Raw genomic sequence first — 450,929 nt, 5'->3', positions numbered from 1 at the left:
CAGCAAGGTGGACAACAGCTCAAGCGCCTGCGCGCGGCGCTGGAACTCATCGCGGCGGCGCTGCAGGCGTTCGCAGGCGGCCTCGGCTTCGGACAATCGTTCGCCCAGGCCTTGCGCGCCGGCCTGCTCCAGCTTGCCCAGCAGTTGCTGGATCTCGCTGTGGCGCCTGTGCTGGGCGTCGCGTTCGATGGCGGCGGATTTCTCGTAGCGTTGCGCGTCCTGCTCCAGCAATTCGGGGCGCAGCGCTTCCAGCGCGGCCTGCGCCTGATGCAGGCGTTGTTCGAGCAGGTCGTGGCCGTTGCGGGCCTCGGCCAGGCGGCCGGCACGATCCTGGCGCTGCGCCGCGCGTTCGGGCGATTGCAGGTCGGCGCCGCGCGCGGCGGCCTGGGTTTCGAGCAGTTGGGCGCGGGCGCCGTCGGCATCCAGGGCGCGCTGGACCGCCGCCAGGGCCTGCTCGGCTTGCGCGGCGCTGGCTTCGGCATCGCGCAACGCCTGGCGCGCGGCCGGCGGATCGACGTCGTCGGCCTCTGCCGCCGGGGGCAGCAGTGCCAGCCGTTCGGCCAGTTGCGCGCGCCGCGCCTGCGCTTCGTTGCGCTGGCCGCGCAGCGCGTCCACGCCCTTGGGCGCATGGATCGCCAGCGTCTTGCGCATGGCGTCCAGCTCGCGCTGCAAGGCGATGCCGCGCGCGTGGCGTTCCTCGGCCTCGGCCGCGTGGGCCGCGCCCAGGCGCGCCAACAAGGCGGCGCTGGCGGCCTGCATCTGCGCCAGTTCGCGCTTGAGCGCCGGCAGGTCCTGGCCGCCCGGTTCGATGCGCAAACGCCCCAGGCCGGGCAATTCCAGTTCGGCCGCGGCGGTCAGCAGCAACTCGCCGTTGCCGGCCAGCGCGGCGCCGTCCAGCCGGGCCTCGCGGCCCGCGTCGAACGCATAAGACAGGCGCGTGGCAATGGCCTGCTGGCGCAGTTGCAGGTCGCCCAGCGCGCGCTCGCTCTTGCGCAGGGCCTGGATATCGGCGTCGGCGATTTCGATGCGCACCGCTTCGGCCTTCAACGTCGAGCCCTGCTCGATCAGGCGGGTGGCTTCTTCCAGCGCGCCGTCCAGGCGTTCGATGTCGCGCGCCAGCTGGTCGAGTTGCTGCTGCAGATCGCGCCGGTCGGCCACCGCCTGCACCGCCGCGACCCGCTGGCGCGCCTGCTCGGCGGCGGCAACGTGCGTATCCCGGAGCCGCCGGGCGCGGGCCAGCGGCTCCTGCGCCTCCTGGACGGCGGCGCGGGCGGCCTGCGCCTGCGCCACCAGGGCCTGCAGCTCGGTTTCGTCCTGCTGGTCGCGGCGCACCTGCTCCTGCAGCACCGCGAGGGTCTGCGCGGCCTGGCGCTGCTCGCGCTGCAGCCCTTCGAAGGCTTCGCGTTCCTTGGCCACGGCCGCGAGCCGGGCGCGCGCCTCGGCCGCGCGCGCCTCGAGATCCTTCCAGGGTTGGCCGGCCTCGGCGCGCGCATGCTCGGCGCGCAGCGCCGCCAGCCGGTCGACGTCGGCGTCGAGCTGGGCCTTGGCCTGGGCGCATTGGTCGCGCTCGGCCTGGGCGGCGGCGAGCGCGTCCTCGGCGTCCTTGTAGACGCCCTTGGGGCGGCCGTTGCGCGCATCCAGCAAGCTGGCGCGCTCGGCGGCCACGCGTTCATAGAGCCGGTCGCCGTCGCCGGAGGCCAGCTCGCCGGACAACTGCGTCAGGGCCTCGCGCAAATGGCCGCCGGCATGGCCGGCCGCGGTTTGCAGGTTCTGGCCGTCGCCCTGCTGGATCCACAGCAGGCCCGGCACGCCGGCCAGGTCGGGCTTGCTCTGGCCGCGCGCGGCCAGTTCGAAGCCCAGCAATGCGGCCAGCGTGTTCTCGGCTTCCTCGCCTTCCAGCCGTTGCGCGCCGTTGTCGATCAGCAGCTCGCAGCGGGCGCGCGACAGGAAATACTTCTTCAGTTGGTAATCATGGCCGCCATGGCTGAACGCCAGCTCGACGCCGGGACGGGCGCCGCTCTCGCCGCGCGGCGCCAGGTCGGACACGGTGCGGGTGCTGTAGCGTTCCAGGAACGCGGCGCGGATGGCCGCGGCCACGGTGCTCTTGCCGGCCTCGTTGGGACCCACGAACAGGTTCAGGCCATCCTGCAGGCCATCCAGCACCAGGGGCTGGCGGAACTTGCGGAATTCTTCCAGGGCGATGCGCGTGAGCTTCATTGCGCGCCTCCCGCGGCGGTGCCTTCGCGTTGGAAGCGCAGCAGCAGCCGCAAGGCCTCGCCGGCCACCGCCGCCTGCTCGGGATCGGCCTGCATGGCCTGCAATTGCGTCGCCACTTCGCCGACGTAGCCGCTGGCGCCCAGTTGCGCCAGGTCGGCGTCATCGGGTTCGAGCAGCAGGCCGGAAAAGTCCGGCAGCACCGCCCTCGCCTGCGCCGCGGCCTGGTCCACGGCGCGTTGCAGCGCCTCCCAGGTCGGCACGTTGACGTGGCCCTGCAGCTCCAGCCGCAGCACGTCCTCGGCGCGCAGCGCCGCCAAGCGCTCGGCCAGCGCCTGGGCGTCGGTCGGCAGGCTCAGCGTTTCGGTCCAGGCCGACCAGCGGTACTTGCCGGTGGCCACGCGCTCGACCTGCGGCGTGGCGCCGGGCGCGGCGATGCGCACGTCCAGCACGTAGCCGGGTTCGTTGCCGCGAAAGCGGTCCTGTTCGGGCGTGCCGGCGTACCAGGTGCGTTCGTCGATGGACAGGCAGCCGTGCCAGTCGCCCAAGGCCAGGTATTCCAGCCGCGCGCGGCTGGCGCGATCGGGAGCGATGGGGTTGGTGGCGTCGATGGTGTCCGGCAGGCGCCCGGCCACGCTGCCATGGGCCAGGCCCACGCGGATGCGACCCGGTTCGGACTCCATGGCGTCGAAGGCCTGGGTGACGTCGTCGTAGGTATGGCGCTGGGTCAGCGGCGCGGCCAGCACCGCGAGGTTCTGCGCCGCCAGGTCGACCACGCCGGGGCGCGGCGGCACCCGCACATTGGGCGGAATGCAGCCCAGTTGCGCGGCGCGGCTCCAGACGCTGTCGGCCAGCGCCGCGTCGTGGTTGCCGGCGATCATGACCCAGGGGCCGGCATAGGCGGCCAGCGCCGCGAACAGGCGGCGGATGGTACGGTCGGACACGCCCTGCGTATCGAACACGTCGCCGGCCACCAGCACCGCGTCGACCTGGCGCTCGGCGGCCAACGCGGCGATGCGCGCCACGGCATCGAAGCGGGCCTCGGCCAGCAAGGCGGCGTCATCGGTTTCGAACTGGCCGTACTGGCGGCCGATCTGCCAATCGGCGGTGTGCAGGAAATGGGTCATGCGGGGATTGTAGAGGCCGGCGGCGGCCGCCAGGAACATCGGCAGGGCGCAAGCTGTCGCAAAAGCATCCGCCCGCGCCCCGACGGAACAACGGCCCGGCCGGCATTGTGCGCCGGGCGGGCCGTCGAGACGCCGGCTTTTGGCCGGCGCCGAAGGAAACGCGTGCGGGGATCGGGCCGGACTCAGGCGCCCTTGCCGCCCAGCACCAGCGGCCGTTCGGCCGGGGCGTGGCGGTCGTAGCGCGACAGCGCCAGGCCGTCGGTGCGGATCTGCGGACGCTGGCCCAGGACCTGGTCGGCCACCAGCTTGCCGGAGCCGCAGGCCATGGTCCAACCCAGCGTGCCGTGGCCGGTGTTCAGGAACAGGTTGCCGTAGCGGGTCGGGCCGACCACGGGCGTGCTGTCCGGCGTCATCGGGCGCAGGCCGGTCCAGAACTCGGCGCGGGCCACGTCGCCACTGCCCGGGAACAGGTCATTGACCACCAGCTCCAGCGTCTTGCGGCGCGCGTCCTTCAGGCGCAGGTCGAAGCCCGACAGCTCGGCCATGCCGCCGACGCGGATGCGGTCGTCGAAGCGGGTGACGGCGATCTTGTAGGTTTCGTCCAGGATGGTCGAGACCGGCGCGGCGGCCTCGTCCTTCATGGGGATGGTGAGCGAATAGCCCTTGACCGGGTACACCGGCAGGTCCAGGCCGAGCGGCTCCAGGAAGCCGCGCGTATAGCTGCCGAACGCGGCGACGTAGCGGTCGGCCGTCAGGACCTCGTTGCCGACGCGCACGCCGGTCACCTGGCCGCCGGCGGTGTTCAGGCCGGTGACGGACTGGTTGTAGCGGAACTCCACGCCCAGCGCCGCGGCCATTTCGGCCAGGCGGGTGGTGAACAGGCGGCAGTCGCCGGTTTCGTCGTTCGGCAGGCGCAGGCCGCCGGCCAGTTTGTGCAGGGAACGCGCCAGCGCCGGCTCGGCGGTGACCAGGCGGTTGCGGTCCAGCAGCTCGTAGGGCACGCCGACCTCTTCCAGCACCGCGATGTCGCGGCGCGCGGCTTCCATCTGCGCCTCGGTGCGGAACAGCTGCAGCGTGCCGCGGGCGCGCTCTTCATAATGGATGCCGGTGTCGGCGCGCAGCTCGCGCAGGCAATCGCGGCTGTACTCGGCCAGGCGCAGCATGCGTTCCTTGTTGACCGCGTAGCGCTCGGCCGAACAGTTGGCCAGCATCGCCGCCATCCACTTCAGCTGGTACAGGCTGCCGTCCAGGCGGATCGCCAGCGGCGCGTGCTTCTTGAACAGCCACTTGATGGCCTTGAGCGGGATGCCAGGCGCGGCCCAGGGCGTGGAATACCCCGGCGACACCTGGCCGGCGTTGGCGTAGCTGGTCTCCTGGGCGGCGCCGGGCTGGCGGTCCAGCACCGTCACTTTGGCTCCCTGGCGGGCCAGATAATAGGCGGTGGTGGTGCCGATGACGCCGCTGCCGAGGACGATGACGTGCATGATTCTTTCCGAAGTTTGGATTTGGTCAGGAATTTCGGTAGTCTATGAGCCTCATGACAGTGAAAATCACTGAAGATTTTCATTGGGCAGTGCTTTTTCCCGGCCAACCCTGTTTTTTTACCCGTCCGAAGTGAAATGCGCGACCTTGATCGTATCGACCTGAAAATCCTGGATATCCTGCAGCGCGAAGGCCGTATTTCCGTCACCGAACTGGCCGAGCGTGTCAGCCTGTCGGCCACGCCCTGCTCCGACCGGATCAAGCGCATGGAACGCGAAGGCGTGATCTCCGGTTACCATGCGCGCGTCAATCCGGCGGCGCTCGGCAAGAACCTGCTGGTGTTCCTGGAGATCAAGCTCTCGGCCAAGTCGGGCGACGTGTTCGACAAGGTCAAGAAAGAACTGCTGTACGTGCCCGAGGTCATGGAATGCCACCTGGTGTCGGGCGATTTCGACTACCTGGTCAAGGCCCGCCTGACCGAAATGAATGAATACCGCCGCCTTCTTGGCGAAATCCTCAAGCGCCTGCCCGCGTCGGCCGAATCCCGCAGCTATGTGGTGATGGAGGAGATCAAGGAGACGCTGTTCCTGCCCGTCGACCGGTAGCAATTCCCGCGTCTTGTTACCGGCAGGCGCGCCACCTGCTGCTATGCTGCGGCCCTCCCTGTCCGCGCCCGGCGCCCGCCCCGGTCCCGCTGACCTGGCCCCGATTTCTTTGCCCCGTGACTCTATGACCCGTCTCTACAAGTACTTCTTCCGCGGATTGATCACCGTCCTGCCGCTGGCGTTGACGATCTACCTGCTCTACATCTTCCTGGCCTGGACCGAGGCGGTGGCGCTGACCTTCCTGCGCCCGTTCATCGGCGGCTTCTACTTCCCCGGCCTGGGCCTGCTGCTGGGCATCCTCGGCATCCTGGCGATCGGCTACCTGGTGTCCAAGGAACGCGTCAAGCGCGTGATGGCGTTGCTGGAAATGCCTTTCACCAACCTGCCGGTGGTCAAGAGCATCTATTCGTCGCTCAAGAGCTTCGCCGACTACTTCTCGCCCAGTTCCAAGGCCACCGCCCAGCAGGTGGTGATCCTGCGCGTGCCGGGCCAGCAATTGGAGCTGGTCGGCCTGGTGACGCGCCGCAACCTGGAAGGCCTGCCGGAAGGCTTCACGCAGGGCGAGCGCGTGGCCGTGTACCTGCCGATGGGCTATATGATCGGGGGCTACACCGTGTTCGTGCCGCAGGAATGGGTGCAGCCGATCCAGATGTCGGTCGAGGAAGCCATGCGCTCGTCGCTGATCGCCTGGATGGCGCGCGCCGAAACCCCCAGCGGCCGCCCCGTGGCGCCGGCCGACGTGCCGCCGATGCCGCCCGCCCCGCCGGCTCCGCCCGCTGGCGGCAATGTCCCCGGCGGCCGGGCCTGAACCGCCCGCTCCTCATTCAACGCCCGTCCGTTCCATGCCCATCATCGAATTCACGCTTGCCGAAGGCAGCCCCTTTATTGAAGTCAACCAACTGCTCAAGGCCACCGGGGTCTGCGACAGCGGCGGCGCCGGCAAGATGCTGGTGGCCGAAGGCCACGTAAGCGTGGGCGGGGTGGTCGAAAGCCGCAAGACGGCCAAGATCCGTCCCGGCCAGATCGTCACCTGCGGCGACGTCCGTATCGTGGTGCGCGCGCCATGAAGTTCAGGATGTCGCAGAACTCCATCTTCGCGGTGCTGCTGCGCTCGCCGTGGTGGATGAGCGCCGGCGTGGCGCTGCTGCTGTCGGTCGGCGGTTTTGCCGCGTTGCCGTTGGAGTATGCGGCGATGGGCGTGTTTGCCGCGGTGCCGTTCGCCGTGATCGCCATCATGGCGGCCTACAAGCAGTTGCGCGCGCCGTCGGGCGCGCGCGTCGAGGCCGTGGCGCAGGCCGCCGCGGCCATGTCGTGGCAGCAGTTCGCCGCCACGGTCGAGGCCGGTTTTCGGCGCGACGGCTGCGAGGTCGAACGGCTGCAAGGGCCAGGCGCCGATTTCGCCTTGACCAAGGATGGCCACGTCGCCATGGTCGGCGCCAAGCGCTGGAAGGCCGCGCGCGTCGGCGTCGAGCCGTTGCGCGAACTGCAGGCCGCGCGCGAAAAGCGCGGCGCGCGCGAAGCCATCTATATCGCCTTGGGCGAGGTGTCCGACAACGCGTTGCAGTACGCCCGCGCCCAGGGCGTGTCGCTGATGACGGCGCCGGAACTGGCCAAGCTGCTGCGCGACCTGAAACCCTGACCCGCGGCGCCGGGCCGCGCGCCCGGTCGCCGATCCCCGCCGCCGCGGGCGCAATGCCCGGCGGCGCGGATGCCAACCTCGGAGGACCTGCCGCATGATTCCTCGCCTGCTGGCCGACGCCGTCCTGATCGTGCACGGCCTGTTCGTCGCCTTCGTGGTGTTCGGCGGCCTGCTGGCGCTGTGGCGCTGGCGCGTGGCCTACCTGCACCTGCCGGCGCTGGCCTGGGGCGCGATGGTCATCGGCATGGGCTGGGTCTGCCCGCTCACCCCGCTGGAAGTCTCGCTGCGGCAGCAGGCCGGCCAGCAAGGCTATGCCGGCGGCTTCATCGAACACTACGTGCTGGCGCTGATCTACCCGGACGGCCTGACGCGCGGCATCCAGATCGCGCTGGCGCTGCTGCTGGTCGTTGGCAACCTCGTCATCTACACCCTCTGGGCGCGCCGCCGCCTGGCCCGCCGCGCCCGCGCGCTGGGCGCCTGAATCCTGGACACGACATCCCATGAGCTTCCTGAAGAAACTGCTCGGCAAGCAAGCCGCCCCCGCCGATGAATGCGCCGCGCCCGCGGCCGATGCGGCGTCGGTTCCCGAACCGATTTCCGAACCCATTTCCGAACCCATTTCCGAACCCGACTCCGAGCCGGCCTCCGCGCCGGACAGCCAGGCCGACATGATCCGCGCCTACGACGCCTATGGCCGCGAAATCTTCGTGCCGCGCGACCAGTGGCGCGACAACGTGCTGGCCGGCGCCGTCGAGCGCCACTGGGACGACCCCGACTCGCTCGCCGGCCTGATCATCCAGTCGCTCGGCGACGGCTTCATCGATGAAATGGTCAGGCCCGCCGACCGACTGGTCGAACTGCAGCCGGGCGCCGAGCGCGGCGTGGTGCTGCAGGCCATCGTCTACATGAAGACCGGCCGGCTCGACGACGCCGAACGCGTGCTGCGGGATTTCATGGCCGCGCACGGCGAGACCGGCATCGTCCTGACCAACCTGGCCAAGATCCAGGACGAGCGCGGCGACGAGGCCGGCGCCCTGGCCACGCTGTGGCATGCGCTGAAGCTGGATCCCAACCAGGATAACGGCCTGGGCTGGTACGAGGCCATCCACCGCGAACACGGCGGCGATGCCGCCGGCGTGGCCGCCATGCGCAAGGTTGCCGCCCTGCCCGGCAGCTGGCGCGCGCAGTTGTGGCTGGCGCACGGCGAACTGGGCGCGCACAACCTGTCCGGCGCGATCGCGATGTATGAAGAGTCGTTGGCCCGCGCCGGCACGCCCGCGCCCGCCGACCTGCTGGCGCAGATGAGCGGCGACCTGGGCAACGCCGGCGCGATCGAGCCGATCGTGCAACTGGCCGGGCCGCGCTTCGATGCCGCGCTGCACGGCATCCAGGTAGGCAACAACCTGATCCGCGCCTACGTCGAACTGGGCCGGCCCGACCAGGCCCGCGCCATCCTCGACCAGCTCTACGCGCAGCAGCGCCCCGACTGGAAGGACAACCTGGCCTATTGGGACACCGAACTGGCGCGCGCCGCGCTGGGTGACGGCGCCACCGAACCGGCGCAGATGCGGCTGGCGATGCTGCTGGGCCGCGGCCCGGTCTGGCTGACGCCCGACTCGCCCGCCGCGGCGCTGTTCACGCCGGTGACGCCCGACCGTCCGCTGGTGTCGTTCCTGGGCGGCTCGGCCGAGATCGGCGCCGCGCCCGAGCGCGCCGAGCGGCAACTGGCCGACGCCACCGGCCGCCTGAGCCGCGCGCTGCCGCTGTACTTCAACGAACAACTGGCGCTGCGCTGCGGCCTGCGCACGCAGACGCTGGTGCCGTGGCTGACCGAACCGCATCCCGGCTTCCTGCTGAGCGGCGCGGCCTGGGACGACACCGATGCCATCGGCTACGCGCAGCAATGCGAGACGCAGAGCGATTACGTGGTGATCTCGCACCTGGTCACCGTGGCCGAACCGTGGCGCGCCGAAGTGCGCGTGGTGCGCACCGAGGACGCCGAATGCATCGGCGCCCTGTCGGCCGAATTCCCGATGGCCGATCCCACCGCCGCGCTCCAGCGCCTGACCGAGGAACTGGTGGCGCTGGTGGGCCGAGCCACCGCGCAGGCGCCGCTGACGGCGCCGGACAACTACACGGTGCCCGACGGCGCGGCCTTCCCGTACTACCTGCTGCGCCTGGAACAGCTGCTGGCGGTGCGTTGCAACGGCGCCAATCCGGACCAGCCGGGCCAGCTCAATGGCGAACGCGAAATCCTCGACGGCAACCTGCGCCAGTGCCTGGACTTTCCGCGCAGCGTCAATGCGCGCCTGCTGCTGGCGCAGACGGTGCGCGCCATGAAGAAGGTGCGGCCGGATGTGGCGGCCGAGTTCGAGGAAAGGATTGCGCGGCTGCAACGCGAGCAGCCACTGGAAGCGTCGGCGCAAGCCGCGGTGCAGGCCTTGCTGGACTGATCGCGCGCTTCTACAGGGCGCGCGCGATCACCAGCCGCTGGATGTCGCTGGTGCCTTCGTAGATCTGGCACACGCGCACGTCGCGGTAGATGCGTTCCACCGGAAAGTCCGCCAGGTAGCCGTAGCCACCAAGCGTCTGGATCGCGGCCGAGCAGACCTTCTCGGCCATCTCGGAGGCGAACAGCTTGGCCATCGAGGCCTCGGTCAACGCCGGCCTGCCGGCCTCGCGCAACGCCGCCGCGTGCAGCACCATCTGGCGCGCCGCGTGGATCTGCGTGGCCATGTCGGCCAGCCGGAACGACACCGCCTGGTGCTCCATGATGGGCTTGCCGAAGGCCTGGCGGTCACGGGCGTAATCGCGCGCGCATTCGAACGCCGCGCGCGCCATGCCGACCGACTGCGAGGCAATGCCGATGCGCCCGCCCTCCAGGTTCGACAGCGCGATCTTGTAGCCCTCGCCCTCCTCGCCCAGCCGCCACGCGGCGGGAATGCGCATATCCTCGAAGGCGATCTGGCAGGTGTCCGACAGATGCTGGCCGAGCTTGTCCTCGACCCGCACCACCTGGTAGCCCGGCGTGTCGGTCGGCACGATGAAGGCCGAGATGCCGCGCTTGCCCGCCTGCGGATCGGTGACCGCGAACACGATCACCAGTTGGCCCGTGCGGCCCGAGGTGATGAACTGCTTGGCGCCGTTGAGCACGTAGTGGTCGCCGTCGCGCACCGCGCGGGTGCGCAGGCTGCTGGCGTCGGAGCCGGCCTGTGGCTCGGTCAGCGCGAAACCGCCGATGGCGGCGCCCGTGGCCAGCGGCCGCAGGAACTGGTCTTTCTGCGCGTCGCTGCCGTACTTCAGGATCGGCATGCAGGCAACCGAATTATGCACGCTCATGATGGTCGAGCAGGCGCCGTTGCCAGCCGCGATCTCCTCGAGCGCCACGGCGTATGACAGGTAGCCGCTGGCGTTGCCGTCCCATTCCTCCGGCACCAGCATGCCGAAAAATCCCAGGTCGGCCATCTCGCGGATGGCGTCGGCCGGATAGTGGTGTTCGCGGTCCCAGCGCTCGGAATTGGGCGCCAGGCGTTCCTGCGCGAAACGGCGCGCCATGTCCTGGACGCTGAGCTGTTCTTCGGTCAATAGCATGTTCGATGTCTCCTGGTCGGGCAGTGCCGGACTGGCGCGGGTGGACGCCGTCCGTGTTCTCTTGCGCGGGCCGGCGGCCCGGGATGCGGGCGCGGCACGATTGCGAGAATACACCGGCGCCGTGCCCGCTAGCGCTCCGGGCAGTGCGGATGCAGCTTGAGCCGTTCCTGGAAGTCCCGCGCCAGCTGGTCCATGCGGATCGTGGCGAAGCGTTCCAGCAGCAGCCGGCGCGACTCGGCCATCGCGCCTTCGAGCCCGGCGTTGACGGCCTGCTCCACCAGGCACTTGGGTTCGCTCTGGTCCAGTCCGAGCGCGAAGATCGGCGGCTCGCCCAGCGCCTGGTACACGTCCAGCAAGGTCAGTTCGGCCAACGGGCGCGTCAGCACCCAGCCGCCGCCGTGGCCCTTTTCCGATTGCACGTAGCCGCGTTCGCGCAGGCCGGACATCATGCGCCGCACCACCACGGGATTGGTGTTCAGCATCTTGCCGATGGTCTCGGAGGTCAGCGGCGCATCCTGCTCCGCCATGTGCAGCAGCACGTGCAGCATGCGGGACAGGCGGTTATCGCTGCGCATGGAAAGACTCCTGGTTCATGGTTTGAAACATTATAAGTTGCGTGACCACGCGCCCCGCCGTATCATGCAACTTTTAAAGTATCGAGAAACCCATGAAGCCTGAAAAACTGCCCCCTTGCTACGACGCCATCATCATCGGCGGCAGCTTCGCCGGCCTGTCGGCCGCCATGCAGCTGGCCCGCGCCCGCCGCCGCATCGCGCTGGTGGATGCCGGCCTGCCGCGCAACCGCTACGCCGTGCACTCGCACGGCTTCCTGGGCCAGGACGGCAAGACACCGGCCGAGATCGTGGCCGTGGGGCGCGCCCAACTGGCCGCCTACCGCAGCGTGGATTTCATCGACGGCGCCGCCGCCCACGCCAGCGGCGAGTCGGGCCGCTTCGCCGTCACCATGGAGGACGGCCGCGAACTGCGCGGCGCCCGCCTGATCCTGGCCATCGGCGTGCGCGACGAACTGCCCGACCTGCCCGGCCTGCGCGAACGCTGGGGCCGGACGGTGCTGCATTGCCCCTATTGCCATGGCTATGAAGTGGCCGACCAGCCGCTCGGCGTGTTGGCCGCCCACCCCATGTCCTCGCACCAGGCGGCGCTGCTGCCCGATTGGGGGCCGACCACCTATTTCACCCAGGGCGAGTTCGAGCCGGACGCCGAGCAGGCCGCGCTGCTCGCCGCCCGCGGCGTGCGCATCGAGCGCACGCCGGTGGCGCTGCTGCTGGGTCCGGCACCCCGGATCGACGCGGTGCAACTGGCCGATGGCCGCCGCCTGCTGGTCAACGCGCTGTTCGTCGCCAGCCGCGTGCACATGGCCAGTCCGCTGGCGATGCAACTGGGCTGCGCCTTCGATGAGGGATTGCTGGGGCCTTACCTGCGGGTCGATGATTTCAAGCAGACCACGGTGCCCGGCGTCTATGCGGCGGGCGACGCCAGCCTGCAGATGGGCAACGCCACGCTGGCCAGCGCTTCGGGCGTCATGGCGGGCGTGGGCGTGCACCAGTCGCTGGTGCGCGAAGACCCCGTCAAATGCTGGCGCGCGCAGGCCAGCCGGCCGGTGTAGGCGCCTGCGCGGACCGTGTCGTGGGGCCGATGACAGAGCGCGGCGTCCGCCGTGTCGCGGGCATCCGTCATGCCGGATCCTTGCGGCCGGCGCTGGCGAATTTCTTCCAGTCCTCGTTCTCGACCAGCGTCGAACGGAACACGCGCAGTTTCTCGCAGCCCTTGATCGATTTCAGCGCCTTCTTGACCTGGTCGCAGACCGTGGCCGGCAGCCACGGACTGAGCGTGACGCGCTTGATGGTCGCGGGCGAAACCGGGATGCGCAGCACCGGCGTGTCGCGCATCTTGCGGCAGACGAACAGGCGGAATTCCTTTTCATCGCGAAAGGCATGGCGCTTGAGGAACGGCAGGTCGGCCTCGGCCGGCGGCTGCTCGCGCAGCGATTTGATGGTGCGGTACTGCACCGCTTCGGCCCGCAGGTCGGGCACCGCCCTCACCTGCTCGATCAGCTTTTCCTTGTCGAATTCGATGCAGACGCCGCCGCTGCCATGCGAGAACACGCGCCAGTGGTGGTAGGTCTCGGAGGCCTCGGCCAGGCAAAGCGCATAGATGCCCAGCAGGCGCTTGGCGCGCGCGTATTCCTCGATGTAGAAGGAATCATTGCGGTCGTCCCACGCCTTCGGATTGAGCAGCGCCAGTTCGCCCGACTGCAGGTAGTCGATCAGGTAGGGAAGCTCGGTGTATCTGCGCAGCGAGGTGGCCAAGGCGGTGCTCCGGTGAAAACCCAGCCGCCAGTCTACCCGCATCGCCGCCGGCACGACGTTACACTGGCCCCTTGCCAAAAGGAGACCCCATGCAGCAGAACAATGGTGAAGGAAGGCAAGCTACCCGGCGCCACGCGCCTACCAGTCAGCGGTTCTGGTACATCGTCCTGGCGGGCACGCTGGTCACCCTCAGCTATGACCTCATGCCGCTGCTGCGCGGCCAGCTCTCGCCCCTGCTCAAGCTGATCGTGCCCGGACTGCTGCTGGCCGGGCTGTACCGTGGCAGCGAATGGGCGCGGTGGCTGCTGATGATATCGTTGCTGGGCTTCGGTGTGCTGGTCATGTACCTGACGACCTCGCTGATGCCCTATTCGATCGACATCTGGCTGCACCGCTTTGTGTGCAGTGCCGCCATGGTGGCCACAGGGCTGTACCTGGCGCTGGCCAGGAAGGACTTCGCGCGTTACTGCAATTACGTCGCGCTGCGCGACGGGCCGAAGGCGGCGGCCAGGAGACGGGCCGCCGAACAGGCCAACCGCCAGAACTCGGCGCGCTAGCGGGCAGCGGCCTTCACGACAGCAGTGGTTGAAGGCCGGCTTGCCCAGCGCCGGTCAGCGCAACGCGTTCCTGAAGAACGCGACCACGGCCGCGTTGAAATCGCGATGCCACGCCGCGCGGTCGAAACCCGCCGCATCGCGGCAGATCGCCGGCGCGGCCTCGGCCTGCGCGGTGGCGCACGGCGCCAGGAAGGCGAAATGCCCGGCGCCGGCGACCGGGTGGAACTCGGGCGCCGCCAGCCCCAGTCGTACCGCATCGACGCTGGCCGGCGTGACGCCGTCACCGCCCCGCGCCGAGGCCCACAGCTGCACCGGAATCGACACCGCCTTGAGCGCCTCGGCGCTGAAGGCGTTGAGCGGATCGGCGATGACCAGCGCCTTGATGCGGGCATCCTTCACATAGGGCTGCGCCGGCACCTTGCCGTCGCGGATGTCGCGGCACATCGGCAACGCCGGCTCGTCGGCGCAGAGGCCCAGGCCCAGCTTGAAATCGGGCGTCGCGCCCGCCAGCACCAGCCCCGTATAGCCGCCGCGCGAGAACCCGAAGAAGCCGATGGCGCCGTCCAGCCGCGCCCGTTGCGGCCACGCGCCGGTCAGGTAGTCGAGCAGCCGCCGGATCTCGCGCGGCCGGGTCGAGAAGATCGACAGATAGCCCTGTCGCGAGCGGTCCACCGCGTTGTCGCCGACGTGGTTGATCGCCGCCACCACGAAGCCCGCGTCCGCCAGCGCCGCGGCGGTGTCGTGATGCCCCAGGTACGAGCCGGCCGATCCGTGCGACATCACGATGAGCGGCTTGGACCCGTCGGTCATCGGGCAGTCCGGCGTCGCCGCCAGGGTGACGCGGCCGATGGCGACGTCCTGCGCGGGCGCGGCGCACGGATACCAGATGCCGCCCTGCAAGGCCGGGCCGTTCATGTCCATGGGCAGGTTGAGCCGCTGGAATCCGGCCGCGTGCGCGGCCCCGGTGGCGAGCAATGACAAGGCGAAGCAGGCGCGCAGGAAAGGCTTGAACATGGAATCGAAGGCAGGCGGTGCGGGACGGGCCCTGGCAGGAAAAGATGACAGTATCGCGACGGCAACGCGATCGATATTGTCATTTTAATGTTCGCGAACTGTCGATCGACGCCGCGCAGACTTCGAATCGCCCTGCAATGGAAGGCATCCCCTTCGACGGCACGGCGCCATTCGAGTTTCCCAGCCTACGGAGTCATCCATGAAAAAACAATTCGCCGCCGCGGCCGCCATGGCGCTGTCCGGCGCGGCGTCCGCGCAGACGTCGGTCACGCTCTACGGCCTGATCGACACGGGTATCGGTTACGCCAACGTCGACGGCAGCTACACCGACCCGGCCACCGGCCGCCGCAGCAGCATCGACAACAGCCGCATCGGCACGACCACCGGCACCACGGCCGGCTCGCGCTGGGGCCTGCGCGGCAAGGAAGACCTGGGCGATGGCCTGTACGCCGTGTTCCAGCTGGAGTCGGGTTTCGACAGCCGCAACGGCAATTCGCTGCAAAGCGGCCGCCTGTTCGGCCGCGAAGCCACCGTCGGCCTGGGCAGCGCCGACTGGGGCGAGGTGCGCCTGGGCCGCCAGTACAACGTCGCCACGCGCTATTTCTCCGGCATGCTGGGCCCGTCGTTCGGCGGCGGCTTCAACCAGCTCAACACCGGCGCCGGCCTGGGCTTCAGCTCGGCCTACTTCCCGCGCTACGACAACCTGGTGGTGTACGAGACGCCGTCGCTGGGCGGCTTGCGCGCCGCCGTCGGCTACGCCTTCAACGCCGACGATCGCCGCACCGCGCAAACGGGCTTTGCCACCGCCGACAACACCCGCGCCATCACCGCCGGCGTGCGCTACGACAACGGCCCGCTGATGGGCTTTGCCACCTACGACCAGCTCAACGCCTCCAACAAGCTGGGCCAGGACCAGGTCGACGCCACGCCGCGTTCGTACATCGTCGGCGGTTCCTACGACTTCGAAGTCTTCAAGGTCGCGCTGGCCTACAACCGCCTCACCGACGGCTGGTTCGCCGGCAAGAGCCTGCCCGGCGGCGGCAGCATCGGCGGCTTCACCGGCACGCCGTCGTACGCCTTCTCCAAGGGCTTCCGGTCGAATTCGTACATGCTGGCGCTGGCCGCGCCCATCGGCAAGTCGAGCGGCGTGTTCGCCTCGTGGCAGCGCGCCGACGCCAACAGCAAGCAGCTCACCGGCGGCGACGCGACCAGCAACACCTACAGCCTGGGCTACAACTACAACCTGTCCAAGCGCACGGACCTGTATGCCGCGGCCTCCTACACCACCAACTGGGCGTTCCTGGACAACGCCAAGGCGACCGAGGTCAACATGGGCATACGCCACCGCTTCTGATCGCCGCGGGATCGCTCCCGCCTTGCGCATGTTCCCGTTGATGACGCCCGCCTCCGCGAAGGGATGGGCGGTTTATCGCCGCGCGTTTCCGGGTCCGTCCGGGAACGCGCGTTTTTTTCGCCGGACAGCTCCAAGGCAGAAACACCCGCTTGGGGAACAGCGACCCGCGCAGCAGCGATGCGCCTCAGGCGGCGGGCCCCTGGATCATCTTCCAGCCATTGCCCGCCGGATCGCGAAACCCCGCGTCGATGCTGCCATAGCGCTCGACCGGCTCCTGGGTGAACTCCACGCCCAGCGCCTTCAGCCGGGCATGGCTGGCGCGGCAATCGGCCACCGCCAGCACCAGCGGCGGCATCGCGCCCTTGGCGACCATGGCGCGCAGCGCCTGCGCGGTGGCCTCGTCATGGACCGGCGGGCCGGGCCGGAACAGGCCCAGCTGGAACGATGGCTGGTCCGGATGCTGCACGGTCAGCCAGCGATACGGGCCGTTGCCCACGTCCGTATGGACACGAAAGCCGAGCTTGTCGACATAGAACCGCAGCGCCTCGTCCTGGTCGTCCACGTAGACGCCGACGACATTGATTCCTGCACTCATGGTTGCTCCCCTGGACACGTTGATCGGGTGATGGGCGACCCGACGCGGGCCGATCACCGCACTTTATCCTTCGCCTGGCGGCGGCGCTTCTCCAAAACTGCGATGTTCAGATCGGGGCGCAGCGCGGCCTTGACCACGCAGGCCGGCACGAGGCCCAGCCCCTCCTGGCCGGCCCGGGCACGCACGCGCATGGCGCCGGGGCTGGCCCCCGTGATGTCGCGAAAGATGCGGCCAAAGGTGCCCAGGCTCTGCCAACCGGTGGCGTAGGCGATCTCGGTGATGGGCAGGTCGGTGTCGCGCAACAGGGCGATGGCCTGCTCGACACGCCGCGTCAGCAGATAGCGATGCGGCGGCAGGCCGAAGGCGCGCTTGAAGCAGCGGGCGAAATAGGCAACGGACACGCCGCTGACCTCGGCCAGGCGCTCCACCGGCCAGGCCTCGTGCGAGGCGGCGTCAATGCGGTCCCGGGCGCGCAGCAGGCGGCGCAGCAGCACGGGATCCAGCAATGGTTCCTCGACAGCGGTGGCCGCACAAGACGCGCGCGCTCGCGGCATGCTAGACCTCCTCGATCACCGCCGTGGGCGCGAACGGCGTGCCCAGTCCCAGCGCGCGATAGATGCGTTCCAGGATGCGCTGGCGCCGCGTCGGCCGGCCCATGCGCCAGCGCGTGTCCAGGAACAGCAGCGGCAACGCGACGCACAGCCAGGCCACCAACAGGAAAACGAACGTCACCGCGGCCAGTTCGGGCGCCGCCTCGCGGCCCGACGGCGAGTCGGAGGAAGCCAGCACCGCCACCACCACCAGCCAGCACACCAGGAGCAGGATGGCCAGCAAAGACAGCATCGGCACGCGCTGCCTCAGGCCCACGCCCACGGGCGCGATGTCGGTGAAAGCGGCGCGGAAATAGTGATGGCAGACATAGACGCGGCCGTCCTCCAGATTGCGCAGGCCGTAAACCAGCTGGTCGGGCCCGGCGCCGGCGATCTGGCCGGCATAGGCGGCCACCTCCACCCGGTCGCCCTCGGCCAGGAACGGCAGCACGTCGCCGAAGTTCTCGGCAACGTACATGATGAAGCGGCGCGTGCCGACGTGGAAACGGTAGACGCCATAGCTTGGCGTCGTGCGGGCCGATGGCCTGGCCTCGTGCGTCAAGGATGTCAGCGCGCCGCGTATCAACAGGATCTCGGGCGCCGCGTCCGTGAGCAGCGTCTCGCCCTCGTCCAACGGCTGCGCGGCGCACGCTTGCGCCGGCGGCGCGGCGTCCGGCACGGGGGTGTCCCGCAGGTCGCGGTAGAGCGCTTCGCTGCGCAGGATCGCCGCCCGGTGCCGGCGGTTGTCCCACAGGCCGTACAGCGAGAAACCCGCCAGCAGCACGGCAACCAGCGCCACCGTCAGCGCCAGCACGAGCAGCAGCACCTGCGCGAACGACGACAAGTCCAGCAGGCTGGCGCCGGCCCCGGCCACTGCGGCCACGGCCAGGCTGATGCCGATGCCGCGCCATCCCCGGCGGCGCTGGTCGACGTAATAGCGCGGCGGTATGCCCCGGCCCTGCCCCGCGTTCAACCAGGAAAAATGGCGCAATCCCGGCGCTCCGCCTTCGAGCACGCCGACGCGCACCGGCGTGGCCTGTTGCTGCAACCCCCGCAGCGTGCGGATATCGGCCGGATCGTCGAAGGTGCCGTTGACCGCCACGCCGTTCACCCGCAACCACACCTGGCCGCGGACGAAAGGCACCGCGACCCGCATCGCGTCGATGCGGCCTTCGACCGTTGCGGCCACCGTGTTCGTGCGTCTGGACATGCGCGTTGACGGGCCGCAACGCGGGCGGCCGATGCTGGAAAGCGCCCAGCATACCGCAAGCCCCGGCGGGCACGGCCGAGGCCGGTGCTTTCATGGTTTTTTTGCATCAACCCAGCAATTAATTGCACTTCACAGCGTTGCCGGCGCTGACGGAAAATGGCCAGGCGATCATGCGCGAGGGGACGCCGCTTCCCGCCACCACGCCGATCCGCTCAAAAGCAAGGAACCCGATCATGAACATCGCACTGGAACGCCTGGCGCGGCAGCTCGACCTGGACGCGCCCCGCAACGAAACCCTGCGCCTGGCCTTCGGCCACGCCTGTGCCCGGCGCGTCGAGCATCTGCTCGAAGACCCCCAGGCGATGGAATGCCTGGCCGTCCTGGGCCGCTATCTCGAGGGCGCTTGCGGCCCCCAACAACTGGCGCAGGCCGCCGCCACGGCGTCGCGGCTGGCCAACCATCATCCGGGTTCGACCTCCATCGACGGCTGTGGCCATGCCGCCGTGTCCGCCACCTACGCCGTGGCCAGTGCGCTGGCCGGCAAGGCGCTGCGCGCGGCCGAATACGCGGCCTACGCCGCCGTCTACGGCCAGGGAGGCCATGGCGCGGTATCGGATCCGGCGTCGTTCGACATCGAACACGCCTGGCAGGCGGACTGCCTGGAGCGCTGTGCGCTGCCCGCCTGAGGGACCGCGCGGCGATGCGCGCGCCGGCCCGCGATTGTGCGATCATCGGCGGCTGCGAGCCGCTCCGCCAGCCACCGCGACACCGCGCGGGCCGGGGCCGGCCACCGAGGCCCTCATGACCAATCACTTCGAAAGCCCCTTCAAGGGCAAGCTGCTCTCCGACGACGTCACCAACAGGAACATCAAGGTCGGCCGCTACAGCTACTATTCCGGCTACTACCACGGCCACTCGTTCGACGACTGCGCGCGCTATCTCATGCCGGACCGCGACGACGTCGACCAGCTGATCATCGGCAGCTTCTGCTCCATCGGCTCGGGCGCCGCCTTCATCATGGCGGGCAACCAGGGCCACCGGTACGACTGGGCGTCATCGTTCCCGTTCTTCTACATGAGCGAAGTGCCGGCGTTCGCGCAATCGCGCGACGCATTCCAGAAAGCCGGCGACACCGTCATCGGCAACGACGTCTGGATCGGTTCCGAAGCCATGATCATGCCCGGCATCACCATCGGGCACGGCGCCGTGATCGGCAGCCGCGCCCTCGTCACCAAGGACGTGGAGCCCTACGCGATCGTGGGCGGCAACCCCGCCAAGCCGATCAAGAAACGCTTTGCCGACGACGACATCGCCCTGCTGCTGGAAATGCAGTGGTGGGACTGGCCCGAAGACAGGCTGGCCGGCGCCATGCCATTGCTGTGCTCGGGCGATATCAAGGGCCTGCACCGCTATTGGCGCGACGGCCTCATAGCGGCCCCGCGGCCAGCATGAAACTGCCGCCGCGGATCACATGCAGCAACCTAGGACGGCTGCCGCCGTCCACTTTCCGGCGCAGGCGTCGCATGGCGATCGCGACCGCCTGGCACTTGACGTGCCGCGCGCCGGCGGCCGGCGGCTTGGCCTTCCAGACCGATTCCGCCAGCTGCCAACTGGTGAACACCGCGCCCGGGCTGCCCATCAACAGGGCCAGCAGCCCGAACTCCTTCGGCGTCAACAGCAGCGGCTGGCCATCGCGGTAGGCGCGAAAACGCAACAGGTCCAGCTCCAGGTCCGCGAATTGCAGCCTGTCGCCGGACTCGGGGATACACGTCAACAGGACGTGAGCCATTGCGCCAGGCCCCTGCGTCGCGGGCGCGGCTATCGGCGGCTCTCGTTCTGGCGCTGCACCTCGGCCTGGTAGTCAGGCCCCGAGCGCAGGCGCACGTATTCCGAGAACGCCGCCTTGTACTCCGGGCTGTAGATGTCCGGCGTGGCCTCGCCGCGCCAGAACCGGTCCACGCCGGCGCGCTTCCACAGCGCCAGGTCGGCCAGCACTTCGGCGCGCGTGAGCGGCGCGCCATAGGGGCTGGTCAGGGCCGTGGACGGCGCCTGCTGCGCCAGCGCCGTGCCCGAAACGCCGGCCGCCAGGACCAGGACCAGTGCGGTTTTACGAAGAATCTGCATGCTTCACTCCTATGAATCGTGGGGGGTACTGCACGGGATTCATTCTAGGAAGGCGATGCGGACAGAAAGCGGATAAGGGGATTACGTTTTTGCAATGAAAAAGCGCCACGGAAACCGTGGCGCTTCGAGATGGCGAAGATATCGCGCGGTGCTTACCGCACCTTCCCTTCCTTCCAGGCTTCCAGCAGCTTCTCGTACGCCACCGTTTCGCCCTTGGGCTTTTCATTGGCCAGCTTCTTCCACGGCGCGTGCTGGTCCGACAGCCACTTGCTCGGATCGCCCTTGGCATTCAGCTTGGGCGCGCATTGCGCCATGCCGGCCCGCTCCAGCCGCGCCATGACCTGGTCCATTTCGTTGGCCAGGTTGTCCATCGCGGCCTGCGGCGTCTTTTCGCCGGTGACGGCGGTGGCGACGTTCTTCCACCACAGCTGCGCCAGCTTGGGGTAATCAGGCACGTTGTTGCCGGTCGGCGTCCAGGCCACGCGCGCGGGGCTGCGGTAGAACTCGATCAGGCCGCCGTAGTTGGCCGCGTTCTTGCTGAAGTAGTCGCTGTGAATGTCGCTGTCGCGGATGAAGGTCAGGCCGGTGATCGACTTCTTCAGCGACACCGACTTGGCCGTGACGAACTGGGCGTAGAGCCAGGCGGCGGCCATCTTGTCGGGGTTGGTGGACTTGAAGAAGGTCCACGAGCCCACGTCCTGGTAGCCGTTCTGCATGCCGTCCTTCCAGTACGGACCGTACGGCGACGGCGCCATGCGCCACTTGGGCGTGCCGTCCTCGTTGACCACCGGCAGGCCCTTCTTGGTCATGTCGGCGGTGAAGGCCGTGTACCAGAAGATCTGCTGCGCGATCTGGCCCTGCGCCGGCACCGGGCCGGATTCCGAAAAGGTCATGCCCATGGCCTGCTGCGGCGCGTACTTCTTCATCCAGTCGACGTACTTGGTCAACGCATAGACCGCGGCCGGGCTGTTGGTGGCGCCGCCGCGCGCCACCGAGGCGCCCACCGGCGTGCACTTGTCGTCGGCCACGCGGATGCCCCACTCGTCCACCGGCATGCCGTTGGGCAGGCCCTTGTCGGCGGCGCCGGCCATCGACAGCCACGCGTCGGTGAAGCGCCAGCCCAGCGACGGGTCCTTCTTGCCGTAGTCCATGTGGCCATAGACCTTCTTGCCGTCGATCTCCTTGACGTCGTTGGAGAAGAAGTCGGCGATGTCCTCGTAGGCGGACCAGTTGGTCGGCACGCCCAGCTCGTAGCCGTACTTGGCCTTGAACTTGTCCTTCAGGTCCTGGCGCGCGAACCAGTCGGCGCGGAACCAGTAGACGTTGGCGAACTGCTGGTCGGGCAACTGGTAGAGCTTGCCGTCCGGCGCGGTGGTGAACTTGGTGCCGATGAAGTCCTTCAGGTCCAGGCCCGGATTGGTCCATTCCTTGCCGGCGCCGGCCATGTAGTCGGACAGTGGCAGGATGGCGCCATAGCGGTAGTGTGTGCCGATCAGGTCGGAGTCGGAGATCCAGCCGTCGTAGATCGACTTGCCCGACTGCATCGAGGTCTGCAGCTTCTCGACCACGTCGCCTTCCTGGATCAGGTCGTGGTTGACCTTGATGCCGGTGATCTCGGTGAAGGCCTTGGCCAGCACCTTGGACTCGTACTCGTGGGTGGTGATGGTTTCCGACACCACGTTGATTTCATTGACGCCCTTGGCCTTGAGCTTGGCGGCGGCCTCGATGAACCACTTCATCTCGGCCATCTGCTGGTCCTTGGACAGGGTCGACGGCTGGAATTCCGAATCGACCCACTTCTTCGCTTCCGGCTCGCCAGCCCAGGCTCCTGACGTCCCGATCAGGGCGATGGCGGCCGCCATGGCGTGCATGCGCAATTTCATGACCTGTCTCCTCGATAGGTCTTCCCCTGTGGTGCTGCGGACTTCTGGCCGGGGAAGACATTGGCCGATCGTCCTTCCAAACCGCTGATATCGCGCGGGGTCTGACGCCCCTTCAGCCTTTTCTCATGATGAAAGCCAGCAGCAGCATGGACAGCACGAAGCTGATCCACACCGATGGCGGCTCATCCAGCGAAAACCATTCCACCGCCTTCTGCCCGAACCCCAGGAACGCCAGGTTGAGCCAGGCCGCGGCCATCAGGCCGATGAAGAGGCGGTCGCCGCGGGTCGTTCGCAGCGGCAGGAAGCCCTTGCGCTCGACCGTGGGCGATTTCAGTTCCCAGACCGTCATGGCCACCAGCATCAGCACGATGCAGGAGAAGAATACGGCGACGGGGGTGGTCCATACCATCCAGCTGAACATGTGGCGCCCTCCCCCTCAGACCCGGCCCATCGCGAAGCCCTTCGCGATGTAGTGCCGCACGAACCAGATGACGATGCCGCCGGGCACGATGGTCAGCACCCCGGCCGCCGCCAGCACGCCCCAGTCCATGCCCGAGGCCGAGACCGTGCGCGTCATGGTGGCGACGATGGGCTTGGCGTTCACCGAAGTCAGCGTGCGCGCCAGCAGCAGCTCGACCCAACTGAACATGAAGCAGAAGAACGCCGCCACGCCCACGCCCGACTTGATCAGCGGCAGGAAGATCGTCAGGAAGAAGCGCGGGAACGAATAGCCGTCCACGTAGGCGGTCTCGTCGATCTCGCGCGGCACGCCGGACATGAAGCCCTCCAGGATCCACACCGCCAGCGGCACGTTGAACACCAGGTGCGCCAGCGCCACCGCCAGGTGCGTGTCCATCAGCCCGAACGAGCTGTACAACTGGAAGAACGGCAGCAGGAACACCGCCGGCGGCGTCATGCGGTTGGTCAGCAGCCAGAAGAACACGTGCTTGTCGCCGATGAAGCGGTAGCGCGAGAACGCGTAGGCCGCCGGCAGCGCCACGGCCAGCGAGATGACCGTGTTGATGACCACGTAGATCAGCGAGTTGATGTAGCCCGAATACCAGGCCGGATCGGTGAAGATGGTGCGGTAGTGCTCCAGCGTGAAATCGCGCGGCCACAGCGTCAGGGTGCTGACGATCTCGGTATTGGTCTTGAACGACATGTTCAGCATCCAGTACAGCGGCAGGATGGCGAACACCAGGTACAGCGCCAGGAAGGCGCCGCGCCACCAGGTCGATTGCTCACGCATTGGCGCGCTCCTCGTCGAAACCGCCGGTGGTGCCGGCGCGCTGCATCCAGTTGTACAGAATGAAGCAGAGCAGCAGGATGATCAGGAAGTAGATGATCGAGAACGCCGCCGCCGGGCCCAGGTCGAACTGGCCCACGGCCTTCTGCGTCAGGTACTGCGACAGGAAGGTGGTGGCGTTGCCGGGCCCGCCGCCGGTCAGCACGAACGGTTCGGTGTAGATCATGAAGCTGTCCATGAAGCGCAGCAGCACCGCGATCATCAGCACGCCGCGCATCTTGGGCAGCTGGATGTAGCGGAACACCGCCAGGCGCGAGGCGCCATCGATGCGCGCGGCCTGGTAATAAGCGTCGGGAATCGCGCGCAGGCCGGCATAGCACAGCAGCGCCACCAGCGGCGTCCAGTGCCAGACGTCCATCACCAGCACCGTGACCCAGGCGTCCAGGTCGTTGCCGGTGTAGTTGTAGTCCACCCCCAGCCACGACAGCGTCGCCCCCAGCAGGCCGATGTCAGTGCGCCCGAACACCTGCCAGATGGTGCCCACCACGTTCCACGGGATCAGCAGCGACAGCGCGATGATGACCAGCACCGCCGAGGCGCGCCATCCGCTGGCCGGCATCGACAGCGCCAGCAGGATGCCCAGCGGGATCTCGATGGCCAGCACCGCCAGCGAGAAGCCGATCTGGCGCAGTAGCGCGCCGTGCAGTTCCTCGTCCTGCAGCACCGCGGCGAACCATTCAGTGCCGACGAACACGCGGCGCTCGGGCGAGATGATGTCCTGCACCGAGTAGTTGACGATGGTCATCAGCGGCAGGATGGCCGAGAACGCCACGCACAGCACCACGGGCAGCACCAGGAACCAGGCCCGGTGATCGATCGGTTTCATCGGATCAGCTCCTCGTCGCGGTAGAAGCAGGTGTGCGTATTGAGTACCGACAGCCACACCGTGGCGCCGGGCGCGATCGCGGCGGCGTCGGTGCCCAGCCGGGCGCGCAGCGGCGTGCCTTCGAAGTCGGCCAGCAGCAAGGTATAGGTGCCCACGTCCTGCACCCGTTGGACCGTGGCCGGGATGGCGCCGGGCGCCCCGGCATCGGCCAGGCGCAGGTATTCCGGGCGCACGCCCAGCTTGACCGGGCCGGCGTCGGCCAGCCTGGCCGCCATCGCATCCGGCACGCCGTCGACGCGGCGCTGCCCCACCATCAGGCCGCCGTCGCGCCATTGCGCCGGCAGGAAGTTCATGCCGGGCGAGCCGATGAAATGGCCGACGAAGGTGTGCGCCGGCCGCTCGAACAGGTCGTCGGCGCTGCCCACCTGCACCGCGCGGCCGCGCGCCATCACCATCACCTGGTCGGCGAAGGTCAGCGCCTCGGTCTGGTCGTGCGTGACGTAGATCAGCGTCAGCTTGAACTCGTGGTGGATTTCCTTGAGCTTGCGGCGCAGCTCCCACTTCAGTTGCGGGTCGATCACGGTCAGCGGTTCGTCGAACAGCACCGCCGACACGTCGTTGCGCACCAGGCCGCGCCCCAGCGAGATCTTCTGCTTGGCGTCGGCCGTCAGGCCGCTGGCGCGGCGGTCCAGCACCTGCGACATCTCCAGCATCTCGGCGATGCGGCCGACGCGCTCGCGGATCTGCTTGGGCGGCACGCCGCGGTTGCGCAGCGGAAACGCCAGGTTCTCGGCCACGGTCATGGTGTCGTACACCACCGGGAACTGGAACACCTGGGCGATGTTGCGCGCCTGCGGCGTCTTTTTGGTGACGTCCCGGCCGTCGAACAGGATGCGCCCATGCGAAGGCCGCAACAGGCCCGAAACGCAATTGAGCAAGGTGGTCTTGCCGCAGCCCGAGGGCCCCAGCAAGGCGTAGGCGCCGCCGTCGCGGAAGGTGAACTGCAGCGGCAGCAGCGCGTAGTCCTCGTCGGCCTGCGGATGGGCGACGTAGGAATGCGACAGGTCCAGCTCGATCTGCGCCATCAGGCGATCCCCCCGCTGGCGTGAGGCCGCGCGGGCGCGGCCAGCAAGGCGCCGTCGCCGCCGAAGGCGTAGGTCTGGGCCGGATCGAAGTACAGCGTCAGGCGCTGCTCCAGCGTGTAGCGGTGCACGCCCGGCAATTGCGCGACCACGTCGCCGGCCGCCGTCTCGGCGTGCACGAAAGTGTCGGACCCGGAGATTTCGGCCAGCTTGACCACGCCGTCCAGGCCGATGTGGCCGGGGCGCGGCGCGATGTCCAGCGCCCCGGCGCGCAGGCCGGCGGTGAGCCCGGCGCCGTCGCCCGGGGGCAGTTGCCGCGAGACCGTGACGCCGCCCTGCAACGTGAAGCCGCTGGCCCCGCGCCGGGCGCTGAACAGGTTCATGGGCGGGTCGCTGAACGCGCGCGCCACGCGGATCGAATTGGGCCGGTGGAAGACCTCGGCGGTCGGGCCGTATTGCAGCAGTTCGCCTGCATCCAGCACCGCGGTGTGGCCGCCCAGCAGCAGCACTTCGCCGGGTTCGGTGGTGGCGTAGACCACGGTCGAGCGGCCTTCGGCGAACAGCGCCGACAGCTCGTCGCGCAACTCCTCGCGCAGCTTGTAGTCCAGGTTGACCAGCGGCTCGTCCAGCAGGATCAGCGGCGCGTCCTTGACCAGCGCGCGCGCCAGGGCCACCCGCTGCTGCTGGCCGCCGGACAGTTCGGCGGGCAGGCGTTCCAGCAGGTGGTCGATGTGCAGGCGCGCGGCCATGGCGCGCACCTTGTCGGCGATGCCGCTGGCGCCGCGCAGCTTGAGCGGCGAGGCAATGTTGTCGAACACCGTCATGGACGGATAGTTGATGAATTGCTGGTACACCATGGCGACGTTGCGCTGGCGCACCGGCACGCCGGTCACGTCGGCGCCGTCCACCAGCACCCGGCCTTCGGTGGGCCGGTCGAGCCCGGCCATGATGCGCATCAGCGATGTCTTGCCTGCCAGGGTCACCCCCAGCAATACGGTCATGGCGCCCGGCACCGGGGCCAGGCTCATCGGATACAGGTGCGTCTGCGAGCCGGCTCGCAAACCTATCCTGTCCAGGGTCAGCTGCATCTGGTCTCCTCTACCTCTAATACGTCCCCGGTTTTCAGACCGGACTTCGGTACATCGGTACAGCGGCCCTCGCGGCGCGCGGGAACGCGCCGGCCAGGGGTCTTCTTTCAGATCGCTTTCGTTTTTTGTGCGTTTTACCGAAGAAGCGAACAAAAAACAATCTTGCAGTGCGTCATTATTTTTCGCTTTTGTTGTTTTATGATGCGAACGTGACACTCACTATGCGAACATGACACTCAATCCCCGACAAAGCGCCTTGATCGAAATGGTGCGGGCCCAGGGCTCGGCCACCATCGAGGAACTGGCCAAACGTTTCGACGTCACGCTGCAGACCGTGCGGCGCGACGTCAACATCCTGTCCGAAGCCGGCCTGCTGTCGCGCTTCCATGGCGGCGTGCGCATCGAGGCCTCGACCATCGAGAACATCGCCTACCGCAAGCGCCAGGGACTGCACGCGGCCGGCAAACAACGCATCGCCGAGGCCGTGGCGCGCGCCGTGCCCGACGGCTGCTCGCTGATCCTGAACATCGGCACCACCACCGAGGCCATCGCCCGCGCCCTGCTGCGCCATCGCGGCCTGCGCGTCATCACCAACAACCTGCACGTGGCCGACATTCTTTCCGACAACCCGGATTGCGAAGTCATCGTCGCCGGCGGCGTGGTGCGCTCGCGCGACCGCGGCATCGTCGGCGAGGCCACCATGGATTTCATCCGCCAGTTCAAGGTCGACATCGGCCTGATCGGCATTTCCGGCATCGAGGCCGACGGCACCCTGCGCGACTACGACTTCCGCGAAGTGCGCGTGGCCCGCACCATCATCGAACAGTCGCGCGAAGTGTGGCTGGCCGCCGACAGCAGCAAATTCAAGCGCCAGGCCATGGTGGAACTGGCGCACATCTCGCAGATCGACCGCTTTTTCACCGACTCGCATCCGCAGGAACCGCTGGCGCAAGTGCTGCTGGACGCCGGCGTGCGCTGCGAGGTGGCCGCCGCGCCGAACGCGGCCAAGGTACCCGCCTGACCGGCTTGACCCGGCCCGGCGGCACGGCGCTGGCGCCGCGCCCGGCCGGCACCAACAGAAACGAACAACGCACCGAACCCTAGCGGCCCCGCCGCCCAAGCATATGAACCAACCGCTCGCCACCGTCACCCCGCCCGACCGCAACCGCCTGCTGGCGCAACTGGACAACACGCCTGCCTGGGACGTGATCGTCATCGGCGGCGGCGCGACCGGCCTGGGCACCGCCGTCGACGCCGCCAGCCGCGGCTACCGCACGCTGCTGATCGAGGCCGCCGACTTCGCCAAGGGCACCTCCAGCAAGGCCACCAAGCTGGTGCACGGCGGCGTGCGCTACCTGGCGCAAGGCAACATCAGCCTGGTGCGCGAGGCACTGCACGAACGCGGCCTGCTCAACCGCAACGCGCCACACCTGGTGTGGCCGCTGGGCTTCGTGGTGCCGGCCTACAACCTGCTGGACCAGCCGTTCTACGGCGTGGGCCTGAAGATGTACGACATGCTGGCCGGCAAGCTCAACCTGTCGCCCAGCCGCTGGCTGTCGCGCCGCGAGACGCTGGCCAACGCGCCGACGCTGGCCGAAAACGTCAACGGCCGCGGCCTGAAGGGCGGCGTGCTGTACTACGACGGCCAGTTCGACGACGCGCGCCTGGCGCTGAGCCTGATGCGCACCCTGTTCGACCTGGGCGGCACGGCGGTCAACTACGTGCGCGCCACCGGCCTGACCACCACCGGCGGCAAGGTCGACGGCGTCACCGCCGAGGACGCGCTGGGCGGCGCCAGCTTCACGCTGCGCGCGCGCTGCGTGATCAACGCCACCGGCGTCTGGGTCGACAGCGTGCGCCGCATGGAAGACAAGAACGCGCCCACCATGGTGGCGCCCAGCCAGGGCGTGCACCTGACGCTGCCGCACGACTTCCTGCCCGGCAAGCGCGCCATCCTGATCCCCAAGACCGACGACGGCCGCGTGCTGTTCGTGGTGCCGTGGAACGGCCACACCATCGTCGGCACCACCGATTCGCCGCGCAACGACCTGCCGCTGGACCCGGAAGCCGGCGCCGAGGACGTCGACTTCATCCTGAACACCGCCGCGCGCTATCTCAGCCGCAAGCCGACCCGCGACGACGTCACCAGCGTCTGGGCGGGCCTGCGGCCGCTGGTCAAGGCCACCGGCGACGCCTCCACCAAGTCGCTGTCGCGCGAGCACACCATCCTGGTGTCGCAGGCGGGGTTGGTGACGGTCACGGGCGGCAAGTGGACCACCTATCGCCGCATGGCGCAGGACGTGGTCGACACCGCCATCCAGCACCAGTTGCTGACGCAGGCCAGCTGCCGCACCGAGTCGCTGGCGCTGCATGGCGCCAACGGCCTGGCGCCGTCGCAGGAACACGCCGGCACGCCGGACAGTTACTACGGCAGCGACCTGGCCACGCTCAAGGCCCTGCCCGGCGCCGAACGCATGCTGGTCAGGAGCAGCGGCCTGTCGGAAGCGCATGTGCGTTTCGCCGCGCGCTTCGAACTGGCGCGCAGCGCCGAGGACGTGCTGGCGCGCCGCAACCGCGCGCTGTTCCTGGACGCCGAGGCGGCCATGCTGGCCGCGCCCGAAGTGGCGCGCATCCTGGCCGAGGAACTGGGCCAGGATGCCGCCTGGCAGCAGCGCACGCTGCAGGAACTGGCCGGCGTGGCGGCGCACTATCGGCTGAAATGACACGGCTGAAATGACGCGCTGGCGCCGCGCGGCCCGCCCGGGCGCTGCTTGCATCCAGGTCCGCCAACCCGACAACGCCGCGCCGCAATGCGCGGCGTTGCCGCATTGCGCTACGGCACGCGCAGCGGGCTGTGCTGGATCATGTTTTCGAACACGCGCAGCAGGTCGGGATCGCACTTGGCTCCGGCCTCCAGGTTGAGGATGCGCATGATCTCGGCGTGGGTGCGCGCGGGATGGTAGGGCCGCGCGTCGCCGAGCGCATCGTAGGAGTCGGCCAGCGAAATGATGCGCGCGGACAGCGGGATGGCGTGCCCGGCCAGTCCGTCGGGATAGCCCGACCCATCGAAGTGTTCGTGGTGGTGGCGCACCGCCTGCGCGATCCGCTCGCGTTGCGGCATGTCGCTATGCAGGATGATGTCGGCCCCCACGGCCGCATGGGCCTTCATGATTTCCCAATCTTCCTTTTCGAGCCGCCGGGGCGAGAACAGCACGCGGTCCGGCGTGCCGATCTTGCCGACGTCGTGCAGCCGCGCGGCCACGGCCACCATGTCTTGTTCATCTTGGTTCAGGTCGCAGGCGCGGGCCAGCGCCACGCTCAGGGCGACGACGCGGTGGCAATGGCGGCCTGTGGCGGCGTCTCGGGCCTGCATCGCGGCAAACAGCGCGGCTTCGCAGGAGCCTGCGGCACGCGTGGCCGCCGCGCTGGGGGGTACATCTGGAGGCATCGGTCTTGGCGCGCGCGGTTGCAGCGGAACCGCGCGTCTGTGTCAGAAAGTATCGATTCTGACACAAGCACGTACCGTTCCGGCGCTGCGGGCCCTGCCCACGTATCGACCCGCGGATTCATCCGCGGATTCACCCCAACGTCGCCCCGCGCCTTGGGCTCAGGCCTTCAGGCGTTCCAGCAGCGCCTGCGCGACGCCGACCGACGAAGCCGGATTCTGCCCGGTGATGAGCAGCCCATCCGAGACGATGTGCGGCTGCCAATCCGCCCCCTTGCTGTACAGACCGCCCAACATCGCCAGCTCATCCTCGACCAGGAAAGGCACCACGGCGGTCAATTGCACCGCCGCCTCTTCCGTGTTGGAAAAACCCGTGACCTGGCGGCCCTGCACCAACGGCTTGCCATCGGCGGTCTTGGCATGGCGCAACACGCCCGGCGCGTGGCACACCCCCGCCACCGGCTTGCCGGCCGCGAGCATGGTTTCGATCAGCGACACGGACCGGGCGTCTTCGGCCAGGTCCCACAGCGGACCGTGGCCGCCGGGATAGAACACGGCGTCGTAGTCGGCCGCCTGCACCTCGGCCAGGCGGCGCGTGTTCGCCAGGCGGCGCTGCGCCTCGGCGTCCTGGCGGAAGCGGCGCGTGTCGTCGGTCTGGGCGTCCGGGTCGTCGCTCTTGGGATCGAGCGGCGGCTGGCCGCCCTGCGGCGAGGCCAGCGTCAGCGTGGCCCCCGCGTCCAGGAAAGCGTAGTACGGGGCCGCGAATTCCTCCAGCCAGAAGCCGGTCTTGCGGCCGGTGTCGCCCAGCGTGTCGTGGGAAGTCAGCACGATCAGGATATTCATGTTGCGCTCCTCATGTTGCGTTCCTATTCATCCGGGCCGACGCGCACGATGCGCTTGCCGGCATTCTCGCCCTTGAGCAGCCCCATCAGGCCCCGCGGCGCGTTTTCCAGGCCATCGACCACGTCTTCGCGATACTTGATGCGCCCGTCGCGCAGCAGCTCCTGCATGGCCGCGCGGAATTCACCAAAGCGCGGCGCGTATTCGTTGAAGATGATGAAGCCCTGCATCTTGATGCGCTTGGTCAGGATGGTGCGCATCAACAGCGGCAGGCGATCGGGGCCCTCGGGCAGGCTGGTGGCGTTGTAGGCCGAGATCAGGCCGCAGACCGGCACCCGCGCGCGCGGATTGAGCAGCGGCAGCACCGCGTCGAACACCGCGCCGCCAACGTTCTCGAAATACACGTCGATGCCTTGCGGCACGGCCTTGGCCAGCAGATTGGCCATGGCCGGGTCCTTGTGGTCGATGCAGGCGTCAAAGCCCAGTTCCTCGACCACGTAGCGGCACTTGTCGGGGCCGCCGGCGATGCCGACCGCCTTGCAGCCGTGGATCTTGGCCAACTGGCCCACCACCGCACCCACCGCGCCGCTGGCGGCGGCCACCACCACGGTCTCGCCGGCCTTGGGCTGGCCGATGTCCAGCAGGCCCATGTAGCCGGTGAAGCCCGGCATGCCCAGCACGCCCAGCGAATACGACGGGTGTTCGGGCGCCGGCCCCAGCTTGAGCAGGCCGCTGCCGTCGGACACGGCGTAGTCCTGCCAGCCGGACTGGGACAGCACCCACTCGCCCACCGGATAGTCGGCGTGGCGCGAGGCCACCACCCGGGCCACGGTGCCGCCCACCATGGGCTGGCCGACCTGCACCGGCTCGGCGTACGAGGGCGCGTCGCTCATGCGTCCGCGCATATAGGGATCGAGGGAAAGATAGACCGTGCGCAGCAACAGCTGGCCCGGGCCGGGTTCGGGCACCGCGCCGGTTTCCAGGCGGAAATCGCTGTCGGCGGGTTCGCCGCGTGGCCGCGAGGCCAGGACGATGCGGCGGTTGAGGGAGGACGATTGCGGCATGGCGTGCTGACTCCTTCTGTTCCGATCTGGCCATTACACCACCCCTGTCCGGTCGCCTGCCCGCCGACCCTGCAACCCACTCCGCTTTTAATTAATTAAGTATTTAATTAGAATCCGACCATGCCTGCCAAGCCTTCCCCCGCGCGCCGTCCCGGCCGCCCCGCCCGCCCCGACAGCGCCGCCGTGCGCGACCAGCTGCTGGACATTGCCACCGACCTGTTCGCCAAGCAGGGCGTGGCCGCCACCCGCCTGGCCCACATCGCCGAACGCGCCGGGTTCACCTCGGCCATGCTGCACTACTACTTCAAGAGCCGCGACCAGTTGCTGGACGCCGTGGTGCTGGAACGCGTGGTGCCCGTCATCGGCTACGTCTGGAGCCCGGTGCCGCAGACGCCGCGGCGGCTGCAGGGGTCGGCCGAGGCGACGCGCGCCGTCATCGCCGAAATCGTCTCGCGCATCGTGCGCTGCGGCACTGACCGGCCCTGGCTGCCGTCCTTGTGGATGCACGAGGTCGTCAACGAAGGCGGCCAGTTGCGCGAGCGCGTGCTGCGCCACCTGCCGGCGCAACGCCTGCAGGTGTTCGCCGGCCTGATCGCCGACAGCCAGCGCGCCGGCGCCATCACCCCGGACGTGGAGCCGCGGCTGGTGTTCCTGTCGATCCTGGGCCTGACCCTGCTGCCGCTGGCCACGTCCAGCCTGTGGCGCCGCATCTGGCAGGACGATCCACAGGCCCGCGCCATCGGCCACGAGACCATCGCCGCGCACGCCACCGCCATGCTCACGGGCGGATTGTTTTCCCCGCCGGCCGCGCCGCCACCGGCGCCCGCAACGCCCGCCAAACGGACCCGGCGCGCCGGCGCGGCTCCGGACGCCGAACCGCCCCCCACAGGACGCTGACCATGCGCACCGCTTCCCTCCCCCGTTTCGCGCTGCCCGCCGCCGCGCTCGGCCTGTCGTTGCTGGCCGGCTGTGGCAAGAGTGGCGAGGCCGTCTACCAGGGCTATGTCGAGGGCGAGTACCTCTACATCGCCTCGTCCGAGGCCGGCCGGCTGGACACGCTATCGGTACGGCGCGGCCAGCAGGTTGCCGCCGCCGCGCCCTTGTTCGCGCTGGAGGCCGAGCGCGAGACCGCGGCGCGCGACCAGGCCGGCGCGCAATTGGCCGCGGCCAGCGCGCAGCTGGAGGACATCGCCACCGGCAAGCGTCCGCCCGAGGTCGACGTCGCCCGCGCCCAGCTGGCCCAGGCCGAGGCCGCCAGCCGGCGCTCGGCGGCACAACTGGCGCGCGACACCGCGCAGTTCCGCGCCGGCGGCGTGGCGCGGGCGCAGCTGGACGACAGCCGCGAACAGGCCCAATCGGATGCCGCGCGCGTGCGCGAGCTGCGCGCCCAGCTGGAAGTGGCCAACCTGCCCGGCCGCCAGGACCAGCGCCGCGCCCAGGCCGCCCAGGTCGACGCGGCGCGCGCCACGCTGGCGCAGGCCGACTGGGCCCTGGCGCAGAAACGCCTGGCGGCGCCCGCCGCCGCCCTGGTGTTCGACACGCTGTACCGCGTGGGCGAATGGGTGCCGGCCGGCAGTCCGGTGGTCAGCCTGCTGCCGCCGGGCAACATCAAGGTGCGCTTCTTCGTGCCGGAGACCGTGGTCGGCACGCTCAAGCCCGGGCAGCAGGCCATGGTGCGTTGCGACGGTTGCGGCGACCCGGTGCCGGTGCGCATCGACTACATCTCGCCGCAGGCCGAGTACACGCCGCCGGTGATCTACAGCCGCGAAACGCGCGGCAAGCTGGTCTACATGGTCGAGGCCCGGCCCGCGCCGGACGCGGCCACGCGGCTGCATCCGGGCCAGCCGGTGGAGGCGGCGTTGCAATGAACGACGCCCCCGCCCGCTCGGCGACCGACGAGGCCGGCTACGTCATCGACGTGCACGGCCTGAACAAGCACTTCGGCAACAAGCACGTGGTCAACGACGTCTCGCTGCAGGTACGCGAAGGCGAGATCTTCGGCTTTCTCGGCCCCAACGGCAGCGGCAAGACCACCAGCATCCGGCTGATGTGCGGCCTGCTGACGCCGGATTCCGGCAGCGGCACCTGCCTGGGCTACGACATACTCAGGGACAGCGCCCAGATCAAGCGCCACGTCGGCTACATGACGCAGAAATTCTCGTACTGGGACGACCTGACCATCCGTGAGAACCTGGACTTCGTCGCCCGCATGTACGGCATGCCGAACCGCCGCGAGGCGGTCGACCGCGCGCTCGAGGACCTGGGCCTGCAGACCCGCGCCAACCAGCTCACCGGCGCCCTGTCGGGCGGCTGGAAGCAGCGGCTGGCGCTGGCCGCCTGTCTGCTGCATGAACCGCGCCTGCTGCTGCTGGACGAGCCCACCGCCGGCGTCGACCCGACCGCCCGGCGCGACTTCTGGGAACAGCTGCACGAGCTGGCCGCGCGCGGCATTTCGGTGCTGGTCAGCACCCACTACATGGACGAGGCCGAGCGCTGCCACAAGCTGGCCTACATCTCGTACGGCAAGCTGCTGATCCAGGGCACCGCCGACGAAGTCATCGCTCGGCAGCGCCTGACCACCTGGGCCATCCATGGCCACGACCTGGTGCCGCTGGCGCAGCGGCTGCGCGGCGCGCCGGGGGTGGACCAGACCGTGGCCTTCGGCACTGCGCTGCACATCAGCGGCCGCGACGCCGCCGTGCTCGAACGCACCTTGCGAGACGTCGTGGCCGGCCAGGACCTGCGCCTGGAACGCATCGACACCAGCCTGGAGGACGTCTTCATCTATCTGATGAACCGCTCCGACGACAACTATGCGAGCCCGGCATGAGGCGCCACCTGGAGGGTTTCTCGTGGTCGCGCTGGTGGAGCATGGTGCTCAAGGAGTTCCTGCAGTTGCGGCGCGACCGCATCACCTTCGGCATGATCGTCGGCATTCCGATCATGCAGCTGGCGCTGTTCGGCTACGCCATCAACACCAACCCCAAGCAGCTGCCGACCGCGGTCATCGTGGCCGACCAGAGCCCGTTCACGCGCAGCTTCGTGGCGGCGATGACGGCATCCGACTACTTCGACATCGTCGAGACCCTGCCCGACGAAGAGGCCGGCCGCGCCGCGCTGGCGCAGGGCCGGGTGCTGTTCGTGCTGACCATTCCGCCCGACTTCTCGCGCAAGCTGCTGCGCGGCGAGCGGCCGGCGCTGCTGATCGAGGCCGACGCCACCGATCCGATGGCGGTCGGGCTGGCGATCGGCTCGGCCACACAGTTGGCGCAGGCGGTGGCGCAGAAGGACCTGACCGGCCCGCTGGCGCACCTGGCCGGCGGCCAGCCGCCGTTCGACGTGCGCGTGCACCAGCTCTACAACGAAGAGCAGATCTCGCAATACAACACGGTGCCGGGGCTGATGGGCGTGATCCTGACCATGACACTGGTGATGATGACCGGCCTGGCCATGACGCGCGAACGCGAGCGCGGCACCATGGAAAACCTGCTGGCCATGCCGGTGCGGCCGCTGGAGGTGATGACGGGCAAGATCGTGCCCTACATCGCCATTGGCCTGATCCAGTCCACCATCATCCTGCTGGCGGCGTATTTCGTGTTCCACGTGCCGTTCCTGGGCAGCCTGGTGACGGTGTACCTGGGCGCGCTGATCTTCGTGGCGGCCAACCTGACCGTCGGCATCACGCTGTCGTCGCTGGCGCAGAACCAGCTGCAGGCGATGCAGCTGACGATGTTCTATTTCCTGCCCAACATGCTGCTGTCCGGCTTCATGTTCCCGTTCCTGGGCATGCCCAAGTGGGCCCAGTACCTGGGCAACCTGCTGCCGCTGACGCACTTCAACCGGCTGATCCGCGGCATCCTGCTCAAGGGCAACGGCTGGTGGGACCTGTGGCCCGCCATCTGGCCCATGCTGCTGTTCACCGTGGTCGTGATGACCGCCGCCGTGAAGTTCTACCGCCGCACCCTGGATTGAAGGCCGCCATGCCCCGCCCCCACCCGCCCTTCGCCCGCCGCGCCGCGCTCGTGGCCGCCTGCGTCCTGCTGCCCGGCTGCGCCGTCGGGCCGGACTTCGAGCGCCCCGCGCCGCCGCCGGTCGCCGCCTATACCCCGCCGGCCGACAATGCGCCCGCCAGCGGCGCGCAACCGCGGCTCACGGACGCCGACATCCCGGCCCAATGGTGGCGCCTGTTCCGTTCCGCTGCGCTGGATGCGCTGGTGCGCCAGGCGCTGGACGCCAGCCCGACGCTGGAACAGGCCCGCGCCCGGCTGCGCCAGGCCGGCGAGGACCTGAACGCGGAGACCGGCGGCCGCCTGCTGCCGGCGGTGGACGCCAACCTGTCGGCGACGCGGCAGAAGGTCGATCCCTCCGCCTACGGCGTGCCCGTCGCCGAGCAGCCGGCGCCGTTCACGCTCTACAACGCGTCGATCGACGTGTCCTACACGCTGGATGTGTTCGGCGGCAACCGCCGCGCGCTGGAGGGCCTGGCGGCCCAGGTGGACTACCAGTCGCATGAGCTGCAAGCCGCGCGCATGACGCTGGCCGCCAACGTGGTCACCACCGCCATCCGCCAGGCCGACCTGGCCGGGCGCCTGGCCGACACCCGCGAGCTGTTGCTGGCGCAACAACGCCAGCGCGACATCATGGCGCAGCGCCTGCGGGCCGGCGGCATCGCCGAGGCCGACCTGCGCAACCAGGAACTGCTGCTGGCGCAGACCGAGGCCAGCGTGCCGCCGCTGGAATACCAGCTGGCCCAGGCCCATCACCAGCTGGCCACCTACCTGGGCCAGCCGCCGGCGGCCTGGCAGGCGCCGCCGCTGCGCCTGGCCGACCTGACGCTGCCCGCCGAAATCCCGACCGGCGTGCCGTCGGCGCTGACGCGCCAGCGGCCCGACATCCTGGCAGCCGAAGCGTTGCTGCACCAGGCCTCGGCGCAGATCGGCGTGGCCACGGCCAACCAGTATCCGCGGTTCACGCTGACCGCCAGTTTCGGCTCGCAGCGCACCCGCGCCGGCGACGTCGGCGATGGCGTCAATGTCTGGAACCTGGGACTGGGGCTGGTGCAACCGCTGTTTCGCGGCAGTGAGCTGCGCGCCCGCACGCGCTCGGCCCAGGCCGCCTACGAAGCCGCCGCGGCGGCCTACCGCCAGACCGTGCTGGACGGCTTCAGGCAGGTGGCGGACGCCCTGCGCGCGCTGCAGAGCGATGCGCGGGCCTATGACGCGTATGACACGGCCTGGCGCCGCGCCGACGATGCCGCGCGCATCGCCCGCGACCGCTACCAGGCCGGCGGCATCAGCCACCTGGACGTGCTGGACAGCCAACGCCAGCTGCTGCAGACGCGCATCGCCCGCGGCGCGGCCGACGCGGCGCGCTACGCCGATACCGCCGCCCTGCTGCAGGCGCTGGGCGGCGGCTGGTGGAACACGCCGCCGGCCGACCCGGTTGCCGCCACACAATAGCCCGCAAAGCGCGCCAAACCATACATCCCGGGGCCATGTCCGAGAATTCGGGTCAGAAAATGGCGTTGTGCGGCGTTTAGGAATCCGTTGTATCCGATGCATCATGCATGCGCTCAAGCTGCACTGATCTCGACAACGATTCATGAATGACCTACTAGACCTGATCGTCTTCTCGCCCGATTCCCGCCAACGCGCGCACCGCTGCGACGCGCTGGCGGGCATGGGCTTCTCGCCGCGCGGTTGCGAGGACTCCAACGGCCTGTTCCGGCTGTTCCAGGCGCGGCGCACGCCGCTGCTGGTGATGGAAGCCGAGCTGACCGATCTCTGCATGGCCGTCGCCGGCCTGCGCGCCATGGACACCACCGCCGGCATCGTCGCGGTATCCACTTTCGATTCCCCGGAAAACCGCATCCTCGGCCTGCACTGCGGCGCCGACGCCTGCTTTCCGCCCGACGTCGCCAGCGCCGAGATCGCCGCCGCGCTGCAGGCGCTGGTGCGCCGCGTCCCCGTGAACGGCCGGCGGCCGGCCGATGCCGAACCCCGCCCAGCCGCCGCGCCGGCCGAGGCCAATGGCAAATGGCACTTCCAGGATGCCGCCTGGACCCTGGTCAGCCCGCGAGGCACCCGCCTGGCACTGACCCAGGCCGAGCGCGACTTCCTGCTCAAGCTGACTACCAGTCCCGACAGGCGCATGCCGCGCGGCGACGTGCCGCCCAGCGACCCGCAGGCCGGCCGCGAATCGCTGCGGCGCACCGACGTGGTGGTCAGCCGGCTGCGCCGCAAGGCCCAGGAAACCAATATGGAGCTGCCGATCCGCACCGTCTGGGGCTGGGGCTACGCCTTCACCGGCGACATCTAGGGCCTGCGGCGCGCGCGACCGGCGTATCATGCGGCATGGCCGGCCGGATCCCCGGCGCCGGCCCGCCAACCCGCTGCGCCCCGCCATGGAAGTCTACGAACGCCTGCAGGCCCTGCTGACCGAGCATCAGGCCCGCTACCGCCTCATTTCCCATCCCGCCGCCGGCCGCTCGGTGGAAGTCGCCGCCGTGCGCGGCACCACCGTCAGCCAGGGCGCCAAGGCGCTGGTCTGCCGCGTCAAGATTTCGTCCAACCAGCGTCGCAACGTGCTGGCGGTGTTCCCCGCCGACCGGCAGGCCGACCTGGAAGCCATCGCCCGCGCCGCCGGCGGCAAGAAGGCCTCGCTGGCCTCGCAGGACCTGGCGCGCGAACTCACCGGCTGCGAGATCGGCGCGATCCCGCCCTTCAGCTTCAATCCCGACCTGCACCTGCTGGTGGACCCCACCCTGCGCCAGCGGCACGATGAAATCGTGTTCAACGCCGGGCGGCTGGACGCTTCCATCCTGATGGCGACCGCCGATTATTTCCGCCTGGCCGCGCCACAAGAAGCGCCGCTGATCAAAGGCTAGCCGTCGCCGAGGCCCCCTTGCCGGACACGCCTGCCGCGCCCCACGCCCGCACCTCCAACATGCGCTGGCTGATGAGCCTGGCGCACATGGAGCCGTCGCCGGTCAGCCGCTGGGTGGCGCTGCGCGCAGCGCTGGCCATCGGATTGCCGACCGCGGCCGGCCTGGCGCTGGACCAGAGCGCGGCGGCAGCCCTGGTGGCCCTCGGCGCCCTGCCCGCCATCACCGGCGACAACGGCGGCCCCTACCGCAACCGCGCGCTGTCGATCGGCAGCACCGTGTTCGGCGGCGCACTGGGCTACTTGCTGGGCTCGCTGCTGTCCGGCCACGGCCTGCTCAGCGCCGCCGCCATGACGCTGCTGGTCCTGGCGGCCAGCCTGGTCGGCACCTTCAACAACATCGCCGCCGTCGCCACGCTGCAATTCGCCACCTACGTCATCGTCGGCGCCAGCCTGACGTCGCCCCTGCCGCCCTGGCTACCGCCGGCGCTGGTGGGCGCGGGCGGCCTGTTCGGCCTGGCGCTGACCCTGCTGGGCTGGGTGGTCAACCCGATCGCGCCCGAACGGGCGGCGGTGGCCCTGGCCTATCGCAAGCTGGCGGCCATGTTCGCCGCCATCGGCACCTCGCGCATCATGACGGCGCGGCGCGACATGGAAGCCGCCATGGCCGGCGCCTACGACACGGTGCTGGCGGCCCGGCGCCGCGCCGCCGGCCCCTCGCCGCGGCTGGCCCGGCTGGCCGCGCAGTTGCAGGCATGCACGCCACTGTCGGACGCCGCGCTGGCGCTGGCGCGGGCCGGCCGGGTATTGCCACCCGAGTGTTCGCGAGCCATGAACCGGCTGGCCGACCACGTCGAGAACGCCACGCCGTCGGCGCCAGGCGACGACATCGCGGCCGTGCGCCAGGCCGGCGCAACGGCACTGGCCGACGCACTGGAACAGGCGCGGCCGTTGCTGGAAGGCAGCGGCCCGGCGCGCCCGGACGCCTTCCCGGCCTTGCCACCGGCGCGCCCGCGCACGCCGTGGCGGGTGCTGGCGCGCACTTACCGCCCCGGCCCGACCACGCTGCGCTACCTGGTGCGGCTGGGTCTGTGCCTGGTCGTCGCCGAAGCCGTGGCGCGCACCCTGGCCCTGCCGCGTTCCTACTGGGTGCCGCTGATCGTGGTGGTGGTGTTCAAGCCCAATTTCGGTTCGGTCTTCGCCCGGGCGCTGCAAAGCTGCGCCGGCAGCGTGGTGGGCGTGGCGATCAGCGCCACCGTGCTGGCGCTGGACCGCAGCGGCGTCGTCAGCCTGCTCGCCGTGACCGGCCTGGCGGCCTTGCTGCCGTGGTCGATCCGCCGCAACTACGGCCTGTTCTCGGCGATCCTGCTGCCCATCCTGATGCTGCTGATCGGCGCACTGCAACCGGGCAGTTGGCCGATCGCCCTGGCGCGGCTGGAAGACGTGGCGGTGGCCGCGGCCATCGTGCTGGCGGTGGGCTACCTGCCCTGGATGCGGCTCGAACGCCACAATCTGGACCAGGCCGTGGCCACCGCGATCGACACCCTGGCCGCCTATCTGAATGCCGTGTTCCAGGCCGATTCGACGGCCCGCCACGAGCTGCGCACCCAGGCCTATGCGCGCCTGTCCGACCTGCGCATCGCGTTGCAGCGCGGCCTGTCGGAACCGCGTTTGGTGAGCCGTCGCGCACTGGCCTGGTGGCCCGTCGAAGTGGCGCTGGAGCGCGTGGCCAACGCGGTGTCCGACAGCGCCTGGGCACTGCCGGCCGACCAGCCGCCGCCCGCGCCGGCCGCGGTGGCGCGGTTGGCCGACACCCTGCACGCCATGGCGCAGGCCGTGACTCACGGCGTGGCGGTCGGCCCCGCCCCGGTGGCAACGGACGAGCCCGCCCTGCGCGAAGCCGCCGGCGCGATCGAAGCCCTGCGCGCGACGCTGGCCGGCCCGGGCTTTGCCACCGAACCCGGCCGCCCGCGCCCGCCCTCCCCAAGAACCCAACCGGACTGAACCATGTGCCTTGCCGTTCTCGCCCTGCATACCGTACCGGGCATTCCCGTCCTGATCGCCGCCAACCGCGATGAATTCCATGCCCGGCCGACGCTGCCCGCCGCGCAGTGGGCCGACGCCGCCCACGTGTACGGCGGACGCGACGCGCTGGCCGGTGGCACCTGGATGGGCGCGACCACCGGCGGGCGCTATGCGCTCGTCACCAATTTCCGCGAACCCGGCCGGGTGGTCGCCGACGCCCCCTCGCGTGGCGCCCTGGTCGAGGATTTCCTGCGCGGCCATGCCGCGCCGGCCGACTACATTGCCGCCGCCCATGCCGCGGGCCCGGCCTACAACGGCTTCAACCTGATCGTCGGCGACGCCCGGGGCGCCTGGTACGCCAGCAACCGCGATGGCGCCCCCCGGCCCCTGGCGGCCGGCGTCTACGCCCTGTCGAACCACCTGCTGGACACGCCCTGGCCCAAGCTGGCGCGCACCAAGGCCGCCTTCGAACGGGTGCTGGCCCATGACCCGCAACCCGACCTGCCGGCGCTGTTCGAGGCGCTGGCCGATCGCAGTCCGGCCGACGATGCCGACCTGCCCGCCACCGGCCTGGCGCCGGATCGCGAAAAGCTATTGAGCAGCCCGTTCATCGTCAGTCCCAACTATGGCACTCGCAGTTCCACGGTGCTGGCCCTGCGCGATGACGGCACCGGCCTGTTGACCGAAAAACGCTTCGCCCCCGACGGCGGCGCCAATGGCGAAAGCGTCCTGGCATTCGCCTGGCGTGATCATCCCGCGAGCGCCACGCCGGGATAGCGCATGCCCGCGCAAACGCCCCGCCACGGCGAACTCGCCGACGCCAGCGCGGTCGAACCTCTTGCGTGATCATCCCTTCAAGGAGAATTGCATGAACAAGCGCATCGAACGTTGCACCATGGCCGCCGCGATGGCCCTGGGCACCCTGGCCTTTGCCGGCGTCCTGTCCACCGCGCAGGCGGCATTGCCGCCCGTGCAGCAACAGGGCAGCGTGCAGTACGTCAGCGGCGGCATCGGCCTGGACGAATCCGAGGCCATGAAGGCCGCGGCCAAGGACTACCCCCTGGCGCTGACTTTCGCCGCCCAGCGCGACGGCAAGGCCGACTACGTCGCCAACGTCGCCGTCACCATCAAGGACGGCCAGGGCAAGCAGGTGCTGCACGCCGAATCCGGCGGCCCCTACATGCTGGTCAAGCTGCCCGCCGGCCAGTACAAGGTCTCCGCCACCTACGAAGGCAAGGCGCAGGAACGCGATGTGAAGGTGGAGAACAGCGGCACCGCGCGCGCCGTGTTCGAGTGGAAGTGAAGCGGCAATGACGGCCAGGCATCCTGGCGAGGCGCGCGGGGCGCCTCGGACCGGGCGTTGGCCGCCGCGGCGTCCTACACGCCCGAGAACAGGATGGCGATGATGAAGCCCATGCTGATCGTCCAGACCAGCGAACGCAGCGCGCCCCAGCCCGCCAGGTACATCGCCAGATAGCCCAGGCGCACGCCCAGCCAGCATGCCATCAGCGTGGCCACGTGCGCAGCCGGCGCCTGCGTGTAGAGGGCGAACAGCACCGCCCCGAAAAAGAACGGCAGGGCCTCGAAGGTATTGGCCTGCGCCGCATTGGCGCGGGCGCGCCAGCCTTCCTGGCGCGCCAGCCAGGTACGCGGATCATTGTTGTCGAACTGCTTGCCACCGGCCTTGGCCACGATCGTGCAGACGAACGGCAGGATCGCCGCCGCCAGCATCAACCAAGCGATCATTTTCATTGTTGCTCCTTGCGCGCGCGCCCCTTCCCGCCACCGGACGGGAGGCGCCGCCGCTGCGGCATGGTCGCCCGAAAGCGCGGAAATGAAAAGTGCCCGATGGCGCACCGCAAACGGATAGCGGCCGCCGGCAAAGGCGAACGCGCAAGGCGGCGCTTACACTTGCGGGTTTGGGCGCCGCCGCTTCGACCGCGGCCAGTGTGCCGGCCATGCGCCGCCCGTCGCCTCGCAGGAAGATACATGCCCTTTGCCTCACCTGGATCCCTGATGTTTCTGGCCGCCGCCATGTTGTGGCCGGCGGCCACCCGCCGCTGGGCGCCGCTGGCGCTGGCGCTCGCCTATGCCTGGGCCTGGACGCAGGGCGGCATCGACCCCGTGGCGCTGGCCTGGCCGGCATTGCTGCTGCTGGCCGCGCTGCTGGTGCGCCCGGCCACGCCTGGGGCGGCCAGCGCCGCCGGTCATACGCTGTTCGTGATCCTGGCGGTGCTGCTGTTCCTGCATTGGCTGCCCGGTTTCCACAATCCCCTGGTGATCCCGCGCGCCGCCCTGACGCCCGATGCCGTGCCCTTCAGCATGTACCTGAACCTGGACAAGCCGCTGGTGGCGTTCTGGGTGGTGCTGGCCGCCGCGCCCGCCATGGCCGGCGCCAGCGCGCGCGCCACGCTGCTGGCGGCGCTGGCCGCCTGCGCGGCCGCGGCCGTGGCCTGCCTGGGGTTGGCCCTGGCGCTGGACGTGGTGGCATGGGCGCCCAAATGGCCCGACTCGGGCTGGCTCTGGCTCGCCAACAACGCCTTGCTGGTGACGCTGGCCGAGGAAGCGCTGTTCCGCGGCTATGTGCAGGAACGGCTGGCGCGCTGCTGGCGCGACCGTCCCTGGGGCGCCACGGCGGCGCTGTCGATCGCGGCGCTGCTGTTCGGACTGGCGCACTATGCCGGCGGCTGGCAATGGATGCTGCTGGCCGGCATTGGCGGCGTGGGCTACGGGCTGGCCTACCGCTACGGCGGCCTGGCGGCCGCCGTGCTGGCCCACCTGGGCCTGAACGCGGCGCACTACGGCTTGTTCACCTACCCGATGCGCGCCGCCCTGTATTGAGACGCGGACGCCGCCGTTGCCAGTCCTTTGCGACCGGCAACGGCGGCGGGGCTCAGGCCACCGCCAGGGCGGGGTAGTCGGTGTAGCCGGCCGCGCCCGAGGCGTAGAAGGTCGACGAGTCCGGGGCGTTCAACGGCGCGTTCAGCGCGAAGCGGCGCACCAGGTCGGGGTTGGCGATGTACTGCACGCCGAACGCCACCGCATCGGCGCGGCCCGCGGCGATCGCCGCCTCGGCCGATTCGCGCGTGAAGCCTTCGTTGGCGATGTACACGCCGCCGAACGACTCCTTGAGCTGCGGGCCCAGGCTGTCGGCGCCCTCGCGCTCCCGCGCGCACAGGAACGCCAGGCCACGACGGCGCGCCGCCCGCGCCACATAGTTGAAAGTCGTCGCCGGATCCGAATCACCCATCGTATGCGCATCGCCACGCGGCGACAGGTGCAGGCCGACCCGGCCGCCGCCCCAGACGCTGACGCAGGCATCCACCACTTCCAGCATCAGGCGGGCGCGGGCCTCGAGCGAGCCGCCGTAGCCGTCGGTGCGCTGATTGGTGCTGTCCTGCAGGAACTGGTCCAGCAGATAGCCATTGGCGCCGTGCACTTCAACGCCGTCGAAACCGGCTTCCTGCGCCAGTTGCGCGCCGCGCCGATAGGCCTCGACGATGCCCGGGATCTCATCGGTCTCGAGCGCGCGCGGCACCACGTAACCGCGCTTGGGGCGTACCAGGCTGACATGGCCACCCGCCGCGATCGCGCTCGGCGCCACCGGCAGTTCGCCATTCAGGAAAACCGGATCGGAAATGCGGCCCACGTGCCACAACTGCGCGAAGATGCGGCCACCGGCCTCATGCACCGCCGTCGTCACCTTGCGCCAGCCCTTGACCTGCTCCTGCGACCACAGCCCCGGCGTGTCGGCATACCCCACGCCCTGCGGCGTCACCGAGGTGGCCTCGGTCAGGATCAGCCCGGCCTCGGCGCGCTGGACGTAGTATTCGACCATCAGGTCGTTCGGCACCCGGCCTTCGCTGGCGCGCTGGCGCGTCAACGGGGCCATGATGATGCGGTTGGGCAGGGTCAGTTCCCCCACTTGCAAGGGTTCGAACAGCTGGCTCATAACAATCCTCGTGCCCGGCGGGCGGGCTTGGGTAGCGGCGGCAGGCTACATGTCTTGGTTCAATTGCCGCAGGAACGCGGCAATCACGGGTTCATTGCGACGGAAGAACACCCACTGCCCCACCTTGGTGGCCGAGATCAGTCCCGCGCGCTGCAGCACCGCAAGGTGCGAAGACACGGTGGACTGCGACAGCCCGCAGCGCCCATCGATATGGCCCGCGCACACCCCGTGTTCGAAGGTATGGCCCGGACGTTCCTCGAAGTGCGCCTGCGGCGTCTTCAACCACCCCAGGATCTCGCGGCGCACGGGATTGGCCAACGCCTTGAGAATGGCGTCGACATCAATGTCCGTGGCGGCCTCGATGGCGGTGGAAGCAGTGGTCGTCATATTGAAATATCGCAATTTATCGAATCTTATATCGAGACATTCCGATATATCGTTATGCCCCTGCCGGCCAAGGGGCTTTCCCCCCCGGCCACCCGCCATCATCGCCCGGCCTTCGCCAACCGGCTCTCACTCCCCCTGCACCCGTCCCCGCAGGCGCTTGACCTCGCCATGCTGCACCTTGCGCTGCACCCGCCGCCGCTGCGAGGCCCGCGTGGGCTTGGTCGCCCGCCGCGGTTTCTCCACTTTCGCCGCGGCCCGCACCATGTTCACCAGCCGCTCGATCGCCTCGGCCCGGTTCTTGTCCTGGCTGCGAAACGACTGCGACTTGATGACGATCACCCCCTCCTTGGAGATGCGATGGTCGTTCATCGCGCAGAGCGCCTCCTGGATCTCGGCGGGCAGCGACGACGCCCACACGTCGAACCGCAGATGCACGGCGCTCGACACCTTGTTGACGTTCTGCCCGCCCGCGCCCTGCGCCCGGATCATGGAGAACTCGATCTCGCGCTCGTCGATATAGAGAGAATCTTGGACGTGAAACATAGCGCGAGAGTATATAGGCCCCGACGGCGCGGCAACATGCGCCGGCCTGCCCGTCCGGGGCAAAAGCTTGATGGTCATCTTCCGGATTTGCAATAATGGCCCACCTTGCGCCACTTGGCGCGGGAACGGGAACCATAGGCTCGGCGTGCGCTCAAACCGGCGCATCGCATCCTCTCAACCACCAAAAGAGAAATCCACAATGATCAAATCCGACGACACCGGCAAGCTGGTTTTGCGCCTGACCCTCGGCATTCTGATTCTGCTCCACGGCCTGTTCAAGATCACCGGCGGCGGCGTCGGCGGCATCGCCGGCATGCTGTCCTCGCACGGCCTGCCCGGCTTCCTGGCCTACGGCGTCTACATCGGCGAAATCATCGCGCCCGTGCTGCTGATCATCGGCGTCTACACCCGCCTGGGCGGCCTGATCATCGCCATCAACATGCTGGTCGCCATCCTGCTGGCGCACACCGGCCAGATCGGCAGCCTGACCAACAACGGCGGCTGGGCGCTGGAACTGCAAGGCATGTTCCTGTTCTCGGCACTGGCCATTGCCTTCATGGGCGCCGGGCGCTTCAGCCTGGCCGGCAACGGCGGCCGCTGGAACTGACCGTTCCACCCCCCGCGCCAATCCGGAAGGCTGCCGCAAGGCAGCCTTTTTTCATGGTCCGGAGGGCCGGGCCGGCGGCGCCGGCCACGGTCGCGCCGGAACAATTGCTACGAACGACATCAACGGTCACGCCCGCGCAAACATCCGTCACCTGAAAGCTGTTTCGGAACCATTACAGTCCCGAACTCGCACCCGCAGACCATGGCCTAATCCCTACGAGCCCACAAAGGGCGTGGCACACGCCCCGTTGCTCGGCAGGAGATCCGACCATGAAGAAAACCATTTTGCTGATGCTGGCCATGGCCAGCGCCCTTACCGGTTGCGTGGTGGTGCCGGCCCGTCCGGCCTATTACCGGCCGGCTCCGGCCTACTACTATTACCCGGCGCCGCATTATTACTATCACGGCGGCTATTACCACGGCTACTGATGCCGGCCCTGCCGCCGCGTAAAGGACATGCCATGAATGCCACTTCCCGGATTCTCCGACCGCGTCCGCTGGCCGCCGTTCTGCTGATGACGGCCTGTGCCGGCGCGGCGGCGCAGACCTACGCGCCACCGCCCGCCCCGGCCGCGCCCGCCTATGACAACGGCGATCCCGCCAACGCCAACCTCGCGCCGCTCGACCGCAGTCCGCAACCGCCGCCGCCCCTGCCCGTCTATACCCAGCCGCCCGCCCCCGGCGATGGCTATATGTGGGTGCCGGGATACTGGAGCCTGAACCGCTACGGCTATTTCTGGGTGCCGGGCGCGTGGGTGCTGGCGCCCTACACCGGCGCGCTGTGGACCCCGGGCTATTGGGGTTTCGTGGACGGCGTCTATCTCTGGCATGCCGGCTATTGGGGACCGCATATCGGCTTTTACGGCGGCATCAACTACGGCTTCGGCTACATCGGCATCGGCTACGTCGGTGGCTACTGGAATCGTGACCGCTTCTTCTACAACCGCGCCGTGACCAACGTGAACGTCACGCGCGTGACCAACGTGTACAACCACACCGTGGTGGTCAACAACGTCGACAATCGCCGTATCAGCTACAACGGCGGCCCCGCCGGCATCCAGCGGCGCGCCGACCCGCGCGAGGTCGCCGCGCGCAACGAACCCCACCATCCGCCCACCGATGTGCAACGCGGCTTTGCGCGCGAGGCGGGCGGCAACCGCGCGCAGTTCTTCGACCACAACCAGGGCCGTCCGCCGCAAGCCTTCATCGACCATGCGCCCGGCCGTGGCGGTTCTCCCGCGGCTGCGCGCCCCGGCGCCGGCCCGGGGAATAACCTGGGAAATGGCCCGGGAAAGACGCCTGGGAATGGGCCCGGGAGCGGTCCGGCCAATCGACCAGGCAACGGTCCGGACAAGGGGCCGGCCGGCGCCACGCCCGGCGGTGCGCGCCCCGAGTTCAATCGCGGCGGCCCGCCGGCCGCCCAGGCGCCCGGTCAATCGCAGTCGCGCCCGCCGCAATCGCAGTCGCCCGGCCAGCCACAGTCGCGGCCATCGCAGTCGCCCAACCAGCCACAGGCCCGACCGCAGCAGGCCCAGCCCCAGGCGCGCCCGCAGCAAGCTTCGCGCCCCGGTCCGGCGCCCGACAACCTGGCGCAGGGCGCGCCACGCGAACATCGCGCGGCGCCCGCCAATCGCCCGGAGGCCCGGCCCCAGGGCAACCCGCAACATGGCGGCGGCCGCGCGGCCGGCGGCCAGGAAGCGCAACGCAGCGGGGGTGATCGCGGCGGCCCATCACGTGAAAGGGGCCGAGATTGACCGCGACGATGCGCCGCGCCGCCCGCCGGACTGGATTCCGGCGCACGGCGCGGCTACAGTGGTAAGGCCCGGCCCCGTCGATGTCCACGCGGCCCGCGGCCACCCGATACCCGGAGATCCCATGAAGCGCCTTGCCCCCCTGTTCCTCGCCTGCGGCCTGCTGGCCGGCCCCGCCGCCCACGCCGCCCTCGACGTCGGCGCGCCCGCGCCCGACTTCAGCGCCCAGGCTTCGCTCGGCGGCAACGTGTTCACCTTCAAGCTGGCCGAGGCGCTCAAGCAAGGCCCCGTGGTGCTGTATTTCTACCCCGCCGCGTTCACGGCCGGCTGCACCATCGAGGCCCACGATTTCGCCGAGGCCACCGACGAATACAAGTCGCTGGGCGCCACCGTCATCGGCGTCTCGGCCGACGATATCGACACCCTGAACAAGTTCTCGGTCAGCGAATGCCGCAGCAAGTTCGCGGTGGCCGCCGATGGCGACGGCAAGATCATGAAGTCCTACGATGCCGTGCTCGACGCCCGCCCCGACCGCGCGCAGCGCGTGTCCTACGTGATCACGCCGGATGGCAGGATCCTGTACGAATACACCAACATGAATCCCGAAGCCCACGTCAGCAACACCATGCGCGCGCTGCGCGAATGGAAGGCCGGCCGCAAGTGATTGGCTGAACGCGGCGGCCGCACCGGGGAGCACGTTCGGCTGCCCGGCAAGTATCCGCTGACCCGCAGCGACGCCCGGCAGGGAACGGCCGCCGACCGCGCGCTAAACCCTGCTCCGACTCAGTTGAACGGCCACACGGTCGGATGCGTGCCCGGCGGACTCGAAGGCCGGGTCCAGCGCGCCGGCGTCTGGGAGAACTGCGCCGCATGGCGCAACGCCACCAGCTCGCCGAAGCCCGACGGCTCGGTTTCGAGCAGGCCGGCGAAGCCCGGCATCGGACAGGACAGGCCGCCGTCGACGCGGCCGAGCGTGCGCAGCCAGTGCGCGGTCTGGGCCAGCGACACCCGCACATGCCAGCTGCCGCCCTCGGTGGCCTGGCGCGCCAGCGCCACCTGCGCGCCGAAAGCCATCAGGTAGCCCGAGGCATGGTCCAGGATCTGCATCGGCAAAGGCTTGGGCGCCTCCTGTCCGGCGGCGGCCGCTTCGGCCTGGTTGAAGCCGGCGGCGGTCTGCACCAATGAATCGAAGCCGCGGCGGTTGGCCCAGGGGCCGACGGCGCCATAGGCGGACAACGATACGTACACGATGCCGGGGCGCAAACGCGCCGCGTCCTGGGGGCCGAAGCCGAGCGCCGCCATGCCTCCGGGGCGGTAGCCCTGCACGAACACGTGCGCACTGCGCAGCAGGTTGGCCAGCGCGATGCGGCCATCGGCGGTATCCAGGTCGGCCTGCACCGACAGCTTGCCGCGGCTGGTGTCGATGAGGTTGGCGATGTTGGGCAGATGCGGCGAGTTCACCAGCATCACGTCGGCGCCATAGGCCGCCAGCGCCCGGCCGCACACCGGCCCGGCGATGATGCGGGTCAGGTCCAGCACGCGGATGTCCTTGAGCGGACGCGCATCGTGCCCGTACTTGGGCAGCGGCCGCGGATCGGCCTCGCCGATGCGCTCGATCGTCAGCAACGGCTGCGCCGCGATGGCCTGGCCTTGCGGATGGCGGTCCCATTCATCGAAGCTGCGCATGGCGGCGACCACCATGCCGGCATCCGCGGCCACCTGTTCGAAATCCAGCGCGCGCCAGCGTGCCAACGCCTGCTCGACCGCCTCGCGGGTCGCGCCGTCGCCGGTGGGACAGCCCAGCAGCGCCAGGGCGCCATCGCGGTGATGCGGGAAATTGGCGTGGATGCGCACCCAGCCGCCGTCGCCGCAGCGATAGGCCCCGGTGATGGGATCGCGCGGGTCGGGCGCGACGCCGTTGATGGTGAAATGGCTGCGGCATTCCTGCGCCGCATGCAGCATGTCGACACCGACCTGCTGGCGTTCGCCGCCGCGCAGATGCCAGATTTCCGCCGCCGCCAGCGCCGCCGCGGCCATGCTGGCCTGGGCCGCGGTGCCCACCGCGAACGAAGACGGCAACACCGGATCCGCGCCGGTCAACACCACGTGCTCGAGCGCTTCGTCGGGCAGGTCGAGCGAGCGCCACAATTGTTGCAGGACATCGCGCGACGTCCTGGCGGCGGGTGTGCGTCCTTTGAGGAAGGACGGGCGGAGATCCATCAAATGTCCCATATCGTCATTTTTTTGTTTGATCGTCAGATGAATTACATGGCGGCCGTGACGACGGCGTCAATACAGGGAAAGCGCCAGCGTGTTTCATGGTTTGACCGCCCGCCGCGCCCGATCCGGCGCGCTTTGGCTGTGGGACGCCGTCTCCATCGGCCGGTCCACGGCGCCGCGGTTCGTCACATCTACTCGTAGTTTTTACAAGGTGTGCGGCGCGGCCCGGGACGGCCTGGGTCCGCGGGATAGAATGCCAGCCTCGCCGCGCGCCTCCCGCCCCCTCTTTCCGGACCCACCGCCCGCATGCATACCCTGATCTGGCTGCGCACCGACCTGCGCCTGCACGACAACCCCGCCCTGGCGGCCGCGGCCGCTGAAGGCACCGCCACCGCCCTGTTCATTGCCGCGCCGGGCCAGTGGCGCCTGCATGGCGACGCCCCGGCCAAGGTCGACTTCTGGCTGCGCAACCTGCGCACGCTGTCGCGCGACCTGGCCCGGCTCGGCATTCCCCTGAAGCTGCTGACCGTGGATACCTGGGACCAGGTGCCCGATGCGCTGCCGCGGTTCTGCCGCGAACACGGGATCACGGCGGTCCACGCCAACACCGAATGGGCCGTGAACGAACGGCGCCGCGACGACGCGGTGGCCTGCCGCCTGGCCGAGGCCGGCATCGACTGGACCCTGCACCATGGCGCATCGCTGCTGCGTCCCGGCACCGTGGTCACCGGCAAGGGCGATTGCTACCGCGTCTACACCCCCTATGCGCGCGCCTGCCGCGAACGCCTGCGCAGCGCGCCGCCGCGCGCGCTGCCCGCGCCCCGGCCGCAGGCGGCCCCGGCCTGGGCCGCCGACCCGCTGCCCGAGGCCTTCGAAGGCTATGCGCCCGCCAGCGACGCCATCCGCGCGCTGTGGCCTGCCGGCGAGAGCGCGGCGGGCGCGCGCCTGGACGCCTTTGCCGACGGCGTCATCGACGCCTATCGCGACGAGCGCGACTTCCCCAGCCTGCCGGCCACCAGTTGCCTGTCGCCCTATCTGGCGGCCGGCGTGCTGTCACCGGGCCAGGCGCTGCGCACCGCGCTGGCCGCCAACCAGGGCGAACTCGAAAGCGGCAAGGCGGGCGCGGCCACCTGGATCAACGAACTGCTGTGGCGCGAGTTCTACCAGCACCTGCTGGCGGCGTGTCCAGCGCTGTCGATGCACCAGCCCATGAAGCCGGAAACCGCGGCCGTGCCGTGGCGCGACGCGCCCGACGACCTGCGCGCCTGGCAGCAGGGCCGCACCGGCCTGCCGATCGTCGATGCCGCCATGCGGCAGCTGCTGGCGCTGGGCTGGATGCACAATCGGCTGCGCATGGTGACGGCCATGTTCCTCACCAAGAACCTGTTGATCGACTGGCGCCTGGGCGAAGCGTGGTTCATGGCGCACCTGGTCGACGGCGACCTGGCGGCCAACAACGGCGGCTGGCAATGGAGCGCCTCGACCGGCGCCGATTCGGTGCCCTACTTCCGCGTCTTCAACCCGCTGTCGCAATCGCGCAAGTTCGATCCGCGCGGCGTGTTCCTGCGCGAATGGCTGCCCGAGCTGGCGCACCTGGACGACAACGCCATCCACGATCCCAGCCCGATGGAGCGCGCGGCGGCCGGCTATCCCGCGCCGATCGTCGACCTGCCCCAAAGCCGGCTGCGCGCGCTGGAGGCCTTCGGCAACCTGCCCAAGGCCTGAGCGGCGGCCAAAATCGTCCATCACATCATGGCCGCCCCGGCTTGCGCTCATTTACGTTTCGTATAGTTTCAGAATGTTTTGACGTAGATCAACCCAGCGATATCGTCCGTCCCCGATGATCCGGCAGCAACACGCCCCGCCCATCACAGGACGAATGACGCATGCGCAATAACCAGCCGGTCTACGACAAGGAATACACGCTACACGACGAGCAGTACCTGATATCGCGCACCGACGCCCGCGGCCGCATCATCTACGCCAACCCGGCGTTCGTGGAAGTCAGCGGCTTCGCGCGCGAAGAACTGGTGGGCGCGGCCCACAACATCGTGCGCCATCCCGACATGCCCGAAGCGGCCTTCGAGGACCTGTGGCGCACCATCCAGCGCGGCGAATCCTGGACCGGCGTGGTCAAGAACCGCCGCAAGGACGGCGGCTACTACTGGGTGCTGGCCAACGTCACGCCCATCATCGAACGCGGCGAGACGGTCTGTTATGCCTCGGTGCGGGTCAAGCCGACCCGCGCGCAGATCGAGGCCGCCGACGCCGCCTACCGCAGCCTGCGCGACGGCAGCGCGCGCGGCTTCCGCCTCAGCCGCGGCCAGGTCAAGCCGACCGGCCTGCGCGGCGTGCTGGCACGCCTGAAGCTGTGGCGCCTGACCGGCGTGCGCTCGCGCATGCTGGCCTGGGCCGTGCTGGCCAGCACGCTGTTCCTGGGCGCGGCCGGCGTGGCGCTGTATGGCATGCTGGACCGCATGAGCACCGAGGAAATCGCCCTGGCGGCGGCCATGCTGGCGACCGGCGTGATCCTGATCTTCGCTTCGGGCTGGGGCTTTGCCCGCTCGATTTCCGGGCTGCTGGTCACCGCCACCGATTTCACGCGCCAGATCGCCGCCGGCAATCTCAGCACGCCCTTGCCGCCGGCCAGCATCCGCGACGAGATCGGCGCGCTGAAGTTCTCGCTGGAAGTGATGCGCAAGAGCCTGGTGAGCATCACGCGCGACGTGCACAACGGCATCGAGAGCGCGCTCACCTCGGCCGCCGAGATCGCCGACGGCAATGCGGACCTGTCGGCCCATACGCAACGCCAGGCGGCCTCGCTGGAGGAAGCCGCGGCCAGCATGGAGCAGTTGGCCTCGACCGTGAAGCAGACCGCCACCAACGCGCACGGGGCCGACCAGATGGCCAACCAGGCCTCGGACGTGGCCCGGCGCGGCGGCCAGGTGGTCGACGACGCGGTGCGGGCGATGCAGGGCATCGTGCAGAGCACCGCGCGCATCAGCGAGATCGTCGGCATCATCGACGGCATCGCCTTCCAGACCAACATCCTGGCGCTCAATGCCGCGGTCGAGGCGGCCCGCGCCGGCGAGGCCGGCAAGGGCTTCGCGGTGGTGGCCGCCGAGGTGCGCAGCCTGGCGCAGAAAAGCGCCACCGCCGCGCGCGAGATCAAGGAGCTGATCGAGGCCTCCAATCACAAGGTCGAGGACGGCGTGCGCCACGTCGAGCGCGCCGGCGAGGCCATGCTCGACATCGTCGGTTCGGTGCAGCAGGTGACCCAGATCGTCAACGAGATCGCGGCCACCTCCAACGAGCAGCACACCGGCATCGACAACGTCAGCCGCACCATCTCGGAAACCGACAGCGCCGCGCAGAGCAACGCGGCGCGCGTGGAACAGGCCAGCCGGGCGGTGGACAACCTGCGCACGCGCGGCGCGCAACTGCGCCACGCCATCGAGGTGTTCCGCATTGCCGGCGCGCAGACCGTGCTGCCCAAGCGCGCCGCGGCGCCGGCGGCGGCGTTGCTGCCCGCGTCGCGGCCGGCGCAGCCGTTGCTGGAACGGCGCGCCCAGTGACGCGCGGCGCGCGGCTTCAGGCCGCCGCGGCGGCGGCCTGGATCGCCGCAAGCTGGCCCGCCAGGCCCGCCTGCGCGGCGGCAAAGCGGCCGTCCAGCGCGGCCGTGCCGACCGTGAAACCGGCCGCTCCCGCGCGGCAGGCCGCCTGGATGCGGGCCGGCGTATCGAGCGAGCCCGCCACGATCACCGGCCGCGCCACGCCGCACACTTCCCGCATCAGCGCCGGCACGTCGACATCGGCACGGTAGGCCAGCAGATCCAGGCCGTGCACGCCGGGCTTGGCGGCCAGTTGCCGCGCGCTGTGCGCGATCTGCCCGCGTGTGCCGCCCAGGATGCTGGGATGGCCATGGACGCGTCCCGGAAACGGGTAATAGCGGATGCGCGAGCCGGCCAGCAGCGCCAGCGCGTCATCCACATGCGTGCCGCCCAACAGGCAGTCCACGTCGAGTTCCAGCGCGGCGCGCACCGACGCCAGTTCGCTCTCGCGGTCCTGCGAGACCACCTCCAGATAGCAACGCGCGCCCGCCGCGTGGATGGCGCGCCGCAGGCGTCCCAGCACGGCCAGCGGCTGGCCGATGTCCTTGAAGCCGAGGTGGCGCACGCCGCTGGCCAGCGCGATGTCCAGGCAGGCATCGGCCGCGTCGATGGTGCGGTCGTTGCGGGTCAGCATGAAGATGAAGTCGGCGGGCATGCGGGTCGCGCCAGGGGCAATGGGTTCGATCATAGGTCGGGGCGCTTACGCGCGGTGGCCGGACGCGGCGGCGTCCGGCGGGTTGGCGGCCAGCCGCAAGGCATGGTCGATGGCGGTCTGCAGGCTGGCGGGATCGGCGATGCCCTGGCCGGCGATGTCGAACGCCGTGCCGTGGTCGGGACTGGTGCGGACAAAAGGCAGGCCCAGCGTGATGTTCACGCCCTGTTCCAGGCCCAGGTACTTGACCGGGATCAGGCCCTGGTCGTGGTACTGCGCCACCACCACGTCGAAACGGCCCTGGCGCGCCTGCATGAAGACCGTGTCGCCCGGCCACGGGCCGCTGGCATCGATGCCTTCCCGGCGCGCGGCGGCAATGGCCGGGGCGATGATGCGTTGTTCCTCGTCGCCGAACAGGCCGCCTTCGCCGGCATGCGGGTTCAGCCCGGCCACCGCCACCCGCGGCGCGGCGGCGCCCAGCGCGCGGCCGCCCTGGTGCGCCAGCCGGATCGCCGACAGTTGCGCGTCGAAATCGGCGCGCTCGATGGCCTGGCGCAGCGAGCAATGGATGGTGACCAGCACCGTGGCGATGGCCCCATTGGCCAGCATCATCGCCACGCGCGCGGCGCCGCCGCGTTCGGCCAGGATCTCGGTGTGGCCGGGGTACGGCACGCCGGCCGCGGCCAGCGCTTCCTTGTGCACGGGCGCCGTGACCATGCCCGCCACCCGGCCCTGGCGCGCCAGGTCGATGGCCAGGCAGATGGCCTGGTATGCCGCCTGGCCGGCGGCCGCGTCGATCCGCCCGAATGGCGGCGGCGCCGGCATGCGCGACGATGGCAACAGGCGGATCTCGCCGGCCTCCCATCCGGCCCGGATCCCGGCCACGTCTTCCACCACCCGCAGGCGGGCGGCCGCGCCCAGCGGCGCCAGCGCGCGCGCCATCACGCCGGCATCGCCGACGACGACGCAGCATTGCGCGTAGCGCGCCCGCAGCAGGGTCCTGGCGACGATTTCCGGCCCGATGCCGGCGGGATCGCCCATGGTGATGGCCAAGGGCAAGGCGGGCGCGGGCAGGCCGGCGTGCGCGGTCACAGGGTTCATCGGCACAGCAGTCTCCAGGCGGCATCGCGCAATGCGCCGGGCCCGCCAAAGCCGCCCGCCTTCATGGCGATCGACAACGGCTGGCCGGCGCACACGGCGGTCCCGGCGGGAAAGCCGGGCGCCAGTTCACAGGTCAAGGTAAGGGTGTCGATGGCCAGCGCCTCGAGCAGCGCGGCCAGCGTGTCGCCGCCGGTTGCGATCAGGCCATCAAAGCGATGCCGCGCCATGGCGCGCCCGGCCTGCGCCACCAGCGCCGCCAGGACCGCCGCCGGTTCGGCTTGCGGCGAACGCGGTGCGCGCAGGCAGGCCAGCGTGTCCTCGTCCGCGATCTCGTCGGCCCGGGTCGCCAGGCGCGCGCCGCCCGCCCGCAGGGCCTCGCACTGCGCCTGGCTGGCCGGGTTGGCGCTGCCGACCACGACCAGCACGCGCGTCGCGCGGCGGGCCGTGGCGGCGGCGGTGATGGGCGCCTCCGCGCTTTGCGCCGCCAATGCCCGCGCCAGGCCGGGCGATCCGGCCCAAAGGCATGAACACCCCTGCCCCCAAAGCTGTGCCACCCGCGCATCCAGCGCCTGTTGCGTAGCGGCGTCCAGCACCAGCACGCGCGCGGTGGCGATCGCCGCCCGCAGTTGTATCGCGCTGGCGTCCTCGGGGATGACGCAGGCAGGCCCGAGGTCCGGGTCGATCAGGTCGAGCAGGCGCGCGCTGCGCGCCGGATGCACCGGATCGGCGCCGTAGGGGCTGGCATCCACCGGCACGCCATGCACGTACTGGATTCCCCCGCGCGTCACCCGCCCCGCCTCGGCAAAGGCCGGCGCCACCACCAGCAGCCGCCGGCCGCTGGCGCGCATGGCCGCCGCCAGTTCCGTCCGGACGTGGCCCCTGAGCGTCGAATCCATGGTCTTGTACAGGATGCCGCGCGCCGCCAGCGCCCGGGTGGCCTGCGCCACGAGGCGGCCGGCTTGCGCTTCGGGACGGGCGCGGCTGCCGGTGTCGATGGACAACACGGCGTGCGTCTGGTCGCCCGGCACGCCGCGATGCACCCGCACCGCGCCGAAACCGCGCAGGAATGGCGCGGCGCCATCGGCGGCGCTGGTGAGGTCATCCGCCAGGATGCCGATCGCCTGGCGAGGGTTTTCCGGTGAGTTCATATTGGTGATTAAAATGCATCTCACCCACCAGGAAAATCGATCATTTCTGACGATTATTCGTGATTAAAAATCACCAATGAAGCCGACCCGCCGCCCCTCCCTGAACGATCTGCGCGCCTTCGAGGCGGTCGCCCGCCTGGGCTCGGTGCGCGCGGCCGCCGACGAACTGGCGCTGACCCACGGCGCGGTCAGCCGGCGCGTGGCCAAGCTGGCCGACGACCTCGGGCTGGCCCTGGTGGAACCCGCCGGCCGCGGCTTGCGCGTCACCGCGGGCGGCCAGTTGCTGGCCTCGACCATGCAGCGCGCGCTGGCGCTGATCCAGGACACCATCGACACCCTGCAGGCGCGCGATACGCGGCGGCCGCTGGTGCTGTCCTGCGAGCGCTCGGTGGCCATGCGCTGGCTGATCCCGCGGCTGTCGGCATTCCAGGACCGGCATCCGCAGATCGAACTGCACCTGTCGGTCGGCGGCGGCCCGCTGGACTTCGCCCGCGACCAGGCCACGCTGGCGCTGCGGCGCCTGGACTTCCCGGTGCATCCCGACTGGATCGTCACGCCGCTGATGGCGGAAAACATGGGTCCGGTCATGGCCCCGTCGCTGTTGCCCGCATTCCAGGCCGGCGACTACGTGGCGCTGTCCTCGCGCACCCGGCCGCGCGCCTGGGACGACTGGCTGAATCAAGCCCCGGGGCGGCCCGCCCCGCGCGCCACGCGCAGCCTGGATCATCATTTCCTGATGGTGGAAGCGGCCGCCGCCGGCCTCGGGGTGGCGCTCAGTCCGCGTATCCTGGCGCTGGACGACCTGCGCAGCGGCCGCCTGGTGGCGCCGCTGGATTTCACGCCCGACGGCTCCAGCTACGGGCTGATCGAATCGCGCGCCACGCCGGCGGGCGCGGCGCCGGCGCTGGCGGCCTTGAAGCAATGGCTGGTCGACGCCGCGGCCGACGCCTGAGCGGCGCCGGGCCGGGCCGACCGGCGTGTCATGGGGCGACGGCCGCGTCCTTGTCCAGGCGCTTCATGAACACCAGCAGTTCCTTTTCCACCTGCTTGTCGCCGCGCGCCTGCGCGGCCTTCAGGCCAGCCTCCCAGGCCTCGCGCGCGCCGGCCTTGTCACCCCGCCCCAGGCAGGCCTTGCCCAGCCACTTCCAGGCCACCGAATAGGCGGGATCGAAGGCGAGCGAGGCGCGTAAGTGCGTTTCGGCATCGCCAAAGCACTCCTGTTCGGCGTAGGCCTTGCCCAGCGAGAATCGCAACAACATGTTGTCGGTGCCCTTGGCCAACATGGTTTCCAGACGATCGATCATTTCCCGCATGGCCGGCCTCCTTTGCGCCGCTTGCGCTGACTGCGATGGCACATGATAGGCCGCGGCCCACGCCGCGACGGCAATAGCCCCGCGGCGCGCGGGGATAGCATCGCAACACGGGCATACCCGTAACGCCGACAGGGATTTGCGGCGGCGCGCGCGCGGCTGCTCTAAAATTCGCGCTCCCTTCCCTGTCGCCGCGGCCCCGAACGCCCGGCCCTCTCGCCAGTTTTACATGCCCCTGCATCTCATCGCGCTGGCCGCCGCCGCCTTCGGCATCGGCACCAGCGAATTCGTCATCATGGGGCTGTTGCCCAACGTCGCCACCGACCTCGACGTCAGCATCGACATCGCCGGCCTGCTGATCACCGGCTACGCCATGGGCGTCGTGATCGGCGCGCCCATCATGGCCATCATTACCGCTCGGCTGCCGCGCAAGGCCACGCTGATCGGCCTGGCCAGCACCTTCGTGCTGGGCAACCTGCTCTGTGCGCTGGCGCCGGGCTACGGCACGCTGATGGCCGCGCGCGTCTTCACCGCCTTCTGCCATGGCGCCTTCTTCGGCATCGGCGCGGTGGTGGCGGCCGACCTGGTGCCGCGCCACCAGCGCTCCAGCGCCATCGCGCTGATGTTCACCGGCCTGACGCTGGCCAACGTGCTGGGCGTGCCGCTGGGCACCGCGCTGGGCCAGGTGGCGGGCTGGCGCTCGACCTTCTGGGTGGTCAGCGCCATCGGCCTGGCCGCGGTGGCGGCGCTGGCGGCCTGGCTGCCCGGCCGCATCCCGATGCAACCCGGCAACATCCTGCGCGAATTCCGCGTGCTGCGCGACGTGCGCGTGCTGTGGCCGCTGCTGGCCAGCGTGCTGGCCTCGGCCGCGCTGTTCTGCGTGCTGACCTACATCGCGCCGATCCTGCGCGACATCACCGGCGTGTCCGAACGCGGCGTGACCGGCGTGCTGCTGCTGTTCGGCGTCGCGCTCACGGTGGGCAGCACGCTCGGCGGCAAGCTGGGCGACCGCAACCTGGAAGTGTCGCTGCGCCGCATCTTCCTGGGCCTGCTGCTGGTGTTCCTGGCGCTCAGCCAGGCCATCCACGCGCTGGCGCCGATGCTGGTGATGACCTTCATCTGGGGCACGCTCGGCTTTGCCGTGGTGCCGCTGCTGCAGACGCTGATCGTGGACCAGGCGGCCGAGGCCCCCAACCTGGCCTCGACGCTGAACCAGGGCGCCTTCAACCTGGGCAACGCCGGCGGCGCCTGGCTGGGCAGCCTGGCGCTGGGCCACGGCCTGCCGCTGACCGATCTGCCGTGGATGTCGGCGGCCATCACCGCGGCGGTGTTGCTGCTGACCCTGTGGGGCACGCGCTACTATGGGCGCCACGCCGGGATGACGCAGACGCCGCCGGCCGGCGCGCTGGCTTCGTCCCGTTCCGACGCCTGACCCCTGGGAGCCCGCATGAGCACGATCTACGATTTTTCGGCCCGCGACATCCACGGCGCCGACCAGCCGCTGGCCGCCTACCGCGGCCGGGTCCTGCTGGTGGTGAACGTGGCCTCGAAATGCGGCTTCACGCCGCAGTATTCGGGCCTGGAAGAGCTGTACCGCGCCTTGCGCGATGACGGCCTGACGGTGCTGGGCTTTCCCTGCGACCAGTTCGGCCGCCAGGAGCCCGGCAACGAGGCCGAGATCCTCGACTTCTGCACCACGCAGTACGACATCACCTTCCCGCTGTTCGCCAAGATCGACGTCAACGGCGCCAACGCCGACCCGCTGTACCGCTGGCTCAAGGGCGAGAAGCCCGGCGTCTTCGGCACCGAGGGCATCAAGTGGAACTTCACCAAGTTCCTGGTGGGCCGCGACGGCCAGGTGATCAAGCGCTACGCCCCCACCGACACGCCGGCCGGGCTGAAGGACGACATCGTTCGCGCCCTGGCGGTCCCCGCCGCCTGATTCACCCTGAGGCCGGCTGCCGTCCGCCCGGCCATCCCGGGTCCGGGGCCGGCCACTGAAGCGTCACGCCCGCCGCCCTGCTTCCCCAACCCGGCACGCATCCCGCCGCGCCGCTCAACGCAGCGGCGGCAGGCGGCCGCGCACCGTGTGCGCCTTGACGATGGCGGTGTTGGTTTCGGCGAATTCGGTCACGCGTTCCAGGATGCCGTCCAGGTGCGAGATCGAACGCAGCACCATGCGCGCGAAGAAGCAGTCGTCGCCCGTGACCTTGTCGCACGCCACGAATTCCGGAATCTCCTGGATCAGCCCTTCGACCCGCCGCAACTGCCCGGGCAACGGCCGGATGCGCACGATCGCTTCGAGCGTATAGCCCAGCGCCACCGGATCCACGTCCAGCGTGTAGGCGCGGATCACGCCCGATTCCTCCAGCCGCCGCAGGCGGTCGGCCACGCTCGGCGCGGACATGCCGACCTGGCGCGCCAGGTCGGCGGTGGTGGTGCGCGCATTGGCCGTCAGCATCTCCACCAGGCGGCGGTCGATGCCATCGAGAACCGGGTTTTCAATTTTTAGGTCATTCTGCATAAATTCCACCCGAACGAAGGTTGAAAGGCAAAACTGCCGCAGCAACATCATATAACCAGCCCGATCGGCCTGGGATAATTTCTCCATCGAATCAAGGGCCGAACGGCCCGCAGGAGCCTTCCATGTCCCCCTCATCCGATCGCGTTGGCCTGGCCCAGATGGCCGCCGCCATGACCCTGTCCGGCACCCTGGGCGTGTTCGTCCTGGAATCCGGCCAGAGCGCCTGGAACGTGGTGTTCTTCCGCTGCGTCTTCGGCGCCGTGTCGCTGTTCCTCTACTGCTGGGCCCGTGGCCTGCTCAAGCCCGGCCTGTTCACGGCCCGCACCCTGGCGCTGGCGCTGGCCGCCGGCGCCGCGCTGGTGCTGAACTGGGTGCTGCTGTTCTCGGCCTACCGCCTGGCCTCGATCTCGCTGGCCACCGCGGTCTACAACGTGCAGCCCTTCTTCCTGATCGGCCTGGGCGCGCTGTTCCTGGGCGAACGCCCCACCCGCGGCAAGCTGGCGTGGTCGGTGATCGCCTTCGCCGGCCTGCTGCTGGTGCTCAAGCTCACCGACCACAGCGGCGGCGGCGCCTACCTGTCGGGCCTGCTGCTGGGGCTGGGCGCGGCGGCGCTCTATGGCATCACCGCCGTCATCGTCAAGCGCCTGAAGGGCATCCCGCCGCAGGTGCTGGCGCTGGTGCAGGTGACGCTGGGCGCGCTGATGCTGCTGCCGATGGCCGACTTCCAGGCGCTACCCACGGCCCCGCTGCAATGGGGCTACCTGGTGGCGCTGGGCCTGGTCCACACCTGCCTGATGTACATCCTGATGTACTCGGCGATCCAGAAGCTGCCCACCACCTCGACCGCCGCCCTGAGCTTCATCTACCCGGCCGTGGCGATCCTGCTGGACCTGGTGGTGTACGGCCACCGCATGGACGCCACCCAGGTGCTGGGCGTGGCCATGATCTTCCTGGCGGCCGCCGGCGTCAGCCTGAACTGGCAGTGGCGCCTGCGCGGCGGCGCGCGGCCCGGCGCGGCCTGACCCTGAAGCGCGAGCCAAACCCGCACCGCGCCCCCGGGTATTCGGCCGCGCGCCCGGGGCGCCGCTATCATGGGCCTTCCGATCCGCCGGCAGTGGCCGGCGGCGCCAAGACGCTGAGGAATCCCCATGATCGATCTCTATTACTGGACCACCCCGAACGGCCACAAGATCACGATTTTCCTGGAAGAAGCCGGACTGCCGTACGAGATCCACCCGGTCAACATCAGCAAGGGCGACCAGTTCAAGCCCGAATTCCTGGCCATCGCGCCCAACAACCGCATTCCCGCCATCGTCGACCAGCAGCCGGCCGACGGCGGCGCGCCGCTGTCGCTGTTCGAGTCCGGCGCCATCCTGCAGTACCTGGCCGAAAAAACCGGCCGCTTCCTGCCCGCCGACGTGCGCGGCCGCGCCGAGGTCTCGCAATGGCTGTTCTGGCAGATGGGCGGCCTGGGCCCCATGGCCGGCCAGAACCACCACTTCTCGGGTTACGCGCCCGAGCGCATCCCCTATGCCATCGAGCGCTACGTCAAGGAAACCAACCGCCTCTACGGCGTGCTGAACAAGCGCCTGGCCGACCGCGAATTCGTCGCCGGCGACTACTCCATCGCCGACATGGCGTCCTACCCCTGGATCGTGCCGCACGCCAAGCAGGGCCAGGACCTGAACGACTTCCCGCACCTGAAGCGCTGGTTCGACGCCATCGCCGCGCGCCCGGCCGTGCAGCGCGCCTATGCGCTGGCCGACAAGGTCAACACCGCGCCGTCGGTCAGCGACGAGGAATCGCGCCGCATCCTGTTCGGCCAGACCGCCCAGAACGTGCGCTGAGCGGAGGCCGCCATGACCGACTCCCCGCTGCGGTTCCGCCGCGCGCGCGTGGGCGACCTGCCCGAGATCGTGGCCATGCTGGCCGACGACGAACTCGGCGCCAAGCGCGAAGATCCCTCGATTCCGCTCAACCCCCGCTACACTGCGGCTTTTGCCGCCATCGAGCAGGACCCGAACCAGTACTTCGCGGTGGTCGAGCGCGACGCGCGCCTGATCGGCTGTTTGCAGTTATCGTTCATACCCGGCCTGTCGCGGCTGGGCCAGTGGCGCGGACAGATCGAAAGCGTGCGCATCGCCTCGTCGGCGCGCGGCCAGGGCCTGGGACGCGCCATGTTCGAGTGGGCCATCGAGCAGTGCCGCGCGCAGGGATGCGCCATGGTGCAGCTGACCACCGACCGCGCCCGGCCCGACGCCCGCCGCTTCTACGAAAGCCTGGGTTTCGTGGCCAGCCATGACGGCATGAAACTGAGCCTGTAGCGCCGCCCCCGGCGCCAGGCCTGATACACAAGGAGCGCCCATGCACGGCGAATACAAAGTCCCCGGCGGCAAGCTGGTGGTCGCGGACCTGGAAGTCCGCGACGGCCGCCTGGCCGACGTCCGCATCAGCGGTGATTTCTTCCTGGAACCGCCCGAGGCGCTGGAAGCCATCAACCGCGGCCTGAACGGCCTGCCGGCCGACGCCGGCGAACTGGAACTGGCGCTGGCGGTGCAGTCGGCGCTGCCGCCCGACACCGAAATGTTCGGCTTCTCGGCCGAGGCCGTGGCGGTGGTACTGCGGAGGGCGCTGGCATGACGCGCACCGACTGGAACGACTACGACTGGCAACTGATCCACGAAGCCCCGCAGCGCCCCGCGCTGCACATGGCGCTGGACGCCGTCATCACCGATGAGGTCGGCGCCGGCACGCGCCCGCCCACCCTGCGCATCTGGGAATGGTCGGCGCCCGCGGTCGTGATCGGCCGCTTCCAATCGCTCAAGAACGAAGTCGATCCCGAAGGCGCCCGGCGCCACGGCATCGAGGTGGTGCGCCGCGTCAGCGGCGGCGGCGCCATGTTCATCGAACCGGGCAACAGCATCACCTATTCCCTCAGCGCGCCGCAGGCGCTGGTGCACGGCATGAGCTTCCAGGAAAGCTATGCCTTCCTGGACGCGTGGGTACTACAAGCGCTGCAGGGGCTGGGCATCAAGGCCTGGTACCAGCCGCTCAACGACATCGCCTCGGACATCGGCAAGATCGGCGGCGCGGCCCAGGCGCGCCGCGCAGGGGCAGTGCTGCACCACGTCACCATGTCCTACGACATCGACGCCGATAAAATGGTGGAAGTCTTGCGCATCGGGCGCGAGAAACTGTCGGACAAGGGCACCACCAGCGCCAAGAAGCGGGTCGACCCGCTGCGCACCCAGACCGGGCTGGCGCGCGAGGTCATCATCCAGCGCATGGTGGACACCTTCGCCAGCCTGCACCGGCTGACGCCGGGCCAATTGGGCGCGGCCACGCTGGCCCAGGCCGAGACCCAGGCCGCCGAAAAGTTCTCCACGCCCGAATGGACCGCGGTCGTCCCCTGAGGCGCCGCGGGTTTGAGTCGGACGGTCGCGCCCGCGCGCGCGGCCGGGTTTTCTGGAGGTAGTTCAATGCGTCTTCCCCGCAAGCCGCGCGGCCTGTCCGCCGCGGGTCTGGGAGCCGTCCTGCTGGCCCTGGCCGGCTGCGGCAGTTCGCCCCCCGCCAACATCACCCTGGACTCGCCAACGGCCGGCACGGCCACGCCCGAGAAGATCGGCGACCTGGCCACCGAGCGCATCAAGTGGGCGTCCAACAAGCCCGACTGCAAGGGCGACTGCCCGCGCATCGAGATCGACAGCGTGGCCTTTCCCGGCATCCCGAAACTGAGCGCGCTGGTCGACCACGTGCTGGCCTACATGACGGGCACCGACGCCAATCGCCGCGGCCCGTACGAGACGCTGTCGGAATACACGCAGTATTTCTGGTCCACCGCGCGCCCGCGCGACGCCACCTACTTCAAGGCCAGTGTCAAGGACACCGTGGGCGACATCGTCTCGATCGAGCTGCACACCGAGCAGTTCCTGACGGGCGCCGCGCACGGCATTCCCGCCACCCAGTACCTGAATTGGGAGCGCAGCCGCGGCCGCGTCATGGCGCTGGACGAGGCCCTGATCCCCGGGCGCCGCGCCGAATACGTCGCCGCCTTGCGCCAGGCGCACGCCAAGTGGCTGGCCGGCAATGCGGACGCCAAGCGCGACCCGGCCGCCTACAACAAGATGTGGCCGTTCCAGGAAAGCGACAACTTCGCGCTCACGCGCGACGGCATCGTGGTCAAGTACGACGCCTACTCGATCGCCCCCTACTCGCATGGCGAACCGGAACTGAGCATTCCGTACTCGGACCTGCGCGGCATCCTCAAGCCGGAACTGCTGCCCAAGTCCTGAGGACCCGCGCGTTCCGGCCGGCGGCGCCGGTGGCCGCCATCCCGCCGTAAGCGACGCGTCCCGCCAACTCCGCGGCCCAAAATGGAAACCGCCCCTGTCGGGGCGGTTTTCCTGTCTTCCTCTGGCTCCTCCGCGCGCCGGGCCGGGCCCGGCGCCAGAAGGACTTACGGGTACAGGCCGCGCACCTGGCGGGCCTGCAGGATGCGCGTGCAAGCTACGATGAACGCGGCGGTGCGCAGCGTCACCTTGTGCTCCTTGGCCACCAGCGCGATCGAGGCATAGGCCTCGCGCATGATGCGTTCCAGGCGCTGGTTGATTTCGTCCTCGCTCCAGAAGAAGCTGGAGAAGTCCTGCACCCATTCGAAGTACGACACCGTCACGCCGCCGGCGTTGGCCAGCACGTCCGGCACCACGTACACGCCGTGCTCGAACAGGATGTCGTCGGCTTCCGGGGTGGTCGGGCCGTTGGCGCCTTCCACCACGATCTTGGCGCGCACCTTGGCGGCGTTGTCGGCGGTGATCTGGCTTTCCAGGGCCGCCGGGATCAGGAATTCGGTTTCGAGCGTCCAGAACTCGTTCTTGTCCATCGCCTGGCCGCCGGAGAAGCCGCCCACGCCGCCATGCTGCGACACGTGCGACAGCAGCTTGTGGACGTCCAGGCCGGCGGCGTTGTGCACCGTGCCGGTGTGGTCCTGGGCCGCGATGACCTTGGCGCCGGCTTCATGGAACAGGCGGGCGGCGGTGCCACCCACGTTGCCGAAGCCCTGCACCACCACGCGCGCCTTGGACACGTCGATGTTCAGGTCGCGCGCGGCTTCGCAGCCGACCACGAACACGCCGCGGCCGGTGGCCTCGACGCGGCCCAGGCTGCCGCCCAGCGCGATCGGCTTGCCGGTCACGACGCCGGTGGCGGTCGAGCCTTCGTTCATGGAGTACGTGTCCATCATCCAGGCCATGGTCTGGGCGTTGGTGTTCACGTCAGGGGCGGGAATGTCCTTGGACGGGCCGATGATGACGCCGATTTCCGAGGTGTAGCGGCGCGTCATGCGCTCGATCTCGGACTGCGACAGCTTGCGCGGGTCGACGCGGATGCCGCCCTTGGCGCCGCCGTACGGCAGGTTGACCGCGGCGTTCTTGACCGACATCCAGGCGGCCAGCGCCATCACTTCCGACAGCGTCACGTCCTGGTGGAAACGCACGCCGCCCTTGCCCGGACCGCGCGAGGTGTTGTGCTGCACGCGATAACCCTCGAAGTGGGCCACGCTGCCATTGTCCAGCTCGATCGGCACGTCGACGATCAGCGAGCGCTTCGGACGCTTCAGGGTCTCGACCCAGCGCGCCAGCGAACCGAGGTACGGCGTGACCCGGTCGACTTGTTGCAGGTAATTACCCCAGGGGCCGAGTTCGTCGGCATTCAGATAAGACGGCAAGGCATGGGTGGGAGTTTGAGACATGAACATGCTCTCCTGACAAAGTTGCGCCATTTTATCCATATCCTTGTTGTGTCCCCATATTTTATGGAAAAATATTAATTGGGGACATAATACGGAAATGAAGACCGTGAGCGTCACCGAGCCTGCCGAAACGCTGCGCCTATCCTAGCCCCGCTCGTCGGCAGCGTCCACCCCGTGCGCGCCCGCCCCGCCCATTCGACTCGCCCGGCCCCAGCCCAGACACCTGCGCCAGCAAGGCCCTGCGTACCGCGCCCCGGCCACCCCCTCCCCCTCTTGCTTGCGCCCCGACGCCACATCACATTCGCGTGTCAGTCCGGCCCGGGGCGCCTGTCGCACCTTGCTTGAAAGCGTCATCCAGTTGAATCAGAATCAACCGGCCCCGGTTTTAGCGGTACCCGGCACCGGCGGCTTCCAAAGCTTGTCATCCCGCGTTGCCGGCGGGCGCCCCCCGCTTGCATCCTGCACTTATGAAAATCAACCATAGAGGTGCGCATGTCGGATTTTTCCCTGATTGACAGCAATGACCCGCGTTACGCGACCCTGCAAAAGGGTTTCAACCTGCGCTTCCCCACCACGGGCCAGGGCGCCAACGCCATCTACGTCTGCAAGACCCCGCAGGACGTGCTGGACGCGGCCAACGCCGCGCTGGCCCAGGGCTGCCGCATCACGGTGCGCAGCGGCGGCCACTGCTACGAAGGTTTCGTGGCCAACAAACTGCCCGAGGACCACGGCCAGCCGCTGGCCATCATCGACCTGAGCCTGATGACCGGCCTGCGCTACCGCGAGGCCGGCGACATTGCCTCGCCCTGGAACCCCGCCGCCCGCTACCGTTTCGCGGCCGCGGCGGGCAACCAGAACTGGGACGGCTACCTGGACCTGTACAAGACCGCCAACCGCACCCTGCCCGGCGGCTCGTGCTATTCGGTCGGTTCGGGCGGTCACATCGTCGGCGGCGGCTACGGCCTGCTGTCGCGCCAGCATGGCCTGACGGTGGACTGGCTGTCGGGCGTGGACATCCTGGTGCCGCAGGGCCCGGGTTCGCGCAAGCTGGTGCCCAAGCATGTCAACCTGCACAGCGCCGGCGCCGACCGCGACCTGTTCATCGCCTGCCGCGGCGGCGGCGGCGGCAACTTCGGCATCATCCTGACCTACTACTACGCCGAACTGCCGGTCGCGCCGCAGGAGGCCTACTGGCTGTCGCTGTCCTATCCCTGGGCCAGCTTCGGCACCGGCACGGCCGGCCGCGCCAACTTCGCCCGCTTCATGCGCGCCTACTGGCAATGGTTCGCCGACCATGACGCGGACTGGAACAGCCCCGATCCGGCCAAGGCCAACGGCGGCCTGTTCACCTTGCTGAAGGTGCAGCACCGTTCCACCGGCGACGTGGTGCTCAGCATCCAGTACACGGGCAAGGACGGCAAGGTGGGCGGCGCGCGCGACCAGCCGTTCCTGGATTTCGTCGCCACCATGAACGCGGCGGCCGGCGCGGCGCCCGGCGTCAACCTGGCCACCAGCTGGCACGGCCCGTCGCACCGCATGGCCGAACCGGCCCCGCGCCTGCTGGCGCACGCCGTGAACGATGCGCAGAAGATGGACTGGCTGTGGCTGACGCAAAGCATCAACGGCTCGGGCAGCAACCAGCGCGGCAAGTACAAGTCCGCGTATCACAAGGCCAATTTCAGCGACGTCGAAATCATGGCCATGTGGGAGTACCTGAACGGCTCGGACGACCCGCGCCTGAACCAGGCGCTGGTGCAGATCGACTCGTACGGCGGCCGCATCAACCGCAACGACGAAGCCGCCAACCCGACCAGCGTATGCCAGCGCTCGTCGCTGCTGAAGTCGCAGTTCCAGGTGTACTGGACCGACCCGGCCCAGGACGCCTTCCACATCAAGTGGATCGCCGACCTGTACGACGAGTACTTCGCGCAGTACGGCGGCAAGCCCAGCAACCAGCCGGGTTCGCCGTTCGAGGGGTGCTACATCAACTACCCCGACACCGACATGAAGTACACCGACGCCAGCCACACCCAGGTCGACCCGCAATGGCTCGACCTGTACTACGGCAACAAGACCGCCGCGCTGATCGCCACCAAGCGCAACGTCGACCCCGACAATCTCTTCCATCACGAGATGTCGATCCCGCTGGTTGCGCCGCAGGCGTAAAAAGGCCCGCAGTCACGCTCGCCCCGGCGGGCATGACGGCGGGCCCGGGTGCGCGGCGGACGTTGCGCCGCGCACCGTCTCATGCGGACAGCAGTTGCCAGGCCAGGCGCGCCGCCGCGCGGGCGCCATGGCCGTCGATGTCGAAGCGCGGGTTGTACTCGGCCATGTCGGCCAGGCGCAGCTTGCCGCTGGCCTTGACGCGCAGCACGATCTCCTCGATCACCGCCATCGGCACGCCATAGGGCGCCGGCGCCGACACGCCCGGCATCACCGCCGCCGGCAGCACGTCCAGGTCGATGGTCAGGTACACGTGGCGGGCCCTCGCCAGCAAGGCATCGACATTGGCCAGGCGCGCCGCCAGGTGGCGTTCCTGCATGTCGCGGTCCTCCACCCACACCGCGCCCACTTCCGCCGCGCGCGCATACAGCGCCGGCGTATTGGCCAGCCGCGACACGCCCAGGCAGGCGTATTGCAGCGCCAGCCCGTGCGCCTCGCAGTAATGCGCGATCTGGTCGAACGGCGTGCCGGAACTGCCCGGCCGGCCGGTGCGCAGATCGAAATGCGCGTCCAGGTTCAGCACCAGCACCGGGCCGTCGTCGCCGCGGTCGGCCAGCCAGCGCGCCAGGCCCTGGAAGCTGCCCCAGGCGATTTCGTGGCCGCCGCCCAGCACCAGCGGGCGGGCGCCCTGGCGCAGCAGGTCGGCCACCGCCAGGCCCAGGCGCTCCTGCGCGTCCTCCAACTGGTCCCCCTCGCAGGCCACGTCGCCCGCGTCCAGCAGGCGCGTCAGGCCGTGCGCCGGCAGGCCGGCCATGTACTTGCGGATGCCGGCCGGGCCGGCGGCCGCGCCGACGCGACCCTGGTTGCGGGCCACGCCCGCATCGCAGGCGAATCCCAGCAGCACCGGCTCGCCCGCGGCCGGCGCCTGGCCCGCGGCCGGCTCGACGATGTGCGCCAGGCGGCGCGTGTCGCCGCGCTCGGCGCTGTCGTCGCGCGCGGTCCACAGGCTCTTGTCGAATTGCGCCGCCGTCATGCCGCCCCCTGCCCCGCGCTCAGCACGGCCTGCAGGAATTCGCGGGTGCGGGCCTCGCGCGGCTGGCTGAAGATGACCTCGGGCGCGCCCGACTCCAGGATCACGCCGCCGTCCATCACCGCGACCACGTCGGCCACGTCGCGGGCAAAGCCCATTTCGTGGGTCACGACCATCATGGTCATGCCTTCGCGCGCCAGCAGCTTCATGACCTGCAGCACTTCGCCCACCAGCTCCGGATCCAGCGCCGAGGTCGGTTCGTCGAACAGCATGACCTTGGGCTGCATCGCCAGCGCGCGGGCGATCGCCACGCGCTGCTTCTGGCCGCCCGACAGGCTGGCCGGCATGGCCGACATCTTCTGCGCCAGGCCAACCTTGCGCAGCAGGTCCTCGGCCAGCGCGTTGGCCTCGTCGCGCCCCATGCCGCGCAGCTTGCGCGGCCCGACGGTGACGTTGTCCAGCACCGACAGGTGCGGGAACAGGTTGAAGCCCTGGAACACCATGCCGACCTGCATGCGCAGGCGGTTCAGTTCGGCCTCGGGCAACAGCTCGCCTTCGTTCTGCAAGGTCTGGCCGCAGATCTCCACGGTGCCGCCCTGGGCCACTTCCAGCCCGTTGCAGCAACGCAGCAAGGTGCTTTTGCCCGAACCGCTGGGGCCGATCACCACCACCACCTGCGACGGCAGCACATCGAAGTCGATGCCGCGCAGCACGGCGTGGTCGCCGTAGGATTTCTGCAGGCCGCGGATGCGGATCATTTCTTTCGGATTCGCGGCGTTCATTGCACCATCCCCCCGGCGCGCAGGCGTTGCTCGATCCTGCGCAGTATCAACATGGCGGCCGTGGTCAGGACCAGGTAGATCAGCGCCACCACCAGATAGGTTTCCAGCGAGCGGTACGACACGCTGATGATCTTCTGCCCTTCGTGCATCAGGTCATGGATGGTCAGCAGCGACACCAGCGCCGAATTCTTGATCAGCGCGATGAATTCGTTGCCCAGCGGCGGAATCATGCGCACCACCGCCTGCGGCAGGATGATGATGCGCATGGCCTGGCCCGACGACATGCCCAGCGAGCGGGCGGCCTCGGTCTGGCCGCGGTCGACCGACTGGATCGCGCCGCGCACGATTTCCGACACATAGGCGCCGGAATACATGCCCAGCCCCAGCACGCCGCAGGCGAACGCCGGCAGCGTCACGCCGAACTGCGGCAGGCCGAAGAACCAGATGAACAGCTGCACCAGCAGCGGCGTGCCGCGAAAGAACAGCAGGTAGACGCTGCACAGGTTGTAGATGATGCTGCGCTGCGGGTTGAGCCGGCCGACGCCGACCAGAAGGCCGATGACACAGCCCAGCAGCAGGGCGCCGGCGGTCACCTCGATGGTGACCACCGCGCCGCGCACCAGCGCGTCGAAGTCGGCGAAGACGGGAGCAAAATCCAGGTTCATTTCGCGGGCGCCTCGAACCACTTGTTGACGATGGCCTGGTAGCTGCCATCGGCCTTGATCTTCTGCAGCGCCTCATTCAGGCCGCGCGTCAGTTCCGGCTTGTTCTTGGGCACGGCGATGCCGTAGTCCTCGGTGGTGATCTGGTCGGCCAGCACGGTCAGGTCGGTGGTGCTCTGGGCGAACAGCTTGGCGGCCGGCTTGCCGGTGACGGCGGCATCGGCGCGGCCGATCTGCACCAGGTTGAACATCTCCTGGTTCTTCTCGACCTCGACGCGCTGCACCGACGGGTAGTGTTCCTTCAGGTAGTTGACCGACTTGGTGCCGACCTGCACCGACACCTTGCGGCCGTCCAGGTCCTTCAGGGTCTTGACCGGACCGTCCTTCTTGGTCAGCACCACCAGGCCGCCGGCGTAGTACGGGTCGGTGAAGTCCACCACCTTGCTGCGCTCGGGCGTGATGTAGATGGCGGACACGGCGATGTCGGCGCGGCCGGCCTGCAGGGCGGGAATCAGGCCCTTGAAGTCGATGTCGATCCATTCGACCTTCTTGCCCATGGCGGCGGCCAGGGCCTCGACCAATTCGATGTCAAAGCCGGTGCGCTTGCCGTCCTTGACGAACTCCATGGGCGGGAAGGTGGCGTCGGTCACGGCGCGGATGGTTTCCTGGGCGTGGGCGGTGCCCATGCTCCAGGCCAGGCCCAGGGTCAGGGCGGCGGTCAACAGGGTGCGGCGAGTAGTCATGGCGAATCCTGAAAGAAAAAGTGGATGCGGATACGGCGATCGGAGCGGCGTAACGGGTGTGGCGGTGTCTAGAGATGAGGCGGGAATGGCGGGGACAACGAGGAATCCGGGTACGAAATAGGTCAGTGCGCCTGCAACTTGCCCGAGATGCGGCGGGCGGCGGCGACGGTCAGGTCGATGAAGGCCTGCGGCCGCTGGGCGGCGCGGGTGGACGGCGCCATCAGCGTGATGGAGGCCACCGCCTGGTTGGCGCGCTGGAAGATCGGCACGCTCACGCCCCAGACGCCGGCGTCGACTTCGCTGTCGGTCACGGCATAGCCCTGGGCGCGGATGGCCTCCAGTTCGTCGGCCAGGCGCGCCGGGTCCAGACCCGATTCCCTGGCCAGCACGGCCAGCGCAGCCTGCAGCCGTGCCGCCGGCATGAACGCCAGCAGCGACTTGGCCGAGGCGCCCCGCGCCAGCGGCAGGCCGCGGCCCTTGGTGAAGGAGCACCGCAGCGGGTGCTGGCTTTCGACCATGTCCAGGCATACCGCCTGGTCCTTGACGGCCACCAGCAGGCCGATGGTCTCGCCCGACGCCGCCGCCAGGGCGGCCATGTCCGGCTGCGCTTCGTGGATCAGGAACGAAGACTGGTCGAAGCCCCAGGCCAGTTGCACGCACAGCGGGCCGGGGCCGTATTCACCCTCATGCTCGGCGACGAAGCCCCAGCGCTTGAGCAGCGCCACCTGGCGGTACAGGGTGCTCTGGGCCAGGCCGGTCTTTTCCGCCAGCGCGGCGATGCTCAGGGGGCCGTCGTGCCGGGCCAGCGTGGCCAACACGTACAGCACGCGGTCCGCGCCCGCCCCTACCGACTGATCCATCGAAAAGCACTCCAGATGTTGATGGCCGCCAGATTATCAATTCATGGTGTAAAAACGACCAATATTTCCCATCCATTGAGAATAACAAGGGAAAACCCCGAACAAAGGATGCGAAAAATCCGACGCGGCACGGCTTGAGCCGGTCTCGCGGGGCCATGCGCGGGAGGCCGTCGATCCTCGCGCCCTCCCCGCGCGCCGGCCGGACGGCCAAGAAAAAACCCGCCATCGGGCGGGTTTGCAAGGAAGCGGGACCGCAGGCGCTCAGGGCGCCGCAGGCTGGTCGTAGTTGTTCAACCGCACGCCCGACACGCCGCCGACGCTGGGCGCGGACTTCGGGCTGGCGTCCTGCGCGGCGGGGGCTGGCGAGGACGCCTGCGCCGGCGCGGCGGGCGTTGCGTCCGTGGCAGCGGGCATCGCGGCGCCCGCGACGTCGCCGTCCGCGGCTCCCGGCACCGGCGCCTCGGGTTCGGGCGGCGTGCTGGCGCGGCGGGCCCGTTTGGCGTCCTCCTGCTGGGCGATCAGGGTCTTCAATTCCGCGGCCAGCTTGGCGGACTTGCCCGTGGTCGCCCAATCGGACGCGTCCTGGCCCTTGGTGTCGCGCGTGGTGACGTCGGCCCCTGCCTTCAACAGCAGGTCCACCATTGCCCTGTTGCCCGACAGCGCCGCCATCATCAACGGCGTCTCGCCGTTGGGCGCGGGTGCGTTCACCATGGCCTTGTTGTCCAGCAACAGCCGCGCCATCGCCAGCTGGCCCTTGGACGCGGCATAGTGCAGCGGCGTCCAGCCCAGGCGATTGACCTGGGCCCCGCGCGCCATCAGGCTGCGGGCGCGGTCGACCTGGCCGGCGATGGCCAGGTACATCAACGGGGTCTCGCCCGCCGGATTCTCGGCATTGACGTCGGTGCGCGGATTGGCCGCCAGCGCGTCGAAGACCTTCCAGGCGCCATCCACCACCGCCCGCATCAGGGCCGGCTGGCCGTTGCGGTAGCGCACGTTGGGATCGGCGCCCCGGGCCAGCAGTTCATTGATCTCGTCGGGGTAATCGTTGGCAACGTAGACCCACCAGTCCGAGGGATTGGCCGCCGCCTGGGCGGCCGGCGCCGCCACGGCGACACACAGCGCCAGCAGCGCGCCGCGGCAATGGGAAACAAGGCGGTGACGGGAGAACGCGTTGCGGGCAGCCATGGTCATCCTGATAAATTACTGTAGATATTTGACTTTAAATTATCTCTTTATCTTATTGAAAAGATTAAAGAAATTATCGGTCGACGCCCGCGCCACCTCGGCCACGCTGATACCCTTGAGCTCGGCGATCTTCTCGGCCACGTGGATCACCTTGGACGGATCGTTGAGCTTGCCCCGGTACGGCACCGGCGCCAGGTACGGCGAATCGGTCTCGATCAGCAGCCGGTCCAGCGGCACCTTGGCGGCGACCTCGTGCACCACGTGGGCGTTCTTGAAGGTCACGATGCCGGACAGGGAGATGAGGAAATTCTGGTCGAGCGCGGCCTGGGCCACTTCCCAGGTCTCGGTGAAACAGTGCATCACGCCGCCGACCTCGGCCGCGCGTTCCTCGCGCAGCATCCGCACCGTGTCCTCGGCCGAGGAACGCGTATGCACGATCAGCGGCAGCCCGGTGTCGCGCGCCGCGCGGATGTGGCGGCGGAAACGCTCGCGCTGCCAGTCCAGCGGCTCGGACAGGCGGTAATAGTCGAGCCCGGTCTCGCCGATCGCCACCACCTTGGGATGCGCCGACAGGCGCGCCAGTTCCTCCGGCTCCGGATCGGGCGTGTCTTCGTAGTCGGGATGCACCCCGACCGAAGCCCACAGGTTGGGCTGCGGCTCGACCAGCGACATCAGGCCCGGCCATTCGGGCATGTTGACGCTGACCACCAGCGCGTGGGTCACCTGGTTGGCGGCCATGCGATCGAGGATCGCGGGCAGGTCGGCCGCCAGCTCGGGAAAGTTCAAATGGCAGTGTGAATCGACGTACATGAGGCTTGGATCAGGGATGGCGCGACGCCGCCGCGGCCACCCGGGCGGGGTGGCGGGCGGCGGCGTCACGACGGGTTATGCCTGGCAGGATAGCACCACGCGCTGCAGCGTCGCGTGGGCGAAAAGCTTGCCGTTCAGGGGGTGCGTGGCCAGCGCGCGCTGGCGCGTGAGCCAGCGCGCCGCTTCGGCGGCACGCGCGGTGTTCATGCGCCCCGCCACCTCGGCCACGGCCGCCGCCAGCGTCGGGAAATAACGCACCGGCGCCCCGGCGGCGGCCAGCATCAGGTCGGTATACAGGCGCTGCAAGGCGTCGATCCACTCGGCGGGCGCGGCCTTTTCCAGGGCCTCGGCCAGGGTGCCGACGTCCGGCGTCTGGCCCTTGGCCAGGGGGCCGACCAGTTGCGTCAGCCATGGCGGGCAGGCCGTTTCCGCATGCTGCGCCAGGCGCAGCGCCGCCAGCGGCGCGCCGCCCGCGGCGGCCAGCCATTCGCGCGCCGGCTCCACATTCTGGTCGCGCAGCCATTGCAGCGCGGTGTCGGGATCGGGCGCCGGCAGCGGCAGGCGGCGGCAGCGCGACACCAGCGTCGGCAGCAGGCGATCAGGCGCGTCCGCCACCAGCAGGAACACGGTGTGCGGCGGCGGCTCTTCCAGCACCTTGAGCAGGGCATTGGCCGACACCACGTTCAGCGCGTGCGCCGGATACAGCAGCGCCACGCGCCAGCCGCCCCGGTGCGTGGCGGTGTTGAACCAGGATTCCAGCGAGCGGATCTGGTCGATGCGGATTTCCTTGGACGGCGCCTTCTTGGCCGCGCCGGCGGCGGGTTCGGCGTCTTCCGAGACCTCGGCGGCGTCGGCCCCCTCCTCGACCGCCACGGCCTCGGGCCGGATGCGGCGCAGGTCGGGGTGGTTGCCGCTGGCGAACCAGGCACAGGCGGCGCAATGGCCGCAGGCCAGGCCGTCCTGCGGCGTCTCGCACAGCAGGCTGGCGGCGGCGGCCACCGCGAAATCGAGCTTGCCGATGCCGGCCAGGCCATGCACCAGCCAGGCATGGGCGAAGCGCTCGCGGTTGCCCAGCCAGGCGCGCGCCGTCTCCATCTGCCAGGGCAGGAACTGGGGCGCGCTCATGGCCGGACCGCCACCAGTTCGCGCAGCCCGGCTTCGAGTTCGGCGCGGATCGCGGCAATCGCGCGGGTCGAATCGATCACGCGGATGCGGTCGGGCTCGGCCGCGGCGCGGGCCTGGTAGGCCGCGCGGGTGCGTTCGAAGAAGGCGGCGCCTTCGCGCTCGAAGCGGTCCGGCTCGCGGGCGTCGGCCAGGCGCGCGCGCGCCACCTCCAGCGGCACGTCGAACAGCCAGGTACGGTCGGGCCGGCCCGCCTGCATCCAGGTTTCCAGCGCGGCCACGCGTTCGGCGCCCAGGCCGCGGCCGCCGCCCTGGTAGGCGTAGGTGGCGTCGGTATAGCGGTCGCACACCACCCAGGCGCCGCGCGCCAGCGCCGGCTCGATGACCTGGTGCAGGTGCTCGCAACGGGCCGCGAACATCAGCAATGTTTCGGTGTCCAGGCCCATCGGGTCGGTCAGCACCAGCGCGCGCAGCTTTTCGCCCAGCGGCGTGCCGCCGGGTTCGCGCGTGGACACCACCTCCAGGCCCTGGCCGCGCAGGAACTCGGCGATCCACTCGGTGTGGGTGCTCTTGCCGGCGCCGTCCACTCCCTCCAGCGTGATGAAACGTCCGCGTGAGGTCATTGCTCTTGTCCTTCTGCTGGCGCCGGATCGCTGTCCGGCGCGGGGGTGGATGCGGGTTCCGGGGCCGGCGCGCCCGAGGGCGCGGCCGGGGCCGGTGGCTTGCCGGCGGGGGCCGGCCGCGCCGCCGGGGTCTGGCCCAGGATATAGCGGGAGACGTTGCGATTGTGCTCGGACAGGTTCACCGAGAACTCGCTGGTGCCATTGCCGCGCGACACGAAAAACAGGAATTTGTGCTGCTCGGGCTGCACCGCGGCCAGCAGCGACGCGCGGCCGGCGGCCGCGATCGGCGTGGGCGGCAGGCCCGGACGCGTGTAGGTGTTCCAGGGCGTGTCGGTCTGCAGGTCGCGCTTGCGGATGCGGCCCTGGTAGGCATCGCCCATGCCGTAGATGACGGTGGGGTCGGTCTGCAGCAGCATGCCGATCTTCAGGCGGTTGGCGAACACGCCCGCGACCCGGCGGCGGTCCGGGCCATGGCCGGTTTCCTTCTCGATGATGGACGCCAGCACCAGCGCCTCGTACGGCGTGGACAGCGGCAGGCCGGACTGGCGCTTGGCCCAGGTGTCGTCCAGGATGCGCTGGCCTTCCTGGTAGGCGCGGCGCAGCAGGTCGTAATCGGTGCTGCCCGGCGTGAAGACGTAGGTATCGGGAAAGAACAGGCCTTCCGGATGCTTGATGTCCGAGCCCAGGCGTTCCATCAGCGCCTCGTCGCTGATGTCGCCCAGCGTCTGCTTGACGTCCGGGTTCTCGCGCAGCGCCTGGCGGATCTGGCGGAAGGTCCAGCCCTCCAGGAAGGTGATCTGGCGCTGGGTCATGTCGCCGCGCGCCATGCGTTGCAGCAGCAGCCACGGCGTATCGCCGTTGATGGCCTGGTAGCCGCCCGCCTTGAGCAGCTTGTCCTGTTCCGACAGGCGCGCCATCCACACGAACCCCGGCTCCCAGACCGGCACGCCGGCCGCATTGAGCGCGCGCGCGACCGTGCGCGGGCTGCTGCCCGGGTCCACCACGAAATCGATCCTGTCGGCCGACAGGGGAATGGGTCGGTGCATCCAGTGCCAGGCCGCGCCGACAGCCGCGGCGGCGGCCAGCACGATGAGCAGGAAAGACCACAGGAAGTAAAAACGGAGTCGCTTCTTCATAAGTGTGGGAAGTTTAATGGATCGCGCGCCCCTGTCGCTGCAAAACAAGGGCCGGAGCGCGTCACGCGCCCCTTTGCCCGTCGCGGGCATGGGCCTGCCGGAATGAGAACACAGCTATCATCAAGCCTTTGATGACGAGTCTCGGGCCTACCCAGCCATGCATGCTTTCTTTGCTTCGATCCCGGCGCGCGCCGAAGGTTGCGCGCAATGCGCCCCCCTGGAGGATTTCGCGGTTTTCGGTGCCAGCGGCGCCGACGCGCTGACCTTCCTGCACGGCCAGCTGACGCAGGACGTCACCGGCTTGCCGGCCGACGCCGCCCGCCTGGCCGGCTATTGCACGGCCAAGGGCCGCCTGCTGGCCACGCTGGTCATGTGGCGCGGCGCCGATCCGGCCGAAGACGCGCCGCGTCTCTACGGCCTGGTGCGCCAGGACCTGGCCGCGGCCCTGGTCAAGCGCCTGTCCATGTTCGTGCTGCGCGCCAAGGCCAGGCTGGCCCCGGCCGCCCTGCACGTCGCCGGCGTGCAGGCCGCGCCGGCCCAGGTGGCCGCGCTGGAAGCCGCCGCCGGCGCGCTGCCGCGCGCCCCGTGGCAGCGCGCCGAGCTGCCCTCGGGCACCTGGATCGCCGCCCCCTCGGCCGACTCCGCGCTGCGCTGGTGGTGGATCGCCTCCGACGCGCAGCTGGCGGCGGCCGCGCCGCTGGCCGCCGTGCTCGGGCTGGCCCCGGCCGCCCAATGGCACGCCGCCGACCTGGCCGCCGGCATTCCCTGGATCACCACCGCCACCCAGGATGTCTTCATCCCGCAAACGGTCAACCTGGACCTGATCCAGGGCGTCAGCTTCACCAAGGGCTGTTATCCGGGCCAGGAAGTGGTGGCGCGCAGCCACTACCGCGGCACGGTCAAGCGCCGCATGGCCTTCGGCACCATTGCCGGCGCCGACCTGCCAGGCGCCGAGCTGGCCGGCAAGGACGTGTTCGACGCCACCCAGCCCGGCGAACCCGCCGGCCGCATCGTCGACGCTTCCCGCGCGCACGACACGGTATCGGTGCTGTTCGAAACCACGTTGGCCGCCCTGCCGGAAGGCGACCTGCGGCTGGGCGCGGTTGACGGCCCGCGCATCGCCACGGCGCCGCTGCCCTACGCCATCACGCCGTAACGGGCGTCAGACCACGGTGCCGAACAGGGCGCCGACGCCGGCGGTCACCGCCATCGCCAGCGCCCCCAGCACGGTCACGCGCAGCGCCGCCGGCGCCTTGGGCGCTCCCCCGGCCCCGGCGGCCAGGGCCCCCAGACAGGCCAGACAGGCCACCGACGCGGCGATCACCGAGCCGATCAGCGGCGCCCCCGGCACCAGCGCGGCCACCACCAGCGGCAACGCGGCGCCGCCGGCAAAGGAAGCCGCCGACGCCACCGCCGCCTGCACCGGCCGCGCGCGGTTGTGCATCGAAATGCCGAGCTCATCGCGCGCGTGGGCATCGAGCGCATCGTGGCGCGTCAACTGCCGCGCCACCTGTTCCGCCAGGTCGCGCGACAGGCCGCGTTCAACATAGATCTCGATCAGTTCCTCCAGCTCTTCGCCCGAATTGCGCTTGAGCGAACGCTGCTCCATACGCAGGTCGGCGGCCTCGATGTCCGATTGCGACCGCACCGAGACGTATTCACCGGCCGCCATCGACAGCGCGCCGGCCACCAGGCCGGCCAGGCCCGAGGTCAGCACCACCTCGTGCGCGGCCTGGGCGGCCGCCACGCCGGTGATGAGGCTGGCGGTGGACACGATGCCGTCGTTGGCGCCCAGCACGGCGGCGCGCAGCCAGTTGCTGCGGAAAATCCGATGGTGTTCTTTGGAAGGCATTGCCGTAGACCCGATCAAGGTGCGACAAGGCTTGCGGCGGCCCCCGCCGCAAGCGGCTCAACGCGGCGTCACGCGCACCGCGGTGAGCAAGCCTATCACGCAAAGCGTGGCCTGTTCGCCCTCGTAGGCATGCACTTCGACCTGGCAGATCGACAGGCGCTTGCCCGGCTTGACGACGCGGCCGCTGGCCACGTAGCGCTCGCCCTTGGCCGGCGCCAGGAAGTTCATCTTGAATTCCGAGGTCAGCACGTCCTCGCCCGGCTGGAACAGGCTGAAGGCGGCGTAGCCGCCGGCCGAATCGGCAATGGTGGTGGAGATGCCGGCATGCAGGAAGCCGTTCTGCTGGCACAGGTCGGCGCGGTACGGCAGGACGATGTCCACCCTGCCCGGCTCGACCACGTCCAGGCTGGCGCCGAGCAGCCGCATGATGCTCTGCCGCTCGAAGCTCGCCTGGACCCGCCCGGCCGGATCGGCGCAAGTGGCGGGCGTGGCCATGTCAGTCCTGGTCGCGCTTGACCAGGTTGACGATGCTGGAGAAATCCAGCCGGCCCGAGCCGCCCGCGCTGTGCAGCGAATACAGGTTGCGCGCCAGCTCGCCCAGCGGGATCGAGGCGCGCGCCGACAGCGCCGCCTCGGCCGCCAGGCCCAGGTCCTTGAGCATCAGGTCGACGCCGAAGCCGCCGGCATAGCCCTTGGAGGCCGGGGCATGCTCCATCACGCCGGGCCACGGGTTGTACAGCTCGGTGGCCCAGTTGCGGCCCGAGCTCTTGGCGATGATGTCCGACAGCACCTTGGGATCGAGGCCGTTGGCCACGCCCAGCGCCAGCGCCTCCGAAGTGCCGGCCATGAGGATGCCGAGCAGCATGTTGTTGCAGATCTTGGCGACCTGGCCGGCGCCCGCGGGGCCGGCATGGAAGATGTTCTTGCCCATCTTCTCCAGCACCGGGCGGGCGCGCTCCAGCGCCGCGGCCTGGCCGCCGACGATGAAGGTCAGCGTGCCGGCGGCGGCGCCGCCGGTGCCGCCCGAGACCGGCGCGTCGATCATGGCGATGCCGCGAACCTCGGCCGCCTGGGCCACCTTGCGGGCCGAGTCCGGCGCGATGGTGCTGCACTCGATCACCAGCGCGCTGGACGGGATCTTGCCCAGCAGGTCCTGGTCCAGGTACAGGCCTTCGACGTGCTTGCTGGCCGGCAGCATCGAGATCACCACCTCGGCGCCCTTGACCGCCTCGGCGGCCGAGGCCGCCGACTTGGCGCCCGCGTCGGTCAGCACCTTGACCGCCGCCGGCACCAGGTCGAACACCGTCAGGCTGTGGCCGGCCTTGACCAGATTCAACGCCATGGGCGCGCCCATGTTGCCCAAACCGATAAACGCGATACTGCTCATGATGTCCTGTCTCCTGTTGCTATTGCTGTAGGTATGAAATCAGTGTTGCGACGCGATGCCGGCCCGCTTCGCGGCGGGCGTCAGCGGCCTTCCTTGCCCAGGTCGTCCAGCGGATGCGGCTGGCCTTCGGGCCAGGGCTCATCGAAGAACTTCTGCACCCAGGCCTCGGTGGCCATGTCCAGCACCGCGGGGTTCCAGCGCGGCTTCTTGTCCTTGTCGATCAGCAGCGCGCGGATGCCCTCGGCGAAATCGCCATGCGCGGTGCAATGCAGCGCGGCGATGTATTCGGCGCGGAACACGTCGTCCAGCGACCGCAGCCGCATGCGCTGCTGCAGCGCGAACGACAGCCGCAGCGAGCCGGGCGAGCCGGCCAGCATGGTGCTGGCGGCGCGCGCCAGCCACGGATCGGCGTGGTCCTTCAGGCCGGCCAGTTCCTCGTAGATCTCGTCCAGGCGGTTGCCGCTGCACAGGCTGTTGATCAGGAACGAATGCTGGCGCAGGTTGCCGCCTTCCAGCGGCGCCTGCGGCTCCAGCGCAGTCAGGGCCCGGCGCAGCAGGCCGTCGTTGATCGAACGCGGTGGAATCGCGTCCTCGGCGCCGCCGCTGGCCTGGCCGGCCCAGGGTTGCTCTTCGAGCGAGGCCAGCAGCTTGGGCCAGTCTTCGTGGTTCAGGCGGAAATCCGCCAGCCCGGCGAAGAACGCGTCGGCGGTGTTGATCTGCGCGCCCGTCAGCGCCAGGAACACGCCAGTGCGGCCCGGCATGCGGTTCAGCAGCCAGCTGCCGCCCACGTCCGGGAACAGGCCGATGGAGACCTCCGGCATCGCCAGCCGCGAGGTCTCGCTGACCACGCGGTGGCTGGCGCCCATCATCAGACCGATGCCGCCGCCCATGACGATGCCATGGCCCCAGCACAGCACCGGCTTGGGGTAGCTGTGGATGCGGTAGTCCAGGCGGTATTCGTGTTCAAAGAAGCGGCGCGCGTAGGCATTGCCCCAGGCGCCCTTGCCGGCGTTCTCGGTCATGCTGCGGTACAGGCCGTGCAGGTCCCCGCCGGCGCAGAAGGCCTTTTCGCCGGCGCCCTGCAGCACCACCAGCGCCAGGCCCGGGTCACGCGCCCAGGCCTCCAGGCGCTCGGCCAGCAGGTCGACCATCTCCAGCGACAGGCCATTCAGGGTCTGCGGCGCATTCAGCGTCGCGATCCCGAAGCGCATTCCATTGGCGGCGGCCCTTTCTTCGAACAGCACCGGTGCATTCATCTTATGTCGGCTCCTTTTTCCAACAATTGGCGGGCGATGATCACGCGCATGATCTCGTTGGTCCCCTCCAGAATCTGATGTACGCGAGTATCGCGCACCAGACGCTCCAAGGGATAGTCCCGCAGGTACCCGTAGCCGCCATGGATCTGCTGCGCGTCCAGGCAGATCTGGAAACCCATGTCGGTGGCAAAGCGCTTGGCCATGGCGCAATAGGTGGCCGCGTCGGGCGCGCCCGCATCCAGCTTGCAGGCCGCCAGCCGCACCATCTGGCGCGCCGCCACCAGGTGGGTGGCCATGTCCGCCAGCTTGAACTGCAGCGCCTGGAATTCCGCCAGGCGGCGATTGAACTGGCGCCGCTCGTCCATGTAGCGGCGGGCCGCGTCGAGCGCGCCCTGGGCCGCGCCGACCGAGCACGTGCCGATGTTGATGCGGCCGCCGTCCAGGCCCTTCATGGCGATCTTGAAGCCCTCGCCTTCTTCACCCAGCAGGTTGCCGGCCGGCACGCGCACGTTCTCGAACACGATCGGGCGGGTGGACTGGCTGTTCCAGCCCATCTTCTCCTCCTTGCGGCCATAGCTGATGCCCTCGCTGTCGGCCGGGACGGCAAAGGCGCTGATGCCGCCCGCGCCCTCGCCGCCGCTGCGCGCCATCACCACCAGCAGGTCGGTGTCGCCGCCGCCCGAGATGAAGGCCTTGGCGCCGTTGAGCACGTAGTGGTCGCCCTGGCGCTGCGCCCGGGTCGACAGCGAGGCGGCGTCGGAGCCGGCGCCCGGTTCGGTCAGGCAGTACGAGGCCAGCTTCTGGCCGCTGGCCAGCAGCGGCCCCCAGGCCTCGCGCAGGGCCGGCTGGCCCCACTTGCCGACCATCCAGGTGGCCATGTTGTGGATCGTCAGGAACGCGGTGGTCGACGGGTCGACGGCGGCCATTTCCTCGAACACCAGGGTGGCGTCCAGGCGCGGCAGCCCCAGGCCGCCGATGTCCTCGCTGGCGTAGATGGCGCAGAAGCCCATCTCGCCGGCGCGCGCGAACGCCTCCTTGGGGAAGATGCCCTCGGCGTCCCAGTGCGCCGCGTGCGGCGCCAGTTCGCCTTCGGCATAGTCGCGCGCGGCCTGCGCGAACGCGCGCTGCTCGTCGGTCAGTTCCAAGTCCACAGCCTGTCTCCTGATGTAATCGGTATTGTCTGTTGGCGTTGCTGCCGTCTCGTGAACGCCAGCCAGGCCATTTTGACATGACGTTGACGTAAACGTAAGTGTGCGGCGCAGTCAATCTTACGCCGGAAGCGCCGGCGCGATTTGTCCTATTGATGACAATGTGGCGGCGTCGACCTGCCGCCGCCGGGCACGGCCGCCCCGTCGCGCTGGCTACAGCAGCCCGGCCGGGCGCACTCGCCCGTTGCGGGCGGTCCTGGCGCGGCGGTGCTCGGCGCGGCGGCGCCGCGATTCCTTGGGATCGAAGCTCAGCCCGCGATAGATCTCGACCCGGTCGCCGTCACGCAGCGGCGTGCCGGCCTCGACCACGCGGCCGAACACGCCCACGCCCCGCTCCCACGGCTGGACCACCGGGAAGGCCTGGGCAAAGCCGCTCTCGCGCAGGGCGTCGGCCACCGTCGCGCCCGCCGGCAAGCGCAGTTCGCGCAGCCAGACCTGGGCTGGCAAGGCATAGCAGACCGACACCGCGATCCGCCCGTCCGCGCACGCCTCATTCCCCATACTTGGCCTGCGCGCGCTTGGTGAAGGAATCGATGAAACTGGTGGCGATGCGGTTGAACACCGGCCCCACCACCATTTCCAGCGCCCGGTTGGAGAACGCGTATTCCATGGTGAACAGCACCTTGCAGGCGTCCTCGGCCAGCGGCTGGAACTCCCAGTGCCCCACCAGGCTGGAAAAAGGCCCGTCGACCAGTTCCAGGTCGATGCGGTCGGGGTAGACGTGCCGGTTGCGCGTGGTGAAGCGCTGCTTCATGCCCGCGAAGCTGATCAGGATGGACGCCTGCATGCCGTGCTCGTCGCGCGTCTGCACCTCGGCGCCGCCGCACCACGGCATGAACTCGGGGTACTTCTCCACGTCGGCCACCAGGTCGAACATCTGGGCGGCGCTGTAGGGCACCAGGACGGATCGCTGTACTTTGTGCATCGACTATCGCAAATGGCTAGAATGATAGGATTTTACCGGCACCGCGCCATCCGGGGCGCAAACGGGCACAAACGAAGAACAAACGGGCATATTGGGCCCCACAAGATGAGCATTATCGATAACCGCAAGGCCACGCACGACTACTTCATCGAAGACCGCTACGAAGCCGGCCTGGTTCTCCAGGGCTGGGAGGTCAAGGCGATCCGCGACGGCCGCGTGCAGCTCAAGGAAAGCTACGTCATCGTGCGCGATGGCGAACTGTTCCTGCTGGGCATGCACGTCAGCCCCCTGCCCACCGCTTCCACCCACATCCACCCCGACGCCATGCGCACGCGCAAGCTGCTGCTCAAGGCCGAGGAAATCAGCAAGCTGATCGGCAAGGTCGAGCAGCGCGGCTACACGCTGGTGCCGCTCAACCTGCACTACAAGAACGGCCGCATCAAGCTGGATTTCGCGCTGGGGCGCGGCAAGAAGCTGTTCGACAAGCGCGACACGGCGCGCGAGAAAGACTGGCAACGCGAGAAAGAACGCATCATGAAGCACGATACGCGCGCCTCGCGCAAGGACAGCTGAACCGTATCGCCACGCCGCCCCGCCGGGCGCAACGCCAGGTCAGGCGGCCACCGGCAGCGGCGCGCGCTCGGCCTGGTGCATGCCCGGCCCCAGCACGCGATTGCGTCCGGCCTGCTTGGCCGCGTACAGCATGCGGTCGGCGCGCTCGAAGAACGCCTGCAGGTTCTCGCCCGGCAACCAGTCCACCACCCCGGCACTGAAGGTATACGCAATGGTACTGCCGCCGTGGGCGCAGGGCGTGCGCCGCACCGAATCCAGCAGCCGTTGCGCCACCTCCAGCACCGCGTCGCTGCGCATGTCGGCGAACAGCACGCTGAATTCCTCGCCCCCCACCCGGCCCAGGTGATCGCCGGTGCGCAGCGTGGCCGTTGCCAGCAGGCCGAAATGGCGCAGCACGGCGTCGCCGGCGGCGTGCCCGTGGGTGTCGTTGATGCGCTTGAAATGATCGATGTCCAGCAACAGCAGCGACAGCGGCCGCCGCGTGCGCAGCGCCTGGGCGCAATAGCGTTCGGCCTGCAGCCACCAGGCCTTGCGCGACATCAGCCCGGTCAGGAAATCGGTGCTGGCCTCGTGCTCGCGATCGGCCAGCATACGGTCGTGGATGATCATGATGGTGCCCAGCGTCAGGCACGGCATCGCCAGCACGCCCAGCGTCATGAACACGATGTTCCAGGTGGTTGGTTGCAACAGGAAGTCGGCCTGCGCCACGCCCGTCGCGAACAGTATCGAACGCAACGCGCAGGTCAGGCCCGAGATCATCGCCACCGACCAGACGAAGTAATAGCTGTAGCGTGAGCGGTTGGCCGGCACACCGCGCGCCACCGCCACCGCCACGGCAAACATGAAGCCCATCTGCAACGTCGACATGGCGACGATGCGCGGCGCCACCTGGCTGTCCAGGTAGGTGTATCCCACCAGCGCCAGCCAGGCCGCGGCGCATGCCACGCCCATCAGGCGCCTCGGCACCCGTTGCCCCAGCAGGCGCCGCACGCCCGTGTAATAGGCGCACAACGCCAGGCTGATCAGCATATTGGGCAGGAGGATCGAAGCCCAGCGCGGCGCCTCGGTGGCCTGCAGCCCGAACAGAAAAAACGCCAACAGCGTGAGCAGGTTGGCGCGTATGGTCTCGCGGATGCCGGCCATGCCGCTGCGCGCCAGTGACCCCAGCACGCACAGCGACAGCACTCCCGTCAGTACTGCGATCGACAGCAAATGCACGGGAGCGATCATGGGCGGTGCGCCTTGCGGCGCGCGGTTCAGCTGTTGCGGGTGGATTTGACGATGGTCATGGCCGAGGCGATCATGCCGCCCACATCCGACAGGTTGGCCGGCAGAATCAGCGTGTTGCCTTCCTTGGCCACGTTGCCGAAGGCCTCGACGTAGCGCTCGGCCACCTTCAGGTTGACCGCTTCCATGCCGCCCGGCTGGCGCACCGCGTCGGCCACCTGGGTGATGGCCTTGGCGGTGGCCTCGGCGATCGCCAGCACCGCCGCGGCCTCGCCCTGGGCCTGGTTGATCTGCGCCTGCTTCTCGCCTTCGGAGCGGGCGATGGCGGCTTCACGTTCGCCCGTGGCGATGTTGATCTGCTCCTGGCGGCGGCCTTCCGAAGCCGCGATCAGCGCGCGCTTCTCGCGTTCGGCGGTGATCTGCGCCTGCATCGAGCGCAGGATCTCGTTGGGCGGCGTCAGGTCCTTGATTTCGTAGCGCAGCACCTTCACGCCCCAGTTCAGCGCCGCCTCATCCAGCGACGACACGATGGTGCTGTTGATGGCGTCGCGTTCCTCGAAGGTGCGGTCCAGTTCCATCTTGCCGATCACCGAGCGCAGCGTGGTCTGCGCCAGCTGCGTGATGGCCGAAATGTAGTTGGACGAACCGTAGGACGCGCGCATCGGGTCGGTCACCTGGAAGTACAGCACGCCGTCCACCTGCAACTGGGTGTTGTCGCGCGTGATGCAGACCTGGCTCGGCACGTCCAGCGGGATTTCCTTGAGCGAATGCTTGTACGACACGCGCTCGATGAACGGGATCACGAAACCGGCGCCCGGCGACAGCACGCGGTCGAACTTGCCCAGCCGCTCGACCACCCAGGCGTGCTGCTGGGGAACGATGGCGATCGCCTTGATGACGATCAGGATCGCCAGCGCGACGATGACGAGCAGGACGATAGTGGAAGTGTCCATCATGGTGTAGTGCCTCTTCTGGGTGAATGCGGTGACGCGCCTGCCCGCGAGAGCCAGGGCGCCTGCTGCGGCCGGCCCGCGTACCACCGGGCCGGGTCCTGCGCGGGGAATGCGAAGTCCGCTTCCCCTTTTGTCAGCGCGGGGCGCCGGCCGCGCCGCCCTTGGGCGTCAGGACCAGGCGCGTGCCGCGCAGTTCGGTAATCGTGTGTTCGCCGCCATGGGCCGGCTGACCGGCCGCCAGCTCGGCCTGCCAGTGCGCGCCGCGGTACCAGACGCGTGCCGTGCCGTTGTCGGCCCAGGCCTCGACGTTGACCGTCTGGCCGATGTCCAGGTTGACGTCGGCATTGCTGGCCGCATCGACCTCGCGTTTTTTCAGCACGCGCGTCTTGCGCAGGACCAGCAGGCCCAGCAGCAGCACCGCGCCGCAAGCGACCAGTTGCCATTCCAGGCCCGCCAGCAACCACGCGGCGATGCCGCCGGCGGCCAGGCCGAGCGCCACCAGCAGCAGATAGAACGTTCCCGTCGCCAGTTCGCCGATGAGCGCCAGCGCGGCAAGCCCAAGCCAGATCCACATAGTTGAGTTTTACCTGAAAGGATGAGTCGTTCAGCGGATTGTACGTATTTCCATGACGCAGCGGTGACACCCGGCCCGCGCCTCGGACAATCGCCCTGGATTATGATGTGCCCTGGCATCCCGTCCGACCCGGTCGCGGCGCCCGGCATTTTCAACGCACATACCCCATGACCGCTGCAACATCCCCCGTCCGTCCCGTCCTCATCCTGCACACGGGAGACCCGGACGACACGCTCAAGAGCCAGTTCGGCGGCTATGCCGAACAACTGGCGCGGGCCTCGGGCCTGGCGCCGGACGACCTCGAAGTCGTCGCGGTGCACGCGGGCCAGCGTCCGCGCGCCCCGGACCAATACCGCGCCGCCCTGATCACCGGCTCCCCGGCCATGGTCACCGACCTGGAACCCTGGAGCGAAGACACCGCCGCCTGGCTGCGCGAGGCCGCCGCCGCGGGCCTGCCCATGTTCGGCATCTGCTACGGCCACCAGCTGCTGGCCCATGCCATGGGCGGCAAGGTCGGCTACAACCCCGCCGGCCGCGAAGTCGGCACCCAGACGGTCGAACTGCTGCCCGCGGCCGCCGGCGACAAGCTGCTGGCCGGCCTGCCGCCCACCTTCCCGGCCCAGATGCTGCACGCGCAGACCGTGCTGCAGCCGCCGCCCGGCGCCGCCGTGCTGGCGCGTTCCGACCTCGACGCGCACCAGATGATCCGCATCGGCCGCAATATTTTCTCGACCCAGTTCCACCCCGAATTCGGCCCGGATTTCGTGCGCGCCCACCTGGAGCGCTTCGGCCGCCGCTACGCCGCCGAAAACCTCGACGTGCCGGGCCTGTCGGCCAACGTGCGCGCCACCCCGGTGTCCGGCGACCTGGTGCGGCGCTTCCTGGACGCCTACGCGCCCGCCTGAGGCGCGCGCCGGGCAAAAACCGGAGTGCGGCGGCGGCCGGTCCCTGAGAACATTGCCGAAAGCGCGCGAACCTGCGCGCCCCAGGAGCCAGACATGACCCACGCCGCCCCCCTGAGCAAACAGCACGCCGCCGCCGTCGAACGCGCCTGCCGGGCGCTGGAGGCCGAACAGCCGCCCGACCTGAACACCCTGGCCGAACAGGCCGGCATGAGCCGCTTCCACTTCCACCGCATCTTCAAAGCGGCCACCGGCATCACGCCCAAGGCCTACGCCAACGCGTTGCGCGCCGACCGCGCCCGCCAGCAGCTGCGCCAGAGCGCCAGCGTCACCGACGCCATGTACGGCGCCGGCTTCAATTCCAGTGGCCGCTTCTACGAAGCCGCCCCCGCCATCCTCGGCATGACGCCCACCGCCTTCCGCAAGGACGGCGAAGGCGTCGAGATCCGCTTCGCCGTGGGCCAGTGCGCGCTCGGCGCGCTGCTGGTCGCGGCCAGCGACACCGGCATCTGCGAAATCGCATTGCACGAGGATCCCGAACAGCTGGTGCGCAACCTGCAGGACCGCTTCAAGGCCGCCCGGCTGATCGGCGCCGACCGCGAATTCGAGCAATGGATGGCCGCGGTGGTCGGTTTCGTCGAAAACCCGTCGGTAGGCCTGCATCTGCCGCTGGACGTGCGTGGCACCGCGTTCCAGCGCCGCGTCTGGGAAGCGCTGCGCGAGATCCCCGTCGGCACCACCGCCACCTACACCGACATCGCCGAACGCATCGGCTCGCCGCGTTCGGTGCGCGCGGTGGCGCGGGCCTGTGCGACCAACAACATCGCGCTGGCCATCCCCTGCCACCGCGTGGTGCGCACCGACGGCTCGCTGGCCGGCTATCGCTGGGGCATCGAACGCAAGCGCGAACTGATCGAGCGCGAGGCCAAGGCGGCCTGACACCGCCTCCAGGCCCGCCGCGCCCCGCCCGCCGCCATCGCGGCGGCCCGAAAAAAAGCCCGCGCCATCCCTGGCGCGGGCTTTTTGCATGGACGCGGGCGACTTACTGCTTCGCCAGGCGCTGCCAGGTGTCGACCACGGTGTCCGGGTTCAGCGACATCGACAGGATGCCTTCGTCCTTGAGCCACTGCGCGAAATCCGGGTGATCGCTGGGGCCCTGGCCGCAGATGCCGACGTACTTGTTGGCCGCCAGGCAAGCCTTGATCGCGCGGCGCAGCATGAACTTCACGGCGTCGTCGCGTTCGTCGAAATCGGCCGCCAGCAGTTCCATGCCGGAGTCGCGGTCCAGGCCCAGGGTCAGCTGGGTCATGTCGTTCGAACCGATCGAGAAGCCGTCGAAGTACTGCAGGAACTCGTCGGCCAGGATGGCGTTGGAGGGCACTTCGCACATCATGATCAGCTTCAGGCCGTTCTCGCCGCGCGCCAGGCCGTGCTTGGCGAGCAGGTTGACCACCTTTTCCGCCTGGCCCAGGGTGCGCACGAACGGCACCATGATTTCGACGTTGGTCAGGCCCATTTCATCGCGCACCTTCTTGAGCGCTTCGCATTCCATGCGGAAGCACTCGGCGAAGTCGTCGGCGATGTAGCGCGAGGCGCCGCGGAAGCCCAGCATGGGGTTCTCTTCCTCGGGCTCGTAGCGCGAACCGCCGACCAGCTTGCGGTACTCGTTGGACTTGAAGTCCGACATGCGCACGATCACGGGCTTCGGGTAGAAGGCCGCCGCGATGGTGGCCACGCCTTCGGCCATCTTCTCGACGAAGAAGGCGCGCGGGCTGGCATGGCCGCGGGCGGCCGATTCCACGGCCTTCTTCAGCTCGCCGTCGACGTTCGGGTAGTCCAGCACCGCCTTCGGGTGGATGCCGATGTTGTTGTTGATGATGAATTCCAGGCGCGCCAGGCCGACGCCGCCGTTGGGGATCTGGGCGAAGTCGAACGCCAGCTGGGGGTTGCCCACGTTCATCATGATCTTCAGGTCGATGGCGGGCATCTCGCCACGGCGCACTTCCTCGACCTCGGTCTCGATCAGGCCGTCATAGATGCGGCCTTCGTCGCCCTCGGCGCACGACACGGTCACGGCCTGGCCTTCCTTGAGCAGGTCGGTGGCGTTGCCGCAGCCCACCACGGCCGGAATGCCGAGTTCGCGCGCGATGATGGCCGCGTGGCAGGTACGGCCGCCACGGTTGGTCACGATCGCCGAGGCGCGCTTCATGACGGGTTCCCAGTTGGGGTCGGTCATGTCGGTGACCAGCACGTCGCCGGGCTGCACCTTGTCCATGTCGGAGATGTCGCCCACCACGCGCACCGGGCCCGAGCCGATCTTCTGGCCAATGGCGCGGCCGGTGATCAGGACCTGGCCGGTGGCCTTCAGGCGGTAGCGCTGCTGCACGTCGTTGGCGCCCTGCTGCGACTTCACCGTTTCCGGGCGCGCCTGCAGGATGTAGATCTTGCCGTCGACGCCGTCGCGGCCCCACTCGATGTCCATCGGGCGGCCATAGTGCTTCTCGATGATGACGGCGTAGCGCGCCAGCTCATTGACCTCGTCGTCGGTCAGCGAGTAGCGGTTGCGCTCGGACACCGGCACGTCGACCGTGCGCACGGCGCGGCCTTCCGGACGCTCGGGGTCGAATTCCATCTTGATCAGCTTGGAACCGATGCGGCGGCCGACGATGGGGAAATGGCCCTGGGCCAGCGTGGGCTTGAAGACGTAGAACTCGTCGGGGTTGACGGCGCCCTGCACCACCGTTTCGCCCAGGCCGTACGACGAGGTGATGAACACCACGTCCTGGAAGCCCGATTCGGTGTCGATGGTGAACATCACGCCGGCGCTGCCCTTGTCCGAACGCACCATGCGCTGGATGCCGGCCGACAGGGCCACATCGGCGTGGGCATAGCCCTTGTGCACGCGGTAGGAGATGGCGCGGTCGTTGTAGAGCGAGGCGAACACGTGGCGGATCTTGTCCAGCACGTCGTCGATGCCGACCACGTTCAGGAAGGTTTCCTGCTGGCCGGCGAACGAGGCGTCGGGCAGGTCTTCGGCGGTGGCGGACGAGCGCACCGCGAACGAGCCCTTGCCATCGGCGTCGAGCTTGGCGAAGGCGTCGCGGATCTGCGCTTCGAATTCGGCCGAGAACGGCGCTTCGACGATCCATTGACGGATCTGCGCGCCGGCGTTGGCCAGCTCGCGCACGTCTTCGGGGTTCAGGGTGGTCAGGCGTTCGGCGATGCGCTTGTCCAGGCCCGAGGCCTTGAGGAAGTCGCGGAAGGCGTCAGCGGTCGTGGCAAAGCCGCCCGGCACGCGGACACCCGCGCCAGACAACTGGCTGATCATTTCGCCTAGTGATGCGTTCTTGCCTCCTACCGAGTCCACGTCCGTCATGCGGAGCTGCTCGAACAAAACAACGTACGACATTGAAGTCACCTTTTACAATGGAATGAAAGCGAGTTTGGTCAATGCAGATTCGACGCCGGCTTACCGCCCGGATTTCGCCGATCCGCCTGCGCTGACCAAACTGGCCTTGGACCGCCCTTGGGGTGACTTATAGGGGCCTGATTGTACTCGGAGGAGCACATCCGGCCATCCGCCTGGTTGGAATTTTTACATATGACATCTACCCCGATCGTACGCACGGTATACATCGTTTCCGACAGTACCGGCATCACTGCGGAAACCTTCAGCCAGTCGGTGCTTTCCCAGTTCGAGGAAGTCGATTTCAAGCCCGTGCGGCTGCCGTTTGTCGACACGCTGGAAAAAGCCGCCGAAGTGGCCATGCGCGTCGACCGCAGCGCCCAGGAAGCCGGCGTCCCGCCGATCGTCTTCAGCACCCTGGTCAATCCCGACATCCTGGCGCGTGTTCGCCAGGCGAACGGAATTTTCCTGGACCTGTTCGGCACCTTCGTCAGCCACATCGAGCAGGCGCTGGGACTGAAATCCAGCCATTCCATCGGCCGCTCGCACATGCAGGCCAATTCCGAAAAGTACCGCAACCGGATCGACGCCATCAACTTCAGCCTGGCGCACGACGACGGCCAGTTCGTCAACCAGCTCGACCAGGCCGACGTCATCCTGGTGGGCGTGTCGCGCTGCGGCAAGACCCCGACCAGCCTGTACCTGGCCATGCAGTACGCCATCAAGGCCGCCAACTTCCCCCTGACGCCGGACGATTTCGAGCGCGGCACCCTGCCCTCGACCATCGCGCCGCACCGCGCCAAGCTGTTCGGCCTGTCGATCCAGCCCGAGCGTCTGGCCGAGGTGCGCAACGAACGCCGTCCCAACAGCCGCTACGCGCAGCTGGAGCAGTGCCGCTATGAAGTGGCCGAGGCCGAGCGCATGATGCGCCGCGAGGGTATCTCCTGGCTGTCCACCACCACCAAGTCGATCGAGGAGATCTCGACCACGGTGCTGCAGGAAGTCGGACTGGACCGCGGCTGAAAACGATCAGGGCGCGCCGTTGGCGCGCCCATCCGTCACTGTCGCACCGCCCCGGGCAGGACGACGGGACGGGACAGTTCGATGTAACTGCTGTCGACCGGCAGGTAGAAGCCCACCAGCTTGCCCGAAGAAGCCACCAGATAGGCCTCCGTGTGCCGCGGCAAGGCAATCGCGAACGGACCGCCCAGCGGCCGGAACACGTCGCCTTGCACGATGGCGCCGGCCCGCCGCCATTGCGAGCCGGAAGGCAGCGTCACGGCGGCGTCATTGGGCAGCTTCGCCACCACCTCGCGCGACAGTTGCAGCCGGCCGGCCGATTCGGTCATGTCGACCGGCACCAGGCTGACCCGTTGCGGCTTGCCCGAGGCGCATCCGCCCAGCGCCAGCGCGCACAGGCAGGCGGCAAGCAATGACTGGCAGCGCGCGCGCGTGGCGCGGCCTGTCAGGGAATGAGCGACCGGCAATGACGCCATGGAACACCTAGGGAGCGGCAAAGCGTCGAGTATATGCCGGCCCGGCGCCCGCCTGGCGGGTCAGACACGCACCAATGCAGAATCAGCGGGCCGCGTCTGCGAGCGCCTGGCGGCGCTGCTCGAACAGGCAGATGGCGGCGGCGGCGCCGACATTCAGCGACTCGACCGCGGCCATGTCATGGGGAATGCGCAGCTTGAGCCGCGCCGCCGCGAGCAACTGGGCGGCGACGCCCTGGCCCTCATGGCCGAAGACCCAGGCGCAGCGCGCGGGCAGGCGTCCCGCATAGAGGTCCTGCGCGCCTTCCAGGGCGGTTGCCACCAGCGGCACCCCCAGCGCGGGCAGCAGGGCCGACAGGTCCACGTGCTCGTGGATCGCCAGCGCGAAATGCGCCCCCTGGCCGCTGCGCAGCACCTTGGGCGACCAGGCGGCCGCGGTGCCGGTGGCCAGGAACACGCGTTTGATGCCGGCCGCGGCGCAGGTGCGCAGCAAGGTGCCGACATTGCCGGGATCCTGGATGCGATCGAACAGCACGCAATTCTCGTCCACCGCGGCGGGCAGGGACAAGGGCGGCGGCGTCACCACGAAGGCAACGCCCTGCCCGCTTTCGACACTGGCGAGCGCCTGCATCAGACGCGCATCCAGCGCCAGGCAGCGGGCGTCCGGCACGGCGGCCGCCAGCGCCGCGATATCGGGCTGGGCCAGCCGTTCGACGTCGAAGATGGCCTGGTCCGGCGCGCCATGATGCTGCAGCCAGGCCTGGCACAGGTGCACGCCGTCCAGCAGCACGGGCGCGCCGCGCTTGCCGGCGGTGCCGGCAAGCTTGACCAGCGCCTTGACCGCGGGATTGTCGCGGGAACTGATGTGCTTCATGGGACCAGGCCAAAGGCCTTGATGGGCGCGAAACTGCGGCGGTGCTCGGCGCAGGGGCCGTGTTCGCGCAGCATCTGCAGGTGCAAGGCGGTGCCGTAGCCCTTGTGCTGGTCGAACGCGTACTGCGGATACAGCGAATGCAGGCGCAGCAGGTCGGCGTCGCGCGCGGTCTTGGCCAGGATGGAGGCGGCCGAAATGGCGGGCACCAGGGCGTCGCCCTTGATCACGGTCTGCACCGTGCAGCCCAGCTTGGGCGCCTGGTTGCCATCCACCAGCGCCAGCTGGGGCGCCAGCGAAAGCCCCTCGACGGCGCGGCGCATGGCCAACAGGGTGGCGCGCAGGATGTTCAGGCTGTCGATCTCGGCCACGCTGGCGCTGGCCACGCACCAGGCCAGCGCGTGCGCCTGGATCTCCAGCGCCAACGCCTCGCGGGTGGCGGCCTTGAGCACCTTGGAATCGGCCAGTCCATCGATGGGCCGGGCCGGATCCAGGATCACCGCGGCGGCATACACGGCGCCGGCCAGGGGACCGCGGCCCGCCTCGTCCACACCGGCCGTCACCAAGGCCGGCTGGGCCGGCGCGGCAAACAGGTCAGGCTGCTCCACCCGCCACCTCCAGGATCGCCTGGGCCGCCAGCGCCGGCGTATCACGCAGCAGTTCCTGGTGCAGCGCCGTGAAGCGGGCTTCGATGCGGGCCGCCAGGTCCTCGTCGGTCAACGCCGTCCAGGTGGCTTCGGCCAGCTTTTCCGGCGTGGCGTCGTCCTGCAACAGTTCCGGCACCGCGAAATCGCGCAGCAGCACGTTGGGCAGGCCGACCCACGGCAGGTAGGGCCGTTCCTGCCCCGATTTCCACGCCATGATGCGCCGCATCAGCGGCGACAGCACATACGAGATCACCATGGGGCGCTTGTACAGCGCCGTCTCGAGGGTGGCGGTACCGCTGGCCACCAGCACCGCGGTGCTGGCTTCCATCACCGACCACGCCACCGGGGCCTGGCGTTCGCCGCCTTCGCCATGCAGGTCCTGCGCGGTCACGCAGCGCAACCCCGGCACGGGATACTTGGCCAGGATCGCCTGGAATTCGGCACGGCGCTGGTCATTGACCATCGGCACCACGCATTGCAGCGCCGGATCGCGCTTCTGCAGCATCTGCGCGGCCTGCAGGAAGCGCGGCGCCAGCAGGCGAATCTCGGACGAACGGCTACCCGGCAGGATCGCCAGCACGCGCGCGTCCTGATCGATGCCCAGCCGCGCGCGCGCCGCCGCGCGGTCCGGCTGCATCGGCACCGCGCCGGCCAGCGGATGGCCGACATAGGTGACCGGAATGCCTTCCTTGCGGTAGATCTCTTCCTCGAACGGGAACAGCACCAGCATGTGCGACACCGAATCGCGGATCTTGTGGATGCGGTCGTAGCGCCATGCCCAGATCGACGGCCCGACGAAATGCACGGTGGGCGTGCCGGCCTGGCGCAGCTGGTGCTCCAGGCGCAGGTTGAAATCGGGCGCGTCGATGCCGACGAATACCGACGGCGGCTCGGCCAGCCAGCGCCGCGATACGTCGCGGTAGGTGCGCAGCAGGCTGGGCAGGCGCTTGAGTGCATCGACGTAGCCGAACACCGTCAACGCATGCATCGGATGCCAGGTATCGAAATCGCGGGCCTGCATCTGCGGGCCGCCGATGCCTTCGCACAGGACGCCCGGGGCGCGTTCCTGCAGACCGGCAATGATGCGGCCGGCCAGCAGATCGCCCGAGGGCTCGCCAGCCACCATGCCGATCCGCATGTTCATGGACGGATGATGCCGCGCGAAGCGACGTCGAGGAAATCCAGCAGCGTCTGCAGGTGCTCGGCGACTTCCGGTTCGGCCTGCTGGCGCGCGCGCAGCTCGGCGCGCGCGGCGTCCAGCGACAGGCCGCGGCGATAGATGATCTTGTACGCGTCGCGCAGCGCCGATACCTGCGCCGGCGTGAAGCCGCGGCGCTTGAGGCCCTCGACGTTGACTCCCACCGGACGGCAGGGATTGCCCGCGGCCAGCACGAACGGCGGCGTATCCTGCATCAGCGAGCTGTTGCCGCCCGTCATGCTGTGCGCGCCGATACGCGAGAACTGGTGCACGCCGGTCAGGCCGCCGACGATGGCCCAGTCGCCCACGTGGACGTGGCCGCCCAGCTGCACGGAATTGGCCAGGATGGTGTGGCTGCCCACGTGGCAATCGTGCGCCACGTGCACATAGGCCATGATCCAATTGTCGTCGCCCAGCGTGGTGGCGCCCCCATCCTGCACCGTGCCGGTGTTGAGCGTGACGAACTCGCGCACCGTGTTACGGTCGCCGATCACCAGTCGGGTCGGCTCACCGTTGTACTTCTTGTCCTGCGGCATGCCGCCGATCGAGCAATACCGGTAGAACCGGTTGTCGCGCCCGATGGTGGTCACACCATCGACCATGCAATACGGGCCAAGCTCGGTGCCGGCGCCGATCGTCACATCGGGTCCCACGACGCAAAAGGCGCCGATGACCACGCTGGGGTCGATTTTCGCCGCCGGATCGACGACGGCGGTAGGATGGATGTTTCCTGCCATTTACTCTTCCAGGCTGCGGATCGCGCACATGAGCTTGGCCGACGCCACTTCCTGACCGTCCACGGTGGCGCGCGCTTGGTATTTACAGATGCTGCGGCTCAGGCGTTCGGCTTCGACTTCGATGCGCAACTGGTCGCCCGGCACCACGGGACGGCGGAAACGCGCGCCGTCGATGCCCACCAGGTAGTACGCCGTCTTGGCGCCTTCGCACTTCAGGCCGCCGTTTTCGTCGGTGAACGAGAACAGCGCCGAGGCCTGCGCCATGGCTTCCACGATGAGCACGCCCGGCATCACCGGGTGGTGGGGAAAGTGGCCGTTGAAAAACGGTTCATTGATCGAGACATTCTTGATGGCGACGATGGACTTGCCAGGCACCATTTCGACGACGCGATCAATCAGCAGCATCGGGTAACGATGCGGCAGCCTCTCCATGATCCCCTTGATGTCGAGTTCCATTTTTCTGTGAATTCCTGCGAAATGAGATAAATCTTGCGGCGCCGGACGCGCCCAGGGCAGCGAGGATGCGCCCTAGTCTTTTTCCAGCGTCCGCACGCGGCGGCGCAACTGCGCCAACTGTTGTATCACGGCGGCGTTGCGCTGCCATTCACCGTGATCCGCATACGGGTACACCCCGGTATAGCGTCCAGGTTTGGAAATATTCGACGTCACCGCGGTGCCGCCTGAAATATGCACGTCATCGGCCAGGGTCAGGTGCCCCGAGAGCATCGCCGCGCCGCCGATGGTGCAACGCTCGCCGATCGTGGTGGATCCGGCAACGCCCACGCAAGCCGCGATCGCGGTGTACTTGCCAATGCGCACGTTGTGACCCACCATGATCTGGTTGTCGAGCTTGACGCCGTCGGCCACCGTGGTGTCTTCGAGCGCGCCGCGGTCGATGGTGGTGTTGGCGCCGATTTCGACGTCGTCCCCCACCGACACCCCGCCCAGCTGCGGGATCTTGCCCCAGGCCCCCTGCCCCAGCGACGGGTCCGGCGCGAAGCCGAAACCGTCCGCGCCCAGCACCACGCCACTGTGGATGATGGCGCGCGCGCCGACCTTGACGCCCTCGTACAACGTGACGTGGGCATGCAGGCGGCTGTCGGGACCGATCGACGATCCGGCGCCAATCACGCAGCCTGCGCCCAGCACGCTGCCGCGGCCGATCCGCGCTCCCGACTCGATAACGCAATTCGGACCGATACGCACGTCGTCTTCGATGTGCGCGTCAGCCGCGACCACCGCCGAGGGGTGCGTGGCGGCCGGCAAGGCCGGACGCCGCGCGGCGTCGAACCACTGCGCCACCCGGGCGTACAGCAGATAGGGATGCTTGCACACGACCAGCGCGAAACGCGGCCGGTCGGCGCCGGCGGCCTCCAGCGCCTCGGCCACGTCGGCCGAGACGATCACCGCCCCCGCCTGGGTGGCGGCAAGCTGGCTCTGGTATTTGGGATTGGCCAGGAAGCTGATTTCCTGGCCGCTGGCCGACGCCAGCGTGCCGATGCCGCGGACCCGCAAGGGATTGGCGCCGGCCGGCACGCTGATGCGCCAGTCCATGCCCTGGGTATTGGCGGCGCTCAACAGCGCTTCAAGCGTCGGCGCGCGGGCAAGATCCAGTAGAACCGGCATACGGCGACTGCAGCTTACTTGCCCAGGCTCTGGATCACCTTGTCGGTGATGTCGATGCGCGGGTTGACCGTCACGGCGTCCTGGATGATCAGGTCGTAGTTTTCCTGCTCGGCGATGCGCTTGATGGCCTCGTTGGCCTTCGTCACGATGCTGGAAAACTCTTCGTTGCGGCGGCGGTTGAAGTCTTCCTGGAATTCACGGCGCTTGCGCTGCAGGTCCGTATCCAGGTTGGACAGTTCACGCTGGCGCTTGACGCGGTCGGATTCCGACAGCACCGGCGCGTCCTTGTCGAACTTTTCGGCTTGCGAGCGCAGGCTGGTGTTCAGGCGCTGCAGCTCGTCGTCGCGCTTCTTGAATTCGGCTTCGATCTTGCTTTGCGCCGTCTTGGCCGGACCGGACTCACGCAGGATCCGCTCGGTATTGACGAAGCCGATCTTGGTGTTCTGAGCCTGAGCGGGCACCGCCGCAACGGAACCGAGAATGAGCGCACCCACCAGGGCAATGGAGCCGCCCAGCTTGCCACGGCGCGTGGCGCGCAGCGAATTCGATGATTTAAGTGCGAAGTCAGACATCATGAAAATCTCACCTTCCAGTAAGGCAAAGCCAAAGTGTGTATTGTGCCACTAAACGGCAAAAGGGCCGGGCCGGCGGGCCCCTCCCTTGTTTTCAAGCGTAACGCCGATCAGAACCCGGTCCCGATCTGGAACTGGAAGCTCTGCTTGTCGTCGCCCGGCTTGGAATTGAGAGGACGGGCATACGACAGTTGCAGCGGCCCCATCGGCGACTGCCACGACAGGCCGATACCGGCCGAGAAACGCCAGCCGCAGGGATCCTCGACCTCGCTGCCCGGCTTGCCGTTGGTGCACGACAGGCCGCTGCCGGCGCTGACCTGGCCCGCATCGCTGAAGATGAACCAGCGCAGCGTGCGATCCTTGGATGCGCCCGGGAACGGCAGGTACAACTGGGCGTTGGCGACGATGCGGCGCGAACCACCCAGGTAGTCGCCCGTGACCGAGTCGCGCGGACCCAGCGACGAACCCTCGTAGCCGCGCACCGTGCCGATACCACCGGCGTACACGTCCTTGATGATCGGGTAGTCCTTGCCGCCGTAGCTCTGGCCCCAATCGACCATGCCGTTCAGCGCCAGGGTGTACGAGTTGCCCAAGGGGATGAAGTACTGCTGCTGGCCGGTGAGCATGTAGTACTTCAGGTCGACCGTCGAGAAGTCGCTCTTCAGGCGGGTGTACGAACCCTTGGTCGGCGCCAGCGCGCTGTCGCGGGTGTCGTTGGACCAGCCGGCGGTGAAGATCACCGAGTTGGTCGCGTCGCCGTACTGGTCGACGAAATTGCGATAGGCGAGCGGCGAGTTCGAGAACAGGTCGATCTGGTTGCGCTCGATGTTGGCGCCCAGGAAGATCCGGTCGTATTCCGAGATCGGCACGCCGAAGTTCATGCCCAGGCCCATCGACTTGACGCGGTAGTCGCCGTCGTTGTTGTTCCAGGGCTCGGTCACGCGGTAATAGGCGGACGTGGTGCGGCTGATGCCGTCCTTGGTCCAATACGGATCGGTGTGCGACAGCACGATCGCGCGGTTGGTCTTGCTGGTGTTCAACTGCAGCGTCAGGTTGGTGCCGCTGCCGAACACGTTGTCTTCGCTGATGCCGGCCGACAGGATCGCTTTTTCGGACGAACCGTAACCCACACCCAGGTTGATCATGCCGGTGGGCTTTTCCTTCACGTCGACGTTAACGTCGACCTGGTCGGGCGAACCCGGCACCGGATCGGTCTTGACGTTGACGTCGCTGAAGTAGCCCAGGCGGTCGACGCGGTCGCGCGAGGTCTTGATGTCCTTGGCGTCGTACCAGGCGGCTTCCTGCTGGCGCATTTCGCGGCGCACGACTTCGTCGCGCGTGCGGGTGTTGCCACCGATCTGGATGCGGCGCACGTACACGCGGCGGCTCGGGTCGACGTAGAACGTCAGGTCGGCCTCGTGCTTGGCGCGGTCCAGCTGCGGGTTGGGGTTGACGTTGGCGAACGCGTAGCCCAGTTCGCCCAGGTAGTCGGTGATCGCCTTGGCCGAGTCGTTGGCCTTGGCCGCCGAGAAGGTTTCGTCCGGCTTGATCTTGACCAGGTCGTTGATTTCCTTGTCCAGGCCGATCAGGTTGCCGGCCAGCTTGACGCTGCGCACCTTGTACGGCTCGCCTTCGTGGACCGTGATGGTGATGCGGATGTCCTTGCGGTCCGGCGAGATCGTCACCTGGGGCGGCTCGACCGTGAATTCGAGGTAGCCGCGGTCCAGGTAGAACGAACGCAGGCGTTCGAGGTCGCCCTCGAGCTTTTCGCGCGAGTACTTGTCGGTATCGGTGTACCAGGTCAGCCAGCCCGGCGTAGTCAGCTTGAATTCGTCGAGCAGGTCGCTTTCGGAGAAGGCCTTGTTGCCGACGAAGCGGATTTCCTGGATGCGGGCGACCGAGCCTTCGAACACGTCGAAGCTGACGCCGACGCGGTTGCGCGGCAGCGGCGTGACGGTGGAGGTCACTTCCACACCATACTTGCCCTTGGACAGGTATTGCTGCTTGAGTTCGTATTCGGCACGCTCGAGCATCGAGCGGTCGAAAATACGGCCTTCGGCAAACCCAACCTGCCCCAGCGATTTGGTAATGGCCTTGGAATCGAATTCGCGCATGCCGTTGAAATTCACGGATGCGATCGTCGGGCGTTCCTGCACCACCACGACCACGACATTATTGTCGGTCTGGATCTGCACGTCGGTGAAAAAGCCGGTGCCATACAGGCGGCGGATCGCCTCGGTGGCTTCTTCCTCGGTGAATTTCTCGCCCACCTTGACCGGCAGATAACCGAAGACGGTGCCGGCGTCGGTGCGCTGGATCCCCTCTACGCGGATATCCCGCACGACAAAAGGGTCGAAGGCGTGAGCCATGCCTGGCAGCAGCAATGCGGCGATCAGACTCGGCACTACGCCCGGCAGTACACCCTTTTTGTGATGAAACATCCGGCGAAAAGACATCCTTGAGTATCCTCGGTCGTGCAAATGGCGGGGGATTTTATGCTAATTGGCGCTTAAGTAAACAGGCGCGTGAAATCATTGAACAGCGCAAGCCCCATCAGGCTTGCCAATAAACCAATGCCTGCGCGCTGTCCGATATCGATCCACCGTGCGGGCGGTGGACTGCCCCGCACAATTTCGACGAGATAGTACAGCAGATGCCCCCCGTCCAGCATAGGAATGGGCAGCAAATTTAGTACGCCCAGGCTGATACTGATCAACGCGATATAGGCGATGTACGCAACAATACCGATCCGGGCCGTCTGGCCGGCGTAATCGGCGATGGTCACCGGACCGCTGACATTGCGCCAGGAAACGTCGCCCGTCACCATCCGGCCCATCATGCGCAACGAAAACAGTGCCGTGTCCCAGGTACGGACCGCCCCGCGCCAGAGGCTGTCGAACACCCCGTAGCGCACGGTCACCATGGGCACGTCGCCGCCCAGCTGGACGCCGAGCCGACCGATGACCTGGCCGTTGACCGTTTCGGCGCGCGGCGTGACGTTGATCGAGATCTGGGCGCCGTCGCGCGCCAGGGTCAGGGCCAGGGGCTTGCCGGCGCTTTCCTGGATCTGCTTGACCAGCGCGCCGGTGTCGGGGGTGGGCTGGCCGTCGACGGCCAGGATCAGGTCGCCCTGGCGCAGGCCGGCCGCCTGCCCTTCGCCGCCGTCGTTGACGACACGCACGGCGGGCTTGGGCTGGGCCAGGCGGATGCCGGCGGCCGCCAGCGGATCGCCGCCAGCCGGATCCATGGCATTGGCCGGCAGGATCAGCTCGCGCTGCTGCGCGGAGCCGCCCGGCGTGCCGACCTCGACCAGCGCGCGGCCGCCCGTGGCCATCACGTCCATCAGGCGCCAGCGGGCATCGGACCACGACGCCACTTCCTGGCCATCGATGGCCAGGATGCGATCGCCAGCGACCAGGCCGGCGCGCGCGGCGGGCGTATCGGCCGCGGGCGGCGCGATCACGGCCACCGGCTCCTCGGTGCCCGCCATGTTCAGGCCGGCATAAAGGAAGACCGCGAGGATGAGATTGAAAATCGGACCGGCCGCCACGATGGCGATACGCTTGCCGACCGGCTTGTTGTTGAAGGCGCCCGCGGCTTGTTCGGCGGTGGCGCCCGCCGGGGCATCGTCCTGCATCTTGACGTAGCCGCCCAGCGGCAGGGCCGACAGGGCCCATTCGGTGCCGTGACGGTCGGTGCGGCGCAGGACGACCTTGCCAAAGCCCACCGAAAACCTCAGCACCTTCACGCCGCAAAGGCGCGCCACCCAGTAATGCCCCAACTCATGGAAAATGATCAGGGAGCCAAGCGCGACGGCAAAGGCCAGCAGGGTGAAAAGCATCGGGGTCAGGAAATCCAGGAATCAGGGACGACGTGGGACGCCGCAGTCATCCGCTCAGCGTCACGCCAGGCCAAGGTTGCCGGCGTAAACGCGCGCGGCGGCATCCAGCGCCAGCACATCGTCAAGACTGTTGAGCGTAACAGATGATTGCCCCCCCTGCCACTCCAGGGTCGCTTCGATGACGCGCGCAATCCAGGTGTAGGCCAGCCGCCCTCCCAGGAACGCCTCCACCGCCACTTCGTTGGCCGCGTTCAGCGCAATGCAGGCGGCCTGCCCGGCCCGCAGCGCCTCGAACGACAGAGCCAGGCACGGGAACCGCGCCAGGTCCGGTTTTTCGAAATCCAGCCGCCCCAGGCGCGTCAGGTCCAGCGGCCCCACGCCGCTGTTCAGGCGTTCGGGAAAACCCAACCCGTAGGCAATCGGCGTGCGCATGTCAGGCTGGCCCAGCTGCGCCAGGACCGACCCGTCGTCGTATTCGACCATCGAGTGCACCACGCTCTGTGGATGCACCACGACCTCGATACGGTCCGGCGGCATGGCGAACAGCCAGTGCGCCTCGATCACTTCCAGTCCCTTGTTCAGCATGGTGGCGGAATCGACCGAGATCTTGCGGCCCATGCTCCAGTTGGGATGGGCGCAGGCCTGCGCCGGCGTGACCTCATGCAGGTCCGCCAGGTCACGGCCACGGAACGGACCGCCGGACGCGGTCAGCAGCAGGCGGCGCACGCCCGGCGCGGGGGCATCGGGCGCGCCGGCGCGTCCGCCGTGCGGCATGCATTGGAAAATGGCGTTATGTTCGCTGTCGATCGGCAGCAATTCGGCGCCGTTGTCGCGTATTGCCTGCATGAACAGCGAGCCCGCCGCCACCAGCGCTTCTTTATTGGCCAGCAACACGCGCTTGCCCTTGCGGGCGGCCGCCAACGCGGCCGGCAGGCCGGCGGCGCCGACGATCGCCGCCATCACCGAATCACACTGCGGATCCGCGGCCGTGTCGGCCAGCGCTTGCGCGCCCACGCGGATTTCCGGCGGGGTTTCACCGGCGGGCCAGGCCGCCATGAACCTGGCACGCGCCTCGGTATCCGGCACCACCACCACCGCCGCACGACTGGCCAGCGCCTGTTCGGCCAGCCGCTGCATGCGGCTGTAGGCGGACAGCGCGTACACCGCCAGGCGATCCGGGTGGCGGGCGATGACATCCAGCGTGCTTTCGCCGATCGAACCGGTCGACCCCAGCACCACGACGCGTTGAAAAGCCGTCAAAACAACACTCCAGACAAAATGAATGCGAGCGGCGCAACCGGGAGGATCGCGTCGATCCGGTCATAGACCCCGCCATGGCCGGGCAGCAGCGCGCTGGAATCCTTGCGGCCGGCGCGGCGCTTGAGCAGGGACTCGAACAGGTCGCCGATGATCGACAGCACCCCCAGCAAGGCGGCGATCGGCAGGGCCAGCCAGAAGCTCCAGCGCGCGACCAGGGCATGGCCATAGGTGCCGTCCCAAAGACTGGACAGGCCGATCCAGATCACCGCGCCCAATACGCCGGCCACCGCGCCCGCCACTGTCTTGCCGGGGCTGACCCGCGGCGCCAGTTTACGCTTGCCGAACGCGCGGCCGGCAAAATAAGCGGCGATGTCGGCCACCCAGACCAGCGCCAGCAGCGACACCACGAAGCCGGCGCCATGGGTCATGAACATCTGCGCCAGCACCGCCCAGGCCGTGAAGGCGGCCGGCACGGAAAACAGCGACCAGGCCAGGCTGGCCGGCGCCGCGTCGGAACGGCCGCGCATCACCGCGGCGGTGGCGCCCAGCAGCCATACCGCGGCAACCAGCGGCGCCGCGTAGCGCAGGACCCAGGCGGGGTCGGTGACGCCTTCGCGTCCGCCCGAGAGCCAGGCCGACGTCAGTGCCAGCATGGCCGCGAACAACAGGACCGGGATACCGGCGGCGATCAGCGGCGACGGCGGCTGCGGCAACGTCAGGCGCAGCCACTCCCAATTGGCGCAGGCCGCGGCCAGCGCGAGCAGCGCCACGAACCACCAGGGATTGGCACTCATCATCGCCGCCGCCAGGATGGCGAGCAGGATGACGGCGGTAACGATACGCTGACCCAACATGTGACGGTCTCCTCGAGGTCGGCTCAGGGCCGCCGCGCGCCGCGCGGCTGGCGGCAAGCCGTTATTTGTCGCCGCTTGCGGCGAGCTGTGCGCTGGTGCGGCCGAAGCGGCGCTCGCGCGTGCGGTACCAGTCGAATGCCTCGCGCAACTCGTCGGCGCCAAAGTCGGGCCAGTAGCGGTCGGTGAAATAGAACTCGGCGTACGCCATCTGCCAGATCAGGAAATTGGAAATGCGCTGCTCGCCGCCGGTGCGGATGAACAGATCGGGCTCGGGGGCCCAGGACATGGACAGGTGCCGCGCCAGCCGCTCTTCGTCGACCAGCTGGGGCTGCGTCGCCAGGGCCGGCTCGGCCGCCAGCATGGCGCGGGTGGCCTGCAGGATGTCCCAGCGGCCACCGTAGTTGGCAGCCACCGTCAGGTGCAGGCGGTCATTGTGGGCGGTGCGGGCCTGGGCCGCGAAGATCAGTTCCTGCAGGCGCGGCTCGAAGGCCGACAGGTCGCCGATGACGTGCAACCGCACCCCCTGCTCTTCCAGCTTGCCGACCTCGCGCTCCAGCGCCTGCACGAACAGGCGCATCAGCAGCGACACTTCCTCGGCGGGCCGGCGCCAGTTCTCGGAACTGAAGGCGAACAGCGTCAGGTAACGCACCCCGGCGCGACCGCAGGCCTCGACCACGCGCCGCACCGCCTGCACGCCCTTGGCATGGCCCGCCGTGCGCGGCAGCAATCGCCGCGTCGCCCAGCGACCGTTGCCATCCATGATGATGGCCACGTGCTCCGGGATATCGCGGGTAGCGGGAACCGCCTGGGTAGAACTGGTTGCCATGGGTCTGGGGAGCGCCGTCGACCGGCGTAAAACAGGGAATACGGGAAAAATCCGCGCCGTCGATCCACTGCTGCGCCAGCGAGCTGCGAGGCAATGGATGGGACGGCGCGCGAAGGCAGCAATCCTGGCGCCGGGCGTGGCTAGCCGCCCCTGCCCGGCACTGCAAGGATTATACGGTCATGATTTCCGCTTCTTTTTGCGTGACCATCTTGTCGATGTCGGCCACGCTGCGGTCCGTCAGCTTCTGGACATCATCCTGCGCGCGACGCTCGTCGTCCTCGGAGATTTCCTTGTCCTTGACCAGCTTCTTCAGCCCTTCGTTGGCTTCGCGGCGCAGGTTGCGCACGGCCACCTTGGCGTCCTCGCCCTCGCTGCGCACGACCTTGGTCAGGTCGCGGCGGCGCTCTTCGGTCAGGGCCGGCATCGGCACGCGGATGCTGTCGCCCATGGACATCGGGTTCAGGCCCAGGTCCGATTCGCGGATGGCCTTCTCGATCGCGGCGGCCATGCTCTTTTCGTAGGGCTGGACGCTGATGGTGCGCGCGTCGATCAGGTTCACGTTGCCGACCTGGCTGATCGGCACGGGCGAACCGTAGTACTCGACCTGCACGTGGTCCAGGATGCCGGTGTGGGCGCGGCCCGTGCGGATCTTGGCCAGGTTGGTCTTGAGCGTGTCAAGCGACTTGGCCATCCTGGCTTCGGCGGATTTGCGGATTTCTGCGACGCTCATGGATTTTCCTTTTCTTTAAACGTGTACCAACGTGCCTTCGTCTTCGCCGCTGACGACGCGCTTGAGCGCGCCCGACTTATTGATCGAAAACACCTTGATCGGCAGCTTCTGGTCGCGGCACAGGGCGAACGCCGTGGCGTCCATCACTTCCAGGCGACGGACGATGGCCTCGTCGAAGCTGATGCGCGCATAGCGCGTGGCGGAAGGATCCTTGTTGGGATCCGCGCTGTAGATGCCGTCGACCTTGGTGGCCTTCAGCACGATCTCCGCGCCGATCTCGGCGCCACGCAGGGCGGCGGCGGTGTCGGTCGTGAAGAAGGGGTTGCCTGTACCCGCGGCGAAGATGACGACCTTGCCTTCTTCGAGGTAGCGCAGGGCCTTGGGGCGAATGTACGGTTCGACGACCTGGTCGATGTTCAGGGCCGATTGCACGCGGGTGTCGATACCCTTGTGCTTGAGCGCGTCCTGCAGGGCAAGGGCGTTCATGATGGTGGCCATCATGCCCATGTAGTCGGCGGTGGCGCGGTCCATGCCCTGCGCACCGGGCGCGACACCACGGAAGATGTTGCCACCGCCGATGACGATGGCCAGCTCGACGCCGGTGGCGGCGACTTCGGCGATCTCATCGGTCATGCGGACGATGGTGGAGCGATTGATGCCGAATGCATCGTCGCCCATCAGCGCCTCGCCGGAAAGTTTGAGAAGAACCCGTTTGTATGATCTGCTGCTCATAGGTGATATCCCGAAGAACAATCCGACGAAAGTTTAAGACAAGAAATAGGCCGGACTAGAAAATATCTAGCGCCGGCCTGTAAGGACTACCCTGAGATCAGGCGCGGCCGGCGGCGGCGGCGGCAACCTCAGCGGCGAAGTCGCTGGTCTTCTTCTCGATACCTTCGCCGACGACGAACAGCACGAACTTGCTGATCGAGGCGCCCTTGGCCTTGAGCATCTGTTCGACGGTGTTCTTGTCGTCCTTGACGAACGGTTGCGACAGCAGCGTCACTTCCTTCAGGAACTTCTGCACCGAGCCTTCGACCATCTTGGCGACGATTTCAGCCGGCTTGCCCGATTCGGCGGCCTTCTGCTCGGCGACCGAGCGTTCGGCGGCGATGTCGGCCGGGTTCACGCCGTCGGCGTTCAGGGCCTTCGGCTTGGTCGCGGCGATGTGCATCGCCAGGTCCTTGCCCACTTCCTCGGCGCCGGCGTATTCCACCAGCACGCCGATCTTGCCGCCGTGCACGTAGCTGGCCAGGGCGTTCGGGGTCTGGATGCGCTCGAAGCGGCGGATCGAGATGTTTTCGCCGATCTTGCCGATCAGGGCGGTACGGGTCGATTCGATGGTGCCGTCGCCGTAGGGCAGCGCCGACAGGGCGGCCACGTCGGCGGGGTTCTGGGTGGCGACCAGCTCGGCCAGCTTGTTGACGAAGGCGACGAAGTCGTCGTTCTTGGCCACGAAGTCGGTTTCGCAGTTCACTTCGATGACGGCGCCTTGCTTGGCGTCGGCCGAGATGAACAGGCCGATCAGGCCTTCGGCGGTGACGCGGGCGGCAGCCTTGCTGGCCTTGTTGCCCAGCTTGACGCGCAGGATTTCCTCGGCGCGGGCCAGGTCGCCTTCGGCTTCCGTCAGGGCCTTCTTGCACTCCATCATGGGCGCATCGGTCTTTTCGCGCAGTTCCTTGACCAGGGCGGCGGTAATTTCAGCCATGTTAGCTCCAAATTTTGCTAAGACATGCCCCGGCGGGCCGGGGCATTGGTGTGATTCGATGAGACGTCCGCAAGCAGCGGATGAGGAAGGCGGGAGTCCGCCTTCGCACTGCCGGCGAGGCGGGGGCACGCCGCTTTCCGCGACCGCCCCCAGACACTAACCGCCGGACATGACAGCAGGCTTTAGGCCTGGTTGTCCTGCACTTCGACGAACTCTTCCTGGCCTTCACCGATTTCCTCGACCAGACCGTTCAGGTTCTGTTCGCGGCCTTCCAGCACGGCGTCGGCGATGCCCTTGGCGTACAGCGCGATGGCCTTGGCCGAGTCGTCGTTGCCGGGGATCACGTAGTCGATGCCTTCGGGCGAGTGGTTGGTGTCAACCACGGCGACCACGGGGATGCCCAGGGTCTTGGCTTCGGCGATGGCGATCTTGTGGTAGCCGACGTCGATCACGAACATGGCATCGGGCAGGCCGTTCATGTCCTTGATGCCGCCGATCGACTTGTTCAGCTTTTCCAGTTCGCGCTGGAACAGCAGGCCTTCCTTCTTGATCATGCGCTCGGCGCCGCCTTCGGCGACCACGGCTTCCATGTCCTTCAGGCGCTTGACCGAGGTCTTGACCGTCTTGAAGTTGGTCAGCATGCCGCCGAGCCAGCGGGCGTCGACGAAAGGCATGCCGCAACGGGCGGCTTCGGCGGCGACCAGCTCGCGGGCGGCGCGCTTGGTGCCGACGAACAGGATGTTGCCACCGCGAGCAGCCAGCTGCTTCACGAACTTGGTGGCTTCCTGGTACTTATCAACCGTCTTTTCCAGGTTGATGATGTGAATCTTGTTGCGATGGCCGAAGATGAAGGGGGCCATCTTGGGGTTCCAGTAGCGGGTCTGGTGACCGAAGTGGACACCCGCTTCCAGCATTTCGCGCATCAAAGACATAACTTTCTCCAAGGGTTGATTTCTTGCGCCGCACCTGCATCAGCCTGTGGCTGACACCCTGGGTGGTGTTGCGCGCGATTTCCCGCACCTGCGGGATGAACAGAATTTTAACCGGGCCGGCCGATCACTGCCGCACTACTCCGACGTGCCGGGCATGTGCCCCGCGCGCCTTGCTGCCACGCTGCCGCGATAAACCCAGACGGCCGCCACGACGAAGCGCCTTGCCCCGCCTGCACGCATCGCGCCGTCCGACCCGCCAGGAAATCCCTGGCAGTTTCTTCCAGCGCACCCGGACCTGTTTTGTTGGCAGCGAAATCCAGTTCCTTCGCGTCCTGGTTTTCAACCAGGATCTTTCAACCCTGGTTTCAATCATCACGCGCATCAGTCGCCGGAGGCATTTCTTCAGGAAAACAGGGTTTCAAAACCCGGGTTTTCCAAGAACTTAAACCGGCAGCCACATCGAACCTGCATCGCTGCTCGAAAACATGACCGGGCTTGCGAGCACGCAGCGCCCCAGCCTGAGGGATGTACACGCCCAACCTTCCCGGCCCGCCGCCCTCGCCCGCCTGCCGCGCCGCCTCGCCCCGGAACCTCGCGACTGGCCCGAATTCCCACCACAACCTTCGCTTGCGATGAAACTCCAGGACCCGCCACCGATCTCACAAGATGCGGTGCGACCCAACATGCAGGGTCGAACAACCAACCAGGTGGCCTGGATGATTCCATCCCCACCCGCCGGGATCGGCGCTTGCCGCTACCCAGATTGCTCCCCAAAATTTTAGGGAAGCCTATAATTCTACTATTCTTTCAAGCAGACATTCAAGCGAGATCCGTCAGTCATTCCATGGGCACCATTACCAATCCGGCCGACCTGGCCAAAATGCGCGCGGCCTGCCAGGACGCCGCCAAAGTCCTCGATTTCATCACTCCCTACGTCAAGCCTGGCGTCACCACCGGGGAACTGGACCGCCTCTGCCTGGAATACCTGACCGACGAGCTCAAGGTGAAGTCCGCCACGGTGGGCTACGCCCCGCCCGGCTACCCGCCCTTCCCCGGCGCCATCTGCACCTCGGTCAATCACCAGGTGTGCCACGGCATCCCGGGCGACAAGGCGCTGAAAAACGGGGACTCCCTCAATATCGACGTCACCATCATCAAGGACGGCTGGTTCGGCGACACCAGCCGCATGTACGCCGTGGGCGAGCAGTCGATCCTGTCGCGCCGCCTGACCGACATCACCTTCGAGTGCATGTGGAAAGGCATCCAGCAGGTCAAAAACGGGGCCACATTGGGCGACGTCGGCAACGCCATCCAGAAGCACGCCGAGGCCAACGGCTTCTCGGTGGTGCGCGAATTCTGCGGCCACGGCATCGGCCAGCGCTTCCATGAAGACCCGCAGGTGCTGCATTATGGCAAGCCGGGCACCGGCGTGGAATTGGTGACGGGTATGTTGTTCACCATCGAGCCCATGATCAACGCCGGCCGCCGCGAGATCCGCCAGTTGTCCGACGGCTGGACGGTCGTGACGCGCGACCATAGCCTGTCGGCGCAATGGGAGCATGCTGTCTGCGTCACCGACACCGGCTACGAGGTCCTGACCCTGTCGCCCGGCATGCCCAAGCCGCCCGCCTTCATCACCGAACCGATCGTCATTCCCGCCGTCTGACCCCGGCCAGTCCGCCACCATGACCGCCGATATCCTCAGCACCCTGCGCGAACGCATTCAGGAATCCCGGCGGGCCGCGGTGGCCCAGTTCCGCGAACACGAGCGCCCCGACACCCTGCTGGGCGACCTGCGCCGCATCGTCGACGCGGCGCTGCGCGACCTGGTCAAGCACACCCCCCTGCCGGCCGGCGCCACGCTGGCGGCGGTCGGCGGCTACGGCCGCGGCGAGCTGTACCCGCATTCGGACGTCGACCTGCTGATCCTGCTGCCGCACGCGCCCACCGCCGAAGACGAGTCCGCCATCGAGCGCCTGGTCGCCGCGCTCTGGGACCTGGGCCTGGAACCCGGCCATAGCGTGCGCACCATCGAGGACTGCGAACGCGAGGCCGACGCCGACATCACGGTCGAGACCGCGCTGCTCGAATCGCGCTGGCTGGCGGGCAGCCGCGCGCTGATGAAGAAGTTCGAAGCCGCCACCCAGTCGCGACTGGATGCGCGCGCCTTCTTCCGCGCCAAGCGCGTCGAGATGCAGCAGCGCCACGCGCGCTACCAGGACACGCCCTACGCGCTCGAACCCAACTGCAAGGAATCGCCCGGCGGCCTGCGCGACCTGCAAGTGATCCTGTGGATGGCGCGCGCGGCCGGTTTTGGCGAGAACTGGCGCGCGGTGGCGCAGGCCGGCCTGTTGACGCCGTCCGAGGCACGCGACCTGCGCAAGGCGGAACAGGCCTTCAAGCGCCTGCGCATCGAGCTGCACCTGCTGGCCAACCGGCGCGAGGACCGCGTGCTGTTCGACCTGCAACCGGCCCTGGCCGAGGTCTACGGCATCCACGCCACCGCCACGCGCCGCGGCAGCGAGCTGCTGATGCAGCGCTACTACTGGGCCGCGCGCCTGGTGACCCAGTTGAACGGCATCCTGGTGCAGAACATCGAGGAACGCCTGTTCCCGCGCCCGGACAGCGACGCGCGCGACATCGACGACGATTTCCGCAACCTGCGCGACCGCCTCGACATCATTCGCGACGATGGTTTCGAGCGCAATCCCACGCTGCTGCTGCGCGCCTTCCTGGTGATGCAGCAGCACCCCGAGCTGACCGGCATGTCGGCGCGCACGCTGCGCGCCATCTGGCATTCGCGCCATCGCATCGACGCGCAGTTCCGCCGCAATCCGGTCAACCGCAAGCTGTTCCTGCAGATCCTGCAGCAGCCGCGCGGCATCGTGCATGAACTGCGCCGCATGACCATGCTGAACATCCTGCCGCGCTACCTGCCGGTGTTCCGACGCATCGTCGGCCAGATGCAGCACGACCTGTTCCACGCCTACACGGTGGACCAGCACACGCTGGCGGTGGTGCGCAACCTGCGCCGCTTCACCATGCCCGAGCATGCCCAGGAATATCCGCTGGCCAGCCAGTTGATCGCCGGCCTGGACCGCCATTGGCTGCTGTATGTGGCGGCGCTGTTCCACGACATTGCCAAGGGCCGCGGCGGCGACCATTCCGAGCTGGGCGCGCGCGAGGTGCGCAAGTTCGCCCACGACCACGGCATGGAACCCGAGGACACCAGGCTGGTGGAATTCCTGGTGCGCCAACACCTGCTGATGTCGGCCGTGGCGCAGAAGCGCGACCTGTCCGACCCGGCCGTGATCCAGGAATTTGCCGCCACGGTCAAGGACGAACGCCACCTGACGGCGCTCTACCTGCTGACGGTGGCCGATATCCGCGGCACCAGCCCCAAGGTCTGGAACGCCTGGAAGGGCAAGCTGCTCGAGGACCTGTACAAGCTGACCCTGGCCGCGCTGGGCGGCGCCCATGCCGACGCCCACACGGTGCTGACCGAGCGCAAGGAAGAGGCCGCGCGCCTGACGCGCCTGGCCGGCCTGCGCGACGACGCCCGCGAAGCCTTCTGGAACCAGCTCGACGTGGCGTATTTCCTGCGCCACGACGCTTCCGACATCGCCTGGCACACGCGCCATCTATATCACCAGGTGACGCCGGCCCATGCGGTGGTGCGGGCCCGCCCCACCGAGCAGGGCGAAGGCCTGCAGATCATGGTCTATACGCGCGACGTGCCGGACCTGTTCGTGGCGATCTGCGGGTATTTCGACGCCAAGTCGCTATCGGTGCAGGACGCCCGCATCCACACCACGCGCCACGGCTGGGCGCTGGACAGCTTCATCGTGCTGCTGCCCGAGGGCGCCAGCGACCTGCGCGCCCAGGCCACGCTGGTCGAACACGAACTGGCCGAGCGGCTCAAGGACATCCAGGCCGCCGCCCAGGCCACCACGGGGCGCGGCGGCTACTACGGCCGCGGGCGCCAGTCGCGCATGTCGCGCGTGTTTCCCATCATGCCGCAGGCGGAACTGCAACCCGACGAGCGCAGCACCTCCTGGCGGCTGTCGGTCACGGCGACCGACCGTCCCGGCCTGTTGCACGCCCTGGCGCGGGTCTTCGCCCAGCACGAAGTCAACCTGCTGATGGCCAAGATCATGACGCTGGGCGACCGGGTCGAAGACGTTTTCATCGTCGACGGCGCGGCGCTGGCGCGCCCGCGCAGCCAGATGCAGTTCGAGCGCGACATCCTGGACGCGCTGGCCGGCGACGAGGCCCGGCAACAGGCCGCCTGAGGCTCGCCCGCGGGCCGTCGCCAGACGGCCGCCGACCGCATACAATCCGGTTTTCGGCCTGGCGATACGGTGCGATGGAGCTAAACGAATACTTGCGGGTACTGGGGACCAGCTTCTTCTTCGCGCTGGCCACGCTGTTGCCGTTCCTGAATCCGCCCGCGATCGCCCCCATCTTCCTGTCGCTGACCGAAGGCGCCTCGTCGTCGACCCGCACGGTGCTGGCCAAGCGCGTCGCCATCAATGTCGGACTGATGCTGATCGTGGCGATGGTGGCGGGCAACGTGCTGCTGAGCTTTTTCGGCATCTCGCTGTCGATCGTGCGCGTGGGCGGCGGCATGCTGGTCATCGCCAGCGCCTGGCGGCTGGTCAACTCCCCCGACGCCGACACCGAGCGGGTCGCCCGCATGGCCGAATCGTTCACCCCGGAAATGGCCAAGACGCGGGCCTTCTACCCGCTCACGTTCCCCATCAGCTGCGGCCCCGGCTCGATCGCGGCGGCCATCACCGTGGGCGTGTCGCTGCGCGACCAGAACCACGTGCTGAGCCTGCTGCGGCTGGGCGGCTCGATCCCCGGCATCGTGGTCGTTTCGCTGACTTTGTACGTCTGCCTGCGCTTTGCCGCGCAGATGCTGCATCGGCTGGGCGATAATGGCACCGCCGTGTTCATGCGCATGTCCGCCTTCATCATGCTGTGCCTGGGCGTGCAGATCTTCTGGGAAGGCTCGCGCGAACTGCTGCTCGGCGTGTTGCAGCAGGTCATGCAACCAATTCCGATTCCCAAGGCCTAACGCCTGGCGGCCGGACTGGCCATCCCCGGGGGCCACGCCCCTGCGAACCCTTATCTTGCAACAACCATGACTTCTCGCTCAGAACGCCTGCTCCGCCTGATCGCCCTCTTCTGCTTCGGCGCCGTCGGCATCGCCCTGGTTTCCCAGTATGCCTTTGACATGCCGCCTTGCGCCTGGTGCGTGCTGCAGCGCCTGATCTACCTGGTGATCGGCGTCATCGCCCTGGTCGGTGGTTTCGGCGGCGGCCGCGCGCTGACGCGCGTTTGCGCGTCCCTGGCCGCCCTGCTGTCGATCAGCGGCATCGCCGCGGCCTGGTACCAATACACCGTGGCCGCCAAGATGCTGTCGTGCGACCAGACCTTCGCCGACCGCTTCATGACCGGCATCGGCCTGGACGGCGGCGTGCCGTGGCTGTTCGGCATCTACGCCACCTGCATGGACGCGGTGGTGCCGGTGCTGGGCATCGAGTACGCCCTGTGGAGCCTGGCGCTGTTCGTGATCCTGCTGTTCATGGCCCTGCCCGCCGCCTTTGGCCGCGGCCGCGCCGCCTGAGCCGCGCCCCCGCCGTTGGACGGCCCCCACGCCAGACGCCTGCGCGCCACGGACGGCAACGGAAAATGGCCAGGCCCGCGCGGGCGGGCCTCGATCCATGCCTGACATCATGAAATACCTGACCGGTTATCCGGAATCGCTGCTGGCGCAGGCCCGCGCGCTGCTCGACCAGGGCAAGCTCGGGCCGGCGCTGCGCGCCCGCTATCCCGCCGGCGCGCACGACGTGCGCACCGACAAGGCGCTGTACGACTACGTGGTGGACCTGAAGAACACCTATATCCGCAACGGCGCGCCGCTCAGCAAGATTGCCTTCGACAGCAAGATCCACGTGATCCAGCACGCGCTGGGCCAGCACACCTTCATCTCGCGGGTCCAGGGCGGCAAGCTCAAGGCCAAGCACGAGATCCGCGTCGCCACGCTGTTCAAGGCGGTGCCGCGGGAATTCCTGAAGATGATCACGGTCCACGAACTGGCGCACCTGAAGGAAAAGGACCACAACAAGGCCTTCTACAACCTGTGCCGGTTGATGGAGCCGCAATATCACCAGTATGAATTCGACCTGCGGCTCTACCTGACCCACCTGGAGGCCACCGGCGAGAGCCTGTGGTAAAGCTCCCATCCGCGCGAGCCGACGGACAAAAAAAAAGCCGCTCCCCAGGGAGCGGCTTTTGCATGGGGCGCGTCGACTTCAGGCGTCGTTGGCGGCGTAGCCCATGTTGAATTGCAGGCCGCTGGCGCCTTCGCCGTCGCCCGACTCCGCGCGCGACTGGCCCAGGCGCGCCAGGTATTCCGCGGTGATGTCGCCGGTGATGTACTCGCCATCGAAGCACGACGCCTCGAAGCGCGACAGCTTCGGATTGAGGTCGCGCACCGCCTGCTGCATGTCGTGCAGGTCCTGGTAGACCAGGCTGTCGGCGCCGATCGCGCGGGCGATCTCCTCGTCGCTGCGGCCGGTGGCGATCAGTTCGCTCTGCGTCGGCATGTCGATGCCGTACACGTTGGGGAAGCGCACCGGAGGCGCGGCCGAGGCGAAGTACACCTTGTTGGCGCCGGCGGCGCGCGCCATGTCGACGATCTCGCGGCTGGTGGTGCCGCGCACGATGGAGTCGTCCACCAGCAGCACGTTCTTGCCCTTGAACTCCATGCCGATGGCGTTGAGCTTCTGGCGCACCGATTTACGGCGCACGGCCTGGCCGGGCATGATGAAGGTGCGGCCGACGTAGCGGTTCTTGATCAGGCCTTCGCGGTAGTCCAGATTCAGGCGCGCGGCCAGCTGCATGGCGGCCGGGCGCGAGGAATCGGGAATCGGCATGACCACGTCGATGTCGCCCAGGCGCATGTTGCGCGCGACTTTGTCGGCCAGGTATTCACCCATGCGCAGGCGCGCGTCGTACACCGACACGCCGTCGATCAGCGAATCGGGGCGGGCGAAGTAGACGTATTCGAAAATGCAGGGCACCAGCTGCGGATTGTCGGCGCACTGGCGGCTGACGAAGCGGCCGTCCAGGTCGACGAAAACCGCTTCGCCCGGCTCGACGTCGCGCACGAAGGCGAAGCCGCTGCCTTCCAGCGCCACCGATTCCGACGCCACCATCCACTCGACGCCTTCGTCGGTTTCCTGGCGGCCGATGCACAGCGGCCGGATGCCGTTGGGATCGCGGAACGCCAGCAGGCCGTAGCCCGAAATCTGCGCCACCACCGCGTAGGCGCCGCGCACGCGCTTGTGCACGGCGGCGACGGCGCGGAACATCGCGTCGTCGTCGAGCGAGACGCCGCTGGCGGCCGACTGCAGCTCGTGGGCCAGCACGTTCAGCAGCACTTCCGAGTCGGAATTGGTATTGATGTGGCGGCGGTCGACGCGGTAGAGCGACTCACGCAGCTCGCGCCAGTTGGTCAGGTTGCCGTTGTGGGCGAACATGATGCCGAACGGCGCGTTGACGTAGAACGGCTGGGCCTCTTCCTCGCTGGCGCTGGAGCCGGCGGTGGGATAGCGCACCTGGCCCACGCCCGAGGTACCCGGCAAGGCGCGCATGTTGCGCGTGCGGAATACGTCGCGCACCAGGCCATGCGCCTTGTACATATTGAACTGGTTGCCTTGCGACGTCGCGATGCCCGCGGCGTCCTGCCCGCGATGCTGCAACAGCAGCAAGCTGTCATAGAGCAGCTGGTTGACCGGCCCGCGCCCGATGACCCCTACGATTCCACACATGGTGAGATTTCCTGGTTGATGTAAAGCCAATCAATACGGCAGCCACGTCGCCAGGGATGGCGGCAGCCACGTCTTGATATGTTTGATGGCCTCGATGGCCGAATGCGAAAACATGGCGTCCTGCCACCACGGCTCCTGCGGCAGCGGCGTGTAGCCGGCGGCGGCGACCAGCGCCAGCACGATCAGCAGACCCCGGGCCAGCCCGAACATGCCGCCCAGGCCGTGATCGGCCGGGCTCAGTCCGGTGCTGCGGATCAAGGCGGCAAGCGTCATGTTGACCAACCCCACGCCGAGCAGCACGATAATGAAGACCACCGCGTACGAGACACCCATGCGCAGCAGCGTTGTTTCGATATAGGGCTCCAGCCAGGTATAGACCGTGGGCCCCCACCAGATCGCGGCCACGAAGGCCAGCAGATACGCGACCAGCGACAGCACTTCCTTGAGCAGGCCGCGCACCAGGCCCAGCACACCCGATACCACCAGGATGGCCAGCACGACGAAGTCGAAGCCGGTCACTACTGGGCGGCAATGAAACCGTTGTCATAGCCCAGGGTGCGCAACCGCGCCTGGGCCGCCTGCGCCGCCTCGCGCGAGGGGAACGGCCCCACCCGCAGACGGTACTGCTGCTTGCCTCCGATGGAAGCCTGCTCGACGAATGCGTTGGTCACCCCGGCCTGGTGCAGCTTGCTGCGCCGCGACTGGGCGTCCTCGGACGTGGTGTAGGCCGCGATCTGCAGCACGAAATTGCCCTTGGCGGCCTGCGGCTTGGGGGCCGGCGTGGCGGCGGGCGCCGAGCGGCCTTCCAGCAGCGCCAGGGCGCGGGCGCCGTCATCCGAACGGGTCTCGGGCTTGGGCGTGGCCGGCTTGGGCTCGGGCTTGGGTTCCGGCTTGGGCGGCGTGGCCGGCTGCGTGCGCGGCGGCGTGGTGGCGGCGACCTGCGGCGGCGTGGCCGCGGGCGGCGTCGCGGCCGGCGGGGTGGCAGTGGCGGGCGGCGTGGTGGCCTGCGGCTGCGCCGAGGTGACCGGCGGCGGCGTCTGGACGGCGGCCGGATCGGTGGGCGCGGCGCCCGGGGCCGGCGTGGCGGCGGGCGCGGTGGCCTGCGGTTCGCTCACTTGCGGCTGGAACGGTGTGTTGCGCTCCGGTACCTTGATGGGAATGTTGTCGGCAACGGGCACCGGCTGCGAGTCCAGCACCATGGGCAGGATGATGACGGCGGCCAGCACCAGCGCGATGGCGCCGGCCAGCCGGCGCCGGGCGCGCCCGCGCAACTCCGCCGCCTGGACCTCGCTGGGCACCGCCGCTCGCTTGGAGGGCTGCGCCTGGTCGGCAGGATCTTTGCGTTTGAAAAAACCCATGGGAGAGAATTCCTTGCGGCGCCTTGCGGCGGGGCGGGTATGGCGGCGGACCGCCACGACGCTGCACCCGGTTTTGCTATGCCGCTTCTACCTACGCCTTGCGACCCAGAGACTGCAAAACCGAGGCCACGGTGAGAAATGATCCGAACACCACGATTCTATCATTCTCGCCCGCCCGTTCGCGCGCCGCGGCGAAGGCCTGGGCGGGATCCGCGTAGGCCGAGACACCCGGCGCCTCGGCCCCGGCGGGCGCCGCCGGCAGCGCGGCAGCCACCTGTTCGGCCAGGCGTTCGCCCGTGCCGCCGCGCGGCCCCGGCAAGCCGGCGCAGAACCAGTGGTCGACCCGGGTGCCGAGCTTGGCCAGCACACCGGCCAGGTCCTTGTCGTTGAGCATGCCGAACACCGCATAGGTGTAGGGATGGAAACCCATGTTGTCCAGGTTCTGGGCCAGCACGGCGGCGGCGTGGGGGTTGTGGGCGACGTCCAGGATCACGGTGGGCTGGCCCGGCAGGATCTGGAACCGGCCCGGCAACGAGGCCTGCAGCAGCCCCTGGCGCACCGCCTGCTGCGGCACCGGCAGGCGGTCGCGCACCGATTCCAGCGCGGCCAGCGCGGCCGACGCGTTCAGCAGCTGGTTGGCGCCACGCAGCGCCGGATAGGCCAGCGCGCTGCGGCGCTGTTCGCGCCCGCCATAGGCCCATTGCTGGCGATCGCCCGAATAGTTGTAGTCGCGGCCGAACAGCCACAGGTCGGCGCCGATCTGCTCGACATGGTCCAGCAGCGATTGCGGCGGCACCGGGTCGGCGCACACGGCGGGCCGGCCGGGACGGTAGATATGGGCCTTCTCGAAGCCGATCTTCTCGCGCGTGTCGCCGAGATAGTCGATGTGGTCCAGGTCGACGCTGGTGACGACGGCACAGTCGGCGTCGACGATATTGACCGCGTCCAGGCGGCCGCCCAGGCCGACTTCCAGCACCACGGCGTCCAGCCGCGATTGCGAGAACAGGCGCAGGATCGCCAGCGTGGTGAATTCGAAGTACGTCAGCGAAGTGTCGCCGCGGGCGGCCTCGACCGCGGTGAACTGTTCGATCAGGGCCTCGTCCGAGGCGATCTGGCCGTTGACGCGGGCGCGTTCGTTGAAATCGATGAGGTGCGGCGAGGTGTACAGGCCGACCTTGTAGCCCGCGGCCAGCAGGATGGCCTCGAGCATGGCGCAGGTCGAGCCCTTGCCGTTGGTGCCGCCGACCACGAACTTCACGCCGGGCAGTTCCAGGTTCATGCGCGCCGCCACTTCCCGCACGCGCTCCAGGCCCATGTCGATCGCGACGGCGTGGATGGATTCCAGGTACTGGAGCCAATCGGACAGGGAGGCGCCGGCGGCAGGCTTGAGGGCAGAAGGCATGACGGGATCGCAAAGGTGGACAGCCCGTGATTTTAGCAGCGCGTGACCGGTGTTTTCCCTAATCCCCCAGGGCGCGGCACGGGTTCTCCGGGAAAAACCGCTTGCCGATGTTTTTCTCATACGTAAAAATAAATTCACATATGAGAATTCAAAAGGAAGGAACATGATGCAGCAGAAGACCCCGGCCTGGCTGGTCCGCGAAGCCGACGTGCCCGGCTACCACCCGGCCAACCACACCGGCACCCTGAACCGCCGCCTGATCGGTCCCGACACCGTGGGCGCGCGCGGCGTGGAGGTGCTGCTGGGGGTGATCGACAAGGGCAAGGGGGCGCTGCCGCACGCCCACCCCGGCATCGAGCAGGTCTGTTACCTGCTTTCCGGCACGGCCCGCGCCCAGGTCCAGGACGAATGGGCCGACATGGGGCCTGGCGATTGCTGCTACTTCCCGCCGGACATCCCGCATGTGTTCACCGTCACCAGCGACGAGCCGGCGCGGCTGCTGGTGATCTACACACCGCCCTACGAAGAATCGCCCGACCGCGTCATCCGCGGTTTTCCCGCGCCCGCAACCGGCGCCTGAGGCGCCGGGGCCACCGGCATCCCCGGGCAGCGGCCGCAGAAGCCGCGCCCGGTTTCCCACCATCTGGAGAGACAAACCATGCAACTTCACCGCCTGTTGCGCGCCGCCCTGCTCGGCGGCGCCAGCCTGCTGGCCTTGCCCGCTGCCCATGCCGCGGACTATCCGAACAAACCCATCACGCTGATCGTGCCGTTCCCGGCCGGCTCGGGCACCGACGCCGTCGGGCGCATCTTTGGCGCCGAGCTGTCGACCATCCTGGGACAGCAGATCGTGGTTGAGAACAAGCCCGGCGCCAACGCCACCATCGCCGCCAGCTACGTCGCGCGCGCCAAGCCGGACGGCTACACGCTGTTCGTCACCACCAACACCTCGCACTCGGCCGCGCCCTGGCTGATGAAGAACATTCCCTACGACCCGGTCAAGGACTTCACGCCCATCGCGCGCGGCGGCAACCTGCCCTTCATCCTGGTGGTCAACCCCAAGCGGCCCTGGAAGACCGTGGCCGACCTGGTGGCCGATGCGCGCCAGCACCCGGGCCGCATCACCTACGCCAGCGGCAACAGCACCGGCATCGTGGCCGGCGCCACGCTGGCCAACCGCGCCAGGATCGACATCCTGCACGTGCCCTACAAGGGCACGCCGCAAGGCCTGACCGACGTGGTCGGGGGCCAGGTCGACTTCATGTTCACCGACCTGGCATCCGGCCTGCCGTTCGTGCAGTCGGGCCAGTTGCGGGCGCTGGCGGTGTCCACCGCCGAGCGCAGCGCCATCGTGCCGGACCTGCCGTCCATGGCGGAGTCGGGCGTGCAGGATTTCGACCTGAATTCCTGGAACGGCTACTTCGGTCCGGCCGGCATGCCGCCCGAAGTGGTGGCCAGGCTCAACGACGCCATCAAGCAGGTGGTGGCCAAGCCCGACGTGCGCAAGCGCCTGGCCGGCCTGGGCTTTGACGCCTTCTCCAGTTCGCCCGAGGCCTTCGCGCAGTTCGTCAGCGAACAGCGCGACCTGTGGGGCAAGCTGATCCGCGACGCGGGGATCGAGCAGCAATGACGATGCCCCACGCAGCCCCCCCGCAGGCCGCCGGCCCCCTCGCCGGCGTGCGCATCCTGGACCTGAGCTCGGTCGTGATGGGTCCCTACGCCACCCAGGTGCTGGCCGACCTGGGCGCGGACGTCATCAAGGTGGAGTCGCCGGCGGGTGACAACATGCGCGCCGTCGGCCCCATGCGCAACCCGGGCATGGGGCACCTGTACCTGCACCTGAACCGCAACAAGCGGTCGGTGGTACTGGACCTGAAGACGCCCGAGGGCCGCGAGGCCTGCCTGCGGCTGGCCGAGAGCTGCGACGCCCTGCTCTACAACATCCGCCCCCAGGCCATGGCGCGCCTGGGCCTGTCGTACGAGGCGGTGGCCGCGCGCAATCCGCGCATCGTCTACCTGGGCGCCTACGGCTTCGGCGAGACCGGCCCCTATGCCGGCCGCCCGGCCTACGACGACCTGATCCAGGGCCAGACCGGCATCGCCGCGCTGTCCGCGCAGCAAAGCGGCGACGTGCCGCGCTATGCGCCGCTGACGCTGGCGGACCGCGCGGTGGGCCTGCACGTGGGCATCGCCCTGGTCTCGGCGGTCATTCACGCCCGCGCCAGCGGCCAGGGCCAACAGGTTGAAATCCCCATGTTCGAAGGCATGGCCCACCTGGTGCTGGGCGACCATCTGGGCGGCGCGACCTTCGAGCCGCCGCTGGGGCCCACCGGCTATGCGCGGCTGCTGGCGCCACACCGCCGCCCGTACGCCACGGCCGACGGCTACATCTGCCTGCTGATCTACAACGACAAGCACTGGCGCAATTTCTTTGCCTTGATCGGCCAGCCCGAACTCGGCCAGGACCCGCGCTTCCACACCCACGGCGCGCGCGCGGCGCACATCGACGAGGTCTACGCCTTCGTCGCCGACGTGATCCGCGCCCGTCCCAGCCAGGACTGGCTGCGGGACCTGGCGCAAGCCGACATCCCCGCCTCGCAGCTCTACACGGTCGACGACCTGCTGGGGGACGAACACCTGGCGGCCACCGGCTTCGTGCAGCAGCAGGACCACCCCACCGAAGGCCGCCTGCGCACCCCCGCCCCCCTTGGCCGCTACCAGGGCACGCCGACCGCCATCCGCCGCCCGGCGCCCACGCTGGGCCAGCACAGCCGCGAAGTGCTGGCCGAGGCCGGCTACGACGACGCGGCCATCGACGCCCTCTTCTCCCATCGCATCACCCAGGACGGAACCCACTGATGGACTTCGAATTCACCCCCGACCAACTGGCCCTGCGCGACGCCGTGTCGCGCATCTGCGAACGCTATCCCGACGACTACTGGCTGGAACGCGACCGCGAGGGCGGTTTCCCCGAGCCGCTGCACGCCGACCTGGCGCGCGACGGCTGGCTCGGCATCGCCATGCCGCAGGAGCACGGCGGCGCCGGCCTGGGCATGACCGAGGCCGCCCTGATGATGCAGACCATTGCCGCCTCGGGCGCCGGCTTCACCGGCGCCTCGGCCGTGCACATGAACATCTTCGGCCTGAACCCGGTGGTGGTGTTCGGCAATGACGAGCAGCGCGCCCGCTGGTTGCCGCCGCTGATCTCGGGCCGCGAGAAGGCCTGCTTCGCCGTGACCGAGCCCGATGCCGGCCTGGACACCACCAAACTCGGCACCCGCGCCGTACGCCAGGGCGACGAATACGTGGTGCATGGCCGCAAGATCTGGATCTCGACCGCCCAGGTGGCCGACAAGATGCTGCTGCTGGCGCGCACCACGCCGCTGGCGGACGTGGCCAAGCCCACCCAGGGGCTGTCGCTGTTCTATACGGACCTGGACCGGGCCAAGGTCGAGGTGCGCGAGATCGAGAAGATGGGCCGCAAGGCGGTGGACTCGAACATGCTGTTCATCGACGGCCTGCGGATTCCGGTCGCCGACCGCATCGGCGAGGAAGGCCGCGGCTTCGAATACATCCTGCACGGCCTGAATCCGGAACGCATCCTGATCGCCGCCGAGGCGGTCGGCATCGGCCGCGCCGCCCTGGAGCGGGCGGTGCGCTATGCCGGCGAGCGCAAGGTGTTCGGCCGGCCGATCGGCCAGAACCAGGGCATCCAGCATCCCCTGGCGCAGGCCTGGATGCAGTTGGAGGCCGCCGACCTGATGGTATTCAAGGCCGCCAGCCTGTACGACGCCGGCCAGCCCTGCGGCCCGGCCGCCAACGCCGCCAAGTACCTGGCGGCCGAGGCCGGCTACAACGCCTGCCAGACGGCGGTGATGACGCTGGGCGGGATGGGCTACGCCAAGGAATACCACGTGGAACGGCTGCTGCGCGAGAGCTTCATCCCGCGCATCGCGCCGGTCAGCCCGCAGCTGATCATGTGCTTCATCGCGGAAAAAGTGCTGGGGCTGCCGAAGTCCTATTGAACCCGCGCCCGTCCGCGCCGGCCGGCCACGGCCGGGCTCAGGATTGCTGTTCCAGCCCGGTGCAGGCCGAACGCAAAATGCGGGCGTATTCCTCCTGGCACGGCTCGATGCGGTAGATCGGGCCGCCCACCGAGATGGCGTAGTGCTCGCCCGACAGCGTCACCGGCCAGGCGATGGCGCCGACGTCGGGAATCGACTCGCCGCTGTTCATGAACCAGCCGCGCTGGCGCGACCGGTCGATGTCCTGCAATACCGCGTCGCGGGTGACCAGCGTGCGCTCGTTGTAGCGCGTCAGCGGCGTGGCCGCCAGGAGCGCGTCGCGGGCCGGCTCGTCCATCAGCGACATGAGCGCTTTTCCCAGCGAATTGGCGTGTACGTCCTTGAACTCGCCGGCAACCGGCGCGTATCGGATCGTATGGGGCGAGTCCAGCACATCCAGGTAGACCACCCGGCCGTCCTGCGCCAGCTTGGCGAACACGACGGTTTCGCGGGTCGCGTCGCGCAGCTCGACCAGGCTGGGGTAGACCCGGTCCAGCACCGGATCGGCGCGGGCGATGCGCTGCGCCATCGCCAGCAGGCGGCCGGTCGGGTAGTACCCCTGGCGGCGGCCGGTTTCATAGAGATAGCCCAGCCCGGTCAGGGTGCGGATCAGCGCCAGGCAGCTGGATACCGGCACGTCCAGCAGCCGGGCCAGTTCCGACAGGGGCAATGCGCGCTTCTCCCGGGCGTAGGTTTCGATGATTTCTATGACTCGCAACGCCGTCTTGACACTCATTGCCCGATCCCAACTTGTTAGCACATGAAACATCCGTCCGCGCCCGGGCCTAAAGTTCCCTGCGGGACTGCCGTAATCGTAGCTGAGAATTCCCTGAAAACAGCGCGTTCCTCCGAGACGCCCACATCGCCGTTGGAGTGATCATGGCCGTAACCCCCTTAGCCCCCGCTACGTTCGCGCCGACGCCGGTCGCGCCCGTGCCGGTCGCCGTCGATCCGTCGGTCACCGTCGCGCCGCCGGTCGCCAGCAGCCAGAGCGGCGGCGCCGACACCGCCACGTCGGAGCAGTCGACTTCCCAGAAGCTGCCCCTGGAAAAGGCGCTCGATGAAATCAACGAGCAAATGAAGGCCTGGTCCACCCAGCTGCAGTTCGAGGTCGACCCCGACGTGCACCAGGTGGTGGTGTCCGTGGTTGACGCCGAATCAGGGGACGTCATACGCACCATCCCGAGTGAAGCCGTACTGAAGATCGCCAAAATGATCGTCAACATGCAAGGAAACGGCATCAAAACCACGGCTTGATATGGCACCCGATATTTTCTGCTGTGCCCGTTTTGGCGCCAATCGATGATGGAAGCATCGAATTAGGCCCGCCTTATGCCCTTACCCGGCCAATCGCCGGCACCCTATTTTTGACAGAATCGCATCGCTAGGAAGGAATTTCACATGGCCTCTATCACTAACCTCGGTTCGGTTTCCGGTCTGCCCCTGGAAAAGATCCTGTCCGACCTGCAGACCGCCGAGGATAAGAAGCTCTCGATCTACACCACCCGCGCCGAAAGCTACAAGACCCGCATCGACGCCTACGCGCAGTTGCAAAGCGCGCTGGAAGCCCTGCAGAAGTCGGCCGGCGTGCTGGGCAAGACCGAGACGATGGCTGCCATCAAGGGCAGCGTGACCGGCGGTAACGCCTTGACGGCCACCGTGGCCGCCGAGGGCGCCGTCGCGGGCCAGTACACCATCACCGTGAACAACCTGGCCCGTGCCCAGAGCCTGCAATCGGGCGCCGTGGCCGACCGCACCGCCAAGCACGGCGACACCGGCTCGTTCGAGATCGAACTGGCCGACGGCACCAAGCGCACCATCGACCTGAAGGGCGACACCTCGCTCAACGGCATCGTCAAGGCCATCAACGCCGACGACAAGTCCGGCCTGCGCGCCACCGTCATCAACGACGGCAACGGCAACAACTACCTGATGCTGACGGCCAAGGACACCGGCGTCCAGGCCTCGGTCAAGAACATCACCGTCACCGGCGACCAGTCGCTCAAGGACATCCTGTCCTTCAGCACCGCCGCCGACGGCACCACCACCACCGGCATGGCCAACACCAAGGCCGAAGACGCCGAAGTGGTCATCAACGGCATCACGGTCAAGAGCGGTTCGAACAACGTGTCCAAGGCCATCGACGGCGTCACGCTGAACCTGACCGAGAAAACCGAGGCCGGCAAGCCGATCACGCTCAAGCTCGAATCCGACACGTCGGTCGCCAACAAGGCCATCCAGGACTTCGTCAAGACCTACAACGCGCTGCAGACGACCATCAAGAACCTGACGGCCTTCGACGCAAAGGCCGCCACCAACCAGCCGCTGACCGGCGACGGCACCACGCGCTCGATCCAGTCGTCCGTGACCAACGCGCTGCAGGCCGTGCTGGGCGAAGGCACCGTCCGCTCGCTGGCCGACCTGGGCATCACCACCGACCCGCAGACGCGCCAGCTCAAGCTTGACCAGACCAAGCTGGACAAGGCGCTGACCGGCAACCCCGCCGACGTCACCAAGCTGCTGACCGGCGAACACGGCCTGGCCAAGAACTTCGAAGCCGCCTTCAAGGACGTGCTGGGCAGCACCGGTTCGCTGAAGACGCGCACCGACGGCCTGGCCAAGACGATGAGCGACCTGGACGCCCAGCAAAAGCGCGCCAAGGCCGCCAGCGACGCGGAAATCGACCAGATGCGCACGCGTTTCGTGGCGCTGGACAAGTTCTACATGCAGATGCAGACCACCGCCAACTACCTGACCCAACAATTTGCGGCGATGAACAAATCGAGCAAATAACCTGTAGAAGATGCATTAATGACTTACGCCGCCCGCCGCCCCACAGGGTCCCAATCCGTCCGCTCCTACGCCGATATCGGCCTGGAAACCCAGGTGCTGGGCGCGAGCCCCGAGCGGCTGATCACCCTGCTGTACCTGGGTGCCCGGGCAGCGATCGGGCAGGCGCGCATCCACCTGCAGGAAGGTCGGGTCGCCGAGCGCGGCGCGGCTATCTCGAAAGCGATCAAGATCGTCGATGAAGGCTTGAAGACCGGGTTGAACATGGAGGCCGGCGGCGACATCGCCGCCAACCTCGCCCGGCTCTACGATTACATCGTCCGCACCTTGCTGACGGCAAATCTGAAAGCGGATACCGAGCAACTCGATATCGCCGACCGCCTGCTGGCGGACCTGGCCGAGGCTTGGCAAACCTCCATCGACCGACCGGCTGGCATAGCGCAGCCCTGATGGCCCAGAAACACAAATCCAGCCAGCCATCGAACGCCCGAGATTTCCATGACGTCCCTTACCCAGTACTCATCCCCCATTCTGGAACACTACCAGGAGATCGCTCTCATCACGGGCGAGATGTTGACGGCCGCCCAGGCCGGCGACTGGGATACGGCGATGGCCCACGGGCAGCAATACTGCGAGCTGGTCGAACGCCTGCGCATCGCGGAACCGACCGCGCCGCTGGATGAGGCCGGCCGCGCCATGAAATACGACCTGCTGGTGCGCATCCTGGAAAACGACGCCATGACGCGTGACCTGGCGCTGCCGCAACTGGCCCGGCTGGGCGAACTGCTGGGCCGCATGAAGCGCCAGCAGACCCTGCTCTCGGCCTACGGCTACCAGGCGCCTGAAGCATGAGCGTAGGTCCCGCGGCACTCGGCAATGTCCTAGTGCAGCGGTTGGACGCCGTGCTTGGCACGACGATGTCCGCCGCCAGCGCCAACCAGGTGTCCGGCGCGCGGCCGGATGCGGTCAGCCAGCCAGGCAACCTGGACAAGCCCGGCTCGGCCGACGGCTCCAATCGCGACCCCCGGCAAGGCATCCAGACCGGCGGCGCCCGCGGCGATCGCCCGGCCACCGTCATCGATGCCAAGACCGCGGCCGCCCTGGCGCTGGCCGCGCGCGGCCTGGTCACCAGCAGCGACACCACCGCCTCGGCGCCCACCACCCTCGGCACCACCGCACGCGCGATCCTCGCCCTGCTGGCCCAGTACCCCGAAGCCGCGCCCGCCGTGCAAGGCCGCGCCCCCCTCTGGACGGCGCCCCCCTCTGCGCAACCGCCCGGCGCGCCGGCCCAGCAGGCCGGCCAACCCGCCAGCCAGCCGGGAGCCCCCGGACAACCCACGGCCGCCCCCGCTGCCGGACAGGCGGCAGCGCCCGCGCCTGCCCCCACCACCGCGGCGGCACTGGCCGCGGCTGCCGCGGCCAGTGCCGACCCCGCCGCCGAGACACCGTCCACCAACCGGCCCGCGCGCCCAGCCGGATCGGGCGAAGGCGCCACCGGCGCCAGGAACGCCGAAGCCACGACCCACGCCACCCTGGCTCCTGGCGCGCCGTCGGCCAAGATCCTGGGCCAGGCGTTACGCGCCGCGTTGCAGACTAGCGGCCTGTTCTACGAATCGCACCTGACCGACCTGGTCTTTGGCCGCAGCAACCCGTCCCAGCTGCAGCAGGAACCCCAGGCCCGGCTGACTCGCAGCGGAGTCCCCACGGACGCGGATACCGCGCGTCCGCGCGCCGAGTCCCAGGCCGGCGGCGGCCGCGCCGGCGACGCCAACGCGGCGCCCGGCAACACCAATGCCCCGGCGCCCGGCACGCCGGTCAGCGGCATCCACCAGGACCTCACCCTGCTGGTGCGCCAGCAACTGGACGTGCTCGCCAACCAGGCCCTGACCTGGCAAGGCGAGGCCTGGCCCGGCACGCCGATGGAATGGGAGGTGGAACGCGACCCCTACGGCGGCGATCCGGAATCGGCGGTGTCCACCTGGGCAACCCGCCTGAAACTCGATCTGCCGCGGCTGGGCCTGGTGGACGCGCGCTTGAACCTGGCCGGCGACCAGATCGTGCTGCAACTGGTCGCGCCCCATAGCGCCGCCGAAATCAACGACTCCTCGGACCAGCTGCGCTCACGCCTGCTGGCTGCCGGCCTCACGCTCAGCCACCTGGTGGTGAACGTGGTGGACCCGCGTCCCGTCATACCCGCGGATATCTGATGCGCACCGCTCCGCCCCCCGAACAGGGCCCCAACGCCAACCGCAACGCCGCGGTCGCCATCTCGTATGACGACAAGGACGCCGCCCCGCGGGTGGTGGCCAAGGGCTACGGCCAGCTGGCCGACACCATCGTGCGCGCCGCCGAAGAGAACGGGCTGTACGTGCACGAATCGCGTGAACTCGTCGGCCTGCTGATGCAGGTGGACCTGGACGCGCATATTCCTCCCCAACTCTACGTGGCGGTGGCAGAATTGCTGGCTTGGCTCTATCGCCTCGAATCGCGCGAACTCCCCGAGGCCGCGCCGCCCGCCCCCACTCTCTAAGGACAAGCACCGTGTTGGACGCCAGCGATCCGGAATTCCTGCTCACCCGGCCGGAAGACATGCGCGCCGCCCTCTTCGAACTGACGCACCCCGACAGCCACATCCTGGTGCGCGACGCCGCGGACCGCGAAATGGCCGTGCTGGTGCTGGGGGCGGACAAGCAGACGCGGCAGTTCTTCTGGCGTCCGCGCGACTATGCCGGCGCCGATTTCGAGCAGTCGGACAGCATGGGCCTGCTGAGCGGCACCACCTTCCATTTCAACGCCACCGCCTATGGCGGCGTACAGATCCGCTTCCGGGTCTCGCGCCCGGAGGTCATCCACTTCGATGACGGCAGCGCGGCGCTGATGTCGCCCTTCCCCGACCGCCTGGCGCGCATCCAGCGCCGCAAGATGTTCCGGGCCTCGCTGGTCTCCAGCGCCAGCCGCTGCCACGCCTCGTGGCGTCCGGCGCCCGCCGCGAAACCCATCAGTTTCTCGGTGCGCGACATTTCGGTGGATGGCGTCGGCCTGCGGGTGGAACTGGCGGTGCCGACGTTGCCGCAACGCGGCGCGGTACTCGAGGACGTGCAGCTCGACTTTGGCGAGCTGGGCAAGCTCAACGCGAACCTGGAAGTGCGCAATGTGTATCCGGTGTCGGGCCAACCCATGATCCAGGCCGCCAGTCCGGACGAACCCGCGCCAACGCATGTGTCGCTGACCGGCGAGCCGCCCCTGAGCCATGTGGGCGCGGTGTTCCTGAACCTGGATGCGCGGCAGGAAAACTGGCTGCAGCAGGTGGTCTGGCGCCTGGAGAAAAACGCCCGATAGGCGCACTGCGAGCCAGGAGCGCCGCCGGACGGTGGATTGTGCCGGAACGGCTGAAGATGCGGCGGATCCAACGCCGCTGGCGGATCCGCTTGGCGGGGCTGCGGCATGATCCGCCGCCCCGCTGTCCTGCCCGTGGTTACACGGCCATCGACGAGATTTCCTTGTAGGCCGCAACCAGCTTGTTGCGCACCTGCACGGCCGTCTGGAAGCCGATGCTGGCCTTCTGCAGGTCGATCATGACATCGTTGAGCGAAACGTCGGGCGCGCCCAGTTCGAAGGCCTTGGCCTGCGCGGTGGCGGCGTTCTGCGCCGAGGTGACGCGGCGGATGGAACGCTGCAGTTCGGCGGCGAAACCATCGGGCTGGGCCACGGCTTCGCCCGCGGCGAGATTGCCGGTTTCCGCCTTGGTCACCGCCACGCGCATCTGCTGGAGCATGCTCTCGATGCCGGACAAGCCTGATACAGCCATTACGTTATTCCTTGCTGGTAGGACGAGGGACTACGCCCAGGATGGATGCAGCGTAACCCGGCATCGTACGCGCCATAGCGCCTAAAAGCCGCCAAAACACCCGATATTTCCGCGAATGCGGCAAGCCCGCCGGCACGCTCCGCGAGCCGCTCCGGGGGGCCGGCGCGCCCGCTTGTCGACATAGGGGATAAGTAACGCCAAAAAACCGCTGTTTTCGACGATTGGGTTTGCTAACTCAGCAGCAATAATCCAGGCTCTCCCCAGACCAGAAGCACGTTGCATGTGTAATCTGCCCTACCCGAACATGAAGTCATTTTCCCTGCTCCGCGAAGCCAGCGGGAGCCGCCAATGAATCAGCAGGCTACCCTGAGCGCGTCGCTTCTGGCGAAGTTTCCCGTGTTGGAAAAGATACGCGCCCTGCCCAAGCCGGTGCTGCTTGGCGCGGCCGCCGCGCTGGTCGCGCTGATCGTCGCCGTGGCGATGTGGAGCAGCGAGCCCAAGTACAAGGTGCTGTTCTCGAACCTGGACGACCGCGACGGCGGCGCCATCGTGACGGCCCTGGGCACCATGAACGTGCCCTACAAGTACAACGACACCGGCACCGCCCTGCTGGTGCCGGCCGACCGCGTCTACGACGCCCGCCTGCAGCTGGCCTCGCAAGGCTTGCCGCGCGGCGGCTCGGTCGGCTTCGAACTGATGGACAACGCCCGTTTCGGCGCCAGCCAGTTCGCCGAGCAGATCAACTACCAGCGCGGCCTGGAAGGCGAGCTGGCGCGCTCGATCGAATCCATGCACACCGTGCAGCACGCCCGCGTGCACCTGGCCATGCCGCGCCAGTCGCTGTTCGTGCGTGAACGCCAGCCGCCGACCGCCTCGGTGCTGCTGAACGTCTACCCCGGCCGCAGCCTGAGCGATGCCCAGGTCTCGGCCATTTCCTGGCTGGTCGCCTCCAGCGTGCCGGAACTGACCGCCGAAAACGTCTCGATCGTCGACCAGAACGGCCGCCTGCTGTCCGCCCCCACTGGCGAAGGCCGGGGCATGGACGCCGACCAGATGCGCATGGTCCGCGAGACCGAGCAGCGCACCGTCGAACGCATCCTCACCATCCTCAATCCGCTGGTCGGTCCGGGCAACGTGCACGCCCAGGCCAGCGCCGAAATGGACTTCTCGCGCCGCGAGGAAACGTCCGAGGTCTACCGCCCCAACCAGGAGCCCGGCCAGGCCGCCATCCGCAGCCAGCAGACCAGCGAATCGAACCAGCGCGGCATCAATCCCGCGCAGGGCGTGCCTGGCGCGCTGTCCAACCAGCCGCCGGCCAACGCCCAGGCGCCGATCGCCAATCCGCCGCAGACCCAACCGCCCCGTCCCGGCCAGCCGCAGCAGCAGGGCCAGCAGCAACAGCAACAGACCGCCACCGGCGCCGGCGCCCAGGGCGCCGGCGGCACCGTCAGCGATCGCCGCGACGCCACCACCAACTACGAAGTCGACCGCACCATCAGCCACATCAAGCAGCCTGTCGGCATGCTCAAGCGCCTGTCGGTGGCCGTGGTGGTCAATTACGTGCGCGACAAGGACGGCGAACCCCAGGCCTTGCCGCCCGAGGAACTGAGCAAGCTCACCAACCTGGTGCGCGAGGCGATGGGCTATTCCGAAAGCCGTGGCGATTCGCTGAACCTGGTCAACAGCCAGTTCAACGACGGCCCGCCGGCCGTGCCGATGTGGCGCGATCCGGAAATGATCTCGCTGTTCAAGACCATCCTGGCCTGGCTGGTGGGTGGCGTGCTGGCCCTGTGGCTGTACCGCAAGGTCCGCCGCTCGGTGGGCGACTACCTGTACCCGCCGGTCGATCCCGAAGTGGCCGAGGCCGAGCGCATCGAAGCCCAGCGCGAGGCCCAGGACCTGGCCCGCGCCAAGGAAACCGACCGTTACCAGGACAACCTGGAACGCGCCCGCACGATGGCGAACAAGGATCCGCGCGCCGTCGCGATGGTCCTGCGCACCTGGATGACCAAAGATGAAAAATGATTCCAAGCCCATGGACGGCATGACGCGCAGCGCCGTCCTGATGATGTCGCTGGGTGAAGACGCCGCGGCCGAGGTCTTCAAGTACCTCACCGCCCGCGAAGTCCAGCAGGTCGGCGCCGCCATGGCCAGCCTCAAGCAGGTCACCCGCAACGACGTGGCCGTGGTGCTGGAGGAATTCCGCCAGGAAGCCGACCAGTTCATGGCCGTCACGCTGGGTTCGGACGACTACATCCGCACCGTGCTGACCAAGGCGCTGGGCAGCGACCGCGCCGCCGGCCTGATCGAAGACATCCTGGAAGCCGGCGAAGGCGGCAGCGGCATCGACGCCCTGAACTGGCTCGATCCGCATACCGTGGCCGAGCTGATCGGCGACGAACACCCGCAGATCATCGCCACCATCCTGGTGCACCTGGAACGCGACCGCGCCGCCGGCGTGCTGGCGCTGCTGACCGACCGCCTGCGCAACGACGTCATGCTGCGTATCGCCACCTTCGGCGGCGTGCAGCCCGCGGCCCTGTCGGAACTGACCGAAGTGCTCAATTCCGTGCTGGCCGGCCAGGGCGCCAAGCGCAGCAAGATGGGTGGCGTGCGCACCGCGGCCGAGATTCTCAACATGATGAATTCGGCCGAAGAGGAAACCGTGGTCGCCAGCCTGCGCGAACGCGACAACGACCTGGCGCAGAAGATCATCGACGAGATGTTCGTGTTCGACAACCTGCTCGACATCGAAGACCGCGCGATCCAGCTCATCCTCAAGGAAATCGACAACGACACGCTCATGGTCGCGCTCAAGGGCGCCCAGGAAGAACTGCGCGCCAAGTTCCTGCGCAACATGTCCAGCCGCGCCGCCGAAATGCTGCGCGAGGACCTGGAAGCGCAAGGCCCGATCCGCATGTCGAAGGTCGAGACCGAGCAGAAGAAGATCCTGCAGATCGCCCGCCGCCTGGCCGAGAGCGGCCAGATCGTGCTGGGCAACTCCGGAGACGACGCGTATGTCTGAAGCGGATACCGGCCAGTCGACGCTCATCTCGCGCAGTGCCGCCTGGCGGCGCTGGCAGATGCTGTCGTTCGACGAGCCGCCGCCCGTCGAAGTCGAACCCGAGCCCGAACCCGACCCGGGCCCCGACCCGGAAGTGGTGATGGCCCAGCTGCGCGCCCAGGCCATCGCCGAAGGCCGCGAGGAAGGCTACGCGCAGGGCCATGCCGCCGGCCTGGAAGCCGGTCGCGCCGAAGGCCATGAAGCGGGCCTGGCCGCCGGCCGCGAAGCCGGCTACGCCGAGGGCCTGGCCCAGGCGCGCGAACAAGGCGCGCAGGAAGCGCAACACCTGCACGCGCTGGTGCAGGCCTGCGCCGAATCGGTCGGCTCGCTCGAAGAAAAGATGGGCCAGAGCCTGCTGACGCTGGCCCTGGACATCGCCCAGCAAGTCGTGCGCACCACCCTGGCCGAACAGCCCGAGACCGTCGCCAGCGCCGTGCGCGAAGTGCTGCACATCAATCCCACCGCCGGCGGCCAGATGCGCCTGTGGGCCAACCCCGCCGACATCGAACTGATCCGCCTGCACCTGGCCGACGAGCTCAAGGAAGGCCACTGGCGCGTGCTGGCCGACGAATCCATCGCCCGCGGCGGCTGCCGCGCCGAGACGCCGTTCGGCGACATCGACGCCACCCTGCAGACCCGCTGGCGCCGCGTCGCGGCCTCGCTGGGCCGCAACGTCAACTGGGAGGAGCCGGCGTGAGCGCCAATCCGGCCCCCGCGCAGCCCGGCCAACCGGCCGTGCCCGTGATCGACCGCTGGCAGACGCAGCTGCAGATCGGTTCGATCCGCGCCGCCTCGACCGACCCCTGGCTGGTCAGCGGCAAGATCACGCGCGCCACGGGCCTGGTGCTGCACGCCACCGGACTGCGCCTGCCCGTGGGGGCCGCTGCCCGCATCGAGATCGCGCGCGGCCACGACCACTGGGCCGATGCCGAAGTGGTCGGCTTCGACGGCCACACCCTCTACCTGATGCCGCAGGCCGACATTTCCGGCCTGCCGCCCGGCGCCCGCGTGGTGCCCGGCGAACCGCCGGTGCAGCGCCAGATCCCGCTGCCGCGCAAGGCCGAGCTGAACGGCAACGCCAAGCCGCAGCTGGGCCGCCACCTGCCGGTGGGCAACGCCCTGCTCGGCCGCGTGCTGGATGGCGCCGGCCGGCCGCTGGACGGCCTGGGCCCGCTGACCGGCGCCGAACTGGCGCCGCTCTCGGCCCAGCCGATCAATCCGCTGTCGCGCGCCCCGATCGACACCGTGCTCGACACCGGCGTGCGCGCCATCAACGGCCTGCTCACCGTCGGCCGCGGCCAGCGCATGGGCCTGTTCGCCGGCTCCGGCGTGGGCAAGAGCGTGCTGCTGGGCATGATGGCCCGTTACACCAAGGCCGACATCATCGTGGTCGGCCTGATCGGCGAACGGGGCCGCGAAGTCAAGGAATTCATCGAGCACAACCTGGGCCCGGAAGGCCTGGCGCGCTCGGTGGTGGTGGCTGCCCCGGCCGACGTCTCGGCGCTGCTGCGCCTGCAGGGCGCGGCCTACGCCACGCGCCTGGCGGAACACTTCCGCGACCAGGGCCTGGACGTGCTGCTGATCATGGATTCGCTCACCCGCTACGCCATGGCGCAACGGGAAATCGCGCTCGCCATCGGCGAGCCGCCCGCCACCAAGGGCTATCCGCCTTCGGTGTTCGCCAAGCTGCCGACCCTGGTCGAACGCGCCGGCATGGGCGCGCCCGGCCCGAACGGCAAGGCCGGCTCGATCACCGCGTTCTATACCGTGCTGGCCGAAGGCGATGACCAGCAGGACCCGATCGCCGACTCGGCCCGCGCCATCCTGGACGGCCACGTGGTGCTGTCGCGCCACCTGGCCGAAGCCGGCCACTACCCCGCCATCGACATCGAGGCGTCGATCTCGCGCGCCATGACCTCGCTGATCACGCCGCAGCAGTTCTCGGTGGTGCGCCGCTTCAAGCAGACGCTGTCGCGCTACCAGCGCAACCGCGACCTGATCGCCGTGGGCGCCTACGCCGCCGGCAATGACCCGCAGCTGGACGATGCCATCGCGCGCTACCCGCGCCTGGAAGCCTTCCTGCAACAGGATATCGGCGAAAGCGTCGGCTACGAGGATGCGGTGGAACAACTGCGCGCCAGTTTCGAATTGAGGGATACCTATGCCTAGCCAATTGCCCCTGGACATGCTGATCAACCTGGCCAAGGAAAGCACGGACGAAGCCGCGCGCCTGCTGGGCCGGCTCAGCACCGAGCGCACCAATGCCGAACGCCAGCTCGGCATGTTGCAGGACTACCGCCAGGACTACCTCGAACGCCTGCAGCAGGCCATGACGACCGGCATGTCGGCCAGCGACTGCCACAACTACCAGCGCTTCATTGGCACCCTGGACGATGCCATCGGCCAGCAGCAGAACGTGCTGCGCCAGGCCGACGAGAACCTGGCCAAGGGCCGTCTGTACTGGCAGCAGGAAAAGCGCAAGCTCAACTCGTACGACGCCCTGGCGCAGCGTGAATTGCGCGCCCAGGCCGTGGTGGAATCGCGCCGCGAGCAGCGCGCCAACGACGAATACTCCGCCCGCCTGGTCCAGCGCCAGGCCGGAATGCATTAATTGCCCACAGGAAGCCCGATATGACCGCTCCCCTGCCCACCCCCGCCATCGCGCCCGCCGCGCCGGTCTCGATCGCCGACACGCTCGGCGCCAAGTCCGCGGCCGCCTCGACCAAGAAGGGCCCGTCGTTCTCCGACGTGCTGGCCCAGCAGCGTCCCAACCCGTCCGCCGACGCGCGACCGGCCAATAACAACGGCGTCAAGACACCCGCGTCCGGCGGCAAGACCTCCGGCGATGCCGCGGGCAACGCCGAAGACGCCGCCGCCTCGGCCATCGACAACGCCGTGCAGACCGCGGCCCAGGCCGAGGCCGGCTCGCTTGCCGTCGCCGCCACGCAGCAACCGGCCACGCCGGTCGTGTTGCCGGAGCAGGCGCTCGAGATCGCCGCCCAGGCCGCCGAGCAGGTCCAGTTGGCGCGGGGCAATGCCCAGGCCGCCGCCACGGCCATCGGCAGCGGCGCCGCCGTGGTGCAGGCCGCGCTCACCGCCAACGATGCCATCGCAACGCCGCGCACGCCGGTGCCGGCCACCGCGCAGCAGGCCGAGGCCGCGGCCGCCCTGGCCAGCCGCGACGCCCAGGTCGCGCAGCCGGTGGTCACCGCCGCCGTCAAGGCGGGCTCCGCGCCCGCCGTCGAAGCGGCCCCCGTCAAGGCTGCGCCGGCAGCCGAGCTGCCGCGTCCGGCGCCCGAAGCCGCCGCCCCGCGCGCGGCCAACCCGCGTGTCGCCGCGCCCGAAGCCGCGCCCGCCCTGCCGCAACACGCCCGCACCGAAGAAGACCCGGCCGCGCCGTTGCCCAGCACCGCGCAACAGTTCCAACTGCCGCAGCACGCCACCAACGCCCAGGATCACCTGGCGCAGGCGATCGCCGCCGCCAGCCAGCGCCAGCAGCCGGCTCCCGTCTCCAACCCCGCCAGCGTCGCCGTGCCCAACGTGCCGGTCATGCTGCAGGTCGCCACGCCGGTCGGCGGCACCCATTGGGGCACCGAACTGGGCCAGCAGATGGTGGTGATGAGCAACAACGTGCGCCAGGGCACCCAGACCGCCGAACTGCGCCTGGACCCGCCCGACCTCGGCCCGCTGCGCGTCAGCATCAACCTGGCCGACGGCGTCGCCAGCGCTTCGTTCGTGTCGGCCCACGCCTCGGTGCGCCAGGCCATCGAAACCGCGATTCCGCAATTGCAGCAGGCGCTGGCCCAGGCCGGCATCTCGCTGGGCCAGACCAGCGTCGGCGAACAGGCCGCGCAGCAGGAATTCGCCCAGCACAATGGCGGCGGTTCGCAACGCCAGGGCGGCGGCAATGGCGCCGCGGTGGCCGATGCCGCGATCGATGGCCAGGCGGCCACCGTGACGGCTGCGCGCAACGCCAATGCGCTGGTCGACACCTTCGCGTAACAATCACGCGGCCCGCGGCTGGCAACGGTTGCGGGCGGTGCAGCAATAGCTTGAGATACACGGCTTTCGCCCTGTTTTTCGCCTCCAATCGGGGGCGCGATTTCGGGCAGAATGCTTTCATCCACTAAGAATCCGTTTTCATCAGCGGCAAAACACGCATCGACACCGAGATGGCGACTTCCAAACCCACAACCATGCCGCCGCGCGGCCCGCTTCCGACACGCTCCGGCGGCATAGGCCGCATTCTTCGTCCGCTGCTCATGATCCTGGTGCTGCTGCTGGTGGCCGCCGCCAGCGCCGGCGCGACCTGGTTCATCGCGCAGCGCATGCAGCCGCAAGGCGGTGGCGCGCCGGTGCAACTGGGCGTGGGCCAGACCGGCAACCAGCCGGGCCAGCCCGGCGCCGCCGGCCCGCAGGCCACGCCGACCACGTTCGTCGCCCCGCCCACGACGCCGGCCGCCGTGCCGGCGCCGATCTTCGTGCCGATCGAGGCCTTCACGGTCACGTTGCAGAACGCCGACACCGAACGCATCATGCACGTCGGCCTGACCCTGCGCGTGAGCGACGAACAGACCCGCATCCGCCTGGAAAAGTACATGCCTGAAGTGCGCAGCCGCATCCTGATGGTGCTGTCTTCGCAATCGCCCACCGGCGTGCAGACGCAACAGGGCAAGACCGACATGGCCAACGCCATCAAGCAAGCCGTCAATCGCCCGTTCGCGCCCCTGCCGGACGGCCAGTATGTCACCGACGTACTGTATACGGCGTTCGTGGTGCAATAAGCATGGCCTACGAGGCGTTTCTTTCGCAGGACGAAGTCGACGCGCTGCTGGCCGGCGTCACGGGCGAGAGCGACAGCAAAAAGGAATCCGCGGGCCCCAACGACGGCGCCCGCGCCTATGACCTGAGCTCGCCGGACCGCGTGGTGCGCCGGCGCATGCAGACGCTGGAGCTCATCAACGAACGTTTTGCGCGGCAGATGCGCAGCGTGCTGTTGAACTTCATGCGCCGCAGCGCCGACATCACCGTCGGTTCCATCAAGATCCAGAAGTACGCGGACTTCGAACGCAACCTGCCGGTTCCCAGCAACCTGAACATGGTGCAGATGAAGCCGCTGCGCGGCACCGCCCTGTTCACCTATGACCCGAACCTGGTGTTCCTGGTCATCGACAGCCTGTTCGGCGGCGATGGCCGCTACCACACGCGCGTCGAAGGCCGCGACTTCACCACCACCGAGCAGCGCATCATCCGGCGCCTGCTCAACCTGACCCTGGAAAGCTACGGCAAGTCCTGGGATCCCGTCTATCCGATCGAATTCGACTACGTGCGCTCGGAGATGCACACCAAGTTCGCCAGCATCACCGGCAACAATGAAGTGGTGGTGGTCACCTCCTTCCACATCGAATTCGGCGCGACCGGCGGCGACCTCAACATCTGCCTGCCCTACTCCATGATCGAGCCGGTGCGCGACCTGCTCACGCGGCCGCTGCAGGAAACCACGCTCGAGGAAGTCGACCAGCGCTGGTCGCAGCAGCTCTCGCGCCAGGTGCGCAGCGCCGACATCGACGTGGTCGCCGAGTTCGCGCGCATTCCGTCCAGCATCCGCGAACTGATGCGCATGAAGGTCGGCGACATCCTGCCCGTGGATGTGCCGCAGACCGTCATCGCCCACGTCGACGGCGTGCCGCTGATGGAATGCGGCTACGGCGTCTTCAACGGCCAGTACGCCCTGCGCGTGCAAAACATGTTTACCCACGATACCGAATCAAACGAGGCCCCCGACCATGACTGACAAGAACGAGCCCGGCTCCGGCTCGTCCCCGGCCGACGACTGGGCCGACGCGCTCGCCGAACAATCCCGCGCCAATCCGCCCACCCAGGCGGACGGCCTGAAGCCCGCCCAGGACGACTGGGCCGCCGCCATGGCCGAGCAGACCGCGGCCACGCCGCCCGCGACCGCCGCGCCGGCGCCCGCTGCTGCTGCTCCGGCCGCACCGGCCCCCGCCGCGCCTGCCGCCCAATCAGCCGCGCAATCGGTGTTCAAGCCGCTGGCCGGATCGGCCGCCGGCAATGGCACCGACATCGACCTGATCATGGACGTGCCCGTCCAGCTGACGGTGGAACTGGGCCGCACCCGCCTGACCATCAAGAACCTGCTGCAACTGGGCCAGGGCTCGGTGGTGGAGCTGGACGGCCTGGCCGGCGAACCGATGGACATCTTCGTCAACGGCTACCTGATCGCCCAGGGCGAAGTGGTGGTGGTGGAAGACAAGTACGGCATCCGCCTGACCGACATCATCACCCCGTCCGAACGCATCAACCGCCTCAACAACCGCCGTTGAAGCCACGCCCGTGATGAACGATTCCGCCCTGCTGCGCGTCATCATCGGCCTGGTGCTGGTGCTGGCGGCCATCCTGGCCGCGGCCTGGCTGGCGCGCCGCGCCGGCCTGACGCAGCGCGGCGGCGGCAACCTGCTCAAGCAGGTCGCCAGCCTGCCGATCGGCGCGCGGCAGAGCATCGTCGTCGTCGAGATCGAGAACACCTGGGTGGTCGTGGGCGTCAGCCCCGGCCAGCTCAACACCCTGCATACCCTGCCCGCCGGCGAACTGCCGCAGGCCGCGCCCTTGCCCACCGCCGCCTTCGCGGCCAAACTGGGCCAGGCGCTCAAGCGCCGCTAGCCGGCGCGCGCGTTTCCACACCATGAGCTTGCCCAACTTCCCTCGCGCCCGCCGCGGCGCGCTGCCCCTGCTGGGCGCCGCCGCCCTGCTGGGCCTGGCCCTGTTCCCCGCCGGCGTGGTGGCGCAGGCGACGCTGCCGGCCCTGACCGCGACGCCGGGCCCGGGCGGTTCCGAAACCTATTCGCTCAGCATGCAGACGCTGCTGCTGATGACGTCGCTGTCGTTCCTGCCCGCGGCGCTGCTGATGATGACCGGTTTCACCCGCATCATCATCGTGCTCGGCCTGCTGCGCAGCGCCATGGGCACGGCCATGTCGCCGCCCAACCACGTGCTGATCGGCCTGGCGCTGTTCCTGACCTTCTATACGATGTCGCCGGTGTTCGACAAGATCTACACCGACGCCTACAAGCCGCTGTCCGAGGGCTCGATCCAGTTCGAGGCCGCGGTCGAGCGCGCCGCCGGCCCGCTGCGCACCTTCATGCTGCACCAGACCCGCGAGAACGACCTGGCGCTGTTCGCCAACCTGGCCAAGCAGCCGGCGCTGGAAGACCCCTCGCAGGTGCCGCTGCGCATCCTGGTGCCGGCCTTCATCACCAGCGAACTCAAGACCGCCTTCCAGATCGGCTTCACCATCTTCATTCCGTTCCTGATCATCGACCTGGTGGTGGCCAGCGTGCTGATGGCGCTGGGCATGATGATGGTGCCGCCCGTCACCGTGGCGCTGCCGTTCAAGCTGATGCTGTTCGTGCTGGCCGACGGCTGGAACCTGCTGATGGGCTCGCTGGCCCAGAGCTTCTACCAATAGGGAATCGCCATGACCGCCGAAACCGTCATGACCATGACCTACCAGGCGATGAAGATCGCGCTGGCGATGGCCGGTCCGCTGCTGGTCATCACCCTGATCGTGGGCCTGGTGATCAGCATCTTCCAGGCGGCCACCCAGATCAACGAAATGACCCTGTCGTTCATCCCGAAGCTGCTGGCCATGTGCGGCGTGCTGGTGCTGCTGGGTCCGTGGCTGATCGGCATCATGGTCGACTACATCCGCCAGTTGATCGGCCAGATTCCCGGCCTGGTGTCGTAGCGGCGCGCGCCGCCGCACTCCGGGACGCGCCCGCATGTTTTCCTTCACCATCGAACAGCTCAATGGCTGGATCGGCCAGTTCCTCTGGCCGTTCGTGCGCATCCTGGCGCTGGTGGGCACCGCTCCCCTCTTCTCCGAATCCACCGTTCCCGTCAAGGTCAAGATCGGCCTGGCCTTCGTGCTGGCCGTGGCCGTCAGCCCTGCGCTCGACCCGGCGCCGCCGATCGCGCCCGGCTCGTTCGCGGGCCTGTGGATGGTGATGCAGCAGGTGCTGATCGGCATCGCCATGGGCTTCACGATGCGGCTGGTGTTCGCGGCGGTGCAGACCGCCGGCGAATTCGTCGGCCTGCAGATGGGCCTGTCGTTCGCCTCGTTCTTCGACCCCAGCACGGGCGCCAACACCGCCGTGCTGTCGCGCCTGTTCAACATCGTCGCCATGCTCACTTTCCTGGCGCTGGACGGCCACCTGCTGGTGCTGGCGGCCCTGGTACGGTCGTTCGACACGCTGCCGGTGGCCGCGATCCAGCTGCACCAGAACGGCTGGGGCGTGGTGGTGGAATGGGGCAAGACCGTGTTCGTATCCGGCCTGCTGCTGGCGCTGCCTCTGATCTGCGCGCTGCTGACCATCAACCTGGCCATGGGCATCCTGAACCGCGCCGCGCCGCAGCTGTCGGTGTTCTCGGTGGGTTTCCCCGTCAGCCTGATCGTCGGCGTGGTGCTGCTGACCGTGGTGCTGCCGAACTCCGGCCCCTTCCTGGAATCGTTGTTCGAATCCGGACTGTCGGCCATGAGCCGGGTGACCGACGCGCTGGCCGGACGCTAGCATCCGGCGACACGCCGGCAAGTTCGGCAAGGATTCCCGGCCGCCTTGGCGAGCGCATAAAAAAACGGCCCGCGCGGGCCGTTTTTTTCGATGGCGCAGACGTCACTGCTGTCCGGTCAGGCGGAACACCCGGATGGTCTCGCGCAACGCGCCCGACTGGTTGCCCAGTTGCAGCACCGCCCCGCCCAGCTCCTGCACCAGCGCCGTGTTCTGCACCGTCATCACGTCCATTTGCGACACGGCGCTGTCGACCTGCTCGATGCCGCTGGACTGCTCCTGCGAGGCCTGCGAGATCTCGCCGATGATGTCGGTGACGCGATGCACCGCATCGACGATCTCCTGCATCGTCGCGCCCGCCTGCTCGGCCTGCGCCGAGCCTTCGCTGACGCGCTCGACGGAGTCCTCGATCAGGCCCTTGATCTCCTTGGCGGCTTGCGCGCTCTTTTGCGCGAGGCTGCGGACTTCCCCTGCCACCACCGCGAAGCCCTTGCCGGATTCGCCGGCGCGCGCCGCTTCCACCGCCGCGTTCAGCGCCAGGATGTTGGTCTGGAAGGCGATGCCCTCGATGATGCTGACGATGTCGACGATCTTGCGCGAGCTGTCCGAAATGCCGTGCATGGTGTTGACCACCGGCCCCACCGCCACGCCGCCGCGCCGCGCCACGTCCATGCTGCTGGCGGCCAGTTGGTTGGCCTGCCGCGCATTGTCCGCGTTCTGCCGCACGGTGGAGGTCAGCTGTTCCATGCTCGCCGCCGTCTGTTGCAGCGAGGCGGCCTGGCCTTCGGTGCGGCCCGCCAGTTCCTGGTTGCCGCGGGCGATATGCACCGCCGCCTGCGTGGTGCCTTCGATGCCGCGGTACACGTCCTGGGCAATGCCGACCAGGCTCTTGCGCATGACTTCCAGCGAGAAATTCAGGCTGCCGATCTCGTCGTCGGACTCGGCCACGATCTGGGTGGTGAGGTTGCCCGCGGCAACCTGGCGCGCCATGTTCGCGGCCTCGACCATGGGATCCAGCAGCGACCGGCTCAGGCGCCAGCCCAGCGCGAAGATCCCGGCCACGCCCAGCGCCAGCAGTCCACAAGCCACCCCGGCGCCGGTCGCGTCCAGCGTATCCCAATTGGCCCGCAGGCCATAGACGCCCGCCGCCACCACGATACCCGAGGACAGCAGCGCGTGGCGGAACATGCGGCCGCGCACATTGCGCCGGAACGGGAAGGCCAGCAAGTCCAACCCGCGGCGCCAGCCCGCCCGCACCGGGCGGCCGCGCAGGATGCGCACGCCACGGGCGCGGCCTTCGCGTATGCGCGCGTAGAGTTCCTCGGCCATTTCGATCTGGGCGTCGCTGGGCCGCACCCGCACCGACGAATACGCCACCACCTCGCCGTTCTCGACGATCGGCGTGGCGTTGGCCAGCACCCAGTAGTAGCCGCCGTCCTTGCGGCGATTCTTGACCAGGCCCAGCCAGGATTCACCCGCCTGCAGGGTACGCCACAGGTCCGCGTAGGCTTCCGGCGGCATGTCCGGATGGCGGACGACGTTGTGAGCCTTGCCGATCAGTTCCTCGCGCGAAAAGCCGCTGACTTCGATAAAGGCCGGATTCGCGTAGAGGATGCGACCCTTGGTATCGGTGCGTGAGATCAGGTATTGATCTTCGCGCAGCTTGGTTTCCACATCATTGACAGGAAGGTTCACACGCACAGCGGGTCTCCGTTACATCGTATGGGGCGGCGAACGGTCAGCCACGGCGGGCGTCGGGCCTGGCGCCCGGCCGCTATCCACCCGTCCGGCCTCGCGACGTGCGCATGCCGATGCCGTGCGGTCCTGCCGAAATTTTTCGCCGCCCGTATTTTGGGCGTTATGACTATGAACGGCAATATTTTCGAAAACTTAAGCCATCGAGGTATAAGGTCCGACCGGCGGACAGCATTCGACCCGGCGTCCGCGAACGGGCGTCGGGTCGGCTGGGGTGACGGCCGTTGCGGCCGCGCGCCTTGTCCGACGGGGCGCCGGCCCCGTCTGGATCAGTCTTGCGTCAGGGTCGGAGCCTGATAGCCGCCCAATTGCTGGGCCGGCACTTCGATGACCTCACCGGCGTTGATCTTGAACACCGCCACGGCTTCGGCCAGGCGCTGCGCCTGCTCCTGCAGCGAACCGGCCGCGGCCGCCGCCTCTTCCACCAGCGCCGCGTTCTGCTGCGTCACTTCGTCCATCTGCGACACCGCGCGGTTCACCTGGTCGATGCCGCTCGATTGCTCCTCGGACGCCGCCGAGATCTCGCCCATGATGTCCGTCACACGCTTGACCGACGCCACGATCTCCTGCATCGTCGCGCCCGCGCGCTCGACCTGCTGCGAACCGGCGCCCACCTTGCTCACCGAGTCCTCGATCAGGCCCTTGATCTCCTTGGCCGCCTGCGCGCTGCGCTGCGCCAGCGAGCGCACTTCGCCCGCCACCACCGCGAAGCCCTTGCCTTGCTCCCCGGCACGGGCCGCTTCCACCGCCGCGTTCAGCGCCAGGATGTTGGTCTGGAACGCGATGCCGTCGATCACCGACACGATTTCCGAGATCTTGCGCGAGCTGGCCGAGATGCCCTGCATCGTGTTGACCACCTCGGCCACCGCCGAACCGCCGCGCTCGGCAACGTCCGACGCGCTGGCCGCCAGCTGGTTCGCCTGGCGCGCGTTGTCGGCGTTCTGCTTGACCGTCGAGGCCAGCTCTTCCATCGAGGCCGCGGTTTCCTCCAGCGAAGCCGCCTGCTCTTCGGTGCGGCTGGACAGGTCGGTGTTGCCGGCCGAGATCTCGCGCGAACCGACCGTGATTTCATCGACGCCGCGGCGCACCGTGGATACGGTGCGGGTCAGGCTTTCCTGCATGCGCTTGAGGGCCGCGAACAGCTGGCCGATCTCGTTGTGCGAACGCACCTCGACGCGGCTGGTCAGGTCGCCCGCGGCGATCTTGTCGAAATGCTGGCCAGCCTCGACCAGCGGGCGCACCACCAGGCGGCCAAACAGCACCCGGCAGAACACCATCAGCGCCAGTGCCAGCGCCACCGCAACCGCCACGGCAACCATGGCACGGTTGAAATTGGCCTCGGCCTGGTCGATCGTGGCCTGCTGCTGGGCGTCGATGTACTTGCTGAACTCGGCGATGGCCTCGATGAAGGCCGCGCTGCGGGGCGTACCGTACTCGTTGTTCACCATGTAGAAAGTGGAATAGTCCTCGCTGCGCAGCGCCTCGACCATGGTGTCGACGCCGTCATCGATATACGAGCGGTAGCGGCGGACCAGGTTCATCGACAGCTGGCGGCCGGTGTCGTCCTGCAGCATGTTCTTCTGGAATTCCGCGAAACGGCTGCGCACGCCCGTCAACAGATCGGTGGCGCCCTTGAGCGCGGCGGCGGCGTCGCGCGCCGAGTTCTCGCCACTGCCCCAGCCGGATTCCTGCAGGTGGCGGGCGGCGACCATCAGGCTGACGCGGGCGCGCAGCATGTCGCTGTTGATGACTTCAACCTGCTTGGCGCGTTCGGTCAGCTCATTGACCTGGCGGATCGATTCATAGTTGTGCTGCAGGAAGAAGGCAGCCAGTCCGCCCACAGCCGCGATCAACACGGCGAAGAACGCCATCACCCACAGCAGCATCGTGCCGACGCGGGCATCGCGCAGCCTCATCTTGCGTTTCACCTTGGGCGCGCGCGCGGCCTTTTTCTTACCGACCTTGCCGGACTTCGCTCCGGATTCCAGACTCGCTTCCATATTCTTTCCCCATCCCTCAGGTACAGCTCTGACCAAATGAAAAACCACCCTGGCGCGCCATCCTTGCGGAGCGGGCACGCTTCAGGGCGACGTACGCGCCGGCCCGGGGGCCGGCACGCTCTCCGCGGAACGGGGCCTATCGCCCCTGGCGCGTCGGTTCGGGCGGCGCAGCCGGCACCGGAATGACGATGGTTTCCACCTGGGGGGCCGGCGCCGGCTGCTGCGCCCATTCCTGACTGGCGTCAGGCGCGGGCGCGGGGCCGAGCAGTTTCTGGCGTTCCCAGGGTTCCAGCAGAATATTGGTGCTGTCGACGAGGCGCATCAGGCGGCCGTCCGGGCCGAACTGCAGCAGCGCTTCCTTGCGGCTGTATAAGCCGTCGGCGACAAACGTGATCTTGAAGGACCAGAGGGCGAGGAAGGTGCCGTCGGTCTGTTTGTAGAACTTGTCAGGAGGCGCGGTAAGCGCCCGCGAGGCCTCTTCCAGCGTCGTCTGCCCGGGGGTCAGCGTCGACAGCTTGCCCGGGTCGAAATTGTGGCCCGTCGCCGCGCAGCCCGTGATCAGCGCCGTGATCGCCGCCGCCGCCAGAAGATGTTGTAGATAGCCTCGCATACCTGCCCATTTACCGGTTTCGACCGGCGTCAAAAAGATTCCCAGTCATCGTCGGCCGGCGCCTGGCGGCGGGTGGCCGCCGGCGCCGGCTTGGCGTCGTTGGCCGCCGCGCGGGGGGCCGGGCGGCGCGGCGGACGCGCCGCGCTGGCCGCTTCCGCCGTCGCCGTCTTGGCGCGCGGCGCGCTATGCGTCAGGCGCGCCGCGGGCGCGGCCTGGCGTGCCGCGGGTGCGGCGGCTGTCGGGGCCGGCGCCGGCGTCGGCGCAACCGTTTCAGCTTGCGGCGCGGCAACCCGCGGCGCACTGCGGTGCTGCGCCAGTTGGCGCGCCGGCACCTCGATCACGTCGCCCGCGTTGATCTTGAACACGGCCACCGCCTCGGCCAGGCGCTGCGCCTGTTCCTGCAGCGAACCGGCCGCGGCCGCCGCCTCTTCCACCAGCGCCGCGTTCTGCTGCGTCACTTCGTCCATCTGCGACACCGCGCGGTTCACCTGGTCGATGCCGCTCGATTGCTCCTCGGACGCCGCCGAGATCTCGCCCATGATGTCCGTCACACGCTTGACCGACGCCACGATCTCCTGCATCGTCGCGCCCGCGCGCTCGACCTGCTGCGAACCGGCGCCCACCTTGCTCACCGAGTCCTCGATCAGGCCCTTGATCTCCTTGGCCGCCTGCGCGCTGCGCTGCGCCAGCGAGCGCACTTCGCCCGCCACCACCGCGAAACCCTTGCCCTGCTCGCCCGCGCGGGCCGCTTCCACCGCCGCGTTCAGCGCCAGAATGTTGGTCTGGAACGCGATGCCGTCGATCACCGACACGATTTCCGAGATCTTGCGCGAGCTGGCCGAGATGCCCTGCATCGTGTTGACCACCTCGGCCACCGCCGAACCACCGCGCTCGGCAACGTCCGACGCGCTGGCCGCCAGCTGGTTCGCCTGGCGCGCGTTGTCGGCGTTCTGCTTGACCGTCGAGGCCAGCTCTTCCATCGAGGCCGCGGTTTCCTCCAGCGAAGCCGCCTGCTCTTCGGTGCGGCTGGACAGGTCGGTGTTGCCGGCCGAGATCTCGCGCGAACCGACGTTGATTTCGTCCACGCCGCGGCGCACGGTCGCCACGGTGCGCGCCAGGCTTTCCTGCATGCGCTTGACGGCAGCCATCAGCACGCCGATCTCGTTGGTCGACTGGACATCGACGCGCGTGGTCAGGTCACCGCCGGCGATCCGTTCGAAGCTCTCGCCGACCATACGCAACGGACGCAGCACCACGCGGTTCATGAACAGGAACGCGCCCAGCGAGACCGCCAGGATCACCAGCACCAGCGCCAGATACACATAGGTCATGACCGCGCCATTGGCGCGCGACGACGCCACCTGCTCTTCGCTGTAGGCGGTGATCGTGTTGGCGAATTCGGTCAGCTGCTTGGAGAACGCGCCGCTGGCCGCGGCGGTCTTGGTGTTCTTCAGCTTGAGGTACTCGGCATTGTCGCCGCGGTCCAGGGCGCCCAGCATGGCCTGCAGGCCTTCGGCAAAGCCATTGAACGACGCCAGCAGCTGCCCTTCGGCCTCGCGGCCGATATCGGTGGTTTTCGGAATGGCCTTGAAACGTTCGAGCTTGGCTTTGCCATCCGTCAGCAGTTGCTGCACGATGCGCGTGTTCTCGGCGGCCCCCGCCTTGTCACCGGCCGCCCGCTGGGCGGCGGCGATGTCGGCACGGATGGTGGCGCGCAGCATCTGCACGTAAGAGTCCTTGACCAGATTGCTCTGCTGGACACTCAGGCTATCCAAAGCGTTGATCGCTTCGGCGTTGGATCGCATGCTGCTCCAACCCAGGGCAATGGCAACCAGCGCGGCCACGGCAACTGCCAATTGGGCAAGCATCAAGCCCGTGCGCACCTTCAGATTGCTTAACATTTTCCGATATTTCCGGTAACCGTCGGGGCGACACGCTGTCGTCGCCCCGCCGTAAAAGGGATGTGTTTTCTACTGCCTATTCAATGCATTGCAATACGCTGGCGGATCACTCCGTCAGAAGGACTCCCAATCGTCGTCGGCCGGCGGCGCGCGGCGGGCAGCCGACGGTGCCGGTTTGACGGGTTTGACATCGGTGGCATCGGTGGTCTTGACGACCGGCCGGCGCAGGGGCCTGGCCGCCGTCGCGCCGCTGTTGGCCGTCGGCCGGGCACGGGCCGGCTGGGCCAGCCGCGGCGCCGGCGCCGCGGGCGGCGTCACCGGGGAATGATCCGGCTCTGCCGCGGATTCCGGCTTGGCAGCCGCCTGAACGGCAGGCTTGGCGGTCCTGGCGGCCGGAGCCGGTGCTTCGGTCTGCGCTGCGGCAACCCGCGGCGCACTGTGTTGCTGCGCCAGCTGGCGCGCCGGCACCTCGATCACGTCGCCCGCGTTGATCTTGAACACGGCCACCGCCTCGGCCAGGCGCTGCGCCTGTTCCTGCAGCGAACCGGCCGCGGCCGCCGCCTCTTCCACCAGCGCCGCGTTCTGCTGCGTCACTTCGTCCATCTGCGACACCGCGCGGTTCACCTGGTCGATGCCGCTCGATTGCTCCTCGGACGCCGCCGAGATCTCGCCCATGATGTCCGTCACACGCTTGACCGACGCCACGATCTCCTGCATCGTCGCGCCCGCGCGCTCGACCTGCTGCGAACCGGCGCCCACCTTGCTCACCGAGTCCTCGATCAGGCCCTTGATCTCCTTGGCCGCCTGCGCGCTGCGCTGCGCCAGCGAGCGCACTTCGCCCGCCACCACCGCGAAACCCTTGCCCTGCTCGCCCGCGCGGGCCGCTTCCACCGCCGCGTTCAGCGCCAGGATGTTGGTCTGGAACGCGATGCCGTCGATCACCGACACGATTTCCGAGATCTTGCGCGAGCTGGCCGAGATGCCCTGCATCGTATTGACCACCTCGGCCACCGCCGAACCGCCGCGCTCGGCAACGTCCGACGCGCTGGCCGCCAGCTGGTTCGCCTGGCGCGCGTTGTCGGCGTTCTGCTTGACCGTCGAGGCCAGCTCTTCCATCGAGGCCGCGGTTTCCTCCAGCGAGGCCGCCTGCTGCTCGGTGCGGCTGGACAGATCGGTGTTGCCGGCCGAGATCTCGCGCGAACCGACGTTGATCTCGTCCACGCCGCGGCGCACGATCGCCACGGTGCGGGTCAGGCTTTCCTGCATGCGCTTGATGGCGGCGAACAGTTGGCCGATTTCATTGGTGCTGCGCACCTCGATACGGCCGGTGAAGTCACCGCCCGAGATCTTCTCGAAATGATCACCCGCCTCGTGCAGGGGCTTGAGCACCGTGCGGTTGATGAATATCCAACAGCCGATCGCCAACACCAATGCGATCACCAGCAAGGCGATGGTGACGCTGCGAGATACGCCGTGGTCGACCGCTGCCTGCGCCGCGAACTCGTCGGTGCGCTTGTCGATGAAGCTGAGGTAGTTATCGACAGCTTCGCGGAACTTGGTATTGACGTTGCTGGCGGAGTCGTTCAGGTTCAGATAGTCCTGGATCGCCATATTGGACAGCGCGGCCGCCTGCCCCTTGAGGACGGTGTCGTACTCCTTGAGCGCGGCTTCCAGCGCCTGGCCGAGCGCTTCCGTGCCCTCCAGCGGCGGCGCCTTGCGGAAGGCATCCATCATCTTGAAGGCATCCTGCATCAGGCCTTCGGAACGCTTGGCCTGCGCCGCCGCCTGTTCGGTCTTGCCCTGCTGCATGTCCATCAACGACGTGGACAACAACAGGCGCGCGCGCAGGAAAACGGTGTAGGCACGGTTGAGCGGCACCGCCCGGTCCGTATAGGCGCTGTTGATCTGGTCCAGCTTGGTGTTGCTGGAATTCAAGCCCATCCAGGCCACGCCATTGGACAGGAACATGGCACCCGTGAAGAGCAACAACACCAGAATGATGCAGGTGCGAACTTTCAAATTGACAAGCATGAAATACCCGACGTTATGCGAGGTGAAACGACAAAATTCCTACCCTGTACGCACACACGGACGCTCCGGTATCCACCGGAAGCGTCCGTAAGGGCGCGCAACATGCCGCGCCCATGGGCACGGCCTATGGACTCACCGCGTTATTTGCGGCTGAACAGACTGGATCCTTGAATGGTCATGAATGCGGCCGACGCGGCCTGCAAGGCCACCTGGCGCAGCGCCAGCTGGCTGGCGCCGGAGTAGTAGTCCAGGTCCTCGAGATCCGACAGCGACTTCGAATAGGACAGGCCCTTCTGCGTGCCGGTGGCGTCCAGCGCGTCCAGTTCGTTCATGCGGGCGCCCACCGACGCCGCGACCGTCTGCACGTTGTCGTAGTTGGTGGACAGCTTCTTGTTGGCCGTGGCCAGTTCGTTGTTCAGCTTGGCCAGGGCGACCGGGTCGCCGGCAATCGGCGAATCCAGCGTCTTGATGAGGCTGTCCAGCGTATTGAACATGTCCACGTCGGCCGACTGCACGCTCTGCACGTCGATCACGTCGCCGTTCTGGGGCGTGCCTTTGATCACCACCGACACGCCGCCGAAATCGATGGCGGCATCCGGCGTGTACACGGTCGGCGCGGCCGGCGGCGCCGGCGTGGTGACGGGCGGCACCGGCGGGTTGGCATTGGGATCGGTCGTGATGACGCGGTAGCCCATGTTGCCGGTGGCCGGATCCGATTCGAACTGCAGGCGGAAATCCTTGCCGATATTGGGGCTGCCCGGCGTCACCGACACGGTGCTGAACTGGGCGGTGCCGGTGTTGGCCTGCGCGGCGGTGCTGACGTAGGCCTGCGAACCCGGGTTGGCGCGGTTGAAGATGTCGCTGCCGATGTCGCTGGTGGACATCTGGCGCGACTGGTCGACCTGCACGGTGCGTTCGCCCGTGGCGCCGCTGTAGACGATCTTGCCGTTGGTGTCCTGCGAATAGGGCACCACGCCGCCCTGGTAACCCGAGAACAGGTATTGGCCGTTGCCATCCGTGCTGTTGGCCAGGCCCAGCAGTGCGTCACGGGCGTTCTTCAGGGCGGTGGACAGCGCCTGGCGGTCGCTGTCGGCGAAGGTGCCGTTGCCGGCCTGCACCACGCGGGTACGCACGTCGGCCAACGCCGTCGTGATGGAGTCCAGGACGTTGTTTTCCTGGCCGAGGTTGGTCTTCGCCGTGTTGCGGTTGAGCTGGTACGTCGAGTTCATGCTCTGCGTCTGCGCCACGTTGATCGCCAGCGAGGCGGACAGCGGATCGTCGGCCGGCGTCAGGAATTTCTTGCCGCTGCCCACCTGCTCGACCAGGCGGTTCATGTCGGATTCCTGAGCGAGGACGCCCTTCAGGCCGTTCGAATACATCATGGAGGTGCTCAGGCGCATGGGGAAGCTCCGATTTTTTCTTGATAGGTCACGATTTCAACGATCCGATCAGCCGCGCAGGCCCAGCAGCGTATCGAACAGCGTGCTGGCGACGTCGATGATGCGGGCGCTGGCCTGGTATTGCTCCTGGTAGAGCGACAGGCTCACGTATTCTTCGTTCAGGTTCACGCCCGAAACGGCCTGCTGCGCGGCGGTCTTTTGGGCGATGAGGTTCTTCTGCGCGGTGTTGGCCGATTGAATCTGCGCGGTCTGCACGCCGACGGTGTTGACCACCTGCCCGAACATCTCGGTGATGCTCATGGTGCCGTGGCCCAGCACCTTGGTGTTCTGCAGTTGCGCCAGCTTGAGCGCGTTCTTGCCGTTGGCGTCACCGCCATCGGTGTCGGCCGCGGCCACTTTCTCCGGGTCGGTGATGATCACCTTGATGTCGCGCGCGGCATCGCGAGTGGGCGCCAGCGCCCACTTGTCGCCAGCCTGCGGCGGCGAGTCGATCGTCAGCGTGACGCCCATCTCGGCGTTCAGGTCCAGGGTGGCGGTGGGCGGCGTGCCGGTGGCCGGGCCGTTGTAGACCTGGGTGCCTTCCGGCAGGCGCGTCACCATGTAGTTGGTGCCGTCGAAACTGATTTCGTAGTCTTTGGCGTTGATGTTGTTCACGTTGGTGAACTCGCCGCTGATCTGCGCGCCGCTCTTGTTGCCGGCGTTCGGCACGCCTTGCGGCTTGCCGATGCTGAAGAAATCGGTGCCGGGATTGCCGGCGGTGTCCAGGCCCTGGCGGTGCTGCTCGTTGAACGACAGCGCCAGGCCCACGGCCATCTGGCCCAGTTGCGCCTGCATGAAGTCCAGCGAGGTGGCGCGGAACTGCAGCAGGCCGCCCAGCTTGCCGCCGGTGACTTCGGCGTCGTTCAGCTCAACCGCCACGGTCTTGCCGCCGGAACCGGCCGGCAACGTATAGGCGATGACGGTGCGGCTGACGTCCTTGGCGGACGACACGGCCTGCAAGGGATAGACGGTGTCGCCCGACAGCAGCGCCTGCCCGCCCGAAGCCAGCGAGATGCTGAGCTTGTCGCCCTGCTCGTAAGTGGTGACGCCGATCAGCTGGTTCAGTTCCGACACGGCCTGGTCGCGCTGGTCCAGCAGGTCGTTGGGCGGATTGCCGCCGGCCTTGGCGCGGGCGGTGGAAATCTGGCTGTTCAGGTCGTTGATGCGGGTCAGGTAGCTGTTGACCTGTTCGACCGTGGTGGTGATCTGCGTGTTCAGGCCCAGGCGCTGGTTCTGCATTTCCTGGTAGGCCGAACGGATCTGGGTGGTCAGGCTGTTGGCCTTGCCCAGCAAGTCCTGGCGCGCGGCCGGATCCGCCGGCTTGCTGGCCACGGTATTCATGCTGGTGAAGAAATTGGTCAGCCCCGGGGCGATGCCCACGGTGCGGTCGGCGAACAGGTTGTTGACCTGCGACACCTGGTCGAGCTGCGCCTGCAGCTGGGCGCCGCTGCCCTGCGCGCCCACCAGTTGCTTGTACAGGAAGCTGTCGTAGCTGCGCACGACGGTGTCGACCTGGACGCCGCGGCCGATGTAGCCGTTGGTGGTGGCCTGGGCGCCGGCGGTCGAGATCATGACGCGCTGGCGGTTGTAGCCGACCGTGGTGGCATTGTTGATATTGTGGCCGGTGGTCGCCAGGCCTGCCTGGGACGCATTCAGCCCGCCCAACGCCAATTTATACAGATTCATGCTGACAATGCCCCGTATGTAACCGCAACTGATATGTCTGGATACCCGGTTAACGGCAACCGGCCGTCCAAATTTAGAGTCCTTCCAACATCTGGCGCGAAATATCCACCTTGGCGGCGGCGCCACGCAGCTGGCTCATGACACCGATCAATTTCTGCGCATACTGCGGATCGGTGGCATAGCCGGCGCTCTGGATGCGGCGGGCCGCCTCGATCTCGTTGCGGGCCTGCGTCACGGCTTCGTAGCGCGGGCTGTTGCCGATCAGGCGGGCGTAGTCGGCGAACGATTCCTCGTAGGACGAATAGGCCCGGAAAGGTTGCGTCACTTTTTTCGCGACGCCGTCTTCGTATTCGGTGGTCAGCACGTTGACGACCTTGCCCTTCCAGCTGGGGCCGGCCTTGATGCCGAACAGGTTGTAGCTGGTGCGGCCATCCTCGTGCTTGATTTCGCGCTGGCCCCAGCCGGACTCCAGGGCCGCCTGGCCCATGATGAGGCGGGCCGGAACGCCGCTTTGCTGCGAGGCCAGCGTGGCCGCGCGCGACATTTTCGAGACGAAATTGATGACGTGCTCGGGCGCGCCTTCGGCCGCGGCCAGGGCACGGTCGCTGGCGCGGTTGTTGCGCATCACGTCCATCAGCGCCGACACCTGCCGCGAGCCGCCGGTCTGGAAGTCCAGGTCGGTGCCCTGCCCCAGGCGCTGCACCGCCTCGGCCGGCAGATCGCCCGGCTTGCCCTGCTGCATCTGTGCCAGGATCGATTGCGACAGACCGATGCCGGGCGTGGCCAGGTGCAGCGCCAGCTGCTCATCGGCCATGGATTGCAGCATCTGCGTCTGCTGCGAGTCGAACAGCCCCTCTTTCGGGGTCGCCTCGCGCATGCGCTTGAGCATCATCTGCAGGAACAGCGCCTCGAACTGCTTGGCGACCTGCTTCTGCTGTTCGGTCCCGGGGTTGGCCGGATCCTTGGTCACATCGCGCTTCAGGTCCGACAGGCGCCCCATGTCGAACACGGAATCCTGGCGGCTGCCCAGGCGCGCGGTGTTGTTGGTGTACGCCATGGCGGTCAGATGATCTCGAGCTCGGCGCGCAAGGCGCCGGCGGTCTTCATGGCCTGCAGGATCGCCAGCAGGTCTTGCGGCGTGGCGCCCAGCGCGTTCAGGCCCTTGACCACGTCGGCCAGGTTGGCGCTGGTGGTGACGCGCTGCAGCGAGCCGTTGTCCTGGCGCACTTCGATCTGGGTATTCGGCACCACCACCGTCTGCCCTTCGGTGAACGGCGTGTCCGGCTGCGACACCTGGTTCTGGCGGTTGATGATGACCGACAGGTTGCCGTGCGCCACGGCGGCCTCTTCGATCATGACCGTGCGGTTCATGACCACCGAGCCGGTGCGGGCATTGATGATGACCTTGGCCACGGTGGGCGCGCGCGTCACCTGAAGGTCCTCGACCTGCGACAGGAAGCGCGCCTGCGACGCCTGCTCCATCGGCGTGCGCACCTGCACCACCCGGCCATCCAGCGCGGTGGCGGTGCCCTGCCCGAACTTGCGGTTCAATGCGTTGACCACGTTCTGGGCGGTGCCGAAGTCGGTATTGTTCATCTCCAGGTAGATGTAGCCGTCGCGCGCGAAGGTGGTCGGCACGCCGCGCTCGACGATCGCGCCGCCGCTGATGCGCCCGCCGTTGAGCTGGTTGATCTGCACGCTGGAACCGCCAGCGGAGGCGCCCGCGCCGCCCACCAGGATGTTGCCCTGGGCGATCGCGTAGACCTGGCTGTCGGCGCCCTTGAGCGGCGTCATCAGCAGCGTGCCGCCGCGCAGGCTCTTGGCGTTGCCCATGGACGACACCACCACGTCCAGCGTCTGGCCGGGCCGGGCGAAGGCCGGCAGGGTCGTCGTCACCATGACGGCCGCCACGTTCTTGAGCTGCATGTTGCTGCCGGCGGGCACGGTGATGCCCAGCTGCGACAGCATGTTGGTCAGGCTCTGCTGCGTGAACGGGGTCTGGCGCACCTGGTCGCCGCTGCCGTCCAGGCCCACCACCAGGCCATAACCGATCAACTGGTTGCCGCGCACGCCCTGGATGGAAGCCAGGTCCTTGAGCCGTTCGGCATGCGCCGCCGAAGCGCCGGCCAACAGCCCCGCCGCGACACAGACGCGCGCCAGCAGGGACAGCAAGGCGGAAATCGGAGTGGGTTGTTTCATGTTCAGAACGGCGAAGCGATCAGGAAGAAGCGTTGCAGCCAGCCCATGGTCTGGACCTCGTCCATGACGCCCTTGCTGCGGTATTCGATGCGGGCGTCGGCCACCTGGGTGGACGACACGGTGTTCGTCCCGGTGATCGAGCGCGGATCGACCACGCCCGAGAAGCGCACGTATTCGCTGCCGCGGTTGATGGCGATCTGCTTTTCCCCGGCCACCTGCAGGTTGCCGTTGGACATCACGCCCACCACGGTGGTGGTGATGGTGCCGGTGAAGGCATTGTTGGCGGTGCTGTCGCCCTTGCCCTGCGCCACGTTGCCGCCCTTGGCGTCGGTATTCAGGTTGGCATTGGCCCAGCTGTCCATGAAGGACGGCGCGGCCGTGATGCCCAGGCTGGCGCTGCCGCTGCGGTTGGTGTTGGTGGCGACGTTCTTGGAGGCGTTGGTCTTTTCGTTCAGCACGATGGTGACGATATCGCCAACATTGCGCGGACGACGGTCCTCGAACAACGGGTAGTTGCCGTAAGTCGTGGGCTGGTAGATCGAACCGGTGGGCTGCGCCGCCGGCATCGGCGGCGGCGGCGGTGCCGCCGTCGTCGGCCCGGTCACGATGGGTTCGGGCGGGATCATGGCGCAACCGGCCACCAGCAAAGCCAGGGCAGCACTCGAAACCAGGCGCAGGACAGACGACATGGGCATCACAGTTGGGTCAGGCGGGCCAGCATTTCGTCCGAGGTCTTGACGGCCTTGCTGTTCATTTCGTAGGCGCGCTGGGTCGTGATCATGTTGACCAGTTCCTCGGCGACGTTCACGTTGGAAGTTTCGACGTAGTTCTGCATGAACGTGCCGGCGCCGTCCACGCCGGGCTGCAACAGGTTGGCCGGACCCGAGGCGTCGGTTTCCAGGTACAGGTTCTCGCCCACGCTCTGCAGGCCCGTGGGGTTGATGAACGTGGCGATCTGCAACTGGCCGATCTGCACGTTGACGCCGGCCGCGCCCGGTTGCGTCACCGAGACGATGCCGTCCTTGCCGATGGAGATCGACAGGGCGTTGTCGGGCACGTTCATGGGCGGCTGGATCACGTAGCCGCTGACGGTGGTCAGCTGGCCGTTCTGGTCGCGCTGCAGCGCGCCGTCGCGCGTATAGGCCTGGGTGCCATCGGGCAGCTCGACCTGCAGGAAGCCGCGGCCATTGATCGCCACGTCCAGCTCGCCGCCGGTGTTGTTCAGGCCGCCGGTGGTGTGGATGCGCTCGGTGGCGGCCACACGGGCGCCAGTGCCGAGCTGCAGGCCCGACGGCAGCTGCGTCGCGTCGCCGACCTGGGCGCCGGGCTGGCGCAGGGTCTGGTACATCAGGTCCTGGAACACGGCGCGGCCACGCTTGAAGCCGTTGGTCGAGACGTTGGCCAAGTTGTTGGAAATCACGTCCATCGAGGTCTGTTGACCTTCCAGGCCCGTCTTGGCAATCCACAGCGAACGCATCATGATGAAGTACTCCTGGTGCGGCGGCCCGGCCGCGCGCGAAAATTATTTGGTTCGGATCGGCTGACCGGATCAGGAAACCGAGAGGATGCCGTTGGCGCGTTCGGCGTTGCGATCCGCCTGCTGCACCACCTGCATCTGCTGCTCGAAGCGGCGGGCGTTTTCGATCATGCCCACCATCGCCGCCATGGGATTGGTATTGCTGCCTTCCAGCACGCCGGACAGCACCCGCAGGCTGGGGTCGGCCGGCACCGGCGGGGCCGGCTGGCCGTTGACCGGCGCCAGGCGGAAGACGCCGTCGTCGCCATGCACCAATTGCGCCTCGGGCGGATTGGCCAGCTTGATACGCCCCAGGTTGAGGATGTTGTTGGGCGCGTCGCCGGCGCCGATGGCGGTGATGGTGCCGTCCGAGGTGATCGTCAGCGCGGCCTGGTCGGGCACGTCGATGATGCCGTTCTGGTCGGACATCACCGGCTGGCCCAGCGAGGTCTGCAACAGGCCGTTCACGCCCACCTGCAGGCTGCCGGCGCGGGTATAGGCCTCGCCCTGCGGGGTCTGCACCGCGATCCAGCCGTTGGAGCTGGCCAGGGCCACGTCCAGGTCGCGGCCGGTGGTCTGCATGTTGCCCATTTCGAAGTTGTTGCGGGGCGTCGACGCCACCGTCGAAACACGCGTCGGCAGGCTCACGCCGTCATTCACCGGAACCGACCGGTACAGCGCGATCTGCTCGCGAAAGCCCGGCGTGTTCACGTTGGCCATGTTGTTGGAGAGCGCGGCCTGGTGCTCCGTGATCCGCGCTGCGCCATTCATGGCGGTGTAGATGATTCGATCCATTGCCTATTCCGTCGGTGTCGTCGCGTGCCCGTCAGGCATTACTTCAGGTTCATCAGGACTTGCATGATCTCGTCCTGGGTCTTGATGGTCTGCGAGTTGGCCTGGTAGGTGCGCTGGGCGATGATCATGTTGACCAGTTCCTTGCTCATGTCGACGTTGGACGACTCGGTCGCCTGGCCCACCACCTTGGACAGGCCGTTGCTGCCCGGCTGGCCGAGGATCGGCTGGCCCGACGTGGCGGTTTCCTTCCAGGCGTTGTTGCCCACCGGCTGCAGGCCCTGCAGGTTGGCGAAGTCGGCCAGCACGATGGTGCCGACGATCGAGGTCTCGCCGTTGGTGTACTGCGCCACCAGGCTGCCGTCGGCGCCGATGTTGATGCCGCGGAATTCACCCGAGGTGTAGCCGTCCGGCACGGCCTTGAGCGCGTAGGCGCTGCCGTACTGGGTGGTGCCGGCATAATTCACGGAGACAGCCAGCGGATCGGCCGGCGTGGTGCCGCCGCCCGGGGCCGCGAACGACAGGTTGACCGTGGTGGCGCTGGTCATCACGCCCGCCTTGTTGAAGGTGAACTGGGTCGGGTTGCCCCACACGCCGCCCGTCTCGGTGGTCGGCGCCATGGCCTGGCCGTCAATCGAGTAATAGACGTCGTAGACGCTGTTGCCCGCGGCGTCGGCGGCGCGCTTGACGAAATACTGCATCACCTGGTGCGAGTTGCCCAGCGAGTCGTAGACCGTCATGGGCGAGGCGTTGGTGTAGCTGGTGGTGACCTTGGGGTCGAACGGCTTGCCGACCTCCGTCACGGCCGCGGTGTAGTCCTTGTAGCCGGGCACCTGGGCCAGGTTGCCGGTCGTGACGGCGCCGGCGGCGTCGATCGTGATCAGGTTGGGCGCGGCGCCATAGGTGCCGGCCGGCGGCTGGTTCACCCAGACGATGTTGCCGGTTGCGTCGCGCGTGAAGTTGTACTGAGTGGCGGGCGAAGCCGGCGTGGCACCGGTCATCGTCACCGAGCCGTTCACGGGCGGCGCGGTCACCGTGTCGACCTGGTAGATGACCTTGGCGTTGGCGTCCAGGTTGGCGACCGTGGTGGCCGTGGTGGTGGCCTTGGGCGCGACGTTGGCGGTCGGCAACTGCAGTTCGACCGGGTTGGCGCCGATCGCGCCCGCGGGGTAGCCGGTCAGGCGATAGCCCTGCGCGTTGACGATGAAGTTGTTCTTGTCGACCAGGAATTCGCCGTTGCGCGTGTACATGATCGCGCCGCTCTCGTCCGTGACGCGGAACATGCCCTTGGCGCCGTCGATGGCGATGTCGTATTCGCCGCCACCGCCGTTGACCGTGCCCACCGTGAAACGCTGGGTGATGGCCGCCACCTTGGTGCCCAGGCCGACGCGCGAACTGGCGTAGACGTCGGCGAACGAGGCGGTCGACGACTTGAAGCCGACGGTGCCCGAGTTGGCGATGTTGTTGCCGATGACGTCCAGGTTCTGCGCCGCGGCGTTCAAGCCGCTCAATCCTTGTCCGAAGCCCATGTTTTCTCTCGCTGATCTCTAAATTTTGAAACCGCCGCCGTGGCGCCGGCTGATAATCAAACCGGCCCGCTTCAGCCGATCACCTTGCGCACGTCCAGCATGCTGGTCTGGCCATCCAGGCCCATGTCCAGACGCAGGCCGTTGGTGGAGTAAGCCACGCTCTTGACCTTGCCGTACTTCAGTACTTCGGCGGCCACCTTCTTGTCGTCGCCGTCCGTGGCCAGGACGGACACGGTGTACGCGCCCGCGTCCAGCGCCACGCCGGCGTCGTTCTTGCCGTCCCAGTCCAGCGTGTACACGCCGGCCTTCTGCTCGCCCAGTTCGATGGTGCGCACGACCGCGCCGTTGCTGTCGGCAATGCGCACCTGCACCTTGGCGGCATCCTTCTGCAGATCGATGCCGTAGGGCGTGACCACGCGCTCGGCGGGATTCTCGGTACTCACGCCCACCTTGACGTTCGAGCCAGGCACCAGCACGCCCTTGCCGATCATCGCCACGGCGTTCATCGATTGGGACACGTCGATCTGGCCGCTGATGGCCAGCATGGTGTTCTTGAGATTGGTGATGCCTTCCACCGTGGAGATCTGCGCCAGCTGCGAAGTGAGCTCGGCGTTCTGCATGGGGTTCAGCGGATCCTGGTTCTTGAGCTGCGTCACCAGCAGCTTCAGGAACTGGTCCTGCAGGCCCTGCGCGGTACTGGCGCTGTTGGCGCCGGTTTGCGCCAGGCCCATGGCGGTCTTGCTTGTGGTTTGGTCGACAGTGGTCATGAGTTCGCTTGATCAGGAGTCATTTCCGCGCGGGCGGCGCGGGCGCGCAGAGTTCTTGAATCAGGATTGGCCGATGGTGAGCGTCTTCTGCATCAGGCTCTTGGCGGTGTTCAGCACCTCGACGTTGGCCTGGTACGACCGCGACGCCGCGATCATGTTGACGGTTTCCGCCACGGGGTCGACGTTGGGCATGCTGACATAGCCCTGGGCGTCGGCCAGCGGATGCTTGGGGTCGTAGACCTGCTTGAGCGGAGACTGGTCCACCACCACGCCGGCCACCCGCACGCCGCCGATCTCGCGGCCCAGCGCCTGGCCGGCCGGGGGATTGACCTGGAACACCACCTGGCGGGCGCGGTACGGCTGGCCGTCCGGGCCGACCACGCTGTCGGCGTTGGCCATGTTGCTGGCCGCCACGTTCATGCGCTGCGATTGCGCGCTCAGCGCCGAACCGGCGATATCGAAAATGCTCAACAAGGACATTGCCTGCGGTTCCCTATGAAAATCAATCCTGGATGGCGGCCATCATGGTGCGGATACGCCCCGACAGCAGCTGCATCGTGCTTTGGTAGTGCAAGGTGTTGTCGGCGAACTGGACCCGCTCGATGTCCATGTCGACCGTGTTGCCGTCCATGCTGGGCTGGTAGGGCAGCCGGTACAGCATCTGGGTCGGCCCTTCGGACACGGCCTTCGCCGGGATATGGCGCGCCGAGGTCAGCGTCAGCGACGTGTCGGGCAGGCGCTTGGAGCCTTCCATGGCGTTCTGCATCGCCGTCTTGAAATCGAAATCGCGCGCCTTGTAGTTCGGCGTGTCGGCGTTGGCGATGTTCGAGGACAGCACTTCCTGGCGCTGCGCGCGCAGCCCCAGGGACTGCTGGAAGAAGCGGAAATCTTCGTTAAGCCGGTCTAGCATCGGGTCGCCTTCAATACGGATGAAACCCGGGACAGCGGACGCACCGTTATCCCATTGGATGACGGCATCATAGGGTCGGGTGGCACAACACAATCAGCCAAATAACCCGTCATTTCTCATCCAATTCACGTATTGCCAAGCGACGCGGCCTTCTACAATTCAGACATCATGAAATTCCCCGCAAACCTCCGCGCGCGCGCTGCCTGCCTGGCCGCCCTGCTGCTGGCGCCCGTCGCCTCGGCTCGGGCGCAAGAGGCCGCCGTCCAGGCGCCCGAGGCAATCACCATTGCCGCGCAGGCCTATTTGCTGGAACAACTGGCCGGCCTGCCCGGCGAGCCCTCGGTCGCCATCGACCCGCCCCGGGCCGAACGGCTGGCCCCTTGCGATGCATTGTCCCCATTTATGCCGTCAGGCATGAAGCTCCGTTCGCGCATGACGGTGGGCGTGCGCTGCAACGGCCCCAAGGCCTGGACCACCTACGTGCAGGCCACGGTCAGCGTGCCGGGCCATTACTATGTCGCCTCGCGCATGATCGCGGCAGGCCAGGCCCTGACGCCCGCCGACCTCGCCCCGCGCGACGGCGACCTGGTGGCCCTGCCCCCTGGCGTCATCACCAATCCCCAGACCGTGGTCGGCATGACGGCGGCCTACCGCATCAATGCCGGCCAGCCGGTCAAGGGCGCCGCGCTGCGCAATGCCCAGTCGGTGGTGCGCGGCTCGAACGTGCGCATCAACGCCCGCGGCAAGGGTTTCGTGGTCAGCAGCGAAGGCCAGGCGCTGGACAATGCGGCGCCCGGCGCCACGGTCCAGGTGCGCACGGCCAGCGGACAGGTGGTCAGCGGCGTGGTGCGCAATGCGGGGTTGGTCGAAATACAACTATAGGTACTGTTACATATCGCGTTGCGGCAAGCCGCCGCCTACCCTAAAGTTCCTTCCGACCTTGTCGTTACAGAGGCATAAGTAGGCGGATCCGTCGCAAATCGACCCAGGACGCCCTGCGGAGAAAACCTTGAAAATCAATTCGACCACCAACCGGCCCATCTCGGCCGACGCCGTCAGCCCTCGCGCCGAATCCTCGGTCGCCCAGGCCTACGGCGCCGGCGGCGGCAGCGGCGCCAGCAGCTCGCAAGTCGCGCTGAGCTCGGCCTCGCGCAAAATGCTCGCCCTGCAGGACGGCTCGAACGACATCAACGTCGAACGTGTCGCGGCCATCCGGGCGGCCATCGCCTCGGGCCAGCTCAAGATCGACACCAGCCGCATCGCCGACGGCCTGATCGCCAGCGCCCGCGACCTGCTGAAGTAACCCCATCGCCTTCCGACCGTACGCCAGAGCATGACCATGAGCCCAGTCGAGTCCCTGCAAGCCTGCCTGCGGCAGGAAGACACCTTGATCACCGAGTTTTCTTCCATCCTCGAAGAAGAGACCAAAGTGCTGGTCGGGCCGGGCAACGTCGACGCGCTGCATGACATCACCGAACGCAAGAGCCAGGTCGCCCAGCAGCTGGTCGACCTGAGCCAGACGCGCGACGGCCTGCTGGCCGAGATCGGCCTGCCCGCCGGGCACGCCGGCACCGAACAGGCCGCCGTACTGCATCCGCAGCTGTCCGGCGTCTGGCAGGCACTGCTGGCCAAGTCCGCCTCCGCCAATGAGATCAACCTGCGCAATGGCGCCCTGATCGACGTGCACCTGCGCTACACCCAGCAATCGCTGGACGCGCTGCGCAACCTGGGCGGCATGGGCGGCCCGTCCACCTACGACGCGCAGGGCCGCGGGGCCCGCGCCACGCCGGGCCGCAAGTCGATCGTCGCCGGCTAGCCTCTCCCTGCTTCAAAAACAAACAGCCCGCATCCGCGGGCTGTTTGCTTTCGAGGCCCCGCAGGGCATGCGGGAACCGTTCAAACGCCTCCGGCCATTTCCAGCATCGCGAACATCTTCAACAGCGCCACCGGCAATAGCCGGCCCGTGAGCTTGCGCTCCGGACTGACCACGCCCGACAGGGTGGCGCGCACGCCGTCCGCCGTCGGCGCGTGCGCCAGCTGCCAGCAGGCCGCGCCGAGCTGGCCCGCCAGGAGCGACTGCCGCGCCAGCGTGTGGGCGCCGTCGACCGCGGGCAACGCCTGCCAGGCGTTGGCCATGTAGCGAAAGCCCGCGCGCGCTTCTTCCTGCAGCACCAGCCAGCGCGCCACCGTGGCGGCATCCGCCTGGCTGGCCGCAAGGTTGGTCAGGCCAAACAGCTGGCCCGCGACCTCGCCGCTGGCGGTATCGATCAGCCGCGCGCACACCAGGCGCAGGCGTGTTTCTTCGCCCCGGCCGGGCAGGCCGATCTCAGTGCCCGAGGCCCACAGCGCCAGCGGCGCCGGGCGGGCGCCCGGCACGGCCCGCAGGCCCGGCATGTCGCCCGGCTGCCCCACCGGCAGGTAGCCGACGCTCTTGCCGACCGCATTCAGGTTGGTCGGGCATTCATCCTGGATCACGCGCATGCCACCCGGACTGCGCGCCACCCATGAGGCCCCCTGCCCGCTCAGGCTCTGCCACAGGGCCGAGGTGCCCGCTTCCAGCATATGCACCAGCGGCAGGCGGGCCAGTTGCTCGCCCAGCCAGCGCACCCGCGCCTCCAGCGCCAGGGCCGTATCCGGCTGCGCGGCCGCCGCCGGCGCGAACGAGGACAGCATGCCGTGCGGCAGCACCAGTTGCTGCGCCGGCGCCGCCAAGGCCGCGCCCCGGTCGCTCATCAGCATCGCGCTGAGCAGCGTGCCACCGGGCAAGCCCTCGCCTTTCATGCTGGTCTTGCCGTGCATCGCCAGCAGATGCCGGCCGCAGGCCGTGGGGAACTCGCGCCGCGCCATCGCCAGCGGCGTTTCACCCAACGCCGACAGGCTGGAGCCGGCGCCGTCGCTGACGTATTCGCGCCAGGAAGCGCGCGCCTGCACGCAGGCCGGATCGCTATCGAGCCAGCCCAGGGTGTCGTCCAGATTCTGGGCGGCTTCGATCGAGCCCGCGCCGGCTTGCGGACGCAGGATGGCGGACGCCAGCAGTTGCCGCCGCCGCGCCGGATCGACGGCCTCGGTCTCCCGGGGCGTCGACCACAGCGACGCCATGTCGGCCTCGCTGGGCGCATACAGCGCGCGGGCGCGCTCGACCATGGCGAAGGCCCGGTCGATCAGTGCATCGGCGCGCGCCAATTCAAGGTGCTCGGGCACCTTCTGGCCGATCGACGAATAATGGATCGGCAGCCGGTGGCGGATCGCCGTGTCCAGCGCGGCGCCCAGGCGCGAGGCCTCGTCCAGCTTGGTGATGATGCAGCCGGCCACGTCCTCGCCCACGCCATTGCGGTAGGCATGCGCGACTTCGTCCAGCGTATCGCCCTGGCTGGCGGCATTGAGCACCAGCAGCCGGCGCACCGGCTTGCCGGCGTTGCACAGCATCGAGGCCTGCTCCGCCACCTGGCGATCGCGCTGGCTGATACCCGTGGTGTCGATCAGCACGATCTTGCGGTTGCCCAGTTCTCCCAGGATGCGGCGCAGTTCGCCCGCGTCGCGCACCGAATGCGCCGGCACGCCCATCAGGCGGCCATAGATCTGCAATTGCTCGAGGGCGCCGATCCGGAAATTGTCGGTGGTCAGCATCGCCACCTGTTCGCGGCCCTCGCGCGCCACGCAGCGCGCCGCCAGCTTGGCCAGCGTGGTGGTCTTGCCCACGCCGGTCGGGCCGACCAGCGCATACACGCCACCGCCCAGGAATTCATCTTCCGAACCCAGCACGGGCAGGTGCGTGACGAGTTCATTGCGGGCCCAGGCCAGCGCCGCCTCGGGCGTCGCGCCCGCCGGCATGCGTTCGACCAGCGTGCGCACCAACTTGGTGCTGAAACCGGCATCCAGCAGGCTGCGGAACAAGGCGGCGCCCGCCGGCTCGCGGCCAGGCCCCTGCCGGCCGCCCCAGAGCAGCCCGTCCATGCGGCTTTCCAGCGCGCCGCGCAACGCGCTGATGGCGTCCTGCAACCCGGCCGCCGCGTCGTTGGGCAGGGCCGCGGGCGGCATCGCCGGGCCATTGCGCAACGGCGCGTCCGGCATGCGCGCCATGGGCGATGGCGCAACGGACGGCGCCGGGCGTTCCATTGGCGCAGGCGCCGCGGGCGGCGCCGGGCGCGCCGGCGGCAAGGCCGGCATCTCCACTCGCACCGGCGCGGCGGGGGCCGAAGCTGAGACGACCGGCGCCGCCGGCGGCACGGCTTCGGGCGGCGCCTGGCGGGCGACGGGCTCCTGCAGGACTTCCTGCTCCGGCACGCCTGGCGTGGCGTAGGCCGACTGATAGGCGGCAATCGAGCGCGACGGCACGGCGTAACCGGGCTGCGGCGCGGCGGGCGGCGCGATCGGCGCGGTATGGGGAGGAGGCGCCATGGCGGCATGCGCGCCCAGGCCATAGGACGCGGGCATGGCCGGCGGCGGTTGCAGGCGCGGCGCGACCGGGGCCGGCTGGGCCTGCGGGGCGGGCGTGCCGGCCGCGCGCGCGTAGCCGTCGGCGTAGCCGCGCGGCGCGGGTTCCTGCGCGTGCCGCTGCGCATCATCGAAAGCGCCGTCGACGGTGGCCAGCACTTCGATGCCGCCATCCACGCTACGGTTCGACACGATCAGCGCGTCGGGTCCGAGCACCTGGCGCACCTGGCGCATCACGTCCCGGCTGTTGGCTCCAAAGAAGCGGCTTATTTTCATTGCCCATTACCTCCGCCGATGAGCGCGGTCACGCGGACCATGCGTTCATCGGGAATTTCCGTATTCGACAGCACGCCCAGCTGCGGCAGATGGTGGCGCAGGAAGCGCGACAACGGCGCGCGCAGCACCGGCGACACCAGCAGCACCGGCGCGTTGCCCTGCGACTCCTGGCGTTCGACCGCCGCCTGGGTTTCGCGCAGCAGCGTATCCGCCAGGCCTGGCTCGAGGCCGCCGCTGGTCGTCAGCGCCTGCGACAGCACGCGCTCGAGCTTGACGTCCAGGCCGATCACGCGCAACTCGCCCTCGCCCGGGAACCACTGCTGGGTGATGGCGCGGCCAAGCGAGCGGCGCGTCAGCGCGATCAGCTCGTTGATGTCGGGTTGGCCGCCCGAACCCGCCGCCAGCGCCGCCAGGCGCGGCCCATGCTCGGACAGCGTATCGATGATGGTGCGCATGTCGCGGATCGGCACTTCCTCGGCCAACAGGCCCTGCAGCACCTTCTGCAGCGCCGTGAGCGACAGCGTCTTGGGCACCAGGTCCTCGACCAGCTTGGGCGCGTCGCGGCCGATGCGGTCCAGCAACTGCTGCACTTCCTGGCGGCCCAGCAGGTTGGAGCCGTGGCGGTGCATCAGGTGATTCAGGTGCGTGGCGACCACGGTGCCGGCATCCACCACCGTGTAGCCCACCACCTGGGCCTGGTCGCGCAGACTGCCGTCGATCCACAGCGCCGGCAGGCCGAAGGCCGGATCGGTGGTGGGCGTGCCCTTGATCTGCATGGTCACGCCGCCCGGGTCGATCGCCAGCCACTGGCCCGGCATGGCCACGCCGTGACCGATCTCGACGCCGGACAGCAGGATGCGGTAGTCGTTGGGCTTGAGCTCCAGGTTGTCACGGATGTGCACCACCGGCGGCAGGAAGCCCACGTCCTGGGCAAATTTCTTGCGCAGGCTGCGGATGCGGTGCAGCAGTTCGCCGTTCTGGGCGTGGTCGACCAGCGGGATCAGGCGGTAGCCGACTTCCAGTCCAAGCTGATCCACCATCGAGACGTCGTCCCAGCTGGCTTCGGCCGCGGCGGCCTGCGCCTGCGTCACCGCCTGCTGCGGCGCTTCGCTGGCCGCCACCTCGGCCGCCTTGCGCCGCTTGTGCATGGCCCAGCCGCCCCAGGCCAGCGCGCCGGCCAGGGTCAGGAAGGCGATGTGCGGCATGTTGGGGATCAGGCCCATGATGCCGATGATGCCGGCGGTCAGGAACATCACGCTGGGGTTGGAGAACAGCTGGCTGATGATCTGCTGGCCGATGTCCTGGTCGGTCGACACGCGCGACACCACCACGCCGGCGGCGGTCGAGATCACCAGCGCCGGGATCTGCGCCACCAGGCCGTCGCCGATGGTCAGCAGCGTGTAGACGCGGGCCGAGTCGCTCATCGACATGTCGTGCTGGGCCACGCCCACGATCAGGCCGCCGATGATGTTGATGGCCATGATCAGCAGGCCGGCGATGGCGTCGCCGCGCACGAACTTGCTGGCGCCGTCCATCGAACCGAAGAAGTCGGATTCCTGCGACACCTCGGCGCGGCGCTTGCGCGCCTCGTCCTCGCCGATCAGGCCGGCATTCAGGTCGGCGTCGATGGCCATCTGCTTGCCGGGCATCGCGTCCAGCGTGAAGCGCGCGCCGACTTCGGCGATCCGCCCGGCGCCCTTGGTGATGACGATGAAGTTGATGATGGTCAGGATGATGAAGACGATGATGCCGACGGCGAAGTTGCCGCCCACCAGGAAGTGGCCGAAGGCCTCGATCACCTTGCCGGCCGCGTCCGGGCCGGTATGGCCGTGCAGCAGCACCACCCGGGTCGAGGCAACGTTCAGCGACAGGCGCAGCAGCGTGGCGAACAGCAGCACGGCCGGAAAGGCGGCGAAGTCCAGCGGCTTGCGGGTGAACATGGCCACCAGCAGGATCATCACCGACAGCGCGATGTTGAAGGTGAACAGCAGGTCCAGCAGGAAGGTGGGCAGCGGCAGCACCATCATGCCCAGCACCATCACGATCAGGATGGGACCGGCCAGAAGCCGCGCGTGCGTGGCTCCGTTGCTTTTCAACATGGTGAGCAGAGCGCTCATTCCTTAAGCTCCTTGTGCTGCGGTTTTGGCCTGCGGGTCCAGCGCGGCCGGCACGGCCAGGGACGTCGGCGCCGTCGGTTCGGCCCCCCATCCCGAGCGCCACGAGCGCAACTGGAATACCCACGCCAGCACTTCCGCGACCGCGGTGTATAGCTCGGCCGGGATTTCCTGCCCCAGCTCGACGTGTTGATGCAGGGCGCGCGCCAGCGGCGGCGCCTCCAATGTGGGAATGCGATGTTCGGCGGCCAGTTCGCGGATCTTGGCGGCGATCAGCCCGGTGCCCTTGGCCAGCACCCGCGGCGCGCCGTTCTTGTCTTCCTCGTACTTCAGCGCCACGGCGTAGTGGGTCGGGTTGGTCACCACCACGTCGGCCTTGGGCACTTCGGACATCATGCGGCGGCGCGCGGCCTGGCGCTGCTGCTGGCGGATGCGGGCCTTGGTATGCGGGTCGCCTTCGCTTTCCTTGTGTTCCTGGCGCACGTCTTCCTTGGACATGCGCAGCTTCTTGAGGTGGCTCCAGATCTGCCATGGCACGTCCAGCAGCACGATCACCAGCAACGAGGCGACGATGAAGGCGCAGCACATCGCCACCAGGCTCAGCGCCTTGGTCAGCGCGGCCGACGGCGCCACGTGCATCAGGCCCAGCATGTCGTCGTGGTAGCGCCACAGGATCCACACCGCCACGCCACCCACCAGCATCGCCTTGGCCAGCGCCTTGATGAGCTCCACCACGGTCTGGGCCGAGAACATCCGCTTGAGTCCGGCGAACAGGCTCAGCTTGGAGAAATTCGGCGACAGCGGCTTGCCCGAGATGACGATCCCGCCCAGCAGCACGCTGGACAGCACCGCGATCACCGCCAGCAGGCCGAAGATCGGCAGGATCACCATCAGCGCATGGCCGAAGCCGTTGACGGCCTGTTCGACCATCACGCCCGGGTCGGCCACCACGCGCTGGTCGAACGCCAGCCCGTTGCGCAGCACCCCGCTCAGTCCCTTATAAATCGTGCCGCCGCCGGCCCAGATCGCCCCGACACCGACGGCCAGCATCATGAACGTGCCCAATTCCCGGGAACGCGCAATCTGCCCCTCCTCGCGCGCCTTTTCCAGGCGCCTGGGAGAGGCGGCTTCGGTTTTCTCGAGGTCGCTTTCTTCGGCCATGCTCTGCGGTATCGTTGCGGCTCGCGGATTTTCGGATTACGAGCTGCCCGCCGAGATTCTAGGAGGCCTGGCCCTTTGGCGATAAGCCAAGAAACGGGGGGAAAGCGGCGCTATTCCCGGATGCGCCAGGCCTGGCCCCGGCCCGGGCGCCGGCGGACTTGTCCGCCCCGCCCCGCCCGTCCCGCAACGGCGCCGCTCAGCCGGCCGCCGCCACCGCGCCGCGGGGCGCCGCGCCGGCCTCCAGCGCGGCCTGGAAACGCACGTAATCCAGCCCGATGCGCACCGCGCCCCAATGTTCCCCGTCCAGATACAAAGGCACGGAAATATCGTTGACGATCTCCCCCGTGTCACGGGAGTAGGTCTGAAACAGCAGGGTTTCCGTGTTCGCGGCCAGGCGCGCCCCGACCGGATCGTCGAAGATCCGCTTGTGCCGCACCCGCGCGATATCCTGCGCCGGATCGCCGCTGGGGGGGTGCGAATAGCGGCTGTTGTGGGCCGGCGCATAGCCCCGCGCATCCACCAGCAGCGCGTAGCTGCCGCCAGGCACCGCCTCCAGCACGCTGTCCAGCAACTGTGTCAGCGCCTCGTCGATGCCGCGGTCATAGGCCGTGTGGTAGCGCGGCGGCTCGCTGCCGGCGATCCGTTGGTAGTGGCGATCGAACACATCCAGGCCGCGCGCCCGCGCCTGTTCCAGCAGCCGGGTCGCGGCCGCCCGGAAGGCGTCCAGCGCCTCGGACAGGCGGTCGAACGCGGTATTGCCGGTCCGCATGTCCGACAGCACCTCCTGCACGCTTTCGGTCTGGCGCCGGATGCGATCGATCTCACCGGACATGCTCGCCACCCGCTCGCGCACGTCGGCGCTCAGCGCCGCGATACGGCTCACGTCCTGGCTCATTCCGTGGTTGGTGGCATCGACCTCGCCGATGGCCTGCACCACCTCGCCCACCTGGCGATTCATGCTGTCGAAATCCCGCACGAAATGCTGGAAATCCTGGCGCGTCTTGTCCAGCACCGCGCCCGAGGCGTCCACATCCTCGCGCAGCGTGCCGGTCTGGCGCTGGGTCGAATCGACCAGCTCCAGCATTTCACCGGTGTGGCGGCCGATATCGCTGGTGGCCGCATTGACCCGTTCGGCCAGGCGGCCGACCTCGCTGGCCACCACGGCGAAGCCGCGGCCGGCGTCGCCGGCGCGGGCCGCCTCGACCCCCGCGTTCAGGGCCAGCAACTGCGTCTGCAACGCGATGTCCTTGATCAGCTTGCTGATATCTCCCACCGACCGGGCGCGATCGGTCAGCTGGCCCACCACATCGGTGAAGGCGGCCATCTCCCGGGTCATGCGGTCGACCCGCTCCTTGACCTCGGACAGCTCCGCCAGCGCCTGCTCGGCGGCGCGCAGATTCTGGCCGGACACGTCGGCGATCTCGCGCGCGTGGGTGGACGTGGATGCCGACAGCGCCGCGATCTGCGCGCCGCTGGCCGCCAACGCCTCGGCCGCCCGCGCCTGTTCCTGCGCCAGCTGCGCGCAGCGGCCGGCCTGGAATTGGGTCCGGGCGGTATTCAAGGCGATCTCGATGCTGGATTGCCGCACCGTGGCGATCCGGCCGCGGATGCCGGCCAGGAAGCGATACAACGGCCATGCGGCCGGACTGAACGACAGCGGGCGTTCCGAGAGCGTGGCGCGGCCGTGGTTGAGCCGGCGCAACAAACCCCAGATGCCTCCGAATCGGAATGTGGATCTGGCCAAGATGGCACCTCCTTGTGCGGCCCGGATCGTCTTCTATGGACATCCGTTGCCTGGGCGCGCGCGCCCGTCTCCTACTGCTGGGCCCCGATTCTTATTGTTTTGCAGTCTACCCAAGGGCGCCGCTTCGCACCCTTAGGGAATACGTCCATGCCCGGCCTCGCGGCAGTGGCTGGCGGGCCCTGGCGGCCCGCCCTCGCCCGCCGGATCAGAAGCCCAGGCTGGCCAGCAGGTCGTCGACCTGGTCCTGGCTGGTGACCACGTCGGTCTTGCCCTGCGGGCTGACCTGCGGGCCGTTGAGCAGGCTGTTGGCCTCGTCGCGGCGTTCCTGCGGCACGTTGTCCAGCAGCACCTGCAACAGCTCGCGCTCGATCGCGCCGACCACGTCCATCATGCGCATGATGACCTGGCCGGTCAGGTCCTGGAAGTCCTGGGCCATGATGATTTCCATCAGCTTGGACTGGGTCTGCTGCGTCTGCTTGGGCACGTCCTGCAGGAACGCGCGCGTGTCCTTGACCAGTTCACGGGCCTCGGGCAGTTCCAGCGGCTGGTCGTACCATTGCTGCCAGCGGCCATCGAGCGCCTGCGCCGAGCGCGACATGCCGTCCTGGATCGGGCCCGCGGCCTCGGTCGCGTTCAAGACCCGGTTGGCGGCCTGCTCGGTCATCTGCGCCACGTAGCGCAGGCGGTCGCGGGCATCGGGAATCGCGTTGGCGGCGTCCTTGATCGCCTGGTCCAGGCCCAGTTCGCGCATGCTGTCGCGCAGCATGCGCGTCAGCGAGGCGATACGGTGAATCAGGTCGGGCGATTCGGTCGAGTCATCATTCTGCGTCGTGCTCATTGCACACCTCAGCCGCCAATTTTCTCGAAGATCTTGACCAGCTTCTCTTCCAGCGTCGCCGCGGTGAAAGGCTTGACCACGTAACCGTTGGCGCCGGCCTGGGCCGCCGCGACGATGTTCTCCTTCTTGGCCTCGGCCGTCACCATCAGCACCGGCAGCGAGGCCAGGCTGGCGTCGGCGCGGATCTGCTTGAGCATTTCCAGGCCGTCCAGGTTGGGCATGTTCCAGTCGGACACCACGAACTGGAAGCCGCCGTTGCGCAGCTTCTCCAGGCCGATCGCGCCGTCCTCGGCCTCGTCCACGTTCTCGAAACCGAGTTCCTTGAGCAGGTTGCGGATGATCCGCCGCATGGTGGGGAAGTCATCCACCACCAGAATCTTTATGCCCTTGTCTACCATCTTTTACTCCAGAAGAAATTTGCTTGAGATCGATCGGGACCGCATCCGCGTCACACGCGGTGCCCCCGGTCGCCCAGGCGAGTCAGAATGCGCTCACTCATCGCCGACAGCGGCACTACTTCGTCAGCCGCACCGATTGCGATGGCCTCCCGGGGCATGCCGAAGACCACGCAACTGGCTTCATCCTGCGCGATGGTATGGGCGCCGGCGCGGTGCATGGCCAGCATGCCGGCCGCCCCGTCCTTGCCCATCCCGGTCAGGATGACACCGATGGCGTTCTTGCCCGCCGCCACGGCGGCGGAATTGAACAACACGTCCACCGACGGGCGGTGGCGATTGACCGGTTCGCTGGCCTCCAGCTCGATCACGTAGTTGGCGCCGCTGCGCCCCAGGCGCATGTGCGTGTCGCCGCCCGGCGCCAGGTAAACGTGGCCCGGCAGCACGCGTTCGCCATGCACTGCCTCGCGGACGGTGACGGCACAGAGCGCGTCCAGCCGCTGCGCGAACGAACGGGTGAAGCCCGCCGGCATGTGCTGCGTGATGAGAATCGCCGGGCTGTCCGGCGGCAGCGGTTGCAACACCTCGCGGATGGCCTCGGTGCCGCCCGTGGAAGCACCCACGATCACCAGCTTTTCCGAGCTGGACAGCGGGCGGCGCAACATCGGCGCGGGCGCCGCGGCCGGCGCGTGCGGGCTGGGCGCGCGCAGCTTGGCGCGCGAGGCCGCGCGGATCTTGTCGGCGATGATCTCGGTGTATTCGAGCAGGCCGTCGCGGATGCCCAGCTTGGGCTTGGTCACGAAGTCGATGGCGCCCAGTTCCAGCGCGCGCAGCGTGATTTCGCCGCCGCGCTCGGTCAGCGACGACACCATCACCACCGGCATCGGCCGCAGGCGCATCAGCTTTTCGAGGAAATCCAGCCCGTCCATGCGGGGCATTTCCACGTCCAGCGTCAGCACGTCGGGATTGTGCTTCTTGATCAACTCGCGCGCCACCAGGGGGTCGGGCGCGGTCGCAACCACTTCCATATCGGGCTGGCTGTTGATGATCTCGGTCATCAGTCCGCGCACGAGCGCGGAATCATCCACACATAAGACTCTGATTTTCTGCATTTTTTACCGCCTAAGTCTGGCCGCAAGCTCGCCGCAGGGGCGCGCCTAGGCCTTACCTGCGCATTCGTAGACTGTCTGCCCGCGCAGACGGAAATCCCGACTGATATAGGTGAAGTTCTCGGAATGGCCCGCAAACAGCAGCCCGCCCGGCTTGAGCAACGGCACGAACCGCTCGAGGATCTTCGCCTGGGTCGGCTTGTCGAAATAAATCATGACGTTGCGGCAGAAGATCACGTCGAACTTCTCGCTGATCGGCCAGGACGGCGCCAGCAGGTTCAACGTTTCATACCGCACCATGTCGGCAATCTCGGGGCGCACCCTGACCTGCCCGGCATTGGCGCCGCGGCCCTTCAGGAAGAAGCGCTTGAGCCGGCTTTCCTCCATCTTGGCCACGCGTTCGGCCGGATAGACGGCGGTGCGCGCCCGGTTCAGCACATTGGTGTCGATGTCGGTCGCCAGCACCGAGCAGGCGCTGGCCCGCGGTCCCAGCGCTTCGGCCAGCGTGATGGCGATGGAGTACGGCTCTTCGCCCGTCGAAGCGGCGCAGCACCACACCGACACCGGACCGCCGCGCTTCTGCGCGAAATCGGCCAGGATCGGAAAGTGATGCGACTCGCGGAAAAACGCTGTCAGGTTGGTCGTCAGGGCGTTGACGAAATCTTCCCATTCAGCCGCGTCGGGCTCGTTTTCGAGCTGGTCCAGGTAGCTGCCGAAGTCCTGCCGCCCCAGCGCGCGCAGGCGCCGCGCCAGGCGGCTGTAGACCATTTCCCGCTTGTGCGCGCCCAGCGAAATGCCGGCGCGCGCGTGGATCATCTTGCGGACGCGGGTGAAGTCCGCATCCCGGAAATCGAATTGGCGGTCCACCGGAATGGACGGCGCCATGTTTGCCGCTGTTGCCACCGCCGCCCTCAGTGTCCAAGGGCAAGCGCGTCAGGCGCTTGCAGCCGCGAGTCATCGGCGGCGGAGGATCGGCCCGAGGCTAGGCGCTGGGCCGGCACCTCGATGACTTCACCGGCGTTGATCTTGAACACGGCCACGGCTTCGGCCAGGCGCTGCGCCTGTTCCTGCAGCGAACCGGCCGCGGCCGCCGCTTCTTCCACCAGCGCCGCGTTCTGCTGCGTCACTTCGTCCATCTGCGACACCGCGCGGTTCACCTGGTCGATGCCGCTCGATTGCTCCTCGGACGCCGCCGAGATCTCGCCCATGATGTCCGTCACACGCTTGACCGATGCCACGATCTCCTGCATCGTCGCGCCCGCGCGCTCGACCTGTTGCGAACCGGCGCCCACCTTGCTCACCGAGTCCTCGATCAGGCCCTTGATCTCCTTGGCCGCCTGCGCGCTGCGCTGCGCCAGCGAGCGCACTTCGCCCGCCACCACCGCGAAGCCCTTGCCCTGCTCGCCGGCGCGGGCCGCTTCCACCGCCGCGTTCAGCGCCAGGATGTTGGTCTGGAACGCGATGCCGTCGATCACCGACACGATTTCCGAGATCTTGCGCGAGCTGGCCGAGATGCCCTGCATCGTGTTGACCACCTCGGCCACCGCCGAACCGCCGCGCTCGGCAACGTCCGACGCGCTGGCCGCCAGCTGGTTCGCCTGGCGCGCGTTGTCGGCGTTCTGCTTGACCGTCGAGGCCAGCTCTTCCATCGAAGCCGCGGTTTCCTCCAGCGAGGCCGCCTGCTGCTCGGTGCGGCTGGACAGGTCGGTGTTGCCGGCCGCGATCTCGTGCGAACCGGTATTGATTTCGTCAACGCCGCGGCGCACCGAAGAAACCGTGCGCGTCAGGCTTTCCTGCATGCGCTTGAGGGCCGCGAACAACTGGCCGATCTCGTTGGTGTTGCGAACCTCGACACGGGCGGTCAGGTCGCCGCCGGCAATGCGGTCGAAATGATGGCCGGCGTCCTTGAGCGGCTGCAACACGCGGCGGCGCAGGAACACGTAGGTGGCGAAAACCAGCAACGCGGCGATCACGCCGCCCGCCCCGACCGCCATCAACACGAACTGGTAGCGCACCTGGGCCACTTCGAAAGCGTCCAGCATCTTGCTGGCGCGCCAGAAATCGAAACCTTCGACGGCGCGGGCGAAACGCCCTTCGAGCGCGTCCTGCACCTTCTGCACCTGCGTCTGGTAGGCCGGCATGTCGGCCTTTTCCAGCGCCGCCGTCAGCGGCAACAGGCCTTGCTGGACCAGCGCGCCGTAGGACTCCTCGACTTCCTTGAGCGAGTCGGCCGCCTCGGCCGGCTTGGGCAAGGTCTTGAAATAATCGAACTCGGCCTGGCCCTTGTTCTGCGACGCCTTGGCCCGCTCGAGCAGCCCGGCGGCCTCGCTCGACAGGCCCTGGGTCAGCAGCGTCGGCTGGCCGACGCTGCGCACGATATCGGCGTAGTTGGCCGACGCCGCGCGCCCCAGCCCGTTCAGGCTGTCCTTGTAGCTGGACACGACGCGGCCGAGCGCGTCGTTCAGTTCTTGCGATTGCTTGATTTCCGCCAGTGTCGTGTTGCTGATACGCAACGACAGCACGCCCAGCGCCGCTCCAATCACCAACATGAATGAGAAGAACGCCAGCACCCACAACAGGCTGCTGCGTATCGTCATGTTCGCGAAAAACTTGCGCATCACAAGCACCACTCCAGACAGAAATCGTTAACAAAAGCGCCATATCGAATCCAATATGGCGCGCCCATCTTCCTGGGGTGCGCAGCCGCCATGGCCTCTCGCCTGGCCGGCCGCGCGCCCGGACCCCGCAGCTCCGATCAGGAGGCGACCTTCTCCACCAGGGCCATTTCATCGCTGGTCATCATCTTTTCGATGTCGACCAGGATCAGCATGCGTTCGTCGACCGTGCCCAGCCCGGTCAGGTATTCGGTGGACAGGGTGGCACCGAACTCCGGCGCCGGACGGATCTGGCCGGCGTTGAGCATCAGCACGTCAGACACGCCGTCGACCACGATGCCGACCACGCGGCGATCGAGGTTGAGGATGATGACGACGGTCTGCTCGTTGTATTCGACGCTGCCCAGGTTGAACTTGATGCGCAGGTCCACGATCGGCACGATGATGCCGCGCAGGTTGGTCACGCCCTTGATGAACGGCGGAACATTGGCGATACGGGTCACCGTGTCGGCGTCGTAGCCGCGGATTTCCTGCACCTTCAGGATGTCGATGCCGTACTCTTCATCGCCCAGCGTGAACACCAGGAACTCGTTGCCGACATCTTCATTGCGCGCGGCTTGCGCTTGCGGTTTGGCTGCCATGGGGCTATTTCTCCATCAATTCAGAATGGCTTCGGGCTGCGACCAACGCTCGCGGTTGGCGCGCGCAAGCGCAAATACGTCGACGATCAGCGCCACGCTGCCATCGCCCAGGATGGTGGCGGCGGAGATGCCGGGGACCTTGCGGTAATTCGACTCGAGATTCTTGACCACCACCTGGTGCTGACCAATCAGGTGATCCACCAATAGTGCAAAGCGGCGGTCCTCGGCCTGCATGATGACGGCAATGGCCTGCGTGGGATCGGTCTGCGCATCGCTGACCGAGAACACGCGATGCATTTCCACCAGCGGCAGGTATTCGCCGCGCACGTGCATGACGCGCTCGTTGCCGGCCACCGAGTAGATCTGGTCGTTGGTCGGCTGCAGCGATTCGGTCACGTGGTTCAGGGGCAGGATGAAGGTTTCCTCGCCCACCCGCACCGACATGCCGTCCAGGATCGCCAGCGTCAGCGGCAGCACGATGCGCGTGGTGGTGCCATTGCCCGGCTCGCACGAGAGCTGCACGTGGCCGCCCATGTCCTGGATGTTCCGGCGCACCACGTCCATGCCGACACCGCGGCCGGAAATGTCGGTGACCTTTTCAGCCGTGGAGAAGCCCGGCGCGAAGATCAGCTGCCAGATTTCGTCGTCGGGGGAATTCTCGTTGACCGGCAAGCCCTGGGCCATGGCCTTCTTGAGGATCTTCTCGCGGTTCAGGCCGGCGCCGTCGTCACTGACCTCGATCACGATGTTGCCGCCGTTGTGCTGGGCCGACAGCACCAGTTGGCCGACCGGGTCCTTGCCGGCAGCGACACGCTTCTCGGGCGTCTCGATACCGTGGTCCAGGCTGTTGCGCACCAGGTGCGTCAACGGGTCGATGATGCGTTCGATCAGGCTCTTGTCCAGTTCGGTGGCGCGGCCGTAGGTCTGCAGTTCGATCTGCTTGCCCATCTTGCCGGCGATGTCGCGCACCAGGCGGGGGAAGCGGCTGAACACGTAGTCCATGGGCATCATGCGGATGGACATGACGGCTTCCTGCAGGTCGCGCGCGTTGCGCTCGAGCTGCTCCATGCCGTTGAGCAGGCGGTCGTGCAGCACCGGATCCAGCGTCGACGCGGTCTGCGCCAGCATGGCCTGGGTGATGACCAGCTCGCCCACCAGGTTGATGACCTGGTCGACCTTTTCCACGCCCACGCGGATCGAGGTGGACTCCTTGTCGGCGTGGGCCGGTGCGGCGGCGGCGCGGCTGGTGCGCGCGGCCTGCGAGATGGCCTCGGCGGCGGCGGCGGACTCGGCCACGGCGGGCGCGGCCGCGACCGGCGCGGCCTCGGGTGCCGCGGCGACCGGCGCAGCGGCCACGGCGGGCGCCGCCGCGGCAGGTTCGTCCGCGGCGGCCGGAGGCGCTTCGCGCGCAATGCTGAGCTGGTCGGCGTCGACGATGAAGCAGCAGACGGCCTCGATGTCATCCGGGGTGCAGGTGCTGTCGACCCAGACGGTCAGCACGCCGTTGGCGCGCTCGCTGGCCTTGACCTGCCCCAGGTTGCCCATTTCCTCGAGCAGCGAGGCTGCGTCCTTGTCGGACACCTTGGTGATGCGCACGCGCAGCGGCAGGCCGGCGGTGTCGGCGGACTCGGCCACCGGAGCTGCCTCGGCCACGGGCGCGGGCACCGCCACCGGCTCGGGTTCGGGCGCGACCTGCGCCACCGGAGCAGGCGCGGGGGTGGGGGCCGGCGCCGGCGCGGACGCCGCGGCGGGGTCCTTGTGCTCCAGGGCGAGCTGTCTCAACACCGCGCAGATACGCTCAAACACGGCTTCATCGGGCTCTTCGGAGGCCCGGTAGGCATCCAGTTGGCTTTTGAGCACGTCTTTCGTTTCCAAGAAAATATCAATCATGTCCGTGCGCAGCGCCATTTCGCCGCGACGGATCGCATCCAGCAGGTTTTCAAGCAGGTGGGTGGTGCCCGCCAGCTGGTTGAAACAGCCGAACGTCGCCGCGCCGCCCTTGATGGAGTGCGCCGCGCGGAAGATGGCATTGAGCTGTTCGATGTCGGGCGCGCCCACGTCGAGCTCGAGCAGAAGCTGCTCCATTTGCGCGAGCAGCTCGTCCGCCTCGTCGAAAAAGGTCTCGTAAAACTGACTGAGGTCCAATCCAGAACTCATGACCCGTACGCCTTCATAAATGAACTCGCCTATGCGCCGGACTGCTCGTCGAGCAGTTCAGACGCCAATTCCACCAGCACATCGGGATCCACCGGCTTCGAGAGCCAGCCGCATACGCCCAGATCCCGCGCGGCCATCTTGCTGTCCACGTCGTCCTCGGTGGTCAACACCAGCACCGGCACATCCAGGTACTGTTCCTGTTCGCGCAGGCCCTGGATCAGCTGCAGTCCGCCCATCACGGGCATGTTCCAGTCGCTCACCACCAGGTCGACCGGATGGCTTTTCGCCACCTCCAGCGCCTCCTGGCCGTTGCCGGCCGTCAACACCTTCCATCCCGCGCCCGTCAGCGTGGCCTGGACGATCATTCGCATCGTCGCCGAGTCGTCCGCCACCAAAATCGTTGCCGCCATTGCTATCGAGCCCCTTCGGCCGCCGGCGTCGCCGCCGGTTCGCCTTGCTTGGTTGCCGTCGTGGCCTGGGCGGCGGCATTCACCGCCTCCACGGCCGTCCCAACCTCGCGGGCATCCTTGGCGCTGACGTCCGCGGCCGCGGCGTTCTCGTTTTCGATGCGCCGCTGGGTGCTCTGATTGAGCACCACCAGGCTGATACGTCTATTAACGGCCGCATACGGATCATCTTTAACCAGGCTCATGCTCGATGACAGGCCCTGGATGCGCATGACCTTGCTTTCGTTCATGCCGCCGGCCACCAGTTCCTGGCGCGAGGCATTGGCACGATCGGCCGAGAGTTCCCAGTTGCTGTAGGCGCGTTCGCCGCGCGCATACTGCGACGCGTCGGTGTGGCCCGAGATGCTGACCTTGTTGGGCAGCTCGTTCAGAACCGGCCCCAATTCCCGCAGGATGTCGCGCATGTACGGCTGCACTTCGGCGCGGCCGGTGGCGAACATGGGGCGGTTCTGGTTGTCGATGATCTGGATCCGCAGGCCTTCGGTGGTCATGTCGATCAGCAATTGGGGCCGGAAGCTTTTCAGCACCGGGCTGTTCTCGATGACGTTTTCCAGCCGCTTCTTGAGGTTTTCCAGCCGATGCTGGTCGCGCCGCTCGGCATCGCCCTTGGGCTGGGCCTCGACCCGGTTGCCCTGGGCGCGGCGCTCGTCGCCGTCGTTGCGCAGGGGGTCGCGCCCGCCGCCGGGAACCGCGCTGGTCTCGGCCGAACTGCTGGGGCCGCCGGTCAGCGCCACGCGCAGGGGCATGCGGAAGTACTCGGCAATGCCCTTCAGTTCCTCGCGCGGCACGATGCTGATCAGCCACATCACCAGGAAGAACGCCATCATCGCCGTGATGAAGTCGGCGTAGGCAATCTTCCAGCTGCCGCCGTGGTGCCCGCCGCCGTGGACCTTCTTGCGGCGGATCACCACACGGTGGTTGTTTACCGTGCTCATGGCCCGCTCCGTCAGGCCTTGGCGGTGGACTTGGTCTGCCGGACGTGTTCTTCCAGCTCACCGAAAGTCGGACGCACCGACGAGTACAGCACCTTGCGGCCGAATTCCACCGCCAGCTGGGGCGGATAGCCGTTCATGCTGGCCAGCAGCGTGGTCTTGATGCATTCCAGCACCTTCATGGCCTCGTCGGTGCGGCGCTCGATGCGCGAGGCCAGCGGGCCGACGAAGCCGTAGGCCAGCAGGATGCCCAGGAAGGTGCCGACCATGGCCTTGGAGATCAGGTCGCCGAGAATCGCGGGCGGCTGGTCCACGGCGGCCAGCGCCTTGATCACGCCCAGCACCGCGGCCACGATACCGAACGCGGGCAGGCCGTCGGCCATCTGCCGGATCATGCTGGCAGGCACTTCACGTTCGTGGCGGTAGGTTTCGATTTCCTCGTCCATGAGCGTTTCGATCTCGAACGAGCTCATGTTGCCGCTGATCATGATGCGCAGGTAGTCCGTGATGAACTCCATGAGCTTCTCGTCCTTGGCGATGCGCGGATACTCGCTGAAGATCGGACTGGAGGCCGGATCCTCGATGTGCGATTCGATCGCCATCAGGCCTTCGCGGCGCGCCTTGTTCAGCAACACGTACAGGAGCGCCATGAGCTCCATATAGACGTCCTTGCCGTAGCGCGAGCTTTTCAGCGTGTCGGGCAGTGCCTTCTTGACGAGCATCAGCGATTTCTTGCTGTTGCCGGCCAGGAAGGCGCCGAAGGCCGCGCCGAAGATCAGCGTCAACTCGAACGGCTGGTAGAGCGCGCCCATGTGGCCGCCCAGCGCTACGAAGCTGCCGATGACCGACACGATCACCACTAGAAAACCGATAACAATCAACACATCAGGCCCCTGCCAACGAAGTCTAAAACCGGCGTCAATGATCCCCTGTTCCCCCCGTCCCAAAAAGGCGGGTTACGGGGAGTTTTCCAGGGCTTTTGATGTATTTGGACGCGCCGCTCAGGAACGGGCGGCGTCTACGGCTGGCACGGATCGGCTGCCCGCGCGCGCCTTGGCGGCGGCGCGGGTCTTGCCGGCCCGGGGTGGCGGACGGCAGATCGCGCACACGAAATCCGACTGGGGATCATGCGCATGCGCGATGAAATGCCCGCCGCACTGGCGGCAGGCGGAAAGTTGCAGCATGCCGCTGTCGAAAAACCGCACCAGCATCCAGGCGCGGGTGAAACTGAGCACCGGCTCGGCCGATTCGGCGTTGTCGACGCCGGCGTTCTCGAGATACAAGCGGTAGGCGTCGATGATGGCGCGGATACCCTTGCTGCTGGTACGCGCGTTCAGGAACGAATACACGTTGTAGAACAACGACGAATGAATGTTCGGCAACCAGGTCATGAACCAGTCGACCGAAAAAGGCAGCATGCCCTTCGGTGGCGAGCAGCCGCGGATTTCGCGGTAGAGACGGGCCAGGCGGTCATGGCTGAGGCTGGTTTCCGCCTCCAGCACCTGCAGCCGCGCGCCCAGGGTGATCATGGAGCTGGCTAGCAGGATGTCATCCGCTTCCTGCGAAACGCTCTTGGTGGCCATTGCACGTATCCGAGTGGGAGTCGACCGGCCGTCAGGCCAGTTCTTCAACAGGTTGCTTGGCCAGCAGGATCGTCGCGTGCGCTTGCTGCAGCGCACCACCCAGCACGTCGTGCGTCAGGGCAGACAGCAGGCTGTAGTCATCGAAACGGAAGCGGCACAGGAGCGAGCTGGAGCTGGCCAGCTTCACCAGCTGGGCCGGAGAAAGACGCATCAGGATATCGGCAACCTCGTTGCTGAAACCCAGGCGGAACATCGATGCAGCATAGTCATCGCGCAGCATGCGCTGCGCGAGAAGTAGATAGGACAGATTCACTTCACGGATATCTGCCAGCAAAGAATTTTCGACTTGTTGCACGCCCGACTCCCTATTCCCTATCCCACCGAAGGGGCTTGATAACCAAAAGCATTTGGCAACATCTGTTGCACCCTGCCCGCTGCATCCTGTTTTAATGCGAAATGTACCATTTGTTCGCAATTTAAGTAAAATTTACCACAGGTCATGTCATTTTCTATGACTTATATGACAAATCTTTGTTGATATTGCGCAACTTGAGACTTTAGATACACCTTGACATAGAAAGTCCTCACAAATGTACGTCAATTTGGCAAATAAGCATTCAAAACGTTGCGTGCTTTAAGGAATGAAATACCGTCTTTTACCGACAATGACACCTTGCCGATGACAGAATCTTGCTAGCTTTAGCGCAGCCGCGCGTTTGTCGACAATGTCGCAAATTGACAACAACCGACAATGCGTCACGATGGACACCGCCTGACACTCCCGCAATGCCCCACGCAGATGACAGCTTGGTCGAATATGCCCCGCTAGTGCGGAAGCTGGCCCTGCAATTGCTCGCCCGGCTGCCCGCCAGCGTCGAACTGGACGACCTGATCCAGGCCGGCATGATCGGCCTGCTGGACGCCGTGCGGCGTTACCAGGAAACGGCCGACGCGCAGTTCGAGACCTACGCCACCACCCGCATCCGCGGCGCCATGCTCGATGAGCTGCGCGGCCAGGATTGGCTGCCGCGCAGCGTGCGCGCCAAGGCCCGCAAGATCGAACAGGCCATCCAGTCGCTGGAACAGCGACTGATGCGCGCGCCCACGGAAGCCGAGATCGCCCAGCAGATGGAGATCCCGCTGAACGAATATCAGACGCTTCTGCACGACGCGCAGGGTGTGCAGATCGTCCACTACGAGGATTTCGCGACCGAACCCGATACGGGCTCGGGCTCCGGCCAGTCCGACTGGACCGCCACGCTGAACCACGGCGCGGCCAGCGGCAATCCGCTCGATTCCCTGCTGGCCGGTGATTTCCGCCAGGCGCTGATCCACGCCATCGACTCGCTGCCCGACCGCGAGAAGCTGTTGTTGTCGTTGTGCTACGAGCAAGGCCTGAACCTGAAGGAAATCGGCGCGATCATGAACGTGACCGAGGCCCGCGTCTGCCAGCTGCGCTCGCAGGCCACCGCCCGCATCCGCGCCAAGCTGCGCGAACAGGCCTGGCAGGACCTGCCCCAGGAAGGGCAGATCGCGCAGATCATCTGAAGCCGCGCACGTTCGTGCCGCCGTGGCCCGCACAAATCCGGGACCAGTCTGGGTCGGCCTCCGACCTGCCGAAACCCGGGCTCTTTCCGCCCTTTTTCAAGCCTTCCGCATCCACCATCGGCTGATAGGCTGTCGCCTGCACAATGCCTTTGCCTACGCGCGCGACCAAGCGGCCAAAGTTGCGGCCGCCTCGACACGGACTCCAAGATGACCGAACCCGATCTGTTGAACCAGGCGATTTCCAACGCCTACGACGAAACGCCCTATGTTTCAAACGCCATCTCCCATAGCGCGCCAGGCCAACTGCGGGCGGTAGCCCATCTGTTCGGACACGCGGCGCCGCCGCTCAATCAGGCGCGCGTCCTGGAAATCGGATGCGCGGCGGGCGGCAATCTCCTGCCTTTCGCGGCTGCCCACCCCGACGCAAAAATCGTCGGCGTGGACCTATCCTCGGCACAGGTGTCGGAAGGCCGCCAGGTCATCGAGCGGCTCGGGCTGCGCAATATCGAGTTGCTCGCCATGAGCCTGACAGACATCACCCCGGATTTCGGCCAGTTCGACTACATCATCACGCACGGCGTCTACAGTTGGATTCCCGCGGAGGTTCGCGAGGGGCTCATGCGAGTCTGCCGCGAGAATCTGGCGCCGGCCGGCGTAGCGTATATCAGCTACAACACTTATCCCGGTTGGAAAGTCTCGGAGGTGGTGCGCGACGCGCTCGTGCTGGGCACGTTCGGCGCCAGCACCAGCGCAGAAAAGCTGACCAAAGCGCGGGAAATACTCTCCATGCTGGAGCACGGCACAGCTGAATCCAATGCGCAAGCGATTGCGATACGCCACCTTGCCCAACATTTGCGCTCACAACCCAACCATTATCTACAGCACGAGTACCTGGAAGCGGTAAATTCGCCCTGCTACTTCCTGGAGTTCGTTGCCCAGGCACAGCAACACCGCCTGGCCTATCTGGCTGATGCAATGCCGGAAACGTCGATATCGACCAACTACGGCAACCACGTTGCCGCGCACCATCAACAGGTATCGCAAGGGTTCGACCGTGCTGTGCGCGAGCAATTTCTGGATATCGCGATCGGGCGCCAATTCCGACGCAGCCTGCTTGTCCATGCCGACCAAGCGGCCAACGCGCTGGAACAACCCGAAGCCAGTGGATTTGCCGATATGCATTTCACGGCGCTACTGGACCTGGCGCCCCCGGACGCCGCGGACTCGCCCCCGGGCGAACACCGTTATCAAGGACGCACGGGAAAAACCTTGACGACGTCCGATCCAGGACTCATCGCACTGGTCGACCGTCTGCGCCTGGCGTGGCCGGCCACCGTTCCTTTTTCCGAATTACGCAGCCTCGTCCGCCCCCATGCCACCGGACTCAGCGAAGAAGAACTGGACACGACCATATATGTGCACCTGGTGACGCTGCTCAATATGGGCGCCTTGCAGTATCGGCTGGAGCCGGCTCCGTACCAGGACAGGATATCCGCCAAGCCCCGGCTCATCCCCGGCCTGGCCTCCCTGCTTGCGACGCAGCAGACGCAAGTTGGCGCGTACAACCTGTGGCACCAGACATTGAATCCACCCACCGACGAAATCATCAAGTTCGTCATGGACCGGCTGGACGGCAAGCAGACCCTGGTCGCGCTGCGCAATCAGTTGCGTACCGCGCTGGCCGCCAACAAGCTGCGGCACCCCAGCGGCCAATCCGTGAAGAACGCGACCAATCTGGACGCGATCGCCCAGGATCTGCTCAAGCAAGTCCTGGCCAATCTGCAAAAGATGGCGGTGCTGCACTGACGATTGAGGCCTCTTCAGACTCGGCCCCCAAAAAATTTGAGAATTCTTGAGTTTTGCCCTAAAGAACGATCCTGGGGCGCCGTAATCCTGGCAACGGAAGAACTATCGCACCAAAAATGCGTATTCCCGTTACACAGTTGGGCGGCCTAGCTGCCCGGTTTGAAGAAGCCTTTCTCTCTTGGGAGCCTAAACATGGCTGCAGTCATCAACACCAACTACTTGTCGCTGGTTGCCCAGAACAACCTGAACAAGTCCCAGTCCGCCCTGGGTACCGCCATCGAACGCCTGTCGTCGGGCCTGCGCATCAACAGCGCCAAGGACGACGCCGCCGGCATGGCCATTGCCAACCGCTTCACCGCGAACGTCAAGGGCCTGACCCAAGCCGCCCGTAACGCCAACGACGGCATCTCGCTGGCCCAGACGACGGAAGGCGCCGCCTCCGAAGTCAACACCCACCTGCAGCGTGTCCGCGAACTGGCCGTGCAGGCCGGCAACGGCAGCTACTCGCAAGAGCAGCTGGATTCGATGCAAGACGAAATCAACCAGCGTCTGGCCGACATCGACCGTATCTCGCAACAAACCGACTTCAACGGCGTGAAGGTCCTGTCGGGTTCGGCCAAGCCGCTGACCCTGCAAGTCGGCGCCAACGACGGTGAAACCATCACCCTGAACCTGACCGAAATCAGCGTCAAGACGCTGGGCCTGGACGGCTTCAACGTCAACGGCAAGGGCGTTGTGCAGAACCGCGCCGCCAACGTCAACGACCTGACCGGCCCGAACGTCGGCGCTGTGCCTGGCCAGCCCAACCAATACGACGTCACCACCAAGAACACCAGCGCTTCGGCCGCTGATGTGCTGGGCAAGCTGAGCGACGGCAACACCGTTTCGGTCCAGGGAGCCACTGCGACCACCGTCTACAAGTACGATGCCGCCGCCGGCAACTTCACCTACAACAAGGTGGATACGGGCGCCAACGTCGCCACGGCGATCACAAGCAAGATCGGCTCCACGCCGGCCACCGCCACGTACAAGAACAATACGCAGGAAGTCAGCATCCAGATCGCCTCCGACGGCAAGATTTCCGATGCCAATGGCAATGCGCTGTACTACGACACCGCCGGCAACCTGTCGACCACCGACAACGGCGGTAACTGGAACCAGGCGACCGTAGCCAACCTGACGGGCTTCATGGGCACCGCCGGCACCGCTGCGGGTGTCCAACTGACCGTCAACGGCACGACGTACAAGAGCCAAGCGACCGGTACCGCGGACATCTCGTTCCAGACGACCGCCACCACCGCCGAAGTGCTCAGCGCCATCGACGGCCTGGGCGCGACCAAGACCGCCACCATCACCATGGGTTCGGGTGTGTTGTCCGCAACCGTCGTGGTGGACGAAAACGGCCTGGTGCAGCAAGGTGGCCAGAACCTGTACGTCAACGACAAGCAGGAACTGTCGACCACGTCCAAGACGGTTCAACGCTTCGAATTCGACCAGATCTCGGGCAAGATCCAGGCCATCGCGGGCGGCAACACGTACACCAAGGCTGGCGCCGCCGCGGACGTCGCCACCGGCGTCGATCCCAACGCCGACAGCATTGGCAAGCAGCTGTTCATCAACAGCGCCGGCAAGATGACGTTCGAAACCACCAGCAAGGGCGACAAGACCACCGACCCGCTCAAGACGCTGGACTCGGCCTTCACCAAGCTGGACAAGCTGACGGGCGAACTGGGTGCTGTGCAGAACCGCCTGGAATCGACCATCGCCAACCTGAACAACGTCGTGAACAACCTGTCGTCGGCCCGCTCGCGTATTCAAGACGCGGACTACGCCACGGAAGTGTCGAACATGTCGAAGGCTCAGATCCTGCAACAGGCTGGCACTTCGGTTCTGGCGCAAGCCAACCAAGTGCCGCAAACCGTTCTGTCGCTGCTGCGTTAATCACGCCGCAACGCCTGACGGTTGGGCAACGCGGGCCGCAAGGCACGCCCTGCCCGCCTCCCGCGCCGGGTGCCTCGCACCCGGCCGCACAACAAGCCGGCGCAAGCCGGCTTGTTTGCATTTACGCCTCCCCAAGGTCCCGCCCCAAGGCCGGCGGCAACGCGCCATCGGGCCGCGGTTTGCACGCTTTCGGCGCCTCATTCCCCGCACCTCCTTCGTTCCCGGCCGCGCTTGCGCCGTTGCGCGCGCGTGGACTGCCGCTGCGCACCGGGCCCACGAATCGCCCGGGCTTCCAAGCGATCGTGGAAGGTGGCTTTTTGCCACCTTCTCGCTTTTTTGAGACACGCCGCGGGCCTTCATAATTGCCCTCGCACGCTTTTGTATCTATATTTTTCGTAATATGACCACCACGCCTCCCGATCCACTCGCTACGCGGCATGACGGCACCACGGATCAAGACGACCAGGCGCCGGTGGACCCCCACACCCAGCGCCTGCGCGAAGAAAACCGCGCCTTGCGCGAACTGCTGGCCGCGCAGGTCCAGGCTTCGATCCCGCGCCGTCCCGGCCCGCTCAAGCGGCTGGGCTGGTGGCTGATCAGCGCGCCCGGCGCCGCCCTGGTCGGCTGGCGCAGCCTGCTGGGGCGTGAAGACGCCACGCCGATCACCGGCAAACGGGTGGGCTACGCCACGCTGACGGTGCTCTACACCCTGGCGATCTATGGCGCCCTGGTGCTGTTGGTGGTTTCCTGGAGCACGCCCGATGCCGGGCGCACGGGCGCATCCGCCGCCGGTCCGGTGCGCGTACCCCTGGGCGCGCCGCCGGGCGTGGGACCGGAGGCCGCCCGGCCGTCGGACCCGCGCTCGCCCGCGGCTCCGATTGCGCCGCGCACCGCCGATGCGCCCCCGCCGCAGCCGGGCGCCACGGACAGCGTCCCCCTTCCGCCGCGCCGTCGCCTGACGACGCCGCGCCGACGCCGCACACCCAGGGCCAGTCCGCCGCGAGCGCGGCGCCCGCCGCAGCCGCCATCCCGGCCCGCGAAGGCGCCGCTCCACACGCGGACAGCCCCGCCATGCCCAAGCCCACGTTGCGCATCACCGAGATCCCCGCCGAGAATCCGCATGCCTGGGTCGACAACCTGAAAGCCGAACTGGCGCGCTGCGCCACGCTGGGTTTTTTCGAACGCCCCGATTGCGCCTGGGCGGCGCGCAAGCTGTATTGCGGCCCGAACCAGGGCTGGGGCGCCGTCAAGGAGTGCCCGGCCCAACCCTGACCCTGCGCAATCTTCGTCCGAGAATTTCACCGCGAGACGTTGAAGTACGCAATAATCACGCATAATCCATCTGTCCCGGACGCCGTCCGGCAAGCCTCACAGGACTCCCCACCATGGATCTTTCCGTCAGCAACACCGTGAACACCGGCCTGGCCATGCGTGATGCGCAGCTGATGCAGGAAGTCCAGGCCCGCGTCACCAAGAAAGCCATCAACGCCCAGGCCGACACGGTCGCCACGCTGATGCAGTCCCTGCCGGTCGTCGCCATCGACGGCAAGATCGGCACCCGCATCAATACCCAGGCATAAATCGCCCTGGCGCGCGGCAACGATTGCCGCGCTCCCTTCGCTTTGGCGCGCCCTCTTCGTGCGCAACCCTTTCGCGCCGCCCTTTCGCGCCCCCTTTCGCCTCCCCTGTCAGCCCCGGCTCACGCCGTCAGGCCTCCAGGTGCCTGCGCATCAATTCCTCGAACCACTCCAGGAACACCGCCAACCGGCGCGAACGCTGCCGCCGGTGCGGATACAGCAATGCCACCGGCATGGGCGCGGCGCGATGCGCCGGCATGACTTCCACCAGTTCGCCCGCTTCCAGCAGGTCCTGCACGTCGAAGCGCGGAATCTGGATCAGCCCCAGGCCCGCCAGGCAGCAGGCGATATAGCTTTCGGCGTTGTTCACCACCACCCGGCTGGGCACCGCGATGAGCCGGCGGCCGCCGTCGTCGGCCACCACCTCCCAGGGTAGTTCGCGCCCCGTGGTGGGCGAGGCGTAGCCCACCATCCAATGCCCCGCCGGCAATTCGTCCGGCGCATGGGGCACGCCCTGGTCGCGCAGATAGGCGGGACTGGCGCAATTGACCAGGCCGATATTGCCCAGCGGCCGCGACACCAAGCTGCTGTCGTGCAGCGCGCCGACGCGCACCGCGCAGTCGACGCCTTCCTGGATCAGGTCGATGGCGCGGTCGCTGGACCCCAGCGCCAGTTGCAATCGGGGGTGGCGCCGCAGCAGGCCCGGCAGCGCCGGCGCCACCAGGCGGCGCGCGATGCGGCTGGGCACGTCGACGTTGAGCCGGCCGGACACCTGGCGCTGGCTTTGCTGGAACAGGTGGTCGATGTCCTCGACTTCGGACAGCAGCGGCCGCAAGCGCTCCAGCAACTGGGCGCCATCGGCGGTCAGGCGCACCTGGCGCGTGGTCCGGTGCAGCAGTCGCGCGCCCAGTTGCGCTTCCAGCTGCTGGACGGCGGCCGAGACGGAAGCGCGCGGCAGCTCCAGCGCGTTGGCGGCCTTGATGAAACTGCCCATCTCCGCCACTTGCGCGAAGACGCGATACTGTTCGAACCTGTCCATGCTCCCCCGGTTTGCGGCAGTGCCGGCGGCACCCCGCCGCCCGTGACAGCATAGCCGCTCCGGCAGCCGTCGCGGGCATCCGACGGCGGCTTCGCCCAGCACGCTTCGCCCAGCACGCGTCGCCAGGCACGCCCCAAACCGGCGCGCGGGCGGCGGCCCGGGGCTCGATGGTTACTTGGTGGTGTAGCCGCCGTTGATCAGGATGGTCTGGCCAGTGATCCACCAACCGTCGCTGACCAGGTGGCGGATGAACGGCACCACGTCCTCGATGTCGGTCAGGCCGGTCTTGGAGAACGGCGACAGCGCGGCGGCGGTCTTGTGGTACGCCACCGCGTCGGCGCCTTCGGCCGGATAGAAGAACGGCGTATCCATCGGGCCCGGCCCGACCGCCGTGACCGAAATGCCGCGCGCGCCGAACTCCTTGGAGGCCGCGCGGGTGTAGTGCTCGACCGGCGCCTTGGTGCCGGCATAGGCGGCGTAGAACGGCGTGAACGCGCCCAGCAGCGAGGTCACCAGGGTGCAGACCTTGCCGTTGTCGTTGACGTGGCGGCCAGCCTCTTTCAGGAAGAAGAAGGCCGTCTTGGCGTTGACCGCGCTCATCTCGTCGTACTCGGCCTCGCTGATCTCGGTCAGCGGCTTCTTCAAGACCTTGCCGACGGTATTGATGGCGATGTCGGGCCGGCCCACCGCCGCCACCGCGTCGGCGAACAGCTTCTCGACCGCGCCGGCGGTGGTCAGGTCGGCCTGCAGCGCCACCGCCTTGGCGCCGGCGGCCTGGATCGCGGCCACGGTGGCGTCGGCGTCTGCCTTGGACGCCGCGCTGTTGTAGTGGATGGCGACGGCCTTGGCGCCGTGCTGCGCCAGGTCGCGGGCGATCAAGCCGCCCAGGTTCTTGGCGCCCCCGGCGATCAGTACGACTTTGCCCTTGATGGAATGGTCTGCCATGGAAAATCTCCCGCATGTGTCGATGGAGATTCGATTCTAGGCAGCCGCGCGGGCCGGATCAGCCGGGTGCGACCGGATAGATTATCCAGAAAACCGTACCAATCATGGCCCGGCCGGCGGGTGGTTCGCGGCTCGCGCCTCGCCCTGCGCGCAGTGATCGCGGGCGTCACGGCAAGGGGACCCCAATGAAAACAGCCCGAAGGCCGTTGGGCGCTTCGGGCTGCGGTGCCGGCGTCCGGATCCGAAGATCCGGCAAGCCCCGGCGATCTACTTCTTCTTCATCGGCGGCAGGTCGGTGCACACGCCTTCGGCCACTTCGGCCGCCATGCCCACCGATTCGCCCAGGGTCGGGTGCGGGTGGATGGTCTTGGCGATGTCGATGACGTCCGCGCCCATTTCCACGGCCAGCGCCACTTCGCTGATCAGGTCGCCGGCATGGGTGCCGACGATGCCGCCGCCCAGGATGCGGTGCGTCTCGGCGTCGAACAGCAGCTTGGTGAAGCCTTCGTCGCGGCCGTTGGCGATGGCGCGGCCGGAGGCGGCCCACGGGAACACGCCCTTCTCGACCTTGATGCCCTGCTTCCTGGCTTCGTCTTCGGTCAGGCCGACCCAAGCCACTTCCGGATCGGTGTAGGCCACCGACGGAATCACGCGGGCGTCGAAGAACGACTTCTGGCCGGCGGCGGCTTCGGCCGCCACGTGGCCTTCATGCACCGCCTTGTGCGCCAGCATCGGCTGGCCGACGATGTCGCCGATGGCGAAGATGTGCGGCACGTTGGTGCGCATCTGGCGATCGACCTCGATGAAACCGCGGTCGGTCACGGCCACGCCCGCCTTGTCGGCGCCGATCTTCTTGCCGTTGGGGCTGCGGCCCACGGCCTGGAGCACCAGGTCGTAGCGCTGCGGTTCCTTCGGCGCGCCCTCGCCCTCGAAGGTGACGTAGATGCCGTCTTTCCTGGCTTCCGCGCCGACCGTCTTGGTCTTGAGCATGATGTTGTCGAAGCGGCCGGCGTTCTTCTTCTGCCAGACCTTGACCAGGTCGCGGTCGGCGCCCTGCATCAGGCCGTCCAGCATTTCCACCACGTCCAGGCGCGCGCCCAGCGTGGAATACACCGTGCCCATTTCCAGGCCGATGATGCCGCCGCCGATGATCAGCATCTTCTTGGGGATTTCACGCAGCAGCAAGGCGCCGGTGGAATCGACGATGCGCTCGTCCTGCGGCAGGAACGGCAGCTTCACCGACTGGCTGCCGGCGGCGATGATGGCCTGCTTGAAGCGGATGGTCTGCGACTTGCCGTCGGCGCCCTTGACCGCCAGGTGGTTGGCATCGGCGAATTCGCCCACGCCGGTCACCACGGTGACCTTGCGCGCCTTGGCCATGCCGGCCAGGCCGCCGGTCAGCTTGGCGACCACGCTGTCCTTGTAGCCGCGCAGCTTGTCCAGGTCGATCTTGGGCTCGCCGAAGCTGATGCCGTGGGCGGCCAGCTCGCGCGCCTCGTCGATGATGGCGGCGTTGTGCAGCAGCGCCTTGGACGGGATGCAGCCCACGTTCAGGCAGACGCCGCCCAGCGTGGCGTAGCGTTCGACCAGCACCACGGACAGGCCGAGGTCGGCGGCGCGGAAGGCGGCCGAATAGCCGCCGGGGCCCGCGCCCAGCACCAGCATGTCGTATTCGGCGTCGGCCGAGCCCTTGAAGGTCGCGGCGGCGGGGGCCGCTGCGGCCGGCTTGGCCTCGGCCTTGGGGGCTTCGGCCTTCGGCGCGTCAGCCTTGGGCGCTTGCTTGGCGGCCGGTGCGGCGTCGGACGCCTCGACTTCCAGGACCACCGAGCCTTCGGCGACCTTGTCGCCGACCTTGACGTTGATGGACTTGACCACGCCGCCCGTGGAGGCGGGAATTTCCATCGAGGCCTTGTCGGACTCGACCGTGATCAGGCTCTGCTCGGCCTTGATCGTATCGCCCACGGCGACCAGCACCTCGATGACCTCGACTTCCTTGAAGTCACCGATGTCCGGCACTTTGATTTGAACGGTATTGCTCATGGGGCTCCCCGTTTACAGCGCGATGCGGCGGAAGTCGGCCAGCAAGGCGCCGAGATAGGCGTTGAAGCGGGCAGCGGCGGCGCCGTCGATGACGCGGTGGTCATAGGACAGCGACAGCGGCACGATCAGGCGCGGCACGAACTGCTTGCCGTCCCAGACGGGCTTGTGCGACGAACGCGACACGCCCAGGATGGCCACTTCGGGCGCATTGATGATGGGCGTGAACGACGTGCCGCCGATACCGCCCAGCGACGAGATCGAGAAGCAGCCGCCCTGCATTTCGGCGGGCGAGATCTTGCCTTCGCGCGCCTTCTTGGACAGGTCGGTCATTTCCTGGGCGATCTGCAGGATGCCCTTCTTGTCGGCATCGCGGATCACCGGCACCACCAGCCCGTTGGGAGTATCGGCGGCAAAGCCGATGTGGTAGTACTGCTTGAGCACCAGGTTGTCGCCGTCCAGCGAGGCGTTGAACTCGGGGAACTTCTTCAGGGCCGCGACCACGGCCTTGATCAGGAAGGCCAGCATCGTGACCTTGATGCCCGACTTCTCGTTTTCCTTGTTCAGCGTGACGCGCAGCGCTTCCAGGTCGGTGATGTCCGCTTCGTCGTTGTTGGTGACGTGCGGGATCATGACCCAGTTGCGGTGCAGGTTCGCGCCGGAGATCTTCTTGATGCGCGACAGCGGCTTGGCTTCGATCGGGCCGAACTTGGTGAAGTCGACCTTGGGCCACGGCAGCAGGCCCAGCGCGGCGCCATCGGCCGAACCGCCGGCGGCGGCCGGGGCGGCGCCCGAGGCCAGCGCGGTCTTGACGAAACCGCGCACGTCGTCGGCGGTGATGCGGTCCTTGGGACCGGTGCCCTTGACCTTGCTCAGGTTCACGCCCAGTTCGCGGGCGAACTTGCGCACCGACGGCGAGGCGTGCGGCAGCTGGCCGGGCTTGAGGTTGGCGTCTTCCAGCGCGGCGGCCGGGGCCGGGCGCGAGCCGACGGCGGGCGTGGCCGGGGCCGCGGGCGCTTCCGCCTTGGCGGCCGGGGCTTCCGACCTGGCCGGCGCGGCTTCGGCGTTGGCGGCCGGCGCGGCCGCGGCGGCGGGCGCGCTGCCTTCAACCACGACCACGACCGAGCCCTTGGCGACCTTGTCGCCGACCTTGACCTTCACTTCCTTGACCACCCCGCCCTGCGAGGCCGGGATCTCCATCGAGGCCTTGTCGGACTCGACGGTGATCAGGCTCTGCTCGGCCTTGATGGTGTCGCCCACGGCGACCATGACTTCGATGACTTCCACTTCCTTGAAGTCGCCGATGTCCGGCACTTCGATCTCGACCGGACCGCTGCTGGCGGCCGGCGCGGCAGCCTCGGCCTTGGCGGCGGGCGCGGCGGCGGCAGCCTGCCTGGGCGCCTCGGCCTTGGGTTCTTCCTTGGCGGCCGGGGCGGCGGCGTCGGCCGCTTCCACCTCGAGCACCACGGCGCCTTCGGCGACCTTGTCGCCGACCTTGACCGCGATCGACTTCACCACCCCGCCCTGCGAGGCGGGGATTTCCATCGAGGCCTTGTCGGATTCGACGGTAATCAGGCTCTGCTCGGCCTTGATCGTGTCGCCCACCGCCACCAGCACTTCAATGACTTCCACTTCCTTGAAGTCGCCGATGTCGGGAACCTTGATTTGCACGACGTTGCTCATGTCTCTTTACCCTCAGGCGTATTGCGGGTTGGCTTTGTTCGGGTTGATGCCGTACTTCTTGATGGCTTCGGCCACCTTGGCAACCGGCACCTTGCCTTCGTCGGCCAGCGCGCGCAGCGCGGCGACCACGACGAAGTGGCGGTCCACTTCGAAGTGCTCGCGCAGCTTGGCGCGGAAATCCGAACGGCCGAAACCGTCGGTGCCCAGCACCTTGTATTCGCGGCCCTTGGGCACGAACGGACGGATCTGGTCCGCAAACAGCTTCATGTAGTCGGTCGACGCGATGATCGGGCCTTCCGTCTTGGCCAGCTGTTCCGTGACGTAGGCCACCTGCGGCTTCTTCTCGTCGGGGTGCAGCATGTTGTGGCGCTCGGCGTCCAGGCCGTTGCGGCGCAGTTCGGTGAAGCTGGTGACGCTCCACAGGTCCGAGGCCACGCCCCAGTCGGCTTCCAGCAGTTCCTGGGCCGCCATGACTTCGCGCAGGATCGTGCCCGAGCCCATCAGCTGCACGCGGTTCTTGCCCTTGCCGTGCGACTTGAGCTTGTACATGCCCTTGATGATGCCTTCCTCGTCGCCGGCGGTCAGGCCAGGCTGCGGGTAGTTTTCGTTCATCACCGTCAGGTAGTAGTAGACGTTTTCCTGGTCTTCCACCATGCGCTTGAGGCCATGCTGGATGATCACGGCCAGTTCGTGGCCGAAGGTCGGGTCGTACGAGACGCAGTTGGGGATGGTCGAAGCCAGGATGTGGCTGTGGCCGTCTTCGTGCTGCAGGCCTTCGCCGTTGAGCGTGGTGCGCCCGGCGGTGCCGCCCAAGAGGAAGCCGCGCGCCTGCATGTCGCCGGCCGCCCAGGCCAGGTCGCCGATGCGCTGGAACCCGAACATCGAGTAGTAGATGAAGAACGGGATCATGATGCGGTTGTTCGAGGAGTACGACGTGGCCGCCGCGATCCACGAGCTCATCGCGCCCGCTTCGTTGATGCCTTCCTGCAGGAGCTGGCCGTCGGCCGCTTCCTTGTAGTACATGACCTGGTCCTTGTCGACCGGGGTGTACTTCTGGCCTTCCGGCGCGTAGATGCCGATCTGGCGGAACAGGCCTTCCATGCCGAAGGTGCGCGATTCGTCGGCCAGGATCGGCACGACGCGCGGACCCAGCTGCTTGTCGCGCAGCACCTGGTTCAGGATGCGCACGAAGGCCTGGGTGGTGGAGATCTCACGGCCTTCGGCGGTGGGTTCCAACACGGCCTTGAAGGCGTCCAGCGCCGGCGCCTTGAGCTGTTCGTCGGCCTTGGCGCGGCGGCGCGGCAGGTAGCCGCCCAGCGCGGCGCGGCGCTCGTGCAGGTACTTCATTTCGGGCGAGTCGTCGGCCGGCTTGAAGTACGGCAGGTCGGCCAGCTTGTCGTCCGGGATGGGGATGCCGAAGCGGTCGCGGAATTCGCGGATCGAGTCCAGTTCCAGCTTCTTCTGCTGGTGGGTCGGGTTCTTGGCCTGGCCCACGTGGCCCATGCCGTAGCCCTTGATGGTCTTGGCCAGGATCACGGTCGGCTGGCCTTCATGCTTGGAGGCGGCGTCGAACGCGGCGTAGACCTTGTGCGGATCATGGCCGCCACGGTTCAGGCGCCAGATGTCTTCGTCGCTCATGCGCGACACGGCTTCCAGCAGCTTGGGGTGCTTGCCGAAGAAATGCTCGCGCACGAACTTGCCGTCGTTGGCCTTGTACGCCTGGTACTCGCCGTCGACGGTTTCTTCCATGATCTTGCGCAGGATGCCTTCCTTGTCGTGCGCCAGCAGCGGATCCCAGTAGCCGCCCCAGATCAGCTTGATCACGTTCCAGCCCGAACCGCGGAAGTCGCCTTCCAGTTCCTGGATGATCTTGCCGTTGCCGCGCACCGGGCCGTCCAGGCGCTGCAGGTTGCAGTTGATGACGAAGATCAGGTTGTCGAGCTTTTCACGGGCCGCCAGGGCGATGGCGCCGAGCGACTCGGGTTCGTCCATTTCGCCGTCGCCGCAGAACACCCAGACCTTGCGCTTGCTGGTGTCGGCGATGCCGCGGGCGTGCAGGTACTTGAGGAAACGGGCCTGGTAGATGGCCATCAGCGGGCCCAGGCCCATCGACACCGTGGGGAACTGCCAGAAGTCCGGCATCAGCTTCGGATGCGGGTACGAGGACAGGCCCTTGCCGTCCACTTCCTGGCGGAAGTGGTTCAGCTGGTCTTCGGTCAGGCGGCCTTCGAGGTAGGCGCGGCCGTACATGCCGGGCGAGGTGTGGCCCTGGAAGTAGACCAGGTCGCCGCCGTGGTTTTCGTCTTCGGCGTGCCAGAAGTGGTTCTGGCCGCAGCCGATCATGGTGGCCAGCGAGGCGAACGAGGCGATGTGGCCGCCCAGGTCGCCGCCGTCCGGCGGATTGTGCTTGTTGGCCTTGACCACCATGGCCATGGCGTTCCAGCGCACGTACGAGCGGATGCGCGATTCCAGTTCCAGGTTGCCCGGGTGCGCCGGCTCCAGGCCGGGCGGAATCGTGTTGACGTAAGCGGTATTCGGCGAGAACGGGATGTGGGCGCCGGAACGACGGGCTTCGTCGATCAGGCGTTCCAGCAGGTAGTGCGCGCGCTGCGGTCCTTCGCGATCAAGGACTGCCGCCAGGGCTTCGAGCCACTCCTGGGTTTCTAGGGTGTCTTCGTCGTTGGCAGCCTGCACGGCGCCAGCCTGGGCGAAAGAGGACATCGTGTGTCTCCTGTTGGGGTTCGTTCGTGACCGCACCCGCTTATTTATCTACTCGCGGACATGCCATGGTAGTCGGGATCATCCGGGCTACCATGCCATGCATGGGTCGGGGTGTTGTGCTAGAGACCAGCTACTCGGGAGCGGTTTCCCTATCAGCCGGCATTCTAAGAAAGAAGATTAACCGGTCGCAAGGAAAATTTCATGTTGCGGTACGGCATTTCATAATGCGAAAACATGAACAGAAGCTTAAAGCGATATTCCCCACTTTTTTAGCCGATCATCCGCCTGTCCGGCTTGATTCCCGGCAATTCCGTTCCGACACGCATTAAAATGCCCCCCACGCCGCGCCTTCGGCTTGCAGCCCCGCGGGGCCGTTTTCATCTTGAGGCGGCCCGGCGATGAAAAATGCCCGGCCTATCCGGCCCGAACTCCATGTCCAGCGCGCCCAAGTCCAATATACCCACGCCGTTCCACGACCACGCCCGCACGCGCCGACGCGGGGTGTACTGGGTCACGCCCGCGATGGTGCTGATCCTCTATATCTGTGTGATGGGGGTGTTCTTCTGGTTGCAGCGCATCCATGACGACAGCGTCATGTTCGTGACCATCGACCAGGAAATGCGGCAGCAGCGCCTGATCTGGGTGGTGCTGGCGCTGTCTTGCGTGATCGTCATCAGCCTGCTGATGCTGTGGCGCTATACACGCTTCCGTTCCGCCGCCGAGGCCGCCCTGATCGCCGAGACCGGTTTCCGCCGCGCCATGGAGAACTCCATGTCGACCGGCATGCGCGTGCTGGACATGGAAGGCCGCATCGCCTACGTCAATCCGGCCTTCTGCCGCATGATCGGCTGGAACGAGGCCGACCTGATCGGCCGCAGCCCGCCCTTCCCCTACTGGGTGCCGGGCCGCCATGAACAGCACCAGCACACCCTGGACGTGCTGATGTCCGGCAAGACGCCCAGCAGCGGCCTGGAAGTCGAGGCCCAGCGCCGCGACGGCTCGCGCTTCACGGCGCGCATGTACGTATCGCCGCTGCTCGACCCCAACGGCAACCAGATCGGCTGGATGACGTCGATGACCGACATCACCGAGCCCAAGCGCATCCGCGAGGCCCTGACCGCCGCGCACGAGCGCTTCATGACGGTGCTGGAAGGCCTGGACGACGCCATCTCGGTCACCGCCGACACCCACGACGGCCTGGAGCTGCTGTTCGCCAACCGCACCTACCGCCGCGTGTTCGGCGCCCAGACCGGCGGCCACGACGAGCTGCTGGCCGGCCGCCGCGGCCGCTTCACGGATGAATCCGTGGAAGTCTTCGCGCCCTCGGTGCAGCGCTGGTTCGAAGTGCACCACCGCATGCTGGCCTGGACCGACGGCCGCCGCGTGCGCATGCAGGTGGCGCGCGACATCACCGAGCGCCGCACCCACGAGGAAGCCTCGCGCGTGCAGCAGGAAAAGATCCAGCTCACCAGCCGCCTGACCACCATGGGCGAGATGGCCTCGTCGCTGGCGCACGAACTGAACCAGCCGCTGACCGCCATCGCCAACTACAGCATGGGCGCGGTGGCCCTGGTCAAGGCCGGCCACACCAGCCCCAACATGCTGCTGCCGGCGCTGGAAAAGGCCGCCTCGCAGGCCGAGCGCGCCGGCAAGATCATCAGCCGCATCCGCGAATTCGTGAAGCGCAGCGAGCCGCGCCGCCAGCGCGTGGCGATCGGCCGCATCGTCGACAACGCCATCGGTTTCGCCGAGATCGACGCCCGCAAGCGCCGCATCCGCATCGACAGCTTCGTGCCGTCGAATGCGCCGGACGTGCTGGCCGACCCGATCCTGATCGAACAGGTGCTGCTGAACCTGCTCAAGAACGGCCTGGAAGCCATGGAAAAGAGCGAGTCCGACGAGCTCAAGGTGGCCGTGATCCTGCACGAGCAGCACATCGAGGTGGCGGTGGTCGACCGTGGCCACGGCCTGGCCGAGCCGGAACGCCTGTTCGAACCCTTCTTCAGCACCAAGACCCAGGGCCTGGGCATGGGGCTGAATATCTGCCGTACCATTATCGAATCGCACCACGGCCGCCTGTGGGCGGACCCGAACCCCGCCGGCGGTACTATTTTCCGCTTTACCCTGCCCTGCGCTGCGTCCCAGACGCAGGCCCAGAATGACCAGTCAGAGGAGTTGCACGCATGAACACGCCCCACCTGTCGAGCACGGTATTTATTGTTGATGACGACGAAGCGGTCCGCGATTCGCTGCGCTGGCTGCTTGAAGCCAACGGCTACCGCGTCCGCGCCTACGCCAGCGGCGAGTCGTTCCTGGAAGACTACGACGCCAGCCAGATCGGCGTGCTGATCGCCGACGTGCGCATGCCCGGCATGAGCGGCCTGGAGCTGCAGGAACAGCTGATCGCCCGCAACGCCCCCCTGCCCATCGTCTTCATCACCGGCCACGGCGACGTGCCGATGGCCGTGTCGACCATGAAGAAGGGCGCCGTCGACTTCCTCGAGAAGCCGTTCAACGAATCCGATCTGCGCGAAATCGTGGCGCGCATGCTGGAGCAGGCCACGCAGCGCGTGAGCAAGCACCAGGCCCAGAAAGACCACGAAGCCATGCTGGCGCGCCTGACCGCGCGCGAGCAGCAGGTGCTGGAGCGCATCGTCGCCGGCCGCTTGAACAAGCAGATCGCCGACGACCTGGGCATCAGCATCAAGACCGTCGAGGCGCACCGCGCCAACATCATGGAAAAACTTGAAGTGACCACCGTTGCCGATCTCATGAAAGTGGCCCTGGCCAAACCCGAGGCGCACGCATGACCGCTAGGATCATCGACGGCGCCGCCCTGTCGCAGCGCATTCGCGAAGAAGTCGCCCAACGCGTCGCCGCCCTGGCCGCCAAGGGCACCCGCCCCGGCCTGGCCGTGGTGCTGGTGGGCGAAGACCCCGCCTCCCAGGTGTACGTGCGCAATAAAGTCGCGGCGTGCGAGAAGGCCGGCCTGCATTCCGTCAAGGAACAGTACCCCGCCGACATGACCGAGGCCGAACTGCTGGCCCGCATCGACAAGCTGAACCGCGATCCGTCCATCCACGGCATCCTGGTGCAGCTGCCGCTGCCCAAGCACATGGACGCGCACAAGGTCATCGAAGCCATCGCCGCCGAGAAGGACGTGGACGGCTTCCACGTCAGCAACGCCGGCCTGCTGATGACCGGCCAGCCGCTGTTCCGCCCCTGCACGCCCTATGGCGTCATGAAGATGCTGGAATCGGAAGGCGTGGCCCTGCGCGGCGCCGAGGCCGTGATCGTCGGCGCCAGCAACATCGTCGGCAAGCCCATGGCCATGCTGCTGCTGGCCGCCGGCGCCACCATCACCATCTGCAACTCCAAGACGCGCGACCTGGCGGCCCAGACCCGCCGCGCCGACGTGCTGGTGGTGGCCACCGGCAAGCCCGGCATGATCGACGGCTCGATGATCAAGCCCGGCGCGGTCGTCATCGACGTGGGCATCAACCGCGGCGCCGACGGCAAGCTGTGCGGCGACGTCGACTTCGCCTCCGCCAGCCAGGTGGCCGGCGCCATCACGCCCGTGCCGGGCGGTGTCGGCCCCATGACCATCGCCATGCTGCTGGTCAACACCGTCGAAGCGGCGGAACGGGCCGCGGCCTGAAGACCGGTCCCGCGCCCCGCCGTGGCACCCTTGTGGGTTTGCCCCGCGCCCTTCCGGGGGACGGGGCAAACCCACAGTCGTCTCTGGGCGCGGTGCGCGAGACCGGGCGCGCCCAGGGCCTGCCCTTGCTTTTCGGCCTGCCGCCCCAACCTGATCCTTATGCCTGCCGGCGCGCTCGCGTGCTGCCCGCCCTCCTCTCACGCTATTGGTAACACCATGACCCAGAATCCCTTGCTCGCCCCCGTCTCAGAACTGGTCGACTACCAGGCGGTCAAGCCCGCCCACGTGGTGCCCGCCATCGAGGAACTGCTGGGCATCGCCCGCCAGGCCGTGGACCGCGCCGCCGATCCGGCGCTGGCGCCCACCTGGGAAGCCGTGGTCGAGCCGCTGGATACCGCGTCCGAGCGGCTGTGGCGCGCCTGGTCGGTGGCCGGCCACCTGAACGCCGTCGTCAACACGCCCGAACTGCGCGAGGCCTACAACGCCGCGCTGCCGCTGGTGACCGAGTTCTCGACCTGGGTCGGCCTGCACGAAGGCCTGTACCAGCAGTACCAGCGCCTGGCCGCCGCGCCCGATTTCGCGTCGTGGTCGCCGGTGCGCCGCCGCATCGTCGAGATGGCCCTGCGCGACTTCCGCCTGAGCGGCGTCGAGCTGCGCGGCGCCGACCGCGAGCGCTACGCCGCCATTTCCGACCGCGAGGCGCAGGCCTCGCAGAAATTCTCCGAGAACGTGCTGGACGCCATCGACGCCTGGTCGCTGCTGATCGAGGACGAGGCCCGCCTGGCCGGCATTCCCGCCGACGTGCGGGCCGCCGCCCGCGCCGCCGCCGAGGAAGACGGCAAGCCGGGCTGGAAGCTGACGCTGAAGATGCCCTGCTACCTGCCCGTCATGCAGTACGCGCAGGACCGCTCGCTGCGCGAGGCGCTGTACCGCGGCTACGGCACGGTGGCGTCGGAACAGGGCGACGCCCGGTTCGACAACTCGCCCCTGATCGAGGAACTGCTGTCGCTGCGCGCCGAGGAATCCACCCTGCTGGGCCTGGGCACCTTCGCCGCGCTGCGCCTGCAGACGCGCATGGCGCGCGACGCCAAGGAGGTCACCACCTTCCTGCGCGACCTGGCCGCGCGCGCCAAACCGTATGCCCAGCGCGACCTGGCCGAGCTGAAGGCCTACGCCGCCGCCGAACTCGGCCTGGCCGAGCTGCAACCCTGGGACGTGGCCTATGCCTCCGAGCGCCTGCGCGAATCGCGCTACGCCTATTCCGAAGACGAGGTGAAGCAATACTTCACCGAACCGCGCGTGCTGTCCGGCCTGTTCGAGGTCATCGAGACGCTGTTCGACGTGCGCCTGGCGGAAACGCCGGTGTCGTCGTGGCATGCCGACGTGCGCGGCGTGCGCGTCGAAAGCCCCAAGGGCGACCTGATCGGCTACCTCTACCTGGACCTGTACGCCCGCGCCGGCAAGCAGAGCGGCGCCTGGGTCGACAGCGAGCGCACCCGCCGCGTGGTCGCCGGCCGCGTGCAGACGCCGATCGCCTACCTGACCTGCAATTTCTCGCGCCCCAACGGCGACCGCGCCGCCGTGCTGACGCACGATGACGTCATCACCCTGTTCCACGAAACCGGCCACGCCCTGCACGCGCTGCTGTCGGAAGTGGACGAGCCCGGCGCCGCCGCCTTCGCCAGCGTCGAATGGGACGCCATCGAACTGCCCTCGCAATTCATGGAGAACTTCTGCTGGGAATGGGCGGTGGTGCAGAAGCTGTCGGCCCACGTCGACAGCGGCGAACCGCTGCCGCGCGCGCTCTACGACCGCCTGGTCGCGGCCCGCAACTACCAGAGCGGCATGCAGACCGTGCGCCAGATCGAGTTCGCGCTGTTCGACATGCTGATGCACGACCGCGCCAAGGGCGCCAGCATCAGCGAAGTGCTGGCCCTGCTGCAGGAAGTGCGCGCCGAGGTCGCGGTGCTGTTCCCGCCCGCCTGGCACCGCCTGCCGCATGCCTTCTCGCACCTGTTCGCGGGCGGCTACGGCGCCGGCTACTACAGCTACAAGTGGGCCGAGGTGCTGTCGGCCGACGCCTACGAAGCATTTGAAGAAGCCGCGGCCAGGCAGGCCGGCAACGCCCTGGGCACGCTCGATCCGGCCACCGGCGCGCGTTTCCGCCGCGAAGTGCTGGCCGTCGGCGGCTCGCGTCCCGCCGCCGAGTCGTTCGCCGCCTTCCGTGGCCGCGCCCCGCGCATCGACGCGCTGCTGCGCCACAGTGGCATGAGCGCGGGCTGACCGATTCGCGCATGATCCATGGCCCGCTTGCGAGCGGGCCATTTTTTTGGCTGGCCGCGCTAGCGCTCCCCCGGCCGGCGCGCCGATACCACCAGCCAGTTCCCATGCGCCGACGGTTCCGAACCGGCCTGGCGCCAGAAGTGGCGGCTGTCCTCGTCCTGCGCGTGTTTCAGGCGCGCCTGGCAATAGCGCCGCGCGGGCCAGGCCAGCAGATGATCGAGCCAGCGCCCTTGCCTGGTCTCGATCACGGAATGCAGGGTGATGTCGTGGAATCCATGATGCGCCAGCAATTGATGCAGCTGGGCAAAACCCAGGGGGAACAGCGCGCCTTCCGTGCGCGCCGCGGCGCTCCAGGGATCGACATGCACACCGCGCAGCAGCGCCCGCAGGCGGACCCGCACGCGGCCCGCGTTGGGCGTGGTCAGCACCAGCGTGCCGCCCGGGCGCAGCGCGTCATGAAAGCCGCGCACCAGCAGGCCGGGGTTGGACGCCAGGTGGATCGCTTCGCTGCAGACCACGGCGTCGTAGGGCGCGGCCGCGGGCAGCGGCGTTTCGAGGTCATGCACGGTCAGGCGCCGGTAGCCATTGGCCGAGGCCGGCAACCCGGCCGGACCGATGCCATCGAGTTCGACATCGCGTCCGGTCGCCGGGCGCACCATGTCGCCCAGCCAGCCGCGATTGCAAGGCGCGTCCAGCACACGCCCCGCCAGGCGGCTGCGCAGGATGTCGAGCACCACGGGGTAATACGGGAAATAGGGATAGCCCAGCGCGTGGCTGGCCGCGGTGTTCATAGGGTGGCACCTCGCCGGTAACTGACAATATCCTGACTGTAGCTGTCAACAACCGTTCGCATGGCCCGATTTGCCACTTCTCCAACAATATTTCGACAAAGCTTCACAAGTGCGCCGCGCGCCCCTTGCGCCGGGACAAACACCACCGTTGGCGGTGCGCGGCCAGCGCGCCGCCAACGGGTAGAATCGACGGGTTTATCCCTCCAACCGGCGATGGAACCCATGCGACACCTGCTTACCGGACGCGCCTGGCGCGGTCTCTTCCTGGCCCTGTGCATGCTGCTTGCCGCCTGCGGCGACCGCAATGTCGATTGGACGCTCTACAACGTCAAGGGCCACCTGCCCGACCTGAAGTTCTCGCTACCGGGCGCCGGCGGCAAGACCGTCAGCAGCGATGACCTCAAGGGCAAGACCGTGCTGCTGTTCTTCGGCTACGCCAGTTGTCCCGACATCTGCCCCACCACCATGGCGCAGTTGACGGCGGTGCTGCAGAACCTGGGCGACAAGGCGCGCGACGTGCGCATCGTGTTCGTCAGCGTCGATCCGCATCGCGACACCCCGGACATCCTGCAGGCCTACGTCAATGCGTTCAACAACCAGGCCATCGGCGTCACCGGCAATGAAAAGCAGGTGGCCGACCTGGCGCGCCGCTACCGCGTGGCCTACCAGATCGAAAAGCCCCGGCCCGGCGACGACGCCGACCAGTACGAGGTGACGCACAGCCGCGGCGTGTACATTTTCGACAATCAGGGCCGCGCCCGCCTGCTGGCTTCGGACACCGACAGCATCGAGGCGATGACCAAGGACCTGCGCCTGCTCATCGACCTGACCTCGTAGGGCGCCATGCAACATTGCTGCACCGACGACGCGGCGCAGCATGTTGCGTGCTTGCCCCACACACCAGTTGTTACAGCCCCGGCGGCACGCGCGTGAGTAATATCAGGGCACATCGCCCTTTACCCTCGCAAGGAGTACGCGCATGAGCATCATCATCATGATCATCGTCGGCTTCATCGTCGGGCTGATAGCCCGCGCGATCATGCCCGGAGACCAGAACATGGGGATCATCATGACCACCATACTGGGCATCGTGGGCGCGGTCGTGGCCGGCTTCCTCGGCCAGAACCTGGGCTGGTATGCCCCGGGCGAACCGGCCGGCTGGATCGGCTCGGTGGTCGGCGCGATCATCGTGCTGTTCGTGGTCGGCCTCATCGCCAAGAAGCGCGGCTGACGCGCCTGGCGCGCGCCATGCAAAGCGGGCCGATCGAAAGATCGGCCCGCTTTTTTTACCACTGTCGGCGCGCCGCGAGGCTCAGCCCGGCTGCCCGCCAGGCGCGGCCGCCGCGTCCGGCGCGGGCTGCGCCGCCGTGACGGTGCGCTCGGTCCAGCCACCGCCCAGCACCTTGTACAAGGTGACCAGGTTGGACAGACGCGACAGGCGCGTATCGACCAGCGCCTGCTGCGCGGTGTAGAGCGAACGCTGCGAATCCAGCACCGTCAGGTAGTCGTCGATGCCCTGGCGGAAACGCTGCTCGGACAGGTCATAGGCGCGCTGGTTGGCGGCCACCAGTAGTTGCTGGGCCTGGATCTGCTCGTCCAGCGTGCCGCGGCCCGCGAGCGCGTCGGCGACTTCGCGGAAACCGGTCTGGATCGTCTTCTCGTACTGCGCGACCTGGATGTTCTTCTGCACCTTGGCCAGGTCCAAGCCCGCCAGCAGCGAGCCGCCGGCGAAGATCGGCACCGTGATCTGGGGCACGAAGCTCCAGGCGCCCGAGCCCGCGTCGAACAGCCCGCCCAGGCTGGCGCTGGCGGTGCCGGCGTTGCCCGTCAGGCTGATGGTCGGGAAGAACGCGGCGCGGGCCGCGCCGATGTTGGCGTTGGCGCCCTTGAGCTGGTGCTCGGCCGCGCGGATATCCGGGCGGCGCGCCAGCAGTTCGGACGGCAGGCCGGCCGGCAGCGCGGTCGGCAGCATGCCGTCGTCGAGCTTGACGGCGTTGTCCAGCGCCGCCGAGATTTCCGGCGACAGCGGCTGGCCCACCAGCAGCACCAGCGCGTTGCGGTCCTGCGCGGCCTGGCGCGTGTACTGCGACAGGTTGCGCTGGGCGGTGCGCAGGGACACTTCGGCCTGGCTCAGGTCGAGCGCCGTGGACAAGCCCTGGTCGTAGCTCTGCTTGGTGAGCTTGTAGGAGTCGTCCTGGCTCTTGAGCGTGTCGCGCGTCAGGCTCAGCAGCTCCTGGTCGGCGCGCAGCGTCAGGTAGGCGTTGGCCACTTCGGCGATCAGCGTCAGCTGGGTCGCGGTGCGGGTCTCGTCCAGCGCCAGGTACGATTCCAGCGCCTTGTCGCTCAGGCTGCGGATGCGGCCGAACAGGTCCAGTTCCCACGAGGACAGCGCGGCGCCGACCTGGTAGTTGTGGCTGGTGCTGGCCTGGCCGCTGGGCGACAGGTCGGCCGGCGTGCGCTGGGCGGTTTCCTTGCCGGCAATGCCGACGCTGGGCAGCAGGTCGGCGCGCTGGATGCGGTACTGCGCCCGCGCCGCCTCGACGTTCAGGGCCGCCACGCGCAGGTCGCGGTTGTTGGCCAGCGACTGCTCGATCAGTTGCTGGAGCAGCGGATCGGCGAAGAAATCACGCCAGCCGATGTCGGCCGTGGCCACGGCGCCGACGGCGTCGGCCTTGTAGGCCGGGCCGCTCGGATAGGCCGACGAGACCGGCGCGTCGGGCCGTTCGTAGGTCGGGGCCAGCGAGCAGCCCGCCAGGGCCGCCGCCAGGGAAAGGGAAACCAGGGTTCTCATCTGCAGCTTCATTGCGGTTTTCCTTCGACGGACACGTCCTGCGCATCGTTGGCGCTGGGGTCGTGCGGATCGCGCCGCGCGCTCATGCGTTCCACCTTGAACAGGCGCAGCATGATCACGAAGAACGCGGGGACGAAGAAGATGGCCAGGAAGGTCGCGGTCAGCATGCCGCCGATCACGCCCGTGCCGATGGCGTTCTGGCTGCCCGAACCGGCGCCCGAGGAGATCGCGAGCGGCACCACGCCCAGGATGAACGCCAGCGACGTCATCAGGATCGGGCGCAGGCGCTGGCGGGCGGCGTGGATCGCCGACTCCGTCAGGCTCGCCCCAGCCTCGTAGTGCTCCTTGGCGAACTCCACGATCAGGATGGCGTTCTTGGCCGCCAGGCCGATGGTCGTGAGCAGGCCCACCTGGAAGTACACGTCGTTGGACAGGCCGCGCAGCATGGTCGCGCCCAGCGCCCCGATGATGCCCAGCGGCACCACCAGCATGACCGCGGACGGGATCGTCCAGCTTTCATACAGCGCCGCCAGGCACAGGAACACCACGATCAGCGAAATCGCGTACAGCGCCGGCGCCTGGGCGCCCGACAGGCGTTCTTCGAACGACATGCCGGTCCATTCGAAGCCCACGCCCACCGGCAGCTTGCTGGCGATGCGTTCCATTTCCTCCATCGCCGCGCCCGAGCTGTAGCCCGGCGCCGCCTGGCCCTGGATGTTGTACGACGGCACGCCGTTGTAGCGGTTCAGCTTCTGCGGGCCGAAGCTCCAGGTGGCCTTGGCGAACGCCGAGAACGGCACCATGTCGCCATCCTTGTTGCGCACGTACCATTTGTCCAGGTCTTCGGGCAGCATGCGGGCCGAGGCCTCGCCCTGCGCGAACACCTTCTTGACGCGGCCGCGGTCGATGAAGTCGTTGACGTACGACGAGCCCCAGGCGGTGGACAGCGTGCTGTTGATGTCCGACACGGCCACGCCCAGCGCCCGCGCTTTCTCGCGGTCGATGTCGAGCTGGTACTGCGGCGCGTCCTCGATGCCGTTGGGGCGCACGCCCTGCAGGATCTTGCTTTGCGCCGCCTCGCCCAGCAGCTGGTTGCGCGCGGCCAGCAGTTTTTCATGGCCCACGCCGGCGCGGTCCATCAGCTGGAAGTCGAAACCATCGACGTTGCCCAGTTCCATCACCGAGGGCGGCGGCACCACGAACAGCATGGCGTCGCGCTCGGTCTTCCTGAAGTGGGCATTGGCGCGCGCCGCCACGGCGGCCGCCTTGAGCTTGGCGTCGCCGCGGTCTTCCCAGTCGCGCAGCTTGATGAACAGGATCGAGGCGTTCTGGCCGCGGCCGCCGAAGTTGAAGCCATTGACCGCGAACACCGAGGTGACCGCGTCCTTCTCTTCGGTCAGCAGGTAGTTGGTGGCCTCGTCGATGACGGCCTTGGTGCGCTCGGCGGTGGCGCCGGCGGGCGTCTGGATCTGGGCGAACAGGATGCCCTGGTCCTCGGCCGGCAGGAACGCGGTGGGGATGCGGGTGAACATCCAGCCCATGGCGATGACGATGGCCAGGTACACCACCATCAGGCGCTTGGTGCGGCCCAGGCCGCGCGCCACGGTATTGGCGTAGCCATGGCTGCTGCGGTCGAAGGCGCGGTTGAACCAGCCGAAGAAGCCGCGCTTGGTGCCGTGGTGGCCCTTGGGAATCGGCTTGAGCAGCGTGGCGCACAGCGCCGGCGTGAAGACGATGGCGACGATCACCGACAGCACCATCGAGGACACGATGGTGATGGAGAACTGGCGATAGATCACGCCGGTCGAGCCGCCGAAGAACGCCATCGGGATGAACACGGCGGCCAGCACCATGGCGATGCCGATCAGCGCGCCGGTGATCTGGGTCATGGACTTGCGGGTGGCCTGCTTGGGCGTCAGGCCCTCTTCGGCCATCACCCGCTCGACGTTTTCCACCACCACGATGGCGTCGTCCACCAGCAGGCCGATGGCCAGCACCATGCCGAACATGGTCAGGGTGTTGATGGAATAGCCGAATGCGGCCAGCACGCCGAAGGTGCCCAGCAGCACCACCGGCACCGCCAGCGTCGGGATCAACGTGGCGCGGAAGTTCTGCAGGAACAGGTACATCACCAGGAACACCAGGATGATGGCTTCCACCAGCGTCTTGAACACTTCCTCGATCGACAGGCTGACGAACGGCGTGGTGTCGTACGGATAGACCACGTCCATGCCCGGCGGGAAGTACGGCTTCAGGTTATTGATGGTGTCGCGCACCGCCTGCGCCGTGTCGAGCGCGTTGGCGCCCGGGGCCAGCTTGATCGCCAGGCCCGAGGCGGGCTTGCCGTTGTAGTAGCTGTCGATGGCGTAGGTCTGGCCGCCCAGTTCGATGCGGGCGACGTTGGCCAGGCGCACCTGGGAGCCGTCGGCATTGACCTTGAGCAGGATGCGGCCGAAGTCTTCCGGCTTTTCCAGGCGCGAGGGGCCGATGATGGTGGCGTTCAACTGCTGGCCGCGCACCGCGGGCAGGCCGCCCAACTGGCCGGACGAGACCTGGACGTTCTGTTCCTTGATGGCGTTGACCACGTCGACCGTGGTCAGGCCGTAGTTCACCAGCTTGGCCGGATCCAGCCAGATGCGCATGGCGTACTGCGAACCGAACAGCTGGAAGTCGCCCACGCCCTGCGTGCGGCTGATGGGATCCTGGACGTACGAGGCGACGTAGTCGGCCAGGTCGTCCTTGGTCATCGTGCCGTCGGTGGACACGAAGCCCGCCACGATCAGGAAGTTCTTGGTGGCCTTGGTGACGCGGATGCCCTGCTGCTGCACTTCCTGCGGCAAGAGCGGCTGCGCCAGCGACAGCTTGTTCTGCACCTGCACCTGGGCGGTGTCGGGGTTGGTGCCTTGGCGGAACGTCAGCGTGATGGACATGCTGCCGTCGGAGTTGCTTTCCGAGGAAATGTACTCCAGGCCGTCAAGGCCGTTCATCTGCTGCTCGATCACCTGCACCACGGTGTCCTGCACCGTCTGCGCCGAGGCGCCCGGATAGGTCACCGCGATGCCGATGGCCGGCGGCGCGATGTTCGGATACTGCGAAACCGGCAGCTTCAGGATGGACAGCGCGCCGGCCATCATCAGCACGATCGCGATCACCCACGCGAAAACCGGTCTATCGATAAAAAACTTTGCCATGCAAGGCTCCCTGACTACTGCTTGGCCGCCGCGGCGCCCGCTTGCGGTTGCTGCGCCGGCTTGGCGCTGGCTTCAGTGGCAACCACCTCGACACCCGGACGCACCATCTGCACGCCTTCCACGATGACCTTCTCACCGGCCTTCAGGCCGTCGGTGACCAGCCACTGGTCGCCGATGGCGCGGTCGGTCTTGATTTCACGCAGTTCGACTTTGTTCTCGGCATTGACCACCAGCGCCGTGGGCAGGCCGCGCTGGTTGCGCGTCACGCCGCGTTGCGGCACCAGCAGGCCGTCGGCGGCAACGCCGTCGACCAGGCGGGCGCGCACGAACATGCCCGGCAACAGGCGGCGATCCGGGTTGGGGAACACCGCGCGCAGCGTGACCGAGCCGGTGCCCGGGTCGACCGTGACTTCGGAGAACTGCAGCTTGCCCTGCTGGGTGTATTGCGAGCCGTCTTCCAGCGTCAGCGTGACCAGCGCGGCCTGCTCGCCCTCGGCCTTCTTGAGCTGGCCGCTGGAGAGCGCGTTCTGCAGGCGCAGCAGCTGCACGCTGGACTGCGTCACGTCGACGTAGATCGGGTCGATCTGCTGCACGGCGGCCAGGGCCGTGGCCTGGTTGGCCGTGACCAGCGCGCCTTCGGTGACCGAGGAACGGCCGATGATGCCGCTGATCGGCGACAGCACCTTGGTGTAGACCAGGTTGATGCGCGCGGTGTCGAGCGCGGCCTTGGCCGACAGCACGTCGGCGACGGCCTGGTCGCGCGCGGCCACGGCGTTGTCATAGGTCTGTTGGCTGACGGCGCGGGTGGCCACCAGCGGCTTGTAGCGCTCGGCCAGCAGCGCGGCGGTCTTCTGCTGCGCCTGGGCACGCGCCAGGGCGGCCTTCTGGCTGTCGAAGCTGGCCTGGTAGAGCGCGGGGTCGATCTGGTAGAGCTGTTCGCCCGCCTTGACCTCGCCGCCCTCGGTGAACAGACGCTTCTGCACGATGCCGTTGACCTGCGGCCGCACTTCGGCGACGCGGAACGGCGAGGTGCGGCCCGGCAATTCAGTGGTCAGGGAAACCGGCTTGGTGGTGAGCGTGACGACCGTCACCTGCGGCTTGCCCGCCTGGGGTGCTTCCTGCTTCTTGCCGCAAGCGGCCAACGTCAGGGCCGATGCCGTCAGCGTGACCACCGCCGCGCCGCGCCACATAGCGCTTTTCTTGTTCATAGATTGCATTCCCGATTTCCAACTAAAAAGGTAGCCCTCACACCCGCCCACCGGGGCCTGCGCCCGCCGGGATTCCGGCGACAACGACGGCGCAAGCCGAACCATGCATCGGTTCGGCTCGTGAGGATTGACTGGGGTGGTTTCGCCTCAGACATTCAGGCAGGGCTTCGACGCTTTGCTGCATTGCAGAATCGGCATTTTGCGTTATCCCGCCCGAGAAACAAAGAGGCATATTACGAAAACATCATTCCAGATATGGGACAATAATTCGCCCCGCCATATGACAGAATTCCTTCCATGAAACGCTTACAAGGCATGGAGCTCTTCGTGGAGGTCGCCAAGACGCACAGTTTTAGCCGTGCAGCGGCCGCCCTGGGAGTGCCCAAATCAACACTGTCTCGCCAGGTGGCCGAACTGGAACGGTCGGTCGGCCTGCGCCTGCTCAGCCGCACCACCCGCAAGGTCGAGCTGAACGACGCCGGCCGGCTGTACTTCGAACGCTGCCAGCGCATCGTGGCCGAGGCCCAGATCGCCCACGAGGAGCTGCAGAAGCTGGTCGACACGCCGTCGGGGCCGCTGCGGGTGAACATGCCGGCGGATTTCGGCACGGACTTCCTGGCTGAATCGTTCATGGAGTTCTCGCGCCGCTATCCCGACGTCACCTTTTTCCTGGACCTGGCCAATCCCGACCACGCGCAGCGCGTGTTCCAGACCAGCGATATTTCCATCGAGATCGGCGAACTGCCCGACTCGACGCAGATCGCAAGGCTGCTGGGCATGCTGCCGGCCCATTTGTACGCCTCGCGCGAATACCTGGAGAAGCACGGGGAGCCGAAGCACCCCAGTGACCTGACCCGCCACGAGTGCATCGAGTTCCGCGCCGAAGGCGCCGGCCGCGTGACCCGCTGGCCGCTCAACAGCGGCGACCAGCACATCCAGTTCACACCCGGCAACCGCTTTTCCGTCAATGGCGTGGCGATGGCCCGGCGCCTGGCGATGCTGGGCGCGGGGATCACCGTGCTGGTCGGAGGCCAGACGGCCGAGCAGAAATCGGGCCAGCTGCGACGGGTGCTGCCGGACTGGCAACTGGGCCCGTTCCCGGTCTATGCCGTCACGGAATCCCGGTTGTTGCCCGCCAAGACCCGGATCTTCATCGAATTCCTGATGGAGCGCCTGGGCGGCGACGGGCAGGCGAAGGATACCGCGCCCTTCATGAAATGAAGGGCGCTCGGAAACAGACTGAAAAATCTGTACGCGGCCTGCAAGGGCCGAACCCGCAAGCGTGCGGCGGCGTTGCGCCGCGCCCGTCAGAAGCGTTCGTCGTCGCGCAGGTAGCGCCACTGGCCCAGCGGCAGGTCGCCCAGGGCCACGCGGCCGATGCGCACGCGCTTCAGGCCCACCACCTTCAGGCCCACCAGTTCGCACATGCGGCGGATCTGGCGTTTCTTTCCTTCGCGCAGCACGAAGCGCAATTGGTCGTGGTTCTGCCAGCGCACCTGGGCCGGCTTGAGCGCCTTGCCATCGAGCGACAGGCCGTGGTTGAGCAGCGCCAGGCCATTCTCGGACAGGTCGCCCTGCACCCGCACCAGGTATTCCTTGTCGATGCTGGAGTCCTCGCCGATCAGCAGCTTGGCCACGCGGCCGTCCTGCGTCAGCACCAGCAGGCCCTGCGAATCGATGTCCAGCCGCCCGGCCACGGCCAGACCGTCCAGGTGGCCGCGCTCGAAGCGCTGCGGGCTGCGGTCGCCGGCAAAGCGCGAACGCGCGTCGATCAGCGCGACCGCGGGGGTATAGCCTTTTTCCGCCTGGCCCGAGACGTAGCCGACCGGCTTGTTGATGAGGATGGTGACGCGGGAAGTCTGGCGCGCCTGCGCGGCGCGTTCCAGCGTGATGACCTGGTTGGGGAAGGCGCGCGCGCCCAGTTCGGACACCACTTCGCCGTCGACCCGCACCCAGCCGCGTTCGATATAGCTGTCGGCCTCGCGGCGCGAACAGAGTCCACGCTCGGACATGAGCTTGGAGATTCGTACTTTTTCCATGGGCGGTATTGTATGCGCAGGCCCCGCCGGCGCCCCCGCCTCGGGGCCTGCGCCGGCGCGCCTGCGGCAATCGGCCACAGGGCATCGCGCCCGGACGGCGCGCCGGCCTTGGCATAATACGCAGCCATGATGAATCTAGCCGCAGCACATCACCCTCCCCTCGCCGCGGGCTGGCTGGCCAGCGCGCCGCCCGTCCTGACACTCACGCAGCGCCACTGGCTGTTCCGCCCGGGCGCCCTGACCGCCGGCCTGCGCCAGGTCGGACAGGTGCGCCTGCGGGTGCTGGCCGAATATGCGGACGGCGCCCCCGCCGACGAGGCCCATGCCATGCGCATCGCGCCCGGCGCGCCCGTATGGGTGCGCGAAGTCCTGATGTCGGTCGACGGCATCGACAGCGTGCCGGCGCGCAGCCTGACGCCCTTGCGCGCTTCGCACGGCGCCTGGCAGGGCATGCGGCGGCTGCTGACGCGACCGCTGGCCGACATGCTGTACCACGACAGCACGGTGATCCGCTCGCCTTTCGCCTGTCGCCGCCTTGCCTCGCCGGTGCCGTTCCACGCCACCGCCCTGGGCGCCCTCGCGGCCAATGGCAAGGCGCGCGAGGCTGGCCGCGTGTGGGCGCGGCGCTCGGTATTCTGGCGCCAGGGCCAGCCGCTGCTGGTGGCCGAGTGTTTCCTGCCGGACTTCTGGAAGCTGCTGGCGGGCCGCGCGGCGCCGCCGCTGGTGCCGCACCAGCGCACGCCGCGCTAGGCGCGGCGCAATGCCGCGGGCGCGGCCGCCCGCGCGCCATCCCACGCCATGCAATCCCGCGCCCTTGCCCCCGGGCCGCCGGTCACGCATGGGCCGGCGCCGGACGCGGCCGCGTGTCCACCGCCAGGCACAGCAAGCCCGTCAGCAACGCCAGGCCAACGTGGCCGATGTACAGCGGGTCGAAATCCGCGTGACTCAGCGCGCCCTTGCCCAGCAGCAGCACCGTCAGCGCCACGCCAAGCACCGCGCCGATCTGGCGCGTGGCCTGGTTGACCGCGCTGCCCACCGCATAGTGCTGCGGCGGCAGCCGGTTGACCGCGGCGCCAGCCAGCGAGGGCAGCACCATGCCCACGCCCAGCCCGCTCAGCAGCAGTCCCGGCAGCCAATGCGCCAGGTAGGCGGGCTCGGCGCCGGGCACCAGCAGGAACCACAGGCCGCTGGCGGCATAGACCAGCGCGCCGCCCACCAGGAACGGCCGATGCCCCATGCGCGCGGCCAGCTTGCCGGTGATGATCGCGGTCGGCATCACCAGCAGCGGACCCGGCGTGACCGCCAGGCCGGCGCGCGGCAGGCTGTAGTGCCAGACGCCCGTCATGTAGAAGAAGAAAGCGAAGAACATCATCGCGAAGGCAATGCCGAAGCTGAGCGTGGCCAGGTTCACGTAGCGATAGGTGCGATGCTTGAACAGCGCCAGGTCGACCAGCGGATGCGGCGTGCTGCGGGCCCAGCCCACGAAGGCCGCCAGCGACACCAGCCCCACGGCCGCCACCATCCACAGCTCGCCACGGCTCCAGTGCGGCGATTCCGACTGCACGATGGCCAGCGCCAGCGCGCCCACGCCCACCATCAGCAGCGCCATGCCGACGCCATCGACGCGCCGGCGCGCTTCGGGCCGCACCGATTCCACGAGGCGGGCGGCGCCGAACCACAGCGACAGCGCGCCCAGCGGCAGGTTGATGTAGAAGGCCCAGGGCCAGCCGGCGGCATCGACCACGAACGCGCCCAGGCTGGGGCCGACCGCGGCGGCAAGCGCCGCCACGGCGCCCCACAGGCTCACCGCCACCGAGCGCTGCGCGGCCGGGAACGCCGCCAGCACGATGGACAGCGAGGCCGGCGTCAGCAAGGCCGCGCCGACCGCCTGCGCCACGCGCGCCGCGATCAGCCAGCCGACGGTGCCGGCCAGGCCGCAGGCGGCCGAGGCCGCCAGGAACAGCAGCACGCCGATCATGAACATGCGCTTGCGCCCGTGCGTGTCGGCCAGCCCGCCGGACGGGATCAGCATGGCCGCATAGACCACCGTGTAGGCGTTCAGCACCCAGGACATGTCGGCGGCCGAGGCCTCGGGAAAGCCGGCGCGCATGGCGCCGAACGCGGCGTAGAGCATGGTCGCGTCGAGGGAAACCAGGAACACGGCCACGCTGGCGATCCAGAAGATCGGCCAGGGGGATTCGGCCGCGGACGGCGCAGCGGCGGCTTGGTGAGCCGCGGGGGTGGCATTGGAATGCATGTCGATCGGACTCGGAAATGGCGTCGGGAAGGTCGCGAAGGCGTGGCGCCCGCGGTTCATGCCTGCAGGTAGACGGGCGGCTCGGCCGCCAGGCCTTGCTTGACCTGGCGCGTGGCGTCGTCGGCCAGCACTTCCTCGGCGCCGGCTTCCAACGCCTCGAAGGCCTGGCGCACCACCGATTCGGGCGTGCTCTTGGGCGCGTCCAGGCCGCGCGTCAGGTCGGTATCGACAAAGCCCATGTGCAGGCCCAGCACCTGGGTGCCCTGCTCGCGCAGTTCATGACGCAGGCCGTTGGTCAGGGCCCAGGCGGCCGACTTGCTCATGCCGTACACGCCCAGCAGCGGCCGGTTGATCCAGCTCGCGATCGACAGCACGTTCAGCAGCGCGCCGCCGCCGTTGGCGGCCAGCACCGGCGCGAACGCCTGCGCCACGCGCAGCGGGCCCAGCAGGTTGGTCTCCAGGTGCCGGCGGGCCGATTCGATGCTGTCGTCGGCCAGGAAGCCGCCGGTCGCGGCAATGCCGGCGTTGTTGATGACCAGCGTCACGTCCTTGGCCAGCGCGGCCGCGGCGGCCACGTCCTCGTCGCTGGTGACGTCGAGCTTGATGGCCTGCAGGCCCGGCAGCGAGATGCTGGCCGGATCGCGCGCGCCGGCGTAGACCTTGCGCGCGCCACGGGCCAGCGCCTCGCGGGCGAAGGCCAGGCCGATGCCCCGGTTGGCGCCGGTGATGAGGACGGTAGCGTTCTTCAGTTCCATGATGTCTTTCCTTGGGTGCTGCGTTCTGGCTGTGGCCGGTGACACCGGCCGGTTATATAAATATGATGATCATCATATTTATGGGATGAAGAAAGGCCGCGCAATGCGGCCCGAAAAAGGGGGCTTCAGTGGGCGGCCTGGCGGCCCTCGCTGTCGTACTGGTCGAGAATGGACTGGCGCGCGGCCGCCAACATGGCGTGGCCCTGCGCGTTGTCGCCGAGCGCGCGGGCCAGTTGCATGGCGCCCACCAGGCTGCTGGTGATCGCCATCGCGGCGTGCGGGCCGGCGTCGGCCGGCAGCGCCTGTTGCACCACGCCGACCAGCCCGGTCACCCGGCTGGCCGAGATGTCCCGCACCTCGGGCGACTGGCGCGGCATCTCCGAGGCCAGCGCCGAAATCGGGCAGCCCCCTTCGCAACCGACCAGGTGGCCCTCTGACAGATAGCTCTCGACCAGGGCGCGCAGCGGGCTGGCGCCTTCGGCGCGGCGCCGCGCCATGCCTTGCGCCATGCGGGCGGCGCCATCGCGGCCGGCGCGTTCCATCGCCGCCACCAGCATGGCGTCGCGCGACGGGAAATGCGCATAGAAGCCGCCGTGCGTGAGCCCGGCCTCTTTCATGACGTCCGCCACGCCCACGCCGGCATAGCCTTCCCGGCGAATCGCTCGCGCGGCCGCTTCCACGATGCGGTCATGGGAGAGCTCTTTGCGGGAAGCGGGGCCGGCCATGGTCGGGACTCCTGAATATGATGACCATAATATAAACCCGCCCCCGAGGCTTTGCACGCTTTTTTTGTTGCGGCGCACTACAGCGTCGCGATCACCCGCGACAGCAGGCGTTGCGCGCCTCGCGGCCCGAACGAACGGGCATCAAAAGGGGACAAGTCTGGCCATCAGCGCCAGATTTCGGGCTCGATGCTGACTTCGCCCTTGTCGGCCGAGAAATACACCACCCCGTCCGAGATATTGGCATTCAGCTGCATGGTGCGCTCGGCCAGGTTGGCGAGGGCGCGGGTCTGCTCGGATGGCAGGTTGATGACCTTGAGGTTGCGGGTGCGCTCCAGCTTGTTGCGCACGCCGTCCCACCAGATCCTGCTGGCGGAACCGCCGTAGCAGTAGACGATGACCTGCTCGGCGCGGCCGCAGGCGCGCAGGATGCGGCGTTCTTCGGGTTGGCCGACTTCGATCCACAGGGTGATGGCGCCGGTCAGGTCCTTGACCCACAGGTCCGGCTCGTCGGTGTCGCTCAGGCCCTTGGTGAAGGCCAGTTCTTCCTGGGCCTGCAGCGCGTAGGCCACCAGGCGCACCATCATGCGCTCGTCGGTTTCGGAGGGATGGCGGGCGACCGTCAGCGAGTGGCTGCCGTAGTAGTGCCGATCGGTGTCGGCCACGTTGAGGTCGGCCTTGTAGATAGTGGCGCGCAGGGCCATGGCGAGAAAATCCGTTGAATGGGGCGAATAACTGAAGGCCGCCATGATACCGCCTGTGGCGCGGCCGGCCCCGCGCAACGGCCGCCGCCCGCCGCCGATGCGGCGGGCGATCAGGCAGTGGCTCAGTACACGCCGACGGAATGGCGCGCGACGTAGTGCCCTTCCCCGACCCGCACCAGCGGCTCGACCAGCGGATCGTCGCCCAGTTTGCGCATCGGGCTGGGGATTTCGTCGACCAGCAGCGAGCGCTCGCGGTGCCGGCGCTGCGGATCGGCGATCGGCACCGCCGCCATCAGCTTCTTCGTGTAGGGATGCTGCGGGTTCTCGAAGATGGCGCGGCGCGGACCGATCTCGACGATCTGGCCCAGGTACATCACCGCCACGCGGTGGCTGACGCGCTCGACCACCGCCATGTCGTGCGAAATGAACAGGAACGACACGCCCAGCTCGCGCTGCAGGTCGAGCAGCAGGTTGACGATCTGCGCCTGGATCGACACGTCCAGGGCCGACACCGATTCATCGGCGATCACCACCTTGGGGTTCAGCGCCAGGGCGCGCGCGATGCAGATGCGCTGGCGCTGGCCGCCCGAGAACTCGTGCGGATAACGGTCGATCATCTCGGGCGCGAGGCCGCACTTGTCCATCAGCCAGCGCACCCGCTCCTGCGCCGCCGCGCCGCTGGCCACGCGGTGGATCAGCAGCGGTTCCATGATGGAATAGCCGACCGTCATGCGTGGGTCGAGCGAGGCGAACGGATCCTGGAAGATGAACTGGATGTGGCGGCGCAGCGTCTGCATGGCGCTGCCGCGCAGCGCGCCGATGTTCTGGCCGTCGAACTCGATCGTGCCGCTCTTGCTCTTGACCAGTTGCAGCAGCGAACGGCCGGTGGTGGTCTTGCCGCAGCCGGATTCGCCCACCAGCGACAGGGTCTCGCCCGGATACAGGTCGAAGCTGACCTTCTCGACCGCATGCACGCGCTTTTGCACCCGGCCGAAGATGCCGCCGGTGATGTCGAAGCTGGTGGTCAGGTCGCGCACCTTCAGCACCGGGCCGTTGTCGCGGCGCACGGTGGACGGCTGCGCCACCGGGGCGGCGGCCGGCTCGGCCTGGCGCGCGGCCTCCTCGACCTTGAGCAGCGGGAACGGCGCCGGCTCGTCGGTGCCATGCATGGCGCCCAGGCGCGGCACGGCCGACAGCAGCGCGCGGGTGTAGGCATGCCGGGGACGGGCGAAGACGTCGTCGGAACCGCCCTCCTCGACCTTGTCGCCGCGGTACATGACCAGCACGCGGTCGGCCACTTCGGCCACCACGCCCATGTCGTGGGTGATGAAGATGACGCCCATGTCCATTTCTTCCTGCAACTGGCGGATCAGTTGCAGGATCTGGGCCTGGATGGTGACGTCCAGGGCCGTGGTGGGTTCGTCGGCGATCAGCAGCTGCGGCTTGCAGGACAGCGCCATCGCGATCATGACGCGCTGGCGCATGCCGCCGGACAACTGGTGCGGATAGCGGTCGAGAATGGCGCGGGCCTCGGGGATGCGCACGCGTTCGAGCATGCGCAGCGTTTCGGCGCGCGCCGCGGCCGCGTCCAGCCCCTGGTGCAGTTGCAGGGCCTCGGCGATCTGGTTGCCGGCCGTGAAACTGGGGTTGAGCGAGGTCATCGGCTCCTGGAAGATCATGGCCACGTCGGCGCCGCGCACGCGTTGCAGCGTGCTGTCGGGCGCGTTGACCAGGTCCAGCACGTCGCCGTTGCGCCGGCGCAGCAGCATGCCGCCGTTGACGATGCGGCCGCCGCCGTATTCCACCAGGCGCATCAGCGCCAGCGAGGTGACCGACTTGCCCGAGCCGGACTCGCCCACGATCGCCAGGGTTTCGCCGCGATCGACGTGGAACGACACGTTGCGCACCGCTTCGACGACGCGCTCGGGGGTTTTGAAGCGCACGGTCAGGTCGTCGACCTGGACGACGCGTTTGGGGTCCATGGTTGCCATGATGATTACTTGTCCTGACGGGGATCCAGCGCGTCGCGCAGCCCGTCGCCCAGCAGATTGAAGCCCAGCACCACCAGGAAAATGGCCGATCCGGGGAAGATCGACATCCAGGGCGCCTGGGTCATGAAGTTCTTGGCGGTGTTCAGCATCGAGCCCCACGACGGATTCGGCGGCTGCAGGCCCAGGCCCAGGAACGACAGGCTGGCCTCGGCGATGATGGCCGTGGCGATGGTAATGGTGGCCTGCACGATCAGCGGCGGCATGACGTTCGGGAAGACGTGGCGGCAGATGATGCGCAGGTCCGAGGCGCCCAGCGCGCGGGCGCTCTGCACGTAGTCCTCGCTCTTGACCGCCAGCACCTGCCCGCGCGTGAGCCGGATGAACTTGGGCGCGGCCGACACGCCGATGGCGATCATGGCGTTGGTCAGGCTGGGGCCGAGGAAGGCGGCTAGCGCGATGGCCAGGATCAGGAACGGGATCGCCAGCAGCGCCTCGGTGGCGCGCGAGATGCAGCTGTCGGTCCAGCCGCCAAAGTAACCGGCGGCCAGCCCGAACGGCACGCCCACCACCAGCGCGATCAGCACCGACACCAGGCCGGCCATGAGCGAGGCGCGGGCGCCATAGACCATGCGGCTGAAGATGTCGCGGCCAAGCTCGTCGGTGCCCAGCCAGTAGGAGGCCGACGGCGCCTTGCGGATGGTGGTGAAGCTGGTCTGGAACGGGTCGTGGTTGGCGACCAGCGGCGCCACCAGCGCCACCAGCACGAAGAACAGCACGATGCCCAGGCCCAGCATGGCGACGTGGTTGCGTTTGAACTTGGCCCAGGCGCGGCTGCGGCTGCGGGGCGGCGTGACGGCGGCGGCCGTTGCGGGAAGTGCGCTCATGCGTGCCTCAGACGGGGATTGACCAGGATGTACAGGATGTCGGCCAGCAGGTTCATCAGGATGAAGCCCACCGCGACGCAGAGCACCACGCCCTGCACCACCGCGTAGTCACGCGTGAAGACGGCGTCGACCACCAGCTTGCCGAAGCCCGGGATGGTGAAGACCTGTTCGGTCAGCACGGCGCCGGCCATCAGTTCCCCGAACAGCAGCGTCACCAGCGTGACGATCGGCATCAGGGCATTGCGCAACGCATGACGCAGCACCACGCGGCGCGGCGACACGCCCTTGGCGCGCGCGGTGCGCACGTAGTCGGCCGACAGGGCCTCGAGCATGGCCGAGCGGGTGTGGCGCATCAGGTAGGCGGCGATCGCCGTGGACAGCACCAGCGCCGGCATCAGCATGGTCTTGATCGACAGCCAGAAGTCCTCGGTCGGCGACACGTAGCCGGATGCCGGCAGCAGCTTCCACTGCACCGACACCACCATGATCAGGATGATGCCGAGCCAGAAATTGGGTATCGACATGCCGGACAGCGCCGCGATGTTGGCGCCCATCTCGACCGGCTTGCCCTTGCGCACCGCCGCGACGATGCCCATGGGAATGCCGATCAGCAGCGCGAAGAACATCGCCATGGCGGCCAGTTGCAGCGTGACCGGCAGCTTCTGGCCGATCAGGGTGGTCACCGGCACGTCGGTGCGCAGCGACTTGCCCAGGTCGCCCTGCACCACCTGGGTGGCCCAGGCGACGTACTGCACCGGCAGCGGGTCGTTGAGGCGGTATTTTTCGCGCAGGTAGTCCAGCACGGCCGGGTCGCGCTCTTCGCCGGCCATGGTCAGCACCGCGTCACCGGGCAGGATTTTCTGCAGCATGAAGACGATCATCGACACCAGTATCAGGGTCGGTATCGCGACGATCACGCGGCGCAAGATGAGTTTGAGCATGAGGGAAAACCGTAGAACGAAAGCGGCGGACGGAGCCGGCCCGTCAGGGCACGGCGCGCGGCCGCCGCGGGAAACGACCGGCCGCGTTCAGGCAGCCGGCGGGCGCGGCGGCGAACCGCCGCGCCGCGATCACTTCTGCGCGAACGTCACGCCCTTCAGGCGGATCATGCCGTCCGGGTACGGCACGAAGCCCTTGACCTTCTTGGCCAACGCGAACGGCCATGGCTGGTAGTAGTTATACACGCCGGGCAGCTCGTCCTGGATGATCGCCTGCGCCTGGTCGTAGATGGCGCGGCGCTTGGTTTCATCGGGCACCGTGCGGGCCTCGTTGAGCAGCTTGTCGACGTCCGGGTTGCAGTAGTGGCCGTCGTTCAGCGCGCCCTTGCAGGTCACGAAGCTGTGGATGTTGCCGTCCGGATCGACCCGGCCCGACCAGCCCAGCATCACCACCTGGAAGTTGCCGCCCGCGGATTCCTTCTGCAGCGCGGCGTACTCGGTGGGCCGCAGCGACAGGTCGAAGCCGGCCTCGGAGGCCATGGCCTGCACCATCTCGGCCACCGACGAGGTGGTGGTGTTGTTGCCGAACATGACCTCGGCCTTGACGCGGTCGAAGCCGGCCTGCTTGAGCAGCGCGCGCGCTTTGGCCACGTCGCGCTTGGTCACCGGGAACTTGTCGCTGTGGTAGGGGCTGGCGGGCGGGAACGGCTGCTGCGCCGGTTCGAAGATGCCGCCGCCGGCCACTTCGTTGATGGCATTGCGGTCGATGGCGAGCTGGAACGCCTGGCGCACCAGCTTGTTCTTGAACGGATTGTCCTCGGCGCGCTTGCCGTTGGCGACGTTGAACATGAACTGCTGGAAGCCCAGGCCGGCCACCGGCGCAAAGGTCAGGCTGGCGTCGTTCTTGACCTGCGGCGCATCGGACGGGTTCAGGCGCTCGAGCAGGTCCAGGTCTCCGGCGCGCAGGTTCGACAGGCGCACGGTGGTATCGGGGATCGGCAGGAAGGTGATGCGCTTGAAGGCGTAGTCCTTGGCGTCGTAGTACTGGTCGAATTTCTCCAGCACGACGCGGTCGTTCTGGATGCGCTCGACGAACTTGTACGGACCCGAGCAGATCGGCTTGCGACCGACCGCGGCCACGTCGGCGTCGGCGAACGACTTGGGTGACAGCATCATGCCGGCGCGGTCGGACAGTTGCGCCAGCAGCGTGGCGTCGGGCTGCTTGAGGGTCAGCACCAGGGTGCTGGCGTCGGGCGCATCGACTTTCTCGACCGAGGCCAGTTCGCCCTTGCGCAGGCTGTCGGGCAGCGTCATGGCGCGTTCCAGGTTGGCCTTGGCGGCGGCGGCGTCGAACTTGCTGCCGTCATGGAACAGCGCGTCTTCGCGCAGCTTGAAGGTCAGCACCTTGTTGTCCGGGCTGAACGACCACGAGGTGGCCAGTTGCGGCACGAAGTGCAGCTTGGGATCGATGTCCACCAGCTTGTCGCACAGCGAGGTGAAGACGATGCGGCCGACGTAGGTGCGGGCGCGGTGCGGGTCCAGCACGTCCGGATCTTCCTGCAGGCCGATGCGGATGTTCTGGGCGCACGCGGCGCCGGCGGCCAGCGCCAGCACGCTGGCGCCGAAGGTCATGGTCAAGCGTTTCATTGTGTTTATTCCCCTTGTGGCTGCAATGCCCGGCTGCAAGGCCGGGCCGCGATGCGTGACAGCAATGCCCGCGTCAGAAACCCACGGCCTGGCCGTCACGGCGACTGTCGCTGGCGGCGACGTAGCCGAGCTCGTTGTCGCTTTCGGACATGCGCCAGATGAATTGGCCGGCGCCGAAATCCATGTACGGATCGTCCACGGATTTCAAAGCATGCCCCAGGTCTTTCAGGCCCGCAATAGTGGAAGCCTTCATATTGGTCTCGATATCCAGCGTGAAATCGCGGTTGACCTTCCAGCGCGGCGCGCAGCAGGCGGCCTGCGGGTTCTGGTGGTAGTCGACCATGCGGATCACGGTCTGCAGGTGGCCCTGCGGCTGCATGTCGCCGCCCATCACGCCGAAGCTCATGACCGGCTTGCCGCCGCGCGTCAGGAAACCCGGGATGATGGTGTGGAACGGCCGCTTGCCGCCCTCGACCACGTTGGCCGACTTGGGATCCATCGAGAAGCCGACGCCGCGGTTCTGCAGGCTGATGCCCGTGCCCGGCACCACCACGCCCGAGCCGAAACCCATGTAGTTGGACTGGATGAACGAGATCATCATGCCGTTCTCGTCGGCGGCGGTCAGGTAGACGGTGCCGCCGGCGGCCGGGCGGCCCGCGCCGAAATGGGTGGCGCCGTCCAGGCGGATCAGCTTGGCGCGGCTGTCCAGGTAGGCATCCGACAGCATCTGCTCGGGCGTGACTTCCATCGAGCGCGGGTCGGCCACGTACTTGTAGAGGTCGGCGAAAGCCAGCTTCATGGCCTCGATCTGCAGGTGCTGCGACTGCACCGAGTCGACCGGCATGTCGGCGATGTTGAAGCGCTCGACGATGCCCAGCGCGATCAGCGCGGCGATGCCCTGCCCGTTCGGCGGGATCTCGTGCAGCTCGTAGCCGCGATAGGACCGCGAGATCGGCTTGACCCATTCCGGGCGGTAGCCGCGCAGGTCTTCCAGCGTCATGGCGGCGCCGCATTCCTGGCTGAAGGCGGCGATGCGCTCGGCCAGCTCGCCTTCGTAGAAATCACGGCCCTTGGTGGCGGCGATGCGGCGCAGCGTGTAGGCGGCGTCCGGAAAGCGGAAGTGCTCGCCGACCTTGGGCGCGCGGCCCTCGGGCATGAAGGCCTGGGCGTAGCCCGGCTGGCTGCTCAGTTCATTGGCGGCGGCGGCCCATTTGTGCGCCACCACCGGCGGCACGGCGTAGCCGCGCTCGGCGATCTCGATGGCCGGCTCGAACAGTTGTTCGAAGGGCAGCTTGCCAAGCTTTTCGTGCAGCGCGGACCAGCCGGCCACCACGCCCGGCACCGTGACCGCGTCCCAGCCGCGCTTGGGCTGGATCGCCAGGCCGTCGGCGCCGACGCCGTATTTGCGCTTGAAGTATTCGACATTCCAGGCGGCCGGGGCCACGCCCGAGGAATTCAGGCCATGCAGTTCCTTGCCGTCCCAGACGATGGCGAAACAGTCGCCGCCCAGGCCGCAGGAGACCGGCTCGACCAGCACGATGGTGGCGGCCGCGGCGATGGCGGCGTCGACCGCGTTGCCGCCCTTGAGCAGCATGCGCAGGCCAGCCTGGGCGGCCAGCGGGTGCGAAGTCGACACCACATTGCGCGCGAACAGCGGGATGCGGATGGAGGGATACGGGTTGACCCAGTCGAAGGATTTCATGGCGCTTGTCTCATAGAGGTAAGCAGGCGAAGGTACTCCCGTGATCTAATTAAATCAATTTGATTTTTTGTTCGGTAATAAAAGAAATTTTTGTGAATTGATCCCATGAGCACCATCCGATTCCTGCGCACCTTCCTGGCCGTGGCGCACCATGGTTCGTTCTCGGAGGCGGCCGAACAGGTGGCCCTGACGCAGGCCGCCGTCAGCTTCCAGATGCGCTCGCTGGAGGCGGAATTGGGGCGCGAGCTGTTCGACCGCAGCGGGCGGCTGGCCATCCTGAACGCGGCGGGCCGGGAATTGCTGCCGGAAATCAAGCACTTGCTGGATTTATACGACCGCATGCGACTACCGCGCACGGTGCCGGGCGAACTGGCCGGGTCGGTCTCGGTGGGCAGCATCGTGTCCTGCATGGGCACCTTGTCCAAGGTGGTGTCGGGCATGAAGAAGTCGCATCCCAAGCTGGACGTGCGCATCCTGTCGGGCAAGGCCAGCGAGCTGGCCGGCAAGGTCGAGGACGGCGAACTGGACGCGGCCTTCCTGGTGGAGGCCGGCCGCAAGATGGCCAGCACCCGCTGGACCCCGCTGTATGAAGAACCGCTGGTGGTGATCGCCCCGCCCTCGGCCGCCGGGCGCGACGCGCGCCAGGTGCTGGCGGGCAACCCCTTCCTGCGCTTTGACCGCACCCAGCGCACCGGACTGCAGATCGACCGGCTGCTGCGGCGGCTGGCCGTGCCGCTGGAAGAGTTCCTGGAACTGAACGCGATCGAGACCCTGGTCGAGCTGGTGCGCCAGGAGGTTGGCGTGACGCTGCTGCCGCTGATCAACGGCTCGAACTGGAGCGACAGCCCGCAGTTGCGCATCCTGCCCCTGCCCGACGACCTGGGGCCGGCGGCGCGCGCCATCGGCATGCTGGAGCGGCGCGAGCACGCCCGCCAGGGCATCACGACGGCCATCTGCGAAGCCTGCGCCGCGGCCTTCCGGGCGCGTGACGCGCAAGAGCCGGCGCAGGTCCGCCTCTAACGACAACGCCCCGCGTCGTCTCCCGGGCGGAAGCGACACGAGGCGTTGCGCCGGGCGCGGCCATTGCCGGCCGCACCCGCGCGGCGGACCTTACTGGCCCATCGCCGGATCGGTGACCGAGGCCTTGCCCGTCTCCACCCGGCCGGCAAAGCGGCGGATGTAGGCCGGGTCCTCGTTCAGGCGCGCCGTGAAGTCGTACCAGTTGCCGCTGGCCTTGAGCGACCACGACTGCTCGACCTGGCTGCCCGCCGGCACCGTGATCGTCCACTTCTCATTGTTGGTGTAGTAGGCGTTCGGCGTGATGACGAAGGTGCAGGGCCTGGTGCCGCTATTGATGAAGCTGGTGTAGACGTCGCCGTTGGCGATGTCGTAGCAGACACGGATTTCCGCGCCCAGCCCTTCGGTGCGGGCCAGCGCCAGGTCGCCGGCGAAATGGCGCAGGTAGCCGTTCGGGCCCATCACCCACAGGTCGTACTTGCCGCCGTCGGCGGCCACGTCCCAGCTGCCTTCCAGCTGCTTGTTGGGCTCGACCGCGTAGCGGCGCGGCAGGCGGTCCAGGTGCAGGCGGTCGTACACGTGGAACACGCCGGCGGCGCTGCCGGTGTTGGCGAACACCAGCCACATGGCGCTGCTACCGGGCTGGGCGCGGCCGCTGGTATGCATCTCGTAGGGCAAGGCGCGCGACGGACGCACGCCGGTTTCCTGCCTGGGCTTGGCCTGGGTGGTGGTGTCGGGCAGCGGCACCTGGGCCAGCGCCTGCTGGTCGGCGCGGGCCTGGTCCGCCGTGGCCTTGGTCCACATGGTCAGGTCGGGCAACTGCTCGCTGTTGGGCGTGGCGAAGTTGAAGGCCGAGGTCAGGTCGCCCAGCACCGCGCGGCGGTAATCGCTGATGTTGGTTTCCTTGACGCCGAAGCGCGCTTCCAGGAAACGCAGCACCGAGGTGTGGTCGAAGGCCTGCGAATTGACCCAGCCGCCGCGGCTCCAGGGCGAGACGACGTACATCGGCACGCGCGGACCGGGGCCGTAGACGCGCTTGTCGGCCGCATCCTGCAGCGACGGCTTGATGTGGCGCTCCAGGTCGGTGTTGATGGTGGATGCGCCCGCCATCGAACCGTCCGGGTTGAGCGACGGCGCGGCCGGCGACGGCACGTGGTCGAAGAAGCCGTCATTCTCGTCGAAGTTGATCAGCAGCACGGTCTTGCTCCAGACGTCCGGATTGGCCGTCAGGGCGTTGAGCGTTTCCTGGATGTACCAGGCGCCCTGCACCGGGCTCGACGGGCCGGGGTGCTCGGAATAGTTGGCCGGCGCCACGATCCAGGACACCTGCGGCAACGAGCCGTTCAGCACGTCGTCGCGGAACGACTGCAGCAGGCCGTTGTCGCCGGCCATGGTGTTGGCCACGCCCTTGTACAGCGGATTGCCGCTGTCGGCCGCGGGCGTCCAGGCGGGCGGATTGGGGTTGCTGGCGGTCGGGTCGTTGCCGGACAGCTCATAGGCCTTGCGGAACTGGCGGAAGCCCGCCAGCGGGTTGTCGGTGAAGTTGTCGGGCAGGTTCTGGTAGACCTTCCAGCTGACGCCGTTCTCCTGCAGCTTCTCGGGATAGGTCTTCCAGGTCCAGCCGATGGTCGAGGCGCCCAGGCCGTCCCATTGGTTGCGGGTCGAAGGGCCGTTGCCCAGCGCCAGCGGATCGTTGGTGCCGGTCCAGTGGAACAGGCGGTTGGTGTTGGTGCCGCCGTGCGAGGAGCAGTGGTAGGCGTCGCACAGCGTGAAGGCCTCGGCCAGCGCGAACTGGAACGGCAGCTCCTGGCGGGTGTAGTAGCCCATCGACTGGTTCTGCTTATAGCGCGGCCATTGGTACAGGCGGCCGCCGTCCCAGGCGTTCTGCGCATCCGGGTAGTCGTGCGGCGTGCCGGACACGCGCTGGGCGTTGCCCTTGGTGCTGTCCAGGTGGTACGGCAGCACCACGCGGGTGCCGTTGGTCTGTTCCCAGACCGAGCGGTTCTGCGGCAGCGGCACGGTGATGCGGTCGCCGAAACCGCGCACGCCCTTGAACGTGCCGAAGTACATGTCGAACGAGCGGTTTTCCTGCATCAGGATGACCACGTGCTCGACGTCGTTGATGGTGCCGGTGCGATTGTTGGCGGGGATGGCCAGCGCGCGGCGGATGGCGGGCGGGAACATCGACAAGGCGGTCAGGCCGGCGGTCGAGGCGGCGGCGTTGCGCAGGAAGCGGCGCTTGCCGGCGTGGATCGGGTCTTTGGCGGACGTCACGGATACTATTCCTTGGATTCTGGAGAAGGCGCGGCGTCAGGGCGCGCAACGCAACTGGGGCTTGGCCGGCTGGGTCGGCGTTTCGGGCTGGTTGCCGGGGTTGCCGGCATCGTCGTCGTCATCCTTGTCGCCGCCGCAGGCGGTCAGGACGGCGGCCACCATCAGGGCGGCGCCCATGCGCAGGCAGGCGCGCAGGATCGGGTTGGCGGTATTCATGGGGTGTCTATCCTCGGACATCAGGGAATCAATTCGGAAACGGACTTGCCGGACATGGCCAGCGACTTGACCTCGGCTTCGGTCAGGGCGCGCGACCAGAAGGCCAGGTCGTCGAAATACATGGTGTAGGGCCCCTTGGTGCCGGCGCAGCACACGCCGTAGGTGCCCTTGCCGTCTTCGTTCAGTCCCAGGTGCGGACCGAACAGGCCGGCGATCTGGGCGAAGTTGACGGTGCCGGTGGAGATCGAGCGGCTGAACCAGCCCATTTCGGTGTCGTAGACGTAGGCGGCCATGGTCTTGGCAGTCTTGTTGACGACCATCGCCACGTAGACCGGCTTGTTGGCCGTGAACTTGACGCCATTGATGTCCACGCGGCTGCCGCCGGCCAGGTTGAAGCGCAGCTCGGGGCCGGCCCACTGGGCGATGGTGATGCCCGGGTTGGCGCCGGAGTTGTAGTCCTTGTTGCCCAGGATGGAGCGGTCGTTGGCGGTGCCGTCGGACTGGTACCAAAAGCCGATGGTGAACGCCTGGACGCTGTCGAGCAGGCCCGCCGGGTAGTCCAGCTTGAAGGCGCCGATGGGATCGCCGCCGCGCTCGTTGCGGAACATCTTGCCGAACACGCCCTTGTCGGCGAACGCCGGCGCCTGCACGCCGTCATAGGGCGTGATCACGCCGCCGCCGGCGGCCTTGTCGGTCAGGTTGCCTTCGAACGGGAACAGCATCGTCAGGCCGGAACTCAGCGACGGCAGCAGCGGCACCGGCGCGGTGTAGACCACCGTGGCGCGCACCGCCGTGACGGCGCCGCCCACCGCGATGGCGTAGTTCAGCTCGTGCACGCCTTCGGTGGTGAAGGTGAAGCCGGTGTCGACGTAGTCCGTGGCGGTGCCCGGCAGGCGCGCGATTTCCTTGGCGTCGCGCGTGATCACGATCTCGCCGGTGGGCGTGCCCACGCGGCTCCAGCTGAGCGACACGCTCTTGTTGTCCATCGAGGTGCGGCTGGCGCCGCGGCGCAGCGCCACCGCTTCGAACAGCGAGGTGCCGGCCATGTCGTACTGGCCCGGGGCCGGCAGCGCGCCCAGGTGCGCCAGCAGCGTCGGCGCCGCGTCGGCCGCGCTCGGCAGGCCGTACCACGCGGTGTCCCAGACGCCGTCGACCGCGGCATCGTCGGCGCTGCCGCCGAGCAACGGCGCGCGGTTCAGCGCCAGCAACGTGGTCTTGTTCAGCGACAGCGGCAGGCCGTCGCTGCCGCCGGTGCGATCCAGGCCGTGGCTGGAAGCCACCACCACCAGCCAGTTCTCATCCGGATGGGCGGCGCGGCGGTCCGCGACCTGCTTGAGCAAGGCGCCGATGGCGCTGTCGGCCTGCCGCAGGGTGGCGCGATAGCCCTCGCCGAAACCGGCGCTGGCGGCCGCGCGCTCGGCGGCGCCGAACTGCGCCACCACCACGTCATAGCCTTCGGTGATGCGGTCGCGCGCCTGGCTGGCGACGCAATCGTCGACGCCGGCACAGTCGGTCAGGCTTTGCAGGTAGCCGGCATCGCGATCGCCGCCCACCAGGCCCGCCAGCAGCGACGAATTGAAGGCCGCCGCGGCGCGCGTGGCCGGCTTGGCGGCCTTGATGCGCTGGAACAGCGTGGCCGACTTGGGCGCCTGGCCCGGCGCGTTGCTGCGCACGCCGTGCTGGTCGGCCCATTGGCCGGTCAGCAGCGTGGCCCAGCCCGGCGCCAGCAGCGTCGGTTGCTGCGTCACGCCGCCAATGACCCCGCCGGTCCAGGAACGGGTCGCCGTCAACTGGGCCAGGTTGGGCAGGGACTTGTCCGTCATGCCCTGGCGGTAGGCATCGTAGGTGATGCCATCCATGCCGATGAACAGCACCTTGGCGTTCGCGCCGCTGCCCGGTTGCACGGTCGGCGGCGCCGCCGTGTCGTCGTCCTTGTCGTCGTCGCCGCCACAGCCGGCCAGCGCGCCCAGGGCCGCCAGCGCAGCGCACCAGCGCTTCCACTTCAATAACTGCATGCTCTTTCCCTTTCGAAACCCGCTTTGTGGGTGGCCCACATAGTGGCGACGCAAGGTGAAAGACCCATGAAGCGAAGAAAGGAATCGTTGATCGATGGATCAGGTTTTTTTTCTGCAGCGCTACAGACCGCAACAGGAAGGTGCCTGCCTGCGCCTGGCCGAAGCGCCCGATGCGGCGCGCCATCGCGCGGTTGTCATGATCGGCTGCTAGAGTCGGGCGCATTCCCGCCGTACCGCCATCGCCCGACCATGCCCCTGTCTTTGCGCCCGTCCCTGCCCGCCGCCCCCGCCGCGTTCCGTGTCCTTGCCATCCTGGCACTGGCCGCCGGCCTGGGGGTGTGGGGCGCGATACTGTTGGCGCCCGCGCCGGCCGCCCTGCCCGCCGCGGTCTCGGCGCCCGCCCCGCGCGCCGCCGACAACACGCCGGTGGCGCTGTGGTTCGGCCGCGATGAGGCGCTGCGCACGCAGATCAGCGTGCTGGGCGTGATCGCGGCCGGCCCCGACGGCGCCGCGGTCTTCAGCGTCGACGGGGGTCCGCCGCTGGCCTGGCGCGTCGGCGACGAGGTCGCGCCCGGCATCGTGCTCAAGAACATCGGCGCCGACGCCGTCACCGTCGAGCAAGGCGGCCGCGCCAGCCGCCTGGCCACGCCGGCCTCGCCCGCGCCCGATGGCGGCATCGCGCGCGCCGCGCCGTGAGCCGCGCGCCTCATATTGCTGTCATATTTCATGTCCACAATCGCACGCTTCTCACTGAAATACCGGAGTCGTGAAGTGCGCCAGTCATCGCGTGGGCTCGCCCGCCAGCAGGGTTTCACCCTGATCGAGATCATGGTGGTCATCGTGATCATGGGGATTCTCGCCGCCCTGATCGTGCCGCGCGTGCTCGATCGCCCCGACCAGGCGCGCCAGGTCGCCGCGCGCCAGGACATCGGCGGCATCATGCAGGCGCTCAAGCTGTACCGACTGGACAACGGCCGTTATCCGACCACCGCGCAAGGCCTGCGCGCGCTGGTGGAAAAGCCCGAGGGCGCCTCCAACTGGCGCGGCTACCTGGACAAGCTGCCCAACGACCCCTGGGGCCACCCCTACCAATACCTGAGCCCCGGCGTCAAAGGCGAAATCGACGTGTTCTCGTTCGGCGCCGACAACAAGCCCGGGGGAGAAGGCGGCGATGCCGACATCGGTTCGTGGGAACTCTGAGCGCGGTTTCACGCTAGTCGAAGTCATGGTGGTGCTGGTGATCGTCGCCATCGCCGCCAGCATGGTCAGCCTGTCCGTCGGCAAAGGCGCCGATCCGTTGCGCGACGATGCCCAACGGCTGCTCGACGCATTCACCGTGGCCGAAGGCGAGGCCCGCAGCGACGGCCGCGCCCTGCGCTGGTCGCCGGCCAGCGGCGGCTGGTCGTTCGAACGCGCCGGCCGCTCCGATGCGCCGACCGCGCAGGACGACAGGCCCCTGCCCATGGACCGGCTGGAACACGACGCGGCCCTGCGCCCGCAGTCCTGGCGCGCCGGCCAGGTGCAGTGGCGCCTGGATCCCGACCGCCCGCTGGTCTTCAACACCGAATGGGTCGCCGATCCATTCAGCCTGCGGCTGCGCGCGGGCGATTCGCATGTGACGCTGACGCGCGACGCCGCCGGACACTATGACATCCGCTGAATTGCCGCCCCTTCCCGCGCGCCGGCGCGGCCGCCAACGCGGCTTCACCCTGATCGAAGTGCTGGTGGCGCTGGCCATCATCGCCGTGGCGATGGGCGCCGCCCTGCGCGCAACCGGCGTCATGGCGGCCAACAACCGCGCCTTGCAGGACAAGACCCTGGCGCTGCTGGCGGCGCAGAATGCGCTGACCCAGCTGCGCCTGGAACAGACGCTGCCGCGGGCCGGCTCCCAGACCGTGGCCTGCCCGCAGGGCGGCCTGGCGCTGCAATGCGAACTGGTGTTCAGCAACTCGCTGAACCGCAGCTTCCGCCAGGTCTCCGTCAAAGTGCGCGACGGCGCCAACGGCGCGTCCCTGCTACAGCTGGACGGCCTCCTGTCGAGCCTGCGATGACACCTCGCCGCGTTGCCTCCCACGCCCAGGCCGGCTTCACCCTGATCGAAGTGCTGGTGGCGCTGGCGCTGATGGCGCTAGTCAGCCTGATGGCCTGGCGCGGCCTGGACAGCGTCTCCAGCGCGCGCGACTGGATCGCGCGGCAGGCCGACGACACCGATGCCATCGTCCGCGCGCTCGGCCAGATGGGGCGTGACGTGGAGATGGCCTACAACGGCCCCTCGTTCGCCGCCCCCGGCATCGACGCGCGGGTATTCACGTCCGGCGTGCGCCTGCTGCGCGGCGCGGCCGGCACGCAGATCCTTGAAATCCTGCGCCCCGACCCGGACGGCGACGGCCGCTGGCAACGGGTACAGTGGTCGGTGCGCCAGGACGGCCTGTGGCGCGCCAGCGGCGTGCCGGCCGAACAGGGGCCCCTGCCGCCGGTCAACGAGGGCGTGCTGCTGCTGTCCGGCGTGCGCGCGCTGACGCTGCGCGGCTGGGTGACAGGCACGGGCTGGTTGGACACGCGCGCGCCCTTCCCCGCCACGCCGGCCGGCATCGAGATCACCCTCGAGCGCGGCCCGGCCGGCGACCTGCGGCGCTACAGCCGCATCCTGGAGCTGCCATGAGGCCGTCCCTGCCGCGCGAACGCGGCGCCGCGGTGGTCAGCGCGCTGATCATCGTCGCCATCGTCGCCGCCTTGACCACCAGTCTGTTCCAGCGCCAGACCGCCAGCACCCGGCGCATCGAGAACGAAATGGCGCGCGTCCAGGCGCGCATGCTGCTGGCCGGCGGCATCGACTGGGCGCGCCTGGTGATACGCGACCATGGCCGGCGCGAATCCACCACCCGCGGCGACCAGATCTGGGCCACGCCGGTGCTGGACACCCGTATCGAGCGCCCGGGCGACGATCGCGTGGCGGTGTTCTCCGGCAAGGTGGAGGATGAACAGGGCAAGTACAACCTCGGCAACCTGGCCAGCCACGGCGCGCCCCAGCCCGAGCAGGAAAAGGTGCTGCGGCGCCTGCTGGGCGTGATGGGCCTGCCCGATACGCTCGCCGGCCGCATCATCGACATCATCGCCGCCAGCCAGCCGCCGGCGCCAACCGCCGGCGCGCCCATGCCGGCCCAGGGCGGCCAGACGCCGGACGCGCGCGCGCCGCAACCGCGCGGCATCGACGACGTCGCCGCCCTGCTGGGCCTCGAGCCGGCAGTGCGCGGCGAACTGCGACGCACCATGACGGTGCTGCCGGTCGCCACCAGCGTCAACGTCAATACGGCGCCGCCCGAAGTCATCGCCGCGCTGGTGCCGGGCCTGTCGCTCAGCCAGGCGCGCGCCCTGGCTGGCGAACGGGACCGCGGCAACTGGTTCAACAACAGCGGCGATTTCGCCAACCGGCTCGCCGCCACCGGCGTCAAGACGCCGGCCCCCGCGGTCGCCACCGCCAGCGGCTGGTTCCTGGCCAGCGGCGCCGTGGTCTACGAACGGGCCCGGGTATCGATGCAGGCCTTGATACGCAGCGCCCCGCCCACTGCGCCCGACACCATCTGGACGAGAGAGAACCCTTGAAAAATTCCTTGCGCATCGCGCTGGCCCCGCTCGCCGAACTCGGTCCCGGCTCGCCGCTGCCCTACGCCTGGTTCGACCGCCGCGGGCGCTGCGCGCGCCAGGGCGAATTGACGCTGCAGGCCCTGGGGCAGGCCTACCCCCAGGCCGCCTGTGAAGCCGTGCTGCATCCGAGCGACGTGATCGCCACCACGGTGCAACTTCCCGCCGTCGCCAAGGCGCGCTTGAATGCCGCCGTGCTCGGCGCGCTCGAACCGCTGGTGTTGAGCGACCTGGACGACCTGGCGATCGGCCACGGCCCGCGCGACGCCGATGGCAATGTGGCATTGGCCTGGGCCCCGCGCGAGCCCGTGCGCCGGGCCTGGAGCCTGCTGCACGCGCAGGGGCTGCGCGCCCACGCCCTGGTCGCGCCCCAGGCGCTGGCGCCGCACGAGGCCACGCCACTGCGCGACCCCGCGGACCCGCGCTGGCTGGCGCCGTCGCCATCCTGGTCGCTGGCCATGCCGCAACTGGCGCCTGCGCGCGTATCGCGCTGGCGCCCTGCCTGGCGCTGGAGCGCGATCGCCGCGGCGGTGTGGATCGGCGGACTGAACCTGCATGCGGCGCAATTGCGCGGCGAGGCCCAGGCCTTGCGCGACGGCATGCGCCGGCAAGTGCTGGCGGCCTTTCCCGAAGTGCCGGTGGTGCTCGACCCCGCCCGGCAGGCGCAACAGGGACTCGAGGCGCTGCAAAGCCGCCGCGGCGGCGCCCATGCCGGCGATTTCCTGCCGCTGGCGCGGGCCGCCGCCAAGACCCTGCCGTTTGCCGCCGACAACGTGGCGCAACTGGGCTACGCCGACCAGGCGCTGACGCTGCAATTGGCCGACAGCGGCGCCCAGGCGCAGCGCGTGGCCGAAACGCCCGCCTTGGTCAAGCAGGCGGCCGCCCAGGGCCTGAAGCTCGAGCGCGGCGACACCGACAACACCTGGCGCATCACGCGCACGCAACCATGAAGCCCATCGAACGCCTGAGCGCCGGCTGGCGCGCCGCCGTCCTTCCCCTGGCCCCCGCCGCCCGGCGCGCGCGCCAACGCTACCAGGCATTGGCCCCGCGCGAGCGGCTGCTGGTCAATGGCGCCGCCGCCCTGCTGGGCGCGGCCCTGGTGTTCACGGTGCTGATCGAACCGGCGCTGGATTCGGTGCGCAAGCTGCGCGACGAACTGCCGCGCCTGCGCGGCCAGGCCGCCATGGTGGCCGACCTGACCACGCAGGCCGCGGCGCTGCGCGGCAAACGCACGGGCCCGGCCGCGACCCTGCCGACCGCGGCGGATATCGGCGCCAGCCTGGAGCGCGCCGGGTTGCCGGCCGACCATTGGAAAGTAGCGCAGCCCGGTCCGGGCGACAGCATCACCGTGGCCGTGACCGAGATCCCGTCGTCGGCGCTGCTGCGGTGGCTGGAAAACACCGTCGGCGACTGGGGCCTGATGGTCAAGACGGTAGCCCTGACGCGCGCCACCAATGCCAACGGCCGGCCTTTGCCCGGCCTGGTGAACGGCAGCGTGACACTGGCCCTGCCCGGCCCGCAGGCGCGTTCCTGATGCGCCTGCCCCGCCTGTCCAAGCGCGCCGGCCTGGCGCTGGCCTGCGCCGCCAGCGCCCTGGTTTTCGGTAGCGCCGTACTGCCGGCCCGCTGGCTGCTGGCCCTGCAGCCGGACGATGCCCCGCTGGTCCTGGCGGATGCCGCCGGCACCCTCTGGAACGGCGCCGCCTGGATCGCGCTGGGTCCGCCCGGCGCGCGCCGCATGCTGCCGCAACCGCTGCATTGGCAATGGCGCTGGTCGTCGCTGACGCTGGAGCTGTCGCATCCGTGGCTGCAGGGGCCACTACGCGCCGGCCTGGGCTGGGACGGCGTGGCCGTGTCGGCGCAATCGCTGCGGCTGCCGGCCACGGTGTTGCCGGCATTGGGCGCGCCCTGGAATACGCTGGCGCCCGAGGGCACGCTGGAAATCAGCTGGCAGGCATTGCGCCTGGGCGCCGCCCTGCCGCAAGCGCCCCTGGCCGAGTTGCGCTGGCGCGATGCGGCCACCGCCCTGTCGCCGGTGGCGCCCGTGGGCACCTATGTGCTGCGGGTGCGCGGCGACGGCCGCGCCGGCGCCACGCTGGCGCTCAGCACCGACAGCGGCCCGCTGGCGGTCACCGGCCAGGGCAGCCTCAACGCCCGTGGCGTGCGCTTCCAGGGCCAGGCCACCTTTGCCGCCGGCGCCACCGAGGCCGAACGCGGCGCGCTCGACGGCCTCATGTCCGCGCTGGGGCGGCGCAGCGACGACACGGTGGTCTTCGGCACCGGCAAATAGCGCCGGGATAGCCCCGGACGCCGGCCGCCGCGTTGCGCGCCGGCCACGTCGCGCCCAATACCGGACCGATTCACGTGCCGTCGCGCGCTCCCGCCACGGCCCTCGCGCAGTCCGCGCCACGCCCCGCCTGCCGGCACGCAGCCGGCCCGCGCGGCCATCCCGCGACCACACCGTAATCTCGGACCGGCTCGCGATTGACGCAAAAATTCATAAAACATAACGTTTTGAATTGTTTTTACCTTCGCCGTGTTGCTTCGCTCGCGCCATGCCACATTCCCCCGCCTCTCCCGCCGACGTCCCCTACACCCCTCTTTCGCCCGGCGCCGCGGCGCGCGGTCTCGCAACGGCCGGTTCCTGTATCAACTGACGCGCCATGGCCCGGGCTCGTCGCCCGTGGCGCCTGGCGCGTCGCTCCTGGAACCTGCCCATCAGATGCCCTGCGCCATGCCTTCCGTCTTTGCCCCCCGTACGCCGCTGCGCCTCGCCGTGCTGGCGGCGTCCCTGACCACCGCCTGGACCGCCCAGGCGCAGAATGTTGGAACCGCTGGCGTCCCTGCCCCCACACTGGCCCCGATCACCGTCATTGACCGCTCCAACCAGGGCTCGATGCGCCCCGGCGCATTGCGCGACGAACTGGTCAAGACCGAATCCATCAGCGAACGCGCCATCGCCAAGGCAGGCGCCACCAACGTCAACGAAGCGCTCGACAAGAATCCCGGCATCGCCGTCCAGGTCGAATGCTCGATCTGCAACGTACGCAACATCCTGCTCAACAACCTGCCGGGCCGCTACACCACGCTGATGATCGACGGCGTGCCGATCTTCTCCTCGGTGTCCTCGGCGTACGGACTGGACAGTGTCAGCGTCTATGGCGTCGAACGCATCGACGTGGCGCGCGGCGCCGGCGCCAGCCTGATCGCGCCCGAGGCGCTGTCCGGCTCGGTCAACATCGTCACCAAGCGCCCCACCGAGGCCGAGAACCGCGCCCGCGCGCAGATCGGCAGCTACGGCTCGCGCCAGGGCGACGCCTACCTGGCGCGGCCGTTCGAAGGCGGCGCCATCACCGCCACGCTCAACTACAACAAACACGATTCCGTCGACGCCGACCACAACGGCATCTCCGAATACACCGGCTACGACCGCCGGCTGGGCGGCATCGGCTTCTTCCTGGACGACGCCGGCGGCTTCAAGGTGCGCGGCCGGCTCGACGTGGTCAACGAAAAACGCGGCGGCGGCGCGCTCGGCACGGACTACTCCGCCATCAAGCACAGCACCACGGGCAATCCCTTCGACTGGCGCGGCGGCGTGCACGGCTCGCCCGACCGCGACGGCTGGGTCAATCCGGCGGACGGCAGCGTCATGGCCTACGACGACGGCCGCGGCGGCATGTCCGAGATCATCTTCACCGACCGCGTGCAGTTCATCTCCACCGGCGAAAAACGCTTCGGCGACAGCCTGCTGCGGCTGGCCGTGGGCGCGGCCGAGCACAAGCAGGACAGCTTCTACGAACTGGCCACCTACGTCGCCCGCCAGAAGCAGTACTACGCCGAGGCCAGCTGGCAGACGCCCATCGCGGGCTGGTTGACCACCCTGGGCACCAACTTCCGCTACGAAGATTTGAGAAGCCACGGCAGCATGGAAGACGGCACGCCGGTACGCGGCGTCGACGACTACACCTACCGGACCCCGGCGCTGTTCCTGCAAGCCTATCGTTCCCTGTTCGATGACGCGCTTGAAATCAATGGCTCGGTGCGCTACGACCGCCACAACGTCTTCGGCGGCATCACCTCGCCGCGCCTGAACGCCCTATGGCACCACACCGAGCGGCTCTCCAGCCGCTTCAGCGTCGGCAAGGGGTTCCGCGCGCCCACCAGCTTCTTCGAGCAGGAACATGGCATCCTCAACACGATCCGCATCGATCGCCAGATCCCCCGCAGGCACGCTGATCTTCGCCCGTCCCAACGCCAAGGCCTATCTTGGCCTGGACTACGACCGCGGCGATCTCGACCTGAACGCCAAGCTGGTCTGGACTGGCCCGATGAACCTGCGCAAGTTCCACGACGACGGCTCGGGCCAGCAGGATCGCTACAACCTCGACGGCACGCCCAAGCGGGACAAGAGCCCGGGCTTCTTCACCCTGGATGTGCGCGGCGAGTACGCCATCAACAAGCATTTCACGGTCTACGCCGGGGTCGACAACGTGTTCGACTACAAGCAGTCGGACAAGGAAAGCCCGCTTTTCGTCAATGGCGACGGCGGCTTCGACGTGACCCAGCTGTGGGGGCCGAGCCGCGGGCGCTACCTGTACGCCGGCACCAAGCTGAGCTTCTGATGCGTCGATTGCTGCTGTGGCCATGCCTGGCGCTATGCGCCCCGCCCATCCTGGCGGGCGCCCAGCCGGCCGGCCGCCCGCAGGCGGGCCTGGCCTGGGATTTCTCGCTGCCGGCGCTGGACGGCGGCCGCTTCGTGCGGCTGTCGGACCAGCAAGGCCCGGTCCTGGTGAATTTCTGGAGCCGAGACTGCCCGCCCTGTGTCACCGAGTTGCCGCGCCTGCAAGCATTCGCCGACGCCCATCCCACGTGGACGGTGTTGCTGGTCAGCACCGATACCCCGGCCGCCGCCACCGAATTCGTCCGCGCCCATGCGATCACGCTGCCGGTGCTGCGCCCCGGCGGCAATGTCGCGGCCCTGATGCGCAGCGCCGGCAACCGCGTCGGCGCCCTACCCTTCACCGTGGCGACCCGGACGGCCCGCGTCTGCGACGGACAGCTGGGCGCACTGTCAGCCACGGACCTGCGGCGCATCGCCGATGCCTGCGCGGACGCGCAGGCGCCGGCCAAAGCGACGCCCTGAGCGCGCGCGATCACGCTCCGCCGCGCGCGGCTACGCATCGCGGGTCACGCGCAGGATTTCCTCGGGCGAAGTCTCGCCGCTTTCCACCCAGCGCGCGCCGTCCTCGCGCATGCTGAGCATGCCGGCGGCGCTGGCGGCGCGGCGCAGTTCGCGCTCGTCGCTGCCTTCGTGGATCAAGCGGCGCGCCTCGTCGTCGACCGTGAACAATTCGTGGATGCCGGAACGACCCGCGTAGCCGGTGTGATTGCAGGCCTCGCAGCCCACCGGCTGGAACACCCGCGCGCCATCCTGCGTCGCCGGCTTCTTGCAGGCGGGGCACAGCTTGCGCACCAGCCGCTGCGCCAGCACGCCGAGCAGCGAGGACGACAGCAGGAACGGCTCCACCCCCATGTCGGTCAGGCGCGTCACCGCCGACACCGCGTCGTTGGTATGCAGCGTGGCCAGCACCAGGTGGCCGGTGAGCGAGGCCTGCACCGCGATCTGCGCGGTTTCGAGGTCGCGGATTTCACCGATCATGATGACGTCCGGGTCCTGCCGCAGGATCGCGCGCAGCGCCAGCGCGAAACTCATGTCGATCTTGGCGTTGACCTGCGTCTGGCTGATGCCAGCCAGGTCGTACTCGATGGGATCCTCGACGGTCAGGATATTGGTGGTGGCGGCGTCCAGCCGGCTCAACGCCGCATACAGCGTGGTGGTCTTGCCGCTGCCGGTGGGTCCGGTCACCAGCACGATGCCGTGCGGCTGGCGGATCAGGCGATCGAGCTGGCGCAGCACGCCCGGCGCCATGCCCAGCTTTTCCAGCTGCAGCCGGCCGGCCTCCTTGTCCAGCAGGCGCAGCACCGCCCGTTCGCCGTGGCCGGTCGGCAGGGTCGACACGCGCACGTCGATCGGACGGCCGCCCACCCGCAACGCGATGCGGCCATCCTGCGGCAGGCGCTTTTCGGCGATGTCCAGGTGCGCCATGATCTTGATGCGCGAAATCAACGCCGCATGCAGCGCCTTGCGCGGCGACACCACGTCGCGCAGCGTGCCGTCGACGCGGTAGCGCACCACCGAATGGGTCTCGAACGGTTCGATGTGGATATCGCTGGCGCCATCGCGCGCGGCCTGGGCGAACAGCGCGTTGATCATGCGGATCACCGGCGCGTCGTCCTGCGCGTCCAGCAGGTCGGCCACCTCCGGCATGTCCTGCAGCAGGCGGTCCAGGTCGATCTCGTTTTCGGCCACGCCCATCACCGAGGCGGCGTCCTCGGCGTGGCTGTAGGCCGCCGCCAGCAATGTCTCAAGCGCCTCGTCGTCCACCTGCGCCACGGCGATGTCGCCGTGGCAGCGCCGGATCTCGCGCACCGCCCATTCCGGCGTGCGCGGGCTCACGGTCAGTTGCGCATGGCCGGCGCGCAGCGACAGCACCGCCCGCTGCGCCCGCGCCCACGCGTACGGCAAGGGATGCGCGCTCATAGGTGCGACACCAGCTCGCCCTTGAAGCCCAGCTCGCGCAGCAGCGCGGTGGCCGTGGAGATGGTGCCGGGGTCCTTGGACACCTGGCTGCGCACCACATAGCCCATGCCGCCTGGACCTGTCTGCACATAGGCCTGCAGGCCGCTGGCCTGGACGCGCTGGGCAATGCGATCGGCTTCGCCGCGGGTCTTGACCGAGGCGAACTGCAGGGTCGCGCTGGTGGTGTCGGCTTCGCCGTAGAGCGAGGCGGGATCGCGCGCCACGCTCACGCCCAGCGGCAGGTTGGCGCGGATCGGCAGCGACGGATCGCTGGTCTGGGGCGCCGCCGGATACTGGCGCACCGCGAACGACTCGACCGTGGCGGGCGGCGGCCGCCGCATCGTTTCGGCCAGTTGCTCGGGCCGCATGTCATAGACGTTGTTGGACACCGACGGTGCCGAGCCCGGCGGCGGCAGCATCGGCGCCTGCATGTTGGGCAGCAGCCAATGATTGCCCGGCTGCGCGCCGCCCTGGGCGCGGCGCATGTAGTCGTAGCGGTCCATCGTCACGCTGGCGCTCTGGCGCGCGTCGCGCACCACGTAGGGACGCAGGAACACCATCAGGTTGGTCTTGGTGCGCTTGCGGCTGTCGTACTTGAACAGCGAACCCAGCACCGGAATCGAGCTCAGGCCCGGCACGTTGTTGGAGGTCAGCGTCACGTTGTCTTCGAGCAGGCCGCCCAGCACGATGATCTGGCCGTCATCGATCAGCACGCTGGTATCGATGGCGCGCTTGTTGGTGACGATGCCCGTGGTGGCCGACGAACGGCTCTCGTCGATGCTGCTGACTTCCTGGTAGATGTCGAGCTTGACCGCGCCGCCCTCGGAGATCTGCGGCCGGATGTTCAGCTTCAGGCCGACGTCCTCGCGCTGGATGGTCTGGAACGGGTTGTTGTTGTTGCCGCCGTTGGTGACGTACTGGCCGGTCACGAACGGCACCGTCTTGCCCACCAGGATGCTGGCGGACTGGTTGTCCAGCGTCAGCAGGTTCGGCGTGGACAGGATGTTGGCCTCGCCGGTGTTCTGCATCGCGCGCGCCAGCACGCCCAGGTTGATGACCTTGTTGCCCAGCACGTCCACCGTGCCCTTGACCACGCCCAGGCTCAGGCCGCTGCCGAGCGCGTCGATCGAGGTGGGGCCGGTGCCCGTCAGGCCGCTGCCGCCCAGGTTGGTGCCGCCGATGAAGCTGGTGCCGCCGCTGTTGATGTTGCCGGCGCCGGTCATCCACTGGATGCCGAATTCGGCCGCCGCCTGCTCGCTGACCTCGACGATCAGGCTTTCCACCAGCACCTGCGCGCGGCGCTGGTCGAGCTGGTCGATCACTTCGCGCAGGCTGCGGTACAGCGGCTCCGGCGCGGCGATGATCAGCGAGTTGGTGGCCGGATCGGCCTGGATGGTGGCGCCGCCCGCGGAATACGACACCGCCTGGTTGCCGGAATCGTCGCGCGCGATGCGCTCCTGGTCGCCCGACAGGCCGCCCTTGGCGTTGCCGGACGCATTCGTCGAGCTGGACATCCCCAGGCCGGTGCCGGTATTGCCGCCGGAACCCTGGGGCGACCGGTTGCCGCCGGCCTGGCCGGGACCGCCGCCAGCGCCGCCCGAGGGATTGGCTCCCGGCGCCGAATTGGCCTGGCCAGCCAGCAAGCCGCCCAGGACTTCGGCGATGCGGGTGGCCTGCGCGTTGCGCATGTAGACCACGTGCAGGTTGCCCGCGCGGTTCTGCTGCGCGTCCAGCTTCATGATCAGGTCCCGCGCCAGCCGGGTGCGCGCCGGGCTGCCCGCGCGGATCAGGACGCTGTTGCTGCGCGGGTCCGCCACCACCGCGATGCGCTGCGTCGGATCGCTGCTCTGCGTATCCAGCAGCTGCGAGGCCAGGATGGCGATGTCGGACGCGATGCCCGAACGGATCGGCACCACATCGGTGTCGATCGAACTGGGCACATCGATACGGGCGATCACCGCCGCGATGCGGTCCAGGTTGTCGGCGTAGTCGGTCACCACCAGCGTGTTGTTGCCCGGATACGCATTGATCGGGTTGTTGGGCGGCACCATCGGGCGCAGCACCGGCACCAGGTTGGCCGCGTTCTCGTACTTCAGCGGGAATACGCGCGTCAGCATCTCGCCGCTGTTGCCCGATGCGCCACGCGCGAACGCCGCCACCGGCACCGGCCCCTTGGCCGCGCCGGCCGGGGTGGCCGCCGGGCGCGGATCGCCCACCACCGCGCTGCCCTGCAGCTTGGCATCGGCCTCCGGCACCACCCGCGTCACGCCGTCCACCTCGACGATCGCAAAGCCCTGCAGCCGCAGCGCGCCGGTAAGCATCGACAGCGCCTGGCCGCTATCGACCGGCCGGTCGGACACCAGCGTGAGCTTGCCCTTCACGCGCGGATCCACCAGGAAATTGCGCTTGGTGAACAACGACAGCGCACGCAGCACGGCGGGGATGTCCGTGTCGACGAAGTTCAGGCTGACGCGATTGTCCGCCTGTTGAGCATGGGCCTGGTTGGCCGCGGGTCCGAGTTGGCTTGCCGCGAGCAAAACCGCTAGGCTGAGTTGCGCGATATGACGCATGACGGGATGTGCCTGAGACGTGAAGTCGTGTGAAAAAACGTGAAAGCGCGTCGGAGTATACGGGGTGACACTGCAACACTACGGTCATAATCCAAAGGCAAGGTGACGGGCTGCAAAGCCTTGATTTACGGGCCTTTGCGCCGATCGGCGCGGGGCCCGAACCACCTCCCACCATGCCATCCTTTCGTTACGAAGCGACTGACGCGCTCGGCAAAATCGTGCACGGCACGATCGACGCCGACAGCGAGCGCGGCGCCCGCAACCAGCTGCGCGGCCGCGGCCTGCTGCCCCTGTCGACCTCTCCCGCCGCGCGCGCCGAAGGCCTGGGCGCCGCCCTGCGCACGCGCCTGTCCGACGCCGACCTGGCCTGGCTCACGCGCCAGCTCGCCAGCCTGCTCGCCGCCCGCCTGCCGCTGGACGCCGCGCTCGGCGCCACGCTCGAACAGGCCGAGAAAAAGCACATCGCCGCCACGCTCGAAGGCGTGCGCGACGATGTGCGCGCCGGCCATCGCCTGTCCACCGCGCTGGCCTCGCGTCCGCGCGACTTCCCCGAGATCTACCGCGCCCTGATCGGCGCCGGCGAGGAATCCGGCGACCTGGCGCAGGTCATGGAAAAACTGGCCGACTACATCGAGGAACGCAATACGCTGCGCAGCAAAGTCATGACGGCGTTCATCTACCCCGCCGTGGTCGCCTGCGTCTCCGTCATCATCGTGGTCTTCCTGCTGGGCTACGTGGTGCCGCAGGTGGTGTCCGCCTTCAACCACGCCAAGCAGCAGCTGCCGCTGCTGACCCGCATCATGCTGGCGCTGTCCGACTACGTGCGCGAATGGGGCCTGACCACCGGCGCCGTCATCGCGCTGGCCATCGTGCTGTGGCGTTACTCCCTGCGCGTGCCCGCCGCCCGCCGCGCCTGGCACGCCCGCGTCCTGCGCCTGCCCCTGGCCGGCCGCTTCGTCCTCGGCGTCAACGCCGCCCGCTTCGCCTCGACCCTGGCCATCCTCTGCGGCAGCGGCGTCGCCCTGCTCACCGCCCTCGAAGCCGCCCGCCGCACCCTCGGCAACGACGTCCTGCGCGGCGCCGTCGACGAAGCCGCGGCCCGCGTGCGCGAAGGCGCCTCGCTATCGGCCTCGCTGGCCGCGCAGAAAGCCTTCCCCTCGCTCCTCATCCACCTCATCGCCAGCGGCGAAAAGACCGGCCAGCTCCCCGAATTGCTGGACCGCGGCGCCCAGAACCTGTCCCGCGACCTCGAACGCCGCGCCATGGCCATGACCGCCCTGCTCGAACCCGCTCTCATCCTGCTGATGGGCGGCTTCGTCCTGCTGATCGTGCTGGCCGTGATGATGCCGATCCTGGAAATGAACCAGCTGATCCGCTAGACGCACAAAAGGAAAAGGCCCGCGTCCACCCGCGGGCCTCGGAGAGTCGATGACGGACGCCAACAGGGGCGGCGACCAACCGCTAAACATTCACGACGAACAACACGCAAACCATCAGGCAAAACGCGCATCAAAGACGCCGCCAGTCAAGGCCGCAGCCACTCCCCCTCTCTACCCCAGCGCGAAGCGACACCGGTCGACGCCTGCCACCGCGTATGCCCGAGGCGGCCGCCCGCGCGGCCGTCTCGGGCGGGCCCCGCAAGTCCTCCGCAGGCAGCCGCCGCAGCAGCGCTTCATTTCTCAAAGGTGCGAGCCCGGCGCGCTGGCGTGACGGGTGCGGGCGCCGTCGATGCGCCCGAGGGAATCTGAAGGCAGTCGCCGCAGGCGACAACGAAGATGACGAAGGGGCAGTCCGGAGCGAACGCTCCGGACCGCAATCGTTGGCGCCCGCACCCGTCGCGTCAGCGCGCCGGGCGGCCCAAGAACACAACACCTGCCCAAAAAACTTCGGGGAGACCATAACGATCCCCCCGACAGTCAACCCGAGCAAACCCAGCGCAAATTCAAAGCGCCTCTTCGTCGCTCTCCCCCGTCCGAATCCGGATGGCCTGTTCCACCGGCGTCACGAAGATCTTGCCATCCCCGATCTTGCCGGTACGGGCCGCCTTCACCACCGCCTCGATCGCTGCCTCGACCTGGTCATCCGGCAGCACCACCTCGACGCGGATCTTCGGCAGGAAATCCACCACGTATTCCGCCCCGCGGTAAAGCTCGGTATGCCCCTTCTGGCGCCCGAACCCCTTCACTTCGGTCACGGTCAGCCCGCTGACGCCGACCTCGGCCAGCGCTTCGCGGACTTCGTCGAGCTTGAAGGGTTTGATGATGGCGGTGACTTGTTTCACGTTGGTCGTCCTGATTGTTCGATCTGTTCCGGCGCCCGGGCTGCCTGTCGGCCGCGGGCGCGATGATTGAGAGAATACCACCGGCGCCCGGCCCGGCAGGCCCGGCCCCTTGCCTGCCGGGAAAACCCGCAGGCGGATCAGCCCGGCGGCGCCTGGTCCGGAATCCGGTCGGCGTCGCGCAGCCACACAACCGACTCGGAATCGCTCGGCGCGCGCCAGTCGCCACGCGGCGACAGCGACCCGCCCGAGCCCACCTTGGGCGCGTTCGGCACGCAAGTGCGCTTGAACTGGCTGAGACGGAAGAACCGGTCCAGGAAGATCTTCAGGTTGCGCTTGATGGCCGCCAGGTCGTACTGGTTGCGCGCCACGTGGCCGCCTTCCGGCCAGGCGCCGGCATCGCGGTCGCGCCAGGCCGCCAACGCCAGGAACGCCACCTTGGTCGGCGCGAAACCGTAGCGCAGCGTGTAGTACAGGTTGAAATCCTGCAGCTCGTAGGGCCCGATCGTGTCTTCGCTCTTCTGGGTCGGCTTGCCGTCGTCGCCGCCCGGCACCAGTTCGGGGCTGACATCCGTGCCCAGCACGTCCAGCAGCACCGCCGCGCCCGCCTCGCCCAGGCGGCCGGATTCGGCCACCCAGCGCACCAGATGCGTGATCAGCGTCTTGGGCACGCTGGCGTTGACGCTGTAATGGGACATGTGGTCGCCCACGCCATAGGTGCACCAGCCCAGCGCCAGCTCGCTCAGGTCGCCCGTGCCGATGACGATGGCGTTGTTGAAATTGGCGATGCGGAACAGGTGGTTGGTGCGCTCGCCGGCCTGCACATTCTCGAACGTGATGTCGTACACCGGCTGGCCATCGGCATAGGGATGGCCGAGGTCCTTGAGCATCTGCAGGCAGCTGGGGCGGATGTCGACCTCGGAGGCCGTGCAGCCCACCACCGCCATCAGCTGGCGCGCCTGCTGCAGGGTGCGCGTGCTGGTGGCAAAACCCGGCATGGTCACGGCCAGGATGTTGGCGCGCGGCAGCCCCAGCGTGTCCATGGCCTGGGCGCAGACCAGCAGCGCGTGGGTCGAATCCAGCCCACCCGAGATGCCGATGACCACCTTGGACATGCCGCTGGCCGAGAGCCTCTGCGCCAGCGCCTGCACCTGGATGTTGTAGACCTCCTTGCAGCGCTCGTCGCGGCGCCGGGGGTCGGCCGGCACGTACGGAAAGCGCGCCACGCGCCGCTCCAGCGGCAGCTCGGCATCCTCCAGCGGCGCCGCGACCGGCACCGGCACCTGGCGGAACTTGCGCACTTCATCGCGGTGGCGCCGCGCCGACTGGCCGAAGGTGGTCTGGTGCATGCGCTCGCGCGACAGGCGCTCCAGGTCGACGTCGGCAAACAGCAGGTGCGACTCGTTCAGGAAGCGCTCGGACTCGCCCAGCAGCTCGCCGTTTTCGTAGATCAGCGCCTGGCCGTCCCAGGCCAGGTCGGTGGACGACTCGCCGCGGCCAGCCGAGGTGTACATGTAGGCCGCCAGGCAGCGCGCCGACTGCTGCGCCACCAACTGGTGGCGGTAGGCCGACTTGCCGACCACGATGTTCGAGGCCGACAGGTTCACCAGCACCGTGGCGCCGGCCAGCGCCGCGAACGAGGACGGCGGGATCGGCACCCAGACGTCTTCGCAGATCTCGACGTGGAACTGGAACAGCGGCAGCTTCTCCATCTGGAACAGCAGCTCGGGGCCGAACGGCACCGTCTGGTCCAGCAGGCGGATCTCGGTGGCGACGGCGCAATCGGCCGCGCTGAACTGGCGCGCTTCGTAGAATTCGCTGTAGTTGGGCAGGAAACTCTTGGGCACCACGCCCAGGATGCGGCCGCCGGCGATGACCACGGCGCAGTTGTACAGCTGGTGCGCCACCCGCAGCGGCGCGCCGACGATGACGGCGATATCCAGCTCGGCCGTGGCCCGCGCCACCTGGTCCAGCGCCGCCTCGCAGGCGTCCAGGAGGGCCTTCTGGTGGAACAGGTCGTCGCAGGTATAGGCCGACAGGCCCAGTTCGGGGAACGCCACCAGCACGGCGCCGCCCTGGGCCGCCTGCTGCGCCAGCGCGATGGTCTGCGCGGCGTTGAAGGCCGGGTCCGCGACCTTGCACTCGGGCACGCCCACGGCGACCCGGGCGAAGCCATGGGAATACAGGTTGAAGAACGGGTTCGACATCGGATCCATCGCCTGGGGCGCCTTGATACGGAACTGCACGAAACGGGCCTGCTGCAGGCCCTGGGAATCCTACCGGGCGATTATCTCACGGCGTCATGCGCCGGACGGCGGTGCCAGGCGCTCCGGATCGGCCCGGTGATGCGCGCCTTCGGCCGCCAGCGCCGCCTGGATGGCGCCCTCGCGCAGGTAGCTGCCCATGGCGCCGATGTCCGCCCCAGACGGCTGCTGGTACAGCCGCAGGCCCAGTTCCGGCAGGATCGCCAGCAGATGGTCGAAGATGTCGCCCTGGATGCGCTCGTACTCGACCCAGGCGGTGACGGCGGTGAAGCAATAGACCTCGACCGGGATGCCGTCGGCGGTGGGTTCCATCATGCGCACCATCATCGCCATGTCCTGGCGCACCTCGGGGTTCTGCTTCAGGTAGGCCAGGCCGTAGGCGCGGAAGGTGCCAATGTTGGTCAGGCGGCGACGGTTGGCCGGCACGCTGGCCAGCTCGCCCATGGTCTGGTTGGCCTGGGCGATGTCCTGGGTCTTGACCCGCAGGTAGTCGTGCAGCAGCCGGAAGCGCATCAGCCGCTGGGCCTCGTCGTCGGTCAGAAAGCGCACGCTGCTGGCGTCGATGCGCAGGGTGCGCTTGATGCGCCGGCCGCCCGATTCGAACATGTGGCGGTAGTTGCGGTAGCTTTCCGAGAACAGCTTGTAGGTCGGCACCGTGGTGACGGTGTTGTCCCAGTTCTGCACCTTGACCGTATGCAGGGCGATGTCCTTGACGAAGCCGTCGGCGTTGGACTGCGGCATCTCGATCCAGTCGCCGATGCGCAGCATGTCGTTGCTGGTGAGCTGGGTGCTGGCCACCAGCGACAGCAGCGTGTCCTTGAACACCAGCAGCAGCACCGCCGACAGCGCGCCCAGGCCGGAGATCATCCACAGCGGCGAGCGGTCGATCAGGATCGACAGCACCAACACGGTGCACACCGCCATCAGGATCAGCTTGCTGATCTGGATATAGCCCTTGATCGAGCGCGTCTGCGCCCGGGTGGTGGCCGAATAGGTGTCCTGCCAGGCGCTCAGCACCCCGGAAAACGCCACGAACACGCAGATCCAGGCGCCGGCGTGGGCCAGCCGCCCGACCAGCGTGACGGCCTTCTCGACGTGCGGCACCAGGTCGATGCCCACCGACACTACCGCGAACGGCACCGCGTACCACAGGTTCTGGTAGGCGCGGCGGCGCTGCAGGGCCTTGTCCCAGTCTTCGTGGCCGCTGACCACCAGCAGCCGGTGCGCCAGCAGCAGCACCACCCGCGCGACCACCCACTGGACGAACAACGCCGTCAGGATCAGCACGCCGATGCCGACCAGCGTTTGCGCCCACGGCTGGTGCGGCATATAGGTATCGAGTTCGGTGGCCAGCTGTTCCCATTCCATGGGCATAGGTCGTGTGCTCTCTTCTAACAACGTGGGGGGATGGCGTCATCCGGCATCCGGGGCGTACGGAGCCCGCCGCGACCGGATATGACCCTGAATTATCCGACAACTCGCGCCGGCGCAGGTTTCCAGCCGCAACAACGGCAGGCGCGGCCCGTGGCGCCGGGATTCGTCAGCCGCCCGGGGCAGGCCCTATAATCCCCGCCATCATGGCAAACACTCCCTCCCCCGATCAAAACCAGTTCGCCAACAAGGCGCAGGCCTGGTCCGCCCGGTTCTCGGAACCGGTTTCCGAACTCGTCAAACGCTACACGGCGTCCGTGGACTTCGACAAGCGCCTGGCGCGCGTCGACATCCAGGGTTCGCTGGCGCACGCCGACATGCTGGCGGCCCAGGGCATCATCGGCGCCCAGGACCTGGCCGACATCCAGCGCGGCATGACCCAGATCCTGTCGGAAATCGACGCCGGCAGCTTCCAGTGGCTGCTCGACCTCGAAGACGTGCACCTGAACATCGAGAAGCGCCTGGTCGAGCTGGTCGGCGATGCCGGCAAGCGCCTGCACACCGGCCGTTCGCGCAACGACCAGGTGGCCACCGACATCCGCCTGTGGCTGCGCGGCGAAATCGACACCCTGATCGACCTGCTGCGCCAGCTGCGCCACGCGCTGGCCACGGTGGCGCTGGACAACGCCGCCACCATCATGCCGGGCTTCACCCACCTGCAGGTGGCCCAGCCCGTCACGTTCGGCCACCACCTGCTGGCCTACGCCGAGATGTTCGGCCGCGACGCCGAGCGCCTGGCCGACTGCCGCCGCCGCGTCAACCGCCTGCCGCTGGGCGCCGCCGCCCTGGCCGGCACCTCGTTCCCGATCGACCGCGAACGCGTCGCCAAGACGCTGGGCTTTGACGGCGTCTGCCGCAACTCGCTCGACGCCGTCTCCGACCGCGACTTCGCCATCGAGTTCTGCGCCGCCGGCGCGCTCATCATGACGCACGTCTCGCGCCTGTCCGAAGAACTGGTGCTGTGGATGAGCCCGCGCGTCGGCTTCATCGACCTGGCCGACCGCTTCTGCACCGGCAGCTCGATCATGCCGCAGAAGAAGAACCCCGACGTGCCCGAACTGGCGCGGGGCAAGACCGGCCGCGTCAACGGCAACCTGGTCGCCCTGCTGACCCTGATGAAGGGCCAGCCCCTGGCCTACAACAAGGACAACCAGGAAGACAAGGAAGGCCTGTTCGACACCGTCGACACCGTGCGCGACACGCTGACGATCTTCGCCGACATGGCCGCCGGCATCAAGGTCAAGGCCGACAACATGCGCGCCGCCGCGCTGCAGGGCTTCGCCACCGCCACCGACCTGGCCGACTACCTGGTCAAGCGCGGCGTGCCGTTCCGCGACGCCCACGAAGTGGTGGCCCACGCCGTGCGCGACTGCGAACAGCGCGGCTGCGACCTGGCCGACCTGTCGCTGGATGAGCTCAAGGCCTATCACCCGACCATCGGCGACGACGTGCACCAGGTGCTGACGCTGGAAGGCTCGGTGGCCGCGCGCAAGCACGTGGGCGGCACCGCCCCCGAGCGCGTGGCCGAGGAAGCCCGCCGCGTGCTGCAGGAGACGGCGGCGCAGTAAGCCCGCGGTTCCCTTGCTCTAAAACAGGCGGCCCCGGATTTCCGGGGCCGTTTTCTTTTGTGGCCACGCTACGCAAATGACCTGTCACGGCGTGTCATTCCTCGTTTCCGATCTCGCACGAGCGGCGGGGACGGGTTCGCTATGATGGGCGCTTTTCCACTCAGCCCCTCCCCCATGCCAGCCCTGCGCGCGTCCTGGTTTCCGCCGCCCCTGTCCCGTCCAGCCATCCTGACGGCCGCCTGCCTGCTGGCGCTTGCCGCCCTCCCCGCCGCCCAGGCGCAGACGGCGCGCAAGCCGTCGCCGTACGAAAACAACGTCATCGAACCCCTCAAGCCCCCCCGGCCGCTCACCCCCGAGGAGATCGCGGCGCGCAAGGCCGAGGATGCGCGACGCGGCGGCCCGGCCTTCATGGCCCGGGTCGAAAACGAAGCCGCGTTCCGCCAGCTGGCCCGGGTCTACAACGCCGGCACGCCGCTGGAAATCCCGCACGTACTGTTCGTGATCGACCGCCAGCGCGGCAATCGCATCCATTACCTGGACACGCCGCGCTACGGCCTGCACGAGACCTTCGCGCGCGAGCGGCGCCTGCTGCCCGGCAAGGACAAGGCCGTGCTGATCGCGCAGTACAAGGACCCCAACCGCCGCCTGCTGTTCGGCACCCTCAGCTGGCAGCGTAACCTGCCGGGATATACCTATGAATTCTGGGAAGGCGACCGCCTCACCCCCGAGCTGTTGAAGCTGGCCGACGAGGTGGTCGCCAAGAGCTTTTACGCCCCGGTCCGCTTCAAGACCAACTCGACCCTGCACGAACAGGCCGCCACCACGGCCGGCCTGACCTTCGTGACCCAGGAAGCCCTGCTGCGCGAACAGGCCTTCCTGCCGCTGAATCCCGGCAGCGCGCAGGGCCGGCTGCGCATCGTCGCCTCGATCGAGGCCACGCCCGACCTCCAGCGCGACGACATCGTGGTGCTGGACGAGGTGCCGATCGCCATCCCGCCCGTGGCCGGCCTGATCACGCAGCGGCCGTCCACTCTGCTGTCGCACGTCAACCTGCTGGCCAAGGGCTGGGGCATTCCCAACGCCTACGTGCGCGACGCCACCACCGCGCTGCGCCAGTACGACGGCCAATGGGTCACCTTGACCGTCAGCGGCAACGACTACCAGGTGCGGCCCAGCGACAGGCCCGCCAGCCAACCGCCGGCCACGCCGCCCAAGCCGCGCGCGCAACTGCCCAAGCCCGACCTGAGCGTGCAGGCGCTCAAGCCGCTGGATGCCCTGGCCGTGCGCGACAGCCGCCATTGCGGCGTCAAGGCCGCCAACCTGGGCGCGCTCCGGTCCGCATTGCCGCCGGCCGCCAGCGTGCCCGACGGCTTCTGCATCCCGTTCGCCCAGTACGCCGCGTTCATGAAGCGGCTGAATGTGGCGCAGCGCATGGCCGCGCTGGAACAGCGCCCGGACTTCATCGCCGACGCCGAGGTGCGGCGCAAGGAACTGGCCGCCCTGCGCCAGGACATCATGCAAGCCGCCGTCGACCCGGCGCAGGCCGAATCCTGGCGCGCGCTGTGGCAATCGCGCCTGAAGGGCACGGGCGTGTTCGTGCGCAGCTCGTCCAACTCCGAGGACCTGCCCGGCTTCAGCGGCGCCGGGCTGTACACAACCGTGCCCAACGTCACCCAGCCCGACGCCTTGGCCAAGGCGGTGCAGACCGTATGGGCCTCGGTCTACAACTTCGACGCCTACGAAGCGCGGCGCGCGGCCGGCATTCCCCAGGACGCGGTGGTGATGGCCGTGCTGGTGCAATTGGCGGCGCCGTCCGACAGCTCCGGCGTCATGATCACGCGCGATCCGTTCGACGCCAGCCGCCGCTACGTGACCTACATCTCGGCCAAGCGCGGCCTGGGCATCAAGGTGGTGGAAGGCAAGCGTCAGGCCGAGCAGGTGATGTATTCGAGCTGGTCCAAGGCGGTGCAGGTGCTGAGCCGCTCGGCCGAGGACACGCAATTGGTGGCGGACGCCGGCGGCGGCGTGCGCGAAGTGCCGATCGCGCCGGACGCGCGCCAGGTGCTGAACGACGCGCTGGTGGCGCGGCTGGCGGCCGTGGGCCGGCAGGTCAAGCAACGCCTGGGCAAGGTCGACCAGGACATCGAATGGGCGGTGGTCGGCGACAAGATCATCATCCTGCAGGCGCGGCCCTACATCGACGCGCGCCGCTAGCGAGCACGAACGCGGGCGTTCAAGGCCTGTTGCCTTGAACGCGCGTGCCGCGCCGCGTGTCCTGCACGCATCACGGGCAACCCATGCCGTCCGGCAAACGGGCCCACACAGGAAAAAGCCGCGGCGGCGGGCAGGATGCCCACCACCACGGCTTCGGATACACCACGACAGCTTCTAGATGTGCAGCGCGTGCCCCAGCGCCTTGAGCGCGGCTTCCTGCACCGCTTCGCCCAGGGTCGGATGGGCGTGGATCGTGCCCGCCACGTCCTCCAGCGTCGCGCCCATTTCGAGCGATTGGCCGAACGCCGTCGACAGTTCCGACACCCCGCGCCCCACCGCCTGCCAACCCACGATCAGGTGGTTGTCGCGGCGCGCCACCACCCGCACGAAACCGTCGGTGGATTCCAGCGTCATGGCGCGGCCATTGGCGGCGAACGGGAACGAGGCCGCCAGGCAGTCCAGCCCGGCCGCTTCGGCCTCGGCCGGCGACAGGCCGGCCACCACGACTTCGGGGTCGGTGAAGCACACCGCCGGGATCGCGGCCGGCTGGAAGTGGCGGCGCTTGCCCGCCACCAGCTCGGCCACCATCTCGCCCTGCGCCATGGCGCGGTGCGCCAGCATCGGTTCGCCGGCGATGTCGCCGATGGCCCAGACGTCGCGCATGGAAGTGCGGCACTGGTCGTCGATGCGCAGCGCGTTGCCCTTGCGGTCCAGTTGCAGGTTTTCCAGGCCCCAGCCCTGCGTGCGCGGACGCCGGCCAACGGCGATCAGCACCCGGTCGGCGGGCAGCGCGGTCTCGGCGCCGCTGGCGTCCTGGATCCGCACCGCCGTGCCAGCGCCATTCAGCCCCAGCACCTTGCGGCCCAGGTGCAGTTCGACGCCCAGCTTGGCGAGGGCCGCGGCCACCGGCTTGGTCAGCTCGGCGTCATAGGTCGGCAGGATGCGATCCTGCGCCTCGACCACGGCCACCTCGGCGCCCAGCTTGCGGTACACCGTGCCCAGCTCCAGGCCGATATAGCCGCCGCCCACCACCACCAGCTTCTTCGGGATGTCGGCCGGCGACAGCGCCTCGGTCGAGGACACCACCATGCCGCCGAACGGCACCGAAGGCAGCGGCGTCGGTTCGGACCCGGCCGCCAGCAGCAGGTGCTCGCACTGGATGCGCTGGCGGCTGCCGTCGGCGCTCTCGACCTCGACGGTCTTGCCGTCCAGCAGGCTGGCCCAGCCCTGCACCACCTGCACGCCGTTCTTCTTGAGCAGCGCGCCGACGCCGCCGGTCAGCTTGCCGACGATGCCGTCCTTCCAGGCCACCGTGCGGCCAATGTCGATGGCGGGCGCCGACACCGAGATGCCCAGCGCCGACTGGCCGGCGTAGTGCCGCGCCTTGTCGAATTCCTCGGCCGCGTGGATCAGCGCCTTGGATGGAATGCAGCCGATGTTCAGGCAGGTGCCGCCCAGCCGGTCGCCCTCGACCAGGATGGTGGGCACGCCCAGTTGCCCGGCGCGGATCGCGGCCACGTAGCCGCCAGGCCCGCCGCCGATCACCAGCAGGGTTGTCGTCTTGGTAGTCTGGCTCATGCTTACTCCACGAAAAGCAGCGCGGGTTGTTCCAGCAGCGCGCGCACGGCCTGGATGAAGCGGGCCGCGTCCATGCCGTCGACCACGCGGTGGTCGAACGAGGACGACAGGTTCATCAGTTTGCGCGCCACCACGGCGCCATTGCGGAAGGCCGGCCGCTCGACGATGCGGTTCACGCCCACGATGCCGACCTCGGGATGGTTGATGACCGGCGTGGTGACGATGCCGCCCAGCGGCCCCAGGCTGGTGATGGTGATGGTCGAGCCGGACAGCTCGTCGCGTCCGGCGCTGCCGGCGCGCACCGCCTGCGCCAGCCGGCCGATCTCGGCCGCCATCGACCACAGGTCGCGGGTTTCGGCGTGGCGCATCACCGGCACCATCAGGCCGCCGTCGCTCTGCGTGGCGATGCCGATGTGCACCGCGCCATAGCGCGTCACCTGGCCGGCCTCGTCGTCATAGCGGGCGTTGATCTGCGGGAAGTCGCGCAGGGCGATCACCATGGCGCGCGCCAGCAGCGGCAGCAGCGTCAGCTTGCCGCGCGACTCGCCGAACTTCGCGTTCAGGCTGGCGCGCAGGTCCTCGAGCTCGGTGACGTCGATTTCCTCCACGTAGCTGAAATGCGGAATGCGGCGCTTGGACTCGGCCATCTTCTGCGCGATCTTGCGGCGCAGGCCGATCACCGGCACCTGCTCTTCGTCGTTGCGCTCGGCGTACGCCGGGCCGCGCGCGGCGGTGACCGCGCCCTGCCCTTGCAGATAGGCGTCCAGGTCCTCGTGCATAACGCGGCCGGCCGGGCCGCTGCCGTGCACGTAGCGCAGCTCGATGCCCAGGTCCCAGGCGCGCTTGCGCACCGCCGGCGAGGCCAGCGGCTTCTCGCCGGGTTGGCGGGCCGCGGCGGGCGACTGGCGCGCGGCGGCCGGACGGCTGGCCGGCGCGGATGGCGCTTGCGGCGCGGCGGCGGCAGGTTGCAGCGACGCGGCGATCTGGCCGGCAACGCCGCCGGCCGGCGCCTTATCGGCCTTGGCCGGTGCCGGCGTGCTTGCCGCCGGCGCGGGCGCGGCAGTGGCGGCCTGCGGCGGCTGCGCCGCCGCCTCGCCCTTGACATTGCCTTCGCCTTCCACTTCCAGGCGGATCAATTCGCCGCCCACGGCCATCACCTGGCCGACTTCCCCGCCCAGCGCGACCACGCGGCCGACCACGGGCGACGGGATCTCGACCGTGGCCTTGTCGGTCATGACGTCGGCCAGCGGCTGATCCTCGGCGACGGTGTCGCCCACCTTGACGTGCCAGCCTACCAGTTCGACCTCGGCAATGCCTTCGCCGATGTCGGGCATCTTGATGACATGAATACCCATCTCACACCTCCATCGCGCGTTTGAACGCTTCGCCGACCCGGCGCGGGCCGGGGAAATACGCCCATTCCTGCGCGTGCGGATAGGGAGTATCCCAACCGGTCACGCGCTCGACGGGCGCTTCGAGGTGATGGAAGCAGTGTTCTTGCACCAGCGCGATCAGCTCGGCGCCATAGCCGCAAGTGCGCGTGGCTTCGTGCACCACGACGCAGCGGCCGGTCTTCTTGACCGAGTTGACGATGGTCTCCAGATCCAGCGGCCACAGGCTGCGCAGGTCGATGACCTCGGCGTCGATGCCGGTTTCCTCGGCCGCGGTCAGCGACACGTGTACCGTGGTGCCGTAGGTCAGCACCGTCAGCGCGTTGCCGGGCCGCACGATGGCGGCGGTGTCCAGCGGCACGGTGTAGTAGCCGGTCGGCACCACGCTGCCCGGGCGTCCGGTCCACGGCGTCACGGGACGGTCGTGGTGGCCGTCGAACGGACCGTTGTACAGGCGTTTAGGCTCCAGGAAGATGACCGGATCGTCGTTCTCGATGGACGCGATCAGCAGGCCCTTGGCGTCGTAGGGGTTGGACGGCATCACCGTGCGCAGCCCGCAGACCTGGGTGAACATCGCCTCGGGGCTCTGGCTGTGGGTCTGGCCGCCGTAGATGCCGCCGCCGCAGGGCATGCGGATGGTCATGGGCGCGATGAATTCGCCCACCGAGCGGTAGCGCAGGCGCGCCGCTTCCGACACGATCTGGTCGGAGGCCGGATAGAAATAGTCGGCGAACTGGATCTCGCACACCGGCCGCAGGCCGTAGGCGCCCATGCCCACCGCCACGCCGACGATGCCGCCTTCGGAGATCGGCGTGTCGAACACGCGCGAGCTGCCGTACTTGGCCTGCAGGCCCTCGGTGCAGCGGAACACGCCGCCGAAATAGCCCACGTCCTGGCCGAACACCACCACGTTGCCGTCGCGCTCCAGCATCACATCCATGGCCGAGCGCAAAGCCTGGATCATGGTCATCGGCGCGGACGCCGGACCAGCATTGTTATCGATAGCCATGACTCACACTCCGAGCTGCTGACGTTGCCGGCGCAGGTGCTCCGGCATGTCCTTGTAGACGTCTTCAAAGATGCTGGCGGCGCTGGGGACGTGGCCGTCCACCAGGGTGCCGTAGCTTTCCGCTTCCTTCTGCGCCGCCTGGATCTCGGCGTCGAGCTCGGCGCGCACCGCGTCGTGCTCGGCGTCCGACCAGATGCCACGCAGGATCAGGTGCTTCTTGAAGCGCTCGATCGGGTCGCCCAGCGGGAAGTGGCTCCAGTCGTCGCCGGGGCGGTACTTGGAGGGGTCGTCGGAGGTGGAGTGCGGGCCCGCGCGGTAGGTCACCCATTCGATCAGGGTGGGGCCGAGGTTGCTGCGCGCGCGCTCGGCGGCCCAGCGCGAGGCGGCGTAGACCGCCAGGAAATCGTTGCCGTCCACCCGCAGCGAGGCGATGCCGCAGCCCACGCCGCGGCCGGCGAAGGTGGCGCCCTCGCCCCCGGCGATGGCCTGGAAGGTCGAGATGGCCCACTGGTTGTTGACCACGTTCAGGATCACCGGCGCGCGGTACACGTGCGCGAAGGTCAGCGCGGTATGGAAGTCCGCCTCGGCGGTGGCGCCGTCGCCGATCCAGCCCGACGCGATGCGGGTGTCGCCCTTGATGGCCGAGGCCATGCCCCAGCCCACCGCCTGGATGAACTGCGTGGCCAGGTTGCCCGAGATGGTGAAGAAGCCGTTCTCGCGGTCGGAATACATGACCGGCAGCTGGCGCCCCTTGAGCGGGTCGCGCTCGTTGGACATGAGCTGGCACATCATGGTCACCAGCGACACGTCGCGCGCCAGCAGGATGCTCTGCTGGCGGTAGGTCGGGAAACACATGTCGCCCTGCTCCAGCGCCAGCGCGTGGGCCGAGCCGATGGCCTCTTCGCCCAGGCTCTGCATGTAGAAGGAGATCTTCTTCTTGCGCTGGGCGGTCAGCATGCGGCCGTCGAAGATGCGCGTCTTGAGCATGGTGCGCATGCCTCGGCGCAACAGCTCGTCGCTGATCTCCGGCGCCCACGGGCCGACGGCGCGGCCGTCGTCGTCGATGACCCGCACCAGGCTGTAGGCCAGGCTGCCGGTGTCGATCGCGGCGACATCAATGGGGGGTTTGGGCACCTCGCCGGGCGGCGACAGGCGCAGGTAGGAAAAGTCGGTCTTGCAACCCGGACGCCCGGTAGGCTCGGGGACGTGCAACTTCAGCGGCCCATATTGGCTCATGAATTGTCTCCACGCTTGATCGTGTCATGCGCATTCTTCTTACCAAGACACTGCCCAGGGGGGTGACCTCGGACATTGCCATCGTCGGCCTGTGCAAAGGGATAAACATGCACGGCCGGGAGCCAGAGTAGCACAGGGCGCGGCCCCGAGACAGGGGCCGCGCCAGGCCTCGCTCGCCGCACAGGCCCAGGGCCGGCCGGCGCGCGCGGCGGGCGGTTTTCCCCCTCCTGCCCGTCCGGTTTTACCAGCGATAGGTCGCCGTGCCGATCACCCGCCGCGGCTCGCCATAAAAGCAACCGTAGGTGCAACTGCCGATGTAGGTCTTGTCGGCCAGGTTGGTGGCGTTGAGCGCGAATTTCCACGGCCCGGTGGTGTAACTCACCATGGCATCGAACAGCGTGAAGGACGGTACCTCGACCGCCGTGCCATGCGCCAGGCCGCGCGTGCTGCCGACGTAGCGCACCCCCGCGCCGACCCGCAGCCCCGGCAGGCCGAAGGCGCCGAAGCCGTAGTCGCCCCAGACCGAGAACTGGTTGAACGGCACCGAGTTCAGGCGCTTGCCGACCTCGTCCGGTTGCAGCGGGCTGGCCTTGAGCGTGCGCGCATCGGTGTAGGCGTAGGCGGCGATCAGGTTGGCGTGGCGGCCGACGCGGGTGCGCGCTTCCAGCTCCAATCCGCGGGTGCGCGCCTGACCTGCCTGGATCTCGTAGTTCGTGTCGAACGGGTCGGCCACGTTCACGTTCTTGCGGGTGAGCTGGTACACGGCCGCCGACAGCATGATGTCCGACCCGGCCGGCTGGTAACGCAGCCCGGCTTCGTACTGCTCGCCGGTGGTGGGCTTGAAGCGGCTGCCCTGGCGATCCTGGCCGCTGGTCGGCTCGAACGATTCGCTGTAGCTCAGGAACGGCGCCAGGCCGTTGTCGGCCAGATAGACGACGCCGGCGCGGCCGGTGAAGGCCTGGCTCTTTTCGTCGTCCGCGATCTTTTCGCCGGTGAAGAAATTGCGTTCGTTGACCGTGACCCAATCGTGGCGGCCGCCCAGCAGCAGCACCCACTTATCGGCGATCTTGACCTGATCCTGCAGGTAGACCCCCAGGCGCTTCATGTCGGTTTTCGAGGACGACCACGGGAACGGCGTAGCCGGTCCCAGCGGGACGCCATAGACGGGGTCATAGAGATCGATGTTGGTGTTGCCGCGCAGGTAGCGCTCGGTCTCGTGCCTGGGCACCGAGTAGTCCAGGCCCGCCAGCAGCGTGTGGCGCAGCGGGCCGGTAGTGGCGTCGTACTGCAGCGATGTATCGGCCACAACCGCCGAAGACCGGTCCCAGCGCGGCATCGCGCCGCGATCGGCGGTGTGGCGCTGGTCGGCCTGTAGCTGCCAGATGTCGGTGGAGAAATAGGTGCTGTCCGCGTGGAAGTAGCGCACGCTGTTGCGCAGCTTGAGCTGGTCCGTGAATGCGTGTTCGAACAGGTAGCCGATCGAATAGCGCTTCATGATGAACTTGTCGAAGCCAGGTTCCCCCGTGAATCGATTGCGGGGAATCCTGCCGTTGGGATTGGGCAGGACCGTGCCCTGGCCAGGCAGGCCGTAGACGTAGGCCGTGCGGTCCTCCTGGTATTCCGCCAGCAGGGTCAGCGAAGTGGCATCGCTGGGTTGCCACTTGAGGGCCGGGGCCACGTAGGTCCGGTCGTCCGGCACGTGATCGATGAAGGTGTCGCTGTCGCGCTTCAGGGCGGTCAGGCGGTACGACCATTTTCCCTCGTCATCGAGCGCGCCGCCGAAGTCGCCGGAGATCTGCTTGCGGCGGAAGTTGCCCGCCTCGACATTCAGTTCATGCAACGGCTCGGTGGTGGGACGCTTGCTGACCGTATTGATGACGCCCCCCGGCGGCGCCGCGCCGTAGAGCACCGAGGCCGCGCCCTTGAGGAACTCGACCCGCTCCAGCCCGTACAGTTCCTGCCGTCCGTTGTAGATGTTCACGGTGTACAGCGTGCCATCGCGATAGTAGCTGCCCTGGGTGCCGCGAAAGCCGCGCAGGAACAGGCTGTCGGACGTGCGGTCCTGGCCCTCGGCGCGGCTCACGCCCGCCACGTAGCCCAACGCGTCCTGCAGGCTCTGCGCCTTGAGCGTCTCGATTTCCTCGGCGCCGACCACCGTGATCGACTGCGGCGTCTCGATGATGGGCGTATCGGTCTTGGTGCCGGTGGCGCTGACATGGGCGGCGTAGCCATGCAGCGGGCCTGTGGCCGATTCCGCCGCGCCGGTCACGCGCACCGGCTCCAGCAGGGCCGCCCCGCCCGTCTGCGGCAGGGGCCGCGCGCTGAAGGTGCCGTTGGCGGTGATGCGCAGTTCCAGGCCGCTGCCGGCCAGCGCCTGGCGCAAGGCCTGCTCGGTCGTGTAGGTGCCTGCCACGGCTGGCGCCTGGCGGCCCGCCACCAGCGCCGGATCGACGGACACTGCGCGGCCGCTCTGGCGCGCGATGCGGGTCAGGGTCTCGGCCAGCGGCGCGGCGGGCAGATCGTAGCGCTGCGCCAGGGACGCGCCCGATTGGGTGCCCGCCTGCGCCTGGGCGATAGCGGCCGGCGCGGCCAGGGCAATGAGGAACGCGGCCGCCAGCTGCGGCGCGGGACGAACGGGGAACATGGAATCTCCTGCGACAAGGGGGTGCTTCAGGAGGTATGTCCAGCGAGCCCGCCGCAAGCGATCATTTTTTTTCGGCGGCATCGGCGCGCAGGTCGATGCTGACCAGCCAGCCGCCCAGCCCGCCGACCTCGATCGGCAGGGTCTGGCGCAGGGATTCCAGTACCCGATCGGTATCGTCCAGCGGAAAGGCGCCCAGCACCCGCAACCGCGCGGCCTCGGGTGAAATGCGCAGGAAGCCGCGCCGGTAGGGCCGCAACGCCGCCACCACCGCGCCCAGCGGCTGGTCGCGCACCACCAGCATGCCGTCGTGCCAAGCCGCGGTTTCGGCCAGCGCGGCATCCGACGCGCCGATGCCATCCGCCCCGAAGCGCGCGCCCTCTCCCGCCGCCAGGACGCGCCGCTGGCCCGCCGCGCGGACTTCGACGCTGTGCTCGATCACACAGGCGACGCTGCCCTGCTCGTCGCGCGCCACGCCGAACACCGTGCCCAGCGCCTGCACCTCGCCATCGGGACTGGCGACGATGAAGGGCCGCGCGGCGTCGGCCGCGACCCGCACGTACACCGCGCCCGCGCGCAGCCGCAGCACGCGGGCGCGACCGTCGAACGCCAGGTCGACGGCCGAACGCGCGTTCAGGGTGACCTCGCTGCCGTCCGGCAGTGGATAGGTGTGGCGTTCGCCCGTCCCGGTGCGCAGGTCGGCGGCCAGGGTCCGCAACGGCGTCTGGCGGTCGACCAGGGCAGCGAGTCCGCCGGCCGCCAGCGCCAGCAGCAGGGCATTGCGCAGTGCGCGGCGACGCGAGACCGGCGCCAGCAGCGCCGCGCCCGCGGCCTGGATCGAGGCGCCGTCGCCCAGCGGCGCAAAAGTGGTTTTGACGGCGCCGGCAACCGCCTCCCAGGCGGCGGCGTGACGGGGATCGGCCTGGAGCCAGGCCTCGAAGCGGACGCGATCGGCCTCGGCCGCCTCGCCCGACGACAGCAGCACCATCCAGTCGACCGCGGCCTCGACGACGGCCGGCAGCGCGGGCACGCTCATGCGGCCAGGCGCGCCGCCACGCACAGCGTGATGGCCTGCTTCATGCCGCGGCGGACGGTGATGGCGGATACGCCAAGGCGTTCGGCGATCTGCGGATAGGTCAGCTCGTGCAACTGGCTCAGGAGAAAGATCTGCCGGACGCGCGCCGGCAGGCGCTGCAAGGCCCGGTCGATCTGCATCAGGGCCTCGACCACCAAGGCGCGCTGCTCTTCGCTGGGAACGCTGGCATGCGGCAGGGCCTCGAGGCTGTCAAGATAGGCGCGCTCGAGTTCGCGGCGGCGCCAGAACGTGTACAGCGTGCGTTGCGCCAGCGTGGTCAGGAACGCGCGGGGTTCGTGGATCGGCTCGGTCGGGCGGCCGGCCAGTACGCGCACGAAGGTGTCGTGCGCCAGGTCGGCGGCATCATGGCGGCAACCCAGCCGGCGACGCAGCCATTCCAGCAACCACGGATGATGGGCCTCGTACAGCTGGGCGGCGGTGTGCGGCGTCGGCTGCGCAGGATGGGACATGGAGGGAATGGGAGGGCGGGCTAATCAACAATAAGAATTATTGTCATTTATTGATGGCCGCGCAAGCCTGCTTCGTGAAGCCGGACGGCGAGCAACGCCGGCCGGGGTCGACGGCCTGCGCCAGGGCGACCTCTATACTTGCACCTTCCGATTTCCCAGGAAACCGACGTGCCTCGATTGACCGCCTCGAAATGGTTCAGCTGGACCGGCATCGTGTTTGCCGCGCTTTACCTCGCCGTCGTCATCCTTTGCATCGCCGGCGCGCTGTCGGCGGACGGCGACGACAAGGGCCGCTTCATTCTGCTGCAACTGCCCTTGGCCTTGCAGCTTGCGCTGCTGCACGACCTGAACCTGGACCGGCTGCTGGGCGACCTGTCGTGGACCGGCGGCTACCTGCTGATCGGGCTGCCCACGCTGGCCCTCTTCTATTTCGTGGGCTGGGGCCTGGAGAAACTGGTGCGCGCGGCCTTCCGGCCCATCGCGTCGCAACGGTAGGCCACGCCGCTCGCAACACGAAAAAACCGGCCAGCGGCCGGTTTTTTATCGAACCACGACGCGCCTCAGGCCGGACCGGTCCACTCGGTGACGAACTCGCGGTAGTCCGGGCGGTTGGCCGGCGGCACCGCGCACGCCGGGGTGCCGATCGCCAGGAAGCCGAGGAAGCGGTAGTCGAGCGAATCCAGGCCCAGCGCTGCCTGCACGTCTTCGACGTAGGTGCCGATGCCGGTGCTCCAGAACGCGCCGTAGCCCAGCATGTGGGCGGCGTTCAGGATGTTCATGGTGGCGCAGCCGGTGGCCAGCAGTTGCTCGGCCTCGGGGATCTTGGTGTTGTCGTGGGCGATCTTCTGCGCCACGGCGACGAACAGCGGCACGCCGGCCATCCACTCGCGCACCGACTTTTCCTTTTCCGGCGTCATGCGCGGGTCGCCGCTGCGCTTGACGGCTTCCAGCGCCACGTCGGCCAGCTTGCCGATGGCCTCGCCTTTGATCACCACGAAACGCCAGGGACGCAGCGCGCCGTGGTCGGGGGCCGACATGGCGGCCTGCAGGATCTGTTCGAGTTCGTCGGGCTTGGGCGCCGGCGCCCGCAGGAACTTGACGGAACGGCGCGAGGTGATGGCGTGCAGGGGCGTGGCGGTGGCGGTCTGGGTCATGGAGTCAGGCACAAGTTACGGAATTCTGGCGGTTTCCCAAATGGGAAAGAGAAGGGTTCTCATATTACGCCATGGCCGCGCCGGGGACGGCTATCCCCCTGCCCGGCGCATGGCGACTAGGACGTTCAACCCAGGTGGGTATGGCGCTCCTGGCGTTCCTCGACCTGCATTTCCGACAGGCCATGCAGGATGCCGCAGTCTTCCGTATCGGGCCGCGCCGACAGGCAGCGCTGGCGCAGATCGGTCAATTGCGTCTTCAACTGGGTCAGCTCGGCGATGCGCTCGTCCACGTGGGAAATGTGTTCGTCGAACAGTTCATTGATGGGGCCGCATCCTGCCTGGTGATTGTCGGCCAGCGACAGGATCGCGCGGATCTCGTCCTGGGTCATGTCCAGCGCGCGGCAGTTGCGGATCAGCCGCAGGCGCTCCAGGTGGGGCTGGCCGTAGCTGCGGTAGTTGTTCAGTCCCCGTTCCGGGGCGGGCAGCAGCCCTTCCTTCTCGTAATACCTGACGGTTTCGACCGTGGTGCCGGCCGCCGTGGCCAATTCGCCGATACGCATCGTGCCTCCCGGACGCATCCGATGGATTTAGGGGGTTGACCCTATAGTAACTCCAAGGTGTGCAATGCGGTCAATGGCTTACGAAAAGGCAACGAGAATGTCTTCAGCATCGACCCGACACCCCGGACACCCCGCCACCGCCGGCGCCTGCTGCGGTGGACACGCGCCCGCCGCCAAGCGCGCCGGCCCGGGCTGCGGCCACGACCATGGCCAGGCCCAGGGCCACGATCACGACCATGATCAAGGTCACGACCACCGCCACGATCACGACCATGGTCAAGACCACGACCACGACCACGGCCACGGCCACGCGCACGACCATGGGCATGGCCACGCCGCCACGGCCTGCTGCAGCCACGACGCCGGCGCCATCCGCATGTCGGGCGGCGCGGCCGCGCTGCAGGCCGGCCCGGGCCAGTTGCTGGCGCGCCTGCGCATCGGCCAGATGGACTGCCCCACCGAGGAAACGCTGATCCGCAAAAAGCTCGACGGCGTCGCCGGCGTGCACGCGCTGGACTTCAACCTGATGCAACGCATCCTGACCGTGGTGCACGCCGAAGGCGCGCTGGACCGCATCACGGCGGCCATCAAGTCGCTGGGCATGACACCCGAGCCTTTGGCCGACGACGCGCCGCGCACGCCGGCCCCGGCCGCCGCGCCCGTGAACTGGTGGGCCATCGGCGCCGCCGGCGTGCTCGCCGCGCTGTCCGAAGCGTCGCACTTCGCCGGCATGCACTGGGGCGTCACCGCCGCGCTGGCGGTGGCCGCCATCCTGGCCTGCGGCATCAGCACCTACCGCAAGGGCTGGATCGCCGTGCGCAACGGCAACCTGAACATCAACGCGCTGATGAGCATCGCCGTCACCGGCGCGGTGCTGATCGGCCAGTGGCCGGAAGCGGCCATGGTGATGTTCCTGTTCAATGTGGCCGAACTGATCGAGGCCCGTTCGCTGGACCGCGCCCGCAACGCCATCCGCGGCCTGCTCGACCTGGCACCCGAAACCGCCACCGTGCGCCAGGCCAACGGCGCCTGGAAACAGGTGCCGGCGGCACAATTGCAGATCGACGATGTGGTGCGGGTGCGACCGGGCGAACGCATCGCCGCCGACGGCATCATCGTCAGCGGCCGTTCGGCGGTGGACCAGTCCCCCATCACCGGCGAAAGCCTGCCGGTGGAAAAGGCCGAGGGCGACCAGGTCTACGCGGCCACCGTCAACACGGCCGGCTCGTTCGACTACCGCGTCACCGCCGCCGCCGGCAACACCACGCTGGCGCGCATCATCCACGCGGTCGAACAGGCCCAGGGCGCGCGCGCGCCGACCCAGCGCTTCATCGACCGTTTCTCGCGCATCTACACACCCGCCGTGGTCGGCGTGGCGCTGCTGGTGGCCGTCGTGCCGCCGCTGCTGTGGGACCAACCCTGGTTCGACGCGATCTACCGCGCGCTGGCGCTGCTGATCATCGCCTGCCCCTGCGCCCTGGTGATCTCCACGCCGGTCAGCATCGTCAGCGGCCTGACGGCGGCCTCGCGCCGCGGCATCCTGGTCAAGGGCGGCGTGTACCTGGAGGAAGGCCGCAACCTGAAGTGGCTGGCGCTGGACAAGACCGGCACGCTGACCCACGGCAAGCCGGTGCAGACCGACCTGCAGGACTGGGACGTCTCCGACCTGGCGCGCCAGCCCGCGGCGCAGGTCGCCGCCAGCCTGGCGGCCCGCTCCGACCACCCGGTGTCGCTGGCCGTGGCCAACGCCGCGCGCGACGCCGGCCAGGCCCTGCTGGAAGTGGACGACTTCACCGCCCTGCCCGGCCGCGGCGTCAGCGGCAAGGTGGACGGCGTGCTGTTCCAGTTGGGCAACCGCCGCCTGATGCGCGAGCTGGGCGTGTCGGACGAAAAGCTGGAAGCCCGCTTCGACGAACTGGAACAGCAGGGCAAGAGCGCTATCGCGCTCAGCGATGGCCAGCGCGTGCTGGCGCTGGCGGCGGTGGCCGACACGGTCAAGCCCACCAGCGCGGCCGCCATCGCCGACCTGCACGCGCTGGGCGTGCGCACCCTGATGCTGACGGGCGACAACACGCCCACGGCGCAAGCCATCGCGCGCCAGGTCGGCATCGACGAAGCGCGCGGCGACCAGCTGCCGGAGGACAAGCTGGCCGCCATCGAAAGCAAGCTGGCGCCCGCCGGCAAGGTCGGCATGGTCGGCGACGGCATCAACGACGCCCCGGCCCTGGCCCGCGCCGATATCGGCTTCGCCATGGGCGCGGCCGGCACCGGCACCGCCATCGAGACGGCCGACGTGGCGCTGATGGACGACGACCTGCGCAAGATCGGCACCTTCCTGCGCCTGTCGCGCGCCACCCACCGCGTGCTGGTGCAGAACATCGCGCTGGCGCTCGGCATCAAGGTGGTGTTCCTGGCGCTGGCGATGACCGGCAACGCCACGCTGTGGATGGCGGTGTTCGCCGACGTCGGCGCCAGCCTGCTGGTGGTGGCCAACGGCTTGCGGCTGCTGCGGGCCGCCCCGGCGGCGAACTGAAGCACCGCCCTGATGCGAAACGCCCCGGCAGGAATCTCCTGCCGGGGCGTTTTTCCACATCGGCGCGGCGTCGCGCTTGCGCGCCGTCCGATCGTTCAAGGCGCACTGCCCGGGAAGGCGGCCGGGGCCGCCTCGATCATGCGGGAATGCAACGCCGATCGCGCCGCGCGTCAGCCCGTCTGTTCTTCCTGCGGCCAGTCGCGCAGCACCGGCGCGTCCGGCGCGCCCGGCCCGACTTCGCGCAGGTGATCGTGCTGCAGCAGCGCCATGCGGTAGGCGTCGCGGTAGGCGCCGTTGGAAAAGAACTCTTCCTTGAGCAGCCCTTCGATCTGGAAGCCGCAGCGCTCGTAGATGTGCACGGCGGCGCTGTTGTCCTTGTCCACCACCAGGTAGACCTTGTGCAGGTTCAGCACGCGGAAGGCGTAGCCCACCGCGATGCGGGTGGCGGCCTTGGCGTAGCCGCGGCCCTGGTAGCTGGGCGCGATGATGATCTGGAATTCGGCGCGGCGGTGGATGTAGTCGATTTCCACCAGTTCCACCAGGCCGGCCGGCTGGCCGGTGTCGTGCTCGATGATGAAGCGCCGCTCGTTCTGGTCGTGCAAGTGGCGGTCATAGAGGGCAACCAGTTCGTCGTAGGCCTCGTAAGGCTCTTCGAACCAATAACGCATGATGACGTCGTTATTGTTGATCTTGTGGACGAAGTGCAGGTCGCCGCGCTCCAGGGGGCGTATTTTGATATCGGATATTACCGACATAGAAACCTCCGAAAGTGCCGCCATTGTAGCTGACATCGCCCTGAAAAGCCCATTGCATGGAGATTTCACTAGAAGAATGGCTTGTTTATTGACCTACAGCAGAAAAATGGCTGAAAAAGCGCATGAATACTGGAACTTTCAATATTCACGCGCCGCCATCCGTAACGAAATCCACCCACAGCCCCGGCCGGGCATTGCCCCCCTACCCTCGGCACACATGCCGCCACTACAGCGCCGAGAATGCCGGCAGGCGCTGCTCGATGCGGCGCACCACTTCGTTGGCGGCCGATGACAGCGGCCGCCCCAGGCGCAGCAGCATCTGGCATTCGGGCGCGCTCAGGATCGGATGCGCGATCGGCAGCGCCACCAGTTCGCCGCTGGCCAGTTCGTGGTGCACGCCCAGGTTCGGCATCAGCGTCACCCCGGCGCCGCTGATGGCGTACTGCTTGAGCACCCGCAGCGAATTGGTGGTCAGGCTCGGCGTCAGGTGGATGCGTTCGGTGAACTCCAGCAGGTCGACCGCCTGGCGCAACCCGTAAGGCGCGGACATCAGCGCGAACGGATACGGCAGGATGTCGGCAATGGTGAGCGGGGCGCGATGACGCGCCAGCGCATGGCCGGGCACCGCCAGCAGGCAGACCGGATGCTTGCGGCTGGCGCGGCAGCGCAGCCGCGGATCGACCGGCGGGTTGTAGGCCAGGCCGATGTGCGCGGCATCCGTGGCCACCGCCTCGACCACCTCGTTGACCGAGCCGACGTTGACGCTGACGTTGATGCGCGGGTGTTCGATGCAGAACGGCCCGACCACGTGCTCCATCAGGCTGTCGATGAAGCCTTCGCTGATCATCAGATGGACGTTGCCGCGCCGCATGCCGCGCAGTTCCTGCAGGCGCGTGTTCAGGTGTTCCTGCTGCGCGCGGCAGGCGCGGTGGTATTCCAGCAGCATGTCGGCGGCCTCGGTCGGCGTCAGGCCGCGCGCGCGCCGTTCGAACAGCGCCACGCCCAGTTCCTTTTCCAGCAACTGGATCTGGCGGCTGATGACCGAGGGCGCGGTGCCGAGCTTGTCGGCGGCGCCGCGGATCGAGCCACAGGCCACGACCTCGTTGAAGTATTTCAGCCGCGTCTGGCTGATTTCGGCCATCGCTCCCCCTGTATGTTTTGTCATGGACGCCCAGACGCCGGGCAGCATGGCCGCGGCGTCGCTTTTCCGTTGCCCTGAAGGCAACGATAATTTATCACCCAGGTCATTGTTTCGAACACTGCGTGCTCGCAATATGGACGCCGCGCGGACCCGCCCCGGGAACCGCCGCCATCCCAACCACCGCGGCGGGCGCAGACCCGCCCGCGAGGAGACACGCAATGCCCAATCAGGCCACGCCAGGCGCCGATCCGCGCCTGGCTCCGCTCTATCGCAAGATCACCTGGCGGCTGCTGCCGTTCCTGCTGCTCTGTTATGTGTTCGCCTACCTGGACCGCATCAACATCGGCTTCGCCAAGCTGCAGATGCAACAGGACATCGGCATCTCGGACGCCGTCTACGGCCTGGGCGCAGGCATCTTCTTTCTCGGTTACGTGATGTTCGAGGTGCCCAGCAACCTGCTGCTGACGCGCATCGGCGCGCGCCGCACCATCAGCCGCATCATGGTGCTGTGGGGCCTGACCTCGGCCTCGATGCTGTTCGTGCAGGGCGAATGGAGCTTCTACGTCCTGCGCTTCATGTTGGGCGTGTTCGAGGCCGGCTTCGCCCCCGGCATGATCTTCTACCTGACCTACTGGTATTCGCAGTCGCGCATGGCCGGCGTCATGGCGGTGGTGATGCTGGCCGGCCCGATCGGCGGCATCGTCGGCGGCCCGGTCTCCGCCTGGATCATGACGGCCTTCTCCGGCGCGCATGGCCTGGACGGCTGGCAATGGATGTTCCTGCTGGAAGGCCTGCCCTGCGTGCTGCTGGGCGTCATCGCCTTCCGCTACCTGGACGACAAGCCGGCCGAGGCGCGCTGGTTGAGCGCCGAGGAAAAGGCGCTGCTGGCCGCCGACCTGGACAGCCGCGGCGCGCACAAGAAGCACGCCTTCGCCCAGGTGCTGCGCGACCCGGCCATCTACGGCATGGCGCTGACCTACTTCTGCCTGATCTGCGGCATCTATGCCGTCAGCTTCTGGCTGCCGACGCTGCTGAAGCTGGCCGGGGTGCAGGACACCATGCAGATCGGCCTGTACTCGGCGATCCCCTACGTGGCGGCGGCGGTCTTCATGCTGTGGTTCGCGCGCAGCTCCGACCGCCTGCGCGAACGCCGCTGGCACACGCTGGTGCCCGCCCTGCTGGCCGGCGTGGCGTTGTGCGTCGCCACCGCGGCGCCGACGCAATTCGCGCTATCCCTGACGGCCATCACGCTGGCCACCGGCTTCATGTGGGCGGCCTACACGGTATTCTGGGCGATTCCGTCGCAGTACCTGCAAGGGGAAGCCGCGGCGGGCGGCATCGCGCTGATCAACAGCATCGGCTTGCTGGGCGGCTTTCTCAGCCCGTCCATCATCGGCTGGGTCAAGGAATCCACCGGCAGCCTGGCCGGCGGCCTGTACGCGATCTCCGCCCTGCTGGTGGCCGGCGCCCTGCTGCTGCTGGTGAACCGTCCTGCCCAATCCGCGCCCGCGCGCGCCTGACGCTCAAAGGAATCGATCATGCATATTCTGGTGGCTGGCTTCCAGCACGAGACCAATACCTTCGCGCCGTCCAAGGCGGCCTACGAGAACTTCGTGCGCGGCGAGGGCTTTCCCGCCATGGTGCGCGGCGAGGACATGCTGGCGCTGCGCGAGGTCAACATCCCCGCCGGCGGCTTCATCAACGCCGCGCTGGCGCAGGGCCACACCGTGCGCACGGTGATCTGGGCCGGCGCCAGCCCGTCGGCCCACGTCACCCGCGACGCCTACGAACGCATCGCCGGCGAGATCGTCGACGCGGCGCGCGCCGGCGGCTTCGATGCCATCTACCTGGACCTGCACGGCGCCATGGTGGCCGAGCACCTGGACGACGGCGAAGGCGAGCTGCTGGCGCGGGTGCGCGCCCTGGTCGGCCCCGGCGTGCCGGTGGTCGGCAGCCTGGACCTGCACGCCAACGTCACCGCGCGGATGCTGCGCGAGGCCGATGGCCTGGCCGCCTTCCGCACCTATCCGCACGTGGACATGGCGGTGACCGGCGAGCACGCCGCGCGCCTGCTGGCCGCGCGCGTCGCGGCCGGCGACAAGTGGGTGCGCGCCGAACGCCGCCTGCCCTTCCTGATCCCCATCAACGGCATGTGCACGATGCTGCAGCCGTCGCAGGGCGTGTACGAGGAACTGGAACGCCTGGAACGGACGCCGGGCGTGGCCTCGATCTCGTTCGCGCCGGGCTTTCCGGCGGCGGACTTTCCCGAATGCGGCCCGGTGGTGTGGGCCTACGGCACCGACGCCGACGCGGTCGAACGCGTGACCGAAGCGCTTTACCAGCGCGTGTTGGAACTGGAACCGCAATGGTCGCCCGACTTCCTGGCGCCGGCCGACGCGGTCAAGCGGGCCCAGGCGCTGGCGGCCGGCGCCTCGCGCCCCGTGGTCATCGCCGACACCCAGGACAACCCGGGCGCGGGCGGCGACGCCAACACCACCGGCATGCTGCGCGCGCTGGTCGAGGCCGACGCGCAGAACGCCGCGCTGGGCCTGTTCTACGATCCCGAGGCCGTGCGCCAGGCGACCGCCGCCGGCATCGGCGGCAAGGTGAAGCTGCGCCTGGGCGGCCAGTCCGGCGTGGCCGGCGACGCGCCGTTCGAGGGCGAATTCGTGGTCGAGACGCTGTCGCCGGGCAAGCTGCGCTTCGATGGCCCGATGATGAACGGCATGGACGTGGACCTGGAAGCGGTGGCCGGGCTGCGCCTGGGCGGCGTGCGCGTGGTGGTCAGCGCCACCAAGTCGCAGATGCTGGACCGCAACCTGTTCCGCGTCGGCGGCGTGCAGCCCGAGGAGATGGCGATCCTGGTGGTGAAAAGCTCGGTGCACTTCCGCGCCGACTTCCAGCCGATCGCGCATGAGGTGCTGGTGGCCAAGGCCCCGGGCCCGATGCAGGCCGATCCCGCCGACCTGCCCTGGACCCGGCTGCAACCGGGCATCCGCATCAAGCCGCTGGGGCCGGCATTCGCGGCTTGAATTCGCAGCCTGGTCTTGAACGGAACGCGGATGGAAGGCGGACGGCCGCGTCCTACTTGAGCTTGCCCTGCGGGCTGACGAAATCTTCCAGCGTCAGCCCTTTTTCCTTGAGGATGGCTTCCAGCAGCGGCTGCAGCTTGCCCAGGCTTTCCTGGACGGTCTCGCGCACCGTGTCCACCACCACCTGGGTGCTGCGCTCGATCTCGATGTTGACGTGGTCGCCCACCTGCTTGTCCTCGAACACCGTCATGCGGCGGGTCTCGGGGATCAGCCAGACTTCGAACCAGCCCTCGGCGCGGTTCACCTCGGACACGGTCAGGCTGGCGCCGTTGATGGCGATGTAGCCCTTGGCGAACACGTACTTGCGGAACGCCTCGGGGATGCTGAAGCGCATCAGGCGATTGGTGTCCGACGACTTCACCATCACCACTTCCGAGGTGAAATCGACGTGGCCGGACAGCGGATGGCCGCCGATCTCGGCGCCATCCCTGGCGGCGCGCTCGACGTTGGCGCGGTCGCCTTCCTGGTAGCTGCCCAGCGTGGTAATCGCCAGGCTTTGCAGCATGACGTCGAAGGTGGCGTGGTTGGCGTCGAGGATTTCGGTGACCGTCAGGCAGACGCCGTCGGTCGAGACGCTGGCGCCAATCGCCAGGTCCTTGCAGAAGCCGTCGGGAAACGCCAGCGTAAACGTGCGCAGGCCTTCGCGGTCCGCGATGTTCGCGATCTTCGCGGTGCCTTGGACAATACCGGTGAACATGCTGATCCTGGATACGGGGCGTGGTGCCCCTGGCAAAACATCAAAGGTAACCGATATTTTGCCACCGGGCGCCCGCCCCTGCCGGGGCGTCACGCCCGGCCGCCGCCGGATCAGTGGCGGATGGCGATGGTCTTCAGGGTGGTGAAGCCATACAGCGCCTCGAAGCCCTTTTCACGGCCGTAGCCCGACTGGCGCGAACCGCCGAACGGCAGTTCCACGCCGCCGCCGGCGCCGTAGTTGTTGACGAACACCTGGCCGGCGCGCAGCTTGCGCGCCAGGCGCAGCTGGCGGCCGCCGTCGCGAGTCCAGACGCCGGCCACCAGGCCGTAGAGCGTGCCATTGGCGATCTCCAGCGCCTCTTCCTCGGTGTCGAACACCATGGCGGCCAGCACCGGGCCGAACACCTCTTCCTGCGCCAGGCGGCTCTTGGGCGGCACGTCGCGGAACAGCACCGGCGGCTGGTAGAAGCCGCTGTCGGGCGCGCCGTCCTTGAGCTGGCCGCGCGCCGCGACCTTCAGGCCCTCGGCTTCGGCCTCGGCCAGGAAACCGCGCACGCGGTCGTGCTGGCGGGCGCTGATCAGGGGGCCGACGTCCAGGTCCTGCGCGGCGGGGCCGGTGACGGTGGCCGCGAACGCCTCGCCCAGGCGCGCCAGCACTTTCTCGTAGACGCCGCGCTGGATCAGCACACGGCTGCCGGCCGAGCAGGTCTGGCCCGCGTTCTGGATGATGGCGGCCAGCAGCACCGGCATGGCGGCGTCCAGGTCGGCGTCGTCGAACACGATCTGCGGCGACTTGCCGCCCAGCTCCAGCGTCACCGGCACGTGGTTCTCGGCGGCGGCGTGCGCCACCATCTTGCCGGTCTGCGGCGAGCCGGTGAACGAGATGTGGTCGATGCCGGGATGCGCCGACAGCGCCGCGCCGGCCTCGTGGCCATAGCCCGTGCAGATGTTCAGCGCGCCGGCGGGCAGGCCCACCTCGGCGGCGATCTCGGCCAGCTTGAGCAGCGACAGGCAGGCGTCCTCGGCCGGCTTGACCACGCAGGCGTTGCCCGCGGCCAGCGCCGCGCCGACGCTGCGGCCGAAGATCTGCAGCGGGTAGTTCCAGGGCACGATGTGGCCGGTCACGCCATGCGCTTCGCGCACGGTCAGCACGGTGAAGCCCGGGGTGTAGGGAATGGTCTCGCCGTGCAGCTTGTCGACCGCGCCGGCATAGAACTCGAAATAGCGCGCCACGGCGGCGGCGTCGGCGCGGGCCTGCTTGATCGGCTTGCCGGTGTCGGCGGACTCCAGCTGCGCCAGCTCTTCCTGGCGGTCGAGCAGCGCGAAGGCGATGCGCATCAGCAGGCGGCTGCGGGCGGCCGGGGCCATCTGCCCCCACTCGCCCTCGAAGGCCTGGCGCGCGGCCGCCACGGCGCGATCCACGTCCGCCTCGCCCGAGCGCGCGATGGCCTCGAACACCTTGCCATCGGACGGGTTCAGCACGGGGATGGTTTCGCCGCTGGCGGCGGGCACCCATTGATTGGCGATAAAGTTCTTCTGAGTCACGGTGTGCGGAGTAAAGTAGCGGCCGGTTGGCCGGTTGCGGAACGCGCGGATGCGGGGGTCTCCTGGCGCGCCCGGTGCAGCCGGATCGCGCCACCCGGGCGTCGATGGCGCGCGGTGTGGTTATAGGGATTCGTCCAAGGTAAGGGAGCGCCTCGCAACTTGTCAATTGAATTGACAGCTTTTATCCCAAGCTTCAGGATATTTTGATGCCGACTCGGGTTATCCCTAGGGTCCCAAGCCATGCCGCCATGCACTCCAACGCCGGCAGCCGTTTTCCGATTTGTCATGACCATTAACAAACCCGGCCTTCGCGCCATGGGAGCAAGGCAATGAGCAAGGTGCGCGATCCGCAACTGGACAAGCTGCTCACCGCCGCCAGCCGGCCGCGGCCCGAGCTGGACGTCCTGGCCGAAGTGGCCTCGGGCCTGGGCTACGTGCGCGCCGAACGCTTCGCCGAGCGGGTCTACGAAAGCCTGTTCTACGCCATCGCCACCGGCAAGATCGCGCCCGGAGCCAAGCTGCCGACCGAACTGGAACTGGCCGCGCTGTTCGAAGTATCGCGGCCGGTGGTGCGCCAGGCGCTGGACCGCTTGCGCGAAGACCAGCTGGTCGAGTCGATGCGCGGTTCGGGCAGCTACGTGCGGGCCAAGCCCGACCTGATGGGCGGCATGCCCGCGGTCGACCCGGCGCGCCGCGTCGGCCACATCCTGGAGGGCCTGGAACTGCGCATGGTGATCGAACCGGAATGCGCCTATCTGGCCGCCCTGCGCCGCACCGACGACGACCTGGCCGAAATGGACCGCATGCTGGCCGGCTACGAGGCCGCCGATGCGGCCGGCGCCATCGCCCACCACCACGACTACGGTTTTCACCGCGCCATCGCGGCGGCCACCGGCAACCAGCGTTTCGTGCAGGTGCTCAAATCGCTGGAGTACGACGTCAGCCATGCCGTCAACGTGATGCGCCACCTGGTGCACAGCGAACCCTGGAAGCGCACCCGCGCCGCCATCGACGAGCACCGCCAGATCTATCGGCTGATCCGCGAACAGGACGCCGAGGGCGCCCGCAACATCATGCGCGCCCACATCGAGAAGGCCCGCAGCCGCATGCTCAACAGCGGCTCGGAACAGTGAACCACCCTTCTTGCGACGTCGCGCCGGGATAGCCGCCCGGCGCCGGCCCTTTCCGCTTCACCCTGTCCATCCGATTCATCGCCCGTTTTCCTGCCTGATCACCGCCATGCCCAGCACCGCCCTCCCCCTGGACCAGCAACTCGTCATCGTCACCGGCGCCAGCCGCGGCCTGGGCGCGGCCATCGCGCGCGCCTTCCTGCGCGAAGGCGCGCGGGTCGTCGTCAACTACCTGAACAGCGAAGCCGCGGCGCGCGAACTGGCGGCCACCGCCCCGGACCGCGCCCTGGCCGCGCGGGCCGACGTGCGCGACGCCGACGCGGTGGCCGCCATGGTGGCGCGCGCCAGCGAGCACTTCGGTCTGCCGGTCGGCACGGTAGTCAACAACGCCCTGCCCGCCTTCCGCTTCGACGGCGACGCCCGCCCGCATGCCGACACGCTCGACTGGGCCCGCATGAACGCGCAGTTCGAAGGCAGCGTGCGCGCCGCCCTCAACACCACCCAGGCCGCGCTGCCGTCGATGCGCGCGGCCGGCGGCGGCCGCATCATCAACGTCGGCACCAACCTGGTCCAGAATCCGGTGGTGCCGTACCACGACTACACCGCCGCCAAGGCTGCCCTGCTGGCCTTCACGCGCACGCTGTCGCACGAACTGGGCGCCGACGGCATCACCGTCAACATGGTGTCCGGCGGCCTGCTGCGCACCACCGACGCCTCGGCCGCCACGCCCGACGAGGTGTTCGACCTGATCGCCGCCGGCACGCCGCTGCGCGAAGTGACCACGCCGGAACAGTTCGCCGACGCGGTGCTGTTCTTCGCCAGCCCGTGGTCGCGCGCGGTGACGGGGCAGAATTTGATAGTGGATGGCGGATTGGTGAAGGGGTGATGCCGGAGCCGCGCGGCGCGCGCGCCGGGCACGGTATCATCTGGCCCAGATAACGGCGCTTTCCCGGATCGGATTTCGATGGGACGCCGCCACGCGCCGTCCGCCAGCGCGACGCCATGCGTCCGGCACGGCCAGCCACAACAATATTCGGGCAGACACGCAACATGAAACTCGCCACCTGGAACGTCAACTCCCTCAACGTGCGCCTGCCCCAGGTGCTGGACTGGCTGGCCGCCAATCCCGTCGACGTGCTCTGCATCCAGGAACTGAAGCTGACCGACGACAAGTTCCCCGAGGCCGCCTTCAAAGAGGCCGGCTACCACGCGGTCTGGGCCGGCCAGAAGACCTACAACGGCGTTGCCATCGTGTCGCGCGTGCCGGGCACGTCCATGGTGCGCAACCTGCCCACCTACGAAGACCCGCAGCAGCGCGTGCTGGCCCTGACCTTCCCCAGCGCGGACGGCGACGTGCGCGTGGTCTGCGCCTATTGCCCCAATGGCCAATCGGTCGGCTCGGACAAGTACGCCTACAAGCTCGAATGGTTTGCCGCCATGCGCGCCTGGCTGGCCGACGAGATCAAGCAGTACCCCCGCCTGGCGGTGCTGGGCGACTACAACGTCGCCCCGGCCGACGAGGACGTGCACAACCCCGAGAAATGGGAAGGCCAGGTGTTGGTCTCCGAGCCCGAGCGCCAGGCGCTGCGCGACCTGATCGATCTGGGCCTGGCCGACTCGTTCCGCCTGTTCGAGCAGCCCGAGAAGTCGTTTTCGTGGTGGGATTACCGGCAGTTCGCGTTCCGCCGCAACGCCGGCCTGCGCATCGACCACATCCTGCTGTCGCCGCCGCTGGTCAAGCGCTGCACCGCCTGCGTCATCGACAAGGAACCGCGCCGCAACGAGCAGCCTTCCGACCACGCGCCGGTGGTGGCCACGCTGACGTTCGATTGAGCCAAAAATCTTGCGCACCGGCTTGCACGGCGCGCGGAAATTCCTGTATAGTTGCGCTCTTGCTTGATTTGGGGCGGTAGCTCAGCTGGGAGAGCGTCGCGTTCGCAATGCGAAGGTCGGGAGTTCGATCCTCCTCCGCTCCACCAAAATTCCAGATGAAAAAGCCTTGGAAACACAATGTGTTCCAAGGCTTTTTTGTTTCTACAGGCTTGATTTATTGGCTTCGCGGCTAATGCCGCCGCCGCGGCACAAGTCCGCCCGGTGATTTTCGGTAGCTAATGGGAAATCAGCGTATGCACCCAAGTACGGAAAAAATTGGCTCGCGAGTGGGACAGATTTGGGACAAGCCTTACCCGGCTCAGCACACGAAGTTAGCCTTTGGGACATCAGACTATGTAGCTGCCCCGCCTGCCGAAACTTCAATACGATTCGAGAGTCAACGGTTCAGGTCTCGCTTCTTGGCCCTGACAATGTTGATGTAGTCCATACGTCTGCTCTCATCCACAAACTGATCCGACGAAATTTTCTGGTAGACAACTTCAAACCGCGTTCCCACCAAATCTTCGAGGCGTCCTACTAAGCCTGCCAGTTCTGTAAGAGATGCATGTTGAAGGTCACCAAGATCATTCTCCACAATGCACGCAACAGGAGTAGCTCCGGCCTCGCGTTGGATAAGCTCCCGGACGACAACGAACTGCTTACCTTCCACCGGCGCGGCCAACTGCGCTCCCTGGAACTCAGAAGGGAAAAAATTCCCATCCTCATCAAACATACCGAACAACCATTCTCGGCCGCCGTACTGCATATCTCTCACGCTCTTCTTGTCATTAAAACGCTGGACCAAACTTCGCAGTCCTTCATTCAGCTGGGCTCCGGTGCTAGCCTCTACAATTTTTAGGAGTTCTTGCTGAAATTCATTTGCATGCTCGAATTTTATGTCTACCAGAGGACCCAACACATAGGGGCGGTTCCAGTCATCTGATTGGAGAACCGAGGAAGATGGGTACATCCCAAAACAAGCACTGAGATAAATAACAAGATTAGGAGGCAAAACACGAAAGTAGTCTTTGTAGTCCCAGAACATGATTTGAGCGCCGTCACCTGACTCAATATCGGTACCCGTTCGAGGTATGCCGTGGCCGCTAATGATTAGTATTTTCGGGTCCTGATCGTCGAGACGGTGCAAATTCTCAATTGCGCACGATAGAACACGACGGAATTCATCACTATTAGCATACGTGGCTTGGTACACAATCCAATTAGGTGGGACTGCCTTACTAGCCAAATACCTTTTATTTGTCGTCAAGTCTGACTGTTCAATAATTGCACATGAGATCACTACTGCAACTCCAAATTCTGATTAGCGTGTTCTGAACACACTCAGGAACGACGCAGCCAAGGTTTGAGGGTATGTAGATCCAGCAACGTGAACCTTCCACCATCTTGCCATCCACCAGTATCGATGTAGTAGACATTGCCGAGCTGTGCTGGTTTGCGCAGCGTCATATGGCCATGGACAACCGCCCGAACATTGCGAACAGGCTGGGCATATTGCAGTCGATATCGGTCTATGAACCACAGGCATGCATCCTCGTCCTCTGGACTGAAGGTAGCGCCGTGGATAGCTTGCCAGTCGTCATAAGGAAAGTCGGCATGTACCAGACCGACAACACCGCCCGGCGTTTCGACCTCAATTGCCAACGGCAAGGCGTTCAAGCACGCACCGATACGTGCTTGGGTATCGCTATCGCATGCATCCAACCACTCACCACCATGGAGGCGATGATCGACCTGGGGAACCGGGTTGTTCATCGCCCGCCGCCAAGTCATGAGATCGTGATTCCCACAAATGGCATGAAACCACGGGCGCTCCAACCACGCTAATACATCGGCGGACTCTGGCCCGCGATCAACAAGGTCCCCGACGGCGAACAATCGATCATGGTCGGGTGAAAACTTGGCGGCGGCCAGTGCGGCATCGAGCCGACCGAAATGGCCATGGATATCACCCACCGCAAAGTCGCGACCCGTCGCATTCAAATGAAAACGCTGGACCCGTGCATTACCGGGCCTCGTGCCTGATTCCATGTAGTGTCCTGCTGCTCATTCTGCGCGACCCTCATGATACTTGGCTATTAACGGTAGAGTGACTTATGATCCGGGACATTGAGCTTCGGCTCGATATCTTCGAGGTTGTCAGCCTCGAATGTGATCCAGAATGAGTGGGAGACCAGGATGGTGTGCGTCCTGGCGCTTTCCGGACAGGCGAATTTTTCGCCCTGCTGTCTAGAGCATTTATAGTGGGTGTCCCAAGAAAGCAAATCTGCCGCGTATTCAACCGCTCAGGGATCACTGGACGCTAACGCGGCAGTTGAGCCACCCCAAAGGTGAGATAGGGGAACGGCAAAAGTGAACATGCGACACAGCGCCGGGGTAGCGTCCGGCAAAGAGCTTCAGGGTGTAGGGGCAAGCGAGTGACTCTACTGAACCCTGTCGGTGACGCGACAGACCACCCTTAGGCTCCCGAAATCAGGCCCAGTCTTGCGGGCGTTGCCAGGAAGTGCTGTTTCCTCCAACGCCTTACAGAGCCTCACCGCAACTCGCGTATTGGCGTCGTCCTCCAAGACGACTGCCCTTTACGCCCGAGGTGCGGAAATGGCCGTTTTCCCCGTCAACACGCTTGACTTCCTTAGCAAGAGCTCCCCCCCGACTCTGACTGTTGAACAGGTCAGCCAGACGCGCGTTGGTCGCAGCACGCCTCGCCCGCCGGGATCTACGTCAGGTCCCGTGCCAGTCCCCACTGCAAGCGCAATTTCTTGATTTCCCAGACGCGCTGTGCGCTGCGCTCGGCCACGCAGCGGGCCTGTGCCTGCTCATCGGCCGAGCCCTGGTCCCGCGCCGTGCCACACTGGGACTCGGTTTTCTTCAACCATTCCCGCTGCGCCCGGCGCAACGCGTCGGCGTCTTCGGCGCGCAGGGCCGGCGAGGCCAGCGTGCGCCGATAAAGCTGGTTCAGGCGATCGTCGTAGTACTGCCGGAGAAAGGAGTAAGGCTGGTCGGGATCCAGTTCGCCCGGGAGCCGGCTGAGGTCGAAAAACTCGCCCTGGTTGCCGTTGTAGAAGCCGTTGTAGCCGACAGTGACCTGGAAGAAATGGCCGCCTGGCTGCGCCGGCGTATTGCCTACCGGCGTGGTGCGCCAGCGCAACAGCAGATAGTCGGTATTGCCCAGTTGGACCAGCACCTGGGAACGCAGGTCGGATATCTGCAGATGGCTGTCGCGCAGGACAGCCGCGTAGCAAGGCTCCTCGGTATTGATGTCCTGCGGCACCGGCCCGGGGCAGGCGCCGGACTGCACCATGCCGTCGGCCGCCTGCGATTCGTCCAGATCGATGGAGATGACGCCCAGCAGCGCGGCCGCCTGATCGCCATCGCGGGCCATGTCGAGCAGGTCGACGACCAGGGTGGCCTCGGCGCGCGCGGCGCTGGCAGGAACGAGGGCCAACAGGACGGCGAGCAGCATCGCACGCGCGTTGCCAGCCTGGCTGCCGCGCCCGGCCAGCGCAAGCGAGCCACGGAGATCAGCGGCGGGAAAGGACATATCGACGGCTTCCTTGGAGGGCGACGCGCCTGCCAGAGGCGCAATGATGGGTGGCCGCTATCTTATCGCGGTCCCGTCGAGGGTTTGCCGTGCCTGCGAACTGCGATACAACGTTAGGCGCCGCCGGAGCCATTCAATCCGTTCCGCGCCGTTCGCGCCGGGTCTCCCGGCCTTCAACCGCATCAAGGGATCAACCATGCCCGCCCCCGCCACACCGCTCGACGAACGCCTGCCGCTGCTCCTGAGCCTGAACGCGGGCTATGTCGACACCCTTGGATTCATCGCGCTGCACGGCCTGTTTTCGGCGCACGTGACCGGCAACTTCGTCACCATCGGCTACGCGCTCGGCAACGGCGCCTCGGGCGCCTGGACCAAGCTGGCGGCCCTGCCGATGTTCTGCCTGGGCGTGTTCCTGGCGCGGCTTTATGGGCAGGCACGACGCGACGCGGGCAAGCCGGCGTTCATGCGGCTGCTCACGGCCAAGACGCTGCTGCTGTGCGTGGCCGCGGCGCTGGCCCTGGCGCTGGGGCCGTTTGCCCCGGGCGACAGCTGGGGACTGTTCGCCACCGGCATGACGCTGGTGCTGGCGATGTCGATCCAGAACGCGGTGCATCGGGTGCACCTGGGCGCGGCCCCGCCCTCGACGCTGATGACGGGCACCACCACGCAGATCATGCTGGACCTGGCCGACGCCGCGCGCGGCCAGGCCGACGAGGCGGCCAGGCGCCGCATGGGACGCATGGGACGGGCGGTGCTGGCGTTCGCGATCGGTTGCGGCGCGGCCGCGCTGCTGCACGTGTCGATCGGGCTGTGGGCCTTCGCGCTGCCGCCGCTGGTGTCGCTGGCGGGACAGGCGCTGGCGCGCCCCTACCCCGGCTGACGCGCCTGGCTGGCGCGCCGGGCCCGGGCGCCCTTGCCCTGGGGCCGCGGATCGCGTGGCGTCTGGCCGGCCCGCCGGCCGCGCAAGCGGCGGGCAATGGCGTCATAGAGCCGCACGCCGGGCGTGCGCATCAGCAGGAACACCAGTACGCCCAGCAGCAGGGCCAGCCATACGGCGCGCAGCGAGATCATGGCGCTCCCCCCGCCGGTTCGGCGCGCAGGTGACGGCGGATCGACCGCGAGAAACCGATCGAATCCTCGCCCAGGATCGGCGGAATGCCGACGAAGCCGCGCTCGCGCAGCGTCTGCAGTGGCAGCCGGGTATCGAGTCCGCCTTGCTCATAAAGGTATTCGGGCAGGTAGCCCGACAACAGGATGCGGTAGTCCAGCGGCAGGCCGGGCACGATGGCCCGCACCATGCGGTAGACCAGCGTGGTGCAGTTGGCGGTGACCGTGTGGTAGAAGCGCGGCGTGTCCGCCAGCTCGTTGGCGGTGCGCACGTACGACAGGAATAGTTCGCGCATGGCATCGACCGGCATTTGCACCGGGTAGATGTAGACATTCTCGGCGCGCGGACCGGCGCGCACGTAGAGCACGTCGCGCTCGTCGGCGGCAACCACGCTCAACTCGAACTTCTTGAAGAAGCCGCCCAGCTCCGAGAATTGTTCGCCGCGCTCCTTGCGGATCTCGACCGAGAACACCACGTGACGGCCATCGGCGAAACCGAACGAGACCAGGGTGTGGGCGATGGCGGGGCCGTCCCAGTACGACAGCACCATGTCGACCGACCGCAGGTCGTTCAGGTCGTAGACCCGGGTTTCCCAACGCTGCGTGTAATCGCTGTCCGAGCGCCACTTGAAGTCACGCACATTGTCCAGCGTGACGATGCTGCCCGCGACATTGCCGCGCAGGGTGCGGGCCACGTCGTCGGCCCAGACGCGGTCGTTGGAGGGCGCGATGCCTTGCCACCAGGCCGCCAGCGCGATCACGGCCAACAGGTAGGCCCACAACGCGGGCCGGCGGCGCAAGCGACCGACGCCATGCCACAGCCGTAGCAAGGCATACAGCCCCAGCGCGACCCAGGCCAGCATCAGCACCGCCTTGGCCCAGACGGCCCCCGGCCCCTGATACCAGAACGCCAGGCAGGCCCACCCGATGGAGAACAGCATCAGCAGGCTGAGCGCGGCCCGGCCCAGCAGCCGCAGGCCGCGCCGGGCCCAGCCGGCGCGGGTGGCGTCAGGCACCGGCGCCATGCTGGCTCACGATTTCCAGCACGCCGTTGATGACGAACTGCACGCCCATGCACACCAGCAGGAAACCCATGATGCGCGAGATGGCCTCGACCCCGCCGTTGCCGATCAGGGCGACGATGCGGCCGGCCGAACGCAGGCAGATCCAGAACAAAAGGCCCAGCAGCGAAAAGACGATGACCGGCGTGACGGCGATGGTCCACGCGGGATACTGGCTGGCGGTCTCGCCGCCGACGGTCGAAGCCGCGCTGATGATCATGGCGATGGTGCCCGGCCCCGCCGTGCCCGGCAGCGCCAATGGCACGAAAGCGATGTTGGGCACCTGGCGGTGAATCGCGACATCGGCGGCGACGTCGGCCTCGCGCTCGTCACTGGCGGCGCTGGCCGCCGACGGAAACAGCATGGTGAAACCGATGCTGACCACGATCAGTCCGCCGGCGATGCGCAGGCCCGGGATCGAGATGCCGAACGTGGCCATGATCCAGGCGCCGGCGTAGTACGTGACCAGCATGATGCCCACCACATAGCAGGCGGCCTGCCGGATCTGGCGTTCGCGCTCCTTGTAGGGAATGTGCTGTCCCAGGGACAGCAGCATGGTCATGGAGGTCAGGGGATTGGCCAGCGGCAGCATGAGCGCCAGGCCCAGGCTGACCAGCTTGCCCAATTGAACCAGATCATCAATCATCGCGGCGAAGGAGAAAACGGCGGGTCGGGAGGGACGAGCAACGCGCGCGTCCGGCGTCATCGACCGCGCTACACCGCACAGTGTAATGTAAGCAAAGGCAAACATCCGTATTTACCGGGTGGCGCGGTCCGGTACCATGCTGCCCGGGTGGCCGCCGGCCACGATCCCTAGAGGAATTGCGCCGTGACCGTCCTTCGCCCGCGCGGCTGGCTTGCCGCCCTGCCCCTGCTGTTCGCCCTGGCCGCCGCGCCCGCCGTGGCCGGCATGGATTGCGCGCGGGCGCGCACGCCCACCGAGAAGACGCTGTGCGCCGATGCCGCGCTGTACCGGCTCGACGATGAGCTCGGCGCCGCCTATGCCAGGTTGCGCGCCGCCCAGCAGCCCGGGCAGAACGAGGCGCTGCGCCAGGCGCAACGCGGCTGGCTCAAGCAGCGCGACGCCTGCGGCAGCGATGCCGAATGCCTGCGCCAGCGCTACGACACCCGCCTGGCGCAACTGCAGGCGCAGCAGTCCCGCGCGCTGGCCTATCGCCCCGACGACATCGATCGCCTGGCGCTGGAAGACCTGCGCCAGGCGATCGAGGCCGCGCGCCAGTCGAATCCGGAATTTGCCGTGGAAACCGTGCTGGCGGCGCGCTCGCTCAAGGCCGAGGCCAGCGCCATCCACAACGAACGCGCGGCGGACGGCGACGGCCCGGCGCGCCTGCCCGCCGCCCGCCCGGCGGGTGTCACCGAGGACGAATGGGCCGCCGTGCTGGCGTCGGACCTGGAATCCGACGCCGAAGAAGGGTCCGTCTCCTACCTGCTGCTGGACCTGGACGGCGACGGCCGCCGCGACCTGGTGCTAGACAGCTACATCGGCGGCACCGGGCTGTTCTCGGAGGTCAGCGCCCTGCGCCGCGACGGCGACCGCTTCCTGCCGGCCGACCTGAGCGGCGCGCCGGACGCCGGCGCCTCGCTCTATACGATCAATGGCCGCGGCGCCAACCAGTCGGGCGACTGGATCCGGCTGCGCGACCGCGTCTACGCCGTCTACCGCGTCGGCGCCTACGGCGAAGACCGGCTCCATCTGCTGCGGCCGCTGCGCCGGGTGGGCGAGGTGCCGACGCTGACGGTGCGCTACCGCTACGAACTGTCGGTGCCGCGCCAGCAGAAGAACAGCGACAAGGGCACGGTCAGGACATTGGACGAGACGCTGCACGCGGCATTGACGCGCGCCGTGGCCGCCGTGCCCGCCGACCGCGCCTGGGGCGACGCGCCAAGCCGCAAGCCGCTGTGTCCCGTGCCGGCCGGCACCGCCCAGGACGAAAGCGGCGCCTACTTCGGCTTCGGGCCGGGCCACTACAGCTACGAGACCGTCGCCGACGTGACGGTGCAGGCGGGCCCGCGCTGCTACGTGGGCCGGGTGGTGGACTGGTTCGGCGACTACAGCGCCAAGTCGGGACTGTCGGCGCAGATCTGGATCCGCGACCCCGCGCCCGGAGACCGGCAGGAATCCTTCGACCTGCACGGCAGGCGCCGCGCCGTCGGCGTCGAAGCCGGCATCGGCCCCGTGGTCGGCGACAACGGCGCGTAGCCCGCGGTCAGCCCCCCGGCCGGCGCCAGTGCCGCGCCGCCAGCGCCAGCAGGCGCGCGTCGGCGCCTTCGGCGGCCACCAGTTGCAACGCCACCGGCATGCCGTCGACAAAGCCGGCCGGCAAGGCGATGGCCGGCAGCCCCAGCAGGTTCCACGGATTGGTCAGGCCCAGCAGCGTCTCGCGCACGGCGGCGCTGCCGGGGCCGGCCACGCTGCGCTGCTGCAGCGCCGGCGCGGTGATCGCCACCGCCGGCAACGCCAGCACGTCGACCCGCTCGAAGATGCCCGCGAACACGCCGCGCAACCGCTCGCGGGTGTTGCGCGCGCGGACGTATTCCCAGCCCTGCACCGGACGTGAGGCGCGCAGGCGCTCCAGCACTTCGGGATCGAACTTGCCGGGTTCGTCCTCGACCCGCTCGGCGTGCACTTCATAGGCTTCCGAACGCTGGATGGCGCCCAGCGCCGCCTGCAAAGCGCGAGCGTGGCGCGTGACCTCGGCGCCGTCCACCAACACGCCGCCGAAGCCTTCGGCGAGCGCGCGGGCGCGGGCCGTGACGGCCGCATCCTCGATGGCGAACGGCGCGTTCGGCACCCACATCATGCGCGGCGCGGCCAGCCCGGGATCGGCCGCCTCGGCATAGGCGCCAATCGCGCCGCCGGACAACGCCTGCATGAAGACCTGCGCATCCTCGACGCTGTTGGCCAGCACGCCGGCATCCTCGATGCTGGGCGCCAGCGGGAACACGCCGCGGGCCGACACGCGGCCATGGGTCGGCTTGAAACCGACCACGCCGCACAGCGCGGCGGGCACGCGCACCGAGCCGCCGGTGTCGGTGCCCAGCGCCACCGGCACCATGCCCGCGGCCACCGCGGCGCCGCTGCCGGCGCTGGAGCCGCCCGTGATCTGGCTGGTGCGCCACGGATTGCGCGCCGCGCCCTGGACGCTGCGGTCGCCGGTGGGGCCGTAGGCGAATTCATGCGTGAGGGTCTTGCCGATGACGATGGCGCCCGCCGCGCGCAACAGCGCCACGCAGTCGGCGTCGGCCGCGGGCCGGTGCCCAAGGAAGTGCGCCGCGCCCATGGTGGTGGGCATGTCGCCGGTATCGACGTTGTCCTTGATGGCGACGGGGATGCCGTGCAGCGGCCCGCGCACCTGGCCGCGGGCCCGCTCGGCGTCCAGCGCGCGGGCGGCGGCCAGGGCGGCGTCGGCGTCCACGTGCACGAAGGCGTTCAGTTGCGGGTTCAGGCGCTCGATGGCCGCCGCCGCGTGGCGCACCAGCGCTTCGGCGTCGAGCGCGCCCTGGCGCATGGCGTCCTGCAGTTCGGCCACGGTGCGGCCGGCGAAAAAGCCGGGTTCGACGGCCAGCGCCGGAACGGGGTTGGATTGCGGATTCATCGCGTGGCTCCCTGGTAGTTGGCGGGCAGGCGCGGGCCGACGCCCGGACGCACCTGCAACATGGCGATCATGCCGACCGCCGTGGCGACCGAGGCGGCCACGAACATGACCGAATAGCCGTGGCGCGCCGCCAGGTAACCGGTCAGGGTCGGCGCCAGGATCGAGGCGATGTTGGCGAAGAAGTGCATCAGGCCGCTGAAAGTGCCGACGCGGCTGGCGGGCGCGGTATCGATCACCACGGCCCAGTAGACCGAGTTGGGCATGGCGTTGAGCGCGTTGGCCAGCGTCATCAGCGCGATCACGGCGAACACCGACTGCGCCTGTGACACCAGCAGGAAGCACAGCGTGGTGGCCAGCAGGCAGCCGGCGGCGAACCAGCTGCGGGCGATCTTCAGGTTGCCGGTGCGCCTGGCCAGCATATCGGAGATGCGGCCGCCCAGCAGCACCGTGACGCAGGCGCCGGTCCAGGGAATCATGCCCATGTACCAGAGCGAGGACAGGCTGTAGCCGAAGGTGTCCTGCAGGTACTTGGGAGTCCAGGTCAGCAGCAGGAAGTTGACGTAGTTGAACGAGAAATAGCCCAGGGTGTTCAGCACCAGCGTCTTGCTGCGAAAGAAGCTCCACCACGGCAGCGCCGGCGCGTCGCCGCCCTGCCCGGCCGCCGCCTGCTCGGCGCGCGCCGCCTGGATCTCGCGCAGTTCGGCCGGGGACACGCGCGGGTTGGTGTCGGGCCGGTCGGTGAAGATGCGCATGAACAGCACCAGCACGAGCAGGCCGGCCGCGCCCAGGATGTAGAACATGGCGCGCCAGCTGCCGGTCAGGCTCAAGAGGCCCACCGCCACGGGCGCGGTCAGCAGCGCGCCCAGCGGCGTGCTGAGCAGGCCGAAGCCGACCACGAAGCCGCGTTCGCGCGGCGTGGCCCAGTTGGCGATGGTCTTGTTGATGATGGAGTACGCCGGCCCCTCGGCCGCGCCGAACAGGATGCGGATGGTGGCAAAGCCGGCCAGCGCCGAGCCGCCCAGGAAGGCCAGGCCGAAGTCGCCGGCCCAGGCGGTGGCGATCTCGAAGATCGACCAGGTCACGCCGGCCACGATCCAGACCTTGCGCGGGCCGTAGCGGTCGGCCAGCATGCCGCCGAACAGCGCGCCGACCATGTAGCCATAGCCGAAGTAGCCCAGCACGGCGCCCCAGTCGCCGCGATCCAGACCATATTCGCCGGTGATGTGCGCGGCGGCGTAGGACATGGCGCCGCGGTCGATGTAGTTGATCAGTGCCAGCAGCACGACCATGGTGAAAATTCGGTAACGGAACCGCGAGTTCCGGGATTCAAGTGTCATTGCGATCAATCCAGTCGATTTACCCAAACGTTTGGGTTGCGCAATGCTAAGGGCTCCGAACGCAAAAATCGACACCGTGTAAACCCTAGGTTGCCGCCTAAGGCCCTGGGACGGTATTCGTGCGTGTATCCTCCAGCTCCATGAACAAATCCCGCCCTGTCACGTTGCAAAGCCTGGCGCGGCAGCTCGGCCTGAACGTGTCGACCGTGTCCCGCGTCCTCAATGGTTCCGAGGACGACGCCCGCGCCGCCGCCGCGCCCGACACGGTCAAACGGATCCGGGCGCTGGCCGCCGAGCTGCAATACCAGACCAATCCCCACGCCGCCAGCCTCAAGACGCGCCGCAGCCGCACCATCGGCGTGCTGGTGCCGCGCCTGTCGGACATGGTGCTGGCGACCATCTACGAAGGTATCGACGAGGCCGCGGCCGAACACGGCTACCTGACCTTCGTGTCCAACACCCAGGACGTGCCCGACAAGCAGCGCAAGCTGATCGACATGGCGCTGGCGCGGCGCGTGGACGGCCTGATCCTGGGCGACGCCCACAGCCACGACGGCGCCGCGCCCAATCCGCTGCTGGCCGAACTGGCGCGGCGCGACGTGCCGTTCGTGCTGGTCAGCCGCCATGCCGACGACCACTGCGCCGTCACCTGCGATGATCTCGAAGGCGGCCGGCTGGCGGCCGAGCACCTGCTGGCCATGGGCCACCGGCGCATCGCGGTGATGGTGGGCGAACCCTTCACCAGCACGGGCCGCGACCGCTCGGCGGGCTTTTTCGCGGCCTGTGCCAGGCACGGCGTCGAGGTCCCGGCCGCATGGCGCATCGAAAGCCCGTTCGACACCGACGCCGGCCGCCACGTGGGCGCGCGCTTGCTGGCCGGCCCGGACCGCCCCACCGCCATCTTCGCGGTCAACGACTTCCTGGCGGTGGGCGTGATGGGCGCGGCGCGCGAGCACGGCCTGGAGGCCGGCCGCGACGTGGCCGTGGTGGGCTACAACGACACGCCGCTGGCGGGCGCCCTGCCCATCGGCCTGACCACCATCCACTCGCCCATGCACCAGATGGGGCGGTTGGGGCTGGAACTGTTGCTGCAGAAAATCGCCGGCGGCCGCCCGGACAGCGTGCGGCTGGCGCCCACGCTGGTGGTGCGCGGCAGCAGCGACCGGCCGATACCGGGCTGAACCGCGCCGACAGGCTCGGCCACCGGCCGCATGGCCAACCACCGGGCCCGATCGGCCCGGACGATCGCCGCTTTCCTCACCCCCGCGCCGGCTTGACCGCCCGCGTCGCCAGGAACGTCGGCACGTAGCGGTCGATCAGGAAGCGCGGCCGCGGCTGGAGGTCTTCGTGAAAGCCCGCCAGCAGGAAACCGGCGTCCAGCTGGCCGCCGATCTGGTCGCGCAGGCTGTGGCCGAACACCAGAGCCTCGCCGCGCGCGCGCTTGGCGTCCAGCGCCGCCGCGTCGAGCGCGCGGGTGTCGGCGTAGGGCAAGGCATGCACCGGCCGGATCAGCCCGTCCCGGGCGTAGCGCGGATCGCGGTCGCCGACGAACACCACCGGGTTGTAGAAGCTCGACAGCAGGCTGCCGCCCGGGCGCAGCACGCGAAAGCACTCGCGCCATACCGGCCGCACATCGGGCACGTATAGGTTGGAGATCGGGTGGAACACCACGTCGAAGGACTGGTCGGCGAAGGCCGACAGGTCGCGCATGTCGCCCTGCACGGTGGCCAGCGCCAGGCCGTCGCGCGACGCCACGGCGCGGTCCTGCGCCAGCTGGCGTTCGGACAGGTCGAACACGGTGACCTCGGCGCCGGCCGCGGCCAGCACCGGCGCCTGCTGGCCGCCGGCGGACGCCAGGCACAGGACGGCCAGGCCCTTCACCTGGTCGAGCCAGCCGGCCGGCAAGGGGCCGGGCGTCAGGCGCACGGCCCAGTCGCCGCGGCGGGCGGCGGCGATGACGTCGGGGGTGACGGGGCGCGACCACTCGCAGTCCTGCGCGGCGAGCTGGTCCCAGGCGGCCTGGTTGTGGGCGATGAGGTCGAACGGATCGTGAGCAGGCATGAAGCCTCCGGAGTCGTGATGCGGACAGGGCCGCGCGGGGCGCGGCTGGCGGACGGGCGCGTTGGCGCGACAGGCCCGGCGTGCAGACCCGGCATCACGGACGGCGCGGCCCGCTCGTCGGGCGAGGCGGGCGCGTCAGCGGATGGGGTCGCCGGATGGGGTCGCGGGATTGGGTCGCTTCAGGCAGCGAGGATCACGTCGTCATACTCCGGTGGGATGGCGGCCATTCTAGCGCACGCCCCGCTGGTGCCGGCGCGCGGAGCGCGGCAAGGCATCGGGCGGCAAACCCCTGCCGCCAAAGAGATTCGCGGCCCGGATATCATGATCGCCCCAAGACAACACCCTTTGAACCAGGCATCCACGCCATGAGCACCTCATCCCCCAGGCTCGTCGACATCGGCGGCAAGCGCGTTCTGCAATACGGCGAGACCGGCCCGGCCCTGGCCACCGGCCAGGACACCAATGACCTGATCAGCGCCGCCTGGGAACACGAGGCCGAGTGGCTGGCGCTGCCCGCCGCGCGCGTGCATCCCGATTTCTTCCGGCTGGAAACGCGCATCGCCGGCGAGCTGATCCAGAAGTTCGTCAACTACCGCCTGCATTGCGCGGTGGTAGGCGATATCTCGGCGCACCTGGCCGCCAGCAAGTCGCTGCGCGACTTCGCCTACGAGACCAACCGCGGCCGCGTGTTCTGGCTGCTGGAGGACATGGCGGCGCTGACGGCGCGACTGACGGCAGGCCAAGGCTGAGCGGGCCATCGGTCGGCTGCCTGGCTCGTCCCCCTGCCCGGCGAGCTCGTGGCGCGGCTAGTGGTTATTGCTGGCATGGAAAAAACGGCAACTCAAGGAAAGCGCCAAGCTCGGTCCATTGCGCAAAGCCCCTTCGGCGCGGACGGTCTTGCTTGACGCTGGCTCGCCCCGAACCGTATTCTTATTTGAACGATCATTCCATAAACCACGCCATGCGCACCAAGGATTTCGAACCCGACGAAGTCGCCGACGCCGCCATGCAGGTGTTCTGGCGGCGCGGCTATGCCGCGACCTCCGTGCAGGATCTGGTGGACGGCACCGGGCTGGGACGCGGCAGTCTCTACAACGCCTTCGGCAGCAAGCAAGGCCTGTACGAGGCCGCGCTGCGGCGCTATCACGAACTGACGGCCGCCAATCTCGACCTGCTGGCCCGGCCCGGCAATGCGCGCGAGCGCATCGGCCGCCTGCTCGACTTCATCGCCGACGACGAATTGCGCGAGCCCTCCCGGCGCGGTTGCCTGGTCGCCAACGCCTCGCTCGAAATGGCGGGGCAGGATGAGATGGTGGCCGAACTGGTGCGGCGCAATTTCCAACGCCTGGAAAAAGCGCTGGAACAGATCCTGGCCGAAGGGCAGGCCAACGGCGAGATCGACGCCGGCAGGTCGCCGCGCGCGCTGGCCCGCTTCATCGTCACCACCGTCCAGGGCCTGCGCGTGGTCAGCAAAGGCAGCAACGCGCGCGAGCGCCGCCAATGGCTGGGCGACGTGATTTCAGTGGCGCTGGGCACGATCTAGCACATCCCCTGGCATACTGGACCGCCTCGGCACCCGCGCTTTTTTTCGTTCTTTTTTGGAATGACCATTCCAATTCAATCGCAATCGGAGTTTCCGCATGAGTTTCACCTCTCCCCTGCCCGCCGAGGGCTGTCCCGAACACGGCGCCGACAGCCTGCCCATGGGCAGGCTGCTGGCCCTGGCGCTGGCGGGCTTCATCGCCATCATGACCGAGACCGTCCCCGCCGGCCTGCTGCCGCAGATCGGCCTGGGCCTGGGCGTGTCCGAGGCGCTGGCCGGCCAACTGGTGACCCTGTTCGCGGCCGGCTCGGTGCTGGCGGCCATTCCCATCATCGTCGCTACCCGCGGCTGGAACCGCCGCCCGCTGTTGCTGTTGGCCATCGGCGGCCTGTGCATTTTCAACGTGGTGACCGCGCTGTCGGCGCACTACGCGCTGGCGCTGGCGGCGCGCTTTGGCGGCGGCATGGCGGCCGGCCTGCTGTGGGGGCTGCTGGCTGGCTACGCGCGCCGCATGGTGGCCACCCGCCAGCAGGGCCGGGCCCTGGCGGTGGTGGGCGCGGGCCAGCCGCTGGCGTTGTGCCTGGGCGTGCCGGCCGGCGCCTGGCTGGGCAGCCTGATGGACTGGCGCGGCGTGTTCTGGCTGATGGCCGCCGTGTCGCTGGCGCTGGTGGTCTGGATCCGCGCGGCCGTGCCCGACTTCGCCGGCCAGGCCGCGCGCCAGCGCCTGCCGATCGCGCGGACCCTGCTGCTGCCCGGCATCCGGCCGATCCTGTTCGTGCTGTTCACCTGGATCCTGGCGCACAACGTGCTCTATACCTACATCGCGCCCTACCTGATCCACCTGGGTCGGCCGGCGTCCGTGGACATGGTGCTGCTGGTGTTCGGCGCCAGCGCGGTCGCCGGCCTGTTGTTGACGGGCGTGCTGGTGGACCGCCGCCTGCGCCGGCTGACGCTGCTGTCGCTGGCACTGTTCGCGCTGACCGCCACCGCGCTGGGCCTGGCCGGCGCCCACCCCGTCGTCCTGATGGCTGGCGTGGCGTTGTGGGGACTGAGCTTCGGCGGCGCGCCGACGCTGTTGCAGACCGCCCTTGCCGACACCGCCGGCGAACATTCGGAGGTGGCGCAATCGATGCTGGTCACGATCTTCAATCTGGGCATCGCCAGCGGCGGCCTGCTCGGCGGCGTGCTGCTGGACACGGCCGGCGCGGGCTCCTTCGCATGGACGGTGGCGGCACTGGCCGCGATCGCGCTGCTGGCGGCCTGGCGCGCCCGCGGCCACGGCTTCCGCCCCGGTCACCGGCACTGACGTCAGGGCCGCGGCGGGCGTACGGCCGCCGTGACCGAGCGGCGCGCCGCGGCGACCCTCAGTCGCGCGCGCTGCGGCCGGCGATCGCCGCCAGTGGCGCCAGCATGCATGCGGCGGCGGCCAGCAACGTGGCCGGCAGCCCCCAGCGGTCGACGCCGATGCCGCCCGCCAGCGCCCCCAGCGCGATCGCCAGATTGAACACGCCGACGAACCAGGACGTCGCCGCCTCGATGGCGCCGCGTGAAGCCTGCATCACCCAGGTCTGCAACGCGACCGAAACGCCGCCGTACGACAGGCCCCACAGCAGCAACAGCGCCACCACGGCGCCGCGCGCCTGGCCCAGCCACGGCAGCAATGCCAGCGTCGCCAGCAGGCCCAGCAAGATCGCCAGCAGGGTCGCGCGTGGGTGCCGTCCCGCCATGCCGCCGGCGGCGAAATTGCCCACGATGCCGGCCACGCCGTAGGCGAACAGCAGCGGGCCGATCCAGGCCGGCGCGAACCCCGCCATCGACTGCAATACGGGCCGCACGAAGGTGTAGGCCATGAAATGCCCGGCCACCAGGAACAGCGTGATGAACAGCCCCCGCCGCACGTCGGGGTTGCGCAACTGCCGGCCCAGCTGGCGCGCCGTGACCGATTGCGCCACCGGCAGCGGCGGCAAGGCCGGCGCGGCGAACAGCAGCACGGCCGCGCTCAGCGCCGCCATGGCGCCAAACGCGCTGCGCCAGCCCGCCAGATTGCCGATCAATGCGCCCAGCGGCACCCCCAGCACCGACGCCACCGCCACGCCGCCGAAGATCACGGCGGTGGCCATGCCGATGGCGGCGGGCGGCACCAGCCGTCCCGCCAGGCCGCCGGCCACCGCCCAGATGCCGCCGATGCAGACGCCCACCAGCACGCGCGCGGCCAGGAACCACGCCATGTCCGGCGCCAAGGCGCTGCCCAGGTTGGCGGCGGCCAGCAGCAACAGCAGGCCGCACAGGATGCGGCGGCGGTCGACGCCACGCGCGCCCATCACCACCAGCGGCGCGCACAGCGCGGCCAGCAGGCCGGGCACCACCATCAGCCAACCGACACGGCCGGTCGACGCGTCCAGGCTGGCGGCGATCGGCAGCAGCAAGCCCACGGGCAGCATCTCCGTGGTGACGACGCAGAACGTCGCCATGCCGGCCGCCAGCACGCCGGCCCAGGCAGCGGGCGGGCTGGTGGCCGCCGTGGCGGGCCGGGGTTCGATGGCGATGCTGCGGGTCATGGGAGGTTTCTCACCTGAGGGGAACAATGGAAAAGTGAATGGCGGGCCGGTCGTGGGGTCCATCTACCTGGCCAGTCTACTGTTTCCATTTCACTGATAAAGTAGCCTCATGGATAAACAAAAGGGACGATTTGTCGCCAATCGAGCGCTCGCTCCCCTTTCCTGTTGGAACTGCCCATGACGCCCCTCACCGCCACCGGCATCGACCACCTCGGCGACGTGCTCGCATTCGTGCGCGTCGCCGACGCGCAGAGTTTCACGCTGGCCTCCGAACGGCTGGGCCTGTCGCGCTCGGCCATCGGCAAGTGCATCGCGCGGCTCGAACAGGGCCTGGGCGCGCGGCTGTTGCATCGCAGTACCCGCAGCGTCAGTCTCAGCGACGAAGGCCGGCTCTTCTACGAGCACGCGCAGCGCATCCTGGCCGAAGTCGACAACGCCACCGGCGCCATGGCCAGCCGCCAGGAGGCGCCGCGCGGCCGCCTGCGCATCGACCTGCCGGTGGCGCTGGGCCGCCTGCACATCATGCCGCTGCTGGCGTGCTACCTGCGGCAATGGCCCGAGGTCGAGGCCGACGTGAGCTTCAGCGATGACTACGCCGACCTGGTGCGCGATGGCATCGACCTCGCCATCCGCATCGGCGGCGAGGCCGACAGCCGGCTGGTGCGGCGCGTGCTGGCGCCGCATCGGCTCATCACCTGCGCCGCCCCTGCCTACCTGGAACGCCACGGCGTCCCGGCCTCGCCCGACGCGCTGGCGCGCCACCGGACGCTGGCCTTTACCCACATGGGCGCGCCCGTGCCGTGGCGTTACGCCAGCCATGGCCAGGAGCGCAGCGTCGCCGTGGCCGGGCGCCTGCGGCTGGGCGACACCGAAGCGCTGCGCGATGCCGCGCTCGAGGGCGCCGGCATCGTCCAGCTGGGCGCCTTCCTGGTCGGCGAAGACCTGCGCCAGGGCCGCCTGGTGCCGCTGCTGGAAACCCACGCGCCACCCGGCGCGCCGGTCTGCGCCGTGTACCCGCACCGGCGCCACCTGGCGCCCAAGGTACGCCGCCTGATCGACGAGATCGCGGCGCGCTGGGCCGGCGGCGCGCCCTGGGGCGGGTTCGGGTCGCCTCCGATTTGAATCAGCTATCATGATGATCAGCATCGCCTTGCACGATGCAAACGCCCGCGCCCCGCAGACTCACACTAGCATAGCGCGGCACCCAGCCGGCCTTCTTGCCGCGCTAGCCTGACCCGCCTTACCCCCGGAGTTTTTCTTGAGCGACATCTATCACTTCAGCCGCGGCACCGCGCCGCTGCTGATCTCCATTCCCCACCTGGGCAGCCAGTTGCCCGATGCGCAGCGCGCCCGCATGACGGCCGTCGGCCAGCAGTCCGGGGACACCGACTGGCACCTGGACACCCTGTACCAGTTCGCCGACGCGCTGGGCGCCTCGGTGCTCGGCGCGCGCTACTCGCGCTACGTGGTCGACCTGAACCGCCCGCCCAACGACGAAAGCCTGTACCCCGGCCAGACCAAGACCGGCCTGTGCCCGACCCACACCTTCCGCGGCGAGGCGCTGTACCAGCACAACGCGGCGCTGACCGACGACGAGCGCGAGCATCGTCTGCAGACCTACTGGCAGCCGTACCACGCCAAGCTGCGCGAGGAACTCGACCGCATCCGCGCCGAACACGGCACCGTGCTGCTGTGGGAAGCCCATTCGATTGCCAGCGTGCTGCCGCGCCTGTTCGAAGGCAAGCTGCCCGACCTGAACGTGGGCACGGCCGACGGCGCCAGTTGCGCGCCCGACATCCTGGACGCCATCGCCGAACGCCTGCCCGGCTGCGGCTACACCAGCGCCGTGAACGGCCGTTTCAAGGGCGGCTACATCACCCGCCACTACGGCTCGCCGGCCGAAGACATCCATGCCGTGCAACTGGAGATGTGCCAGTCCACGTATATGGACGAGTCCTATCCCTACGGCTACCAGGCGAACGCGGCCGCCAAGGTCATCCCGGTGGTCGAGGGCATGGTGCGCGCCGCGCTGGCGCAAACGCTGGCGCGCAAGCGCTGATCCGCCCGCCCGACCGCCCGATGAACCGCCTGCCCGACCGCGACGCGGATCCGTATCCCGAATGGAGCCTGCTGCTGGCCTGGGTGGCGGTGGTGCAGGCCGCGTCGGTTTCGGGCGCGGCCCGTTTGCTGGGACTGTCACAGGCGGCGGTGTCGCAACGGATCAAGCAGCTCGAAGCCGCGCTGTCGACCGAACTGCTCGACCGCAGCACCCGGCCGGCGCGCCCCACCCCCGCCGGCGACCTGCTGTTCGAGCACGCGTCGCGCCTGCTGGCGCAGGCCGGCGACATGACCGAAAGCGTGCGCAACCTGAGCCGCGCGCGGCGCAACATCGTGCGCTTCGGTTGTGTCGACTCGTTCGCCGGCACCCTGGGGCCGACGCTGATCCACGGGCTGTCGGGCGCGTCGCGCCAGATCCGGTTGTGGTCCGGCATTACCCCGGTGCTGGACAGACAACTGGAAGAACGCCAGCTGGACCTGGTGATCAGCACCAGCGCCGCCGCCGATGCGCCCGCGATCCGCAAGCTCGGCCTGTTCAGCGAGCCCTACCTGCTGGTGCTGCCGCGCGCCACGCCGCCGCAGGAAGCGCGCTCGCTGGCCGAACTGGCGCGCCGCAGCCCGTTCATCCGCTACAGCGCGCGTTCGCACATCGGCGCCGCCATCGACCGGCTGCTCGAATCGCGCGGCGTCTTCATCGAGCGCACCTTCGAATTCGATAACACCGATCCGCTGCTCAGCCTGGTCACGGCCGGCCTGGGCTTCGCCATCAGCACGCCGCTGTGCATCTGGCAATCGCGCCATTTCGTCGATCAATTGCGGGTGTTGCCTCTGGCGCCCTGCCTGGACAAGACCCGCGCCGATGCGCCTGACCTGGCGCGCAGCTTCTATCTGGCGGCGCGGCCGCAGGAGGCCGGCAAGCTCCCGGCCGAGGCCCGCAACGTGATCCTGGTGGCGGTCGAACGGCTGATGCGGCAAGACGTGGCGCCGGCGCTGGGCTTGCCGCCTGCCACGCTCTGGCGCAGCCTGCGCCGCTGAGCCGCCGGCCGCGCGCGTCGGGCGCCCCGGCCCGCGCCGTCACGACACCGCGCCGCGCCCATAGCTGCCCGTCAGCAGCGCGCCGCGCGTGAAACGCGCCAGCGCATACGGCGCCAGGGGGACGTCGGTCGCCAGCCCCAGCGCTTCCTGCGCCAGCACCCGCCCCACCGCCGGCGACAGCTTGAAACCATGTCCGGAAAAACCGAATCCGGCCACCAGCCCTTCGACCCCGGCGATACGTCCCAGCACGGGATTCCAGTCGGGCGTGACGTCGTACACGCCCGTCCACGACGCGGCCAGTCCGGCCTCGGCATAGGCCGGAAAACGCGCGGCCACCTGTTCGCCGACCTCGGCCACGTAATCCAGCGGCACATCGCCCTGCTCCACCTCTCCGGGCGCCAACCTTTCGCCCTCCGTGCCCTCGCTGACCAGCATCTGGTTGCCGCCATAGCTGCGGCAATAGAGCATGCCGGGCGAGGCCAGGTCCTTGTAGACGGGCATCGTGTAGGCATAGGGCGCGGCGGCGCATTGCAGCGCCAGCACCGCGTGGCGCTCGGGCGCCAATGGCATCGCCACGCCGGTCCAGGCCGCCAGTTCGGCGGTCCAGATGTTCTGGGTGCTGACCACCACCGCGCTGGCGTAGTCGCCCGCCGACGTGGTCACGCCGGTCACGCGCCCGTTTCGAGTCAGCAGGCCGTGCACGGCCACGTTCTCGCGGATCGTCACGCCGCGCCGGCGCGCGGCGCGCGCGAAGCTGGTCGCGACCAGGTAGGCGTCGGCGAAACCGGCCTCGGGCTCGAAGCCGATCAGCGCGGCATCGCCGAAATCGGCGATCGGCAGCAGCTCGCGCGCCTGCGCCGCGTCCAGTTCGTGCACCGGGATGCCCAGCGCGCGCTGCTGCGCCAGCGCCGCGGCCAGCGGCGCGCGCTTGTCATCGTCGGCCGCGGCTATCAGGTAGCCGCAGCGCACCAGGCCGCTGGCGGCGTCGTCGTCGCCGACGTAGGCGGCGAAGTCGGTGAACGCGCCCCACGAACGCCGCGCCAGTTCGACGTTCTCGCGCACCGAGTAATGGGTGCGCAGGATGCCCGACGATTGCGCGGTGGTGCCAGCGCCGATGGCGCCGCGGTCCAGCACCAGCACGTTGCGGGCGCCCAGGGCCGCCAGGTGGAAGGCGACCGAGGCGCCGACCACGCCAGCGCCGATCACGATCACGTCATAACTCTTCATGGCCACGCTCCAGAAAGCAATGGCGGCAGTGTGACGCGGGCCGCGGCCGGCGCCCGCTATATCAGCGCGGCGAATATTGAGTAGAAGCGACCGATGGGCAACGATGGAAGGAAAACGGCGTCATGGCAGCCGGCCCGCCAGCGTCCAGGCCAGGCGCCAGCGGCTGCGCGACGGCCAGTGTGCTGTCCCGTGGACACGCCCGCACGAAATCCAGGGGACAGCACACTAGGCCGCGCCCGGCTGACGCCACGACATCGTCGCGCCGCGCCCCTCCTCGGCCAGGAACTCCACCAGCGCCGGCAACGAGGCGTCCATCGGCCGGTTGGCGTGGATGCGCATCACGTATCCCCACGAGCCCGGCATGCGCAGCCCCGGCGCCAGCGTCACCAGCCGGCCGCTGGCCAGTTCCTCGTCGATCAATGGCGCTCGCCCCAGCGCGATGCCGACGCCGGCGGCCGCCGCCGCCACCACCGTGCTCAGGCCGCTCAGCACCAGCGGATCCTGGCCGGCGCTTTCCGGCAGGCCCAGGCGCGGACGCCAGGTGCGCCAATCGGTTTCGGGACTGTCGATGTGCTTTTCCTCCAGCCAGCGGTGGCGCGTGAAGACCGCGGGGTCGTCGCGTTCGTCGGGCGCGACCAGCGCCGGGCTGCACACCGGCACCACGGTTTCCGTCATCAGCGGGATATCGCCCGGCGCCGCCAGGTGCGGGCCGAGGGCGCGCACGTGCAGGAAGGCCAGGTCGATGTCCTGCGCTTTCCAGGCAGGGTCCTGGCTGGCGTGCAGGAACACCTGGATGTCGATGTCCGGGTGCAGTTCGATGAAGCGGCCGATGCGCGGCGCCAGCCAAAGCGCGGCCAGCGAGGGGTTGGCCGACACGTTCAGGTTGTAGCGCCGCTTGCCGCGCGCGCTGCTGCGGGCATGGCGGCAGGCGGTCTCCAGCAGGGTCAAGGCCTGTTGTACCGACACCAGCAGCGCGGCGCCGGCCTCGGTGGTTTCCGCCCGGCGCACCGTGCCGCCCCGGCGCAGCAGGCTCACGCCCAGGTCGGCCTCCAGCGCGCGCAGCTGATGGCTGACGGCGCTCTTGGTGACGTTGAGCTCGGCCGCGGCGCGGCTGAGGCTGCCCAGGCGGGCGACGGCCTCGAAGGCGCGCAGCGCGGCCAAGGGCGGCATATGGGTGGGCAGGGTCGGCATGGGTTGAGTTTATCTCAACCCATGATTGAATAACTATCGCTATCGCGCAAGGGCCGGATGCGTGACCATGCAGGCTCTGCAAGGAGCATTGATATGTATTTCGATTCGAGGCTTTGGCAACTGACCGCGGGGCTGCGCGCCGGCATGGCGGGCGGCATTTTCCTCGGCCTGCTGGCGCTGGCCGCGGGCATCGCCCGCTACGTTTTCCTGGGCCAGCTGCTGGCGCGCATGTTCGACGGCGCGCCCTGGCAGGACTGGCTCGCGCCGGCCCTGTACGCCGGCGCCATGGTGCTGCTGCGCGCCCTGCTCGACCACCTGCGCACGGTGCAGGCCAACCGCTGCTCGGCGCAGGTGCAGCAGACGCTGCGCGCGCGGCTCTACGACCGCATCGTGGCGCTGGGGCCGGCCTGGTTCGCCAACCAGCGCACCGGCGGCGTGATGCTGACGGTGGTGGACGGCGTGGAGCAATTGCAGACCTTCTTCGGCCAGTACCTGCCGCAGGTCGCCATCGCCGCGGCCGCGCCGTTCGCGATCTTCGCCGTCATCGCTTTCTGGGACGTGCCGACCGCGCTGGTGTTCCTGGTCGCGGCGTTGTTCGCGTTGTTCGGGCCGATGGCCGTGCACATGCTCGACCGCCGCGCCAGCCTGGCGCGCACCCGCTCGCTGAACGAATTCGGCGAGGAATTCCTGGACGCCGTCCAGGGCCTGCCGACACTGAAATCGTACGGCCAGGGCAAGGCCTGGGGCGAGCGCCTGGCCGCCCGCGCCCGGGCCCTGTCGGACAACACCTTCTGGGTGCTGTCGGTGAGCCTGCTGACGCGCGGCATCAGCGACCTGGGCGTGGCGCTGGGCGCCGCGCTGGCGCTGACCGTGGGCGCCTGGCGCGTGGCCGCCGGCGACATGAGCGTGGAAGCGCTGCTGATCGTGCTGATGGCCGGCACCGAGATCTTCCGCCCGCTGCGCGACCTGCGCTCGGTGCTGCACCGGGGCATGCTGGGCCAATCGGCCGCCGCCAGCATCCACGCGCTGATGGACGCGCAGCCGCTGACCGCCGCCCCCGCCGTGCAGGCGGGCGCCGCCCCCGCGCGGCTCGACCCCACTATTGAATTCGACGCGGTGGCGTTCTCGTATTCGCCGCAGCGCCCGGCGCACCAGGGCCTGTCGTTCCGCGTCGCCGCCGGCGAACGCGTCGGCATCGTCGGCCCCAGCGGCGCCGGCAAGTCCACCATCGTGCGCCTGCTGTTGCGCGAGTGCGTGCCGCAGGCCGGCGCCATCCGCGTCGGCGGCCACGACGTCAACCGGCTCGACACGCAGACACTGCTGGGCCAGATGGCGCTGGTCAGCCAGGACATCACGCTGTTCCACGGCACCATCGACGAGAACCTGCGGCTGGGCCGGCCCGACGCCAGCCATGACGAGGTGCGCGCCGCCGCCCGCGCCGCCAACATCGACGACTTCATCATGGCGCTGCCGCAAGGCTACGCCACCCGCATCGGCGAGCGCGGCCTGCAACTGTCGGGCGGCCAGCGCCAGCGCGTGGCGATCGCCCGCGCCCTGCTGCGCGACGCGCCCATCCTGATCCTGGACGAGGCGCTGTCGTCGGTCGACACCGAGAACGAAGCGCTGATCCAGCAGGCCCTGGACCGCCTGATGGCCGGCCGCACCACGCTGATCCTGGCGCACCGCCTGGCCAGCGTGATCGGCGCCGACCGCTGCCTGGTGCTGGACCAGGGCCGCGTGGTCGAGCAGGGCCCGCACGATGCGCTGATGCGCCAGCGCGGCCTGTATTACCGCCTGATGCATGAACAGGCCCTGGCGCTGGCCGCGCCGGCCGCGCCCGCGCAGGCCGCGATGGCGCGCGCGGCCACGCCCGCCGCCCACGGCAATGACGATGACGCCGGCGGCCAGGGCCCGGCGCTGCGCTCGCTGGATGCCGATGCCGAACAGGTCGGCTGGCGCGCCACGCTGGCGACCCTGCTGTCGGTGGTGCAACCCTGGCGCGGCACCCTGATCGCCACCATCCTTCTTGGCGTGGCGCGGGTGGCGGCCTTCATCGGCGTCGGCGTGCTGAGCGCGCTGGTGGTGGCCGCCATCCGCGACGGCCGCGACACCTCCGCGCTGATCGTCGGCCTGCTGATCGCCGCGCCGCTGGCCGCGCTGTTCCACTGGCTCGAATCGTGGCTGGCGCACGCCATGGCCTACCAACTGCTGGCCGACATGCGCGTCAAGCTCTACGACAAGCTGGAGCGGCTGGCGCCCGCCTACCTGCTGCAACGCCGCTCCGGCGACCTGGTGGCGCTGGCGACGCAGGACGTCGAAATGGTCGAGTACTTCTACGCCCACACCATCGCGCCGGCCATCGTCTCGGTGCTGGTGCCGCTGTCGGTGCTGGGCTTCCTGGCCTTCTACAGCTGGCCCGTGGCGCTGGCGCTGCTGCCGTTCCTGGCCTATGCGCTGGTGTCGCCGGTGCGCGGACGCCGCAAGGTCGACGCGCTGGGCGACCACGCCCGCCAGGCGCTGGGCGAAATGAGCGCGCACACCACCGACACCATCCAGGGCCTGGCCGACCTGACCGCGTTCCAGGCCACCGGCCGCCGCCGCCAGGAATTCCTCAAGGTCGCCGACCAGTACCGCGTGCGCCGCCTGGATATCCTGCGCGACCTGTCGCGCCAGACCGCCTGGTTCGAGACCGCCATGGGCCTGGGCGGCCTGGCCGTGGCCGTGGTCGGCGCGCTGCAGGTGTCGGCCGGCGCCCTGTCCGCCAGCATGCTGCCGCTGCTGGTGCTGATCGCGCTGGCCACCTTCCTGCCGGTGTCGGAGATCTCCCAGGTCAGCCGCCAGCTGGCCGACACCATCGCCGCCACCCGCCGCCTGCACGTGGTCAACAACGAGCCCGAGCCGGTCACCGACGGCCCGCTGCCGCCGCCGGTGGCGCCGCACGGCCTGTCGCTGGCGTTCGACCACGTGTATTTCACCTATCCCGGCAAGAGCCAGGACACGCTGCGCGACCTGAGCTTCACCGTGCCGGCCGGCGCCACCGTGGCCGTGGTCGGCGCCTCGGGCGCGGGCAAGAGCACCGTGGCCAGCCTGCTGCTGCGCTTCTGGGATCCGCGCCAGGGGGCGGTCAAGCTCGACGGCGTGGACGTGCGCCAGCTGCGGCTGGACGGCCTGCGCGAACGCGTGGCGCTGGTGACGCAGGACACCTATCTGTTCAACGACACGCTGGAGGGCAACATCCGCCTGGCGCGTCCCGACGCCAGCCGCGAGGAACTGGCGCGGGCGTTGGAACAGGCCGCGCTCGGCGATTTCGTGCGCAGCCTGCCCGAGGGCCTGGCCACGCGCGTGGGCGAACGCGGCATGCAGCTGTCCGGCGGCCAGCGCCAGCGCATCTCGATCGCCCGCGCCTTCCTGAAGAACGCGCCGGTGCTGATCCTGGACGAAGCCACCTCGCACCTGGACACCCTGTCCGAGATGCAGGTGCGTGGCGCGCTGGATGTGCTGATGCGGCACCGGACCACGCTGGTGATCGCGCACCGCCTGGCCACCATCCGCGACGCCGACCTGATCCTGGTGCTGGACAACGGCGCCCTGGCCGAGGCCGGCACCCATGACCAGTTGCTGCGCAAGCAAGGCGCGTACGCCCGGCTTGCCAGCCACCAGGGGGCGCGCGACCTTACCGCCGGTAGCGCAACGTCTCTTCCGACGTAGCGTTGCGCCGCACCTCGTCCGCCGTGAACCACACCCGCTTGCTGCCAAAGCTGTTGTACAGGTCGAACTGGTCGCGGGTGTGCGGCGACGGCGTGCCGTCCGGGGCGACGAAGCCGCTCTGCCCCGGCGCCACCACGTCCACCGCGCGCACCGACCTGCCGTCGAACACCGTCATGTTGTTCTCGGTGCCGCGGTTCTGCGTGGCCGGATAGCTCAACACCGCCTTGGCGTCGGCCTGCGGCACGCCCAGGAAGTTCTTGGGCGCGAACACCATCGGCGGCGCCGGGATCTTCCACGCGGCCGGATCCTTGCCATAAGCCTGGCGCAAGGCCGCCAGCGCGTCGTCCAGCGCCGCCAGGATGACATCGTCGGCGCGCGCGCCATTGAAGAAGTCATACCGCTGCGGCACCCCGGCAGCCGGACCCGCCAAGGCGTTGAACAACACCTTCACGCCGGTGGTCAGGTTGAGCGAACCAGTGGCAGGCGCCTGCGGCGTCGGATACCCGGTGGCGCTGTACCACTTGAAGAAGTCGGCCGGCATCTCGTCGGCCAGGGTGCGCTTGAGCATCGCGCGCAGCCAGGCGTCCATCACCGCCGGGCCGGCGTTGTCGTAGTAGCCCGGCTCGCGCTCGCTGGTCATCATGCCGTCCCAGCCCCCCAGCCCCGCCACCAGCCGCACGCGCGGATCGTCGGCCGGCAGCCCCTGCACCGCTCGTTGCAGGAACGGCAGGAAATGGCGGCGGTTGACGTCGGCATAGCTGGTGGTGCGGATCAGGTCCCACATCTGTTGCGGGCTGACCTTGCCGCCGTTGGCGGTCATGGCCTTCAGGCGCGTCTCGATCTCGGCATAGCGGTCGGCCTGCCCCCAGACGATGGCGAACAGGTCGGTGGAGGGATAGCCGCGCATCGGCTGGTTGTTCCAGTTGGCGATGAACCCCTGGCCCGGGTTGTAGACCTGCGGATTGGTCGAGAACGGCAACAGGCCCAGCCAGTCCATTTCGCCGGTGCCCGGCACCGGCAGGCGCGGATCGTGGCCCGGCCGGCGCCTGGGATAGAAGCCCGTGTGCGCGTAGCCGATGTTGCCGCGGTCGTCGGCGTAGTACCAATTGATGGTCAGCGCGTGGCGCGCCGCCTGCGCCTTCCATTGTTCCCAGTTGGCCGACTGCGTCTTGCGGGTCCAGGCCATCAGCGATTGCAGTTCAAAGCCCTCCCAGGCGCGCGCCTTGGCATAGGCCACGTGCTGCGCGTCGTCGAACTTGACGATCAGGCCATGCACGCTGCGGTACACATCCAGCGTCACCGGCGCCGCGTCCTTCACCAGGATCAGGTCAGTGCGCTTTTCCAGCGTCTTCCATTGGCCGTCGTGGAAATAACGGTTGCGGTCGGCCGGATCGAGCTTCTCGGCGTAGATGTCGACATCGTCGCCGAAGCCCGCGGTCGAGCCCCAGGCCACGTGCGCATTGTGGCCGAACAGGATGGAGGGATAGGCGAACGGCGTGTTGCCGACCACGTCGAAGCCGGCGCCGTGCAGGCCGATGCCGTAGGTGTAGGCCGGATTCCACCAGCCGAACTGCGGGCCGTTCAGCAGGATCGAACGGGCATCCTTGGCATGGTCACGGCCCACGATCCACATGTTGCTGGTGGTCGGGAAGCCTGCGATGCCCGGCTGGCCCGATTGCGCGTATTGCTCGGCCAGTCGAGCCCGCAGCGTGGCGGGCGCGCCATCGACCACGCCGCGCGTGGCCGGATCGCGCACCACGCGTTCGAGCATCGGCGGCGTGCCGTCGTAGCGCGGCAGCGCGTAGGCCAGCTGGTCCGCGCCTTCCGGCTGGAACACGGCCGGCTGGTAGCTGCCCTCCTGGGGCGGCACCGTGGTCGGCGCGCGGCTGTCCGTCAGCCAGCGCAGCTGGTTGAAGATGCGCATGGCCTCGGCCTCGCCGTGCCTGTCCTTGAGCGCCGTCAGCAGCGCCAGGTTGTCGATCTCGCTGTTGGCGTCAGAGAAGCGGTTCGCCATGGTGCCGATGAAGATCATCGCCACGTCGTAGGCGGTCCAGTCGGCCGGCGCGAAGCCCAGGTCGTTGAATTCCTTGGGCATCAACTGCCCCGGCTGCGCGCGGATCCGCGCCAGCCAGGCGTTCATGCCGGCCGCGTAGCCGTCCAGCACCTGGCGGTCGGCGGCCGGCAGCGCCGCCAGCTGGCGCTGGATGCGTTCGGGCGAAAAATTGCCGCGGATGGATTTGTCGAACGCCACCATCGACGCGCCGAGCACTTCGGCCACCCGGCCCTGGGTGCTGCGCCGCGCCATCTCCATCTGGAACAGCCGGTCCTGCGCCACCGCGTAACCGTAGCCGTAGAAAATGCCGTACACCGTGTCGGCGTAGACGTGCGGCATGCCATGGGCGTCGCGCCGGATCGTGACCTTGCCGTTGACGCCTTGCGCCGGGGCCGCGACGGCTGCGGACTCCTGGCCCGCGGCTTGCGCCACGGGTTGCGCCATCGCGGGCAGGCAGGAACAGGCCGCCACCAGGGCGGCCGACAACACATGCTGCTTCATTGAATCTGTCTCCGTATCGAATGGGACCGCGCCGCGAGCCTGCCGCGGGCGATGGCGGCGCCTCTGCCGGGCGCCGTCCGCGGACCATGATACGGAGCCGCTATCTATAATTCCAATGCATTTAATTCATACAATTCATGCGGTTGGAACATGGACTTCCAGAAACTCAAGCACCTGCTCGCCGTGGTCGAACACGGCACCTTTTCGCGCGCCGCCGACAAGGTCAACCTGTCGCAGCCCGCGCTCAGCCGCAGCATCCAGGCGCTGGAGGCCGAGCTTGGCCTGCCGTTGCTGGACCGCGGCACCCGCCAGGTGCGCCTGACGCCCTACGGCGCCTGCGTCGCCGAACGCGCCCGCCGCATGCGCTACGAGGAAGCCGAACTGCGCCGCGAACTCAAGACCCTGGCCGGCGGCGAATCCGGCGCGCTTTCGATCGGGCTGAGTCCCACGCCCGCCTCGCTGCTGCTCACGCCCTTCCTGGCCCACATGGCCACCCATTACCCACAGGTGCGCGTGGCCGCCGAACTGGGCACCACGGCCGCCCTGGTCGACCTGCTGCGCGCCGAACGCATCGACGCCATGGTTTGCGACGCCCGCATGCTCCATGGCGCCGCCGACATCGAAACCCGCCCCCTCGCCCCCCTGCGCGCCGGCATGGTCTGCCGCAAGGGTCATCCCATCCTGGCCCACCGCCGCCCCGCCATCGAGCACATCCGCCAATACCCGGTCGCCTCCAGTACCCTCAGTCCCGAGGTCGCGCTGCGCCTGGCCGAAACCCTGGGCGCCGCCGGCGCGCCCGAACAGATGGTCAGCGTGCGCTGCGAGAATCTCGACCCGCTGGTCCGCCTGGCCCTCGCCACCGACACCCTGCTGCTGGGCGTCATCTGCGTCACCCGCCAGGAACAGCAGGCCGGCCAGCTCGTGGAAGTACCGCTGCCGCCCGATCCCCAGCGCCAGGGCCACTACGTCCTCGCGCGGCTGGCCGGCCGCAGCCCGCTGAAGGCGCAGGACGCGCTCTACAGCTACACGCAGCAGTGCTGGAGCGGCTTTGCCGGATTTCGCGCGAAGCAGCCGGCGGCGCGGCCGCGGCCAGGGCCGGTCAAGGGCCCGTGACGCGCGTGATCCAGTACGGCGCGAGATAGCCGAGCAGGACGCCCAGCGCGACGGCCAGCAGGTAGCCGTCGATGCCGGCGCCGAGCAGGGCCGCGACCAGCAGGCATCCCGCCACGGCGCAGCCGACCTGCCACAGCGCCGGATAGCGGAACGCTTTCGGCTCGATGGCCGGCGCCCCGATCGCGCCGAAGATGGCGCCGGTCAGCGCGAGCCAGATCACGCTTTCCAACGAATAGCCCGTGGTCCAGCCGCCGATGACGACAAACAGCGCGGCGAAGATCAGGCAGGCCGCAAGGGCCAGTCTGATGCCGGCCGACAGGGTGCGTTTCATGTCATTTTCCTTGGCGCATGGGTGGCCAAGTGTATCCGTCCCGGCCGCCGCATCGCGCCTCACCCGCCCGCGCCTCAGCCGCCGTCCGGCAGCCACTCCTCCAACGTCACCTCGAACGTCATGCAGACAGGGTTCGCCCCCGGGACGAACACCCCGCCGTGCACCCGCCCCGCCGGGTCCGCCACCACCCCCGACAGCGAGGCCACCACCGACCCGTCCGCCTGCGCGCGCACCTCTCCCGCCAGGCTCACGATCTCCACCGCCGGCCCCTCCAGCTGCCGCACCTCCCCGCCGCGCGCATACAGGCAGGCATCCACCAGGCTCCCAAGCGCGCCGCGCACGAAGGCGTTGCGAAACCCCTCCGCCAGGCACAGCTTCTCCACCCCCTGCACCAGATCCTCGTTGGGCCCGATGCGCGCATACGCCACCCGCCCCATGCTTCCGCTTTCGACCTCGGCCGGCATCATCGTCAGATCTCCCGCGGCTGCAGTAGCCGCAAATTGGTTTCGGCGTCATAAGTGGCGCGCAGTTCGAAGCCTTCCAGCGCCGTCACCAGCACCGTCACCGGCGCCGCGCCCACGATCGTGGTCTGCGGGATCAGGTGCCCGCCCAGCAGCGCCCCGCCCTGATCGCAAAACGCCGCGTGACAGTGCACCAGCGGCTCGCCGTTGTCGCCCTTGCCCAGCGTGGCGTTGCCGAAGATCAGCGTGGCCGCGCCCGCCGCGATCGGCGCGGTGTACGCCACCACCCGCAGATGCGCCGGGTCCGGCGGCGCGGTGCAGTAGTCGAGATGGCTGAATTCGCCGCTCAGCAGCGTCATCGAGGCGTTCTCCACGCCCAGCGGCGCCAGGCCATTGACCAGCGCCTCGAACAGGCTGGCGCCGGGCTGCAGCGCCAGCCGGACATGGCGGCCGCGCCGCGCGCAGCGGCTGTGTATCCGGACCGGGTTGAAGGCTCCCGGGTGTATCAGCGTCCTGGGGCGGGGCAATACCGGTGATCCCCGCAACGAACGATCCACGGTGGTGGTTCGCATGATGTGCACTCCGTGCGCTTGTGGCGCAAGATGGGAATGAAAGCTGAAAACGCGGGCGTCAATGCACCGCCGGCAGCATGCCCGCCGCGGTGAAGCCGCCGTCCACACAGATCACCTGCCCGGTCACGTAGCTGGACTGCGACTCGTCCAGCAGCCAGCCGATGGTGCCGTTCAGTTCCTCCGGCGCCGCGTAGCGATGCTGCGGCACCACCCGACGCCAGGCCGCGCGCGCCTCATCCGTGTGCATCTGGCTCACCAGCGGCGTCTCGATCGGCCCGGGCGCGACCGCGTTCACGCGGATGCCGTAGGCGGCCAGCTCCACCGCCATCACCCGGGTCAGCGTCACCACGCCTCCCTTGGAAGCCCCGTACGCCGCCCGGCCCGCGTTGCCGCGGATGCCCGACACGGACGCGATGTTCACGATCGACCCGCGGCCGCGATCGCGCATGCGCCGGGCCGCCTCGCGCGCCACCACGAACGACCCCACCAGGTTCACTTCCAGGATCCGCCGCAGCAACGCCGCGTCGGTCTCCAGGAACGGCACGTCGCGGCCGATACCCGCCGAATTGACCAGCCCGGCGATCGGCCCGAAGTCGGACTCCAGCCTCGCGATCGCCTCGCTCACCTGCGCCTCGTCGGACACATCCATCCGCACGCAGCCCAGCCGATCCGCCGGCGCCAGGCCTCGCACCTCGTCCAGTCGTTCCTGCGACACGTCGGCCACCAGCACCCGGCGTCCCGCGCCCAGCAGGCCACGCGCGACGGCCAGGCCAATGCCCGACGCGCCTCCCGTGACCAGCACCGCTTCCTGCGCTCCATCCATGACTCGGTCTCCTCGTTGTGTGCTCGCGATGTGTTCGCGATGTCCGCACCCTCTTGCGCGGCCGCCGCGCGGCGGCCCCGTTTCCTAGGCAGGCGCCAGGCAGCCCCGCTCGCGCAGGGCCTCGCGCACCAGCTTCTTGGTGATCTTGCCGTAGCCCGACCGCGGCAGCGCATCCCAGAAGAACACCTGGCGCGGCAGCTTGTAGCGCGCCATGCGCGATCCGAGCCAGGCCAGCAGGGCCTCCTCTTCCAGTGTCTCGCCGGGTCGCAGCACGCACACCATCACCCCCACCTCGCCCCACACCGGGTCCGGCACCCCCAGCACGGCCGCCTCCGCGATCGCCGGATGCGCCAGCACCTTTTCCTCGACCTCGCGCGGATAGATATTGGAGCCGCCCGAGATGTACATATCGGATTCGCGGCCAGTGATGTAGAGATACCCCGCGTCGTCCTGGTAGCCCAGGTCGCCGGTGCGGAACCAGCCGTTGCGGAAGGCCTTGGCGTTGGCGGCCGGGTTGTCGTAGTAGCCGGCGAACACCGCCGGCCCGCAGACGCAGATCTCCCCGGTCCGGCCCGCCGGCAGCGGGTTGCCGGCCTCGTCCTGGATGCTGACCTGCATGCCGATGCGCTCGTAGCCGCAGGTCCCCACGCGCGCCTCGGGGCCGTCGCCGTCATGGTGCTGCGCCGGCGGCAGCACGGTGATGTTGCCGGTGACCTCGCCCAGCCCGAAGTACTGCACCAGCACACGGCCCAGCTTGGCCAGCGCGCGCTTCTGGTCTTCGCGGTACATCGGCGCGCCGGCGTAGATCACATAGCGCAGGCTGGTGTGGTCGAAGGCGTCCACCGCCGGATGCTCGACCAGCAGCTTGACGATGGTCGGCACGGTGAACATGTTGGTCACCCGGTGCGCCTGCACCAGGCGCCAGGCCTCTTCCGGGTCGAAGCGCTCGCCCTCCGGCAGCACGGTGGCGGCCGCGCGCGCCACCTGGGTCAGGAAATGGATGCCCGCGCCATGCGACAAGGGCGCCACCACCAGGCTGACGTCGTGTTCGGTGGTGCCCGGCATCAGGTCGCACAGGTGATTGGTCAGCACGAAGGCCATCTGGCCATGCGTCAGCACCGCCGCCTTCGGATGGCCGGTGGTGCCGGAAGTGAAGAAGAACCAGCAGGGGTCGTCGTAGTCCACGTCGACGCAGGCCGCCGGCGCGTCCTGCAGGCGCGCATCGATCAGGGAGGCGGTGTCGGCCGCGCCGAACTCGCCCGGGCCCAGTCGCGCCAGCAGGGCCAGGTCCGGCATGGCCTGCGCCACCGCCGCGGCGTGCGCCGGCGACTGGCCCTCGCACAGGAAGGCCTTGACCCCGGCCGCCCGCGCCAGGTAGACGGCCTCGTCCGGTGAAATGCGGCAGTTGGTCGGCACCCAGACCGCGCCCAGCCGCAACACGGCAAACAGAGTTTCGGCGAACGCGAAGCTGTTGCGCGCGTGGACCAGCACCCGGTCGCCCTTGCCCACCCCGTGCTCGGCCAGCGCCCGCGCCAGCGCGGCGGTGCGCGCGTCCAGCTCGCGCCAGCTCAGGCGCGCCTGGCCGCAGACCAGCGCGGCGCGCGCCGGATGGCGGCGCGCCGCCTGCACCAGGAAATGCGCCAGGTTCATCACCCGCCGCGATACCGGCGCCACGCCGCCGGGCGGCGCCGCGACCTGCTGCAACGGGCCGCTCATTTGACGCGCTCCAGGATGCTGACGTAGTTGGCCACGGCCGCGCCGCCCATGTTGAAGACGCCGGCCAGCGTCGCGTCCGGCACCTGCATGGCGCCCGCCTCGCCGGCCAGTTGCAGGCACGCCATGACGTGCTGCGACACGCCGGTGGCGCCCACCGGATGGCCCTTGGCCTTGAGTCCGCCCGACGGGTTGACGGGCAGGCGCCCGCCCTTCTGCACCCAGCCTTCGCGCAATGCCCGCACGCCATGGCCGCGCGGCGCCAGGCCCATGGCCTCGTACTCGATCAATTCGGCGATGGTGAAGCAGTCGTGCGTCTCCACCAGGCTCAAATCGTCCAGGGTCGCGCCGGCCTCGGCCAAGGCCTCGCGCCAGGCCCGCGCCGCGCCCTCGAAGGCGATGGGATCGCGCCGGCTCAGCGGCAGGAAGTCATTGACGTGGCGCCGCGCGCGAAAGCCGATGGCGCGGCGCAGGTCCGCCGCCGTTTCCGCGTCGGCCAGCACCAGCGCCGCCGCGCCGTCGGAAATGGGCGAGCAATCGGTGCGCCGCAGCGGCGCCGCCACATAGGGATTTTTTTCGGAAACGGTATTGCAGAACTCGAAGCCCAGGTCCTTGCGGATCTGCGCATAGGGATTGTCCAGCGCGTTGGCGTGGTTCTTGGCGGCGATGCGGGCCAGCGCCTCGCCGTGGTCGCCATGGCGCTCGAAATAGGCCGTGGCGATACGGCTGAACACGCCGGCAAAGCCGCCCGGCAGCGTGGCTTCTTCCTTGCGGTAGCTGGCATTGAGCAGGATATCGCCGGTGTCCTCGGTGGAGCGGGCGGTCATTTTCTCGGCGCCCACCACCAGCGCCACGCGGCCGCGCCCGGCCTCGATGAAATCCATGGCCGCGTACAGCGCGGCCGACCCCGTGGCGCAGGCGTTCTCCAGCCTGGTTGCCGGCACATGGGCCAATGCCGGATCGGCCAGGGCCACCAGCGCGGCCTGGAAATCCTGCTTCTGGAAACCGCTGTTCATGACGCCGGCATAGATGCCGTCCACGGCCTGCGGACTCACGCCCGCGTGCTCCAGCGCGGCGCCGGATACCCGCGCCATCAGGCTTTCGGTGTCGGGGTCGTCGAGTTTGCCGAATGGGATGTGCGACCACCCCACGATGACGGCACGCTTGCTCATTGCTGTCTCCTCTGTTGGCAGCCCCGCCCCGCCGGCATGGCGGATCAGGGCTTGGGCTTGGCGGCCGGCGGGCGCGCCCGCGCCTCGCGGCCTGCCGGGTTGGCCTGCGCAAGCAGGCGTTTGGCCTCGCGTGACAACAGCTTGGCCAGCTGGAACTGCCTTTCTTCGTCCATGCGCGATTCGACCGCGGCGATGCTGAGCGCGCCCAGCACATGGCCCTGCTCGTCGCGCAGCGGCATGCCGATGCCCCACGAACCCGGCACCACCAAGCCGCGGTTCACGGCATAGCCCTGTTCTCGCACCTCATCGACCAGCGTGCGGATCAGCGGCACGGAGTAATGCGGATAGCGCCGTTCTATCAGGCCGGCATTGGCCTGCAGGCAGGCGTCGACCTCGTCGTCGGGCAGCGCCGCCAGGATGGCCAGGCTGCCGGCGCCGATGCCCAGCGGATGGCGATCGCCGGGCAACAGCACGTGGGTCTTGAGCGGGTAGTCGCCGTCCTCGCGCAGCACGCAGACCGCGAACACGTCGCGGCGCAGCGAAAAGAAGGCGGAATCACCGCATTCGTGGGCCAGCCGCGCTACCACCGGCGCGGCCAGCCGGTTGATGCCGAAGCGCTCGCTGGCGATGTTGCCCAGCACGTGGCATTCGGGCCCGAGAAAGTAACGGCGGCTGGCGAGGTCCTGCTCGACCATGCCTTCGGCGGCCAGCGCGGCCAGGATGCGGTGCACGGTGGGCTTGCTCATGCCCGTGTCGCGCGTCAACGCCAGCAGGCCCGCGCCTTCGCCGCGGGTGCGCGACACCGCGCGCAGCACCAGCATTGCGCGGGATATCGCCTGGGCGCCACCGACCTGGGATGAGGTCTCCGTCACGTCTCCGCCTGTTTTTTCATCAGGTCCATTTTGTGGACCGTCAATGTGATTTTGTTTTTTCATTCTGCACCAGTTTTATAGATTTACGCTAGCGAATCAATATGATTTAATGAATTTAAGGGTAGTAAGCAGGTCCATATAATGGACCTCATGCAAAGATAAAGCAACAAGCCTGGCAAGGCGCTTTATCCGGCCGTCCTCGACGGCGGCCGGATCTCATAACCAAGGAGACAGCATGAACACGACTCGACGCAACCTCATGCGCGCCGCGGGAGGCGGCGCGCTGCTCGCCCTGGCGCCGTTCCAGCGCACGCTGGCGGCGCCCCAGTTCCGTTACAAGTACGCCAACAACCTGCCGCCCTCGCATCCGATGAACCTGCGCGCCAACGAGGCCGCGCAGAACATCCTCAAGGACACCGGCGGCCGCTTCGAACTGGCGGTGTTCCCCAGCAGCCAGCTGGGCTCCGACACCGACACCCTGAGCCAGCTGCGCGCCGGCGCCGTCGAGTTCTTCACCCTGTCGGGCCTGATCCTGTCGACCCTGGTGCCCAGCGCGTCGATCAGCGGCGTGGGCTTCGCCTTCCCCGATTACGCTTCGGTCTGGAAGGCCATGGACGGCGACCTGGGCGCCCACATCCGCGCCGACATCAATGGCAAGGGCCTGTTCGTCATGGATCGCATCTGGGACAACGGCTTTCGCCAGGTCACCACCAGCTCGCGCGCCATTACCGGCCCGGACGATTTCCGCGACCTGAAGATCCGCGTGCCGGTCAGCCCGCTGTGGACCTCGATGTTCAAGGCCCTCGGCTCGTCGCCGGCCAGCATCAACTTCAACGAAACCTATTCGGCGCTGCAGACCCGCGTGGTGGACGCGCAGGAAAACCCGCTGGCCATCATCCAGACCGCCAAGCTGTACGAAGTGCAGAAGTACTGCTCGATGACCAACCACATGTGGGACGGCTTCTGGTTCCTGGGCAACCGCCGCGCCTGGGAGAAGCTGCCGGCCGACATCCGCGAGGTCGTCGCCAAACACATCAACGCCGCCGGCATGGCCGAGCGCGCCGACGTGCTGGCGCTCAACAATCAGCTGCAGGCCAAGCTGGCCGAGCAGGGCCTGGCCTTCAACACCCCCGACCCCGCGCCCATCCGCGACGCGCTGCGCCGCGCCGGCTTCTACGCCAGCTGGAAGGAAAAATACGGCGGCAAGGCCTGGGGCCTGCTGGAGCAGGCCGCCGGGAGCCTGTCATGAGGGCTGCGCTCACGCATCCGGCGGAAGTGCTGCCCACGGCCGGTGCCGCCCCGGGCAGCCGGCGGCCCTGGGCCATCGCCGCCGACAATGCCCTGGGCCACCTGGTGGAGATTCCCGCGGCCATCCTGGTGGTCGCGGAAATCGTCATCCTGTTCTCGGGCATCGTGGCGCGCTACGTGCTGCACACGCCGCTGGTGTGGTCCGACGAGCTGGCCTCGATCCTGTTCCTGTGGCTGGCCATGCTGGGCGCGGTGATCGCCTTCCGCCGCGGCGAGCACATGCGCATGGGCGCGCTGGTCAATCGCGCCTCGCCCGCCACCCGCGCGCTGCTGGACATGGTGGCGGTGGCGGCGGCGCTGGCGTTCCTGCTGCTGCTGCAGGCGCCCGGCTACGAATACGCTTCGGAGGAACGGTACGTCACCACCGCCGCGCTGGAGATCCCCAACATCTGGCGCGCCGCGGCCCTGCCGGTCGGCACCGCGCTGATGCTGCTGATCGCGCTGCTGCGGCTGGTCGAACGCGCGCAGTGGCGCGTCACCGGCCTGGCGCTGCTGCTGGTCGGCGGCGTGGTGGCCGCCATGACGGCGCTGCAGCCGGTGCTGGCGGGACTGGGCAACCTGAACCTGCTGATCTTCTTCGTCGGCGTGGTGGCGGCCACGGTGTTCGCGGGCGTGCCGATCGCCTTCTCGTTCGGGCTGGCCACCTTCGGCTACCTGTCGCTGACCACCGACGTGCCGATGATGGTGGTGGTCGGGCGCATGGACGAAGGCATGTCGCACCTGATCCTGCTGGCGGTGCCGCTGTTCGTGTTCCTGGGCGTGCTGATCGAGATGACCGGCATGGCCAAGCGCATGGTGGCCTTCCTGGCCAGCCTGCTGGGGCACGTGCGCGGCGGCCTGTCGTACGTGCTGATCGGCGCCATGTACGTGGTCTCGGGCATTTCGGGCGCCAAGGCGGCCGACATGGCCGCGGTGGCGCCGGTGCTGTTCCCGGAGATGCGCGAGCGCGGCGCCGACGAGGGCGACCTGGTGGCGCTGCTGTCGGCCACCGGCGCGCAGACCGAGACCGTGCCGCCCAGCCTGGTGCTGATCACCATCGGCTCGGTCACCGGCGTGTCGATCACGGCGCTGTTCACCGGCGGCCTGCTGCCCGGGCTGGTGCTGGGCGTGATGCTGTGCCTGGTGGTCTGGTGGCGCAACCGCCGCGAAGACCTGAGCGCGGTGCGCAAGGCCAGCGGCCGCCAGATCGGCCGCGCCCTGCTGGTGGCGCTGCCGGCGCTGGCGCTGCCCTTCGTGATCCGCGCGGCCGTGGTCGAGGGCGTGGCCACCGCCACCGAGGTGTCCACCATCGGCATCGTCTATGCCACGCTGATCGGGCTGCTGGTCTACCGCTGCTTCGACGCCAAGCGGCTCAAGCCCATGCTGGTGGACACCGCCTGCCTGTCCGGATCGATCCTGCTGATCATCGGCACCGCCACCGCCATGGCCTGGGCGCTGACGCAATCGGGCTTCTCGACCCAGCTGGCGCAGGCCATGGCGGGCCTGCCCGGCGGCGCGGCCACCTTCATGGCGGTGTCGATCGTGGCGTTCGTCATCCTGGGCAGCGTGCTGGAGGGCATCCCCGCCATCGTGCTGTTCGGTCCGTTGCTGTTCCCCATCGCGCACCAGATGGGCATCCACGAGGTGCACTACGCCATGGTGGTGATCCTGGCGATGGGCCTGGGCCTGTTCGCGCCGCCGTTCGGGGTGGGCTACTACGCCGCCTGCGCCATTGGCCGGGTCGCGCCCGAAGCCGGCATCCGCCCCATCCTGGGCTACCTGGGTTCGATGGCGGTCGGCATCGTGGTCATTGCCGCGGTGCCGTGGATCTCGACGGGGTTCCTGAAGTAAGGCGCCTGGCCGGCGGCCGCGCCCACGTGGCGCGGCGCGCCGGCGCACCTACCGCCGTGGGGAAAAACCCACACGCGAGCATTCCCCCACCGCTCGCGCGGTTGATCCGCCTACACCACTTCTATAGAATCTTCAATTCGGGCCTGTGCCCATTCTTTTTTCCCTTCACCTACACCTGGGAGGCGCAAGATGATGAATCCGCATACCGCCATCCCGCGCGTATCTCCGCGACGCCATTAAGTCGTCGCTCGCGCGGCCCCATCGCCAGACTACCTGGCGACTGGTCCGCCGTGCCCGCCCCAAACCCCTGAACGCAATGCCCGCGCCATGAGGCGCAGGTCGTATCACCTTCTTCCCAAAAGGAAACCGGCGCCTTCGCGTTGCCGGGCGATCGCAATGAATCGAACAAAAATCGATCTGCGAGGACAAGCCTTCAAGGACGTCCTCGGCTTTACCTTCCGCTATTGGCGCGCCCAGCCCTGGCGCACCACCCTCATCGTCGCGCTGGCCCTGTTGTCGGCCGTGGCCGATGTGCTGACCCCGCTGTACGCGGGCCGGCTGGTCGACGCCGTGGCCTCCGGCGCCTCGTCCGACGCGCAGGTCTGGGGCGCGGCCGTCACCGCGTTCTGGCTGCTGATCGCGCTGGGCATCGGCGGCACGCTGCTGCGCCAGGGCGTGTTCCAGAACATCATCGTCTTCACCCTGAAGATGATGAACGGCATGGTGTCCAACGCCTTCTACCGCGTGCAGCGCTTTTCCACCGACTGGCATGCCAACAGCTTCGCCGGCTCGACCGTGCGCAAGATCACGCGCGGCATGTGGGCGGTGGACGTGCTGAACGACACGCTGCTGGTGGCGCTGCTGCCGTCGGTCATCATGCTGGTCGGCGCCACCGTGCTGCTGGGCATCCACTGGCCGGTGATGGGCCTGGTGGTCGGCCTGGGGTCGGTGCTGTACATCGCGGTCACGGCGGCGCTGTCGCTGGGCTACGTGGCGCCGGCGGCGCGCCTGGGCAATGCCTGGGACACGCGTATGGGTGGCGCGCTGGCCGACGCGGTCAGCTGTAACCCGGTCGTCAAGGCCTTCGGCGCCGAGACCCGCGAGGAAGCGCGCCTGGACCGCGTGGTCGACAAGTGGCGCCGCCGCACGCGCCGCACCTGGATCCGCGCCACGATCAACGGCGGCATCCAGGGCGCGATGCTGGTGGCGATGCAGGCCGGCATCCTGGGCGCGTCGCTGCTGCTGTGGTCGCGCAACCAGGCCAGCGTCGGCGACATCACCTTCGCGCTGACGATGTTCTTCATGCTGCAGGGCCACCTGCGCGACGTGGGCATGCACATCCGCAACCTGCAGCGCTCGGTCAACGACATGGAGGAACTGGTGGCGCTGGAGAAGCAGCCGCTGGGCGTGGACGACCGCGCCGGCGCGGGCGAGATCCGCGTCACGGCCGGCGAGATCCGCTTCGAGGACGTGACCTTCCGCTATGGCCGGCACGACGTGGCGCTGTACGACCGCTTCTCGGCGCGCATCGCGCCGGGCGAGCGGGTCGGCCTGGTCGGGCATTCGGGTTCGGGCAAGACCACGTTCATCAAGCTGATCCAGCGCCTGTATGACGTCAACGGCGGCCGCATCACCATCGACGGGCAGGACATCGCCCAGGTCAAGCAGGCGTCGCTGCGCAGCCAGATCGCCATCGTGCAGCAGGAGCCGGTGCTGTTTCACCGCACGCTGGCCGAGAACATCGCCTATGCCCGCCCCGGCGCGACGCAGGCCGAGATCGAGCAGGCGGCGCGGCTGGCCAGCGCGCATGACTTCATCATGGCCCTGCCCAAGGGCTACGAGACGCTGGTGGGCGAGCGCGGCGTCAAGCTGTCGGGCGGCGAACGCCAGCGGGTGGCGATCGCCCGGGCCTTCCTGGCGGACGCGCCGATCCTGATCCTGGACGAAGCCACGTCGAGCCTGGACAGCGAAAGCGAGGTGCTGATCCAGCAGGCCATGGAACGCCTGATGGTCGGCCGCAGCACGCTGGTGGTGGCGCACCGCCTGTCGACGGTGCGCGCGCTGGACCGCCTGCTGGTGATGGACCGCGGCCGCATCATCGAGGAAGGCAGCCACGACCAGTTGATCCGCTTGAAAGGCGGCCTGTACCGGCGCCTGTTCGAGCGCCAGGCCCTGGAGCTGACCAAGGGCCTGACGCAGGCGGAGATGCTGGCCGACGGCGCCCGCCCCGTGCCGGCGCGCGCCGATGGCGAAGACCAGGACCAAGGCCAGGACCAGGACGAAGCGTCCTTCGCCTTCGGCAAGTAGGCAAAAGGCCTGACGCAAGTCAGGCCTTTTTTTCTTTGCCGCCGGCGCGTCCCGCATGCGCCGCCCGCGCGGCCCCCGTCCTGCGCCGCCTCAACGATTCAGCGTCAGCCGCAGGCCGAAGGCGATCAGGGCGCCGCCGAACACGGCGCCCTCCCATTTCTGCACCCGCGGATGCGCCGCCATCCAGCGCCCCAGCGCGCCGCCAGCCAGGGCGCACAACACGTCGAAGGTCAGCCCCAGGCTCACCAGGATCACGCCCAGCAACGCGAACTGCCGGCCGATCGGCCCCTGCGCGGGCGACACGAACTGCGGCAGCAGCACCGAGCAGAACAACAACGCCTTGGGGTTGAGCACGTTGGTCAGCACCCCGCTGAGCAACGCCGCGCCAAGCCCTTTGCCGCGCGCGGCCGCCTGCGCCTCGTGCGCCACGCCGTACGACATGGGACCGGCGCGCAGCAACCGCAAGCCCAGCCAGATCAGGTAGCCGCCGCCCACGGTGCGCGCCGCGTCGAAGGCCCACGGATGCGTCTTGAACAGCGCCGCCAGCCCCAGCGCCGCCAGTGTCACGTGGGCGGCGCGCGCCAGGGCCAGGCCCACGGCCACCGCCAGCGCCTGGCCGCGCCCGCGCAGCGCCCCGGTTTCAAGCAGCAGGATCATGTCCGGCCCCGGCACCACATAGACAATCAACAATGCCCCGAGAAACAACGCCATATCGGCCATGAGCCACGCTCCGTGCAGCAGGAAATGGCGATCATTCTAGGGAAAAGGCATCGGCATGTGCTTGCTATTCCTGCCAACAGGAATAACATGATTGGCATCTTGGACCAATCAAGCCCTCCAAAATTTCATTCCATGCCAAAACGCCAATTGGACGCCTATGACCGGCGCATTCTCGAGGCCCTGCAGCAGAACGGCCGCCTGACCAACGTCGAGCTGGCCGAGCAGATCGGCCTGTCGCCCTCGCCCTGCCTGCGGCGGGTGCGGCTGATGGAGGAAGCCGGCGTGATCCAGGGCTACGAAGCCCGGCTGGCGCCGGACGAAGTCGGGCTGGGCCTGACCGTCTTCGTCGGCGTCAAGGTCGAGCGCCACCACGAACGCGACGCCGAGCAGTTCCGCAAGGAAGTCTGCGCCCTGCCGGAAGTGGTGGCGGCGCACCTGGTGTCGGGCGAATCGGACTTCCTGCTGCAGGTGGTGCTGCCCGACCTGCGCGCCTACGAACGCTTCCTGCTGACCACGCTGCTCAAGCTGCCAGGGGTGAAGGACATCCGCAGCAACTTCGCCATCCAGACCGTCAAGCCGCAGAGTCCGCTGCCGCTGGACCACCTGGGGCATTGAGCGCGGCCTGGCGCACCTTGGCGCTGCGCCGCTCGAAGCGCGCCTGCGACTGCGCCAGGTACTGCCGCACGATGTCCGGTTCCGAGGTCCTGGGCGTGCCGCCGGGAAACGGCGGCTCGGGGTCGTATTCGATCTGCAGCTGGATCAGCTTGGCGACCTCATCGCCGCACAGCGTGGCCACCACCTTCAGGGCCATGTCGATGCCCGACGTGACGCCGCCGGCGGTGAAGACGTTGCCGTCCACGCACAGCCGCGCGTCGGTCGGCACGGCGCCGAAATGCGCCAGCAGTTCGCGCGCGCGCCAATGGCTGGAGGCGCGCTTGCCGCGCAGCAGGCCGGCCGCGCCCAGCAGCAGCGAACCGGTGCAGATGCCGAAGACGTAGCGCGCGCCCAACGCCTGCCTGCGCGTGAAGGCTACCCAGTCCGGGTCGAGGATGGCATCATCCGTGCCCGGCCCGCCCGGCACCACCAGCAGATCGCAGGGCGGCGCCGACGCCAGCGTCTGGGTCGGCACGAAACACAGGCCGCGATCGCTGCGTACCGGATCGGGCGATTTTGCGACAAAATCGACGCTGAACCCGGGCGCGGCGGCGAGCACCTCGTAAGGCCCGGTCATATCGAGCTGGGTCAGCCCTTCGAACAAGAGAATATTGACATGCACGACGATGCTCCTTCGCAGAATGGAACCGCCAGCGTAGACCGACAGGCCGGCGCGCGTGCGCCAAATGGCGGCACGATCGCGCCAAAACGCATTGTCTTCCTGCTGTACGACGGCTTCCAGCCGCTCGACCTGGCCGGGCCCTGGCAGGCATTCAGCGGCGCCAACGACGAAGGCGGCGCCGGCTACCAGTTGAGCACCGTGGCGGCCACGCCGGTGGTCGGCACCTGGGACCAGGGCCTGCGCATGCAGGTCAACGCCACCTTCGCCACCGACGACGACGCGCCGATCGACATGCTGTTCGTGCCGGGCGGCCCCGGCATCGACCAGGCCGCCGCCCATGGCGAAACCCTGGCCTGGCTGCGCCGCCGCAGCCCGCAGGCACGCCGCACCTGCAGCGTGTGCACCGGCGCCTTCCTGCTGGCCGCTGCCGGCCTGCTCGATGGCCGCCGCGTCACCACCCACTGGCGCTCGGCCGACCGCCTGCGCCAGCTGCATCCCGGCCTGAAGGTGGAAGACGACCGCATCTACATCGAAAGCGGCGCCGTATGGACCTCGGCGGGCGTGACCGCCGGCATCGACCTGGCGCTGGCGCTGATCGAGCGCGACGTGGGCGCGCGGGTGTCGCAGGACGTGGCGCGCCGCCTGGTGGTCTTCATGCGGCGCGACGGCGACCAGCGCCAGTACAGCCAGTCGATGCGCCTGCAGGACCGCCTGGCGGCGCCGTTCCGCGACCTGGTGGAGAAGATCGAGGCCAGCCTGTCGGCGCGCTGGTCGGTCGACGACATGGCCGACGCCTGCCATATGTCGCGCCGCACCTTCCAGCGCAAGTTCGCGGCGCATTTCGGCGTGACGCCGGCCGAGGTCCTGCGCCAGTTGCGGCGCGAGCGCGAAGGCGCCCTGCGCGCGGCCGGCAGGGCCTCGGACAAGGCCGTGCGCCATGCTCTCGGGGCAGCGGGCCGGCCGTAGGGCCTGTCGCGCCAAGACAAACCTTGCGCCGGCGTTGCCGCGGCGCGCGGACTGCCCCTATCATCCCGTCCAGGCCCGTTTCCCATACGCCATGAGCGAATCCGCCCCGTCCTCCCCCTGCCCGGAATGCGGCCAGCCCCAGACCGTCACCGAACAGGGGCTGAGCCTGATCGCGCGCTGCGGCGGCTGTGGCTGGATGGTGGCGACCACCAATCCGCACCACCCGATCATGGACCGCACGCCCTACACGCTGCGGGTGCGGGCCGGCGACCTGCCCACGGCCAGCGCCGTCGCCCGCCTGGCGGTGGCGCTGGGCATCGGCGTCAAGCGGGCGCGCGACCTCATCGCGCAGGACCTGCCGGTGGCCGAGAACGTCCTGGCGCTCGAGGCCATCCGGCTGCACGGCGTGCTGGCCGGCGCCGGGTTGCAGGTGGGGATCACGCCGCCACTTCGCTGGCCGCTGGAGCGCCGCGACTGACGCGGCGGCGCCCCGCGGCCCGCGCGAGGCGCCTTGCCGTGTGAACGCCTACCCGGCCAGACCGACCGACATGCCGCCGCAGACGTACAGCACCTGCCCGGTCATGAAGCCGGCGCGCCGGTCCAGGAACGACGACACCGCATGCGCCACGTCCTCGGGCCGGCCGATGCGCCCCACCGGGATGGCGGCCTCCAGCGCCACCGTCCTGGGGTCGCCCGGCGGGTTGGACTGGTCGAACAACTCGGTGGCGATCGGCCCGGGCGCCACGGTGTTGATCGTGATGCCGGCCTTGCCCAGTTCCAGCGCCCAGGTGCGCGTCATGCCCACCAGGCCGGACTTGGTGGCGCCGTAGACCGTGCGGCCCGGCTTGCCCAGGCCGGCGCGGCTGCCGATGTTGACGACCCGGCCATAGCCGGCCCGGCGCATGCCGGGCAGCAGCGCCTGCATCAACAGCAACGGCGCGGTCAGGTTCACCGCCACCATGCGCGCCAGTTCATCCTGTGTCACCGCCTCGATGTCGGCGACCTGGATCACGCCGGCGTTGTTGACCAGGTGCAGCACCGGCCGCGCCGCCGCCAGCGCGGCGGCCGCCGCGGCCGTGGCGGCGGCATCGCCCAGGTCCACGGACTGGAAGGTTTCGCCCGGCAGCGCCGCGTCCGGCGGCCGACGGCTGAAGTTGACGACCTCGAAGCCGTCCTGCAACAAGCGCGCGACGATGGCGCGGCCGATGCCCCGGCTGCCGCCGGTGACCAATGCGATGGGGGTTGTCATTGCGCCGTGATTCCCTTGTCCTTGATGAGGCCGCCCCATTTGGCGCGTTCCTGCCTTTCGAACGCGGCCAGGTCGGCGCCGAACAGCGTGCCGGGCCGCGCGCCCATGGTGGCGAAATTGGTGGCAATGGCCTGCGAGCCCAGGCCGCTGCGCGCCGCCTCGATCAGCTGGCGCACCACCGGCTCCGGCGTGCCGCGCGGCGCGTACAGGGCGAACCAGGCCGTCACGTCAAAGCCCGGCAGGCCGGACTCGGCCACGGTAGGCAGGTCGGGCAGCGAGGCATCGCGCGCCGCCGACGTCACCGCCACGCCCCGCACCAGGTTGCCGTCCTTGATCTGCGCCAGCGCGCCGGGCAGGTTGTCGAACAGCAGGTCGACCTGGCCGCCCGCCACCGCCGGCAGCGACGCCGAGGTGCCCTTGAACGGTACGTGCAGCATGGTCACGCCGGCCATGGCCTCGAAGTAGGCCCCGGTCAGGTGCACCGACGAACCGATGCCGGGCGACGCATAGGTCAGTTTCTTTTCCTTGTTCTGGCGCGCCGCCTGGATCACGTCGGCCACCGTCCTGTAGGGCGACTTGGCGCTGACGGCGATGACGTTGGGCGTGGTCGACACCAGCGCGATCGGCACCAGGTCGCGCTCGGGGTCGAACGCCATGTTGTTGTACAGGAACTGGTTGATGGTCTGCGTGCCGATGGTGCCCAGGCCCAGCGTGTAGCCGTCGGCCTTGGCGCGCGCCACGTAGGCCATGCCGATGTTGCCGCCCGCGCCCGGCTTGTTCTCGACCAGCACGGTCTGCTTCAGGCCCGGCTGCAGCGCGTTGGCGATGGCGCGGCCGAAGATGTCGGCGCCGCCACCCGGCGGATACGGCACGACCACGGTGACGGGATGCTCCGGATAGCCGGCCGCCTGGACCGCATAAATCGGGGCCGCGGCCAGCACGGCCAGCGCCGCCGTGGCCAGCGCGCGCCGCCCGGCGCGCCTGTGCAGGGAATGCGTCATGGATCTGTCTCCTCGCGAATCCGCTTGGCGCGGATTTCTTCTGGCTCCGCCTCGGGGCGGATGCTGTCGATGGGCGCCCGCGGAATGCGGACACTTCCTATAGTACGTAAATACGTACTATATTCACAAGAACGCGAAAAACATACCGGAGACAAACCATGAAACGCTGGACGCGCCGTCCCGAGGGATCGACCTGGGGCGATTTCGGGCCTGACGACGAGATCGGCCGCCTGAACCTGCTGACCGAGGAAAAAGTGCTGCAGGCGGTGCGCGAGGTGCGGACCGGCAAGGTCTTCTGCCTGTCGCTGCCGCTGGACCTGCCCGGCGGCAACGTGCTCAACCCGCGCCGCCACCCGCCGCAACTCAAGCCCACCTTCCGCGACGGCACGCCCTACCTGAACTTCGCCATGGCGCGCCTGCAGCCCGACGCCGTCGACGTGCTGTCGGACGACCAGGTCACGCTCAGCCTGCAGTACTCGACCCAATGGGACGGCCTGTGCCACGTGGGCGCCCAGTTCGACATCCAGGGCGACGGCCAGGCCCGCCGCGTCTACTACAACGGCTATGCCGCCGGCGTCGACGTGTTCGGCGGCGAGGACGCCGGCCCCGACGCCTGCTGCCCGCCGGGCGGCTCGTATGCGCGCAGGCTGGGCATCGACCGCTATGCCGAAAAAGGCATGCAGGGCCGCGGCGTGCTGGTGGACCTGGCGCGCGCCTTCGGCCCCGGCCGCACGCTGGTGGGCCATACCCAGCTGCAGGCGGCGCTGCGCGAGCAGCGCGTGGTGGTCGAGCCGGGCGACATGCTGGTGCTGCGCACCGGTTTCGCCGAAACGCTGGTAGAAATGGCCGGCCAGCCCGATCCGCACCAGCTGGAGCAGACCGGCGCGGTGCTGGACGGCGCCGACCCGGCGCTGCTGGACTGGATCACCGACAGCGGCATCGCAGCGATCTGCGCCGACAACTACGCGGTCGAGGCCTATCCGGCGCGCACCACCGGCCCCGGCCATTCGATCCTGCCGCTGCATCATCACTGCCTGTTCAAGCTGGGCGTGCCGCTGGCCGAGCTGTGGTACCTGAAGGCGCTGGCCGACTGGCTGCACGCACAGGGCCGCAACCGCTTCCTGTTGACCGCGCCGCCGCTGCGCCTGCCGGGCGCGGTGGGGTCGCCCGTGACGCCGATCGCCACGGTGTGACGCCATGACGCAATCCTCCCTCCTCTTTTCGCAACACCTCGACGCCCTGGCGGCGCGCCACCCCGGGCGCCCCGCCCTGATCGACCGCGACCGGGCCATCAGCCACGCCGAACTGCGCGCGCGCAGCCGCGCCCTGGCCGCCGGCCTGGCGCGCATCGGCGTGCGGCCCGGCCAGCGCGTGGCCGTATGGCTGCCCAATTGCGCCGCCTGGGTCGAGACCTTCCTGGCCTGCGCCCACCTGGGCGCGCTGGCGCTGGCCGTCAACACGCGCTTTCGCTCCCTCGAACTGGCCGACATCCTCGGCCGTGGCGGCGCCGACTGGCTGGTGTTCTGGCCCGGCTTCAAGGGTATCGACTTCCAGGGCATCCTGGACGGCGTCGCGCCCGAACACCTGGCGCGGCTGCGAGGCATCGTCGCCGTGTCCGAAGCGGACGAACCCGCCGCCGCGTCGCTGCGAGGCAAGCCGGTGCACCGCTACGCCGACCTGCGCGCCTGCGCCGACACGCCCCCGCCGCCCCAGCCCGACGCCGGCGTGCTGTGCTTCACCACGTCCGGCACCACCTCACAGCCGAAGTTCGTGCTGCATGACCAGGGCACCCTGCTGCGCCACGGCGCCGCGGTGGCGCAAGCGTTCGGCTACGACGACGACAGCCGCGTGCTGGCCAGCGCGCCGTTCTGCGGCGCGTTCGGCTTCGCCACGCTGGCGGGCGGGCTGGCGCGGGGCGTGCCGGTGGTGTGCGCGCCGGTGTTCGACGCGGCCGAATCGGCCGCCGCGATCCAGCGCCACCGGGTCAGCCACACCTACGCCAACAACGAGGCGCTGGTCGCCATGATGCGCGCGGCCGCGCCCGGCGCATTCGCCTCGGCGCGCCTGTTCGGCTTCGCCAGCTTCACGCCGGCGCTCGACCACATGCTGGACCTGGCGCGCGCGGCCGGCGTGCCGCTGACGGGGCTGTATGGGTCCAGCGAACTGATCGCGCTGGTGGCCGGCCAGCCGCGCGACCCCGCCGAGGGCGACGTGGCCGCGCGCCACCAGCCAGGCGGCACGCTGATCTATCCCGAGGCGCGGGTGCGGGCGCGCGACCCGGCCAGCGGCGCAATCCTGCCGCACGGCGAATCGGGCGAGCTGGAAATCCTGTCGCCCAGCCTCATGCGCGGCTACCTCGACAACCCCGAGGCCACCGCCCGCGCCTGCACCGACGACGGCTACTTCCGGACCGGCGACCTGGGCTACACCCTGAACCCGCGCCAGTTCGTGTTCCAGACCCGCATGGGCGACTCGTTGCGCCTGTCCGGCTTCCTGGTGAATCCGGTCGAGATCGAACAGATGGTGGAAACGCTGCCCGGCGTGCGCGCCTGCCAGGTGGTCGGCGCCACCCGCGACGGCAAGACCGTGCCCTACGCCTTCGTGCTGCTGCGGGAAGGCGCCAGCGCCGACGCGACCGGCTGGACGGCGGCCTGCAAGCAGGCCATGGCCGGCTTCAAGGTTCCCGCCGGCTTCACGGTGCTGGATGCGTTTCCGTCCGTGGAAAGCGCCAATTCGGTCAAAATCCAGAAACACCGGCTGCGCGAGATGGCCGACGCCCTGCTCGCCGCCCCCGCTACCTCCTGACCGATCCGACCATGCCCGCGCGCCCGCTTTTCTCGCACAGCCCTCAACCGCTCTACCTGCAGGCGGCGGCGCTGTTTCGCAGCCATATCCAGAACCGCACCTGGCGGCCGGGCCAGCAGATCCCGCCGCTGGAAGCGCTGATGGAAACCTATGGCATCTCGCGCGCCACCATCCGCCAGGCCCTCGGCCAGCTGGAACAGGACGGCCTGATCCGGCGTTCGCGCGGGTCCGGCACCTTCGTCAACGCCGACCTGCCGGAGACGCCGACGCTGCTGATTCCCAAGACCTGGGCCGAGACGGTCGAACTGAGCAACCAGCTGGGCACGGTGTCGCTGGTGGAGTCGAGCGCCGATTCGCCGCTGCCCGACACGCTGGGCATGCCGTGCGCGGCGCAGCGCGGCGGCAGTTTCCAGTACCTGCGGCGGGTGCACACCACCGAGGCCGGGCCGTTCTGCTATAGCGAGGTATTTCTGGAAAGCAGCCTGTTCCGCAAGCATCGCGCCCGCATCCAGAAAAGCACGGTGGCGCCGGTGCTGGACCAGTTCTACGGCGCCCGCATCAGCGAGGCGCGCCAGGTGCTCAATGTGATCGAGGCCGGCCAGGAGTCGGCCGAATCGCTGCGCATCCCGGTGTCCTCGCCAGTGGCCGAACTGCGCCGCTACGCCTGCATCGACGGCCGCGTGGTGTATTTCGCGCGGCTGGAATTTCCGTTCCGCAAGGTGCGCATGGAGTTCGACCTGTTGAGCCAGCGCTAGCGCCACCGACCTTCCCAGGAGACTTCGCCGGCCGACGCGCGGCCGGCGGCGCACGCGCCAACCCGCGTTCGCCCGCTGTTCCCGACCCATCACAAAAGCGCGGCCATCCGGCCAAAGCGCCCGCAGTGCCCGCAAGCATCCGGCATAACCATAAATGGAGACAACCATGACCCCCATGCCCCGGATTTCGCAGCATCGCAGCCCCCCTCCCCGCCGCTTCCCGCGCGCCGCAGCCATGGCCGCGGCCTGCGGCGCCAGCCTGTTCGTCGGCGCCGCCAGCATGGCGCAGACCACCCCCGCCGCCATTTCCGACGATATCGTCCGCCTCGGCCTGATCCTGGACATGAGCGGCATCTATGCCGACGTGACCGGCAAGGGCAGCGCCACGGCCGCCCAGATGGCCATCGACGACTTCGGCGGCAAGGTGCTGGGCAGGAAAATCGACCTGATGGTGGTCGACCACCAGAACAAGGCCGACATCGCCGCCGCCCGCGCCCGCGAGTGGTACGACACGCAGAAGGTCGACGCCATCCTGGACGTGGCCGGCTCGGCGCCAGCCCTGGCGGTGCTGGAGGTGGCGCGCGAGAAAAAGAAGATCGTGGTGTTCAGCGGCCCGGGCACCGAGCGCATCACCAACGACCTGTGCTCGCCGTATTCGGTGCACTACACCTACGACACCTGGTCGCTGGCCAACACCACCGCCCGCGCCACCGTCGACCGCGGCGGCAAGAGCTGGTACTTCCTGACCGCCGACTACGCCTTCGGCCACACCCTGCAGGCCTCGGCCACCGAGGTGGTGAAAGCCCGCGGCGGCACCGTGCTGGGCGCCGCGCGCCATCCCATCGGCACCAGCGATTTCGCCTCGTACCTGCTGCAGGCGCAGGCCAGCCGCGCCCAGATCGTCGGCCTGGCCAACGCCGGCGGCGACACGGTCAACGCCATCAAGGCGGCGCGCGAATTCGGCCTGACGCAAAGCGGCCAGAAGATGGCCGGCCTGCTGCTGTACATCAACGACATCCACGCCATCGGCCTGGATGCGGCGGCCGGCCTGATGCTGACCGAGGCCTTCTACTGGGACATGAATGACCAGACCCGCGCCTGGTCGCAGCGCTACTACGACAAGCTCAAGAAAATGCCCAACATGAGCCAGGCCGGCACCTATTCCTCGGTGATGCACTACCTGAAGGCGGTGCAGGCCGCAGGCACCGATGCGCCCGACGCGGTGATGAAGCAGATGAAGGCCATGCCGATCAATGACTTCTTCGCCACCAACGGCCGCATCCGCGAGGACGGCCGCATGGTCCACGACATGTACCTGTTCGAGGTGAAGACGCCAGCCGAATCCAAGCGGCCCTGGGACTACTACAAGCTGGTGGCGACGCTGCCGGGCGACGAGGCCTTCATGCCGCTGTCCAAGTCGACCTGCCCGCTGGTGAAGGCGGCGGCGAAGTAGACCGGCGGGCCGGTCCGCCGGCGCTGGCTGGCCCTGGCGACGGCGCCGCCACGGCCTCATCGCCCGGGGCCGAACGACAATGGCGCCACGAGCCACGAAAGCGCCCCGGGCTCGCGGCGCCCGCCTGCGTTCAGCGCGAGGCGGCGACCGCCTCTTCCAGCATCTCCAGCCGGTCCTGGCCCCAGAACAGCTCGCCGCGATACACGTACGACGGCGAGCCGAACACCCCGGCCGCCACCGCCGCGTCGGTGTTGTCGCGGTAGGCCCGCCGCGTCGCCGGCTGCTCGGCGGCGGCCATCAGCGCGCCGGCATCCAACCCCTGCTCCCGCGCGATGGCGCGCAGCGTGTCCGGCGACGAGATGTCCCGCTCCTCGCACCACTCGGCGGCCAGGATGGCCTTGTACAGGGCCGCCACCGGCAGGCCGGCGGCATCGGCGGCGATCACGAGGCGCGAGGCCAGCCCGGCGTCCGGGCACATGTGGGCCGGCGTGGCATTGACGTGGATACCGAGCTTGCGGCACCAGCGCGCCAGCTCGGTCACCCGGTAGGCCTGGCGCTCGGGCGCGCGCTGGCCCAGCAGCACGCCGCCGGTGCGCGCATAGACCTCGGGCAGGTCCACCGGCAGGTAGCGGATGCGCGCCTGCTGGCGCGCCGCCAGCGCCTCCAGCCGGTCGGCCCCCAGGTAGGCCCAGTCGGAGTTCAGCCAGAAGTAATAGTCGATGGTCTTCATGTCGTCCTCAGGTCCGGGCGCCGGCCGGCACGCCCAGCGCGGCCTGCGCCGGCGTATCGCCGCGCATGCGCCAGGCGCTGAACACCGCCACCACGCCCAGCGCGCTCAGGTACCACACCACGTATTTCGGATCGCCGCCGGCGCGCGCCAGCAGCCAGGTCGCGACGATCGGCGCCAGGCCGCCGCCGATCGCGCCGGATACCTGCACCGCCAGCGAGATGCCGGTGTAGCGCACCTCGGCCGGGAACTGGCTGGAGAACAGCGTGCCCTCGGGACCGTACAGGCAAGCGTAGACCAATCCCACCGCCAGGCATACCGCGACGATGATCCAGCCGGTCTGTCCGGTGGCCAGCAACTGGAAAAACAGCGGCGCGCACGCCAGGATGCCGACCGCGCCGGCCATGAACACCCACTTGTGGCCAATGCGGTCGCCCAGCATGCCGAACAGCGGCATGGTGAACAACGCCAATGCCGCGCCCCAGATGGTGGCGTCCAGCATCACCGCACGGGGAATGCCCAGCGTCCCGGTGGCGTAGGCCAGCGAAAACGTGACCACCGTGTAGAACCAGGTGACCTCGGCCAGCCGCGCGCCCACCACCGTCCACAGCGCGCGCCGGTGATGGCGCAGCACGGCCGCCACCGGCACCTCGACCTTGGCGCCCTTGTCGCGCATCTGCTCGAAGTCGGGCGATTCGGCCACCTTGACGCGGATGAACCAACCCACCGCCAGCAGCACCACGCTGGCCAGGAACGGCAGGCGCCAGCCCCACGACAGCATGTCCTGCTCCGGCAGCCCGGCCACCGCGCCCATCGCCAGCGACGACAGGATCAGGCCCGGCGCCACCCCGGCCTGCGGCAGGCTGCCGAAAAAGCCCTTCTTGCCCTGCGGCGCGTGCTCGACCGCCATCAGCACGGCGCCGCCCCACTCGCCGCCCACCGCGATGCCCTGCAGAAAACGCATCAGCACCAGCAGCACCGCGGCCCAGTAGCCGATCTGCTCATACGACGGGATCAGGCCGATCAGGATGGTGGGCACGCCCATCAGCAGCAAGGTGATCAGCAGCATGGACTTGCGGCCGATCCTGTCGCCGTAGTGGCCGAAGATCACGCCGCCCAGCGGCCGCGCGAAAAAGCCCACCGAATAGGTAGCGAACGCGGCCAGCGTGCCGGTCAGCGGATCGAACGACGGAAAGAATATCTTGTTGAAGATCAGCGCGGCGGCCGTGCCGTACAGGAAAAAGTCGTACCACTCGATGGTGGTGCCCATCATGCTGGCCAGGCCGGCCGTTACGTAGTCCCGGCGCGAACGCGCGGGCGCTGTCTTGGTCGTCATCATCGTGACTTCCCCTTGGAGATATAGGTATGTGAGCGGCGTCGAATCAACGGGCGGGCCGCGGCAGCGGCGCGACGCCATGCGTCTGGCGGCACCAGTAGTCGAAGGTGGCGCGCACGATCGACGGCTTGAGCAGGTAGTCGTGGGCCTCGCGCGCCAGCGCGTCGTCCACCGGCGTCAGCGGCCCGAAGGCCTGCGCGCGGATCTGCATGCGCGCCGCCCGTTCCAGGTAGACCGACAGGTAGGTCGCCTCCTCACAGGAAGCGCCGGCCGTCAGGTAGCCATGGTGCGCCAGGATGATGGCGCGCTTGGCGCCCAGCGCGCCCGAGATGATGACGCCCTCCTGGTCGGCGATCGGCACCCCGGGCCATTCGCCCAGGAAGGCGCAGTCGTCGTGCAGCGGCGTCATGTCCATCTGCGCGATCACCAGCGGCTGGCGCGCCGCCGCCAGCGCCGAGGCCCACGGCGAATGGGTGTGGATGATGGATTGCACGTCGGGTCGCGCCTCGTAGACCCACAGGTGGAAACGCGTCGCCGGATTGGCCATGCCCTCGCCCGTGAGCGTGTGCAGGTCACGGTCGACCTCGATGAAGTCGGCCGGCGTGGCTTCGTCGAAACCCAGGCCGAAGCGCAGCGTCCAGTAGGCGCCGGGGCGCTCTGAACGCACACTGATCTGGCCGGCCAGGCCGGCTTCCTGCTCGGTCATTGCCAGGATGCGGCAGGCATAGGCCATGGTCTCCTGGATGGTGCGCGGCACGGCGCGCAGGTGCTGCGCCATTTCCTGGGTGGCGCGGGTGTCGAAGTACGCTTTTTCGCGCAGGGTGTTGTCCATGCTGCCGCCTCCTGATGCGGTCGGGTGGCGCGCACGGAGGGCGCGCCTTGGCGGACAGTATGGAAAGCGCCCCGCCGGCGAGCCATGCAGCGGCGCTCATAGCAGCTATTCGGCGCGGCGCTCCCCAGGGGCGCCGGCGGAGCGGTACGGGTAAACGCCGACTCAATCCCGCGCGATGCGGCGGGCGCAGTCCAGCAGCTCGCGCACCAGCGGCAGCGGCGGCCGCTGCGCCAGCGTGATGGCCACCACCCGCCGGCGCAGCACCGGCTGGCGGATGACGACCTTGCGCAGGCCGTAGTCGGCCAGCAGCTTGTCGGGGATGCGCGAGGGCAGGATACAGGCGCCCACCCCCGAGGAAACCAGCTTGAGCATGGCGTCGATGGTTTCGGCCTCGGCCACGAACTCGGGCTGCAGGCCGGCGCTGTGGATCATCTTGCGCAACGCGTAATGCGGCGGAAAACCCACCAGCCGCAGCGTCATGGCGGCCAGGTCGGCGCCATCCTCGACCGCGACCCCATGCCGCACGATCAGGCACATGTCGTCGTCGAACAGCGGCGTCGAGGCCAGCGCGTCAGAGGCCACCGCGGCGTCATAGACGAAGCCGATGTCGGCCTTGCCGCTTTCCACCAGCGCCACCACCTCCGGCGAACTGCGGCCCATGACCGACAGATTGACGTGCTCGCGGCTGCTGACGAATTGCGCCACCACCTCGGCCATGAAGTAGTAGCTGAGCGTATGCACCGTAGCCAACCGCACCGAGCCCTGCGTCACGCCTTCGCGCTGGCGCACCGCCTCCAGCGTCTGGTCGATGCTGCGATAGGCCGGCAGGATGCCATCGAGCAGCCGCGCGCCCGCCTCGGTCAGTTCGACGCCGCGGCCGGTGCGCACGAACAGCGGCTTGCCCACGTGGGCTTCCAGCGCCGCCAGCTGGCGGCTCAGGCCGGACTGGGTCTGGTCCAGGTCCTCGGCGGCCCGCGACAGCGATTTCAATTCCGCGATCCGCACGAAATAGCGCAATTGCCGGTCCGGCGTGTCCATGCTGCTTCCCCCCGCGAGCCCGAGCGCAGGCCCTGTCGTTATCCAACGCGCTCATGGCGGCGCGCCTGACAGTGTGCACCAAGGGGCGGGCCGCCACTACCGGGATTTGCGCTAGGCCGCCGCGGCCCGGACGGGCGATCTGCTAGCGGGCCCGCGGCGCCGCGTCGCCAGGCGCGCCCAGCCGCGCCAGCGTCGGCGCGCACAGCAGGTAGAGCGCCGCGCCCGCCACCCAGGGCCAGCCGGTCCAGCCGCCGACGCTGGCCGCGTACAACGTAGTGAAGGCCAGCGGGCCGGCGATCGCGGCGGCACTGGCCAGGCTGTTCATGGCGCCCTGCAACTGCCCCTGGCTGCCCGCGCCCGCCCGCGCCGACAGCAGCGCCTGCAACGCCGGCGCGCCCACGCCGCCGGCGGCCAGCAGCAGCATCAGCGGCGCCGCCATCCAGCCCTGCGTGGCGCACGCCAGCAGGACATACCCCGCCGCGTCCGCCGCCATGCCCACCACCAGCGCGCCGCGCTCGCCCAAGCGCGCGCTCAACGGGCCCGGCAGCGTCGCCTGCGCCACGGCGTGCAAGGCGCCAAACCCGGCCAGCGACAGGCCCACCGCCGCCGCGTCCCACTGAAAGCGGTCCTGTCCGTACAGCACCCATAGGGATCCCGGCACCTGCCCCGCCATCTGCATCACCAGGAACACCCACAGCAGGCCGGCCAGGTTCTTGCCGCCCAGTGCCTGGCGCAGACCGCCAATCGGATCCAGCGCGCGCCACGACCACGGCGCGCGAGCGCCCCGGCGCGATTCCGGCAGCCACGCCAGGGCCGTCAGGAAGGCCACGCCATTGGCCGCCGCGGCCGCCACGAACGGCATACGGGCGCCGGCCAGCCCCGCCAGGCCGCCCAGCGCCGGCCCGAGGATCATGCCCAGCCCGAAACAGGCCGACAACTGGCCGAAGCGCCGCGCGCGCCGCGACGGATCGCCGGCGTCGGCGATGCAGGCGCCGGCCACCGCGCCGGTGGCGCCCGTAATGCCCGCCAGGATGCGTCCCGCGTACAGCACCCACAATGCCGGCGCGGCCGCCATCACCAGATAGTCGACGGCGGCGCCCGCCAGCGACACCAGCAGCACCGGCCGCCTTCCGTAGCGATCCGACAGCGCGCCCAGCACGGGCGCGGCCAGGCACTGCGCCAGCGCATACAGGGACAGCAGCACCCCGTAATGGGCCGGCGTGGCCGCGGCATCGCCAAGCTGGTCGAGCAGGCCCGGCAGCACCGGCATGATCAACCCGGCGCCCGCGGCATCCAGGGTGACGATGAACAACAGCAAGGCAATGGCGCGGTCCGGCATCGAGGCAATAATTTATCGGTGATAAGTTCGTGCATCATAAATTGATCAGTGATAAATTATCAAGCCCAACAAGGAGTCCCTATGGCCAAACTGCAACGCGACGCCGTCATCGCCGCCGCGCTGGACTTGCTGAACGAGGTGGGCGTGGACGGCCTGACCACGCGCAAGCTGGCCGAACGCCTGGGCGTGCAGCAACCGGCGCTGTACTGGCATTTCAAGAGCAAGCAGGCGCTGCTGGACGCGCTGTCGGACGCCATGATGCGCGAGCACATGCATACCCTGCCGTCTCCGGGCGGCCCCTGGAAGGAATTCCTGTACGCCAACGCGCGCAGCTTCCGCCGCGCGCTGCTGGCCTATCGCGACGGCGCCCGCATCCACGCCGGCACCCGCCCCGCCGAACCGCAATACGATCGCGTCCAGGCGCAGATCAAGCTGCTGTGCGACGCCGGCTTCACGCCGCTGCGGGCCGCCAATGCGCTGGTGGCCATCAGCCACTACGTGGTCGGCTCGGTGATGGAACAGCAGGCCGGCGAGGCCGCCGCGCCCGAGCGCGTCGCGCCGCCCGCGCCCCCGCCCGCCCTGGCACGCACCATGAAGGCGCTGGACCGGCAGGGACCGGACGCGACCTTCGAATATGGATTGGCGATGATGCTCGACGGCCTCTCGCCCGACCTGCCATGACCGCCCAGCCTTCCCGCCCCATCCCCGCCACCATCGCCGCCGTGCTGCGCGACGGCCACGTGCTGCTGGTGCGCCGCGCCAACCCGCCGGACCAGGGCCGCTGGGCCTTTCCCGGCGGCAAGATCGAGGCCGGCGAGCGCCTCGAAGACGCGACCGCGCGCGAGCTGTTCGAAGAATGCGGCGTGCGCGCGCAGGCGCTGCAGGTGTTCGACGCCGTCGACGTGTTCGACCACGACGACAGCGGCGCGCTGCGCCGCCATTACATCCTGGTCGCGGTACTGTGCCGCTGGCAGTCGGGCGAACCGGTGGCCGGCGACGATGCGCTGGACGCCCGCTGGGTGTCCCTGGCCGAACTGGACGGCCAGGCGCTGGCCACCAGCTTCGGCGTGGCGGCCATCGCGCGCAAGGCGGCGGCGCTGGCGGCGGCGGCCGGCATTCTCTGATACCGTAGCCCTGCCCGCCGCCGACCCGGCGCCCTACCCGCCCGCCCATGTTCGACACCTACCTGTCCCGCTGGAACCTCGTGCCCGATGGCGCCCCCATCACGACCCATGCCGCGCGCCTGCTGCCGGTGCGCCAGGCCGGCGTGCCGGCGATGCTGAAGGTCGCGGTCGAGGAAGACGAACGGCAAGGCGGCGTGCTGATGACCTGGTGGGACGGCCACGGCGCCGCGCGGGTCCTGGCGCACGACGGCGACGCCATCCTGCTCGAACGCGCCACCGGCACGCGCTCGCTGGCCGGCTATGCCCGCAACGGCCGCGACGACGAAGCCACCCGCATCCTGTGCGGCGTGCTGCGCGAGCTGCACGCGCCGCGCGCCAGGCCGCTGCCGCCGCTGCGGTCGCTGGAAGAATGGTTCGTCGAGCTGTGGCCGATGGCGCGGGCGCGCGGCGGCATCCTGGCGCACAGCGCCCGCTTCGCCCGCGCGCTGCTGGACGACCCGCGCGACCAGGTGGTGCTGCACGGCGACGCGCACCACGACAATGTCCTGGACTTCGGCGAACGCGGCTGGCTGGTGATCGACCCCAAGCGCCTGTACGGCGAACGGGCCTTCGATTACGCCAATATCTTCTGCAACCCCGACCTGTCCGATCCGGAGCCCCCGGTGGCCATCGCGCCGGGCCGCTTCGAGCGCCGCCTCGGCATCGTGCTGGAGGAATCCGGACTGGAGCGCCGCCGGCTGCTGCAATGGGTGGTGGCCTGGTGCGGGCTGTCGGCGGCCTGGTTCATGGGCGATGGAGACGATGCGGCGATCGACCTGGAGATCGCCAGGCAGGCGCTGGCGTTACTGGACCGCTAGAACCGGCGTCCCCGCCTCAACCGCCGGCGATCTGCTCCAGATACCGCGTCGGCGACACCCCCATCACATTGCGGAACATATAGACGAAGGCGCTCGCGCTGGCATACCCCAGCGCCCGCGCCACGTTCACCACCGACTGCCCCTGCAACAACCGGCAGATGCCCTCGTCGATGCGTACCTGCAGCCGCCAGTTGTGAAAGCTCATGCCGGTCTCGTCCTTCATGCGCCGCGCCAGCGTGCGCGCGCTGGCGCCCATCCGTTCGCCCCACTGCTCCAGCGTGTCGTCGTTGCCGGGCGATTGCAGCACGGCGGCGCAGACCTTGCGCAGGCGCCGGTCGAACGGCAGCGGCAACTGGCGATGCTGCCGCTCGGTGCCGGCCAGCAGGTTCAGCAACAGCTCGGCGCTCAGGCGCTGCACGGGCCCGTGGCGCGCCGCCGGCTGGTTCAGCGCCAGGATCAGTTCGCGCATCAGCGGCGCCACGTCCAGCGCGCAGGTATCTTTCCACAGCCAGGGCGCGGCGTCCGGCGCGATGAAGGCCGAGCGCATCGTCACCTGGCCGACCATGCGCACCTCGTGCGCCACGCCGGGCGGAATCCACAGCGCGCGCATCGGCGCCAGCAGCCAGGCGCCGTCCTCGGTCATGACGCGCATGATGCCGGTGGGCGAATACATCAGCTGGATGCGCTCGTGCGAATGCGGCTCTTGCCGCTGGCCATCTTCGTAGTGGAACGAGCGCGCCACCACGGGCGGCGCATCGACGGGAAACTCACGCATTGGCGGGATTTCGATAGCAAGGGTTGATCGGCCCCCAATCCAGCCAGTTATGTCTGTTTTTCGACATTTTCTGTCCAGCAAACAGGGAACTTGCTTTTTATCATTAATGCAAATGATTCCCATTGTTTTCAAAAGAAAATGACGCCCGTCGCACTTCCCCCTGTCGCATTTGTCCCACGCCGCCTCCCCGCCTTCCGCCTGACCCTCGCCGCCGCCCTGCTGGCCCAGGCCGGCCTGCCCGTCCTGGCCCGCGCCGCCGACGAGGTGCCGCAACTGAGTCCCGTGCGAGTCACCGGTGCCGCCGAAAAGCTGTCGGACCCCGGCCAGACCGAGGGTTCGCAGTCCTACACCGCCAATACCGTCACCATCGGCAAGACCGGCGCCAACGTGCGCGACATCCCCAACTCGGTGTCGGTGGTGACGCGCCAGCGCATGGACGACCAGAACATGGTCACAGTGGAGGACGCGCTGCGCCAGACCACCGGCGTCAGCGCCATGACCTACGGCGACGGCACCGCCTACTTCACCGCGCGCGGCTACGAGACCGACGTGCAGTTCGACGGCGTGCCGGCCAACGGCGCGCTGCAGTACCTGCCCCAGTTCGACCTGGCGCTGTACGACCGCGTCGAGGTGCTGCGCGGCCCGGCCGGCCTGCTGCAGGGCTTCGGCAGCCCCGCCGGCACCGTCAACCTGGTGCGCAAGCGGCCACAGGACGCCTTCAGCCTGACCGGCGCGGTGATGGCCGGCTCGTGGAACAACTACCGCACCGAACTGGACGCGACCGGCCCGATCACGGCCGACGGCCGGGTGCGCGCCCGCGCCGGCCTGGCCGCGCAGGACCGCGACTTCTTCTTCGACAAGGCCCACAATCGCCAGGGCCTGGCCTACGGCTCGCTCGAATTCGATCTGACCGCCAACACCACCCTGACGCTGTCGGCGGCCTACCAACGCCAGCGCGAGGCGCCGTTCGACTACGGCCTGTCGATCTACTCGAACGGCCACATCATCGACTCGCCGCGCAAAGGCTTCTACGGCACCGACTGGTCGCGCGGCGACACCACCCTGTCGGAAATCTATTCGGAACTGAGCCACCGCTTCGCCAATGGCTGGACCGGCCAGGTGTCGATGAACTACCGCTCGACCGACATGGACAGCCGCTACGGCTACGTCAACGGCCCGGTCAATCCCGCCAACGACCGCGCCGGCTACCGCCTGCAGACGCAGAAGGACCAGATCCGCTGGATCGGCTTCGATACGCATGCCTCCGGCCCCTTCAGCCTGCTGGGCCGCACCCACCAGGCCATGATCGGCGCCAACTACGCCGAGCGGCGCCAGGACAGCCGCTCCGGCGGCATGAACATCAGCAACGTGTCGATCCACGACATCGACGTGCCCGATCCGGACCTGCCCTACACCTCGGGCGACGACTCCAAGTCCAGCCAGATGGGCGTCTACGGCCAGCTGAGCTTGAACGTGGCCGACCCGCTGACGCTGATCGTGGGCGGACGCCAGAGCTGGTACCGCAACGCCACCCAGGCCATCCTGCCGGTGGCGGGCGACACCCAGCGCGATCCCGAGGTGCGCAAGTTCGTGCCCTACTACGGCGCGGTAGCGCAGTTGAATTCGTGGCTGTCGGCCTACGCCAGCTATTCGGACATCTACGCCTTCTCGGAAGCCTGGCAGATGACGGCCGACGGCAAGCCGCTCAAGCCGCGCACCGGCAAGCAGTACGAGATCGGCCTGAAGGGCCAGTTCCTGGACGGCGCGGCCAATGCCTCGCTGGCGCTGTTCCGCATCCGCGACAAGGACCGCGCGGTGGCCGACGACGCCAACCCGGGCCGCTACCTGGCGCAGGGCGAGGCCCAGAGCCAGGGCGTCGAGGCCGAGATCAGCGGCCGCCTGCTGCCCAACTGGGACCTGTACGCCGGCTACACCTACCTGCAGACCCGCTACCTGTCCGACCCGACGCAGGAAGGCCAGATCGTCAACCCGGAAACGCCCAAGCACCTGTTCAAGGTCTGGACCACCTATCGCTTCACGCCCGACGTGCTGCCGGGCTGGCGCGTGGGCGGCGGCGTGCGCGCGCAGAGCCGCACCAGCCGCAACAACGTTTCGTGGCAAGGCGGCTACACGGTGGTCGACGCGCAGGTCGGCTACAAGGTGAACCGCAACCTGGACGCCTCGCTGACGCTGAACAACGTCTTCGATCGCCACTACTACGCCCGCGTGCCGTCCAACTTCTACGGCATCTACGGCGAACCGCGCAACGTGATGCTGACGCTGCGCGCCACCTACTGACGCGCGCATGGGGTCCGGTCCGACAACGGGCCGGCATCCCGCCCTGTCAGACAGCCGCCGGGAACGATCGGTTAAGGTGTAGCCCCACACCCCTTGACCCTTCATTCCTGGAGTAACGAATGACCGGATTGTTTATCGTGGTGGCGGCGCTGGCATTCCTGATGCTGGCGGCGTATCGAGGCTACAGCGTCATCCTTTGCGCGCCCATCGCGGCCATGGGCGCGGTGCTGCTGACCGACCCGTCGGCGCTGGCGCCGGTGTTCTCGGGCATTTTCATGGAGCGCATGGCGGGCTTCGCCAAGCTCTATTTCCCGGTGTTCCTGCTGGGCGCGGTGTTCGGCAAGCTGATCGAGCTGTCCGGCTTCTCGCGCGCCATCGTGCAGGCGGTGCTGCGGCTGATCGGCGCCGAGCGCGCCATCATCGCGATCGTGCTGGTGTGCGCGGTGCTGACCTACGGCGGCGTGTCGCTGTTCGTGGTGGTATTCGCGGTCTACCCGTTCGCGGCCGAGATGTTCCGCCAGGGCGGCATTCCCAAGCGGCTGATGCCGGGCGCGATCGCGCTGGGCGCGTTCACCTTCACCATGACGGCGCTGCCCGGCACGCCGCAGATCCAGAACATCATCCCCACCACCTTCTTTGAAACCACCACCTGGGCCGCGCCCTGGCTGGGGCTGATCGGCGCGGCCTTCACGCTGACCGTCGGGGTGGCCTACCTGGAATGGCGCCGCAAGCGCGCCGCGCTGGCGGGCGAAGGCTACGGCACCGAACTGCGCAACGAACCGGACACGCCCGCCGGCGGACGCGAGCATCACCCGCTGGTCGCGCTGCTGCCGCTGGTGGTGGTGGGCGTGGCCAACTTCCTGCTGACGCGCTGGATTCCCGGCTGGTACCCGGCCGGCTCGCAGGTCGAACTGCCCGGCCTGCCGCAGCCCCTGCCGGTCAACGCGCATGACCAGGTGGCGCTGTGGGCGGTGATGGGCGCGCTGATCGCCGGCATCGCCACCATCCTGCTGTTCTCGTTCTCGCACATCAAGGCGCATTTCGCCGAAGGCAGCAAGAGCGCGGTCTCGGGCGCGCTGCTGGCGTCGATGAATACGGCGGCGGAATATGGCTTTGGCGGCGTGATCGCGGCGCTGCCCGGCTTCCTGATGGTGGCCAGCGCGCTCAAGGCGATTCCCGACCCGCTGGTGGGCGAGGCGGTGGCGGTGACCTCGCTGGCCGGCATCACCGGTTCGGCCTCGGGCGGCATGAGCATCGCCCTGGCGGCCATGGCGCAGACCTTCATCGACAGCGCCCAGGCGGCCGGCATCCCCATGGAGGTGCTGCACCGCATCGCCGCCATGGCCTCGGGCGGCATGGACACGCTGCCGCACAACGGCGCCGTCATCACGCTGCTGGCCGTCACCGGCCTGACGCACCGCCAGTCCTACGGCGACATCTTCGCCATCACCCTGATCTCGACGCTGTCGGTGTTCCTGGTGATCGCGGTGTACTACCTGACCGGCATCGTCTGATCGTCCTGGCCGAAGGCGCGGCCAAAGATGCCGGCCAGCCACTGGCTGAACACCCGTACCCGCGCCGACACCTGGCGGTTCTGCGGATACAGCACCGACACCGGCATCGGCGCCGGCGGCGCGCCGGGCAGCACCAGCTTGAGCCGGCCGGCGGCCAGGTCCTCGGCCACGCGGTAGCGAGGCACCTGGACCAACCCCAGCCCGGCCAGCGCCGCGCTGGCGTAGAGCTCGGCGCCGCTGACGCTGATGACCGAGCCCGGCCGCACCAGCACGTTGCGCCCGTCCACCGTGAAATCCAGCGGCAGGCTGCGGCCGCTGGACGAGGACACATAGTCCACCGCCCGGTGCCCTTCCAGATCATCCAGCGTGGCCGGTTCGCCGTAGCGCGCCAGGTAGGCCGGACTGGCGACGGTGACCTGCGGCATCAGGGCGATCTGGCGCCCCACCAGCGATGAGTCCTGCAGCGTGCCGGCGCGCAGCACGCAGTCCACGCCCTCGCGCACCAGGTCCACCAGACGGTCGTCTTCGCCCAGGTGCAGCACCAGGTCGGGATAACGCTCCAGGAAGCCCGGCAACGCCGGCATCACGAACACCCGCGCCAGGGTGCCCTGCATGTTGACCCGCAACAGGCCCTTGGGCGCGGTGTTCAGGAAGGCGCCGTCCGCTTCCTCCAGGTCGGCCAGCAGGCGCACGCAGCGCCGGTAATAGGCCTCGCCGTCATGGGTCAGCCGCACCTGGCGCGTGGTGCGTTCCAGCAGGCGCGCGCCCAGGCGCTTTTCCATGCGCTTGATCAGATTGGTGACGGTGGCCCGCGGAATCCGCAGATCCTCGGCCGCCTTGGAGAAACTGCGCCGCTCGGCGATCCGGACGAACACCTGCATTTCCTGGAAACGGTCCATGCGCGGGCTCTATTATTAATACAGATGAAATTATGTTAGCAAAACTGGCCTAATTATCTTTGTTTTGGAATAGTCCATGATTCGTTCCACCGCATGATTCGTCCTACATTCCACCCAGGAGTCACCATGAATTCCCAAGTCTCCCAACGCGTCGCCCTGGTCACCGGCGCCTCGCGCGGCATCGGCGCCGCGATCGCCCGCCGCCTGGCCGCCGACGGTTTCGCCGTCGCCATCAACTACGCCGCCAGCGCGGCCGAAGCCGACGCCCTGGCCGGCGAGATCCGCGCCGCGGGCGGCCGGGCGCTGGCGGTGCGCGCCGACGTGTCCAAAGCCGCCGAGGTGCGCGCCATGTTCGACCAGGTCGAGGCCGGCCTGGGACGCATCGACGTGCTGGTCAACAGCGCCGGCGTGCTGAAGCTGCAGGCGCTGGCCGAGGCCACCGACGAGGTCTACGACCAGACCTTCGACATCAACACCCGCGGCACCTTCAACACCCTGCGCGAGGCCGGCACGCGGCTGGCCGACGGCGGCAGCATCGTCAACGTCTCCAGCACCACGCTGGCGCTGAACCTGCCCACCTACGGCCTCTATATCGCCAGCAAGGCGGCCGTGGAAGGCTTTACCCGCGTGTTCGCCAAGGAACTGCGCGGCCGCCGCATCACGGTCAACGCCGTGGCGCCGGGCCCGGTCGCCACCGACCTGTTCAAGCAGGGCAAGAGCGCGGAACTGATCGAGCACTACGCCAAGATGCCGCCGCTGGAACGCCTGGGCGAACCCGAGGACATCGCCGGCATTGTGTCGTTCCTGGCCGGCGCCGACGGCGGCTGGATCAACGGCCAGGTGTTGCGCGCCAACGGCGGCATCGCCTGACGCGCCGATCCGGCGCGGATGCTACTGTTGCGCCCATGCCAGGAATCGACGCAATGGACCCGATGACAACGCCCCGCGCAATCCGCGCTCCTCATCCAGAAAACGCCCGGCGCCGCGCGGCCGGCCTGCGGGCCAGCGCCGTGGCGGCCGCGGCGCTATGCCTGGCCCCGCTGGTCTCGCCCGCCGCCTGGGCCACGCCGCCGGTGCAGACCGGCGACCTGGTCTTCCAGCAATCCCGTTCCGCGCAGAGCCTGGCCATCCAGCAGGCCACCCGCTCGCCCTACAGCCACATGGGCATGATCGTGATGCGCCAGGGCGCGCCCTACGTGCTGGAAGCCGCCGCCACGGTCAGCTACACGCCGCTGGCGGCCTGGGCGGCGCAAGGCGAACGCGGCGCCTATGTCGTCAAGCGCCTGCGCGACACGGCGCGGCTCACGCCCGAGGCGCGCGAACAGCTGGCTCGCGTGGGCACGGACTATGTCGGCAAACCCTACGACCTGGTGTTCGGCTGGTCGGACGAACGGATCTACTGCTCCGAACTGGTCTGGAAGATCTACCAGCGCGCGCTGGGCGTGCGGATCGGCGCGCTGCAACCCTTGAAGAGCTTCGACCTGAGTCCGCCCGCCGTCCAGGCCAAGATGCGCGAGCGCTACGGCAAGGACATTCCCTGGGACGAGCCCATCATCTCGCCCGCCGCGATGTACGACTCGCCGCTCTTGACCACGGTCGCGGACCGCTAGGCGCGTGGCCGGCGTCGACGTCGTGGCGCTCGCGCGGGCCGTCCCGTTCATGGGCAGATTTATTCCAACCGGGACTCATTCCATGAAAATTACTTGTTTGTCGTGATCAACCGCGGGGCCTAGCATGAGTGGCATCCCCCGACTTCACGGAGACAAGCCCGCCATGAGCGCCCCGATTCCCGCCTTCCCCCACAGCCACATCGAGCGCGACGCGCGCGGCGTCTACACGCTGCGGATCGACGACGCCAAGAGCCTGAACATCCTGGCCTCGCCGGTCACGCTGGGCCTGACCGAAGCCGTGCGCTGGATCGCCGCGCAGGCCGACGCCCGCGCGCTGGTGCTGCGCGGCAGCGGCGACAAGGCCTTCGTCGGCGGCGCCAACATCTATGAGATGGCCGAACTCGATCCGGACGGCGGCCGCGCCTTCATCACCCGCCTGCGCGACCTATGCGAAGCGGTGCGCGCGGTGCCGGTGCCGACCATCGCCCGCCTGCCCGGCTTCTGCCTGGGCGCCGGCATGGAACTGGCGGCGGCCTGCGACATCCGCCTGGGTTCGCGCGACGGCGTCTTCGGCATGCCGGAGGTGCAGGTCGGCATTCCGTCGGTGATCCACGCCGTGCTGCTGCCGTCCCTGATCGGCCCGGGGGCCACCAACTGGCTGCTGCTGACCGGCGCCACGGTCGATGCCGAGCAGGCGCTGCGCTGGGGCTTCCTGCAATTCCTGTGCGAGGCCGGCGAGCTGGACGCGCTGGTCGAGCGCACCGTCGCGCCCATCGCGGCCAGCGGACCGCTGGCCGTGCGCTCACAGAAGGCGCTGCTGCGCTATTGGGAAACGTCCACGGTCGAGGCCGGCCTGGACCGCAGCGTCGACGCCTTCGGCGCGGCCTTCGCCACCGACGAGCCGCGCCGGCACATGGCGCCGTTCCTGGCCCGCAAGCGCGCGCGGGAGGCGCAATGACGGCGGCTGTCCCGGCCGCCGGCCCACTGGCCGGCGTGCGCGTGATCGACATGACCTCGGTCGGCATGGGCCCCTACGCCACCCAGATCCTGGGCGACATGGGCGCCGAGATCATCAAGATCGAAGCGCCCGAGGGCGACGTGTTCCGCGCCTCGGCGCCGGCCGCCTCGCCCGGCATGGGCGCCGTCTACCTGAACCTGAACCGCAACAAACGCAGCGTCACCCTGAACGCCAAGGACCCGGACGACCTGCGCCGCCTGCTGCGGCTGGTCGACGATGCCGACGTCTTCATCTCCAACGTGCGCCCGCGCGCGCTGGCGCGGATCGGCCTGGACGCCGCCAGCCTGCGCGCGCGCAACCCGCGCCTGGTCTATTGCTCGGCGGTGGGATTCGGCCAGGACGGTCCCTACGCCGCCCAGCCGGCCTTCGACGACATCATCCAGGCCATGAGCGGCCTGGCCGACCTGCAGGGCCGCAACAGCGGCGCGCCGGCCTACATCAACACCATCATGGCCGACAAGGTGGCCGGGCTGACACTGGCCTACGCCATCCCGATGGCGCTGTACGAGCGCGAGAAATCCGGCCTGGGCCAGGCGATCGAGGTGCCCATGTTCGAGACGCTGGTGTCCTTCACGTTGATCGAGCATCTGGGCGGGCGCACCTTCGAACCGCCGCGCGGCGGCATGGGCTACAGCCGCGTGCTGTCGCCCGAGCGCCGGCCCTACCGCACCCGCGACGGCTTCCTGGCGCTGCTGCCGTATACCGATGCCCAATGGCGGCGCTTCTTCACCCTGGCCGAACGCGCCGACCTGGCCGCCGATCCACGCTACGCCAGCGCCCGGACGCGCGCCGGCAACTTCGACGCGCTCTACCGCGACCTGGCGGACATCGTCGCGTTGCGCAGCACCGAAGACTGGCTGGCGCTGCTGGCCAACGCCGACATTCCGCACTCGCGCGTCAACCCGCCCGAGGCACTGTTCGACGACCCGCACCTGGCCGCCACCGGCTTTTTCCAGCGGGTCGAGCATCCCACCGAAGGCACGCTCACGGCCACCGCGATCCCGGTGCGCTTCTCGCGCACGCCCGGGTCGATCCGCCGCCTGGCGCCGCGCCAGGACGCGGATCGCGATATGCTCGATCCGGATTGATTCCCCGGGACGCGGCGGGCGCGTGCTTGCGCGTCCCGGGCCCTCCCGGGGCGCCCGCCCCCATTCCGTCGCGACCATGAACATCACCCTGAAGCAGTTGCGCGTGTTCTGCGCGCTCTACGAGTTGCGCAGCTTCACCGCCGCCGCCCGCGCCGCCTTCGTCACGCAATCGGCCGTCAGCAAGCTGTGCGCCGAACTCGAGGCCGAAGTCGGCCAGCCGCTGTTCGAGCGCTCGACCCGCAGCGTCACGCCCTGCGAGGGCGCGGCCGACTTCTATGCCTATGCCCAGGAGATCCTGGGCACGGTGCGCGCCGCCGAACGCAGCATGTCCGGGCTGCGCTCGCTGGAGCGCGGCGTGGTCGGCGTGGCCTGCTCGCCGATGATGATGGTCGGCCTGCTGGGCGGGGTGATCGCGCGCTACCACCGCCGCCATCCGGGCGTGAAGCTGGACCTCTTCGAACTGAACACCGACGAGACCATCGAGCACGTGCGCCACGGGCGCGCCGACTTCGGCATCGTCTCCACCGACATCGACGGCGACGAGCTGGCCGCGCGCGTAATCTACCGCGACACCATGCATGCCGCCTACGCGCCCGGCCATCCGCTGGCGCGCCGCGAACAGCTGCGCTGGGCCGACCTGGCCGCGCACGAGCACATCACGCTGCGCAACGTCTACAGCGTGCGGCGCGCCGTCGACCGCATCAGCGGCGAACTCGACCTGCAATTCCAGTCCGGCATCGAGGCCGGCATGCTGACCTCGGTGCTGAACCTGGCGCGGGCCGGCCTGGGCATCACCGTGGTGCCCGGCTACGTCTGCGCCTTCGCGCGCCAGCTGGGCCTGGTCACCGCGCCCATCGGCGGCGCCGGCCAGCGCGGCCATGCGCTGTGGCTGATCCAGCGCCACAGCGCGCGCCTGTCATTGGCGGCGGACGCCTTCCTGGCGGACCTGGAAAAGACGCTGCGCGCGCGCGAGGCCGCGCCCGACCCGACCCGCTACGACGAGGACGCCGCCGAACCGTGAGGCGGCGCCGGGCGTGAGGCGGCGCCGGGCGTGAGGCGGCGCCGGGCCGATGCGCACGGCGCGGCACTTATCCGGATACGGAATAGGTCTATGAAAATTAGTCCCTTGTTGCGATAAGCCGCGCGGCCGCATCATGACGGAAATCGCGGCCGTTGCACGCCATCGCGGCCGCAGAAGAACACAGGAGACTTTCATGACCCGATCCCCGCAACGCAGCCGCATGCGCCGGTTCGCCGCCTGCTGCGCCCTGGCCCTGGGCACAGCAGCCAGCGCCGTCCAGGCCGACGACGCCTACCCCGGCAAGCCCATCACCATCGTGGTGCCGTTCTCGCCCGGCAGCGCCACCGACACCAGCGCCCGCATCCTCACGGAAAAGCTCGGCCCGCGCCTGGGCGTGCCGATCGTGATCGAGAACAAGCCCGGCGCGTCCGGCACCATCGGTTCGTCCACCGCCGCGCGCGCCGCGCCCGACGGCTACACCCTGATCCTGACCAGCAGCTCGACGCACTCGGCCACGCCCGCCCTGTTCCGCAAGCTGCCCTACGACCCTACCGGCGACTTCATCCACGTCATCCGCATCGCCACCATTCCCATGATGCTGGTGGTGCGCGCCGATTCCCCCTACGGCTCGGTGTCGCAGCTGGTGCAGGCCACCCGCGCCAAGCCGCTGAACTATGCCTACGGCTCGCCCACCAGCCAGATCGCCGGGGCCACCTTCAACAGCGTCGCCGGCGCCGCCGCCAACGCCGTGCCCTACAAGAGCCAGCCGCCCGCCGTCACCGACCTATTGGGCGGCCACGTCGATTACCTGTTCGCCGACCTGTCGGTGGTGACCTCGTTCATGCACAGCGGCAAGCTCAAGGGCATCGCCTTCACCGGCCAGGCGCGTTCCAAGGACTTCCCCGACGTGCCGACGCTGGCAGAACTGGGCTACCGGAATTTCGACCTGGTGGTGTGGGTGGGCGTGGCCGCGCCCAAGGACACGCCGGCTCCGGTGGTCGAGCGCCTGAACCGCGAAATCACGCGCATCCTGAGCGAGCCCGACAGCATCGCCAAGTTCGAGACGCTGGGCATGCAGGTCGCGCCCAACACGCTGGCCGAACACCGCGCCTTCGCGCAATCGCAACGCCAGATCTGGACCCAGCGCGCGATCGACGCGAAGATCGAACCGCAATAAACGCGCCGGACGCGGCCTCAGCCCATCCGGACCGGGGCCGCCGCGTTGGCCAGCGGCATCACGGCCAGCCGCAGGCCCATCGCCTTGAGAATCGCCAGCAGGCTGGCCAGCGATGGGTTGCCCTTGGGCGACAGCGTGCGGTAGAGCTGCGTCGGATTCAGCCGCGCCTGCTCCGCCACGGCCTGCATGCCGCCGAACGCCTGGGTCATCTGGCGCAGCACCACCAGCAATTCGCCCTGGTCGCCATCGGCCAGGATGCTGTTGATCGTCTCCAGCGCAAGGGCGGGGTCGCTGCGATAGACCTCGACCATTGCTTCATCATGGGGCTTGCTTCTCATCATCCGTTCTCCGTTGCCAGTCATGCCAATATTCCACCGCGCGGTGGATGTCGGCATCCTGCCTGCGCTTGCTGCCTCCGGCCAGCAACAACACCAGCCGTTCACCGGACAGCGCGTAGTAGACACGCAGGCCCGGCCCCGTATCGATACGTAATTCCCACACGCCCTCGCGGCAGAACCGGTGATCGCCGAAATTCCCCGATGCCAGACGCGCCACACGGCGGATGACCGCCACCTTGTCGCGCATGCCGCGCAGGCCGCGTAGCCAGGTGGCATAGGAATCCTTGAGTTTTCCAGGGGTGAGGTAGTGTTCGATTCGGTACATACGATATTCGTCCATAGACGAATTTCAGTCAAGTCAGCGCAGTCAGTTCGCCAACAAGATAGGACACTCCCCTGGTTCCTGCTGGACGGTGCGTGATCTTTTCCTCCCCCACTCATGCCTTCTCGCAACAAAAAAACGGGCGCCAAAGCGCCCGTCCGTCCTGCCGGGATGTTGGCTACCCGTCAGAACCGATACTGCGCCGTGGCGATCACCGTGCGCGGCTCGCCCACGCGGATCTGGCCGGCGCTGGTGGCCGAGACGTAGTAGGTCTTGTCGGTGATGTTGCGCACCGCCAGGCGCCAGTCCCACTGGCCGACGCGGTAGCCGACCAGCGCGTCCCAGGTGGCGTAGCCGGGCAATACCGCGGTGTTGGCGTTGTCGGCGTAGCGCTGGCCGACAAAGGTCAGGCCGGTTTCGCCGTACAGGCCCTCGGCCGGCTTGTAGGTCAGGAATACGCTGCCGTTGCGCCGCGCCACGTTGCTGACGCGGTTGCCGGCCAGGCCGTTGTTGTCCTGAACGATGGCGGCGTTCTGCAGGCCGATGCCGCCGCGCAGGTACCAGTTGCCCGCGAGCCGTCCGGCGGCCGTGAGCTCGATGCCGCGCGAGCGCTGCTTGCCGGTCAGCAGCACGAGGGTCGGATCGACCGGATCGGTGGTGCGACGGTTGTAGAGTTCCAACTGGTACAGCGCGAGCGTGGTGCTCAACTGCCCGTCGAGCCAATCGCTCTTGACGCCCACTTCGTATTGGCGCGTGTGTTCGGGGTCGACGTCGTTGGTGTTGCCGCGCGCGTTCGGCGTGATGCCGATCAGGCTGCCGCCCACGGGCGAGAAGGTCTTGCTGTACGAGGCGTAGAAGGAATGGTCGCGCAGCGGCGTCCACACCACCCCGGCGCGCGGGCTCACGCCACGGCTGTCGCGGCGGGCCGAGAGGTCGAGCATGCGATTGGTCGAATCGACGCTGAAGCGGTCCATGCGCAGGCCCAGCAACACCTGCCAGGCGTCGTCCAGCTTGATCTGGTCCTGCACGTAGTAGCCCTGGCTGCGGGTCTTGTGGCGGGCCGAACTGCTGAGCGTCATGGCGCCGTCGTGCTGCCGCGACAGGTCCGGATCGTACAGGTCCAGCGCCGGCACCGGTTGCGCGCCCGGTCCCCGCGCCAGCGTGGTGTAGAGATCGGGCGTGCGGTCCTGGTTCGCCACTTCCACGCCGAACAAAACCCGATGCTCGACGCTTCCCGTGTGGAACAGGCCCTCGGCTTCAAGGTTGTTGTTGATGCTGCGCGTGGTCAGGTCCTGTTGCCAGCGGGTGCGGCTGACCTTGCCGGTGGCGGCGCTGTAGCCGGTCAGGTAGGTATTGTCGAACTTGCTGTCCAGCGCGAACACGCCCAGCGTGTAGCGCAGTTGCCAGCCCGGCGCCACGCTGTAGGCCAGCCGCGAGCGGAACGATTGCGCGCGGTCGTCGATGTAGTCGCGGTCGGGGTCGCCGTAGACGATCGAGCGGCCGACGTCGGCCGGCCGGCCGTTGACGCTGGGGATGCCGCGGTCTGGGGTGCGGTCGTAGCGGCTGTACTCGTACTGCACCAGCCAGTCCAGGTCGGGCGTGATGCGCCAGTTCAGCGACGGCGCCACCAGTTGGCGAGTGCCGCCGATCTTGTGGCGGAAGCTGTTGCTGTCTTCCTGGCCGATGTTCAGGCGCACGCTGACGTCCTGGCCGGGGTCGGCGCTCAGGTCGCCGTAGAAGCTGCGCAGGTCCCAGCTGCCGGCCACGGCCTCGAGCGTCGATTCGCGCCCGGGCTGCGGCGCCTTGCTGACGCGGTTGACGATGCCGCCCTGGCTGCCGCGGCCATACAGCACCGCCGCCGGGCCCTTGAGCACCTCGATCCGCTCGATGTTGTGCAGGTCGCGCACGTACTGGCTGTCGTCGCGGATGCCGTCCAGGTAGAAATCGTTGCTGGCGTCGAAGCCGCGGATGCGCAGCGAATCGAAACGGGTGTCGGAGGCGTTGCTGACGTTGGGGATGCCGGACAAGGCTTCGCCCAGCGTATTGATGCCGTAGTTCCGCAGGTTCTCGACCTTGACGCTGTCGATGGCCTGCGGCACGTAGCGCGCGGCGGTCTGGGTGCGGGTGGCGGTGGTGACTTCGGGCACCCGCGGATCGTCGGCGTTGGCGCCTTCGACACTGATGGCGGGAAGCTGCGCGGGTTCGGCGTGGAGCGTGGCAACGGGGACCATCAAGGCCAGCGCGGCCCCAAGCGTGAGGCGGCGCGGTACAGGAAAAACGGGCATCGCAAGCTATCTGTAAGATTCATCGAGCCGCGATCATATCGATAATGAAACTTATTTGTAAATGAGAATCTTATCATTTACAAAACCCTTGCTTTGGCTGTTGCGGTGTCGCAACGACACCCGCGCGCCAGCACCTCGCCGGTCGCGCCACGCCATCCCCTGCCCTCCATTCGCATGAGCCGACGGCGTCGTGCGCGCGCCTTGCAACGCTCGCGAATCTGCGACGGTCCTCATCCATGCCGACGAGTCTCGGGTCATCCAGCCGCATGACATCGCGGCCCCGGACGCAATGTTTTCCAAACAATCACTCCGATGTTTGCACTACGGAAAACTCTAGCCGGCCGGACGAGGTTTGCATGAGAGGGACGGGGCGACACCTGTATTAGGCTGGCCCGGCAGTACTCCGACTCACCTTGATCGATTGGACGAAAGCAAATGAATCAACTCATTCATCCGGACTGCCATCCCTTTACCGCCGCAGGCAATTTGAAGCAAGTCTCCGCGTTCTATGAGGAAGGACGACGTGTCATGTGGATGATGCTGCGCGCCCAGCCGCGCCCCTGCTTTAACCATGAACTGATCGACGAAATCATGACCCTGGCGCGCGCCGCCAAGGACTCCGGCCTGCCCATCGACTTCTGGGTCACGGGCTCGCTGGTGCCGCAGATCTACAACGTCGGCGGCGACCTCAACTTCTTCGCCGAAGCCATCCGCACCGGCCGCCGCGAGGCGCTGCGCGCCTACGCCCGCGCCTGCGTCGATTGCGTGCATGCGGCCACCCGCGGCTTCGACACCGGCGCGGTGTCGCTGGCCATGATCGAAGGCACGGCGCTGGGCGGCGGCTTCGAGGCGGCGCTGGCGCACCACTTCGTGCTGGCGCAGAACAACGCCCGCATGGGCTTTCCCGAAATGGCCTTCAACCTGTTCCCGGGCATGGGCGGCTATTCGCTGGTGGCGCGGCGCTCGGGCATGAAGCTGGCCGAGGAATTGATCGGCAGCGGCGAATCGCACACCGCCGAATGGTTCCAGGCGCGCGGCCTGGTGGACGTGCTGTTCGAGCCGGGCGACGCCTACAAGGCCACCCGCACCTTCATCGACGTGATGCGGCCCAAGCTGAACGGCATGCGCGCCATGCTGCGGGCGCGCCAGCGGGTGCTGCAGCTGACGCGCTCGGAACTGATGGATATCACCGAGGACTGGGTCGACGCCGCCTTCTCGATCGATCCGAAGGACCGCGCCTACATGGAACGGCTGGTGATGGCGCAGAACCGGCGCTCGCCCGCGGGTCCCGATGGCCTGATCGACGCGACCATGCATTGAGGCCGGCGCGCGCCGGCCGCGTCAGGCGATCAGATGCAGCCGGCGCCGCTGCGCCAGCCAAGTGGTCAGTTCGGCCGCCGGCATGGGCTTGGCGTACAGGTAGCCCTGCTTGGCGTCCACCCCCAGCGTGTCCAGGAAGGCGGTTTCCTCCTGGGTCTCGACGCCCTCGGCGATCACCTGGAGTTCGAGCGTGCGGGCCACCGCCACGATGGCCCGCGCCAGCGCCTGCGACACCGGGTTCTCGTTGACGCCGCGCACGAAGCTGGCGTCCAGCTTGATCGCGTCCAGCGGAATGCGGGCCAGCTGCGACAGCGACGAATAGCCGGTGCCGAAGTCGTCCAGGTGGACGCGCGCGCCCAGCTGGCGGAACTGCTTCATCAGCTCGATCGCCGCGACTTCGTCCTCGATCAGGCAGCTCTCGGTCAGCTCGATGTCCAGCAGGCAGGGGGCCAGGCCGGCGTCGCCGACCGCCCGCATGAATTCACTGACCACGCCCTTGTCGTCCAGCTGCCGCGCCGACATGTTGATCGCGACACGCAGGTCCAGCCCGTCGCGCTTCCATGCCGCGGCCTGGCGCGCGGCCTCGCGCATCACCCACACGCCCAGCTGCGAGATCAGGCCGGACTCTTCCGCGTAGGGAATGAAGACGCTGGGGCAGATCATGCCGCGTTCGGGCGAACGCCAGCGCAGCAGCGCCTCGACCCCGTCGACCTCGCCGCCGCGCCCGGCCAGCTTGGGCTGGTAGTACAGCATCAGGTGGCCTTCGGCCAGGGCCTTGCGCAGGTTGGTGTCGAGCCAGACGTAGTCGGCGTTGCGGCGGTCCATTTCGGGCTGGAACACCCGATAGGTGTGGCGCCCGGCCTCCTTGGCCACGTACATGGCGATATCGGCGCTACGCACCACGCTGTCCAGGTCGTCGCCATGCTCGGGATACATGGCGATGCCGATGGAGCAGCTGGTGTAGACCTCGATCAATTCCTGGCGGAACGGCTCGCGCAGGCGTTCGATGATGCGGCCGGCGGTGGCCTCCAGCTGCCACGCCTCGGCGTGTTCCTGCAGCACCAGGAATTCGTCGCCGCCCAGCCGCGCCAGCGTCTGGCCGGGCGCCAGGCAGCTGGAAATGGCCACCGACACCGACTTGAGCAGGCGGTCGCCGAAGCCGTGGCCGTAGTGGTCGTTGATGCGCTTGAAGTTGTCCAGGTCCAGGAACAGCACGCCGCCGCGCGCGCCCTCGCCTTCGGCCAGCGCCGTCTTCAGGCGCGTGGTGATGGCGTGTCGGTTGGGCAGGTTGGTCAGCACGTCGGTGTTGGCCAGCACCCGCAAGCGCTCCTGCGCCTGGCGTTCCTCGGTGATGTCGGTGCCCGAGCAGATCAGGTAGACGCGCTTTTCGCCGCTGCCGCTGGTGACGAACTTGTTGCGGAACAGGAACAGGCGCGGGCCCTTGACCGTGTTGATCAGGCGCTCGACCTCATAGGACTGCCCGCGCTTGTAGAACTCGGCGATGTTGCGGCGCGAGGCGGCGGCCTCCTCGCGCGTCATGAACATGTCGAACACGCTGCGCCCGACGATGTCCTGCTCGCGCTTGCCGGTGTATTCCTCGCTGACCTTGTTGAAGCGCTGCACGCGCCCGTGCTGGTCGACGATGACGATGACCGAGTTGGCCTCGGACACCACCGTCTCGGCGAACGACAGGCCTTCGACCAGGTCGCGCGCCACCGAGTCCGTGTCGCTGTGCGCCGAGGCCGTGCCGGCCCATTCGTTGGGATTGATCTTGCGGCCGACCAGCCGCAGCTGTATCGGATCGCCGTACAGGACGATGTCGATGCGCAGGCTGGCGGTGATGCCGGTCAGGGCGCGGATGGCCTGCGCCTGCTCGGGCTTGAGCGCCATCGCGATGTTGGTGGCGCCCTTGACCGCGGATAGTTCGATCGCGTCGCTGTCCGCCGCCAGCCTCCAATAGGGGCTCGGCGTACCGAAATGCAGGTACAGGATCGATTTTTCGTCCTGAGTCTCAGTCATTGGTGTCCCCCGCCGTCCTAGGAAGGCCTGCGAGAAACATACGGCCTAGCCAGTTCGGGGTCAACCACCCGTGCGAACAGCGTTTGGGCTGTATTGCGGATTATTTCATCGTCCCAGGCAACTGTAGCGTCATCATCGCCCTTGGCGCTATGGACGATTCACGGGAGGAAAGCCAACTTCACGACCGTTGCGCAACCCGGCATCCACCATGCAAACAATAACGCCGGAAATTTGTGACCATTTCCCGCATGTGGCGCAAATGAAGCAACGCGAGGGACGCGCCGGTGCCGCCGCGTCCCCCGCCTGCAAGGCCTTACTCGGGCTTGACCCCGGCCTCGTCGATGACCTTGGTCCAGCGCGCCACCTCGGCCGACACGCGCGCGCCGGCATCGGCCGGGCTGGTCCATTCGGCAATGGCGCCCTGGTTCAGCAGCGAAGCCTTGACCGCCGGCTTGGCCAGGATCTTCTTGAGCTCGCCGTTCAGGCGGTCGATCACCGGCGCCGGCGTGCCGGCCGGCGCGACGATGCCGAACATGGAGCTGACCTCGAAGCCCGGCAGGCCGGCTTCGGCCGCGGTCGGCACGTCCGGCAGCGCCTCGACGCGTTGCGCCGAAGTCACCGCCAGCGCGCGCAGCTTGCCGGCCTTGATGCTGGCCTGCGAGGCCGGCACGGTCTCGATCATGCTGAGCACCTGGCCGCCCATCAGGTCGGTCATGGCCGGGCCGCTGCCCTTGTAGGGCACATGCAGGATGTCCACGCCGGCGGTGCGCTTGAACATCTCGCCGGCCAGATGCTGCGGCGAACCGTTGCCGGCCGACGCCATGGTGACGTAGCCCGGGCGCGACTTGGCCAGCGCGATCAACTGCTTCAGGTCATTGGCCTGCACCGAGGGGTTGACCACGAACACCAGCGGCACGGTGCCGACGATGGACACCGGCGCGAAGCTCTTTTCCACGTCGTAGGTGACGCGGCCGCGGTACAGCGCCGCGTTGATCGAATGGCTGGTTAGCGCGCCCATCAGTAGCGTATAGCCGTCGGGCTGGGCCTTGGCGACCTGGTCGGCGCCGATGTTGCCGGCGGCGCCGGCGCGGTTTTCGACGATCACCGACTGGCCCAGCGCGCCGGTCAGTTCCTGCGCCAGCACGCGGCCGATCACGTCGGTGGCGCCCCCGGGCGGGTACGGCACGATCAGGCGGATGGGCTTGTCGGGATAGGCGTCGGCGGCCACGGCGGGCGCCGCGGCGCCGGTACACAAGGCCAACAGGGAAAGCAGCAAGGCGCGGCGGGGCCGCAGACGCAGGTCTGACATGTAGGTCTCCTGCCGGGATGGGTATAGGAATGGAACGGACGCCCGGCTCGTCAACCGCGCCAGTGTAGGAGGCCAATCTTGATTGATGAATCAGAATTTTTCTATCGACTGATCTTATTTGGAGATCAATAAATATTTATCGCAAAAGCGCTTGCCGGGCGTTTCCCAGGCTGTATATGATCTTCGCCCTGTATTATCAATAATATTATCGGGAAGCAAAATGACGGACGACACCAAGGGCGGCAAGCCCGCCCAGGGCCCCTTCGACAGCGACGGCGCGCGCAGCACCGGCGTGGCGCGCGGGCTCACCAACTACGGCGACACCGGCTTTTCGCTGTTCCTGCGCAAGGCCTTCATCAAGGGCGCCGGCCTGTCCGACGACGCGCTGGCGCGTCCCATCATCGGCATCGTCAACACCGGCAGCAGCTACAACCCCTGCCACGGCAACGCGCCGCAACTGATCGAGGCGGTCAAGCGCGGCGTGATGCTGGCCGGCGGCCTGCCGATGGACTTCCCCACCATCTCGGTGCACGAGAGCTTCTCGCAGCCCACCAGCATGTACCTGCGCAACCTGATGTCGATGGACACCGAGGAAATGATCCGCGCGCAGCCGATGGACGCGGTGGTGCTGATCGGCGGTTGCGACAAGACGGTGCCGGCGCAGTTGATGGGCGCCTCGTCCGCCGGCGTGCCCGCGATCCAGCTGGTGACCGGCTCGATGCTGACCGGCTCGCACCGCGGCGAACGCGTCGGCGCCTGCACCGACTGCCGCCGCTACTGGGGCCGCTACCGCGCCGAGGAGATCGACGCGCCCGAGATCGCCGACGTCAACAACCAGTTGGTGGCCAGCGTCGGCACCTGTTCGGTGATGGGCACCGCCAGCACCATGGCCTGCCTGACCGAGGCCATGGGCATGATGGTGTCCGGCGGCGCGTCCGCCCCGGCCGTCACCGCCGACCGCGTGCGCGTGGCCGAGCGCACCGGCGCCACCGCCGTCGCCATGGCGGCCGCGCGCCTGACGCCCGACCGCATCATCACCGGCAAGTCCATCGAGAACGCGCTGCGCGTGCTGCTGGCCATCGGCGGCTCGACCAACGGCATCGTGCACCTGACCGCCATCGCCGGCCGCCTGGGCATCAATATCGACCTGGCCGGGCTCGACCGCATGAGCCGCGAGACGCCCGTGCTGGTGGACCTCAAGCCCTCCGGCCAGCACTACATGGAAGACTTCCACCACGCCGGCGGCATGCTGGCGCTGCTGCGCGAACTGCGCCCGCTGCTGCACCTGGACGCGCTGACCGTCTCGGGCCGCACCCTGGGCGAGGAACTGGACGACGCCCCCGCGCCGTTCAAGCAGGACGTGATCCGCAGCGTCGCCGCGCCCATCTATCCGGTGGGCGGCCTGGCCGTGCTGCGCGGCAACCTGGCGCCCGGCGGCGCCATCATCAAGCAGTCGGCCGCCAATCCCAAGCTGATGGAGCACGAAGGCCGCGCGGTGGTGTTCGAGGACGCCGAGGACATGGCCCGCCGCATCGACGACGAGGCGCTGGACGTGACCGCCGACGACGTGCTGGTGCTCAAGCGCATCGGCCCCACCGGCGCGCCCGGCATGCCCGAGGCCGGCTACATGCCGATCCCCAAGAAGCTGGCGCGCACCGGCGTCAAGGACATGGTGCGGATTTCCGACGGCCGCATGAGCGGCACGGCGGCCGGCACCATCGTGCTGCACGTCACCCCGGAGGCCGCGATTGGCGGACCGCTCGCCTACGTGCAAAATGGCGACCGGATCCGCCTGTCGGTGGCGCGGCGCGAAATCGCCCTGCTGGTCGAGGATGCCGAGCTGGCGCGCCGCATGGCGGCCGGCCCGGTCGAGCGTCCGGCGGCCGAGCGCGGCTACCGCAAGCTGTTCCTGCAGACCGTGACGCAGGCCGACCAGGGCGTGGACTTCGACTTCCTGCGGGCCGGCGCCACCCGCGACACCGTGCCCAAGCAATAACGCCTTTCCCCCTTGCCCATGAACGCCATCAGCCCCGCCACCCTCGAACCCCAAGCGCCCGACGCCCTGGCGGCGGCGGTCGCCGCGCTGGAGGAAGACATCGTCTTCGGCCGGCTGCATCCGCGCGAGCGGCTGACCGAGGACGAGCTGATGGCGCGCTTCGACATGAAGCGCCACGCGGTGCGCCAGGTGCTGGTGGAGCTGGAGCTGCTGGGCGTGGTCGAGCGCAAGCGCAACGTCGGCGCGGTGGTGCGGGCTTTCTCGGCGCGCGAGGTGATGGAGCTGTACGCGCTGCGCGAAGTGCTGGAAGTGCATGCCGCCAGCCTGATGCCGCTGCCGGTGCCGCCGGCGCGGCTGGCGGCGTTGATCGCGGTGCAGCGCGAGCACGACGCGGCCGTGGCCGATGGCGACGCGCGCCGCGTGTTCCGCAGCAACCAGCGTTTTCACCGCGAGTTGTTCAGCCTGCTCGACAACGCGGTGCTGGGCCAGGCCATCGAGGAATACGCGCGCCGCACCCATCCGATCCGCTTCGGTTCGCTGGCGGCCGCCAATTACCGCGAACGCGCCCGCCAGGAACACTGGGCCATGATCCACGCCCTGCGCGACGGCGACCGCGCCGCGCTGATGACGCTGTGCCGCGAGCACCTGCTGCCCTCGCGCGACGCCTACCTGGCGTCGGAACAGGCGCGCCGCGGCGCCTGACACCATACCCGCCGCGACCTCACCGCGCCTCTTCAGCCAGATACTGCCGCAGCATCGCCACCAGCGCCGCGGCCGCCGGCGGCAGGCTGCGGTTGCGCGCCGTCACCAGCCCGATCGAGCGTTCGGCCACCGGGCCGATCAGCGGCCGCTGCACGATGCCGTTCTGCGCCACCGCGCCGGCCGCGATTTCCGGTAATGCCGCCACCCCGAAACCGCACTCCACCATCGCCACGATGGTGGTCAGGTGTTCGGCCTCGAAGGCCGGCGTGAAGCGGATGCGATTCTGCAGGAAGGCCCATTCGGTGTACTGGCGCACGCTGCTCGGATGCACCATCGACACGTGCGCCGCGCCGGCCGTGTCGGCCCAGCGCAGCGGCCCCCTGGATCGCGCCAGCGGATGCGCCTCGGGGATCAGCAGCAGGAAGCTGTCGGACATCAGCGGCTGGTAATGCAGGTCGGCGTGCTGCGGATCGGCGGCGGTCAGCGCGAAGTCCACGTCGCCGGCGCGCACCAGGTCGAAGGCCGGCCCCGACAGCGTGTCGCGCACCTTCAGCGCCACCTGCGGATGCGCCTGGCGGTAGGCCATCAACACCCGCGGCAACAGGCGCGCGGCCAGCGACGGCAGCGCCGCCACCGACACCTGGCCGTGCTCGGCGCTGGCGATGCCGCTGACCGCGGCAATGGCGTCGCGGAAGGCTACCTGCAGGGCGGCGGCCTGCTGCATGAAGACCTCGCCCGCCGCCGTCAGCCGCACGGTGCGGGTGGTGCGGTCGAACAGCCGCACGCCCAGCGCCTCCTCGATGCGCTGGATCTGCGTGGACAGGGCCGACTGCGACAGGTGCAACTGCGCCGCCGCCTGGCGGAAGTTGAGGGTGCGGCCCAGCACCAGGGTGGTGTCGATGTCGCGCATCGAAAGATTGATTTGCATGCCGTCCTGCGCCTGGCTCATTGATCCGAATTGTCGATCATTCTATCCAAAAAATCTGATTCATCAATCAAACAAGCTTCTCTACACTCGGCGCCCAATACAGTCATGCGCGCCGACACAAGCGCGGGCACAGACGAGAGATGCAACAGCGGGTTCAGAACAAGGAGCAAACCATGCAGACGGACGCGAAGGCCCTGCCCAATCCGGGCGCGGCGCATGCGGTGGTGGTGGGCGGCGGCACCATGGGCGCCGACGTGGCGGTGGTGCTGACGCGCGCCGCCTGCCGCACGACGGTGATCGAGCCGGACGCGGCGCGCGCGGCCGCATTGCCGGCGCGGGTGGCCGACAATCTCAAGACCATCGGCCGCGAGGCCCAGGTGGCGCAACTGGCCACGGCCGCCAGCCTGGACCAGGTGGACTGGGCCAGCGTCGATCTGGTGATCGAGTGCGTGCCGGAACGGCTGGACATCAAGCAGGCGCTGTTCGCCGAGCTGGTGCGCCGCGCGCGGCCCGACGCCATCCTGGCGAGCAACAGTTCCAGTTTCCCGATCAGCGCCATCGGCCAGGGGCTGGCCACGCGCGAGCGCATGCTGGGCCTGCACTTCTTCATGCCGGCGCACCTGGTGCCGCTGGTCGAGGTGGTGATGGCCGAGACCAGCGACGAGGCCCGCGCCGACGCGCTGATCGCCTTCATGCGCCGCTGCGGCAGCGTGCCGGTGAAGGTGCGGCAGGACCTGCCGGGTTTCCTGGCCAACCGCCTGCAGCACGCGCTGTCGCGCGAGGCCTTCAACCTGATCGACCGCGGCATCGCCTCGCCCGAGGACGTGGACGCGGCGGTGCGCTTCGGTTTCGGTTTCCGCTTCCTGGCGGCCGGGCCGGTGATGCAGCGCGACCACGCCGGCATCGACGTGCACGCGGCGGCGGGCGCGACCATGTACCCGACGTTCTGCAATGACGACCATCCGGCGCGCTGCCTGACCGAGCGCGCCGCCGACGGCCGCCACGGCATGAAGGCGGGCGAAGGTTTCTATGCCTGGACGCCGGAGACCATCGCCGCCGAGCGCGCGCGCTATGACCGGCTGCTGCGCGCGGGCCTGGACCTGATCGCGCCGGAACTGCCGGAGATCCAGCCGTGAGCGCCGTCCAGTTCCCCCGCCCCGCCCTGGCCGAGTCGCCCGTCATCGTGACGGTGGCGCCCAACGGCGCCTACAAGAAGGCCGCCGACCATCCGGCGGTGCCGCTGACGGCCGAGGCCCTGGCCCAGGAAGCCCGCGCCTGCCTGGACGCGGGCGCGGCAATGATGCACATGCACGTGCGCAAGCCGGACGGCAGCCATCTGCTGGACGCGCAGGCCTACCGCGATGCGCTGGCGGCGGTGCGCCGCGCGGTCGGCGACGAGCTGCTGGTGCAGGTGACGAGCGAGGCGGCCGGCGTGTACAAGGCGGCCGAGCAGATGGCCCTGGTGCGCGAGCTGCAGCCGGAAGCGGTGTCGATCGGCCTGCGCGAGATCGCCGTGCCGGAGATTCCGGAAGACGAGCTGGCGGCGTTCCTGGCCTGGGTGGCAGAGCGGCGCATCATGACGCAGATCATTCTGTACGACGAGGGCGATGTGCGGCGCTGGCTGTCGCTGCGCGCGCGGGGGCTGGTGCCGCCGGGCGCGTGGTCGGTGCTGTTCGTGCTGGGGCGCTACAGCGTGGGACAGACGTCGTCGGCCTATGACCTGCTGCCGTTCCTGGCGGCCTACGATCATTCGCTGCCGTGGGCGGTGTGCGCGTTCGGGGCGCAGGAGAATGCCTGCGTGACGACGGCAGCGGCGTTCGGGGGGCATATGCGAGTGGGGTTCGAGAATAATCTGAAGCTGCGGGATGGTTCGGTGGCTTCGGGAAATGGCGAGTTGGTGCGGCAGGCGGTGGAAGGGGCGATTGCTTTGGGGCGGCCGGTGGCGGATGCCGCCGAGGCGCGGCGGATCTATGGGGCGATTGGTTAGCGGTTGATTGATACGGCCTGTATTTGATTGCTGGCCATGGACATCTTGCTTGGGCCGCCCTGCGCGGCCTGCATGGACATACGCGATCCGTTCGCGGTCGCGGGTCCCGGGGGCTGGGTTCGCGTTCAGTCGCTTATTGAGTGGGGATGAGTGGGGAGTGCGCTGTTCCTCTCGTTATATATATCAGCACATAATGCCACCGCGAATTATTGCGCTGTGGTGCAACATTGACGCGTCTGAAACGCATCTGCTAAAAACTTCGACATCCGCACGTTAAACGCAATACCCCGACTGTCTGGTGAGGTGGTGTGTGTCAAACGAGTCTGATGGCTACACTAAGCCGCAGGAACTGCGAAGTTTTCTGTTCCTGACGGCGGTCATGGCCCCCGTTCTTACGGTGATCATCGTCGCGGGCTACGGTTTCATGGTTTGGTTCTATCAGTTGTTTGCCGGTCCGCCGGGCAGCTGATGCGTACCGACGGAACCGACCCCATGTCCGCGCATCCTTCCCCGGCCGCCGCGCCGGCTTCCCCCGAATTGCATATCGCCAGCCTGGTCGTGCATGCCACGCCGCGGCGGCTGGACGAGGTGCGCCTTGCGGTGCTCGCGATCGCGGGCGCCGAGATCCATGGCGCGTCCGAGACGGGCAAGCTGGTGGTGACGCTGGAAGCCCCCTCCACTGACGACATGATGGCGCGGATCTCGCAGATCCAGCGACTGGATGGCGTGCTGGCGTCGGCGCTGGTGTACCAGCACGCCGACACGCTGGCCGCGATGAACGAGGAGATCGACGATGGCAATGGCCCGTAGGGATTTCATCAAGCAGTCCGCCGCCGCCGCGGCCGCCACGGTGGCGGGGATTCCGGTGGTGGGCTACACGCAGAACATCGTGACCGAGTCGGAGGCGGCCAAGCTCAAGTGGTCCAAGGCGCCCTGTAGGTTCTGCGGGACCGGTTGCGGCGTGAACGTCGCGGTCAAGGACAACCAGGTGGTGGCCACGCATGGCGACTTCAATGCCGAGGTCAACAAGGGGCTGAACTGCGTCAAGGGCTATTTCCTGTCCAAGATCATGTACGGCAACGACCGGCTGACGCAGCCGCTGCTGCGCATGAAGGACGGCAAGTACGCCAAGGATGGCGAGTTCGCGCCGGTGTCGTGGGACCAGGCCTTCGACGTGATGGCCGAGCAGTTCAAGCGCGTGCTCAAGGACAAGGGGCCGGAGGGCGTCGGCATGTTCGGCTCGGGCCAGTGGACGGTGTGGGAAGGCTATGCCGCGCTCAAGCTGATGAAGGCGGGGTTCCGCTCCAACAACCTGGACCCGAACGCGCGCCACTGCATGGCGTCGGCGGCGGTGGGGTTCATGCGGACCTTCGGCGCCGACGAGCCGATGGGCTGTTATGACGATATCGAGAACGCCGACGTGTTCGTCCTGTGGGGCTCGAACATGGCGGAGATGCATCCGATCCTGTGGACCCGCGTCACCGACCGGCGGCTGTCGGCGCCCAAGACCAAGGTGGCGGTGCTGTCGACCTTCGAGCACCGCTCCTACGAGCTGGCCGACCTGACGCTGACCTTCACGCCGCAGACCGACCTGGCGATCCTGAACTACATCGCCAACCACATCATCCAGACCAAGCGCGTGAACCGCGAGTTCGTCGACAAGCACACGGTGTTCCGCGAGGGCAATACCGATATCGGCTACGGGCTGCGGCCCGACCATCCGCTGCAGAAGGCGGCCAAGAACGCCAACGACGCGGGCGGCTCCAAGCCGATGACGTTCGACGAGTTCGCCAAGTTCGTGTCGCGCTACGACCTGGACTACACCGCCAAGCTGACGGGCGTGCCGAAGAAGTCGCTGCAGGACCTGGCCGAAATGTACGCCGACCCCAAGCTGCGGGTGACGTCGTTCTGGACCATGGGCTTTAACCAGCACACGCGCGGGGTGTGGGCCAACAACATGGTCTACAACATCCACCTGCTGACCGGCAAGATCTCGACGCCGGGCAACAGCCCGTTCTCGCTGACCGGCCAGCCCTCGGCCTGTGGCACGGCGCGCGAGGTTGGCACGTTCTCGCATCGGCTGCCGGCCGACCTGGTGGTGACCAATCCCAAGCACCGCGCCCACGCCGAGGAAATCTGGCAGTTGCCGGCCGGCACCATCCCGGAGAAGGTCGGGGCGCACGCGGTGCTGCAGAACCGCATGCTGAAAGACGGCAAGATCAACGCCTACTGGGTGATGGTCAACAACAACATGCAGGCGGCCGCCAACCTGATGAACGAGGGGCTGCCGGGCTACCGCAATCCGGACAACTTCATTGTCGTGTCCGACGCCTACCCGACCGTCACCACCATCTCGGCCGACCTGATCCTGCCGGCCGCCATGTGGGTGGAGAAGGAAGGCGCCTACGGCAACGCCGAGCGCCGCACGCAGTTCTGGCACCAGTTGGTCAACGCGCCGGGCCAGGCGCGTTCCGACCTGTGGCAGCTGATGGAGTTTTCCAAGCGCTTCAAGGTCGAGGAAGTCTGGCCGGCCGACCTGCTGGCCAAGAAACCCGAATACCGCGACAAGACCCTGTTCGACGTGCTGTTCGCCAACGGCAAGGTCAACCGCTATCCCAACACCGAGCGCGACAAGGACTACGCCAACCAGGAGGCCGATGCCTTCGGCTTCTATGCGCAGAAGGGGCTATTCGAGGAATATGCCGAATTCGGCCGCGGCCACGGCCACGACCTGGCGCCCTTCGACACCTACCACGAGGTGCGCGGATTGCGCTGGCCGGTGGTCAAGGGCAAGGAAACGCTGTGGCGCTACCGCGAGGGCAGCGATCCGTACGTCAAGCCGGGCGCCGGCTTCGAGTTCTACGGCAACCCGGACGGCCGCGCCATCATCTATGCCCTGCCCTACGAGCCGCCCCCCGAATCGCCGGACAAGGAGTATCCGTTCTGGCTGTCGACCGGACGGGTGCTGGAACACTGGCACTCCGGCTCGATGACGCGGCGGGTGCCCGAGCTGTACCGGGCCTTTCCCAACGCGGTCTGTTTCATGCACCCGGACGACGCGCAGGCCATGGGCCTGCGGCGCGGGGTCGAGGTCGAGATCATCTCGCGGCGCGGCAAGATGCGCACCCGGCTGGAAACGCGCGGGCGCGACAAGCCGCCGCGCGGCCTGGTGTTCGTGCCGTGGTTCGATGCCGGCCAGCTGATCAACAAGGTCACGCTGGACGCCACCGACCCGATCTCGTTCCAGACCGACTTCAAGAAGTGCGCGGTCAAGATCGTCAAGGTCTGACGCACCGGAGACAGCCATGAATCGACGCGCCCTCGCTTTCGTATTGTGCGCAGCCTGTAGCATCGCGGCCTGGGCCGCGCCGCCGTTCGAGGTACAGGACCCGATGCGCGGCCCCACGCCCATCGCCGACGAGACCGACCCGCCGCTGATCAGCCCGATCGAGAACAAGGACATCAAGCGGATGCGCACCTATTCGATGCAACCGCCCACCATCCCGCACAGCATCGACGGCTACCAGATCGACAAGAACTTCAACCGCTGCCTGGCCTGCCACGCCCGCGTCAACACCGAGGAGACCCAGGCGCCGCCGCTGAGCGTGACTCACTACATGGATCGCGACAGCAACGTGCTGGCCGAGGTGTCGCCGCGGCGCTACTTCTGCGTGCAGTGCCACGTGCCGCAGGCCGAGGCCAAACCGCTGGTGTCCAACACCTACCAGGACATCGACGTGATCCTCAAGCGCCTGACCGCCCCGGCGTCCGACAAGAAGTAAGGCACGGGGAACCGCCATGGTCAAACTCATCAAGCGCTACTGGAACATCATCCGCCGGCCCAGCGTGCACTTCAGCCTGGGTTTCCTGACGGTGGGCGGCTTCATCGGCGGCATCCTGTTCTGGGGCGCCTTCAACACCGCCATGGAATTCACCAACACCGAGAAGTTCTGCACCGGCTGCCACGAGATGCGCGACAACGTCTACGCCGAACTCAAGGGCACCATCCACTTCACCAACCGCTCGGGCGTGCGCGCCCTGTGTTCCGACTGCCACGTGCCGCACAACTGGACCGACAAGATCGCCCGCAAGATGCAAGCGTCCAAGGAGGTCTGGGGCAAGATCTTCGGCACCATCGACACGCGCGAGAAATTCGTCGACAAGCGGCTGGAGCTGGCCAGGCACGAATGGGCCCGCTTCAAGGCCAACGATTCGCTGGAATGCCGCAACTGCCACAACTACGACTACATGGATTTCACGCGCCAGAGCGTGCGCGCCCAGAACATGCATTCGACCTACCTGGCCGACAAGAGCAAGACCTGCATCGACTGCCACAAGGGCATCGCCCACAAGCTGCCCAACATTCCGCCCGGCGAACTGTCGTCGGTGCCCGGCCTGAACGGAACGGAAAGCCCGCATGCGGCCCGCTGATCCACCCTTCGCCGCCCTGGCCGGCGCCGGGGCGGACAGCGCCAACGCCGCGGCGGACGCCGGCCTGCGCGCGCTCGGTCTGGTCGGCCGGCGCGGCGCGGCGGCCCCCATCGACCTGGCGCTGGCTCCCGGCCAGCTGCTGCGGGTGCGCGGCGCCAACGGCAGCGGCAAGACCAGCCTGTTGCGCATGCTGGCCGGCCTGCTGCGGCCGCTGGCGGGCGGCGTGCAATGGCGCGGCCGCGACATCCGCCGCGATCCGGCCGCCTACTATGCGCAGATGGCGTTCCTGTCGCACGGCAACGGGCTGTGCGGCGAACTGAGCGCGGCCGACAACCTGCGCTATGCGCTGGCGATCGCCGGCGCGCCCGCGGTCGACGCCGGCCCGGCGCTGCGCGCCTGGCGCCTGCAGGCCTGCGCCGACCAGCCGGCGGCGCGCCTGTCGCAAGGCCAGGGCCGACGGCTGGCGCTGGCCGCCACGGTGCTGGCGCGCAAGCCGCTGTGGCTGCTGGACGAGCCCGACGCGGGGCTGGACGCCGCCAGCCTCGCGCTGCTGGACCAGGCGCTGGCCGCGCACCTGGCCGGCGGCGGCCTGGCCGTGGTGGCCTCGCACCGCCCCCCGGACCTGGCCTTGGCCGACACGCAAACCCTGGACATGGACGACTACGCCGATGCTGGCAACGCTGTGGCAGTTGGCGCGCCGTGAACTGCGGCTGGCCTGGAGGCGGCCGGCGGAAACGCTGGGCGCGACGCTGTTCTTCGTGGTGGCGGGTTCGCTGTTCCCGCTGGCCATCGGCCCCGACCCGGCGCTGCTGGCTGCCATTGGCCCGGGCGTGCTGTGGGTCTGCGCCCTGCTCGGCATCCTGCTGACGCTGCAACGCCCCTTCGCCCAGGACTACGACAACGGCGCGCTGGAGCAGCTGCTGGTGTCGCCGCACCCCCTGCCCGTGCTGGTGGCCACCAAGCTGGCCGCGCACTGGTTCAGCAGCTGCCTGCCGCTGATCCTGGCCAGCCCGGTGCTGGCGCTGCAGTTCGGCCTGACGCCGGGCGCCATCGGCGTGCTGGCGTTGTCGCTGCTGCTGGGCACGCCGACGCTGGCGCTGGTCGGCGGGCTGGGCGCGGCGCTGACGCTGGGCCTGCGCGGCGGCGCGCTGCTGCCGCTGCTGGTGCTGCCGCTGTACGTGCCGGTGCTGATCTTCGGCAGCGGCGCGGTGGCGGCCGTCCACGCCGGCCTGGGCGCCGGTCCGCAATTGTCGTTGCTGGGCGCCGGCCTGTGCCTGGCGCTGCTGCTGTGCCCGTGGAGCGCCTCGGCCGCGCTGCGCGTGGCGTTGGACTGAGGACCGGCCATCATGCATTCGCCCCCGCATCTCACCCTGCTGCCGACCCCGCCCGCGCGTCCCGGCTGGCTGCGCTACGCCGCGCCGCAGCGCTTCTATCCTCTGGCCGGCAGGCTGATCCCGTGGCTGGGGCTGGCCGCGGCGCTGTTCGCCGCCGCCGGCCTCTACGTGGGCCTGGTCAAGGCCCCGGTCGACAGCCAGCAGGGCGAGGTCTACCGCATCCTCTTCATCCACGTGGCGGCGGCCTGGATGTCGATGTTCCTGTACCTGGTGATGGCGCTGTACGCCGCGCTCGGCCTGATCCTGCAGACGCGGCTGTCGTTCATGATGATGCGGGCGCTGGCGCCCACCGGTGCCCTGTTCACGTTCCTGACGCTGTGGACCGGCGCGCTGTGGGGCAAGCCGACCTGGGGCGCCTGGTGGGTGTGGGACGCGCGCCTGACCTCGGAACTGATCCTGCTGTTCCTGTACCTGGGCTTCATGGCGCTGCAGGCGGCCAGCGACGATCCGCGCCGCGGCGACCGCGGCGGCGCCATCCTGCTGCTGGCCGGCGTGGTCAACGTGCCCATCATCTATTTCTCGGTGCGCTGGTGGAGCACGCTGCACCAGGGCGCCTCGATCAACCTGACCACCGCCCCCAGCATGGCCCGCGTCATGCTGGCGGCCATGCTGCTGATGGTGGCGGCGTTCTGGCTGTACAGCGCGGCCGCGTCGCTGGCGCGGGTGCGCGGCATCATCGCCGAACGCGAGCCGGCCTCGGCCGAACCGCCCCGGGAGCGCCGATGAGCTGGGACGCGCTGTTCTCGTTGCAGGGCCATGGCCCCTACCTGCTGGGCGCCTACGGCGTCACACTCGCCCTGATTGCCTGGGAAGCCGGCACGCTGTGGCGCCGGGCGCGGGCGCGCCGCCGCGCCGCCCGCCTGCGCGCCGGGGACGGCCGATGAGCCCGCGCCGGCGCCGCGTGCTGGCGCTGCTGGGCGGCCTGGGCCTGCTGGCCGCGGCCGTCGCGCTGGTGCTCAATGCGCTGCAATCGAACCTGGTGTTCTTCTTCACGCCAACCCAGGTGGCGGCGCGCGAGGCGCCCGCCAGCGGCAGTTTCCGCGTCGGCGGACTGGTGCAGGAAGGCTCGGTTCAACGCGATGGCCTGCGGCTGCGCTTCATCGTCACCGACACCGCGCACGCGGTTCCCGTCACCTACCAGGGCCTGCTGCCCGACCTGTTCCGCGAGGGCAAGGGCGTGGTGGCCGCCGGCAAGCTCGACGCCGACGGCGTGCTCCATGCATCGGAGGTGCTGGCCAAGCACGACGAGAACTACATGCCGCCCGAGGCCGCCGACGCGCTCAAGCGGGCCGCCGCTGGCGCCACCAGCAACACGGCGCGGGCGGACGCGCGATGATCCCGGAGATCGGCCTTTTCAGCCTGATCCTGGCGCTGCTGGCGGCGCTGGTGCAAGGCACGCTGCCGCTGGTCGGCGCCGCCACGGCCTGGCGGCCGGGCATGGCGGTGGCGAGGCCGGCGGCCGTGGCGCAGTTCGGCCTGGCCACCGTGGCCATGGGCTGCCTGGCCTGGTCGTTCCTGCAAAACGACTATTCGGTGCTGTACGTGGCGGCCAACTCGCACGCCGACCTGCCCGCCGCCTACCGCTTCGCTGCTGTCTGGGGCGGCCACGAAGGCTCGCTGCTGCTGTGGCTGTACCTGCTCAGCGCCTGGACCCTGGCGGTGGCGCTGCGCAGCGCGCGCCTGCCGCCGGCCTTCGTCGCCCGGGTGCTGGCGGTGATGGGCTGGATCAGCGCCGGCTTCCTGCTGTTCCTGCTGTTCCTGTCCAATCCCTTCGAACGCCTGATGCCGCCGGCCATGGCCGGCCGTGATCTCAACCCGCTGCTGCAGGACCCGGGCATGATCGTGCACCCGCCCATGCTGTACATGGGCTATGTCGGCTTCTCGGTGGCGTTCGCCTTCGCCATCGCGGCGCTGCTGTCGGGCGAGCTGGACGCCCTGTGGGCGCGCTGGGTGCGGCCGTGGACGCTGGCGGCCTGGACCTTCCTGACCATCGGCATCCTGCTCGGCAGCGCCTGGGCCTACTACGTGCTGGGCTGGGGCGGCTGGTGGTTCTGGGACCCGGTCGAGAACGCCTCCTTCATGCCGTGGCTGGCGGGCACCGCGCTGATCCATTCGCTCATCGTCACCGAGCGGCGCGGCGCCTTCCGCAGCTGGACGGTGCTGCTGGCCATCTGCGCGTTCTCGCTCAGCCTGCTGGGTACCTTCCTGGTGCGCTCCGGCGTGCTGACCTCGGTGCACGCCTTCGCGGTCGATCCGGGCCGCGGCCTGTACATCCTGGGTTTCATGACCCTGGTGGTCGGCGGCTCGCTCGCGCTGTACGCCTGGCGCGCGCCCAAGGTCGGCCTGGGCGGCGGTTTCGCCCTGCTGTCGCGCGAATCGCTGCTGCTGGCCAACAACGTGGTGCTGACCGTGGCGGCCGCCTCGGTGCTGCTGGGCACGCTGTATCCAGTGGTGCTGGACGTGCTGGACTGGGGCAAGATCTCGATCGGCCCGCCCTACTTCGAGGCCGTGTTCGTGCCGCTGATGACGCCGGCCATCTTCCTGATGGGCGTCGGCCCGGTGGCGCGCTGGAAGCAGGCCAAGGTGCCCGAGCTGGGCCGGCGCCTGGGCATCGCGTTCGCGGTCAGCGTGGCCACGGCGGTGCTGCTGCCGCTGGCCATGCCCGGCCCGGCGCGGCTGGGCTCGCCGCTGGTGGTCCTGGGCCTGTGGCTGGCGGCCTGGTCGGTCGCCAGCGCGGCGGCGCACGCCTGGCAGCGCCTGACCGACGGCGACGGCCACTGGCCGCGGCGGCTGGCGCGCCAGCCGCGCGCCTGGTACGGCATGCTGCTGGCCCACGCCGGCATCGGCGTCTTCATCGCCGGCGCCACCCTGGCCAACGGCTACGAGGTCAAGCAGGAACTGCGGCTGGAGCTGGGCGCCGAGCAGGAGGCTGGCGGCTACCGCTTCACCTTCACCGCGCTGGCGCCCGCCAGCGGCCCCAACTACAGCGCGCAGCGCGCCGAGTTCCGCGTCACCCGCGCCGACGGCCAGCCCGTGACCACGCTGTACCCGGAAAAGCGCCACTACACGGTGCAGGACATGCCGCTGAGCCAGGCCGCGATCGACAGCGGTTTCTCCCGCGACCTGTTCGTGGCGCTGGGCGAACCGGCCGGCGCCACGGCCTGGACGGTGCGCATCCAGGTCAAGCCGTTCATGGCGTGGATCTGGTCGGGCTGCCTGCTGATGGCGCTCGGCGGCCTGCTGGCGGCGGGCGACAGGCGCTACCGCCAGGAAACGGTGCGCGCGCCCCATCCCCGCGCCGGCGCCATGCCGGCCGCCTCGCGCGAGGGCTACTGACATGCTGCGCTACCTGGTGCCGCTCGCCGTCTTCCTGGCCATGGCCGTCTTCCTGGCCATGGGCCTGTCGCGCGATCCGCGCGCCGTGCCCTCGGCCATGATCGACAAGCCCGCTCCCGCCATCGGCCTGCCGCTGCTGCAGGCGCCGGGCGAGCGGCTGGAGGTGCAATCGATGCGCGGCAAGGTCTGGCTGCTGAACGTGTGGGCCTCGTGGTGCGCGCCGTGCCGCGAGGAATTGCCGGTGCTGCGGGAAGTTGCGCAGCGCCACGGCGTGCCGCTGTACGGCCTGAACTACAAGGACAAGCCGGAAGACGCGCGTGCCTGGCTGGCACGCCATGGCAATCCGTACCAGGCCTCCGCCAGCGACGTCGACGGCCGCGTCGGCATCGAATACGGTGTGTACGGCGTGCCCGAGACCTTCGTCATCGATGGCGCCGGCCGTATCCGCTACCGGCAACTGGGCCTGATCACGCCGGAGATCTGGCGCACGCGGTTGCAACCGATGATCGAGGCGCTGCAATGAGGCAGCGGCCAACCCCTCGCGCTGGCGCCTGGCGCCCGCCTCGATCTCCCGGCAAGACCGGCGGCCGGGCCGCGGGACGCCCTGGCCGCCGCCCGTTGCGCTGGTTGGCCGCGCCCTTGCTGGCGCTGTGGCTGGCGGCGTGGCTGGCCGCGCCGGTCCAGGCCCAGTCGCCGTTTCCCCCGCTGCCACCCGCGCTGGAGCAACGCGCCGAACGACTGGCGCACGGCCTGCGCTGCCTGGTGTGCCAGAACCAGTCGCTGGCCGAATCCAACGCGCCGCTGGCGCACGACATGCGCAACCTGATCCGCAGCCAGCTGGCCGAAGGCCGCAGCGACGCCCAGATCATGCGTTTCTTCGAAGACCGCTACGGCGATTTCGTGCGCTACGAGCCGCCCTTCAAGCCGATCACCTGGCTGCTGTGGCTCGGCCCGTTCGCGCTGCTGGCGCTGGGCTTCGCGGTGCTGTGGCGCACCGTGGCGCGACGGCCCCGCAGCCGCGCGCCGCTGACCGCCGATGAACGCGCCCGCGCGGCCCGCTACCTGGATACCGGATCATGACGCCGCTCTGGCTTGCCGTGCTGGGCTTGCTGCTGGCCACCCTGCTGTGCCTGGTGCCGCCGCTGTTGCGGCGCCCGCCACCGACGCGCGACGACGCGGCCGACAGCGGCCTGCGCGCCTTCTATCTGGCGCAGCGCGAACAATTGCGGCGCGACCAGCGCGACGGCGCCCTGAGCGCCGAGGCGGCCATGCGCGCCGACGAGGAACTGCAACGCGACCTGCTGCAGGACCTGGCCCAACGCCACCCCGGCCGCGCGGCGGTCGGCGGCCAACGCGCCGGCATCGCCGCCGCCTGCCTGCTGAGCCTGGCGCTGCCGCTGGCGGCGGCCCTGCTCTACAACCACCTGGGCAACCCGCGCGCCGCCGCCAGCGCCGCCACGGCCGTCACCGCCGAACCCCATGCCGGCGACGACGGCGACACCATGGCGCTGGCCATCAACGCGCTGGCCCAGCGCCTGCGCGCCACGCCCGACGACGCCGACGGCTGGTACACGCTGGCGCGCTCCTACGAAACGCTGGGCCGCTACGGCGACGCGGCCGCCGCCTATCGCGAAGTGCTGCGGCTGGTCCCGGCGCAGCCGCAGGTGCTGGCCGACCTGGCGGACGCGCTGCTATCGGCCAACCAGGGCGCGCCGGACGCCGCCTCGATCGCGGCGGTGGCGCAGGCGCTGGCCGCCAATCCGGACCAGCCCAAGGCCCTGGCGCTGGCCGGCATGATGGCCCTGCGCCGTGGCGACGCCGCCCAGGCGCTGGAATACTGGCAACGCCTGCAGGCGCTGCTGCCGCCGGACTCCGAAGCCGCGCGCCAGATCGAATCCAATATCGCGCAGGCGCGCGCGGTCGCATCGGCAAGCGGCGCGCCGCCTGCGACGCCAGGCCGGATGCCCGGCCAGATGCCCGGCCAAACCCAGGCAGCGGCAATGGCAGCCGCGCAATCCTCGCCCCCGCAAACGTCCGCCGCCAAGCCGCCCGCGAGCCAGACCGCCGCCCCGGGCAGCGTCAGCGGCCAGGCGCGCATCGCGCCCGCCTTGATGGCCCAGGTGCAAGCGACCGACACGGTCTTCATCCTGGCGCGCCCCGCCTCGGGGTCGCGCATGCCGCTGGCCGTGTTGCGGCTGCGCGCCGCCGATCTGCCGCGCGCCTTCACGCTCGACGACAGCAATGCCATGTCGCCGCAGGCGCTGCTGTCCAGCGCCGGCCGCGTGCGCGTCGAGATCCGCGTCAGCCGCTCGGGCACGGCCATGCCGCAGCCCGGCGACCTGGGCGGCACGCCGGTGGAAACCGACGTGCCTGCCGGCGGGCTGGAACTGGTGGCCGACACCGTGCTGCGCTAGCGCGCCGGGGCCGCTCGCCGCCGCCAGCGGCGGCGTCGTCCCGGCATCACCGCGCGGCCTCAGGCCCGCTCGATGCGCGCCGGCAACCCTTGCCGCACCGCCGCGCCCGAGACCCAGTCGATCCAGACGTTGGCATGATCGCCGCGCGTCGCGTCGCCGAAGCCCAGGTCGTTCAGGTTCACGCCCGCCGCCAGCGCCGGATCGTGCGGCATCGGCTTGCCATCGACCAGGTGGGCGCGCGCGCCCAGTTCGGTGTGGCCATAGCCGTGCTCGATGCCGACCGCGCCCGGCTGGATGCCGTCGCGCAGCAGCGCCAGCCCGGTCACCGCGCCGCCCGGCGTGACGATGCGCACCCGATCGCCGTTGCGCAGGCCCAGCCGCTCGCCGTCCTGCCGATTGATCGACACCGGATTGTGCGGATGCACCTGGCGCAGCCGGTCCACGCCGATCGACATCGAACTCATCAGGTTGGACTTGAACGAACTCAACAGGAACGGCCAGTCCGCCCGCGGATACTGCTGGCGCACGTCGCGTCCGTCGGCCAGCCGCGCCGGATACCAGGTGGGGCAGCCGCTGTAGCGCTCGCCCGTCATGGCATGGCGGAACCCGGCCAATTCCTCGCTCCACACCTGCAAGGGCTTGGCCCAGGCCTGGCGGGTCTGGCCGGCATCGGTCCAGGCGTCGCGCACGCGATCGAAACGTCCGCCGCGGCTCATCACCATGGCCACGCGGCGCCACTCCTCGGGCTTGAGCTTGCCTTGCAGCGCATCGCGGTAGCGCGCCACGCCGGTCAGCTCAAGATCGTCGTCGCTGGCCTCGGGCACCGGCCGCCCGGCGCCGAAGGCGATGTTGGCGATGCCGCGCAGGAAGAAATCCTCGGCCGTGTCCAGCGGATAGTGGTTGCCGTCCGCATCGGCGATGGCGTTGGCGCCGAAGCCCGGCATGCCGATGCGCTTGGCGCAGGCGATCAGGAACGACTCCAGGCACACCGGGGCGCCGTCGGCGGTGCGCGCCACGCGGGGTTCGACCGCCGGCCAGCGCACCGTCGACGCCTTGGCCACCACGTCGGCCCACGGCGCCGACACGCCCCAGCTTTCGTAGGTGACGGTGTCGGGAACGATGTAGTCGGCCAGCGCGTTGGTCTCGTTGATGAACGGATTGATCGACACCGCCAGCGGCAGGATCTTCGGGTCCTTCAGCTTGTCCAGCAGCACGTTCCTGAACCCGGCAATGCCGTAGATCGGGTTGCTCATGTGGTTGAACCAGACCTTGGCGCGATACGGATAGCCCGCCAGCGCCGACGCCAGCATCTCGGAGCTCAGGCCGCCCGTGGCCGGATACCAGGGTGCGGCGGCCGGATAGACCGGCTGGCCGGCGGCCTGCTTGCGCTTGAACTCGCTCGACTTCTCGTACGGAAAGCGGTTGCGCGACAGGGCCACGCCCTTGGGCGTGGCGCGGTTGACGAAGCCCGCGATGTTGTAGCGCGGCCCGGCGCCGTAGGGCGGGAACGGGCCGGCGTCCAGCACCAGGCCGCCCTCGACGTTGAGGTTGCCCACCAGCGTGTTGAGCATGGCGATGGCGTAGGCGGTGTAGAAGCCCGCGCCGCTCATGGTGCCGCCATGCGCATCCGCCACCGCGCGCTTGCCGTGGCTGGTGAAGCGCTCGGCCAGTTCGGCGATCTTGGCCGCCGGCACGCCGCACAGGGCGGCGTATTCGTCCAGCGACTTGCGATGCGCCTCCTGGCGCAGCAGCGACAGCGCGCTGCACACGCGCAGCGCGGCCGGCGCGACCCCCAGGCCCGGCGCCGCCACCGCCTCGTCCACGAACAGCGTGGCAGGCATGGCGCCGGTATGCGGCGCCAGCGTGCCGTCCTCCAGGCGCACCACGTACACGTCTTCCCACTTTTCACCGGCATCGGCCGGCTTGGCCCAGCCCAGGTCGGCGCCGCGCAGGAAACTGCCCTGGCGCGGATGGCCGGGCTCGGCGATCACCAGGTGCGTGGCGTTGGTCCATGCCGCCTCGCCCGCCGCCTTCATGGCCGCCGGGCCGGGCTGCGCCAGCGCGCGCGCGTCGAAGCGCTCGTGGTCCAGGATCCAGCGGATCAGGCCCATCGCCAGCGCCAGGTCGCTGGCCGGATTGACCGGCACCCATTCATTGCCCGAGCCGGCCGACAGGCTGGAGGACGCGGGCAGCATCGGCGACACCACCACATAGGTGAAGCCGGCCTCCTCGGGCCGGGTGCGGGCCTCGGCCAGCTGGCGCGCCTGGCGCTGGAACGGGTTGCCGGCCTGCGCCGGCGCCGCGCCGATGAACAGGCCGAAGCGGGCGTTGTCCCAATCCGGCTTGCCGTGCGGCATGCCCTTCAGGTCGCCCAGCGCCGCGCCCGCGCCGACGCGGAAGCTCTGCCCGCAATAAGAACCATGGTTGCTGAAATTGACGGTGCCGAACGACTGGCCGGCAAAGCGCTGGATGAGCGGCGTGCGGCCTTCGTTGGAGGCATCGGTGAACAGGAACTGGTTGACCTTGGCGCCGTACTCCGGATTGGCCGGATCCAGCGGCGTGTCGCGGTCGAAGATGGCGCGCAGGCCATCGACGTGGCCCTCGCCGAACAGGTCGCCGCCTTCGCACACCTCCTGCACCAACTGCTCGAAGGAAATCGTCTGCCACTTGCCTTCGCCGCGGCCGCCGACGCGCTTGAGCGGCTGGAGCACGCGGTACGGGCTGTGCATCTGCTCCAGCATGGCCGAACCGCGCGCACAGGACGTGGCGCGGCCTTCCAGGCCGTTGTCGCCGCCCAGTTGCGCGTAGGTCTCGCGCACCGGCGCGTCCATCGCGGCCGGGCGCGTGGTGGCCAGCGGGTGATACGGGTTGCCGGCCACCCGCAGGATGCGGTTGGCCTTGGTATCGACGCGCAGCCGCACGCCGCACTGCGTCCAGCAGCCCAGGCAGCTGGAGGGGCTGACGGTCTGGCCCGGCTGGGTCGACAGCAGGCCCGTGACCGGGTCGATGCGGAATTCGGGCGTCAGCGAATTGCCGCGCACCGCATGCGCGGTGGGCACGCCGGCGGTGCCCTGCGCCAGGCCCTTGACGGCCTTGGCGACGGTCTCGCCGTAGCCGGCCGCGAAGGCGGCCATGCCGCCGGCGACCACGCCGCCGCGCGCGATCAGCTTGCGGCGCGCGGCGTTGTCGGGTTGATCGGGCCCGTCGGCATGGGCGGGGATATCGTCTTGGTGAGGCTTGTCCATGGTCATCTCGATGCGAATTCTTGTCGGGCCGGCGGCATCAGGCCGCCAGGCCGCGGGTGCGGGCCGGGAACAGTTCCAGCGCATAGGTCACGGCGGCCACCAGCGCGACGCACAGGCCCAGCACGCCGATCATGCCGAGCAGACCGTCGCTGCCCCAGGGCATGTCGTACAGGTACAGGCCGGCGCCGTACTTGGGCACGCCCTGCACGCTCATGAACACGACCCAGCGGAAGATCCACGCAGCCGCCAGCATGGTCAGCGCCAGCGCGGCCGACGGCAACGGCGCCGCCAGGGTGCGCGGCGCGCGCTGCAGCAGCGCGATCATGCAGAACGCGGTGGCCACGGCGCCGGCCAGGCTGGCGCGCCACACGGGGAACTCGCCGAACAGCCGCAACGCCGCGTCGAACGAGGCATCCACGCCCAGCAGTCCCAGCAGGATCCAGGCGCCCGCGCCGATGGCCATCATCACCACCGACGTCACGCCGAGGCGGCGCAGCAGCTCGACGGGCAAGGCCGCCATGCCGCCGGGCAGCCAGCGCCCCACCAGGAACATCGCCCCCAGCGCGCCCAGCCAGGCGGTCAGCGCGAAGTTCAGCGGCAGGAACGGCGTGTGCCACAGCGGACGGGCGCGCAGCACCATGACCTCGGCCCCGGTGTAGACCAGGATCGACACGGCCGACAGCGCCAACGCCAGCGCCAGCAGGCGCACCCAGACCATGCGCCCCCACCACCAGGCGGCGCAGAACAGCACGGCCAGCCCGGTGAAGACCGGCAGCAGCAGCGCCCCCAGCCACATCCACGACCACGGCGTGAGCCGGGTATAGAAGTGCCAGAAGCGGCCCGGCTGGTGCAGGTCGGCCAGCAGCGAGACCGGCGCGGCAATGGCGCACACCAGCAGCACGGTCACGGCGGCCGGCAGCAACCGGCGGGCCGGCGATCCCGCCTCGCCAAAGGCGGCGCCGGCGGCCGTCAGCGCGGCGGTGGCGGCGATGCCGATAAGAAAGAAATACTGCACCGCCCAGGGCAGCCAGGCGGCGTCGTAGACCGGGGTCAACAATTCGGTGATCTGCATGAGGCTCCCCTTCTCAATGGCCGCCGGCCAGGCGCACGCCGGCCTGGCCGTCGATGTGGTGCACGAAGGCATCGGGCAGGCCGATGTAATAGACGTGGGGATCGGTCTTCATCTCGGGCTTGAGCACCTTGATGTCGGCGCGATGCTCGGCCATCAGCCGCGAGATCGCGCTGTCGGGGTCGTTCAGGTCGCCGATGATGCGCGCGCCGCCCACGCAGCTTTCGACACAGGCCGGCAGCAGGCCGGCTTCGAGCCGGTGCTCGCAGAAGGTGCACTTGTCGGCGGTCTGGGTGTCGTGATTGATGAAACGGGCGTCGTACGGACAGGCCTGCACGCAATAGCCGCAGCCGACGCAGCGCTCGTTGTCGACCAGCACGATGCCGTCCTCGCGCTGGAAGGTGGCCTGCACCGGGCAGACGGGCACGCAGGGCGGGTTGTCGCAGTGGTTGCACAGGCGCGGCAGCATCACCATGGCGCAGGGGCTGCCGTTGTCGGGCTGGACTTCGTATTGCAGGACGGTGGTGCGGAACTGGCCGACGGGCGGCAGGTTTTCCAGCGAACAGCTGACCGTACAGGACTGGCAGCCGATGCATTTGCGCAGGTCGACCAACATGCCGTAGCGCTTGCCGGGAATGCCGGGACGACGGGGAGGTTGCTGGTTGATGCCGGTGCCGGCTTCGGCACGGATGGGGATGATGGTGGCCGCGGCGCTCAGGCCGAGCAGGTTCTTCAGGAAACCGCGTTTGCCCGGGAGGGGGACTTCGGGTGGGGGGTGAGGCACAGACTTCTCCGCGAATTATGTCGTTGTGCCATTAACTTATCGCTTTTGGTTATATAGAGAGTTGATGCCGATCAATAGGGGACGGGTTTATTTAAGACCTTTCTTACCCCCCTGCCTCGAAAGACCGCAGGTAGTCCCGATCCAGGTGAAGAAACGCGACCAGCAGCCCCGCGACCGCCGGATAGAAGCGGAACGCCAGGGTGTCCACGCCGTCCACCAGGGCCTGCCAGTGCGCGACCCAGGGCATCAGCGCGGCGTCCAGATAGGCCGCCTGCTCCCCCGCGCAGGCGGCGACGTCATTCGCCCGCCCGCCCTCCCGGCTCCAGCGCGCCAGCGCCGCCAGGATGACGGCAATGTGGTCTTCGGGCTCCTTGAACTGCGCGTCCAGCCGCAACTGGCTGGACTCCAGGAACGCGCGCATCAGCCGCGCCGGCTCGCCGTACAGCTGCCCACCTTCCTCCAGGTAATGCGAGGCGTAGGGAATGGGCGCCGCCCGCCCCTCCAGCAGGAACAGCGCGGCGAAGTCGGCCGCGTTTTCCAACGGCGCGTCGGGGTGCCCCGCCCATGCCTTGAACACGGCGGCCACAGCATCGGCCTGCCGGCCAAGCCCAAGCGCCTTGAACACCGCCAGCAAATGATCGGCGCCGCCGCCCTGGCACAAGGCCATGGCGCCGGGTTCCATTTCCCTGGCAAAAACGGTGGAAAACCACCCATACAGCTGCGAACGCAGCTGGCAGGCCGCGCCCCAGTCAGGGTCGGATAATGCAAGGTTCAACGCATGCTCCATGAAATCACAGGATCCACACCGGTCGGCGTTCCGCGCCGGCCGAGGCCTCAATGCCGGGCCAGTGCCTTGCCATCGATATCCACCTCGGTCGGGCCGCCGAACGCGGTCACCGGTGGCGCCACGCCCTTGTACGGTTCGATTTCCACCAGGCAGGTGTTGGGGCTTGGCCCCTGCGCCAGCTCGGAGGTGCCGACGTCCAGCGTCAGCGTGTTGGGATCGCCATAGGTGTCCAGCGCGCCGATCTCCGGCCCGGTCGGCCCATACCAGGCGCCCTCCTGGATGCGCACCACCCCGGGGGGAAGTTGGCCGAAAGCGACGCGCCGGCCAGCAATTGCCCACGGTCGTTGAACACCCGCACCAGGTCGCCATGCTTGATGCCGCGCTGACGGGCATCGTCGGGATTGAGGTAGACCGGTTCGCGCCCCTGGATGGTGTAGGTGGCGCGCCGCGAGGGCGATTCGCAGGTTTGTGAATGCAGGCGGGTATCCGGATGCGCCGACTGCAGCCAGAGCGGGAATTTGTCCGATCGCGGACCGTTGTGGGAGCGTTCGGCCTTTTCCATCCAGACCGGATGCCCTTTGCAATCGCGGTAGCCAAAGCCGGCAATCTTGCGGCTGTAGATCTCGATGAACCCGGACGGCGTGCCCAGCGCGTTGACCTCGGGGTCTTCGCGGAAATCGGCGTGGCGCACCCACGGTTTGCCCTCCGGGAACAGCACGTAGCCCTGCTCCCAGAATTGCGCGAACGGCAGCATGTCGAAGCCCTTGCCGGCATTTTCCTTGCGGCAATCCTCGTACAGCGACTCGACCCACTGCATCTCGTTCATGTTGCGCGTGTATTCCACGTCGCGTCCCATGCGCTTGCAGAAGTCCGTCCAGATATCGAAGTCCGAGCGCGAGTGGTACAGCGGATCGACCAGTTTGTGCATGGCGATCACGCCGCGGTTCGAATAGGAACCGTAAGCGTCGATATCATTGCGCTCGTAGGGGGTGCAGGCCGGCAGCACGATATCGGCGAAGCGGCAGGTGGCGGTCCAGTTGTAGTCGATGGCCACCACCGTTTCCAGCTTCTGGTACGCGCGCTTCATGCGATTGCGGTCCTGTTGCCGGTGCCACTGGTTGCAGCCCGAGAAGATCGCCACCTTGTACGGCGGCAGCTTGACCTTGTGGCCATTGAAGTTGATTTCCTTGCCCGGTTCCAGCAAGGCGTCGATCACCCGCGACACCGGCACGACGGCGCTGTACCCCTGGTAGTCGTCGTTCTCGTGCCGGGGTTTGCGGCCGGTATCCAGGTTCAGCGGAAACGCGCCCGGCATCGACGCGCCCGAGGCCGACACGCCCACCGAACTGTAGTGGTGCGAATAACTGATGCCGCCGCCGGGCAGGCCGATCTGGCCCAGCATTGCGGCCAGGATCGCGCCCATCCAGTAAGGCTGCTCGCCATGCTGTTGGCGCTGGATCGCCCAACCGAACATCAGCTGCGTGCGATTGGCCGCCATCAGGCGCGCCAGCTCGCGGATGCGCTGCGCCGGCACGCCGCAGATCGACGCGGCCCATTCCGGGGTACGTTCGATCTTGTCCTCGGTCTTGCCCTCGACGTAGGCGATGAACTCGTCGAAGCCGACCGCATAGGTCTCGAGGAACTTAGCGTCGTACAGGTTCTCTTTCCACAAGGTGTGGGCAATGCCCAGCATGAAGGCCACGTCGGTCAGCGGATTGACGTACTGGTGCTCGCAGTCCAGGTAGTTGCGCGTCTTGCTTTTCACCGGATCGACGCAGATCACCGTGATTTCACGCTTCGCGACCTTCTGCCTGAGCTGCTCGAAATAGGCATAGGCCTCGTGCGTTTCGGTGTTCCAGCCGACCTGCAGGTTCTTGATCGGATCGCTGGCCCAGAACACCAGCACCCGCGTTTCCTTGAGGATGATGTCCCAGGACGTGCCCTGCGAATACACCTCGGTCGAACCCAGCACGTAGGGCAGGATGGTCTGGCCGGCCCCGGTCGAGTAGTCGCCCGCGGTGCCGACGCTATAGCCGTGCATGCCCATGGCGCGCAGCATGTGGTTGCCGCAGCTGTGCATCAGCCCCACCGAGCGCCAGCCGACGTTGCCCACATGCAGCGCCCAGGGGCCATGGTCGCGCTGCACCCGCTCGAGCTCGTCGTAGACCAGGTCCAGCGCCTCATCCCAGCCGACCCGGATGAAGCGGTTGTCGCCGCGCAGCGCCTGGCCCGCGGCGCCGCGCTTGCGATACCAGTCGAGCCGCACCATCGGATAGCGCACCCGCGAGGCGCTGTACAGCACGTCCAGCGTGCCATCGAGGATCGGCGTCGGATGCTTGTCGAACTCGAAAGGCTTGATTTCCACGACGCGGCCGGCCACGACCCGGGCGCGGAATGCGCCCCAGTGCGCGCCGGAGAACCGCCAGCGGCCCGGGCCGGCGTCCTCATCGCCAAGCGTGGCGGCGCGCAGCACGCGGCCATTGCGCAACAGCGGCGGCACCACCATGGAGCCCAGCGAGGCGGCGACACCACCCAGGAAACGACGACGGGAGAGTTTCATGTCTTTCTCAGTGGGCCGCGGCCACACTGTCCTTTGCAGCAAAATCGGAGGAATGCAGTTGCAGGTATTTCAGGACCAGCTTGGCGGTCTGGTCGTCCATGTTGGTGAAGCCGACCATGCCGCCGAACAGCCCGGGCCATTGGTTGGCGTCGTGCGAGGCCTCGTTCGGCTGCCGGTGGCAGACGCTGCAGCTCTGCGAATAGCTCTTCCTGGCCGCCGTCCAGATCGGCGCGACGTCAGCCACCAGGCCGCCGCCGCGCAGCCAGACCGTGGCGGCGATCTTCTGCCATTGCAGGCCGGTCACATCGTCGATCCGGCTTTCGATGACATGGACCACGCCGTCGTCGCGCGACACCTCCTGGCTCAGCACGGCGCTGGTGATGTTCAGGCCGAACTGGCCGTACAGCACCCGGGCGTAACCCTTGTTCTTCCTCCAGAGTTGCAATTCGACCTGCACCGCGTCCTTTTTCTTCTGCAGCACCTTCACGCCGGTGGCGATCTCGATGGCGCCGATCTCGCGGTCCAGGCCCTCGTCCGCGTAGATCGGCTGCGGCATGACGCTGTAGTACTCGCGGCCGGCGTCGATGGCCGCGCCGCGTGCGTCGGCCGTGAGCGCCGCCAGCGCCGGGTTGCCCTGTGACTTGACCTCGGGCAATCGGTGCGCGATGCCCTTGTGGCAGTCGACGCAACTGGCATTGCGCTCGGCCGCGCCGTGCATCGTGGTCTGCGAGGTCACCCGCATCTTGTCGAAATCCATGCTGGCGTAATCGTGGCAGTTGCGGCATTCCTTGGAATTGTTGGCCTTGAAGCGGGCCCACTCGCGCGTGGCCAGCACGATGCGGTGTTCCTGGAATTTCTCGGGCGTGCCGATCGTGCCCATCAGGTGTCCCAGCACTTCGCGCGAGGCCTGCATCTTGCGCGCGACCTTCGAGGTGAAGTCATGCGGCACGTGGCAGTCCGGACAGTGGGCGCGCACGCCCGAACGGTTTTTCCAATGCACGCTCTGCTGCAGTTCCGGCAGCACGGTGTCGCGCATCGAGTGGCAGGAAATACAGAACGCCTCGGTGTTGGTGGCGTTCATGCCGGTGTTGAACAGCGCCAGGAACGTGACGCCGCCCAGGAACCCGCCGATGACCAGCACGCCCAGGCCGATGCGGGTGGCGGGGCGCAGCAACAGCGCGCCCATCCATTGGATGATGGACTTGGCGATCTTGAAGGGATTTTTCATGTCGGTGGCTCAGGCTGCGTTTTTCTCGGACGGCGCATTCATGTCGGCGGCCCCCAGAACAGGATTTGACCGAACCAGACGATGAATCCGTACACGCAGATCATCAGAAACGCCACGACGGGACACGCTACAAAGGCCAGCGACAGGAACTTTGCCCACTCGGCCCCACCACCATTGCTGCTGTGCTTGGGTTTGCTTTTCACGGAGTACAACTATTTGGATATGAACGGCTACTACGTCGAACCGCGCCGCGGCACAAGCAAGGCCGGCGGTCCCCGCGAGGGCCGTTGGCGGTTCGATGCCTTTTCATGATCGACGCGCGGCCGGCCCCCGCATGTTGATCTCCGTCAAGCGCCGCGGGTAACACGCGCCATCGCGCCCATTACTCAGACCGATCTGAAGCCACGGCCCGCCAGCGCTCGAAAACGCATACGGTCGCGTGGCGATCGGCGCCATGATGCGGCCAACGGTAAACGCGTCCGACATAAATCCAAATGCGCCACGGCCACGCAAAACCGCGGCCTGGATTCATTAATATCCCATCCCGTTGTCGGCTTCGCGCCGCCCTTGATGCAGCGGGGATTGTTGTCATGAGTATCTGGATGGGCGCCGGCCATGCTTGAAGCGGAAGGGCTCACCTGTTCGAAAGGAACCCGTCTGCTGTTCGAAGACGTGTCGTTCCAGCTGCGCGCCGGGCAATTGCTGCGCGTGACCGCACCCAACGGCCATGGCAAGACCAGCCTGCTGCGCATCCTGTGCGGCCTGGCGCGCGCCGACGCCGGCACGGTGTGCTGGCGCGGGGCCGACATCCACCGCCTGGGGCCGGGCTACCGTCAGCACCTGCTCTACCTGGGCCATGCCGACGCCCTCGCCGATTCCCTCACCCCCCTCGAGAACCTGCGCTTCCTGTGCCAGGCCCAGGCCGATGCCGTCAGCACGGCAGCCTGTCGCGACGCCCTCTGCCGGATGGACCTGGCGGCGCTGCTGGACCTGCCGGCGCGTGTGCTGTCGCGCGGCCAGCGGCGCCGCGTGATGCTGGCGCGGCTGTCGCTGCGCCCGGCGCGGCCGCTGTGGATCCTGGACGAACCCTTCAACCTGCTCGACGCGGCCACGGTGGCGGCGCTGACACGGACGCTGGCAAGCCATTGCGACAACGGCGGACGCGTCCTGCTGACCACGCACCAGGAGGTTGCCTTCGACCGGCCGGTGCGCACCCTCGACCTTGGCCCGCACACGCCATGACGTGGCAGGACAGCCCCTTCTTCGCCGTCCTGCGGCGCGACCTGCTGCTGCTTGGCCGCGGCCGGGCCGACGCCATTGTCTCGCTGCTTTTCTTCGTGCTGGTCGCCTGCCTGTTCCCGCTGGGCGTGGGCGCCGATGCGTCCTTGCTGCGCACGCTCGGACCCGGCGTTCTATGGGTCGCCGCGCTGCTCGCCACGCTGCTGTCGCAGCATCGACTGTTCGCGCAGGACCACGCCGACGGCACGCTCGAACAACTGCTGCTTTCGCCGGGCGCCGCCACGCTCTGGGTGCTGGCCAAGATCACGGCGCACTGGATCGGAACCGGTCTGCCTTTGGTGGCCGTGGCGCCCCTCATGGGCCTGCTGTTTGACCTGGGTCAGTGTTCGCGCCGGACCCTGTCGCTATCTTTCGCGCTGGGAACGCCGGTACTGGCCCTGGTCGGCGCGATCGGCGCCGCGCTGGCCCTCGGGATGCGCGGCGGCGGCGTGCTGCAGGCCCTGTTGCTGCTGCCCTGGTTCGTGCCGGTGCTGATCTTCGGCGCGGGCTCCGTGTCCGCCTGCGCCACGGGCCAGCCGCCCACGACCGCGTTCCTGCTGCTTGGCGGCGCGCTGCTGGCGGCGCTGGCGCTGGCCCCGCCCGCCTGTGTCCTGGCGCTGCGCTTCGCCGTCGAAGAATGAAGATGCCTTCCATGCCCACTCCCCCCGCCCGCCACGCCACCCGCCTGCTGCGGTTCGCCGCGCCGCAAGCCTTCTATCCGCTGGCGGGCAGGCTGGTTCCCTGGTGCGCCGGACTCGCGATCGTGCTTGGCGCCTGCGCCCTGGCGATCGGCTTTTTCGTCGCGCCCACCGACGCCACGCAGGGCGAGGTCTACCGCATCATTTTCATCCACGTCGCGGCCGCGTGGATGTCGCTGTTCATCTATCTTCTGATGGCGTTCTGGTCCGCGCTCGGCCTGGTCCTGCGCACCCGCCTGTCGTTCATCATGGCGCGCGCGCTGGCTCCCACCGGCGCGCTGTTCTGCTTCGTCGCGCTCTGGAGCGGCGCGCTGTGGGGCCGGCCCACCTGGGGCGCCTGGTGGGTCTGGGACGCGCGGCTCACCTCGCAACTGATCCTGGGGTTCCTGTACCTGGGTTACCTGGCGCTGACCGCCCTGACCGTCGATCCCCATCGCGGCGACCGCGCCGGGGCGCTGGTGGCGCTGGTGGGCGCCATCAACGTCCCCATCATCTATTTCTCGGTGTCATGGTGGAGCACGCTGCACCAGGGCGCTTCGGTCAGCCTGACGCGCGCGCCGTCCATGGCGGCGACCATGCTGGCCGCCATGCTGTTGATGGCGCTGGCCGCGTGGGCCTACACCGCCGCCGTCGCGCTGGCGCGCGCGCGCGTCATGGTGCTGGAACGGGAATGGCCGGCCGGCTGGGTGCGCGACCTGGCGCGCCGCGAGGCCGCAACACGCAAGGAGCCGGCATGATGCACTGGGAATCCTGGGCCGCGTTCTGGCACATGGGCGGGCGCGCCGGCTACGTCTGGGGCAGCTATGGCGCGCTGGCCCTGCTGGTGCTGGCCGAATGCGCGTCGCTGGCGCGGCGGCGCCGCCGCGCGCTGCGACGCCTGGCCGCGCTCGATCGCGCCAGCCGCCCGGCGGCCAGGCGGCAACGGCGGGACGCGGAACCGGCATGACGACACCCCGCCGCCGGCGCCTGCTCCTGCTGCTCTGTGCGGTCGCGCTGTTGAGCGCGGCGGCCGCCCTGATCCTGACGGCCATGCGCCAGAACCTGGTGTTCTTCCACACGCCCAGTGAAATCGCGCGCGGCGAGGCGCCGCGACAGCGGCTGTTCCGCGTCGGCGGCATGGTGCTGGCCGGCTCGCTGCAACGCGAGGCCGACGGCCTGGGCGTGCGCTTCATCGTCACCGACACCGCCCACGAGGTGCCCGTGGTGTATCGCGGCGCCCTGCCCGACCTGTTCCGCGAAGGCACGGGCGTGGTGGCCCAGGGCACGCTGGACGCCGACGGCGTGTTCACCGCCACCAGCGTGCTGGCCCGCCATGACGAGAACTACACGCCGATCGAAGCGCGCGACGCCATCGAGCGCGCCCACGATGCCGGCAGGACGGTACAGCCATGATCGCCGAGGTCGGCCACTTTTCCCTGATGCTCGGCTTCGCGCTGGCGCTGGCGCAGGCCATCGTGCCGCTGTATGGCGCCTGGCGCGGCCGCGCGGCGCTGATGGCGGTCGGCCGCGCTGCCGCGCGCGGGCAACTGCTGTTCGTGCTGTTGTCATACGCCTGCCTGCACCTGCTGTTCATCGCCAATGATTTCTCCGTGCGGCTGGTGGCGGACAACAGCCACACCCGCACGCCGCTGATCTACCGCATCACCGCGGTCTGGGGCAACCACGAGGGCTCCATGCTGCTGTGGATCGTCTCGCTGTCGCTCTGGACGGCGGCGGTGACGCGCTGGAGCCGCGGGCTGCCGGAGGCCTTCACGGCGCGGGTCCTGGGCGTGCTGGGCACGGTCAGCGCGGGATTCACCGCCTTCACGCTGCTGACCTCCAACCCCTTTTCCCGCCTGTTGCCCGCGGCGCCGGAAGGCCGCGACCTCAACCCGCTGTTGCAGGACCCCGGCATGATCATCCACCCGCCCTTGCTGTACCTGGGCTACGTGGGCTTCAGCATCGCCTTCGCCTTCGCCATCGCGGCCCTGATGACGGGGCGCCTGGACGCCGCCTGGGCGCGCTGGTCGCGGCCCTGGACCGTGGCCGCGTGGGTCCTGCTGACCGCCGGCATCGCGGTGGGATCGAGCTGGGCCTATTACGAGCTGGGCTGGGGCGGCTGGTGGTTCTGGGATCCGGTCGAGAACGCCTCGTTCATGCCGTGGCTGCTGGGCACCGCGCTGATCCATTCGCTGGCCGTGACGGAAAAGCGCGGCGCGTTCCGCGGCTGGACCGTGCTGCTGGCGATCGGCACCTTCTCGCTGTCGCTGCTGGGCACGTTCCTGGTGCGGTCCGGCGTCGTCACCTCGGTACATGCCTTCGCCACCGACCCGGCGCGCGGCCTGTTCATCCTGTGCCTGCTGGCGGCGGTGGTCGGCGCATCGCTGCTGCTGTACGCCTGGCGCGCGCCGCGGCTGCAGGGTGGCGGCCGCTTCGAGCTCGTGTCGCGCGACGCCGCCTTGCTGGCCAACAACGCGCTGCTGTCGGTGGCCTGCGCGGCGGTCCTGCTCGGCACCCTGTATCCGTTATTGCTCGACGCCCTGGGCCTCGGCAAGATTTCGGTCGGCCCGCCCTACTTCGACACTACCTTCGTGCCGTTGATGACGCCAGTGCTCATCCTGCTGGTGCCCGGCGCCCTGGCGCGCTGGAAGGCCGACACCTGGCAACGGCTGGGGCGCCGCCTGCGGCCGGCCACGCTCGCCAGCGTGCTGCTGGGCCCGGCGCTGGGCTACGGGCTCGGACACTTCACCTGGCGCACCTGCCTGGGCCTGTCGCTGGCGGCCTGGATCGTGCTGGGCAGCCTGCAATTGCTGGGCGAGCGCCTGCGCGGCGGCGGCCGGGCCGGCATCGCCACCCGCCTGCGCGGCATTCCCGGAAGCTGGTGGGGCATGTGGCTGGCCCATCTCGGCCTGGGCGTGTTCATCATCGGCGTCACCATGGTCAACAGCTTCCAGTCGCAACTGGACGTGCGCATGCTGCCCGGCCAGACCGCCCGCCTGGCCGGGTACACCTTCACCTTTGGCGGCGTGGAGCAGGTCGCCGGTCCCAACTGGATCGCCGCGCGCGCCACCCTCGATGTCGCGCGCGGCGGCAAGCACGTCGCCACGCTGCGACCCGAGACCCGCCGCTACGTGGCGCAGGCGATGCCAATGACGCAGTCGGCCATTGACGTCGGCCCCTTGCGCGACCTCTACACCGCCCTGGGCGAAGGCCTGCCCGACGGCAGCTGGATCGTGAACCTGTTCCACAAGCCGTTCATCAGCTGGATCTGGGCCGGCTGCGCGTTGATGATGCTGGGAGGCCTGGCCGCCGCCGGCGACCGCCGTTATCGCAAGCAGGCGTCGCGGCGCGACGCCGCGCCCCCGCAACACACCCGGCGACCGCACAGCGAACAGCCATGAAACTCCGATCCCTCCTGCCCCTGCTGTTGTTCATCGGCCTGACGGCCCTGCTCGCCATTGGCCTGGGGCTGGACCCACGCGAGCTGCCCTCGCCCTTGCTGCGTCGGCCCGCGCCGCCTTTCACGCTGGCGCGGCTGGACGCGCCCGGACGCCAGTTCGGGCTGGACGACATGCGCGGCCAGGTCTGGCTGCTCAACGTCTGGGCCAGCTGGTGCGTCGCCTGCCGCGCCGAACACCCCGTGCTGCTGCGCGCCGCCCGCGAAGGCCGCATCGCCATCGTCGGGCTGGACTACAAGGACGAAGACAGCGCCGCCCGCGAATGGCTGGCGCGCCTGGGCGACCCCTACACCGCCACGGTGGTCGACCCCGGCGGCAAACTCGGCATCGACTATGGCGTGTACGGCGTGCCCGAGACCTTTCTCATCGACGCCCAAGGCGTGATCCGCTACAAGCACGTCGGGCCGGTCACGCAGGACGTGCTCGACAACATCCTGATCCCCCGGGCGCGGGAGGCGCTGAATGAACCCTGACATCCTCCGCGCGCCCCGCCCCGCGCCCCGGCGCGCCGCCTTGGCCGCCGGCTTGCGCGCGGCCTGCGGCGGCGTCGCGCTGGCGCTGGCCATCGCGGCCCGCGCCACGGCCGGCGAGGCGCCCGCCGCCGCGCCCGACCCGGCCCTGGAAGCGCGCGTCCAGGCCTTCACGCGCGACCTGCGCTGCCTGGTGTGCCAGAACGAATCGCTGGCGGACTCGCGCGCGCCGCTGGCACGCGACCTGCGCGACGAAGTGCGCCGCCTGTTCCAGGCGGGCCAGGACGATACCCAGGTGCGCCAGTTCCTGGTGTCGCGGTATGGCGACTACGTGCTCTATCGCCCCCCGCTGAAAACCCGCACCGCGCTGCTCTGGATCGGGCCCGGCGTGCTGCTTGCCGGCGCCATGGGCGGCCTGCTGTGGCGCTTGCGACGCCATGCCCGCACGCCGGAGCCGCCCCTGCCTGCGCCACAAGCGCAAGCGGCCCGGGCCCTGCTGGCCGACCTCTCGGAAGACGCCGGTCCGTCCGCTGCCGGCGGGGAGCGCGCTCCGTGACCCTGTTCTGGCTCCTCGCGGCCGGCATGGTCGCCGTCGCCCTGCTGTTCGTGCTGCCGCCCCTGCTGGCGCCGGGGGCCACCGGCCGCCGCGACGGCCCGCCCCAGGCGCAGGCATCCCTGGCGGTATTGCGCGAACAACTGGCGCAATTGCAGGCCGACCAGGCCTGCGGGCGCATCGCCCCGGACCAGTATGCCCAGGCGCTCGCGGAGATCGAGCGGCGCGCCCTGCGCGAAGGCTGCGCAGCGCCAGATCCCCTGGATACCCGGCCCGCGCCGCGCTGGGCCCTGGCCGTGGCCCTGGGACTGGGCGCGATCAGCGTCGGCCTGTATGCCGTGCTTGGCACGCCGTCGGCCCTGGCGCCGGCGCACGCCAGCCTGGACGCGGCGATCCCCGCCAGCGTCGACCACGACGCCAACGATCCCATGGCCGACCGGCTGGCCGGCTTGATCCAACACCTGCAAGCCCATCCGGACGACGCCGCGGCCTGGACGACATTGGCCCACACCTACGCAACGCTGGGAGATTTCGCCGACGGCGCGGCAACCTGGGCGCGCATCGGCGCCCGGGCGCCGCAAGATCCCGGCGTATTGGCGGAGTGGGCCGACCTCCTGGCCACGGCGGCGGACGGCGATTTTTCCGGCGAACCCGACCGCCTGATCGCCCTGCTGCTGACGCTCGCGCCCGACGACGTGAAAGGCCTGGCCCTGGCCGGCACCAGCGCATTTTTCCGGGGCGACTTCCAGCGGGCCATTGACGACTGGGAGCGCCTGCTGCCCCTGGTCGACCCCGACGGTCCCGTCCACGAGCAGGTCCAGGCCAGCCTGGCGCAGGCCCGCCGGGCGGCCGGTCTTGCGGCGGCGCCCGGCGCCGCAGGCGCCGCCTTCCTGCCAGCCCCCCCGATCGTAGGCGCTGAAGGTCGCGGCCGGCAGGACTGACCGGCCGCCTCGCGCACGGCCAAGCCCCGCTCGTATTCCGCTTTTCACATTCCGCTTTCCGCGCTTCGTCTCCGGCCGCATGTCGCGGCACCCGCGCCGCCAACGCCCCAACGCGCAGGCTCAGGCCGGCATCGTCAACGCCTCGCGCCAGGCGGCCAGTTTCTTCTCGAACGATGCGGCCGCGTGGGCCGGGCTGGTGGATGGCAGGTCGACATATTGCAACGGCCGCTGCGGCAGGCGCGGCAGCACATGGCGGCGGTAGAGGCTGGCCGCCTTGGCGCCGTTGAAGCAGACCCGCACCAGGCGTGGATGGGCCCCAAGGAACGCCGCGAAGTCGTTGGGCACCAGGGTGTCGACACGGATGTCCGCATCCAGGCTGCCCGGCCGTTCGCAGGCCTGCAGCACGTCCCAGAGCGCGACGCCGGCGGATCGCAGCGCTTGCAGGCGCCGCGCGTAATCGGCGGCGGGATCGAAGCCGAGCACCCGGGCCGCGATGGGCCAGAAGGCGTTGCGCGGATGGGCGTAGTAGCGTGCCTGCCGCAGCGACGCCACGCCGGGCATGGAGCCCAGCACCAGGATGCGGGCGTCGGCGGCGGCCACCGGGGCGAAGCCCTGGACTTGGGGAGATCGGTCAACCACGGCTGTGTCGGCTTGTCGTTGCATGGCGCAAGAATACCCGGGTTTACAGGCCCTTCGTCGCGGGTCGCGCCGGCCGCCGGCACCGCGCCAAGCCCGGAATTCCTCCCCCCGCCCTCGCTGCACTGGCAACGCTGGCCCGCCTTGGGGCCGTCAGCGTCCTATTGCTGGAACGGTGCTTATCAATGGCGGGGACTACCGCAACCGCCGTCCCGCCCTTATCTTGATAGGTATGACGAACGGCCCCGCAGGGGCCGCGCAACAGGAATGACGATCATGAAGAAGATTCTGGGTGTGCATGCCAGTCCCCGTCCCCACTGGGTGGGTGACGGCTTTCCGGTGCGCTCGATGTTCTCGTACAACGACAAGGGCAAGAACGTCAGCCCGTTCCTGCTCCTGGACTACGCCGGCCCGGCGCAATTCACGCCGACCACGCAACCGCGCGGCGTCGGCCAGCATCCGCACCGCGGCTTCGAAACCGTGACCATCGTCTACAGCGGCGAGGTCGAGCACCGTGACTCCACCGGCAACGGCGGCGTCATCGGGCCCGGCGACGTCCAGTGGATGACGGCCGCCTCGGGCATCCTGCATGAAGAGTTCCACTCCCCCGCGTTCACCCGCAAGGGCGGCGAGCTGGAGATGGTGCAGCTGTGGGTCAACCTGCCGGCCAAGGACAAGAAGGCCCCGGCCGGCTACCAGAGCCTGCTGAACGCGGATATCCCGGTCGTGTCGTTGCCCGACGATGCCGGCTCGCTGCGCGTCATCGCCGGCAGCTATGGCGGCCAGACCGGCCCGGCGCGCACCTTCACGCCGATCGACGTGTGGGACGTGCGCCTGTCCGCGGGCAAGGCCACGACCTTCGCGATCCCGGCGGGCCGCAACAGCATGCTGGTGATGCTGCGCGGCACGGTGCTGGTCAACGGCGAAGCCGTGGCGCGCGACGCGCAGCTGACGCTGTTCTCGCAGGACGGCGACGAGATCACGGTCGAAGCCAACAACGACGCCGTGTTCCTGGTGCTGAGCGGCGAGCCGATCGACGAGCCGGTGGTGGGGTACGGGCCGTTCGTGATGAACTCCCAAGCGGAGATCGTCGAGGCGATCCAGGACTTCAACGCCGGCAAGTACGGGCAGATGCATTGAAGGATGGGACCGGCGTCGACGCGCCGGTCCTGAATGGAGCCGCGTTTCCTGTTGGGGAAACGCGGCTTTTTGCTTTGATCGGCGGGAAGTGCGAAGGGCTCGTTACGACCCAAAGCGGGCATCAAAGCCTGGTTCAAAAACTTCTCACGGAGCTTTTCTATTTCGCTCGAATTTCGTCAACAGACGCTTGAATTCGGATTGCATCGTAAATGTTCAAATTAAGCTGAGCCGCCGAGAGTTGGCATTTGGTAGAGCCATGGCTAATCAAGCGCCTGAGCTGCTGCTTGGCAAAGCACCGCTGTCGCTGCCAGCAATGCGCCGATGGAGTTCCACTTTGATTGTGCTGCCAAAGTCTCCCGCACTTCCCATCCATCGAATGTCACGCCAGAAAGGTCTGGATTCGTTCCCTTTTTTTCAGCCGCCAGACGCCGCTGCCGGATAGCACTCTCGCGAGATACCTTTACCTGGCTTGCGTAGATCCAAGCCGAGGCTGATGCAAGACTTGAAACGATTTAAATTACTGTCAAGATTCCCATGACTACTTGATCTCTTTAGGAAAGTGTTGGCTAGGTCATCCACAGTATAGGGATCAGCTTGAGCAAGAGCGGTGGCCGGATGTCTCCTTCTAGCCGAAAACGGGCATTTGCGGCACCGCACTGAGACCTGAGCTAGACCGCTTCGGTCTTCTAACGGCCGTAACGACGGTCTGCGGCCGGCCGCCCCCCTGGGTCGGTGCCCATGAAGTTCGACGTTTACGGCAGATTTTCGATTTGCACCAACGATGAAGTCCGCTGAGCGAGGCTACTATGCTGTGCGGCCTTGCGACAAACACAACTGCAGAAAGTCGAGCGGCTCCAACGGTTTCGACAGTGCAAATCCCTGCCCCTTGTTGCAACCGAGCCGGCGCAGGGTAGCGATACTGGACTCGTCCTCGATACCTTCGGCTACCAGATTCATATTCAGCAATCGCGCCAATGAGGAGATGGTCGCAATGATGCCTCGAAGGGGGGCTTTCTGATCGACTTCTTTGACGAAGGAACCATCGATTTTGACCTCATCGAAGGGCATCGTCGATAGCAAGTTAATAGTAGCGAAGCCGGATCCGAAATCATCCAGTGAGGTCAAAAACCCGAGTGCACGTAACGAGTTCAAAGACCCCGACAAAAGGAGGGGGTCTTCAATAGGCAGTTCCTCGGTCAGTTCGATCTTCAGTAAACGGTTAGGCAAACCCGCGTGTTCCATCTTCTGGGCAAGAAATTGAGCAAATCCCTCGGTGCAAATGGTTTTCACCGAAGCATTAACTGCGATCGGAACGCCTACGCCACGTCCGTAAAGGACTTCAAGGATTTCAATAACCTTTTTCTTCACAAATCCGAATAGCGCCAAATTCAGATCTAATCGATTGACGATTGGAATGAACACCGTGGGCGATATGTTACCCAATCGGGGATGTGTCCAACGGGCCAACGCTTCCGCACCCAGTAACGCCTTCGTGTGCAGGTCATACTGCGGCTGCAGGGCGATGTGGAGGCCCGTTCCACCGCTTATTGCTGCAATCAGATCTTCCTCTAGCTGAAGCTCCTCATGTGGCACGATGGGCTGGAGTGGGGGGGTGTGAGTGTTCAAAAGGCGATCCAGGACCGCCGCAACCCTGGCGACCTCATAGCCACGTGTAATGCCGACGCTGATTCCGGCCTGCTGCGCCAGCCTGGCATGAGCCTGAAGCGCTTGCAGCGAAATCCCCGCGCCCCTTTCCAGGTCGGGAGTAGCCTTTTGCGGGTCGTCGATTGAAGATTTCGAGTCCGTTGGAGAGTGCGAGGTATCGGAAGCCGTCTCCATTGACCATAGAACTCGGGGCGGCTCCAGCAGCCTCCCGTCCTTCCTCATTGTTTGTAGCAGACTAGGAAGCATCAGCCCTCCGTTTTCGCCTGGTTGGATGCTGCATACGATTACGTCTATGGCCGTCGTCCGCACCAGTCTTTCTACATCGTCAAGACAAGTTGCATGCTCGAAGCGGGTGATGCCCAAGAGGGTCAGCGTGTCCATGACTTCACGAGCCTGCTCGGGCTTCGGTGTGAACGCGATGACGCTGACTTTCCGCGGGCCCGTGGGGGATGCTTCCTCTATGTGTGGGTGTCCCATGTATGTCGCTCGGGTGAATTTCTGTGTCAGCGACTGTAGGGCTCTGAGAGAATTTAGGAAATAAGAATGGGACGAAAATTGGTTGGGGAGATCGCTTTCGTGTGAGGCCAATCTGCGAAGCGAGGAGCGAACTTGGTGCTGACGCACACCTTTGGCAATCAGGCGATGCGTTTATTGGCAATTCTTGACGTTCTAGGGCGCGTTTTATCGGATTTTAGGAGTGCGCTGATTTTTTCTGGAATGGGCTATTTGTATAGTTCCTATTATGCGAGGTCGGCATCGCGAGCGGCACTTAAACGGGCATTGCAGTTCAGTCAAGCGTACGAAGCGGGATCCGCCGCGCGTGAATCTGCCACAGGCGCCCAATGTCCGCCAGAGATTCGAGTACATCGCGAATTTGATACGGCCCTACGCTATGAGTCGCCGTTGGGCGCGACGCGTACGACAATTGAACTCTTGACCGCATTCGTGACCGTCGATAGTCGACCGGGTCAGCTTGGCATGGGCATGGGCATGGCCGCGGCCGGCGCGCCTGAAGGGCAAGTTGGCAGTTCCGGTGCGGTCATGCACACGTGCGGTGTGTCATTGAGCGACTTCCTTGCGATAGCGTGCGGCGCAGCGTGCCAGAGGCAATTTAAAGGCACATTGAACGTGGTCTGTTGCGCCTCGCCAAGGAACGTAGTCGGTGTCGCCTAGCCGGCTCCTGACCATTGAGGTTGCTCTTCACCCGGTGTGGCACGCTTGATCACACGGGCCCCGCCTCGTCATCTTGCTTGGCGACGGGATTCGTAGTATTTATCAACCAATCCAGAGAAATCTATCGGACCAGTCCGAACGGATTCTCGTTAGGACTAGGGGCGACTATTGTGTCGAACAACTTGGTAGGTTGCGTACGCGTGGCTATCTTGGACGATCATGCCGTGGTTCGGAACGGTTTGGCTGCCTTTCTGAAATCCGAAGCGGGCATAGACGTTGTCGGGGTCTACAACAGCAGCCGCGCAATGATCGAGGGGATCACGCAGAAGCCGGCCGATGTGTTGGTAGTCGACTATGCGCTTGGTCCCGACGACATGGACGGCGTAGCTTTGATCCGCGCACTGCGCATCAAGTTCCCGACCTCCCGTCTTGTTGTGCTATCGGCTCACAGCGATCCGGCTACTGTTGCCTTGGTCCTGAGGGCGGGAGTGCGAGGATTCATATCAAAGATGGAGGACATGTCGGAGATCACTCGTGCCATTCGGGTGGTGGCTGGTGGTGCCGTCTTTCTTCAGCCTGAAATGACGCTCCGTTTGGCCGACGCAACGACGAGCCATGCTCCTGAACAGAATGACGCTTCGGACGATGCTGTCTATGGAGCTGCTCTATCGGTGCGCGAGCGGGAGGTCATTCGCTGCTTTCTCGACGGAATGACCGTGACGCAAATTGCGGAGAAGTTCAATCGGAGCATTAAGACGATCAGTAGCCAGAAGGCGGCAGCGTTTCGAAAGCTCGGCGTAACGTCCAACAACGGGCTGTTCAAGGTCCGCCATATCATCGACTCCCTATGACTTCGCAGACGCCCCTGGGGCATTTCCTGGGAGCGTTGCTGTTGATCGGAACGAGCCTTTTTGCGCAGCTGGCTTTGGCTGATCATCCTGCGCTTCTTTCCGAAGAAGAGCGTGCTTGGATAGTCGAGAATCCGATCGTGGTAGTGGGCGTTAGAACGAACGTTGCTCCCCTGGAATACGTAGAGAATGGCCAGCTGAAGGGATTGTCGGCGGAGTATCTTAAGGCGGTCAGCAGGCTGACTGGCCTCAAGTTCAAGACCAAGGAAATAAGCGACGCGTCCACGTATCAGTCGAAATGGCTGGCAGACGGCGTTGTGGACATGGTCGCGCTTGCCGCCCGCAACATTCAGCCCACTTCGGGCGCGTCTGATTCGCTGTTTACCGCACCCTATTACGTCAGCGCGACGATTATCGTTACGCGCGCGCGTGCTCCTATCATGATGGATCTGGGCGAACTGGACGGGCGCACCGTGGCAGTGCCAAGACACAGCCCATATGAGGCGAAGTTCCGTGAAGTGTTGCCTGGCGCAAAATTCGTAAGCGGCGACGGGGCTGAGGGGACGCTTGAGATGGTGGCGACAGGGAGGGCAGATGCCGCAATCGCCCTGGACGGATTTCTTTCTCCTGTGCTGTCGTCCCGCTATAACGGCCTCCTGCAAATATCCGGTGTGATCTCGTCAGTGTTTGCCGAGTTGAGCATGTCGGTTTCGAAGAACAGGCCGATGCTCTATTCCATTATTCAGAAGGCGCTGCAGCAGATCACGGCGGAAGAGTCCTACCGAATGAATGAGGCGTGGCTCGAACAGGCCCGGTTTGGTGAGCCGTCGCTGGAGGTGCTCGTCCGGCATTACGGTCCACAGGGGCTGATGCTCACTGGAGTGTTTCTCTTGCTTGGCGGACTGGCCTACGCTTGGCGGCGCGAGCACCTTCGGGCGGTCAGGGGCGAAGCTGAGAAAGCGATGTTTCTCGCCGTCATGAGTCATGAAATTCGATCCCCCATGAACGCGGTGCTCGCTTCGGTTGAGTTGTTGCAGCGCACCCCGTTGGACGATGTGCAGCAGCGATTGCTCGGTTTGGCCTGCCAGGGCGGTGAGTCGCTGCTGCGGTTACTCAATGATGTGTTGGATGTGAGCAAGTTGGAGGCGGGAAAATTTGTGCTGGAGTATGAACCGGCCGACATTGTCGCGCTAGTGCGGGAAGTGCTCGATTCTCTCCGGAAGCAGGCTGAGGAAATGGGCGTCGAGCTCGTCTTTGCCGTGCCCGATCCTATCGGTTTTCTGATGCTGGATACGTCCAGAACGGCACAGATTCTGCAAAACCTGGTGTCCCATGCTATCGGTTCTACCCCCCGCGGGTCGGTTACGGTCAAGGTGACTATCTCGCCCGCCGAGGATTCCGCATCTGGCGGTGTGCTACGTATCGAGGTCTCGGACACGGGTAGCGGAATTGATGGGCAGGGCTATTTCCAATCGTTCCTATCCAACGCGCAGTGGAGGCGATCGATGAGGGGCCGCCTCGGCGGAGCGGGCCTCGGATTGCTGCTTTGCCGTGAACTTATCTCGCGCATGAATGGTGACATCATGGTATGCAGTGTGCCAGGGGCAGGCACGACGGTCGCTCTATCGTTGCCGGTTCGGCATGTAACCGAGAACGATGGAGCGGCGGCGCAGTCAGAAATTCCGGTGCGCCGGCCCGAAGTTGGACATCCGGTCATTCTTCTCGTAGAGGATACGCCCGCGAACCAGTTTCTGATTCAAGCGCAGCTAGAGCGACTCGGGTGCAGATTCCGCATTGCGGCTAATGGCGAGGAGGCCATGCAGGCCTTCGAGCAGGAAACGTATGACCTGATTCTGTTGGACTGCAATTTGCCCGATACGGACGGCTATCGGCTCGCCCAGCAATTCCGGGTGGATGAGGCCAAGCTCGGTGCCAGGCGATGCGCAATCATCGCGATCTCGGCGATAACGGGCAGCGCGCACGCCTTGCGCTGCTTAAACGCGGGTATGGACGGAGTACTCAGCAAGCCAATTGGCCTGGCTAAACTGCAAAGCACCATCGAGAGCTTTTGTGGCGTTCTGTTGACTGAGTCGACAGATGCCTCCAACACGCGAGGATGCTCGGCGCAGGCGATGGATTCCGGTGTGGCGCTACGTCTTGTGCAAGATGATCTCCGCTTGTTGGACGCTGCATTGGCTGAGGCCGATTTTGCCAGAGCGAAGCATCATGCACACCGCGTGCTTGGTGCAAGCATGAGCTTGGGACTATCGGCTCTGACTGGTTTGGCTAAAGGGCTCGAGGATTTGCTCGAGGCAGGCCAGGACATGGACGCCGAAGACGTCTATCAGGTGCTCAAAGACGCGAAATTGGAACTTGAGCGTCTTATCGCCGCTGACAAGGGCTTCCATTGAGACAGGGGCATTTAACCGAGTCCCCTGACGGACTCGACGGGGCTAGGTGGCGCGACCGCGTACGCAAGTGGATCCTTATCTTGGTCTGCGCGGCGTGTTCCAGCGTATTCGTTGCGGTTCTGCTTCTAGGCGCGGCCGATCTTAAAAATCCGAGCAGATCCCCTTCCGCAAATCCGACCGTGCAGCCAAAGCCGGAGCTCAGCCACGCAGAGCAAGCTTGGATAGCCGCCAACCCGGTTGTGAGGGTCGGCGTGATGCCCAATAGGAGCCCGCTTGAATACATGGATGACGGCATCGTACGTGGCTTGCCTAAGCAGTACCTCAATGAGGTCGGTCGTCGCACTGGATTGGTCTTCACCTTCAGACCGACCCAGGGCACGAAGTCTCGGTTGGATTGGTTGAAAAGTGGGGAGATCGATATGTTATCGATGGCTTCACGAAACCTTGGGCGGGTCGCCAACGAGCCAGGAGTGCTCTTCACGCCTGCTTACATCGTCAGTGCTGCGGTCGTGGTGACGAGGGCGCGCGATCATGCAGTCACCGAGTTGGACGAGCTTGCCAATAAGACCGTCGTGGTTCCCGAGGAGGGACCGTACGCCGAACTGCTAAAGGGTGTGGCAGGAAAGGTAAAGCTGACCTCCGAAACACGAAGCACCGCAGTGTTGGACATGGTGGCAGAAGGCGACGCGGACGCTACGGTAGGAACGGAACTCTTCTTGGTTCCCTATCTGAACCGTCGCTATGTAGGGACGCTGCAGATTGCCGGGGTGCTCTCTTCCATGACCGCTGAAATTGCCATGGCCGTCTCCGAGGAAAAGCCATTGCTTTGGTCCATTCTGCAAAAGACGCTGCGCTCAATCTCCGTCGAAAGAGCGGCTGAACTGCGGCAATCCTGGCTCGAGGAGATTGACCTGGGCGCACCGTCGATGGCGGTATTGGTTCGGCACTATGGCACGCAGGGCCTAGCGGCTTTGACTACGCTATTGCTGCTGGGCTTTTTTTCGTATCGAACGTGGCGAGAGTACCGAAGGGCAGTAAGAAGCGAACGGGAAAAGGAGATCTTTCTCTCCGTGATGAATCAAGAAATACGGACGCCCATGAACACTGTTCTGGCATCGGTGGAGTTGCTACAGGGCACGTCGATGGACGATCGGCAGAGACACTTGGCCGGTTTGGCCGACAGCGGAGCTGGCGCGCTGTTGCGCTTGTTGGATGGTGTACTTGATATCTCCAAGTTGGAGGCTGGAAAGGTCGTGCTCGAGTACGTGCCCACGGACATCTCAAATCTGGCGCGCGATGTTGTCGACCTGCAGAGATTGCGGGCACAAGAGAAGGGCATCGGGCTGAGTTTGACGGTTCCCGAAGCGAGCCCAATTTTGATGCTAGATCCGACACGCACGAATCAGATTCTTCATAACCTGGTTTCCAACGCGATCAAGTTCACGGAACGCGGGGGCGTTGACGTCCAAATAGCGGTCTCCAACGTAAGTGATGGCGAGCATCGCAGAGCGCTCGAGTTGCGCGTCTCTGACACCGGTATCGGCATATCGGAATCGGCGCAGGCGGCTTTGTTTCGCCCCTATTCGCAAGTCTTCGGTTCGCCGTCTCGTCGGCCGGATGGGACCGGCTTGGGATTGTTAATTTGTCGAGAATTGGTCTCGCTTATGAAAGGCAAGATCACACTACGCAGCTCGACAGGCGTGGGGACGACGGTGACGGTAACGCTTCCTGTCGATCTCTGTGTGCCGGGCGCGGTTGACGAGCCGGAGGCCCGGGTGGTGAGTTCATCAGGCGAGCGCCTTAGAGTTTTGCTCGTCGAGGGGCTACCCGCGAACCAAGCTGTGCTACAGATGCAACTTGCGAGTCTCGGATACGACGTTTCGGTGGCTGGCGATGGCGCTCGAGCGCTTCAAACGTACCTGCAAGGGTCCTGTGATCTGGTGTTGATGGATTGCGATCTGCCGGATATTGACGGTTATGCCCTGGCTCGGGAGTTCCGCCGTCACGATGCTTTGCGGCGAAAGTCCGCCCTTCCCATCATTGCAATTTCGGCGGCAACCGGAGCAGAGCACGCCCTGCGTTGTGTGGAGGCTGGTATGGATGGCGCTATCAGTAAGCCCATTCGGCTGGCCAAGCTGAGAAACGCCGTTGAAAGATGGGGCGGCAGCAGGGCATCTGGGATTACGGACGCAGATACACGCTAGAGCGCCTGGCTCTCGCGCACCCTCTTGCTTCGGGCTGAGATGGTAACGATCCGGCCATCAAGGCCGGTAAAGCGCCGTTCGTGCCCCGGGGGCCGGCGCGGGGCGAAGGAGCCGTTCCAGTCTCGCAGCGATGCCATGCGCACAGGGCCACCCTCGATCAGCGCCAGCTGGAACGACAGGAACTGGTCTTGAGCCTCGCAGCGCGTCGATCTTTATCCTCGCGATATACCCTGCATGAAAAAGACGAGCCGAAATTTCGGAGTGCGCCCTATGTCCCGCGCGAACGTCGGTTGATAGCATGGATTTGTTGCCAAGATTCATCTGCGCAACGTCAATTCAAACCGATCTCACCTCTCAAATTTATCGCTCACTATGAATCGTCTTCTCCTCGCCTCGTCGATCCTGGCTATTTCCGCCGTCACTCCCACACTGGCGCTGGCCCAAGCAGCCAATCCCAACGGCGGCACGATCACCATCAACGGTGAAATCACGGCTCAGACCTGCAAGATCGAAAATGGTAGCGGCGACATTACCGTTACCCTGCCCAAGATCGCCGCTGGTCGCATGCAAGCCGCTCAGACCGCGGGCGCAACGCGCTTCATGATTCGCTTGACGGAGTGCGAACCGAATTCGGGGGGCGTGCGCGCGTTCTTCGAGCACAGCACTGGCGTTACCGCGGAAGGGCGTTTGACCAACCTCGCCACGGGTACTGCTGCCACCGGAGTGCAGGTCGAGTTGTTCAACATTACGAACGACAATCAAATCAATATCGGTGCTACTGCGGACACGCAGAATACCGACTTCGTGGATATCGCAACGGGTGCTGCGACGCTGTCGTATGGCGCGCGCTACTACCGCACGGCGCCGACTGTGACTGCGGGTCTGGTACGAGCTCAGGCTGTTTACTCGTTGAACTACCGCTAATCTCCCCAGGGCGGCTTTCGGGTCGCACGAGTTCTGTGGCCCGTTGCTCGCCTTCAATCATCATGATCCATTCCTTTTTGTGCGCATCTATGCGCCGAATCACCGCCGGGTTCGCCGTTTTCGGCATGGTCTTGGCTTTGCCTAGCTGGGCGGCGGTCGTCATTCATGGCACACGCGTCGTGTACCCGGCGGCGGAGCCTGAAGTGTCTATTCGATTGGAGAATTCCGGGTCGGCGCCCTCGTTGACGCAAATCTGGATCGATGACGGCGATGCTGCGATGAATGCAACTGACGCGGAGGTGCCGTTCATTCTGACGCCGCCCATGGCTCGAGTTGATCCCGGCAAGTCGCAAATCGTGCGGATTCTTTACTCGGGCGGGGCGCTCAAGGGTGACCAGGAGCGTTTGTATTGGTTCAATGTGCTCGACATTCCTCCTGAGTCCAGCGAACAAGATACCAACAAGCTGCAGCTCGCGTTCCGCTCGCGTATCAAGCTATTCCTGCGCCCGGCTCAGATGACCGAGGTGGTGGAGGATGCGCCAGCCAAGCTTTCTTGGAAGGTTCGGGACGGCGGCTCGATCGAGATTTACAACGGCTCGAAGTTTCATATCACCTTCTCTGCAGCGAGCGTCAAAGTCCCTTCGCAAGAACTGGTATTTGACGACCAAGCGATGCTGGCGCCTGGCCAGACGATGACGGTGCGCCTCAAGCAGGGGGCAGCAAGTACTGGCGACAAGGTGAACTTCAGCATCATCAACGACTACGGCGGCCAAACCAAAGGCGAGTCCTTCTTGCAGTAGCCGCTGCCAAAAACGAGCAGGTGCGAGCGCTTGGTGCACTTTTTCTGCGCCTGTTTCGACGCGAATTGACTCTGCTGCGTGTTTCCAGAAAAGACTATGAATAGCGTTCTCTCGCAGCGACCGCGTCATCGCGTTTGCCGAAAATTTGCCGGGACCATGACTTTAGCCTTTAGCGCGACGATAGCGGTTCAAGCGCAGGAGGTCCGGTTCAACCAGGGCTTTCTCCGGTCGGTGGGTGGGCCGATGGATGTGAGCCGCTTTGAGCAGGGCAACTCCGTCCTGCCAGGCGCTTATGGCGTTGAGGTCTATCTAAACGACAATTGGCTTGGCAAAAGCACGGTTGTTTTTCAGCAGGAAGCAGGGGCGCCAACGGCACGCCCATGCTTTGACCTGCCCTTTTTGCGCCGGCTTGCCGTCAATGAAGGCAAGATCGGCGCGACAATCGCAGACTTGGATGCCGGAGCGTGCGGAGACCTCAGCGATTTGTTGCCTGGGAGCCGCTACAGCTACGACGCCGGAGAGCAACGACTGGATATCACTATCCCGCAAGCGATGCTCGTACGCGGCGCCAGGGGTTATGTAGACCCGACGCTGTGGGATGACGGGATTTCCGCGGGTTTGCTTAATTACAACTGGAATTTCTATTCCACTAAGCCTCGCTCGGGCGCATCTGATAGCTTCAGCTACTTGGGGTTGAATGGCGGGGTCAACGTTGGCGCATGGAGATTTCGCCATCAGGGGAACTATTCCTGGAACAATCGAACGGGGTCTGACTACACCAGTAATCAGACGTACTTATCGCGCTCGGTACTTCCTCTGAAGGGGCAACTGTTGGTGGGGGACGCCTTTACCGATGGCCGCTTGTTTTCATCGATCGGCTTCCGCGGCGTGCAGTTAAGTTCCGATGAGCGAATGCTGCCGCAATCCCAACGGGGATACGCTCCAGTCGTGCGGGGCATTGCGAATTCGAATGCCAGGGTACGAATCCTTCAGTCTGCGAATGTGATCTATGAAACCACGGTTCCGTCCGGGCCATTCGAGATTTCCGATATCTATCCCAATGGCTTCGGTGGTGACCTGACCGTTGAAGTCACAGAAGCGGACGGTCGTGTGCTGGTTTCGCGCGTGCCATACGCCGCGACCGTCAATTCGTTGCGGGAAGGGGGAATCCGGTATCAGCTCACGATTGGACAATACCGCGATCGACAGCTCTCGGAGAAGCCGACCTTCGTGCAGGGAGGCTTGACCTATGGCTTCAATAACCTGTTGACGGGGTACGGCGGATTCATCGGCTCGGCTAACTATCGGGCAGCCGTCGCGGGCGCCGCGGTTAACACGCATCTTGGCGCCTTCGGCTTGGACGTGACGGGAGCGAATGCGGACCTCGGCTCCAGGGAGTCCACTACCGGCCACAGTATTCGCCTTGGGTACTCGAACTATGTCGATGCCACGAAAACCAATGTGTTGATTGCCGCGTACCGATACTCCACACGGGGCTATCGCGAATTCGGCGAGGCGATGGCGTTTCGCCAATGGCAGGGAACGGGCGGGTATACCGATTTACATGCCCGTAGAAACCGATTGCAGGCCAATGTTTCGCAGCAATTGGCGCCGGGTTACGGGTCCGTGTATATGACCGGATCTGTCGAGGACTACTGGAAAAAATCAGGGCGCGGGACAGAGGCTAGCGCGGGCTATTCGAACAGCTATCGTTCGATGACGTACTCAATTTCAGTTGCTCGGCGTCTGGATGTCTTCTCGCAACGTTGGGAAAACCAGTACATGTTGAATCTCTCTTTTCCTCTTGGCGGACGAGAGTCCACTAACTATGCCTCGACAACATTGCAACGAAACTCCAACGGCACGGCGACTGCCTCGCAGACGGTATCAGGCATGCTTAGCCGAGATCGGAATCTTACCTATAGCGTTACAGCCAACTCACAACGCAGTGGTGGTTCGCGCGACGCCAATGTTAGTGGATCTCTTGACTACACCGCCGTCGGGACCCGAGTGAACGTCAGTGCGGGTACTGGAAGGAATTACACCCAGGCTGGAGCCAGTCTGAGTGGCGGCATCGTTGCGTATGGGGGGGGCGTCGCATTCTCTCCGGTTCAAGGAGACACCTATGCTGTACTGGAGGCTCCGGATGGCGCAGGAGCCAGCATTGGAAATGTGCCGGGCCAGCGTCTGGACGGGCGCGGCAGGGCTCTGGTGTCAAACCTTCTGCCGTATGAATACAACTCCATCACTATTGACCCCAAGGGGCTCCCCCTGGGGGTGGAGTTTAAGTCGACGGAACAGCGTGTGGTTCCGACTGCTGGCGCAGTTGTCCTGGTACCGTTTGATACGGTGAATCGTGGCAGGACGGTTGTTTTGCACGTCCGGCGCGCCGATGGCAAACCACTGCCTTTCGGTGCTCAGGTGTTCGACGCCAACGGCAAGACGGTCGGTGTCGTCTCGCAGGGTAGTCGGATCCTCGCCAACGGATTAGATGTGGGGCCGGCGACCCTCGTCGTCAAATGGGGTGACGGTGACACGGGCCGTTGCACCATTACCTCGGAGATTCCGGAGCCCAAGGAAAAAGGGCAACGTATGCAGGTTGTCGAAGGGTTGGAGTGCTTACCTTTCGCTTCGCCCGACTCGCGGGTGAGCCCTTAGTCCACCGGAGCGGCTTTACGCCAAAAAAGTATGAATGCAAAATATATCTCACTCTTTCGTTGTCCTCCCCTTATCTTCATTAGCTTGTTGCTGGCGTGCGTTACCACGCCTGCTTTTTCGCAACAGACGGTTGGACCCCAGACGGCCAGTTGCACCAGCGCATCGCCCACGACGATGACACTGCAATTGCCGGCCAGCATTTCCGTTCCCCGTGATCAGCGCCCAGGGGAAGTCATTGCACTTACCAATTGGGTATCTGTGGATGAATTGAGCAGAGGGGTCTGCTCGTTTCAGGGTACTACAACAGCCACCCCCGCCGCGGCTGCGGGATACAGCGGCAGATTTTCGCTGCCCGCCCCAGTTCGCACTTACGTCGAGAACGGCATCACATATTCCGTATATGCTCTGAACGGAGCGCCCGGTGTTGGCGCTATCTTCTCCATCCGTCCGCGTCAACGGATCCTCACACCGCCTGGTTGTGGCGATATATTCCCTGAGCGGACTCAGCAGTCGCAATTTGACAGAATGGATTCCACCTCCATCTGCACCGGAAATGTGGCATCGCGGTATGCTGTGGGGATTACTGTTCGTGCCAAACTTATTCGCTACGCTCCTATTGTCGACGGTACACGGATAAATCCGACGGTCGTTTTCGATGGGTATCCATTAATTCGTAGCGCGGGAACCACTCAGCCCGGTTCGCCCGTCCTTCCTTCAAATTTGCGAGTTATTCTAGGCGCAACCACCATCAACGTGCTCACCTGCTCGACTCGTGACGTACAGGTGAATATGGGTCGAGTGGCAAGATCGGACTTCAATGGCGTTAATGGGCCGCTGCGTTCCTTTGCCATCAACCTCAATTGCCCGGCAAACATGAACAGAGTCACCGTCCGGGTAGATCCAAACACGGCGGAAATCGGCAACCAAGGCGTTGTGGCATTAGACGCTCAGTCTTCGGCCACAGGGGTGGGAGTTCAGCTCCTGACGGGATCGGGGGCGGCGTTTCCTTTGCGAACAGCAGTACCTGTGAGTCAATATAACCCTGTCCAGAGCGGTTCTTTCGATATTCCTGTACAGGTTCGATATGTGCAAGTCGGTGGAGCGATTTCTGCTGGTACGGCCAACACGACCATGATGTTCACCTTGACGTACGAATAGAGTATGGAGGGCGCTCGCGCCTATATTTGATCGCAGGCACGTGCTGTACGCTCTGGAGAGGGTAGTCGTCGACCTCGCGCTTTGAGGCCGGCGTCCGGGGAGTTTCAGGAGATCGACCTCAACGACATAGGAATCTGCTCCACGAGGCGCACGCCAACATGCGAGCAACACCGCCGCGCGCGGCCGAGCTTGTGGCCGCGCCAAAGCCCGGCTAGGATCGGCTCAACCGCATTCCCGTTCCGCCCCCGCATCCGTGATGGAAGCCACCGTGACCGAACCCAGCGCCATTGAAGTTTCAGCCGAAGCCGCATCTCGTAAGGGCGAATTTTTCCTGATCGACGCCGGCGTCTTGGAAAACGGCAGGGTTCCCGGCATAGAAATCGCCAACGAAGGGAAGCTGATCGATCCGGGGATGAATGTCGTCGCGCGGCCTGATGGAATGCCAGATCAGTATCCGGAGCGTCCCCACCTGGTTCATGTGCCGGCGAAGGGCGCAATGCCACGCGATCTGGAAGAGCTCGCCGGCATATGGATTGTGTCGGAGCCGTTGAAGCAACTGTTTGAGCAGTTGGACGCCGAGGCGTTTGCATTTGTGGCATGCGACTTCAGCCTTGCCGACGGCAGCCCCGCCTCTCCGTACTATCTGGGCAATGTGCTGCGCAGACTCGATGCCCTGGATGAAGCCACTTCTCGCGTGAGGATCAAGCTCGACCACAATTATCAGACCGGCGAGAACGAGAAACTTTATAGCCTCGTCGGCGGGGCCAGCTTGGTGTTCAAACAGGATGTTGTGGGAGCTGCCCATATCTTCCGCCAGGATCGCATGGGAGCGCCTCCCATCTGCGACCGCGCCATGTTTGATGCATTGCGCGCGGCCAACTTCTCCGGCGTACGGCTGCGCGATGTCGCCGATATTTAGAGCGGGGCCACCAGGTCCCGAATGTAAGCCACCAGCGTGGTCGATCCGCGCAGCGGGGTGTCCGACAAGTCGAAGCCGCTGTCGACGCTCACCTCGGTCATACGGGCATAGGATTCAGCGGCGGCTTCAGAAAATCCCTGGCTGACGAACGCCTGCCGCCATGCCGCTCGCGGTACGACGCGGACCTAGACCGGCCGGCCCAAGGTCTCGGCGAACGCTCGCGCTACGTCGCTGGGTGTATACCGTCTCGGGCCTTCTACGTAGCGGACGCCGCGGTCGTCGAGAGACGTCATTAAACGGGCGGCCGCGACTTCGCCCAGATCTTTCGGCGCGACCATCGGGATGGCGAGATCCGCCGGGAAAAGACTGGGCAACACGCCGGTGTTGCGCACCGTTTCGAGGAACCCGTCCCAGTTGCTCATGTAGTAAGCAGCACGGTTCACGGCCGCCGGCAACGCCTGGGCCCGTAGCCCTTCTTCCAGCTCCCACAGCACGTTCAAATCGCCAATGCGGCTGCCCGGCCGGGCGCCGCCCGTCGATTCGGCAACGACTTTTTCAAGCCCGGATCCCTCGAGCGCGGCGAGTATGTTCGCAACGGTATGTCTTTCGACGACGTCGGTGTCGGTGGTGGTGTCCGCCGGAGGATTCAGTAGAAAAGCGCGTCGGCCACGCCGGAACGCGGCGCGTAATGACGCCACGTCTTCCACATTGGCCTGGACAATGTCGGCGCCCCGAGCGCGCCAGTGCGCGGCGCGAGCCGCCGAACGGGTGACTATGGTTACCTCCGCGCCAAGCGCGAGCAAAGCGCGCGCGGTTGCCGCCCCGACGTGGCCGGTTCCCCCCATGATGATGTACATGTGTATGTCCTCCGGTTGATGCGGGTTGCGCGCCTCCCGGCATCCGGGCCGCGCCTCACCGAGTCAAACAGATTTCCCGGCTATCGCTGGCCACATTGTGTAACGGCGGTACCCCTCGGAGTAAAGGACGCCCGCTGAGACTTGGCGCAGAACGCAGTGCGCCGAATGCCGGCCATCGCGCCGACACAGCCAAACCGAAACCGCGATGCTTGCGAGCGCTCATGCAGACGAACTGGAATATGAAGCCTCGCAATAGCAACGAGGCATCCCTACGTTGCCTTCATCTCCTTCTCTTTCTCCTTCGCCAGCTTTTCCTTGTCCTTTTTTGCCCCGTCGTAATGGGACTTGATGGCCAGAAACATGCCCGTGCCCAACACGAGGATCTTGAACGTACCGAAGATTACAGGGACCCAAAAATTCATCATTTCCTCAAAACGCTACGTCAGCAGCTGCAAGCGGGAGTGGGACAAGCGAGCGCCACAAGTCCTATGGACAATCAAAATCCTACCGCCAAGCTCCATACACACATCTGAATTGTACGGCTTTTGTGGCCTGCATAATCTTCAAAAAATCCATACATTGCAGTAAGACATGCCCACCCCATCGCCTTGAAAAACATACAAGGCTTATGCGCGAACCTTCCCCTTGGCGCTCGGCCGGACAGCGTGGCCAGCGCCCCATGGACGGATTCATCCCGCCCCCTTCCCCCTCCTCAGACAAGCCCGATTTCCTGCCCTTCCCCGCCAATTCGGCCGGATTCTCCTTGCCCATCGACTATAAAAACAAAACGCTTTCCATTCGCACTCCCATCGCGCCGTTTCCCCATGAAAAAGTGCCTCGCCACCACCGCCTGCCAGGTCGGTGGCCTATACCGCGAGCATCGTGGCTGGCTGCGCAACTGGATTCGCGGCAAGGTCCGCCGCGCCGAGGACGCCGACGACCTGCTCCAGGACACCTTCGTCCGCGTCCTGTGCGCCGCCCCGCCTTTACACCCCGGCCCCACTTCCCTGCGCGAGCCCCGCGCCTACCTGACCGCCGTGGCCGGACGGCTGGTCGCCAATTTCTACCGCCGGCAGGCGCTCGAAATCGCCTATCTCGAAGTACTGGCCACCCTGCCCCCGCAGCAGGTTCCCTCCGCCGAAACGCAGGCGCTGGTGCGCGAAGCGCTGTTCGAGTTCGACCGCATGCTCGACGGCCTCAATCCGAAGGTAAGACAGGCCCTCGTGCTGTCGCAATTCCAGGGGCTTCCCTACGCCGAGATCGCCGCGCGCCTGGACGTCTCGCTGCGCACGGTCAAGAACTACATCGCCCAGGCCATGGCGCACTGCTGCCTGGCCGCCTTCTGATGCGCGATTGACGGCATGACCGAAGTCCTCCCCCCGACGTCCGCCGAGGAGCGGGCCGTACACGAGGCGGCGCGCTGGTTCGCCTGCCTGATGGCCGAGGACGCCACAGCGCGCGACCGCCTGGCCTGGCAGGCCTGGCTCGATGCCAGCGCCACGCATCGCCAGGCCTGGAATCGGCTGCAATCGGTGCGTCATGCCTTCAGCCGCGTGCCCGGCAACGTCGCCGCCTCCGTGCTGGCCCGGCCCGCGCGCCGCCAACTGATGCGCCGCAGCCTGCTGTCGCTGACCGGCATGGGCCTGTTGGCGGGCAGCGCCTACGGCGTGGTCCGTGCCCGGGACGCGGACGCATGGCATACCGCCACCGGCCAACGGCGCCGGCTGCAACTGGAAGATGGCTCCCAGCTCTATCTCAATACGGCCACCCGCGTGACGCTGGAGTTCAACGACGAGTGGCGAAGGGTCGTGCTGCGCGCCGGCGAAATCCTGGTGCAGGCGCATCCGGACCAGGCCGCGCGGGTGACGCGGCGTCCGTTCATCGTCAGCACGCCGCACGGCGACATCCTGCCCGAGGAGGCCCGCTTCACCGTGCGCCTGCATGACCTCGCCACGCGGGTCGAGGTGCTGGATCAAACCGCCACGGTCCTGCCGGGCCGCGCGGCTGCGTCACCGGCGGCGTATCGGCCCGCCGTGCTGCTGCACGCCAACCAGGCGGTGTCATTCGACGGCGACGGCGCCGGCCCGGTGGGCGTCGCGGCCGCCGACGCCGCGGCGTGGCTGCATGGCCGGCTCGCGGTGGTCGACCGGCCGCTGGGCGAGGTCATCGCCGAATTGGCGCGCTATCGGCCCGGCATCCTGCGATGCGATCCCGCCGTCGCCGGCCTGAAGGTCTCCGGCGTCTTCTCGTTGCGGGACACCGACGAAGCGCTGGCGGCAATATCAGACAGCTTCCCCGTGCAGACGCGACGGCATACGCGCTACTGGGTGACGGTCATGCCGCGCCCCGCGGCGTAGCGGCGCCCTCGGCGGCGCCGGGCGGCCAGACCGTGCCCGCGTCGTCGGTCTCCAGCCGCGAATTCAATCACATAAGTATTTTTTTCAATCGCGTTTGCACTTTTGCATGGTCTCGCGTGTCTTCGTAGCGATGGCGCCCGCCATGAACGCGAACCGAACCGGTGCCGCGTCTGGACGCGCCGCATGTTCAACCCTTCCATCGCAGCATCGCCATGTCCGCTACCCGCCTCGCATCACCCTCCGCCCAGCCTCGCCGCCTTCCGCGTCACGCCTCGCCCCGCGCGCGCCAGTTCACGCTGAATGTCACGCTGCTGGCCCTGTTGGCCGCCTTCACGCCGCTGCGCGCCAGCCATGCGCAAACACCTCCCGCCCTGAGCGCCAGCACCTTGCGGGTGGATATCCCGGCCGGGCCGCTGAGCACCGTGCTGAACCAGTATGCGCAGGCGGCCGACGTCAGCCTGTCGTTCGACGCCGCCCTGCTGGCGGGCAAGGAATCCGCCGGGCTGCGGGGCAGCTTTGACGTGGAGACGGGTTTTCGCCGCATCCTGCAAGGCAGCGGCTTCGAAGCAGTGGCGAGCGCACCGGGCCGCTACATGTTGCGCGGCCTGCCGCAAGCGGCGGCCGGCACGGACGCGGCGGGCGTGACCCAGCTGAACGCCGTCACCGTCAGCGGCTACCGTGAAGGCGACGCGCCCAACCGCGGCTATACCGTCAGCAGCACCTCCAGCGCCACCAAGCTCGACCTGGCGCCGAAGGAGACGCCGCAGAGCATCACGACGTTCACGGCGCAGCAGATCCAGGATCAGGGATTGTTGACGGTGGGCGAAGTGCTGGACCAGACGCCGGGCATCACGCTGATCACCGCCGGGGTGGCGGGAGCCGGGAACCAGCCGATCTTTTCGCGCACGTTTCCGGTGACGTCGGTGCAGATGGACGGCGTCATGGCCAGCAGCTACATCCTGTCGGGCCGGGCGGATGGCAACATGGGCCTGCAGGACTCCTTCCTGTACGAGCGCATCGATATCCTGCGCGGCTCCACCAGCCTGACCGGCGGCGAAGGCGACGCCTCGGCCAGCCTGAACTTCGTGCGCAAGCACCCCTACCTGGACCGCCACCTGTCGGCGAACCTGAAATACGGCAGCTGGAACAATCGCCGCGCCGAGCTGGATTTTTCCACGCCGATCAACGACCGCTTCCGCATGCGGATCGCGGCGGCCATGCAGAAGGGCGATCACTGGGTCGAGCGGGTCAAGAGCAACCGCACGGCGGTCTCGCTGATCGGGGATCTGGACGTGACCGACAACAATCGCATCAGCGCGGGGGTGACGCAATTCGACTTCAAGCTGGACGGGGCCTCGCCGCATGGGGTGACGCGGTTTTCGGAGGTGTACATCAACAGACCGCCGGAATATCTACCCGAATTCCTGCGCGACCAGCCGCGAGGCAGCGGCGGCATCATATTCCCGACCACCGGCGTTGCGCGCAGCTTCAACAATGCCACCCCTTGGTCGCGCACCCATCGCACCTACACCAATCTGTTCCTGACCTGGGATCATGATTTCAACGACGATTGGTCCTTCAAGGCAAGCTACAACCATGCCAGCAACAAAGACGATATTCTGTACGGGGAAATGGGCGGCGCGTACTACATGCCGCAGGCGGGCTTCGCCGACTACGCGCCGGGCGGGTTCGCCAGTTACGTGGCGAAGCGCGACAACGAAGAGAACATCGTCAACGCCGTGGACGTCCACCTGAAAGGCCGTATCGAGGTGCTGGGCCGGACACAGGAATTCGTCGTGGGCGCCAATGCGTACAACACGCATCACATGAGATATGGCGGTTATGCCAGTAGCGGGACGGCGCAATCCCCGGCACTCGCCTTCAATTCGTGTGGCTTCCGGAATCGGCTCTGCATCCCCCCAAGAGGCACCCCACTAAAGCGGATATCGCTGGGCGCCATTCCGATCGACAGCTTTACCTCCCGCCCCCCCGAAACGTGGGACTGGGACGGCCACAACGATATGTACCACACCCGTGAGCGATACCTCACCACGTATCGGCAGACCGGATACTACTTCAGCAGCCATTTGCGCCCCATGGAGCGCGTGCACCTGATCCTGGGCGGCCGCTGGGCCAAGGATGTCATGTCGGACGATGTCGAGACCGACTGCCTCGTCGACGATTGCGGCCCGGGCTGGAATTTCGCGCGGCCGCTGACCAACCCCGTGCTGCGCCCGAAATTCCTGCCCTATGGCGGCCTGATCGTCGAACTGACGCCGCAGATGAACGCCTACTACAGCTACGCCACGTCCTACGTGCGCGACCCCGAATACAACGGTGAAAATGGCGGCACCAGCGCCCAGACCGGGGCCTACCTGCCCCCGGTGCGCTCGGTCACCGAGGAAGGCGGCGTCAAGGGCGCGTTCTTCGACGAGCGGCTCAATGTCGCGGCCTCGTACTTCCGCATGACGCAAAAGGACTTCCCCAACCAAAGCTACGATCCGAACGCGCCGACCACCAACAACAAGGGTTGGCGCGTCTATGGCTGGGAGTTCAACGTCACCGGCGCCCTGACGAAGGACTGGAACATCGCCCTGGGTTACGTGAAGCAAAAGCAGATCCTGCCGCCCTTCGACGGCGAAATCCTGTTTTCCGCCGTGGACGACCTGACCGGCAGTTATCGCGCGCCGGAGAAGTCCTTCAAGCTGTTCACCACCTACCGCCTCAAGCGCCTGACCCTGGGCGCGGGCGTGCGCTGGCAGAGCAGCACGCAGTCCGCGTGGATTCCCATGGACGTGCAGCAACGCAAGCAGGACTGGATGATGAAGCAGGATGCCTATTACCTGGTGGACCTGATGGCGCGCTACCAGATCGACCAGCGCTTCGCCCTGCAACTGAACGTCAACAATGTGTTCGACAAGGTCTATTACCAGCATGAACGGTCTCTTAACTCAGGCGCGCCGCGCAATGCCCTGCTGACCTTGAGCTACCGCTTGTGAGTGATCGAAACGCTCCTTCCAGCCTGCAAGGCAAACCCAACAGATACAAATTTTTCGGGCCAATCTTTGCACTTTCGAGGGCCGTCGCGTGTCCTCGTAGTGTGGACACTGACTCGACCGGATTTCCTTGAATGTTCCGGAAACGCCATCGGCCAGTGAATTCACATCCCCCAGGACCAACCCTGGTTGTCCCTCGGTCATCACTGGGATTTCCTACTCTCCTTTTCAAGGAAACCATCATGTACAGACTCACCAAGCTCTCCGCCGCGTTGCTGCTGGCCGGCTTTGCCGGCGCCGCTTCCGCCGGATGGAACCAACTGGACCTGAACCAACCCAGCAACCTGGACGAACAGGAAAACGTGGTCTACCAGGGTTCGTTCAACTACAACGGCCAGACCTACGGCCCGTCCACCGCCGTGGCCGCGCCGACCCAGGCCAGCGCCGCCATCGCCAGCGTGTTCGACCTGAACGCCCTGCAAGCCTTCACCCTGTACGGCAAGAACGGCCCCGGCGGCACGGGCCACAACGACGACCTGAGCCTGACCTCGAACGACGATTCCTCGGCAGCTGGCGTCAAGACGCCGGTGGTCTACCGCATCTACCGCCAGAACTATTCGGCGGCGACGGTCAATCTGGCGCGGGGCACCGAGGGCCGCCACTTCGTCAAGCACATCATCGGCGAGCAGACCGCGCCGGGCACGCTGGTGAACGGCACGTACAACTACGCCGGGGTGACGTTCTCCAACTTCCCGCGCGGCATGTTCGACTATCAGGTCACGGTGACCGGGCCGAGCGCGGCCACGGGCGAAGGATCGTTCTCGCTGAACGAAATCAAGATTCCGGCCAGGATTTCCTCGACCGGCAAGAACATCGTCTTCGATATCACTAACGGCAAGCTGGATCCAGCGGCGTTGGCCACGACCAGCAACGGTCTGGTCTTCGCTGGAGACGTAACGATTACGGCAAACGACGTCAGCAATTCGAAGGCGTGGGAAGAAATCGGTGGCCTCGATGCAGACCCCACGTACAGCCTGACCCTGTTCGGCCCCAACGGCGCGGAAATCGCCGGCACCATCACCGGCCTGCCGGAGCGCATCGGCGGCGTAGCCGTCATCGGCGCCAAGCAGTAAACGCCGTGGCAAAGCCGGGGCAGGGATTTTTATTTAATAGACATCAATCTCACTTGTACTTCTATTTGAATATTAGACATCCCTGACCACCGGCCTCGCCCATCACGGACTGCAAGGGTTCTCCTTGCAGTCCTTTTGCCTATCCACTACCGCATCCGGGAGACCCGTGCCGCCCCGCCCTTCGCGCCGCTCCGAGCGTTCCGCCGCGCTCATCCTTGCGCTGTTCGTCCTGAGCCTGCCGCCCGCGCTCCAGGCCCAACCGGCCGCGCCGCTCCCCGCCGCCCTGCCCGCCCCCGTCCGGCCGCTGGAACCGGACACCCCGCCGCTGCCGCCCCCGCCTCGTCCCACGCCGGCCATCACGCACCGCCACCCCGCCCAACCCGCGAACCCGCGGGTCGAACTGACGGACCAGGACCTGGCCCGCAACCTCAAGCTGACCGAACGCATCCTCAACCAGGCCATGCTGCAGGAGGACTGGAGCACCTTGCGGCGCGTGATGCGCTTTTATCCCTGGATGACCGGCGTCGATCCGATCCTGCGCGACTATGTGCATGGCGCGCTGCTGCGCCACGATGGACGCCTGGCCGAGGCCATCGCGCTTTACCGCCAGTTGATCGCGCAACATCCCGACCTGGGCTACGTGCGGCTGGAACTGGCCGCCATGCTGATGGAGGACCGCCAATTCGCGCAGTCCGACGCCGAACTGGCGGACCTGCGCCTGGGATCGCTGGAACCGGCGGCGCAGCGCAGCGTGATGCAGTACCGGCAGGCGCTGGCCCAGCAGCGCCGCTGGAATTTCCGCCTGGGCGCGGGCACCGTCCACAGCAACAACGTCAATTCGGCCAATCGCGACCCGATGCTGTACCTGCCGATCGCGACGCGGCGGGGGCCGGTGTGGGCGCCGTTCGCCAAGAGCCGCGATGCGCTGCCCAAATCGGATTGGGGTTTGAAGTACAGCGGCAGCGCCAATGTCGAACGCAATCTCGGCGGGCATCACTACTACACGCTGGGCGCGGATATCGACGGCACCGCCTACCGCGTGCAGCGGGACTACAGCGACCGTACCGTGACCCTGCGCGGCGGCTACAAGTGGCAGGATGCCACGCGCTGGTTCGCCGCGACGCCGCAGGCGGGCCGAAGCTGGATGGGTGGCCGGCGCTACAGCCACAACCACGGCATGAGCCTGGAATACGGTTGGCGGCCAGCGCCCGACTGGCAATTGATGGGCGCCTGGCTATGGCTCAAGCGCGGCTATGACGACCGCGCCTATGCCGCCTACGACGGCCACCTGGACGTGCTGTCGCTGACGGCTATCCGCGTGTTCTCGCCGGCGCTGCTGGCCTACGGCAGCGTCGGCCTGCAGCGCGAAGCGGTGGCGGCGGGCGAGTACACCTATCGCTTCCCGTGGGCGCAATTGGGCGTGGTCAAGACCTTCGGCCGGGTGCTCGGCGCGCGCCTGAGCGCGCGCTACGGCCGGCAGGCGTATGAGTCGCCCTACGCCCTGTTCCTGAACCAGCGGCGCCGCGACCGCGAATTGCGCGTGGACGCCTCGGTCTGGTCGCCGGACTTCAAGATCGCCGGGCTGGAACCGAAGCTGAACCTCAGTTACCTCAAGATCGCCAGCAATTTGCCCATGTATGCGCGGGACCGGACCGAAGTCAGCCTGATGTTGGAGAAGCGGTTCTGACGGGATGCGACTACCGGCCGGGTTGCAACAGGCTCTGGTTCACCTCTCGCAGGTCGACGATACCGAGCAGGCCCATGTTGCGCCGGATCTCTTCGACGATCAGCGCGATGGCATGGGCCACGCCGCGCTGGCCGGCCACCGTCGCCGCGTAGTTGAACGGACGGCCCACGAATACGCAGCGCGCGCCAAGCGCCATCGCTTTCAGCGCGTCCGTGCCTCGCCGCACGCCGCTGTCGAGCATGACGTCCATGCCGCCCGCGGCGTCCACGATGGCGGGCAAGGCATGCAAGGGAGAAACGCTGCCATCGAGCTGCCGGCCGCCATGGTTGGACACGATGACCGCGTCCATGCCGTGCGCGCGCGCGGCCCGCGCGTCGTCCGGGTGCAGGATGCCCTTCAGGACCATCCTGCCCTTCCAGGTCTTGCGTATGGCGGCCACGTGTTGCCAGTTCAGGTGGCCGCGATCGGAAAAGTCTCGCAGCACATTCCCGGACAGGATGGGCGCGCCGCGCGTCGCATAGTTGTTTTCGAAGTGCGGCATGCCGTGGCGGGCCAGCGTGCGCAGAAAGGTGCCGATCAACCAGCGGGGGTGCGTGACGCCCTGCCAGGCCAGGCCGACGCTGGGCCGCAGCGGCGTGGAAAAGCCCGCCCGCACGTTGTTCTCGCGGTTGGCGGCGACCGGCGTATCGACGGTCAGCACCAGTGTGTCCACCCCGGCTGCGGCGACGCGATCGATCAGCGCGGCGATCTGCGCGCCGTCGCCGGGAAGGTAGGCCTGGAACCAGGTCCCGGGCGCCGCCTCCATCACGGTTTCCAGGCGGATCAGCGAAGAACCGCTCATGATGCAGGGCACGCCCGCCTCGGCCGCGGCGCGGGCCAGCATGACATCCCCGCGATAGCTGGTCAGCGCGGCAATGCCCATGGGCGCCACGCCAACGGGCGCCGCGTACTCGCGGCCCAGCACCGTGCAGCGCGTGCTGCGGCGGGACACGTCCACCAGCACCTTGGGCCGGAACCCGTAATCGTCGTAGGCCCGCCGATTGCCGCGTTCGGACTGTCCGTCTTCCACCGCGCCCGACACATAGGCATACAGGGGCTTGGGCAGTATCCGCCGGGCGGCGGCTTCGAAGTCGTGCAGGCTGAGCATGCGGCGCAGCGGATCTGACATGATGGGATTCCTGGCGGCGCTCGGCGGCCGATCCGCCGTGCAAGGGTCTTGACGGCGAAAGACTATAGGCCGGGCCGAGAGTTGAATAAAGTGACTTTATTGAAGACCTTTATTACACTTTTCGTCGCCCTCAATCGGCTCGCCGCCGGCCCGATCCTCCGCCCCCATGACGCTCAAGCAACTCGAGGCCTTTTACTGGGCCGCCACCTGCAAGAACTTTGCCATCGCCGCGAATCGGCTGAATATCTCGGTGTCGTCGTTGTCCAAGCGGATCGGCGAGCTGGAATCCTCGATCGGCGCCGCGCTGTTCAGCCGCAGCGCCCGTAGCGCGACCCTGACCGCGCTTGGCGAGCAACTGGTGCCCCATGCCAAGGACCTGCTGCGCAATGCGGACCAGTTCATGCAGCAAGCCAGCAACAACCTCAGCTACTCCGGCCGTTGCCGCTTCGGCGCCGGCGAGCTGACCGCCATGACCTGGATGGCCGGGCTGATCGACGTCATCCAGCAGGCGCACCCCAACCTCCTGGTCGAGCCCTTCGTGGGCGTGGGCGAACTGGTCGAGCGCGGGCTGGAGGAAGGCGAGCTCGACTTCGCGGTGATCGCGGGGCCCTCGTCCCGGTCTTCGCTGGCCTCGCGCGTGATCGGCAGCGCCCATTTCGAATGGGTGGTGTCGGCCAGGGCCGTGCCCGATGCGGCCTCGCTCGAAGTGGCCGACCTGCCTGGCCTGACGCTCATCACCCTGCCGCAAAGCTCGGGCGCGATCCGTATTCTCGACGACTGGCTGACCGAGCAGCGCGTATCGCCAGGCCGCAATCAATGCTGCAACAGCTGGCCCGGCATTGCCGCCATGCTGCGGCAGGGACTGGGGCTGGGTTTCCTGCCCGCCGCCTGGGCCCAGGTTCTCATCCAGCGCGGCGACCTGCGGCGGCTGCCGCGCTTTCCGCCATTGCCGCCCCTGGCCTACACCTTCCAATGGCGCCGCGACGATACGCGGCCCATGCTGGAGAGCCTGCGCTCGCACGCGCAGGCGTGCCTGGATTTCCACGCGCCCGCCGGGATGATCTAGCCCCTCTGCGCGTACGCCCCTGCCAACGCTTTCCAAAAAGCGTTGTTTTCGACATCAAATTATTCGCTTTAAACCGCCGTGAGCCCAGCGTAGAGTCGCCTCGGACAATCATCCAAGGAGACAAGACGCCATGTCGGAGTTCGGATTCACGCTGCAGGAATGTCCTGCCGGCCCCAGCCGCGAGACACTCGCGACATATGAAGCATTGGCGGTCGCCAACATCAGCGATGCGATGAGCCGCGCGACCGGAACCTCGGCCTTGCGCCCGATGCATCGCACCCGCCGCATCCTGGGCCGCGCCTACACCGTGCGCACGCGGCCCGGCGACAACCTGATGGTCCACAAGGCGATCGATTCCGCCGAGCCGGGGGATGTGATCGTGGTCGATGCGGGCGGCGACATGAGCAACGCCATCATCGGCGAGATCATGGCGGGATGGGCCGCCAGGCGCGGGCTGGCGGGCTTCGTGATCGACGGCGCCATCCGCGACAGCGAGACGATCGGCGCCGGCGACTTTCCCGTCTACGCGCGCGGCGTCGCCCATCGCGGACCCTACAAGGACGGCCCGGGCGCCATCAACGTGCCGGTAGCGATCGACGGCATGGTGGTGCTGCCGGGCGACCTGCTGGTGGGCGATGCCGACGGACTGCTGGCGATCCGCGCCGACGAAGCGCTCGCCATCGCGGCGCGCGTGCGCGCGATCGCCGCAGCGGAAGCCCGCGTGCTGGAGGACATCGCGCGCGGAACGCTGGATCGCGCCTGGGTCGACGCCACGCTCACGGCGCGAGGCGTGCTGTGAGCGTGGCGGCACATTCCAAACCCGCCCGGCTCTGCCGCCTGGACCTCTGGCTCGATCCGGTGTTCGACGAGATCATCGGCGGCACGCCCGGCATCTCGCTGTCGGTGCTGCCAGCAAGGGGCGACGATGCCCGTACGCTGGCCGGCCTGAAGTCGGCCCATGCGTATCACGTTTCCGCGGCCAAGGACGAACTGCCGCGGCAATGGTTCGTCAATGCCGAACTGATCGCGCAATGCCCGGACCTGGTATGTGTTTCGTCCGGCGGCGCGGGCTACGACACCATCGACGTGGCGGCCTGCACCGCGGCGGGCATCGCCGTGGTCAACCAGGCGGGAGGCAACGCGGAGTCGGTGGCCGAGCACACGTACGCGTTGCTGCTGGCCGTGCAGCGGCGGGTGGTGGAATCCCACCATCGCCTGCGCCACGACGCCGGCTTCACGCGCGAAGATCTGATGGGCCACGAAATCCATGGCCGCGTCCTCGGCCTGGTCGGCATCGGCAAGATCGGCACCTGTGTCGCCCGCATCGCGCGCGGCTTCGGCCTGCGCGTGATCGCGCACGATCCGCTGCTGTCCGCCGACGTCATCCGCAGCCGCGGCGCGGAACCGGTGTCGCTGGACGAATTGCTGGCGTGGTCCGACGTGGTGTCGCTGCATTGCCCGCTGGACGCCTCCACGCGCGGCCTGTTCGGCGCAAAGGCCTTCGCGGCCATGAAAGGCGGAGCGGTGTTCATCACGACGGCGCGCGGCGGCATCCATGACGAAGCGGCGCTGCACGACGCGCTGCGCGCGGGGCATCTGCGCGGCGCGGGGCTGGACGTCTGGGACCAGGAGCCGCCCGAGCGCGGCGCGCCGCTGCTGGGCCTGCCCAACGTCGTCGCCACCTTCCATACCGCCGGCGTCACGCACGAAGCCCGGCGCAACGTCGCCCGTTCATCGGCCACGCAGCTCGCCGCGATGCTGCGTGGCGAACGCCCACCGCAACTCATCAATCCGCAGGCCTGGCCGCTGGCGGCCAAACGCATCGCAAACCTGACATAACAACGCGGCGGGGCCGCTGCCCGCGCCGCAAGGCGCGACGCAGGCCGGACCCCGCCAAAATACCAAGGAGACAACTCATGCAAAGACAAGACAAACGCTGGACGCGGCGCGCCCTTGCGACCCTGCTGGCGGGCGCCGCCCTGTTGACCGGCGGCGCGCGAGCGGCCGGCTATCCCGAACACCCGATCAACCTGATCGTGTCGTACGGGCCGGGCGGAGGCACCGACCTGGTGGCCCGCATGATGGCGCCCTATCTGCAGAAATACCTGGGCGGCGATGCCCGCATCGTCGTGCTGAACCGCCCGGGCGCGGGCGGCGCGATTGGATTCTCGGAGCTGGCCCGGGCCCAGCCCGACGGCTACACCATCGGCTTCATCAACACGCCGAACCTGTTGACGATTCCCATCGAGCGCAAGACCAGTTTCACCTGGCGCAGCTTCGATCTGCTGGGCAACCTGATCGATGATCCCGGCGCATTCTCGGTGCTGAACGACAACCCGATCAAGACCCTGGCCGACCTGTCCGCCTACGCCAAGAAGAACCCGGGCAAGGTGACGGTAGGCACCACGGGCACGGGCTCCGATGACCACCTGGCCATGCTGCGCTTTGAGCGGGTGTCCGGCAGCAAACTCAGCCACATCCCCTACAAGGGAGCCGGGGAGGTACGCGGCGCGCTGGCGAGCGGCGAGATCACGATCGGCGCCATCAACGTGGGCGAAGCGCTGCAATACCAGAAAGGCGGAACGCCGCTGCGCATGCTGGGCCAGATGGGCAAGACGCGGTCGGCGGCGCTGCCGGACGTGCCCACCTTCAAGGAACAGGGCTTCGATTTCGAGCTGGCATCGCTGCGCGGCTTGGCCGCGCCCAAGGGCCTGCCAGACGATGTGCGCGCTAAGCTCGTCTCCGCCGTGAAGCGCACGGTGGACGATCCGGAGTTCCAGGCCAAGGCCAGGGACATGTTCGCCCCGCTGCGTTATCTGGCGCCCCCCGAATACGCCAAGGAACTGGCGGCCGGCGAAGCGGAGTTCCAGGCGCTCTGGAAGGAAGCGCCGTGGCTGGATAAGTAGCGGATCAGCGGCGGCCGCGCAGCACGCATGCCAGCGCGCCGCCCGCCAGCGCCAGCACGGCCAGCGTCGTCGCCTGCGGGTGCATCGCGCTGCAGGAATACGCGCTGAACCTGCGTCCGGGGCGCCGCACCGCCGCATGTTCTCCGCCGGCGTCGTACAGCGAATCCTGCCCCATTTCCTCGTAGGTCCGCGGACCTCGCTGGTGGCGAAACAGCCAACCCGCCATGCGGTCCGCCAGCCCCGGCATGTTCTGGCCAAAGGCCGAAATCGCCCTGGCGGCGCCGCCCACGAAAAGATCACGCACCGGCGTCTGCGCGGCATGCAGGATGGCCTCGGCCACCAGCTCGGGCGCATAGATGGGCGGAGGCAGGTCCGGCTGGGCGTCCATGTAGTTGCGCGCGTGTTCGGTGAACTTGGTGGCGATCGAGGCCGGTTTGATCAGGGTGACCGAAATCGGCGCGCCCAGTTGCCGCAGCTCCATGCGCAAGGCGTCGGTGTAGCCCTTGACCGCATGCTTTGCCGCCGAATAGGCGCCCTGCAGCGGAACCGCGCGATCGGACACTTCGCTGCCCAGATTGATGATCGCGCCGCCGGTGGCCTTCATGTGCCGCACGGCGGCCAGCGAGCCATACACCACGCCCCAGTAGTCGGTGTCGAACAACTTGCGCTGGTCTTCGATCGGCACCTGCTCCAGCGTGCCGTAGATCGACACACCGGCGTTGTTCACCCAGGTGTCCACGCGTCCGAACCGCTCCACGGCAAGCGCGAGGATGCGCTCATGATCTTCCTGCACGCCAACGTCGGCCACCACGGTGGCGGCGGCGCCGCCTTCCTGCGTAATGTCCCGCGCCACCTGTTCCAGCGCCGCCTCCTGGCGGCCCGCAAGCACCACCCTGGCCCCCTTGGCGGCCGCCATGCGCGCGGTCACGGCGCCGATGCCGCTGCCGGCGCCCGTGATCACGATGACCTGGTCACGCAACGGTTTCAGATTCACTTTCATGCAATTCTCCCGAGCGAGGCGCCCCATGCGCCTGGCCCGCGGGAGCAGCAAGCGCAATGCCTGGGCGCTCGACCAAGGTGGACACGCTGATCCCTGTTCGCCGAGCAAAACCTGTCCGTCCGCGATAAGTTCACAAGACAAATAAGCGCTCTGTGCAAACCGCCTCGCAGGGAGACCTGGAGGACATCCCTTGGCCCGTCCTGCAACTCAGACGAAAGCCGCCAGAAAACGGAGGCATTGACAATATAAAACATACCCGTATCGGGTATAGTACGGAGGTAGAAATGAAGCGCGTCCTGAAGCGAAAACACTTCGCCCGATGGCAAGCAAGCGAACGGTTACCCGATACTGCCCTTTGCATGGCGGTGAGGGAAATGGAAAGCGGCTTGGTCGACGCCAACCTTGGCGGCCTGCTCTACAAACAGCGAGTCGCACGTCCTGGCGGCGGAAAAAGCCATGGCTACCGTACTTTGATTTCCGCCCGAGTAGGCCACTGCTACGTATTCCTGCATGGATTTTCCAAAAACAGCCAGGAAAACATCACACAGGATGAGCAGAAGGCGCTGCGATTCGCCGGGAAGATGTTTCTCGAGCTATCGCCGGAGGCATTGTCGAAGGCGCTGGGGGCCGGCATATTGTTGGAGATTCATTGTGAGCAAGATCATTGAGTCGGTGCGTGGCGACCTGGCGGCGCTGCAGGAAGCGGGCGCCATCACCAAGGTCACCATGCGCGAGTTCGACAGCCTCTGCCCGCCCCCCGTACGGACCTTTGGCGCAGCCGACATCCGCCGGCTGCGTGAAGCCTTGAATTTCAGTCAACCCGTATTCGCGCTGCACCTGCACACCACGGCCTCGACCGTGCGCAAATGGGAACAGGGCGAAACCCGCCCCACCGGCCCTGCGCTCAAGCTGCTCAACCTGATCGCCGACAAGGGACTGCAGGCCATTCTCTGAGCGCAGGCGTCGCCCATTGGCGCCGATGGCGATTTTTCGCAGTCCCCGGACAGGCGCGGCGAAAAACGGATAGTTCCGCCGCCGGCGGGACGGGTTTTCCAGCAGTCCCGCCACCGGCCCGGCGCTTTACTATGAGGACCATCATAAAGGCGCGCCGCAACCTTGCGGCCGCCAGGGGAACCGGTGGCCGCTGCCCGTCGGACATCAGGACAGAGCAAGGAATCCCGGCCATGCTGAACATGACGCAGTCCGATGCCGAGGCATCATGGCACCCCGCCGAGCCGCGCTCGGCGGGAGCGGGAATGGCCGGCGCCGCCGGCTGGCGCGCCGACACCATCCTGGCGACGCCCGCGCACCAGCTGTTCGCCTCGGGCGACCTGGACGAGGCGCGCGCCATGGTGGGCCGGGTGATGCGGCCCCACCACCTGGGGGTGGTGGGTTCGACGCAGCGCCTGAACGCGCGCATGCACCACCAGCCGCTGGGCGAGGTGTCGCTGAACCGGCTGCGCTACGGGGCGCACGTCGAGATCCGGCCGGGACCGCTGGAGGACTTCTTCCTGGTGCAGATGCCGCTGGCGGGCACCGCCCTGATCGAAAGCGGGCCGCAGCGGGTGGATTCGACGCCGGACGTGGCCTCGGTGGTCAGCCCGGACGACGACCTGGCGATGCACTGGGCCGACGACAACGACCAGTTCATGCTGCGCGTGGGCCGCTCGCTGCTGGAGCGCACGCTGGTGGGCCACCTGGGCTGTACCCTGGAGCGGCCGTTGCGCTTCCAGCTGGGGTTCCGCTGGCGCGAGTGTCCGGCCTGGCGCTGCCTGATGGCGTATCTGCTGGACTGTTCCTCGCAGCACGCCGACCTGGCCGAGCACAAGCTGATCGTGCACCAGATGGAACAGCTGGTGGCGGCGACGCTGTTGTCCACCCTGCCCCACAACTACAGCGCCACCCCGGCGGGCCGCCGCGGCGCGGTGCTGCCGCGCCACGTGCGCTGCGTGCAGGATTACCTGCAGGCGCATGCGCACGAACCGGTCAGCGCCGAGCAGCTGGCGCGCATCGCGGGAGTCAGCGTACGCAGCCTGTATGCCGGCTTCAAGGAATTCCTGGGAATCAGCCCCATGCACTATCTGCGCGACCTGCGCATGGAGCGGGCGCGCGCTGAGCTGGTGTCCGGCGAATGCCAGAACGTCGCCGGCGTGGCGCTGCGCTGGGGCTTTGCCCACCTGGGGCGCTTCAGCGCCAGCTACAAGGCGCGCTACGGCGAAAGCCCCAGCCAGAGCGTGCGCCGGCACGGTTGAAGCGGCAACGTCGACAAGACGGGCGGGGCCTGCCGTTCAGGCTGCCGTGGCGCTGGTCCATCGCACACGGCTCCCTGCCTTGCGCCGCGCGCATCAGCGCGGCTTCCAGGTCAGCCCGTCGGTCGAGCGGTATTCCGGGATGCCGGCGCAGCAGCCGCCAGCGCCGAACGCCTGGCGGCCAATGAACGCCTTCACGAAGCCCTTGCCCGCGGTCAGTTCCTGGCGCACGCAGCGCGTGGGCAACAGGGAGAAATCGCCCTCCAGCACCAACGTCCAGGCGACATTACCGCCCTCTGCCGAGTCCACCTTGTAAACCTTGCATTCATGCATGAGCAGGTGGATGGGCTTGCCCGCCAGCTCTCCCCTGAACTGGAGTTCGGGTGGCGTTTCCTGGGTGGCCAGGGTTTCGGCCGTGAACCTGGACCCCGCGGGCGGCGGCGGCGACGAATCGCAGCCCGCCAGCGCGACGGCCGCGCACACGGTCAGCAAGGCAAGGCGGGCGGCGCGTGCCAATGGCGCGGCTCCGTCAGGCCACGTTCGCGTAGCGTTGTTCAAGGTAGGCGATGATGTCGCTGGACTCGTACATCCAGCGTGTGCCTCCCGCTTCCTCGATGCGCAGGCAAGGCACCTTGACCTTGCCGCCGCCGGCCTCCAATTCGGCGCGCGCCTGGGGATCCCCCTTGGCATCGCGCAGCGCAACCGGCACGTTCAAACGATGGATGGCGCGCCGCGTCTTGACGCAGAACGGGCAGGCATGGAATTGGTAGAGCGACAGCGCGGCCGCCTCGCTATCGACGGCGGCCTGGCCTTGCGCCGAGCGTCGCTGCGGGCGGGGCCGCGTAAGCGCATCGCCCAGCACAATCAGCTGGCCCAAACCGACACGCAAGGCTTTGACAATCATGGATGGCAACTTGAAACGAAAAGGAGCCTTGAGTCTAGCCCATTCGCGGCGACAGGCGGTTTGCGCCCCGCCTTGCCAGCCCCCTTCCTCCTGCCGTGCCGGCCAGGCCACCGCCTTTGGACCAGGCGCTGCATGCCCCCGCTAGAACGGAATGGCCAGCTTGACGTAAAGCTGCGCGCCTTCCGGCCGGTTCTTGACCTGGAATTCCTGCTGCCACTTGGCGGTGAACAGCCAGCCGCGGTCGTTCATGTAGCGCACCGAGGGACCGATGCCGATGGCGCGGGCGCGGCCGGCGGCGCTGTTGGGGCCGCTGTCGTCGGTGACCTGCTGGAAGGCGTGGCCGCCCACGCCCAGCACCCAGCCCTTGCCCACGCCCCAGCCGAAGGCGTAGTCGGCGTGGATGGCCTGGCCGGAACGGGTGTCGGTGGCCGAGTTGCGGAAGTTGAAGTCGTACATCAGCTTCAGATCGGCATTGAAGCCGTCCGGGCTGATGCGGCTGAGCGCGAAGACCGGCTGGGCGGTCCAGTAGTTCTTGCCCAGGCTGGACGGGTCCTTGCGATCGTATTCGCCGGTGGGCGCGTACATGTCCAGGCCGACCACGTAGTGCAGCGATTCGGACAGGTGATAGCCCAGCGCCACGCCCAGCGTCATGTCGCCCAGGCCGGTGCTGCGGTAGCGCTGGCCGCCGGCCTTGAAGGTCACGTCCAGCAGCGGCGCGATGGCATGGAAGGCCAGCTGGCCGCCCAGCACCTGCTGCGGCGTGACCCAGATCAGGCGCGGGGCCAGCACGTTGACGTCGACCTTGAAGTCCGGCACCGGCAGGCGTTCGCCGTCGTTGCCGCGCAGCTTGTCGTAGCGGGCGCCGCCGGCGTAGACCAGCATATGCACGCCAGGCGGCGGCAGCGCGCCCGACATGAAGTTCTCCAGGCCGTCCGGATAGATGCCCAGGCCGCCGCCTTCGGTGGCTTGCGCCACGCCGCCGGCCAGCGCCAATGCCGCGGCGCAAGCCAGCCGGCGTGTCAGGTGTCTCTTCATGTTCCGCTCCTGCCCCCGCGGGGCGCGAGATGTTGCGCGACGAGATAGCCGGAGCCGCCGCCCAGTCCGGGGCCCGGATGGGTGGCGGCGCCGATGTGGAAAAGGTTGCGCAGCGGCGTGCGGTGGCCGCGCGCGCCCTGGCTGCCGGCGAAGGGGCGCAGCCAGAAGAACTGGTCGGGCGAACAGACGCCCGCGTAGGGATCGCCGCCCACCAGGTTGCAGTTCAACGCCTCCAGGTCGGCCGGCGAGTAGCTGCGGCGGCCGACGATGCGTTGCGCCAGGCCGGGCATGACCGGCTCCAGCCGCGCCTGCACGCGGTCGGCCACGGCTTCGCGCAAGGTCTCGGTCCAGCGGCCGTCGGCGGGCGTGTCGATCAGGCCGGCGGCATCGCCCTTGACGCGCGCCGGCAGCTCCTGCATCTGCACCCACAGGATCCAGCCGCCGGCCGGCGCGCGCGACGGATCCACGGCGACCGGCTGGCCGATGGCCAGCGTCGGCCGCGCCGGCAACAGGCCGTTGTTGGCTTCGGTGACCGAGGCGCAGACCTGCTCCATGCTTTCGGTCAGGTGTACCAGCGGCACCTGGCGCAGTTCCGGCGTGCGCCAGTCGGGCGGCGCGTCGAGCGCGAAATGGATCTGCATGCCGCCGCGGCCGTGGCGGTAGCCGGCGGCGCGGCGCCGCACCGGCTCGGGCGCGTCGGGCAGCAGCGCGCCGTACAGCTGGCCAGGCGTGACGTTGCAGACCACGGCTTCGGTGGCGTGGTATTCGCGGCCGGCGGCCACGACGCCGACGGCGCGGCGGCGGCGGCCCGCGCCGCGCGTCAGGATGCGTTCGACGGCGTTGCCGGTCAGCAGCCGGCCACCGTGGTGCTCGATCACCTTGGCCAGCGCATCCACCACACCCTGGCTGCCGCCCTTGACCACCGGCATGCCACCGGCCACCACCGCGGCGAAGGTCAGCTTGCCGATCAGCGCCGAACAGGCGTCGTCGGGTCCCAGGCCGGTGTGCAGCACCCACGGCGCGATCAACGCGCGCACGGCGTCGGATCGCAGTTCACGGTCCGACCAGCGGCGAAAGCTCTCCAGCGAATCGGCGGCGAACGCCATCAGGCCGTCCAGGCCGCGCCGGCGCCACTCGCCGAACAGCAGCTTGAGCATGCCGGCGCCGTACGGGTTCTGCCCCAGCAGGCCGAAGGTCAGCGCGGCGTCTTCGCCGAACAGGCGTTGCGCCATGGCGCCGAAGGCCTGGCCGTCGCCGGGCGCCCAGGCGTCCAGGCGCCGCGCGCTGTCCGCGATGTCCTGCCTGAGCGCGATGCCGCTGCCGTCGGGCAGCGCCAGGCCGGTGCTGTAGTCGCACTGGGCGAATTCCAGGCCGGCGGTCTGCAACGCCGGCTTGAGGGCGGCGTAGGCGGGGCCGCCGACGAACAGCGGGTACCAGCTGGACAGCACGTCGTGGCGGTAGCCGGGAAACAGCTCCTCGGTGCGGATACAGCCGCCCAGGCGGTCGTTGCGCTCCAGCACCAGCACCGATTTGCCGCGCTGCGCCAGCAGCGCCGCGCACACCAGCGAATTCATGCCGCTGCCCACCACGATGATCTGGGCGTCGGACGTCGATGAAACAGGCATCACAGGCTCCGGCCGGCCACGCGGACCGGGAAGGTTGATGAAGCGATGGCGCATGCGCCCCCATGCCGGCGCGGGCCGACCTGGCGGCGCGCGCTACGTCAGCGCGGTGAAGCGCCCCGCGTGGAACACCAGCGGCGTGGCCTCCAGGCTGGCCACGCGCAGCACCCGGCCGAACAGCAGCAGGTGGTCGCCGGCCGGGCTCTGCTGGTCGTTGGCGCAGACCAGCGTGGCCACGGCGCCGGCGATGGCGGGCACGCCCTCGGGCACCTCGTGCAGTTCGGCGCCCTCGAACTTGTCCGCCACCGCCGGGTCGGCGAAGCGGCGCGCCAGCGCTTCCTGGCCGCAGGCCAGCACGCTGATGGTGAAGTGATCGCAATCGCGGAACGCCGCCAGGTTGGGCGAACGGTTCACCAGGCTCCACAGCACCAGCGGCGGATCGAGCGACAGCGAGGCGAACGAGTTGATGGTCAGCCCGACCTTGCGGCCGTCCGGACAACGCGTGGCGACGATGGCCACGCCGGTCGGGTAGCTGCCCAGCACGCCGCGCAGGACCTTGGGGTGCAGGTCGGTGCTGCCCCAGTCCAGGGCCGCCATCACGCCGCCGCCCGGGTGGATTTGTCGGCGATGAAGGCCGCGCAGGCCGTGGCGTCGGTCCACCACGGGAAGAAGTTGGGCGGATGGTTGAAGCCATTGGCGACGGCGCTGGCCAGCGCGGGCGCGTCGCCGGCGGCCTGCAGCAGCCGCAGCAGGTGCGGCGGCGGCGGCAGCAGCATCGAGTTGGTCCAGTCGACCACGGCGCTGGCGTAGTCCCAGAAGCGCTCGAAGGTCTGCCGCATCCACTCGGCGGTGAAGGGCTGGTCGCCGCGCGCCAGAATCGCCTCCAGGTAGACGGCGCAGGCCTTGGTGGCGTTGTTCGAGCCCTGGCCGGTGATGGGGTCGTTGGTGACCACGGCGTCGCCCAGGCCCAGCACCAGGCGGCCGGATGGCAGCGTCATGACCGGCTTGCGCACGGTGGGCGCGAAGCTGCCGGCCAGGATGCCGTTGGCGTCGGTCAGCTCGACGGCCGCGCAGCGCTCGGCCTCCCAGGGCAGGAAGGTGCGCAGGATGTCCAGGCTCCTGGCCAGGTGATCCTGCGGCGTCCTGATGTCGCGCCAGCAGTCCATCGGGCCGCCCGGCACGCCTTCGAACACCATGATTTCGCAGGGACCGCTGTGAGTCAGCGCGGGAAACACGAAGTACTCGCCGACGCCGGGAATCAGGTTGAAGGCGACCCGCGAGAACACCGGCGCCGGGCGCATGCCGTGCACATACGTCAGCGCCAGCGCGCGCTGCGGCTTGTCGAAGCGCGAGCGCGCCGCGTCGCGTTCGAACAGCTTGACCACGTCGCCCTTGCCGGCGGCCAGCAGCACCAGGTCGTGCGAGGCGGCCAGCAGCTCCAGTTCGGCCACGCCGCCATCCTGGATCAGCAGGCGGCCGCCGCGGGCGGCGAACAATTCCATCCAGGCCGGCATCTTGATGCGCTGGTCCACCGCCTGCGCCGGGCGGTCCAGGCGCGCGGCCCAGTCGATCAGCTTGTGGCCGGGGCGCTCGGGATGCGGCACGGCCAGGCCGATGCCCTCGACCGGCGGACACGCGGCCTCCCACTGGTTCAGCCCCAGGTCGCGCTCGATCCGCAGCGAGGCATCGAACATGCATTGGCTGGACATGACCTTGCCGCGGCGGATGTCGTCCGGCTCGCGGTTGGTGACCACGGTCACCTCATAGCCCTTGTCCAGCAGGCCCAGTGCCAACGGCAGGCCGGCCTGCCCTCCCCCGACGATTGCGATTCGACGCATGATGGTTCTCCTGTTTGGTGTGCGCGGCCGCCGGATGCGCGGCGGGCCGGGATGCGGCAAGACCGGGCTTATTCGGCCAGGCGCGGGATGGCGGGACGGGCCTGCTCGGGCCCCATGGCGGAATAACCGCCGTCCACGGCGTAGTCGGCGCCGGTGACGAAGCTGGCGTGGTCCGACAGCAGGAAGGCGACCACCTCGGCCACTTCGGCCGGATCCCCGGCGCGGCCCAGCAGGTGGAAGTCGGCCGCGACGCGGTCGGTCTTGGCGCGGTCGCCGTGGGTCAGTTCGTCCATGACGCGCGACCAGGTCCAGCCGGGCGACACGGAATTGACGCGGATGCGGTCGCCGGCATAGTCCATCGCCAGGCTGCGGGTGACCTGCAGCAGCGCGGCCTTGGAGACCGGGTAGAGCCAGCGGCCGGTCTGCGCCACGCGCGACGAGATGCTGGTGAAGTTGACGATGGCGCCGCCGCCCGCGGCCACCAGGTGCGGATGCACGGCGCGGGCCGCCATGACGGCGCTAACGACGTTGATGTCCAGGGCGCGCAGCCAGTCGGCGCGGCCGGAGGCGGCGCCGTCGTCGAGGTAGGTGGCGGCGAGGTTGACCAGGTAGTCGATGCGGCCGAAGTGGGCGGCGACCTCAGTGACGGCGCGGGCCAGCCGGGCGTCGTCGGTGATGTCGAGCGGCCACGCGCGGATGCCGTCGGGGTCGCTGGCGGCGACGCGGGCGGCGCCTTCGGCGTCAATGTCAAAGATGGCGACGCGCACGCCCCCGGCGCGCAGCGCGGCGACGACGCCGGCGCCGATCAGCGTGGCGCCGCCGGTGACGATGGCGGTTTTATCGGCCAGTCCCTTCATTTTGTTTGCCTCTTGGGTTGCTGAGATCGTGAGGCGGATGTTGCGGGCGGGCGCTGGCGGGGCGGTAGCCGGATTTGGCGGCGGGTATCCGGGGAGTGCGGGTATTGTGGGGTGGCTTGATGCCCGTCAGGGGGGGATGGCCGGTGGCTGCGGTGGGTATCCGGTTTGTGCTTCGTATGTATGCGGGCGGGGGAGTTGTGGCTTTGGGAGGAGGTGCTTCGTAGGTCGCCCCTCGGGCAGGCGGCCTCCCGGGCGGGCGCCCACGATTGCGGTCCGGAGCCTTCGCTCCGGACTGCCCCATCCTCAACCTTGTTGCCGCCTGCGGCGGCTGCCTTCGGTTTCCGTCGGGCGCATCGAGGTTGCCCGCCCGGGAGGCCGCCTGCCCGAGGGACTACGAGTCTCTCGGTCTGTCGCGCTGCTGGACCCGTGTGCAGGGAATGGAACTTTCAGGGCTGCCAACTTGGCCGCGCGGGCGGCCAAGTTTGGCGTCCAGGTGTTTGAGGGGGGACGAATGCGCTGCGCGCCGGTGATCGATGCATATCCATCTTCCGCAACGGGGTGGGAGGTATAGAGATGTTGACCATTCCACAGATGCGGGGCACGGAAGGTGAAGCGTGTATCGCGTCGTGCGGTCAGTCCACCCTTCTCCACACACTGGCGAGCCAGGGTTGTTGTTCGCGGGGCAGGCCGTCGGGGCGGTAGTAGTGTTCGAGTTCTTCGAAGCCCGCGGCTTGCAGCAGGGTGCGCCAGCCATCCAGGTCGTGGTAGGCGCCGTAGCGGCCGCGGTTCCAGCCTTCCTGGTTGCCGCCGCGGGGGTTGGAGCTGAACAGGACGCCGCGGGGTTTGAGGGTGGCGCGCAGGTCACGCAGGACGCGGGGCAGTTCCTGCGTGGGAACGTGGAACAGGACGGCGTTGGCGAAGATGCCGTCGAAGCGGGCGGCGGGCAGGTGCAGGCGCAGGAAGTCCTGGTGCCAGACCTCGCAGCCGCTGGCGGCGCGGGCCATGGCGACGAAGCTGGGGGTGCCGTCCAGGCCGACGGCGCGGTGGCCGAGGGCGGTGAAGGTCTTGAGATCGCGGCCGGGGCCGCAGCCCAGGTCGAGGATGTCGCAGGGCGGCTCGCCCTTGATGTGGCGCAGCAGCGCGGCGATGTTCTGGCTGACGTCGTGATCGCGCGTGCCTTCCTCGAAGGACTGGGCGCTTTCTTCGTAGTGGGCCAGCGTCAGCGTGGTGATCTTGGCGAGGTCTTCGGCGTCGAGTTTCATGGGACGATTGTGCCGTAAAAAAAACCCGCGCACGTCACCGTGCGCGGGTTTGGGATCGGGCGCGGCCGGCCTAGGCGCGGCCAACTGAAGCTCGGCCGGCTTGGTCTGCCCGGCCTCAGGCGGCCAGGCGCCCTTCGATCCTGGCCTTGGTGGCGGGCAGGTCTTCGGGCAGGCCCTGGGCCAGCTGGCCGAACAGTTCGTCGTGCAACGCCAGTTCGTCGCGCCAGGCGCCGTCGTCGACCGACATGACCTGTTCGAACTTGTCGGGGCTGAATTCCAGGCCGGTCCAGTCGATGTCCTGGTAGCTGGGCGAGATGCCGAACACCTGGTCCACGCCGCCAGCCTGGCCGTCGATGCGGCCCAGCATCCAGCGCAGCACGCGCATGTTCTCGCCGAAGCCGGGCCAGACGAATTTGCCGTCCGGGCCCTTGCGGAACCAGTTGACGCAGTAGATGCGCGGCAACGTGGCGCCGGCGGCTTCGAGCTGCTTGCCGAGCTTGAGCCAGTGCGTGAAATAGTCGCTCATGTTGTAGCCGCAGAACGGCAGCATGGCGAACGGATCGCGCCGCACCACGCCCTGCTGGCCGACGGCGGCGGCGGTGGTTTCCGAGCCCATGGTGGCGGCCATGTAGACGCCTTCGACCCAGTTGCGCGCCTCGGTCACCAGCGGCACGGTGGTGGAGCGGCGGCCGCCGAAGATGAAGGCGTCGATCACCACGCCCTGCGGGTTTTCCCATTCGGGGTCGATCGACGGACACTGCGCCGCCGGAGCGGTGAAGCGCGCGTTGGGGTGGGCGGCCTTGCGGCCGGTCTCGCGGGCGATGGCGGGCGTCCAGTCCTGGCCCTGCCAGTCGATCAGGTGCGCGGGCGGCGTGTCGGTCATGCCTTCCCACCAGACGTCGCCGTCGTCGGTCAGGGCGACGTTGGTGAAGATGACGTTGGCCTTGAGCGTGGCCATGGCGTTGAAGTTGGTCTGCTCGCTGGTGCCCGGGGCCACGCCGAAATAGCCGGCTTCGGGGTTGATGGCGTGCAGGCGGCCGTCGGCGCCCGGCTTGATCCAGGCGATATCGTCGCCGATGGTGGTGACCTTCCAGCCGTCCATGCCCTGCGGCGGGATCAGCATGGCGAAGTTGGTCTTGCCGCAGGCCGACGGGAAGGCGGCGGCGACGTGGTACTTGCGGCCCTTGGGCGAGGTCACGCCCAGGATCAGCATGTGTTCGGCCAGCCAGCCCTGGTCGCGGCCCATGGTGGAGGCGATGCGCAGCGCGAAGCACTTCTTGCCCAGCAGCGCGTTGCCGCCGTAGCCCGAGCCGAAACTCCAGATCTCGCGGCTCTTGGGAAAATGCACGATGTACTTGGTGGCGTTGCAGGGCCAGGCCACGTCGGCCTCGCCGGCGGCCAGGGGCTTGCCGACCGAATGCACGCAGGGAACGAAGTCGCCGTCGGCGCCGAGCACGTCGTAGACCTGCTTGCCCATGCGCGTCATGATGCGCATGTTGACCACGACGTAGGGGCTGTCGGACAGTTCGACGCCGATGTGGGCGATGTCCGAGCCCAGCGGGCCCATCGAGAACGGCACCACGTACAGCGTGCGGCCGCGCATGGCGCCGTCGAACAGGCCGTTCAAGGTCGCGCGCATCTCGGCCGGGTCGGCCCAGTTGTTGGTCGGGCCGGCGTCCTCGACGCGATCGGAGCAGATGAAGGTGCGGTCCTCGACGCGCGCCACATCGGACGGGTCCGAACAGGCCAGGAATGAATTGGGCCGCTTGGCCGGGTTGAGGCGGCGCATGGTGCCGGCCTGGACCATCTGTTCGCACAGGCGGTCGTATTCTTCCTGCGAACCGTCGCACCACTCGACGCGATCCGGCTTGGCCAGCGCCACCACGCTGGCGACCCAGTCGATCAGGCCGCGGTGCTTGACGTACGCGGGTACGTTCAAGGCCGCCAGGCCCCCGTCCAAGGGCTTATTCATTAGGGTTATCTCCATACTAAGGCTAATGGCGATACGGCCCCGTTTGACTGGGGCCGTATACATGTTTGCGCCATCATACTTGCAGCGCCGGGCAGGCCGTCAACCCGACCAAACGGACGAGTTTGTCACCGGGTTTGTCACTGTTTCATTGGCGCTTGTCGCGTCCGCCGCCCTCATGCGTGGCTACCGTCGCGCAGCGAGCGGCGGATGATCTTGCCGGTGGCCGTGGTCGGCAAACTGGTTACAAAGCGGATGCGGCGCGGGTACTCGTGGGCCGCGAGCCGGGTGCGCACGTGCGCTTGCAACGCCTTGACCAGCGCCTCGTCGCCGGCCACGCCGTCATGCAGCACCACGTAGGCCATCACCACCTCGGTGCGCTCGGCATCGGGCACGCCCACCACGGCCGCCATGCGCACCGCGGGGTGGCCGAGCAAGCAGTCTTCGATGGGGCCGGGGCCGATGCGGTAGCCGGCGCTGGTGATGACGTCGTCGTTGCGGCCGACGAAGCGGATGAAGCCGTCGGCGTCGCGCACGCCCATGTCGCCGGTCAGCAGGTAATCGCCGGCGAATTTCTCGGCGGTGGCCTGCGGGTTGTTCCAGTAGCCCAGGAACATCACCGGATCGGGCCGCAATACGCCGATATTGCCTTCCTGGCCATCGGCCATTTCGGCGCCCTGCTCGTCCACGATGGCGACCCGGTGTCCGGGCGCGGCGCGGCCGATGCTGCCGATGCGCGGCTCGAACAGGGATGAGCACGACGACACCAGCATGTTGCATTCAGTCTGGCCGTAGAACTCGTTGATGGTCACGCCCAGCACGCGGCGGCCCCAGTCGATCAGTTCGGCGCCGAGCGATTCGCCGCCGCTGGCCACCGAGCGCAGCGCCAGCGCATCCGGCGCCGGCGGATTGGCCACGCCGCGCATCATCTTGAGCGCGGTGGGCGGCAGGAAAGTGTGCGTGACGCCATGGCGCGCCATCAGGTCGAAGGCCGCGGCGCCGTCGAATTTCTCGAAGCGCCGCGCCAGCACCGGCACGCCGTGGTGCCAGGCCGGCAGCAGCACGTCCAGCAGGCCGCCGATCCAGGCCCAGTCGGCCGGCGTCCACATCAGCGTGGCGCGCTCGGGGAAGAATTCGTGCGACATCTCCACGCCCGGCAGGTGGCCGAGCAACACGCGATGGGCGTGCAGCGCGCCCTTGGGCTTGCCGGTGGTGCCCGACGTGTAGATGATGACGGCCGGATCGTCGGCCGCGGTGGGATCGGCTTCGAACTGCTCGGATTCGGCGTCCAGCGAGGCGTGCAGCGGCAGCGCCCCGCCCTCGCCCGGGCCGTCGATGCAATAGACCGTCTTCAGGGCCGGCAGCGTGGCGCGGATCTCCTGCAGGCGGCGGCAGCCCTCGGCGTCGGTGATGAGGGCGGCGGCGCCGCTGTCGGCCAGGCGGTACTGGATCGCGTCGACGCCGAACAAGGTGAACAGCGGCACCGCCACCGCGCCCATCTTGTAGACGGCGATGTGGGTCACGGCGGTCTCGGGCGCCTGCGGCAGGTACACCGCCACCCGGTCGCCGCGCCGCACGCCCTGGCGCCGCAGCGCGTTGGCCAGCTGGTTGGCGCGCGCCTTGATCTGGTCGAAGCTGTAGCGCGTCTGGCTGCCGTCGCTTTTCTCGTGGATCAGCGCCAGGCGGCCGCTGCCGTCGGCCCACTTGTCGCAGGCGTCCACGCCGATGTTGTAGGCCGCCGGCACCCGCCATTGGAAGGAGGACGCCAACTGCGCGTAGGTTTCGGTTCTGGACAGCATGATGAATCGGTCTCCGTGTCGTTGTTCTTTTGGTCGCGGTCCTGGCCGCTATTTTGGTCGCTATTTTGGTCGGTATGATAGTAAGCCCTGGCCACTTCCCATCGCCCCGCCGTACCCATGGAAAAAACCGCCGCCGTCCCGATGCGCCGCCCGCCGGCCAGCGCCAAGTCCGAGCAACGGATACGGGACATCCTGCGGGTGGCGCGGCAGGTGTTCTCCGAGGCCGGCTTCCAGGCCGCCACCACCACCGAGATCGCGCAGCGGCTGGGCGTGTCCGAAGGCACGGTGTTCACCTACTTCGGCGGCAAGCGCGAGTTGTGCGTGCGCGTCATCAGCGACTGGTACGACGAGATCATCGCCAAGGTCGAGGACTACCTGCCGCACGTGCAGGGCGCGCGGGCCCAACTGCATTACCTGGTGCATGCGCACCTGCGCCACCTGCTGGCCGAGGGCACCGGGCTGTGCGCCTTCATCCTGTCCGAGGGCCGCGCCCGCAATGACGATTTCGGCGAAATCTACGCCGGCCTGCAGCGGCGCTACACCGCGCCGTTGATGCGCATCCTGGCGCAGGGCCAGGCCGACGGCCACGTGCGCCAGGACATGCCGCTGCGCCTGTTGCGATCGGCAGTCTATGGCCCGATGGAGCATGTGCTGTGGGACGCCATCCTGCGCGGCACGCGGGTCGACGTGGCGGCCACCGCCGACCAGTTGGTCGACTTCCTGTGGCAGGCGTTGCAGCCGCCGCGCCGCGACGCGCTGGCGCTGGCGCAATTCCGGGGCGAGGTGCAAGACGCCCTGCATCGGCTTCAGTCCGCCGAGAACAAGGACGGCGGCGAGTACTGAGGAAAGCCGTCGTAGGTCTCGCCGCGCGCGGCTGGCGGCAGGGTCCAGGAGTGGCGCGCGTTGGGCACGCCGCCATCCACGCGGATGACACTGCCGTTGATGAAGGCCGCCGCCGGCGACAGCAGGAACACCACCGCCGCCGCCAGTTCGGCTTCGGTGCCGAAGCGCTGCAACGGCACCTTGGCGGCCAGCCCGCGCAACACCGCGCGGTAGTCCTCGTCGTAGCTGTCCATGCCGCTTGAGGCGATCCAGCCGGGCGCCACCGCGTTCACGCGCACGCCGGCATGGGCCCATTCGCAGGCCGCCGTTTCGGTCAGGTTCCAGACGCCGGCGCGGGCCGCGCCGGCGTGTCCCATGCCGGGCATGCCGCCCCAGATGTCGGCCAGCATGTTGACGATGGCGCCGCCGTGCTGGCGCATGTGCTGGGTGTAGACCTCGCGCGCCATCAGGAAGGTGCCGTGCAGGTTGTTCTGCACCACCGCGTTCCAGCCATTGAAGCTGATCTGCTCCAGCGGCGCCGGGAACTGGCCGCCGGCGCAGTTGAACAGGCCGTCGATGGCGCCATGCGCGGCCAGCGCGTCGGCCACCGCGCCGCGCACGCCGGTTTCGCCGCGGATGTCGCAGGCGTGCAGCGTGATGCGGTCGGCGGCCTCGGGATAGATGCGCGCCAGTTCATCGCGCGCGGCCTCCAGCTTTTCCGGCTTGCGGCCCACCAGCGCCAGGCGCGCGCCCAGCGAGGCCAGCTCGTGCGCGGTGCAGCGCCCCAGACCGCTGCCGCCGCCGGTGACCATGACGGTCTTGCCGTCGAACAGGCCCGGCCGGAAGACCGACGCGTAGCGCGCCGTCGCGGCGGCGCCGTCGGGGGAATGGTTCATGTCTCGCTCCGTTGTCATTTTTTTGAGGATAACTCAATATTTGACCCTAAAACACGCATTACTCGCGTATTACCCTATGGAAACAATACGCCGTATCAGGTTATTAATTGAGCACCAATCAATAATCTGGAGACCCGCATGAGCACCCCGCCCCCGCTGCTGGTGGACCGCGACGGCCCCATCGCCCGCCTGACGCTGAACCGCCCGGACATGCGCAACGCCTTCGACGAGACGCTGATCGCGGCGCTGACCACGGCCGTGCGCGAGGCGGCGGACGATCCGGCCGTGCGGGTGCTGCTGCTGACCGGCGCGGGCAAGGCGTTCTGCGCGGGCGGCGACCTGAACTGGATGCGCAAGATGGCCACGCTGAGCGACGCCGACAATCGCGCCGACGCCGGCCGCCTGGCGCGGATGCTGCGCGCCATCTGGTCCTGCGCCAAGCCCGTGGTGGCGGCGGTCAACGGCGACGCCTACGCGGGCGGCATGGGCCTGGTGGCGGCCTGCGACGTCGCCATCGCCGCCGATCACGCGCAGTTCTGCCTGTCGGAAACCCGCCTGGGCCTGCTGCCGGCCACCATCAGCCCGTACGTGATCCGCGCCATGGGCGAACGCGCGGCCAACCGCTACTTCCTGACGGCTGAACGCTTCGACGCCGCCGCCGCATACCGCATGGGCCTGCTGCACGGCGTCGTGCCGCTGGCGCGGTTGCAGGACGAGGCCGGCGCCGTCTGCCGCGCGCTGTGCGATAACGGCCCGCAGGCGGTGCAGGCCAGCAAACGGCTGGTGCGGGATTTCGCCGGCCAGCCGCTGGATGACGCGCTGGTGGCCGATTCGGTCGAGCGCATCGCCGCGGTGCGCGCCTCCGAGGAAGCGCGCGAAGGCGTGAGCGCCTTCCTGGAAAAGCGCCCGCCGGCCTGGCGCGCGCCCTGACGCGCGGCATGAGCCCCGCGCGTGGACGCGTCAACGCGATGTCCCGCGCGGACCAGGGGAAGTATCCGGGTTAACCCCGAACGACGTTTAAGATGCGGGCTTCGTCCACAAGAGAAGCCGCATGCCCGCCCTTCGCCGCGCCGCCTGGAAACGTGAAATCACCGCCACCCTGCTGCTCAGCCTGCCGCTGGTGCTGACCAACCTGGCGCAGATCGCGATGACAGTGACGGACGTGATGTTCATCGGCCACCTGGGCTCGCAGCCGCTGGCGGCCAGCGCGCTGGGCGCCAACCTGTATTCGGCGATCGCGTTCTTCGCGCTGGGCCTGGTCAGCGCCACCGCGCCCATGGCCGCGCATGCCGAGGGCGCGCGCCGCAATTCGGTGCGCGAGGTGCGCCGCACGGTGCGCCAGGGCTTCTGGAGCGCGGTGCTGATCTCGGTGCCGGGCTGCCTGGCGCTGTGGTTCGGCGAGCACATCCTGCTGCTGTTGCGCCAGCCGCCCGAGCTGGCCGCGCCGGCGGGCCAGTACCTGCGGGCGCTGCTGTGGGCGATGCCGCCGTTCCTGGGCTTCCTGGTGCTGCGCTCATTCGTGGCCGCGCTGCAGCAGCCGCGCTGGGCCTTCATCGTGGCGGTGGGCGCGATCCTCTTTAACGTCTTCGGCAACTGGGTGCTGGTGTTCGGCAACCTGGGCGCGCCGGCCATGGGCCTGATCGGCGCCGGCGTGGCCAGCGCGCTGGCCAGCCTGTCGCTGTTCGTGGGCATGGTGATCGTGGTGCTGCGCGACCGGCGCTTTCGCCGTTACCGGCTGTTCAGCGGCCTGCTCCAACCCGACTGGCAGCGCTTGCGGGCGTTCTGGAAGCTGGGCCTGCCGATCGCCGTGACGACCGCGTTCGAAGTCACCATCTTCAACGCCGCCGCCTTCCTCATCGGCTGGCTGGGCGAGGCCGAGCTGGCGGCGCACGCCATCGCCATCCAGATCGCCAGCGTGACCTTCATGATCCCCTACGGCGTGGCGCAGGCGGCCACGGTGCGGGTCGGCTATGCCCAGGGCGCGGGCGACGGCGTCGGCGTGACGCGCGCCGGCTGGAGCGCATTCGGCCTGGGCATCGGCTCGATGGTGATCGCCGCGGCCCTGATGGTGACCGTGCCGTACGCGCTGGTGTCGGTGTTCATGGACGTGCACGATCCGGCCAACGCCAAGGTGCTGGCCTTCGCGGTCAGCTACCTGGCGGTGGCGGCGGTGTTCCAGATCGTCGATGGCGCGCAGGTGCTGGGCGCCGGCATGCTGCGCGGCCTGCACGACACCCGCGTGCCGATGATCTACGCGGCGATCGGCTATTGGGGCGTGGGCCTGCCTTGCGGCGCCTGGCTGGCCTTCCAGGCCGGCTGGCGCGGGGTCGGCATCTGGAGCGGACTGGCCATCGGGCTGGCGGTGGTGGCGGTGCTGATGATGCAGCGCTGGGCCCGGCGCGCCTCGCTGGGATTGGTGGGGCGGCGCGTGTCCCACATGCCATAATCGCCGATGCAATTCCTGGAACCTACATGCCCACCGCCTCACCCGTTTTTCCCCCCCTGAACGCCGCGCGCCTCTGGCAGCGCGTCGAGACCCTGTCACGCTACACCCTGCCCGACCAGCCCTGGACCCGCCGCGCCTTTTCGCCGCTGTTCCTCGAGGCACGCGACTGGCTGCGCGGTGAATTCGAGGCCGCGGGTTTGACCACCCGCCTGGACGCCGGCGGCAACCTCATCGGCGCCCGCGCCGGCCGCAACGCGCAACGCCAGCCCATCGCCACCGGCTCGCACTGCGACACCGTCATGAGCGGCGGCCGCTTTGACGGCATCATCGGCGTGCTGGCCGGCATCGAAGTCGCCCACACCATGCGGGAACACGGCATCGAACTGGAGCATCCCTTCGAGGTCATCGACTTCCTGTCGGAAGAACCCAGCGACTACGGCATCTCCTGCGTCGGCAGCCGCGCCCTGAGCGGCCAGCTCAGCGCCGACATGCTGGCCGCGCGCAACGCCGACGGCGAGACGCTGGCGCAGGGCATCGCCCGCATCGGCGGCGATCCGACCGCGCTGACCCAGCCCCTGCGCGGCCCGGACGGCACGGCCGCCTTCGTCGAACTGCACATCGAGCAAGGCCCGGTGCTGGAAAGCCGCCAGCTGCCCATCGGCGTGGTCACCAACATCGTCGGCATCCGCCGCGTGCTGATCACGGTCGAAGGCCAGCCCGACCACGCCGGCACCACGCCCATGGACATCCGCCGCGACGCCCTGGTGGGCGCGGCCCGCATCATCGACGCCGCCAGCCGCCAGGCCAGCGCCGCCAGCGGCAACCCGCACTACGTGGTCGCCACCGTCGGCAAGCTCGCCATGACGCCCAACGCCGCCAACGCCGTGCCCGGCCGCGTCGAACTGACGCTGGAAATGCGCAGCGACAGCAACGCCGTGCTGGACGCTTTCCCCGAAACGCTGATGGCCGGCGTGGCCGCCGACCTGAAGGCGCTGCGCCTGACCGCCGGCTTCGTGCAACTGAGCCGGGCCCAGCCCACCGACTGCACGCCGCTGGTGATGGACGCGGCGCAGGCCGCCGCCGACCAGCTCGGCTACGCCAGCATGCGCCTGCCCAGCGGCGCCGGCCACGACGCCGTCTACATGGCGCCCACCGGCCCCATCGGCATGATCTTCATCCCCTGCCTGAACGGGCGCAGCCACTGCCCCGAGGAATGGATCGAGCCGAAGCAGCTACTGGACGGCACCCGCGTGCTGTACCAGACCGTGCTGGAACTGGATCGCGTGTTGTCCCGATAACTACCCCGACGCCGCCATGGAAGAAATAGAACTGAACGACAGCACCGCCGACCGCTACCTGCTGGACACGCCTGGCCTCACGCTGCTGGTGTTCCACAGCCGCACCTGCGGCACCTGCCGCATCGCGCGCGAACAACTGCCCAAGCTGGACCTGCCGGTGCAGCGGGTGTGCTGGGTCGACGCCGGCGAGAACGGCGGCCTGGTGGAACGCTACGAAGTCTTCCACCTGCCGGCCATGTTCGTGACCCGTGACGGCGCCTTCTTCGGCCCGGTGCAGGCCAGCCTGGCCGAATGGGATCTGCGCCAGCAGATCGGGCTGGCGCTGGACAGCTACCCGGCCGAACTGCCATGAGCGCCATCGCCGCCGCCATGGCCCCTTCCCGCCGGGCGTTGGACACGCTGGCCACCAGCGTGATGCTGCTGTTGTGCGTGTGCTGGGGTTTCCAGCAGATCGCCATCAAGCTGGTGGCGGCCGACATCTCGCCCATCATGCAGGTCGGCCTGCGCTCGGCCTTCGCCGCGCTGGTGCTGGGCGCGGTGGTGTGGCGCGCCGAAGGTTCGCGCGCGCTGCGCGACGGCACGCTGGGCGCCGGCGTGCTGGTGGGCCTGCTGTTCGGCTTCGAGTTCCTGGCGATCGCGCAGGGGCTGGTCTACACCACCGCCTCGCACATGTCGGTGTTCCTGTACACCGCGCCGATCTTCACGGCGCTGGGCCTGCATTGGCGCGTTCCCGAGGAACGCATGGCGCCGCTGCAATGGCTGGGCGTGGCGGTGGCCTTTGGCGGCATCGCCGTGGCCTTCCTGGGCAACGGCCAGCCGCAAGCGGCCAACGCCGCCAGCAACATGCTGCTGGGCGACGCGCTCGGGCTGCTGGGCGGGCTGCTGTGGGGCGCCACCACGGTCGCGATCCGCCGCACCGCGCTGTCGGAAGCGGCGCCTTCCAAGACCCTGTTCTACCAGATGGCGATCGCCGCGCTGGTGCTGCTGGTCTATGCGGCGGCCACCGGCAACGCCGGCATCCGCTACACGCCTGCGGCCATGCTGAGCGTGGCGTTCCAGTCGGTGGTGGTGGCGCTGTCGAGCTACCTGGCGTGGTTCTGGCTGCTGCGGCGCTACCTGGCCTCGCGCCTGTCGATCCTGTCGTTCATGACGCCGCTGTTCGGGGTGTCGTTCGGCGTGCTGATCCTGGACGAGCCGCTGGACGGCGCCTTCGTCGTCGGCGCGCTGATGGTGCTGGCCGGCATCTCGCTGGTGAGCGGCGCCGGTCTGCTGCGCGAGAAGCTGCGGCGCGGCAAGCGCGCCTGAATTGCGCGGATCGGCGCGCGGGCTGGCACGCCGGCCGGTGCGCCGGTTGTGGTCCGGGGCATGCCCGGGCCGAAGCGCGGATCGATGCGCCGGCCCTCAGGCCCGGCGCCCACCGCCCAGGTTCAACACGATCAACGCCGCGCCCGCCAGCACCAGCGCGAAGCCCCACCAGTCGGCGGCATCGGGGCGGTCCCCCACCAGCGCCATCGCGCCCAGCACCCCGACCACCGGCACCATCAACGTGGTCAAGGCCGCCACCGTCGCGCTGACCCGTTCGCTCAGCACGAACCACAGCCAGTACGCCACGGCCGTGCCCAGCACGATGTGGAACGCCAGCGCGCCCGCCACGCGCGCGCTCCAGCCCTGCGTCGGAAAGGCTTCGCCCGCCAGCAGCACGCCGCCCAGCGCGCAGGCCGCGCCTACCGCCAGCTGCCAGGCCGTCACCACGATGCGATGCCCCATCACCGGCCAGCGCTTCAGGTAGACCGTGCCGGCGGCCCACCCGAAGGCGGCGGTGAGCGGGAACACCAGGCCGCGCGCGGCGGCCAGGTCATGATCGGCAAAGATGGCGCGCAGCACCGGCCAGGCCAGCACCGCCACGCCGGCGGCGCCCAGCAGCAAGGCCAGGCCGCGGCGGCGGTCCAGCCGTTCGCCCAGCACCGCCCAGGCCAGCAATGCCGACATCATCGGCATGGTGAACGTGAGCACGGCGGCGCGCGACGTGCTGGTGCTGAGCTGGGCCCAGGCCACCGCCAGGTTGAACACCGCGACGGCCAGGATGCCGCCGACCACGATGCCCGGCCACGAGGCCCGCGGCGGCAGCAGCGCCAGCCTTTTCATGCGCGCCAGCGCCAGCAGCAGCAAGGCGCCGCTGCCCAGCCCCAGCAGGCGCAGGGTGAACGGCGGGCAGATCGACAACACGATCTTGACCGCCGGCCAGTTCAGGCCCCAGAACAGCGCCAACGCAACCGGGATCAGGCGCACGCGGCCTTTTCCCGGGCGATCAGCTCCGCCAGGCCCTGGCGCTGGTTGCCCTCGGCGTCGAAATTGTCGGGGCTCAACCAGTTCTCATAGGCCGCGCGCAGGGCCGGCCATTCGCTGTCGATGATCGAGAACCAGGCGGTGTCGCGGCTGCGGCCCTTGTAGACGGTGGCCTGGCGGAAGATGCCTTCGAACTGGAAGCCCAGGCGGGCCGCGGCGGCGCGCGACGGCGCGTTCAGGCTGTCGCACTTCCATTCATAGCGACGGTAGCCCAGCTCGTCGAAGGCGCGGCGCATCAGCAGGAACTGCGCCTCGGTGGCGATGCGGGTGCGCTTGAGCAGCGGCGAGAACGCCACGAAACCGACCTCGATGACGCCGTTGGCGGGGTCGATGCGCATCAGCGACAACGAGCCGATCGCGCGGCCGCTGGCCAGGTCCATGACCGCATGGTGCATGGGATCGCTGGCGGCATGGGCCTGCGCCTGCTCGGCGAACTGGCGGTAGGCGGCCGCGTCGGCGAAGGGGCCGACGCTCATGTAGGTCCAGTCGCGGCCATCGGGCGCCTGGCTGAAGGCGGCGTACAGGTCCGCCGCGTGGCGTTCGGCCGACAGCGGCTCCAGGCGGCAGTAGCGGCCCTGCGCCGGCGCCACCGGCGGACGCGGGCGCGGCGTCCAGCCGGACAGGTCGGGGCCGATGGGTTGTTGATATGCATTGACGCGCGGTTGCATGCTGCGAGGCCTCTCCAGGTTGGGGGAACGCCGCCGCCAATGGCGGACGCCCGCCAGGGTAATTTCCGTCACGGCGGACCCTGGCACGCTCTCACGATAGCCAAACCGTGGCATGATAAAAAGCACCACGGTCCGTAAATTTAATAGAGCCATGACAGAACCTGCCGCCCTGCTCTCCAGCCCGCTGGCGCGCGGCCCGGGCGCCCTGCCGCGCCAGCGCCAGCTGATCCAGCGGCTCAAGCAGGCCATCCTGGCGGGCCAGTTGCCGGCGGGCGGCAAGCTGCCGGCCTCGCGCGTGCTGGCCGACGAACTGCGCATCTCGCGCAACACCGTGCTGATCGCCTACGAACAGTTGACCGCCGAAGGCTACGTCATCGCCGACCGCCAGGGCACGCGCGTGGCGCCGCTGTCGGCCGCCGCCGCCAGCGCGGCGAAGCAGGCCACCCGGCGCGCCGCCGAGCAGGCGGCCAGACCGGCCCCCGGGCCGGCCGCGGGACAGGCGTCCCGGCCCGAGGCGCCCGTCTTTCGCACCGCCGCCCGCCTGTCGCGCATCATCGCGACGCGCGCCCCCAACGATGGCTCGCTGCCGCTCACGCCCGGCACCCCCGCGCTGACCCAGTTTCCCATCAGCGCGTGGCGCCGGGCCCAGGACCGGGCGCTGCAGGCGGCGCCCGCCGCCACGCTGGGCTACGGCCCGCCGGTGGGCGAACCCGCGCTGCGCGAAGCCATCGCCCAGTACCTGCGGGTGTCGCGCGGGGTCAATTGCGATGCCTCGCGCATCGTCATCACGGAAGGCGCCCAGGGCGCGCTGGCACTGTGCGTGCAACTGCTGACCAATCCCGGCGACACCGCCTGGCTGGAGGAACCCGGCTACCGCGGCGCGAAGTCGGCCTTCCACGCGGGCGACCTGAACGTGGTGGCGATGCGGGTCGACGCCGACGGCCTGGCCATCAACGAGGACGACTGGCTCACCCGGCCGCCGCGCCTGATCCAGGCCACGCCCACGCACCAGTACCCGACCGGCGCCGTGCTGTCGCTGGCGCGCCGGCTCGACCTGCTGGAACGGGCGCGCCGCGCCGGCGCCTGGATCATCGAGGACGACTACGACAGCGAATTCCGCCACCAGGGCGAGCCGATCGCCGCGATGCAGGGCCTGCTGCCCGACGCGCCGGTGCTGTACGTGGGCACGTTCAGCAAGACCATGTTCCCGGCGCTGCGGCTGGGCTTCCTGGTGCTGCCGCAGGCGATCGCCGGGCCGGCCATGCCTTCGATCGTGGAAATGCTGCGCGGCGGGCACCGGCTGGAACAGCTGACGATGGCCGCCTTCATCGAAAACGGCCAGTTCTCGCGTCACCTGGGCCGCATGCGGCGGCTGTACCGCGAGCGCCAGGCGGCGCTGCGCGAGGCGCTGGCGCAACACCTGGGCATCGACCATGAAGTGCTGGGCGGCCACAGCGGCCTGCACCTGACGGTGCGGCTGCCGCCCGATGTGCCCGACCGCGCCGTCGTCGAGCAGGCGCGCCGGCTGGGCATGAATCCGAACGCGCTGTCGACTTTCGCCATCACGCCGCAGCCGCAGGACAACGGCCTGGTGATCGGCTACGGCAACACCAGCGCCGACCGCTACCCGGCGCTGGTCAGGCAATTGGGCAAGCTGGCGGCGGCGCTGCGCCACTGAAACGCTGAATCTCAGCGGCGCGAATCGAGCGCCATGCGCAGCGCCAGGCCGGCCAGCACCGTGCCCATCAGCCAGCGCTGGATCGCGATCCACAGCGGCCGGCCGGCCAGGAAGCCGGCGATCGAACCCGCCATGATCGCGATGACGGCGTTGACCGACAGGCTGATGGCAACCTGCGTCAATCCCAGCGCGATCGACTGGGTGAACACGCTGCCATGGTCGGGCTGGATGAACTGCGGCAGCAGCGACACGTACAGCACGGCGATCTTGGGATTGAGCAGGTTGGTCAAAAGCCCCATCGTGAACAGCGTGCGCGGGCTGCTGGCCGGCAGCTCGCGCACCTGGAACGGCGAACGCCCGCCCGGGCGCACCGCCTGCCAGGCCAGGTACAGCAGATAGAGCGCGCCGCCGAAGCGCAGCGCATCGTAGGCGTACGGCACCGACATCAGCAGCACCGTCAGGCCGAATGCCGCGCACAGCACGTAGAAGATGAAGCCCACCGCCACGCCGGACAACGAGATCAGCCCCGCCTTGGGCCCCTGCGAAATCGAGCGGGACACCAGGTAGATCATGTTGGGCCCGGGCGTGAGCACCATGCCCAGGGCGACCAGGGCGAACGTCAGGAGATTGGCGATGTCAGGCATGATGCGCCGGCGCGGGCCGGTCGGTAGTGGGAAGATGAACAGCCACGTTATCTGAAATCTGTATCGGAACAGCGGATTTTTTCGCGCGGCGTGGCGGCCTGGAAACAACACACCGGCGGCGATTAAATGTCGCCGGATGGGCCGCGGCGGCCGCGAGGTATACAGTGATCGGCTAGGGCCTGCTCACACTAAAAGGAGCCTCGCATGGGTACCCAAATGAGTGACTATCAAGGCGCGAAGCGCAGTCGTGGCAGGTCCCCGGCGAGCATTCGCAACGCTGAGAGGCGCTCATTTGGGTACTCACCCTTCGGGCAGGCCGGTAATCGGGCGCCAGGCGTCGTTGCGCTCACCTTGCGTGGCACAGCCACGCGGCGGCGACCGCGCCTAGCCTGGCGCCCGATTACCGGCCTGTGCGAGGCTCCTTTTAGTGTGAACAGGCCCTAAGGCCGCAAGCCCCGGGAGGATCCACGCATGCCACCACGATCATCACCCGCCACGCCCGCCGCCGGCCGTGCCGGCGCCATCCGCGTCGGCGTGGGCGGCTGGACCTACGCGCCCTGGCGCGGCGCCTTCTACCCCGACGACCTGCCGCACGCGCGCGAACTCGAATACGCCAGCCGCCAGCTCACCGCCATCGAGGTCAACGGCACCTACTACAGCAGCCAGAAGCCGGCCACCTTCGCCAAGTGGCGCGACGAGACGCCAGATGATTTCGTGTTCTCGCTCAAGGCCTCGCGCTATGCCACCAACCGACGCGAACTGGCCGGCGCCGGGGAATCGGTGCATCGCTTCGTGCACGGCGGCATCGCCGAGCTGGGCCCCAAGCTGGGGCCGATCGTGTGGCAGTTCGCGCCCACCACGGTGTTCAACGCCGACGACTTCGGCGCCTTCCTGGCGCTGTTGCCGGACGCGGTGGACGGGCTGCCGCTGCGCCACGTGATGGACGTGCGCCACGCCAGCTTCGCCTGCGAAGAATACCTGGCCCTGGCGCGCCGCCACGCCGTGGCCACGGTCTACACCGACAGCGAAGACTACCCCTCGCTGGCCGATGCCACCGGCGATTTCATCTATGCGCGGCTGATGCGCGCCAGCACCGCCTTCAAGGCCGGCTATGCGCCCAAGGTGCTGGACGCCTGGGCCGACCGCCTGCGCACCTGGGCGCGCGGCGCCGATCCGGACGACCTGCCACGGGTGGGCACGCGCAAGCCGTCGGGCGCGACGCGCCCGCGCGACGTCTTCGCCTTCTTCATCAATGGCGCCAAGGAGCGCGCGCCGGCGGCGGCGCGCGCGATGATCGAGCGGCTGTAGCCGGCGCGGCCGCGCCGGGCCGCCTGGCGCGGCTGTGCCGGCCGTCAAAGGATGCCGGCCCCGGGGACCGGCGACGGCGTCAATTCGCGACCGGCGTGCGCAGCGTCACGAATTCCTCGGCAGCGGTGGGGTGGATGCCGATGGTGTCGTCGAACACGCGCTTGGTGGCGCCTGCCTTGAGCGCGATGGCGATGCCCTGCACGATCTCGCCGGCGTCAGGGCCGACCATGTGCACGCCCAGTACCTTGTCGGTGTCGGCGTCGACGATCAGCTTCATCAGGGTCTTTTCCTGCGATTCGGTCAGCGTCAGCTTCATGGGACGGAAGCGGCTTTCGAACAGCTTGACCGGATGGCCGGCGGCGCGCGCCTCTTCGGTGGTCATGCCGACGGTGCCGATGTTGGGCAGGCTGAACACGGCGGTGGGAATCAGCTTGTAGTCGACCTTGCGGTATTCCTCCGGGCGGAACAGGCGGCGCGCCACCGCCATGCCCTCGGCCAGCGCCACCGGCGTCAACGGCACGCGGCCAATGACGTCGCCGATCGCCAGGATCGAGGGTTCGCTGGTGCGGTATTCGTCGTCCACCGCGATGAAGCCCTTGTCGTCGAGCTTGACGCCGGTGTTCTCCAGGCCCAGGTTGTCCAGCATCGGCCGGCGGCCGGTGGCGTAGAACACGCAATCGGCCTCGATCACGCCGCCGTCCTTGAGCGTGGCGGCCAGGGTGCCGTCGGCGCGCTTGTCGATGCGCGCCACCTCGGCGTTGAACTTCAGGTCGATGCCCTTCTTGGCGAGTTCGTCGCGCAGGTGCTCGCGCACCGCCTGGTCGAAGCCGCGCAGGAACAGCGGACCGCGGTAGACCTGGGTGGTCTGCGCGCCCATGCCGTTGAAGATCGAGGCGAACTCGACCGCGATGTAGCCGCCGCCCACCACCAGCACCCGGCGCGGCAGCGTCTTCAGGAAGAAGGCCTCGTTCGAGGTGATGGCGTGTTCCTTGCCGGGAATGTCCGGCACCTGGGGCCAGCCGCCGGTGGCCACCAGGATGTTGGCGGCGGTATAGGACTTGCCGTCGACCTCGACGGTGTGCGGGTCCTTGATGCGGGCGTGGGCTTCCAGCAGCGTCACGCCGCTATTGACCAGCAAGTTGCGGTAAATGCCGTTAAGACGCTCGATCTCGCGGTTCTTGTTGGCGATCAGCGTGGGCCAGTCGAAGCTGGGCTGGCCGGCGTTCCAGCCAAAGCCGTGGGCCTGTTCGAAGTCTTCGCTGTAGTGGGCGCCGTAGACCAGCAGCTTCTTGGGCACGCAGCCCACGTTGACGCAGGTGCCGCCCAGGTAGCGGCTTTCGGCCACCGCCACGCGGGCGCCGAAACCGGCCGCGAAGCGGGCCGCGCGCACGCCGCCGGAGCCCGCGCCGATCACAAACAGGTCGAAATCGAATGCCATGGTGTTTCCTTCGCCGTCCCACTGCCGGGACGCATTTCACTGTCGGGAGAAGCGCTATTTTGCACCAGTGCGGCCCCGTCGGTCGCCATGCCCCCAGCCCCGGCCCGGTCACACCGTCGGAGATCCGGCGCGGATCCGGACCAGCGGCCTGTCACCGCGCCGGCGCGACCCGGTGACAGGATGCCGGCGTCGCGGCCCGGCCGCCCGCGCGCCCTACGGCAAGGCCGCCGACACCGCCTCCGGATCCAGCCCGTAGCGCCGGATCGCCTCGGCCGCCCGCTCCGCCGGCAGCACGCCGTCGTCGGCCAGCGCCTTGAGCGTGGCCAGCGCGATGTGGTGCCGGTCCACTTCAAAGAACGCCCGCAGCGCCTGGCGCGTATCCGAACGGCCGAAGCCGTCGGTGCCCAGCGTCACGTAGCGGCGCCCCGCGAAAGGACGGATCTGCTCGGCCACCGTCTTCATGTAGTCGGTGGCCGCGATCACGGGCCCCGAGGTGTCGGCCAGGCGCGTTTCGACGAACCCCTGGCGCGCCGCGTCCAGCGGATGCAGGCGGTTCCAGCGCTCGGTCTCCTGGCCGTCGCGGCGCAGCTCGGAATAGCTGGTGACGCTCCAGACGTCGGCCGCCACGCCGAAGTCCTGTTGCAGCAAGTCGGCGGCGGCCAGGGTCTCGCCCAGGATGGCGCCGCTGCCCAGCAGTTGCGCGCGGACCTCGCCCGGACCGCCCTCGCGCAGGCGGTACATGCCCTTCAGGATGCCGGCCTCGGCGCCTTCCGGCATCGGCGGATGGGCGGTCTTCTCATTGATCAGCGTCAGGTAGTAGAAGACGTCTTCCTGCTCCTGGTACATGCGGCGCATGCCGTCCTGCACGATCACGGCGATCTCGTAGGCGTAGGCCGGGTCGTAGGCGATGCACGACGGGATCACCGAGGCCAGCACGTGGCTGTGGCCGTCGTCATGCTGCAGGCCCTCGCCTTCCAGCGTGGTGCGGCCCGAAGTCGCGCCCAGCAGGAAGCCGCGCGCGCGGATGTCGCCCGCCGCCCAGGCCAGGTCGCCCACGCGCTGGAAACCGAACATCGAATAGAAGATGTAGAACGGGATCGTGGCCACGCCATGGGTGCTGTAGGCGGTGGCGGCGGCGATCCATGAAGCCATGGCGCCCGATTCATTGATGCCTTCCTGCAGGATCTGGCCGCGCCGGTCCTCGCGGTAGACGCTGAGCTGGTCGGCGTCCTGCGGCGTGTACAGCTGGCCCACGTGCGAGTAGATGCCGACCTGGCGGAACATGCCGTCCATGCCGAAGGTGCGCGATTCATCGGGCACGATGGGCACCACGCGCGCGCCGATCTGCGGATCCTTGAGCAACTGTGCCAGGATGCGCACGAACGCCATGGTGGTGGAGAATTCGCGGCCGTCGCTGCCCTTCAGGTGCGCGGCGAAGGCTTCCAGCGCGGGCGTGGCCTGCGGGCCCGGGCCGGCCGGACGCAGCGGCAGGTGGCCGCCGGCGCGCCGGGTGGCGGCTTCCAGGTAGGCCTGTTCCGGGCTGCCGGGTTCCGGCTTGAGGTACGGAATGTCCGCCAGGCGCTCGTCCGGCACCGGCAGGTCGAAGCGATCGCGGTACGCGCGCACCGCCGGGTCGGCCATCTTCTTCTGCTGGTGGTTGGTGTTGGCGGCTTCGCCGGCCGCGCCCATGCCGTAGCCCTTGACGGTCTTGGCCAGGATCACCGTGGGCTGGCCGCGATGCGCCAGCGCCGCGGCGTAGGCCGCGTGCATCTTGACCGGGTCGTGGCCGCCGCGGTTGAGCGCGCCGATCTCGTCGTCGCTCAGGTGCGCCACGCGCTCGAGCAGCACCGGGTCGGCGCCGAAGAAATGTTCGCGCACGTAGGCGCCGCCGCGCGCCTTGAACACCTGGTATTCGCCGTCCACGCATTCCATCATGCGGCGCCGCAGGCGGCCGTCGTGGTCCTGCGCCAGCAGCGCGTCCCAGCCGCCGCCCCAGATCACCTTGATGACGTTCCAGCCGGCGCCGCGATAGACGCTTTCCAGTTCCTGGATGATCTTGGCGTTGCCGCGCACCGGGCCGTCCAGGCGCTGCAGGTTGCAGTTGACCACGAAGATCAGGTTGTCGAGCTTTTCGCGGCCGGCCATGGCGACTGCCGCCAGCGTCTCGGGCTGGTCCTGCTCGCCGTCGCCCAGGAAGCCCCACACGCGCCGGTCCTGCACCGCGATCAGGCCGCGGTCTTCCAGGTAGCGCATGTAGCGCGCCTGGTAGGCCGCCATCAGCGGCCCCAGGCCCATCGACACGGTCGGGAACTGCCAGAAGCCGGGCATGGTGCGCGGATGCGGATACGACGCCAGCCCGCCGCCGCCGATTTCGCGGCGGAAGCGGTCCAGCTCCGCTTCGGACAGGCGCCCTTCCAGGTAGGCGCGGGCGTAGATGCCGGGCGCCGAATGGCCCTGGATGTAGAGCATGTCGCCCAGGTAGTCCGGCGTGGCGGCGCGGAAGAAATGGCGGTAGCCGGTTTCGTACAGGGTGGTGGCCGAGGCATAGGTGGCGATGTGCCCGCCCACGCCGGAATGCTTGCCGGCGCGCAGCACCATGGCCATGGCGTTCCAGCGCAGATAGGCGTCCAGCCGCGCCTCGATGCGGGTGTCGCCGGGGAACGGCGCCTGGGCCGGCAGGCCGATCGTGTTGACGTAGGGCGTGACGCCGGCCGCGGCATAGCCGCCGCTGCGGGCGCGGTCCTGGTCGATCAGGCGGTCCAGCAGGTAATGCGTGCGCGGCAGGCCTTCGTGCGCCAGCACAGCCTGCATCGCGTCCAGCCACTCGCTGGTTTCTTCGGGGTCGATGTCGACGCAGTCGATCTCGGGTTCCATGGGCATCCTCCTTGTGGTGCGCAAGCGGCGCCCGGACACGAAAGGTCGGCGCCATCGTTTCACATCGTGAATTGCATTTGCATAATGTGCAATTGCAATCGTATGGAGGTTTTTGAACAATTGCAAGTGCAACTATTTGAGCGCATGGACGGCACCCACGGGACCAGGCCCGACGGCGGGAACCTTGGAGGCGGCCGCGCCAACCTGCGGGCGGGACAACGGCGAGGCGGGAAGGAAGGAAGGAAGGAAGCGGCCCGGCCATCGCGGCCGGGCTCCTGTCCGCGCCTAGCGCGCGGCGTCCATCATGTACGCCACGGCGGCGCGCAGCGTGGCCTCGTCGGCGGCGGTGCCGCCGCGCGGCGGCATGGCGCCCTTGCCCTTGAGCACCGTGGCCAGCAGCGCGTCGGCGCCCTGCGCCAGGAACGGCGCCCAGGCCTGCTTGTCGCCCAGCTTGGGCGCGTTGGCCACGCCGCTGGCGTGGCATACCACACAGGCCGAGCGGTACAGCTTTTCACCGGCCGGGTCGAGCTGCGCCGGCGCGTCGGCCGCGGCATGGGCGAGCCCGCCCACGGCCAGGCCGGCCGCCAGTGCCAATCTGATTGCGAGGGACATGGCGGGCTCCTGGTCAGCGCGGAATCGGCGCGGGCGCCTTGATCTGCTTCATCAGGTCGTCGTTCCACTTGCCCTCGACCTTGATGTGGCCGGCCGCGCCCAGTTCGAAGGCCTCGATCAGGTTGTGGTTCAGGTAGGCATACACGCCAGGCTGCTTGAAGGTGTAGAGCGCGGCGCCGGCCGACCCGCCGCGGATGAACCAGGTTTCCAGGTCGCGCTGCGGCGGGTTGGCGAACTTGCCGGTCTCCCAGACCCAGTCGCCATGGCCGCCGATCAGGTGCGGGCGGGTGTCGCGATTGGCCTGCGAGTGGATCAGCAGCACGGTCTCGCCGACCTTGGCGGTGAGCGCGTTGGCG

The 450,929-nt window shown here is 68.2% G+C and carries 420 protein-coding genes, 1 tRNA gene and 1 pseudogene (2 of these 422 only partly in view); 205 read left to right on the top strand and 217 right to left on the bottom strand.

All coding sequences use genetic code 11. From position 1 onward, the window contains the following. From AT699_RS12875 to AT699_RS12865, 3 genes are all read right to left on the bottom strand, one after another. Positions 1–2,217, bottom strand: the 5' portion of a protein-coding gene (locus AT699_RS12875) for an AAA family ATPase (protein ID WP_024068708.1). It extends 411 nt beyond the left edge of the window; the window shows 2,217 of its 2,628 coding nt (coding positions 1–2,217); it begins with the start codon at positions 2,215–2,217; its stop codon lies off the left edge, out of view. Beyond that, a complete protein-coding gene (locus AT699_RS12870) occupies positions 2,214–3,341 on the bottom strand; it encodes a metallophosphoesterase family protein (RefSeq protein ID WP_054443560.1) in 1,128 nt (375 codons plus the stop codon). Before AT699_RS12870 ends, AT699_RS12875 begins: the two co-directional genes overlap by 4 nt. A gap of 182 nt (positions 3,342–3,523) precedes the next feature. Continuing rightward, positions 3,524–4,825 (bottom strand): D-amino acid dehydrogenase, encoded by a 1,302-nt coding sequence (locus tag AT699_RS12865; protein WP_006385299.1) that lies wholly within the window; start codon positions 4,823–4,825, stop codon positions 3,524–3,526. A gap of 135 nt (positions 4,826–4,960) precedes the next feature. Between AT699_RS12865 and AT699_RS12860 the strand changes: the two genes are divergently transcribed. The 6 genes from AT699_RS12860 (at position 4,961) to AT699_RS31505 (ending at position 9,520) form a co-directional block, all read left to right on the top strand. Continuing rightward, positions 4,961–5,428: a winged helix-turn-helix transcriptional regulator gene (locus AT699_RS12860; protein WP_006385298.1), complete on the top strand. Its 468-nt coding sequence runs from the start codon at positions 4,961–4,963 to the stop codon at positions 5,426–5,428. A gap of 124 nt (positions 5,429–5,552) precedes the next feature. Next, positions 5,553–6,236 carry a DUF502 domain-containing protein gene (locus tag AT699_RS12855; RefSeq protein ID WP_024068706.1) on the top strand — a complete coding sequence of 228 codons (684 nt, stop codon included), beginning with the start codon at positions 5,553–5,555 and terminating at the stop codon, positions 6,234–6,236. 34 nt (positions 6,237–6,270) lie between these two features. Further along, on the top strand, positions 6,271–6,495 hold the full coding sequence (locus AT699_RS12850) for an RNA-binding S4 domain-containing protein (protein WP_024068705.1): 225 nt from the start codon (positions 6,271–6,273) through the stop codon (positions 6,493–6,495). Continuing rightward, complete coding sequence (locus tag AT699_RS12845) at positions 6,492–7,067, top strand: restriction endonuclease (RefSeq protein ID WP_054443458.1); 576 nt, start codon at positions 6,492–6,494, stop codon at positions 7,065–7,067. Before AT699_RS12850 ends, AT699_RS12845 begins: the two co-directional genes overlap by 4 nt. A gap of 94 nt (positions 7,068–7,161) precedes the next feature. After that, positions 7,162–7,548: a DUF2784 domain-containing protein gene (locus AT699_RS12840; RefSeq protein WP_006384555.1), complete on the top strand. Its 387-nt coding sequence runs from the start codon at positions 7,162–7,164 to the stop codon at positions 7,546–7,548. A gap of 19 nt (positions 7,549–7,567) precedes the next feature. Then, positions 7,568–9,520 carry a tetratricopeptide repeat protein gene (locus tag AT699_RS31505; RefSeq protein ID WP_024068703.1) on the top strand — a complete coding sequence of 651 codons (1,953 nt, stop codon included), beginning with the start codon at positions 7,568–7,570 and terminating at the stop codon, positions 9,518–9,520. A 10-nt stretch (positions 9,521–9,530) separates the two neighbouring features. On the opposite strand, the gene AT699_RS12830 is transcribed toward AT699_RS31505, so the two are convergent. Both AT699_RS12830 and AT699_RS12825 read right to left on the bottom strand, forming a co-directional pair. Continuing rightward, the gene (locus tag AT699_RS12830; protein WP_006385295.1) at positions 9,531–10,658 is read right to left on the bottom strand and encodes an acyl-CoA dehydrogenase family protein; all 1,128 of its coding nucleotides are present in this window, start codon (positions 10,656–10,658) and stop codon (positions 9,531–9,533) included. Between the two features lie 128 nt (positions 10,659–10,786). Continuing rightward, positions 10,787–11,233 (bottom strand): Rrf2 family transcriptional regulator, encoded by a 447-nt coding sequence (locus tag AT699_RS12825; RefSeq protein WP_006385294.1) that lies wholly within the window; start codon positions 11,231–11,233, stop codon positions 10,787–10,789. A gap of 92 nt (positions 11,234–11,325) precedes the next feature. Here AT699_RS12825 and AT699_RS12820 point away from each other — a divergent pair, with 92 nt between their 5' ends. Further along, entirely contained in the window at positions 11,326–12,285 is a 960-nt protein-coding gene (locus AT699_RS12820; protein ID WP_020927443.1) for an NAD(P)/FAD-dependent oxidoreductase, read from the top strand. Positions 12,286–12,352: 67 nt separating this feature from the next. Here the strand turns inward: AT699_RS12820 and AT699_RS12815 are convergent, their stop codons facing one another. Next, positions 12,353–12,988: a DUF2971 domain-containing protein gene (locus AT699_RS12815; protein WP_024068702.1), complete on the bottom strand. Its 636-nt coding sequence runs from the start codon at positions 12,986–12,988 to the stop codon at positions 12,353–12,355. An 89-nt stretch (positions 12,989–13,077) separates the two neighbouring features. Here AT699_RS12815 and AT699_RS12810 point away from each other — a divergent pair, with 89 nt between their 5' ends. Then, positions 13,078–13,545 carry a hypothetical protein gene (locus tag AT699_RS12810; protein ID WP_006385291.1) on the top strand — a complete coding sequence of 156 codons (468 nt, stop codon included), beginning with the start codon at positions 13,078–13,080 and terminating at the stop codon, positions 13,543–13,545. A gap of 54 nt (positions 13,546–13,599) precedes the next feature. Here AT699_RS12810 and AT699_RS12805 read toward each other — a convergent pair whose 3' ends face one another. Then, on the bottom strand, positions 13,600–14,559 hold the full coding sequence (locus AT699_RS12805; RefSeq protein WP_024068701.1) for an alpha/beta hydrolase family protein: 960 nt from the start codon (positions 14,557–14,559) through the stop codon (positions 13,600–13,602). A 199-nt stretch (positions 14,560–14,758) separates the two neighbouring features. Here AT699_RS12805 and AT699_RS12800 point away from each other — a divergent pair, with 199 nt between their 5' ends. Then, positions 14,759–15,913, top strand: coding sequence for a porin (locus AT699_RS12800; protein WP_024068700.1), 1,155 nt, complete (start codon positions 14,759–14,761; stop codon positions 15,911–15,913). Positions 15,914–16,097: 184 nt separating this feature from the next. On the opposite strand, the gene AT699_RS12795 is transcribed toward AT699_RS12800, so the two are convergent. Genes AT699_RS12795 through AT699_RS12785 form a run of 3 tightly spaced genes read right to left on the bottom strand, consistent with a single transcriptional unit; the run spans position 16,098 to position 18,308 of the window. Beyond that, positions 16,098–16,508: a VOC family protein gene (locus tag AT699_RS12795; RefSeq protein ID WP_035181830.1), complete on the bottom strand. Its 411-nt coding sequence runs from the start codon at positions 16,506–16,508 to the stop codon at positions 16,098–16,100. 53 nt (positions 16,509–16,561) lie between these two features. Further along, positions 16,562–17,062: a helix-turn-helix transcriptional regulator gene (locus AT699_RS12790; RefSeq protein ID WP_006385287.1), complete on the bottom strand. Its 501-nt coding sequence runs from the start codon at positions 17,060–17,062 to the stop codon at positions 16,562–16,564. Position 17,063: 1 nt separating this feature from the next. Further along, on the bottom strand, positions 17,064–18,308 hold the full coding sequence (locus tag AT699_RS12785) for a hypothetical protein (protein WP_058207307.1): 1,245 nt from the start codon (positions 18,306–18,308) through the stop codon (positions 17,064–17,066). Positions 18,309–18,541: 233 nt separating this feature from the next. Between AT699_RS12785 and AT699_RS12780 the strand changes: the two genes are divergently transcribed. Next, complete coding sequence (locus AT699_RS12780; RefSeq protein WP_024068697.1) at positions 18,542–18,994, top strand: hypothetical protein; 453 nt, start codon at positions 18,542–18,544, stop codon at positions 18,992–18,994. A gap of 115 nt (positions 18,995–19,109) precedes the next feature. Then, the gene (gene catB / locus AT699_RS12775; RefSeq protein WP_024068696.1) at positions 19,110–19,760 is read left to right on the top strand and encodes a type B chloramphenicol O-acetyltransferase; all 651 of its coding nucleotides are present in this window, start codon (positions 19,110–19,112) and stop codon (positions 19,758–19,760) included. Here the strand turns inward: catB and AT699_RS12770 are convergent. From AT699_RS12770 to AT699_RS12735, 8 genes are all read right to left on the bottom strand, one after another. Beyond that, on the bottom strand, positions 19,735–20,097 hold the full coding sequence (locus AT699_RS12770; RefSeq protein WP_020927433.1) for a winged helix-turn-helix domain-containing protein: 363 nt from the start codon (positions 20,095–20,097) through the stop codon (positions 19,735–19,737). The genes catB and AT699_RS12770 overlap by 26 nt on opposite strands. Before the next feature lie 29 nt (positions 20,098–20,126). Then, a complete protein-coding gene (locus AT699_RS12765) occupies positions 20,127–20,432 on the bottom strand; it encodes a DUF4148 domain-containing protein (protein ID WP_024068695.1) in 306 nt (101 codons plus the stop codon). Positions 20,433–20,584: 152 nt separating this feature from the next. Next, positions 20,585–22,315, bottom strand: coding sequence for an ABC transporter substrate-binding protein (locus tag AT699_RS12760; protein WP_024068694.1), 1,731 nt, complete (start codon positions 22,313–22,315; stop codon positions 20,585–20,587). 112 nt (positions 22,316–22,427) lie between these two features. After that, complete coding sequence (locus tag AT699_RS12755) at positions 22,428–22,736, bottom strand: DUF2160 domain-containing protein (RefSeq protein ID WP_006385280.1); 309 nt, start codon at positions 22,734–22,736, stop codon at positions 22,428–22,430. A 15-nt stretch (positions 22,737–22,751) separates the two neighbouring features. Next, entirely contained in the window at positions 22,752–23,564 is an 813-nt protein-coding gene (locus AT699_RS12750) for a carbohydrate ABC transporter permease (protein ID WP_006385279.1), read from the bottom strand. Then, entirely contained in the window at positions 23,557–24,447 is an 891-nt protein-coding gene (locus AT699_RS12745; protein ID WP_006385278.1) for a carbohydrate ABC transporter permease, read from the bottom strand. Before AT699_RS12745 ends, AT699_RS12750 begins: the two co-directional genes overlap by 8 nt. Continuing rightward, on the bottom strand, positions 24,444–25,532 hold the full coding sequence (locus AT699_RS12740; protein WP_006385277.1) for an ABC transporter ATP-binding protein: 1,089 nt from the start codon (positions 25,530–25,532) through the stop codon (positions 24,444–24,446). Before AT699_RS12740 ends, AT699_RS12745 begins: the two co-directional genes overlap by 4 nt. Beyond that, entirely contained in the window at positions 25,532–26,617 is a 1,086-nt protein-coding gene (locus tag AT699_RS12735) for an ABC transporter ATP-binding protein (protein WP_024068693.1), read from the bottom strand. Before AT699_RS12735 ends, AT699_RS12740 begins: the two co-directional genes overlap by 1 nt. 229 nt (positions 26,618–26,846) lie before the next feature. Here AT699_RS12735 and AT699_RS12730 point away from each other — a divergent pair, with 229 nt between their 5' ends. Both AT699_RS12730 and AT699_RS12725 read left to right on the top strand, forming a co-directional pair. Next, positions 26,847–27,638: a DeoR/GlpR family DNA-binding transcription regulator gene (locus AT699_RS12730; protein WP_024068692.1), complete on the top strand. Its 792-nt coding sequence runs from the start codon at positions 26,847–26,849 to the stop codon at positions 27,636–27,638. Positions 27,639–27,741: 103 nt separating this feature from the next. Then, entirely contained in the window at positions 27,742–29,340 is a 1,599-nt protein-coding gene (locus tag AT699_RS12725; protein WP_024068691.1) for a glycerol-3-phosphate dehydrogenase/oxidase, read from the top strand. Between the two features lie 110 nt (positions 29,341–29,450). Here the strand turns inward: AT699_RS12725 and AT699_RS12720 are convergent, their stop codons facing one another. The 3 genes from AT699_RS12720 to AT699_RS12710 form a co-directional block, all read right to left on the bottom strand. Beyond that, positions 29,451–30,065, bottom strand: coding sequence for an HD-GYP domain-containing protein (locus AT699_RS12720; RefSeq protein WP_006385273.1), 615 nt, complete (start codon positions 30,063–30,065; stop codon positions 29,451–29,453). 159 nt (positions 30,066–30,224) lie between these two features. Then, a complete protein-coding gene (locus tag AT699_RS12715) occupies positions 30,225–30,905 on the bottom strand; it encodes a type 1 glutamine amidotransferase domain-containing protein (protein ID WP_024068689.1) in 681 nt (226 codons plus the stop codon). 23 nt (positions 30,906–30,928) lie between these two features. After that, positions 30,929–31,966, bottom strand: a complete 1,038-nt coding sequence (locus tag AT699_RS12710; RefSeq protein ID WP_024068688.1) for an NADP-dependent oxidoreductase — start codon at positions 31,964–31,966, stop codon at positions 30,929–30,931. Between the two features lie 120 nt (positions 31,967–32,086). Here AT699_RS12710 and AT699_RS12705 point away from each other — a divergent pair, with 120 nt between their 5' ends. The 10 genes from AT699_RS12705 to AT699_RS12660 all read left to right on the top strand — a co-directional run bounded on the left by AT699_RS12705 (position 32,087) and on the right by AT699_RS12660 (position 42,176). Continuing rightward, the gene (locus AT699_RS12705; protein WP_024068687.1) at positions 32,087–32,863 is read left to right on the top strand and encodes a TetR/AcrR family transcriptional regulator; all 777 of its coding nucleotides are present in this window, start codon (positions 32,087–32,089) and stop codon (positions 32,861–32,863) included. Between the two features lie 2 nt (positions 32,864–32,865). Next, positions 32,866–33,834, top strand: a complete 969-nt coding sequence (locus tag AT699_RS12700) for an HlyD family secretion protein (RefSeq protein ID WP_020927425.1) — start codon at positions 32,866–32,868, stop codon at positions 33,832–33,834. Then, positions 33,831–34,796, top strand: coding sequence for an ABC transporter ATP-binding protein (locus AT699_RS12695; RefSeq protein WP_006385268.1), 966 nt, complete (start codon positions 33,831–33,833; stop codon positions 34,794–34,796). The genes AT699_RS12700 and AT699_RS12695 overlap by 4 nt, the downstream gene beginning before the upstream one ends. Then, the gene (locus AT699_RS12690) at positions 34,793–35,938 is read left to right on the top strand and encodes an ABC transporter permease (RefSeq protein WP_006385267.1); all 1,146 of its coding nucleotides are present in this window, start codon (positions 34,793–34,795) and stop codon (positions 35,936–35,938) included. Before AT699_RS12695 ends, AT699_RS12690 begins: the two co-directional genes overlap by 4 nt. A gap of 8 nt (positions 35,939–35,946) precedes the next feature. Further along, complete coding sequence (locus tag AT699_RS12685; RefSeq protein WP_024068686.1) at positions 35,947–37,425, top strand: efflux transporter outer membrane subunit; 1,479 nt, start codon at positions 35,947–35,949, stop codon at positions 37,423–37,425. Positions 37,426–37,567: 142 nt separating this feature from the next. Then, a complete protein-coding gene (locus tag AT699_RS12680; RefSeq protein ID WP_006385266.1) occupies positions 37,568–38,284 on the top strand; it encodes a response regulator transcription factor in 717 nt (238 codons plus the stop codon). Positions 38,285–38,369: 85 nt separating this feature from the next. Further along, positions 38,370–38,852 carry a YbaK/prolyl-tRNA synthetase associated domain-containing protein gene (locus AT699_RS12675; protein WP_058207587.1) on the top strand — a complete coding sequence of 161 codons (483 nt, stop codon included), beginning with the start codon at positions 38,370–38,372 and terminating at the stop codon, positions 38,850–38,852. A 17-nt stretch (positions 38,853–38,869) separates the two neighbouring features. After that, positions 38,870–40,852, top strand: coding sequence for an FUSC family protein (locus AT699_RS12670; RefSeq protein WP_024068684.1), 1,983 nt, complete (start codon positions 38,870–38,872; stop codon positions 40,850–40,852). 3 nt (positions 40,853–40,855) lie between these two features. Next, positions 40,856–41,650 (top strand): NRDE family protein, encoded by a 795-nt coding sequence (locus AT699_RS12665; RefSeq protein WP_024068683.1) that lies wholly within the window; start codon positions 40,856–40,858, stop codon positions 41,648–41,650. Positions 41,651–41,741: 91 nt separating this feature from the next. Further along, entirely contained in the window at positions 41,742–42,176 is a 435-nt protein-coding gene (locus tag AT699_RS12660) for a carboxypeptidase-like regulatory domain-containing protein (protein WP_006385052.1), read from the top strand. 74 nt (positions 42,177–42,250) lie between these two features. Here AT699_RS12660 and AT699_RS12655 read toward each other — a convergent pair whose 3' ends face one another. Then, entirely contained in the window at positions 42,251–42,625 is a 375-nt protein-coding gene (locus AT699_RS12655; protein ID WP_006385051.1) for an MAPEG family protein, read from the bottom strand. 237 nt (positions 42,626–42,862) lie between these two features. On the opposite strand from AT699_RS12655, the gene AT699_RS12650 reads away from it, so the two are divergent. Further along, positions 42,863–43,714 carry a CPBP family intramembrane glutamic endopeptidase gene (locus AT699_RS12650; protein WP_058207306.1) on the top strand — a complete coding sequence of 284 codons (852 nt, stop codon included), beginning with the start codon at positions 42,863–42,865 and terminating at the stop codon, positions 43,712–43,714. A 52-nt stretch (positions 43,715–43,766) separates the two neighbouring features. Here AT699_RS12650 and AT699_RS12645 read toward each other — a convergent pair whose 3' ends face one another. From AT699_RS12645 to arfB, 3 genes are all read right to left on the bottom strand, one after another. Then, a complete protein-coding gene (locus AT699_RS12645) occupies positions 43,767–44,825 on the bottom strand; it encodes an alkene reductase (protein ID WP_006385049.1) in 1,059 nt (352 codons plus the stop codon). Positions 44,826–44,870: 45 nt separating this feature from the next. Next, positions 44,871–45,212, bottom strand: coding sequence for an ArsR/SmtB family transcription factor (locus AT699_RS12640; RefSeq protein WP_006385048.1), 342 nt, complete (start codon positions 45,210–45,212; stop codon positions 44,871–44,873). A 126-nt stretch (positions 45,213–45,338) separates the two neighbouring features. Then, positions 45,339–45,755, bottom strand: coding sequence for an alternative ribosome rescue aminoacyl-tRNA hydrolase ArfB (arfB, locus tag AT699_RS12635; protein ID WP_024068681.1), 417 nt, complete (start codon positions 45,753–45,755; stop codon positions 45,339–45,341). 199 nt (positions 45,756–45,954) lie between these two features. Here arfB and AT699_RS12630 point away from each other — a divergent pair, with 199 nt between their 5' ends. The 4 genes from AT699_RS12630 (at position 45,955) to AT699_RS12620 (ending at position 48,776) form a co-directional block, all read left to right on the top strand. Then, a complete protein-coding gene (locus AT699_RS12630; RefSeq protein ID WP_006385046.1) occupies positions 45,955–46,362 on the top strand; it encodes a DoxX family protein in 408 nt (135 codons plus the stop codon). A gap of 269 nt (positions 46,363–46,631) precedes the next feature. After that, the gene (locus AT699_RS31965) at positions 46,632–46,790 is read left to right on the top strand and encodes a hypothetical protein (RefSeq protein ID WP_006385045.1); all 159 of its coding nucleotides are present in this window, start codon (positions 46,632–46,634) and stop codon (positions 46,788–46,790) included. 32 nt (positions 46,791–46,822) lie between these two features. Next, positions 46,823–48,115: a YXWGXW repeat-containing protein gene (locus tag AT699_RS12625; RefSeq protein WP_024068680.1), complete on the top strand. Its 1,293-nt coding sequence runs from the start codon at positions 46,823–46,825 to the stop codon at positions 48,113–48,115. Between the two features lie 121 nt (positions 48,116–48,236). Beyond that, on the top strand, positions 48,237–48,776 hold the full coding sequence (locus AT699_RS12620; protein ID WP_020927416.1) for a peroxiredoxin: 540 nt from the start codon (positions 48,237–48,239) through the stop codon (positions 48,774–48,776). Between the two features lie 119 nt (positions 48,777–48,895). Here the strand turns inward: AT699_RS12620 and AT699_RS12615 are convergent, their stop codons facing one another. After that, a complete protein-coding gene (locus tag AT699_RS12615; protein ID WP_026385082.1) occupies positions 48,896–50,344 on the bottom strand; it encodes a CoA transferase in 1,449 nt (482 codons plus the stop codon). Here AT699_RS12615 and AT699_RS31500 point away from each other — a divergent pair. The 3 genes from AT699_RS31500 to AT699_RS12605 all read left to right on the top strand — a co-directional run bounded on the left by AT699_RS31500 (position 50,336) and on the right by AT699_RS12605 (position 53,907). Continuing rightward, entirely contained in the window at positions 50,336–50,533 is a 198-nt protein-coding gene (locus AT699_RS31500) for a hypothetical protein (RefSeq protein ID WP_145964678.1), read from the top strand. The genes AT699_RS12615 and AT699_RS31500 overlap by 9 nt on opposite strands. A 105-nt stretch (positions 50,534–50,638) precedes the next feature. Then, positions 50,639–52,057: a deoxyribodipyrimidine photo-lyase gene (gene phrB / locus AT699_RS12610; protein ID WP_024068678.1), complete on the top strand. Its 1,419-nt coding sequence runs from the start codon at positions 50,639–50,641 to the stop codon at positions 52,055–52,057. Between the two features lie 161 nt (positions 52,058–52,218). Further along, positions 52,219–53,907 carry a methyl-accepting chemotaxis protein gene (locus tag AT699_RS12605; RefSeq protein ID WP_054443468.1) on the top strand — a complete coding sequence of 563 codons (1,689 nt, stop codon included), beginning with the start codon at positions 52,219–52,221 and terminating at the stop codon, positions 53,905–53,907. Between the two features lie 16 nt (positions 53,908–53,923). Here the strand turns inward: AT699_RS12605 and AT699_RS12600 are convergent, their stop codons facing one another. From AT699_RS12600 to AT699_RS12590, 3 genes are read right to left on the bottom strand one after another with little or no spacing between them, the layout of a single operon-like run. After that, positions 53,924–54,631 (bottom strand): 4-hydroxythreonine-4-phosphate dehydrogenase, encoded by a 708-nt coding sequence (locus AT699_RS12600; protein ID WP_024068676.1) that lies wholly within the window; start codon positions 54,629–54,631, stop codon positions 53,924–53,926. A 12-nt stretch (positions 54,632–54,643) separates the two neighbouring features. Further along, a complete protein-coding gene (gene pdxA, locus AT699_RS12595) occupies positions 54,644–55,669 on the bottom strand; it encodes a 4-hydroxythreonine-4-phosphate dehydrogenase PdxA (RefSeq protein WP_052102938.1) in 1,026 nt (341 codons plus the stop codon). Between the two features lie 23 nt (positions 55,670–55,692). Further along, the gene (locus AT699_RS12590) at positions 55,693–56,844 is read right to left on the bottom strand and encodes a four-carbon acid sugar kinase family protein (RefSeq protein ID WP_054499468.1); all 1,152 of its coding nucleotides are present in this window, start codon (positions 56,842–56,844) and stop codon (positions 55,693–55,695) included. A gap of 76 nt (positions 56,845–56,920) precedes the next feature. Between AT699_RS12590 and AT699_RS12585 the strand changes: the two genes are divergently transcribed. Further along, a complete protein-coding gene (locus AT699_RS12585; protein ID WP_024068673.1) occupies positions 56,921–57,796 on the top strand; it encodes a LysR substrate-binding domain-containing protein in 876 nt (291 codons plus the stop codon). Between the two features lie 28 nt (positions 57,797–57,824). Here the strand turns inward: AT699_RS12585 and AT699_RS12580 are convergent, their stop codons facing one another. After that, positions 57,825–58,157 carry a hypothetical protein gene (locus tag AT699_RS12580; protein WP_020927408.1) on the bottom strand — a complete coding sequence of 111 codons (333 nt, stop codon included), beginning with the start codon at positions 58,155–58,157 and terminating at the stop codon, positions 57,825–57,827. Positions 58,158–58,383: 226 nt separating this feature from the next. Here AT699_RS12580 and AT699_RS12575 point away from each other — a divergent pair, with 226 nt between their 5' ends. Next, positions 58,384–59,586: an MFS transporter gene (locus tag AT699_RS12575; protein WP_024068672.1), complete on the top strand. Its 1,203-nt coding sequence runs from the start codon at positions 58,384–58,386 to the stop codon at positions 59,584–59,586. 15 nt (positions 59,587–59,601) lie between these two features. Then, positions 59,602–60,096 (top strand): glutathione peroxidase, encoded by a 495-nt coding sequence (locus AT699_RS12570; RefSeq protein WP_006385320.1) that lies wholly within the window; start codon positions 59,602–59,604, stop codon positions 60,094–60,096. Positions 60,097–60,210: 114 nt separating this feature from the next. Here AT699_RS12570 and AT699_RS12565 read toward each other — a convergent pair whose 3' ends face one another. Then, a complete protein-coding gene (locus AT699_RS12565; protein ID WP_006385319.1) occupies positions 60,211–60,678 on the bottom strand; it encodes an Lrp/AsnC family transcriptional regulator in 468 nt (155 codons plus the stop codon). Between the two features lie 122 nt (positions 60,679–60,800). On the opposite strand from AT699_RS12565, the gene AT699_RS12560 reads away from it, so the two are divergent. The 6 genes from AT699_RS12560 to AT699_RS12535 all read left to right on the top strand — a co-directional run bounded on the left by AT699_RS12560 (position 60,801) and on the right by AT699_RS12535 (position 64,970). After that, positions 60,801–61,700, top strand: coding sequence for a DMT family transporter (locus AT699_RS12560; protein WP_024068671.1), 900 nt, complete (start codon positions 60,801–60,803; stop codon positions 61,698–61,700). A 126-nt stretch (positions 61,701–61,826) separates the two neighbouring features. Further along, positions 61,827–62,525, top strand: coding sequence for a glutathione S-transferase N-terminal domain-containing protein (locus AT699_RS12555; RefSeq protein ID WP_024068670.1), 699 nt, complete (start codon positions 61,827–61,829; stop codon positions 62,523–62,525). A gap of 12 nt (positions 62,526–62,537) precedes the next feature. After that, positions 62,538–63,002, top strand: a complete 465-nt coding sequence (locus AT699_RS12550) for a GNAT family N-acetyltransferase (protein WP_006385316.1) — start codon at positions 62,538–62,540, stop codon at positions 63,000–63,002. 40 nt (positions 63,003–63,042) lie between these two features. Then, the gene (locus AT699_RS31495; RefSeq protein ID WP_006385315.1) at positions 63,043–63,318 is read left to right on the top strand and encodes a lipoate protein ligase C-terminal domain-containing protein; all 276 of its coding nucleotides are present in this window, start codon (positions 63,043–63,045) and stop codon (positions 63,316–63,318) included. Beyond that, a complete protein-coding gene (locus tag AT699_RS12540; protein WP_020927403.1) occupies positions 63,315–64,091 on the top strand; it encodes a lipoate--protein ligase family protein in 777 nt (258 codons plus the stop codon). Before AT699_RS31495 ends, AT699_RS12540 begins: the two co-directional genes overlap by 4 nt. A 66-nt stretch (positions 64,092–64,157) precedes the next feature. Continuing rightward, positions 64,158–64,970, top strand: coding sequence for an RsiV family protein (locus tag AT699_RS12535; RefSeq protein ID WP_024068669.1), 813 nt, complete (start codon positions 64,158–64,160; stop codon positions 64,968–64,970). 164 nt (positions 64,971–65,134) lie between these two features. On the opposite strand, the gene AT699_RS12530 is transcribed toward AT699_RS12535, so the two are convergent. Continuing rightward, positions 65,135–66,424 carry a Glu/Leu/Phe/Val family dehydrogenase gene (locus tag AT699_RS12530; RefSeq protein WP_006385312.1) on the bottom strand — a complete coding sequence of 430 codons (1,290 nt, stop codon included), beginning with the start codon at positions 66,422–66,424 and terminating at the stop codon, positions 65,135–65,137. Between the two features lie 492 nt (positions 66,425–66,916). Here AT699_RS12530 and AT699_RS12525 point away from each other — a divergent pair, with 492 nt between their 5' ends. Then, entirely contained in the window at positions 66,917–68,590 is a 1,674-nt protein-coding gene (locus AT699_RS12525) for a BBE domain-containing protein (protein WP_024068667.1), read from the top strand. A 79-nt stretch (positions 68,591–68,669) separates the two neighbouring features. Here AT699_RS12525 and hutG (AT699_RS12520) read toward each other — a convergent pair whose 3' ends face one another. The 10 genes from hutG (AT699_RS12520) to mltG all read right to left on the bottom strand — a co-directional run bounded on the left by hutG (AT699_RS12520) (position 68,670) and on the right by mltG (position 77,540). After that, complete coding sequence (gene hutG / locus AT699_RS12520) at positions 68,670–69,620, bottom strand: formimidoylglutamase (protein WP_024068666.1); 951 nt, start codon at positions 69,618–69,620, stop codon at positions 68,670–68,672. Continuing rightward, entirely contained in the window at positions 69,617–70,399 is a 783-nt protein-coding gene (locus tag AT699_RS12515; protein WP_020927398.1) for an amino acid ABC transporter ATP-binding protein, read from the bottom strand. The genes hutG (AT699_RS12520) and AT699_RS12515 overlap by 4 nt, the downstream gene beginning before the upstream one ends. Further along, positions 70,396–71,064 carry an amino acid ABC transporter permease gene (locus tag AT699_RS12510; RefSeq protein WP_006385307.1) on the bottom strand — a complete coding sequence of 223 codons (669 nt, stop codon included), beginning with the start codon at positions 71,062–71,064 and terminating at the stop codon, positions 70,396–70,398. The genes AT699_RS12515 and AT699_RS12510 overlap by 4 nt, the downstream gene beginning before the upstream one ends. Continuing rightward, positions 71,061–71,804 (bottom strand): transporter substrate-binding domain-containing protein, encoded by a 744-nt coding sequence (locus tag AT699_RS12505; protein ID WP_006385306.1) that lies wholly within the window; start codon positions 71,802–71,804, stop codon positions 71,061–71,063. Before AT699_RS12505 ends, AT699_RS12510 begins: the two co-directional genes overlap by 4 nt. Before the next feature lie 122 nt (positions 71,805–71,926). Continuing rightward, positions 71,927–72,664, bottom strand: a complete 738-nt coding sequence (locus AT699_RS12500; protein ID WP_006385305.1) for an IclR family transcriptional regulator — start codon at positions 72,662–72,664, stop codon at positions 71,927–71,929. Positions 72,665–72,925: 261 nt separating this feature from the next. Next, a complete protein-coding gene (locus AT699_RS12495; RefSeq protein ID WP_024068665.1) occupies positions 72,926–73,849 on the bottom strand; it encodes an ankyrin repeat domain-containing protein in 924 nt (307 codons plus the stop codon). 39 nt (positions 73,850–73,888) lie between these two features. Further along, positions 73,889–74,659, bottom strand: coding sequence for a TatD family hydrolase (locus tag AT699_RS12490; protein ID WP_024068664.1), 771 nt, complete (start codon positions 74,657–74,659; stop codon positions 73,889–73,891). Positions 74,660–74,734: 75 nt separating this feature from the next. After that, entirely contained in the window at positions 74,735–75,784 is a 1,050-nt protein-coding gene (gene holB, locus AT699_RS12485; protein ID WP_020927395.1) for a DNA polymerase III subunit delta', read from the bottom strand. Next, entirely contained in the window at positions 75,781–76,404 is a 624-nt protein-coding gene (gene tmk, locus AT699_RS12480) for a dTMP kinase (RefSeq protein ID WP_006384542.1), read from the bottom strand. The genes holB and tmk overlap by 4 nt, the downstream gene beginning before the upstream one ends. Then, positions 76,401–77,540, bottom strand: coding sequence for an endolytic transglycosylase MltG (gene mltG, locus AT699_RS12475; RefSeq protein WP_024068663.1), 1,140 nt, complete (start codon positions 77,538–77,540; stop codon positions 76,401–76,403). Before mltG ends, tmk begins: the two co-directional genes overlap by 4 nt. A 157-nt stretch (positions 77,541–77,697) precedes the next feature. On the opposite strand from mltG, the gene ygfZ reads away from it, so the two are divergent. Then, positions 77,698–78,696: a CAF17-like 4Fe-4S cluster assembly/insertion protein YgfZ gene (gene ygfZ / locus AT699_RS12470; RefSeq protein WP_024068662.1), complete on the top strand. Its 999-nt coding sequence runs from the start codon at positions 77,698–77,700 to the stop codon at positions 78,694–78,696. Positions 78,697–78,702: 6 nt separating this feature from the next. On the opposite strand, the gene AT699_RS12465 is transcribed toward ygfZ, so the two are convergent. The 7 genes from AT699_RS12465 to AT699_RS12435 all read right to left on the bottom strand — a co-directional run bounded on the left by AT699_RS12465 (position 78,703) and on the right by AT699_RS12435 (position 84,168). Further along, positions 78,703–79,392 carry a VIT1/CCC1 transporter family protein gene (locus AT699_RS12465; RefSeq protein WP_024068661.1) on the bottom strand — a complete coding sequence of 230 codons (690 nt, stop codon included), beginning with the start codon at positions 79,390–79,392 and terminating at the stop codon, positions 78,703–78,705. A gap of 57 nt (positions 79,393–79,449) precedes the next feature. Then, complete coding sequence (locus tag AT699_RS12460) at positions 79,450–79,887, bottom strand: PaaI family thioesterase (protein WP_020927391.1); 438 nt, start codon at positions 79,885–79,887, stop codon at positions 79,450–79,452. Position 79,888: 1 nt separating this feature from the next. Beyond that, positions 79,889–80,779 carry a 3-hydroxyisobutyrate dehydrogenase gene (gene mmsB, locus AT699_RS12455; protein WP_024068660.1) on the bottom strand — a complete coding sequence of 297 codons (891 nt, stop codon included), beginning with the start codon at positions 80,777–80,779 and terminating at the stop codon, positions 79,889–79,891. A gap of 80 nt (positions 80,780–80,859) precedes the next feature. Beyond that, positions 80,860–82,035: an enoyl-CoA hydratase/isomerase family protein gene (locus AT699_RS12450; RefSeq protein WP_024068659.1), complete on the bottom strand. Its 1,176-nt coding sequence runs from the start codon at positions 82,033–82,035 to the stop codon at positions 80,860–80,862. Beyond that, on the bottom strand, positions 82,032–83,186 hold the full coding sequence (locus AT699_RS12445; protein WP_024068658.1) for an acyl-CoA dehydrogenase family protein: 1,155 nt from the start codon (positions 83,184–83,186) through the stop codon (positions 82,032–82,034). Before AT699_RS12445 ends, AT699_RS12450 begins: the two co-directional genes overlap by 4 nt. A 210-nt stretch (positions 83,187–83,396) precedes the next feature. Further along, entirely contained in the window at positions 83,397–83,744 is a 348-nt protein-coding gene (locus AT699_RS12440) for an RnfH family protein (protein ID WP_020927387.1), read from the bottom strand. After that, complete coding sequence (locus AT699_RS12435) at positions 83,734–84,168, bottom strand: type II toxin-antitoxin system RatA family toxin (protein WP_006385176.1); 435 nt, start codon at positions 84,166–84,168, stop codon at positions 83,734–83,736. Before AT699_RS12435 ends, AT699_RS12440 begins: the two co-directional genes overlap by 11 nt. Before the next feature lie 105 nt (positions 84,169–84,273). Between AT699_RS12435 and smpB the strand changes: the two genes are divergently transcribed. Continuing rightward, positions 84,274–84,741, top strand: a complete 468-nt coding sequence (smpB, locus tag AT699_RS12430) for an SsrA-binding protein SmpB (RefSeq protein ID WP_006385177.1) — start codon at positions 84,274–84,276, stop codon at positions 84,739–84,741. 39 nt (positions 84,742–84,780) lie between these two features. On the opposite strand, the gene AT699_RS12425 is transcribed toward smpB, so the two are convergent. From AT699_RS12425 to AT699_RS12415, 3 genes are all read right to left on the bottom strand, one after another. Next, entirely contained in the window at positions 84,781–85,971 is a 1,191-nt protein-coding gene (locus AT699_RS12425; RefSeq protein WP_006385178.1) for a GGDEF domain-containing protein, read from the bottom strand. 26 nt (positions 85,972–85,997) lie between these two features. Further along, positions 85,998–86,924 carry an SPFH domain-containing protein gene (locus AT699_RS12420; protein ID WP_006385179.1) on the bottom strand — a complete coding sequence of 309 codons (927 nt, stop codon included), beginning with the start codon at positions 86,922–86,924 and terminating at the stop codon, positions 85,998–86,000. A gap of 130 nt (positions 86,925–87,054) precedes the next feature. Further along, positions 87,055–87,495, bottom strand: a complete 441-nt coding sequence (locus AT699_RS12415) for an NfeD family protein (protein WP_006385180.1) — start codon at positions 87,493–87,495, stop codon at positions 87,055–87,057. A 167-nt stretch (positions 87,496–87,662) separates the two neighbouring features. Here AT699_RS12415 and AT699_RS12410 point away from each other — a divergent pair, with 167 nt between their 5' ends. Together AT699_RS12410 and AT699_RS12405 are read left to right on the top strand one after the other, a co-directional pair. Further along, on the top strand, positions 87,663–88,400 hold the full coding sequence (locus AT699_RS12410) for a glutamine amidotransferase (RefSeq protein WP_024068655.1): 738 nt from the start codon (positions 87,663–87,665) through the stop codon (positions 88,398–88,400). A 93-nt stretch (positions 88,401–88,493) separates the two neighbouring features. Then, positions 88,494–89,336, top strand: a complete 843-nt coding sequence (locus AT699_RS12405) for a bifunctional transcriptional activator/DNA repair enzyme AdaA (protein ID WP_024068654.1) — start codon at positions 88,494–88,496, stop codon at positions 89,334–89,336. Positions 89,337–89,439: 103 nt separating this feature from the next. Here the strand turns inward: AT699_RS12405 and ppsA are convergent, their stop codons facing one another. Continuing rightward, complete coding sequence (gene ppsA / locus AT699_RS12400) at positions 89,440–91,806, bottom strand: phosphoenolpyruvate synthase (protein ID WP_024068653.1); 2,367 nt, start codon at positions 91,804–91,806, stop codon at positions 89,440–89,442. Between the two features lie 192 nt (positions 91,807–91,998). Between ppsA and ppsR the strand changes: the two genes are divergently transcribed. Then, positions 91,999–92,826, top strand: a complete 828-nt coding sequence (gene ppsR, locus AT699_RS12395) for a posphoenolpyruvate synthetase regulatory kinase/phosphorylase PpsR (protein WP_024068652.1) — start codon at positions 91,999–92,001, stop codon at positions 92,824–92,826. Positions 92,827–92,861: 35 nt separating this feature from the next. Here ppsR and AT699_RS12390 read toward each other — a convergent pair whose 3' ends face one another. The 17 genes from AT699_RS12390 to rpsB all read right to left on the bottom strand — a co-directional run bounded on the left by AT699_RS12390 (position 92,862) and on the right by rpsB (position 109,098). Beyond that, positions 92,862–93,299 (bottom strand): hypothetical protein, encoded by a 438-nt coding sequence (locus tag AT699_RS12390; protein WP_024068651.1) that lies wholly within the window; start codon positions 93,297–93,299, stop codon positions 92,862–92,864. 82 nt (positions 93,300–93,381) lie between these two features. Then, on the bottom strand, positions 93,382–94,170 hold the full coding sequence (locus tag AT699_RS12385; protein ID WP_024068650.1) for a TrmH family RNA methyltransferase: 789 nt from the start codon (positions 94,168–94,170) through the stop codon (positions 93,382–93,384). After that, positions 94,167–94,775, bottom strand: a complete 609-nt coding sequence (gene rnhB / locus AT699_RS12380; protein ID WP_006385187.1) for a ribonuclease HII — start codon at positions 94,773–94,775, stop codon at positions 94,167–94,169. Before rnhB ends, AT699_RS12385 begins: the two co-directional genes overlap by 4 nt. Next, entirely contained in the window at positions 94,762–95,958 is a 1,197-nt protein-coding gene (lpxB, locus tag AT699_RS12375) for a lipid-A-disaccharide synthase (RefSeq protein WP_024068649.1), read from the bottom strand. Before lpxB ends, rnhB begins: the two co-directional genes overlap by 14 nt. Beyond that, complete coding sequence (lpxA, locus tag AT699_RS12370) at positions 95,955–96,749, bottom strand: acyl-ACP--UDP-N-acetylglucosamine O-acyltransferase (protein WP_006385189.1); 795 nt, start codon at positions 96,747–96,749, stop codon at positions 95,955–95,957. The genes lpxB and lpxA overlap by 4 nt, the downstream gene beginning before the upstream one ends. After that, complete coding sequence (gene fabZ, locus AT699_RS12365; RefSeq protein ID WP_006385190.1) at positions 96,750–97,205, bottom strand: 3-hydroxyacyl-ACP dehydratase FabZ; 456 nt, start codon at positions 97,203–97,205, stop codon at positions 96,750–96,752. 72 nt (positions 97,206–97,277) lie between these two features. After that, positions 97,278–98,375, bottom strand: coding sequence for a UDP-3-O-(3-hydroxymyristoyl)glucosamine N-acyltransferase (gene lpxD / locus AT699_RS12360; RefSeq protein ID WP_024068648.1), 1,098 nt, complete (start codon positions 98,373–98,375; stop codon positions 97,278–97,280). A 14-nt stretch (positions 98,376–98,389) separates the two neighbouring features. After that, positions 98,390–98,950 (bottom strand): OmpH/Skp family outer membrane protein, encoded by a 561-nt coding sequence (locus AT699_RS12355; protein WP_024068647.1) that lies wholly within the window; start codon positions 98,948–98,950, stop codon positions 98,390–98,392. 107 nt (positions 98,951–99,057) lie between these two features. After that, the gene (gene bamA / locus AT699_RS12350; protein ID WP_054443497.1) at positions 99,058–101,403 is read right to left on the bottom strand and encodes an outer membrane protein assembly factor BamA; all 2,346 of its coding nucleotides are present in this window, start codon (positions 101,401–101,403) and stop codon (positions 99,058–99,060) included. Positions 101,404–101,456: 53 nt separating this feature from the next. After that, positions 101,457–102,788, bottom strand: a complete 1,332-nt coding sequence (gene rseP / locus AT699_RS12345; protein WP_006385194.1) for an RIP metalloprotease RseP — start codon at positions 102,786–102,788, stop codon at positions 101,457–101,459. A 60-nt stretch (positions 102,789–102,848) separates the two neighbouring features. Then, the gene (locus tag AT699_RS12340) at positions 102,849–104,048 is read right to left on the bottom strand and encodes a 1-deoxy-D-xylulose-5-phosphate reductoisomerase (RefSeq protein ID WP_024068645.1); all 1,200 of its coding nucleotides are present in this window, start codon (positions 104,046–104,048) and stop codon (positions 102,849–102,851) included. Continuing rightward, positions 104,045–104,902, bottom strand: a complete 858-nt coding sequence (locus AT699_RS12335; RefSeq protein ID WP_020927371.1) for a phosphatidate cytidylyltransferase — start codon at positions 104,900–104,902, stop codon at positions 104,045–104,047. Before AT699_RS12335 ends, AT699_RS12340 begins: the two co-directional genes overlap by 4 nt. A gap of 61 nt (positions 104,903–104,963) precedes the next feature. Continuing rightward, positions 104,964–105,728: a polyprenyl diphosphate synthase gene (gene uppS, locus AT699_RS12330; RefSeq protein ID WP_026384626.1), complete on the bottom strand. Its 765-nt coding sequence runs from the start codon at positions 105,726–105,728 to the stop codon at positions 104,964–104,966. A 169-nt stretch (positions 105,729–105,897) separates the two neighbouring features. Further along, positions 105,898–106,458: a ribosome recycling factor gene (gene frr / locus AT699_RS12325; protein ID WP_006385198.1), complete on the bottom strand. Its 561-nt coding sequence runs from the start codon at positions 106,456–106,458 to the stop codon at positions 105,898–105,900. A gap of 15 nt (positions 106,459–106,473) precedes the next feature. Then, positions 106,474–107,190, bottom strand: a complete 717-nt coding sequence (pyrH, locus tag AT699_RS12320; RefSeq protein ID WP_006385199.1) for a UMP kinase — start codon at positions 107,188–107,190, stop codon at positions 106,474–106,476. 97 nt (positions 107,191–107,287) lie between these two features. Next, positions 107,288–108,166, bottom strand: coding sequence for a translation elongation factor Ts (gene tsf, locus AT699_RS12315; RefSeq protein WP_006385200.1), 879 nt, complete (start codon positions 108,164–108,166; stop codon positions 107,288–107,290). Positions 108,167–108,348: 182 nt separating this feature from the next. Further along, positions 108,349–109,098, bottom strand: coding sequence for a 30S ribosomal protein S2 (gene rpsB / locus AT699_RS12310; protein WP_006385201.1), 750 nt, complete (start codon positions 109,096–109,098; stop codon positions 108,349–108,351). A gap of 844 nt (positions 109,099–109,942) precedes the next feature. Here rpsB and map point away from each other — a divergent pair. The 5 genes from map (at position 109,943) to AT699_RS12285 (ending at position 115,340) form a co-directional block, all read left to right on the top strand. Continuing rightward, the gene (gene map / locus AT699_RS12305) at positions 109,943–110,764 is read left to right on the top strand and encodes a type I methionyl aminopeptidase (RefSeq protein ID WP_006385202.1); all 822 of its coding nucleotides are present in this window, start codon (positions 109,943–109,945) and stop codon (positions 110,762–110,764) included. Between the two features lie 19 nt (positions 110,765–110,783). Beyond that, a complete protein-coding gene (locus AT699_RS12300) occupies positions 110,784–113,390 on the top strand; it encodes a [protein-PII] uridylyltransferase (protein ID WP_006385203.1) in 2,607 nt (868 codons plus the stop codon). A 74-nt stretch (positions 113,391–113,464) separates the two neighbouring features. Next, positions 113,465–114,178, top strand: a complete 714-nt coding sequence (locus AT699_RS12295) for a MarC family protein (RefSeq protein WP_006385204.1) — start codon at positions 113,465–113,467, stop codon at positions 114,176–114,178. Between the two features lie 66 nt (positions 114,179–114,244). Beyond that, a complete protein-coding gene (locus AT699_RS12290) occupies positions 114,245–114,730 on the top strand; it encodes a disulfide bond formation protein B (RefSeq protein WP_006385205.1) in 486 nt (161 codons plus the stop codon). 97 nt (positions 114,731–114,827) lie between these two features. After that, positions 114,828–115,340, top strand: coding sequence for a M48 metallopeptidase family protein (locus tag AT699_RS12285; protein WP_006385206.1), 513 nt, complete (start codon positions 114,828–114,830; stop codon positions 115,338–115,340). Positions 115,341–115,418: 78 nt separating this feature from the next. Here the strand turns inward: AT699_RS12285 and purF are convergent, their stop codons facing one another. From purF to folC, 4 genes are all read right to left on the bottom strand, one after another. After that, positions 115,419–116,939 carry an amidophosphoribosyltransferase gene (gene purF / locus AT699_RS12280; protein ID WP_006385207.1) on the bottom strand — a complete coding sequence of 507 codons (1,521 nt, stop codon included), beginning with the start codon at positions 116,937–116,939 and terminating at the stop codon, positions 115,419–115,421. A 30-nt stretch (positions 116,940–116,969) separates the two neighbouring features. Further along, entirely contained in the window at positions 116,970–117,458 is a 489-nt protein-coding gene (locus AT699_RS12275; protein WP_006385208.1) for a CvpA family protein, read from the bottom strand. Then, positions 117,458–118,297: an SPOR domain-containing protein gene (locus AT699_RS12270; protein ID WP_020927369.1), complete on the bottom strand. Its 840-nt coding sequence runs from the start codon at positions 118,295–118,297 to the stop codon at positions 117,458–117,460. Before AT699_RS12270 ends, AT699_RS12275 begins: the two co-directional genes overlap by 1 nt. 91 nt (positions 118,298–118,388) lie before the next feature. Further along, positions 118,389–119,699 carry a bifunctional tetrahydrofolate synthase/dihydrofolate synthase gene (gene folC, locus AT699_RS12265; protein WP_024068643.1) on the bottom strand — a complete coding sequence of 437 codons (1,311 nt, stop codon included), beginning with the start codon at positions 119,697–119,699 and terminating at the stop codon, positions 118,389–118,391. A 163-nt stretch (positions 119,700–119,862) separates the two neighbouring features. On the opposite strand from folC, the gene AT699_RS12260 reads away from it, so the two are divergent. The 4 genes from AT699_RS12260 to AT699_RS12245 all read left to right on the top strand — a co-directional run bounded on the left by AT699_RS12260 (position 119,863) and on the right by AT699_RS12245 (position 123,724). Then, the gene (locus AT699_RS12260) at positions 119,863–120,279 is read left to right on the top strand and encodes a cupin domain-containing protein (RefSeq protein ID WP_035181776.1); all 417 of its coding nucleotides are present in this window, start codon (positions 119,863–119,865) and stop codon (positions 120,277–120,279) included. Between the two features lie 78 nt (positions 120,280–120,357). After that, a complete protein-coding gene (locus AT699_RS12255; RefSeq protein WP_006385212.1) occupies positions 120,358–121,329 on the top strand; it encodes a Bug family tripartite tricarboxylate transporter substrate binding protein in 972 nt (323 codons plus the stop codon). Positions 121,330–121,331: 2 nt separating this feature from the next. Further along, positions 121,332–122,558, top strand: a complete 1,227-nt coding sequence (locus AT699_RS12250) for a CaiB/BaiF CoA transferase family protein (protein WP_373862806.1) — start codon at positions 121,332–121,334, stop codon at positions 122,556–122,558. Further along, a complete protein-coding gene (locus AT699_RS12245) occupies positions 122,558–123,724 on the top strand; it encodes an acyl-CoA dehydrogenase family protein (RefSeq protein WP_006385213.1) in 1,167 nt (388 codons plus the stop codon). The genes AT699_RS12250 and AT699_RS12245 overlap by 1 nt, the downstream gene beginning before the upstream one ends. A 37-nt stretch (positions 123,725–123,761) precedes the next feature. Here AT699_RS12245 and AT699_RS12240 read toward each other — a convergent pair whose 3' ends face one another. Next, positions 123,762–124,499 carry an IclR family transcriptional regulator gene (locus AT699_RS12240; protein WP_006385214.1) on the bottom strand — a complete coding sequence of 246 codons (738 nt, stop codon included), beginning with the start codon at positions 124,497–124,499 and terminating at the stop codon, positions 123,762–123,764. 143 nt (positions 124,500–124,642) lie between these two features. Here AT699_RS12240 and AT699_RS12235 point away from each other — a divergent pair, with 143 nt between their 5' ends. The 7 genes from AT699_RS12235 (at position 124,643) to AT699_RS12205 (ending at position 129,892) form a co-directional block, all read left to right on the top strand. After that, positions 124,643–125,020 carry a flagellar protein FlaG gene (locus AT699_RS12235; RefSeq protein WP_006385215.1) on the top strand — a complete coding sequence of 126 codons (378 nt, stop codon included), beginning with the start codon at positions 124,643–124,645 and terminating at the stop codon, positions 125,018–125,020. 144 nt (positions 125,021–125,164) lie between these two features. Continuing rightward, entirely contained in the window at positions 125,165–126,556 is a 1,392-nt protein-coding gene (gene fliD, locus AT699_RS12230) for a flagellar filament capping protein FliD (RefSeq protein ID WP_024068641.1), read from the top strand. A gap of 18 nt (positions 126,557–126,574) precedes the next feature. Beyond that, positions 126,575–127,003, top strand: coding sequence for a flagellar export chaperone FliS (fliS, locus tag AT699_RS12225; RefSeq protein ID WP_006385217.1), 429 nt, complete (start codon positions 126,575–126,577; stop codon positions 127,001–127,003). 48 nt (positions 127,004–127,051) lie between these two features. Beyond that, the gene (locus AT699_RS12220; protein WP_006385218.1) at positions 127,052–127,405 is read left to right on the top strand and encodes a flagellar protein FliT; all 354 of its coding nucleotides are present in this window, start codon (positions 127,052–127,054) and stop codon (positions 127,403–127,405) included. Continuing rightward, positions 127,402–128,760, top strand: coding sequence for a flagellar hook-length control protein FliK (gene fliK, locus AT699_RS12215; protein WP_058207304.1), 1,359 nt, complete (start codon positions 127,402–127,404; stop codon positions 128,758–128,760). The genes AT699_RS12220 and fliK overlap by 4 nt, the downstream gene beginning before the upstream one ends. Continuing rightward, positions 128,760–129,083, top strand: coding sequence for an EscU/YscU/HrcU family type III secretion system export apparatus switch protein (locus AT699_RS12210; RefSeq protein WP_006385221.1), 324 nt, complete (start codon positions 128,760–128,762; stop codon positions 129,081–129,083). The genes fliK and AT699_RS12210 overlap by 1 nt, the downstream gene beginning before the upstream one ends. Before the next feature lie 11 nt (positions 129,084–129,094). Beyond that, on the top strand, positions 129,095–129,892 hold the full coding sequence (locus AT699_RS12205; protein ID WP_049054048.1) for a flagellar brake protein: 798 nt from the start codon (positions 129,095–129,097) through the stop codon (positions 129,890–129,892). A 136-nt stretch (positions 129,893–130,028) separates the two neighbouring features. Here AT699_RS12205 and fliE read toward each other — a convergent pair whose 3' ends face one another. After that, positions 130,029–130,361 carry a flagellar hook-basal body complex protein FliE gene (fliE, locus tag AT699_RS12200; protein ID WP_006385223.1) on the bottom strand — a complete coding sequence of 111 codons (333 nt, stop codon included), beginning with the start codon at positions 130,359–130,361 and terminating at the stop codon, positions 130,029–130,031. A 348-nt stretch (positions 130,362–130,709) separates the two neighbouring features. Here fliE and fliF point away from each other — a divergent pair, with 348 nt between their 5' ends. From fliF to fliR, 13 genes are all read left to right on the top strand, one after another. Further along, complete coding sequence (fliF, locus tag AT699_RS12195; protein ID WP_006385224.1) at positions 130,710–132,386, top strand: flagellar basal-body MS-ring/collar protein FliF; 1,677 nt, start codon at positions 130,710–130,712, stop codon at positions 132,384–132,386. Further along, positions 132,376–133,386 carry a flagellar motor switch protein FliG gene (fliG, locus tag AT699_RS12190; RefSeq protein ID WP_006385225.1) on the top strand — a complete coding sequence of 337 codons (1,011 nt, stop codon included), beginning with the start codon at positions 132,376–132,378 and terminating at the stop codon, positions 133,384–133,386. Before fliF ends, fliG begins: the two co-directional genes overlap by 11 nt. Next, complete coding sequence (fliH, locus tag AT699_RS12185; RefSeq protein ID WP_006385226.1) at positions 133,379–134,122, top strand: flagellar assembly protein FliH; 744 nt, start codon at positions 133,379–133,381, stop codon at positions 134,120–134,122. The genes fliG and fliH overlap by 8 nt, the downstream gene beginning before the upstream one ends. Further along, the gene (gene fliI, locus AT699_RS12180) at positions 134,119–135,594 is read left to right on the top strand and encodes a flagellar protein export ATPase FliI (protein ID WP_024068637.1); all 1,476 of its coding nucleotides are present in this window, start codon (positions 134,119–134,121) and stop codon (positions 135,592–135,594) included. Before fliH ends, fliI begins: the two co-directional genes overlap by 4 nt. Then, positions 135,587–136,036 carry a flagellar export protein FliJ gene (fliJ, locus tag AT699_RS12175; RefSeq protein ID WP_006385228.1) on the top strand — a complete coding sequence of 150 codons (450 nt, stop codon included), beginning with the start codon at positions 135,587–135,589 and terminating at the stop codon, positions 136,034–136,036. The genes fliI and fliJ overlap by 8 nt, the downstream gene beginning before the upstream one ends. A 20-nt stretch (positions 136,037–136,056) precedes the next feature. Further along, positions 136,057–137,427 carry a flagellar hook-length control protein FliK gene (locus tag AT699_RS12170; protein WP_024068636.1) on the top strand — a complete coding sequence of 457 codons (1,371 nt, stop codon included), beginning with the start codon at positions 136,057–136,059 and terminating at the stop codon, positions 137,425–137,427. 170 nt (positions 137,428–137,597) lie between these two features. Further along, the gene (locus tag AT699_RS12165; protein WP_026385346.1) at positions 137,598–138,209 is read left to right on the top strand and encodes a flagellar basal body-associated FliL family protein; all 612 of its coding nucleotides are present in this window, start codon (positions 137,598–137,600) and stop codon (positions 138,207–138,209) included. Between the two features lie 2 nt (positions 138,210–138,211). Continuing rightward, positions 138,212–139,219, top strand: coding sequence for a flagellar motor switch protein FliM (gene fliM / locus AT699_RS12160; RefSeq protein ID WP_006385231.1), 1,008 nt, complete (start codon positions 138,212–138,214; stop codon positions 139,217–139,219). Continuing rightward, the gene (gene fliN, locus AT699_RS12155; RefSeq protein ID WP_020927352.1) at positions 139,212–139,769 is read left to right on the top strand and encodes a flagellar motor switch protein FliN; all 558 of its coding nucleotides are present in this window, start codon (positions 139,212–139,214) and stop codon (positions 139,767–139,769) included. Before fliM ends, fliN begins: the two co-directional genes overlap by 8 nt. Before the next feature lie 13 nt (positions 139,770–139,782). Next, positions 139,783–140,106, top strand: a complete 324-nt coding sequence (fliO, locus tag AT699_RS12150; RefSeq protein WP_006384758.1) for a flagellar biosynthetic protein FliO — start codon at positions 139,783–139,785, stop codon at positions 140,104–140,106. 22 nt (positions 140,107–140,128) lie between these two features. Continuing rightward, positions 140,129–140,911 (top strand): flagellar type III secretion system pore protein FliP, encoded by a 783-nt coding sequence (gene fliP / locus AT699_RS12145; RefSeq protein WP_024068634.1) that lies wholly within the window; start codon positions 140,129–140,131, stop codon positions 140,909–140,911. A gap of 9 nt (positions 140,912–140,920) precedes the next feature. Next, positions 140,921–141,190, top strand: coding sequence for a flagellar biosynthesis protein FliQ (fliQ, locus tag AT699_RS12140; protein WP_006385233.1), 270 nt, complete (start codon positions 140,921–140,923; stop codon positions 141,188–141,190). Between the two features lie 34 nt (positions 141,191–141,224). Continuing rightward, positions 141,225–142,013 (top strand): flagellar biosynthetic protein FliR, encoded by a 789-nt coding sequence (gene fliR / locus AT699_RS12135; protein WP_006385234.1) that lies wholly within the window; start codon positions 141,225–141,227, stop codon positions 142,011–142,013. A gap of 102 nt (positions 142,014–142,115) precedes the next feature. On the opposite strand, the gene AT699_RS12130 is transcribed toward fliR, so the two are convergent. The 16 genes from AT699_RS12130 to flgB all read right to left on the bottom strand — a co-directional run bounded on the left by AT699_RS12130 (position 142,116) and on the right by flgB (position 161,145). Beyond that, entirely contained in the window at positions 142,116–143,711 is a 1,596-nt protein-coding gene (locus AT699_RS12130; RefSeq protein WP_058207303.1) for a methyl-accepting chemotaxis protein, read from the bottom strand. A gap of 323 nt (positions 143,712–144,034) precedes the next feature. Next, entirely contained in the window at positions 144,035–145,765 is a 1,731-nt protein-coding gene (locus AT699_RS12125) for a methyl-accepting chemotaxis protein (protein WP_006385236.1), read from the bottom strand. A gap of 136 nt (positions 145,766–145,901) precedes the next feature. Beyond that, positions 145,902–146,375 carry a hypothetical protein gene (locus AT699_RS12120; RefSeq protein WP_020927348.1) on the bottom strand — a complete coding sequence of 158 codons (474 nt, stop codon included), beginning with the start codon at positions 146,373–146,375 and terminating at the stop codon, positions 145,902–145,904. Between the two features lie 29 nt (positions 146,376–146,404). Then, a complete protein-coding gene (locus AT699_RS12115) occupies positions 146,405–148,276 on the bottom strand; it encodes a methyl-accepting chemotaxis protein (RefSeq protein WP_058207302.1) in 1,872 nt (623 codons plus the stop codon). A gap of 114 nt (positions 148,277–148,390) precedes the next feature. Next, positions 148,391–150,307, bottom strand: coding sequence for a methyl-accepting chemotaxis protein (locus tag AT699_RS12110; RefSeq protein WP_058207301.1), 1,917 nt, complete (start codon positions 150,305–150,307; stop codon positions 148,391–148,393). Between the two features lie 140 nt (positions 150,308–150,447). Next, positions 150,448–151,707, bottom strand: a complete 1,260-nt coding sequence (gene flgL / locus AT699_RS12105; protein ID WP_020927344.1) for a flagellar hook-associated protein FlgL — start codon at positions 151,705–151,707, stop codon at positions 150,448–150,450. Positions 151,708–151,755: 48 nt separating this feature from the next. Then, positions 151,756–153,432: a flagellar hook-associated protein FlgK gene (gene flgK / locus AT699_RS12100; RefSeq protein WP_024068632.1), complete on the bottom strand. Its 1,677-nt coding sequence runs from the start codon at positions 153,430–153,432 to the stop codon at positions 151,756–151,758. 73 nt (positions 153,433–153,505) lie between these two features. Continuing rightward, positions 153,506–154,489: a flagellar assembly peptidoglycan hydrolase FlgJ gene (gene flgJ, locus AT699_RS12095; protein ID WP_006385241.1), complete on the bottom strand. Its 984-nt coding sequence runs from the start codon at positions 154,487–154,489 to the stop codon at positions 153,506–153,508. Between the two features lie 5 nt (positions 154,490–154,494). Next, entirely contained in the window at positions 154,495–155,631 is a 1,137-nt protein-coding gene (locus AT699_RS12090) for a flagellar basal body P-ring protein FlgI (protein WP_006385242.1), read from the bottom strand. A gap of 2 nt (positions 155,632–155,633) precedes the next feature. Continuing rightward, the gene (locus tag AT699_RS12085; RefSeq protein WP_006385243.1) at positions 155,634–156,326 is read right to left on the bottom strand and encodes a flagellar basal body L-ring protein FlgH; all 693 of its coding nucleotides are present in this window, start codon (positions 156,324–156,326) and stop codon (positions 155,634–155,636) included. Next, positions 156,326–157,111, bottom strand: coding sequence for a flagellar basal-body rod protein FlgG (flgG, locus tag AT699_RS12080; RefSeq protein ID WP_020927340.1), 786 nt, complete (start codon positions 157,109–157,111; stop codon positions 156,326–156,328). Before flgG ends, AT699_RS12085 begins: the two co-directional genes overlap by 1 nt. 69 nt (positions 157,112–157,180) lie before the next feature. Further along, positions 157,181–157,942 carry a flagellar basal body rod protein FlgF gene (locus tag AT699_RS12075; RefSeq protein WP_006385245.1) on the bottom strand — a complete coding sequence of 254 codons (762 nt, stop codon included), beginning with the start codon at positions 157,940–157,942 and terminating at the stop codon, positions 157,181–157,183. A 38-nt stretch (positions 157,943–157,980) separates the two neighbouring features. Continuing rightward, positions 157,981–159,468 (bottom strand): flagellar hook-basal body complex protein, encoded by a 1,488-nt coding sequence (locus AT699_RS12070; protein WP_006385246.1) that lies wholly within the window; start codon positions 159,466–159,468, stop codon positions 157,981–157,983. A gap of 71 nt (positions 159,469–159,539) precedes the next feature. Then, positions 159,540–160,235 (bottom strand): flagellar hook capping FlgD N-terminal domain-containing protein, encoded by a 696-nt coding sequence (locus AT699_RS12065; RefSeq protein WP_006385247.1) that lies wholly within the window; start codon positions 160,233–160,235, stop codon positions 159,540–159,542. A 60-nt stretch (positions 160,236–160,295) separates the two neighbouring features. Next, entirely contained in the window at positions 160,296–160,715 is a 420-nt protein-coding gene (gene flgC, locus AT699_RS12060; protein WP_006385248.1) for a flagellar basal body rod protein FlgC, read from the bottom strand. Positions 160,716–160,737: 22 nt separating this feature from the next. Next, on the bottom strand, positions 160,738–161,145 hold the full coding sequence (flgB, locus tag AT699_RS12055) for a flagellar basal body rod protein FlgB (protein ID WP_024068631.1): 408 nt from the start codon (positions 161,143–161,145) through the stop codon (positions 160,738–160,740). 168 nt (positions 161,146–161,313) lie between these two features. On the opposite strand from flgB, the gene flgA reads away from it, so the two are divergent. The 3 genes from flgA (at position 161,314) to AT699_RS12040 (ending at position 162,961) form a co-directional block, all read left to right on the top strand. After that, positions 161,314–162,027 (top strand): flagellar basal body P-ring formation chaperone FlgA, encoded by a 714-nt coding sequence (gene flgA / locus AT699_RS12050; protein WP_024068630.1) that lies wholly within the window; start codon positions 161,314–161,316, stop codon positions 162,025–162,027. Positions 162,028–162,154: 127 nt separating this feature from the next. Further along, positions 162,155–162,448, top strand: coding sequence for a flagellar biosynthesis anti-sigma factor FlgM (gene flgM, locus AT699_RS12045; protein ID WP_006385251.1), 294 nt, complete (start codon positions 162,155–162,157; stop codon positions 162,446–162,448). Positions 162,449–162,484: 36 nt separating this feature from the next. Continuing rightward, a complete protein-coding gene (locus tag AT699_RS12040; protein WP_026385116.1) occupies positions 162,485–162,961 on the top strand; it encodes a flagella synthesis protein FlgN in 477 nt (158 codons plus the stop codon). Between the two features lie 80 nt (positions 162,962–163,041). Here AT699_RS12040 and flhF read toward each other — a convergent pair whose 3' ends face one another. The 16 genes from flhF to flhD form a co-directional block, all read right to left on the bottom strand. After that, entirely contained in the window at positions 163,042–165,855 is a 2,814-nt protein-coding gene (gene flhF, locus AT699_RS12035) for a flagellar biosynthesis protein FlhF (RefSeq protein WP_024068628.1), read from the bottom strand. Further along, the gene (flhA, locus tag AT699_RS12030; RefSeq protein ID WP_020927334.1) at positions 165,852–167,972 is read right to left on the bottom strand and encodes a flagellar biosynthesis protein FlhA; all 2,121 of its coding nucleotides are present in this window, start codon (positions 167,970–167,972) and stop codon (positions 165,852–165,854) included. The genes flhF and flhA overlap by 4 nt, the downstream gene beginning before the upstream one ends. Positions 167,973–167,975: 3 nt before the next feature. Further along, complete coding sequence (gene flhB, locus AT699_RS12025) at positions 167,976–169,130, bottom strand: flagellar biosynthesis protein FlhB (protein WP_006387520.1); 1,155 nt, start codon at positions 169,128–169,130, stop codon at positions 167,976–167,978. 196 nt (positions 169,131–169,326) lie between these two features. Further along, the gene (locus tag AT699_RS12020) at positions 169,327–170,874 is read right to left on the bottom strand and encodes a methyl-accepting chemotaxis protein (protein WP_223203318.1); all 1,548 of its coding nucleotides are present in this window, start codon (positions 170,872–170,874) and stop codon (positions 169,327–169,329) included. A 205-nt stretch (positions 170,875–171,079) separates the two neighbouring features. Beyond that, positions 171,080–171,712, bottom strand: a complete 633-nt coding sequence (gene cheZ, locus AT699_RS12015) for a protein phosphatase CheZ (RefSeq protein WP_006387518.1) — start codon at positions 171,710–171,712, stop codon at positions 171,080–171,082. An 8-nt stretch (positions 171,713–171,720) separates the two neighbouring features. Next, a complete protein-coding gene (gene cheY / locus AT699_RS12010; protein WP_006387517.1) occupies positions 171,721–172,110 on the bottom strand; it encodes a chemotaxis response regulator CheY in 390 nt (129 codons plus the stop codon). Between the two features lie 50 nt (positions 172,111–172,160). Continuing rightward, positions 172,161–173,219, bottom strand: a complete 1,059-nt coding sequence (locus AT699_RS12005; protein ID WP_006387516.1) for a protein-glutamate methylesterase/protein-glutamine glutaminase — start codon at positions 173,217–173,219, stop codon at positions 172,161–172,163. Between the two features lie 45 nt (positions 173,220–173,264). After that, positions 173,265–174,101, bottom strand: a complete 837-nt coding sequence (locus AT699_RS12000) for a CheR family methyltransferase (protein ID WP_020927331.1) — start codon at positions 174,099–174,101, stop codon at positions 173,265–173,267. Positions 174,102–174,127: 26 nt separating this feature from the next. After that, on the bottom strand, positions 174,128–175,834 hold the full coding sequence (locus tag AT699_RS11995) for a methyl-accepting chemotaxis protein (protein ID WP_058207300.1): 1,707 nt from the start codon (positions 175,832–175,834) through the stop codon (positions 174,128–174,130). A gap of 137 nt (positions 175,835–175,971) precedes the next feature. After that, a complete protein-coding gene (gene cheW, locus AT699_RS11990; protein ID WP_006387513.1) occupies positions 175,972–176,472 on the bottom strand; it encodes a chemotaxis protein CheW in 501 nt (166 codons plus the stop codon). A 15-nt stretch (positions 176,473–176,487) separates the two neighbouring features. Then, positions 176,488–178,629 (bottom strand): chemotaxis protein CheA, encoded by a 2,142-nt coding sequence (cheA, locus tag AT699_RS11985; RefSeq protein ID WP_038503359.1) that lies wholly within the window; start codon positions 178,627–178,629, stop codon positions 176,488–176,490. Between the two features lie 29 nt (positions 178,630–178,658). Continuing rightward, positions 178,659–179,039, bottom strand: coding sequence for a response regulator (locus tag AT699_RS11980; RefSeq protein ID WP_006387511.1), 381 nt, complete (start codon positions 179,037–179,039; stop codon positions 178,659–178,661). 2 nt (positions 179,040–179,041) lie between these two features. Then, positions 179,042–180,031, bottom strand: a complete 990-nt coding sequence (gene motB, locus AT699_RS11975) for a flagellar motor protein MotB (protein WP_006387510.1) — start codon at positions 180,029–180,031, stop codon at positions 179,042–179,044. An 11-nt stretch (positions 180,032–180,042) separates the two neighbouring features. Further along, entirely contained in the window at positions 180,043–180,912 is an 870-nt protein-coding gene (gene motA / locus AT699_RS11970; RefSeq protein ID WP_006387509.1) for a flagellar motor stator protein MotA, read from the bottom strand. Between the two features lie 117 nt (positions 180,913–181,029). Beyond that, positions 181,030–181,611: a flagellar transcriptional regulator FlhC gene (gene flhC / locus AT699_RS11965; RefSeq protein ID WP_006387508.1), complete on the bottom strand. Its 582-nt coding sequence runs from the start codon at positions 181,609–181,611 to the stop codon at positions 181,030–181,032. Between the two features lie 31 nt (positions 181,612–181,642). Next, positions 181,643–181,966, bottom strand: a complete 324-nt coding sequence (gene flhD, locus AT699_RS11960; RefSeq protein WP_006219025.1) for a flagellar transcriptional regulator FlhD — start codon at positions 181,964–181,966, stop codon at positions 181,643–181,645. A gap of 431 nt (positions 181,967–182,397) precedes the next feature. Between flhD and AT699_RS11955 the strand changes: the two genes are divergently transcribed. The 5 genes from AT699_RS11955 (at position 182,398) to AT699_RS11935 (ending at position 188,486) form a co-directional block, all read left to right on the top strand. Continuing rightward, positions 182,398–183,159: an RNA polymerase sigma factor FliA gene (locus AT699_RS11955; RefSeq protein WP_006387507.1), complete on the top strand. Its 762-nt coding sequence runs from the start codon at positions 182,398–182,400 to the stop codon at positions 183,157–183,159. A gap of 207 nt (positions 183,160–183,366) precedes the next feature. Next, a complete protein-coding gene (locus AT699_RS11950; protein WP_024068622.1) occupies positions 183,367–184,965 on the top strand; it encodes a class I SAM-dependent methyltransferase in 1,599 nt (532 codons plus the stop codon). A 192-nt stretch (positions 184,966–185,157) separates the two neighbouring features. Then, positions 185,158–186,906, top strand: coding sequence for a flagellin N-terminal helical domain-containing protein (locus AT699_RS11945; RefSeq protein ID WP_024068621.1), 1,749 nt, complete (start codon positions 185,158–185,160; stop codon positions 186,904–186,906). Between the two features lie 1,071 nt (positions 186,907–187,977). Next, positions 187,978–188,178: a hypothetical protein gene (locus AT699_RS32480; protein WP_006387492.1), complete on the top strand. Its 201-nt coding sequence runs from the start codon at positions 187,978–187,980 to the stop codon at positions 188,176–188,178. 113 nt (positions 188,179–188,291) lie between these two features. Beyond that, positions 188,292–188,486, top strand: coding sequence for a putative motility protein (locus AT699_RS11935; RefSeq protein WP_006387491.1), 195 nt, complete (start codon positions 188,292–188,294; stop codon positions 188,484–188,486). Positions 188,487–188,613: 127 nt separating this feature from the next. On the opposite strand, the gene AT699_RS11930 is transcribed toward AT699_RS11935, so the two are convergent. The 5 genes from AT699_RS11930 to aceE (AT699_RS11910) form a co-directional block, all read right to left on the bottom strand. Next, the gene (locus AT699_RS11930; RefSeq protein WP_006387490.1) at positions 188,614–189,522 is read right to left on the bottom strand and encodes a LysR family transcriptional regulator; all 909 of its coding nucleotides are present in this window, start codon (positions 189,520–189,522) and stop codon (positions 188,614–188,616) included. Positions 189,523–189,693: 171 nt separating this feature from the next. Next, positions 189,694–190,467, bottom strand: coding sequence for an SDR family oxidoreductase (locus AT699_RS11925; RefSeq protein ID WP_006387489.1), 774 nt, complete (start codon positions 190,465–190,467; stop codon positions 189,694–189,696). Between the two features lie 267 nt (positions 190,468–190,734). Continuing rightward, positions 190,735–192,507, bottom strand: coding sequence for a dihydrolipoyl dehydrogenase (gene lpdA, locus AT699_RS11920; RefSeq protein WP_006387488.1), 1,773 nt, complete (start codon positions 192,505–192,507; stop codon positions 190,735–190,737). A 12-nt stretch (positions 192,508–192,519) separates the two neighbouring features. Further along, on the bottom strand, positions 192,520–194,187 hold the full coding sequence (aceF, locus tag AT699_RS11915) for a dihydrolipoyllysine-residue acetyltransferase (protein ID WP_024068619.1): 1,668 nt from the start codon (positions 194,185–194,187) through the stop codon (positions 192,520–192,522). Between the two features lie 12 nt (positions 194,188–194,199). Next, positions 194,200–196,908 carry a pyruvate dehydrogenase (acetyl-transferring), homodimeric type gene (gene aceE / locus AT699_RS11910; protein WP_006387485.1) on the bottom strand — a complete coding sequence of 903 codons (2,709 nt, stop codon included), beginning with the start codon at positions 196,906–196,908 and terminating at the stop codon, positions 194,200–194,202. Positions 196,909–197,340: 432 nt separating this feature from the next. Here aceE (AT699_RS11910) and AT699_RS11905 point away from each other — a divergent pair, with 432 nt between their 5' ends. The 4 genes from AT699_RS11905 to AT699_RS11890 all read left to right on the top strand — a co-directional run bounded on the left by AT699_RS11905 (position 197,341) and on the right by AT699_RS11890 (position 202,849). Continuing rightward, entirely contained in the window at positions 197,341–199,095 is a 1,755-nt protein-coding gene (locus AT699_RS11905) for a PAS domain-containing sensor histidine kinase (protein WP_020927319.1), read from the top strand. Further along, positions 199,092–199,718 carry a response regulator transcription factor gene (locus AT699_RS11900; RefSeq protein ID WP_006219003.1) on the top strand — a complete coding sequence of 209 codons (627 nt, stop codon included), beginning with the start codon at positions 199,092–199,094 and terminating at the stop codon, positions 199,716–199,718. Before AT699_RS11905 ends, AT699_RS11900 begins: the two co-directional genes overlap by 4 nt. After that, positions 199,715–200,566 carry a bifunctional methylenetetrahydrofolate dehydrogenase/methenyltetrahydrofolate cyclohydrolase FolD gene (gene folD, locus AT699_RS11895; protein ID WP_024068618.1) on the top strand — a complete coding sequence of 284 codons (852 nt, stop codon included), beginning with the start codon at positions 199,715–199,717 and terminating at the stop codon, positions 200,564–200,566. The genes AT699_RS11900 and folD overlap by 4 nt, the downstream gene beginning before the upstream one ends. A 216-nt stretch (positions 200,567–200,782) precedes the next feature. After that, positions 200,783–202,849 carry a M3 family metallopeptidase gene (locus AT699_RS11890; RefSeq protein ID WP_024068617.1) on the top strand — a complete coding sequence of 689 codons (2,067 nt, stop codon included), beginning with the start codon at positions 200,783–200,785 and terminating at the stop codon, positions 202,847–202,849. Between the two features lie 59 nt (positions 202,850–202,908). Here AT699_RS11890 and AT699_RS11885 read toward each other — a convergent pair whose 3' ends face one another. Then, entirely contained in the window at positions 202,909–203,640 is a 732-nt protein-coding gene (locus AT699_RS11885; protein ID WP_024068616.1) for a class I SAM-dependent methyltransferase, read from the bottom strand. Between the two features lie 222 nt (positions 203,641–203,862). Here AT699_RS11885 and AT699_RS11880 point away from each other — a divergent pair, with 222 nt between their 5' ends. Both AT699_RS11880 and AT699_RS11875 read left to right on the top strand, forming a co-directional pair. After that, positions 203,863–204,477 carry an SCO family protein gene (locus AT699_RS11880; RefSeq protein ID WP_006387479.1) on the top strand — a complete coding sequence of 205 codons (615 nt, stop codon included), beginning with the start codon at positions 203,863–203,865 and terminating at the stop codon, positions 204,475–204,477. A gap of 142 nt (positions 204,478–204,619) precedes the next feature. Beyond that, positions 204,620–204,871 (top strand): GlsB/YeaQ/YmgE family stress response membrane protein, encoded by a 252-nt coding sequence (locus tag AT699_RS11875; protein ID WP_006387478.1) that lies wholly within the window; start codon positions 204,620–204,622, stop codon positions 204,869–204,871. A gap of 81 nt (positions 204,872–204,952) precedes the next feature. Here AT699_RS11875 and adeC read toward each other — a convergent pair whose 3' ends face one another. The 3 genes from adeC to AT699_RS11860 are packed head-to-tail and all read right to left on the bottom strand — an operon-like array spanning position 204,953 to position 210,830. Then, positions 204,953–206,443, bottom strand: coding sequence for an AdeC/AdeK/OprM family multidrug efflux complex outer membrane factor (gene adeC / locus AT699_RS11870; RefSeq protein ID WP_024068615.1), 1,491 nt, complete (start codon positions 206,441–206,443; stop codon positions 204,953–204,955). After that, on the bottom strand, positions 206,440–209,622 hold the full coding sequence (locus AT699_RS11865; RefSeq protein WP_024068614.1) for an efflux RND transporter permease subunit: 3,183 nt from the start codon (positions 209,620–209,622) through the stop codon (positions 206,440–206,442). The genes adeC and AT699_RS11865 overlap by 4 nt, the downstream gene beginning before the upstream one ends. A gap of 14 nt (positions 209,623–209,636) precedes the next feature. Then, entirely contained in the window at positions 209,637–210,830 is a 1,194-nt protein-coding gene (locus AT699_RS11860; RefSeq protein ID WP_020927310.1) for an efflux RND transporter periplasmic adaptor subunit, read from the bottom strand. A 315-nt stretch (positions 210,831–211,145) separates the two neighbouring features. On the opposite strand from AT699_RS11860, the gene AT699_RS11855 reads away from it, so the two are divergent. Beyond that, positions 211,146–212,051, top strand: a complete 906-nt coding sequence (locus AT699_RS11855; RefSeq protein WP_058207299.1) for a LysR family transcriptional regulator — start codon at positions 211,146–211,148, stop codon at positions 212,049–212,051. Between the two features lie 86 nt (positions 212,052–212,137). Here AT699_RS11855 and AT699_RS11850 read toward each other — a convergent pair whose 3' ends face one another. Next, positions 212,138–212,869, bottom strand: coding sequence for a pseudouridine synthase (locus tag AT699_RS11850; protein WP_020927307.1), 732 nt, complete (start codon positions 212,867–212,869; stop codon positions 212,138–212,140). Positions 212,870–212,998: 129 nt separating this feature from the next. On the opposite strand from AT699_RS11850, the gene AT699_RS11845 reads away from it, so the two are divergent. Beyond that, positions 212,999–213,619 (top strand): chorismate--pyruvate lyase family protein, encoded by a 621-nt coding sequence (locus tag AT699_RS11845; protein ID WP_038504796.1) that lies wholly within the window; start codon positions 212,999–213,001, stop codon positions 213,617–213,619. A gap of 82 nt (positions 213,620–213,701) precedes the next feature. On the opposite strand, the gene AT699_RS11840 is transcribed toward AT699_RS11845, so the two are convergent. The 9 genes from AT699_RS11840 to ggt all read right to left on the bottom strand — a co-directional run bounded on the left by AT699_RS11840 (position 213,702) and on the right by ggt (position 224,469). Then, complete coding sequence (locus AT699_RS11840; protein WP_024068608.1) at positions 213,702–215,126, bottom strand: DHA2 family efflux MFS transporter permease subunit; 1,425 nt, start codon at positions 215,124–215,126, stop codon at positions 213,702–213,704. 56 nt (positions 215,127–215,182) lie between these two features. Further along, positions 215,183–215,881, bottom strand: a complete 699-nt coding sequence (locus tag AT699_RS11835) for an SDR family oxidoreductase (RefSeq protein WP_006387470.1) — start codon at positions 215,879–215,881, stop codon at positions 215,183–215,185. A gap of 125 nt (positions 215,882–216,006) precedes the next feature. After that, positions 216,007–216,606: a TetR/AcrR family transcriptional regulator gene (locus AT699_RS11830; RefSeq protein ID WP_024068607.1), complete on the bottom strand. Its 600-nt coding sequence runs from the start codon at positions 216,604–216,606 to the stop codon at positions 216,007–216,009. Positions 216,607–216,770: 164 nt separating this feature from the next. Next, on the bottom strand, positions 216,771–217,307 hold the full coding sequence (locus AT699_RS11825; RefSeq protein WP_058207298.1) for a YaeQ family protein: 537 nt from the start codon (positions 217,305–217,307) through the stop codon (positions 216,771–216,773). Between the two features lie 122 nt (positions 217,308–217,429). Continuing rightward, complete coding sequence (locus tag AT699_RS11820; RefSeq protein ID WP_024068605.1) at positions 217,430–219,289, bottom strand: dipeptide ABC transporter ATP-binding protein; 1,860 nt, start codon at positions 219,287–219,289, stop codon at positions 217,430–217,432. A gap of 14 nt (positions 219,290–219,303) precedes the next feature. After that, positions 219,304–220,182 carry an ABC transporter permease gene (locus AT699_RS11815; RefSeq protein ID WP_006387466.1) on the bottom strand — a complete coding sequence of 293 codons (879 nt, stop codon included), beginning with the start codon at positions 220,180–220,182 and terminating at the stop codon, positions 219,304–219,306. Next, on the bottom strand, positions 220,179–221,123 hold the full coding sequence (locus AT699_RS11810) for an ABC transporter permease (RefSeq protein ID WP_006387465.1): 945 nt from the start codon (positions 221,121–221,123) through the stop codon (positions 220,179–220,181). Before AT699_RS11810 ends, AT699_RS11815 begins: the two co-directional genes overlap by 4 nt. Before the next feature lie 129 nt (positions 221,124–221,252). Beyond that, the gene (locus tag AT699_RS11805; protein ID WP_024068604.1) at positions 221,253–222,767 is read right to left on the bottom strand and encodes an ABC transporter substrate-binding protein; all 1,515 of its coding nucleotides are present in this window, start codon (positions 222,765–222,767) and stop codon (positions 221,253–221,255) included. Between the two features lie 73 nt (positions 222,768–222,840). Continuing rightward, a complete protein-coding gene (gene ggt / locus AT699_RS11800; RefSeq protein ID WP_024068603.1) occupies positions 222,841–224,469 on the bottom strand; it encodes a gamma-glutamyltransferase in 1,629 nt (542 codons plus the stop codon). A 105-nt stretch (positions 224,470–224,574) separates the two neighbouring features. Here ggt and AT699_RS11795 point away from each other — a divergent pair, with 105 nt between their 5' ends. Continuing rightward, on the top strand, positions 224,575–225,489 hold the full coding sequence (locus AT699_RS11795) for a LysR family transcriptional regulator (protein ID WP_006387460.1): 915 nt from the start codon (positions 224,575–224,577) through the stop codon (positions 225,487–225,489). 90 nt (positions 225,490–225,579) lie between these two features. Here AT699_RS11795 and AT699_RS11790 read toward each other — a convergent pair whose 3' ends face one another. From AT699_RS11790 to AT699_RS31490, 3 genes are read right to left on the bottom strand one after another with little or no spacing between them, the layout of a single operon-like run. Beyond that, positions 225,580–227,760, bottom strand: a complete 2,181-nt coding sequence (locus AT699_RS11790) for a phosphocholine-specific phospholipase C (RefSeq protein ID WP_006387458.1) — start codon at positions 227,758–227,760, stop codon at positions 225,580–225,582. Between the two features lie 36 nt (positions 227,761–227,796). Next, on the bottom strand, positions 227,797–227,976 hold the full coding sequence (locus AT699_RS11785; RefSeq protein WP_020927293.1) for a hypothetical protein: 180 nt from the start codon (positions 227,974–227,976) through the stop codon (positions 227,797–227,799). 20 nt (positions 227,977–227,996) lie between these two features. Beyond that, complete coding sequence (locus AT699_RS31490) at positions 227,997–229,991, bottom strand: alkaline phosphatase family protein (protein ID WP_024068602.1); 1,995 nt, start codon at positions 229,989–229,991, stop codon at positions 227,997–227,999. 249 nt (positions 229,992–230,240) lie between these two features. On the opposite strand from AT699_RS31490, the gene AT699_RS11775 reads away from it, so the two are divergent. The 12 genes and pseudogenes from AT699_RS11775 (at position 230,241) to AT699_RS11725 (ending at position 238,775) form a co-directional block, all read left to right on the top strand. Beyond that, on the top strand, positions 230,241–230,687 hold the full coding sequence (locus tag AT699_RS11775; protein ID WP_020927291.1) for a general secretion pathway protein GspC: 447 nt from the start codon (positions 230,241–230,243) through the stop codon (positions 230,685–230,687). Positions 230,688–230,819: 132 nt separating this feature from the next. Further along, positions 230,820–231,191: a type II secretion system major pseudopilin GspG gene (gene gspG, locus AT699_RS11770; RefSeq protein WP_054418624.1), complete on the top strand. Its 372-nt coding sequence runs from the start codon at positions 230,820–230,822 to the stop codon at positions 231,189–231,191. Then, entirely contained in the window at positions 231,163–231,651 is a 489-nt protein-coding gene (gene gspH / locus AT699_RS11765) for a type II secretion system minor pseudopilin GspH (RefSeq protein WP_006387454.1), read from the top strand. The genes gspG and gspH overlap by 29 nt, the downstream gene beginning before the upstream one ends. Beyond that, positions 231,638–232,042 carry a type II secretion system minor pseudopilin GspI gene (gene gspI / locus AT699_RS11760; protein ID WP_006387453.1) on the top strand — a complete coding sequence of 135 codons (405 nt, stop codon included), beginning with the start codon at positions 231,638–231,640 and terminating at the stop codon, positions 232,040–232,042. Before gspH ends, gspI begins: the two co-directional genes overlap by 14 nt. Beyond that, positions 232,039–232,653 (top strand): prepilin-type N-terminal cleavage/methylation domain-containing protein, encoded by a 615-nt coding sequence (locus AT699_RS11755; protein ID WP_006387452.1) that lies wholly within the window; start codon positions 232,039–232,041, stop codon positions 232,651–232,653. Before gspI ends, AT699_RS11755 begins: the two co-directional genes overlap by 4 nt. Continuing rightward, complete coding sequence (gene gspK / locus AT699_RS11750; protein WP_024068601.1) at positions 232,650–233,594, top strand: type II secretion system minor pseudopilin GspK; 945 nt, start codon at positions 232,650–232,652, stop codon at positions 233,592–233,594. Before AT699_RS11755 ends, gspK begins: the two co-directional genes overlap by 4 nt. Then, entirely contained in the window at positions 233,591–234,583 is a 993-nt protein-coding gene (gspL, locus tag AT699_RS11745; protein WP_058207296.1) for a type II secretion system protein GspL, read from the top strand. Before gspK ends, gspL begins: the two co-directional genes overlap by 4 nt. After that, positions 234,580–235,167, top strand: a complete 588-nt coding sequence (gene gspM / locus AT699_RS11740) for a type II secretion system protein GspM (protein ID WP_024068599.1) — start codon at positions 234,580–234,582, stop codon at positions 235,165–235,167. The genes gspL and gspM overlap by 4 nt, the downstream gene beginning before the upstream one ends. Further along, positions 235,167–235,922 carry a type II secretion system protein N gene (gspN, locus tag AT699_RS11735; RefSeq protein WP_024068598.1) on the top strand — a complete coding sequence of 252 codons (756 nt, stop codon included), beginning with the start codon at positions 235,167–235,169 and terminating at the stop codon, positions 235,920–235,922. The genes gspM and gspN overlap by 1 nt, the downstream gene beginning before the upstream one ends. 432 nt (positions 235,923–236,354) lie before the next feature. Further along, positions 236,355–237,737, top strand: a pseudogene (locus tag AT699_RS32195) (TonB-dependent receptor plug domain-containing protein); the annotation flags it as partial. A 76-nt stretch (positions 237,738–237,813) separates the two neighbouring features. Beyond that, complete coding sequence (locus AT699_RS32190) at positions 237,814–238,254, top strand: TonB-dependent receptor domain-containing protein (protein ID WP_232254290.1); 441 nt, start codon at positions 237,814–237,816, stop codon at positions 238,252–238,254. Beyond that, positions 238,254–238,775, top strand: a complete 522-nt coding sequence (locus tag AT699_RS11725) for a TlpA disulfide reductase family protein (RefSeq protein WP_054448673.1) — start codon at positions 238,254–238,256, stop codon at positions 238,773–238,775. Before AT699_RS32190 ends, AT699_RS11725 begins: the two co-directional genes overlap by 1 nt. Positions 238,776–238,805: 30 nt before the next feature. Here the strand turns inward: AT699_RS11725 and gspE are convergent, their stop codons facing one another. After that, entirely contained in the window at positions 238,806–240,233 is a 1,428-nt protein-coding gene (gene gspE, locus AT699_RS11720; protein WP_020927279.1) for a type II secretion system ATPase GspE, read from the bottom strand. Then, positions 240,230–242,842, bottom strand: coding sequence for a type II secretion system secretin GspD (gene gspD / locus AT699_RS11715; protein ID WP_024068596.1), 2,613 nt, complete (start codon positions 242,840–242,842; stop codon positions 240,230–240,232). The genes gspE and gspD overlap by 4 nt, the downstream gene beginning before the upstream one ends. Before the next feature lie 173 nt (positions 242,843–243,015). On the opposite strand from gspD, the gene gspF reads away from it, so the two are divergent. Next, positions 243,016–244,221 carry a type II secretion system inner membrane protein GspF gene (gspF, locus tag AT699_RS11710; RefSeq protein WP_024068595.1) on the top strand — a complete coding sequence of 402 codons (1,206 nt, stop codon included), beginning with the start codon at positions 243,016–243,018 and terminating at the stop codon, positions 244,219–244,221. A 563-nt stretch (positions 244,222–244,784) separates the two neighbouring features. On the opposite strand, the gene AT699_RS11705 is transcribed toward gspF, so the two are convergent. The 3 genes from AT699_RS11705 to AT699_RS11695 all read right to left on the bottom strand — a co-directional run bounded on the left by AT699_RS11705 (position 244,785) and on the right by AT699_RS11695 (position 248,752). Further along, a complete protein-coding gene (locus AT699_RS11705; protein WP_006386376.1) occupies positions 244,785–245,123 on the bottom strand; it encodes a P-II family nitrogen regulator in 339 nt (112 codons plus the stop codon). A gap of 137 nt (positions 245,124–245,260) precedes the next feature. Beyond that, positions 245,261–247,327 (bottom strand): NAD(+) synthase, encoded by a 2,067-nt coding sequence (locus AT699_RS11700; RefSeq protein WP_058207585.1) that lies wholly within the window; start codon positions 247,325–247,327, stop codon positions 245,261–245,263. A 93-nt stretch (positions 247,328–247,420) separates the two neighbouring features. Further along, positions 247,421–248,752: a mechanosensitive ion channel family protein gene (locus tag AT699_RS11695; protein ID WP_024068593.1), complete on the bottom strand. Its 1,332-nt coding sequence runs from the start codon at positions 248,750–248,752 to the stop codon at positions 247,421–247,423. 209 nt (positions 248,753–248,961) lie between these two features. Between AT699_RS11695 and argH the strand changes: the two genes are divergently transcribed. Both argH and AT699_RS11685 read left to right on the top strand, forming a co-directional pair. Beyond that, positions 248,962–250,383 carry an argininosuccinate lyase gene (argH, locus tag AT699_RS11690; protein WP_020927273.1) on the top strand — a complete coding sequence of 474 codons (1,422 nt, stop codon included), beginning with the start codon at positions 248,962–248,964 and terminating at the stop codon, positions 250,381–250,383. A gap of 174 nt (positions 250,384–250,557) precedes the next feature. Continuing rightward, complete coding sequence (locus tag AT699_RS11685; RefSeq protein WP_024068591.1) at positions 250,558–252,597, top strand: PEP/pyruvate-binding domain-containing protein; 2,040 nt, start codon at positions 250,558–250,560, stop codon at positions 252,595–252,597. A 174-nt stretch (positions 252,598–252,771) separates the two neighbouring features. On the opposite strand, the gene lpdA (AT699_RS11680) is transcribed toward AT699_RS11685, so the two are convergent. The 7 genes from lpdA (AT699_RS11680) to AT699_RS11650 all read right to left on the bottom strand — a co-directional run bounded on the left by lpdA (AT699_RS11680) (position 252,772) and on the right by AT699_RS11650 (position 261,997). Further along, entirely contained in the window at positions 252,772–254,175 is a 1,404-nt protein-coding gene (lpdA, locus tag AT699_RS11680; RefSeq protein ID WP_024068590.1) for a dihydrolipoyl dehydrogenase, read from the bottom strand. Between the two features lie 2 nt (positions 254,176–254,177). Next, positions 254,178–255,530, bottom strand: coding sequence for a dihydrolipoamide acetyltransferase family protein (locus AT699_RS11675; RefSeq protein WP_024068589.1), 1,353 nt, complete (start codon positions 255,528–255,530; stop codon positions 254,178–254,180). A 1-nt stretch (position 255,531) separates the two neighbouring features. After that, entirely contained in the window at positions 255,532–256,575 is a 1,044-nt protein-coding gene (locus AT699_RS11670; RefSeq protein WP_006386386.1) for an alpha-ketoacid dehydrogenase subunit beta, read from the bottom strand. A 3-nt stretch (positions 256,576–256,578) separates the two neighbouring features. Continuing rightward, complete coding sequence (locus AT699_RS11665; RefSeq protein ID WP_024068588.1) at positions 256,579–257,811, bottom strand: 3-methyl-2-oxobutanoate dehydrogenase (2-methylpropanoyl-transferring) subunit alpha; 1,233 nt, start codon at positions 257,809–257,811, stop codon at positions 256,579–256,581. A 241-nt stretch (positions 257,812–258,052) separates the two neighbouring features. Continuing rightward, complete coding sequence (locus tag AT699_RS11660; protein WP_024068587.1) at positions 258,053–260,455, bottom strand: TonB-dependent siderophore receptor; 2,403 nt, start codon at positions 260,453–260,455, stop codon at positions 258,053–258,055. Positions 260,456–260,516: 61 nt separating this feature from the next. Further along, on the bottom strand, positions 260,517–261,488 hold the full coding sequence (locus tag AT699_RS11655; protein WP_024068586.1) for a FecR family protein: 972 nt from the start codon (positions 261,486–261,488) through the stop codon (positions 260,517–260,519). Beyond that, a complete protein-coding gene (locus AT699_RS11650; RefSeq protein WP_006386389.1) occupies positions 261,485–261,997 on the bottom strand; it encodes a sigma-70 family RNA polymerase sigma factor in 513 nt (170 codons plus the stop codon). Before AT699_RS11650 ends, AT699_RS11655 begins: the two co-directional genes overlap by 4 nt. Positions 261,998–262,165: 168 nt before the next feature. On the opposite strand from AT699_RS11650, the gene AT699_RS11645 reads away from it, so the two are divergent. Beyond that, entirely contained in the window at positions 262,166–262,492 is a 327-nt protein-coding gene (locus tag AT699_RS11645; protein ID WP_024068585.1) for a hypothetical protein, read from the top strand. Positions 262,493–262,557: 65 nt separating this feature from the next. On the opposite strand, the gene AT699_RS11640 is transcribed toward AT699_RS11645, so the two are convergent. Next, a complete protein-coding gene (locus AT699_RS11640) occupies positions 262,558–263,151 on the bottom strand; it encodes a nitroreductase family protein (RefSeq protein ID WP_006386391.1) in 594 nt (197 codons plus the stop codon). Between the two features lie 125 nt (positions 263,152–263,276). Beyond that, positions 263,277–263,711, bottom strand: a complete 435-nt coding sequence (gene cadR / locus AT699_RS11635) for a Cd(II)/Pb(II)-responsive transcriptional regulator (protein WP_024068584.1) — start codon at positions 263,709–263,711, stop codon at positions 263,277–263,279. 97 nt (positions 263,712–263,808) lie between these two features. Here cadR and AT699_RS11630 point away from each other — a divergent pair, with 97 nt between their 5' ends. Then, entirely contained in the window at positions 263,809–266,244 is a 2,436-nt protein-coding gene (locus AT699_RS11630; RefSeq protein ID WP_230846642.1) for a heavy metal translocating P-type ATPase, read from the top strand. Between the two features lie 170 nt (positions 266,245–266,414). Here AT699_RS11630 and speG read toward each other — a convergent pair whose 3' ends face one another. Next, on the bottom strand, positions 266,415–266,999 hold the full coding sequence (speG, locus tag AT699_RS11625; protein ID WP_006386394.1) for a spermidine N1-acetyltransferase: 585 nt from the start codon (positions 266,997–266,999) through the stop codon (positions 266,415–266,417). A gap of 226 nt (positions 267,000–267,225) precedes the next feature. Beyond that, positions 267,226–268,164: a LysR family transcriptional regulator gene (locus AT699_RS11620; protein ID WP_373862798.1), complete on the bottom strand. Its 939-nt coding sequence runs from the start codon at positions 268,162–268,164 to the stop codon at positions 267,226–267,228. Positions 268,165–268,358: 194 nt separating this feature from the next. Here AT699_RS11620 and AT699_RS11615 point away from each other — a divergent pair, with 194 nt between their 5' ends. Together AT699_RS11615 and AT699_RS11610 are read left to right on the top strand one after the other, a co-directional pair. Beyond that, positions 268,359–269,660, top strand: coding sequence for an MFS transporter (locus AT699_RS11615; RefSeq protein ID WP_024068580.1), 1,302 nt, complete (start codon positions 268,359–268,361; stop codon positions 269,658–269,660). Between the two features lie 18 nt (positions 269,661–269,678). Next, positions 269,679–271,172, top strand: coding sequence for a M81 family metallopeptidase (locus tag AT699_RS11610; RefSeq protein ID WP_006386397.1), 1,494 nt, complete (start codon positions 269,679–269,681; stop codon positions 271,170–271,172). Between the two features lie 52 nt (positions 271,173–271,224). Here the strand turns inward: AT699_RS11610 and AT699_RS11605 are convergent, their stop codons facing one another. Continuing rightward, entirely contained in the window at positions 271,225–271,929 is a 705-nt protein-coding gene (locus AT699_RS11605) for a riboflavin synthase (protein ID WP_006386398.1), read from the bottom strand. A gap of 110 nt (positions 271,930–272,039) precedes the next feature. Continuing rightward, positions 272,040–273,473, bottom strand: a complete 1,434-nt coding sequence (locus AT699_RS11600) for an aldehyde dehydrogenase family protein (protein ID WP_006386399.1) — start codon at positions 273,471–273,473, stop codon at positions 272,040–272,042. A 329-nt stretch (positions 273,474–273,802) separates the two neighbouring features. Between AT699_RS11600 and AT699_RS11595 the strand changes: the two genes are divergently transcribed. The 4 genes from AT699_RS11595 (at position 273,803) to AT699_RS11580 (ending at position 276,582) form a co-directional block, all read left to right on the top strand. After that, positions 273,803–274,606, top strand: coding sequence for a FadR/GntR family transcriptional regulator (locus AT699_RS11595; protein WP_020927258.1), 804 nt, complete (start codon positions 273,803–273,805; stop codon positions 274,604–274,606). Between the two features lie 106 nt (positions 274,607–274,712). Further along, positions 274,713–275,489: a 3-oxoacyl-ACP reductase gene (locus AT699_RS11590; RefSeq protein ID WP_024068578.1), complete on the top strand. Its 777-nt coding sequence runs from the start codon at positions 274,713–274,715 to the stop codon at positions 275,487–275,489. Positions 275,490–275,653: 164 nt separating this feature from the next. Beyond that, positions 275,654–276,436: an exodeoxyribonuclease III gene (gene xth / locus AT699_RS11585; protein ID WP_006386403.1), complete on the top strand. Its 783-nt coding sequence runs from the start codon at positions 275,654–275,656 to the stop codon at positions 276,434–276,436. Positions 276,437–276,506: 70 nt separating this feature from the next. Next, positions 276,507–276,582, top strand: a tRNA-Ala gene (locus tag AT699_RS11580). Positions 276,583–276,872: 290 nt separating this feature from the next. Here the strand turns inward: AT699_RS11580 and AT699_RS31485 are convergent. The 3 genes from AT699_RS31485 to AT699_RS11565 all read right to left on the bottom strand — a co-directional run bounded on the left by AT699_RS31485 (position 276,873) and on the right by AT699_RS11565 (position 280,034). Continuing rightward, complete coding sequence (locus AT699_RS31485) at positions 276,873–277,520, bottom strand: hypothetical protein (RefSeq protein ID WP_131727222.1); 648 nt, start codon at positions 277,518–277,520, stop codon at positions 276,873–276,875. A 296-nt stretch (positions 277,521–277,816) separates the two neighbouring features. Then, positions 277,817–278,524 carry a metallophosphoesterase gene (locus tag AT699_RS30925; protein WP_081247827.1) on the bottom strand — a complete coding sequence of 236 codons (708 nt, stop codon included), beginning with the start codon at positions 278,522–278,524 and terminating at the stop codon, positions 277,817–277,819. A 685-nt stretch (positions 278,525–279,209) separates the two neighbouring features. Beyond that, complete coding sequence (locus tag AT699_RS11565) at positions 279,210–280,034, bottom strand: lysozyme inhibitor LprI family protein (RefSeq protein WP_024068576.1); 825 nt, start codon at positions 280,032–280,034, stop codon at positions 279,210–279,212. 196 nt (positions 280,035–280,230) lie between these two features. On the opposite strand from AT699_RS11565, the gene AT699_RS11560 reads away from it, so the two are divergent. Beyond that, a complete protein-coding gene (locus AT699_RS11560) occupies positions 280,231–280,914 on the top strand; it encodes a YoaK family protein (RefSeq protein ID WP_024068575.1) in 684 nt (227 codons plus the stop codon). Here the strand turns inward: AT699_RS11560 and AT699_RS11555 are convergent. Genes AT699_RS11555 through AT699_RS11545 form a run of 3 tightly spaced genes read right to left on the bottom strand, consistent with a single transcriptional unit; the run spans position 280,902 to position 282,848 of the window. Further along, positions 280,902–281,105, bottom strand: a complete 204-nt coding sequence (locus AT699_RS11555; protein ID WP_024068574.1) for a hypothetical protein — start codon at positions 281,103–281,105, stop codon at positions 280,902–280,904. The genes AT699_RS11560 and AT699_RS11555 overlap by 13 nt on opposite strands. Beyond that, complete coding sequence (locus AT699_RS11550) at positions 281,102–282,166, bottom strand: Lnb N-terminal periplasmic domain-containing protein (protein ID WP_006386413.1); 1,065 nt, start codon at positions 282,164–282,166, stop codon at positions 281,102–281,104. Before AT699_RS11550 ends, AT699_RS11555 begins: the two co-directional genes overlap by 4 nt. Then, positions 282,150–282,848: a MarC family NAAT transporter gene (locus AT699_RS11545; RefSeq protein WP_006386414.1), complete on the bottom strand. Its 699-nt coding sequence runs from the start codon at positions 282,846–282,848 to the stop codon at positions 282,150–282,152. The genes AT699_RS11550 and AT699_RS11545 overlap by 17 nt, the downstream gene beginning before the upstream one ends. A gap of 183 nt (positions 282,849–283,031) precedes the next feature. Between AT699_RS11545 and AT699_RS11540 the strand changes: the two genes are divergently transcribed. Beyond that, positions 283,032–284,423 (top strand): lysozyme inhibitor LprI family protein, encoded by a 1,392-nt coding sequence (locus AT699_RS11540; RefSeq protein WP_024068573.1) that lies wholly within the window; start codon positions 283,032–283,034, stop codon positions 284,421–284,423. A gap of 7 nt (positions 284,424–284,430) precedes the next feature. Here AT699_RS11540 and AT699_RS11535 read toward each other — a convergent pair whose 3' ends face one another. Further along, positions 284,431–285,819: an amidase gene (locus AT699_RS11535; RefSeq protein WP_024068572.1), complete on the bottom strand. Its 1,389-nt coding sequence runs from the start codon at positions 285,817–285,819 to the stop codon at positions 284,431–284,433. Further along, positions 285,816–287,156, bottom strand: coding sequence for an MFS transporter (locus tag AT699_RS11530; protein ID WP_006386417.1), 1,341 nt, complete (start codon positions 287,154–287,156; stop codon positions 285,816–285,818). The genes AT699_RS11535 and AT699_RS11530 overlap by 4 nt, the downstream gene beginning before the upstream one ends. A gap of 140 nt (positions 287,157–287,296) precedes the next feature. Between AT699_RS11530 and AT699_RS11525 the strand changes: the two genes are divergently transcribed. Further along, positions 287,297–288,337 (top strand): LacI family DNA-binding transcriptional regulator, encoded by a 1,041-nt coding sequence (locus AT699_RS11525; protein ID WP_006386418.1) that lies wholly within the window; start codon positions 287,297–287,299, stop codon positions 288,335–288,337. Positions 288,338–288,413: 76 nt separating this feature from the next. Here AT699_RS11525 and AT699_RS11520 read toward each other — a convergent pair whose 3' ends face one another. Next, complete coding sequence (locus tag AT699_RS11520) at positions 288,414–289,217, bottom strand: class I SAM-dependent methyltransferase (protein ID WP_024068570.1); 804 nt, start codon at positions 289,215–289,217, stop codon at positions 288,414–288,416. A 365-nt stretch (positions 289,218–289,582) separates the two neighbouring features. Between AT699_RS11520 and AT699_RS11515 the strand changes: the two genes are divergently transcribed. From AT699_RS11515 to AT699_RS11505, 3 genes are all read left to right on the top strand, one after another. Beyond that, positions 289,583–289,966, top strand: coding sequence for a DUF4180 domain-containing protein (locus AT699_RS11515; RefSeq protein ID WP_006386420.1), 384 nt, complete (start codon positions 289,583–289,585; stop codon positions 289,964–289,966). Between the two features lie 212 nt (positions 289,967–290,178). Next, complete coding sequence (locus AT699_RS11510) at positions 290,179–290,760, top strand: TetR/AcrR family transcriptional regulator (RefSeq protein WP_006386421.1); 582 nt, start codon at positions 290,179–290,181, stop codon at positions 290,758–290,760. 97 nt (positions 290,761–290,857) lie between these two features. After that, positions 290,858–292,066, top strand: coding sequence for an MFS transporter (locus AT699_RS11505; RefSeq protein ID WP_020927237.1), 1,209 nt, complete (start codon positions 290,858–290,860; stop codon positions 292,064–292,066). 58 nt (positions 292,067–292,124) lie between these two features. Here AT699_RS11505 and AT699_RS11500 read toward each other — a convergent pair whose 3' ends face one another. Continuing rightward, positions 292,125–293,318, bottom strand: coding sequence for an MFS transporter (locus AT699_RS11500; protein WP_024068568.1), 1,194 nt, complete (start codon positions 293,316–293,318; stop codon positions 292,125–292,127). A 177-nt stretch (positions 293,319–293,495) separates the two neighbouring features. Between AT699_RS11500 and AT699_RS11495 the strand changes: the two genes are divergently transcribed. The 3 genes from AT699_RS11495 to AT699_RS11485 all read left to right on the top strand — a co-directional run bounded on the left by AT699_RS11495 (position 293,496) and on the right by AT699_RS11485 (position 296,411). Then, positions 293,496–294,440: a LysR family transcriptional regulator gene (locus AT699_RS11495; RefSeq protein ID WP_024068567.1), complete on the top strand. Its 945-nt coding sequence runs from the start codon at positions 293,496–293,498 to the stop codon at positions 294,438–294,440. Between the two features lie 136 nt (positions 294,441–294,576). Beyond that, a complete protein-coding gene (hutG, locus tag AT699_RS11490; RefSeq protein ID WP_006387048.1) occupies positions 294,577–295,377 on the top strand; it encodes an N-formylglutamate deformylase in 801 nt (266 codons plus the stop codon). A 20-nt stretch (positions 295,378–295,397) separates the two neighbouring features. After that, a complete protein-coding gene (locus AT699_RS11485; RefSeq protein ID WP_024068566.1) occupies positions 295,398–296,411 on the top strand; it encodes a LysR family transcriptional regulator in 1,014 nt (337 codons plus the stop codon). A gap of 39 nt (positions 296,412–296,450) precedes the next feature. On the opposite strand, the gene AT699_RS11480 is transcribed toward AT699_RS11485, so the two are convergent. Next, positions 296,451–297,638, bottom strand: coding sequence for an NAD(P)/FAD-dependent oxidoreductase (locus tag AT699_RS11480; protein ID WP_024068565.1), 1,188 nt, complete (start codon positions 297,636–297,638; stop codon positions 296,451–296,453). Positions 297,639–297,863: 225 nt separating this feature from the next. Beyond that, complete coding sequence (locus AT699_RS11475) at positions 297,864–298,829, bottom strand: LysR substrate-binding domain-containing protein (protein WP_006387045.1); 966 nt, start codon at positions 298,827–298,829, stop codon at positions 297,864–297,866. Between the two features lie 93 nt (positions 298,830–298,922). Here AT699_RS11475 and cydC point away from each other — a divergent pair, with 93 nt between their 5' ends. Beyond that, positions 298,923–302,537, top strand: coding sequence for a thiol reductant ABC exporter subunit CydC (cydC, locus tag AT699_RS11470; RefSeq protein WP_024068563.1), 3,615 nt, complete (start codon positions 298,923–298,925; stop codon positions 302,535–302,537). Here cydC and AT699_RS11465 read toward each other — a convergent pair. Beyond that, positions 302,503–305,091 carry a penicillin G acylase gene (locus AT699_RS11465; RefSeq protein ID WP_024068562.1) on the bottom strand — a complete coding sequence of 863 codons (2,589 nt, stop codon included), beginning with the start codon at positions 305,089–305,091 and terminating at the stop codon, positions 302,503–302,505. The two genes, cydC and AT699_RS11465, sit on opposite strands and share 35 nt — an antisense overlap. 150 nt (positions 305,092–305,241) lie before the next feature. Between AT699_RS11465 and AT699_RS11460 the strand changes: the two genes are divergently transcribed. Next, the gene (locus tag AT699_RS11460; protein ID WP_024068561.1) at positions 305,242–306,204 is read left to right on the top strand and encodes a LysR family transcriptional regulator; all 963 of its coding nucleotides are present in this window, start codon (positions 305,242–305,244) and stop codon (positions 306,202–306,204) included. Here AT699_RS11460 and AT699_RS11455 read toward each other — a convergent pair. The 7 genes from AT699_RS11455 to AT699_RS11425 all read right to left on the bottom strand — a co-directional run bounded on the left by AT699_RS11455 (position 306,191) and on the right by AT699_RS11425 (position 312,148). Continuing rightward, the gene (locus AT699_RS11455) at positions 306,191–306,535 is read right to left on the bottom strand and encodes a hypothetical protein (protein ID WP_024068560.1); all 345 of its coding nucleotides are present in this window, start codon (positions 306,533–306,535) and stop codon (positions 306,191–306,193) included. The genes AT699_RS11460 and AT699_RS11455 overlap by 14 nt on opposite strands. 74 nt (positions 306,536–306,609) lie before the next feature. Further along, positions 306,610–307,002 carry a PPC domain-containing DNA-binding protein gene (locus AT699_RS11450; protein WP_006387040.1) on the bottom strand — a complete coding sequence of 131 codons (393 nt, stop codon included), beginning with the start codon at positions 307,000–307,002 and terminating at the stop codon, positions 306,610–306,612. A gap of 2 nt (positions 307,003–307,004) precedes the next feature. Next, on the bottom strand, positions 307,005–307,568 hold the full coding sequence (locus AT699_RS11445; protein ID WP_024068559.1) for a PPC domain-containing DNA-binding protein: 564 nt from the start codon (positions 307,566–307,568) through the stop codon (positions 307,005–307,007). A 58-nt stretch (positions 307,569–307,626) separates the two neighbouring features. Continuing rightward, a complete protein-coding gene (locus AT699_RS11440) occupies positions 307,627–308,391 on the bottom strand; it encodes an SDR family NAD(P)-dependent oxidoreductase (protein WP_006387038.1) in 765 nt (254 codons plus the stop codon). Between the two features lie 84 nt (positions 308,392–308,475). Next, positions 308,476–310,107, bottom strand: a complete 1,632-nt coding sequence (locus AT699_RS11435) for an acyl-CoA synthetase (RefSeq protein ID WP_024068558.1) — start codon at positions 310,105–310,107, stop codon at positions 308,476–308,478. Next, entirely contained in the window at positions 310,104–311,276 is a 1,173-nt protein-coding gene (locus AT699_RS11430) for an acetyl-CoA acetyltransferase (protein ID WP_020927227.1), read from the bottom strand. Before AT699_RS11430 ends, AT699_RS11435 begins: the two co-directional genes overlap by 4 nt. Before the next feature lie 44 nt (positions 311,277–311,320). After that, complete coding sequence (locus AT699_RS11425) at positions 311,321–312,148, bottom strand: IclR family transcriptional regulator (protein ID WP_035200224.1); 828 nt, start codon at positions 312,146–312,148, stop codon at positions 311,321–311,323. A 235-nt stretch (positions 312,149–312,383) separates the two neighbouring features. Here AT699_RS11425 and AT699_RS11420 point away from each other — a divergent pair, with 235 nt between their 5' ends. The 3 genes from AT699_RS11420 to AT699_RS11410 all read left to right on the top strand — a co-directional run bounded on the left by AT699_RS11420 (position 312,384) and on the right by AT699_RS11410 (position 317,593). After that, on the top strand, positions 312,384–313,397 hold the full coding sequence (locus AT699_RS11420) for a TRAP transporter substrate-binding protein (protein ID WP_024068557.1): 1,014 nt from the start codon (positions 312,384–312,386) through the stop codon (positions 313,395–313,397). Then, positions 313,394–315,286, top strand: a complete 1,893-nt coding sequence (locus tag AT699_RS11415; RefSeq protein WP_006387033.1) for a TRAP transporter large permease — start codon at positions 313,394–313,396, stop codon at positions 315,284–315,286. Before AT699_RS11420 ends, AT699_RS11415 begins: the two co-directional genes overlap by 4 nt. Positions 315,287–315,682: 396 nt before the next feature. Beyond that, positions 315,683–317,593 carry an ABC transporter ATP-binding protein gene (locus AT699_RS11410; protein WP_024068555.1) on the top strand — a complete coding sequence of 637 codons (1,911 nt, stop codon included), beginning with the start codon at positions 315,683–315,685 and terminating at the stop codon, positions 317,591–317,593. Positions 317,594–317,683: 90 nt separating this feature from the next. Here the strand turns inward: AT699_RS11410 and AT699_RS11405 are convergent, their stop codons facing one another. Then, complete coding sequence (locus AT699_RS11405; RefSeq protein WP_024068554.1) at positions 317,684–318,313, bottom strand: LysE family translocator; 630 nt, start codon at positions 318,311–318,313, stop codon at positions 317,684–317,686. A 132-nt stretch (positions 318,314–318,445) separates the two neighbouring features. On the opposite strand from AT699_RS11405, the gene AT699_RS11400 reads away from it, so the two are divergent. Further along, complete coding sequence (locus AT699_RS11400; protein ID WP_006387030.1) at positions 318,446–318,928, top strand: Lrp/AsnC family transcriptional regulator; 483 nt, start codon at positions 318,446–318,448, stop codon at positions 318,926–318,928. Here the strand turns inward: AT699_RS11400 and AT699_RS11395 are convergent. Next, a complete protein-coding gene (locus tag AT699_RS11395) occupies positions 318,885–319,589 on the bottom strand; it encodes a DJ-1/PfpI family protein (RefSeq protein ID WP_020927221.1) in 705 nt (234 codons plus the stop codon). The two genes, AT699_RS11400 and AT699_RS11395, sit on opposite strands and share 44 nt — an antisense overlap. Here AT699_RS11395 and AT699_RS11390 point away from each other — a divergent pair. Together AT699_RS11390 and AT699_RS11385 are read left to right on the top strand one after the other, a co-directional pair. Then, positions 319,584–320,555, top strand: a complete 972-nt coding sequence (locus tag AT699_RS11390; RefSeq protein WP_024068552.1) for a GlxA family transcriptional regulator — start codon at positions 319,584–319,586, stop codon at positions 320,553–320,555. The genes AT699_RS11395 and AT699_RS11390 overlap by 6 nt on opposite strands. Positions 320,556–320,646: 91 nt before the next feature. Next, entirely contained in the window at positions 320,647–321,033 is a 387-nt protein-coding gene (locus tag AT699_RS11385; protein WP_006387027.1) for a hypothetical protein, read from the top strand. 48 nt (positions 321,034–321,081) lie between these two features. On the opposite strand, the gene AT699_RS11380 is transcribed toward AT699_RS11385, so the two are convergent. Both AT699_RS11380 and AT699_RS11375 read right to left on the bottom strand, forming a co-directional pair. After that, entirely contained in the window at positions 321,082–321,804 is a 723-nt protein-coding gene (locus AT699_RS11380) for an SDR family NAD(P)-dependent oxidoreductase (protein WP_024068551.1), read from the bottom strand. Continuing rightward, entirely contained in the window at positions 321,801–322,805 is a 1,005-nt protein-coding gene (locus AT699_RS11375; protein WP_024068550.1) for a Bug family tripartite tricarboxylate transporter substrate binding protein, read from the bottom strand. Before AT699_RS11375 ends, AT699_RS11380 begins: the two co-directional genes overlap by 4 nt. Before the next feature lie 158 nt (positions 322,806–322,963). On the opposite strand from AT699_RS11375, the gene AT699_RS11370 reads away from it, so the two are divergent. The 4 genes from AT699_RS11370 (at position 322,964) to AT699_RS11355 (ending at position 327,818) form a co-directional block, all read left to right on the top strand. Beyond that, the gene (locus tag AT699_RS11370) at positions 322,964–323,998 is read left to right on the top strand and encodes a cyclase family protein (RefSeq protein ID WP_024068548.1); all 1,035 of its coding nucleotides are present in this window, start codon (positions 322,964–322,966) and stop codon (positions 323,996–323,998) included. A gap of 4 nt (positions 323,999–324,002) precedes the next feature. Continuing rightward, a complete protein-coding gene (locus AT699_RS11365) occupies positions 324,003–325,610 on the top strand; it encodes an AMP-binding protein (protein ID WP_024068547.1) in 1,608 nt (535 codons plus the stop codon). 11 nt (positions 325,611–325,621) lie between these two features. Further along, positions 325,622–326,365, top strand: a complete 744-nt coding sequence (locus AT699_RS11360) for a GntR family transcriptional regulator (RefSeq protein ID WP_020927213.1) — start codon at positions 325,622–325,624, stop codon at positions 326,363–326,365. A gap of 235 nt (positions 326,366–326,600) precedes the next feature. Continuing rightward, positions 326,601–327,818, top strand: coding sequence for an ABC transporter substrate-binding protein (locus tag AT699_RS11355; protein ID WP_047992964.1), 1,218 nt, complete (start codon positions 326,601–326,603; stop codon positions 327,816–327,818). A 130-nt stretch (positions 327,819–327,948) separates the two neighbouring features. Here AT699_RS11355 and AT699_RS11350 read toward each other — a convergent pair whose 3' ends face one another. The 5 genes from AT699_RS11350 to tet form a co-directional block, all read right to left on the bottom strand. Then, positions 327,949–328,548 carry a 2-hydroxychromene-2-carboxylate isomerase gene (locus AT699_RS11350; RefSeq protein WP_024068545.1) on the bottom strand — a complete coding sequence of 200 codons (600 nt, stop codon included), beginning with the start codon at positions 328,546–328,548 and terminating at the stop codon, positions 327,949–327,951. A 7-nt stretch (positions 328,549–328,555) separates the two neighbouring features. Beyond that, a complete protein-coding gene (locus tag AT699_RS11345) occupies positions 328,556–329,884 on the bottom strand; it encodes an MFS transporter (RefSeq protein ID WP_058207294.1) in 1,329 nt (442 codons plus the stop codon). A 43-nt stretch (positions 329,885–329,927) separates the two neighbouring features. After that, entirely contained in the window at positions 329,928–330,713 is a 786-nt protein-coding gene (locus AT699_RS11340) for an aldolase (protein WP_020927209.1), read from the bottom strand. 162 nt (positions 330,714–330,875) lie between these two features. Further along, positions 330,876–331,751, bottom strand: coding sequence for a LysR family transcriptional regulator (locus AT699_RS11335; protein ID WP_006387017.1), 876 nt, complete (start codon positions 331,749–331,751; stop codon positions 330,876–330,878). Between the two features lie 142 nt (positions 331,752–331,893). Further along, positions 331,894–333,090, bottom strand: a complete 1,197-nt coding sequence (tet, locus tag AT699_RS11330; RefSeq protein WP_020927208.1) for a Tet(A)/Tet(B)/Tet(C) family tetracycline efflux MFS transporter — start codon at positions 333,088–333,090, stop codon at positions 331,894–331,896. A gap of 81 nt (positions 333,091–333,171) precedes the next feature. Between tet and tetR the strand changes: the two genes are divergently transcribed. Genes tetR through AT699_RS11315 form a run of 3 tightly spaced genes read left to right on the top strand, consistent with a single transcriptional unit; the run spans position 333,172 to position 335,071 of the window. Beyond that, positions 333,172–333,771 carry a tetracycline resistance transcriptional repressor TetR gene (gene tetR / locus AT699_RS11325; protein ID WP_020927207.1) on the top strand — a complete coding sequence of 200 codons (600 nt, stop codon included), beginning with the start codon at positions 333,172–333,174 and terminating at the stop codon, positions 333,769–333,771. Next, positions 333,768–334,214 carry an NUDIX hydrolase gene (locus AT699_RS11320; RefSeq protein WP_020927206.1) on the top strand — a complete coding sequence of 149 codons (447 nt, stop codon included), beginning with the start codon at positions 333,768–333,770 and terminating at the stop codon, positions 334,212–334,214. The genes tetR and AT699_RS11320 overlap by 4 nt, the downstream gene beginning before the upstream one ends. Positions 334,215–334,261: 47 nt before the next feature. Further along, complete coding sequence (locus AT699_RS11315; protein WP_020927205.1) at positions 334,262–335,071, top strand: aminoglycoside phosphotransferase family protein; 810 nt, start codon at positions 334,262–334,264, stop codon at positions 335,069–335,071. Between the two features lie 16 nt (positions 335,072–335,087). Here the strand turns inward: AT699_RS11315 and AT699_RS11310 are convergent, their stop codons facing one another. After that, positions 335,088–335,846 (bottom strand): AraC family transcriptional regulator, encoded by a 759-nt coding sequence (locus AT699_RS11310; protein WP_006387012.1) that lies wholly within the window; start codon positions 335,844–335,846, stop codon positions 335,088–335,090. A gap of 138 nt (positions 335,847–335,984) precedes the next feature. Here AT699_RS11310 and AT699_RS11305 point away from each other — a divergent pair, with 138 nt between their 5' ends. Both AT699_RS11305 and AT699_RS11300 read left to right on the top strand, forming a co-directional pair. Next, positions 335,985–338,144 (top strand): TonB-dependent siderophore receptor, encoded by a 2,160-nt coding sequence (locus AT699_RS11305; RefSeq protein WP_058207293.1) that lies wholly within the window; start codon positions 335,985–335,987, stop codon positions 338,142–338,144. Between the two features lie 119 nt (positions 338,145–338,263). Then, positions 338,264–339,658: a GntP family permease gene (locus AT699_RS11300; protein WP_006387010.1), complete on the top strand. Its 1,395-nt coding sequence runs from the start codon at positions 338,264–338,266 to the stop codon at positions 339,656–339,658. On the opposite strand, the gene AT699_RS11295 is transcribed toward AT699_RS11300, so the two are convergent. Beyond that, positions 339,637–340,557, bottom strand: a complete 921-nt coding sequence (locus AT699_RS11295; protein WP_024068542.1) for a LysR family transcriptional regulator — start codon at positions 340,555–340,557, stop codon at positions 339,637–339,639. The genes AT699_RS11300 and AT699_RS11295 overlap by 22 nt on opposite strands. A 126-nt stretch (positions 340,558–340,683) precedes the next feature. Between AT699_RS11295 and AT699_RS11290 the strand changes: the two genes are divergently transcribed. The 6 genes from AT699_RS11290 to AT699_RS11265 all read left to right on the top strand — a co-directional run bounded on the left by AT699_RS11290 (position 340,684) and on the right by AT699_RS11265 (position 346,471). Continuing rightward, positions 340,684–341,427: an SDR family oxidoreductase gene (locus tag AT699_RS11290; protein ID WP_024068541.1), complete on the top strand. Its 744-nt coding sequence runs from the start codon at positions 340,684–340,686 to the stop codon at positions 341,425–341,427. A 53-nt stretch (positions 341,428–341,480) separates the two neighbouring features. Beyond that, the gene (locus AT699_RS11285; RefSeq protein ID WP_024068540.1) at positions 341,481–342,167 is read left to right on the top strand and encodes a YiiX family permuted papain-like enzyme; all 687 of its coding nucleotides are present in this window, start codon (positions 341,481–341,483) and stop codon (positions 342,165–342,167) included. Between the two features lie 163 nt (positions 342,168–342,330). After that, a complete protein-coding gene (locus AT699_RS11280; protein WP_024068539.1) occupies positions 342,331–343,125 on the top strand; it encodes an enoyl-CoA hydratase in 795 nt (264 codons plus the stop codon). After that, entirely contained in the window at positions 343,122–344,273 is a 1,152-nt protein-coding gene (locus AT699_RS11275) for a CaiB/BaiF CoA transferase family protein (protein WP_024068538.1), read from the top strand. Before AT699_RS11280 ends, AT699_RS11275 begins: the two co-directional genes overlap by 4 nt. A gap of 76 nt (positions 344,274–344,349) precedes the next feature. Then, positions 344,350–345,294: a LysR family transcriptional regulator gene (locus AT699_RS11270; RefSeq protein WP_024068537.1), complete on the top strand. Its 945-nt coding sequence runs from the start codon at positions 344,350–344,352 to the stop codon at positions 345,292–345,294. A 193-nt stretch (positions 345,295–345,487) separates the two neighbouring features. Next, positions 345,488–346,471 carry a Bug family tripartite tricarboxylate transporter substrate binding protein gene (locus tag AT699_RS11265; protein ID WP_024068536.1) on the top strand — a complete coding sequence of 328 codons (984 nt, stop codon included), beginning with the start codon at positions 345,488–345,490 and terminating at the stop codon, positions 346,469–346,471. Positions 346,472–346,488: 17 nt separating this feature from the next. Here AT699_RS11265 and AT699_RS11260 read toward each other — a convergent pair whose 3' ends face one another. The 3 genes from AT699_RS11260 to AT699_RS11250 form a co-directional block, all read right to left on the bottom strand. Beyond that, positions 346,489–346,809, bottom strand: coding sequence for a helix-turn-helix domain-containing transcriptional regulator (locus AT699_RS11260; RefSeq protein WP_024068535.1), 321 nt, complete (start codon positions 346,807–346,809; stop codon positions 346,489–346,491). Further along, positions 346,790–347,134, bottom strand: coding sequence for a type II toxin-antitoxin system RelE/ParE family toxin (locus AT699_RS11255; protein ID WP_024068534.1), 345 nt, complete (start codon positions 347,132–347,134; stop codon positions 346,790–346,792). The genes AT699_RS11260 and AT699_RS11255 overlap by 20 nt, the downstream gene beginning before the upstream one ends. 182 nt (positions 347,135–347,316) lie before the next feature. Next, positions 347,317–349,416, bottom strand: a complete 2,100-nt coding sequence (locus AT699_RS11250) for a TonB-dependent receptor (protein WP_053500670.1) — start codon at positions 349,414–349,416, stop codon at positions 347,317–347,319. A 435-nt stretch (positions 349,417–349,851) separates the two neighbouring features. Between AT699_RS11250 and AT699_RS11245 the strand changes: the two genes are divergently transcribed. Then, on the top strand, positions 349,852–350,736 hold the full coding sequence (locus AT699_RS11245; protein ID WP_006384377.1) for a crotonase/enoyl-CoA hydratase family protein: 885 nt from the start codon (positions 349,852–349,854) through the stop codon (positions 350,734–350,736). A gap of 21 nt (positions 350,737–350,757) precedes the next feature. On the opposite strand, the gene pdeR is transcribed toward AT699_RS11245, so the two are convergent. Next, the gene (gene pdeR / locus AT699_RS11240) at positions 350,758–352,755 is read right to left on the bottom strand and encodes a cyclic di-GMP phosphodiesterase (RefSeq protein WP_020927192.1); all 1,998 of its coding nucleotides are present in this window, start codon (positions 352,753–352,755) and stop codon (positions 350,758–350,760) included. A 313-nt stretch (positions 352,756–353,068) separates the two neighbouring features. Beyond that, positions 353,069–354,064, bottom strand: a complete 996-nt coding sequence (locus AT699_RS11235; protein WP_006384379.1) for a tripartite tricarboxylate transporter substrate binding protein — start codon at positions 354,062–354,064, stop codon at positions 353,069–353,071. Between the two features lie 220 nt (positions 354,065–354,284). Between AT699_RS11235 and AT699_RS11230 the strand changes: the two genes are divergently transcribed. Together AT699_RS11230 and AT699_RS11225 are read left to right on the top strand one after the other, a co-directional pair. Continuing rightward, positions 354,285–356,060: an IlvD/Edd family dehydratase gene (locus AT699_RS11230; RefSeq protein ID WP_058207292.1), complete on the top strand. Its 1,776-nt coding sequence runs from the start codon at positions 354,285–354,287 to the stop codon at positions 356,058–356,060. A gap of 18 nt (positions 356,061–356,078) precedes the next feature. Next, positions 356,079–356,762 (top strand): GntR family transcriptional regulator, encoded by a 684-nt coding sequence (locus AT699_RS11225; protein ID WP_024068529.1) that lies wholly within the window; start codon positions 356,079–356,081, stop codon positions 356,760–356,762. A 19-nt stretch (positions 356,763–356,781) separates the two neighbouring features. Here the strand turns inward: AT699_RS11225 and AT699_RS11220 are convergent, their stop codons facing one another. Then, the gene (locus tag AT699_RS11220; RefSeq protein WP_054518204.1) at positions 356,782–357,690 is read right to left on the bottom strand and encodes a LysR family transcriptional regulator; all 909 of its coding nucleotides are present in this window, start codon (positions 357,688–357,690) and stop codon (positions 356,782–356,784) included. Between the two features lie 173 nt (positions 357,691–357,863). Here AT699_RS11220 and AT699_RS11215 point away from each other — a divergent pair, with 173 nt between their 5' ends. The 16 genes from AT699_RS11215 to ccmI (AT699_RS11140) all read left to right on the top strand — a co-directional run bounded on the left by AT699_RS11215 (position 357,864) and on the right by ccmI (AT699_RS11140) (position 371,252). Next, positions 357,864–358,826, top strand: coding sequence for a 3-hydroxyacyl-CoA dehydrogenase family protein (locus AT699_RS11215; protein WP_006384995.1), 963 nt, complete (start codon positions 357,864–357,866; stop codon positions 358,824–358,826). Then, positions 358,823–359,677 (top strand): beta-keto acid cleavage family enzyme, encoded by an 855-nt coding sequence (locus tag AT699_RS11210; protein WP_006384994.1) that lies wholly within the window; start codon positions 358,823–358,825, stop codon positions 359,675–359,677. The genes AT699_RS11215 and AT699_RS11210 overlap by 4 nt, the downstream gene beginning before the upstream one ends. A 310-nt stretch (positions 359,678–359,987) precedes the next feature. Continuing rightward, on the top strand, positions 359,988–360,146 hold the full coding sequence (gene napE, locus AT699_RS11205; protein ID WP_006384993.1) for a periplasmic nitrate reductase, NapE protein: 159 nt from the start codon (positions 359,988–359,990) through the stop codon (positions 360,144–360,146). Positions 360,147–360,169: 23 nt separating this feature from the next. After that, positions 360,170–360,487, top strand: a complete 318-nt coding sequence (locus AT699_RS11200; RefSeq protein ID WP_006384992.1) for a chaperone NapD — start codon at positions 360,170–360,172, stop codon at positions 360,485–360,487. Beyond that, positions 360,471–362,966: a periplasmic nitrate reductase subunit alpha gene (gene napA / locus AT699_RS11195; protein ID WP_024068527.1), complete on the top strand. Its 2,496-nt coding sequence runs from the start codon at positions 360,471–360,473 to the stop codon at positions 362,964–362,966. The genes AT699_RS11200 and napA overlap by 17 nt, the downstream gene beginning before the upstream one ends. A gap of 16 nt (positions 362,967–362,982) precedes the next feature. Further along, entirely contained in the window at positions 362,983–363,459 is a 477-nt protein-coding gene (locus AT699_RS11190; RefSeq protein WP_006384990.1) for a nitrate reductase cytochrome c-type subunit, read from the top strand. A 16-nt stretch (positions 363,460–363,475) separates the two neighbouring features. Continuing rightward, positions 363,476–364,108, top strand: coding sequence for a cytochrome c3 family protein (locus tag AT699_RS11185; protein WP_006384989.1), 633 nt, complete (start codon positions 363,476–363,478; stop codon positions 364,106–364,108). Next, positions 364,095–364,811 (top strand): heme ABC exporter ATP-binding protein CcmA, encoded by a 717-nt coding sequence (gene ccmA / locus AT699_RS11180; protein WP_024068526.1) that lies wholly within the window; start codon positions 364,095–364,097, stop codon positions 364,809–364,811. Before AT699_RS11185 ends, ccmA (AT699_RS11180) begins: the two co-directional genes overlap by 14 nt. Beyond that, positions 364,777–365,442, top strand: coding sequence for a heme exporter protein CcmB (gene ccmB, locus AT699_RS11175; RefSeq protein ID WP_006394227.1), 666 nt, complete (start codon positions 364,777–364,779; stop codon positions 365,440–365,442). The genes ccmA (AT699_RS11180) and ccmB (AT699_RS11175) overlap by 35 nt, the downstream gene beginning before the upstream one ends. A gap of 12 nt (positions 365,443–365,454) precedes the next feature. Further along, positions 365,455–366,228, top strand: coding sequence for a heme ABC transporter permease CcmC (gene ccmC / locus AT699_RS11170; RefSeq protein ID WP_024068525.1), 774 nt, complete (start codon positions 365,455–365,457; stop codon positions 366,226–366,228). Then, positions 366,225–366,386 carry a heme exporter protein CcmD gene (gene ccmD, locus AT699_RS11165; RefSeq protein WP_020927183.1) on the top strand — a complete coding sequence of 54 codons (162 nt, stop codon included), beginning with the start codon at positions 366,225–366,227 and terminating at the stop codon, positions 366,384–366,386. The genes ccmC (AT699_RS11170) and ccmD (AT699_RS11165) overlap by 4 nt, the downstream gene beginning before the upstream one ends. Beyond that, positions 366,383–366,838 (top strand): cytochrome c maturation protein CcmE, encoded by a 456-nt coding sequence (gene ccmE / locus AT699_RS11160; protein ID WP_024068524.1) that lies wholly within the window; start codon positions 366,383–366,385, stop codon positions 366,836–366,838. The genes ccmD (AT699_RS11165) and ccmE (AT699_RS11160) overlap by 4 nt, the downstream gene beginning before the upstream one ends. Then, positions 366,835–368,838 (top strand): heme lyase CcmF/NrfE family subunit, encoded by a 2,004-nt coding sequence (locus AT699_RS11155; RefSeq protein ID WP_024068523.1) that lies wholly within the window; start codon positions 366,835–366,837, stop codon positions 368,836–368,838. Before ccmE (AT699_RS11160) ends, AT699_RS11155 begins: the two co-directional genes overlap by 4 nt. Before the next feature lies 1 nt (position 368,839). Beyond that, on the top strand, positions 368,840–369,361 hold the full coding sequence (locus tag AT699_RS11150) for a DsbE family thiol:disulfide interchange protein (protein WP_024068522.1): 522 nt from the start codon (positions 368,840–368,842) through the stop codon (positions 369,359–369,361). Between the two features lie 95 nt (positions 369,362–369,456). Beyond that, the gene (locus tag AT699_RS11145) at positions 369,457–369,918 is read left to right on the top strand and encodes a cytochrome c-type biogenesis protein (RefSeq protein WP_162270069.1); all 462 of its coding nucleotides are present in this window, start codon (positions 369,457–369,459) and stop codon (positions 369,916–369,918) included. After that, positions 369,915–371,252 carry a c-type cytochrome biogenesis protein CcmI gene (gene ccmI, locus AT699_RS11140; protein WP_024068520.1) on the top strand — a complete coding sequence of 446 codons (1,338 nt, stop codon included), beginning with the start codon at positions 369,915–369,917 and terminating at the stop codon, positions 371,250–371,252. Before AT699_RS11145 ends, ccmI (AT699_RS11140) begins: the two co-directional genes overlap by 4 nt. A gap of 59 nt (positions 371,253–371,311) precedes the next feature. On the opposite strand, the gene AT699_RS11135 is transcribed toward ccmI (AT699_RS11140), so the two are convergent. The 8 genes from AT699_RS11135 to AT699_RS31480 form a co-directional block, all read right to left on the bottom strand. Further along, entirely contained in the window at positions 371,312–374,497 is a 3,186-nt protein-coding gene (locus AT699_RS11135) for a tetrathionate reductase subunit A (RefSeq protein ID WP_024068519.1), read from the bottom strand. A gap of 37 nt (positions 374,498–374,534) precedes the next feature. Next, a complete protein-coding gene (nrfD, locus tag AT699_RS11130) occupies positions 374,535–375,569 on the bottom strand; it encodes an NrfD/PsrC family molybdoenzyme membrane anchor subunit (RefSeq protein WP_024068518.1) in 1,035 nt (344 codons plus the stop codon). A gap of 13 nt (positions 375,570–375,582) precedes the next feature. Beyond that, entirely contained in the window at positions 375,583–376,350 is a 768-nt protein-coding gene (dsrO, locus tag AT699_RS11125; RefSeq protein WP_006384797.1) for a sulfate reduction electron transfer complex DsrMKJOP subunit DsrO, read from the bottom strand. Between the two features lie 103 nt (positions 376,351–376,453). Beyond that, positions 376,454–377,125, bottom strand: coding sequence for a molecular chaperone TorD (torD, locus tag AT699_RS11120; protein ID WP_232063734.1), 672 nt, complete (start codon positions 377,123–377,125; stop codon positions 376,454–376,456). 59 nt (positions 377,126–377,184) lie between these two features. Further along, complete coding sequence (locus AT699_RS32185) at positions 377,185–377,424, bottom strand: hypothetical protein (protein ID WP_232254232.1); 240 nt, start codon at positions 377,422–377,424, stop codon at positions 377,185–377,187. Beyond that, a complete protein-coding gene (gene torA, locus AT699_RS11115) occupies positions 377,340–379,697 on the bottom strand; it encodes a trimethylamine-N-oxide reductase TorA (protein WP_024068516.1) in 2,358 nt (785 codons plus the stop codon). The genes AT699_RS32185 and torA overlap by 85 nt, the downstream gene beginning before the upstream one ends. Before the next feature lie 7 nt (positions 379,698–379,704). Beyond that, positions 379,705–380,925 carry a pentaheme c-type cytochrome TorC gene (gene torC, locus AT699_RS11110; RefSeq protein WP_006384800.1) on the bottom strand — a complete coding sequence of 407 codons (1,221 nt, stop codon included), beginning with the start codon at positions 380,923–380,925 and terminating at the stop codon, positions 379,705–379,707. Positions 380,926–380,963: 38 nt separating this feature from the next. Continuing rightward, positions 380,964–381,128: a periplasmic nitrate reductase, NapE protein gene (locus tag AT699_RS31480; RefSeq protein ID WP_006384801.1), complete on the bottom strand. Its 165-nt coding sequence runs from the start codon at positions 381,126–381,128 to the stop codon at positions 380,964–380,966. 412 nt (positions 381,129–381,540) lie between these two features. Here AT699_RS31480 and ccmA (AT699_RS11105) point away from each other — a divergent pair, with 412 nt between their 5' ends. The 9 genes from ccmA (AT699_RS11105) to ccmI (AT699_RS11065) are packed head-to-tail and all read left to right on the top strand — an operon-like array spanning position 381,541 to position 388,302. Further along, positions 381,541–382,167, top strand: a complete 627-nt coding sequence (gene ccmA / locus AT699_RS11105; protein WP_024068515.1) for a cytochrome c biogenesis heme-transporting ATPase CcmA — start codon at positions 381,541–381,543, stop codon at positions 382,165–382,167. After that, positions 382,164–382,844 carry a heme exporter protein CcmB gene (ccmB, locus tag AT699_RS11100; protein ID WP_058207291.1) on the top strand — a complete coding sequence of 227 codons (681 nt, stop codon included), beginning with the start codon at positions 382,164–382,166 and terminating at the stop codon, positions 382,842–382,844. Before ccmA (AT699_RS11105) ends, ccmB (AT699_RS11100) begins: the two co-directional genes overlap by 4 nt. An 11-nt stretch (positions 382,845–382,855) precedes the next feature. Further along, positions 382,856–383,638 (top strand): heme ABC transporter permease CcmC, encoded by a 783-nt coding sequence (ccmC, locus tag AT699_RS11095; RefSeq protein ID WP_006384804.1) that lies wholly within the window; start codon positions 382,856–382,858, stop codon positions 383,636–383,638. Continuing rightward, a complete protein-coding gene (gene ccmD / locus AT699_RS11090) occupies positions 383,635–383,847 on the top strand; it encodes a heme exporter protein CcmD (protein ID WP_024068513.1) in 213 nt (70 codons plus the stop codon). The genes ccmC (AT699_RS11095) and ccmD (AT699_RS11090) overlap by 4 nt, the downstream gene beginning before the upstream one ends. Continuing rightward, entirely contained in the window at positions 383,844–384,293 is a 450-nt protein-coding gene (ccmE, locus tag AT699_RS11085) for a cytochrome c maturation protein CcmE (RefSeq protein WP_024068512.1), read from the top strand. Before ccmD (AT699_RS11090) ends, ccmE (AT699_RS11085) begins: the two co-directional genes overlap by 4 nt. Beyond that, a complete protein-coding gene (locus AT699_RS11080) occupies positions 384,290–386,281 on the top strand; it encodes a heme lyase CcmF/NrfE family subunit (RefSeq protein ID WP_024068511.1) in 1,992 nt (663 codons plus the stop codon). Before ccmE (AT699_RS11085) ends, AT699_RS11080 begins: the two co-directional genes overlap by 4 nt. Next, positions 386,278–386,811, top strand: coding sequence for a DsbE family thiol:disulfide interchange protein (locus AT699_RS11075; RefSeq protein WP_006384807.1), 534 nt, complete (start codon positions 386,278–386,280; stop codon positions 386,809–386,811). Before AT699_RS11080 ends, AT699_RS11075 begins: the two co-directional genes overlap by 4 nt. Continuing rightward, positions 386,801–387,364 (top strand): cytochrome c-type biogenesis protein, encoded by a 564-nt coding sequence (locus AT699_RS11070; protein ID WP_081247826.1) that lies wholly within the window; start codon positions 386,801–386,803, stop codon positions 387,362–387,364. Before AT699_RS11075 ends, AT699_RS11070 begins: the two co-directional genes overlap by 11 nt. Further along, positions 387,361–388,302, top strand: a complete 942-nt coding sequence (gene ccmI, locus AT699_RS11065) for a c-type cytochrome biogenesis protein CcmI (RefSeq protein WP_024068509.1) — start codon at positions 387,361–387,363, stop codon at positions 388,300–388,302. Before AT699_RS11070 ends, ccmI (AT699_RS11065) begins: the two co-directional genes overlap by 4 nt. A 120-nt stretch (positions 388,303–388,422) precedes the next feature. Here the strand turns inward: ccmI (AT699_RS11065) and AT699_RS11060 are convergent, their stop codons facing one another. Then, a complete protein-coding gene (locus tag AT699_RS11060) occupies positions 388,423–388,863 on the bottom strand; it encodes a DNA-deoxyinosine glycosylase (RefSeq protein WP_058207582.1) in 441 nt (146 codons plus the stop codon). A 351-nt stretch (positions 388,864–389,214) separates the two neighbouring features. Here AT699_RS11060 and AT699_RS11055 point away from each other — a divergent pair, with 351 nt between their 5' ends. Further along, a complete protein-coding gene (locus AT699_RS11055) occupies positions 389,215–390,078 on the top strand; it encodes a pirin family protein (protein WP_024068507.1) in 864 nt (287 codons plus the stop codon). An 804-nt stretch (positions 390,079–390,882) separates the two neighbouring features. Here the strand turns inward: AT699_RS11055 and AT699_RS11050 are convergent. Then, positions 390,883–392,124: an EAL domain-containing protein gene (locus AT699_RS11050; RefSeq protein ID WP_058207290.1), complete on the bottom strand. Its 1,242-nt coding sequence runs from the start codon at positions 392,122–392,124 to the stop codon at positions 390,883–390,885. Positions 392,125–392,352: 228 nt separating this feature from the next. Between AT699_RS11050 and AT699_RS31475 the strand changes: the two genes are divergently transcribed. From AT699_RS31475 to AT699_RS11015, 9 genes are all read left to right on the top strand, one after another. Next, positions 392,353–392,916 carry a hypothetical protein gene (locus AT699_RS31475; protein WP_145964677.1) on the top strand — a complete coding sequence of 188 codons (564 nt, stop codon included), beginning with the start codon at positions 392,353–392,355 and terminating at the stop codon, positions 392,914–392,916. A gap of 200 nt (positions 392,917–393,116) precedes the next feature. Next, positions 393,117–393,767 carry a response regulator gene (locus AT699_RS11045; protein ID WP_307190344.1) on the top strand — a complete coding sequence of 217 codons (651 nt, stop codon included), beginning with the start codon at positions 393,117–393,119 and terminating at the stop codon, positions 393,765–393,767. Next, entirely contained in the window at positions 393,764–396,175 is a 2,412-nt protein-coding gene (locus AT699_RS11040) for a response regulator (RefSeq protein ID WP_024068505.1), read from the top strand. Before AT699_RS11045 ends, AT699_RS11040 begins: the two co-directional genes overlap by 4 nt. Before the next feature lie 281 nt (positions 396,176–396,456). Beyond that, positions 396,457–398,379 carry an ATP-binding protein gene (locus AT699_RS11035; protein ID WP_070541070.1) on the top strand — a complete coding sequence of 641 codons (1,923 nt, stop codon included), beginning with the start codon at positions 396,457–396,459 and terminating at the stop codon, positions 398,377–398,379. 372 nt (positions 398,380–398,751) lie between these two features. Next, positions 398,752–399,303 (top strand): fimbrial protein, encoded by a 552-nt coding sequence (locus tag AT699_RS11030; protein ID WP_047992878.1) that lies wholly within the window; start codon positions 398,752–398,754, stop codon positions 399,301–399,303. Between the two features lie 62 nt (positions 399,304–399,365). Beyond that, entirely contained in the window at positions 399,366–400,103 is a 738-nt protein-coding gene (locus tag AT699_RS11025; RefSeq protein WP_080969395.1) for a fimbrial biogenesis chaperone, read from the top strand. 96 nt (positions 400,104–400,199) lie between these two features. Further along, positions 400,200–402,761: a fimbria/pilus outer membrane usher protein gene (locus AT699_RS30920; protein ID WP_081247824.1), complete on the top strand. Its 2,562-nt coding sequence runs from the start codon at positions 400,200–400,202 to the stop codon at positions 402,759–402,761. A 525-nt stretch (positions 402,762–403,286) separates the two neighbouring features. Then, the gene (locus AT699_RS31900) at positions 403,287–403,919 is read left to right on the top strand and encodes a fimbrial protein (protein ID WP_158288269.1); all 633 of its coding nucleotides are present in this window, start codon (positions 403,287–403,289) and stop codon (positions 403,917–403,919) included. A gap of 268 nt (positions 403,920–404,187) precedes the next feature. Beyond that, positions 404,188–404,838, top strand: a complete 651-nt coding sequence (locus AT699_RS11015) for an imm11 family protein (RefSeq protein WP_024068501.1) — start codon at positions 404,188–404,190, stop codon at positions 404,836–404,838. 185 nt (positions 404,839–405,023) lie between these two features. Here the strand turns inward: AT699_RS11015 and AT699_RS11010 are convergent, their stop codons facing one another. Beyond that, positions 405,024–405,695, bottom strand: coding sequence for an NmrA family NAD(P)-binding protein (locus AT699_RS11010; protein ID WP_006384107.1), 672 nt, complete (start codon positions 405,693–405,695; stop codon positions 405,024–405,026). A 269-nt stretch (positions 405,696–405,964) separates the two neighbouring features. Next, the gene (locus AT699_RS31960) at positions 405,965–406,117 is read right to left on the bottom strand and encodes a hypothetical protein (RefSeq protein WP_024068500.1); all 153 of its coding nucleotides are present in this window, start codon (positions 406,115–406,117) and stop codon (positions 405,965–405,967) included. Between the two features lie 402 nt (positions 406,118–406,519). Between AT699_RS31960 and AT699_RS11005 the strand changes: the two genes are divergently transcribed. The 5 genes from AT699_RS11005 to AT699_RS10985 all read left to right on the top strand — a co-directional run bounded on the left by AT699_RS11005 (position 406,520) and on the right by AT699_RS10985 (position 413,868). Next, positions 406,520–407,041, top strand: coding sequence for a sigma-70 family RNA polymerase sigma factor (locus tag AT699_RS11005; RefSeq protein WP_006384106.1), 522 nt, complete (start codon positions 406,520–406,522; stop codon positions 407,039–407,041). A gap of 15 nt (positions 407,042–407,056) precedes the next feature. Continuing rightward, positions 407,057–408,052 (top strand): FecR domain-containing protein, encoded by a 996-nt coding sequence (locus AT699_RS11000; RefSeq protein WP_024068499.1) that lies wholly within the window; start codon positions 407,057–407,059, stop codon positions 408,050–408,052. A 212-nt stretch (positions 408,053–408,264) separates the two neighbouring features. Continuing rightward, positions 408,265–411,051 (top strand): TonB-dependent siderophore receptor, encoded by a 2,787-nt coding sequence (locus AT699_RS10995; protein WP_232254234.1) that lies wholly within the window; start codon positions 408,265–408,267, stop codon positions 411,049–411,051. Between the two features lie 239 nt (positions 411,052–411,290). Beyond that, on the top strand, positions 411,291–412,181 hold the full coding sequence (locus AT699_RS10990) for a hypothetical protein (RefSeq protein ID WP_024068497.1): 891 nt from the start codon (positions 411,291–411,293) through the stop codon (positions 412,179–412,181). Between the two features lie 166 nt (positions 412,182–412,347). Next, positions 412,348–413,868 (top strand): surface lipoprotein assembly modifier, encoded by a 1,521-nt coding sequence (locus tag AT699_RS10985; RefSeq protein WP_058207286.1) that lies wholly within the window; start codon positions 412,348–412,350, stop codon positions 413,866–413,868. Between the two features lie 10 nt (positions 413,869–413,878). On the opposite strand, the gene AT699_RS10980 is transcribed toward AT699_RS10985, so the two are convergent. Further along, positions 413,879–415,036, bottom strand: a complete 1,158-nt coding sequence (locus AT699_RS10980) for an alpha-hydroxy acid oxidase (protein WP_024068495.1) — start codon at positions 415,034–415,036, stop codon at positions 413,879–413,881. Between the two features lie 166 nt (positions 415,037–415,202). On the opposite strand from AT699_RS10980, the gene AT699_RS10975 reads away from it, so the two are divergent. The 4 genes from AT699_RS10975 to AT699_RS10960 all read left to right on the top strand — a co-directional run bounded on the left by AT699_RS10975 (position 415,203) and on the right by AT699_RS10960 (position 419,008). Further along, complete coding sequence (locus tag AT699_RS10975; RefSeq protein WP_006384100.1) at positions 415,203–416,102, top strand: LysR family transcriptional regulator; 900 nt, start codon at positions 415,203–415,205, stop codon at positions 416,100–416,102. A 130-nt stretch (positions 416,103–416,232) separates the two neighbouring features. Then, positions 416,233–416,901 (top strand): RraA family protein, encoded by a 669-nt coding sequence (locus tag AT699_RS10970; protein WP_024068494.1) that lies wholly within the window; start codon positions 416,233–416,235, stop codon positions 416,899–416,901. Then, positions 416,898–417,941: a hydroxyacid dehydrogenase gene (locus AT699_RS10965; protein ID WP_024068493.1), complete on the top strand. Its 1,044-nt coding sequence runs from the start codon at positions 416,898–416,900 to the stop codon at positions 417,939–417,941. Before AT699_RS10970 ends, AT699_RS10965 begins: the two co-directional genes overlap by 4 nt. Before the next feature lie 77 nt (positions 417,942–418,018). Then, entirely contained in the window at positions 418,019–419,008 is a 990-nt protein-coding gene (locus AT699_RS10960) for a tripartite tricarboxylate transporter substrate binding protein (protein ID WP_006384097.1), read from the top strand. A 4-nt stretch (positions 419,009–419,012) separates the two neighbouring features. Here AT699_RS10960 and AT699_RS10955 read toward each other — a convergent pair whose 3' ends face one another. Beyond that, a complete protein-coding gene (locus AT699_RS10955; RefSeq protein WP_006384096.1) occupies positions 419,013–420,008 on the bottom strand; it encodes an SDR family oxidoreductase in 996 nt (331 codons plus the stop codon). Positions 420,009–420,292: 284 nt separating this feature from the next. Here AT699_RS10955 and AT699_RS30910 point away from each other — a divergent pair, with 284 nt between their 5' ends. The 3 genes from AT699_RS30910 to AT699_RS10945 all read left to right on the top strand — a co-directional run bounded on the left by AT699_RS30910 (position 420,293) and on the right by AT699_RS10945 (position 422,260). Then, positions 420,293–420,676, top strand: a complete 384-nt coding sequence (locus tag AT699_RS30910; protein ID WP_045953107.1) for a type II toxin-antitoxin system RelE/ParE family toxin — start codon at positions 420,293–420,295, stop codon at positions 420,674–420,676. Beyond that, entirely contained in the window at positions 420,660–420,962 is a 303-nt protein-coding gene (locus tag AT699_RS10950; RefSeq protein WP_006384094.1) for a helix-turn-helix domain-containing protein, read from the top strand. The genes AT699_RS30910 and AT699_RS10950 overlap by 17 nt, the downstream gene beginning before the upstream one ends. Positions 420,963–421,192: 230 nt before the next feature. Further along, positions 421,193–422,260 (top strand): AraC family transcriptional regulator, encoded by a 1,068-nt coding sequence (locus AT699_RS10945; RefSeq protein ID WP_006384093.1) that lies wholly within the window; start codon positions 421,193–421,195, stop codon positions 422,258–422,260. A gap of 93 nt (positions 422,261–422,353) precedes the next feature. Here the strand turns inward: AT699_RS10945 and AT699_RS10940 are convergent, their stop codons facing one another. The 10 genes from AT699_RS10940 to AT699_RS10895 all read right to left on the bottom strand — a co-directional run bounded on the left by AT699_RS10940 (position 422,354) and on the right by AT699_RS10895 (position 433,543). Next, positions 422,354–422,773 (bottom strand): hypothetical protein, encoded by a 420-nt coding sequence (locus AT699_RS10940; protein WP_024068492.1) that lies wholly within the window; start codon positions 422,771–422,773, stop codon positions 422,354–422,356. A gap of 13 nt (positions 422,774–422,786) precedes the next feature. Further along, a complete protein-coding gene (locus AT699_RS10935) occupies positions 422,787–423,161 on the bottom strand; it encodes a glutaredoxin family protein (protein WP_006384091.1) in 375 nt (124 codons plus the stop codon). A 141-nt stretch (positions 423,162–423,302) separates the two neighbouring features. Next, on the bottom strand, positions 423,303–424,196 hold the full coding sequence (locus AT699_RS10930) for a SphA family protein (RefSeq protein ID WP_020927147.1): 894 nt from the start codon (positions 424,194–424,196) through the stop codon (positions 423,303–423,305). Further along, the gene (locus AT699_RS10925) at positions 424,193–425,821 is read right to left on the bottom strand and encodes a phytoene desaturase family protein (RefSeq protein ID WP_058207285.1); all 1,629 of its coding nucleotides are present in this window, start codon (positions 425,819–425,821) and stop codon (positions 424,193–424,195) included. Before AT699_RS10925 ends, AT699_RS10930 begins: the two co-directional genes overlap by 4 nt. 93 nt (positions 425,822–425,914) lie before the next feature. Beyond that, on the bottom strand, positions 425,915–426,415 hold the full coding sequence (locus AT699_RS10920; RefSeq protein ID WP_024068489.1) for a flavin reductase family protein: 501 nt from the start codon (positions 426,413–426,415) through the stop codon (positions 425,915–425,917). Beyond that, positions 426,415–427,656 (bottom strand): styrene monooxygenase/indole monooxygenase family protein, encoded by a 1,242-nt coding sequence (locus AT699_RS10915; RefSeq protein WP_024068488.1) that lies wholly within the window; start codon positions 427,654–427,656, stop codon positions 426,415–426,417. The genes AT699_RS10920 and AT699_RS10915 overlap by 1 nt, the downstream gene beginning before the upstream one ends. 68 nt (positions 427,657–427,724) lie before the next feature. Further along, positions 427,725–428,513, bottom strand: coding sequence for an SDR family oxidoreductase (locus AT699_RS10910; protein ID WP_024068487.1), 789 nt, complete (start codon positions 428,511–428,513; stop codon positions 427,725–427,727). Between the two features lie 632 nt (positions 428,514–429,145). After that, positions 429,146–429,775 carry a class I SAM-dependent DNA methyltransferase gene (locus tag AT699_RS10905; protein WP_024068486.1) on the bottom strand — a complete coding sequence of 210 codons (630 nt, stop codon included), beginning with the start codon at positions 429,773–429,775 and terminating at the stop codon, positions 429,146–429,148. A 115-nt stretch (positions 429,776–429,890) separates the two neighbouring features. Beyond that, positions 429,891–431,747 (bottom strand): phosphoenolpyruvate carboxykinase (GTP), encoded by a 1,857-nt coding sequence (locus AT699_RS10900; protein WP_024068485.1) that lies wholly within the window; start codon positions 431,745–431,747, stop codon positions 429,891–429,893. 173 nt (positions 431,748–431,920) lie between these two features. Next, entirely contained in the window at positions 431,921–433,543 is a 1,623-nt protein-coding gene (locus AT699_RS10895; protein WP_024068484.1) for an acyl-CoA synthetase, read from the bottom strand. A 117-nt stretch (positions 433,544–433,660) separates the two neighbouring features. Between AT699_RS10895 and AT699_RS10890 the strand changes: the two genes are divergently transcribed. After that, positions 433,661–434,386: a TetR/AcrR family transcriptional regulator gene (locus AT699_RS10890; RefSeq protein WP_006384909.1), complete on the top strand. Its 726-nt coding sequence runs from the start codon at positions 433,661–433,663 to the stop codon at positions 434,384–434,386. Here AT699_RS10890 and AT699_RS10885 read toward each other — a convergent pair. Further along, the gene (locus tag AT699_RS10885) at positions 434,350–435,261 is read right to left on the bottom strand and encodes an SDR family oxidoreductase (protein ID WP_024068483.1); all 912 of its coding nucleotides are present in this window, start codon (positions 435,259–435,261) and stop codon (positions 434,350–434,352) included. The genes AT699_RS10890 and AT699_RS10885 overlap by 37 nt on opposite strands. A 138-nt stretch (positions 435,262–435,399) precedes the next feature. Here AT699_RS10885 and AT699_RS10880 point away from each other — a divergent pair, with 138 nt between their 5' ends. The 5 genes from AT699_RS10880 (at position 435,400) to AT699_RS10860 (ending at position 440,310) form a co-directional block, all read left to right on the top strand. After that, entirely contained in the window at positions 435,400–436,191 is a 792-nt protein-coding gene (locus AT699_RS10880) for an enoyl-CoA hydratase/isomerase family protein (protein WP_024068482.1), read from the top strand. 121 nt (positions 436,192–436,312) lie between these two features. Further along, the gene (locus AT699_RS10875) at positions 436,313–437,707 is read left to right on the top strand and encodes an MATE family efflux transporter (RefSeq protein WP_024068481.1); all 1,395 of its coding nucleotides are present in this window, start codon (positions 436,313–436,315) and stop codon (positions 437,705–437,707) included. A gap of 26 nt (positions 437,708–437,733) precedes the next feature. After that, positions 437,734–439,005, top strand: coding sequence for a Zn-dependent hydrolase (locus AT699_RS10870; protein ID WP_024068480.1), 1,272 nt, complete (start codon positions 437,734–437,736; stop codon positions 439,003–439,005). A gap of 16 nt (positions 439,006–439,021) precedes the next feature. Continuing rightward, entirely contained in the window at positions 439,022–439,357 is a 336-nt protein-coding gene (locus AT699_RS10865) for a thioredoxin family protein (protein WP_006384499.1), read from the top strand. Next, positions 439,354–440,310: a DMT family transporter gene (locus tag AT699_RS10860; protein ID WP_024068479.1), complete on the top strand. Its 957-nt coding sequence runs from the start codon at positions 439,354–439,356 to the stop codon at positions 440,308–440,310. Before AT699_RS10865 ends, AT699_RS10860 begins: the two co-directional genes overlap by 4 nt. 96 nt (positions 440,311–440,406) lie before the next feature. Here AT699_RS10860 and AT699_RS10855 read toward each other — a convergent pair whose 3' ends face one another. Together AT699_RS10855 and AT699_RS10850 are read right to left on the bottom strand one after the other, a co-directional pair. Continuing rightward, complete coding sequence (locus AT699_RS10855) at positions 440,407–441,294, bottom strand: DMT family transporter (RefSeq protein WP_024068478.1); 888 nt, start codon at positions 441,292–441,294, stop codon at positions 440,407–440,409. Continuing rightward, positions 441,285–442,019 carry a GNAT family N-acetyltransferase gene (locus AT699_RS10850; protein WP_024068477.1) on the bottom strand — a complete coding sequence of 245 codons (735 nt, stop codon included), beginning with the start codon at positions 442,017–442,019 and terminating at the stop codon, positions 441,285–441,287. Before AT699_RS10850 ends, AT699_RS10855 begins: the two co-directional genes overlap by 10 nt. 112 nt (positions 442,020–442,131) lie before the next feature. On the opposite strand from AT699_RS10850, the gene pdxR reads away from it, so the two are divergent. Beyond that, on the top strand, positions 442,132–443,697 hold the full coding sequence (pdxR, locus tag AT699_RS10845; protein WP_172561405.1) for a MocR-like pyridoxine biosynthesis transcription factor PdxR: 1,566 nt from the start codon (positions 442,132–442,134) through the stop codon (positions 443,695–443,697). An 11-nt stretch (positions 443,698–443,708) separates the two neighbouring features. Here pdxR and AT699_RS10840 read toward each other — a convergent pair whose 3' ends face one another. Beyond that, positions 443,709–444,341 (bottom strand): LysE family translocator, encoded by a 633-nt coding sequence (locus tag AT699_RS10840; RefSeq protein WP_006384529.1) that lies wholly within the window; start codon positions 444,339–444,341, stop codon positions 443,709–443,711. 471 nt (positions 444,342–444,812) lie between these two features. On the opposite strand from AT699_RS10840, the gene AT699_RS10835 reads away from it, so the two are divergent. Then, positions 444,813–445,649, top strand: coding sequence for a DUF72 domain-containing protein (locus AT699_RS10835; protein ID WP_024068474.1), 837 nt, complete (start codon positions 444,813–444,815; stop codon positions 445,647–445,649). 79 nt (positions 445,650–445,728) lie between these two features. On the opposite strand, the gene gorA is transcribed toward AT699_RS10835, so the two are convergent. The 4 genes from gorA to nirK all read right to left on the bottom strand — a co-directional run. After that, entirely contained in the window at positions 445,729–447,087 is a 1,359-nt protein-coding gene (gorA, locus tag AT699_RS10830; RefSeq protein ID WP_024068473.1) for a glutathione-disulfide reductase, read from the bottom strand. Positions 447,088–447,300: 213 nt separating this feature from the next. Beyond that, positions 447,301–449,961 (bottom strand): pyruvate dehydrogenase (acetyl-transferring), homodimeric type, encoded by a 2,661-nt coding sequence (gene aceE / locus AT699_RS10825; RefSeq protein ID WP_024068472.1) that lies wholly within the window; start codon positions 449,959–449,961, stop codon positions 447,301–447,303. Between the two features lie 285 nt (positions 449,962–450,246). Further along, positions 450,247–450,573: a c-type cytochrome gene (locus AT699_RS10820; RefSeq protein WP_006384284.1), complete on the bottom strand. Its 327-nt coding sequence runs from the start codon at positions 450,571–450,573 to the stop codon at positions 450,247–450,249. Between the two features lie 13 nt (positions 450,574–450,586). Next, positions 450,587–450,929: the 3' end of a copper-containing nitrite reductase gene (nirK, locus tag AT699_RS10815; RefSeq protein WP_006384283.1), read on the bottom strand. Its footprint extends 740 nt past the window's final position; 343 of the gene's 1,083 nt are visible here — the last part of the coding sequence; the start codon falls outside the window, past its right edge; its stop codon occupies positions 450,587–450,589.

Source organism: Achromobacter xylosoxidans, assembly GCF_001457475.1.
Taxonomy (GTDB): domain Bacteria; phylum Pseudomonadota; class Gammaproteobacteria; order Burkholderiales; family Burkholderiaceae_B; genus Achromobacter; species Achromobacter xylosoxidans.
Note: the sequence above shows the minus strand (reverse complement) of the source record. Positions and strands in the feature narration are given on the sequence as shown.

Excerpts from the sequence above, each read along its gene's own strand:
- AT699_RS12870 (WP_054443560.1), bottom strand. The coding sequence starts at position 3,341 with ATGACCCATTTCCTGCACACCGCCGATTGGCAGATCGGCCGCCAGTAC.
- AT699_RS12865 (WP_006385299.1), bottom strand. The coding sequence starts at position 4,825 with ATGCACGTCATCGTCCTCGGCAGCGGCGTCATCGGCACCACCACCGCC.
- AT699_RS12860 (WP_006385298.1), top strand. The coding sequence starts at position 4,961 with ATGCGCGACCTTGATCGTATCGACCTGAAAATCCTGGATATCCTGCAG.
- AT699_RS12855 (WP_024068706.1), top strand. The coding sequence starts at position 5,553 with ATGACCCGTCTCTACAAGTACTTCTTCCGCGGATTGATCACCGTCCTG.
- AT699_RS12850 (WP_024068705.1), top strand. The coding sequence starts at position 6,271 with ATGCCCATCATCGAATTCACGCTTGCCGAAGGCAGCCCCTTTATTGAA.
- AT699_RS12845 (WP_054443458.1), top strand. The coding sequence starts at position 6,492 with ATGAAGTTCAGGATGTCGCAGAACTCCATCTTCGCGGTGCTGCTGCGC.
- AT699_RS12840 (WP_006384555.1), top strand. The coding sequence starts at position 7,162 with ATGATTCCTCGCCTGCTGGCCGACGCCGTCCTGATCGTGCACGGCCTG.
- AT699_RS31505 (WP_024068703.1), top strand. The coding sequence starts at position 7,568 with ATGAGCTTCCTGAAGAAACTGCTCGGCAAGCAAGCCGCCCCCGCCGAT.
- AT699_RS12830 (WP_006385295.1), bottom strand. The coding sequence starts at position 10,658 with ATGCTATTGACCGAAGAACAGCTCAGCGTCCAGGACATGGCGCGCCGT.
- AT699_RS12825 (WP_006385294.1), bottom strand. The coding sequence starts at position 11,233 with ATGCGCAGCGATAACCGCCTGTCCCGCATGCTGCACGTGCTGCTGCAC.
- AT699_RS12820 (WP_020927443.1), top strand. The coding sequence starts at position 11,326 with ATGAAGCCTGAAAAACTGCCCCCTTGCTACGACGCCATCATCATCGGC.
- AT699_RS12810 (WP_006385291.1), top strand. The coding sequence starts at position 13,078 with ATGCAGCAGAACAATGGTGAAGGAAGGCAAGCTACCCGGCGCCACGCG.
- AT699_RS12805 (WP_024068701.1), bottom strand. The coding sequence starts at position 14,559 with ATGTTCAAGCCTTTCCTGCGCGCCTGCTTCGCCTTGTCATTGCTCGCC.
- AT699_RS12800 (WP_024068700.1), top strand. The coding sequence starts at position 14,759 with ATGAAAAAACAATTCGCCGCCGCGGCCGCCATGGCGCTGTCCGGCGCG.
- AT699_RS12795 (WP_035181830.1), bottom strand. The coding sequence starts at position 16,508 with ATGAGTGCAGGAATCAATGTCGTCGGCGTCTACGTGGACGACCAGGAC.
- AT699_RS12790 (WP_006385287.1), bottom strand. The coding sequence starts at position 17,062 with ATGCCGCGAGCGCGCGCGTCTTGTGCGGCCACCGCTGTCGAGGAACCA.
- AT699_RS12785 (WP_058207307.1), bottom strand. The coding sequence starts at position 18,308 with ATGTCCAGACGCACGAACACGGTGGCCGCAACGGTCGAAGGCCGCATC.
- AT699_RS12780 (WP_024068697.1), top strand. The coding sequence starts at position 18,542 with ATGAACATCGCACTGGAACGCCTGGCGCGGCAGCTCGACCTGGACGCG.
- catB (WP_024068696.1), top strand. The coding sequence starts at position 19,110 with ATGACCAATCACTTCGAAAGCCCCTTCAAGGGCAAGCTGCTCTCCGAC.
- AT699_RS12770 (WP_020927433.1), bottom strand. The coding sequence starts at position 20,097 with ATGGCTCACGTCCTGTTGACGTGTATCCCCGAGTCCGGCGACAGGCTG.
- AT699_RS12765 (WP_024068695.1), bottom strand. The coding sequence starts at position 20,432 with ATGCAGATTCTTCGTAAAACCGCACTGGTCCTGGTCCTGGCGGCCGGC.
- AT699_RS12760 (WP_024068694.1), bottom strand. The coding sequence starts at position 22,315 with ATGAAATTGCGCATGCACGCCATGGCGGCCGCCATCGCCCTGATCGGG.
- AT699_RS12755 (WP_006385280.1), bottom strand. The coding sequence starts at position 22,736 with ATGTTCAGCTGGATGGTATGGACCACCCCCGTCGCCGTATTCTTCTCC.
- AT699_RS12750 (WP_006385279.1), bottom strand. The coding sequence starts at position 23,564 with ATGCGTGAGCAATCGACCTGGTGGCGCGGCGCCTTCCTGGCGCTGTAC.
- AT699_RS12745 (WP_006385278.1), bottom strand. The coding sequence starts at position 24,447 with ATGAAACCGATCGATCACCGGGCCTGGTTCCTGGTGCTGCCCGTGGTG.
- AT699_RS12740 (WP_006385277.1), bottom strand. The coding sequence starts at position 25,532 with ATGGCGCAGATCGAGCTGGACCTGTCGCATTCCTACGTCGCCCATCCG.
- AT699_RS12735 (WP_024068693.1), bottom strand. The coding sequence starts at position 26,617 with ATGCAGCTGACCCTGGACAGGATAGGTTTGCGAGCCGGCTCGCAGACG.
- AT699_RS12730 (WP_024068692.1), top strand. The coding sequence starts at position 26,847 with ATGACACTCAATCCCCGACAAAGCGCCTTGATCGAAATGGTGCGGGCC.
- AT699_RS12725 (WP_024068691.1), top strand. The coding sequence starts at position 27,742 with ATGAACCAACCGCTCGCCACCGTCACCCCGCCCGACCGCAACCGCCTG.
- AT699_RS12720 (WP_006385273.1), bottom strand. The coding sequence starts at position 30,065 with ATGCCTCCAGATGTACCCCCCAGCGCGGCGGCCACGCGTGCCGCAGGC.
- AT699_RS12715 (WP_024068689.1), bottom strand. The coding sequence starts at position 30,905 with ATGAATATCCTGATCGTGCTGACTTCCCACGACACGCTGGGCGACACC.
- AT699_RS12710 (WP_024068688.1), bottom strand. The coding sequence starts at position 31,966 with ATGCCGCAATCGTCCTCCCTCAACCGCCGCATCGTCCTGGCCTCGCGG.
- AT699_RS12705 (WP_024068687.1), top strand. The coding sequence starts at position 32,087 with ATGCCTGCCAAGCCTTCCCCCGCGCGCCGTCCCGGCCGCCCCGCCCGC.
- AT699_RS12700 (WP_020927425.1), top strand. The coding sequence starts at position 32,866 with ATGCGCACCGCTTCCCTCCCCCGTTTCGCGCTGCCCGCCGCCGCGCTC.
- AT699_RS12695 (WP_006385268.1), top strand. The coding sequence starts at position 33,831 with ATGAACGACGCCCCCGCCCGCTCGGCGACCGACGAGGCCGGCTACGTC.
- AT699_RS12690 (WP_006385267.1), top strand. The coding sequence starts at position 34,793 with ATGAGGCGCCACCTGGAGGGTTTCTCGTGGTCGCGCTGGTGGAGCATG.
- AT699_RS12685 (WP_024068686.1), top strand. The coding sequence starts at position 35,947 with ATGCCCCGCCCCCACCCGCCCTTCGCCCGCCGCGCCGCGCTCGTGGCC.
- AT699_RS12680 (WP_006385266.1), top strand. The coding sequence starts at position 37,568 with ATGAATGACCTACTAGACCTGATCGTCTTCTCGCCCGATTCCCGCCAA.
- AT699_RS12675 (WP_058207587.1), top strand. The coding sequence starts at position 38,370 with ATGGAAGTCTACGAACGCCTGCAGGCCCTGCTGACCGAGCATCAGGCC.
- AT699_RS12665 (WP_024068683.1), top strand. The coding sequence starts at position 40,856 with ATGTGCCTTGCCGTTCTCGCCCTGCATACCGTACCGGGCATTCCCGTC.
- AT699_RS12660 (WP_006385052.1), top strand. The coding sequence starts at position 41,742 with ATGAACAAGCGCATCGAACGTTGCACCATGGCCGCCGCGATGGCCCTG.
- AT699_RS12655 (WP_006385051.1), bottom strand. The coding sequence starts at position 42,625 with ATGAAAATGATCGCTTGGTTGATGCTGGCGGCGGCGATCCTGCCGTTC.
- AT699_RS12650 (WP_058207306.1), top strand. The coding sequence starts at position 42,863 with ATGCCCTTTGCCTCACCTGGATCCCTGATGTTTCTGGCCGCCGCCATG.
- AT699_RS12645 (WP_006385049.1), bottom strand. The coding sequence starts at position 44,825 with ATGAGCCAGCTGTTCGAACCCTTGCAAGTGGGGGAACTGACCCTGCCC.
- AT699_RS12640 (WP_006385048.1), bottom strand. The coding sequence starts at position 45,212 with ATGACGACCACTGCTTCCACCGCCATCGAGGCCGCCACGGACATTGAT.
- arfB (WP_024068681.1), bottom strand. The coding sequence starts at position 45,755 with ATGTTTCACGTCCAAGATTCTCTCTATATCGACGAGCGCGAGATCGAG.
- AT699_RS12630 (WP_006385046.1), top strand. The coding sequence starts at position 45,955 with ATGATCAAATCCGACGACACCGGCAAGCTGGTTTTGCGCCTGACCCTC.
- AT699_RS31965 (WP_006385045.1), top strand. The coding sequence starts at position 46,632 with ATGAAGAAAACCATTTTGCTGATGCTGGCCATGGCCAGCGCCCTTACC.
- AT699_RS12625 (WP_024068680.1), top strand. The coding sequence starts at position 46,823 with ATGAATGCCACTTCCCGGATTCTCCGACCGCGTCCGCTGGCCGCCGTT.
- AT699_RS12620 (WP_020927416.1), top strand. The coding sequence starts at position 48,237 with ATGAAGCGCCTTGCCCCCCTGTTCCTCGCCTGCGGCCTGCTGGCCGGC.
- AT699_RS31500 (WP_145964678.1), top strand. The coding sequence starts at position 50,336 with ATGTCCCATATCGTCATTTTTTTGTTTGATCGTCAGATGAATTACATG.
- AT699_RS12615 (WP_026385082.1), bottom strand. The coding sequence starts at position 50,344 with ATGGGACATTTGATGGATCTCCGCCCGTCCTTCCTCAAAGGACGCACA.
- phrB (WP_024068678.1), top strand. The coding sequence starts at position 50,639 with ATGCATACCCTGATCTGGCTGCGCACCGACCTGCGCCTGCACGACAAC.
- AT699_RS12605 (WP_054443468.1), top strand. The coding sequence starts at position 52,219 with ATGCGCAATAACCAGCCGGTCTACGACAAGGAATACACGCTACACGAC.
- AT699_RS12600 (WP_024068676.1), bottom strand. The coding sequence starts at position 54,631 with ATGATCGAACCCATTGCCCCTGGCGCGACCCGCATGCCCGCCGACTTC.
- AT699_RS12590 (WP_054499468.1), bottom strand. The coding sequence starts at position 56,844 with ATGAACTCACCGGAAAACCCTCGCCAGGCGATCGGCATCCTGGCGGAT.
- AT699_RS12585 (WP_024068673.1), top strand. The coding sequence starts at position 56,921 with ATGAAGCCGACCCGCCGCCCCTCCCTGAACGATCTGCGCGCCTTCGAG.
- AT699_RS12580 (WP_020927408.1), bottom strand. The coding sequence starts at position 58,157 with ATGCGGGAAATGATCGATCGTCTGGAAACCATGTTGGCCAAGGGCACC.
- AT699_RS12575 (WP_024068672.1), top strand. The coding sequence starts at position 58,384 with ATGCCCCTGCATCTCATCGCGCTGGCCGCCGCCGCCTTCGGCATCGGC.
- AT699_RS12570 (WP_006385320.1), top strand. The coding sequence starts at position 59,602 with ATGAGCACGATCTACGATTTTTCGGCCCGCGACATCCACGGCGCCGAC.
- AT699_RS12565 (WP_006385319.1), bottom strand. The coding sequence starts at position 60,678 with ATGCAGAATGACCTAAAAATTGAAAACCCGGTTCTCGATGGCATCGAC.
- AT699_RS12560 (WP_024068671.1), top strand. The coding sequence starts at position 60,801 with ATGTCCCCCTCATCCGATCGCGTTGGCCTGGCCCAGATGGCCGCCGCC.
- AT699_RS12555 (WP_024068670.1), top strand. The coding sequence starts at position 61,827 with ATGATCGATCTCTATTACTGGACCACCCCGAACGGCCACAAGATCACG.
- AT699_RS12550 (WP_006385316.1), top strand. The coding sequence starts at position 62,538 with ATGACCGACTCCCCGCTGCGGTTCCGCCGCGCGCGCGTGGGCGACCTG.
- AT699_RS31495 (WP_006385315.1), top strand. The coding sequence starts at position 63,043 with ATGCACGGCGAATACAAAGTCCCCGGCGGCAAGCTGGTGGTCGCGGAC.
- AT699_RS12540 (WP_020927403.1), top strand. The coding sequence starts at position 63,315 with ATGACGCGCACCGACTGGAACGACTACGACTGGCAACTGATCCACGAA.
- AT699_RS12535 (WP_024068669.1), top strand. The coding sequence starts at position 64,158 with ATGCGTCTTCCCCGCAAGCCGCGCGGCCTGTCCGCCGCGGGTCTGGGA.
- AT699_RS12530 (WP_006385312.1), bottom strand. The coding sequence starts at position 66,424 with ATGTCTCAAACTCCCACCCATGCCTTGCCGTCTTATCTGAATGCCGAC.
- AT699_RS12525 (WP_024068667.1), top strand. The coding sequence starts at position 66,917 with ATGTCGGATTTTTCCCTGATTGACAGCAATGACCCGCGTTACGCGACC.
- hutG (WP_024068666.1), bottom strand. The coding sequence starts at position 69,620 with ATGACGGCGGCGCAATTCGACAAGAGCCTGTGGACCGCGCGCGACGAC.
- AT699_RS12515 (WP_020927398.1), bottom strand. The coding sequence starts at position 70,399 with ATGAACGCCGCGAATCCGAAAGAAATGATCCGCATCCGCGGCCTGCAG.
- AT699_RS12510 (WP_006385307.1), bottom strand. The coding sequence starts at position 71,064 with ATGAACCTGGATTTTGCTCCCGTCTTCGCCGACTTCGACGCGCTGGTG.
- AT699_RS12505 (WP_006385306.1), bottom strand. The coding sequence starts at position 71,804 with ATGACTACTCGCCGCACCCTGTTGACCGCCGCCCTGACCCTGGGCCTG.
- AT699_RS12500 (WP_006385305.1), bottom strand. The coding sequence starts at position 72,664 with ATGGATCAGTCGGTAGGGGCGGGCGCGGACCGCGTGCTGTACGTGTTG.
- AT699_RS12495 (WP_024068665.1), bottom strand. The coding sequence starts at position 73,849 with ATGGCTGCCCGCAACGCGTTCTCCCGTCACCGCCTTGTTTCCCATTGC.
- AT699_RS12490 (WP_024068664.1), bottom strand. The coding sequence starts at position 74,659 with ATGTACGTCGATTCACACTGCCATTTGAACTTTCCCGAGCTGGCGGCC.
- holB (WP_020927395.1), bottom strand. The coding sequence starts at position 75,784 with ATGAGCGCGCCCCAGTTCCTGCCCTGGCAGATGGAGACGGCGCGCGCC.
- tmk (WP_006384542.1), bottom strand. The coding sequence starts at position 76,404 with ATGACCTCACGCGGACGTTTCATCACGCTGGAGGGAGTGGACGGCGCC.
- mltG (WP_024068663.1), bottom strand. The coding sequence starts at position 77,540 with ATGAAGAAGCGACTCCGTTTTTACTTCCTGTGGTCTTTCCTGCTCATC.
- ygfZ (WP_024068662.1), top strand. The coding sequence starts at position 77,698 with ATGCATGCTTTCTTTGCTTCGATCCCGGCGCGCGCCGAAGGTTGCGCG.
- AT699_RS12465 (WP_024068661.1), bottom strand. The coding sequence starts at position 79,392 with ATGCCTTCCAAAGAACACCATCGGATTTTCCGCAGCAACTGGCTGCGC.
- AT699_RS12460 (WP_020927391.1), bottom strand. The coding sequence starts at position 79,887 with ATGGCCACGCCCGCCACTTGCGCCGATCCGGCCGGGCGGGTCCAGGCG.
- mmsB (WP_024068660.1), bottom strand. The coding sequence starts at position 80,779 with ATGAGCAGTATCGCGTTTATCGGTTTGGGCAACATGGGCGCGCCCATG.
- AT699_RS12450 (WP_024068659.1), bottom strand. The coding sequence starts at position 82,035 with ATGAATGCACCGGTGCTGTTCGAAGAAAGGGCCGCCGCCAATGGAATG.
- AT699_RS12440 (WP_020927387.1), bottom strand. The coding sequence starts at position 83,744 with ATGGGGAATGAGGCGTGCGCGGACGGGCGGATCGCGGTGTCGGTCTGC.
- AT699_RS12435 (WP_006385176.1), bottom strand. The coding sequence starts at position 84,168 with ATGCACAAAGTACAGCGATCCGTCCTGGTGCCCTACAGCGCCGCCCAG.
- smpB (WP_006385177.1), top strand. The coding sequence starts at position 84,274 with ATGAGCATTATCGATAACCGCAAGGCCACGCACGACTACTTCATCGAA.
- AT699_RS12425 (WP_006385178.1), bottom strand. The coding sequence starts at position 85,971 with ATGATCGCTCCCGTGCATTTGCTGTCGATCGCAGTACTGACGGGAGTG.
- AT699_RS12420 (WP_006385179.1), bottom strand. The coding sequence starts at position 86,924 with ATGATGGACACTTCCACTATCGTCCTGCTCGTCATCGTCGCGCTGGCG.
- AT699_RS12415 (WP_006385180.1), bottom strand. The coding sequence starts at position 87,495 with ATGTGGATCTGGCTTGGGCTTGCCGCGCTGGCGCTCATCGGCGAACTG.
- AT699_RS12410 (WP_024068655.1), top strand. The coding sequence starts at position 87,663 with ATGACCGCTGCAACATCCCCCGTCCGTCCCGTCCTCATCCTGCACACG.
- AT699_RS12405 (WP_024068654.1), top strand. The coding sequence starts at position 88,494 with ATGACCCACGCCGCCCCCCTGAGCAAACAGCACGCCGCCGCCGTCGAA.
- ppsA (WP_024068653.1), bottom strand. The coding sequence starts at position 91,806 with ATGTCGTACGTTGTTTTGTTCGAGCAGCTCCGCATGACGGACGTGGAC.
- ppsR (WP_024068652.1), top strand. The coding sequence starts at position 91,999 with ATGACATCTACCCCGATCGTACGCACGGTATACATCGTTTCCGACAGT.
- AT699_RS12390 (WP_024068651.1), bottom strand. The coding sequence starts at position 93,299 with ATGGCGTCATTGCCGGTCGCTCATTCCCTGACAGGCCGCGCCACGCGC.
- AT699_RS12385 (WP_024068650.1), bottom strand. The coding sequence starts at position 94,170 with ATGAAGCACATCAGTTCCCGCGACAATCCCGCGGTCAAGGCGCTGGTC.
- lpxB (WP_024068649.1), bottom strand. The coding sequence starts at position 95,958 with ATGAACATGCGGATCGGCATGGTGGCTGGCGAGCCCTCGGGCGATCTG.
- lpxA (WP_006385189.1), bottom strand. The coding sequence starts at position 96,749 with ATGGCAGGAAACATCCATCCTACCGCCGTCGTCGATCCGGCGGCGAAA.
- fabZ (WP_006385190.1), bottom strand. The coding sequence starts at position 97,205 with ATGGAACTCGACATCAAGGGGATCATGGAGAGGCTGCCGCATCGTTAC.
- lpxD (WP_024068648.1), bottom strand. The coding sequence starts at position 98,375 with ATGCCGGTTCTACTGGATCTTGCCCGCGCGCCGACGCTTGAAGCGCTG.
- AT699_RS12355 (WP_024068647.1), bottom strand. The coding sequence starts at position 98,950 with ATGATGTCTGACTTCGCACTTAAATCATCGAATTCGCTGCGCGCCACG.
- bamA (WP_054443497.1), bottom strand. The coding sequence starts at position 101,403 with ATGTCTTTTCGCCGGATGTTTCATCACAAAAAGGGTGTACTGCCGGGC.
- rseP (WP_006385194.1), bottom strand. The coding sequence starts at position 102,788 with ATGCTTTTCACCCTGCTGGCCTTTGCCGTCGCGCTTGGCTCCCTGATC.
- AT699_RS12335 (WP_020927371.1), bottom strand. The coding sequence starts at position 104,902 with ATGTTGGGTCAGCGTATCGTTACCGCCGTCATCCTGCTCGCCATCCTG.
- uppS (WP_026384626.1), bottom strand. The coding sequence starts at position 105,728 with ATGGCAACCAGTTCTACCCAGGCGGTTCCCGCTACCCGCGATATCCCG.
- frr (WP_006385198.1), bottom strand. The coding sequence starts at position 106,458 with ATGAGCGTCGCAGAAATCCGCAAATCCGCCGAAGCCAGGATGGCCAAG.
- pyrH (WP_006385199.1), bottom strand. The coding sequence starts at position 107,190 with ATGAGCAGCAGATCATACAAACGGGTTCTTCTCAAACTTTCCGGCGAG.
- tsf (WP_006385200.1), bottom strand. The coding sequence starts at position 108,166 with ATGGCTGAAATTACCGCCGCCCTGGTCAAGGAACTGCGCGAAAAGACC.
- rpsB (WP_006385201.1), bottom strand. The coding sequence starts at position 109,098 with ATGTCTTTGATGCGCGAAATGCTGGAAGCGGGTGTCCACTTCGGTCAC.
- map (WP_006385202.1), top strand. The coding sequence starts at position 109,943 with ATGGGCACCATTACCAATCCGGCCGACCTGGCCAAAATGCGCGCGGCC.
- AT699_RS12300 (WP_006385203.1), top strand. The coding sequence starts at position 110,784 with ATGACCGCCGATATCCTCAGCACCCTGCGCGAACGCATTCAGGAATCC.
- AT699_RS12295 (WP_006385204.1), top strand. The coding sequence starts at position 113,465 with ATGGAGCTAAACGAATACTTGCGGGTACTGGGGACCAGCTTCTTCTTC.
- AT699_RS12290 (WP_006385205.1), top strand. The coding sequence starts at position 114,245 with ATGACTTCTCGCTCAGAACGCCTGCTCCGCCTGATCGCCCTCTTCTGC.
- AT699_RS12285 (WP_006385206.1), top strand. The coding sequence starts at position 114,828 with ATGCCTGACATCATGAAATACCTGACCGGTTATCCGGAATCGCTGCTG.
- purF (WP_006385207.1), bottom strand. The coding sequence starts at position 116,939 with ATGTGTGGAATCGTAGGGGTCATCGGGCGCGGGCCGGTCAACCAGCTG.
- AT699_RS12270 (WP_020927369.1), bottom strand. The coding sequence starts at position 118,297 with ATGGGTTTTTTCAAACGCAAAGATCCTGCCGACCAGGCGCAGCCCTCC.
- folC (WP_024068643.1), bottom strand. The coding sequence starts at position 119,699 with ATGCCTTCTGCCCTCAAGCCTGCCGCCGGCGCCTCCCTGTCCGATTGG.
- AT699_RS12260 (WP_035181776.1), top strand. The coding sequence starts at position 119,863 with ATGATGCAGCAGAAGACCCCGGCCTGGCTGGTCCGCGAAGCCGACGTG.
- AT699_RS12255 (WP_006385212.1), top strand. The coding sequence starts at position 120,358 with ATGCAACTTCACCGCCTGTTGCGCGCCGCCCTGCTCGGCGGCGCCAGC.
- AT699_RS12250 (WP_373862806.1), top strand. The coding sequence starts at position 121,332 with ATGCCCCACGCAGCCCCCCCGCAGGCCGCCGGCCCCCTCGCCGGCGTG.
- AT699_RS12245 (WP_006385213.1), top strand. The coding sequence starts at position 122,558 with ATGGACTTCGAATTCACCCCCGACCAACTGGCCCTGCGCGACGCCGTG.
- AT699_RS12240 (WP_006385214.1), bottom strand. The coding sequence starts at position 124,499 with ATGAGTGTCAAGACGGCGTTGCGAGTCATAGAAATCATCGAAACCTAC.
- AT699_RS12235 (WP_006385215.1), top strand. The coding sequence starts at position 124,643 with ATGGCCGTAACCCCCTTAGCCCCCGCTACGTTCGCGCCGACGCCGGTC.
- fliD (WP_024068641.1), top strand. The coding sequence starts at position 125,165 with ATGGCCTCTATCACTAACCTCGGTTCGGTTTCCGGTCTGCCCCTGGAA.
- fliS (WP_006385217.1), top strand. The coding sequence starts at position 126,575 with ATGACTTACGCCGCCCGCCGCCCCACAGGGTCCCAATCCGTCCGCTCC.
- AT699_RS12220 (WP_006385218.1), top strand. The coding sequence starts at position 127,052 with ATGACGTCCCTTACCCAGTACTCATCCCCCATTCTGGAACACTACCAG.
- fliK (WP_058207304.1), top strand. The coding sequence starts at position 127,402 with ATGAGCGTAGGTCCCGCGGCACTCGGCAATGTCCTAGTGCAGCGGTTG.
- AT699_RS12210 (WP_006385221.1), top strand. The coding sequence starts at position 128,760 with ATGCGCACCGCTCCGCCCCCCGAACAGGGCCCCAACGCCAACCGCAAC.
- fliE (WP_006385223.1), bottom strand. The coding sequence starts at position 130,361 with ATGGCTGTATCAGGCTTGTCCGGCATCGAGAGCATGCTCCAGCAGATG.
- fliF (WP_006385224.1), top strand. The coding sequence starts at position 130,710 with ATGAATCAGCAGGCTACCCTGAGCGCGTCGCTTCTGGCGAAGTTTCCC.
- fliG (WP_006385225.1), top strand. The coding sequence starts at position 132,376 with ATGAAAAATGATTCCAAGCCCATGGACGGCATGACGCGCAGCGCCGTC.
- fliH (WP_006385226.1), top strand. The coding sequence starts at position 133,379 with ATGTCTGAAGCGGATACCGGCCAGTCGACGCTCATCTCGCGCAGTGCC.
- fliJ (WP_006385228.1), top strand. The coding sequence starts at position 135,587 with ATGCCTAGCCAATTGCCCCTGGACATGCTGATCAACCTGGCCAAGGAA.
- AT699_RS12170 (WP_024068636.1), top strand. The coding sequence starts at position 136,057 with ATGACCGCTCCCCTGCCCACCCCCGCCATCGCGCCCGCCGCGCCGGTC.
- AT699_RS12165 (WP_026385346.1), top strand. The coding sequence starts at position 137,598 with ATGGCGACTTCCAAACCCACAACCATGCCGCCGCGCGGCCCGCTTCCG.
- fliM (WP_006385231.1), top strand. The coding sequence starts at position 138,212 with ATGGCCTACGAGGCGTTTCTTTCGCAGGACGAAGTCGACGCGCTGCTG.
- fliN (WP_020927352.1), top strand. The coding sequence starts at position 139,212 with ATGACTGACAAGAACGAGCCCGGCTCCGGCTCGTCCCCGGCCGACGAC.
- fliO (WP_006384758.1), top strand. The coding sequence starts at position 139,783 with ATGAACGATTCCGCCCTGCTGCGCGTCATCATCGGCCTGGTGCTGGTG.
- fliP (WP_024068634.1), top strand. The coding sequence starts at position 140,129 with ATGAGCTTGCCCAACTTCCCTCGCGCCCGCCGCGGCGCGCTGCCCCTG.
- fliQ (WP_006385233.1), top strand. The coding sequence starts at position 140,921 with ATGACCGCCGAAACCGTCATGACCATGACCTACCAGGCGATGAAGATC.
- fliR (WP_006385234.1), top strand. The coding sequence starts at position 141,225 with ATGTTTTCCTTCACCATCGAACAGCTCAATGGCTGGATCGGCCAGTTC.
- AT699_RS12125 (WP_006385236.1), bottom strand. The coding sequence starts at position 145,765 with ATGGAAGCGAGTCTGGAATCCGGAGCGAAGTCCGGCAAGGTCGGTAAG.
- AT699_RS12120 (WP_020927348.1), bottom strand. The coding sequence starts at position 146,375 with ATGCGAGGCTATCTACAACATCTTCTGGCGGCGGCGGCGATCACGGCG.
- AT699_RS12115 (WP_058207302.1), bottom strand. The coding sequence starts at position 148,276 with ATGTTAAGCAATCTGAAGGTGCGCACGGGCTTGATGCTTGCCCAATTG.
- AT699_RS12110 (WP_058207301.1), bottom strand. The coding sequence starts at position 150,307 with ATGCTTGTCAATTTGAAAGTTCGCACCTGCATCATTCTGGTGTTGTTG.
- flgL (WP_020927344.1), bottom strand. The coding sequence starts at position 151,707 with ATGCGCCTGAGCACCTCCATGATGTATTCGAACGGCCTGAAGGGCGTC.
- flgK (WP_024068632.1), bottom strand. The coding sequence starts at position 153,432 with ATGAATCTGTATAAATTGGCGTTGGGCGGGCTGAATGCGTCCCAGGCA.
- flgJ (WP_006385241.1), bottom strand. The coding sequence starts at position 154,489 with ATGGCGTACACCAACAACACCGCGCGCCTGGGCAGCCGCCAGGATTCC.
- AT699_RS12090 (WP_006385242.1), bottom strand. The coding sequence starts at position 155,631 with ATGAAACAACCCACTCCGATTTCCGCCTTGCTGTCCCTGCTGGCGCGC.
- AT699_RS12085 (WP_006385243.1), bottom strand. The coding sequence starts at position 156,326 with ATGCCCATGTCGTCTGTCCTGCGCCTGGTTTCGAGTGCTGCCCTGGCT.
- flgG (WP_020927340.1), bottom strand. The coding sequence starts at position 157,111 with ATGATGCGTTCGCTGTGGATTGCCAAGACGGGCCTGGAAGGTCAACAG.
- AT699_RS12075 (WP_006385245.1), bottom strand. The coding sequence starts at position 157,942 with ATGGATCGAATCATCTACACCGCCATGAATGGCGCAGCGCGGATCACG.
- AT699_RS12070 (WP_006385246.1), bottom strand. The coding sequence starts at position 159,468 with ATGGGCTTCGGACAAGGATTGAGCGGCTTGAACGCCGCGGCGCAGAAC.
- AT699_RS12065 (WP_006385247.1), bottom strand. The coding sequence starts at position 160,235 with ATGACCACTGTCGACCAAACCACAAGCAAGACCGCCATGGGCCTGGCG.
- flgC (WP_006385248.1), bottom strand. The coding sequence starts at position 160,715 with ATGTCCTTGTTGAGCATTTTCGATATCGCCGGTTCGGCGCTGAGCGCG.
- flgB (WP_024068631.1), bottom strand. The coding sequence starts at position 161,145 with ATGCTAGACCGGCTTAACGAAGATTTCCGCTTCTTCCAGCAGTCCCTG.
- flgA (WP_024068630.1), top strand. The coding sequence starts at position 161,314 with ATGAAATTCCCCGCAAACCTCCGCGCGCGCGCTGCCTGCCTGGCCGCC.
- AT699_RS12040 (WP_026385116.1), top strand. The coding sequence starts at position 162,485 with ATGAGCCCAGTCGAGTCCCTGCAAGCCTGCCTGCGGCAGGAAGACACC.
- flhF (WP_024068628.1), bottom strand. The coding sequence starts at position 165,855 with ATGAAAATAAGCCGCTTCTTTGGAGCCAACAGCCGGGACGTGATGCGC.
- flhA (WP_020927334.1), bottom strand. The coding sequence starts at position 167,972 with ATGAGCGCTCTGCTCACCATGTTGAAAAGCAACGGAGCCACGCACGCG.
- flhB (WP_006387520.1), bottom strand. The coding sequence starts at position 169,130 with ATGGCCGAAGAAAGCGACCTCGAGAAAACCGAAGCCGCCTCTCCCAGG.
- cheZ (WP_006387518.1), bottom strand. The coding sequence starts at position 171,712 with ATGAGCACGACGCAGAATGATGACTCGACCGAATCGCCCGACCTGATT.
- cheY (WP_006387517.1), bottom strand. The coding sequence starts at position 172,110 with ATGGTAGACAAGGGCATAAAGATTCTGGTGGTGGATGACTTCCCCACC.
- AT699_RS12005 (WP_006387516.1), bottom strand. The coding sequence starts at position 173,219 with ATGCAGAAAATCAGAGTCTTATGTGTGGATGATTCCGCGCTCGTGCGC.
- AT699_RS12000 (WP_020927331.1), bottom strand. The coding sequence starts at position 174,101 with ATGGCGCCGTCCATTCCGGTGGACCGCCAATTCGATTTCCGGGATGCG.
- AT699_RS11995 (WP_058207300.1), bottom strand. The coding sequence starts at position 175,834 with ATGCGCAAGTTTTTCGCGAACATGACGATACGCAGCAGCCTGTTGTGG.
- cheW (WP_006387513.1), bottom strand. The coding sequence starts at position 176,472 with ATGGCAGCCAAACCGCAAGCGCAAGCCGCGCGCAATGAAGATGTCGGC.
- cheA (WP_038503359.1), bottom strand. The coding sequence starts at position 178,629 with ATGAGTTCTGGATTGGACCTCAGTCAGTTTTACGAGACCTTTTTCGAC.
- AT699_RS11980 (WP_006387511.1), bottom strand. The coding sequence starts at position 179,039 with ATGGCGGCAACGATTTTGGTGGCGGACGACTCGGCGACGATGCGAATG.
- motB (WP_006387510.1), bottom strand. The coding sequence starts at position 180,031 with ATGAGCACGGTAAACAACCACCGTGTGGTGATCCGCCGCAAGAAGGTC.
- flhC (WP_006387508.1), bottom strand. The coding sequence starts at position 181,611 with ATGGCCACCAAGAGCGTTTCGCAGGAAGCGGATGACATCCTGCTAGCC.
- AT699_RS11955 (WP_006387507.1), top strand. The coding sequence starts at position 182,398 with ATGCCCCACGCAGATGACAGCTTGGTCGAATATGCCCCGCTAGTGCGG.
- AT699_RS11950 (WP_024068622.1), top strand. The coding sequence starts at position 183,367 with ATGACCGAACCCGATCTGTTGAACCAGGCGATTTCCAACGCCTACGAC.
- AT699_RS11945 (WP_024068621.1), top strand. The coding sequence starts at position 185,158 with ATGGCTGCAGTCATCAACACCAACTACTTGTCGCTGGTTGCCCAGAAC.
- AT699_RS32480 (WP_006387492.1), top strand. The coding sequence starts at position 187,978 with ATGCCCAAGCCCACGTTGCGCATCACCGAGATCCCCGCCGAGAATCCG.
- AT699_RS11935 (WP_006387491.1), top strand. The coding sequence starts at position 188,292 with ATGGATCTTTCCGTCAGCAACACCGTGAACACCGGCCTGGCCATGCGT.
- AT699_RS11930 (WP_006387490.1), bottom strand. The coding sequence starts at position 189,522 with ATGGACAGGTTCGAACAGTATCGCGTCTTCGCGCAAGTGGCGGAGATG.
- AT699_RS11925 (WP_006387489.1), bottom strand. The coding sequence starts at position 190,467 with ATGGCAGACCATTCCATCAAGGGCAAAGTCGTACTGATCGCCGGGGGC.
- lpdA (WP_006387488.1), bottom strand. The coding sequence starts at position 192,507 with ATGAGCAATACCGTTCAAATCAAAGTGCCGGACATCGGTGACTTCAAG.
- aceF (WP_024068619.1), bottom strand. The coding sequence starts at position 194,187 with ATGAGCAACGTCGTGCAAATCAAGGTTCCCGACATCGGCGACTTCAAG.
- aceE (WP_006387485.1), bottom strand. The coding sequence starts at position 196,908 with ATGTCCTCTTTCGCCCAGGCTGGCGCCGTGCAGGCTGCCAACGACGAA.
- AT699_RS11905 (WP_020927319.1), top strand. The coding sequence starts at position 197,341 with ATGTCCAGCGCGCCCAAGTCCAATATACCCACGCCGTTCCACGACCAC.
- AT699_RS11900 (WP_006219003.1), top strand. The coding sequence starts at position 199,092 with ATGAACACGCCCCACCTGTCGAGCACGGTATTTATTGTTGATGACGAC.
- folD (WP_024068618.1), top strand. The coding sequence starts at position 199,715 with ATGACCGCTAGGATCATCGACGGCGCCGCCCTGTCGCAGCGCATTCGC.
- AT699_RS11890 (WP_024068617.1), top strand. The coding sequence starts at position 200,783 with ATGACCCAGAATCCCTTGCTCGCCCCCGTCTCAGAACTGGTCGACTAC.
- AT699_RS11885 (WP_024068616.1), bottom strand. The coding sequence starts at position 203,640 with ATGAACACCGCGGCCAGCCACGCGCTGGGCTATCCCTATTTCCCGTAT.
- AT699_RS11880 (WP_006387479.1), top strand. The coding sequence starts at position 203,863 with ATGCGACACCTGCTTACCGGACGCGCCTGGCGCGGTCTCTTCCTGGCC.
- AT699_RS11875 (WP_006387478.1), top strand. The coding sequence starts at position 204,620 with ATGAGCATCATCATCATGATCATCGTCGGCTTCATCGTCGGGCTGATA.
- adeC (WP_024068615.1), bottom strand. The coding sequence starts at position 206,443 with ATGAAGCTGCAGATGAGAACCCTGGTTTCCCTTTCCCTGGCGGCGGCC.
- AT699_RS11865 (WP_024068614.1), bottom strand. The coding sequence starts at position 209,622 with ATGGCAAAGTTTTTTATCGATAGACCGGTTTTCGCGTGGGTGATCGCG.
- AT699_RS11860 (WP_020927310.1), bottom strand. The coding sequence starts at position 210,830 with ATGAACAAGAAAAGCGCTATGTGGCGCGGCGCGGCGGTGGTCACGCTG.
- AT699_RS11855 (WP_058207299.1), top strand. The coding sequence starts at position 211,146 with ATGGAGCTCTTCGTGGAGGTCGCCAAGACGCACAGTTTTAGCCGTGCA.
- AT699_RS11850 (WP_020927307.1), bottom strand. The coding sequence starts at position 212,869 with ATGGAAAAAGTACGAATCTCCAAGCTCATGTCCGAGCGTGGACTCTGT.
- AT699_RS11845 (WP_038504796.1), top strand. The coding sequence starts at position 212,999 with ATGAATCTAGCCGCAGCACATCACCCTCCCCTCGCCGCGGGCTGGCTG.
- AT699_RS11840 (WP_024068608.1), bottom strand. The coding sequence starts at position 215,126 with ATGCATTCCAATGCCACCCCCGCGGCTCACCAAGCCGCCGCTGCGCCG.
- AT699_RS11835 (WP_006387470.1), bottom strand. The coding sequence starts at position 215,881 with ATGGAACTGAAGAACGCTACCGTCCTCATCACCGGCGCCAACCGGGGC.
- AT699_RS11830 (WP_024068607.1), bottom strand. The coding sequence starts at position 216,606 with ATGGCCGGCCCCGCTTCCCGCAAAGAGCTCTCCCATGACCGCATCGTG.
- AT699_RS11825 (WP_058207298.1), bottom strand. The coding sequence starts at position 217,307 with ATGGCCCTGCGCGCCACTATCTACAAGGCCGACCTCAACGTGGCCGAC.
- AT699_RS11820 (WP_024068605.1), bottom strand. The coding sequence starts at position 219,289 with ATGGACCCCAAACGCGTCGTCCAGGTCGACGACCTGACCGTGCGCTTC.
- AT699_RS11815 (WP_006387466.1), bottom strand. The coding sequence starts at position 220,182 with ATGAGCGCACTTCCCGCAACGGCCGCCGCCGTCACGCCGCCCCGCAGC.
- AT699_RS11810 (WP_006387465.1), bottom strand. The coding sequence starts at position 221,123 with ATGCTCAAACTCATCTTGCGCCGCGTGATCGTCGCGATACCGACCCTG.
- AT699_RS11805 (WP_024068604.1), bottom strand. The coding sequence starts at position 222,767 with ATGAAACGCTTGACCATGACCTTCGGCGCCAGCGTGCTGGCGCTGGCC.
- ggt (WP_024068603.1), bottom strand. The coding sequence starts at position 224,469 with ATGAAATCCTTCGACTGGGTCAACCCGTATCCCTCCATCCGCATCCCG.
- AT699_RS11795 (WP_006387460.1), top strand. The coding sequence starts at position 224,575 with ATGAGCACCATCCGATTCCTGCGCACCTTCCTGGCCGTGGCGCACCAT.
- AT699_RS11785 (WP_020927293.1), bottom strand. The coding sequence starts at position 227,976 with ATGAATACCGCCAACCCGATCCTGCGCGCCTGCCTGCGCATGGGCGCC.
- AT699_RS31490 (WP_024068602.1), bottom strand. The coding sequence starts at position 229,991 with ATGCAGTTATTGAAGTGGAAGCGCTGGTGCGCTGCGCTGGCGGCCCTG.
- AT699_RS11775 (WP_020927291.1), top strand. The coding sequence starts at position 230,241 with ATGCCCCTGTCTTTGCGCCCGTCCCTGCCCGCCGCCCCCGCCGCGTTC.
- gspG (WP_054418624.1), top strand. The coding sequence starts at position 230,820 with ATGGTGGTCATCGTGATCATGGGGATTCTCGCCGCCCTGATCGTGCCG.
- gspH (WP_006387454.1), top strand. The coding sequence starts at position 231,163 with ATGCCGACATCGGTTCGTGGGAACTCTGAGCGCGGTTTCACGCTAGTC.
- gspI (WP_006387453.1), top strand. The coding sequence starts at position 231,638 with ATGACATCCGCTGAATTGCCGCCCCTTCCCGCGCGCCGGCGCGGCCGC.
- AT699_RS11755 (WP_006387452.1), top strand. The coding sequence starts at position 232,039 with ATGACACCTCGCCGCGTTGCCTCCCACGCCCAGGCCGGCTTCACCCTG.
- gspK (WP_024068601.1), top strand. The coding sequence starts at position 232,650 with ATGAGGCCGTCCCTGCCGCGCGAACGCGGCGCCGCGGTGGTCAGCGCG.
- gspM (WP_024068599.1), top strand. The coding sequence starts at position 234,580 with ATGAAGCCCATCGAACGCCTGAGCGCCGGCTGGCGCGCCGCCGTCCTT.
- gspN (WP_024068598.1), top strand. The coding sequence starts at position 235,167 with ATGCGCCTGCCCCGCCTGTCCAAGCGCGCCGGCCTGGCGCTGGCCTGC.
- AT699_RS32190 (WP_232254290.1), top strand. The coding sequence starts at position 237,814 with ATGGCATCCTCAACACGATCCGCATCGATCGCCAGATCCCCCGCAGGC.
- AT699_RS11725 (WP_054448673.1), top strand. The coding sequence starts at position 238,254 with ATGCGTCGATTGCTGCTGTGGCCATGCCTGGCGCTATGCGCCCCGCCC.
- gspE (WP_020927279.1), bottom strand. The coding sequence starts at position 240,233 with ATGAGCGCGCATCCCTTGCCGTACGCGTGGGCGCGGGCGCAGCGGGCG.
- gspD (WP_024068596.1), bottom strand. The coding sequence starts at position 242,842 with ATGCGTCATATCGCGCAACTCAGCCTAGCGGTTTTGCTCGCGGCAAGC.
- gspF (WP_024068595.1), top strand. The coding sequence starts at position 243,016 with ATGCCATCCTTTCGTTACGAAGCGACTGACGCGCTCGGCAAAATCGTG.
- AT699_RS11700 (WP_058207585.1), bottom strand. The coding sequence starts at position 247,327 with ATGTCGAACCCGTTCTTCAACCTGTATTCCCATGGCTTCGCCCGGGTC.
- AT699_RS11695 (WP_024068593.1), bottom strand. The coding sequence starts at position 248,752 with ATGGAATGGGAACAGCTGGCCACCGAACTCGATACCTATATGCCGCAC.
- argH (WP_020927273.1), top strand. The coding sequence starts at position 248,962 with ATGGCAAACACTCCCTCCCCCGATCAAAACCAGTTCGCCAACAAGGCG.
- AT699_RS11685 (WP_024068591.1), top strand. The coding sequence starts at position 250,558 with ATGCCAGCCCTGCGCGCGTCCTGGTTTCCGCCGCCCCTGTCCCGTCCA.
- lpdA (WP_024068590.1), bottom strand. The coding sequence starts at position 254,175 with ATGAGCCAGACTACCAAGACGACAACCCTGCTGGTGATCGGCGGCGGG.
- AT699_RS11675 (WP_024068589.1), bottom strand. The coding sequence starts at position 255,530 with ATGGGTATTCATGTCATCAAGATGCCCGACATCGGCGAAGGCATTGCC.
- AT699_RS11670 (WP_006386386.1), bottom strand. The coding sequence starts at position 256,575 with ATGGCTATCGATAACAATGCTGGTCCGGCGTCCGCGCCGATGACCATG.
- AT699_RS11665 (WP_024068588.1), bottom strand. The coding sequence starts at position 257,811 with ATGAGCCAATATGGGCCGCTGAAGTTGCACGTCCCCGAGCCTACCGGG.
- AT699_RS11660 (WP_024068587.1), bottom strand. The coding sequence starts at position 260,455 with ATGTTCCCCGTTCGTCCCGCGCCGCAGCTGGCGGCCGCGTTCCTCATT.
- AT699_RS11655 (WP_024068586.1), bottom strand. The coding sequence starts at position 261,488 with ATGAGCGTGCCCGCGCTGCCGGCCGTCGTCGAGGCCGCGGTCGACTGG.
- AT699_RS11650 (WP_006386389.1), bottom strand. The coding sequence starts at position 261,997 with ATGTCCCATCCTGCGCAGCCGACGCCGCACACCGCCGCCCAGCTGTAC.
- AT699_RS11640 (WP_006386391.1), bottom strand. The coding sequence starts at position 263,151 with ATGACCCAGACCGCCACCGCCACGCCCCTGCACGCCATCACCTCGCGC.
- cadR (WP_024068584.1), bottom strand. The coding sequence starts at position 263,711 with ATGCGTATCGGCGAATTGGCCACGGCGGCCGGCACCACGGTCGAAACC.
- AT699_RS11630 (WP_230846642.1), top strand. The coding sequence starts at position 263,809 with ATGTCTTCAGCATCGACCCGACACCCCGGACACCCCGCCACCGCCGGC.
- speG (WP_006386394.1), bottom strand. The coding sequence starts at position 266,999 with ATGTCGGTAATATCCGATATCAAAATACGCCCCCTGGAGCGCGGCGAC.
- AT699_RS11620 (WP_373862798.1), bottom strand. The coding sequence starts at position 268,164 with ATGACAAAACATACAGGGGGAGCGATGGCCGAAATCAGCCAGACGCGG.
- AT699_RS11615 (WP_024068580.1), top strand. The coding sequence starts at position 268,359 with ATGCCCAATCAGGCCACGCCAGGCGCCGATCCGCGCCTGGCTCCGCTC.
- AT699_RS11610 (WP_006386397.1), top strand. The coding sequence starts at position 269,679 with ATGCATATTCTGGTGGCTGGCTTCCAGCACGAGACCAATACCTTCGCG.
- AT699_RS11605 (WP_006386398.1), bottom strand. The coding sequence starts at position 271,929 with ATGTTCACCGGTATTGTCCAAGGCACCGCGAAGATCGCGAACATCGCG.
- AT699_RS11595 (WP_020927258.1), top strand. The coding sequence starts at position 273,803 with ATGAGCAAGGTGCGCGATCCGCAACTGGACAAGCTGCTCACCGCCGCC.
- AT699_RS11590 (WP_024068578.1), top strand. The coding sequence starts at position 274,713 with ATGCCCAGCACCGCCCTCCCCCTGGACCAGCAACTCGTCATCGTCACC.
- xth (WP_006386403.1), top strand. The coding sequence starts at position 275,654 with ATGAAACTCGCCACCTGGAACGTCAACTCCCTCAACGTGCGCCTGCCC.
- AT699_RS31485 (WP_131727222.1), bottom strand. The coding sequence starts at position 277,520 with ATGTTCTGGGACTACAAAGACTACTTTCGTGTTTTGCCTCCTAATCTT.
- AT699_RS30925 (WP_081247827.1), bottom strand. The coding sequence starts at position 278,524 with ATGGAATCAGGCACGAGGCCCGGTAATGCACGGGTCCAGCGTTTTCAT.
- AT699_RS11565 (WP_024068576.1), bottom strand. The coding sequence starts at position 280,034 with ATGTCCTTTCCCGCCGCTGATCTCCGTGGCTCGCTTGCGCTGGCCGGG.
- AT699_RS11560 (WP_024068575.1), top strand. The coding sequence starts at position 280,231 with ATGCCCGCCCCCGCCACACCGCTCGACGAACGCCTGCCGCTGCTCCTG.
- AT699_RS11555 (WP_024068574.1), bottom strand. The coding sequence starts at position 281,105 with ATGATCTCGCTGCGCGCCGTATGGCTGGCCCTGCTGCTGGGCGTACTG.
- AT699_RS11550 (WP_006386413.1), bottom strand. The coding sequence starts at position 282,166 with ATGGCGCCGGTGCCTGACGCCACCCGCGCCGGCTGGGCCCGGCGCGGC.
- AT699_RS11545 (WP_006386414.1), bottom strand. The coding sequence starts at position 282,848 with ATGATTGATGATCTGGTTCAATTGGGCAAGCTGGTCAGCCTGGGCCTG.
- AT699_RS11535 (WP_024068572.1), bottom strand. The coding sequence starts at position 285,819 with ATGAATCCGCAATCCAACCCCGTTCCGGCGCTGGCCGTCGAACCCGGC.
- AT699_RS11530 (WP_006386417.1), bottom strand. The coding sequence starts at position 287,156 with ATGACACTTGAATCCCGGAACTCGCGGTTCCGTTACCGAATTTTCACC.
- AT699_RS11525 (WP_006386418.1), top strand. The coding sequence starts at position 287,297 with ATGAACAAATCCCGCCCTGTCACGTTGCAAAGCCTGGCGCGGCAGCTC.
- AT699_RS11520 (WP_024068570.1), bottom strand. The coding sequence starts at position 289,217 with ATGCCTGCTCACGATCCGTTCGACCTCATCGCCCACAACCAGGCCGCC.
- AT699_RS11515 (WP_006386420.1), top strand. The coding sequence starts at position 289,583 with ATGAGCACCTCATCCCCCAGGCTCGTCGACATCGGCGGCAAGCGCGTT.
- AT699_RS11510 (WP_006386421.1), top strand. The coding sequence starts at position 290,179 with ATGCGCACCAAGGATTTCGAACCCGACGAAGTCGCCGACGCCGCCATG.
- AT699_RS11505 (WP_020927237.1), top strand. The coding sequence starts at position 290,858 with ATGAGTTTCACCTCTCCCCTGCCCGCCGAGGGCTGTCCCGAACACGGC.
- AT699_RS11500 (WP_024068568.1), bottom strand. The coding sequence starts at position 293,318 with ATGACCCGCAGCATCGCCATCGAACCCCGGCCCGCCACGGCGGCCACC.
- AT699_RS11495 (WP_024068567.1), top strand. The coding sequence starts at position 293,496 with ATGACGCCCCTCACCGCCACCGGCATCGACCACCTCGGCGACGTGCTC.
- AT699_RS11485 (WP_024068566.1), top strand. The coding sequence starts at position 295,398 with ATGAACCGCCTGCCCGACCGCGACGCGGATCCGTATCCCGAATGGAGC.
- AT699_RS11480 (WP_024068565.1), bottom strand. The coding sequence starts at position 297,638 with ATGAAGAGTTATGACGTGATCGTGATCGGCGCTGGCGTGGTCGGCGCC.
- AT699_RS11475 (WP_006387045.1), bottom strand. The coding sequence starts at position 298,829 with ATGCCGACCCTGCCCACCCATATGCCGCCCTTGGCCGCGCTGCGCGCC.
- cydC (WP_024068563.1), top strand. The coding sequence starts at position 298,923 with ATGTATTTCGATTCGAGGCTTTGGCAACTGACCGCGGGGCTGCGCGCC.
- AT699_RS11465 (WP_024068562.1), bottom strand. The coding sequence starts at position 305,091 with ATGAAGCAGCATGTGTTGTCGGCCGCCCTGGTGGCGGCCTGTTCCTGC.
- AT699_RS11460 (WP_024068561.1), top strand. The coding sequence starts at position 305,242 with ATGGACTTCCAGAAACTCAAGCACCTGCTCGCCGTGGTCGAACACGGC.
- AT699_RS11455 (WP_024068560.1), bottom strand. The coding sequence starts at position 306,535 with ATGAAACGCACCCTGTCGGCCGGCATCAGACTGGCCCTTGCGGCCTGC.
- AT699_RS11450 (WP_006387040.1), bottom strand. The coding sequence starts at position 307,002 with ATGATGCCGGCCGAGGTCGAAAGCGGAAGCATGGGGCGGGTGGCGTAT.
- AT699_RS11445 (WP_024068559.1), bottom strand. The coding sequence starts at position 307,568 with ATGCGAACCACCACCGTGGATCGTTCGTTGCGGGGATCACCGGTATTG.
- AT699_RS11440 (WP_006387038.1), bottom strand. The coding sequence starts at position 308,391 with ATGGATGGAGCGCAGGAAGCGGTGCTGGTCACGGGAGGCGCGTCGGGC.
- AT699_RS11435 (WP_024068558.1), bottom strand. The coding sequence starts at position 310,107 with ATGAGCGGCCCGTTGCAGCAGGTCGCGGCGCCGCCCGGCGGCGTGGCG.
- AT699_RS11430 (WP_020927227.1), bottom strand. The coding sequence starts at position 311,276 with ATGAGCAAGCGTGCCGTCATCGTGGGGTGGTCGCACATCCCATTCGGC.
- AT699_RS11420 (WP_024068557.1), top strand. The coding sequence starts at position 312,384 with ATGAACACGACTCGACGCAACCTCATGCGCGCCGCGGGAGGCGGCGCG.
- AT699_RS11415 (WP_006387033.1), top strand. The coding sequence starts at position 313,394 with ATGAGGGCTGCGCTCACGCATCCGGCGGAAGTGCTGCCCACGGCCGGT.
- AT699_RS11410 (WP_024068555.1), top strand. The coding sequence starts at position 315,683 with ATGAATCGAACAAAAATCGATCTGCGAGGACAAGCCTTCAAGGACGTC.
- AT699_RS11405 (WP_024068554.1), bottom strand. The coding sequence starts at position 318,313 with ATGGCCGATATGGCGTTGTTTCTCGGGGCATTGTTGATTGTCTATGTG.
- AT699_RS11400 (WP_006387030.1), top strand. The coding sequence starts at position 318,446 with ATGCCAAAACGCCAATTGGACGCCTATGACCGGCGCATTCTCGAGGCC.
- AT699_RS11390 (WP_024068552.1), top strand. The coding sequence starts at position 319,584 with ATGCACGACGATGCTCCTTCGCAGAATGGAACCGCCAGCGTAGACCGA.
- AT699_RS11385 (WP_006387027.1), top strand. The coding sequence starts at position 320,647 with ATGAGCGAATCCGCCCCGTCCTCCCCCTGCCCGGAATGCGGCCAGCCC.
- AT699_RS11380 (WP_024068551.1), bottom strand. The coding sequence starts at position 321,804 with ATGACAACCCCCATCGCATTGGTCACCGGCGGCAGCCGGGGCATCGGC.
- AT699_RS11375 (WP_024068550.1), bottom strand. The coding sequence starts at position 322,805 with ATGACGCATTCCCTGCACAGGCGCGCCGGGCGGCGCGCGCTGGCCACG.
- AT699_RS11370 (WP_024068548.1), top strand. The coding sequence starts at position 322,964 with ATGAAACGCTGGACGCGCCGTCCCGAGGGATCGACCTGGGGCGATTTC.
- AT699_RS11365 (WP_024068547.1), top strand. The coding sequence starts at position 324,003 with ATGACGCAATCCTCCCTCCTCTTTTCGCAACACCTCGACGCCCTGGCG.
- AT699_RS11360 (WP_020927213.1), top strand. The coding sequence starts at position 325,622 with ATGCCCGCGCGCCCGCTTTTCTCGCACAGCCCTCAACCGCTCTACCTG.
- AT699_RS11355 (WP_047992964.1), top strand. The coding sequence starts at position 326,601 with ATGGCCGCGGCCTGCGGCGCCAGCCTGTTCGTCGGCGCCGCCAGCATG.
- AT699_RS11350 (WP_024068545.1), bottom strand. The coding sequence starts at position 328,548 with ATGAAGACCATCGACTATTACTTCTGGCTGAACTCCGACTGGGCCTAC.
- AT699_RS11345 (WP_058207294.1), bottom strand. The coding sequence starts at position 329,884 with ATGATGACGACCAAGACAGCGCCCGCGCGTTCGCGCCGGGACTACGTA.
- AT699_RS11340 (WP_020927209.1), bottom strand. The coding sequence starts at position 330,713 with ATGGACAACACCCTGCGCGAAAAAGCGTACTTCGACACCCGCGCCACC.
- AT699_RS11335 (WP_006387017.1), bottom strand. The coding sequence starts at position 331,751 with ATGGACACGCCGGACCGGCAATTGCGCTATTTCGTGCGGATCGCGGAA.
- tet (WP_020927208.1), bottom strand. The coding sequence starts at position 333,090 with ATGCCGGACCGCGCCATTGCCTTGCTGTTGTTCATCGTCACCCTGGAT.
- tetR (WP_020927207.1), top strand. The coding sequence starts at position 333,172 with ATGGCCAAACTGCAACGCGACGCCGTCATCGCCGCCGCGCTGGACTTG.
- AT699_RS11320 (WP_020927206.1), top strand. The coding sequence starts at position 333,768 with ATGACCGCCCAGCCTTCCCGCCCCATCCCCGCCACCATCGCCGCCGTG.
- AT699_RS11315 (WP_020927205.1), top strand. The coding sequence starts at position 334,262 with ATGTTCGACACCTACCTGTCCCGCTGGAACCTCGTGCCCGATGGCGCC.
- AT699_RS11310 (WP_006387012.1), bottom strand. The coding sequence starts at position 335,846 with ATGCGTGAGTTTCCCGTCGATGCGCCGCCCGTGGTGGCGCGCTCGTTC.
- AT699_RS11305 (WP_058207293.1), top strand. The coding sequence starts at position 335,985 with ATGACGCCCGTCGCACTTCCCCCTGTCGCATTTGTCCCACGCCGCCTC.
- AT699_RS11300 (WP_006387010.1), top strand. The coding sequence starts at position 338,264 with ATGACCGGATTGTTTATCGTGGTGGCGGCGCTGGCATTCCTGATGCTG.
- AT699_RS11295 (WP_024068542.1), bottom strand. The coding sequence starts at position 340,557 with ATGGACCGTTTCCAGGAAATGCAGGTGTTCGTCCGGATCGCCGAGCGG.
- AT699_RS11290 (WP_024068541.1), top strand. The coding sequence starts at position 340,684 with ATGAATTCCCAAGTCTCCCAACGCGTCGCCCTGGTCACCGGCGCCTCG.
- AT699_RS11285 (WP_024068540.1), top strand. The coding sequence starts at position 341,481 with ATGGACCCGATGACAACGCCCCGCGCAATCCGCGCTCCTCATCCAGAA.
- AT699_RS11280 (WP_024068539.1), top strand. The coding sequence starts at position 342,331 with ATGAGCGCCCCGATTCCCGCCTTCCCCCACAGCCACATCGAGCGCGAC.
- AT699_RS11275 (WP_024068538.1), top strand. The coding sequence starts at position 343,122 with ATGACGGCGGCTGTCCCGGCCGCCGGCCCACTGGCCGGCGTGCGCGTG.
- AT699_RS11270 (WP_024068537.1), top strand. The coding sequence starts at position 344,350 with ATGAACATCACCCTGAAGCAGTTGCGCGTGTTCTGCGCGCTCTACGAG.
- AT699_RS11265 (WP_024068536.1), top strand. The coding sequence starts at position 345,488 with ATGACCCGATCCCCGCAACGCAGCCGCATGCGCCGGTTCGCCGCCTGC.
- AT699_RS11260 (WP_024068535.1), bottom strand. The coding sequence starts at position 346,809 with ATGAGAAGCAAGCCCCATGATGAAGCAATGGTCGAGGTCTATCGCAGC.
- AT699_RS11255 (WP_024068534.1), bottom strand. The coding sequence starts at position 347,134 with ATGTACCGAATCGAACACTACCTCACCCCTGGAAAACTCAAGGATTCC.
- AT699_RS11250 (WP_053500670.1), bottom strand. The coding sequence starts at position 349,416 with ATGCCCGTTTTTCCTGTACCGCGCCGCCTCACGCTTGGGGCCGCGCTG.
- AT699_RS11245 (WP_006384377.1), top strand. The coding sequence starts at position 349,852 with ATGAATCAACTCATTCATCCGGACTGCCATCCCTTTACCGCCGCAGGC.
- pdeR (WP_020927192.1), bottom strand. The coding sequence starts at position 352,755 with ATGACTGAGACTCAGGACGAAAAATCGATCCTGTACCTGCATTTCGGT.
- AT699_RS11235 (WP_006384379.1), bottom strand. The coding sequence starts at position 354,064 with ATGTCAGACCTGCGTCTGCGGCCCCGCCGCGCCTTGCTGCTTTCCCTG.
- AT699_RS11230 (WP_058207292.1), top strand. The coding sequence starts at position 354,285 with ATGACGGACGACACCAAGGGCGGCAAGCCCGCCCAGGGCCCCTTCGAC.
- AT699_RS11225 (WP_024068529.1), top strand. The coding sequence starts at position 356,079 with ATGAACGCCATCAGCCCCGCCACCCTCGAACCCCAAGCGCCCGACGCC.
- AT699_RS11220 (WP_054518204.1), bottom strand. The coding sequence starts at position 357,690 with ATGCAAATCAATCTTTCGATGCGCGACATCGACACCACCCTGGTGCTG.
- AT699_RS11215 (WP_006384995.1), top strand. The coding sequence starts at position 357,864 with ATGCAGACGGACGCGAAGGCCCTGCCCAATCCGGGCGCGGCGCATGCG.
- AT699_RS11200 (WP_006384992.1), top strand. The coding sequence starts at position 360,170 with ATGTCCGCGCATCCTTCCCCGGCCGCCGCGCCGGCTTCCCCCGAATTG.
- napA (WP_024068527.1), top strand. The coding sequence starts at position 360,471 with ATGGCAATGGCCCGTAGGGATTTCATCAAGCAGTCCGCCGCCGCCGCG.
- AT699_RS11190 (WP_006384990.1), top strand. The coding sequence starts at position 362,983 with ATGAATCGACGCGCCCTCGCTTTCGTATTGTGCGCAGCCTGTAGCATC.
- AT699_RS11185 (WP_006384989.1), top strand. The coding sequence starts at position 363,476 with ATGGTCAAACTCATCAAGCGCTACTGGAACATCATCCGCCGGCCCAGC.
- ccmA (WP_024068526.1), top strand. The coding sequence starts at position 364,095 with ATGCGGCCCGCTGATCCACCCTTCGCCGCCCTGGCCGGCGCCGGGGCG.
- ccmB (WP_006394227.1), top strand. The coding sequence starts at position 364,777 with ATGCTGGCAACGCTGTGGCAGTTGGCGCGCCGTGAACTGCGGCTGGCC.
- ccmC (WP_024068525.1), top strand. The coding sequence starts at position 365,455 with ATGCATTCGCCCCCGCATCTCACCCTGCTGCCGACCCCGCCCGCGCGT.
- ccmD (WP_020927183.1), top strand. The coding sequence starts at position 366,225 with ATGAGCTGGGACGCGCTGTTCTCGTTGCAGGGCCATGGCCCCTACCTG.
- ccmE (WP_024068524.1), top strand. The coding sequence starts at position 366,383 with ATGAGCCCGCGCCGGCGCCGCGTGCTGGCGCTGCTGGGCGGCCTGGGC.
- AT699_RS11155 (WP_024068523.1), top strand. The coding sequence starts at position 366,835 with ATGATCCCGGAGATCGGCCTTTTCAGCCTGATCCTGGCGCTGCTGGCG.
- AT699_RS11150 (WP_024068522.1), top strand. The coding sequence starts at position 368,840 with ATGCTGCGCTACCTGGTGCCGCTCGCCGTCTTCCTGGCCATGGCCGTC.
- ccmI (WP_024068520.1), top strand. The coding sequence starts at position 369,915 with ATGACGCCGCTCTGGCTTGCCGTGCTGGGCTTGCTGCTGGCCACCCTG.
- AT699_RS11135 (WP_024068519.1), bottom strand. The coding sequence starts at position 374,497 with ATGGACAAGCCTCACCAAGACGATATCCCCGCCCATGCCGACGGGCCC.
- nrfD (WP_024068518.1), bottom strand. The coding sequence starts at position 375,569 with ATGCAGATCACCGAATTGTTGACCCCGGTCTACGACGCCGCCTGGCTG.
- torA (WP_024068516.1), bottom strand. The coding sequence starts at position 379,697 with ATGAAACTCTCCCGTCGTCGTTTCCTGGGTGGTGTCGCCGCCTCGCTG.
- torC (WP_006384800.1), bottom strand. The coding sequence starts at position 380,925 with ATGAAAAATCCCTTCAAGATCGCCAAGTCCATCATCCAATGGATGGGC.
- ccmA (WP_024068515.1), top strand. The coding sequence starts at position 381,541 with ATGCTTGAAGCGGAAGGGCTCACCTGTTCGAAAGGAACCCGTCTGCTG.
- ccmB (WP_058207291.1), top strand. The coding sequence starts at position 382,164 with ATGACGTGGCAGGACAGCCCCTTCTTCGCCGTCCTGCGGCGCGACCTG.
- ccmC (WP_006384804.1), top strand. The coding sequence starts at position 382,856 with ATGCCCACTCCCCCCGCCCGCCACGCCACCCGCCTGCTGCGGTTCGCC.
- ccmD (WP_024068513.1), top strand. The coding sequence starts at position 383,635 with ATGATGCACTGGGAATCCTGGGCCGCGTTCTGGCACATGGGCGGGCGC.
- ccmE (WP_024068512.1), top strand. The coding sequence starts at position 383,844 with ATGACGACACCCCGCCGCCGGCGCCTGCTCCTGCTGCTCTGTGCGGTC.
- AT699_RS11080 (WP_024068511.1), top strand. The coding sequence starts at position 384,290 with ATGATCGCCGAGGTCGGCCACTTTTCCCTGATGCTCGGCTTCGCGCTG.
- AT699_RS11075 (WP_006384807.1), top strand. The coding sequence starts at position 386,278 with ATGAAACTCCGATCCCTCCTGCCCCTGCTGTTGTTCATCGGCCTGACG.
- AT699_RS11070 (WP_081247826.1), top strand. The coding sequence starts at position 386,801 with ATGAACCCTGACATCCTCCGCGCGCCCCGCCCCGCGCCCCGGCGCGCC.
- AT699_RS11060 (WP_058207582.1), bottom strand. The coding sequence starts at position 388,863 with ATGCCCGGCGTGGCGTCGCTGCGGCAGGCACGCTACTACGCCCATCCG.
- AT699_RS11055 (WP_024068507.1), top strand. The coding sequence starts at position 389,215 with ATGAAGAAGATTCTGGGTGTGCATGCCAGTCCCCGTCCCCACTGGGTG.
- AT699_RS11050 (WP_058207290.1), bottom strand. The coding sequence starts at position 392,124 with ATGGACACGCTGACCCTCTTGGGCATCACCCGCTTCGAGCATGCAACT.
- AT699_RS11040 (WP_024068505.1), top strand. The coding sequence starts at position 393,764 with ATGACTTCGCAGACGCCCCTGGGGCATTTCCTGGGAGCGTTGCTGTTG.
- AT699_RS11035 (WP_070541070.1), top strand. The coding sequence starts at position 396,457 with ATGGATGACGGCATCGTACGTGGCTTGCCTAAGCAGTACCTCAATGAG.
- AT699_RS11030 (WP_047992878.1), top strand. The coding sequence starts at position 398,752 with ATGAATCGTCTTCTCCTCGCCTCGTCGATCCTGGCTATTTCCGCCGTC.
- AT699_RS11025 (WP_080969395.1), top strand. The coding sequence starts at position 399,366 with ATGATCCATTCCTTTTTGTGCGCATCTATGCGCCGAATCACCGCCGGG.
- AT699_RS30920 (WP_081247824.1), top strand. The coding sequence starts at position 400,200 with ATGAATAGCGTTCTCTCGCAGCGACCGCGTCATCGCGTTTGCCGAAAA.
- AT699_RS31900 (WP_158288269.1), top strand. The coding sequence starts at position 403,287 with ATGGATTCCACCTCCATCTGCACCGGAAATGTGGCATCGCGGTATGCT.
- AT699_RS11010 (WP_006384107.1), bottom strand. The coding sequence starts at position 405,695 with ATGTACATCATCATGGGGGGAACCGGCCACGTCGGGGCGGCAACCGCG.
- AT699_RS31960 (WP_024068500.1), bottom strand. The coding sequence starts at position 406,117 with ATGAATTTTTGGGTCCCTGTAATCTTCGGTACGTTCAAGATCCTCGTG.
- AT699_RS11005 (WP_006384106.1), top strand. The coding sequence starts at position 406,520 with ATGAAAAAGTGCCTCGCCACCACCGCCTGCCAGGTCGGTGGCCTATAC.
- AT699_RS11000 (WP_024068499.1), top strand. The coding sequence starts at position 407,057 with ATGACCGAAGTCCTCCCCCCGACGTCCGCCGAGGAGCGGGCCGTACAC.
- AT699_RS10995 (WP_232254234.1), top strand. The coding sequence starts at position 408,265 with ATGTCCGCTACCCGCCTCGCATCACCCTCCGCCCAGCCTCGCCGCCTT.
- AT699_RS10990 (WP_024068497.1), top strand. The coding sequence starts at position 411,291 with ATGTACAGACTCACCAAGCTCTCCGCCGCGTTGCTGCTGGCCGGCTTT.
- AT699_RS10980 (WP_024068495.1), bottom strand. The coding sequence starts at position 415,036 with ATGTCAGATCCGCTGCGCCGCATGCTCAGCCTGCACGACTTCGAAGCC.
- AT699_RS10975 (WP_006384100.1), top strand. The coding sequence starts at position 415,203 with ATGACGCTCAAGCAACTCGAGGCCTTTTACTGGGCCGCCACCTGCAAG.
- AT699_RS10970 (WP_024068494.1), top strand. The coding sequence starts at position 416,233 with ATGTCGGAGTTCGGATTCACGCTGCAGGAATGTCCTGCCGGCCCCAGC.
- AT699_RS10960 (WP_006384097.1), top strand. The coding sequence starts at position 418,019 with ATGCAAAGACAAGACAAACGCTGGACGCGGCGCGCCCTTGCGACCCTG.
- AT699_RS10955 (WP_006384096.1), bottom strand. The coding sequence starts at position 420,008 with ATGAAAGTGAATCTGAAACCGTTGCGTGACCAGGTCATCGTGATCACG.
- AT699_RS30910 (WP_045953107.1), top strand. The coding sequence starts at position 420,293 with ATGAAGCGCGTCCTGAAGCGAAAACACTTCGCCCGATGGCAAGCAAGC.
- AT699_RS10945 (WP_006384093.1), top strand. The coding sequence starts at position 421,193 with ATGCTGAACATGACGCAGTCCGATGCCGAGGCATCATGGCACCCCGCC.
- AT699_RS10935 (WP_006384091.1), bottom strand. The coding sequence starts at position 423,161 with ATGATTGTCAAAGCCTTGCGTGTCGGTTTGGGCCAGCTGATTGTGCTG.
- AT699_RS10930 (WP_020927147.1), bottom strand. The coding sequence starts at position 424,196 with ATGAAGAGACACCTGACACGCCGGCTGGCTTGCGCCGCGGCATTGGCG.
- AT699_RS10925 (WP_058207285.1), bottom strand. The coding sequence starts at position 425,821 with ATGCCTGTTTCATCGACGTCCGACGCCCAGATCATCGTGGTGGGCAGC.
- AT699_RS10920 (WP_024068489.1), bottom strand. The coding sequence starts at position 426,415 with ATGGCGGCCCTGGACTGGGGCAGCACCGACCTGCACCCCAAGGTCCTG.
- AT699_RS10915 (WP_024068488.1), bottom strand. The coding sequence starts at position 427,656 with ATGCGTCGAATCGCAATCGTCGGGGGAGGGCAGGCCGGCCTGCCGTTG.
- AT699_RS10910 (WP_024068487.1), bottom strand. The coding sequence starts at position 428,513 with ATGAAGGGACTGGCCGATAAAACCGCCATCGTCACCGGCGGCGCCACG.
- AT699_RS10905 (WP_024068486.1), bottom strand. The coding sequence starts at position 429,775 with ATGAAACTCGACGCCGAAGACCTCGCCAAGATCACCACGCTGACGCTG.
- AT699_RS10900 (WP_024068485.1), bottom strand. The coding sequence starts at position 431,747 with ATGAATAAGCCCTTGGACGGGGGCCTGGCGGCCTTGAACGTACCCGCG.
- AT699_RS10895 (WP_024068484.1), bottom strand. The coding sequence starts at position 433,543 with ATGCTGTCCAGAACCGAAACCTACGCGCAGTTGGCGTCCTCCTTCCAA.
- AT699_RS10890 (WP_006384909.1), top strand. The coding sequence starts at position 433,661 with ATGGAAAAAACCGCCGCCGTCCCGATGCGCCGCCCGCCGGCCAGCGCC.
- AT699_RS10885 (WP_024068483.1), bottom strand. The coding sequence starts at position 435,261 with ATGAACCATTCCCCCGACGGCGCCGCCGCGACGGCGCGCTACGCGTCG.
- AT699_RS10880 (WP_024068482.1), top strand. The coding sequence starts at position 435,400 with ATGAGCACCCCGCCCCCGCTGCTGGTGGACCGCGACGGCCCCATCGCC.
- AT699_RS10875 (WP_024068481.1), top strand. The coding sequence starts at position 436,313 with ATGCCCGCCCTTCGCCGCGCCGCCTGGAAACGTGAAATCACCGCCACC.
- AT699_RS10870 (WP_024068480.1), top strand. The coding sequence starts at position 437,734 with ATGCCCACCGCCTCACCCGTTTTTCCCCCCCTGAACGCCGCGCGCCTC.
- AT699_RS10865 (WP_006384499.1), top strand. The coding sequence starts at position 439,022 with ATGGAAGAAATAGAACTGAACGACAGCACCGCCGACCGCTACCTGCTG.
- AT699_RS10860 (WP_024068479.1), top strand. The coding sequence starts at position 439,354 with ATGAGCGCCATCGCCGCCGCCATGGCCCCTTCCCGCCGGGCGTTGGAC.
- AT699_RS10850 (WP_024068477.1), bottom strand. The coding sequence starts at position 442,019 with ATGCAACCGCGCGTCAATGCATATCAACAACCCATCGGCCCCGACCTG.
- pdxR (WP_172561405.1), top strand. The coding sequence starts at position 442,132 with ATGATAAAAAGCACCACGGTCCGTAAATTTAATAGAGCCATGACAGAA.
- AT699_RS10840 (WP_006384529.1), bottom strand. The coding sequence starts at position 444,341 with ATGCCTGACATCGCCAATCTCCTGACGTTCGCCCTGGTCGCCCTGGGC.
- AT699_RS10835 (WP_024068474.1), top strand. The coding sequence starts at position 444,813 with ATGCCACCACGATCATCACCCGCCACGCCCGCCGCCGGCCGTGCCGGC.
- gorA (WP_024068473.1), bottom strand. The coding sequence starts at position 447,087 with ATGGCATTCGATTTCGACCTGTTTGTGATCGGCGCGGGCTCCGGCGGC.
- aceE (WP_024068472.1), bottom strand. The coding sequence starts at position 449,961 with ATGGAACCCGAGATCGACTGCGTCGACATCGACCCCGAAGAAACCAGC.
- AT699_RS10820 (WP_006384284.1), bottom strand. The coding sequence starts at position 450,573 with ATGTCCCTCGCAATCAGATTGGCACTGGCGGCCGGCCTGGCCGTGGGC.